We start from the raw sequence: 451944 nt of genomic DNA on the forward strand, positions 1-451944 counted from the left end.
TCAGGTCGCGAATGTGGCGTTCCCCTACTTCGGCGGCAATGAAAACCCGCACTTTCGCAGCGTGAAACAGGACCCGGTGCTGATCCGCAAAGTGCCGTCGAAAACCCTCACCCTCGCCGATGGCCGTCAGCAACAGGTCGCCAGCGTTTACGATCTGATTCTGGCGAACTATGGACTGGATCGCGGCCTGGAAGATGACAACGCCGTAAAAGATTACGCCGAAATCAAAGCCTACTCCCCGGCCTGGGGCGAGCAGATCACTGGTGTGCCTCGTCGCCATATTGAACAGATCGCCCGTGAATTCGCCGATACCGCCCATAAAACCCATGGACGGTCGATGATCATTCTCGGTGCGGGCGTGAACCACTGGTATCACATGGACATGAACTACCGTGGGATGATCAATATGCTGGTCTTCTGCGGCTGTGTCGGCAAAAGCGGCGGCGGCTGGTCGCACTATGTCGGCCAGGAGAAGCTGCGTCCGCAAACCGGCTGGCTGCCGCTGGCGTTTGCCCTCGACTGGAACCGCCCGCCGCGCCAGATGAACAGCACCTCGTTCTTCTACAACCACGCCAGCCAGTGGCGCTATGAAAAACTCACCGCTCAGGAGCTGCTCTCGCCGCTGGCTGATAGCGCCAAATTCACCGGTCACCTGATTGACTTTAACGTGCGCGCCGAGCGGATGGGCTGGCTGCCCTCTGCGCCGCAGCTTTCGCTTAACCCGCTGCACATCAAAGCGCGCGCCGATGCCGCCGGGATGTCGGCGCAGGATTACACCGTTCAGGCGCTAAAATCGGGCGATCTGCGCTTTGCCTGCGAACAGCCGGACAACGGTAAAAATCATCCACGCAATTTGTTTGTCTGGCGCTCGAACCTGCTCGGCTCCTCCGGGAAAGGCCACGAGTATATGCTCAAGTACCTGCTCGGCACCGAAAGCGGGATTCAGGGCGACGATCTTGGCTCCACGGACGACGTTAAACCGGAGGAGGTGGAGTGGCAAACGGCCGCCATCGAAGGCAAGCTCGACCTGCTGGTGACCCTCGATTTCCGGATGTCCAGCACCTGTCTTTTCTCGGATATCGTCCTGCCGACCGCCACCTGGTATGAAAAAGACGACATGAATACGTCGGATATGCACCCGTTTATTCATCCGCTTTCTGCCGCCGTCGATCCGGCGTGGGAGTCCCGCAGCGACTGGGAAATCTACAAAGGGATCGCCAAAGTCTTTTCCGACGTCTGCGTCGGGCATCTGGGCACCGAAACCGACGTGGTGTTGCAACCTCTGCAGCACGACTCCCCAGCGGAGCTGTCCCAGCCCTTTGATATTCAGGACTGGCGCAAAGGCGAATGCGATCTGATTCCTGGCAAAACGGCGCCGAATATCGCCGTCATTGAGCGCAACTATCCGGAAACCTACGAGCGCTTTACGTCGCTGGGGCCATTAATGGACAAACTCGGCAACGGCGGAAAAGGCATTTCGTGGAACACTCAGGATGAAGTCGATTTCCTCGGCAAGCTGAACTACGTCAAGCTCGACGGCCCGGCCAAAGGGCGACCGCTGATTGATACGGCCATTGATGCCTCGGAGGTGATCCTCGCGCTGGCCCCGGAAACCAACGGCCACGTGGCGGTGAAAGCCTGGAAAGCCCTCGGCGAATTTACCGGGCGCACTCACACTCATCTGGCGATCAACAAAGAAGACGAGAAAATTCGTTTTCGCGATATCCAGGCCCAGCCGCGCAAAATCATCTCCAGCCCCACCTGGTCTGGCATTGAGAGCGAACACGTCTCCTACAATGCCGGGTACACCAACGTTCACGAGCTGATCCCGTGGCGCACCCTCTCTGGTCGCCAGCAGCTGTATCAGGATCATCAGTGGATGCGCGCCTTTGGTGAAAGCCTGGTGGCCTACCGTCCGCCGATTGATACCCGCAGCGTGACACACATGCGAGAAATTCCGCCGAACGGCTTCCCGGAAAAAGCGCTCAACTTCCTGACGCCGCACCAGAAATGGGGCATCCACTCCACCTACAGCGAAAACCTGCTGATGCAAACCCTGTCTCGCGGCGGGCCGATCGTCTGGATCAGCGAAACGGACGCCAGAGAGTTAGGCATTGAAGACAACGACTGGATCGAAGCCTTCAACGCCAACGGCGCCCTCACCGCCCGCGCGGTGGTGAGCCAGCGCGTGCCGCCAGGGATGACCATGATGTATCACGCCCAGGAGCGCATTCTGAACATACCGGGATCGGAAGTGACCGGACGTCGCGGCGGCATTCACAACTCCGTCACCCGCGTCTGCCCAAAACCCACGCACATGATTGGCGGCTACGCACAGCTGGCCTACGGCTTTAACTACTACGGCACCGTCGGCTCGAACCGCGACGAATTCATCATGATCCGCAAGATGAAAAACATTAACTGGCTGGATGGCGAAGGTCGGGATCAGGTACAGGAGGCGAAAAAATGAAAATACGCTCACAGGTCGGCATGGTACTGAATCTCGACAAGTGCATTGGCTGTCATACCTGTTCCGTGACGTGCAAAAACGTCTGGACCGGGCGCGAAGGGATGGAGTACGCGTGGTTTAACAACGTCGAAACCAAACCGGGCATTGGCTATCCGAAAAACTGGGAAGATCAGGAGGAGTGGCAAGGCGGCTGGGTGCGTGGCATCACCGGAAAACTCACGCCGCGCCTCGGTGGACGCGTGGGCGTGCTGTCGAAAATCTTCGCCAACCCTTCGCTGCCGGGCATTGACGACTATTACGAACCCTTCACCTTTGACTATCAGGATCTGCACCGCGCGCCGGAGGGCGATCATCTCCCTACCGCTCGGCCGCGCTCACTGATCAGCGGCAAACGGATGGACAAAATCGTCGGCGGCCCGAACTGGGAGGAGCTGCTCGGCGGCGAATTTGAGAAACGCGCCCGCGACCGTAACTTCGACAAGATGCAAAAGGAGATGTACGGCCAGTTCGAAAACACCTTCATGATGTACCTCCCGCGCCTGTGCGAACACTGCCTCAACCCGAGCTGTGTCGCCACCTGTCCGAGCGGCGCCATCTACAAGCGTGAAGAGGACGGCATCGTCCTGATCGACCAGGACAAATGCCGCGGCTGGCGCATGTGCATCAGCGGTTGTCCGTACAAAAAAATCTACTTCAACTGGAAGAGCGGCAAGTCTGAAAAATGCATCTTCTGCTACCCGCGTATCGAATCCGGCCAGCCGACCGTGTGCTCGGAAACCTGTGTCGGGCGCATTCGTTATCTTGGCGTGCTGTTGTACGACGCGGACCGCATCGAAGAAGCGGCAAGCACCGAGCACGAAACGGATCTTTACGAGCGTCAGTGCGACGTGTTCCTGAACCCGAACGACCCGGCAGTGATTGAGGAAGCGCTGAAACAGGGCATTCCGCAGAACGTGATCGACGCGGCGCAGCGCTCGCCGGTCTACAAAATGGCGATGGACTGGAAACTGGCCCTGCCGCTGCACCCGGAATACCGTACCCTGCCGATGGTCTGGTATGTGCCGCCCCTGTCACCGATTCAGTCCTACGCCGATGCGGGGGGTCTGCCCCAGACCGACAGCATTCTGCCTGCCGTCGAAAGCCTGCGTATTCCCGTGCAGTATTTGGCGAATATGCTGAGCGCCGGCGATACCGGCCCGGTGCTGCGCGCCCTGAAACGCATGATGGCGATGCGCCACTACAAACGCTCGCAAACCGTTGAAGGGGTGACCGATACGCGCGCCATCGACGAAGTGGGCCTGAGCGTGGAACAGGTGGAGGAGATGTACCGCTACCTGGCGATTGCGAACTACGAAGACCGCTTCGTGATCCCGACCAGCCACCGTGAAATGGCGCGTGACGCCTTCCCGGAGAAAAACGGCTGCGGCTTTACCTTCGGCGACGGCTGTCACGGCTCCGACACCAAATTCAACCTGTTCAATAGCCAGCGCATCGACGCCATTAATATCTCCGAGGTGCGTGAACACGGGGAGGGAGAGTAATGCGAATTCTTAAAATTATCGCCCTGCTCATTGAATACCCTGACGAGGCGCTATGGGAGAGCCGCGATGAAGCCCTTTCTCTGATCGCACAAGATGCCCCCCCGCTGCTGCCGTTTGCGCAGCAGTATCTTGGCGCGGCGCTGCTGGATAAACAGGCCCAGTGGTGTGAAGTGTTTGAGCGCGGACGGGCCACCTCGCTGCTGCTGTTCGAGCATGTTCACGCCGAATCCCGCGATCGCGGTCAGGCGATGGTCGATCTGGTGAGCCAGTACGAGAAAGCCGGTTTACAGCTCGACTGCCGCGAACTGCCGGATTATCTGCCGCTCTATCTGGAGTATCTGAGTCTTATTCCTGACGATGAGGCGCGCGAGGGGCTGCAAAACGTCGCGCCTATTCTGGCCCTGATCGGCGGGCGGCTAAAACAGCGCGATGTCCCGCAGTATCAGCTGTTCGACGCCCTGCTTCAGCTCGCCGCCAGCAAGCTAACAAGTGACAGTGTCACTAAGCAGGTCTCAACAGAACAGCGCGATGACACCCGCCAGGCGCTGGATGCCGTGTGGGAAGAGGAACAGGTGAAGTTTATCGAGGACAACGCCACGGCGTGCGACAGCTCGCCGATGCAGCAATATCAACGACGCTTTAGCCAGGACGTCGCGCCTCAGTACGTGGACGTCAGCGCCGGAGGCCCGAAATGATGCACTTTCTGAACGTCTTCTTTTACGATATCTACCCGTATCTGTGCGGGACCGTGTTCCTGCTGGGAAGCTGGCTGCGCTACGACTACGGGCAGTACACCTGGCGCGCATCATCCAGCCAGATGCTTGATAAGCGCGGCATGGTGCTGTGGTCGAATCTGTTCCATATCGGCATTCTGGGGATCTTTTTCGGCCACGCCTTCGGGATGCTGACGCCGCACTGGGTCTATTCGTGGTTCCTGCCGATGTCGCAAAAACAGCTGATGGCGATGATCCTCGGCGGCGTCTGCGGCGTGCTGACGCTGGTCGGCGGCGCGGGACTGCTGGTGCGCCGCCTCACTAATCCGCGTATCCGCGCGACCTCGTCCACGGCGGATATCCTGATCCTCTGCGTGCTGCTGGTGCAGTGTATTCTCGGTCTGGCGACGATTCCGTTTTCCGCACAACACCCCGACGGCAGCGAAATGCTGAAACTGGTCGACTGGGCGCAGGCGGTCGTCACCTTCCACGGCGGCGCCTCCGCGCATCTTGACGGCGTGGCCTACATCTTCCGCGTCCATCTGGTGCTTGGGATGACCATCTTCCTGCTGTTCCCGTTCACCCGGCTGGTTCACGTCTGGAGTGCGCCGGTGGAGTACCTTACGCGGCGCTATCAGGTGGTAAGATCGCGCCGCTGAATAAACTAAACCCTCCCCGTCACTCCAGGCGGGGACGTTACCATTTGACGCGCACCCCGATATTCCCGCCGGCCCCGTAGTTATCGGATGGATTATGCGGACTTGCCTGAACGCCCAGGTTGCCGTACACCTCATAGCGCCCGTCATTCCACGCCAGCGTCCCGCCAACGCCCGTCGCAATTTGCGTTCGTGCATCGCGCGATGCGAAGTTGACCTGGGCGACATCCACAGAGCGGCCATCGCCCAGCTCCTGATACACATCAAGCGTAACTTGCAGCAACGAGCGTGTCCGGGTTTTGTCCTGCGCCTGCCATTCGTCACGACGATCGCCGCTGACACCCAGACGCGCAAGCAGACTGTTCCCCTCGCTGAGTGACACCTTGCTGTCGAACCTGTCTTCAAAACTGTCGAAATCCACGCGCGACCAGATCAGCTGTGCCTGCGGCGTAACCGCAAACCCGGTGTCGGAATCGAGACGCCAGCCCGTTTCGACGGAGCCTGCATAGCCGTTCCCTTTATTGGACGATGTCAGGGGTTTGCCGACCGTATCGGAATCCAGATCGCTGTCGAAAAACATCATTTGCAGCTGCCCGTCGACATAAAAACCATTATTGCCGTACCAGGTCAGCGTCAGCCCAGGGCCGTAACCGGTAGTGTTGATACTGCCTTTGCCAGAGTAAGCACGAATATCCGCATCCGCCTTGCCATAGCTAAAGTTCACGCCACCCGTCAGCAACCCGTGCGCGTTTTCATGGACTGGCACATCCAGCCCGGTCTGTAGTTTCCAGAGCGTGGTTGTGCGCTGAGCGTCGGTCGTGGATGTGACCGGCTCACTGTTCGTACGCGTACCTTCAATACGCGCCCAGGAGCCAGGCGCACTTTCTGTTTGCGGCGCAACGCCGTCCACCCAGTAGCGATCCCCCACGCGCTGTTGCAGGGTAGGAACGCGATTCAGTTCCGCGAGGATCTGCGGATACTGTTCATAGAGGGCCGCCCCGGGATGGTAACGCTGCGGCACATTTTCATCCGGCGTTTCAGGGATGACAGGGAACACCGGTAATCCCGGCGTGACCGGGTTGGGCACAGGGGTTTCGGGATTGGGCACTTCAGGCACCGGCGCGACCGGTGACTGCGGATCGGCGAGATCCGAGGTCAAATACCACCAGCGGCCCTGCCCATACTCCAGCGTGCGAAACGTGTAGGCATACGCGCCATGCACCACCGCCTGTTCGCCGTCGGTGGTGGTGAAATCACCGTGAAGCGTAAATGCCTCGCCGTCCGATTGCTGCGCGGCAAAAATCAGGGGAATACCGTTTTCCGTGAATCCCCCTTCGCCACCGAGATTCACGATCTCAACCGTGGTATTGCCCGACGCGCTGCCGGTAATAAGCAGCCGGTCTGCGGGGGAATCATCGCCTCCGAGGACACTTTCCATCAGCACTCTGCCACCGTCGCCGTGATAGTCCCCGTCAATGGTCAGGGTGCCGATGGAGTTGCCCGGCGAAATCGTTCCTGCATTGGTGGTACTCCCGACACGCCCGATACCCTCCAGCGTGCCGCCCGACAGCAGGGACACGGTCGCACCGGACATATCGCCGTTGACGCTTATCACGCCATTTTCCTGAGCCTGTAGCAGCCCGGTAAAATCACCGTGATCGCGGTTAAACAGCGTTCTGCCGTTAACAGCGTCAATCGAGATATTTCCGACCAACCCGGTTCCCGCGCCTTCAGCATTATCCAGCCCATCATTCAGGGTGCTGTCGAATACGAAGTCCGTGGCATTATGATTAAGAATAATGCTACCGGAACCCTCTCCGGCAGTAATCCGATCCCCGACAACGGTGCCCGGCGCGCGCGAAGTCTCACCTCCGATAATCAGCACCCCGCTTGACCCCGCGTTTTGCCCAAGCGTGATCGTGCGGGAATTGACGACGCCCCCATCAGCGACGATCAAGGTACCCGCCCCGTCGCGGCCAATCCCCAGGCTATTGGCGGTATTCCAGGTGGAGCCCGGCCCGGTGACTTCGACCGTGCCCGATGACAAAGCATTAAAACCGATAAAACCGGTGGAGAGATTCGTTACCAAACCGCCATCACGAATGAGCAAGGTTCCGTTACCCGTATGCCCAACGTAGAGGAAACTGGTGTTATCCCAGTGAGAACCGTCGCCCGTCACCACCACGTGACCTTCCGAATCCGCAGTTGACGCCACAAAGCCGCTATAACTTTGTACGATGCCCGTTTCGCCCCCGCTCACGCCTATATTTAACGTTCCGTTAATATGAAAATTAAGCGCCGTCGCCGGTGAACCTGCATCACCAGGAACAGTAATAATTTGCCCTTCGGTAATATTATCAATCGCCTGAACAGAAACCGATATCGGAATAATAATAAGCAGGAGAAGCAGGTTTATCGAAAAAGAGATAATAGTCGGCATGCGCGAAGCAGCATTAACCCACCGCGGACGGGAAAAATAAATAAACATAATCTGACCTTTAGTGTGCTGGTGTAAAACGCCAGCAGGAGAAGTAATTATAGCTAACCAGGGAAATATTTTATAAATGCGTGACGGATATCATTCATCAGTAATTTTGCAACGGGTGTGAGCGTTTGTTGTTGGCGGTAGATCAAACTGTATTTCCCTTCGGGCAGGATCTCCTCGACATTTATCCGACATAACTTATCTTTCAGCCACGGAAGCGCCAGCATGGCCTGCGGGCCCACGGAAAGATAGCCCTCGCCCAAAATAAGCTGTTCGGCAATGGTGGTGGAATCTCCATATAGAACAGAGGCTTCAGGGCCTTTGCCATCAGGAAAAACCACGCTCTCAATGGCGCTAAAAAAACCGGCGCTGGCAATGGGGAGATACCATTTCGCATTGCGCAGTTCTGCAAGCGACCGCGCCTGTGATAAGGAATGATCCTTGTGCGCAAAAACACAAAATTTCGCCCTACCCAGCAGCTCTTCGCTGAACTCCTGTAGGGCAATATCGGGGGTGACGATACCGAGAAAAAAGTCCATTCGCCCCAGACGCAGCGACGCCAACAGCTCCGACAGCTGCCCTTCGATCACCGTTAATGTCGCCTGCGGATAACGGGTCTGAAATCGCTCAATGATACCCGGCATGATCCCGAAGGCTGGCAGATGTGAGCAACCAAACATCACCACGCCCTGGGCCGCACTCTCCTGCTGGCGAAGCTCATCAACGGCGCGTTCCAGCTCGTTGAGCACGAGGTTCATTCGCGGTTCAAAAATGCGGCCAGCCTCGGTAAGCAAAGCGCCGCGCGCGGTTCTGTCCAGCAGTACCACACCCAGGTTTTTTTCCAGCTCCTGTATGCTGCGGGTCATCGCAGATTGTGTCTGATGATTCGCCTCCGCTGCCGAACGTATGCTCCCGTGCTGAATAACCGCACGAAGATTTTTAAGCTGATTAATTTTCGGCAGATGACGCATCTGAATCCTCAGCAAAGCAACGGATAAGCGTTAAATTATAGCAGCGGATGTATGGTGCTATAGGCTGATACGTCGCCTTTAAATTCACGCCCTTGCATTGAGTGGGGATATTATTTTAATTCTGCGGCAGTGTAAATTGCACCGGTGATGCTTTATTTGCATCGCAATGGCATAAAAGACATACCTTTATTTTATTTTTAATCCAACACACTAAAGTCATTTAAAAATAAATATGGATTATAGACTGCACGAAAATATTACCTGGATAATGGCATAGTGTTTGGCGTCAATTAAAAAAAGGGGCTTTCGCCCCTTTTCAGTCTATTTCCCCGCATCGGGATGGGTATCAAACCCGGCCATCACTGCCGTCAGTTCGGTCAGTGAAAAACCGTGTTTCGGATCATCCACGCCCATCCCAAATCGCTCCTGCATCAGCGTATACAGCGCTTTGGCGTCCGGCAGGTTAATCTGCTCCGCCACGCGGGCACCCTGCCAGTGGGTAAAGTGGTAATTGGTCAGTGTCAATTTACCGCCGTCAGGCAGGTGTCGGCACATCAGCAGGTGGTGGCGGAAGTGCGACTGTGGCCAGTGAGCAGACCAGAAATTGCCCATGACGTAATCGGTGAAATACTGCGTCGCAAGGTCAAAATGGTACATCGACTGCCAGTGCTCGTGGTGACGGAACTGCAACACCCAGTCGTTGTTCTCGTTCATCAGGCGATAGACGCCGTGTGGCGTGGCCTGCTCTTCTGCGGCAATCAGGCGAATCGGCGCCGTCAGCGTCTGTCCGCCGAATCCGACGTCCGCAATCCAGCGCTCGCCGTTGAGTTCAACCAGTAGCAGACGGTGCGTGCGCGGCGGCATCTGTGGCGGATTCGCCAGCACCACGCGGCCCAGCACGCTGCGCACCTCAAAACCGACTTCGCGCAGCACGCGCTCTAACAGCCCGTTCTGCTCAAAGCAGTACCCGCCGCGCCGCGCCGAAACCAGTTTGTCTGCCACGCTCTGATCGTCGAGCTGAATTTCGCGCGGCATGACCACGTCAATATTTTCAAACGGGATCGCGCAGTTGTGACTCAAATGCAGCGCCCGCAGGGTGTCGATATCCACGGAAACCGGCTGCTGCCAGCCGATACGGGCAAAATAGGCGCTCAGAAATGGGGACATAGTGAAGTTCCTTGTAGAGATATTCCCTGTTTATAAACTATTTTTGCCTGCCCACTGGTGCAAAAGTGCTTTTTATCGGGCCGCGCCGCGCTGCATGATGCGAAGCGCCGTGAGCATCAGCACCAGCCCGGTCACTAGCGTCAGTGTCGCCATCGCCATCCCTTGCCCCACGGAGCCCTGTTCAAACTGACGCCAGATAAACACCGAGACGGTTTGCGTACCGGCTGGTGCAAGCAGTAGCGACGTTACCAGCTCCCGCGAGGCAATGGCGAAGACCATCAGCATCGCCGCCAGCAGCGCCGGGGAGACCAGCGGCAGCACGATAAAGCGCAGCGCCTGAAACGCCGACGCACCATGCACGCGCGCGGCAGATTCAAGATTGCCGCCCAGCTGGCGCAGCGCGCTCCCGACATAGCGCACCGGCCACGGCAGAAGTAAACAGCAGTAGGAGAGCAACAGGATCGCCCAGCTGTTGTAGGGCGAAATCACCCAGAACGGCTGGTTCCACAATAGGATCAACCCGACACCGACCACCACACCGGGCAGCGCCGCAGGCATCAGAGAGAGCGCATCGATCAGGCCGCGCCCGGTGATCTTCTGCACCACCACCAGCCACGACGCCAGCAAGCCAAGCAGCCCGGTGATGCAGGCCGCGCCGAACGCCAGGGAGAGGCTGGTTCCCAGCGCCGCCAGGGCGTCACCCTGCTGGCTAAACAGCGCGGCATAGTGTGACAACGTCACGTTAGAGAGCGTCACGCCGCCCGATAACGTGCCCAAAACCCCCGACAACACCATCGATGCGCCGGGCAACATCACCGCAATTATCCCTACCAGCGTCATGAATGCCACCATCGGCAGCGTCCAGCGCCCCGCCTCCGCGCCCATATTTTCCGTCGGTTTACCGGTGATACTGGTGACATCATGCTGACCGGTCAGCTTTTTCTGCACTCCCCAGGCGCACAGGGCGATGGCGACTAATACCACCGACAGCATCGACGCCCCCGAAAGATCGATTGGCCAGTCGGCCAGTTTTTTCTCGATGTCGGTGGTCAGCATCACTACCCCCGCGCGCGTTCCCAGCGCCGCCGGAACGCCAAACTCCTCAATCGCCAGGGTAAAGGCCAGCAGCATTCCGGCTGCCAGGGACGGGGAAAGCATCGGCAGAGTGATGTGCCAGAACGCCCTGCCCGCGCTGGCGCCATGAACGCGGGCGACCCGCGCCAGACGCTGCCCGCTGGCGAGCAGACTGCGCGAAACGGCGAAGTAAACCACCGGGAAAATATTCAGCGCCATCACCAGCACAATCCCGGTTTTACTGAACAGCAGATCGTTCAGGGAAATCCCGGTGAGTTGCTGCAAATAGCCGTTGGTCTGAAGCACCAGCATCCAGGACAGCGCCGCGATATAGGGCGGCGTTAAAAACGGGATCAGAAACAGCAGATCCCACAGGCGCGGCAGCGGCAGATTAAACAGCCCGCGCGCCACACCGAGGGGAAAGCCGATCAGCGCGCTCACCAGCGCCACGCCGAGCGCAATCTGCAGCGTGCCACCGAGCATGCCGGGGAGCTGCGGCTCAGCTAACAGCGCCTTTACCCCGCCAAACGCGCCGGAAAACGATCCGGCACTGAACTGAGGAAATACCGCCTGAAGGAGAATAAACGCGAGCGGAAACGCCACCAGAATCACCAGCAGCGCCAGCGTCATCACGGATAAAAATCGTTGATTCACGAGACAATCCTGAAGACGGGGTTGCCCCCGTCGAATGAATTACAGGGAGAAAAGCGTGTTGAAGCGCTTGAGAATATCGCTGCGCTCGCTGCTACCCTCGCTTTTGGTCGGCAGTATTTTCAGCTCGTTGAGCAGCGGACGTTTAGCCTGAACATCGTCGCGCGCAGGCATCAGCCAGGCATCGGCCACCATCGTCTGGCCTTCCGGCGACAATACATAATCGACGAACGCTTTGGCGTCGTCGGCATGGGCGGTGGATTTCAGGATCATCATCGGACGCGGCGCGATCACCGTGCCGCTGGACGGGAAAATGACTTTAAGCGATTCGCCCTGATTGATATTGCCGTAAGAGACATAGTCAACCGCGCCAAATACCGCCGCTTTCGCTCCCTGCATCACCGGCGTCACCGCCTGCGCGTTCGGGCCGCTGACCACCATGCCGTTCTTTTTCAGCTTATCAAACAGCGTCCAGGCGTTGTCGCCCATGCCATTTTGCAGCCCGATCAACAGATCGAGCGATGCGCCTGACAGCGCCGGATCGGGCGTGGTGACTTTATCTTTGAACGCATCGGTGGTCAGATCTTGCCACTCTTTTGGCTCCGGGGTGCCGCTTTTGGTGTTCCAGACGATGCCAAGCGCCGACACGCCCTGGGCGACATAATCCGTGGATTTCAGAGTAACCGGAACGTGCTGCGCGTTCGCGCTCTGGTACGGTAACAGCCAGCCGCGCTGGTGCAGATCTTCCGCCGTATCCCATGAGGCGGAGATCAAAATATCCGCCTGCGGGTTGGCCTGTTCGGCCTCCAGACGCGCCATGACTTTGCCGGTGGTCGCCTGGAAAATATCCACTTTCACCCCGGTTTTCTTTTCAAACCCGGTTGCCAGATTCTTGGCCAGCGATCCTGGCCCTGCGGTGTAGACGGTCAGCGCGTGGGCGCTGGACATCATGACGGAAGATAGCGCCATGGCGAGAAAAACTCCTTTAGTAACGGCAAATGACCTTTTCATGCGAACTCCCCTGAGGATGAAATCAAACGATCGGCAGCGACGCTGCCTGCAGATAAATGCACGATGCGATCGGCCAGAAGTTCAGCCTCCCGGCGGTCGTGGGTAACATAGATGGCCGTCGTCCCGAGCTGGCGCAAAAGCGTTGCCATCTCATGACACAGTGATTCGCGCAGTTCGCTGTCGAGATTGGAGAGCGGTTCGTCGAACAACAGCACGCGCGGCTCGGCGACGATCGCCCTGGCGAGCGCCACCCGCTGCTGCTGGCCGCCGGATAACCCCGCCGGTTTGCGGTCGGCAAAATCGCTTAAGCCAACCCGTGACAGCGCCTGCGCCACGCGCGTGCCGATGTCACGGCGCGGGATGTGGCGCATTTTCAGGGGGAAGGCCACGTTTTGGGCCACCGTCATGTGTGGCCAGAGGGCGTAATCCTGGAAGACCATGCCGATGTCACGGGCCTCCGGCGGCAGCGACCAGCCTGCTTTCGCCACCCGTCGGTCACCAAAGAAGATTTCGCCCTGTGCGGGCTGTGCAAGCCCGGCGAGCAGTCGCAGCAGTGTGCTTTTCCCACAGCCAGACGGGCCGAGCAGCGCGACGACGCTACCCGCATCAATATGCAGATCGAGTTGATTTAACACGGTGTTCGCACCAAACGCGTACGACACGCCGTTGAGCGTGATAGTGCTGTACATCTTGTTATCCTCTTTGGGATTTCGTGTTCGCCACTGTAGGGAGCCTGTATGACGAACGCATGACACGCATGTTGCATCTTGATTTCACCTGCGTTTCAGCCGTTTAATGCCGTATTGCCCCTGTATGAGGAGTTCCTGTGAACCATTTCCGTCCCGTTGAATTAAAACATGCGAGCCGCCTTCTCAATCACGGCCCGACGGTGCTTATCACCAGCCGCGATGAGCAAATCGACAGACGCAACGTGATGGCTGCGGCCTGGTCGATGCCCGTCGAATTCGAACCACCGCGCATTGCGATTGTGGTGGATAAAAGCGCGTGGTCGCGCGAACTGATCGAGCGCAGCGGCATGTTTGGTATCGTCATTCCGGGCGTCGCCGCCGCAAACTGGACCTACGCCGTGGGCAGCGTCAGCGGTCGCGATGAGGATAAATTTAACGCCTACGGTATTCCGGCAGTCAGCGGCCCGGTGCTGGGCCTGCCGGTGATAGAAGAGCGGTGTCTGGCGTGGATGGAGTGTCGCTTACTCCCTGCGACCTCAGCGGCGGAAAAATACGATACGCTGTTTGGCGAAGTGGTGGCTGCGGCAGCGGATTCGCGCGCGTTTGTCGCCGGACGCTGGCAGTTTGATGAGGAGAAACTGAATACGCTGCATCACCTGGGGGCGGGAACTTTTGTGACGAGCGGGAAGATCGTAAAAGCGCCGGAATAAATTCCGGCGCTGATTTTGTCGGCCCGGTTCACCGGGCATTTTTCCTGCTTAACGGGCTGCGCTAGCCTTTCGCGCGACTGGCAATAATGTCATCGGCCACGTTGCGCGGCGCTTCGGCGTAATGGTGGAACTCCATGCTGTAGGTTGCACGCCCTTGCGACATCGATCGCAGGGTGGTCGCGTAACCAAACATCTCGGCCAGCGGAACGTCAGCGCGAATAATCTGGCTGCCGAACCGCTCTTCCATGCCCTGCACCATCCCGCGACGAGAAGAGAGATCGCCCATGATGTTCCCGGCGTACTCTTCCGGCGTTTCCACCTCCACGTGCATCACCGGCTCCAGAATCGCCGGGGCCGCTTTGCGCGCGCCCTCTTTAAAGCCGAAGATCGCCGCCATGCGGAAGGCCATTTCCGAGGAGTCGACGTCATGATACGAACCAAAAGTCAGGGTCGCTTTCACGTCTACCACCGGATAACCCGCCAGCACGCCGCTGTTCATGGCTTCACGCAAGCCTTTTTCCACGGACGGAATGTACTCTCGCGGCACCACGCCGCCTTTGGTGGCGTCTTCAAATTTAAAGCCGCTGCCTGGCTCAAGCGGTTCAAGGCTTAGCACAACGTGGCCGTACTGCCCTTTACCGCCGGACTGACGGACAAATTTGCCCTCGATCTCTTTCACCGCTTTACGCAAGGTTTCGCGGTAGGTGACCTGTGGACGGCCAATGTTCGCTTCGACGCCAAACTCGCGTTTCATGCGGTCGACGATAATTTCCAGGTGTAACTCGCCCATCCCGGAGATAATCGTCTGGCCGGATTCTTCGTCCGTGTGCAGGCGGAACGACGGATCTTCAGCCGCCAGGCGCTGCAGCGCGATCCCCATTTTCTCCTGATCGGCCTTGGTTTTCGGCTCAATCGCCAGAGAAATCACCGGGTCCGGGAACTCCATACGCTCCAGGGTGATCAGGTGATCCGGATCGCTCAGAGTATCGCCCGTCGTGACATCTTTCAGCCCCACGCAGGCGGCGATATCACCAGCGCGCAGTTCATCGACCTCATGACGGTCGTTGGCATGCATCTGCACAATACGCCCGATACGCTCTTTCTTCCCTTTCACCGGGTTATATACCGCATCGCCTTTTCTCAGCACGCCGGAATAGACGCGGATAAAGGTCAGCTGGCCGACGTACGGGTCGGTCATCAGTTTGAACGCCAGCGCTGAGAAGGGTTCGTCGTCGCTCGGGTGACGCTCCGCCGGTTGCCCTTTATCATCCACGCCATCAATAGCCGGCACGTCGAGGGGCGACGGCATCAGTTCGATCACCGCGTCGAGCATGCGCTGTACCCCTTTGTTTTTAAAGGCACTGCCGCACAGCATCGGCTGGATTTCACCTTTAACCGTGCGTATGCGCAGCCCGTCGATGATTTCCGCTTCATCCAGATCGCCCGTTTCCAGGTATTTATCCATCAGCGCATCGCTGGCTTCCGCGGCGGCCGAGACCATTTTTTCTCGCCAGATTTTGGCGGTGCTCAGCAAATCGTCCGGGACCGGCGCATAGCTGAAGGTCATGCCCTGGGTGGCGTCGTCCCACAAAATGGCGCGCATTTTGATGAGATCGACCACCCCGCTGAAGTGCTCTTCAGCGCCAACAGGGATGACAATCGGCACCGGATTGGCCTTCAGACGATCAATCATCATCTGCACTACGCGGAAGAAATCGGCTCCCGGCCGGTCCATTTTGTTGACGAACGCCAGACGCGGGACGTGGTATTTATTCGCCTGCCGCCAGACGGTTTCCGACTGCGGCTGGACGCCACCGACGGAGTCATAAACCATCACCGCACCGTCGAGCACGCGCATGGATCGTTCCACTTCAATGGTGAAATCCACGTGCCCTGGGGTGTCGATAATGTTGATCCGGTGCGGTTCAAAATTACGATCCATACCGGGCCAGAAGCAGCTCACCGCCGCGGACGTAATGGTGATCCCGCGCTCTTGCTCCTGCGCCATCCAGTCAGTTGTTGCCGCGCCATCGTGAACTTCACCCAGTTTGTGGCTCATTCCGGTGTAAAACAGAATGCGCTCGGTGGTGGTCGTTTTACCGGCATCGATATGCGCGGAGATACCGATGTTGCGATAACGCTCAAGAGGGATGGGTCGGGGCATGATAAATCCTTAGTCAGTTTGACTTGAGTAGAACGACCGGAATGGTCGTCTGTGTGTTCGTCTGCTATAATAGTCCTATTGTACGAGTATATACGAACTATTTTTTTAAGGATGGGCCTATCATTAAGATAGCTCACCTTCCCGCTAACCCAGGAAGTCTATGATCGCCAACCACCCCGAACCTGAACAAATCACGCTGGAAAATGTGCTGTTAGCCCTCGGTAACCCGCTGCGACTGGAGATCCTCCGCCTGCTCGCCGATGGCAGTGAACTGAGCTGCAACGCCCTGCGCCCGGAAGACATTGCCAAATCGACCATGACCCACCACTGGCGCGTGCTGCGCGATAGCGGCGTGATCTGGCAGCGCCCGCAGGGGCGCGAGAATATGATTTCGCTTCGAAGAGAAGATCTGGATGCCCGCTTTCCGGGGCTGCTGGATACGTTGTTGCGGGTGATGGGCTAGCGTTTGATGCCGGGTAAGCGCAGACGCCACCCGGCCTAAATCTTACATCGAATATCCAGGCTTTTTGATGAGTTCATCCAGCTTCGGTCCGATTTCCGTATCCCAGACCTGCGCTTTCCAGTCTTCCTGCTGCACCTGATTCAGGGCAACAGAGACTGAACTGTCTTTACTGTTAAAATGACGAATAATCACCTCCGCGATATCCGCCGCCAGGGCGGTTTTTTGTTCATCGTTCAGATCGCGGGGAAAACATTTGATATCAACGTGTGGCATTGCAGGCTCCTGTTGTTGTGAGCGTTTCAACTTATCAGATAATTTCGTTCGCCTTTAACACCTTGTGCAGTTCTGGCCTCTGACAGACAGCATCGGCAATGGCGGTGATACGCGGCGTATTGGCGGCAAACCACGCGTGGCGCGGGCCCCAGGTGCGCATCACCGCAACATAGACGTCAATCAGAGTGAGCTGCTCGCCGAGCGCATAGGGCGCGGCTTTAAGATGATTATCCAGCCACAGGTAGAGCGACTTACGCCAGGCGATACAATTTTCACGCAGCTGTTCCGGTGCGTCCGGCGCCCAGCGTTCAGGGTAATCGGCGTAGGTAAACGTAGGATAGACATTGGCCACCAGCCAGATCAGCAGGCGCTGAAACTGCGCCCGGTCGGGATGGCCCACGGGTGGGGCGAGTTCCGGGCAACGGTCCAGAATCATCAGGCCGATGGCGGCCGTTTCACTCATCACTGCGCCATTTTCCAGCTCCAGCGTCGGCACCTGGCACAAAGGATTGAGTTTCTCCAGCAGAGCGCGCTGCGGGCCTGGCGAATCAAACCCTTCGACGTTGATAAAACGATAGGGAATATCTGCCAGGGTCAGCATCACTTCGCTGATTGCCGATCCCCAGCCGGGTACGCCATACACGTTAATCATACTGCCCCCACTCAGAACAAATTCTAAGTGTAGAACATCAGTAGGTGATGCCCGGCGGATTGACTTCGGAGCGCGCGACGCCTTCCCCCTGCTCACCCCAGCGCGCCAGCACGTGCTGATACTCCCCACGCTGAATCGCCCCATCGAGCGCGGCCTGCAGGGCATACACCAGTTCGTTGCCCTTTTTGGTGGTGGTCGCAACATAGGCTTTTTTCGGCCCAAGCCCCACTACCCTAGTTTTGCCCGTCAGCGCCGCTTTATAGGCGGAAACCGACTGCGGGCCGAAAAACACATCCGCGCGCCCGGACTGAATATACAAATTGCCGGAAGCGTCATCCGTCAGATAGACCGGCAGCGCCGCCTCGCGCCCGGCCTTTTTGTTCTCCTCGTTCCAGCCGAGAAGAATGCGCTCCTGGTTAGTGCCCGAGCCGACAATCACCTTTTTACCCGCCAGATCTTCGGCATTTTTAATTGTCTGCACGTCGCTGGTGGATTTCACCGAAAACGCCAGTGAATCGACGCGATAGGTGGCAAAATCAAACTTCTCTTTACGCTGCTCGGTCACCGCAATGTTCACCAGCGCCACGTCGTAACGCCCGGAGCTGATCCCAAGCGGCCAGTCTTCCCAGGCGGTCGGTACCAGTTTCAGTTTTAACCCGAGACTCCCCGCCAGCAGCCGGGCGATATCCGGATCGCTGCCAATGCGGGTGCGGTTATCGCTGGCGAGCAGCGCCAGCGGCGGCGAATTAAGGGCAGAGATGGCGACCGTCAGCGTACCCGGCTCAACAAATTTATAACCCTGCGGGATCTTCGCGATCGCTGCCTGATCCACCGTCACCGGCAGCGGCTGTTCGTTAGCCTTTAAATCAATGCTGGCCTGGCCCACTGAAACGACGCCCAGCAGTGCCAGCAATCCGTATTTCATACCCTCTCCTTACAGCACTTTCGACAGGAACTGACGCGTTCGGGCGTGGGACGGACGGTTTAATACCTCGTCGCTACTGCCCTGCTCGACAATTTTACCATCGACCATGAACACCACCTGATCCGCCACTTCGCGGGCAAAACCGATCTCATGCGTCACCACCACCAGCGTAGTGCCGGATCGGGCCAGTTTTTTGATCACGTCCAGCACTTCGCCCACCAGTTCCGGGTCAAGAGCTGACGTCGGCTCATCAAACAGCATCACCCGCGGGCGCAGGGCCAGCGCACGGGCAATGGCGATGCGCTGCTGCTGGCCGCCGGAAAGATGACGCGACCAGGCGTCGGCTTTTTCACGTAGACCGACCACATCCAGCAGGCCGTATGCCCGCTCTACCGCCGCTTTACGGCTCAACTGCTTATGCGCAATCGGCGCTTCAATCAGGTTTTCCAGCACCGTGAGATGCGGGAACAGGTTAAAGTTCTGGAACACGTAGCCGACGTTGACGCGCTGCTTGAGGATCTCTTTCTCTTTCAGCTCATAGAGTTTGTCGCCCTGACGGCGATAGCCGATGTAATCCCCGTCGATCTGGATAAAGCCTTCATCGACGCGCTCCAGGTGGTTAATGGTGCGCAGCAGCGTCGATTTACCCGAGCCGGACGGGCCGAGGATCACCGTCACCGAACCGGGCGGGATCTCCAGCGACACGTTATCCAGCGCCTTATGGCGACCAAAGAATTTACTGACGCCGGTAATCGAAATATGTCCTTCAGGAGAGGCTGGCATGGATAGGCTCCTGTGATGGGGTAACGGAACGGGTGCGCTGACTGGCGCGAGACTGATTTACCGCCGAGCGACGTTCGCTGCGGGCAAGACCGCGCTCCACTACATGCTGAATGACCGACAGCACGGTGGTGATCACCAGATACCAGGCCGCGCCAACCATCAGCAGCGGGATCACCTCCTGCGTGCGGTTGTAGATCATCTGAATGGTGTAGAACAGCTCCGGCATGGCCAGGACGTACACCATGGCGGTACCTTTGGCGAGGCTGATAATCTCATTAAACCCGGACGGCAAAATAGTGCGCAGCGCCTGAGGCAATATAATGCGCACCGTGCGACGCCAGGCCGGCAGGCCCAGCGCGGCAGCCGCTTCGTACTGACCATGATCGACGCCTAAAAAGCCGCCGCGAATGATTTCGGCGGTGTAAGCGCTCTGCACCAGCGTCAGGCCAACCACGGCGGTTGAAAACTGTCCCAGCACGTTGATGGTCTCAAATTTGCCCCAGGTTATCTGAGTAAAAGGCACGCCGAGGGAGAGCGTGTCGTACAGATACGAGAAGTTGTAGAGAATGATCAGCACCACAATCAGCGGCAGCGAGCGGAACAGCCAGATGTAGCCAAACGCCAGGGTGCTTAACAGCCACGACGAAGAGAGCCGCGCCAGCGCTAACATGCCGCCCAGCACCACGCTCAACGCCGTGCCGATTAAGGTCAGCAGCAGCGTTTGCCCCACCCCTTCCAGAATCACCGGATCGAAGAACCAGCGTGCAAATACGCCCCACTCCCAGCGCGGATTAAAGGCCACCGACTGAACGACGACCGCCAGCACAAACAGCGCGGCAATCGCTCCGACGGTGCGCCAGGGATAGCGCGCCGGGACCACTTTGATGGTTTCAACGTTGTTGTTCATCGTCGTTCCTCATGCGGATTTACTGAACGCTTCGCGAACCAGCGTTTTGGTGAAGCGCAGACGCCCGTCAAAGGGGGGCTGGCTGTACTCTTCCGGATCGCGATCGAGATCGAATTGCGGCGCGTAGCCCTGGCTCAGATAGAGCCTCACCGCCTCCGGCTGACGAAAACCAGTAGTGAGATAGATACCGCTATAACCCGCCAGCACCGCCCTGCGCTCCAGCTCCTGCACCACGCGCGCGGCCAGCCCCTGCTGGCGCAGCGTTTTGTTTGTCCAGATGCGTTTGATCTCGGCGGTGTGCGCGTCAAAGGGTTTGTACGCACCGGTGGCGATGATCTGGCCGTCGCGCTCAAGCACGATAAACAGCCCCTGCGGCGGCAGATACCACTCGGTCAGTTCGATTTCCGCGTCTTTGGAAAAGTAGTCGCCGTAACGGGCGGCGTACTCTCCGAACAGCCCGTCAATGATGGGCTGAAGATCGGCATCTTCCGGCGAAACGTCGCGAAAAAGATCGCTCATGTGACCTCCTTAGTCGCCCAGCCCGGCCGGGTTCACTTCTGAGTTCGGAATACGCTCGACACCTTCGCCCCAGCGGTTGAGCACCTTGTCGTAATCCCCGTTTTTAATCACACCGTTGAGCGCCGTTTGCACCGGTTCAACCAGCCCGGAGCCTTTTTTCAGCGTCACGGCGATGTGCGCCGCTTTCGGCCAGCCGCCATCCACGCTGCCCACCAGTTTGGTTTTGCCGGTCAGGGCCGCTTTCCACGCGCCAATCACATTCGGCCCGAAGAACGCATCAGCCCGCCCGGACTGCAACGCCAGCGTTTGTGCCGCGTCGTCTTTGGTGTAGACCGGGGTAAACGGCTTCAGCCCTTTTTTGAGGTTTTCCGCGTTCCACGCCAGCAGGATCGCTTCCTGATTGGTACCGGAGCCGACAATAATGCGCAGCCCGGCGATGTCTTCAGCCTTCTCAAGGGATTTAATCGGGCTGGTCGATTTGACGTAGAAACCGAGGGAGTCTTTTCGATAGGTAGCAAAATCGAACTTCTCTTTGCGCTCTTTGGTCACCGTGATGTTGCTGATCGCCGCGTCATATTTTCCGGATGCCACGCCGAGCGGCCAGTCCTCCCAGGAGGTCGGCACCACGTTCAGCTCCAGCCCGAGGCTGTCGGCCACCAGACGCGCAACGTCCACTTCGCTGCCCAGCAGGGTTTTGTTGTCATCGGAGAACACGGTAAGCGGCGGCTGGTTCAGCCCCGCCACGGCGACGGTGAATTTCCCCGGCACCGCAAAGCGATAATCCTTCGGTAGTTGCGCCACGGCATCGCCGTTTTTGACGGTATTCACCGGCGTTTTATTGGCCTCGATGCTCACACCGGTGCCGTTAATGTTCACATTTTCTGCCCAGACGGCAGGGGTAAAGGCCAGCGCGAGCGCCAGAACGAGCGAGGTTTTCTGCATAGCGTGTCTTCTCTTATTGTTGTGTGAACTGATTTTTTGGCTGGTCTAACCCCAGGCTTTCGCGAAGCGTGGTGCCCGGATAGTCGGTGCGGAACAGTCCGCGAGCCTGCAGGAGCGGCACCACCTGATCGACAAAGCGCGGGAAGGTGTCTGGCGTACCGCCCTGAATGATGAAACCGTCTGCAGCGTAGGCGTCGAACCACTGCTGCAGGCCATCGGCCACCTCTTCCGCGGTGCCTGAAAAACGCGGGCGCGGGGATGCCGCTTCCAGCGCCACCTGGCGCAGCGTCAGGTTCCGCTCGCGGGCGTTACGTTTGATCTCATCGGTGGTACTGCGGAAACTGTTTTGCCCTAACTCGCCGATATCCGGGAAAGGTTCGTCGAGGGGATACTGGCTAAAATCGTGATGCTCGAAATAGCGTCCGAGGTAATTCAGCGCGTCGTTTATCGATACCAGCGCGGCGGTGGTTTGATACTGTTCTTCCACGTCTGCGGCATCTTTTCCGACAATCACACTCACGCCCTGGAAAATATGCAGTTCATCAGCACGGCGGCCGTTTAATTCCAGCTGAGATTTCACGTCACGATAAAAGGCTTTGGCTTCGTCTAAGGTTTCGTGATGCGTAAATATGGCGTCGGCATGTTTCGCCGCCAGTTTTTTGCCGTCTTCCGAGGCCCCCGCCTGAAACACAATCGGGCGGCCCTGCGGTGTGCGGCCAATATTCAGCGGCCCGGCGACCTGGAAGAAATCACCGTGGTGATCCAGCGTATGTAATTTCTGCGGATTAAAGAATTGCCCGCTCACTTTATTGCGCACAAAGGCGTCCTCTTCCCAGGAGTCCCACAGCCCTTTCACGACGTCGAGATACTCATCGGCGATGCGATAGCGCAGAGCGTGCTCGGGGTGTTTTTCGCGGGAGAAGTTTTTCGCTGAGCCTTCCAGCGGCGAGGTCACCACGTTCCAGCCCGCACGCCCGTTGCTCAGATGGTCGAGGCTGGCAAACTGCCGCGCGACGGAAAACGGCTCGCTGTAAGAGGTCGACAGCGTTCCGACCAGCCCCAGTCGCGAAGTTATGCTCGCCAGGGCGGATAAAACAGTTAACGGCTCAAAGCGATTCAGAAAATGCGGGATCGACTTTTCATTAATATAAAGTCCATCGGCGACGAATAAAAAATCGAGTTTCCCCTCTTCCGCTTTTAACGCCGTCTCTTTGACGAAATTAAAATTAATGCTGGCATCAGCCACGGCTGCCGGATGACGCCAGGCGGACATATTTCCCGATGCGCCATGCAATATGGTCCCAAGACGCAATTGTCGTGTTGCAGACATAGTCACCCCTTTCTGGTTAAATTTGATGTAATGCTTTTTCTGCAAGCTGCGAGAAATAGTGCGCGGCGGGTTCGATTAAGGCTTCGTCCGGATTAAAACCCGGATGGTGCAAACCGAAAGGACTGTTGCTGCCAATGCTGACGAACGCGCCGGGAATGTGCTGCAAATAGACGGCAAAATCTTCACCGCCCATGTGCAGCTCTGCGTGCTGCGTTTCGTAACCCGTTTCGCGCGCCACGGAGGTGGCGAAATCGGCCCAGCGTTCATCGTTCACCAGCGCGGTCGGCCCGGCGTACCAGGTGATATCAATCTGCGCGTTAAAGGCGCTGGCAAAACCGGCGGCAATTTCGCCGACACGGGCTTTGACGTTCTGCTGCACTTCAATGCGATGGGTGCGCAGCGTCCCTTCCAGCTCCACGCTCTCCGGCAGTACGTTCCAGGTGTTGCCGCCTTCGATGCGCGTCACGCTCAGCACCACGGAATCCAGCGTATTGACGTTACGGCTGGCGACACTTTGCAGGGCGGTGACGAGCTGGCTGGCGAGCAGAATGGCGTCGGAGCCTTCGTGCGGACGGGCGGCGTGCGCCCCTTTACCGGTCACGCGGATCACAAAGCGGTCGACGTTGGCGTAAAACGGCCCGCCGCGCGTGGCGAAGGCCCCTACCGGCAAACCGGGTTCGTTGTGCATACCGAAAATCGCGCTGACATCCTGAAGCGCACCGGCGCGGACCAGGCTTTTCGCACCGCCAAAATTCTCTTCGGCGGGCTGGAACAGAATGCGCACCCGCCCCGGCAGCGTGGCTTCGCGGGCTTTGAGTTGCAACGCTGCGCCCAGAATCACGCTGGTGTGAATATCGTGACCGCAGGCGTGCATTACGCCCGGATTCTGCGAGCTAAAGTCTACACCGCTGCGCTCCTCAATCGGCAGCGCGTCGATGTCTGCGCGCAGGGCAATCTGTTTCTGGCCCTGACCAATTTCGGCGACGATCCCGGTCTGGAGATCGTATGGCAGCACAGTGATTCCCGCACCCGATAGCCACTGGCGCAGACGGGCGGTGGTTTCGACTTCCTGCCCTGACAGTTCAGGATGGCGGTGCAGTTCACGGCGCCAGTCGATCAGCTGTTGTCCGAGGCTCATACCAGCACCTCCCCGGCAAATTTGGCCTGCGCCAGTAAGCGCAGGGATTGCGTGCGGGCGAGTCCATCCGCCACGGGCGTATCAATAATAAATTCGTCGATGCCCCAGGTCTGGTGCAGGTTTTCCAGTTCATTGAGCACCGATTCCGGCGTGCCTTTGATCAGCGACTGGGCGCGACGGGCAATGCGCAGCGGTTCGCTTTCGGCCTGTCGCGCAAAGGCATAGGCCTGCTCTTCACTGGCGACCGTTACCCGCTGGCCGTTCGCCAGCTCAACGCCCCACACTTCCACTTTTTCCGCCAGCGCATCGGCCTGCGCCTGAGTCGGAGCGACGATCGCCTGGACCGCGACGATGGCGTTAAGCGCGCTGTGAGTGCGCCAGGTTTCCAGCACGTCGCGCAGGAGATTCACATCCCCGTTGAGATGGGCGGCAAAGACAAAGTTCCAGCCGAGTTTCGCCGCCAGTTGTGCGCTTTCAACGCTTGCGCCGAGCAGGAATTTCTCCGCAGGCGCAGAGGGCAATGGCGTGGCTTTGACGCTGTCGTCCTGCACGTCAGTTGATGGGGTAAGCCAGCGATCGAGCTGGGTCAGCTGATCGGCAAAACTCCCCTTTTCGTCCTGATGCAGCCCCTGTTGCAGGGCGCGCGTGGAGAGCGGCAAACCGCCGGGCGCTTTCCCGACGCCCAAATCGACGCGGCCAGGGGCAATCGACGCCAGCACGTTGAAGTTTTCCGCCACTTTGTACGGGCTGTAATGTTGCAGCATCACGCCGCCAGAGCCGACGCGGATGTGTTTGGTTTGTCCCAGAATCCAGGCAATGAGCAGCTCAGGCGAGGGGCTGGCCAGCTGCGCGGTATTGTGATGTTCGGCAATCCAGAAGCGGTGAAAACCCAGCGCTTCGGCCTGTTTTGCCAGACTCAGGGTACGCGCCAGCGCGTCGGCGGCCGTTTCGTTCACCGCCACAGGGCTTTTATCCAGAATGCTGATTCGCCAGGACATGTTGTGTTCTCGTTTGACTTAACATGTCGCCATTATTAAAGGGGGATTTCACCTCTGAGAAACAATTAATTTACATTTAGTTTGCCGGAAATCAGAAATGCATCCCCCTTCTCTTCATAAGCCTATCGTGCAGAACAGATTAGCCGCCGCGTTCTGTCCATGTTAATGAAAAGGTATTTCGGGAGTTCAATTTCTATGGTTTATTCATATTCCACTTTATATTTAACTTAAGGAGAGAATTTCATTCGCCATTAAAAATGGCGGCACTCTTTTTTTTTGCAAATTCATTACATAAGCAATGTTTAATAGATAAAAAATAGTTAATTCAGGTGCTTTCTTGTTCACCCTGTTTTGTGGAAGAATGCGCAGGCCGTAATAAACACAACAATAACTTTTGTCTTGCCTGAATATTTTTCGGGCGGCTTTTCTTTTTTTTGACATCACCATGGAGTTTTTCATGAGAAATAACACTCCTGTTACACAAAGCGAGTATTTACTTAACGAAGGGTCGACGCTGATGTCGACCACCAATACGCAGAGCCATATTACCTATGCCAACTCTGCGTTTATTGAAGCCAGCGGCTATAAAGAAGAACATCTTATTGGCGAGCCGCACAATGTCATTCGCCACCCGGATATGCCGCCTGACGCCTTTGGGGATATGTGGTTTACGCTCCAGCAGGGTCAGAGCTGGACAGGGCTGGTCAAGAACCGCCGCCACAACGGCGATCACTACTGGGTGCGTGCCAACGTCACGCCGGTGTATCAAAACGAAACGCTGACCGGTTATATTTCCGTAAGAAATATCCCCCCGCGCGATGAGATAGACGCCGCTGAACATCTCTATCAGCGGGTCAGAAATAACCAGCTTACCCGCCATCGTTTTTATAAAGGCTTACTGGTTCGTCGCGGGTTATTCTCTTTTCTTTCACTCTTTAAAAAAATAAGCACGGCAAAAAGAGTCAATTACGGTATTGCCGTCACCGCCCTGCTTTCGTTACTGGTATCCCTTTTATTACCGAAAGGTGTGATGCAAATCGCCGGGCTGATGGCGCTCTTTATTGTGCTGGGTTTATATCTGAATGCGCAGGTTTGCCGCCCTCTTAAAAAGATTGTCCGCCAGATGCAACAGGTCGTTTCCGGGCGAAAACCCGCTTATTTTCATTTTGATCGTGTCGATGACGTGGGCATGATGATGCGCCTGGTCAACCAGTCGGGGCTGAATTTAAATTCTCTGGTCGATGACGTTGGAACGCAAATTGCCGGGATCAGCACCATCAGCCAGCAGGTGGCGAAAGAAGGTGCAGCGTTACAGGCGCGCTCTGAAGAGACGGCTGATGATTTGCAGCAAACCGCTGCCGCCGTGGAGGAGATCGCCAGCGCCGTAGAGCAAACCGCGCAAACCGCCGGGGAAGCAATCCATATGGCCGACCGCACCAGCAGCAGCGCTCACAGCGGCGAAACCGCCATGAAGCAGACCATCGGCATGATGCAGTCAGTGTCGAAGGATAACAGCCAGATTGTCGATATTATTGGTGTGATCGACCGAATCGCCTTCCAGACCAATATTCTGGCGCTCAACGCCGCCGTAGAAGCGGCGCGCGCGGGTGAAGCGGGCCGTGGTTTTGCGGTCGTGGCCGCCGAAGTGCGCAACCTGGCGCAGCACTCGGCCTCGGCGGCGAAAGAGATCAAAACGCTGATCGAGAAGAACGTCGCCAGCGTCAACGCCGGTGTGGCAATGGTCGAACAGACCGAAACCCACCTTACGGCGATGATTGGCAATGTGTTACAGGTGACGTCGCTGATCAAAGAGATCGGCCATGCGACGCAGGAACAGACGCTGGCCCTGACGCTCATCAACGAGTCCATTTCCCGTATCGGCGTGATGACCCATAACAATACGGGGATGGTCGATAACGTCACCCGCGCCGCTAATCACCTGACGGAGCGCACCACACGGCTGCAACAGGCGATTGCGGTATTTGGCGGTTAACGCCCCTGATACTCCTCGTCGCTCACTTTTTCCAGCCACTCCACCGGGCTGCCGTTCACGGATTCGGCGATGGCAATATGCGTCATCGCAGTCTGTGAACTGGCCCCGTGCCAGTGTTTTACACCAGGCGGTATCCAGGCGATATCGCCCTGGTTCAGCGCCTCGGCGTCTTTGCCCCACTCCTGTAACCAGCCGCGCCCCTGCGTCACAATCAGAGTCTGTCCCAGCGGATGGGTGTGCCAGGCGGTGCGCGCACCCGGCTCGAAAGTCACCGTCGCGCCGCCGACGGACGCAGGTTCCGTTGCCTGAAACGGGGCATCAATGCGCACAGTTCCGCTAAACCACGCTTCCGGACCACGGGCTGAGGGTAACGAACCACTTCGGATAATTTTCATGTTGTCTCCTGTTTTGCTGATGCGTTAACAGTAGCGCAAACCTGGGAGCAGCATTAGACTGCATAATCTGAAAGGAACCATGAGCCAAATTCATATATCGGGAGCCTCGCCGTGCTGAAAGACAATTTCAACGATCTGCTGTCGTTTATGGTAGTCGCTCGCGAGCGGAGCTTTACCCGCGCCGCTGCCCAGCTTGGCGTGTCGCAGTCGGCACTGAGCCACGCAATGCGCAATCTTGAAGCGCGTCTGGATATGCGCCTGCTCACGCGCACCACCCGCAGCGTGGCCCCGACCGAAGCCGGCGAGCAGCTTTTTATGCGCTTAAGCCCACACCTGCTGGAGATCGAACAGGAACTGACGGCCCTGAGCGAGATGCGTGACAAACCCGCAGGGAACATTCGCATTACCGCCGGTGAGCACGCCATGTCGGCAGTGCTGTGGCCGGTGCTGAAACCCTTTATGCTGCAATACCCGGATATTCACGTTGAGGTCACCGTCGACAACGGTCTGACGGATATCGTTGATGGTCGTTTTGATGCGGGCGTGCGCCTGGGTGAACAGATCGCCAAAGATATGATTGCGGTGCGCATCGCGCCGGATATGCGGATGACAGTGGTGGGATCGGCGGACTATTTTGCGCGCCACGGCATGCCCGAAACGCCGGAGCAGCTGGCAAACCATACATGCATCAATATGCGCCTGCCTACCCTCGGTGGCCTGTATGCCTGGGAATTTGAAAAAGACGGGCGAGAGATACGCGTGCGGGTGGAGGGTCAGTTGACGTTAAATAACCTGCCGCAGCGGATTGATGCCGCCGAGGCAGGTCTGGGGCTGGCGTATGTGCCGGAAGATACGGTGCAGGATGCCATTGCGAAGGGCCGACTGATCCCGGCCCTGCAGGCATGGTGCCCGTATTTCGACGGGTACCATCTTTACTACCCGAGCCGCCGCCAGCACACCACCGCGTTTTCACTGCTGGTCGACGCCCTGCGTAAGACCTAAATTACTTGCCGACGCGCGCCTGCAAATGCTGCGGGTAGCGATCGCCGACCACATCAATGCTCGCCAGCGCCTGATTAATACGGGCGAGCGCATCAGGTGACAGTGTCACGTTCACGCTTCCCAGGTTCTCCTCCAGACGATGCAGTTTGGTGGTACCTGGAATCGGCACAATCCACGGCGCTTTCGCCAGTAACCACGCCAGCGCGATTTGCGCCGCTGTGACTTCCTGCTCGGCGGCCAGGCGCTGCACCAGATCCACCAGCTGCTGGTTGGCCTGCCGTGAGGCTTCGCTAAAGCGCGGCACCACGTTGCGGAAATCGCTGCTGTCGAAGGTGGTTTGGGCGTTGATCGCCCCTGTCAGGAAGCCTTTACCCAGCGGGCTGAACGGAATAAAACCGATGTTTAACTCCTCCAGCAGCGGCAGAATCGCCTGCTCGGGCTCGCGCCACCACAGGGAATATTCGCTTTGCAGCGCGGTGACCGGGCAGACCGCATGCGCGCGGCGAATGGTGTCGACGCCCGCTTCTGACAGGCCAAAGTGTTTCACTTTACCTTCGGCAATCAGATCGGCAATCGTTCCCGCGACCTCCTCCACCGGCACGTCCGGGTCGACGCGGTGCTGATAATAGAGGTCAATCACCTCAGTTTTCAGACGTTTTAACGATCCTTCAATCGCCGCGCGAATATGTTCAGGGCGGCTGTTAAGTACCTGGCCCGGCTGATCGCAGTCAAAACCAAATTTGGTCGCAATCACCACTTTGTCGCGCACCGGTGCCAGCGCTTCGCCGACCACCTCTTCGTTGATATACGGGCCATAAACTTCGGCGGTATCGAAAAAGGTGACGCCGCGATCTACCGCTGCGCGGATGAGGGCAATGGCCTGCGCCTTGTCCGTCGCCGGGCCGTAACCGAAGCTTAAGCCCATACACCCCAGCCCCAGTGCGGAAACCGTTAAACCGTTTTGTCCGAGTTGTCGCTGTTGCATCTTTTTTCCTCATGGGTTTTCGTGACTAACGCTTTTACTGTAGAGGGATTGGTTCATGAGCACTACAGCGCAGAAAAGCTTGTGCTTATGAATTCAGTTCATCAATGCCATTGCGCAACTATTAAGCACACCTGATGATTAAAGCAGCAGTTAACGGGTCATTTTCTCTGCAAACTGGTCACTATTCAGCATGTTGTGATCCCCGTCTGCTCTGACCACACCATTTCATTCGATCCGTATCACTTTCAGACCGGTTATATTTTGCGTCGCTTATGGATTGCGGGTAGGATGCTTCGCCATGTTTTGCCTTATCCATACGCAGAATGACTGGAAAGGCGACATCTGGCTGCACAGAAGCAATCGTTTGGTCTGCTGACAGCCATGTACGGGCATCCCTAAGATGATTCAGACAGGTAAACAGGTATCTCAATGAAAACAAGCAATAAAAACGCAGCCGATCATCACGCTGCGAAACGTCGCTGGTTGAACTCTCACGAAGAGGGCTATCACAAGGCGATGGGCAACCGTCAGGTACAGATGATCGCCATCGGTGGCGCTATCGGTACGGGGCTGTTTCTCGGTGCAGGCGCGCGCCTGCAAATGGCTGGCCCGGCTCTCGCACTGGTCTATCTGGTGTGCGGTATTTTCTCCTTCTTTATTCTACGTGCGCTCGGCGAGCTGGTATTGCACCGCCCTTCCAGCGGCAGCTTTGTCTCCTATGCCCGTGAGTTTCTCGGCGAAAAGGCAGCCTATGTGGCGGGCTGGATGTACTTCGTCAACTGGGCGATGACCGGGATCGTGGATATCACCGCGGTCGCGCTGTATATGCACTACTGGGGCGCGTTTGGCGATGTGCCGCAGTGGGTTTTTGCCCTTGGCGCGCTGGCGATTGTCGGCACCATGAACATGATTGGCGTGAAGTGGTTCGCCGAGATGGAGTTCTGGTTCGCGCTGGTAAAAGTCCTCGCGATTGTGATCTTCCTGGTGGTCGGTACGGTGTTCCTCGGCAGCGGTAAACCGCTCGACGGCGGCGCAACCGGCTTCCATCTGATAACGGATAACGGCGGCTTCTTCCCGCACGGCCTGCTGCCTGCGCTGGTGCTGGTTCAGGGCGTCGTGTTTGCCTTCGCCTCTATCGAACTGGTCGGGACCGCCGCGGGTGAATGTAAAGATCCGCAGACCATGGTGCCAAAAGCGATCAACAGCGTCATCTGGCGTATCGGTCTGTTCTATGTTGGCTCGGTGGTACTGCTGGTGCTGTTACTGCCGTGGAATGCCTATCAGGCGGGTCAAAGCCCGTTCGTGACCTTCTTCTCCAAGCTCGGCGTGCCTTACGTGGGCAGCATCATGAATATCGTGGTACTGACCGCCGCGCTTTCGAGCCTGAACTCCGGTTTGTACTCCACGGGCCGTATCCTGCGCTCCATGTCGATGGGCGGTTCTGCGCCTAAGTTCATGTCGAAAATGAGCAAACAGCAGGTGCCGTACGCGGGGATTCTGGCAACGCTGGTGGTGTATGTCTTTGGCGTGTTCCTGAACTATCTGGTCCCGTCTCAGGTGTTTGAGATCGTACTGAACGTGGCGGCAATCGGCATTATCGCCTCCTGGGCGTTTATCGTGGTGTGCCAGATGCGCCTGCGCAAAGCGATCAAGGAAGGTAAAGCGGCGGATGTGAGCTTCAAAATGCCGGGCGCACCGGTGACCTCGTGGTTGACCCTGCTGTTCCTGTTGAGCGTGCTGGTGCTGATGGCGTTTGACTATCCAAACGGTACCTACACCATCGCCACCATTCCGCTGCTGGCGGTGCTGCTGGTTGCTGGCTGGTTTGGCGTGCGTAAGCGTGTAAATGAAATCCACAGCACCGCGCCGGTACTGGCGGATGATGTGCAGCACGACGCTCCGTTGATTGAAGAGACGTCGCGTTAAGATTTTACAGGCCGGGCCAGGCGACACAGCCTCCCAGCAACAATAAAAAAGGAAGGCCTGGGCCTTCCTTTTTTTTACCCACAGCGCCAGATTTACGCGGCGCTAACACACACGCTTTACAGCGCGATACGGATCACGTCGTCAGGCTGGGTGGCTTCCTGCTGACGGGTAGATTTCTGTTTCACCGTCACATACAGCGTTTTGCCGTCAGCGGACAGCGCCAGGCTGTTCGGGAAGGTTGGCGTATCGATGGTTTTCGTCACTTTGTAGGTTTTCGCGTCGATCACGCTGACTTTGCCCGCTTCGCGGTGTGTCACGTAAGCTTCGTTGCGTGTCGGGTTAAACAGCACTGCCAGCGATTCAGGGGCAGCGATTTTCTCGATCACGCTTGCGTCCTTCAGGTTCACTACCAGCACTTCCGGTTGTTTGGAGTCGGTCAGGAACGCGCGTTGACCTTTGGTATCCAGGCTCAGGTTCAGGTAGAAATGCTCTTTCCCGTCGTCCTGCACTTTTTTGCGGCTCAGCACTTTGTGGGTGGCCGTATCAATGGTGATCAGCTCGCCGTCTGCGTTGGTGCTGTAAAGACGTTTTGCCTGCGCATCCAGCGCCAGACCCGTGCTGAATGCGCCGGTGTTAGCAATGGTCTCTTTCAGTTTCAGGGTTTCGCCATCCACTACCCAAATCACACTCTCTTTGCCGATACCGGTGATATAGACGGTATTGGTGGTGTCATCGGCCACCAGCTCGCGCGGCTGCAGCGGCTTCACGGTTTCGCTGCGCTTGCGATCGTCAAGCACCAGGCGCCCTTTCACTTCACCGGTTTTGGCGTCGATAGCCGTTACCGCGCTGTTGGTGGTATTACCAAACCACAGGGTCTGAGTGGCATTGTTGATGGTGGCGCCGAACGGCTTTAAATCGTTATGAATGGCCTGCGTCACTTCAAGTGTGACGGGATCAAGACGGTAAACCACGCCACCTTTATCCGTTTTACGGCTTTGCGTGGTCGCAACCCACAGGGCATTTTCCTGCTGGCTGACCGCCATTTCGTAAGCGCCTTTACCCACCGCTTTTCGCAGCATCTCTTCTGCAGCATGAACATTAAACGACCCCGCTACCAGCAGTGAACCCAACAGCAGAGAACCACGCAGACGCGGTGAGCACAGATGACGTAATGACATGACGACTCCCTTTGATAAAAAAATGTGTAATGCCGACATTGCTTCCCTGAGACGAAGTCATCGCTTCATCCTGTTTTATTGTTGAGAATAGTAATCATTATTCACCTGAATGTGGAGCCTTAGTTTCCCGTTTCGCGCCCCGCTTCGTTTTTATCTACACTTCTGTTAACGCAACGTGCTGTTAAAGTTTTCAAAACCTTTACAAAAGATTTACCATACGCACATGTGTTCCATTTGGTTCGTTTTCTTCATCAACCGGCTCTTTATTCATGAAAATCATTTCTGCCCGTCAGGCCACGCTCACCCTGTTGTGGATGCCGACGATCTTTGCCCCCGCAGCGGCACTGGCTGCACAAGAACAAACGATGATCGTCAGCGCCACGCCGCAGACCGTTTCTGAACTCGATACCCCTGCCGCGGTTAGCGTCGTGAACGGGGACGATATGCGTCAGGCCGCGCCGCGCATCAACCTTTCTGAATCACTCGGCAGCGTGCCAGGTTTACAAATTCAGAACCGGCAGAACTACGCTCAGGACCTGCAGCTCTCCATGCGTGGCTTCGGTGCCCGCTCTACCTTCGGCGTGCGCGGTATTCGCATGTACGTCGACGGCATCCCGGCGACCATGCCGGACGGCCAGGGGCAGACTTCAAATATCGATCTCTCCAGCATCGACAGCGTCGAAGTGCTGCGCGGTCCGTTCTCTGCCCTGTACGGCAATGCCTCCGGCGGCGTGATCAATATCGCCAGCCAGACCGGCCAGCAGCCGCCGACCATTGAAGCGAGCAGCTATTACGGCAGCTACGGCACCTGGCGCTACGGCCTGAAAGCCACCGGCGCGATGGGCGACGGCACCCATGCGGGCGATGTGGATTACACGGTGTCGACGACCCGTTTCACGACGAAGGGCTATCGCGACCACAGCGGCGCGCGTAAAAATCTGGCGAACGCCAAACTGGGCGTGCGCATTGATGACGCCAGCAAACTGACGCTGATTTTCAACAGCGTCGACATGAAAGCTAACGATCCGGGCGGACTGGATTATCAGGAGTGGCGCGATAACCCGCGTCAGTCGCCGCGCGCCGATCAGTACAACACCCGCAAAACCATCAAGCAGACCCAGGCTGGCCTGCGCTACGAGCGCCAGTTGACGGAGCAGGACGATCTCAGCGTGATGATGTACGCCGGTGAGCGTGAAATGACGCAGTATCAATCGATTCCCTATCAGCCGCAGCTGAAAGAGACCCACTCCGGCGGCGTGATCGATATGCAGCGCCACTATCAGGGCGTGGACACCCGCTGGACGCATCGCGGCGAACTGCTGGTGCCCGTGACCTTCACCACCGGGCTGAACTACGAAAACATGAGCGAAGATCGTCGCGGTTACGAGAACTTCGTCATGAACAACGGCGTGCCGGAGTACGGTGTGAAAGGCGATAAACGCCGCAACGAACGTAACCTGATGTGGAACGTCGACCCGTATCTGCAGACCAGCTGGCAGCTGACACAAAAACTCTCCCTGGATGCAGGCGTGCGTTACAGCTCCGTGTGGTTTGACTCCAACGATCACTACGTACAAGGCGCCAACGGGGATGACAGCGGCGACGCGAGCTACCACAAATGGCTGCCTGCCAGTTCTTTAAAATACGCCATCACCGATGGATGGAATGTCTACGCTGCGGCAGGCCGCGGGTTTGAAACGCCGACCATCAACGAACTCTCCTACCGTTCCGGAAATCAAAGCGGGCTGAACTTCGGCCTGAAACCCTCCACCAACAATACTTACGAAGTGGGCAGCAAAACCCGCGTCGGCAATGGTCTGTTGACGGCGGCGCTTTTCCGCACCGATACGGATGATGAGATTGTGGTAGACGCCAGCGCCGGCGGCCGTACCAGCTATAAAAACGCCGGGAAAACGCGTCGTCAGGGCGTGGAGCTTTCCCTCGATCAGCAGTTTGCCGAGAACTGGAAGTTGAAAATGGCGTGGACGTATCTGGATGCAACGTACCGCACCAACGTCTGCTCCGACGCCGACTGTAACGGCAACCGTATGCCGGGCATCGCCCGCAATATGGGTTATGCGTCGTTCGGCTGGCAGCCGGAAGAAGGCTGGTACGCAGGCTCCGATGTGCGCTATATGAGCGATATTATGGCGGACGATGAAAACACTGCCAAAGCCCCTTCCTACACCGTTGTCGGCCTGAATACGGGCTACAAATTTAACTACGGCAACTGGGGAATGGACGTCTTCGGGCGCGTCGATAACCTGTTCGACAAAGAATATGTCGGATCGGTCATCGTTAACGAATCCAACGGCCGCTACTACGAACCGGCTCCGGGGCGTAATTACGGCGTGGGGATGTCCGTGTCGTATCGTTTCGAATAACGGTTAATAGAAGCTACACAACAAAAACCCCGCCTGACGAAGGCGGGGTTTCAGAGGCCACTTATTCCTCAACGTAACGGTACGCGGTCACAATCCCTTGATCAGAGAAATCAACCGACAGATATTGTTTCCTGTCGAGGATCACCGGAATGATAAGGTAGATGCGGCGATCGACGATTTTTGAGGTATATACCCAGTGGTTCACTTTGTTGTAATCCGGTGTATTGGCGGGAACGCCGAAGGCAATCAGAACATCTTTGCGGGTGGTCACCTCAGGAGTGATTTTCTGTTTGATCTCTTTTTCAGAATACTGCGCTAAGCTGGTTGCGCCCGTTTTATCGTAATTTGACGCACATGACGCGCTCATTAAGACAAGTAAAACAATTCCTAACGCCTTCGCCGCTCTCATTGCTTAACATCCTTTTCCACATAGATGCCATTGGTGGTATCTAATGCGACTTCCTTCATATACAGCACGCAGTAGCCCGTCTTGTCTGCGTAGCTGATGTGCCCTTCATAGATTTTTTGCTTTTCAGGTACGAATGAAAGGGTGACGTGGCAGCCCTGATACAATGAATGCTCAATGATGGTTTTTTGATTAGGTATTAGCAGCGTTTCAAAATAATCATCTTTGTAACTCTTTCCGGTTATTTTGGGTAAGCCAATATCCTTTGTTGAACCCAGGAAAGGATTCAGGTAACGATTATGCTTTAAAACCCATCCACCCGTTTCTTTACCGGAAGGGTCGTATTGATAAAGCCCGTAGCTCATAGGAGGCCCGATAAGACGGATTTTTGCGACATCAGCACTGTTTGCTGGAGGGGTGTACAGTTTTGGCTCTGGGAATAACGTGCTGCAGCCTGATACACTCAGGGCAACAGGAATCAAAATCCAGCTAAGATATTTCATCATCTATCCTTGTCTAAAAAGGTAGAGTGAATATCGGCATGACTCCTCAAAACTTGATGGTGAGTTTTTACATCAATAAACATGAAATAATATTCCCGGAAGAGCAATTCCTCCGGGTAATAGTTAAGTAGAGCAATAGTTTTAGTGAAGAAGTAAAAAGGAATTAAACTATTCCTTAACTAAAATACTGCTGCAATAAAAGCGCCGTCGACCCGTCAATGAGTTTATCAATCGCTTTATCACAGGCCACTGCATCGCCGCGCTCAAGCGCATCCAGCAGTTCATCGTAGCGATACGAGTATTTTGAAATGTCGTGTACATCTTCGTAGAGATAATTGAAGCAGGGGCCAATACGCACCCAAAGTTGCTCAATCATCGCCGTTAATGTTGGCATCTGGGCGCATTCATACAGCCTGAAGCGAAACGCACGATTAGCATGCAGGGCGCGCTGCGCCTCGCCGTTACGCATTGCAGCGTGGAATTTCTCTGCCAGATCGCGTAATTCCTGCAGCTTGCTGTCTGTCATTTTTTCACAGGCTGCCGCAACCGCCATCGACTCTAATTGCTTACGAATGGCGTTTATTTCTGTATAGCGATCGAGGGTGATCTCCGGTACCAGAAAAGCCTGTGCCGGTGTGGCATGCAGGGCTCCGGCGGAAACCAGCCGTAAAAGCGCTTCGCGAACAGGAGTAATACTGGTGCCTAATTTATCCGCAATCTCTTTGGTAATAAGCCTGGCGCCAGGTTTGAGCGCTCCGGCAATCAACGCCCCTTTCAGGCTCACCTCAACTTGCATCGTAAGGCTCAGGCGTTGTGCTTTTTCTAAATGTTCCAATTCAAGCATGTGCATTTCCTTCAGCTTAAAAAATAAGCGCTATTCATCCACCCGTTTTGACCTGAACGAGTGCCTGTCGATATATCCTGTATCTTCACACTGGTATTGGAATGACGCTAAAAAATTCAAGAACCAAAATTTATGCATTTTTTTTGCCCTCGGCTCACCGAATCCGGTATGGCCGATAGCTATGCTGGTATTATTAAAGACATTATAGTCAAACTTTAAGAATATATTATGGCGGGGATTCCCGCCATAATGAGTACCATTAGTTATCCTTCGCGACGCGTATCACCACTTTGCCAAAGTTTTTGCCTTCCAGCAGGCCAATCAGCGCCTGAGGTGCATTCTCCAGCCCGTCGATCACCTGCTCGCGATACTGAATTTTGCCCTCTTTGATCCAGCGCCCCATCTCATCCTGAAATTCCTGAATGCGATGACCGTAATCCTGGCCAATAATAAAGCCCTGCATGCGAATGCGTTTCTTGAGCAGCGTCGCCATCAGCAGAGGCAGACGGTCTGGCCCGTCCGGCAGTCCGGTGGCGTTGTACCCGCTCACCAGCCCGCACACCGGCACGCGCGCCGAGGTATTCAACAGCGGCAGTACGGCGTCGAACACTTTACCGCCGACATTTTCGTAGTACACATCGATGCCTTTCGGACAGGCCTGAGCCAGCTGTTCGGCAAAATCGTCCGCGCGATGATCCAGGCACTTGTCAAACCCGAGGACCTCAACCGCGTGGCGGCATTTCTCCGCGCCACCTGCAATGCCGACCACATAGCAGCCTTTGATTTTGCCGATCTGACCGACGGTCGCCCCAACCGGGCCGGTTGCCGCTGCAACCACTAACGTCTCACCCTCTTTCGGCTGGCCGATATCCAGCAGCCCCATGTAGGCCGTGAAACCGGGCATTCCCAGCACGCCAAGTGCCCAGGATGGCTGTTTCACCTCATCGCCGAGTTTGACCAGGCCCGTGCCGTCAGAGAGTTCGTACTCCTGCCAGCCGCTGTAGCCCAGCACCCACTCGCCCGCTTTAAATTTCGGGTGGTTCGACTGCTCAACGCGGCTGACCGTGCCGCCCACCATCACCGCGCCAATTTCAACCGGCGGCGAATAGGACGGCGCATCGCTCATGCGGCCACGCATGTACGGGTCGAGTGACAGCCAGACGGTACGCAGCAAAACTTGCCCGTCCGCAGGCGTTGGGATCGGTTGCTCTTCTAAACGAAAATTGTCCGCGACCGGCGCACCCTGTGGGCGAGACGCCAGCACCAGGCGGCGGTTTGTGTTTGCAGATTGACTCATGGATCGCTCCTTATTACGCAAATGTCCTTAGAGACTAGCGCCTGTTGCCGACAACTGCCTTATCATTACGAGCCAGACTGATTCAGGCGCACCACCAGATACACGCAGGGATTTTGCGTCTCATTAATAAAGCGGCAGTCGTTAGGTGGCCCCAGCTCCAGGCAATCTCCGGCCTGCATTTCATGTCGGGTATCGCCCTCCTGAAACACCAGTTCACCGGACTGCAACCAGATAAGCTGACGCGCCAGCGCGTAGGATGACGCAGGCATCGGCACATCGCTGCCGCCGGGGAGTTCGACCTGAACCAGATCGATTGGCAAATCGGTACGCGGTGAAACGTGGCGGCGCAGATAATGCGTTTGCGGATCGCGCCACACCGGCTGGTTGGCAAAGCGCAGCAGCTTGCCTTCCTGCATCTCAGCGCGGGCGATGAGCGTCGACATGCTGATACCGAACGCCCCCGACAGCCGCGCCAGAAGCGTTGCGGTCGGGCTGCTTTCGCTGCGTTCAATTTTGTGGATCATGGCGCGTGACACGCCTGCCCGCTCAGCAAGTTCGCTAAGAGACCAACCGCGCGATTCGCGTTCTACCCGAATTCGCGCGCTAATCCGTTGATTCATATCGTCTGGCATAGTGTTCATGACGTCATACTATAGTGTATGGACCCGATTTCAATGCCGTTGTCATAACAAAAAAATATGTCTTATGCCGTAGCGGTCTGGCGCGGCGTTTGTGTAATATTGTGAGTAATACGTACCACTATAGTGAACAACCGATCCCGAGGTTCCGATGATTATCCGTCACGCCAGCAAAGAAGATTGCGCCGCTATCGGCGAGATTTACAACCACGCGGTGCTGCATACTGCAGCAATCTGGAACGACACCACCGTCGACACGGAGAACCGTATTGCCTGGTTTGAAGCGCGCACGCTGATGGGCTATCCGGTGCTGGTCAGCGAAGAAAACGGCGTGGTCACAGGCTATGCTTCCTTCGGCGACTGGCGCGCTTTTGACGGTTTCCGTCATACGGTGGAGCATTCGGTCTACGTTCATCCCGACCATCAGGGTAAAGGCATTGGCCGCGAACTGATGAAAACGCTGATCGTTGAAGCGCGCGCCATCGGCAAACACGTGATGGTTGCGGGCATCGAGGCGCAGAATCAGGCCTCCATTCATCTGCATGAGACCCTCGGTTTTGTCATTACCGGGCAGATGCCGCAGGTGGGCACCAAATTTGGCCGCTGGCTGGACCTGACCTTTATGCAGCTCCAGCTCGACGATCGCCACGAACCGGACGCGATCGGATGAATCAATCCCTGACGCTGGTCTTTCTGGTGGCTGCCGGCATCGGTCTGGTGGTGCAAAACACGCTGATGGTGCGCATCACCCAGTCCTCATCGACGATTTTGATCGCTATGCTGCTGAACTCACTGGTCGGTATTGTCTTGTTTGTCAGCATATTACTGATTAAAAACGGCGTGGCGGGCTTCAGCGAGCTGGCGTCCACAATACGCTGGTGGACGCTCATTCCTGGGTTGCTGGGGTCATTTTTTGTCTTTGCCAGCATCAGCGGCTATCAGTATGTCGGTGCAGCCACGACGATTGCGGTGCTGGTCGCCAGTCAGCTGATTGGCGGGCTGGTGATGGACGTGCTGAAAAGCCAGGGGATCCCGCTGCGGGCGCTGATTGGCCCGGTCTGCGGTGCGGTGCTGCTGGTAATTGGCGCCTGGCTGGTTGCGCGGCGCCAGTTCTGACGTTTACAGAATCGAGCCGCCTTTGGTCAGCTGATCGTGGCGGGCGTCGGCCTCTTCTTTATGCTGCTTGCCGTGGTGCGCAATGGTGTTACGCAGACGTTGCTGCTGAGCGTAGCGATCTTCGCGGCTCAGTTCGCTGTCTTCGCTCAGTTCGATGAGCAGTTCATTCATGTGAGTGATGACACTCTCTTCCACCGCGGCATCCACGCGCGCGATCACGTCGTCTAAATGTGACATTGTCACTCCTTGTCATCGAGTCATATCGCCGGGCGGCGGCATTGCCTTACCCGGCTAACACATACGCTGTCCAGCAGGCCCGATAAGCGCAACGCCACCAGGCATCAGATTAGTTCAGCTTCGCTTTGGAGAAATCACTGCCCATCAGGCTAACGCTATACCCGGTCACATTGCTGCGCGTGGCGTAGAACGTTTTGCCGTTTGCCAGCGCAATCCACGGCGCCTGCTGGTAGAAAATCTCCTGCGCCTGGCTGTACAGCGCCGCACGCTTCGCCGGTTCGCTGGTCAGCTTCGCTTTTTGTACCAGGTCATTATACCCTTTGTCACACCAGCGTGCGGCATTCGAGCCGGTCTTGATGCTGTTGCAGCCGAGCAGCACATCGGCGAAGTTGTCCGGGTCGCCGTTATCAGACATCCAGCCAAACAGGGCGCTGTCGTGCTCGCCTTTACGCATTCCGGACAGGTACTCGCCCCACTCGTAAGAGACAATTTTCGCCTTCACGCCTACCTTCGCCCAGTCGCTCTGGATCATCTCCGCGATGCGTTTGGAGTTCGGGTTGTACGGACGCTGAACCGGCATCGACCACAGGGTCACTTCTGCGCCCTTCTCCAGCCCCGCCTGCTTCAGCAGCGCTTTCGCTTTTTCCGGATCGTAGCTGTAGTCTTTCAAATCTTTGTTAAAACCGAGCATGTTCGGCGGAATCGGTGATTTAGCGACCGTACCGGAACCCATAAACACGGCGTTAACAATGGCCGTTTTATCCGTCGCGTAGTTCAGCGCCTGACGCACCAGCACGTTATCAAACGGTTTTTTCTCGGTGTTAAACGCCAGATAGCCGACGTTCAGCGCATCAACGGAATGCAGCGTCAGATCCTTGTTCTTCTTGATCACGTCAAACTGAACCGGGGATGGCGCAGGGATAATCTGGCATTCGTTGGTTTGCAGTTTCGCGAGGCGCGTTTCGACGTTCGGCGTAATCGAGAAAATCAGATGTTTTGTCGGCACCTCGCCGTCCCAGTAATTCGGGTTAGCAACGTAGCGGATCAGAGAATCAACTTTATACTGCTGCAGCACGTACGGGCCGGTACCAATTGGCCAGGTGTCGACGTTTTCCGGCATCCCTTTTTTGAGCATAGCGTCTGCGTATTCGGCTGACAGGATCGAGGCGAAATCCATTCCCCAGTCGGCGAGGAACGCCGCGTTCGGCTCACTCAACACAAACTGCACATGGTAATCATCGACTTTTTTGACTCCCTGGATCAGCTTATCCAGTCCGACGTCATTGAAATATTCGTAATTACCCTGGGAGACGTTGTGATACGGATGCTTAGGGTCTTTCTGACGCAGCACCGAGAAAATAACGTCATCGGCATTAAAATCACGGGTCGGTTTGAAGTATTTGTTGCTATTAAATTTCACGCCTTTACGCAGCGTAAACGTATATGTTTTGCCGTCCGGAGAGATAGTCCAGGATTCCGCCAGAGACGGAACCGGGGTATTTTTGACCGGATCAAAATTAATTAGACGGTTATAAAGCACCTGAGAGCTGGCAACGAATGACGGGCCGGAGCTGGCGATTTGGGGGTTAAACGACTCCGGTGACGCCTCAGAGCAGTAAATGATCGTATCTGTGTTTGCCGCCCAGGCAGCGCTTGCCGGTAAGAGTGTACTCAGCGCAAGCGCGAGCAGCTTTTTCCCTGTGGTCATGGTTATAAGCCTTTTGATTTTTTTATATAGAACGTCAATAACAGCACAGCCCTGAGCGGGTGGCAAATAACGAAACACTATCAGGATATTCTAAAGCCATTAATTTCGCTGGTTTAACAGCCAGCCATCGCCCGGTGATTTGCCTTAAGTGTGCTGTTTCGTCAACCACTAATGCACCTTTCTATCCGCTAAGAAATCGCCGCTTTTAGCGTCTCCTCGTCCGTTTGCTTGCAAAATGATTTCGTTAAAGTAATGGGGTGAAGAAGTCTACAGGACCAAATCGTGGCAAAAACACTTTTACGCAGCGGCAATCTCGATGATTTTCAGGCCGTTGGCGGCGGCGGACAGGCCGTATTTGAATCAGCACTACAAATCCGTGAAGCGCTGCGTCTGCGCAAACAGCAGACGATCGTCGATTGTCTGGCGATTCCGCAGATCAATGACGGCGGCGACCGTGTCGACTGGTATTCACCGGTGGACGGTGACGTTCTGGGCTGGAATGCCGCCGATGAAGACGCACGTTTCCGCGCCCTGCGCTATCTGGAGAACACCCTCTCAAGCGTTGAATCGCTGAGCAAAAAGAGCCTCCAGTCGCCTAAAACCGCTCAACAGCTGTTTGGTTCCCTGCTTTCAAAAGCATTCCAGTTCCCCGGCGAAAATTTCCTGTTCCTCGTCGACGGCAAGCCGGTTATCGCGTTCTGGGGTTTTGTGAATCTCAATGAAAACGCGCGCGAGGATGTTCTGGATTGCCTGCGTGAATCCCTCAAGCCTGAGCCGATGCCTGCGCCAGTTGAAGAGCCTGAGCCTGAAGAACCCGCCCCGGCGATTGTGTTTGAGCAAGCCGACGCGCCGCTCATCGCACCACCGCCTGTGGTTCGTGTGACGGAAGACGACCTCTATTCCGCTGAGCCTGCGCCCGTGGTGATGCCTGAAGTGTCCGCGCCCGCGGAGCCTGCGCCTGTGGTAGTAGGCAAAAAACGCCGCGTTCCGCTCTGGTCTCTGCCTGTGGCGGCCGTGATTGTCGCGGCCATCGCGACTCCGCTGCTGTGGCCAAAACAGGCGCCTTCGGTCGAGCCTGTCACAACGCCTGCTCCGACACCGATTGCTATTGCCCCGAAACCGGTAAAACCAGCGGTCGAGATGGCGATGAACCTGCCGCTGCACCAGGCCGAAATTCTGCCGGTTAAAGCCGCAGAACCTGCACCAGCTCCGGTCGCAGAAGCGGTGATAATTTCCGCGATCCCAAAAGATGCCATGGTGATGGACGCCGTTCAGGTAAAAACCGGCTCAACGAAATTCCTCAACGGCACCTGGCGCGCCATGCTGGACGTGAAAGATCCGATCACCGGGAAAGCACCGTCACTGCGTTATCAAATTCAGAACAACAAGGGGACCGCTCGCGTGGTTCAGGGCGATAACGTTATTTGTCGAAGCGACATTTTCTCGGGCCTTCACAGCAACGGCGAACTGATGATTAAGAGCCGCGGCAATGCCCGCTGCACGGACGGTTCGCGCTATCCGATGCCGGAAATCGCCTGTAAAGCCGGGACTAACGACGTGGCGGAGTGTACTGCCCGTTATGATGCCAAAACCGTCGTTCCGCTGACGTTCAAGAAAGCAGGTGCCTGATCCTATGCTGGTAAATCTTTGCGACTACAAACAAAGCGTCACGCTGATTGCGAACAGCGGCGTACAGTTTCTTGATTTTGGCCTGACCCCACAGGACACGGCAAGTCTGGGCCGTTTCGTGCGTAAAACTGCCAATGGCCCTTTGCTGCGCCTCAATTACGATCTGGTCAATGGCCGCTACACCCTGCCCGCTGCACGCGGCGGTCAGCCTGAAGTGGTGAAACCGGAAAGCACGTTTACCCTGCATCAGTCCATGGCGGTGCTGGATGGCGTCTGGCTTCCGGTGCCTTTTTTACGCTTTAATCCGCCGCGTACCTTTGTCGACGGCCCAGATAACTGGGCGCGCGCACAGGTGCGTAAGCTTGAGACGCCGGACAGCGCGGGTAACACTCACCGTGTGACCTTCGCGCTCGACAGCCAGATAGCCGATCACGCCACGCCGGGCCTGTCACCGGTCGAAAACGATATTCTGAACGGCACCCGGTTCGCGCTGGCCTGGCGCGACGACGAGGTCCTGAGTTTTCTCGATCAGACCTGGATTGACGGCTGGCTGCGGGAGGCATTCAGCGGCTACGCCACCAGCGTCGAAAACCGCTCCGAGCGCGACCTGCACCAGGCGATGCGCGGCTTTGAATATCAGGCCCACTGGCTCAACCTGATGACTATGCTGGGCGAGCAGATCGCCGTTCCGGAAGTGAAATTTGTTACTCACACCCTGAGTACGCCCGCCATTCCGGTCGATCTTATCCTCGATGTCGGCAACACCCACACCTGCGGCGTGATCATTGAAGATCACGGCGATGCCAATGACGGCTTACGCCAGACCGCCGAACTGCAGGTGCGCTCCTTAAGCGAACCGCAGTTCCTGAATGAGCCGCTGTTTACTAGCCGCCTTGAGTTTTCTGAAGCCCGCTTTGGCAAGCAGCACTTCTCCGTTGAAAGTGGCCGCGAAGATGCGTTTGTCTGGCCTTCAATCGTGCGCGTGGGCGATGAAGCGCGCAAACTGGCGATGCAGCGTCTGGGCACTGAGGGCAACAGCGGGATCTCCAGCCCGCGTCGCTATCTGTGGGATGAAACCCCGACGGTTCAGGACTGGCGCTTTAGCAGCATGAATGCCAAAACTCAGCGCGAACCGCTGGCAACCGCCTTCCCGCTGATGAACCTGATGAACGATGACGGGCAGCCGCTGTTCACCCTGCCGCCGGATGAACGTCTGCCGGTCTTCTCGCCGCAGTACAGCCGCAGCACGCTGATGACGCACATGCTGTGCGAACTCCTCGCTCAGGCTCTCGGCCAGATCAACAGCGTCGCCACGCGTCTGCGTTTGGGCTTCCCCGCCTCGCCACGCCAGTTGCGTACCCTGATCCTGACCCTGCCCTCCGCCATGCCTAAACAGGAGCGCGAAATTTTCCGCCGCCGCATGTTTGAAGCCATCGCCATCGTCTGGAAAGCGATGGGCTGGCACCCGCAGGATGACGATTTTGCCAGCCGCAATCAGCAGGATAAGAGCGTGGTCCCGGTTCCCGCTATTCAGATGGAGTGGGACGAAGCCAGCTGCGGACAGCTCGTGTGGCTGTACAACGAAGCCATTTCCCATTTCGGCGGCCAGACAGAAGCGTTCTTCGCCTCTCTCGCCCGTCCGGACCGCGAAGTGGAGCCAGGCGCACAGCCTGGGCGCTCGCTGCGCGTGGCCTCCATCGATATTGGCGGTGGCACTACTGATATGGCAATTACCCACTATCAGCTGGATGACGGCTCTGGCAACAACGTCAAAATCACCCCGCAGCTGTTGTTCCGCGAAGGATTTAAAGTCGCGGGCGACGACACGCTGCTGGATGTGATCCAGCGCTACGTCCTGCCCGCCCTGCAAATGCAGCTGCAAAAATCCGGTATCGCCGATGCTTCTCTGCTGATGGCTTCGCTGTTTGGCGACTCCGGGCGCATTGATACTCAGGCAGTGCTGCGCCAGCAGACGGCGTTGCAGCTGTTTATGCCGATTGGGCACGGGATCCTCGCCGCCTGGGAAAGCAGCGATATCGACGATCCGCTGGCGGGTTTACACGCCACCTTCGGCGATTTGCTAAAACAGCAGCCGACCCGTAACGTGATGAACTATCTGCAACAGGCAATCGACCACGCGCTGCCCGCCGGTTCGGCACCGTTTGATCTGTTTGCGGTTCCGCTGCATGTGAACTTCCAGGAAATGCAGGACGCGATGCTGGCGGGCCAGTTTACGCTGGCCGCTCCGCTGCATGCCGTGTGCGAAGCGATTTCCCATTATGCCTGCGATATTTTGCTGATCACCGGGCGCCCTGGCTGTCTGCCTGGGGTGCAGGCGCTGATTCGCCACCTGCAGCCGGTGCAGGTCAACCGCATCGTCTGGCTGGATAAATACCGCGTACATGAGTGGTATCCGTTTAGCCAGCAGGGCCGTATCGGTAATCCAAAATCTACGGCTGCCGTCGGCGCGATGCTGTGCAGCCTCGCCCTGGACCTGCGTTTGCCGCGCTTTAATTTCAAAGCTGCCGACATCGGTGCCTACTCCACCGTGCGTTATCTCGGCGTGCTGGATAATACGGTCAACACGCTGCGCGAAGAGAACGTCTGGTATCAGGACATCGACCTCGATAAGCCGGGCGCGAAGCTGGATGCGCGACTGCACTTCCCGCTACGCGGTAACGTGACGCTCGGCTTCCGTCAGTTGGCTAACGCCCGCTGGCCCGCCACTCCGCTCTATACGCTGAGCATTAACTCAGCAGAGCTGGCAAAAGCCATCGCCGGAGACGGCGTGCTGAACGTTCGCTTGCAGCTGCGCGGCGGAACGAAACACGAAGGCCCGGAGTCGTTTGAGCTGAGCGACGCCTGGCTCCAGGACGGGACACCGGTGCCGCCTGACGCCTTAACGTTTAAACTGAATACCCTGGCCGACCGCCGCCATAGCGGAAGCCACTACTGGATCGACAGCGGGAGCGTATATCTCAAATGACAGCGATGACTGCCACCTCTCAGGCTTTAATCGAGTGGATCAACGACACGCGTCTGCATGCCCCGATGCTGGATAACGATGCTGACGCCCTGCTGGCCCGCCTCACCTGCGCGCAGGCACGCGGACAGGCGCTTGACCGCGCCCTGACCGGACACAGCAGCATTGGCCTTTACGGCCATTCGCAGGCAGCCAAAGCGCATCTGCTGGCGTCACTGTGCGGCAGCGGAAATGGTCGGCTGGATGTTTCTCCCGGCCAGCGCACCTTTGACTATTTTTCCCATATCAACCCCGGCCACGCCCTGACCAACATGGCCGTGCGTTTCACGCCGCGCTCCAGCGATGCCAGCGACGATGCCTTCCCGCTGCGCCTGAGCCTGGTCACGGAAGCCGAGCTGGTCCAGCTGTTTATTGCGCGTACCACGCTGCACACGCTGATTCGCCCGGTAGAAAAATCGGTGATTGAAGCGCGTGTCGAAAAATGGCGTGCCCTGCGCCAGCCGCAAGGTGTTCCGGGAATCACCGCCCAGGAAGTGGCGACCATTGCCCGCTACTGGCGCAGCACCGTTCCCGCGTCTGAACAGCAGATGGACGATAGCCTGTGGCATCAGTTCGCGCAGCTGATCCCCTCCCTCGATTTAAGCACTCGCGCCGGCGTCTGGTCACTGCTGTGGGGTGAGCAGCAGGAACTGACCCAACAGTGGCTGAAACTGGCCCACGTGCTGCATCAGACCAGCCACGCCCGCCAGCTGGCGGCACCGCTGAGTTTGCTGGTCGATAATTTCGGCCTACCCAGCGAAGGGTTCCTCACTCGCGCAGAGTTCACCGCGCCGGACGCACAGGAAGCCGTGCTGCACCCGCTGAATAATGGCGAGATGTTGAATGCCATTAGCATTCCCGTCGACGTGCTGGCATTCCTGACACGCGAACTGGTCCTGCCCGCTGAAAACGGTGTGCTGGATAACGTCGATATCATTGATATTCCCGCGCCATCGGAGACCGATCTCTCGCCGCTTGCAGAAGCCAAATGCACATGGCTGCTGGAACATTATCGCCAGCAGATGCAGCCCGACGTGCTGGTGATTTGCAACGCTACCGCCCGCCACGAGCAAACGGCAAAAACGGCAAAAACCTTGCTGAACTGGGTGAAAGATACCCAGACGACGGAAGAGTCCGCCCTGCCTGGCCTGGTATGGGCCATTACGCCGCACGACGCGCGTTTCCTCACCAAACAGAATCTGGATGAGGCGGTGCAGCACCTGCTCGGCAAACCGGGCCAGCGCTGGGGAACGTTACAGGCTCTCGACACGCACAGCATGCAGCGCGTGGTGGAGTGGCTGTCGCAGGCAACGCTTGCCACACAACGCCAGTCTCGCCTGCAAGCGCTGAAGAACGCCCAGCAACGCGAGCTTCGTGCGTTGATGCAAAGCTATCTCGCGCCAATGGCCGTTGAGCCTGATGCACAACGCACTCAGGCTGAAGCGATGGTGCGCACGCTACAATCCAGCGCGGCTCGCCATGGCGAGTTGCTTGAAGGGCTGCTGCCACCGCTGAAAGCCTTCGAAACGCTGCTTACCGTTCAGCAGCCCCGCGAAGAGCAGGTTAACGGTTTGTTCACCGACGCCATTGATCTCTTTGCCGACAACGCTAGCGAAGGCCATGAGGTCTTCCAGACCAAAGATAAAGCGCGTCTGGCGCATCGTGTCTGGATCAACCATCTGCGCCAGTGGAGCCGTAACGAAGCCGCCGCGAACAGGCTGGGGCTGGACGTTGCTGCACTCCCCCAGATTGCCGATACGCTGGTGATCAGCAGCTATCGCCTGAATCTGCCGCAACAGTTACAGCGCATCGTAGAAGCCGATAAAAGCAGTGCCGCACAGCTGCATGCGGCCATCGGTAACTTCATCGGCTGGCTGGGCTACGCTGAAACACCTGCGGCGACGCGTCCGGCAAGCCGCGTGCGTAAAGGCCAGGCCATCTTCGTGACGCCTGTCGTCAGCAGCGCAACGCCAAGACTGACTCAACTGGGTGAGCAGCCAGTTCACGCCGCCACGGTGTACGTGTACGACTGGCTGGTCGCGCTTTATACCCGCGCGATTGAGAATATTGGCTATCAGCACCCGCATGATATCCAGCCAGCCGCACGTCAGGCGTTACAATCGATATTGCGTTAACCCTAAGGACAGCCTGCAAAGGCGCGGGCTGTCACTCTTCTGAGACACAATCCGAAAGCGCGCGCGCCAGCGCGGAAGGATTTTCCCACGACATGGAATGCCCGGCGGCAGGGATCACCAGAATTCGGACACCCTGCTGACACATCTCTTCGGCCTCGGCATCTGGCAGCGAGAGTTCGCCAAACAGCAGCGTGACCGGACATTTCAGCGCCAGAAAGCGTGCGCTCCAGTCAGGGGTAACGCCCGCAACCAGAGACGCGGCACCGCGCCAGACGGCATAAGGTGCATTGCTGCGCAGACACCCCGCCCACGCTGACGCTTCGGCGGCAAGCATAGTGTGATAGCCAGTTTCAATAAATGAGGCCTCACTCTGCGCGGCAATCGCGCGGCTGAACATGCCCCCTCCTGCATGAAAGTTGGGTTCAGAGACAATCAGCCCGCGAATGCGGTTTTCGGTAAGACCGGCGGTTTCGATAGCGATGCTGCCGCCCATGCTGTGGCCATACAGCCAGAATGCGTCAATATTGAGATGGTTCAGTAGTTCGACAACGACCTTCGCCTGATCGCTGGTGCGATAGAGAAAGTGTTCAGGTTTGTCGCTATAGCCACTGCCGGGAAGGTCGATAAGAATGGCCCGACGCGCACCAAACTGCGGGTCGCAGACGACGCGGGGATATTCATACGAAGAGGCGCAGCCGAGGCCGTGAATAAAGACCACGGGATCGCCAGAACCAGGGAGGTCCTGCCAGCGCACATTGCAGCAGGCTTGCTGCGAGTAAAAACTGTTCATAAGCACTCCTTTGTCGACACACTGTGTATTTATACAGTCACTCGTAGCGGAATGCTATTTTGTCTTTAAATTTTGGAAGCGTGCTTCAGAAAAGCGAGATCAACAGTGCCACAGGAAAGCTCATCGGCCAGGTCGACCCCACCAGAAACGCGCTCAGAAACCGAATGCGTTTACGGTCTTTCGACAGGAACCAGGTAATCAGGGCGCAAATCGCTGCCATGACTGCGTAAAACACCAACATTTTTTGATAAAGCGTCATTCTGTGCACTCGATCGATAAAATAACCGCGCGCAATATGCGTCATATATTGATACAGATCAAGTTTTAATGTTACAGGTTAACCACTAAAATCACATGGTTAATAACAATGAAGTATTTCGACGACGTTAATTCCCCGCCAGATTTACCCCTTTTCCTACCCCTTTAAAGTTGCATCCTATATGCACATTTTGCACAATGATTGTGCCCGAAAAGTGGTGTAATAACAGCAGGCTTTAGAGGGAGAAACTATGTTACGCATTCCGCAGAGTTGTATTCATACCCGTTCCACCCCTTTCTGGAACAAGGACACCGCCCCTGCTGGCATTTTCCAGCGCCATCTTGATAAAGGCACGCGACCGGGCGTTTATCCCCGTTTGTCGGTAAGTCAGGGAGCGATACGTTACTTAGGTTATGCCGACGAGTTCACGCCGGTCCCTGACAGCGAACTCATCATCAAGGCTGGCCATTTCGGCGTGTTTCCGCCTGAAAAATGGCATCACATTGAAACGATGACTGACGATACGATTTTTAACGTCGATTTCTTTGTTGAACCGGAAGTTTTGAAATCTCTTTGAGCATTTAAACGCCCGTAAGGAACTTATTATGCTACGTATTCCTGAAAATTTTGTTCACACCCGCGCCACTCCATTCTGGAACAAAGACTCCGCACCTAAGGCCCTGTTCACGCATCACAACACCAAAGCGGGCGTGTATGGCCGCCTGTCTGTTATGCAGGGCGCGGTGAAATATTTTGGATTCCCGGATGCGCAAGCCACTGAACCCGATCTTGAACTGATTATCGAAGCGGGTTCTTTTGGCATTTCGCCACCGCAAAAATGGCACCGCATTGAGCTTCTTACCGACGATACCTACTTCAGTATTGATTTCTTCGCCGATCCGCAGGCAAATCTTGAAGGCGCGGGCCTGGGAAAAGTCGTTAATACACATAAGGGGTAAGAAGATGGGCAAGGCAACGTATACCGTCACCGTCACGAATAACAGCAACGGCGTGTCGGTCGATTACGAGACACAGGCCCCAATGGAGCTGTTAATTCCCGATGTCGCAGCCGATGTGGTGAAAGATTTGGTCAATACCGTGCGCGCGTATGACACGGAAAATGAGCATGATGTCTGTGGCTGGTAGACACTGCCGGGTGGCGGTGACGCCTGACCCGGCAACGATTTTAGCCCGGTAAGCGCAGCGCTACCGGGCGTTAAACAGCGCTAGTGTTTAATCATGACGTGCCTGACCACGGTGTAATCCTCCAGGCCATACACCGACATATCTTTGCCGTAACCGGATAGTTTCATGCCGCCGTGCGGCATTTCGCTGACCAGCATGAAATGGGTATTCACCCAGGTACAGCCGTATTGCAGCTGAGCGCTGAGTCGATGCGCGCGGCCCACGTCTTTCGTCCACACCGATGACGCCAGACCATACTGCGAGTCATTGGCCCAGGCCAGAACTTCCTCTTCATCGCTGAATTCCGTCATGCTGACCACCGGGCCAAACACTTCGCGCTGGACGATGGCGTCCTCCTGTTTTGCTCCCGCCAGCAGCGTGGGCTGGAAGTAATACCCTGCGCCGTCCACTTTATTGCCCCCGGTCACCACGGTGACGTGTCCAAGCGCTTTGGCTGCATCCACTGCCTGGCAGACCCGCGCCAGATGCGCAGCAGAACTGAGCGGCCCCAGTTCGGTGGATTCATCATCCGGCGCGCCGGTTTTCAGCGTGGCCACCGCCGCACCGAGCTTTTCGACCAGAGCGTTGTAAATGCCTTTTTGCGCGTATATCCGACATGCGGCGGTACAGTCCTGGCCCGCGTTATAGAAACCGAAGGTCCGCACGCCCTCGACAACCGCGTCGAGGTCAGCATCGTCAAAGACGATGACAGGCGCTTTACCGCCCAGCTCCATGTGGGTGCGTTTAATCGACGATGCCGTGTGGCCGATTATGTGCTCGCCGGTGGCAATCGATCCGGTCAGGGAGACCATGCGCACTTTTTCATGCCCCGTCAGCGGGTCGCCAACGGTTTTGCCGCGACCGAACAATACATTTAATACCCCTGCCGGGAAGATCTCTTTCGCCAGTTCCCCCAGTTTGAGTGCGGTCAGCGGCGTGATTTCAGAAGGTTTGATCACCACGCAGTTTCCGGCGGCCAGCGCCGGAGCCAGCTTCCACGCCGCCATCATCAGGGGATAGTTCCACGGCGCGATGGACGCCACCACGCCCACCGGATCGCGGCGAATCATGGAGGTATGGCCGTCGAGGTACTCTCCCGCCGCCAGTCCATTTAGCGTACGAGCGGCACCTGCAAAGAAACGGAACACATCCACGACTGCGGGGATTTCGTCGTTGATGACACAGTGCAGCGGCTTGCCGCAGTTTTGCGATTCGAGGCGCGCGAATGTGTCGGCATGTTCCTCAATCATATCGGCCAGTTTCAGCAGGCACTCTGAGCGCGCTTTGGGCGTGGTTCGGCCCCATTCCGAAAAGGCGCGGTCGGCGGCTCGCACGGCAGCGTCGACCTGTGCGGCAGACGCTTCGGCGATCTCCAGCAGAACCTCGCCCGTGGCAGGATTGTAAACCGGCTGGTTTTCGCCTTCGCCGGTGACCAGTTCACCATTAATCAGCAGTTGAGTTTGCATAGCATTGTCCTGTTGAAATCAACGTTATTTCCCGCTTTCGACCACGTTTTCGTTGTCGCGGGTTAGCCACCAGGCCCCCAGAATCGGAATGGTCGTTACCAGCATCACCAGCAGCGCAACCACGTTAGTGACGGGCACATCACGCGGGCGTCCAAGCTGATTGAGTAACCACAGCGGTAACGTACGCTCATGTCCCGCCGTAAATGTCGTGACGATGATTTCGTCGAACGACAGTGCAAACGCCAGCATTCCCCCCGCCAGCAGTGCAGAGCTTAAATTCGGCAGCACGACGTAGCGGAAGGTTTGCCAGCCGTCGGCACCTAAATCCATCGACGCTTCGACCAGGCTCCATGAGGTGCGCCGGAAGCGAGCGATGACGTTGTTGAACACCACCACCACGCAGAAGGTCGCGTGACCGGTAACGATGGTGAAAAAGCCCGGCTCGAGATTGATGGTTTTAAACGCCGTCAGCAGCGCCAGACCGGTGATGATGCCCGGAAGCGCAATCGGTAGCAGAAGCAGCAGCGAGATGGCGTTTTTGCCGAAAAAATCGCTGCGCCAGAGTGCCGCCGCCGCCAGCGTCCCCAGCACCAGCGCAATGGCCGTCGAGAGCGACGCGATCTGAAGTGACAACGTCACCGAATCGATAATGTCGCTTCTTGATGCCGCCACGCTAAACCACTTCAGGGTCAGCCCTTTCGGCGGGAAGCTGAACGCCGCATCTTCCGTATTAAAAGCATAGATGGCGATAATCAGAAGTGGGAAGTGAAGGAAGATCACCCCGCCCCAGGCCGCCAGTTTCAGGAACACGTTCGCGCGTTCAGAGTGCATCGAACGCTCCCAGACGTTTCACGAACGCCAGATAGAGTGAGATAAGGACAATCGGCACTAAGGTGAACGCCGCCGCCATCGGCATGTTGCCGATCGCCCCCTGCTGCGCATAGACCATGTTGCCAATGAAATAACCCGGCGGACCGACCAGCTGCGGCACGATAAAATCGCCCAGCGTTAGCGAGAAGGTAAAAATCGAACCGGCCGCAATGCCAGGAATAGCCAGCGGCAGTACCACGTAGCGGAAAGTCTGGCGCGGGCGCGCGCCCAGATCGGCTGACGCCTGTAACAGCGAGGGCGGCAGGCGTTCCAGCGCCGCCTGTACGGGCAGGATCATAAACGGCAGCCAGATATAGACAAAGACGAGGAAGCGCCCCAGGCCGGACGTCGACAGCGTGTTACCGCCAATTGCGGGCAGCGTCAGCACTGACATCAGCAGCGGCTCCAGCCCCATATAGCCGAGAAACCACTGCGCGACGCCATCTTTTGCCAGCAACAGCGTCCACGCGTAGGCCTTAACGATGTAGCTCGCCCACATCGGCAGCATCACCGCGATATAGAAAAAAGCTTTCCATTTACCACGCGTGTAGCGCGCCATGTACCACGCCATCGGAAAGGCCAGAATCGCGCTGGCAATCGTGACGGCAATGGCCATCAACAAGGTGCGCAGGATGATGTCGTAATTGGCAGGGTTGAAAAGCGCCAGTATGTTCGCAAAGGTCAGATCCGGCGTCACCGACATGGTGAAATCGTCGAAGGTGTAGAAACCTTGCCACAGCAGGGTCAGCAGCGAGCCGAGATAGACAATCCCGAACCACATCAGCGGCCCAAGCAGAAGCAGGAACAGCCCGAGCGACGGTTTGCGCCAGAGCAGCGTCGTGATCCGACTGACCGGGCCACGGGAGGACGGTGCAGGCGAAACGCTCATGTCCATCTCACCTTTCCTCATGCAGCGGCACCATTGCCTCGCGCGACCAGGAGGCCAGCACCTGCTGCCCTGGGGCAACATCTACAGGGATATTCGCGCCGCTCAGATTGGCCTGGCTCACCAGCAATTTTGCACCATCGGCGAGACGCAGCTCAAACCGCGTTGCCGCGCCCTGATATTGCACCGCCTGCACCACGCCCTGTACCTGAACGTCGCCGCTCTGATTGAGGCGAATATGTTCCGGGCGCAGCGAATAAATTCCTTCCATGCCGCAAACCTGTTTTGCAACGGCGGCATCAAACACGTTGGAAGTGCCGACAAAGCTGGCGACGAACGGCGTGCGCGGGCGCATATAAAGCTCGCGCGGCGTATCGACCTGTTCAATTCGCCCGTTGTTAAACACGGCGACACGATCGGACATCGACAGCGCTTCGCCCTGATCGTGGGTAACGAAAATAAAGGTGATCCCCAGCTCCTGCTGCAGTTTTTTCAGCTCGAACTGCATCTGCTCGCGCAGTTTCAGATCCAGCGCACCGAGCGGTTCGTCAAGCAAGAGCACACGCGGCTCATTGACCAGCGCGCGGGCGATAGCCACACGCTGGCGCTGCCCGCCGGAAAGCTGAGAGGGCTTACGCTTTTCTGCAAACCCTAACCCCACTTTCTCCAGCGCATCACGCGCCTGCGCCTGGCGTTTCTTTTTATCGACGCCTTTCACCATCAGACCGTAGGCGACGTTTTCAATGATCGACATATGCGGGAACAGGGCGTAATCCTGGAACACGGTGTTCACATCGCGCTCCCACGGCGGTAGCTCGCTGGCCTCTTTGCCGAAGATTTTGATCGCCCCGCCGCTCAACTGCTCGAACCCGGCAATCAGGCGCAGACAGGTGGTTTTGCCGGAGCCAGAAGGCCCCAGCATGGAGAAAAATTCGCCGTCACGAATGCCAATGGTGACACCGTCCACCGCCCGTACGTCGCCGTACAAACGGGAGACGTCGTTAAACTCAACTGCGTACGTCATGGTCTGCTCCCGGGCGATTAACGGCCACCCATGATGGCGATGTAATCCTGCGTCCAGCGGCTGTACGGGACATATTTTCCGCCTTCTGCAATCGGGGTTTTCCAGAACATGATTTTGTCGAATTCGTTATAGCCGTTGGTTTCGCAGCCTTTTTCGCCGAGCAGCGTGCTGGCTTTACAGCCTTCAGCCACCACCGGCAGAGAGCCAAACCACGCCGCCAGATCGCCCTGCAGTTTTGGTGTCAGCGACCAGTTCATCCACTTGTAGGCGCACATCGGATGTTTGGCTTCGGCGTGGAGCATGGTGGTGTCTGCCCAACCGGTTACCCCCTCTTTCGGGAAGACCGTGGCGATGGGCTGGTTTTCCCCTTTCAGGGCGTTAGCCTGATAAGGCCATGCGCTTGACGCCACCACGCCTTCGTTTTTGAAGTCGCTCATCTGAACGGTGGTGTCGTGCCAGTAACGGTGAATAAGCGCGTGCTGGTCACGCAGCACTTTCAGTACGGCTGCGTATTGCGCTTCGGTGAGCTGGTACGGGTCAGTAATGCCGAGCTGCGGCTGCGTGGCTTTGACGAACAGCGCGGCATCAGCAATGTAAATCGGGCCATCGTAGGCCTGCACACGGCCTTTGTTGGTTTTGCCGTCCGGGAGATTTTGCTCTTTAAAGACCACAGCCCAGCTGTCCGGCGGTGTTGGGAAGGTTTTCGTGTTGTACATCAGCAGGTTGGGTCCCCACTGATACGGCGTGCCGTAGACTTTGCCGCCAACGTTGAACCATTCGCCTTTCACGATGCGCGAATCAAGGGTTTTCCAGTTGGGGATCAGATCCGGGTTAATGGGCTGAACGCGTTTCCCCATAATCAAACGTAACGAGGCATCGCCGGAAGCGGTGACCAGATCATAGCCCCCTTTAGCCATCAGGCTGACCATCTCATCGGAGGTGGCTGCCGTTTTGACGTTCACCGCACAGCCGGTCTCTTTTTCAAACTGGGTGACCCAGTCGTAATTTTTATCCGTCTGGCCGCGTTCAATGTATCCCGGCCAGGCGATGATATCCAGCCTTCCCTCGCCTTTACCGATCTCTTTCGGCGGCTCTGCGGCTTGCGCGGTCATGATGGTCATGCCGAGCGCGCACAGGCTGCTGCGGGCAAATTTTTTGCTCATTTGATTTACTCCTGTCGCAATGAAATTTGGCGGCAGCCGTGCCGTAAAAATATCTCCCTTAATAAACGTAGACTGCGCAAATGCGCCGCACCCTGCGGGCTTTGGAAATTTCATCAGGTTGTGACAGAGGGCGCATTCCCTGTTAAGTGGATTATAGACAAGGAGTTAGCGGCGAGCGGCGGTATGCAGATTTCCTATGACTGACATCCGGGAATAAACCTGGTGCCGGTCACAGGATAAGCATTGTTTATTTATACGAGGATATTACGCCTGCGGTAAATAAGCCTTTTCGCTTATTTCAGCATGACGCTTATTAATTTCGCCAGCTGGATTACAGCCTGTTCTTCTCGCTCACCCCACGCCCAGGAGGTATTAAAGCGAAAGAACGGCGTCCAGACGTCGGAAGTAGAAAACATTTTGCCCGGCGCGATGCTGATATGGTGTGCCAGCGCCTGCTCACTGAGCAGCCCGGCGTCCAGCTGTGCAGGCAGTTCCAGCCACAAAAAGTAGCCGCTGTCGTTGTGGTGAATTTTCACTTCCGCCGGCAGATGGCGCATTAGCGATTGCCACGCCTGCTGCTTACGCTCGGCCAGTGTACGGCGCAGGCGGCGAAGATGGGCGTCATAGCGTTTGGTGGCGAGATAATCCACAAGAGCAAGCTGCATCGGGGAGCTGGTCGAAAGGGTGCTCATCAATTGTAATTGCTGGATGCGGCGCGCATGTTTGCCCGCAGCGACCCAGCCGATACGAAAACCGGCAACCAGACATTTCGAGAAGGATGAGCAGTGCAGTGTCATATCCTGGCGGTCCCAGGCTTTTGCGGGCAGCGGTTTTTCGCGCCCAAAATAGAGCTCACTGTAGACGTCATCTTCGATCAAGGTGACGTTATGTTTCGTCAGCAGCGCCACCAAATGGGCTTTTTTCTCGGCGCTGAGGGTAAAGCCCAATGGATTTTGGCTGTTAGTCATCAGCCAGCAGGCTTTCACCGGATAGTCGTTCAGCGCCTGCTCGAGGGCGTTGAGATCGATCCCTTCGCGCACGTCGGTGGCGATCGACAGCGCCTTGAGCTTTAACCTTTCCAGCGCCTGAAGTGCACCGTAGAAACAGGGGTTTTCGACAATCACCCAGTCACCGGGTTCGGTCACGGCCTGGAGACTCAGGTTGAGGGCTTCCAGCGCACCGGCGGTGATCACAATCTCTTCCGGCGAAATATTCATCCCCTGCTGCGCGTAGCGACGGGCGATGGCGTGGCGGAGATCGACGTTACCCGGCGGCAGGTTTTCAATCACGCTCATGGCGGTTGCGGTTTTGCTGACATTGGCAAGGGAGCGGTTCAACTGTTGAAGCGGGAAAAGCCGCGGGTCGGGGAATGCGGAGGCAAATGGTAAAACAGAGGGGTCGCGGCTGGCCTGCAGGACATCAAAAATATAGGTATTGATATCGACCACTTCGTCGCGCATCACCTGCGCCGGTGGCGCAGGCTGCTGCTTTATCGGGCGTGGAGCAACGTAGTATCCCGACTGTGGGCGAGCAACGATTCGCCCCTGACTTTCCAGCGTTTGATAAGCATGACCGACGGTCATGAAACTCATGCCGCTGCTGGCAACTTGCTCACGCAACGACGGTAGTTTATCTCCCGGCAACCACACGCCAAGTTCGATTTGCGAAATGATTTGCTGCGCCAGGCGCTGGTATTTTTTCATCGTTCTCTCCTTGCTTCACACCATAGTATATCAGCAGGAGAAAATTGGCAGTTTTAATGAACTGTTATAGCTTATGCGGTGTTATGACGGACGATGACTGAGGTGTGCACGCTCAGATGGCGCGGACGTTGCCAGATGGTCAAAGGTCATCATGGACGATTTGCAGAAAATGCATTTCGCACCGTGTGGGTTTTTTTCAGACACATCAAAAACGGATGTGCGGTATTGCGAGCCATGACAGCATGGGCAGCGAAAATGGATATAAGAAACCATATGTATCTCCAGAACACGTAAAAACGTGAATAACAAATTGGGCCTTTCAAGGCAATGATGGTCTGAGACAAAACTAATCGGAGTGTCAGAGTGTAAAGAGAAGACCCAAGAGGCTGCGGAGAGGCACAACGTGATGAGAAATGCTTTGAAACGACGTCAGATATTTTTTTGGGTATCAAACCGAGGAGCCATTAACGCATGACTGAGAGAACAAAACAACCCCTTTAATGAAGAAAAATCATAAAAATAAAATTCTTATGCTCTGAACGTTTAACGGCCTTATGCGTTAGTCGCGCTTAACTGTTCACTATATCAGATGACTAAAGCCCATCTATTTCGCAAACTGTTATACATAAATTTCAAATTTCTGCCTCTGATAGTTCGATTCCGCCCCCTATACCATAACACCACACCGATTGACATTGAGGCTGTGCATGTTTGGTTTAGATGCTTTTCATCTGGCGCGGATACAGTTTGCCTTTACCGTATCCTTCCACATTATTTTCCCGGCGATCACCATTGGTCTCGCCAGCTATCTGGCGGTGCTGGAAGGGCTTTGGCTGAAGACCAAAAAACCCGTCTGGCGCTCGCTGTACCATTTCTGGTCCAAAATTTTCGCCGTCAACTTTGGCATGGGCGTGGTGTCCGGGCTGGTGATGGCCTACCAGTTCGGGACCAACTGGAGCGGATTTTCGCAGTTCGCGGGGAGTATTACCGGCCCGCTGCTGACCTACGAAGTGCTGACCGCCTTCTTCCTCGAAGCCGGTTTCCTCGGGGTGATGCTGTTTGGCTGGAACAAAGTTGGGCCGGGGCTGCACTTCTTTTCCACCTGCATGGTGGCGCTGGGCACCATTATTTCGACCTTCTGGATCCTGGCGTCCAACAGCTGGATGCAGACCCCTCAGGGGTATGAGATCGTCAACGGCGTAGTGGTCCCGGTCGACTGGTTCGCGGTGGTGTTTAACCCCTCTTTCCCCTACCGCCTGTTCCATATGTCCATTGCGGCATTCCTGAGCAGCGCCCTGTTTGTGGGTGCATCTGCGGCCTGGCATCTTCTGCGCGGTAACAACACGCCCGCTATTCGTCACATGTTCTCCATGGCGCTGTGGATGACGCTGATTGTTGCGCCAATTCAGGCGATGGTCGGTGATATGCACGGCCTGAATACATTAAAACATCAGCCCGCCAAAATTGCGGCGATTGAAGGCCACTGGGAAAATCCACCCGGTGAACCGACACCGTTGTTGTTATTTGGCTGGCCAGATATGGAGCAAGAGCGCACCCGCTATGGGCTGGAAATCCCGGCGCTCGGCAGCCTGATTCTGACGCACAGTCTGGATAAACAGGTGCCAGCGCTGAAAGATTTCCCGAAAGAGGATCGTCCGAATTCGACCATCGTCTTCTGGTCATTCCGCATCATGGCGGGGCTGGGAATGCTGATGCTGCTGTTAGGCGTTGTCGCCGTCTGGCTGCGCTACAGGCAGCGCGTTTATACCTCGCGTCCTTTCCTGTGGTTCGCTCTGCTGATGGGACCGTCCGGCCTGATCGCCATCCTTGCCGGTTGGGTCACCACCGAAGTGGGTCGTCAGCCATGGGTCGTTTATGGTCTGCAACGCACGTCGGATGCGGTATCTGCCCATGGCGATCTGCATATGAGCGTAAGTCTGTTGGCCTTTATTGTCGTCTATACCTCGGTGTTCGGCGTTGGATACAGCTACATGGTGCGGCTTATCAAAAAAGGTCCGCAGGAACACGAATCCTTCCCGACCGAAAACGATGGCCGTCCGGCTCGCCCGCTCTCTGCCGCCAGCACTGAATTTGTGATTAAGGAGAAACCATAATGGGCATCGATCTTTCCATTATCTGGTTTGTGATTATCGTCTTCGCCACGCTGATGTATATCGTCATGGACGGCTTTGATTTAGGCATCGGCATTCTGTTTCCGACCACCCGAGACGCAGACGATCGCGACGTGATGGTTAACAGCGTGGCCCCCGTCTGGGACGGGAATGAAACCTGGCTGGTACTCGGGGGCGCCGCGCTTTTCGGTGCGTTTCCGCTGGCTTACGCCGTGATTATCGATGCCCTCACCATCCCACTCACGTTGATGCTGATCGGCCTGATTTTCCGCGGCGTGGCCTTTGAATTTCGTTTTAAAGCGACGCCCGCTCACCGGCCTTTCTGGGACAAAGCTTTTATTGGCGGCTCAATTCTTGCCACCTTCAGCCAGGGCGTGGTGGTTGGTGCGGTGATTAACGGTTTTTCGGTGACCGAGCGCGCCTACAGCGGCGGGCCATTTGACTGGTTTACGCTATTTAACCTGTTCTGTGGCGTGGGTCTGACAGTGGCGTACGCCCTGCTCGGCGCGACCTGGCTTGTGATGAAAAGTGAAAATCCGCTTCAGGGGAAAATGCGCGGGGTATCTAAAAAGCTGCTGCTGACGCTGTTGGCGGTCATCGCGGTCATCAGCCTGTGGACGCCGCTGGCGCACCCGGCAATCGCCGAGCGCTGGTTTACCTTGCCCAATCTGTGGTTCCTGCTGCCGGTGCCTTTGCTGGTCGTCGTACTGAGCGGTTGGGCATGGAAAAAACTGAACGATAGCGACAGCCACAATGCACCGTTTGTTCTGACGTTAGGACTGATTTTCCTCGGATTTAGCGGGCTTGGGATCAGCATCTGGCCGTACATTATTCCGCCGTCCATCACACTCTGGCAGGCCGCGGCCCCGCCACAAAGCCAGGGCTTTATGCTGGTCGGCGCCCTGCTGATCATCCCGATTATTCTGGTCTATACGTTCTGGAGCTACTACGTGTTTCGCGGAAAAGTGCAACATGGGGAGGGGTATCACTGATGCAACAGCCGGTCTGGAAACGCCTGATGTGGTTAGTCATTATTTGGGGAGGCAGCGTGCTGGCACTGGCTGCTGTGGGGATGTTCTTCCGCATCCTGATGACTGCCGCAGGCTTTAAATCGCACTAACGTTTTGATAGCCGGGTGTATATCCCTGCCCGGCTTTCGGCACTTTCAGATAAACACCCATGACAAACGGGAGGGTATCGTTAAAGATATTCACATATATTTATCGGATTTATAGTTTGAGAAGCAATATGAAAAAGCTCGTGGCGTTAAGCCTGGTGACCCTGGCGCTGGCAGGTTGTGTTAATCCCGGAAAGGCGTCTGTTCAGGCAGGCCAACTCGAAGGGCACCGTTTTGTGCTGGAGAGCGTAAACGGCGCGGCGGTCAAACCCACCGCGGTGCCACCGGAAATGCGCTTTGGCGAGAAAATGGCTGTTTCCGGCGTGATGTGTAACCGCTTTAGCGGCGAAGGCAAATTGTCGGAAGGCGAGCTGAAGGTCAAAGCCATGGCGATGACGCGCAAACTCTGCACCGATCCGCAGCTCAACGAGCTGGATGCGACGATAGGCGATATGCTGCGCAAAGGCGCGCAGGTCGATCTGACGGAAAATCAGTTGACGCTGGCGACAGCAGATAAAACGCTGATGTTTAAACGCGCAGACTAATCAGTAATTACCGCATGACCCTACGGCAAGCGACTGCTCACTGCAGCGTTTGCCATTAGGCAACGCACACATCCCGACAGCCGAGCCATCAAGCTGGCGAGCGACAGACAACGATCCGCCCACCATTGCGCAACTGGCCTGCCCGGAGCTGGACATTGCCGCTTTCATTCCCGGTGAAACATGTGCCGCCGTCGCCTGCTGAACCGGCTCATTGCTGCACGCAGACAACAGTAATGCCGCACACCCTACCCAAAACGCTGAACGCATTCTCTCTTCCCCATACAAATTGCGAAACCTAAGCATAATAGGCACCCTGCGCCGCCCCGTCGAGAGCGGAACTGCGTATTTATGCACCTGAGAAACAAATTCTTGCGATTTTTTTGCCTGAAACTTGATCTACACATTGATGCGAAGAATAGCCAGGACACAAAAGCGAAAATCGGAAAGCCTGACCTTTGCTAAAATAGGGATATAACTATCAGGACTCGTCGACGTTTCACGGGTCCCTCTTTTTTGCGCAATGTAAGGGTGTCACATGATCACTATTGACGGTAATGGCGCGGCCGCGTCCGTCGCGTTCCGCACCAGCGAAGTTATCGCCATCTATCCCATTACACCAAGTTCGACCATGGCGGAACAGGCTGATGCCTGGGCGGGCAACGGGCTAAAAAACGTCTGGGGCGATGTTCCCCGGGTCGTCGAGATGCAGTCGGAAGCCGGTGCTATCGGCGCGGTTCACGGCGCACTGCAAACAGGTGCCCTCTCGACGTCGTTCACCTCATCGCAGGGTCTGCTGCTGATGATTCCCACGCTGTACAAGCTCGCCGGGCAGTTAACGCCGTTCGTGTTGCATGTGGCAGCGCGTACCGTTGCCACCCATGCTCTGTCGATTTTCGGTGACCACTCGGATGTGATGGCGGTCCGTCAGACGGGCTGCGCCATGCTGTGTGCCAGTAATGTGCAGGAAGCCCAGGACTTTGCGCTGATTTCCCACATCGCGACGCTAAAAAGCCGGGTGCCGTTTATTCATTTCTTCGATGGTTTCCGCACCTCTCACGAAATTAATAAAATCGTCCCGCTGTCGGACAACACGATTCTGGAGCTGATGCCGCAGGACGAGATCGATGCCCACCGCGCACGCGCGCTGAACCCGGAGCATCCGGTTATTCGCGGCACTTCCGCAAACCCTGACACCTATTTCCAGTCCCGTGAAGCCACCAACCCCTGGTACAATGCGGTTTACGATCACGTTGAGCAGGCGATGAGTGATTTCTCGGCTGCCACCGGGCGTGAATATAAGCCGTTTGAATACTATGGCCACCCGCAGGCCGAGCGCGTTATCGTGCTGATGGGCTCTGCGATTGGCACCTGTGAAGAGGTCGTCGACGAGCTGCTTTCTCGCGGCGAAAAGGTCGGTGTACTGAAAGTACGCCTGTACCGTCCCTTCTCTGCGAAGCATCTGCTGTCCGTGTTGCCGGAAAGCGTCCGTTCCGTTGCGGTACTCGATCGCACCAAAGAGCCGGGCGCGCACGCAGAACCCCTCTATCTGGATGTGATGACGGCCCTGGCCGAAGCCTTCAACAGCGGTGAGCGCGAAACGCTGCCGCGCGTCATCGGCGGACGCTACGGTTTGTCGTCGAAAGAGTTCGGGCCTGACTGCGTGCTGGCAGTGTTTAATGAGCTGAGCGCCGCAAAACCGAAACCGCGCTTTACGGTCGGTATTTATGACGATGTGACTAACCTGTCGCTGCTGCTGCCAGAAAACACCCTGCCGTCGACGTCGAAGCTGGAAGCGCTGTTTTACGGTCTGGGCAGTGACGGTAGCGTCTCTGCCACCAAAAACAATATCAAAATCATCGGTAACTCCACGCCGTGGTATGCCCAGGGCTATTTCGTCTATGACTCCAAAAAGGCGGGCGGCCTGACCGTCTCGCACCTGCGCGTCAGCGAAAAACCGATTCGTTCCGCCTATCTGGTTGAGCAGGCCGATTTTGTTGGCTGTCACCAGCTGCAGTTTATCGACAAATATCAGATGGCCGAACGCCTGAAACCGGGCGGAATTTTCCTGATTAACACGCCGTACAATGCTGACGAAGTGTGGTCGCGACTGCCGCAGGAAGTGCAGGCGGTGCTAAATCAGAAACAAGCCCGTCTGTTTACCGTCAACGCGGCGAAAATTGCCCGTGAATGCGGCCTGGCGGCACGCATTAACACCGTCATGCAGATGGCCTTCTTCCACCTGACGGATATTCTGCCGGGCGACAGCGCGCTGACCGCGTTGCAGGGCGCCATTGCCAAAAGCTACAGCAGCAAAGGGCAGGATCTGGTGGAGCGAAACTGGCAAGCGCTGGCTCTGGCACGAGAGTCTATTTCTGAGATCCCGCTTCAGCCGGTGAATACCGCCAGTGCAAACCGGCCACCAGTGGTGTCTGATGCGGCGCCTGATTTTGTTAAAACCGTGACCGCTGCAATGCTGGCGGGTCTGGGCGATGCCCTGCCCGTCTCCGCCCTGCCGCCGGACGGCACCTGGCCGGTGGGCACTACCCGCTGGGAAAAACGCAACATCGCCGAAGAGATCCCGATCTGGAAGGAAGATCTCTGTACGCAGTGCAACCATTGCGTCGCGGCCTGTCCACACTCCGCCATCCGCGCAAAAGTAGTTTCTCCGGAGGAGATGGAAAATGCCCCTGCCAGCCTGCACTCGCTGGATGTGAAATCCCGCGATATGCGTGGGCAGAAATACGTGCTGCAGGTCGCGCCGGAAGACTGCACAGGCTGTAATCTGTGCGTCGAAGTATGCCCGGCGAAAGATCGCCAGAATCCGGAAATCAAAGCCATCAATATGATGTCGCGCCTGGAACACGTGGAAGAAGAGAAAGTGAATTACGACTTCTTCCTCGGCCTGCCGGAAATCGATCGCAGCAAGCTCGAACGTATCGATATCCGTACCTCCCAGCTGATTACGCCGCTGTTTGAATACTCGGGCGCCTGCTCCGGCTGCGGCGAAACGCCTTACATCAAGCTGCTCACCCAGCTGTACGGCGACCGCATGCTGATCGCGAACGCCACCGGCTGTTCGTCTATCTACGGCGGTAACCTGCCTTCTACGCCTTATACCACCGATGCCAATGGCCGTGGCCCGGCTTGGGCAAACTCTCTGTTTGAAGATAACGCCGAGTTCGGGCTGGGCTTCCGTCTGACGGTCGATCAGCATCGTGCCCGCGTGATGCGTCTGCTGGAACAGTTTGCCGATAAGCTTCCTGCTGAATTAAATGAAGCGCTGCACAGCGACGCCACACCAGAGGTGCGTCGTGAGCAGGTGGCAGAACTGCGTCAGCATCTTCAGGGCGTGGAGGGCGCACAGCAGCTGTTAACCGACGCCGACGCGCTGGTCGAAAAATCGATCTGGCTGATTGGCGGTGACGGCTGGGCGTACGACATTGGTTTCGGCGGGCTGGATCATGTTCTGAGCCTGACGGAAAACGTGAACATTCTGGTGCTCGATACTCAGTGTTATTCCAACACCGGCGGTCAGGCGTCCAAAGCCACCCCGCTGGGTGCCGTCACCAAGTTTGGTGAGCACGGTAAACGCAAAGCGCGTAAAGACCTGGGCGTCAGCATGATGATGTACGGTCATGTGTATGTCGCACAGATTTCGCTTGGCGCGCAGCTTAACCAAACGGTGAAAGCGATACAGGAGGCGGAAGCCTATCCAGGGCCGTCGCTGATCATCGCTTACAGCCCTTGCGAAGAGCACGGTTACGATCTGGCTCTGAGCCACGATCAGATGCGCCAGCTGACAGCGACCGGGTTCTGGCCGCTGTATCGCTTCGATCCGCGTCGTGCCGATGAAGGGAAACTGCCGCTGGCGCTGGACTCACGTCCACCGTCTGATGCGCTGGCAGAAACGTTGATGCAGGAGCAACGCTTCCGTCGTCTCAATGCACAGCAGCCAGAAGTGGCCGAGCAACTGTGGAAGGACGCGGCGGCGGATCTGCAAAAACGCTATGACTTCCTGGCGCAGATGGCAGGAAAAGGCGAGAAATCGACCAGCGAGTGATAAAAAAAAGCCCGGAGCATCAGCTCCGGGCATATCCTGTCAATTCTGGATGATAGCTCAGTAAAACACTCTCAGTGCATTAACGGATGAAGAATCATAAAGGCATATAACGGCTTAAAGTTTACCCTCAACTAACAGGAAAGAATAATTTTTAATTTATATAGTTCAATGAATTACATTCACTGTAATTATTTTTCCACCCCGTGTTACGCGTCACCCACTTGCACGCTCGCCCCTGCTGTTAGATGATAAATCTCCTGTTTTATGCTGTAAGGGACAAATCATCATGGTCCATCATCCTGTAAGGTCTTCACGTATCGCCTCCATTGGCTATGATGAACGCAGCGCCACGCTGGAAATCCGCTTTCTCGATCGTCGGACGCTGCGGTATCAGCAGGTTCCGGTACGTGTCTATAACGATTTTTTGCAGGTCGTGTCAAAAGGTCGCTTTTATGATGGCGTCGTAAAGGGGAAGTTTAAGGAAATCACCGTATACTGAGCCTTATCCCTATCCACGTGAAAGGATTTCTTCCGTGCTTACCCGCTTAACATTGGCTGCTCTGATTTTGCTAACCTGTCTGTGGATGGCATTAATTTTTGATTTCGGCGATATAGTGCGTCATCTCAGTGAATTACTGCAGGCACTGGATGCGGATTAACACGCCTTTTATTGTTGGTTTTAATAGATATCAGACATTGGCTGTCTCTTTCTCCGCTTAGGCTAAAATTGAATGTGTATGCGCACATTCAATTGAACACCGGCCTTCTCGATAATCAGGAGATCAAATGACTGACTTAAACGAACGCGTTGAAACCCTTGAACAGACAATTAATGAACTACAAATAGACCTTCACGCCTCAAAGATTGCCATCACTGTTTTATCCTCGGTAATTAATAACATGAGTGGCAATCCTGGCCTTCTTTCAACTTCATACGAGGAGGAAAAAAGTTCGGCTCCACTGGTTAAGTTCAACCATCCCGAACAGGAAGGATATGAAGATAAGGTTACGGAGAGAGTTTTAGCGCTGCTGGCAAAATCAGGCCAGGTGGGGTAAGCAACGCTGCCCGGCTTTACGAGACTTGCGGGGATAACGCCGTCATTATGCTTCCGCTCATGGTGATGGCCTTAAAACACATGCCCGCGATCCAGCAAATTGATGTGACTTCAGCGCTTACGTTTTATTTATCACTGTCGATAGCCTCTGAGTGATTGTTAATTCAGCCTTTATTATCCCGGCAGAGACTGTCATTTCATCAGAGGTATTTCCCCCTCAAACGTTAGCATATAATATATTTAACATTCTCCTGTTTTTGAATTTACGCCTCCGCCAGGAAGTTTCTCATTTTATTGCTAAATCCTTTCTATGCGCCCCCCGCCCTAAATATCAGCTACCCTTAAAGACTGCGTGAATGATGCGCATCACTTTTTCACAAGTCGAATTGTGAGAGGAGTATTTAATGACAATCAAGACTCTCGAAGATTTATTCATTCATGACCTTTCTGATATTTACAGCGCAGAAAAACAAATCACCCGCGCGTTACCTAAAATGGCGCGGGCGGCGACAGATCCCAAACTGATTGCTGCTTTTAATCAGCACCTTGAAGAAACGCATGGTCAAATTGAACGGCTTGATCAGTTGGTAGAAAGCACAGAAGGTGTGCGAATCAAGCGCATGAAATGCCATGCCCTTGAAGGGCTGGCGGAAGAAGCGCAGGAAATCATCGACTCCGTCGAAGCGGGGCCGGTCCGCGATGCGGGTCTGATTGGCGCCGCCCAGAAAGTGGAACACTATGAAATCGCCACTTACGGCACACTGCATGCACTTGCGAAAAAGCTGGGATACAAAGATGCGGCAAGGCTGCTGGAAGAAACCCTCAAGGAAGAGAAAGCCACTGACGAAAAATTGACAGTGATTGCTGATCAGCAGCCCTAAATTCGTTTGTTGGTAAATAATCGGCCTGCCGCCGTGCATTGAGCACGCCTGCAGGCCTTTTTTTGGCCTGAGGTTTGGTATGGCCTGGTACTCAGAAACCCCACTCCTCACGGGCCGTATCGGGGCGCGATGAGCTTCTGCTGCAAAACGTGCTGGCATTCGTCGCCGCAATCCGTACCATACACGGCACACTTTCGCATGCTGGTTGCTATCAGCAGGCGCTAACCCGTCTTCTATTGCCAATCAGATGGGGCACGAAAATGCGCAGAGGGTGTATGAAATCTATGCTTCATGGATAGAAGTAGTGAACAGCGAGCAGGTCGAAATGCGCCTCATGACGCTGGCGCGTTAAAATGGTTTTGTCCCACTGGTGCCCCATTTGATATTTGAGTAAAGTATAAATGCAAGATAATCAATTAGTTAATAAGAAAGAGCAATACAACCTGAACAAACTGCAAAAGCGTCTGCGCCGCAACGTCGGTGAAGCCATTGCAGACTTCAACATGATTGAAGAAGGCGACCGCATTATGGTCTGCCTGTCAGGCGGTAAAGACAGCTACACGATGCTGGAGATCCTGCGCAATCTGCAGCAAAGCGCACCGGTGAACTTTTCCCTGGTGGCGGTCAACCTGGACCAGAAACAGCCTGGCTTCCCGGAGCACATCCTGCCGGAATACCTTGAGCAACAGGGCGTCGAATATAAGATTGTCGAAGAGAATACCTACGGCATCGTGAAAGAAAAAATCCCGGAAGGGAAAACCACCTGCTCCCTGTGTTCCCGTCTGCGCCGCGGTATTCTGTATCGCACCGCCACCGAGCTGGGCGCGACGAAAATCGCTCTCGGCCATCACCGTGACGATATTCTGCAGACCCTGTTCCTGAACATGTTCTACGGCGGCAAAATGAAAGGGATGCCGCCGAAGCTGATGAGCGACGACGGCAAACACATCGTCATTCGCCCGCTGGCCTACTGCCGTGAAAAAGATATCGAACGTTTTGCGCAGGCACGCGAATACCCGATCATCCCTTGTAACCTGTGCGGCTCCCAGCCGAACCTGCAGCGTCAGGTGATTGGCGATATGCTGCGCGACTGGGATAAACGTTATCCGGGCCGCATTGAGACCATGTTCAGCGCGATGCAAAACGTTGTGCCTTCTCACCTGTGTGATACTGAACTGTTCGATTTCAAAGGCATTAAGCACGGCGCGGAAGTGGTGAACGGTGGCGACCTGGCGTTCGACCGCGAAGAGATCCCGATGCAGCCTGCGGGCTGGCAGCCGGAAGAAGATGAGTCTCAGTTGGATGAAATGCGACTGAACGTTCTGGAAGTGAAGTAATACTCTGGCGTCTCAGAGATTCTCTGAGACGCTTTTCTTTGTGCCTTATTTCAGCAAACGCACCTTACAGGTTTTGCCTTTAATCTTCCCGCCCTGCAGCTGTTTCCACGCTTTATTCGCCACTTTCTGACGCACCGCTACATAGACATGTGCCGGATGCACCACAATTTTGCCGATATCCGCACCCTCGAGTCCGATATCCCCGGTCAGCGCGCCTAATACATCCCCGGGACGCATTTTGGCTTTTTTGCCGCCGTCGATGCACAGAGTCGCCATTTCAGCGGCCAGTGGCGTGATACTGACGCTGCCCAAAGCAGGCATCCAGTTGAGTTTCAGCTGCAGCATTTCAGACAGAATGTTGGCGCGCTGTGCCTCTTCCGGGGCGCACAGGCTGATCGCCAGACCGCTGTTGCCCGCTCGCGCTGTACGACCAATACGGTGAACGTGGACTTCCGGGTCCCACGCCAGCTCGTAGTTAACCACCAGCTCCAGGGATTTGATGTCCAGGCCGCGCGCTGCCACGTCCGTTGCCACCAGCACGCGTGCGCTGCCGTTGGCGAAACGCACCAGCGTCTGATCGCGATCGCGCTGTTCCAGATCGCCATGCAGGGCGAGCGCACTCTGCCCCGCCTCGGCAAGCGCGTCACAGACGGCCTGGCAATCTTTCTTCGTATTACAGAACACCACGCATGAGGCCGGCTGATGTTTGCTCAGCAGCTTTTGCAGCAGCGGAATTTTGCCGTTTTGCGAGGTTTCGTAGAACTGCTGTTCGATGGACGGCAGCGCATCCACCGCGTCGATTTCAATGGTAGCCGGGTTGTTCTGCACCCGTCCGCTGATTGCCGCAATCGCTTCTGGCCAGGTTGCGGAAAAGAGCAGCGTCTGGCGCGTCGCGGGCGCAAAACGAATCACTTCATTGATGGCATCGGTAAAGCCCATATCCAGCATGCGATCCGCTTCATCCATCACCAGCGTTTGCAGGGCATCCAGCGAAACGGTGCCTTTTTGCAGGTGATCAAGCAGACGGCCAGGCGTGGCGACAATAATGTGCGGCGGATGTTGCAGCGAGTCGCGCTGCGCACCGAACGGCTGGCCACCGCAGAGGGTCAGAATTTTAGTGTTAGGCAGGAAGCGCGCCAGACGACGTAACTCCCCTGCCACCTGATCCGCCAGCTCGCGCGTCGGACAGAGCACCAGGGACTGCGTCTGGAACAGGCCCGCATCAATCTGCTGGAGCAATCCCAGGCCAAAGGCGGCCGTTTTTCCACTGCCGGTTTTAGCCTGCACGCGAACGTCTCGTCCTTCCAGAATCGCCGGAAGCGCGGCAGCTTGTACAGGGGTCATCGAGAGATATCCCAACTCGGTAAGGTTGTCGAGTTGGGCGGCAGGCAGAACGTTCAGCGTAGAAAAAGCGGTCACAATGTACTCTCAAGGTAAAAAATCACAGTCAGTTGGCGCGTATCCTCGCAGATCTGCGCTACCGATGCGACAATTTAATCGGTTCTTCATCCGGTGGCGGGTCGGGCATTGGCTGCGGACGGGGAATCGGATCGGGGACAGGAACCGGATCGATGGGTATCGAGTCAGGTACCGACAGATGCGTGTAAAGCAGTGAAAGCAGATAGCTCATGTTTCCCTCCAGTTTATCGGGGTGACCCTTTTAGGGTAGACGCTGAGATTCTGGAGGCAAAAAAAAGCCGACTAATTTAGTCGGCGTCGTACGAATCAATATGTGCTATGCAGTAATTCAAAAAAGGAAGTAAGACAATATGGAGCGCAACGCCCATCGCTTGACGTTGCATTCACCTGCGGGAGTAATACTGCACCGAACGGGGTAGCCGTTTATTGACTTCGCTCAAACAAAAACGCGTTTTGAAGCCAGAAAACGCCTGAAAATGTGTAAATTTACAGCCATTTACTGCGATGCAACCACCACGCAACACCACCAATCAAAACGACTAACATGATGCAAAAAGCGGAAAAGCCGAACCGGTATGCCCCGCCCGGTATACCCCCGAGATTCACACCGAACAGCCCGGTCAAAAACGTGCTGGGTAAAAAGACCATCGCCATTAACGACATGGTGTACGTCCGGCGCGAAAGTGACTCTTGCATCACCGTTGCGATTTCATCGGTCATTACCGCCGTTCGCGCAATACAGGAGTCGATCTCATCCAGCCCACGCCCGAGCCGGTCGGCGATATCCTGCATACGACGTCGCTGATCGTCATTCATCCACGGCAGACGTTCGCTGGCGAGCCGCGCGTAGACATCACGCTGCGGGGTCATGTAGCGACGCATCACAATGAGCTGTTTACGCAGCAGGGCAAGATAACCGCGCGGCGGAATTTGCTGATCGAGCAGGTTATCTTCGAGATCGATAATTTTGTCGTGCAGCTCTTCGATAAATTCACTGGCGTGATCCGTCAGCGCATCGCAGGCATCGACCAGCCACGCGCCGCAGTCGACCGGCCCGGTCCCCTCTTTCAGATCGTTGACCACATCATCCAGCGCCAGCACTTTGCGCTGACGGGTGGAGACAATCAGACGTTCATCCATATAAAGACGCATGGCGACCAGCTGATCCGGTCGCTCGTCGGTGCTGCCATTGATGCAGCGCAGCGTAATCAGCGTGCCCTCCCCGAGACGGCTGACGCGCGGTCGTAGGCTCTCCCCGGCCAGCGCGTCGCGCACGCTGTTTGGCAGCAGCGGCGTCGATGACAGCCACTGCGCACTGTCCGGATGGGTGTAGTTCAGATGCAACCAGCAGGGGTGCTCGCTGTCGATAATATCGTCATCTTCAAGGGGTCGCGCCCCGCCTTTACCGTCCAGCAGCCACGCAAATACCGCATCCGGAACATTAACGTCCGATCCCTTAATGCCTTCCACAGTGACTCCCCCTTTTTGTCATGAACATCGTCAGTCTAGCCTTCCCGAAAGGTTATTCAACATCTACCGACAGCATAGCGCTGAATTTGCTCATGAATTAACCCTTATCCTACTCTAACCACTGGACAGAAAGATGCAAAACAGTAGAGTTACAGAAATGCTGCCATTTTGTTTTTAAATGTATCTTTTACGAGTGTGACGATGAAAAAGCCCTGTGCGGCCTTCGATGTTCGTCTTGCAGAAATGCGGACCATTGCCATTAAAACCAGTGTGACATGGTTCCTGTGGGTAAATATGTTGTTCTCCTCTTTCATCCTGGGGCGTAACTATTTCTCCGCCTTCGAGTCAGAGGTCCTTTTCCACCACCCCGCGGCAGTGCTGGAAACCATGATGGTGGCCGACCTGACCCTCTCCGCCGCCGTGTTATTCATCATGCGGATGGCACCCCTGCAAAACGCACAGTGGCTCGGTACGTTAGCAAAGTGGACCGTGGTGGCCCTCAGTCTGTGCTGGGCGGGCTGTTTCTTTGTCCTGATCGTCAGCAACGATCTGCGCATCATCTTCCCCTCTGCCGCATTACTGCTGTTTACCGCGCTGATCTCACTCTACTTTGATCCCAAAGTCCTGCTGAGCTTTATTCTGCCGGTCTGGCTGACGATACTGATTACCTCACTTTTTTACCGTAATGGCCTGACGGTCATGAATGGATTGCAGTGGATTTTGCTGGCGGGACTGATTGAATCAGGCCGACGTATTCTCAACAGCTGGTTTCTGCTCGCCCTGCGCCGCGAGCAGGAAAATGCGGATTTGATTCAACGCCTGGGCCTGCTGGCCAACAACGACCCGCTGACCGGGATTGCGAACCGTCGGTCATTTGAAGCGCAAATGGATCAGGCCATCCTGCGTCATCAGCAGGATGGAAACAGCTTTGGGCTGATCATGCTCGATGTCGATCACTTTAAACTTTACAACGATTATTACGGGCATCAAAAAGGCGACCTGTGCCTGATGGCCATCGCCAGGGCACTGGAATCCGCCGCGCTGACCTCAAGCGGCATTGTCGGGCGTTTTGGTGGCGAGGAGTTTGTTTTGCTGCTGCCCGATGCGGACTCGCAGGCGTTACAGTCGGCTGCACAGAATATTGCGGCGGTGCTTCAGGCGCAGAATATTCCTCACGCGGGTTCTCCCGTCAGCGACCGCGTGACGGTGAGCCAGGGGCTGGCGTTATGGAAACCCGGCGTGACCGCGCGGGAACTGATAGCGAGGGCGGACAAAGCGCTGTATCAGGCGAAACAGGCAGGACGAAACCGCTACAAAGTATAAAGCCTGGCGAACCAGGCTTTTTTTCAGTCAGTATGAGTGTTCTGCGTGGCGGGGAAAGGCGCTGTGCTCCTGGCGCACACTCTCCTGCCAGTCAGGTTGCGAGCCGCCCTCCAGCCTGAAATTCCGGGTGCGCGTCTGAAGTTCAATCACCTGGTTTTTCAGCACATCGGAGGAGCCTGACAGTTCATCCACCATCGCCACGTTGCTTTGCGTCACACGCTCCAGCTCAGACAGCGCCTGCGTGATTTGCGAAATCCCTTTTTCCTGTTCAGACGTACTCGCCGAAATCTCATCCATCAGTTTGCTGACATGCCCGGAACCGTTGACGATTTCGTGCATATTTTTCTCGGCTTCCGCGACCACCGTCACACCCTGCGTCACGTTATTGCTCGTCACGTCGATCAGCGACTTAATGCTTTTCGCCGCTTCTGCACTGCGATGGGCAAGATTACGCACTTCACCGGCGACCACGGAGAAACCTTTACCGTGATCCCCAGCCCTTGCCGCCTCGACCGCCGCGTTCAGCGCCAGAATATTGGTCTGGAACGCGATGCCGTCGATCAGTGAGATGATCTCGGTCATTTGCTGCGCGCATTCCGTAATCGACTGCATATTATTTGCCACCTGCCCCATCAGCTCGCCACCTTTGCGCGCCTGCACCGTCGCGTGGTTCGCGCGCTCGCTGGCAAGACGGGTGTTATCGGCGTTGTTGCGGGTGCTGGCTGCCATCTGCTCCATGCTGGCAGCGGTCTGAATAAGCGAAGCGGATTGCTGCTCTGTCTTCACCGACAATTCCGCGCTGCGTGAGGAGAGTTGTTCTGAGAGGGTCATCGCGGTTTGCGACGAGGCGCGTATTTCCCGCACCAGCGTGGCGATGTTACTGGATAAGCTGTTGATCCCTGGAATTAAACGCCCCGCACAGTTATTGCCAAACTCGGGGATAGAAACGGCAAGATTGCCTGAGGTGACCTCTTCGATACTTTTTTTCACGGTGTTGATCGGCGTAACAAGATATTTTGTCATGTAGGACCACAGCAACATGACCGCAAGCACATTAATAATATTTACTGCGATAAAAAGCGTTGTACTTTCCGATAAAGTCCAAACTAAACCATCAATGATTAAAAGCACGACCAGCAGAAAATATATAATAAAGGTTCTTACGCTAATATTTCTAAGCATAATTGATCCCATACAACAAGTCGGAGGAGGTATATTGGTTATAGCATTCGCATTTTCTTTTTCCACCACATTTTAAGTGGCATTTATTATTCACCTTCGGATACCGTAAATTTACCTTAAGTCAGCACGCAGAATCGGCTTAGCCTCAATCATGGGCGTTTTATTCTTTTCACCCCTATTTTCATTGTGACAACAATAGTTAGCAAACAGATGATTAAATATTAACGCAAAGTTTATTAAGAGCGAATGCTACTGCTGATTAAAATCATGTAGCGCTACTTAAGTCATTAATGAGAGAATATATCTTCGATGCGTTCCTGCACGTAAAAATAACGCGTTTGTTGTTGATTTTTGATAAGCAACTAATCTTGGAATTAGTTAGAGTAAGCCACAGCGGTGATGAGTCACGCACCGGATGAACTCAATAACGACTTTTTAGCGTGGGATTGCATAATGCTCGATGTGTCCTGGGACCCCGTTCTCATTGCCATCTCATTCCTGGTGGCGTTTATCGCTTCATTTGTGGCGCTCGACAGCGCCGGCAAAATATCGGGTGCCAGCCGCAAAGCCGCTCTCTGGTGGCGCATGGCCGGGGGCGTCACGCTGGGGATAGGTATCTGGTCAATGCATTTCATCGGTATGCTGTCGATGAAAATGCCGATCGACATGAGCTATCACGTCTGGCTTACCGTCGGCTCACTGGGCATCGCCATTGTCGCGGCCACCAGCGCCATTAATATTGCCGTTCCGGGTGATTCTCTCTCCTTTTTTCGCTGGTTGTTTTCCACGCTGATCCTTAGCGCAGGCGTCGTGGCCATGCACTACACCGGGATGGCGGCGCTGATGCTAAGTGATGACATTCGCTGGAATATGACCCTCGTGACGATCTCCGTCGCGATCGCCATTGTCGCCTCGGGTGCCGCCCTCTGGCTTGCCTTTCACCTGCGCCGTCGGCACAAAGGCGTGTTTATCAACCGCGTCGCCGCGGCCGTGGTGATGGGCGTTGCCATTTGCGCGATGCATTACACGGGAATGAGCGCAGCCAGTTTTCAGCACGCCGCGCACATGATGCCGGGCGGAGTGAGCGAGTTAGGGCTGTCAATTTGGGTCTCCACCACCACGCTCGTGCTACTGGGTATCATGCTGATTATCTCGCTGGTGGACTCCCATTTTCGCACTCATCGCCTGACGGAAAACCTGCGCCAGCTCAACACCCAGCTGGAGCGTAAAGCACGCTTTGACGCTCTTACCGGGCTAGCCAACCGCACGCAGATGGATCTTAGCCTGCAGGATTGCCTGCATAGCTCACTGCTGAATAAAAAACAGTTTGCGGTAATGTTTCTGGATATCGACCATTTCAAACTGGTGAACGACGCCTGGGGGCATCAGGTAGGCGATGAGCTGCTGGTAAGCGTCGCGCAGCGCATTACCGCCCGACTGACGCCGGGAATGAGTCTCGCCAGGCTCGGCGGCGATGAATTTATCCTGCTGCTGCCCGACTGCGATGACGAGAAAATTACCGAACTCTCCACGACCCTGCTCGACGATATTCGCCGCCCTTTCGCCATTGGCGGCCACGCGCTGAATATCACCTTAAGCCTTGGCGTGAGCCTTTATCCTCAGCACGGTGAAACCCTCCACGAACTGAAATTTAAAGCCGATGCCGCGATGCATCACATTAAACAAGAAGGGCGCAACGGCTGGGCGATTTATCGCCCGGAGATGTCGAAAAGCATCTCAGCAGAGCCGTCTTTCCTGCAGGATCTCACCCAGGCGCTGGAGCGCGAGCAGTTTGAGCTTTGGTATCAGCCCACCTACCACGCCGCAGTGAATGAGATTCACGGCTTTGAAGCCTTATTGCGCTGGCACCATCCTGAACAGGGTGTGCTGCTACCGAACGTATTCCTGCCATCGCTGGAAAAAACAGGATTAATCATTCCGGTGGGGGTGTGGGCCATTGATCAGGCCTGCAGACAACTGCGCTTCTGGACGGAGCAAGGATTCAGCCAGTGGACGCTGTCGTTTAATTTGTCCCCTATTCAGTTTGAGCAACAGGATATATTCGAGGTCATTTCCGGCACCATGCAGAAATACAATCTCGAACCTTCACGACTGATCCTCGAAGTCACCGAAAGCACGGCCCTGAAAAACCTGGAACGCAGTATTGAATTATTAGATATGTTTAACCACGCCGGTTTTACGGTTTCCATCGACGACTTTGGCACCGGATACTCTAACCTGCTGATGCTGAATGTGCTTCCGGCTAAAGAACTTAAAATAGATAAAAGTTTTATTGATAGCATGCGGGAAAACGATAAAAGCAAAAAGATTGTCGAAACCATTATCCACGTTGCCCGGACTATGGATATGGTGGTAGTCGCCGAAGGTATTGAAACCCAACAGCAGCAGCAAATGCTGGCAAATCTGGGATGTGATTATCTGCAGGGCTATTATTTTTCCCGCCCGCTTCCTGCAGAACAGGTGCCGTGGCTGGTATTACAGAATAAATCTGACAAACAAATTATTCCAATTGGTAAAAATCAAATAGAACCCCCACTTCATTCACAAAAAAATCATGCCTAATGTGATGAAGTAGAGTATGTTTTGAAATATGCCCACGTGTGTATAACCGTGATACTGCAAATTTCATGAGCGTTGGCTGCCGATGACTGGGAAGACTCTATGTTGCCACACAGCTTTGATGCGCTGAATTTCGTCAAAACACCGGTTTGGTTAGTCTCACCCGTCTCTGAGCAGGTTATTTTCGCCAATAGTGCGGCGAGCGACATGATGCGTAATAAAACGCTGAATGACATGCGTCAGGGCGCTTATTCCGCCAGTGCGCAGCAACAGCTGGCAATGTACGTTCCGGATCTCAAATCCGAGCTGGAAATTGTCGAAATCTGGACCGTCTGGCGCAACGATCAGGAAACTACCCTGAGCTGTCGCCTGTCCCTCACCGTGCATGAAAGTGCGGGTGAAATCATTGTGTTTGAAGGGCTGATTTCCCAGGCCCCCTCCGGCCTGAAAGCGAGCCGCTCTGCCAACTACCAGCGTAAAAAACAGGGTTTCTACGCCCGCTTTTTCCAGACTAACAGCGCGCCCATGCTGCTCATAGATACCGCGCGTGACGGGCAGATTGTCGACGCGAATCTGGCGGCCCTCAATTTTTACGGTTACAGCCACGATGACATGTGCACAAAACACACATGGGAAATTAACACCCTGGGGCGCGATATCCTGCCGATTATGACAGAGATCGCCCGTCTTCCCGGCGGGCATAAGCCTCTTAATTTTGTCCACCGACTGGCCGATGGCTCCACCCGCCACGTGCAGACGTACGCGGGTCCGATTGAGATTTACGGCGACAAGCTAATGCTGTGCATCGTTCACGATATCACCGAGCAAAAAAGGCTTGAGCATGAGCTGGAGCACGCCGCCCTGCGGGACTCCATGACCGGCCTGCTAAATCGTCGACAGTTTTATCTCATCACTGAACAAACTCATCCGTCCCATTTGCCCGCCCAGCAGCAGTTCAGCCTGTTACTGGTCGACATGGATCATTTCAAGAATATTAATGACGTATTCGGCCATTCCAGGGGCGACGAGGTGCTGATTTCCCTGTCGCGCATGCTCGAAGCCTGCAGCCGTAAAGATGATTTTGTGTTCCGCTGGGGCGGCGAAGAGTTTGTGATCCTGCTGCCGCGTACCACGCTTGAGGCTGCGATGCAGGTGGCCGAAACCATTCGTGCCGAAGTGGCGCGCATTGTCATCCCCGGCCTGCCCCGCTTTACCGTGAGTATTGGCGTCGCGCGACATAATCCGGACGAGAGCATCGACGATCTGTTAAAACGCGTAGACGACGCCTTATACCGCGCCAAAAACAATGGCCGCAATAAAGTGCTCGCCGCCTGAAAACTGGAGTATTGATTAAAGCCCCGCTACAATGCCCCCCTCGAATTAACAGCGGTCAGGTGGGTCACTTTTGCTATGGGGAAAACAGAAGTCATACTCATCCTAATTATTCTCAGCGTTATTATATTTGGCTTATGGTTTATTTTTAGCGGTGAGATGTGGCACCTGGTGGGGTATCTGGAAAGCAGCCTCTACCCGGCGATTGACGCGCCCTGACTGACGAATCAAAAAAAGGCCCGTTCTCAGACGGGCCTTGTTATTCATATTAATGCTTCTCGATATACATCGTCCGGCTATAAGCCACATCTTCGGCGTTATTTATCGGATACCCTTTCACCCACGGCTTAATCAGGCGACCGTTGGTATATTGATAAATCGGCGCGATCGGGGCTTTTTCGGCAAGGATTTTCTCAGCCGCGTTGTAATCCGCATTGCGCGCTTTGGCCGTCGTTTCCAGCGTCGCCTGGTTGATAATCTTGTCGTACGCCGGATCGCTGAAGCGCGAAATATTACCGCTGTGTGTGGATGTTAACAGTGACAGGAAAGTGGACGGCTCATTGTAGTCCCCCACCCAGGAGGCGCGGATCACATCGAAGTTGCCGGTGTTGCGGCTATCAATATAGGTTTTCCACTCCTGATTTTGCAGCTTCACATCCACGCCGAGGTTTTTCTTCCACATCGACGCCACCGCAATCGCGATTTTCTGATGGTTTTCTGAAGTGTTATAGAGCAGCGTCAGTTTCAGCGGTCGCTGCGGGCCGTATCCGGCAGCCTGTAACAGCATTTTGGCCTGCGCATTCAGCTCCGCCTGCGACATCTGCTCGAACGGTGACTTTTCTGGCGTAAAGCCAGCGGTCACATCCGGCGTAAAGTGCCACGCCGGTTTCTCGCCCGTTCCCAGCACTTTCTCCGCCATAATCCGACGATCGATGGTCATGCTCAGTGCCAATCGCACACGCTGATCGGCCGTTGGCCCTTTCTGAGTGTTAAACGCGTAGTAATAGGTGCCTAGTTGCGGCGGCGTATAGACCTGCCCCGGAATATCTTTGAGCAGCTTCTGATAGAGATTTTTTGGGAAGGATTCGGTGATATCAATATCCCCCGCCAGATAGCGTTTAGTAGCCGATGACTCCTGGTTGATCGGAATAAAAGTCACTTTCTTCAGTACCGTCTGGGCGTTATCCCAGTACGACGTATTCGGCTCGACCACCAGCTTTTCATTCACCACGCGATCTTTCAGAACATAGGCACCGTTGCCCACCAGTGCGCCAGGGCGAGTCCACTCTTTTCCGCTCTCAACGTTGGCTTTCTGCACCGGATAAAAAGCAAAGCTGGCGGTCAGATTGGCGAACCAGGGCAGCGGTTTATCAAGCTGTACGCGAAGGGTTTTGGCATCCACGGCCGTGATACCGAGCGTATTAGGCTGGGCTTTGCCGTCGATAATGCTCTGGGCATTGGTGATCCCCGCCAGCGCCGCAAACCAGGCAAATGGCGACGTCGTTTTCGGGTCCACCAGGCGCTGCCAGCTGTAGACAAAATCTTGCGCCGTTACCGGCGTACCGTCTGACCACTTCGCGTTGTCGCGTAAGGTAAATGTCCAGATACGGTTGTCATTGCTCTGCCACTTCGTCGCGACACCGGGGACGAGTTCGCCCTTTTCATTCTGATTCACCAGCCCTTCGAACAGATCGCGGATCACCTGAATTTCTGGCAAACCGACGGCTTTCGCCGGATCGAGCGAGGCGGGTTCGTCCTTGATATGGCGGACCAGTTCCTGTTTTTCCGCCAGCTTCGTTCCCTGAGGAATATCAGCTGCATAAGAAACAGAAGTGAGTCCACACAGCCACAGCGCAGTACAGAGCAGCGAAACAGGATGCTTCATGAGATCCCCTTTGGAATGATGGGTGACAAGCAGATGCGTAATTATTTGTTTCAGAACAGAGAAATGCAAACACCTTCGCGCGGAAAGTTGAGATCGGATCAGTTTCTCCGGCCCGTGAAACTATTTGATTAAGCGCGTGTTTTACACAACACTGGCTATAAAGAACTCGCTATCAGGATTTCATATGTCACTTACCCGCCCAAGAACGGAACGTGGCGCTTTCCCGCCCGGAACGGAACATTATGGCCGCTCATTTCTGGGTGCCCCGCTGATCTGGTTTCCTGCCCCGCAGGCCGACCGCCACAGCGGGCTTATCATCGCCGGGACGCACGGGGATGAGAACTCCTCCATCGTCACCCTCTCCTGCGCGCTGCGTACGCTGGCACCCGATCTGCGTCGTCATCACGTGGTGTTAACGGTGAATCCAGACGGCTGCCAGTTAGGGCTGCGGGCCAACGCGCGCGGCGTCGATCTGAACCGCAATTTCCCGGCGGCCAACTGGCGAGCGGGAGAGACGGTTTATCGCTGGAACAGCGCGGCGGACGAGCGTGACGTGGTGCTTCTCACCGGTGAAAAACCCGGCTCAGAGCCTGAAACCCAGGGGCTGTGCCAGCTCATTCATCATCTTCAACCGGCGTGGGTGGTGTCGTTTCACGATCCGCTGGCCTGCATCGAAGATCCGCGCCACACGGAGTTAGGCGAGTGGCTGGCCGACGCCTTAGCGCTGCCGCTGGTCACCAGCGTCGGATACGAAACGCCAGGCTCGTTTGGCAGCTGGTGCGCAGACCTTGGCCTGCACTGCATTACCGCCGAGTTCCCGCCCATCTCCTCTGATGAAGCGAGCGAGAAATACCTGAAAGCGATGACCGGCCTGCTGCGCTGGCAATCTCAGAGATGAAGCGTCCCGGTGGTAAAATTCAGCGCAGGTGAGACATCCACGGCGAGCCAGGTTGGCCCATCAAGATCGGCGTAGCTCACCTGCTCTGTCAGCGGCAGTGCGGCGCTGATGGCTCTTGAAGTGCAGAGCATACAGCCAAGCATCAGCGCGAACCCGTCAGCCCGCGCCTGTTTCGCCAGCGCCAGCGCTTCAGTTAATCCACCCGTCTTATCAAGTTTAATATTCACCATCTCGTAGCGCCCTTTCAGCCCGGCCAGGCTGTCACGCGTGTGGCAGCTCTCATCGGCGCAGATAGGTAACGGGTGGATAAAGTTTTCCAGCGCGGCGTCTTGTGCCGACGGCAGCGGCTGCTCCAGCATCGCCACGCCCAAATCAGCCAGCAGCTGACAGCGCGCGGCCAGCCCTTCACTCTTCCAGGATTCGTTGGCATCGACAATGAGGGTCGCATCAGGAACCGCGCTGCGGATCGCCACCATCCGCTCGCTAATCAAATGATCGTCAAGCTTCACTTTTAGCAACCGCGCCCCGGCCTCATACAGCGCTTTCGCACTTGACGCCATCTGCGCAGGCTCGCCGATCACCACCGTTTGCGCCGTTACAATGGTCTGCGGCAGTACCACGCCCAGCGAGTCGCTGATCGTATGATTCTGCCGATGCGCCTCCAGCGACCATAGCGCACAGTCGACCGCATTACGCGCCGCACCCGCCGGCAGCGCCTGTTGCAGCGCTTCACGTGTCAGCCCCTTTTCCAGTTCAGGAACGATAGTCATGATCTGCGCCATCACTGACGCGAGACTCTCGCCGTAGCGAGGATAAGGTGTGCATTCGCCCGCGCCCTTCACACCGTCTTCTTCAATCTCGACGACGACTACACTGGCTTCGCTACGGCTACCGCGAGAGATCACAAACGGGGTATGCAGTGGCCACGCTTCTTCATAGACCTTGACGGTTCTCATCACTCACTCCTGTAGGGAAAAATAGGTTTGCCGTGTTATCCGCTGTTGTCATACACTAGCCGCGACGTTAACTATATGTAAACAGGAAGATATCTATGTCACAACTCGTTCATTTCCAGGGCAACCCGGTTTCTGTTGCAGGTTCCATTCCGCAGGCAGGCAGCAAAGCACAGGCTTTTACCCTCGTGGCAAAAGATTTGTCTGACGTAACACTGGGTCAGTTCGCCGGTAAACGCAAAGTCCTGAACATTTTCCCAAGCATCGACACCGGCGTTTGCGCTGCGTCCGTGCGTAAATTCAACCAGCTGGCGACCGAAGTCGACAACACTGTAGTGCTGTGCATTTCCGCGGATCTGCCGTTCGCCCAGTCCCGTTTCTGCGGCGCAGAAGGTCTGAGCAACGTTATCACGCTTTCTACCCTGCGTAGCCCTGATTTCCTCGAAAACTACGGCGTAGGTATCGCGGAAGGCCCACTGAAAGGCCTGGCTGCCCGTGCAGTCCTGGTGATTGACGAAAACGACACCGTGATCTTCAGCGAGCTGGTCAACGAAATCACCAACGAACCAGACTACACCGCTGCGCTGGATGTGCTGAAAGCGTAACGACATCGCTCAGCGCTCAGATATTCAAAGCCTCGCTGATGCGGGGCTTTCTTTTGTCTGACGTCTGCCCAGCAACGACACTCTTTGTCCCTGTGCACACTATCGAACGGTTGCGGGATGAACTTAACTGTGGAGCAGGCGTGGGGGAAAATTCTGGAAGGGTATGATCCGTTTGGTAACAGGATGCGGTTTTGCAAGGCGTGAATGATAAAATCTAAAGAGAATGTAGATCTTCCTGAGCCGCATCTCGCTCATTGAGATAACTCCCCTGAGCGAGATGCGGATGTCCGACGCCAGCTTCGCGCAGCATGCGGACATCACACTCAATACGGCGATATCAGAACGCGATCGTCACCACGTATTCAAAAACTCCGCGATCTCATCGATCCGCGTTTCATCGATACCGGCTTCCCGGGCCATCTCACTCTGCGCCTCTTCGCTGATCTCTTCGTTATTCATTAAACGCGTGATCAGCGACTGGAAATAATAGGCCACCGCGTCGCGCTCTGCTTCGCTGACGGGCTTTGCGGATTCCTTTGAATATTCATCCGCGATGTCATAAAACTTTAAAGGTATTTCATTGCTCATAAATTAAGCCTTAATGTTTGGATAGCAAAAACCCCGCCCGCGCGGGATTTTCTCAGTTCTGGTCGTCCGCTTTCTTCTGATTCAGACCGTACTCACGCAATTTATTGGCGATGGCCGTGTGCGATACGCCCAGGCGTTTCGCCAGTTTACGGGTGCTCGGATAGTTGCGATAAAGTTGGGTCAGCACAGAGCGCTCGAAACGGCTGGTGATGTCATCCAGCGAGCCTTCCATAGCCTCTTCGCCAACCGACACGGTTCCCGCATCGTAATCCGGCAACAGAATGTCCTGCGAGCGCAGTTCGTAACCTTCCAGCTGCGTAAGCGCACGGTAGACGGCGTTTTTCAACTGGCGGATGTTGCCCGGCCAGCCGTAGCGCGTCAGCATCGAACCCAAATCCCCCGAGAGCTTCGGACGCGGCACGCCCTGTTCGTCGGCAAAGCGCGCCACGAACAGTTCGGTCAGCGGCATAATGTCCTGCGGACAATCGCGCAGCGGCGGAATATTCAGGGTCAGTACATTCAGTCGATAATAGAGATCTTCCCGGAATACGCCCTTTTGCACCAGTTCGACGAGGTTTTTCTGCGTCGCGCAAATGACGCGCACATCGACGTGCACCTCGTGGTCTTCCCCGACGCGGCGGAAAGTGCCGTCGTTGAGGAAGCGCAGCAGTTTAGCCTGCATGCGCGGCGACATCTCGCCAATCTCATCCAGCAAGACTGAGCCGCCGTTGGCCTGCTCGAAGAAGCCTTTTTTGCCCTCCGGCGCGTGGCCGAACAGCTCGCTCTCAACGGCATCTTCCGGAATGGACGCGCAGTTCAGGGCCAGATAGGGTTTTGCCGCGCGTGGGCTGGCGGTGTGAACCGCATGTGCGAGTAAATCCTTGCCGGTTCCCGTTTCGCCGGTGATCAGCAACGGCGCAGTGAGATTCGCAAGCTTACGCGCCTGGTCCACCACATGCTTCATTTTCGGGCTAACGGCAATAATCTGGCTGAACGCGCCGACATCCTGGTTGGAGAGATTCTGCAGCTGGCGCCCCATACGGATGGTCGAGCGCAACATGATCACCGCGCCGGTCAGCACGCTGACGTCATTCTCACCGCGCAGATGCACCGGAGTGATCTCCATCAGGAAGTTCTGGCCGCCGATCACCACATGTTCGCTGTGCGTGCCCTGCGGATTGCTGTCGAGCCAGCGCTGGAAATTGAAACCGGCGATCAGCTGCGCCGCGTGATGGTTGCTCAGCTTTTCCTGACTCTGGCCGAACAGCTGGCAGCTCGCCTGGTTGGTGCGCTCCACTTTGCCTTTCAGATCGAGGGATAAAAACGGTTCAGGCATCGCTTCGAGCAGCGCACTTAACGCCAGATGCTCGCGCTCTGACGGCATCCACGGCACGGTACGCACATCCGTAACGCCAGCGATACGGCGGATTTCCGCCATCAGGCTGCTAAAGGTATTAAATTCGATTTCGGCAAAATTGAGGTAAATTCGCCCGATAGGGTCGATATCGATGCCGCGCAAATCAATGTCACGCAAAACAAGGAGATCGAGTAATTCGCGGGTCAGGCCGATACGGTCCTGACAGAACACTTCCAGACGCATGGGAAATTCACTCTTTAGCCAGTAACCTTAAAATGATATGTCAGATATCGTCTGGCTGGAAGCTCGCTGTCAACAAATATTGACAGCGAGGTGAATTCTTCAGCGTTTACTGCGGTTTTTTGCTCAATGTCTCTTTCAACTGGCCAATCAGTTCGCGACGGAAATCCCCGAGACGCGGTTTATCGTCATTCATCCATGGCAGGGGGCGGCATAATTCCATGGCTTTGATCCCCAGACGCGCGGTTAACAGACCCGCACCGATCCCCTGTGCCGCGCGGGTGGACAGTCGTGCGGCAAGATCCTGAGACATCCAGTCCATCCCCACTTCACGGACCAGTTCACTGGCACCGGCAAAGGCCATATTCAGCAGAACCAGGCGGAAAAGGCGTAGACGGCTGTAATAGCCCAGTTCAATGCCATACAGCGTGGCAATGCGATTGATAAGCCGCAGATTACGCCACGCAATAAAGGCCATATCCACCAGCGCCAGCGGGCTGACGGCAATCATCAGCGTCGACTCCGCCGCCGAGCGGCTAATCTCACGCCGAGCCTGCGAATCAAGCACGGGCTGAACGATACTCGCATAGAGACTCACGATTTCACGGTCGTTTTGCGTTTCATGGATCGCCGCGTACCAGCGCTGCAGAGCCGGATGGGACTGGTCAATCCCGGCCTGGCTCGCCAGTTTTTCACAGAATGCGCGCCCTTTTCCGGTGGCATGACTGCGCAACAGATCGCGCGCTTCGTCGCGCTCATGGGCGCGCTGGCGCAGTCGCCACAGACGACGCCACTCGGTCGCAATCGACCCAACGCCCGCCCCGACGATAAGCGCACCGGCCGCGCAGCCCCCAAGGGCCACCCAGTCCTGGGTCTGCCAGGCATTCATCGTCCACTGCACGCCCTGACCGACCACGCTCACACCAAAGAGCGTCAAACCGGCGGTAACCATCTTGCGCCACAGGCTGCGTTTAGGCCGCAGGGCGGCCTCAACAACCGCTTCTGCCGGCCCTTCGTCCGACAGCAGTTCGTCAGCGACGACAGGCGCGAATCTCTCGGCCTCCGGGCCACTGAACGCCTGGGCGGATTTAAAGGCTTCGTCGCGCGCCTGCTCAAGCGTGCCGGTAAAATCGATGCGTGGCTTTAAGGGTTCGCTCATCGCAGTTTATCTCCTATTAAAAACTCCAGCGCCGCGTCCAGGCGAATATGCGGTAACGGCTGATCGACGTTCATCGCCTGAGGGCGAAACGCTTCAAACTGGAAACCCTGCTTTTCCCAGAACGCCTGCCCCGGCAGACGGGCGGGCACTTCGCCAGGATAGACCGTCAGCGTCTCTCCGTCGCTCAGACGATTACCGCGCAGGGCCGGAATTTTCTCACCGTTGACATCAATCAGCCCGCTCTGCGTCGCCTGCACCGCAGCCAGCCCCAGACAGTCCATGCTAATCCCTTCAAACGCCGCATTTTGCCAGGCGTCCTGCACCAGCTGTTGCAGCAGCGATACCATATTCGCGTGCTGATCGACCGTGACATGATCGGCTTTGGTCGCCGCAAACAGCAGTTTGTCGATCACCGGTGAAAACAGGCGGCGGAACAGAGTGCGCTGTCCGTAATGGAAACTTTGCATCAGCTGCGTGAGGGCAAGGCGCATATCGTTGAAAGCCTGCGGCCCGCTGTTCAAGGGCTGCAGACAATCCACCAGCACAATCTGGCGATCGAAGCGCAGGAAGTGATTTTTGTAGAACCCCTTCACCACCTTTTCGCAGTAGTAGTTAAAGCGATCGCGGAGCATTCCGACGTTGGTGTGTTTATCCGCCATCGCCAGTTTTGATTCACCCCAGCTATCGACATCTGGCCACGGGAAGAACTGTAGCGCAGGCGCACCCGCCATTTCGCCCGGCAGGACAAATCGCCCAGGCTGGATAAAATGCAGCCCCTGCTGTTTACATTGATGCAGATAGTCGGTCCAGGCCTGCGCAATTGCCGCCAGCCGGTTCTCGTCGGCCGGAGCCAGCGGGTCTAACCCGGCGCACAGCTCACGCCATTTTGCCGACCACTCCGCGCGCTGCCCCTGCAGAAGCCCGGTCATTTGCCGCGACCAGCTCAGGTAGTCCTGGGCCAGCATCGGCAAATCGAGCAACCATTCACCGGGATAATCGACAATTTCCAGATAGAGCGTGGATGTGTCTTTAAAATGACGTAATACGGATTCGTTAGAACGAAAGCGCAGCGCGAGACGGATTTCGCTCACCCCGCGCGTCGGCGTCGGCCAGGCGGGCGGCGTGCCGTACAGCTGTGCCAGCCCTTCATCATAGGTAAAACGCGGGATGCCAAAGTCGCGCTGCGGTACACGCTTCACGCCGAGCAGGCGCTCTTCGCGCGCGGCACTCAGCAGCGGCAGTCGCGCCCCGGCGTGTAAATTGAGAAGCTGGTTGACCATCGCGGTGATAAATGCGGTTTTGCCGCTGCGGCTAAGTCCCGTCACCGCCAGACGCAAATGGCGGTCTACGCCACGGTTAACCAGTGAATTGAATTCGTTTTTAAGTCGCTTCATCGCCATCCTGTTTTGCCCCGAAGACCGCTGATATCAGCTTCAGAATACAATAAATTGGGGCAGATCGTTGATTTTCAATTCATTGTCACTGTCATTCCCGTTTTTTCTCCCGTAATATAATCGCACTACCGCTATCATGGAGTTGTAAGGTGTATGTCACCCACCATTTATGATATTGCACGTGTTGCTGGCGTATCAAAATCAACCGTGTCCAGGGTTCTAAACAAGCAAACAAATATCTCCCCGGAAGCACTTGAAAAAGTGCAAAAAGCGATTGATGAATTAAATTATCAACCCAACAAGCTGGCCCGTGCCCTGACCTCTTCAGGTTTTGACGCGATCATGGTTATTTCCACGCGTTCAGCCAAGACCACAGCCGGTAATCCTTTTTTCTCTGACGTGTTACATACCATTACGGAAAAAGCCGAAGAGGAAGGTTTTGACGTTATTCTTCAAACGTCGAAAAGTAGCGAAGATGATTTGCAGAAATGCGAAAATAAAATTAAGCAAAAAATGGTTAAGGGAATTATTATGCTCAGTTCCCCGGCCAATGAATCTTTTTTCCCACGGCTTGATACCTATGGCATTCCCGTCGTGGTAATTGGTAAAGTCGAAGGCGATTTCCAGAATATCTATTCAGTCGATACGGATAATTTCCACGGCAGTATGACGTTAACCGATACGTTTATTCGCAATGACCACCGTAAAATCGCCTGTCTGCATGCGCCCGTTGATTACCACGTCTCAATCGACCGTCTCGCGGGTTATAAAGCCAGCCTTGAAAAACACAACATTGCCTTTAATGCTGACTGGGTTGTCGACGGCGGATATACCCACGAAAGTGCGCTGGACGCGGCCTGTCAATTACTCTCCTCAGCACACCCACCGCGTGCCGTTTTCGCCACGGACAGTATGAAGCTTCTCGCTCTGTATCGCGCAGCGGAGGAATTAAACCTGATGATTCCGGAACAGCTGGCGATCGCCGGTTATACGGATCCGTTGCTGTCGTTGATATTGACCCCTGCACCGGCTGGCTTCGAAATCCCTACCCGCCAGTTGGGCGAAAAGAGTTGCGATGTCCTGTTCAAACGTATCGCCGGAAAAGAGGCACCACGCCAGGTCATTGTTGACACGGCACTCTCTGAAACGCCCTCGCTTCGCTGAATCCAGGGGCGTCAAAGCCCCTGGCAGTCACCCCGTCAGAATGCGTAGTTCACGCCGACGCCCGCATAGTGGAAGCGGTCGTTTTTGCCTTCGTCGTGATTTTCCCATTCGTACGCGTATTCCAGCGTCATGGACAACCCATTCGTAAAATCGTACGCGTAGAGCATACCCAGGCGGTTAAAATCATGCCCTTCGCGGTCAGGATCGTCCTGCCAGTCCCAGTTCGACCAGCGATCCAGACCAATTCGGGTATACGGCGTCAGCGTGGTGTTCCCTAACGAAATCGGTAAATAAGCTCGAATTTCCTGCGTCGAGAATTCACCGTTATTCCGGCCGCCGTCCATATTAAACCCGCGCTCTAAATAGTAGTTCGCTTTAGCCGAAAAGGTTTCGTTAATGGTCCAGGTAAATCCGGTTTCGGTTTCGACACGACTGTCGGAATAACCGGTTTTTTCAAGATCGTTGGCAAACTGATACATCGCAAACCAGCCGCTAAAACGCCAGTCATCGCTAAGTTTCAGATCCCAGTCCGGCTGAATTTTATAGCGCTGCATATTGGCGGTGCCGTCCTTCGCGCCGTGTTCATCTTTAAAATGGTAGCCATAATTGCGGAAGCCACCGGTCAAACCGAGGGTGAAATCGTCGCTGCCGATAATACGATAGCGCAGCTCAAATTCCGGGCGATCAAAATAGGTCCCGCGTGTCATGCTGCTGTAATCCACCGGACCTTCCTGATACATGGCCAGTGAAATAGTCCATGCGTCCCAGGTGGCATTAAACCAGACGGAAGGTTCATATAATCCATCTTTATCTTCGCCTTGCCCTTCGACGTTTTCAATCTCATACATAGCACCTATATTAAAGTGCCATTTTTCTTGATTGTCAGCCGCCTGGGCGCACATTACCCCTGCGCATAATAAAAGCGCAGCACTTCTGTGTAGAGTACTCATTTGTATATTCCTTTATAAAATAACGACTAAAAAAGCCGGAAAGAAAATTCCCGGCAACGAAATCTTTTTATCTCAGCGCTATTTCGCTATCAGCGTCGAAGAAGTGACATTTATCCATTTCAAACTGAATGGCCAGGTTATCCCCGGCACGGTAATCGTTGACCGCGCCGGCGCGCAGAACCAGCTCATGCCCCCCCACTGTGGCGTAGAGCATAAACTCAGCGCCGGTGAGTTCTGCCACGCTGACTTTGGCTGTGATATCCATGGGGATGCCTGATGACGTGAGAATGTCTTCGGGCCGGATGCCAAAGACCACCGCCTTGCGCTGATATCCCATTGCATTCAGCACAGCGAGTTTCGTTTCAGGGATCTCCAGACGCAGCGTTTCAGTGACGAAATAACGGCCATCAATTGCCCCGCGAATAAAATTCATGGCCGGTGATCCGATAAAACCGGCAACAAACATATTGGCGGGTTCGTTATAAACCTGCTTCGGCGCGCCCACCTGCTGAATATAACCGTCTTTGAGAATCACAATTCTCGTCGCCATGGTCATGGCTTCCGTTTGATCGTGAGTCACGTAAATCATGGTGGTGTTCAGTTTCTGGTGCAGCTTGCTGATCTCTGCACGCATCTGCACACGCAGCTTGGCATCGAGGTTGGACAGGGGTTCGTCCATCAGGAAGACTCCCGCCTCGCGCACAATCGCCCTTCCGAGTGCCACACGCTGGCGCTGGCCGCCGGACAACGCCCCCGGTTTTCGCTTCAAATAATCACGCAGCCCCAAAATTTGCGCCGCCCAACTGACCCTTTCCTCAATAACCGCTGGCGCTATTTTTTGCATCTTCAGACCAAACGCCATGTTGTCGTAGACGGTCATATGCGGATACAGGGCGTAGTTCTGGAACACCATTGCGATATCGCGCGATTTGGCCGGAACATCGTTCATCCGCACCCCGTCGATAAACAGCTCACCCGCGCTGATCTCCTCCAGCCCGGCAATCATGCGCAATGTTGTCGATTTGCCACAGCCCGACGGACCGACAAAGACGATAAACTCTTTATCTGCGATTTCGAGGCTAAAATCCTTCACCACATGAACCTGGTTGTCGTAGATTTTTTGAATATGTTTAAGCGATAGCTGAGCCATTATGCCCCCTTAAGTGATGCCCGTTCTGGCCGCGCATGTCCTGCCAGAAATCGGATAAACGCGGCCAGGACAGTTCATCCGTGGAAGAAAGTGTTAAATCTGCGCCGGATAACTCGCCGCCGATCCCAACCGACAGCATGCCTGCGGCATTGATCGCCTCAATACCCGCCTGCGCATCTTCAATCCCAATCGCCTGCTCCGGTGTGATGCCTAATCCTGCGCAGGCCGCCAGGAAAATGTCAGGATGCGGTTTCGAGTGCTGAATGCGCGATGCGTCGGCGCAAAAATCGAAAGCGCTGGCGATCCCCAGTGCCTGGAGGATCATGGGCGCGTTAAGGGAGACCGACGCCAGCCCGATGCGCACCTTGTTCGCGCGGATTTCCGCCAGTAGCTGCGCAATACCCGGCAGAAGTGAATCGCGGGTTAACCCCTTAAGCGATTCGATATACAGCGCATTTTTGGCCTGCGCCAGTTGCTCGCGCTCTTTCTGACTGAACGCCTCTTCCATTCCACCGTGGCGCAAAATACGGTCGAGTGAATCCATCCGACTAATACCCTTCAGCCCGGCATTGAACGCCTCGTCAATCGGGATGCCTATCTCTGACGCCACGCTCTGCCAGGCCAGAAAGTGCAGATGCGCCGTGTCGGTAATCACCCCGTCTAAATCGAAAATCACCGCCTTAAACATTGTTGCCGCCCTCCGTGGTAGCGGTCCCAAATTCAGGTAAATCAACAGTACGCGTTTCATGGGCTAAAAGGTGGTGTGTTTTCCCCCAAAGCGTCACTGCAATCGGTGCGCTGGAACGCAGCGTCACTGATACGCCCTCAACCAGAATATTGAGGCGTGCAGCGCGCCACTGAAGAGAGAATTGCAGTCGCTGCCAGTGGGCCGGCAGTTGCGGCGTCAGATTCAGTTCGCCATCAATAATCTGCATCCCTGCAAAGCCCTGAACGACACCCGACCAGATTGCCCCCGTTGCGGCAGCGTGGATCCCATCGTCGCAACTGTGAGGATCGTCCCCCAGATCAATCGCCGCACCCGCTCGCCAGAACGCATAGGCGCGGGCAGTATCACCGCAGCGAGCAGCCACAATGCCGTGAATCGACTGACTCAATGAGGAGTCGTGGATCGTGCGTGGCTCGTAGAAGGCCAGATTCGCCGCACATTGTTTGCGGTCGAACTTATCTGGCAACAGATAGTTGAGCATCACCACGTCCGCCTGCTTGAGGATCTGCATTTCATTGACCTCCGCGCGGGAGTAATCCAGCAGAATGGTTTGCTTACCGGCCTGCGCTTTGTAATGGCGTAGATCAATCGCAGGTTTCGCCATAAAGGTGTCATCCTGCGGGATGACACCCTGCGCATCAGCGGAAGGCAGCCACAGCCGTGCCAGGAATTTCTGCGCCGCTTCTACAAACGCATCGTCCTGTCGATTAAAGTGCTCCATCAGCGTCAGGGCATCATGGACGTTTTGCCAGGCCATATAGTTGGTAAAGGCATTGTTGTTCACATGCTCGGTATACTCGTCCGGGCCGATAACGTCATGGATCTCCAGTCGGCCATTCACGTCTGTGGCTCGCGAGATCCAGAACGACGCAGTTTCCATGAGCAGCGCCAGCCCCTCATTGCGCATGAAGTCGCTGTCGCGCGTCGCTTGCCAGTAGGCCACGACGGCCCAGGCGATATCGGCGACGATATGGTGTTCCGCCAGCGCCGACGCCACTTTTTGCCGCAGGCCGGTGCGAATATTTATGGCCGCGTATTCAGGCGTCTCTTCATGTCCGCTGTCTGCGCTCTCCCACGGAAACAGCGCTCCCGCCCAGCCGTTGCGCTGTGCTTTCTCACGGGCTCCGGCAAGGTTCAGCCAGCGATAACGCAGCAAGCTACGGGCCGTTTGCGGCCGCGTAAAGAGGTGGAACGGTAAAAGGAAGATCTCAGTGTCCCAGAAAATGTGGCCTTTATAGCCTTCGCCGGTCAGCCCTTTCGCCGCGATACTGCAACGCTCGTTGTGTGCAGGCGTCATGGTCGTCAAATGCCAGACCGCATAGTCGAGGGCGAGCTGATCCTGAGGATCGTCGGACTGCACGCTAACGCGGCTGGTTTGCCAGTGCGTGTCCCAGGCAAGTGCAGACTGTTCCAGCAATGCGTCGTACCCCTGCTCCGCGCAAAGTTTTAGCTCGGCCAGGCTTTTTTGTGCAAAGGCAGACTGCTCAAGTGCTTTATCGTGGCGATGGGTTATCCAGACGATTTTCTCCAGCGTAACTTTCTGCCCCTCTTCTGCCTCCAGCGTATGGTGGCAGTTCATACGCCGGTTTTTGGCGGTAAAACAGTTTTCACTCGGGGTATCCAGCTGACAGCTCGCGGAGATCACGACGTCAGTCGAGCGATCCTGAGTTTCATACACGCCTTGCATGAAATGCTGATCAAACACCTGAACAGAGGTTTCATCCAGATGCTGTCGACCGCTGTTGGTTTGCGTCGCGTAGATTCCCGTCGAGAAGCTGATGTGCGCAGCGCCGTCCAAGGGAGTGACGGAAAATTGCAGCGCCGCCAATGGCAGCTGATCTAGCGAGACAAAACGTCGGCTGTCGATGCGAAAGCGTTTTCCCCTGGCTGAACGCCAGACCAGGCTGCGACGTAGCTCGCCGTCAGAGAACGCTAACTCACGCTCCCAGCAGAGAAGCTCACCTGCCAGTAGCGAAAAATGTTCGCCGTCCAGCTGCAGTTCAATCCCCATCACATCGGGGAGGTTCACCAGTTCCTTCGTTTCGTTGCGCCCTGCGCGGTGGTAAACGCCCGCAAGGTACATGCCGCGCGTTTGCTGCGTATAGTCCTCTTCATGACTGGCACGAATGCCCATATAGCCATTGCCACAGGCCATGATCGACGCGTACTTGTTCAGACTGTGCGGGCTGAACGTGGGTTCTGAAAGACGAGAGAGGTTCAGCATAATTCTACGCTCTCCCGTGTTTCTGCCGATTCATAGAGCGCCGCCACGAGCTGCTGGATCACCAGCCCCTGCTCGGCATCGGCAATCATGACCGGCTCGCCCAGCACATGGCGCACAAATGCTTCCATGCTGCGTAAATGGCGCTGATCGTCCGCGTCGTCGCGGCTTAAAATAGTCTGTAACTCGCCCCCCACGTCGTCATAAATATGCGCCGGGAATAATGTCGCGCCCGCTTTTTCACCGCAAAATGAGACATTCATGATCGATTTCTCGCGGATGTTAAGGGCAAACGACGTATCGAGACGTAAGATCCCCCCGTTGCAAAACTCAATAGTGCCAAACAGCGCATCTTCAACGGTATAGCCTTTGGGGTCCCATTCGCCAAACTGGCCGCTATGCTTAGTGGTGCCCAGCTTTTGAAAACTGTGTGCTGTCACGCGTTTCACCGCCGGGAACCCCAACACGTACATCGCCACATCGAGCATATGGATGCCGATATCAATCAATGGCCCACCGCCTTGTAGCGACTTATTGGTAAAGGCACCCCAGCCGGGAACACCGCAACGACGTAAAGCCTGCGCGCTGGTGACATAAATCTCGCCAAAGGTGCCGTTTTGGACCGCTTCACGTAGCAGCTGCGCATCCAGCGCGAAACGATGGTGAAAATCGTAGGCCAGCACTTTTCCGGCATGCCGGGCCGCCAGACGCATTTCGTCTGCCTGTGCAGGTGTCATAGCGGGTGGCTTTTCGCACATCACGTGGCAACCCGCCTCCAGCGCCGCCATCACATGTTCATAGTGAAAACGATTCGGCGAGCAAACGCTCACGATGTCAGGTTTTGCCTCCTGCAACATCAACCTCGCGTCCTGATACACACCTGCGATAGCGTGGCGCTCAGCAAATGCCTGCGCCTGATCCAGGCGGCTGTCCATGACAGCCACCATCTGCAGATCGCTGCGCGTGGCGTAATACGAGGCATGCACTTTGTCTGCAACCTGCCCGGCGCCAATGATGGCGACGCGCAGAGGCAAAGGTGTAGAAGCACTCATCACGCTCGTCATCCTCAGCAGCCACGTAAATAGTTGAGCGAAGCCTGATAGGCTTTGGCCGGATCCTCCGCGCGCACGCGGCACTCATATACAACGTAGCCTTGATAATCATCGGCGCGGAGCTGGTCAAACAGCGCAGCAAAATCGAGCGTGCCGCTGCCTGGCTGATAACGGTGATTGTCGGCGATATGAACATGCCCAAGCCTGTCACGATTTTCGTGAAGTGCGCCGGTCAGCGAATCCTCTTCGATATTCATATGGTAGAAATCGCCGATAATCTGCACGTGCTTGAGCGCATTTTCTTCGATATAGCGACGCGCATCCGCCAGCGTGTTGATCATGTGATCCTGATAGCGGTTCAACGGCTCAAGATAAACGAGGGTTCCGGTACGCGCGGCTACGTCATCTAACCAGCGCAAGGAGGCACTGACCGCTTTGCGATCGCCATCCAGACTGCGCGGCGAGGTCATCGGCGGCAGTCGGAAGGTAAACATCCCCCAGGCTGCAGGCACGATAATGCCCTTTCCACCCACGTCGCTCAGCGCTTCAAGAATACGTTCGATTTGCTGCAAACCATTCAGACGGCGCTCTTCGATAAAATCACCGATCCAGCCGTCGTAGCCGCCACAGGCGGTGGTCACTGGCAACCCGGTGGCTTTTATGGCGGCTTTCACTTCCGCCAGATTATCAACCAAAAGCTTGCCGTCGATTTCATAGCCATCAAAACCCATTGCCTTGATGTACTGGAATTTTTCAAGAATATCGGTCGGGAAAAAGGCCTGATTTTGTGTTGCAATTTTCATCTTTTGTTCTCGCTTGCTTAAAAAGTCACGCCCATTTTGATGCTCAGTTCCGGATGCTTATCGACATACGTCATGTAGCTTTCCGCACTGGTTTCGAAGCTCACGATCGGATCGATCAGATCGTCGCAGTTGAGGTAGCCATTCATCAGCAGCTCCCAGCAGGTTTCTTCGATGCGTTTACGGCTCCAGCGCGGGTATTCCGGGTTCGGCTCGCTGCAGGCGCGTGAGAAGACGATCTTCGCGTTATTGAAATGCGCTTCGCGTCCCAGGTTGAATCCTTCGGCAAAGGGTTTCGCGAATGCGACATAAGAGAGGGTTCCGCCGTAAGCCAGTCCGCGCAGTGCGGATTGCAGCGCATCGGCGAAGCCGCTGGTTTCGATAATGATGTCGGCCCCCTGCTTTCCGGTGAGCTGTTTAATCTCCAGCCCAACGTCATTGTCGATCGGGTTGATGCAGAAATCCGCGCCGTGGCGACGGGCGATGTCGCAGCGGTGTTCGATAGGGTCAACGCCAATGACTATGGACGCACCCGCTTTTTTTGCCAGTTGGATAGCGATCTGACCGATGGCACCTAACCCCACTACCACCACAAAATCTCCGACGCGAACGTTAGCATCACGTACCCCGCTCATGGCGAACTGTGCCGGGTCATAGCAGACGGCGTTTTTCCAGGATGCGCCCTGCGGCATTTTACGTAGCTTGTAGTTGTTGACGGCATTGACGATTACCGTCTCCTGAAGCGGCCCGTAGCAGCAAACGGAATCCCCGATCTGGTAATCCGTGACCTCTGAGCCGCATTCAATGATGTCCCCGACGATCATATTGCCCAGCTGGAATTTGCCGAACTCGATACCACGCGCAGCGCCTTCAGCACGCGGTGTGAAGAGTTGCCACTCAGCATTGAACTCTTCGTCAATAAAGGGGCTTGCCGCCCGGAAATCGACCACTTCTGTTCCGTGCTTTGGCGCGCCGTAACGGGCACGGATCTTGACTTCATTTGCCGCCACAGGGCGATCTTCGTACTGGACCAGCGCGGCTACGCGCGGCGCTGTCGCAACTAATTTTTTCATGACTACTCCTTGTTAAAAACAGGCCGCCTCAGCCCTTTACGCCACCGGCGGTCAAACCACTTTTTATGAAACGTTCAGAAAGCGCATACATCACAACCACCGGCAATGCCGTCACCAGGGACGCGGCCATCATGCGGCCCCAGATATAGTCCGGCGTACTGAAGAGCGTGTTCAGCCCGACCGGCAATGTGAAGTTGCTGGCGCTTGAGAGGAAAATCGATGCAAACAGGTAGTCGTTCCAGGCCACCATGAAGCAATAGACAAACACCGAGACCAGGCCGGAGATGGCAAGCGGGACGGTGATACGGAAGATAATTTGCAGACGGTTTAGCCCGTCCATCATCGCCGCTTCTTCAATTTCGTCCGGTATGGTGTCGAAATAGCTTCTGAGCATGAAAACAGCTGTCGGTAGCGTCTGAGTCACCATCGTGATGATCAGCGCCAGTTCGGTGTCGTAAATGCCGAGCGCGGTAATAATTTTGAACAGCGGCACCACCAGTAAAATCCCGGAGAACATATAGACGCTATAGAAGCTGGCATTGATAGTGGCCCGCCCTTTAAAGCGAAGTTTCGATAGCGCGTAGGCCCCAAGCGTCCCGAGGAATACCGCAATAACCGACGAACTCAGGGAGACCAGCAAACTGTTCCTGAAATAGTTCACAAACGGGAAAATCAGCGGGTTAAAGATGTCGATGTAGTGCTGCAACGTCCATGCCTGCGGCAGGATCGTCGGATGCAGTGAAATCGCCTCTTTGGCACTTTTGAACGAGGTCATGAGCATCACGAAGAACGGAAACAGCGTGATGAGCAGAAACAGCGCCAGTCCGACGTAAAATCCGACGCGACTGAGGGTGCGTTTACTTGTTGCCATTGAGGTTTACCCTTTTTCTGGTCAGCAGGATGACGGCGAAAATAATCACAAACAGCACCACTGAGATGGCAGCCGCTTTCCCCAGATCGTTAAAAGCAAACGCCGTTTTGTAGAGATAGACGCCGAGAATATCGACCTTAGTGGTGAGCAGATAAACGTCCGCGAACATGTAGAACATCCAGATGGTCCGCAGCGTCAGTACGGTTGCCAGCACCGGCATGATCGCGGGAAGCGTCACGATCCGAAAACGCTGCCAGCCGTTCGCACCATCCATCTCTGCCGCCTCGTACAGCGATTTATCGATGGTCTGTAAAATCGCTAAAAACGAGATAAATGCGTACGGGAAATAACGCCAGATGGCGAACAGCACCACCAGCACAAAGCTGCTGCCGGGGTTGTCAAACCACAGCGGTGCCTGGTCGTAAAGGTGCAGCACATCAACGCCCAGATAGTTCACGATGCCGTAGCCGTTGTTGAACATGTATTTCCAGGCGAACACCAGCGAGATGGACGGTGTAACGTACGAGAGGATCACCAGTGAACGCGCCGTTTTACGCAGGCGAAACTCGCGATTGAAGAAAATCGCCACGGCCAGACCCAGGCCAGTGCTGCCAAGCACCACCAGCGCCGTATACCAGAAGGTCATCCACAATGAGTGCCAGAACGCGGAATCCCCCAGAATCCGGATATAATTATCCAGACCGACAAAGGTGGCGCTGATACGCGGATTCAGCGGCAGGCGTAAAAAACTGATTTCGATATTCGAAATCATCGGCCAGGCTACCAGGCCCCCCAGCAATATCAGGCTGGGGGCCAACAGCAGCATGGCGAAAGGCAGATCGGAACGGCCAGTAAACAACCTCTTCATAATTCCCTTCGCGGTGCGCCCCTATCGTTGTGAAATCAGATCGGCCAGACGCTTCTGGCTATCGTTTAACGTGGTGGAGAGATCTTTCTTCCCGACCGTCACGTCATGCACCATCGAACTGATCACACCCGAACCGGTGACGTCGCCCATACGCGTAAAGTTTTTGTCGCCGACAGCACCAAAGACCTGCACGTTGGGGAACTGGGCTATCAACTCATACGGAAGCTGACCAAACGCCTGTATGACGTTGTTGTTTTTCCACGACGCGGTATCCACCACCCGTTTGTTGACCGGAAGCGCTGCACCCGGCGACATCATCACCCAGTCGGCTGCGTTTTGAGCCTGCTCCATCCAGGTGACAAAGGTTTCTGCCGCTTTGGTTTCTTCCTCGGTTTGCCCGTTGGTGATGGTTAGTGATGTCACCATGCCGTAAACCGCCGAGGATTTTTCCGTCGGCACAACAAACCCGAGATCGGCCGGATTGCCATCTTTAAATACCGCAGGAAGGATATAGGTGGAGTAGATCGCCATTGGCGCGGAGCCGTTCATAAAGGCGTCTTTAATTTCCATCACATCGTTGGAGCCCGGCATGGTGGTAGCCGCCAGATCGCGATAGAACGCCAGCGCTTTCGCCATCTCCGGCGTATTGATGACCACATCCCCTTTCGCATCGAAGACGTTCGCACCACCCGACAGCGCAAACTGAGAGAATGCCTGTTCGGTCATCACGCTTTCCGCCGTCGGTAAGGCGATACCGTACTGTTTTTTCTCGGGGTGATTCAGGGACTGACTGGCTTTGAGCAGTTGCTCCCAGGTCGCAGGCTCCTGAATCCCCGCAGCGGCCAGCACCGATTTGTGGTACCAGACACCGGAAAGCCACGCGCTAACCGGAACACCTGTCCACGCCTTACCGTCTTCCGTGCGCACCACGCGCAGAATGCCGTCGTAGAACGTGTTTTCACCGACAGCGCCAATCGCGGCGCTGATGGCATCGCGGTCGAGCAGCTGTTCTTTGTCCATCACTTTGGCGTAGTCGTGACTGACTTCTATCACCTCAGGCAAAGCGCCTGTACGGGCCAACGTAATCACCTTGGTGTTATAGGCATCCTCTTCCACCGGAACCTGTTTTACCTTGATTGACGGATTGTCTTTCTCGAAGCGTTCAATAAGTTGAGTGATTACCGCCTGGCGCTCCTGCTCCACCGACGAGTGCATGAATTCAATGGCGACTACTTTATTGTTGTCATCCCGACAGCCAGACAACAGGGCGCACGAAACCAGTGCTGATAACAGCACAATTTTAGGCATCTTCATTTTTATGTCCTTTTAGATTTCTTTAATCCACATAACCTGCCACGGATTAAGGGTTACAGAATCTCCGTTAGCAGGCGTTCCCGTAAGTAATTCCACCCCAGAGTGAATTCCCGAGGAAATAATTTGCGCATGTTCATTAAAGTTAAACAGCGCCGCGATCCGCTCACCATTATCTGCGACACGAATGATTCTAAGAACATGCTGATTCGGTGCATCATAAAATGCTGTGCTGTCAGGATGAAATGCTTTTTGCTGACGGCGTAGTGAAAGCATATTTTTTAATGCAGTATAAATTTTGTATCTAAGACTACTATGACATTCCAGCTCGTTATCAATTTCACCCTCGTGATATTTCCGCCGATTTATCGCCCGGTTATAACCCAGCCGCTCAACGTTATCATGATCGTTACGAGAGCCAATAATGCTTTGAATATAAATTGCGGGCACGCCTGGAAAACTTAATAACACGGCATGAGCCAGAAGGAATCGGGCAATACGTTCGTCATCTGTACTGTCTTGCCGACTTAATGCATCCAGATAAGTCACATTAATTTCATAGGGGCTGCGGCTGCCGTCCGGATTATTTTTCCAGTTTACCAGCGCGCCTTCATGCTGGAGTTTTTCGACCAGTGCCAGAATATCGCTCTCAGGAATAATCCCGCGCACCGGGTTCAGGCCGATACCGTCGTGGGAGGCGAGGAAGTTAAACCAGGTGGTCTTCGATGAAGGCAGCTTAAGCTGCTGCGCCCACTGGCAAAGGGCCTCAACGTTTTGGCTATGCACGCTGTGAAGCACCAGCGGCGGCAGTGAAAACTGATAGACCATCTGCGCTTCGTTGGTACCATCGCCGAAGTACGAAATGTTGTCTTTATGGGGGACATTGGTTTCAGTGATGATGACCGTACCGGGCGCAACCTCTTCGGTGATCGCGCGGAATAGCTGAATCAGGCGGTGAGTTTGCTCCAGATGAATACAGGTCGTTCCTGGAATTTTCCACATAAACCCGACCGCATCCAGGCGGATGTAATCGGCACCTTCAGCCAGATACTTCAGTAGCACATCGACCATGGCGATAAGGACCTGCGGGCTGGCAAAGTTGAGGTCAACCTGGTCTTCGCTGAAGGTGGTCCACAGGTGGCGCACCGTGCCCTCTGCCATTGTGAACGGTGTTAACAGCGGCAGTGCGCGCGGACGGGTAACGGCTGATAAATCCGTTGCCGGGTCTACGGCGATAAAAAACTCTTCAAAGCCAGGAACCTGGTTTAAATAATTGTTGAACCACTCACTTTTGGCTGACATATGGTTGCAGACAAAATCAAACATCAGATTTGTTGATTTTTTTAACTCAGCCACATCGCCCCACTCACCTGTTTCTGGCGCCACGCGGTGATAATCGACGACCGAGAATCCGTCGTCCGAAGACCACGGATAAAAAGGCAAAAGATGGACGTGAGAAAATGAATCAGACAGCCAGCGATTATAAAATCGCGTGAAGACAGGCAGCGCTTTTTCGTTGCGATTTTGAAACTGATCGGCATAGGTAATTAATACCACATCCTTTTCATCCCAATTCGCCTTACGCTGATGACTAATAACCTTCCGCGCGTTTCCTATCTTTTCCTGAAGAATACTAAAATCCTTATGAGAAAAAGAATCGCCATAAATAAGATTAATTAAATGCGTTATTTTATTGTTCACGTTGATTTCCATGGTAGCGGTCCCACGGAAAGCAATCTACTCCCCATAAAAATTTCTGTCAACGAACCTCAGGGATCAAAAGTGCAAATAAAAAGCGGCTCTGCTCATTAATGTGAGCTAACGCAAAGAAAGGATGAAACAATGATAATGATATTCAAAACGGGGCTGATGCCCTCTCTCGCGTTGAGAGAAGGCATTAAATGAGGGAAGTGTCAGGAAAAATAACGGCGGGAAAAACGGCCTGCGACCTTCTTAAGCAGCGGCTCCAGTGCCACGGCCAGTAGCATTCTGATCGGTTTCCGGGCAACAGATTTCACCGCCCAACCCGCCACACCTGCCGGGCCATAACGTAGCGCGGTCAGTAAAACGAATTTGCCTGCAATTTTAAGGCCCGGTTTCATTTTCTGACCGGCCTGCTGCCAGTTGCGATTCATATTTTTATCTCTCTGTTAAAGCTGACGAAAACGACTTCTCAGCGTGAACGTGTCGGACGTGACATAGCGTTCCATTTCGCGCAGACGCTTCTCGCCGGAGGCCAGTTCGGCATCCACCGAGTCGAGCAAATCGCTGCTGGTCGGCGCATCTTCCGATGACATGGCGCTGTCCGGCATCGGATCGAGCACGAAGGACAAAATGATGTACGCCACCAGGGTAAAGAATGCCAGACCAAAGAAGATCGACAGCACGGTGACCACACGCACCAGTTTCACTGGCACATCCAGATAGCGCGCCAGCCCGGCGCACACGCCGCGCACCATCCCCTGCTGGGGGATACGCCACAGTTTTTTATTTAAATTCAGTCCGCCCATTAATTCTCCCTCCAGTTTGGATGTTCCGCATCCAGAATGGATTCGAGCGCCTGGATGCGTTCACGCATTTTTTTCGCGTCATCGGTGAGCAGCAACAGCCGTTGCTGCTCGCTTTGCGAGAGCTCGCCCCGGGAAGAGCGGTTGCTGTAGTGCAGCCATAACCAGATCGGCAGAACGAAAAGCACGAAAATGGTCAGGGGAATAGCCAGAAACAGCGCACTCATAGGGTCTCCTTGTCTTACGATGCGTTGCGGCACGCGGAGGTGCCGCATTCATTATTATTGGTTGTCTTGCTTCATTTTGGCTTTCAGCACCGCAAGTTGCTCGCTGATTTCGTCATCCGCTTTCAAATCGGCAAACTGCTGATCCAGCGTTTTCTGTTTACCAAAGCTGTGGCTCTCGGCCTCGGCTTCCATATGGTCGATGCGGCGTTCAAAAGATTCGAAACGCGCCATCGCTTCATCCAGTTTACCGCTATCCAGCTGACGGCGAACGTCACGGGATGAGCTGGCCGCCTGGTGGCGCAGCGTCAGAGCCTGCTGGCGAGCACGCGTTTCGCTGAGTTTGTTTTCCAGCTCCGCGATCTCTTTTTTCATGCGGGTGAGCGTTTCATCCACCAGCGTGATTTCATGCTCCAGCGTCGCGACGATGTCGGTCAGCTTTTGTTTTTCGATCAGCGCCGAACGGGCCAGATCGTCTTTATCTTTACGCAGCGCCAGTTCCGCTTTTTCCTGCCACTCGCTCTGTTGAGCGGTAGCCTGCTCGATACGACGTGACAGCTGTTTCTTTTCAGCCAGCGCACGCGCAGAGGTGGAACGGACTTCAACCAGCGTGTCTTCCATTTCCTGAATCATCAGACGCACCAGCTTCTGCGGGTCTTCCGCTTTCTCCAGCAGCGAGTTGATGTTGGCGTTCACGATGTCGGCAAAACGAGAAAAAATACCCATAATTCAATCCTCACATTTCTGTTATCGGGCGATGCCCTGCTGATGAACTAATACAATTCCCGTGCCAAGTTTTTATCTTATTGATTTATATGATTGTGGTTGATTTTACACCACGGACATCCTACTCTCACCTGGTGAATATCGCTAACGAGTGGTTAATTTCATCATGGCTGATTACAAAGACAATTTACTGGGCGAAGCGAACAGTTTTCTTGAGGTGCTGGAGCAGGTTTCGCGCCTGGCCCCGCTCAATAAGCCGGTACTGATAATCGGTGAGCGCGGCACCGGGAAGGAGCTTATCGCCAACCGTCTGCATTATCTGTCCGGGCGATGGGACGGGCCGTTTATCTCCTTAAACTGCGCGGCGCTGAACGAGAATTTGCTGGATACGGAGCTGTTCGGCCATGAGGCCGGGGCCTTTACCGGCGCGCAAAAACGCCACCCCGGACGTTTTGAGCGTGCAGACGGCGGGACGTTGTTTCTTGATGAACTGGCCACCGCCCCAATGCTGGTGCAGGAAAAACTGCTGCGCGTGATTGAGTACGGCGAGCTGGAGCGCGTGGGCGGCAGCCAGCCGTTGCAGGTGAATGTGCGCCTGGTGTGCGCCACCAATGCCAATTTGCCGGAAATGGTGGCGGAGGAGAAATTCCGCGCGGATCTTCTCGATCGTCTGGCCTTTGACGTGGTGCAGCTCCCGCCCTTGCGCGAGCGCCGCAGCGATATCATGCTGCTGGCCGAGCAGTTCGCCATTCAGATGTGCCGCGAGCTGGGAATGCCGCTGTTCCCCGGCTTTAGCGATTATGCGCGGGAAACGCTGCTGGACTACCGCTGGCCGGGCAATATTCGTGAACTGAAAAACGTCGTGGAGCGCTCCGTGTATCGCCACGCCAGCAGTGAGACTGAGCTGGATAACATTATTATCGATCCCTTTTACCGCGCCGCGCCGACAAAGCCAGAACCGACGCCGCACGCCGATACCCCTTCTCTGCCCCTCGATTTGCGCCAGTTTCAGCACAAACAGGAACACCAGTTGCTCGAACTGAGCCTGAAAGAGGCAAAATATAACCAGAAGCAGGCAGCCGAACTGCTGGGTCTGACCTACCATCAATTAAGGGCATTGCTCAAAAAGCATCAAATGCGCTGACATTATCGGCACTTACCTGCAGACATTTTTACGAATCAGGGGTAAGTGCGATACACTTTGCAGATCGAATCTTAAAACCCTGAAAATTATGCGTCTGGTTTTATCGTCCCTGATTGCACTCGGTCTGTTTAGCCGCCTGGTCTTTGCTGCGCCCGAACAGACTGCGCTTCCTGATATTCGCGACAGTGGTTTTGTCTATTGCGTGAACGGGCAAGTCGACACCCTGAACCCACAAAAAGCAGGCAGCGGCCTGATTGTCGACACCCTCGCCGCACAGCTTTACGATCGCCTGCTCGATGTTGACCCTTATACCTACCGCCTGGTGCCGGAACTTGCCGAGAGCTGGGAAGTGCTTGATAACGGCGCAACCTACCGTTTCCATCTGCGCGACGACGTGGCGTTTCAGTCGACGCCGTGGTTTAAACCGACCCGTAAGCTGAACGCCGATGATGTGGTGTTTACCTTCCAGCGTATTTTTAACCGCAATCACCCGTGGCATAACGTCAACGGCGGCAGTTTCCCCTATTTCGACAGCCTGCAGTTTGCCGATACGGTTAAAGACGTGCGTAAGCTGGACAGCCGGACGGTGGAGTTTCGTCTGGTGCGCCCTGACGCCTCTTTCTTATGGCACCTGGCTACCCACTATGCGTCGGTCATGTCGGCGGAGTACGCCGATAAGCTGACAAAAGTGGATCATCAGGAGCTGCTCGACCGCCAGCCGGTCGGTACGGGTCCGTTCCAGATGGCGGAATACCGGGCTGGTCAGTATATTCGGTTACAACGTCACGAACACTTCTGGCGCGGCACGCCGCTGATGCCGCAGGTGGTGGTCGATCTCGGCTCCGGCGGGACGGGCAGATTGTCCAAGCTGCTGACCGGCGAATGCGATGTACTCGCGTGGCCTGCCGCCAGCCAGCTGACGATACTGCGCGACGATCCGCGCTTACGTCTGACCCTGCGCCCCGGTATGAATATCGCTTATCTGGCCTTTAATACGGACAAGCCGCCGCTGAATAACCCCGCCGTGCGTCACGCCCTCGCACTGGCGATCAATAACCAGCGTCTGATGCAGTCCATTTATTACGGTACCGCTGAAACGGCGGCGTCGATTCTGCCGCGTGCGTCCTGGGCCTATGACAACGAAGCGAAAATTACCGAATACGATCCGGCTAAAGCGCGCGAGCAGCTCAAGGCGCTGGGCGCGACCAACCTCACGTTGCAGCTTTGGGTCCCGACCAGTTCGCAGGCGTGGAACCCGAGTCCATTAAAAACGGCGGAGCTGATCCAGGCGGATATGGCTCAGATCGGCGTGAAAGTGGTGATAGTCCCTGTCGAAGGCCGCTTCCAGGAGGCGCGTCTGATGGATATGAATCACGATCTGACGCTCTCTGGCTGGTCGACGGACAGTAACGATCCCGACAGTTTCTTCCGCCCGCTGCTGAGCTGTGCCGCTATTCGTTCCCAGACCAACTACGCTCACTGGTGTAACCGTGAATTTGACACGGTGCTGCAAAAAGCGTTGTCGTCCCAGCAACTGGCCTCGCGTATAGAGGCGTATGACGAAGCGCAGAACATCCTGGCCCGCGAACTGCCGGTGTTACCGCTGGCCTCTTCTCTGCGATTGCAGGCCTATCGCTATGATATTAAAGGTCTGGTGCTCAGCCCATTCGGCAACGCTTCGTTCGCAGGCGTGTCGCGTGAGAAACAAGATGAGGTGAAAAAACCATGATTATTTTTACCTTACGCCGTCTGTTGCTGCTGGCAGTGACGCTGTTTTTTCTGACCTTTATCGGCTTCAGCCTGAGCTATTTCACGCCCCATGCCCCGCTGCAGGGATCGTCCTTCTGGGATGCCTGGATGTTCTGGTTTAACGGCGTTTTGCACTGGGACTTTGGTGTCTCCAGCATTAACGGCCAGCTGATCTCTGAGCAGCTGAAAGAGGTGTTCCCGGCGACCATGGAGCTGTGTATTCTGGCCTTTGGTTTTGCTCTGCTGGTGGGCATTCCTGTGGGGATGCTGGCGGGGATCACTCGCAATAAATGGCAGGATAAGCTGATCAGTGCCCTCGCGCTGCTTGGCTTCTCGATTCCGGTATTCTGGCTGGCGCTGCTGCTGACGCTGTTCTTCTCTCTGACGCTGGGCTGGCTGCCGGTCTCGGGCCGCTTTGATCTGCTGTATACCGTCAAAACCGTCACCGGATTTGCGATTATCGACGCCTGGCTTTCTGACTCCGTCTGGCGTCACGAAATGATCATCAGTACCCTGCGCCACATGGTTCTGCCGGTGCTGACGCTGGCGGTCGCGCCAACCACGGAAGTGATTCGCCTGATGCGCACCAGCACTATCGATGTGTTTGAGCAAAACTACGTGAAAGCGGCTGCCACTCGTGGCCTCTCTCGCCTGACGGTTTTACGTCGTCACGTCCTGCATAACGCCCTTCCGCCGGTTATTCCGCGCCTGGGGCTGCAATTCTCCACCATGCTGACCCTGGCGATGATTACCGAAATGGTGTTCAGTTGGCCGGGTCTGGGCCGCTGGATGATCAACGCCATTCGTCAGCAAGACTATGCGGCGATATCTGCCGGTGTGATGGTGATCGGTTCGTTGGTCATTATCGTGAACGTGATTTCTGACATTTTGGGTGCTATGGCCAACCCGCTGAAACATAAGGAATCGTATGCCTTACGATAGCGTATACCGGGAGAAGCGCACGCCCGGCGTAGTCCGTACCGTATGGCGCAAATTCTACGGCGACACCACAGCGATGATCGGTTTGTACGGCTGTGGCGGCCTGGCGCTGCTCTGTATTTTTGGCGGCTGGTTTGCCCCTTACGGGCTTGATCAGCAGTTCCTCGGCTATCAGTTGTTACCACCGTCGTGGTCGCGCTACGGCGAAGTGTCGTTCTTCCTGGGCACGGACGATTTAGGTCGCGATGTGCTGAGTCGCCTGTTAAGTGGCGCGGCCCCGACCGTCGGCGGCGCGTTCGTCGTCACGTTCGCCGCGACCTTCTTTGGCCTGGCGCTCGGGGTGTTTGCGGGCGCCACACACGGCCTGCGTTCGGCGGTGCTGAACCATATTCTCGATACCCTGCTGTCGATCCCGTCTCTGCTGCTGGCGATTATCGTGGTGGCGTTCGCCGGGCCGCACCTGTCCCATGCGATGTTTGCCGTCTGGCTGGCGCTGCTGCCGCGCATGGTGCGCTCGGTTTACAGCATGGTGCATGATGAGCTGGAAAAAGAGTACGTGGTGGCGGCGCGTCTTGACGGCGCCACTACGCTGAATATTTTGTGGTTCGCGGTGATGCCGAATATCGCCTCGGGACTGGTGACCGAAATCACCCGCGCCCTGTCGATGGCGATTCTGGATATTGCCGCGCTCGGTTTTCTCGATCTCGGCGCGCAGCTGCCCTCGCCTGAATGGGGGGCAATGCTCGGTGATGCGCTCGAACTGATCTATGTCGCGCCGTGGACGGTGATGCTGCCCGGTGCCGCCATTATGGTGAGCGTGCTGCTGATCAACCTGCTGGGCGACGGTATTCGCCGCGCAATTAATGCGGGGGTGCAATAATGCCGTTACTTGATATCCGCAATCTGACCATTGAATTTAAGACCGGCGAAGGCTGGGTGAAAGCGGTCGACCGCATCAGTATTACCCTGGCCGAGGGTGAAATCCGTGGGCTGGTGGGCGAATCCGGTTCAGGTAAAAGCCTTATCGCAAAAGCAATCTGCGGCGTCGCCAAAGATAACTGGCGCGTGACCGCAGACCGTATGCGTTTTGACGATATCGATCTCCTGCGCCTGTCGCCTCGCGAACGGCGCAAGCTGGTGGGTCATAACGTGTCGATGATCTTCCAGGAGCCGCAGTCGTGTCTCGATCCATCGGAACGCGTCGGGAAACAGCTGATGCAGAATATCCCTGGCTGGACCTATAAAGGCCGCTGGTGGCAGCGTGTCGGCTGGCGTAAACGCCGCGCGATTGAGCTGCTGCACCGCGTGGGGATTAAAGACCATAAAGATGCGATGCGCAGTTTCCCTTACGAGCTGACGGACGGTGAGTGCCAGAAGGTGATGATCGCCATTGCGCTTGCCAATCAGCCGCGCCTGCTGATCGCCGATGAACCGACCAACGCCATGGAGCCGACCACCCAGGCGCAGATTTTCCGCCTGCTGTCGCGTCTGAATCAGAACAACAACACCACCATTCTGCTCATCAGCCATGACCTGCAGATGCTGAGCAAATGGGCGGACAAGATCGACGTGATGTACTGCGGTCAGACGGTAGAAACGGCCATCAGTGAAGATTTGGTGACGACGCCGCACCATCCGTATACCCAGGCGCTGATTCGCGCGATCCCGGATTTTGGCAGCGCAATGCCCCATAAAAGCCGACTGAACACCCTGCCGGGCGCCATCCCGCTGCTGGAGTCGCTGCCCATTGGCTGCCGACTCGGCCCTCGCTGTCCGTACGCCCAGCGCGAATGCATTGAAACGCCTCGTCTGACTGGCGCGAAAAACCATCTGTACGCCTGTCATTTCCCGCTGAACATGGAGAGAGAGTAAATGGTCGAAACGTTGCTGGAAGTTCGCAACCTGAGTAAGACCTTTCGCTATCGCACGGGGCTGTTTCATCGTCAAACTGTCGAAGCGGTGAAGCCTCTCAGCTTTACCCTGCGCGAGAAGCAGACCCTGGCGATTATCGGCGAAAACGGCTCGGGGAAATCTACGCTCGCGAAGATGCTGGCGGGGATGGTCGAGCCGACGGCGGGTGATGTTCTGATCGACGACCATTTTCTGTCATTTGGCGACTATTCGTTCCGCAGTCAGCGTATTCGTATGATTTTCCAGGACCCGTCGACGTCGCTCAATCCGCGTCAGCGTATCTCGCAGATTCTGGATTTCCCGCTGCGACTGAATACCGATCTGGAGCCAGAAGAGCGGCGTAAACGTATTATCGAAACGCTGCGCATGGTCGGCCTACTGCCCGACCACGTCAGCTATTATCCGCACATGCTGGCACCGGGGCAGAAACAGCGTCTTGGGCTTGCGCGCGCGTTGATCCTGCGCCCGAAGGTGATTATCGCCGACGAAGCGCTGGCATCACTCGATATGTCGATGCGTTCACAGCTCATCAACCTGATGCTTGAATTGCAGGAGAAACAGGGTATTTCGTATATCTATGTGACCCAGCATTTAGGAATGATGAAACACATCAGCGACCAGGTGCTGGTAATGCATCAGGGTGAAGTGGTGGAGCGCGGAAGCACCGCCGATGTGCTGGCCTCCCCGCTGCACGACCTGACCAAGCGCCTGATCGCCGGGCATTTCGGTGAGGCGCTGACGGCTGATGCCTGGCGCAAGGATAAATGACACCGGCCATATAAAGTGGTCGGATTAACTCTGAACGCGACACGTGCTATTATCGCCGCGTTTTAACGACGATCGCCACGATGAGAGGGCGTTCGCCATAACAATGAATATAAGGATCTAAGCTATGGGTTTTCTTTCCGGTAAGCGCATTCTGGTGACTGGCGTTGCCAGCAAACTGTCCATCGCCTACGGCATTGCACAGGCTATGCACCGCGAAGGCGCTGAGCTGGCGTTCACCTACCAGAACGACAAGCTGAAAGGCCGCGTTGAAGAGTTCGCCGCGCAGCTGGGTTCCAGCATCATTCTGGAATGCGACGTTGCACAAGACGAAAGCATCGATGGCATGTTTGCTGAGCTTTCAAAAGTCTGGCCGAAATTCGACGGCTTCGTTCACTCAATCGGTTTTGCACCGGGCGATCAGCTGGACGGCGACTACGTGAATGCGGTAACCCGTGAAGGCTTCAAAATCGCGCACGACATCAGCTCTTACAGCTTTGTGGCGATGGCTAAATCCTGCCGCACCATGCTGAACCCAGGCTCCGCTCTGCTGACCCTGTCTTACCTGGGTGCTGAGCGCGCTATCCCTAACTACAACGTGATGGGCCTGGCGAAAGCCTCTCTGGAAGCTAACGTGCGCTACATGGCGAACGCGATGGGTCCTGAAGGCGTGCGTGTTAACGGTATCTCTGCTGGCCCAATCCGTACGCTGGCGGCATCCGGTATCAAAGATTTCCGTAAAATGCTGGCGCATTGCGAAGCGGTTACGCCGATTCGTCGTACCGTCACCATCGAAGACGTGGGTAACTCCGCAGCCTTCCTGTGCTCTGACCTCTCTGCGGGTATTTCCGGCGAAGTGGTTCACGTTGACGGCGGTTTCAACATCGCAGCAATGAACGAGCTGGAAATCAAATAAGTGTTTCACTCTCTTCCCTCACGGGAAGAGAGTTTTTCTCCCGCCAGAACCGCTTTTTTCCCGTCGTTATTCCGTTCTGCTATTTGTTATCACCTAACAATATTTTTCGCACTGAAAGCCATGCGCCAGGATATTGATCGCCATTTGAGATCAAGGAACGCACATGGAACAACGCCGCTTTACCGGCAAAGGCCACTGGTATCACGAGACCCAGACAAATCACTGTCGGGATGATGTTTTGCCGCTGGTTCCCGAGGCCGCTCATGTCGACGATCGTTTTCTGCTCGATTTAGCGTTGCCCACAGAGATTGTGACCCCGTGCGAAAGCTGGCTGAAACCGGCGCGTGCGCTGTGCGATTTACTGTTCCCGTTGCATATCGCGGTGAATCGCCTGCACACGCTCAGCGCCTATGACCGCCTGAGCACCGCGTTGACCGTGGCGCAGGCCTGTGGTGTTCAGCGACTGTGTAACCACTATGCCGCCCTGCTCGCCCCACTTCCCGGCCCTGACTCCTCACGTGAAAGTAATCAACGCCTCGCCCAAATCACCCAGTACTCCCGCCAGTTGGCCAGTTCGCCGGATATTATCGACGGCAAAGCGCAGCTGCAGCTCGATGAGGTCGGCCTGACGACCTACGACGTTATTGTCATCAACCAGATTATTGGCTTTATCGGTTTTCAGGCCCGCGTGGTAGCGGCATTTCAGGCAATGCTGGGGCACCCTGTGCGCTGGCTGCCTGGACACCATATTCCGCCGCATGCGCTGATTCCTGATGTGGATATGAATGCGTGGGAGCCGATTTTCCCGGGCGTAGAGTTACGCTACGCCACCGCTCAGCAGCTGGAATCGCTCTCCCGCTGGCAGGCAGAGCCACTGTTACGTGAGCTAACGCCAGTCCTGTGCCACGAACCGGCGCTGCTCGAATGCGTGGGTGAATTCCTGCAAAGCGATATGTACGCGGCAAATTCGCGCTATGGCGCGCTGGCGTCTGTGCTTGCCGCGACCGAACTGTTGAGCCGCTCTCCCGATCGCTTTAGCGCCGCGCAATTTTCCCCTCTTATTGAAGAGGGTATTCCCGCCGCCGACGCCATCCATTTACTGACCTGGAGTGCTTTTTTGGGCTGGATCAACCGCCTGAAAATCGCCTTAAGCAAGGGCCAATAACCCTGCACAATCCCTAAATGCGCTTGCTGTAGCAGTGAGATTCGCGTAAAACTGTCAGCCGCTCAATGGCCACGAAAATAGAACACTATGCTTCAGGACAACCCGCTGCTAGCGCAGCTTAAACAGCAACTGCATTCCCAGACGCCACGTGCTGAAGGGGTGGTAAAAGCCACGGAAAAGGGCTTTGGCTTCCTGGAAGTCGATGCACAGAAAAGCTATTTCATCCCGCCTCCGCAGATGAAAAAAGTGATGCACGGCGATCGTGTGACGGCAGTGATTCACACCGAAAAAGATCGTGAATCCGCCGAGCCAGAAGAATTGATCGAACCTTTCCTGACCCGTTTTGTCGGTAAAGTGCATCGCAAAGACGATCGCCTGTCTATTGTGCCGGACCATCCGCTGCTCAAAGATGCTATCCCTTGCCGCGCAGAACGCGGCGTTGAACACGATTTTAAAGAAGGTGACTGGGCCGTTGCCCAGATGCGTCGCCATCCGCTGAAAGGCGATCGCGGTTTCTACGCAGAACTGACTCATTTTATTACCTACAGCGACGATCATTTCGTGCCGTGGTGGGTAACGCTTGCCCGTCATAATCTGGAAAAAGAGGCGCCAAACGGCGTTGCGACCGAGATGATGGATGAAGGCCTGGCGCGTCGCGATCTGACCGCCCTGAACTTTGTCACTATCGACAGCGCCAGCACCCAGGATATGGATGATGCGCTGTATATCGAAGAAGGCAGTGACGACAAACTGCACCTGACCGTCGCGATTGCCGATCCGACCGCCTGGATTGCTGAAGGCAGCAAGCTGGACGACTCAGCGAAAATTCGCGCGTTCACTAACTATTTGCCGGGCTTCAATATCCCGATGCTGCCGCGTGAACTTTCCGACGATCTCTGCTCTCTTCGTCCGAACGAAGTCCGCCCGGTACTCGCCTGTCGCATGACCGTTGCCGCAGACGGCACGATTGAAGACGATATCGAATTCTTCGCCGCGACCATCGAATCCAAAGCGAAGCTAGCGTATGACGATGTCTCCGACTGGCTGGAGAACACCGGCAGCTGGAAACCGGAAAGCGAAGCGATTGCTCAGCAAATTACCCTGCTGCAGCGCCTCTGCCTGAGCCGTGGCGAATGGCGTAAAACCCATGCGCTGGTGTTTAAAGATCGTCCGGATTACCGCTTTGTACTGGGCGAAAAAGGCGAAGTGCTGGATATCGTTGCTGAACCGCGTCGTATCGCCAACCGCATCGTTGAAGAGTCGATGATTGCCGCCAACATTTGTGCCGCCCGTGTGCTGCGCGACAAATTAGGCTTTGGCATTTACAACGTTCATACCGGTTTTGATCCGGCGAACACCGAAGCGCTGGCTGCCCTGCTGAAAACGCATGACGTACACGTCGATCCGCAGGAAGTGCTGACGCTGAACGGCTTCTGCAAACTGCGCCGTGAACTGGACGCACAGCCGTCTGGTTTCCTCGACAGCCGCATCCGTCGCTTCCAGTCCTTCGCCGAAATCAGCACCGAGCCTGGCCCGCACTTTGGCCTCGGTCTCGACGCTTACGCGACCTGGACCTCACCGATTCGTAAATACGGCGACATGGTGAACCACCGTCTGCTGAAAGCGATCATCAAGGGTGAAACCATCGCCCGTCCGCAGGAAGAGACAACCATCCAGATGGCAGAGCGTCGCCGCCTGAACCGCATGGCTGAACGCGATGTCGGTGACTGGCTGTATGCACGCTTCCTGAATGATAAAGCCGGAACGGAGACCCGTTTCGCGGCAGAGATCATTGACGTTAGCCGCGGCGGTATGCGCGTGCGTCTGGTGGACAATGGCGCCGTTGCCTTTATCCCTGCCCCGTTCCTGCATGCGGTTCGCGATGAGCTGACCTGCAGCCAGGAAAATGGCGCGGTGCAGATCAAAGGTGAGACGGTTTACAAGGTCACCGATGTGATTGATGTCAATATTGCAGAAGTGCGCATGGAAACCCGCAGTATTATCGCGCGCCCTGTTGCCTGATAAGCCTTAAATATGTCGGCGGTTTCTTTTTGGGAACGCCGACATTTTTCTTCCCTTGCTAAATCGTGTATTCATCACTTTTTCTTAATATATTCCTCTCGAAGCCCACAAAAACAATCACAATTATCTACAGTAAAAGAAGACCGTCATCTTTGGTTACGGGAATTTTTATCCACGTGTATCCTTTTTATCACTTCTCGTTTTAATATAAGAATGTAGGGAAAAACAATAAGTTCAGCTCGGTTATGCCGCTGTGTCACTACGGAAAAGTCGAATGCAAATGCATAATTTTGCGCCATTGAGCAGGTCCGGGAGAAAACATGATTGACGATCTGGAGCATAATTTGCTGTTTCGTTACATGGGCACACACAGTCCCTGGTGGCGTCTTACAGCGGACAGTAATGCTCTCCATCTCGCCGCCAGTGAAAACTCGGACACGACCCAGGTCATCGCCTTAAGCGACGATCAAGCAGAACTGATTCGTCAGCTCACCGTTATTACTTCCAGCATCACCCTGACCCTTTCTCTGTACGGCACCGATGTTCCCGTCCATCTGGTGGGTCGCAAAATCAACAAAAAAGAGTGGGCCGGCACGGCCTCTGCCTGGAACGACACCCCTTCCGTCGCGCGCGACCTGGTGCAGGGGTTATCCTTTGCCGAACAGGTGGTTTCTGAAGCAAACTCGGTAATTGTGATCCTCGATCAGCAGGGCAATATTCAGCGCTTTAATCGTCTGAGCGAAGAATATACCGGCATGAAAGAGCAGGAAGTGATCGGGCAAAACGTCTTTAAACTGTTCATGAGCCGCAGCGAAGCGGCAGCATCTAAACGAAATATTTCCGGTTTTTTCCGTAACGGCAGTTCTTACGAAGTCGAGCGCTGGATCAAGACCCGAAAAGGCCAACGATTGTTTCTGTTCAGAAACAAATTCGTCCACAGCGGCAGCGGGAAAAATGAAATTTTTCTTATCTGTTCCGGCACGGATATCACTGAAGAACGCCGCGCGCAGGAGCGTCTGCGCGTGCTGGCCAATACCGACACCATTACCGGCCTCCCCAACCGCAACGCCATTCATGAACTTATCAGCGACGCGATCGATACGCGCGGCGAGGCTCAGGTCGGCGTGGTGTATCTTGATCTCGATAACTTTAAAAAAGTGAACGATGCCTACGGGCATATGTTTGGCGATCAGCTGCTGCAGGCGGTCGCCCTGGCGATTTTAAGCTGTCTGGAAGAGGGTCAGGTGCTGGCGCGTCTCGGGGGCGATGAGTTTATCGTGCTGGCGACCAACACCTCACAAAGCACCCTTGAGGCGATGGCTTCGCGCATCCTGACGCGTCTGCGCCAGCCCTTCCGCATCGGTCTTATCGAAATCTACACCGGCTGTTCGCTGGGGATCTCCCTGGCGCCGCAGCACGGCACCGATCGCGAGAGCATTATTCGCAACGCCGATACGGCGATGTACACGGCCAAAGAGAGCGGCCGCGGTAAGTTCTGCGTCTTCTCGCCAGAAATGAACCAGCGGGTATTCGAATATCTGTGGCTGGATACCAACCTGCGCAAAGCGCTGGATAACGATCAGCTGCTGATTCACTACCAGCCGAAAATCACCTGGCGGGGCGAAGTGCGTAGCCTCGAAGCGCTGGTGCGCTGGCAGTCGCCAGAGCGCGGGCTGATTCCGCCGCTGGAGTTTATCTCCTACGCCGAAGAGTCGGGGCTGATTGTTCCCCTCGGGCGCTGGGTCATGCTCGACGTGGTGCGTCAGGTCGCGAAATGGCGTGATAAAGGTATCAACCTGCGGGTGGCGGTGAACGTCTCTGCGCGACAGCTCGCGGACCAGACGATATTCAGCGATCTCAAGCAGGCGCTGAAAGATCTTCATTTCGAATACTGCCCGATTGATGTGGAACTGACGGAAAGCTGCCTGATTGAAAACGAGGAGCTGGCACTATCGGTAATCCAACAGTTCAGTCAGTTGGGGGCACAAATTCACCTTGATGACTTTGGCACCGGGTATTCCTCCCTGTCCCAGCTGGCCCGCTTCCCGATTGACGCCATTAAGCTCGACCAGGTGTTTGTGCGCGATATCCATAAGCAGTCGATTTCACAGTCGCTGGTGCGCGCCATTGTGGCCGTGGCTCAGGCGCTGAATTTACAAGTCATCGCGGAAGGTGTGGAGAGTGCGAAAGAAGACGCCTTTCTGACCAAGAACGGCGTCAACGAACGGCAGGGTTTTCTGTTTGCTAAGCCGATGCCCGCTGCCGCATTCGAGCGCTGGCTCAAGCGTTATCAGGCGAAAAAAATGCGTTAACTGGCTTTGCGCATGCCCGCCGCATTATGACGGTTTTGCAGCATCACCAGACGTTCCATATAAGCAATGTCTTTCGACTCCAGGCAGAACGCCGCATCCACCCAGTCCTCAGTGATATCCATTAATTCACTGCGTGGCAGCCGCAACACACGCTGACGGGCGCGAAGCATTGCCCGAACGCCGTTCAGCTTCGGCTGTAAGGTATCGATGAACGTGCGTGTCGATACGTATCCCTGCCCCGGCTCAAACAGCACATCCACCAGACCAAACTGCTCGTGCCACTCCGCCGTGTGCGACTCACCTCGGTAGATCAACTCCTCGGCCAGCTTCATACCTGCGCGGCGAGCGACCAGCGAATATCCGCCCATGCCGGGGAACAGGTTAAACGCAATTTCCGGAAAGCCCAGCCGCGCATCGCGCTGCGCCAGCACAAAATGGTGTGCCAGCGCGGCCTCAAATCCCCCGCCGAGCGCGCTGCCCTCCACCATCGCCAGCGTGATAGCGCCTGTATCAAACCCGCGCGACGCCGCGTGAACGCAATCGACGCAGGCGCGAGCGTAGGCGCGCAACGCTTCGCGGCGTCCGTTTTGAATGCACTCCACAAAGAAACGTAAATCCCCTCCCGTGTTGTACATATCCGGAACCAGTGAGCCGGTAACCCAGAAGTCGACGGCAAAACCAGATTGCCGCACCAGCCACGACATATTCATGATCTCCTCAATTAATGCGTGATTAAAGCAAGGACGCGGCTGGGCGCGTAGCAGCATCCACACGGTGCGCCGTTCCTCCTCGTAATAGCCTGCGAGTTGGGTAAAACGTTCAGGATCGGTGAACAGTTTGCAGGTTGCTTGGTTGATGACTGTCATAGTCTAATTCCTCATATAAAAAAGCGCCTTGCGCGCAGTTTTAGACTAATCCACCACCCAACTCGTCTGTATGCGGAGGGATAAATTTATCACTTTCATTTATGTAATTTGGTTAGTGCATTTTTTCCCTTCTCTTTTGGAAGCAATTTCTGCATCATTGAAATTATTAACTTTTCGTTCTGAGGGTGAGATGATGTCTGAAGTTGACGCGCAGAGAGTGGCACAACGTATTGATACGGTGCTGGATATTCTGGTCGCTGGCGATTACCACTCCGCGATCCGTAATCTTGAGATCCTGAAATCTGAATTACTGGCGCAGAACGGTATGGGCCATTCGTCCGATCCCGACCCGTCTAAAGCCCCCTGGGAAGTGTAACCTTTACCCCTTTTTCGTTTTGTCGTACTTTCAACCCGCGGCGCTCGCCGCGTTTATATGGATGCTATGAATTCCCGACAACAAATCATTCTGCAGATGGTGATCGATAAAGGACGCGTAAGTGTCGTCGAGCTGGCCAAAACGACCGGCGTTTCAGAGGTCACTATTCGTCAGGATCTGAATCTGCTTGAAAAACAGAGTTATCTGCGCCGTGCTCACGGTTACGCCGTACCGCTGGACAGTGAAGACGTTGAAACGCGCATGATGACCAATTTCGCGCTAAAACGTGAACTGGCGGAGTTTGCCGCCTCGCTGGTCAACAACGGTGAAACCGTGTTTATCGAGAACGGCAGCAGCAACGCCCTGCTGGCCCGCACGCTCGCGGAGCTGAAAGACATCACGATCATTACCGTGAGCAGCTATATCGCCCATCTGCTGAAAGAGACGCGATGCGAGGTGATTCTGCTGGGCGGTATCTACCAGAAAAAAAGCGAAAGCATGGTCGGGCCGCTGACGCGTCAGTATGTTCAGCAGGTTCACTTCAGCAAGGCCTTTATTGGGATTGACGGCTGGCAGCCGGAAACCGGCTTTACCGGCCGCGATATGATGCGTTCCGATGTGGTAAACGCGGTTCTGGAAAAAGGCTGTGAAGCCATTGTGCTGACAGATAGCTCGAAATTTGGCGCGGTGCATCCCTATATGATGGGGCCGATCTCCCGCTTCAACCGTGTCATTACCGATGACCGTCTGAGCGATGCGCACCGCGAGCAACTGCAGCGCGATGGCCTGACCGTCGATATCGTCAAACACTCTGTCTGACGCTCACCTGCGCCCGTCTTCTCGGGCGCATAGCCTATTCTGGCATCTGAGATAATTCTGAACATCCCTTTAAGATTATTTACCTGTCGTTTCGATACCAACAACTTAAAATTACTATTAGCGATATAACAGGAAGTGACTATCACCTGCGTGATTGTGTAACACCTGCGCGACCAGGTTTCACGGAATATGACGCTGAAGTATTCTTTTGACTATACTTACAGATAGCTTATTTCCGTGAATCAATAATTCAGGAGAAAGTATGATGAATTTAACCAGCAAAAAATTAGCCGCAGCTGTTTTGGCAGTAACCCTCGCAATGTCTCTGAGCGCATGTTCTAACTGGTCTAAACGTGACCGTAACACCGCGATCGGGGCAGGTGCCGGTGCTCTCGGTGGTGCAGTCTTAACCGATGGTAGCACGCTGGGTACATTAGGTGGTGCCGCCGTAGGTGGTGTTATCGGCCATCAGGTCGGTAAATAAGATATATTAAATAGCCACTGTTTGATTTGATTAATTCAGAACGCAATTTTCTGACTTACGCACCAAGAAAAAAGCCACGGTAAATACCGTGGCTTATTATTTTAGCCGCCTGCCAGTTTGACTTTCATCCCTTTGGCTTCGAGCAGGGTTTTAATTAACTCGCGGTTGTCGCCCTGAATTTCGATTACGCCGTCTTTGACCGCGCCACCGCATCCGCATCGCTTTTTCAGCTCTGCGGCCAGTTTTGCCAGCGCTGCGTCATCCTCGTCAATGCCGGTGATCAGGCAGACGCCTTTGCCCTTACGACCACTGGTCTGACGCTGGATACGCACAATGCCATCGCCCTTCGGACGCTGCACGGCCACTTTTGGCTCATCGATACGGCCACTGTCCGTCGAATAGACCAGACGGCTGTTAGAGTCGCTCATTACGCCCCCTTACCCAAAGATGCATTAATTGCTTTTAAGGTTAGCGCCGGATCGGCAGATTGCGTGACCGGACGACCAATCACCATGTAGTCAACGCCTGCCGCCAGCGCCTGCTCTGGCGTCATGATACGGCGCTGATCGCCCGCATCACTGCCCTCAGGACGAATGCCCGGGGTAACCAGTTTGAATGCCTGCCCCAGTTCAGCTTTGAAACGCACGGCTTCCTGAGCGGAACAGACCACGCCATCCAGCCCGCAATTTTGCGTCAGGCGCGCCAGGCGTTCAGCGTGCTCGGCCGGTGACAACGTCACGCCCAGATCACGTAAATCACTCGCTTCCATACTGGTAAGTACGGTAACGGCAATCAGCAGCGGTGCGTCTTTGCCAAACGGCACCAGCGCTTCGCGAGCGGCGGTCATCATTCGCGCCCCACCTGATGCATGAACGTTCACCATCCAGACGCCCAGTTCAGCCGCAGCTGCTACCGCGTGGGCAGTGGTGTTTGGGATGTCATGGAATTTCAGGTCGAGAAAGACCTCGAAGCCACGCTGTTGCAGGTCGCGCACGATTTGCGGTCCAAACAGGGTGAACATCTCTTTGCCGACTTTCAGACGGCAGTCGCGTGGGTCGATGCGATCGACAAACGCGAGTGCGCTGTCACGATTGTTATAGTCGAGTGCAACAACAACAGGAGATTCGGTAACTACGCGGGAAAAAGAGGATGCAACAGACGTCATGACCAGCCCTTTTCGTCTATGGGCGCCGCAGCGGCGCGGGATAGATAAACGGCGAGCATTCTACCTGTCGGCGCCAGAAATTGACAGAATCGATTTACCATCCTGCCTGACGGCAGATTGCACGGAGTTTAACAGATCATAAAACCTAAAGAGTATGTTGTAACTAATATGCAGTGTTTTAAAAAATTACTGCCCGTCCAGACCGCGTATCGGCTTAATGGTTGACCAGGCGCGGCAAGAAGGACAATGCCAGTAGAGCGTATAGGCGGTGAATCCGCATTTTGAGCAGCGATAGCGCGGCTTGCTGCGCACCTGTTCGCCAACCATGTCACGCAGCACCATCAGGCTCTCTTTCGCGCGCCCTTCTTCCGCATCGTTCAGATGGTAGTCCATCAGCTTGTGGAAGACGCGCATGGTCGGGTGACGCTGCAGCTGACGGGTGATATAGACCTGGGCGGTATCGTTGCCTTCGTGCTGCTCCACGACATCCGCCAGCATCAGTTCCGCCGTCGCACCAGTGTTCTCTTCAACGCAGCGACGTAAGAAGCTCACCCACTCATCCGGACGCCCAAGCTGCTGATAACAGGTTTGCAGCATTTCCAGAGTTTCACTGACCAGCTCTTTATCCTGATCGATCACCCGCAAAAGGCATTCGACGGCTTTGCCAAACTCGCCTTTCGCCATGAACACGCGCCCCATCATAATGGAGATACGTGCGCTGTTACGATCGGCAGACGCGCCCTTTTTCAGCAGCGACATGGCTTTGTCCATATCATCGCTACCCATCTGCTGTAAGGCCAACTCACAGTAGAAATGGGCGATTTCAACGCGCTGGTTGTCTTTCCCGAGCTTCACCAGGCGTTCTGCGGTATCGATGGCTTTTTGCCAGTCGCTGGTTGCCTGATAAATTTGCAGGAGTTGCTGTAAAGCGCTGATGCGAAAATCGGTTTCATCGACCAGCTGACTGAACATGTCTTCAGCGCGATCGTAAAGGCCGGCGGCCATGTAATCACGGCCCAGTTGTTGGACTGCGAGCAGACGTTGATCGTAGGTGAGAGAGGCGCTTTCCATCAATGTCTGGTGGATGCGAATGGCGCGATCGACCTCGCCACGCGAGCGGAACAGGTTTCCGAGGGTGAGATGCGCCTCAACGGTACCGGTGTCCTCTTTTAACATGTCGAGGAACAGGTCTACCGCTTTATCCTGTTGGTTGCTCAGAAGGAAGTTAACCCCCGCCACATAGTCACGGGAAAGCCGGTTTGCCTCGTCCTGCTTATTTTGTTGCGCACTTCTGCGGCCCATATACCAGCCATAGGCTGCGGCTACAGGCAAAAGCAGAAACAACAACTCCAGCATATTCGTTTATTCCTTCACGACCGGCACACCAGTATTTACCGGCACGTCGCTCACAGGCGCAATTTGATTTTCAAGACGTTTGATTTTACGTTCGGCGCGCGCCAGAGAAACACGAACTTTCAGCCAGAACAGGCCACAAACCAGCCAGCCGATGATAAAACCCGCGGCGAATAAAACAGCAAGCAAGCTCGATACGCGATACTCGCCCTGCGCCAGCAGGTAGTTGAATGTCACCAGTTGATCGTTTTGCGCACCCAGCGTGACCGAAATAACAAAAATCGCTAACACCAGTAAGAATATGAGTAGATATTTCACATGACGTCCCGTTATGTGGTTTAAGCGAATAAAGTCTGTTCAACTCGCCGCAATCAGCCTTATAAACTACCATTTTAGCCGCAAGCGCGAAACGGAAAAAGTGATAGGGTCCATGATGATTTGTGGGCTAAACGGCGAATTTCAACCATCAACCCTCTTCCTGCTCTCTTTGTGCGATCTCTTTGTTCTCTTCCGGCGGTGGCGTCAGTGGTCCACAGAGCCGTTGCGCAAGCCAGGTCGCGAACGTCACCAGCAGCCATGAGATAAGCGTTGCCACCACCAGATCCCGCGGCCAGTGCATCCCCAGCAGCAGACGGCTGCCCATTACGCCCGTCGCCCAGACCAGTAAAATCGCAATGGTCACGGTACGACGACGCGGCCAGAGTAAACCCACGGCTAACAGCGCCCAACTCGCCGCAAACATGGTATGCCCGGATGGGAACGCGAAACCGGTCTCTTTTTGCCAGTGTTTGCGTAAAAATTTCGGAATTTCCTGCGCTTCAGCCAGCTGATCTTTCACCAGATGCCCGCGCTCTTTACGCTTTAAATTGTAGAAGGTATCTACCGGAATATGATGCGTTTTTTCAAGCCAGACCACAAAGGGGCGCGGCTCCTGGACGTGATCTTTAACCCAGGACTTTATTCCCTGGCCAACGACGATTGCCCCACCCAGAATGACAAACAGCATGATCGCCGGACGCAGGCGAAAACGCAGGCACCATAAAAACCACGCACAGAGGATCCCGTGGGTAATGATCCCCCACGGCTGGGTAACGGTTTCCGTCAGCCAGTACAGCGCTTTCAGCCACGCGCTGTTATGTCCCGGTTGCCAGGCCCAGCCCGAAATCCATACCGCGACGGGCATAATGAGTAAAATGGCGGCACCGGCAGCCGTGCGGCGGGCAATTGAAAGCATGTTCTCTCCTTTTTCGCTAAGCTCAACAATCATAACTGAATTTATCGCAATTCGTGAAAATGTCGGATTGTGCGTTTAACGTCCGTATAGTATGCCCTCAGCTAGGTGAACGCCGTCGGCTTGTGGCAAAATAGCGAGATACTAAAGCCGAAGGGCGACTGACACGAAACGTGTCAGCATACTCTGGAGAATCACATGCAGCTTAAACGCGTGGCAGAAGCCAATCTGCCAACCCCATGGGGCGATTTCCTGATGGTGGGTTTTGAAGAACTGGCAACCGGACAGGACCACGTCGCACTGGTGTTTGGCGACATTTCAGGGCAAACACCGGTATTGGCTCGTGTCCATTCCGAGTGTCTGACGGGTGATGCCTTGTTCAGCCTACGCTGTGATTGCGGTTTCCAGCTCGAAGCGGCGCTTTCTCATATCGCCGAAGAAGGCCGTGGCGTGCTGCTTTACCATCGCCAGGAAGGCCGTAACATTGGTCTGCTGAATAAAATCCGCGCCTATGCGCTACAGGATCAGGGCTACGATACCGTCGAAGCCAACCATCAGCTCGGCTTTGCCGCTGATGAACGCGATTTCACCCTGTGTGCGGATATGTTCAAACTGCTGGGCGTGGACGAAGTGCGTCTGCTGACGAACAACCCGCGCAAAGTGGAGATCCTCACCGAAGCCGGGATCAATATCGTGGAACGAGTGCCGCTGATTGTGGGCCGTAACCCGAAAAATGCGCATTACCTCGATACCAAAGCCGCGAAGATGGGTCATCTTCTCAGCGAGTAAAAATCTGGCCCGGCTTACGCCGGGCCAGTGCCGTTAGTTCAGCATATTACGAATCACATAGTGCAGGATGCCGTCATTCTGGTAGTAGGTCAGTTCCGTCGCCGTGTCGATACGACAGCGGCAATCGAGCACTTCGGTTTTACCGTCCGCGCGTGTGAGCTGTACCGGAACGGTCGCCCCCGGTTTCAGGTTCTGCAGATCGCGAACATCAATCCGCTCTTCCCCCGTTAATCCCAGCGTTTTACGCGTCACGCCCTGCGGGAACTCCAGCGGCAGGATCCCCATCCCAATCAGATTCGAGCGGTGAATACGTTCGAACGATTCCGAAATCACCACCCGCACGCCCAGCAGACGCGGCCCTTTCGCTGCCCAGTCACGGCTTGAGCCAGAGCCATACTCTTTACCGGCAATGACCGCCAGCGGCGTGCCTTCCTGCTGGTATTTCATCGCTGCATCGTAGATTGACACAACTTCGCTACCAGGAAGATGGCGCGTCATTCCGCCCTCAACACCTGGCACCATTTCGTTGCGGATACGAATGTTGGCGAACGTACCGCGCATCATCACTTCGTGGTTGCCGCGACGTGAGCCGTAGGAATTGAAGTCGCGACGCTCAACGCCACGCCCCTGCAGGTAACGCCCTGCCGGGCTGTCGGGTTTAATACTGCCCGCCGGAGAGATGTGGTCGGTGGTGACGGAGTCCCCCAGCATCGCCAGAATGCGCGCGCCCTGGATGTCGACCAGCGGTTTCGGCTGGGCTTCCATGTCATCGAAGAATGGCGACAGTCGGATATAGGTGGAGTCACTCTGCCAGCCGTAGGTGTCAGACCGTTCCACTTTGATGGTTTTCCACTCCGGCGTACCTTCAAACACCTCGGCATACTCCTTGCGGAACATCTCGGTGGAAACCTGCTCCACGGCGCGGGCAATTTCTTGCCCCGACGGCCAGATATCTTTCAGATATACCGGATCGCCTTTCCGATCGTGGCCGAGAGGATCGCTTGCCAGATTAATGTTCATGTTGCCCGCCAGGGCGTAGGCGACCACCAGCGGCGGAGAGGCCAGCCAGTTGGTTTTCACCAGTGGATGAATACGGCCTTCAAAGTTACGGTTACCCGAAAGCACGGCACCCACCGTGAGATCGCCCTGCTTGATCGCCTGCTCGATGGGGTCCGGCAGCGGTCCTGAGTTACCGATGCAGGTCGTGCATCCATATCCCACAAGGTTAAAGCCCAGCTCGTCGAGATAAGGCGTCAGTTTGGCTTTCGCCAGATAGTCCGAAACAACTTTCGACCCCGGCGCTAACGACGCTTTGACCCACGGCTGACGTTTCAACCCGATCGTTACCGCTTTTTTCGCCAGCAGACCCGCCGCCATCAGCACGCTCGGGTTGGAGGTGTTGGTACAGGAGGTAATGGCCGCAATCACCACGGCACCGTCAGGCAGCTGATACTGATGCCCGTTCATAACATAATCGACCGGGTGGCGGTCTTTTTGCGCGTTATTCAGTTCCAGCTCGTTACTGGCGGCAAAGGCTTTCGGTACGTTTTGCAGCGCGACGCGATCCTGCGGGCGTTTTGGCCCAGCAAGGCTCGCCTCGACTTCATTCATGTCCAGCTCAAGCGTGCTGGTGAACACCGGCTCATCGCCCGTATTGCGCCACATCCCCTGTGCTTTGGCATAGGCCTCGACCAGCGCCACTTGCTCGTCGCTACGCCCGCTCAGGCGCATATATTCCAGCGTCACGCCATCGATTGGGAAGAAGCCACACGTCGCGCCGTATTCAGGTGCCATGTTGGCGATGGTCGCACGATCGGCCAGCGGTAGAGAGTCCAAACCGTCGCCGTAGAATTCAACAAACTTGCCGACCACGCCATGTTTGCGCAGCATCTGGGTGACGGTCAGCACCAGGTCTGTGGCGGTAATACCCTCGCGCAACTTGCCCAGCAGCTTAAAGCCCACCACATCCGGGATCAGCATCGAGACGGGCTGTCCAAGCATTGCGGCTTCGGCTTCAATGCCGCCGACGCCCCACCCCAGAACCCCAAGTCCGTTGATCATCGTGGTGTGCGAGTCGGTCCCGACCAGCGTGTCGGGATAAGCGATCCACTCTTTGTCCTGAAGCTCGCTCCACACCGCTTTGCCCAGATACTCCAGGTTCACCTGATGGCAAATCCCGGTGCCGGGCGGTACGACGCTGAAGCGGCTAAAGGCCTGCTGGCCCCATTTCAAAAATACATAGCGTTCATGGTTGCGCTCCATCTCCAGACGCACGTTCTCTTCGAAGGCGTCGTCATCGCCAAAATGGTCAACGGTGACAGAGTGGTCAATCACCAGATCGACGGGAGAAAGCGGGTTCACTTTGGCGGTATCGCCGCCGAGACGTTTAACGGCTTCGCGCATCGCCGCCAGATCCACTACCGCCGGTACGCCGGTGAAGTCCTGCATCAATACCCTCGCCGGACGATAGGCGATTTCACGGTCGGCGTGGGCGTTTTTCAGCCACCCCGCCAGCGCGTGGATATCATCGGCAGTGACAGACTCGTCATCCTGCCAGCGTAAGAGATTTTCCAGTAAAACTTTCAGTGACTTGGGTAAGCGCGCGATGTCCCCAAGTGTCCTGGCGGCCAGCGGCAAGCTGTAGTAGTGATAGGTCTTATTCTCGGCTTGCAACGTGTCCTTACTGGCTTCGCGTAGGGTTAACGACATAAGCTCCTCCTTAATGACAGGGATACCCCGACAATCATCGGGGCTGTAATTAAAGATAACACAAAGATGTCGTAACGTTTTGATAACAACCCGAATTGATAAATCGGGATTATCGATGAAGGGGCACGAAAACAAAAAACCTCGCCGGAGCGAGGTTTTGCTATTTAGTTTAAGGCCAGCCAGATTAGCTGCGCCCAGAACAGGACGGATACGGTAAAAGCCCCCATCCAGGACCAGTATTTCATGTTTTGTAGGGTATTCATCATCTGACACCAGGCTTTATATTTCTGTGGTAACTTGGGGTGCTCCCCGTTCTTTATTGCTGATGTGTATTTATTAAAGAGTACAAGAGTACACGGTTCTCACCTGATATTCGCAGGCTAACCGTATTATCAATTATTGTTTTTTGGGTTCGTCTTCTGCGAACGTATCAATAAAGGCTTGCTGCTGTGCGGAAAGCTTCCAGGATGCCGGAACGGTCGTTACAGGCTCTTTACGTGCTTTATGGCCGTTGTCACCAGGCTGACACATCTTTTTAACCGGTTCAGTACGCATGTGAACTGCCATCGCTATCCCCAATATTTCCAGACCAGTAACGCTACCACCACCCAGAACAGGGCGGAGCCAAGAAATACCGCCAGCCAGGCTTTACGCTTAAGCGCTGGGTCCCTTTGCGGATCTTCACTTCCTGACGGCATTGCTAACCTCATACAATCGACTTCGCTTATCATTTCGATACCAAACAATCGGTACAAGTAATCATGAGTTGAGATAAATCCTAAAGAAACTTTAGTCGAAAAGCCAGTGAATTTACGATCGTTTCCAGGGAATTAATTAATCTTTTGACCAGAAATAAATAATTGAAACGAGGAATTTGCGTAGCGGGAATTTACTTTCTACTTTTGTCGCAAATTTGCGACAGTTTAACCCTAAACTTATAACGTTTATGCGGTTATATGCGGCAGAGAATGGGGATGATGATAATTCTAATTTAGCTTTAAGACATTATTTCGGTATCTTTCCGGAAGGAAAGATACCGGGTGTGATTATTTTTCCGGAAGCTTAATGTCCTGGAACATCGCTTCAATATCTTCATTCGAGCGTAACGCTACCGCGGTATCCACCACATCACGGGTTAAGTGTGGCGCGAAGCGTTGAATGAAATCATACATATAGCTGCGCAGGAAAGTGCTGCGACGGAAACCGATTTTGGTGGTGCTGTGGCTAAAGACATCATGGGCGTCAAGGCGCACCAGATCCGGGTCAGAGACCGGGTCTACGGCCATACTCGCAATCACTCCCACGCCTAATCCCAGACGCACATAAGTCTTGATAACGTCGGCGTCGGTGGCGGTGAAGACGATGCGCGGCGTCAGCCCTGCACGATTAAACGCGGTGTCGAGCTCAGAACGTCCGGTAAAGCCAAAGGTGTAAGTCACCAGCGGGTACTGTGCCAGCTCTTCAATAGTGACCGATCCCTTCCCTGCCAGCGGATGCTCCGGCGTGACCACAATCGAACGATTCCAGTGGTAGCACGGCAACATCACCAGATCGTCATAGAGGTGCAGCGCTTCGGTTGCAATCGCAAAGTCGGCATTACCTTTTGAGACCGCTTCCGCGATTTGCGTAGGCGAACCCTGATGCATATGCAGCGAGACGCGCGGGTAACGCTCGATAAAGCCCTTAATGACCCCTGGCAGCGCGTAACGTGCCTGCGTATGGGTGGTGGCGATATAAAGCGAGCCTTTATCGGGCCAGGTGTGTTCCCCGGCAACGGATTTAATTGCATCAACCTTCGACAACACTTCGCGGGCGATACGAATAATCTCCTGACCGGCCGGAGTGACCTGCGTCAGATGCTTACCGCTGCGGGCAAAAATCTGAATACCCAGTTCATCTTCCAGCATACGCACCTGCTTACTGATGCCGGGCTGAGACGTATAGAGACCTTCTGCGGTCGAAGAGACGTTAAGGTTGTGGTTGACCACCTCAACGATATAACGAAGCTGTTGTAGTTTCATGCCTGACCATCCGATTTAGCGCACAGGGATAATCGCTTAAGACGATTTAATAATAAGAAAGGGGTTAACTATAACCACTATATCATTTATAGCCCGAGTGTATAGTACGGAACAAAAAATAATAACGACCAATAAAAAAAAGGGCCGGAAATCCGGCCCTTTCAGGTAAGTCACAGGAAGAAAAGATTATTTCTTGCCTTCAACCCATTTACCATCCACGAAGAATGCAGACCAGCCGGTCGCTTTACCCTCTTTTTCGGCAGCGACGTACTGCTGCTTCGTTTTACGGCTAAAGCGGACAACGGTCTTATTGCCTACCGGATCCTGCTGCGGCGCATCGGCCAGATAACGCAGTTTCTCTGGCAGACGGTCGCGGAAGCGGTACAGCTCTTCCACCAGCGGCGCACGGGTTTCACGCGATTTCGGGAAGGTGTTGGCGGCGAGGAACACGCCCGCAGCACCGTCACGCAGCACGAAGTACGCGTCAGACTTTTCACACGGCAGTTCTGGCAACGGAACCGGATCTTCCTTCGGAGGAGCCACTTCGCCGTTACGCAGGATCTTACGCGTGTTCTTACATTCGTCGTTGGTACACGCCATGTACTTACCGAAACGCCCCATTTTCAGGTGCATTTCAGAACCACACTTCTCGCACTCCACAATCGGGCCGTCATAGCCTTTGATACGGAACTCGCCCTCTTCGATTTCGTAACCGTCGCAGGTCGGGTTGTTACCGCAGACATGCAATTTACGCTTCGGATCGATCAGGTAGCTGTCCATCGCCGTGCCGCATTTCTGGCAACGGCGTTTCGCACGCAGCGCGTTGGTTTCTGCATCGTCACCTTCCAGCACGTTGAGAACTTCGTTCTCTGGCACCAGGTTGATGGTGGTTTTGCAGCGCTCTTTCGGCGTTAAGGCATAGCCAGAACAGCCGAGGAACACGCCGGTAGTCGCAGTACGGATACCCATTTGGCGGCTACAGGTCGGGCATTCGATGCTGGTCAGGACCATCTGGTTCGGCTGCATTCCGCCCTCTTCTGGCGCTTTTTCAGCTTTCTCCAGTTGTTGGGTGAAATCGCCGAAGAAGCTGTCGAGCACCTTCTTCCATTCAGCCTGATGGTTAGCCACCTGGTCGAGGCGGTCTTCCATCTGCGCGGTGAAATCGTAGTTCATCAGCTCGCGGAAGTTATCTTCCAGACGATCTGTCACGATCTCACCCATTTTTTCAGCGTAGAAACGACGGTTCTCAGCGCGAACGTAGCCACGATCCTGAATGGTCGAAATGATCGACGCATAGGTGGACGGGCGGCCGATGCCACGTTTTTCCAGCTCTTTCACCAGTGACGCTTCGCTGAAACGCGCAGGCGGCTTGGTGAAGTGCTGGGCCGGGATCAATTCCGTCAGCGAAAGCTCATCGCCCTTGTTCACGGCTGGCAGCGTACGATCTTCATCACCTTTACGCAGTGCTGGCATGACTTTCGTCCAGCCGTCAAAGCGCAGGATACGGCCGCGCGCTTTCAGACGGAAATCGCCTGCGCCTACGGTCAGTGTTGTAGAGTCGTATTTCGCCGGGTTCATCTGGCAGGCCACGAACTGACGCCAGATCAGCTGATACAGCTTCTGGGCATCGGTTTCCATGTCTTTCAGGGCTTCGGATTCGACAGCCACATCGGACGGACGGATCGCTTCGTGCGCTTCCTGCGAGTTTTCTTTACTCGCATACTGGATAGCGCTTTCCGGCAGGTATTTCTTGCCGAAATTATCGCTAATGTAGTCGCGCACCATGCTTACGGCGTCCTGGCTCAGGTTCGTTGAGTCGGTACGCATATAAGTGATGTAACCCGCTTCATACAAGCGCTGCGCCATCATCATGGTTTTCTTCACGCCAAAGCCCAGACGCGTACTGGCCGCCTGCTGAAGCGTGGAGGTAATGAAAGGCGCGCCCGGTTTACTGCTCGTCGGTTTGTCTTCACGATCCAGCACCTGATAACGGGCTTTTTCCAGCAGCGCAACCGCCGCCATGGTTTGATCGCGATTAACCGGACGGAAAGGTTTGTCTTTTTCGTGGGTCACCTGCAGCGGCAGTGCATCACCGCCTGGCGTTGCGACATTCGCGTCGATTTCCCAGAACTCTTCCGGCACAAACGCTTTGATTTCGCGCTCACGCTCGACGACCAGACGCACCGCTACGGACTGAACACGTCCAGCGGAAAGGCCACGCGCGATTTTCTTCCACAGCAGTGGCGAAACCATGTAGCCCACCACGCGGTCCATAAAACGACGCGCCTGTTGAGCGTTTACACGATCGATATTCAGTTCGCCCGGCTTTTCAAACGCCTGACGAATCGCATTCTTTGTAATCTCGTTAAACACGACACGGCTGTATCGTGATTCATCACCACCAATGATTTCCCGCAGGTGCCATGCAATGGCTTCCCCTTCGCGGTCAAGGTCGGTTGCGAGATAGATGTGGTCAGCTTTTTCGGCGAGCTGCTTCAGCTCATTAACGACTTTCTCTTTGCCGGGCAACACTTCGTACTGTGCTTCCCACTCGTGCCAGGGATCGACACCCATACGGTTGACGAGCGCGCTACGTTCATCCTTTTTAGGCTTCTTAGCCCCTTTGGTGGAGGTAGAGTCTGCGCTCTTTTTACTGGCTGAGCCACTGGTCGGCAAATCGCGGATGTGACCAACACTGGATTTAACCACATAGTCATTACCCAGATACTTATTGATCGTTTTGGCTTTTGCCGGGGACTCAACGATGACGAGAGCTTTACCCATATTCACCTTTACCTAATTTAATTCTTCCAGGAATACGCCGCATGTTGATTTCCCTTCCGCTGGCGACGCGTTGTTGATATTGCGACGACGCCAGGGGATATCAACCCCTTTCTTCCTACCGGACAACAGCAGAACCTGTCCAGGTGATTGAGTTATCGGGCATTTCACTCTTATCAAAATGACTATGCGACGAGCTTTCGGTCGAATGTCAAGCAATTCTGTTGCCAGAATGACGAAAGCGCACACTCTACCTGATAAAATCTGTTACGCAACTTTATTAGCATGCAAAAGCAAATCGTGCCAGCTTTGCACCAGGCACGTAGCCCCGCGAAAAACAGGGAAAATTTGCCCAGGGTGCGCGTCCGGCGTAGACTATTGCCACTGTTTAAGGAGTGGAATATGCAGCAAAATACCCAACCTATCGATCGTGAGACTTTGCTTGTCGAAGCCAACAAACTGATTCGTGAACACGAAGATACCCTGGCCGGTATCGAAGCCACCGGCGTTGAGCAACGTAACGGCGTGCTGGTGTTCAGTGGCGAATACTATCTCGATGAGCAAGGGTTACCCACCCCTAAGAGCACGGCGGTATTTAACATGTTTAAATACCTGGCCCATGCGCTCTCAGAGAAATATCACCTGGTCGATTAACGCGAAACGCGAGGCAAATGCCTCGCGTTTTTGTTTACAGCAGCGGTTTTTGTCCGCGTTGTAGCCAACGCAACAGCAAGCGGTCCGCGCTCTCGGCGGCACTGTTTGTGAAGCGGTCAAGCATTCTCTTACGTTGAGTATAGCGTACGCCCACCAGCTCACGGCCCTCCATAAGGCTCAACAGCAGGTCATCGCTGGTACCCACTTCATCTACCAGCCCTTTTTCCTGTGCCTGAAGGCCATACCAGTGTTCACCGGTCGCTACATGCTCGATGTCCAGCGACGGACGCATCCGTTTAACGAAGTCCTTAAACAGATGATGCGTTTCGTTGAGATCTTCACGGAATTTCTGTCGGCCCTCTTCCGTGTTCTCGCCCAGCAGGGTCAGGGTGCGCTTATACTGCCCGGCGGTGTGCAGCTCGATGTCGATCTCTTTATTTTTTAGAAAACGATTAAAGTTAGGGATCTGCGCCACCACCCCGATCGAGCCGAGAATGGCGAAGGGCGCGGCTACGATTTTATCGGCAACACAGGCCATCATATAGCCACCGCTGGCCGCGACTTTATCCACCGCAACCGTCAGCGGAATCTGTTTTTCACGCAGGCGCTGCAGCTGAGAGGCGGCCAGACCGTAGCCATGCACCACTCCACCCGGGCTTTCGAGGCGCAGAACGACCTGGTCCTGAGGTTTTACGACCGCCAGTACCGCCGTGACCTCTTCGCGAAGTGAAGTAACTTCATGGGCATCCATACTGCCTTTAAAATCCAGCACATAGACCCGTGGTTTCGTCGTTTCCTGATGATCCTGTTTCGCCTTCGCTTTTGCCGCTTTGGCTTCAAGCTTTAGCTTTTTCTTGTGCGCCTTATGCCACTGTTTCTGCTGATGTCCATCCAGCAGCGCCACCGACATGTCTTCCTGCATCTCCTTATACTGCTCGCTTAAGCGGGTAATGCGCAGTTCACCACGCTGACGCTTACGCTGCGTCAGGTTCACGATCAGCACTGCAATCACCGCTATAGCGATAACCACTGTCGCGATTTTGGCCAAAAACAGACCGTACTCAGAAAGTAATTCCACGTGTTCCACCTTGATTTAACCACGAATCTTTCACGACCAGTGTACAACAGCCTTTGCCAGGCGTCTCGCATACGACAATACCGCTGCGAGGCGCTTTCCAGAATGTCTTCTTGTGGCTGAAATCGTTGCAAATTGTTAATTCAGAAGCCTTCTCTCCTGTAGACTGATTGAAATCACCCGCCGTTTCGGGCATAAAGCCAAAAAGTGAAAGAAAAGCAGGCGCCGCAGGCCCGTCATGCGCCACAGGAGTATTCGTGCACTATCAACCACAAAAAGATCTACTGCACCGCATCATCCTGGTGACCGGTGCCAGCGACGGCATTGGCCGTGAAGCGGCACTCACCTACTCTCGCCACGGCGCACAGGTAGTACTACTCGGTCGGAATGAAGAAAAGCTGCGCCGCGTGGCGCAAGAGATTAGTGACGCCAGCGGAGAGACGCCGCGCTGGTATATCCTCGATTTACTGACCTGTACGCCGGACTCCTGCACGGAGCTTGCACAGCGTATCGCCGCGCACTACCCGCGCCTGGACGGTGTGCTGCACAATGCCGGTCTGCTCGGAGAAGTGCGTCCGATGGATGAGCAGGACCCGCAGATCTGGCAGCAGGTGATGCAGGTTAACGTTAACGGCACCTTTTTCCTCACCCAGGCGCTGCTTCCTTTATTACTCAAATCTGAATCCGGATCGCTGGTCTTTACCTCGTCGAGCGTCGGGCGTCAGGGACGAGCCAACTGGGGCGCTTACGCCGCGTCGAAGTTTGCCACCGAAGGGATGATGCAGGTGCTGGCCGAGGAGTATCAGACCCGCCATCTGCGCGTCAACTGCATTAATCCAGGCGGCACGCGCACAGGCATGCGCGCCAGCGCGTTCCCGACGGAAGATCCGCAAAAGCTCAAAACCCCCGCCGAGATTATGCCACTCTATCTGTGGCTGATGGGCGACGACAGCCGCCGTAAAACCGGTATGACGTTTGATGCCCAGCCGGGCCGTAAGCCAGGGATTTCGCAATGAGTGAAGAACGCCATCAGCAGCGCCAGCAGCGTTTGAAAGAACAGGTCGATGCCCGAGTCGCCGCCGCGCAGGAAGAACGCGGCATTGTTATCGTCTTCACCGGCAACGGAAAAGGCAAAACCACGGCAGCCTTTGGCACCGCCACCCGCGCTGTCGGCCACGGTCAGAAAGTGGGTGTGATTCAGTTTATCAAAGGCGAATGGCCAAACGGTGAGCGTAATCTGTTGGAGCCGCACGGCGTGGAATTTCAGGTAATGGCGACCGGTTTTACCTGGGACACGCAAAACCGTGAAAGCGATACCGCCGCCTGCCTCGCCGTGTGGGAACACGCAAAACGGATGCTGGCCGATCCGACGCTGAATATGGTCCTGCTCGATGAGATTACCTACATGGTGGCGTATGACTATCTGCCGCTGGAAGAGGTGCTGGACGCGTTGAAAAATCGCCCTGTCCATCAGACGGTCATTGTGACCGGACGCGGCTGCCATCGGGATATTCTGGAGCTGGCCGATACGGTCAGTGAACTGCGCCCGGTCAAACATGCGTTTGACGCCGGAATAAAAGCGCAAATCGGTATCGACTACTAGAAAAGAAAAACCCGGCAGCCGCCGGGTTTATTTTTAGCCGTTATTGTTACGGCTGCCAGAGCGGCGAGAGGTGCTCACCTGGCTGTGGCGTTTCACCGCGCGACGAATCTGGTTCGCTTTCACGCGACGACGGTCTTTTTCAACCGCCACTTTGGTCGTGGTTTCTGGCTGCAGTTCCACCAGTTCACGCAGGTAGTTAGTCTGGGTCAAATCCAGCTCGGTGTAACCACCGCGCGGAATCCCCTTCGGCAGCAGAATGTCACCGTAGCGCACGCGAATCAGACGACTCACCTGCACGCCAACCGCTTCCCACAGACGACGAACCTCACGGTTACGACCTTCCGTCAGCGTGACGTTATACCACTGGTTGATCCCTTCACCACCGGTGAATTTAATGGTTTTGAACGCCGCAGGACCATCTTCAAGCTGAACGCCGCGCGACAGGTCACGCAGTTTATTTTCATCAACCTGGCCGAATACACGTACAGCGTATTCACGTTCCACTTCACGGCTTGGGTGCATCAGGCGGTTCGCCAGTTCACCGTCGGTGGTGAACAGCAGCAGACCGCAGGTGTTCACATCCAGACGGCCTACCGCAATCCAGCGCGCGCCGCGCAGTTTTGGCAGACGGTCAAAAACGGTTGGGCGGCCTTCCGGGTCGTTACGTGTACACAGCTCGCCTTCTGGCTTGTAGTAAGCCAGCACGCGGCAAATCTGTTCAGCAGACTCTTTCACGGAGATCACATGACCGTCGAGACGGATCTTCATCCCCGGAACGACTTCAACGCGGTCACCCAGCTTGGCAATTTTGCCGTCAACGCTGACGCGACCCGCTTCGATAATCGTTTCGATTTCACGGCGTGAACCGTGGCCAGCACGCGCCAGCACTTTCTGTAATTTTTCGCTCATTGAGCATCCTTCAGGTGTCGCCTTCACAGGCGTCGAATTAGGGTCAAAATAGCGGTCTACCGCTGTTTTGATGGCCGCGTAGTATAGCCGCTTATACCTTTACAAGAAAGGCTTTACGTCACCCACGCCTTCACGAATCACTTCTGGTGCATCTTCCGTCAAATCGACCACCGTCGTCGGCTGCTGGCCGAGGTAGCCACCGTGAATAATCAGGTCTACCTGTTTTTCCAGACGGTCTTTGATCTCCTCCGGGTCGGACTCGGTGAAATCGCTGCCCGGCAGCATCAGAGAGGTCGACAGCATCGGTTCGCCGAGGGTCTCAAGCAGCATTTGCGCAATCGGGTTCGACGGCACGCGCATCCCGATCGTTTTGCGTTTTTCCTGCAACAGACGGCGCGGCACTTCCTTGGTCCCTTTCAGAATGAAAGTATAGTTGCCCGGCGTGTTATTTTTGATTAAACGGAAAGCGACGTTGTCTACGTAGGCGTAGGTCGAAATTTCCGAAAGATCGCGGCACATCAGGGTAAAGTTATGCCCGTCCGGCAGATGACGGATGCGGCAAATGCGCTCCATCGCCCCTTTGTCTTCGATTTTGCAGCCCAGCGCATAGCCGGAATCGGTCGGGTAGACAATCACACCGCCCTTGCGAACGATCTCAACCGCCTGATTGATCAGGCGCGCCTGCGGGTTATCCGGGTGAATATAGAAAAATTGACTCATGCTTCCCTCTCTTCAATATGTTGCTGCGGCTGCTCCCAAAGTGCCCAGACGGGTTCCACGCCTGCGGGTAACCAGAGCTTACGCCCCAGCTCAATCCATGCACAAGGCTGATGGAAATCCGAGCCTTGCGACGCAAGCAGACCATACTGACGCGCATACGTCGCCAGCTGACTACGCTCATTGGGTGCCTGCTGGCACTGGGAAACTTCCATCGCTTCTCCACCCTGTTCGGCGAAGTGCGCCAGCAGTCTTTTCAGCCACTTAGCCGAAAGGTTATACCGCCCTGGATGGGCCAGCACCGCCTTACCGCCAGAATGATGAATGACATCAATAGCTTGTTTTATTGTACACCACTGTGGCGGAACGTAACCGGTTTTACCGCGTGCCAGATATTTTTTGAAGACATCGGCAAAGTTATTCGCTTTACCCGCTTCGACCAGAAAACGGGCGAAGTGGCCGCGCGTCACAGCCCCGCCGTTGGCAAGGCGTTGTGCCCCTTCCAGCGCGCCGGGAATCTGCGCTTTCTCCAGCCGCTCGCCAATCAGTTCCGCGCGTTGATTGCGGCGCGCTTTCTGCTCTTCGAGGAACGCACACAGGGCCGGGTGTTCGATATCAATATTCAGGCCGACAATATGAATTTCGTGATTTTCCCAGACCGTGGAAATTTCTACGCCGGATACCAGCGTCAAAGGCAGCGCGCTGCGGGCAATCTCCGCGCGTGCCGCCGGAATGGCATCCGTGGTGTCGTGATCGGTTATTGCCAGCGTACCTACACGCATTTCTACCGCGCGGTGAACCAGCGCTTCGGGCGTCAGCAGGCCATCAGAGGCCTGGGTGTGGCTGTGTAAATCATAAATCACGGCGTATTTTGTCTCGCTCAAAGCGGTTTCCATCACAGGTTTGTCGTATAACAGAGGGCTATGATAACGGCTTAAGCGCAAATTCTGAAATCAGGGGTTGACAATACGCCATCGAACTAGTTAACTAGTACGCAAGTTCACTCAAGAAGGTATCTGAAAATGAAAGCACATTTCTCTCTGCACGGCTGGTGGCGCACTTCCTGATCTTCGGGCAGTGTCACTCGTCTGCAAATTGCAAACAGATACCAGGCCCGCCACGATGCGGGCTTTTTTATGAACAGAATTAATGAGAACAACAATATGCAAACCGCCAAAACACACCTTGAGTTGCTGACCTGCGAAGCCGTATATCGCCACAACCCTACCGCCTTATTCCACCAGGTGTGCGGTGCACGCCCGGCCACCCTGCTGCTCGAGTCTGCTGACATCGACAGCAAAGACGATCTGAAAAGCCTGCTGCTGGTCGATAGCGCACTGCGCATTACCGCATTAGGTGACACTGTCACTCTTAAAGCACTGTCTGAGAACGGTGCCGCCCTGCTCCCGCTGCTTGATGCGGCGCTGCCTGCAGGTATCGAAAACGAACAGCGCCCGGAAACACGCATTTTGCATTTCCCGCCGGTCAGCCAGCTACTGGACGAAGACGCGCGTCTCTGCTCCCTCTCCGTGTTTGACGCTTTCCGCCTGCTGCAAAACCTGGTCGAAGTGCCTGAGAATGAGCGCGAAGCGATGTTCTTCGGCGGGCTGTTTGCCTATGACCTGGTGGCCGGTTTCGAAGACCTGCCTGAAACCGAACAAGGCAACCGCTGCCCGGATTACTGCTTCTATCTGGCGGAAACGCTGATGGTGATTGACCATCAGAAAAAGTACACCCGCATTCAGGCGAGCCTGTTCACCCCTTCGGTTTCGGAAAAACAGCGTCTGGCGCAGCGTATCGAACAGCTTCAGCAGCAGATGACCGAAGAGCCGACGGCGCTGCCGGTCCAGCGTATCGATCATATGCAGTGTGAAACGAATCAGACAGATGACCAGTACGGTGCCGTTGTACGTCAGATGCAGAAAGCGATTCGCGCCGGTGAGATTTTCCAGGTGGTGCCATCGCGCCGCTTCTCGCTGCCGTGCCCGTCTCCGCTGGCCGCGTATGACGTGCTGAAGAAGAGCAACCCAAGCCCGTACATGTTCTTTATGCAGGATAACGATTTCACCCTGTTCGGAGCGTCGCCAGAAAGCTCGCTGAAATATGACGCGCCAAGCCGCCAGATTGAAATTTACCCGATTGCCGGTACACGTCCGCGCGGTCGCCGTGCGGATGGCTCCCTGGATCGCGATCTCGACAGCCGCATTGAGCTTGAGATGCGTACGGATCATAAAGAGTTATCCGAACACCTGATGCTGGTCGACCTGGCGCGTAACGATCTGGCGCGCATTTGTACGCCAGGCACTCGGTATGTCGCGGATCTGACTAAAGTCGACCGTTACTCCTTCGTGATGCACCTGGTGTCCCGTGTGGTGGGCGAGCTGCGCCATGACCTCGACGCGCTGCACGCCTATCGTGCCTGCATGAATATGGGCACCCTGAGCGGCGCGCCGAAAGTCCGTGCAATGCAGCTGATTGCCGGAGCCGAAGGCCGTCGTCGCGGCAGCTACGGTGGTGCCGTGGGGTACTTCACCGCGCACGGCGATCTGGACACCTGTATCGTCATCCGCTCCGCCTACGTGGAAGATGGCATTGCCACCGTCCAGGCAGGCGCAGGCATTGTTCTCGATTCTGTTCCGCAGTCTGAAGCTGACGAAACTCGCAGTAAAGCTCGCGCGGTATTGCGCGCCATTGCCACCGCACACCACGCACAGGAGATTTTCTGATGGCTGACATTCTGCTGCTCGATAATATCGACTCCTTTACTTACAACCTGGCAGACCAGCTGCGTGCAAACGGGCACAACGTGGTGATTTACCGCAATCATGTTCCGGCGCAAACCCTGATTGAGCGCCTGGAAACCATGCAAAACCCGGTGCTGATGCTCTCTCCAGGCCCGGGTGCGCCGAGCGAAGCGGGCTGTATGCCTGAGCTGCTGACCCGTATGCGCGGCAAACTGCCGATTATCGGCATCTGCCTTGGGCACCAGGCGATTGTTGAAGCGTACGGCGGATACGTCGGCCAGGCGGGTGAAATTTTGCACGGTAAAGCCTCCAGCATTGAACATGACGGCCAGGCGATGTTTGCCGGGCTGCCAAACCCGCTGCCGGTCGCGCGTTATCACTCGCTGGTCGGCAGCAATATTCCGGCTGGGCTGACGATCAACGCCTCTTTTGAAGGAATGGTAATGGCCGTGCGTCACGACGCCGATCGCGTCTGCGGCCTGCAGTTCCACCCGGAATCGATTCTGACCTCTAACGGCGCACGCCTGCTGGAGCAGACCCTCAACTGGGCGCTGCAGAAGCTGGAGCAAACCAACACGCTGCAGCCGATTCTGGAAAAACTCTATCAGGCCCAGACGATGACCCAGCAGGAGAGCCACCAGCTTTTCTCTGCGGTGGTTCGCGGTGAGCTGAAGCCCGAACAGCTGGCCGCCGCGCTGGTCAGCATGAAAGTGCGCGGTGAGCAGCCACAGGAAATTGCCGGTGCGGCGACCGCCCTGCTGGAAAATGCCGCCCCGTTCCCGCGTCCGGATTATGCGTTCGCGGATATCGTCGGCACCGGCGGCGACGGCAGCAACAGCATTAATATCTCTACCGCCAGCGCCTTTGTGGCGGCGGCCTGCGGCATGAAAGTGGCGAAACACGGTAACCGCAGCGTCTCCAGCCGCTCAGGCTCTTCCGATCTGCTGGCCGCGTTCGGGATTAACCTCGACATGAATGCTGAACGTTCCCGTGAAGCGCTGGACGATCTGGGTGTCTGCTTCCTGTTCGCGCCGAAATATCACACCGGTTTCCGCCACGCGATGCCGGTCCGTCAGCAGCTGAAAACCCGCACCCTGTTTAACGTGCTGGGGCCGTTGATCAACCCGGCGCATCCGCCGCTGGCTTTGATTGGCGTCTACAGCCCGGAACTGGTACTGCCGATTGCGGAAACCCTGCGCGTGCTGGGCTATCAGCGTGCGGCTGTGGTTCACAGCGGCGGAATGGATGAAGTGTCGCTCCATGCGCCAACGCTGGTTGCCGAGCTGCGCGACGGCGAAATTCAGAGCTATCAGCTGGACGCTGCCGACTTTGGCCTGACGCCCTATCATCAGGAACAGCTGGCAGGCGGCACCCCGGAAGAAAACCGTGACATTCTGACACGCTTGCTACAAGGTAAAGGTGAAGCCGCCCATGAGGCCGCTGTCGCCGCCAACGTTGCGATGTTGATGCGTTTGCACGGCGAAGAAGACTTACAGGCTAACGCACAAAAAGTCATGGCCGTATTGCGCTCCGGCGCAGCTTACGACCGCGTTACCGCACTTGCGGCAAGAGGGTAAATGATGCAGACCGTTTTAGCGAAAATCGTCGCCGATAAGGCCATCTGGGTAGAAGCGCGCAAAGAGCAGCAGCCACTGGCCAGTTTCCAGAATGACGTGGTTCCAAGCCAGCGCCGTTTTTATGATGCCCTGCAGGGCGCGCGCACCGCGTTTATCCTGGAGTGCAAAAAGGCCTCGCCATCGAAAGGCGTGATCCGCGACGACTTCGATCCTGCGCGTATTGCCGGGGTCTACAAACACCATGCGTCAGCCATTTCGGTGCTGACGGATGAGAAATATTTCCAGGGTAGTTTTGATTTTCTGCCGATTGTCAGCCAGATCGCCCCGCAGCCGATTCTGTGCAAAGACTTCATTATTGATGCGTATCAAATCTGGCTCGCGCGTTTTTATCAGGCCGATGCCTGCCTGCTGATGCTCTCCGTTCTGGATGACGAGCAGTATCGCCAGCTGGCCGCCGTCGCCCACAGCCTGAATATGGGTGTGCTGACAGAAGTGAGCAACGAAGAGGAGCTGGAACGCGCCATTGCGCTGAAAGCCAAAGTCGTCGGCATCAATAACCGCGACCTGCGCGATCTCTCCATCGACCTGAACCGCACGCGCCAGCTGGCGCCACGTCTCGGGGCTGGGGTCACCGTTATCAGCGAATCGGGCATCAACACTTATGCCCAGGTTCGTGAGCTGAGCCATTTCGCAAACGGCTTTTTGATTGGCTCGGCGCTGATGTCTCACGACGATCTGAATGCCGCCGTCCGCCGCGTGCTGTTGGGTGAGAACAAAGTCTGCGGGCTGACGCGCCCTCAGGACGCCGCCGCCGCTCTCGAGGCGGGTGCCGTCTACGGCGGGCTGATTTTTGTCGACTCGTCTGCGCGAGTGGTAACGGAAGATCAGGCCCGCGACGTGATTGCCGCTGCACCGCTCAGCTATGTTGGCGTGTTCCGCGATGCGCCAGTTTCGGACGTCGCCGCCAAAGCTGAAAACTTATCGCTGGCTGCCGTGCAGCTGCACGGCAACGAAGATCAGGCGTACATCAATGAACTTCGCCAGGCACTGGCACCGCAGGTGCAAATCTGGAAAGCGCAAAGCGTGAGCGACACGCTGCCTCCACGCGATCTCCAGCATGTCGATAAATATGTGCTGGACAACGGCCAGGGCGGAACCGGCGTTCGCTTCGACTGGTCCCTGCTGAACGGTGAAAAGCTGGACAACGTCCTGCTGGCGGGTGGATTAAGCCCTGATAACTGCGTAGAAGCCGCGAAAGCTGGCTGTGCGGGTCTCGATTTCAATTCTGGCGTGGAGTCTCAGCCGGGTATCAAAGATGCCAGTAAGCTGGCCTCGGTATTCAAGACGCTGCGTGCATATTAAGGAAGAGCAAATGACAACTTTATTAAATCCCTATTTTGGTGAGTTTGGTGGCATGTACGTGCCGCAGATTTTGATGCCTGCCCTGCGCCAGCTTGAAGAAGCGTTTGTCAGCGCGCAGAAAGATCCGGCCTTCCAGGCGGAATTTACCGACCTGCTGAAAAACTACGCGGGTCGCCCGACGGCGCTGACCAAATGCCGTAACCTGACCGAAGGCACAAAAACCACCCTGTACCTCAAGCGTGAAGATCTGCTCCACGGCGGCGCGCACAAAACCAACCAGGTGCTGGGCCAGGCGCTGCTTGCCAAGCGGATGGGCAAAACCGAAATCATCGCCGAGACCGGTGCAGGCCAGCACGGCGTGGCATCAGCGCTCGCCAGCGCCCTGCTCGGCCTGAAATGCCGTATTTATATGGGTGCGAAGGATGTAGAACGTCAGTCGCCGAATGTGTTCCGTATGCGTCTGATGGGTGCCGAAGTGATCCCGGTACACAGCGGCTCTGCCACGCTGAAAGATGCCTGTAACGAAGCGCTGCGCGACTGGTCTGGCAGCTACGATACCGCGCACTACATGCTTGGTACCGCTGCGGGCCCACACCCGTTCCCGACCATCGTGCGTGAATTCCAGCGCATGATCGGGGAAGAGACCAAAGCGCAGATCCTCGAAAAAGAGGGGCGTCTGCCGGATGCGGTTATCGCCTGCGTCGGCGGTGGTTCCAACGCCATCGGCATGTTTGCTGATTTTATCGATGACGAAAGTGTGGGCCTGATCGGTGTCGAACCTGCGGGTCACGGCATTGAAACCGGCGAGCACGGTGCGCCGCTGAAACATGGCCGCGTGGGTATTTACTTCGGCATGAAGTCGCCGATGATGCAAACCGACGAAGGCCAGATTGAGGAGTCTTACTCTATCTCCGCCGGGCTGGATTTCCCGTCCGTCGGGCCGCAGCACGCGCATCTGAACAGCATCGGTCGCGCGGATTATGTCTCGATTACCGATGACGAAGCGCTGGAAGCGTTTAAAACCCTGTGCCGCAACGAAGGGATTATCCCGGCGCTGGAGTCTTCTCACGCGCTGGCTCATGCGCTGAAGATGATTAAAGAAAACCCGGAAAAAGAGCAGCTGCTGGTGGTTAACCTTTCCGGTCGCGGTGATAAAGATATCTTCACCGTTCACGATATTCTGAAAGCACGAGGGGAAATCTGATGGAACGCTACGATAACGCATTTGCTGAACTGAAAGCCCACAAGGAAGGCGCGTTTGTTCCCTTCGTCACGCTGGGCGATCCAGGCCCGGAGCAGTCGCTGAAAATTATCGACACCTTAATTGCTGCGGGTGCCGATGCGCTGGAGCTGGGGATCCCGTTCTCCGATCCGCTGGCAGATGGCCCGACCATTCAGAACGCCACCCTGCGCGCCTTTGCCGCGGGCGTGACCCCGACCCAGTGCTTTGAGATGCTGGCGGCTATCCGCCAGAAGCATCCGACCATTCCGATTGGCCTGCTGATGTATGCCAACCTGGTCTTCAGCAAAGGTATCGATAATTTCTACGCCGAATGTGCACGCGTGGGCGTTGATTCGGTGCTGGTCGCCGATGTGCCGGTAGAAGAGTCTGCACCGTTCCGTCAGGCGGCGATGCGTCACAACGTCGCGCCGATCTTCATCTGCCCGCCAAACGCCGATGATGAACTGCTGCGCCAGATTGCCTCTCACGGTCGCGGGTATACCTATCTGCTGTCGCGCGCGGGCGTTACCGGTGCGGAAAACAAAGCGGCGCTTCCCCTGCATCATCTGGTGGAAAAACTGGCCGAGTATCACGCTGCCCCTCCTCTGCAGGGCTTCGGAATCTCATCGCCAGAGCAGGTCACCGCAGCGATTGATGCCAATGCCGCAGGCGCTATCTCCGGATCGGCGATTGTGAAAATTATCGAGCGCAACGTCGATAAGCCTGAGCAGATGCTGACTGAACTGCGCGACTTCGTCACCGCGATGAAAGCGGCGACGCGCAAGGGCTGAGTCTTCTGACCGTCTGGCAACCCGCCAGACGGTTATTCCCCTTTAATACTGTCCGCGTATTTACGCACCAGCCGAAACAGACTCCCCACCTCGTCTTCCTGCCAGTCGCTGAAAATCTGGTTCATCAGCGTCATACGCGCCTGCGCGATTTTCATCGTTAACGCCTTTCCTTGCGCCGAGGTGGAGACTTCGGAAACCCGTTTATCCGTCGCGCCTGGCTTTTTCTGCACCAGCGCTTGTGCCTCCAGACGTTTAACCTGGCGACTGACGGTGGTGTAATCGCGCCCCAGCCTGTCGGCAAGTTCGACCACGCCCAGCGGGCCGTAGCGGTCGATGGTGATGAGCAACGGGAACAAAATTTGATCCAGCGAGACGCCCGCCTCTGACAGCAGGGTGTTGTCGCGTTGCGGCTGATTCATTACACCCATGATATCCAGCAGCGCGCCGTGAAAATCCGTGACATCGTATTTATGTGCATATTGCATATATTTTCCTGGCGAGTATAGTGCTCTAAAAGATATGTGCATTTTACACATATCCCACAACAGGAGAAAGTGTATGAAAGCAGCCGTTGTTTATGATCCGCTCGCTGGGCCAGTTTACGCCGATTTCGCAACACCTAACGCTGAGCCAGGCCAGCAGCTCGTTCGCGTTACCGCCTCGGCAATCAGCCATGTGGTGAAAAGCCGGGCTTCCGGTAAGCACTACAGTTTTGACGGTACACTGCCCTTTATCGCCGGGATCGACGGAACGGGCGTCACCGAAGAAGGTCAGCGCGTCTATTTTGCCTTTCCGCCGTCCCCATGGGGCAGCATGGCGGAGTTTGCCCCAGTCGATGTGAATCTCTGTATTCCCTTACCTGAGAGGCTGGACGACGCCACCGCCGCCGCGATGGCGAATCCGGGGATGTCGGCGTGGGCCGCACTGGTGACGCGCGCGCAGTTTCAGCCAGGCGAGACCGTACTTATCAACGGGGCTACGGGCAGTGCCGGGCAGCTTGCGGTGCAAATTGCCCGCTACCGTGGCGCCGGGAAGATCATCGTCACGGGACGCAATCCGCAGGCATTGTCCCGCCTCAATGCGGATGTGAGCATACTGCTGAATGACGATAACGCGCGCATCGGACAAGCGTTTGCTGAACAGGCGGCCCAGCAGATTGATGTGGTGATCGACTATCTGTGGGGGCAGAGCGCGCTCGCTATTCTCAACGCTCTGGCAAAGCATACGCCAGGGCTGACGCCGGTGCGTTTTGTTCAGGTCGGCTCACTTTCCGGCGCGGAAATTGCGCTGCCGAGCGCGGTACTGCGCGCCTCTCCGATTCAGTTAATGGGCAGCGGGATTGGTAGCCTGTCGCTGGCACAGCTCATTCAGGCCACGGGTGAGATGTTTCAGGGGGCGGTTCCCGGTGGATTCACGATTGCCACCACCAGGGCACGGCTGGAAGATGTCGCTCAGGCATGGTCACAGGATGACAGCAAAAAACGCACGGTGTTTGTGATGAACTGATGGCAAACGGCAGAGCCTCTACGACTTAAGGGTGAGGACAAAATTGATCGGGTCGAGCTTTTGGGTGGACGACACTTTTCAAATTGGATCGTAAGAGTATGATCCCCCTTCTTTTCGGCACTCTGCCGTTTTAAATCCTTCTGAGTTCAGAGGTTTACACATGTCATGGCAACACTTCAAACAGGCTTATCTGATTAAGTTCTGGTCCCCTGTTCCTGCAGTCATCGCTGCGGGTATTCTCTCTACCTACTATTTTGGCATTACCGGCACCTTCTGGGCGGTCACAGGTGAATTTACCCGCTGGGGCGGACAGCTTTTGCAGCTGGCGGGCGTGCATGCCGAAGAATGGGGTTATTTTAAGCTGATTCATCTGGAGGGCACTCCGCTCACCCGCATCGACGGGATGATGATTATCGGTATGTTCGGCGGCTGTTTTGCGGCGGCGCTGTGGGCCAATAACATCAAACTGCGTATGCCCCGCAGCCGTATTCGTATTGCGCAGGCCATCGCGGGCGGAATTATCGCCGGGTTTGGCGCGCGTCTGGCGATGGGGTGCAACCTGGCGGCCTTCTTCACGGGTATTCCTCAGTTTTCCCTGCATGCCTGGTTTTTCGCCGTGGCGACCGCCATCGGTTCTTACTTTGGCGCGCGTTTCACGCTGCTGCCCATCTTCCGCATTCCGGTCAAAATGACCAAAGTCAGCGCCGCCTCACCGCTCACGCAAAAACCGGATCAGGCTAAGCGCCGTTTCCGTCTGGGGATGCTGGTCTTTTTCGCGATGATTGCGTGGGCACTGTGTACCGCATTTAATCAGCCAAAACTGGGGCTGGCGATGCTGTTTGGCGTCGGCTTTGGGCTGCTGATCGAACGCGCGCAAATCTGCTTTACCTCGGCGTTCCGCGATATGTGGATCACCGGCCGCACCATGATGGCAAAAGCGATCATTGCCGGGATGGCGGTCAGCGCCATCGGTATTTTCAGCTATGTGCAGCTGGGCGTGGAGCCAAAAATCATGTGGGCCGGCCCGAACGCGGTGATTGGCGGTTTGCTGTTTGGCTTCGGTATTGTGCTGGCGGGCGGATGCGAAACCGGCTGGATGTACCGTGCTGTAGAAGGACAGGTACACTACTGGTGGGTCGGTCTCGGCAACGTCATCGGCTCGACTATTCTGGCCTATTACTGGGACGATCTCTCGCCTGCACTCGCCACTAGCTGGGATAAGGTCAATCTGCTGAACACCTTTGGTCCGTTGGGCGGGCTGCTGGTCACCTACGCCCTGCTGTTGATCGCCTTTTTACTGGTTATCGCCCAGGAGAAACGATTCTTTCGTCGCACCGCGCGTAACACTGAAACACAGGAGAATGTGGCATGACGCAAATTGTCCCTGATTATCGCCTCGATATGGTTGGCGAACCTTGTCCGTACCCGGCCGTCGCCACCCTCGAAGCCCTGCCGCAACTGAAGAAAGGGGAAATTCTGGAGGTGGTGAGCGATTGTCCTCAGTCGATCAATAACATTCCACTGGATGCCAAAAATCACGGCTATACCGTGTTAGATATTCAGCAGGACGGCCCGACCATTCGCTATTTGATTCAGAAGTAACGCCCCTCTCACAACGTTCCCCAGCGGGAACGTTGTTCCCTCCGCATTGCCGATGAAAAAACAACCAACACGTTGCGTTAGCTCTCATTTTCTTTTTATCACGAAGAATACTGTATCCACAGTTTCCATGAGGATAATCTGATGAAAAAGTTACTGATATGTTGTCTGTTCGGCAATACCGCCCAGTCGCTTGCCAGGAAAATGCAGCATGCTGCTGATGCGCGCGGAATGAAACTGCTGATAAGCGCCGTCGGGCTGGATAATTTCGCCAGCGTCGCCCCGGCTTTTGACGCCTTTTTAGTCGCGCCGCATATTCAATATAAGCTTGAAGAATTACGGGCAGTGATTGGCGAAGGCCAGCCGATCACGGTTATCGAAAGCTATCCGTTTGCCTCACTGGACGGTGAGAAAGTGCTGGAGTTTGTACTTAAGCATATGCCGGAGCTGGTGGCATAGCGTTGATCAATGAAAACTGGCCGCAGTACGACCAGTTTTTTACGAGCGTCGAAGCAATCAGAAACGATAACCCGCCGAGAACATAAACACCCATGGGTCCAGGCGCGTATGAACGCTCTGCTGTTCGCCGCCAGCCTTGAAGCGCACGTCGGTGTCGATATCCATATACCAGACGGACATGTTCAGCAGCCAGTCGCGGTTGATCAGATAATCCAGCCCGACCTGCCCCGCAGCACCCCAGGAATCTTTCAGACTCAGATCGGAAAGACCATTCTCTTTACCCGTATCGTTAAACTTCTCGTCGAAGAAGGTGGTGTAGTTCACACCTGCACCGATATACGGACGCACTTTGCTGCTGGCATCACCAAAGTACCACTGCGCCATCAGGGTTGGCGGGAGCTGATGAACCGTTGCAATATTTCCCGTCGGACCGGTGCCGACTTTGTGGCGGAATGGCGTTGCCGCCAGAAGTTCAATACCGACATTTTCCGTTGCCATATAGGTGAACGTCAGGCCCAGTTGGGTATTGTTGCTGACGTTAAAGCCGCCCAGACTCCCCAGCACATTGTCCGATCCCTCTGTCGGACGAACCGTTGCCGAACCCGCACGAATAAAGAACTCGCCCGCTTCATGTGCGTACGCACCGCCAGAAATACTGCTTAAGATCAGGGCTGCCACTGCTAACTTTTTCATATCCGCTCCATCGTTGTGGTTTTATTGGCGCGGTGAATATACTCATAAATAAGTAACAAGTGATCTAACTCAGATCACACTTGGTCTGGTAATTTAACATTCATTGATCCAGATTAATTTTTGCCGTGCAAACGGACATGCATATTCTCGTCTCAGGTCAATTTTGCAAAATGACCGAGGCTTTACAAAGATATGCTTTTCCATACAAGTCATGGTGCTGCCACGACAGAGTTATCCAGGGTACAATTGCCCGCTTATTAATACCTGCAATACTCAAGGAGAGTGCATGTCTATCACGGCGAAGTCCGTCTACCGTGACACGGGGAATTTCTTCCGCAATCAGTTCATTACTTTTTTACTGATCGCCTTGCTTTGCGCGTTTATCACGGTGGTGCTTGGCCATGCGTTTTCGCCGAGTGATGATCAAATTGCCACCCTGAGCCAGGGCGATCATCTCGCCGGCAGCGGCGGGCTATTTGATCTGGTTCAGAACATGACGCCAGAACAGCAGCAGATTTTGCTGCGCGCCTCTGCGGCATCGACCTTCTCGGGTTTGATCGGTAATGCGATTCTGGCGGGCGGTGTCTTGCTGATGGTTCAGCTCATTTCTGCGGGACATCGCGTCAGCGCCCTGCGCGCCATCGGTGCCAGTGCGCCTGTACTGCCTAAACTGTTCATCCTGATCTTTTTGACCACCATGCTGGTGCAGATTGGGGTGATGCTGGTGGTCGTGCCGGGTGTACTGCTGGCAATTATCCTCTCGTTCGCCCCGGTGATGCTGGTGCAGGACAAGATGGGAATATTTACAGCCATGCGCAGCAGTGTAAAACTGGCATGGGCAAATATGCGCCTGGTGGCCCCGGCGGTGATCAGCTGGCTGCTGGCCAAAACCCTGCTGCTGCTGTTTGCACCGAACTTTGCGGTATTGACGCCAAACGTCGGTGCGGTGGTTGCAAACACGCTGAGTAACCTGATTTCAGCCGTGTTGCTGGTCTATTTATTCCGCCTGTATATGTTGATTCGCCAATAGTTTCCCTGAAAGCAGATAATGGAATCGAAGAATGAAGCAGTTTCTTGATTTTTTACCGCTGGTCGTGTTTTTCGCGTTTTACAAGCTCTACGACATCTATGCCGGCACAGCCGCGTTGATCGTCGCGACGGCCGTGGTGCTGATTTACAGCTGGGTGCGTTACCGTAAAGTCGAAAAAATGGCGCTGATCACCTTTGTACTGGTGGCGGTGTTTGGTGGATTAACCCTGTTCTTCCATAACGATGAATTTATCAAATGGAAAGTGACGGTCATTTACGCGCTGTTCGCGGGTGCGCTGCTGTTCAGCCAGTGGGTGATGAACAAACCGCTGATTCAGCGCATGCTAGGAAAAGAGATCACCCTTCCTCAGGAAGTGTGGTCGCGCCTGAATATCGCCTGGGCGCTGTTCTTTATCCTCTGCGGGCTGGCGAATATCTACATTGCGTTCTGGCTGCCGCAGAATATCTGGGTCAACTTCAAGGTCTTTGGCCTGACGGCGTTGACGCTGATTTTCACGCTGCTCAGCGGTGTGTATATCTATCGTCATATGCCTCATGACGATAAGTAATAAATAAAACAAAGTAGTCATATACATCAATAATTTAACACCAATCTTGATGTGTGATTATGATTAAAAGCACGCTTAAATGTACACTTTGTACGAAGCGTGCTTTTTTTTCAGCGGCGTTTTGCGTAGCTCCTTCCAGTTTCGCCACGTTCCGCTTTACCACGCCCGTCTCATCCGACATCATGCCCGTGCCATAAATCAAATATTTTACGGTGCGCACCAATTTTTCTCCCTGCCCTATACTTTCAGTCTGACTGGCTGGAGGTTTCTATGTGTGGACGCTTTTCACAATCAATGACCCGCGATGACTATCTGGCTCTGTTGGCTGATGAAGCCGACCGCGACATTCCATACGACCCGGAACCTATTGGCCGGTACAACGTCGCGCCCGGAACCAAAGTGCTGCTGCTGAGCGAACGAGACGAGGAACTGCATCTCGATCCGGTGTTCTGGGGATACGCGCCCGGGTGGTGGGATAAACCGCCACTGATTAACGCGCGTGTCGAGACGGCGGCCACCAGTAGAATGTTTAAACCTCTCTGGCAACATGGCCGAGCGATCTGCTTTGCTGATGGATGGTTTGAATGGAAGAAGGAAGGCGACAAGAAACAACCCTACTTCATCCACCGGGCCGACGGTCAGCCAATATTCATGGCAGCGATCGGCAGCACGCCGTTCGAACGCGGTGACGAAGCAGAAGGATTTTTGATTGTGACGTCTGCAGCAGATAAAGGCCTTGTCGACATTCACGACCGCCGGCCTTTGGTTCTGTCGCCAGAAGCGGCCCGGGAATGGATGCGTCAGGACGTTGTCGGGAAAGAAGCGGAAGAGATTATCGCTGATGGTTCTGTGCCAGCCGACAAGTTTATCTGGCACGCCGTGACGCGCGCCGTAGGGAATGTGAAAAATCAGGGGCCAGAATTATTACATTCAATAAACGCAAATCCTTAATCACAGCCTGCTATGCGTCAAACATAGAGAAGAGCAAGACTGCAATTCGATATAAAATTTACTTAAAATCATACGTCGTCACTTTAGGGGTAACCCACAAGATTTATGGCGCTTATTTATTCATATATGGATAAAATACGAAATTAAGAAAATAGAAGCACTGTAGTTTATGAAAGCATGCATTTTTTACAGATCTTGCTTACTGAGTGAGTTTTTTTATGGCATGATACTTACGCCCTTAGTTAGCAATACATTTTAATACAGGATAATCAACATGTTGTTTAAAATAATCATTCTTTCTATCCTTGGACTCGCAGCCTTATTCTATCTATTTGTAATACCCCCTCTTGTTGCAACAGGTATGATAGAAACATCTAAAGCTAGTATTTCCTTATCCATACTATTGCTTTTCCAAGTGTGGCTCTTAACCGCTGAATATGCTTATAACTCTGCATCTGTTCTTTTTGGATTCAAGCGAAAAAGCTTATTAGGGATTGATTACATATCTAAAAGACTAAATTTAAAGCCTGCTCATTTAGATGGATTCGCTGTTCTTACATATGCATTCCTGTCATATCTTTGCATGGTTTATTTTTATGGTGTTGTTTATATGTTCATATCAACCTTTTCACCTGATTCTTTTTCATTGGCAAGATTGGGTTTCATTGATGGCATATATTTTTCTTTAGTAAGCTCATCTACTGTTGGGTTTGGTGATATCGCGCCTAAAAGTCCAGCAGCTAAACTAATAGTCATATCTCAAATAATTATTAGCATGTTATATGTGGTAATGCTATTTTCCTCTGCAGTAAGTTACATCCGTAACGATCTGGACCAGAAAAATTAAAACAACCATGTTGAGTTTTTCCTTTAATAATATGAGCGAGAGACAGGAAATGCACTTTAATCATTTTACGATCAGTAGATCTGTAAAACGCGTTGTGTAACGCGGCGACAGCATTTCGCGCTTCATCTGCCACTGCTGCTGTATGCCCTGCCCGGCAAAGTAGAGCGTGCCTTTACCGCCTTTGGCATTGAGTTGGTCAAGGACCTGCATCAGCTGTGCACTTCCTCCACGCGGCGCGTTCTCGTCGAACAGGTTTAGCTGAGCAACCCCCTGGCTGAAGAAGTCGCCGAGCATAATGCCTGCCTTCTGGTACCGGTGACCATCCTTCCAGATTTTGTCCAGACACTTTACAGCGGCGTTGATGATGTCGCGGGAATCCTGTGTAGGGGTGAGAAGCTTCATTGATGCGCTATTACCGTAATATGGCTCGTTAAGCGCAAAGGGAGATGTCTTCACGAACGCCGAGATAAAACGGCAATACTGGTGCTCCCCGCGAAGCTTTTCTGCGCCACGGGCAGCATAGGAGCAAATAGCCTGCCGCATTTGCTCATAGTCGGTAACGCGTTCGCCGAATGAACGACTACAGACGATTTCCTGTTTTGCGGGGGCAAACTCTTCCAGATCAAGACAGGGTTCGCCACGCAACTCCCGGACTGTTCGCTCGAGGACCACGTTGAAGTGTTTGCGGATAATCCATGTGCTTTGTTCTGAGAGGTCCAGAGCCGTTTTAATGCCCATAGCGTTCAGCTTCTTACTGATGCGCCTGCCAACTCCCCAAACATCCTCTACAGGCACGATAGCCAACAACCGACGTTGCCGATCGATATTGGACAGGTCCACTACTCCACCAGTCTGGCGTTGCCATTTCTTGGCCGCGTGGTTTGCCAACTTAGCGAGCGTTTTTGTCTGCGCGATGCCAACCCCGACAGTCAGATGCGTACGCTTCAGAACTGTCGCGCGGATCTCTTTGCCGAAGTCAGTCAGGTCCCGGCAGTTGCGAACACCTGTCAGGTCACAAAAAGCTTCATCGATACTGTAAATTTCGACGCGGGGGCTCATTTCCTCAAGCGTCGTCATTACCCGGTTCGACATATCAGCATACAACTCATAGTTGCTGCTGAAGCAAACAACGCCAGCGCGCCGGAAAAGCTCCTTTTGCTTGAAGAATGGTTCTCCCATGGTAATTCCAGCGGCTTTGGCCTCGGCGCTGCGCGCAATTACGCAGCCGTCATTATTCGAGAGAACTACAACCGGGCGCCCCCTCAAATCAGGCCGAAACACCGTCTCGCATGATGCGTAGAACGAATTCACATCACAGAGCGCAAACATGTTCAACTCGCCGATTTGACGATGAAAGTCACGACGCCGAACACATCGAGCGTGTCCTCGCTGCCGACGATAATCGGCGTGTAAGCGCTATTCATCGGATTGAGTTGAACGGTGGGGCGAAGCTGCAGGCGTTTGACTGTGAACTCCCCTTCTACCGCGGCGATGACAATGTCACCGTGCTCCGCAGTCCGGGAGCTATCAACCACCAGCAGATCACCGTCGCTAATCCCGGCCTCGATCATCGAGTCGCCTGCGGCTTTGACGAAATACGTCGAACTGGGATGGGACACAAGCAACTCATTGAGATCGATGCGTTGTTCTACGTAATCAGCAGCCGGGCTGGGGAACCCGCATTGCACCAAATCGCTGAACAGCGGGATAGCAATAATTTCGCGTAACTCTGCCGGTCTGAACAACTCCATAATGCATACCTCAAATACTGTTTTTATATACAGTAGCTTCATCTGAGGCACTGATCAAGATGGGCATTCGTGTGTGGTTGACTACTTCATAGCCGCTTCGTTTCTAAGCCTGTAACGCTGTTGGAATTTTGGTGTTTGTAAATTTCAGAAGGAAATGCGCTGATTGCTCATTTTAAATACTACATGAAGGGATTTTCGTCTGAAGAAACTGGGTGAATGGTATGCGTAACTACACCTACTAGGCGAACATCATCAAGCGCCTCGCCTTCGATGGCCTCGCCATCGTCAGTGATCAGCGCATCACCGGCCCAATATGCATGCTGCTGTCGGCCGCAAAACCAGATGAGTAATGTGTCTCCGCGCTTAAACAGCGTTGAGTTCTCAATGACATCATAGCCTTCCTGCGTTTCAACAATGCTGGCTGAAGAAGAAAGGAATGGCTCAGAGACCGCGGCGAAGGCGGAGTTTATGTCTGCTGTGCGTGACATGTTCACCTCACAAATAACTGTATATTTATACAGTATCGCTTAATGTGAGGGTCGATCAAGTGGATGTCAGGTGTTAAACTCTATGTACACGAAAACATTGAAATTTTACTTACTGGATGATGAGCGACTTAAAAAATGGATAAAAACAGTCCAAATATAAATTTACTAAAAATAGTTGCAAGTTTTATGGTGATGCTTATCCATGTATCTGCTGTCAACTTCCCAAAACTTGGAAAGGCAGAGTGGGATGTATCCAATTTTTATAATTCGTTCTCACGTGTTTGCGTCCCAATTTTCTTTATGATCTCTGGTTATTTTCTTATCACAAGAGACGAATCTGCTGCAACATTCTATAGGAAGAGATTTACGAAAATAATCCCTCCTCTTGTTTTCTGGAGTGGTGTTTTTTATTTATATAATTATATATATGTAGGGGCTCCACTTTACAGCGTGGCTGAGCTATTAAGCCGCCCTGCGTCTGCGCATCTTTGGTTTCTATATGCAATGTTTGGGCTTTATTTGTTTACCCCTTTCATTTCAAAAATATACAACAACAGTAGCGTAAAAGAGAGATTAATTTTTATTGGTATTTGGTTTGTGACATCATCAGTAATACCTGTAATGAACTCAACCTTTGGAATGACTATTAGCACAGGATTATTTCAGCTAGCCACCATATATGGATACATAGGCTTCTTTTTCATTGGTGCGTGGATAAAAGACAATCAATCGGAAAGGGATCGTTTCGCAGCAGTTGCTTCGCTGTTTTTATACATACTATTAAGCTTGCTAACCATGTATCTTACAAAACAATTTAGCTATAACTCTGGCAAGCCTAACGGAACATTCTATAGTTACCTATCACCATTTGTAATTATAGGTGCTATGGCATTATTTTATTTCTTTATCTCTATTAAAATCGACAATATTATTGTAGTTAAGATTGCCAATGTATTTTCTTCTTTTGCGCTAGGGGTTTACTGCATACACACCTTATTTATATGGCCTCTGGCAAAAGAATTTCATATAGGTGGTGATGTTAACCCTACTGAATACTATATACTGATAACCACACTAATTGTGTTTTCCACATCCTGTATATTTTCTTATTTCGGCTCAAAAATTCCATTTGTGAAAAGAGTGTTCTAATAGGCGCCCCAGTGGGGCGCTTTCTTCATTAGAAATTACGGGACACTTCTCTCCAAAGTCCCTCAGATGTATACGAAAACATCATCACGCTGCCAGCTGCCGGGGTCACGTTGGCTGAACCTTTCAAGCGTATTGTTCCTGGTGTTGTACCATGCGCAACGGTAACACTCCCGTTAAACTGCACAGTAACAACCTTCCCAGGTAACGCCCCGTTCATTGTTGTCATTGTAAATGCAGACGCAGGAGAGAGCAGGAAGCTATCATAGCTTATTACGTTAGGGTTAGCCGTTGCTGTAAATGTTGGCATGCTTGGCGCATCAACCTTAACTGTTGCAACTGTACCCGCAAACAATCCAGCCGTCCCTGGCGGCATGTAATCATGTGAAGGGAAAGTAATCACATGTCCATTTAGTGAACTGGCGTTATTGAAAAGATAGCGATGCGATGTGCCGTATACTATTGCTTTAATAAAATGCGGTGATAATGGGGCATTAATATAGATGGCATCGTTAATACCTGCACCAGAAAGCCCAGCATTTGTAATGCGGACATCAAATGCGAATCTATTGCAGCTAACCGGAACAAGTGCAGAGGACTGGGTGTTGAGTATTTGAGCACCACCAGACACCTCGAGGCATGATGCAAAAGAAATACCATAACCACCACAATTGTTTACTCTGGTATCAGGCTCGATGTAAATATTATCACATTGAGTAAATGTCATTCCATTTCTTGTTGCACTGTTCACCCTGATATTTTTCAATATGATTTGGTCAGTATGATCAGTATCGGAATCACCTGAGCAATTAACACCATCTCTTCCGGCAGACTCGATGGTAATATCTTCAATGACAAAGTTTCTGGATCTGATCGCATGGTTAAGAGTGTCACCCTCTATGGACACTGCGTCATAACCTGTAGTGCCAATCCTTATGTTTTTAAACTTGCCATTCACTACGTTAACCTGTGCCGTGACTGCTTTTCTATCAGCGTTAGGGATATATATATCTTCAGCGTAGAAATCTTCACAACCTGCGAATCCAATGGCATTGTCAAGATTACCAGATCCATTAGCGGAAACGGAACCACCGCTAATTCCAACTCCCTTTATCCTGCCACTCTCTGAAGTTAGTGAACCACCAAACCCGATACAGTATCCTTTATTCGGAGTAGCCGTTTCTGTGTGTACATGCACTCCATCACCAAGCTTAATTTCTACACCAGAGAATGTTATTGTTAAAGAATCACCCAGCTCTACATCATTGAATCCATTGAGCGACTCAACATGCAAGACCCCTCCGCCATTTTGCCCAACAAAATCAGCCCCAAGTTGAATAGCCGCCCGGTCATCGACGCCATTACCCAAAACTCCGAAGGCACGGGCGCTTTGCACAGGCTGTTTGACTATCTCCCAGCCGACACCATCTGCGTCATATACCAATGCCTCATTGCCGGATGACGGCGTTCCGGTAGTGCCGCTACGGCGATAACTTGCCCCCCCAAGCCCTCCGGCGTGGTGCTCAACAGTCATAATGACTTCGCACAATCCATGATGTCCGTTTTTAAGGCTGGAAAAGTATGGAACGTTTTTAACCGCCCCATTAACGATGTTCACCCCGTCCTGCTGCGATAACATGGAACGCAATGCAGCATCGCCGATTCCTATCCACGCACCGATACCAACGCCGCCGGAAGATGATGGCGTTGACCCGGCATCAACATGCTTAGGTAATGCCCCGTCCCAGCGATAGTATTCTCCTGTAACTTCGTCACGCAGCGCCTGGTTAGGAAGAGTGATATCAGCACCGTCCTGGAAGGAATCAATGAGGATCCATCCATACTGGGAAATAGCCTGCTGAGCCAGCCAGCGAAGACCTTCGATCGTGTAATGCGCATTTCCAAAGCGGTCTAGATATTGAAGAGCAAAAGAGGTCACAAACTCGTCAATTTTAGCTCCACCAAAAACATGGTCGCGAATGTCGGCGCTTGGCACCGTATTTTGTGTCGGAGTTGGAACCGGAATATTGAGATATGAATCGGCCATAGTGCTCTCTTATTGGCGTGAAGAGGCCTCGGGATATTCCCGATGCCAGTTTGTTATGGACTGGTTAGTCGTTCAGATAAATTGCGTCGGTATACTCGACGAGGGATAGCGTCTGCGTGTCATCACCGTTCGGTTTCGATGATTCAACGCGCCAGATGGTTGAGTTAAGTTCTGCGCTGCTTGCCATAAAGTATCGAGATGGCGTTTGCACTGTCCGACCGTCATAGATGTTGAGATCGAATGCTTCAGCCGCGGCAGAGAAAGCTTTAGGGTTACCATTGACAGGGTAAGCACGGTATCGACCGTGGAAATTACCCAGACTGTCGGTCATTACAACCCACATATCGCCGGGGAATGTCAGGCGCTCAGATGTTGAAAATACATTTCCGTCTCGCCCTTTCAGATACCCTGTCTGCTGTTCGTTGTCGTACATATCAGGGCATTGAACCACTGCTCCGCGCACTACCTGAGTCGTCTCGAACACCTTCACTGTCATGCTCAGGCGAGACTGAATGAGGCGATTAGCTTCAAGGTATGCCCGATTGCGAGCCTGAAGGATGTTTCTGCACCCTGACAAACTCACTGTCATAGCATTTTCGGTCGGAGCTGTTACTTCAGTAATTCCTGAAGTGCCTACCGCAAGATAGATGTAGGACTTCTTGTTCGTTCGAGGGTCAACGTAGTCCAGTGTTATGCCGTCATATCCGTTAGGCAGGCTCATGGAATAACCCATCTTGAATCCATCCCAGAACATGTTGCTGCGGCCAAATACAGCTGCAGGTACATCTGCCTTCTCATCTCTCCAGAATGTGAGTACGTCTCCGATCCAATTGATGTCCACGCGAGCTGCGTTACAAATTACCTGGATGCGCTCACCAAGAGATTGCTTAGCGTCTGAGAAGGTGTAATCGAAATATCCCAGTTGAGCATCACTCAGGCTGTCTGCAATTGCGTAAAGGGTTGGCAGGTCTAAGCGGTTAGCATCCTGCTTGGCAACCATGACCCACTCATGCAAAACAGCGTCAGCAAACGACCGTGAAGCTCGCAAGGTATAATCCACGGCACCCGTTGTCCGGTTGTAGGAAATAACCAGGCGCTGCGCCAGCAGATTGTATTTTCGGTCCTTAATACCAGAGGCGTTTTCCGTCTCCATTACGGTTAGTTTGACCAGCGTGTCAGATGGGTAGGTTACGTTTGTCCTGACGTTGACTGCGTGAGCGGCCAGAATGTAGACGGTGTTGTCATCTGCGGCGTTATTCAAACGCCTGGCTGTAAATGCGTATCTTCCCTTTCCTGCCGCTGGCTGGATTTTGTAGGTGTAATACACATAGTCATAAGCCTCTGTGTTGTTATCAACATTGACCTGCACACTCTGTTGAGTACCAGGGATGATGTTGTTGTCATCATCAACCTTCCACCAGGTCAGCTGGACTGGCCCCTTCTTCCCCCTTGCCTGATTTGCAGACATGTGGATCCAGAGATAAGTCGATTCAACCGCCGAGAAAAACGGCCCTACCGCAACACTCTCATACTGGGTGATCTGGAAATATGTTGTGTTTATCGTGGCAGTTGCCGGTGTCTCGTTTATATCTGGCCCCGTAAGGTTACTAAAGACAAACGTGTACCACTGAACTGGATTGATTACTGCCCCGTCATTAGTCAGTGTCGCGCTGATGAGGGTGCCGTTAACGCTGATATTTTTAGTCACATTACCTGATGCAGTGGCATAGGTTACATTGATGATAAAGGTGACATCGACTGGCTTCACAATGTCGTAGAAGTAATCGAAATTGTTGTTCTTAATGATTTTGACGGAGATCTGCCCGCCCGCATATGTACCCTGAACGATACTGTTTGTAGTGGACTGATGAACGATATTTCCTGTTGCTTTGTCTGGCCCGTCAAGCTCCTGCCCGTCTACATCGTCAAAGGCGTAACCCTCGTTGATGGTCCCTATGACGGCCCCAGGCTGAAAGATTTCATAACTGGCTCCAGCCATTGCAATCAATGAGGACTCTGAATAGCGAACGGATGAAATGTCATATCGCCCATATCCAACTTCCATGAACTCTGTGACATATTTTTTGTTGCTGATGTATTCGAACAGCGATTCCTGAATCAGATCCGGATAAGATCGCACCTGACCGTAGATGTTTGGGCGCCCCTTGTAGAGCCGGGCCACGTTGGTTTGCCCTGTCAGGTCATTATTTGGTGATTCTCCAGTGGCGACTGAAGGGGTCTTTTTGATATCCCCTACTAGGGTCTTCTGAAGCGCCGCCATAGCCTTTTTTGTAAGCTTGATAGGGTTTAGCGCTTCCCACGGAGCAGACAGCTTGATGAGGTCTTTTATGCCGCCCATGTTCTGTGGTTGGTCGAATACCGACAGATGATCATCAACCCTGAACCGGTAACCGATATCGAAATCGTCATCCAGTTCATTGCCGTTGAGCTTGATTAGAACAGAACTGTGAAGCTTTTGACCTTCAAGCCAGTCAATCATGCGCTGCCCTGGTTCAAGTCTTCCGTGTTGCTTTGGCGCACCAGGCAGGCGCTGAATTTCAAATGTCGCCATACTGGAGAAACTCCGTTCGTGTGAATGCCCTTTCAAGCACTGGTAATGGGTCAATGCGGACCCCCTCCCCCTCACCGCGAGAATGAAGGCACCGGTTACCATCAATAACCACACCAACGTGATCAGGAAACTCACCGCGATAAAAAACCGCTATATGACCATCAATGCGCGCGCCAGGCTGCCAGAAAACACGATCACCTTCATAGCAAGTAATGAAGTCTCTACCGGCTTCGTAGTCCGGTGTTTGGTGTATTTCTATGCCGATTACGTGACGGTAATACAAAACAATCAGCCCCCAGCAATCGACGGCCTCAAAGCTACAGGCGCGGCTAACCCACGGCAGGCAATTAACCTTCCGGATAAAATCAGTTTTTTGCATTAGATATTACTCAGGCCGGGATACAGATTGACGGTGTAGATTATGTTGTTTGCTACGGTAAGTGGGTTAGTCATGCCGACTGTCACAGTCACGTTTTCTGGTGCGGCTGCGACGTCACGGACATACATTGAGTACGTTTTAAGCGGGACGGTATCGCCTATTTTATCCCAGATATTGTACTGGAACGTTATAGACTCCATGCGCGCTGGCCCGCGCCACGCTTTCAGCCTCTGCTTGATATCCTGAGACAGTGCCGCAAAGGTAATGGTTGCGTTTAGCGTAGTCGTTCCGTCCTGCGCTGGCTCCGAGAAATCAAATCTCGTTGGGTTGTATACCTCTCCTCCGAAAGCTGCAGGCTCAAACAGGTTGTTTACCAGGCGATCGGTGCCAAAAGAAGAATGGCTGAATGTCACTGTCTGCTTAAGGTCAGACGCTGGTCGGCGCTCCTTCCACTCTCTAAGGGTTGGCATCTGGCAAAATCTCCGTCGCGATTAAGTCATACCATTCACCGGCACCCGGCTGTGCAATGACAATCCAGTCGTCATAGTCTTCTGTGATGTCATCAAGGAAGTTGCAAATGACGTTAGCCGTGTATGTCACTGTGCCGCCGTTTTTGCTGGTCTGGACCGGAAGCCCGCCAGTGAAGTGAAGCTCCTGAATCTGTACACCCTGCGTGTCACCCAGGTCGATTGGCATATCGAACCAGTTGCGCCCGCTGTCGCAGTATGTCGGGCTTCGAAGCCATGACTTGAAGCGCTCTGCTTCAGCAAGAGTGAAAATCCAGTTCACATTCCAGGTAGTTTTCAGGTCAGTTGTGATCGGCGTAAACACTGAAGGACCAACCGCCGGAACACTCTCCCGGAAGCTGGTATCCCTTGTCATGTTCATGTTTGCGCGCTGCGGTAGAGGCAGAAACGGAGGATATTTAACGTCAGCCATCAGTAATCTCCGTTAGCCTGGCGTGATAGTCCGTAAGTGGATTCCAGTGTGGATGACATCGGGCCGCCGGTCTCAACATCCTGGATGAAGAGGTCAATAACCTGTGACCCGTTCTCGTTCCTTGTCTGCGTTTGTACATCAGCACCGGTGTAGTTATTCACGTTCACCACTACTCCACCTCCTCCGCTACCACCCCCTGCACCAGACGTCATTTGTCTGTTGCTGATAACACTTCCGTTATCACCGGGGATCATGTACTGCTTACCTGTGCTGGCCCGGTAGATTTCAGGCATTCCGCCCTCACCTACCTGGTACATAGAGCCAGCAGATACAGGGCCGCCGTTTTTTCGCTTTCCAGCCAGTCCTTTCCCAACAGCCATTGCAGCGACAAGAGCGCCTAAACCTATAGCCACCGCGCCACCGAACGAACCGATGGAGGCGACCAGGGCAGCCGGAGTCCATGCTGCAGTAGTAGTAGCTGCTGATGCTGTGCTTGCCGCTGTCGTTGTTGCCAGACTCGCCGTTTGCGCAGCAGTGGTTGTTGCGATAGCTGAGTTTTGGGCTGTTGCGCCCATGATTGCTGATTTAGCCTGCTGGATACCCATCTGAACGAATGTGCTAATCACATCGTTAATGATGGTGTTACCGATTGATCTCAATGCATCAGATGCTGACATGCTGCCGGTAATGATGCCTGTAAGAGCGTTTGATGCCTGAGCGCCAAATGCATCTACCGTAGCTCCAAGGGCTTGATATCCAATATTCTGCTGTGTGAACAGCGCCCACTGAGCCGCAACACGCTGTTGCTCGTATTGCATATCAGCCTGATTCCGCAGTGCTAACGCGTTCTCATGAGCAATCAGACCCTGCTGTTCAAATGATTGAATGAGGGCGATCTTGCGGGCATTTTCATTCGCTAGTTGCTGCACTGGATCTATTCCGCCCACAGCATCCTGCTGAGGTGATACGGCTTGCTGGGAGCGGATTTTCGACAGGTTGGCCTGGTGAGTTGCCTCTAGCCGCTCCTGAGTCTGATTAAATTGCTCCTGGCTGATTTTCTTTGCCGACAGAGCTGTATTCAGATCCTGAACGTCCTGCTTATAGCGCGCACTCTCAGCATTTTCAGGCAGTAACTTTTCAGCTGCGGCCTGCGCCTTAATGGCGTTGGCTGTATCCCATTTCCGCGCAGCGTACTGCCCCGCGAGATCGATTTGCGCTTGCGTAGCAGCTTTACCGAGTGATTGCTGCGCATTCAAGATGGCTTGCTCACGGCTTAACTGACTGGTCGAGTCAGCGGCAAGCTCCGACTGCTGCTTCAGGTTAGCCAACTTCTGAGCGATAGAGTCAGCCTGTGATGCCCCCTTCTTCTGCTCGGACTGGAGCGTTTTCTGCGCCTGCGTATTTTTGTACGTTGCTGCGGCATCATCTTCCATCTGCTTGGCATGCGGATCATCTTTCGCAAAACCAGCATCTTCAGCAGCGTATTGCGCCTGCAATCGAGCGCGAGCTTCTCCCTGAAGCTTGGACAGAGCGAGGTTGCGCTCTGACTGCTTGATTAGATTCTTCTGCCCAGCAGTTAAGTTGTCGGTTTCTTGCTTAAGCGCCGCTACGTTGCTTTTTGCAGTGACGGCTTCACGCGAAAGATTAACCAGTGTCCCGATGAATGCGGTAAGCGCAGTCTGACCTTTCTCGGTAGAGCTCTGCGTGTTTTGAAGTTCAGTCGCGAGTCGTTGCAGCGCCTCCGGAGAGGGGTTCTTGGCGATGTCTGAAAGCTGCTTACTTAGTTCAAACGCTTTCTGCTCGGTGATACCGAACTTATTGGCCACCGCGCCAACTGTATTGCCGATACTGTTTGCTGTCGCCTGGAATGCCTGCCCGGCACCATAGGCCTGCTTCATCGCCTCGGAATAGTTATCCGTGGTGATTTCCAGTGTTGCCAGGCGGTCGTTAAAGCCATCGACCGACGCATAGCCGCCAGAAAACGCTGACAGCGCTTTATCTCCGAAGGAAAGCAATGAACTGGACGCATCACTGATTGCTTTCGGGATTTTATTGATCGCCTCGTTGTACTCCAGGAGGGCCTGGTTGCGCATTAGTGTAGCGACTTCAGCGTTGGTCTTTGCGAGATATGCATATTTGTCTGAAAGCGCGGCCACACCGTTTTGGGATATGGTAATAACCTTATCCATCGCCTCGGCTGCGTCTTTCAACGCGTCCATGGCGTTCTTCCCGCCATTCAACGATGTGATGAGCGTGCCAGCAATGATGGAGCCAAGTGCGATAACAGCACCAATAACGGCACCACCCGGGCCAAATGCCCCAGCCAATTGGGAACCTTGCTGGGAGAAGGCTACCAGGGCTGACTGACCACCCTGCACCTGCACAATGAAGTCCTGAACCTGATACCCTGCCTGCTGCATGCTGGACTTCCAGCCTTTATTGCTTCCCATCGAAGTGTCAGCAGCGCCTTTCATGTCGAAGAGTCGCCCGGTCAATTCGCCGATCTTCTGCTTTTCTTCGTCTGTCGCTTTCGACCCTGCACGCAACTGGGCGGCAAGCATGGCGGCACTGCGCGCGCCATTTTCCTGCGCCTCATCCAGTACTGCCAGTTGGTTACCAAGCGCTTCGATGATAGATTCAGCGCGATTAAACTCGCTGTTAGCACCGCCCGTGCCGCTGCGCGCTTCTTCCATAGCGCGGGCAATGCTGCTCACATTGGTGTTCAGCTTGCGAAGCTGGTTGTCCATCGAATTGGCATAACCAGCCAGCTCAGTAAACGCGGATCCAGTTTGGGACGCGCTCTGGTCAAGGTTATCCATTCCCTTGCCGGACTGCTGAGCGGCGTTATCCAGCTTATCCAGAGCATCAATGGCCTGCTTCCCGCCCTGCAGCAGCGGCTCGACGTCGGCGCTGATTTCATAAACGATGCTACCGGCGTTCTTCTCACCTGCCATGTCAATCTCCGGTTATTTTCCTGCCTTCGCCCGACGCGCGGCTTGTTTCTTCAGATAATCGTCAGCAATGCTGTCGTACTCATCGCGAGTGAAGCCTTTCTGGTCCGGATATTTCGCCGCCAGCAACATCTGGAACTCGGTCATCGTTAACTGCGATGCTTCAGCGCGATTCATGCCAAAGTGGCTGCGTGCCGCGCTGATGTAGTCGAAGGCTTTGAATTCAGTGGTTCGCTCGCCTGTTTCGTGGCGCTGCAGCTGGCGAACCTTTGCTTTGCCTACAACGCCGTGTTGCATGAGATGCTGTGCCAGCACGATGATGTCGTTCTTCGGCATCTGGCCCGGGCGGTAGACCACACAATGCCGCCACCCTTTCCACTCTCCGATCATTGGCGTCAGGTCGTCATCGCAACACGCCTGCAGTACCAGCATGCAAGTTGATAACAGCTTTTCAGCGGCGCGGTTGAATGATGGTGAGAGCCATTCAGGAACGCGCCCCAGCGTGCCAGCACAGAAATCGATGAGTTGGGCGACTTCATTGCCATGTATAGTGGAGTACGACTGCACAATCTCTTCCGGAGTGCCAATCCGTGTCATAGCCGCGAAGGAAGGTCTTAGCAGGTAGTCTTTTCCGTCGGTGCGGCTGTCGCTAACAGAGAGTTCGCCAATATCAGTTAAAGCGGTCATAAGCCTTCCAGTAAACGGTCATTGTCAAGGGCAGCACGCCACCCTTTGGAATGTCCGTTAAGTAACGGTTACCGTATGTACGGCCACAAAGTTGCCGTCTTCGGTGTTGATGATGATCTGCGCGCTGCCGGTGGCGACGCGGTTCACCGTAACGGTGGTGCCGGAGGCGGTGGCAGTGGCTTTGGTTGGATCGGTTGATGCAACGGTGAAGTCTTTGTTGGTTGCGCCGGTTGGAGCGATATTCACAGTGAAGGTGCTGGTACCGCCCGCCGCGCCAGTGCTGGTAGCCGGGGTTACCGTCACTCCAGTCACCGCGACTGCAGTGGTTACGTTCACTTCAATGGTGCTCGCATCACCCACTTTGAACTCGGTTGAGAACGTTACGATGTCGTTGGTTCCACCATCTGAGCTCAGAGCCGTGATGTTCATGTAGCCGATGAATTCGACCGGGCCGTAGTCCATGCGAACCCAGATACCAGGCTGGCGCTTGGCCTTAAGCTCGTCAGCGAAATACTTGATGAACTTGCCGACACCGTACTGGTCCAGCTTGTCCTTCTTACGCACTTCACCTTCAAAGCTCAGGGTAAAGTCACTGTTGGTGATGATGGTTTCGACAAAGCCGCCGCCGTCATCCGCATCAGAGGTAACCGAGTTCGGGTTGAAGTCGAAGCCCTTAGATGTACCTGCTGCCAGCGCCTTCCAGTCTGCTTCATCTGGTTTAGCATCCGGGCAGCCATCGGCGACTTCCAGCACGACCGCACCGCCGAACAGGCGCTCGTTCGAGTTCTGGCAATTAGCCATGTGAAACTCCTCTTTGACGTATAAAAGAAAACCCGCCGGAGCGGGTTATTTGGTTGGGAAGGCTATTCGCCGTAAGTGCAGGCGAACTGGAGTCGGAAGACTATTCGCCCTTCTTCTGTGAGCACCGGCGCTGGAATTGCGCCCATGTTCTGGATGTAGCCGACACACTCGTCAGCCATGGGGTTGGCCTGGACATAATCGACAATACGCTGCACGGCGCTTAGTGCGTCTTTGCGCTTATCTTTCGCGCCGATGACGTCGACCAGGACGTGGTATTCGGATCCGATATCGGTTCGGATATTCGAGCCGCCGTTTGGCCTGAACACCATGATCGCCTTCGAAAAGTCGCCCGGGTCGTCGTACATCAACTGCTGCACCGTGAAACCAGTCGTTAGCCCGGCGTCGCCGAACATGTTGCGCACCCTCTCGTGCATCATCGGTGTCATAGCGAAAGCTCCTTGCGCATTACCGCGTCAACGTTACCGCGCTCATCATTCGCGCCTTTGGTCAGGAATTGCGGTTCACCATGCGGATCCCAGTAGTTGCCCTTTCCGGTGCCGCCACCGAACTCTTTCGGCTTCTGCGGGCCGAACTCAGAGCGGTTGCTGGTGACGCCGAAGTGCGCTCGCGGCTGGCCTTTCAGTTTGCCTGATGCCTCATGTACGTAGGCAGCATAGTTGGCTGAGTAACCGATACGCCCGGTTATAAGCACGCCGCCAGCGTCGATTTCCCGAAACTGGCTGTTAATCAGCGTGGAGGTGTCGATCGGGGTGTAATAGGCTGCCCGGGCACCAATGAGAATCATCGCCGACTGCAGCGCGCGAATTACTTTGCGCCCCTTAACGTCGTTGATGACATCGTTCAGGTGCTTTTTTGCCTGGCTGATGCCCTTCACTTTGATGCCCATGGCTTTCTCCAGGCAATAAAAAAGGCCGCCGTGGCGACCTTTCTGATTATTTACTGTTCTACTTATAGGTGATGCTGATTTCTTTCGAGTCCTCTGACTCTTTCCATTCCAACTGAATGAGAAGAGATGGGTCATTGCGAATTAGCTCAGCAATTTCATTCAGCTTATCCGCAACTACTCCCGCTGACTCTGGAGTGAAATTACCAGTGTTGTAACCGCTGACTTCAGACATGAATGCCTCTCAAACAGATGGGTTTAGAAGACTTTATCATACTCCCGTCAGGATGGCGTAATCATCCGCCAGGCGCTCGAACGTGTCGGCATAACGGATAACCTGCCGCACCTCGTCGGCACCGGCCACAACCGGGTCCGCTTCGGTCGAAACGCCAATCAGCAAATAATCACCAGCGGCCGCCAGCGCAAACTCCGCCCAGACGGTATTCTTCACGACGATTTCGGCACCCAAACTGGCTAATTTCTTGCTGAGTCCGCCCTCGTAGTCACAGAGGATTTGCTCAGGTTCTGCATAACCCAGCGGGTCACCGTATTCGTCATTGCCTTCCAGCTTGCGCCATATAGTCGCCGTTGCGGTGTATGACCAGTTCGCTACCGATGACATCAGCCCTCCTTCCAGCGCAGCACCTTCGCGCCCGTAGCCCGGATACGTGGGCAGTTGATGAACCACTCACCGTCCGATTTGACGTAGCCGGTAGTCTCCCGCCCGGTGTCGGTTTGGACCCACACACGAACAAGCGGCTTTGGTACGCCTTCTGTCACTAATTTGTAAGTAATCAACAGCCCCCGACAACATCAAAGAATCCAACGCTGCTGCCGACATCAATCGGTAGAGCTGACGTGCAACCGGAAGTATCAAGTGCCAGCAGAGCATCGCGCATGCTCGTTACATCGCCGCTGTACTCAAACGAACGCGACGCCCCTGAAGGCGCTGACTGTGATTTAATGCGCTGGCTGTAGGCTGTCAGCGCCATTAAGGTGACGGCATATACCTGAATCAGGATTACGTCGCACTCATCATAGCCAGACGCCTCCATGCACTCCTGAATGCTGTCCAGTTTGCACAGGTAAGCGTCGATCATGAACTCCGGAATTGAGTAACCGAGTGCAGATAGCTGCTGCTTTACCTGCTCGGCTGTTATCTGCACTACCGCCATAGTTACTTATCCTTTTTGCCTGATGCTGCCAGTGCCGCTTCAGCCTCGTCGGCGCGTTTTTTTTCTGCGCCCCACTTAACTGCACTTTCCTGTTTCAGCTGCTCAATCACCCCGGCATGCTCTTTATCCTTAGCCTCAATTTCAGATCTAGCCTGTTCCAGTTGAGCCAGAGCCTCATTGAGTTTTGCCTGCAAATCGGAAGCGCCAGACGACACCGGAGCAGATGTAGTCGCCACTTCGAATACGAGCTTTTCACCCTTCTTCTCAGTAGATTTCTCAACCTTCCCCTGCTCAATCCACTTTTCCGCGATCGAGTCATCAACGTCATAAACCTGTCCAGCCTCCAGCTTTTGAAGGCTGGCACCGGCAAAGAGGTTTGCTACTAATACCTTTACGAGTGCCATGTTGTTTCCTTAGCTCGAAGCGTGAATTACAGAGTAGTGACCGTTGATGTCCTGCTTGACCATGAGGCCAGCAGCACCCCAGGTGCGCCAGACGTAATCTGAGTTGTAGAACTGACGCGGATCAGCGACGGTACCGAACGCCTGGCCGACGATAGGAGCAATAACGCCAGCCTGCAGCGGCACAATTACGATTTCGTTGCCGGTCAACTCAGCATCTTCTTTGATTGCTGCAATGCCAGACAGCTTGGAAATCTCCTCCAGCACGGTGCGAAGAGAGTTCACATCGAAATACTGCTCCCAGTTAGACATGATTTCGCTGGAGACGTACCAGGTCTGTTGCCCGTACTGCATGTTTTGCAGTTTAAGGACGTCACGCAGGGCGATCGCCGCCGCGCGCATTGCTTTCGGGTCAGTGCTGGTTGCGAAGTTAACGGTCAGCGTAACCTGCGCTACACGCTCATCGTGACGCAATCCCTTCCAGGTCTTGTCATCGAATTTGATGTAGTTGCCAGCGGCATCGCGGAAGCCTTCCCAGATATAGTCGACATACTGACGACGAACATCATCGACAGAACCGGCCTGAGCGTCAGCCAGGGATGACAGCGCAGAGCCTTTGTTAAAGACCGGATCGCGCCAGTTGAATTTAAAACCGCTATCGTGGATCGGCACCATGGTGCCATCGAAGGTGTAAGACTTCGCATCCAGCGCCGCGCCAATCTGACCGGACATGGAAGTGTGTGCCCAGCCACGGCCGCCAGTGCGAGCGTATTCGTACACAGACTCTTCCAGACGAACAGAGCGAGACAGCGGCATCAGATCGTTCAGCAGCGTGAATTCGGTATTCGGCTCAAACTGTTTCAGCACGGTCTGGTCATACGCTTTGTACAGCCGGCGGATGTCGTCGACTGCATTTACCGCGTCAAGAGCCGGGGCATTTGCCGCTTCTCCGCGCACACGGGTACGAGCGAAGAAGTCAGCCACGGCCTGAGCGCTTGAGTTACGCGCGAACTTCAGCTCGTTGAATTGAGCCATGTTGGCTTCGAGGTTTCCTGTTTCGGTCGCCTGTTTAGTTGAGAATGCAAACATTCAGGTGCTCCTTATTTAATGACAACGCGCAGGAGCTGGCCTGCTGTCGAAATGGTGTATGCGTGGTCTTCTTCTACGAAGCAGCGGACCGATTCATCAGCGCCTACGGCTTTAACGCGACCGTTGGCAATCGAAAGGGGCTGTCCTTTTGTGTAAGTGCCTGCCGCCGCCGGGACGTTGAAGAAAACGCCAGGTGTTGGGTGGAAAGCAACTACCCAGTCGCCAGCCTTAATGACGTCGTCTACGGTTTTGCAACGCAGATAGTCATAGTTGGCGACGTAGAGGATCGCAGCTTCGTTCCCATCCACTGACGCGGTGAATTTCTTCGTTGTGTTGTCAAAGAAACCAATCGTGCCCGGCGGCGTATCGGCAGCAGCGGCACCTTCACGGTGAAGCTGTGGGTTTGCGAAGATACCGCCTGCGTGAATTACGTGTTTTCCATCTTTAGCCATTTTTTACTCCGGCATTTCGCTGACTGATTCTGAGGAATTGACCTGGCGGAACGCACCATTCAAGCCGGTTGATGTCTGGCATTGAGCAAACAACTCTTTAAGCGGCTCGCCGTCCAGTGCGTTAACTGCTAGATCAGTCATGCTAAACTTGGCTTTTACCGCTGTGCGCATGCTGGCCTTCTCAGTTTCTGCGCCTGCGCTAATCTGGCTGTTGAGAGCAGCAACTTGATCGGAGAGAGTTTTCGCCCAGACTGGCATCTCTTCACTGTTGCTGGCCTGCTCTTTCGCCTTCTTGTCGTCAGCCTCTTTCTTCTCACGGGCTGCCTTCTCTTCAGGCGTTTCTTCTTTGCTGTCTGCGTTTTCTGCCAGCATCTGGTTGTATGCGTCCATCAGTTCGGCATCGGTTTTGCCGTCAACCGATTTGCCTTTGGCCTTCAGCGCATTGACGATGAGTTCTTTCATCGGGTCTGTTTCCTTTTGGGTTGAGTCGCTGTTGGCGCTGAAAAACGCCTTTAGCTGGTTGAAAAATGTTTTGAATGATGGGTCTTGCGGGTCGGTGCAGCCGGACTCCTCGAGATTGACGACCTCAATTTCGACCTCGTCTCCTTCAGCGTTTACGAAGATGCCCACCCCTTCTCCCGGAGTACCTGCGCCAGGCTCATCAAGCAGAACGGCTACATGGTCGAAATTCATGTTGGTGGCGATCTCGTCGTACTTCTTACCCTTCGACTCGCCATTGGCGGCGATACCGGAATAAAGCAGGCCGGTTGAGATGTGGATCGGGTCGGAGTTGGTGCCCGCCAGCATTTCATCCAGACGGTTAATCAGGCGCTTGCCCTTCTCGCTGGATTCGGCGTACTGGCGGTTGACGTACATATCGCCAGTCACTTTGCCGTCTTTATGGTTGACGTTCTGTAGCCATGCCCCTACGTGGTATTCATTCACCGCCTGGACGTCGCGCGCCGAAACATGCTTACCGTCCACCTTCGGGTGGCCCAGCGGCATCGGGTTACGCTCAAGCGTGTTGTAGGCCTTTTCGATTTCTGCTGCCGGGTACAACTTCCGGTTCATCACGATATCGTCCACGACAGGCGTGATGCCGCGAACCACGATATGTGGCTTGCCGTCGATGGTTTCAGTGGTGATGTTTGAAGCGGAGTTGACGACGGTCAGCACGTTAACGCGGTTGCGTTTCATGCAGGGTCCTCATTGGTGGATTTCAGGCAATAAAAAAGGCCGCCTAAGCGACCTAAAATATGGAATCAGGTGTTGTTAACATTGCTCTAATGTCGTCAATGTAATCTTGGAATCCAGGATCTGGGTCTTCAAAACGACCATAACTTCTTATGTACTCTTCATGAGCATTATCATCTAGCCAACTATCTGTAATTTTAATTAATCTATCTATGTAACTACTATCTGGAACGATAATGCTGTATGCGTCCAGAATACTCAGTTCCTCAGCAGGCAATCTCCACTCTCTTTCCCACGTGAAATCGACTCCATGAGGACGTTCATCTGAGATGGTTATTGGATCATGAAGCATATAACGCCATACGAGATCATCATGAAGTAATTTCCTCTCTCTCAAAGGCGTATAAATAACAGTCCTACCACCCTGCGCGAAAACATAGTCTTTCAGGTATTTCACACCAAACGGTTGATACTTAGATCTGTCAGTGTGCATGAAATACTCTGGGGACTCTGTAAAACAAATACAAGATTTGTAGCCCGTCTTGTACGGATCCCCGCTTTTTAGCGCGCCATCGCGAATAATGTCCAAGAGGACCTCGAAAGCAGTCTCATAATCCGTTTCTTTTATCTTTTCAAAAGGCTCGGCCTTGATCCAGTGATAGATAAACCTAGTACTATCAATCCGTTTACTCATACCCCCTCCATTACAAAGGGGATAATTTAGCTTTCAGCTATTTTTTTTCCAAGCCCTTTGTTCATTGATTAGCTTATTCTGTAATCCCTCATTGAAGATGCTGCCGTCGTCGTTTAGCAGCACCGGGATCTGGCTGCAGTAGCAGTTGTACCGGTTGCCATTCTCGGCGTAGAAGTCCCGCCCCTCTTCTGTGGTATAGACCAAGCCGTGACGGCTGGCGTGCCATGAGCGTGTCGTTGGCTTGAGCGCTGACAGCCACATCAGTCCGGTATTCAGCCCCAGCCTGTCGGCAGCCCAGTCCGTTTCGTTCCATTGCGCCTGCCGCAGCGCGCCGACCTGCTCAGTCTGAGCGATGGTCTTCGCCTTCGACATGCTCACATCGAGACGCTTGCTAACTATGCTGGCCGTCTCACGCGGGTTAATGCCGCGACCAATAGAGTCGGCAATGACGTTTGCCAGGTCTGCTCGTGCTGCGTCGCTGATACCCTTCCAGTCGCTGTACGTGCTGATGTAGGCGCTGGCTATCTGGTTCTGATATGCCGGGCTGGACAGAAGCTGCTGTAATGACGTCTGGCTGGCGTAAACCGGAGACTGTACCGAGAGATTGGTGTATCCGCTTAACGTGCCACGCTCAAACTCTGCGGTGACGTAATCCATAGCCCAAAGATTCTGAGGCCCCCCCTCAAGCAACTCGTCATCCAGTATTGCCTGGACCACCTGCAACAGGTCAGCCATCTGTGCAGCCGTCATGTCGTAGATGTATGTACCAGCGTTCACCTGGTAGAGCGATGGCTCTGAATCTTCGTTGTTGCACATCATCCATGACCGCTCGCCATTGGTTTCCCGCTGGCGGCCAGTCAGTCTCAGGTCGAATAAATCCTTCAGGCGTCGCTTAATGTTCAGATACCGGTCTTCGATATCTCTGAACATCCTGCTGACCTGCCTGGATGACTGAGTGGGGTCTGATTTATTGCGCGGTACGATCGGCGTCCCGACTCTCATCTTTTGGGTTGAGAGGATCATCGGTGGTCACCTTTTTATCTGGGTCAGGGATATCAACTTCCTTGCGTGGCTCAAGCTCACCAACTGCGCGGACTTCGTTTTCATCCACTGCAGGTGTGCCATACGCCTGCTGGGTTTTGTAGGCAACGTCAGCCATTGATAGCATGTTGGCGATCTTCTCTTTCTCACTCGGAGCGAGTAAGTCAGACCAGACCAAAGACACCTCACCATTAGTTGGCGGCTCGATGATACCCAGCGACCAGAACCTTTCAATCACGCGGGTAATGTAGTCAGTAAGGAACCCCCAGCGACGACCGTTGCAGCGCTTGGCCCACTCGTTCTTGTCTTCATCTGATGCCAGTCGACCGGTTTGCTGACCAAACTGGATGGTGAATGGGCATTGAATGGAAGCTGAGAACTCGTTAGCTGCAGCCGTCCATGTGGGTGTCGGATCTGCCGCTGCGACTGAAAGAACGCTGGCTTTACCAGCCTGCATAGCAAGTGCTGAATCCGTACCGCTGTTAAGCTTCCTCACCTTGTCATTCATTGCCTCAGCAAGAGAGTCATACCCTGCCTCTTTGGCCTGTTTGACGAGATTTGATACCTCGGTAGTAGCGTCAAACTCCATTGCCAACTGACGACTGGCATTCTTCAGGAAGCCCTCTGCGCTGCCACCGGATGTTTTCTCAATGTCGAGCAGCTTGTTGAAGCCAGCGCGGAGCAGAGGAACACCGGCAAGCATGTTCTCATCCTCTGAACCTTCACACAGGATGATCACCCGGTCAGGATGGACTGTAACGCTCCGCACGCTCCCGTATGTGCCATCATCCCCAACAGGCTGCTCGTTGAAGTTGTAGCTAACTGGCTGCCCGTAGGTGTCGGACTGTGTATCGATGTCGAAGTTGCCAGGCTTAATCTGTGCTTCCCATGCAGGGATTAGCTTAATGAGCGCTTTATCGCCGAGAGCCTTGACGACATTCTTGTCAACTGGCTGATACCACTCACGACCATCTTTGATTTGCAGCAGGACAGCAGAGTATCGGCCCACAAGGTTGCGGCGGTCGGCATCTTTCAACTTCGCCCAATGCTTACTGAGCAGCTTGGTTGTTGATTCTTCCCAATCAGTGGTCTCCTCGGCTTCGTCTTTTTCCGCACCGTCAATGATCGTCGGGTTATCTGTCCAGCATGAATCAAGGAGCTTATGCACTGCTGCATGGGCCACAGCGTTACGCTCATACGCTCGATAGTAGTTATCAAAGTTAACTGACTCTGGATAACCGAACTCGTCCCACAGCTTGGTGCGCTTGGTATTACCGTTTGGCCCATGCGCATAAAGCATGCGCTGGCGACCCACCGCGATTTGATCAGCGAGGGCATTGACGAGGAATTGAACCTCGCTATTTTGTTCACTCACTGATGAGCTCCTTAGAAGAAGATTGCGCCGACTTTCTTCGGCGAGTGCAGTACTCGATATCGTGTTGCGTCGAAGTCGTGATCTTCCTGCGTGGTGTCTACGTCATCAGGCTTCTTATCATCGCGAACCAGTACCGGTATGCGGCTTATCCAGCCCCGGCAGTGCTCCATGACGTAGAACGCTGGTTTTTCAGGCATGCCTGATTCTGTTTTCTTGCCTTCAATCACGGCCTCAAGCATGTCAGCAAATAGCGATGCCCCGTTGATGCGTGAGCCGGGCTTCTTGTCTGCCGGTAACCACGTAACGCCCTGAGCTTCCATCTTCTGAGCAATGGATAGCTCGTTGTCACCGGTGTTGAATATCGCACCATCAGCAGGGCCGGGGATAACGTTGCTGCATATGCCTGGCACGATGTGCATCTGCCCTTTACCCTGCGTCTCTTCTGGTTCGTCGACCTCTTCACCCATTAGGCGCTTGTCAACCCACGCCACACCTTTAGCAACGTTGGTAGATGACATATTCAGGCCTTTGTTCAGCTCATCAGGTGGGCAGCCGTACCACTCACCAATCAGAATCAATGAACCGGTAGGCGGACAGAACTTACGGCCATCTGGAAGTGTTGCTTCGGTGCCATCAGACTGCGCCCACCACAAGTTTGCGAATGGTTTCGACTCACCCCAGTCGTGAGAGCGGTCAACCGTCCAGCTTTCAGGGATTGTGAATGGCTTAATAACGTGTAGAGCTTCGTTCCATAGATGGTCAAAGCGTCCACCACTCGTCACATCCCATGAACCTTCAACCCACGCTTTACGTCGGTTAGGGTCTTTAATGCTCATCAATGTGGCGATGTATTGCGGGTCGAGATACGGGTTCTCTTTGAACGAACCATGAATAGCTACGCGGGTTAGCGTTACGTCCTCTTCTCGCTCCGTCTGCGGGTTAAACACCTTCTGAGTTTCGCGAATGATGGTTCCGCGCGGCGCTGGTTCAATGAAGCGCTTCTTCACCCAGGTGTGACCTATGCCAAACGGGTTGGTCGTGCTGAAGGTCTCCAGTGGGATCGGCTTGATAATGGTGCCGTCTTCCAATGGGTAGTCATCAGGCCGGAAGGATGAGCGACGGCAAGAGAACATCATCTCGTAGAATTCGGGAGACTGCTGCTTGGTCAGTTCGTTGAATCCGATGAACGGGAACTCCTGACCGTGATAATCCCAGTAGTCGCTCTCCTCTTTGCCGAACCGGAAAAGCAACTCTTCACCTGTGGGCCATACCCAGCGCAATTCGCTTGCTGATGCCAAATACCGAGCACCATCGTTAAACAGGCGATACATACGCTTGGACTGAGTGATGATGTCGGTGAGGTTTTTGTACTCGGTATCGAATATCACGCCACGCCAGAACGAGCCGTAGCCAATGCCTACGTTGCGACGAAACCTTGCTAACTGCGCGGCAGTCTTACCTGGGCCGCGAGTGCCTTCATACAGTATCTCGTTGCATGGGCAGCTCAGGGACAGTGACTGCGACCCCGGCAAAGGTTTCCAGACGGCTTTGTAATTCATCCACCTAAAACCTCGCTCTGCTGTTTCTGCGCTTCCGCCTCCCAGTCATCAACGCTTGTGCATGAAGGCACTGGCATGATGTTGTGAGTCGCTGTGACATTCTGCTCAACCTGCTCTTTGAACGCCTGGACGCTGATATGCTTGCCGAGTAATTCGAGGTTCTTCACCTTGTCTGGCCACTTAATCTTTTTGAGTAGCGCAGCTGCATTACCTTCAGATGCCATCTCCATGACTTCCATGCCTGACAGGGTCGTTCGCCATACTTTGGGCCAATCAGCTACAGCCTTTAGTTCACCGGTCGAGGTGAGGATATCGAGCACGTCCATCTGGTCAATCTCAACGAGACGATTCAGGACGTATGTCGCATTTATGCCTACCAGATCATTGCGTTGCGCTTTTAGTTCGGCGATTCTCGTCTGGATGTCTGGTTTTGTGAGGTTCTCACTACCAATCTTCCGGGCGGTATTATCGCTGTACCCCGCCCGAATAGCCGCTTGCGTGGCATTTAAATCGATGAGGTACTCGCGACAGAACATTTCTTGTTTGTCGGTGAGTGCCATTATTGTCTCTTTTGAAAAAGGATGTTTTATGACCAGCAATGCACGTAAACCAAAATTCAAAATTGGTGATATTGTTTATTTGGTTACTGGCAGTCCGAGTATGTCAGTCGCTGAGCCGCTGATTGAATACAAATCTGGTAGCAATGAGTTCCGTGGTAACTATAAATGCCAATGGTTTGCAGGAAAGAAACTTGAGCATGGAAATTTCCCTGAAGAATCATTGACTACAACAAACCCAAAGCAATAAGCCCAAACGTGCAGAAGCTGTCTGTCGATCGGGTTTCAGAGTGGATGCTGCTGAAACTTCAAACGGAAGGGTGCCTGTATCAACAAGACGTTGTTGATTATCTCGTTAAAGAAAATAACGAGCAGCATCTCAAAGAAAATGCGGATGGCAACCAAGCATTATCAACCAAAGTGATTAATAAGTTTCGAGTTGATAGCAGGGAAGATGTCGTTTGGGTTAAGCCAGACAAATACTGGCGATACCGCGTACCTGAAGACGAAGAAGGTCGAGAAGCACGCGGTTAACAATTAGGGCGATCATTCGCCCTTCTCTTCATCACTATCAGTCATAGGTGTGAACTCCACGCGCTTTACGTCGCAAGGAGCGAAGTACAGCCACTCGCCCGTCTCCGTCGCCAGCGGCGCAAATCCATTAACCAGATCAGGCTGACGGCGTGACATTTTGCCCGTGAAGCTTTCGCCTGTTTGGGTAGTGAGCGTGATTTCCCCGGCAGTAGATTTTTTTACAGAAAACCAGCAGGCAATTCTGTTGACTGTGTCGAGTCATTTCGAGGTAGTTCACGGATGTCCCTATTCCTCACTTCCACATTATTTAGATCTTCAATCTTAAAAATGTAAAACCCATCACTTAATTTTTTATTAATCACTTTCTTCACTATAACACTATCAGCGGACGCATTTATCAGTGCGTAATCCCCCCCCTTAGTAAAAACATCATAATTACTATTCCATTTAGCATTAGCATATGATGATACGTATGTAGTGATAATCAGAATAGAAAACACCAAACCAAACAAAAATATCTTAACTCTAACAAGAGAAAGAAAATCCTTGTAATCAGAATTAATAAACTCTGACACAAAATCAATTTGACGAAACTTAGTTGTTACAAAAAACATTGTTATAGATATGAACATCAATAAAGCCGACATAATATACGAAGCTGTTTCATTCTCCTTATTCAAATAGAAGAAAAACAACAACGGAACTAAAAAAACCATCAACACGAAATATAAGAATTTTGATTTTCGTGACTTAGCAGTTGATAGCCAAAGCACAATCAGCACACTAAGTACCACACCTAATAAAAACATCAAAATGGAAATAGCTGCACGAGTCAATTGAAAGAAATCAAAGCTCATCATTTCTAGCGGGACATTATAAAAATTGGCCTTGGCAAGAATATTAAAAAAAGCCATCAGATATAAAAGCCCAGTAAAAACAGCCAATATATAACCATCCTTTTCAATCAAACGCATTTTATCACCCTCGATAAGCCGGACAAATAAATAATATCGCAAAAACCGACATTAAAAATTACAGTAGTTAGCTGAATCATACATTCATGACATCACAATTGGCAATAACAACCGCACGGAGGGTGTTGAAGTTGCTTAATTCCCTATCTCAATTTCGTATAATCCCTGTCCATAGTAGGAATCAAGCAATGAGTAATATTCTGGATCTTTTAGCGGCTCTTGGTTTATCTTGTACCATATGGCAGTAGCTAGCGCCAATTTCTTTATCAGCCGTCTCATAATTGAGTAGATTCTATCTAAGAAAAACAATAAGGCATTTAGCAGGATAAACTTAGAACTCCCTTCCTTTTTCAATTCTTCTTATAGCAGCCTTATCCAGATTGCACTTCCCAAGCGCGGTATATAGTTGAGCGTTTAACTCCAGACTAGCCTGCCATGTGAACGGAACCACTATTGCGGGGATCGGTGTGTCTGCGGTCAGGTCAGCGCTTATCGGCACCACCGGGGCCGGAACGTAAACTGTGTGCATATTCCCGCAGGCTGTCAGCATCTGCAGCAGGAACAGGCTGGTTAGCGCACGGATCGCCTTCAAGCGCCTGCCTGATGTAGACAATGCGCGTTTCGCCTTTTTTGGCCAGTTCGTTCTTTGCATTCTGGGTAGCCTGTGAAATTTCACGGATGAGGTTCATCGTGGTGATAACGTTGTTGGTGATCGCCTCTGATGTGTCTGCCCTGACCGTCGCTTTATCGCGCTGGTCTTTGTAGGTGATTGCGTTGTCGCGGTAGTGGTTAATCGCCCAGACCAGCGAAACCAGCAGGCAGATAACGACAGCGCAGATGATTGCAGTTAATCGGCTCATTTCTGGCCCCACTCGCAGACTTCGCGCTCAATCTCGCGTCGGGTAATCAACCCCTTCCACTGCTTGCCACCTGCATACGTCCAGCGCTGCAGTTCTTTGCATGCACCCGGAACATCACCGGCGTTCAGCTTCTTTAGTAGCGTGGAGCTGGCAAAAGCACCAGAGCCAACGTTATAGGTGAAGGAGTAAAGCGCGGCGCGGGTTGGCTCAGGGATGCGAACCTTGATCAGCGGGTTTATGGCGTTTGCCACCTTTCGCAGATCTGCCTTAAGCAGGTTGTCGCACTCTTTGTCGGTGTAACGGTGACCACGGCGGATATCGCTACCGGTATGACCATCGCACACTGTCCACACACCCACTACATCCTGATACGGGTAGTACCGGCGACCTTCCAGACCATCAGCATTGCCCAGCATTACGGCGGCGATGGTAATTGCACCTGAACCGCCGACAATCGCGCTCACCAGTTTATTCCTGAGTGTCGGGTTCATGATGGCTCCGGTTACGGCGATTATCTTCGCGGATCTTGAAGTAGAGATTGGTCAGGTATGTCAGCACGGCAATGACAATACCTACGAGTACGCCAATGGCGTTCCACTGCTCAGGACTGTAGGCGTTAAGCATGCCGTTTAGGATGCTCCCGGCTGAAGCGCCATACGCAGCACCAGTGGTTATTTTTTCCATGCGATACATGCTCTCACCTCGCGTTGTTAGCGGGTGCTGTGTGTTTGAAAAGGGTCAGGCACTCAGGATGATTTAACAAGTGGCCGTATTAATGATGGTTCCCGGGACCTGAAATAAAAAAAGGCCCACATAAGTGAGCCTTTGAATAAAGTTTCTTCACATCATTGCCGATAAATCCCTTAAAGGAGATCAAAATGGGCAGACGTAGACGTGGCAGGTACAGAATTAATAAGAATCCGGACATGGTGGATCGAATTATTCACATGATTATCGATATCGCTATTTTCGTCTTCCTTATAAAGCTAGGGATATCTCTTTTGTTCAAATAAAAAGCCCCGCACGATTGCGAGGCTGTTAACTCTTTGTCGACCTACGAAGCTATGGCGACGATATCAGATTTACATGAAACATAGCACTTTCAGTTCGGTTTTGCAAGACTTACTTCTAAACTTGCCGCCTTTTGTTGTGAACGTGATCGCGTTGCTGAGATAAGTGCTCCGCTATCGAGCCGAGAAAACCCGCTGCGCATTGCCAGCCAGTGAGGAAGGTATGTCTCCGTCCACGTCGATTTAGCCACGCCTACCAATTCCGCCAGCTTTTGGTATTCGTATGTCTCTCTCCCGCCCAGCTCTGCTTTCACGTCCTGCGCCGCCAGCCAGATTAGAGCCTTGAGACGGTCCAGCGTCTTCCCCGCCACCTTCTTTGCGCCCATATGTGCTTTGAACTCAGCCCATGCCCATTGAGTGATCGCCACCTGATATTCGAATCGGTTGTTCTCGCTGTAGTTCCAGAGCAACCAGGCCTTTTGATGCTCGTCCAGAGACAGGACCGCACGACGCCATGATGCGGTGCAATACTCGACGTGGTTCACGAGCGGGATATGCGAACCTTTAGCGCGTGACTGATGTCCGGGGATCGGCGGACTTGATGGGTTAACCATGCGACCAGTTACCGGATCAGCCACTTTCTTTCTTGACCGGCTGCGCGGGGTAGCTTCAAACATTGCATTCTCAGCGAAAGCTACCAGTTGCCCTTTCGTCGCTCCGCTCAGATCTGCGGTCGCCACAATGAGCTGCTGACGTACGTATTCCAGTTGCTGACTGTTCATGCGGCTTCCTTCTGTGGCTGGTTTGTTTTGGTCTGGCTGTGCTTTGCTATTGGAGTCATGCTGGCGCGCTTGACGCTTTCTGTCTGGTATCGGGTTATCTCGTCTCTGGTCACGGCGCGCACTCCCCAATAATGATCAGCCCCTTCTCTCCCCAAAGTTTTGTCACCCGGCCATCCCAGACGCGGCTGTCGTCGTCGAAAATGGCATCGAGTAACGCTTTTTCCAGGTTGTCTTTATCCGGTTTCTGCTGATGAGCCTGGCCGTTGAGTTGCGCTCGCTTCTTCTGGCTCCAGCTTTTTGGCATGGGAATGATGAAGGTGACGTGATAACCGGATTCAGGCAGACGGATCCCGAGCAGGCGCACTTCGGCTTTGAAAGCCCAATATGCTGCTGTGGCCGGACGTTTTACCCACCTGTCCCGTTGAATCATGCGAGGCTTGCTGACGGGCGTGATATCGTAAATATTCATACTTTCACGAGCCCCTCTTTCAGCCAGATAACCTGCGTGCGAGCCATGCCTTCCAGCGCGCACTCCTTTGCATATTCGGCATCGACCAGACGCGTACGGCGATCAATCTCGTCGTGGCAGTTGCTGCATGCGATGGTGGCGATCAGGTCAGGCGGCTTGAATCCTGTTCCGCACAGCCCCGCCAGGCGGATATGAGCCAGTACAGATGTCTCAGGATTGCCGTTGCACACGCCTGGGATGCGTACCTGACATTCGCGACCGCGTGCCGCCTTGCATAAATTAGCCATGTGCCCTCCGCGCCGCGAGACGCAGCCATTTCTGATCTACCAGGCTGGCGGTATAGCCTTTCAGAGTCGGGATGTCGGACGGCTTAACCGCTGACTTACGCTGGCGGCGTGCCGGAACGCGGAAGATTTCGTTGTTGATGACGCGGGAAAGTGGAGTCGACATCAGGCCTCCTGCTTATCGCGCAGCCGCTGATATTCACAACTCTGCGGAATGGTCAGGTGACAGCCGATGTTCATCGCCCAGGCTTCGACTTTGCACAGGAAGATGTACATCTCGCCGGTTTCCAGATCGGCGGTGTGGCGGAGGGATTGGACCGTGGTTACCTCCCCGGACACGACGTCTACGCGGTCTTTGCTTTCGTAGCCGAGATAGGTGTGCTTCATCGCGTCTTTGACCCACTCAGGCTTAGCGAAGGTCTTGCCGCGGGCAATGAGGTATTCGCTGATTTCGCCATACCACAAATGTGAAAGGCTATTCTGAGACAGGCTTCGCTTCTCGCGCCACGGCTTAACCTGCAAGCGAAAGCATTGCCCGGCATCCAGCAATGGCTGAATCTGCTGGCCGATGGCCGCGAAGTTACCGCGATGGAGTTTGATGCCGTCTACTGGCAGAGTCATACGGCCTCCATAATAGAAACCGCAGAATGCAGAAAATCGCAGGTGCATTTCTGCATCTGTGACAAAGTGAGGAGTTCAGATTGTGGTCGCATTTAAGTCCCCTTAAATGCGCAGAAGTCACCGGAGTTGTTCAGGCTCCGATGACTTAATTATGGCGGGATGATTATGGAAAATCAAAGTTAATCTTGATCTGCGGCCTCTACCCTTGTTGACTTAAAAATCCCTTTGCTTGCTAATTTATTAATGAGGAAAAATGCACAGAAATTAGACAACGCATAAGATATTGCGACTAAACGAGCGCTCATCCTTTGCTTATCTGGAGTTGCAAAAGGCAACTCCCTCATAAACTGGAGGCTCTTTATCCCATCAACAAAAAGTGGAGTTATAGATGACAAATTCATCGCGTCATAAAAATTAACCAATTCTGGCGTAATATTACTCAGCAATCTCTCAATCTTATCTACATCCTCTGTTGTCATAACCCTCTGTATGTCGTGTGCATATTGATTTCTTAAAGAATTGATGGCGGACATGACATCTGCTAGAGGAACCGGTAGACCAAGTGCTACGCATAACTCAAGTTTAGGTGCGAAATACTTTCTTGATGCGTAAACATACTTGCTAGTTTCTGGATCGCGTACATTGTCGATGTAAACAACAAGAAAGTTTTCGAGTATGAGCGATAATTTAGTAAGAACAGCAGACTCATCATTTACACTCAGCAAAGGGGCATAATGTTTTGGGTCCAAGAAGAACCCAAAGTCGTGCTCAATTTTGACGTTATAAGTAAATTCTTCAGTCACTTATTTTACTCCTATAATCAAACTTGCAGAGCTACGCTTGGCAAATTTTAGGGTACTGTTTGATTTCTTAATAATTTTAAGTAAATACTCACCCTACCCATTTTTTCTGGTTCATCTTATTAAAGTCCAATCCCGGGTGATGAGTCCTGTGGTTTACGAATCTCTTTTTTCTGCAATTCCTTAACCTTCAGCCATAACTGTCCTGAGACAATTATTTTTCCTAACGCCTCAACTAGTGCCTCTTGATCCCAGCAATCAGTTCTCTCTCCCATGAACTCAATAGTAAAGGGATACCCATCAGGAGCTTGCTCCCAGCGTGCTATTGAGGCATTCAAGCCATTTTTAAGAAGGACATTTAACGTGCCGGAACGGCCCTTATTATCAAGAGCTAGTTCCCCATCTTGCTCCTTCATGGTATAGCTCCTGGCAAATTCAATGAGAGGGCTAATTTTTTTTTCAAATCTTGCAATAGTGAAAAGACCATCTGTCTCCGCTGATAGCTCACCATTTAGCGAAGCAAAAACACTTTCGACGCTTTGACGATTCGCCTCAACTTGGCTCGCATGATCCATGCCTGTTTTTATAAGCTCTTTAAAATTAAACATTTCCCCCCCCTCTCTTACATATACAGCCGATCACTGGCATGTGATCGATGAAACTCTTATTATCCATTATGGCAGTGCGGATTTTGTCGGTCAAAACGACTCCTGTTTCTGACTCCTTGAGAAACCAGGGCCCCGTATGTAAAAAGTGTCCAGAAAAGATAATTTGATCGAACGTAGACCAATTGTTGCGATTACCTGCTTTACTGTAACAGGTTCCTAAATCATGTTGATGTTCATCAAATGTGAAAGGTGTCCTTGCGGAAAGAGCTTTCCAAAAAGGATTGTATAACCAATAAGTGGGCTCTGAAAGCACTAAAGTTCGGTCGTTTGTTGCATGTATATTTTTAAATAAACTTTGGGAGTAAGGTTCATCATTATAATCCCCCATTAATATAACTTGCTTGCCATTACCAATATAATTTTCAACATTAAGCCGCAAACCTTTTGAGCATTCCTCCCTAAAATCATCAGCTATTTTCCTAAGCCGACTAGGCCAATGCGAGATAAAAACATTGACAACATTAGAGAAATCATCATTAATAAAAATCAATAACTGTTGAGCTACTTTTACTATAGAAGTTCCTAACCTTGCCGTATGGGCAACACCTGTTTCAACAATAACTTTCTCTGGATTAAAAAAATATCCTATATCAAATTCTGCGCCATTATCTGTTTTGTCAGGCATAAATTCAGCATCCAAGAATAAGCCAATAGCGTCAAGAGAGTTTTTTATACATAAAAATGACTCGTTGTTTACTTCACATAAAGCTAAAAATGAAATCCCTTTTGTATTAAAAAGGTCTGATATGACTTCCACGGCCTCAGCTATATTTTCAATCGCGCACTTATTTTTTACACCAGGAGGTGAAATCGCACAATTCCAAAATGCAAAATGAAATTCCAAAAAAACCCCCATTAAATATTAATTGCATTCCGAACCCAAAGTTAATAACAAGGAAAATAACAGTAAAAAAAATAAAAAATAATGTATTCTACGAAAGCTGTAAGTAACTCTTACGTACATAGCAGTATTTGCTAATTGTTAAATTCCATAGTTCTACAATCCTTTTGAAGAGTATAACGTCTTTTCTCAGCAAGCAAGTGAACTATATCCTTAAAGACATATATAACCACTCTCAACTGAGTTCGAACAGTCATGCTCATCTCACACCATCCCGTTCGACTTATTGCGGTTGTATTTGGCCTGCAGCAACTGGATCGGCGTCGGCCCGTGCTCGGTAGCCGGTGCGGAAATTGCCCGGCGTACCGGCGGCACTGGCTTGCCATCGGTGACGCGCTTCTCCCACATATCCAGCAGATCACCCGCCTCGCGTGCAAGCTCACCATGCGTCAACTGGCGCTCTGTGCTGCGGTGACGCAGTTCGACGCAGATGTGGTACATGACCGGCTGAGACCAAGGGAATTGCTCGCTGGATGTAAATTCGAACGAACGGTTACGCCAGTCCCAGTATTCGGCGATCACCTGGTCAACGGTGATACCAAGCACCCCGCCGCTCTGCTTGCACCAGGAGACAAACTGACCCGGAGAAGGCAGGAATGGTCGCTCCTGTCGGCGGGCAATACGCATACCGGCATCGACCTGAGCCATTGAGTGGATCCCGTTCTCCTGAAACGCCAGCAGCCACTGACGGCGGAATTCGTTCAGGTCTTCCTGGGTGCGGAAGTTCGCCATGCTGGCCGGGAACGCGGCGCGCAGCTCGTTGAACAGCTTGTTGAATACCTGCGCCACCTGCTCGACCGGTGCGCGATCCTGGTACTGCTCTGGCAGGTTATGGGCCATGCGGCTCATCTGCTCGCGGTCGTGGTTACGCATCTGCTCTGCAAGAGATTTCATCGCATCACCTCATAGGCCCAGTCAGTGTTGTTGAAGTCAAGATCCGGCTTGGTGGCTGTTTTGACAGCGAACTTCGGCTTAAAAAGTCCCTGGTAACCGTTCGCAATACTGGTGTTGATCACGTCGACCGGGTTGTGTCCGTCTTCCAGGCACTCTTTCAGCAGCTTGAATGCCTTCGTGACGGTCAGCTCAGTTTTGATCGGCTTGCCAGACTGTTTGCGGTAAGCAACCCATTCCTGCCAGGCGGTTTGATTTAGCCACTCAGGAACGTCAACACTAAGCGGATCAAACTTGTCCTTCCCCCTTGGGGGATTAGAGGGGGTATTAGGTTTTATATTTGTCTTTGGAAGAATGTCTTTGGTGTTCCCTGTTTTCAGGGATACCTCTCCCTGTTTTTGGGGATTGTTATCCCTGTTTTCAGGGATGGTTTGTGGGGTGATTTTGCTATCCCCGATTTCAGGGATGGTAATAACCTGCGTTACAACTTCAGCGACCGGGAAACTGACCGGGCACTTTGCACATTTTGGCTTTGTGTAAGCCCAGCTATCCAGGAACGTGTTGATCCCGATGTAACGTGTCTGCCCGATTCTGCGCATCTTAATGATGTTGCGATAAGCCAGGCTGAGCACAGCTTCAGAAACGTGCTTAACGGCCAGTCTGGTTTTATCTGCAATGAGACTGTTGGTGATCCGGTCCTCTTTCTTGGACCAGCCATACGTCAGGCGAACAATAGCATTCAGCACGCGGAACTCGCGCCCAGAAAGCTCTACGAAACACAGGGCATCCTGAATCTGGTTAGCAAGGCGAAGATAGCCATTTTCCAGATCTGCCATGCGATTCTCCTGCTGCGCCGGTTGTTGCGCAGGGAATTTGATTACTTTGGCGGTGTTTGCCATAATTACTCCCGTTACTTGGCGTAACACAGTGTTTGGAAGGCCTTTGAAGTTACCGCTTCAAGGGCTTTTTCTTTTCTGCTGCCTCTCACATGACCCCCAGCATCGACGTGACCATCGTCATCAGCGGCCCTACCTGCTCCGGCATGAGGCGGAACAGCGACGCTATACCCTCACTTACCTCTTTCAGCTTCTGATGCTCTGGTGCGTCCAGCAGCACGGCCTGTTTAGCCTCGGCGAGTTCTTTCTCGGCCTCAGCCAGGCGAGACATTTTGCAATCGGCACCGATTAGGCGAGTGCGATACTCAACCGGCAGGACCGCCATGATTGCGGGCGTCAGTTGGCGCACGTTCTCGCGGTACTGCTCGGAGTCGAAGCGGTTATCCAGGAAGCGAAACAGCTTCTGTCGGGCCCGGCTGATATCTTCCGGAAAGCTGATAGCTGTCCCGCCCTGCTCCCGGTACTCGTTGATGATCAGCGCGGAGACAACGTCCTGATTGTCCAGTGCCGCCGACCAGGCACGCACCGCATCGCGGATCTTTTCGTGGTCTGGCGCCACTTTGGCTTGAGCGCGGTTTATCATCGCTCCCGGGTTTATTCCGGTATTGTGTTGATACGCAAGTGAATGCATAGCTTTCCCTTTCGTGGTTAGGACCGCCGGTCAGGCGGCTTTTGGTTTGCTGATTTCAAGGATCTGGTTCTCGGTAAACTGGCCACCAGATGCAGCTGCGATTTTTGACGCATAGCCTGTTTCGCCGGTGTAATCGGTACGCGGCAAGCAACCGCTGTTAATCCACTTGTAGATAGCGCGGGGAGTGCGCCCGCAAGCCTTCGCCACCACCGGTACACGGATTTGCTTGATGATGTCGCCAAGGTTCTTAGGTTGCATTTGTTAACCCTCAAATTGAACTGTAAGTACATATTATGTCGGAACTGATAGTTCACGCAAGTGATATTATGATTGAACCTATGGTTCAAGAAGAAAAAGCGCGTATAGAGTTTTCCCAACGGCTAGCGCTGGCCTGCGATAAAGCTGGTTTACCTGCTCATGGACGTCAGGCTGAAATTGCCAAACGAATGAAGCTCACGCCTAAAGCGGTAAGCAAGTGGTTCAATGGGGAAGCTATTCCAAGACGTGGGAAGCTGCAGGATCTGGCGGTTATCATTGGCACGTCCGCGTCTTACCTGTTAGGCGATAGTGCAGCAGATGGCATATCTGAAGGGCATATGGCGATGAGGGACGATTCTTTCCGTGTAGACGTGTTCGATATTCAGGCTAGTGCTGGGCAGGGAGTTCTCGTGCGAGATGAATTCATTGAGACAATCAGATCTATAGAGTATTCAAACGAAGAAGCTCGCGCCGTCTTTGGCGGCCGCCCTGCAGACCATATTAAAATGATTGCAGTTAACGGCGATTCGATGTCAGGAACATTTGAGCCTCGCGATCAGATATTCGTTGACGTCAGCATCGACTGCTTTGACGGTGACGGCATATATATTTTCGTTCTGGATAATGATCTTTATATAAAGCGCCTACAAAAGCAGCACAAAAAATTAGCAGTGATTTCAGACAATAAAAAATATGAGACCTGGTATATCGAGGACGGTGATTTTTCATCTCTCCGTATCTGCGCGAAAGTTCTAGTAAGCCAGTCCAGAGCATACAGATTTCATAGCTGAGGAAGTTGAGCATGGAAGCAAGTAGGGTTACAGATCTTAGTGATGGAAGCGTCTTGTACGAGCTAGGCGATCACCTTATCACCTGCAAATTAAGCCACGATAAACGGTGGCAGTTTGGGGCTTTTAAACGTGATGAAAGTAACCTCAGAGATGACACTCTGGCGGTTTTGAAGAATGAACAATTCATGTTTATGGTTAAGCTTGGCGGGAAGTTCTCTCCGAAACCTCAATGTATAGCTGTAAACGGACGCTTCTTCTTTTCTGTCCACACCGGCAGAGACAACAACATGGCTGCAGCCATAGTCATGGATAACGCCGCGAAAGAACTATTCAAGATAGAAACATCCACTCACCTCATTAGTTCGGCTATATCTGAATTTGGCCGCTACATAGCCCTATCGTTTGCTGGCAGCAAAAACAAAGATGATTTCTACGCCAACCGGCTTGAGGTAATAAACATTGATACCGGGGAAGTGTTGATGTCGGTTATCAAAACTGATTTCCTTCAATACGCCGAATTGTCAGTTGTTGAGCCAGACGGCGGACTTTTTGCAACTTTCAACGGTCGCACAAGACTTGTTGATGTGACGAACCTCTAATAAATCACACCAGCGCTAATCCTCCTCGCCTGTATTAATAAAAAAATCAAAAATATTTCTCCTTAAAGTTCATAAAGATAATTCCATATGAACTTTCCATACACATCAAATGTACTTTTGGTACTTTACATGAATGAACTATTGGTACATTATCAATCCATCGAAACGAAACATCGACAGCTGAGCGAAGTTAGCCAGCGGCGGACAGCAAGTCGCCTGCTTTTTAACAACATGCAGATTTACAGCGTCAATGACCTGTTAAGACCCCTACACGTAAACGTGCAGTATCACCGGGTGCGATCCGGTCGGTGAGAGAGTATCCCCGCGCGAGAGCGAGAACGGCGTGAGAACGGGCAACACTGGCAGGGAGTTGGCGCTGACCAATACAGGGAATGTTTTGGGATTGGATGAATGCGCAGGCTGATGCGCGACCGATGTATTCACAGCGCCCATGGCAAGCCGTAACCAACCGGCGCCTCAAGACAGTGTCACTGGTGGTGCGGGCGCTCTAACCAGTAAGCCGGAGATCAGCGCCGGCCATCCAATCGCCAAAGCATTTCTCCCGCATCAGCGGGTAACGACAGAGCCAGCCTCAAGCACCGGGTGCCGATGCTTGGTGATGGTAATACTGCCATCTCAACCGTACAGGAGACGATGATCCTGTTCTGGTTGGATTGGAAAAGTCTTCTTGGCCCGCCAGCGCGCGGGCATTTTTTTGGAGGTTGCATGTTTGCTACTGATATCTCACTGAAATACGGCACTCATCAGCCAGAGACGATTCTGGAAACAATGCCGATTGAGGAAGCCTCCGAAATCATCAAGGAGAAGCTTCGTGATGAAGTTCGCCAGGAAATCGAGTGCGAGTATGGCGATCGCCTTTTTGAGGCTGAAGAAGAGGCTTCAAACTGGGAAAGCAGAGCTGACGACTATGAAAGCGATGCAACTTGGCTGGCTAAGGCCATAAGAGAGGCTTTTGAATCTGCCGACTTTGAAGATGCAAAGCTGATCCTCGAGCGAGCTATGCACGACCATAAAGACTATTTCTGAAGACCCGCCACGGCGGGTTTTTTCATACCTCAGTCGCTTCACCGAGGCGGCTTAGTTATGACAACCGGCGGCCATCCACCGCCCATTAGCGCAGAAGTCTTGTATTAACCGTTCCGTTCGCCGCGATAAGGCCAAGAGGATTTATGAGCAACCCAATCACAGTAGGTTTTTCAGGCCTGACGAAGCGAATTTTCGCGGGTCGGTCAAAGCCAGGTAAATTGGCGCCCGGCGTTCGTCAGTTCATTGGCGAGAAGTTTGATGTGACAGACGAGGCTGTTTTCGCTGTAGCGCACCTGATGGTTGCTCGCGATGACATCATTGTTATACCTCTGCCGAATGGCGACGAGATTCACCTCCGCGGCGACATCAAAGAAAAGCGGGAGGCATCATGACTGTCACCCACAACGGCAAGCACTATACCGCCAAAAAGCTCAACGATAACGAGTGGCAGCTGACGTCGGTATCGAAACCTCGCGAAAAGCTGACGATGAACCGCTGGCAGATGCATATCGCTGGTCTCCTGGAACAGGTTGAGGTGAAGGTATGATGCACCACTATGGGTATGTAGAAGTTAACCGTGGCGCCGTTCAGCCAGGTATGCTTGTAAAGCACAAAGATGGCATGTGGACAGCATCAGCCAACAAGCGCGGCAAGCTCTATCTTCACCGCGGCTGTGAACGCACTTTTACCAAAGAATTGCTCGTTGAGGTCTATCTCGACGGGCGTGGGAATGGCCTGAGCAATTAGGTAATCACTTATTAGGACCATGGGGCGCGAGCTTAAACTCAAGGTGATACAGCTTTCCATCGGGTGCCTGGAAGTCGACCTCGAAAGAACCCGGCGGATTGAATGGATCAGGTGCATTTCTTGCGATGCACGTAGAGCGCCACGCAATATGACCATTCTTGCCTAAGCCAAGCGATCGTGACTTCCACCAGTCATACCATGACTGATCGTTTGGCTGGTCACTTCCCTTTTCTCTCACAAACCAATGATTTCGCTTCGAGCGCCAGCCCATTTCTTTGGTTGGGTACATCGGTGTTGTCATCTTTTTATCAATCAGCATTTGATTACCTTAGTTGTTGCCGCTGGGCTAACGACATTCTGCGCCAGCTTGCTGATTAATCAAGTTTTCACATTGAAATGGCCAGGCTGGCTTTATGCGGCCGGGCTTCGCACGCACTTTTTAAGGAGTCTATATGCAACCTTATAAGCGATTAACCTCTGAACGCCTGGCAAGTTTGCCAGCAGGATCCCGTCTCAAACTTGGTGGACAGGTCATCAAGCTGACCGGGCGCGGGTCATTCACTAACAGCGCCGGGCGCACTGAAAGCATGATCGAATATGTCGATTCGCGCGGTGTGCCGGGCAGTTTTTCCGAAAGCATCTTTCTCGACTCGGCCACTGAGCACCTCAACTCGGTAATGTGCGCCTGGTGCGGCGCGCGTCGACACAAAAGCGATTGCAACGTGCAGACCGTTTCTACTTACATGTCGACGAAACAAGAACACTTCTGCATCGATAAAAAATGTGCAGAGAAACACTTAAATCAGAACCCCTCACGCGCCAAAAATTCACGGAGAACGAGATGGTAACTCAGCAGAACGGATTGCTGATGGTTGCCCTGCTCTGCCTGCTGTATGACCTGCAGCCGGCAGACCTCGAGTCTCTGGCCCACCAGCTCGCTGAATTTGACGCAGTTAACGACCACATTACGGAGATGAAGCATGTTGCGAGTCATTGATACAGAAACGACCAGCCTGGAAGGCAGCGTGCTGGAGATTGCCAGCGTTGATATCGTCGACGGTGTTATCTGCAACCCGATGAGCGACTTCGTGAAGCCCACCGAGGCAATCAGCTTTGAGGCAATGGCTATCCACCACATTACAGAAGATATGGTCGCTGATGCCCCGCTGATTAGCGAAGTTATCCATCGTTACCTTGGCGCGCAGGCTTACGTTGCGCACAACGCGAAATTCGATAAGTCGAAGCTTCCACAAATTGACGGCCCCTGGATCTGTACAGCAAAGCTGGCTCGCGTCCTTCTCCCAGATCACCAAAGCCACAGTAATCAGTACCTCCGTTACAGCCTGGGTCTTAAACCTGAACTACCCGAAGGCCTGTATGCGCACCGCGCGCTCTATGACTGCTACGTCACCGCTGAATTGCTTTTGTATATGGGCCGCCTGGCGAAGTGGACGATGGGCGAAATGCGCGCAATTTCAAACAACCCGTCACTGATAAAAGCGATCCGCTTCGGTAAGCACAAAGGGCTGACGTTCGAGGAGATTGCGAAGGTCGACCCGGGCTATCTGCGCTGGCTGTCCAGCAGCAGCGACGATGAAGACATCCTCTTCACCATCAAACACTGGCTTAAGGGGTGATTTATGGCGGTGATGACTCTCATCCTTGCCGATTCCGGGTATGGCAAGACGTATAGCCTCCGCAACGTTAACCCGGAAAATGCCATTCTGGCACGCTGTATTCGTAAAGCCCTCCCTTTCCGTAACACTGGCTGGAAACTTCACGGCAAACGCCTTCCGGATAACTCCATCCAGCGCGGAAACGTGGTCGATATCCGCAATGGCCGGCATCTTCTTGACGTTATTCGTAACGCCGCGCAAAGCAGCCGAAAGATGCTGATCATCGATGACTTTCAGGCTGTCATGCAGCACGAGAACATGGATCGAGCCTACGAGACTGGCTACACCAAGTTCACCGAAATGGCGGAGCACGCCTGGCGCATCATCGAAGCCGCCACCCAACTACCTGACGACTTCCGCGTCTATTTCCTCGCTCATACCGAAGAGAGTGAAGGAAAAATCAGAATGAAGACCGTCGGCAAGATGCTTAACGAAAAGCTCACACCCGAAGGCTACTTCCCTATCGTTCTGCGCATCATCAAGCGCGACGGCAGACACCTTTTCCTGTTGAAGGGCGACGACAACGACACCGTGAAATGTCCTCCTGACCTGTTCGGGCCAGAAGTGACTGACATGGATAACGACCTGGCCGCGTTCGACAACGCAATTTCTGAATTCACTGATTTATAAGAGAGATAACGATGAACCAACCAATCAGCTTTACCTGGAACCAGCAGTCGGCAGAAGCAGCACTCAAAGCAGGATCTTCCGCTGGCATTTCTGAAACCGGCGCATACGAGGGGATCATCACCTCTGCTGTGTATGAGTTCGGCAAGGATGGCTCACAGTCGCAGGCGCTTGTTCTTTCGCTCGACGCTGACGGCCAGAAAGCTAACTTCCTGCGTATCAATTTCCTCGGTCGTGACGGCAGCCAGACGTTCGGTATGGGCCTGATTGCCGCCATTATGTGGGTCGCGCAGGTTAAAGACGCTCAGGCGCAACAGCGCCAGGGGCAAAGCGGGCCTGAATGGTGCCTTCCAGCGCTGGAAGGTAAGCGTGTCGGCTTGTTTCTGCAAAAGCTCCTCACTACCAAGCAGGATGGCAGTGACAGCTACAAATTTGAAGTGCGCCATGTATTCCAGCCTGGCTCGCGCCTTACCTACAAAGAATTCACCGATAAAACGGCAGCCGAAGCGATCGCTACGCTTGAGCGCACCATGAAAGATAAAGATGACCGCAAGCCTCACGATTCTTCACGCGGCGACTGGGGTGCATCTTCGAATAACAATAGTGGCTGGGGCAACAATCAGCATGACCCTAACGCGGTCCCTGACTCTCGCCTGCAGCAGGCTAATCGCCAGCTTGCGCAAAGCAATCAAAACCCTCAGTTCGACGATGACATCCCCTTCTGAAAGGCATCGCTATGACTCACGCTCACGACGACATCAGGGTTGGCAATCTGAGCCTTCCCTTCATTGGTAACGGCTGGCTAATGCCATGGGGTGAAGTGGTCAGCAATCCATTAAAGGCGCAGCGGCCCGCTGAGGAATATCGGGAAAGGCAGGAGGCAGCATGATTCATTTTCACGGCGGCCCTATTACGCCGGACACATGCGCGCTGAAGGCATGGAAAGGCAGACACGCCTTCATCTCCTTCGCTAACCCCGGCCAGATTAACCTGGCATCGGAAGTTACCCAGTCATTCGCTCTGGATAACGGCGCGTTCAGCTTCTGGACAAAGAATCGTGTTATTGACTGGAACGAGTATTACCGCTTCGTTGAACGCTGGGGTAACCATCCTCGTTTCGCGTTCGCTGTTATCCCAGATGTTATCGGAGGCACCAGCGAAGAGAATGACGCGCTTATTGCTGAATGGCCTCACGGGAAAGTCGTCGGCGCGCCGGTGTATCACTTTAACGAGCCAGACGAGCGCTTTATTCGTTTGTGTCATGAGTTTCCGCGGGTATGCATCGGTAGCATGGGTGAATACGACGCGAAGCGCCCGCGCTCATGTCGGGCAAAGTTACGCGATCTCATCCGCCACGTTGTCGACATAAACGGTTATCCGATAACAAAGCTTCACGGCCTGCGCATGCTGAACGCCGATATCTTCCGCCATATTCCGCTGTCGTCAGCCGACAGCACTAATGTGGCGCGCAACATCGGAATCGACAAGGCGTGGGATAAATCTGCATACGCGCCGGCAAGCAAAGAAACACGCGCTTCGGTGCTGGTCGAACGCATTGAAGCATTTAACTCTGCAAGTTCGCTGAATTACGACGCAGAACGCGATCGGTTCACTCCGCAACTTGCTTTCGAGGTGTAATTCCATGACCGGAAAATACGCTCTAATCTACGCAGATCCTCCCTGGTCTTACGGCAACACCATCAGCAACGGCGCCGCTGCCGATCACTACCCCACCATGAAACTCATCGACATCAAGCGCCTGCCAGTTTGGGAATTGGCCGCCGAAAACGCTGTTCTGGCGATGTGGTACACCGGCACGCATAACCAGGAGGCTATCGAACTGGCCGAGGCCTGGGGCTTTACCGTTCGCACGATGAAGGGCTTTACCTGGGTGAAGCTGAATCAGAACGCCGAGCTGCGAATCAACAAGGCGCTGGCCGAGGGTGAAGTCACTGACTTTTACGCCTTCCTCGATCTGCTTAACGCCGAGACGCGCATGAACGGCGGCAACCACACCCGGGCCAATACCGAAGATCTGCTGATTGCCACCCGCGGCGCCGGTCTGGAACGAAAGCACGCCGGGATTAAGCAGGTGGTCTACAGCCCGCTCGGAGCGCACAGCGAAAAGCCATGGGAAGTTCGCCATCGTTGGAACTGCTTTACGGCGATGTGCCCCGCATTGAGCTGTTTAGCCGCAGCGCGGCGCCAGGCTGGCATCACTGGGGAAATCAGTGCGCCACCGCCGCGGTTGTATTGCTGCCCGGCTGCGCCATCGATGTTGTGAAAACGGAGGCCGCATGACGCCAGAAACAGACAACGCTATCCGCGCCGCGTGCCGCCGCTGCACCGAGGAAATCCAGCAGGCTATGCGCATAAAGCCAAAGCCGAACTGGAACGAAACAGTGACGCCCATCATCCGGAAACACCACCAGCAAATTGCACCTCTGGGAGTTAGCCTCCTGGAGTTCATCTCTTACGCAGGCCGCATTAACGGGCGGTTTGGAGCCGAACAATGACAACAAAAAAATGGGGTCATAACGAGCTTGCTCATGACCTTGCCGAGCATCTACGCCAGAACACAGCGCGCATCTGCTGGGAGGACATGCAACTCGGGCCAGCCGGTACGTGCCGACCTGATGTTTACTCTATTGCTCACAGCTACAGCAAATTCTGCCCTGTCGTCTATGAGGTAAAGGTCAGCGTAAGTGATTTCCGGGCTGACGTCACAGCAGGCAAATACACCAAATACTTCAACTACGCAGGCGGCGTTGTTTTTGCAGTTCCTGAAGGCATGCTCAAGAAAAGCGACATCCCAGATGGTTGTGGCTTGATGATCCGGAAGGAAACTGGATGGCATACCCTCAAGGGGCCGACAATGCGCCAGATTGATACCCTTCCTCGCGATGCCTGGATGAAGCTGCTAATGGATGGCATGACCAGGCAGGCAGAGAGAACCCAAATAAAAAGCCGCGTAATCAACACCTACCTTAGCGACCAAAAACTAATGAAGCGACATGGCAACGAAATCGCCGATCTTGTTTGTCGAGCACATCGGTCGAAGGAGCGACTTGAGCAGCACATTAGGGATAACGATGAAAGGCTGAAGAACCTGCGCCAGGAAAGTGAAGAGGAGTCGCAACGCCGACGTAAGCGCCGGGAGGAATCGGAGGAACGGTTAACCGACGCTCAGCAAGATCTGGCGAAAGCGCTTGGCCTCGACCCGAATGTCCCTATGTATGTTCTGACAAGGACGCTATGGGAAGCGACGCGCCGACTCACCGATGATGAAGAGATAAAGAGGTTGCGAGGAATATTGTCCAACCTTGAGCGCACGCTTAATGACGGTCTGAAACCATTACCCGGGGAGAAAGCCGCATGAACAGAGCCTCGCCCGTTGATTTGAGGAAAAGCCTCGACATTGCCAACCACCTTGCGCACATCGGGATTCGCTTTGTGCCTATCCCGGTGGCGACCGAGGAAGAGTTCCAGACGCTGGCCGCCAAGTTATCTCGACGGCTTGAGCAGATGGCAGTCGAAACCGAGAAGAATGAAGGCGGTGCAGCATGAAGGCACTAATCACCAGGTCGCTAAAGCCGCCTTTTTTATTGCTGGCGTTCACCTTCAACCGAATTAACCGACAGTTCCGGGAGCATTGACCATGGCCGATATCATCGATACCGCAGCAGAGATTGAAGAGCTTCAGCGTAACGCCGCCCTTTCCGCTCACCGGCTCAACCGCAACGCCGTATCAGCTGAGCATTGTGCAGAATGCGGCGAAGACATCCCGGAGCCGCGGCGCGCTGCCGTTCCCGGCTGCCAGACGTGCGCGGAATGCCAGGGTGTGATCGAATTCAGGAATAAGCTGAGAGGCTCGTGAATTTAATCCTGTCGTTCAAACCATGAAGCACATGCGCCTCACGAAAAATTCGCTTAGTATCAACTAACTATACCCCACGCGTCATCAACCTATTCAGGAAAGTTAATGATGAAAGATATTATGCTATTTGGTGCAGGGCACAAAGGTACTAAGCGTCAAGTTGAGCCAGGGAAAGATTCCTACTACTTCAACAGTAAACCAGCACCATCGTCTTCAGGCACTAATATAGTTAGTTATAGTGCAAAGCAGGTTTCATTCCGGGTTAGCACTGTCTATCCAGAAAAAGGTGGTTTTTTGATTGGAGTACATGGTGAAGAACCTTCAGATAAAACGATATTAGAAGCTATATTTAAGTACAACCCTACCCCACTGAACTGATAACAGCACTTTAAAACGAACCTCGCCCTGGCGGGGTTTTTTATTGGTTCAAAATCGCTGCGCCCAGCGTTCGGCATGGGGAGGCTAAGAAATCATACCGAAATGCTTCATTGCCTGCTCGATATGCGGGACGAATTTGTCAGGGCATTCATACACCCTTGAGTCAGGAGAAATCCGGTTCGGAGCTGGCCTCGTATTGATTCCTTTCATGCTCTTAACATGAGCTATGTGGCATGTATCAACGCTAACGCCATTTACCGATTTCACATATTCTTGAATCTGCTTATAGGTTGCCATGCTTCCCTCCTTATCAATGCAACTCAATATACCCCACCGATAACGCAACTGATAGCCAGTTATGAGCTGGCTATTGGGTGCGAAAGCACTGCTCCGTTATCCCCCATTTTGCCCGGCCCCGCGCCGGGCGCTTTTTTTGGAGATCACAGATGAATGACAGCATCCTGGTTACAAGCGAAATCCTTGCGCGCTACAAAATATCCCGAAGTACGCTCTATTTCTGGAGCACTCCAAAACGCATGCCGTCCAGCTTTTCATGTCCTTTCCCTAAACCAACCATCCCTGGAAATCCGAAGCGCTGGCGAGAGTCAGAAATTAAGTCATGGGAAGACAAGGTCAACTTTACTAAAGAGGATACCCAATAATCTCCTGCAAATGCTTCTGCCAGATATCCAGCCATTCATGCTGATCGTCCATATAGTCATGAAGGTTGTATCTGGCCATAACCCCGCCCATCTGATGTCCGAGCAACTTTTCTATAACGTGTGGTGGAGCGCCAAGCTCGGACAGGCGCGTGGCCACCGTTCTCCGCAAATCATGTAATGACCACTCTTTCATTCCGCTCTTACGCACTACCTGCATCGAGTACGTCGAGACAAGTGTCTGCCCAGGTGGGACATCTTCTTTATCCCGGAACTGTGCTGGAGTAAGAACGTGCTTAGTGATTGATCCGCGTTGATGCTCTTGCAGAAGCCTGACCGCAGTATAAGGCAGCGCACGACGGATAGTTTTGCCGGTCTTATAATCCTCTGCTGGCACTGTCCAGGTCATTTCTTTGAAATCGAACCACTCCCATCTCGACTTTCTGATTTCTGCGGCGCGGCATCCGGTAAGAATCATGAACCTGATTACCAGTTGCTGAGAAGGAGGTAGAGAGAAAAGAGTATCCCACAACTGCTTTATCTCACTATCTGAAAGCCGCCTTTCCTTCATCTTCGCTGCTATACCGACATCCGATTTGCGTAACGACTCCAGTGGGTTGGTTTTGATTACCCCCCTGTTGTGGCAGAACCGGAAAGCACGCTTGGTTAGAGACAGCATCTCACCTGATATGACACTCCTCCCCATTGCGTCGAAAACCTCAAGCCAGTTCGCCTTTACTGTCTGGTCCACAATAGCCTTACCCAGGCGCGGACTAATGTGCTTTTTGAAGCTTTTGCTGTTCGCATCAATTTTGATGAGACCCTCTGGAATGCAGTAATGGTTCACCCAGTATTCATAAGCTTCATCAACAGTTAGGGCTTCTATCCTTTCAGCTTTCTCCACCAGCACTCTCTGGCGGGGGTCATACCCATCACTTAACCACGCCCTGAACTGCTGCCTTCTGTCTCGCGCCTGAGAGAGTGAAATGGTTGGATAGTCACCAATGCTTAACTGCACTGGCTTTCCCTGCCAGCGATACCGATAGAAGAATGTGATCGAACCGGTTATGCTTAGACGCACATTCAGACCGTTTGAATCTGAGAGAACCTCTACTTTCTCTCTGCGCTTTCCCAGCGACTTTCGTAACTTTGTATCTGTGAGCACCGTGTACACTCCCTGGTAATGTACGCAGAAGTGTACACAAATCTTCTAAATTGCATCCATTCAAAATAAAACACGTTAAAACGATATTAATATAAAAATTAGGTGTGGTGCTGTTTTGGTGGCTATAGATTAAATCATAATAAAGCGCTCTGAATTACAGGCTTACGAAAACGTATGCCTCAAGACGATAAGCATTAAAATTGAAGGCCAGACAGCGTGCTGTCTGGCCTTTTCTCTTCCCGACCGTCTGCTTTTCGTATTTCCCACCAGCTGTAAATCATAGTAGCATCCCGCCTGTCGTCTTCCGTAACGAGCTTAAGAAACAATGACAACAACGAATGACGCCCCTCAGGGCGAACTGGTTTTACGCACACTTGCTATGCCTGCCGACACCAATGCGAACGGTGACATCTTTGGCGGGTGGTTAATGGCCCAGATGGACATGGGCGGCGCGATCCTCGCAAAAGAGATCGCACATGGCCGCGTGGTGACGGTCAGAGTCGACGGGATGACGTTTTTGCGTCCGGTCGCAGTGGGTGATGTCGTGTGCTGCTACGCACGCTGCGTCAAACGCGGTAACACGTCGATATCGATCAATATTGAAGTCTGGGTGAAGAAGGTCTCTTCCGAGCCGATTGGCCAGCGCTACAAGGCGACTGAAGCGCTGTTTATCTATGTCGCGGTGGACAATCAGGGCAAACCTCGCCCACTGCCACAGATATAAAAAAAGCCTCCATCTGGAGGCTTTCTTGTTTATTCCATCTGCGCCCCGCCGTTCAGGCGGAAGACGATGTTTACGATAAGTCCATTCCCCGGCTTGCCAGGCTCGTAGCGCCATTTACGCATCGCGGCTTTCACTTCTCGCTCGAACATGTTTGCTGGTTGCGCCGAGAGCACTTCGACGTTATCGACACGGCCATCCGCGGTCACGTCAAACTTCACACGCAGACGCCCCTCAATGCGCAGGGCCTGTGCACGCGCAGGATACTGCGGCTGATTACGGCTCATCGCGCGCGGACCAGAAGGAGCAGACACCACCGGCTTCGTCGTCGTCGGCGAACTATTCATGACCGGTTTCGCGGGTGCGGTGTTCTGGGTTGACTGCACCGCGCGGGGTTCGACCGGACGCTCTTCACGCTTCGGACGCTCCTCGACCTTTTTCACCGGCTTCGGTTTTGGCTTCGGCTTAGGTTTTGGTTCTGGCTTGTGGATCACCACGGGCGCTTCTTTCGGCGGTTCCGGAACAACTTCAGGTTCTGGTTCTGGCTCAGGCTCGACAACCGGCTCCGGCGGAGGCGGAACCACCTGCGGTTCCAGATCTGCTGGCGACACCATCGTCACAGAAATCGGCTGCGCAGGTGCTGGCATTTCAATAACCTGATGAACCGAAGTGTAGAGCAGCGCCGCCACGACAGCGCCGTGGATCACAACGGACAGTAGCGTCGGCCAGGGAAAGCGGCGAGGTAAATCGAGGGTCATCGAAGTCATAATCGTTACAGTTAAAAAACCAGACCCTGATTTTAAATGCAAATAGCAATCATATTCAATAAGACACTCCATCTTCTCGCGATTTAACTGCTCGCAAGGCCAAAAAAGTCGCATCTTTGTTAGGGTTTTAACAAGGTCGTTATCTTTACATTGCAGTCATCGATGCTTTCACATAACGTAATTGACACTTTTTATGGCTAAGGAGCTCCGCCGTGCTTTACGTGATTTACGCTGAAGATGTTGCCGATTCTCTGGAAAAACGACTTTCCGTGCGCCCTGCCCATCTCGCGCGTCTGCAACTGTTACATGACGAAGGAAAATTACTGACCGCCGGCCCGATGCCCGCAGTGGATAGCAACGATCCCGGTGCGGCTGGCTTTAGCGGTTCTACGGTCATTGCGGAGTTTGAATCGCTGGAAGCTGCACAGTCCTGGGCCGAAGCAGACCCGTACGTCGCGGCAGGGGTTTATGAGAAAGTGACGGTCAGACCGTTCAAGAAAGTGTTTTGAGGTAAGAGGGAAGGCTCCCGCAGGCGCTTTTCCTATATCGTCATCACGATTGCATTGATACCAAAAGCCCCGCCAGCGTGTGCGGGGCTTTTATTTTTACATGACTCAACAGGGCAGGAAAAAAGTAATCCCCCTCACCTCATTCACTCCCCGCGCATACTAAAACCGGCTCTGCGGAAGTCTCGATATACTTCGGGATTGGTGAATGCCGGGAACTTAGCTTTCTGGGCTGCGGATTTGAGTGCTTCGCAATAGGCTTTATTGCCGTCGCTGGTCGATATGTTTAACGCCGTGCCATCCTCTGCAAACTGGATGTGCAACCTGCATTGTTTTCCTTTCCAGCGCTGGGGATCCACAAGTTCGGTATTAATAGCATCTCTGATGGCTCGCGCCTGTGCGCCCCACTCATCCTTGTCATCCCAGCGACCGGAACTGCAATCCCCCGTTGCGGTGGTTTTATGGCATCCGGACGGATGTAACGGTGCGCAGCCCGAGACCAGGCTTATCAGAATGGCGAGCATAAGAATCTTATTCATGTGAAACCTTTAATATCGTCCCGCCAACCGCTTTCACGTTTGGCGGGACGATGGTTCTCAATGTAATGACGCGAGTCGCGCCGCAAAGCCCACAAACAGCAAACCGATCAAGCCATTTCCCAGCTTCGCCAGTTTCTTTTTGGTTTTCAGGTAGCGGGTGACAAACGCGCCGGAGAAGATCAGGAAACTCATGTACATAAAGCTGATAAGCTCAAGAGTGGTCGCGAGGATCAGGAAAGAGGTGCCGGTGTTTTTCGCGCTGACGTCGATGAACTGCACGAAGAATGAGACGTAGAACAGAATCGCTTTAGGATTGGTCAGGCTCAATACCAGCGAGCGTTTCATAATCATGCTCGCGGGTTCCGTTCCCCCGGCTTGCGCGCTATTTTTATGCGTCATCACTGACCAGAGCATTTTGCCACCCAGCCACAGCAGATAGAGCGCACCGAGATAGCGGACGATGTTGAATAACACCGGTGTGGTCTGGATCAGCGCAGCGACTCCTGCCCACGCCAGAAACATCAGTACCGCATCACCGATGAAAACTCCCGTGGCGGCGAGATAACCTTTTTTCACCCCGTGGCCGATGCCAGTTTTTAAAACAAACAACGTATTCGGGCCAGGCACCAGCACAATAAAGAAAGCACCCACAACATAAGTCCAGAAATTGAGAACACCAAACTCCGCAAACACCACCCGCTCCTTTTATCAAATAAATGAAAATGCCGCAGCTAAGCGGCATTTCAGGGTTAACTTTCGCTATTGTACGCCGTTATACCCGTCAAGATAAGACGCTGCCAGCTCATTCCCGAACAGCTTCGCATCTTTCTCTTCCATATCAGATGACCACTGATCGCTCTTATTACCCGTAAAGCTGTTATTACTTTTGACGCCTTTCAGCACCTGATCGCGGATACTTTGCGCATACTCATTGGCTTCCACCAGGGTGCGCCCCGCTTTGCGGTCCGTTTTGCCCTGCTCGTAGAGCTCGCGAAACTGCGGCACATTCAGGCGATAATTGAGCTGTTGGCTATTGGCGAAATTTCCACCGACAAAATTCGATTGATGAGAAACGAAGTAATAAGCGTGTCTTTCAGGTGCGGTTTTGCTGTTGGCACATCCGACGAGGACCGTCACGGCCATGAGTGCGGCGAGGTATTTACTGTTCATCCCTTTTATTTCCCTTTTATTTCCCTTTTATATGTTCCACTGCATCATCCAGGCACCGACAAAATCAACCAGCCCTGAAAATGATGACAATCCCAAACTTTCCCTGAGCGCATCCAGCGCAAAAAGCACAACCAATACCCACAGGAATGGATTCATCTGTTTTTATTCAATGCGTTATGTAGGTGAATTATATCTGAACAGCAGGGGGCGAAGGATACTGCGAAAATTGATAGTTATGCGGGAAACATCAGGCACCTGTCACGGTGCCTTCAGGGTACTCAGAGATCGCGAACGGCAAACACCAGTGCATTACGGTGATGGCTTAGTCCACATTTTCTGATGGCGTGGATACGCATATTGCGGCGGGACTGAGCCTCAAGCCAGCGGGCTTTACGACGACTCATTTGTCGCAACATGCGCCAGCGCCCTACTTCCGTTCTGCTGCGCTTCATGTCTACAACTCTTTCCTTAACAGAGACGCCATTATAAACCCCTGCCCACGGTAAACCAGCGCTTTTACCCACCCTTTTTATTTGCCAGATCAATTCTGATGCGTACACTCATAACAATACGCTTTCAAAAGGATTTTTTATTTATGACAACCTTCTACACCGTGGTGAGTTGGCTGGTCATTTTGGGATACTGGCTGCTGATCGCAGGTGTGACACTTCGCATCCTGATGAAACGCCGGGCCGTCCCTTCTGCCATGGCCTGGCTTTTGATCATCTACATCCTGCCGCTGGTAGGAATTATCGCGTATCTCTCCTTTGGTGAATTGCATCTGGGTAAGCGCCGCGCCGAGCGTGCACGCGCCATGTGGCCGTCGACGGCAAAATGGCTGAACGATCTGAAATCCTGCAAACATATTTTCGCCCAGGAGAACAGCAGCGTCGCCTCGTCTCTGTTCAAACTTTGCGAACGTCGTCAGGGAATTGGCGGCGTCAAAGGCAACCAGCTGCAGTTACTCACTACCTCCGACGATGTGATGCAGGCGCTGATCCGCGATATCCAGCTCGCCCGACATAATATCGAGATGGTGTTCTATATCTGGCAGCCCGGCGGAATGGCCGACCAGGTGGCGGAATCGCTGATGGCGGCATCGCGCCGGGGTATTCACTGCCGTCTGATGCTCGATTCCGCCGGCAGCGTGGCGTTCTTCCGTAGTCCCTGGGCGACCATGATGCGTAATGCCGGCATTGAAGTTGTCGAAGCGCTGAAGGTAAATCTGCTGCGTGTGTTCCTGCGCCGCATGGATTTACGCCAGCATCGCAAGATGATCATGATCGACAACTATATAGCCTACACCGGCAGCATGAACATGGTCGATCCGCGCTTCTTTAAACAGGACTCTGGCGTGGGTCAGTGGGTCGATTTAATGGCGCGTATGGAAGGCCCGGTTGCAACGGCGATGGGGATTGTTTACTCCTGCGACTGGGAAATCGAAACCGGCAAACGCATTTTGCCGCCGCCGCCCGACGCTAACATCATGCCGTTTGAGCAAGAGAGCGGCCATACCATTCACACCATCGCTTCCGGGCCTGGATTTCCTGAGGATTTAATCCACCAGGCGCTGCTCACGGCGGCGTATTCTGCGCGTGAATATCTGATCATGACCACGCCCTACTTTGTCCCGAGCGACGACCTGCTCCATGCGATTTGCACCGCCGCACAGCGCGGTGTGGATGTCAGCATTATTATGCCGCGTAAAAACGATTCAGTTCTGGTGGGATGGGCCAGCCGGGCCTTCTTTAGCGAACTGCTGGCAGCGGGTGTCAAAATTTATCAGTTTGAAGGGGGCTTGTTGCATACCAAGAGTGTGCTGGTCGACGGCGAACTGAGCCTGGTCGGCACGGTGAATCTGGATATGCGTAGCCTGTGGCTCAATTTTGAAATTACACTGGTGATTGATGACGTCGGTTTTGGTGGCGATCTGGCGGCGGTGCAGGACGATTATATCTCCCGCTCGCGCCTGCTGGACGCGCATCTGTGGATGAAACGTCCGCTGTGGCAGCGGATCACCGAACGACTGTTTTACTTCTTTAGTCCGTTGCTGTAAAACGTGCCCAACGATGTTTTAACAGGTAATCATCATGGAAATGGATCTGAACAATCGCCTGACTGAAGACGAAACCCTTGAGCAGGCCTACGACATTTTTCTCGAACTGGCGATGGACAATCTCGATCCCGCAGACGTGATCCTCTTCAATCTGCAATTTGAAGAGCGCGGCGGCGCAGAGCTGTTTGACCCGTCCGAAGACTGGGCCGAGCACGTCGATTTCGACCTCAACCCAGACTTCTTCGCCGAAGTGGTGATTGGGCTGGCCGATACTGACGGCGGCGAGATTAACGATATTTTTGCCCGCGTGCTGTTGTGCCGGGAAAAAGATCACAAACTGTGCCACATCCTCTGGCGCGAATAACAAAAAGGCTGCGATGGCAGCCTTTTTTATTTAGTCCGGTAGTTCACTCCCGCAGCGATTACAAAACCGCGCGCTATGCTCATGGCTCGCCTGCTGGCATCTCGGGCACTTACGCTGCTGCTGACGATTCTGAAATGCCGCGCTCATGTGGGTGGTAATCAGCCCGGTCGGGATAGCAATCACCGAGTAACCAATCAAAATCAGCACCGACGCCACGATCCTGCCGAGCGGCGTGTGGGGGGTAATGTCCCCGTAGCCCACGGTCGTCACGGTGACAATCGCCCAGTACACCGACGCATTCAGCGTGGTGAAACCGTAAGTCGGCCCTTCAATCAGATACATCAGCGCGCCGAAAACCACCATCACAATCGCGATAAACGAATAGAACAGGATCAGCTGATGCCGGGCGCTATAAATGGCTTTCCAGAACACGCGCAATGACGGCATAAAACGCAGCAGTTTCAGGACTCGCAGCACGCGGATGGCGCGCATCGCTCGCCACGCAAAAACATAATTGATGCTGATTTCAGGCCACAGCCACATTACATACAGCGGCAGAATCGTCGCTAAATCAATAATCCCCCAGAAGCTGAACACATATTTCGCCGGATTCGCCCAGCTGAACAGGCGCAGGAAATACTCCAGGGTAAATATCAGGGTGACAAAAAGCTCCAGCCAGACGAACAGATGCCATTCATCAAGCGTAAGGTGATACTGCGTCCCCAGGCCGGATTCAATAAAGATGATGAATACGCTGAGAAGCGCAAACAGGCCGCACAATCCTTCGAAGCGACGCCCGGAGCGGGTGTTAGGATCGAATAGCAGGCGATAGGTCTTACGCCGTACAGAAGAAACGGATATCGACACATTAACCTCGCAAAAGAAGAAGGGCTGACATCATGTCAGCCCTTGCGATTATAACGGGTCTACTTTCAGGCAGGAAACCGCATGTCGGAAACTTCCTTCCAATACAGGCCGGGTTTGCGCACATTCCGGCCCCGCCATTGGGCAACGCGTGCGGAACACGCAGCCAGATGGCGGGTTGATCGGCGAAGGCAGCTCACCTTCCAGAAGCTGGATCACTTTATTTTTTTCCAGATCCGGGTCGGGAACCGGCACCGCAGACATCAGCGCTTTGGTGTACGGGTGCAGCGGGTTGTGATAGACCTCATCATAGGTGCCCAGCTCAACCGCATGACCAAGATACATCACCAGCACACGGTCGGAGATGTGTTTCACCACCGCCAGGTCATGGGCGATGAAGATCAGCGACAGCCCCATTTCACGCTGCAATTTCTGCAGCAAGTTCACCACCTGCGCCTGAATCGACACGTCCAGTGCTGAAACCGGTTCGTCACAAATAATCAGCTTCGGTTCCAGAATCAGCGCGCGGGCAATACCGATACGCTGACACTGACCACCAGAAAACTCGTGCGGATAGCGGTTGATAAGGTTCGGCAACAGGCCCACTTTCATCATCATCGCTTTCACGCGATCGCGAACTTCCTGACGCGGCATTTTCGGATGATAGGTGCGAAGCGGCTCAGCAATGATATCGCCGATGTTCATACGCGGGTTCAGGGAGGCCAGCGGATCCTGGAAAATCATCTGGATGTCGCTGCGCACCGCGCGCCACTCTTCCTGTTTCATTCCCAGCAGGTCTTTGCCAAGCCAGGCCACTTTGCCGTCCGTCGCTTTGACCAGGCCGATAATGGCGCGGGCAAAGGTCGACTTTCCACAGCCAGACTCGCCGACCACGCCCAGAGTCTCCCCTTCGTAAAGACGCAGGGTGACGCCATCGACGGCTTTCAGGGTTTTCGACGGCTGCCAGAACCACTGCTTGCCGTCTTTAATATCGAAATGCACTTTTAGGTCAGCGATTTCGAGCAAGACATTTCTTTTTTCGTCAATGGCGTTCATACCAGCTCCTCATGCGGCTTAAAGCAGGCGCGCAGACGGCCTGGTGCAAACTCTTCCAGCGGGGGTGCGCTGTTGCAGATTTCCATCGCGTACTGGCAGCGAGGCTGGAACGGGCAGCCTTTCGGCAGACGCAGCAGGTTTGGCGGGTTGCCGGGAATGGTCAGCAGGGATTCACCTTCCGCATCGAGACGCGGAACTGCATTCAGCAGACCGATAGAGTACGGGTGTGCAGGATGATAGAACACATCGCGCGCCCTGCCGTACTCCATGGTACGACCGGCATACATCACCAGCACTTTGTCACAGATGCCGGCCACGACGCCGAGATCGTGGGTAATCATGATGATGGCGGTGTTGAACTCACGCTTCAGTTCGTTCAGCAGGGTCATGATCTGTGCCTGAACGGTCACGTCCAGCGCGGTGGTGGGTTCATCGGCGATCAGCAGTTTTGGCCGACACAGCAGCGCCATGGCGATCATTACGCGCTGGCGCATCCCACCGGAAAACTCGTGCGGGAACATGCGCATGCGTTTACGCGCTTCTGGCATTTTGACTGCATCCAGCATTCTCACCGACTCTTCGAACGCTTCTGCTTTGTTCATGCCTTTATGCAGCATCAGGACTTCCATCAGCTGCTCGCCCACACGCATGTACGGGTTCAGCGAGGTCATTGGGTCCTGGAAAATCATCGAAATCTGTTCTGCGCGCAGCTTGTTCAACTCGTGCTCAGGCAGATTCAGAATGTTTTTGCCGTTAAAGGTCGCGGTTCCTCCGATGCGGCCATTCGGTGCCAGCAGCCCCATCAGCGCAAAGGCGGTTTGCGATTTACCGGAGCCGGACTCACCGACGATACCCAGCGTTTCACCGGCCCGCAGATCGAAATTCAGATCGTTGACGGCGGTAACATCGCCATCCGGGGTTTTAAAGGTGACGCGCAGATCTTTGACATCCAGCAGCACGTTTTGCTGCTTTTGCGCCTGTGGCGCAGCTGCCGTTTCAATAATAGTCATCGCGGCACTCCTTAACGGTCTTTCGGGTCGAGGGCATCACGCAGACCATCGCCGATAAAGTTGAAACAGAACAGGGTTACCACCAGGAAACCAGCCGGGAATAGCAGCAGCCACGGAGAGACTTCCATGGAGTTTGCGCCATCGCTTAACAATGCGCCCCAGCTGCTCAGCGGCTCCTGGGTACCCAGACCGAGGAAGCTCAGGAAGGATTCAAACAGGATCATGCTGGGTACCAGCAGTGATGCGTACACCACAACCACGCCGAGCACGTTTGGCACGATATGACGCACCACAATCCCGCTGACGGAGACACCGCCCACCTGGGCTGCTTCGATAAATTCTTTACGCTTCAGGCTCAGAGTCTGGCCACGCACGATACGCGCCATATCCAGCCAGGAAACCATCCCGATAGCCACGAAGATCAGCAGGATGTTTTGTCCAAAGAAGGTCACCAGCAGAATAACGAAGAACATAAACGGGAAGGAGTTCAGGATTTCCAGCAGACGCATCATCACGGAATCCACTTTGCCGCCGAGGTAGCCGGAAAGCGAGCCGTAAAGTGTGCCGACGATCACCGCCACCAGCGCCGCAGCGATACCGACCATCAGAGAGATACGGCCACCGATCGCCACGCGCACCAGCAGGTCGCGTCCGGAGGAGTCCGTACCAAAGTAGTGGCCGGAAACCATATCCGGAGCACTGGACATCATGCCCCAGTCAGTATCGAAATAGGTGAACTGCGACAGCATCGGGGCCAAGGCCACGAACAGGGCAATGCAGATCAACACGACCAGACTGGCGACCGCCGCACGGTTATGCATAAAGCGACGGCGGGCGTCCTGCCACAGGCTGCGCCCTTCGACTTCAAGTTTCTCAGTGAAGTTTTCCAGCGCCTCGCTGTTTTTCTTACTCAACATCATGGCGTGCTCCAGCGCTAGTAGCGAATTTTCGGGTCGATAACGGCATACAGCACATCGACAATGGCGTTAAAGAGAATGGTCAGTGCACCGACCAGGATCGTAAGGCTGAGCACCAGCGAGTAGTCACGGTTCAGGGCGCCATTCACAAACAGCTGACCGATACCCGGCAGGCCGTAAATGGTTTCAATGACCATGGAACCCGTGATGATCCCAACGAACGCAGGGCCCATATAGGAGAGCACAGGCAGCAGCGCAGGTTTTAACGCATGACGGAGAATGATGCGGTGCATCGGCAGGCCTTTCGCCCGCGCGGTACGAATAAAGTTGGAGTGGAGCACTTCAATCATCGAACCACGGGTAATACGCGCGATACTGGCGATATAGGCCAGAGAGAGCGCCACCATAGGCAGAATCATGAATTTTAGCGCCCCGCCGTTCCAGCCGCCTCCGGGCAGCCATTTGAGCGTGATGGCAAATATCATCACCAGTAACGGTGCCACCACAAAGCTCGGGATAACCACCCCGGTCATGGCGATCCCCATTACCGTGTAGTCCCATCGGGTGTTTTGTTTCAGCGCGGCGATGACGCCTGCGGTGACCCCCAGAACAACGGCCAGAATAAATGCCGCTGCGCCTAACTTAGCCGACACGGGGAAGCTCGATGCGACGAGGTCGTTAACGGAATAGTCTTTATATTTAAACGAAGGACCAAAATCACCCTGCGCCAGCTGCTTCAGATAATTGAAGTACTGCGTGGAGATAGGATCGTTTAAATGGTATTTGGCTTCGATGTTCGCCATGACTTCTGGCGGCAGTGCGCGCTCGCTGGTAAACGGACTACCTGGTGCGAGACGCATCATGAAGAATGAAATCGTAATGAGAATAAAAAGCGTCGGTATCGCTTCAAGACAGCGACGTAGGATAAATTTCAACATTGCCCGTACCTTCTGGCGTGTGCCTTTTACACAAGCTCGTTCAGTCGTTCCTGAATGATGCCGTGTATATTGTGCGATGAATTAAGACACGGTGGGGCAAATAACTTTGCCCCACGGTTTGCCATTAATGCTTAATGATGTACAGATCTTTGGTGTAGATGTTATCCATCGGATCTTTGCCGGTATAACCGCCAACCCATGGTTTCACCAGACGCGCGTTTACATAGTAGTAAACCGGTACAATCGCAGAGTCCTGACCCAACTGCTGTTCCGCTTTGTCGTACAGTGCAGTACGCTGCGCTTCGTCAGTCACTTTCAGCGTATCTTTCATGATCGCGTCAAAGGCCGGGCTCTTATAGTGCGCGGTGTTCATGGAGCTGTCAGACAGCATAGTGTTCAGGAAGGAAGTCGGTTCGTTGTAGTCCGCACACCAGCCCGCACGCGCCACGTCATAGTTGCCCTGATGACGGGTATCCAGGAAGGTTTTCCACTCCTGGTTCACCAGCTTCACATCCACACCCAGGTTTTTCTTCCAGATGGAGGAAGCCGCGATGGCCAGTTTTTTGTGCAGATCGGAGGTGTTGTACAGCAGGTTAAACGTCAACGGTTTATCAGCGGTGTAGCCTGCTTCAGCCAGCAGTTTTTTCGCTTCTTCGTTACGTTTTTCCTGAGTCCAGGAGAACCACTCTGGTTTGGTCAGTTTCGCACCGTCAGTATATGGCGGGGTATAGCCGAACGCAGGCAGATCGCCCTGTGCTTTTACTTTGTTCACGATGATGTCGCGATCCAGACCCAGCTTCAGCGCGGTACGTACGCGAGCGTCATTGAATGGCGCTTTCTGGTTGTTGATTTCGTAGTAATAAGTACACAGATACGGGTCAACGTGAACTTCGGTCGGGATCTCTTTTTTCAGTTTCTGGAACAGTTCGATCGGCAGGTTGTTATAAGTCATGTCGATCTCACCGCTGCGGTAGCGGTTTACGTCGGTGACTTCAGACGAGATCGGCAGATAGGTAATCTGATCGACGATGGTTTTCGCGTTATCCCAGTAGTTGGTATTACGCTCCATCACGATACGCTCGTTAACCACCCAGTCTTTCAGCTTGTAGGCACCGTTGGTCACGATGTTCGCTGGCTGAGTCCATTTCTCACCGAATTTTTCGATAGCGGCTTTGTTGACCGGTGACATGGCCGGGTTAACCAGCAGTTTGTAGAAGTATGGAACAGGTTCGCTCAGGGTCACTTCCAGCGTGTGGTCATCAACCGCTTTTACGCCCAGCTCAGAAGGTTTCTTTTTGCCGTCGATGATTTCATCAACGTTCAGGATGTGACCGTACTGCGGATAGCTGGCGTACGGGGATGCGGTGTTTGGATCCACCAGACGCTGCCAGCTGTATACGAAATCTTGTGCGGTGACAGGTTCACCGTTGGACCATTTTGCGTCTTTACGCAGGTGGAATGTCCAGACTTTAAAGTCTTTATTATCCCAGGATTCAGCCACGCCCGGGATCGGGTGACCGTCTTTGGTGGAGGTAATCAGCAGGCCTTCAAACAGGTCGCGGCTGATGTTTGCTTCAGGAACGCCTTCAATTTTGTTCGGATCCAGTGACTGTGGCTCGGCGCCATTGTTGCGGATCATGGTTTGCTTTTCTGACAGTGTGACACCTGCAGGTACATCAGCAGCCATTGCCATATTACCTGCGATTAGCGCAGTGAAAATTCCTGCGGCAATCAGACTTTTTTTTGTGATGATGGACATTGTGTTGATACTCCACTCATTATAATTACTGGTTTTAATGCCAGCCTGTTTATTTCCCCTAAGGGGTCCTGAACAACGCAGGAGTTTAGCTGCTGTCAGGTCGTTTACTTCTTGCTATCACCGACTGTACTTATTACTGGTGGCTCGTTTGGCCGCCTTGCGTCGATTCTTAACACGCCTCCCCTGTTTTGAGGCGTGTGATGTCTAGTTGAGATGAGCGTTATATTTGAAAATCATTCTCATCTGGAAGAGTGCGTTGGCAAAATATAAGGCCGGAAAGTACCAAATGGCTTAATTTCGCGCCAATACATTTTGCAAATTTGTTAAGCAATTCTCTTTTACGGGGAGTCCCGTTTTTCTGGGGGGCGTCCTGCCACACATCAAAGGTAAAGAAACTACCAAATATTCAATGTGATAGAGAGTTTCCTCTCGCCAACCGCTGTGCTGTGGTCACCTCGGTGGGTTTTTGTACAAAAATTTAACAACTGATTATTATTTAGCACATTCGTCTAGGGGAATGTTGAAATTACTAATATCATTTCAGTTATCGCACAGCAAGCCCCAGAGTATCGTGTGAGTAAAATAACAGAGTGTTTGCGCGGTTTATGTTCAGGTCGTTTGAAAGGATAAAACTAAGTTACTGAAATGTAAGAAAACAGATTTATTAGCAGAATTTATTATGTCTTGTGAAGTTTTCAACTTTATTTATATGATTTGCTGATAATCACGAAAAAAAACGGAGCCACTGGCTCCGCTCTTTCATATGAAAACGTTAATTTAGTAACCCAGGGAAAATACTTTTTAGCCCGGTCACAATAAATTCTATCCCAAGCGCCATCAGCAACAGGCCCATAATACGGGTAATAACGTTAATTCCAGTCTGCCCCAGCAAACGCACCAGCCAGGGTGCAATTCGGAAAACGCCCCAGCAGCAGAGGGCAAACAGCGCAATCGCCACCGAAAAGCCAACCAGATGCACCCAGTTGTGGTAGCGGGTTCCCCAGACGATGGTCGAGCTGATTGCTCCCGGTCCGGCCATCAACGGCAACGCCAGCGGCACAACGCCAATGCTTTCGCGCACCGCCGTTTCTGATTTTTCCTGCTTGTTCTGTTTATCCTCACCCAGCTTACCGCTGATCATCGACATGGCGATAGTCACCACCAGGATGCCGCCGGCGATACGGAAGGAGTCGATGGAGATGCCAAAGATTTGCAGAATCGAATCACCGAGGAAAAGCGACGTCAGCAAAATGATGGCCACCGACAGGTTTGCCGTCAAATTGGTCTTATTTCTGGCAACCGCCGTCTGATAACTGGTCATGCTAATGAAGACAGGAATGATCCCGACCGGGTTCACCAGCGCGAACAACCCGATAAAAAACTTAAAATAGGTAGAAAAATCAAAGAGCAATGGGGTCACAGTTAGCTCCGTAAATCAGCATGGCCCAGGCGACATAATAAAGGGATAAAAACCGCGCTGAAGATACGCTTTTTATCAGCATACTTCACCAGAAATCTGCGCCAAAACGCTATGATTTTCATGTGTTATGTATTTGTGTAAGCAATGATAGTTTTGATTCCATTACTTTTGTAATTATTTAACACTTGATATGATTGTGCGAAATACCCTTGCTGAAAGGTATCAGCTTCGGTGTAAATTGATTTAGATCATGTTTTTCGTACTCAGAAGTGAGTAATCTGGGTGACATCAAAAGGGAGAGAAAGAAACAAAAAGGGATGATGCTAAAGTCAGGCTCTTTTAGTAAGTTAGTGCAAAGCGTTAACAGTAAACGAGACTAAACCTTTGTTTTACTGTGTGTTAAGCAAGTACTGGCACCTCGTCTATAATGTTGTCGTATCGAGCGCTGGTTTACTAAAAGAGTTTAAACATTATCAGGAGAGCATTATGGCTGTTACTAATATCGCTGAACTGAACGCACTCGTCGAGCGCGTCAAAAAAGCCCAGCGTGAATATGCCAATTTCACCCAAGAACAGGTTGATAAAATCTTCCGCGCCGCCGCACTGGCTGCTGCAGATGCTCGAATCCCTCTCGCTAAAATGGCCGTTGCCGAATCCGGTATGGGTATCGTAGAAGATAAAGTGATCAAGAACCACTTTGCTTCTGAGTATATCTACAACGCCTATAAAGATGAGAAAACCTGTGGCGTGCTGGCTGAAGACCACACCTTCGGTACCATCACCATTGCAGAACCTATCGGTATCATTTGCGGTATCGTTCCGACAACTAACCCGACTTCTACCGCGATCTTCAAATCTCTGATCAGCCTGAAGACGCGTAACGCCATCATCTTCTCCCCACACCCACGTGCTAAAGATGCGACTAACAAAGCCGCTGACATCGTACTGCAGGCAGCCATCGCTGCGGGTGCACCAAAAGATCTGATCGGCTGGATTGACCAACCTTCTGTTGAACTGTCAAACGCACTGATGCATCACCCGGACATTAACCTGATCCTGGCGACCGGTGGCCCAGGCATGGTTAAAGCAGCATACAGCTCTGGTAAACCAGCAATCGGCGTAGGCGCAGGTAACACCCCTGTTGTTATCGACGAAACGGCTGATATCAAACGTGCTGTTGCTTCTGTCCTGATGTCCAAAACCTTCGATAACGGCGTTATCTGTGCTTCTGAGCAGTCCGTTGTTGTGGTTGATTCTGTCTATGATGCGGTGCGCGAGCGCTTCGCAAGCCACGGCGGCTACCTGCTGCAGGGCAAAGAGCTGAAAGCGGTTCAGGACATCATCCTGAAAAATGGCGCACTGAACGCCGCCATCGTTGGTCAGCCAGCATACAAAATCGCTGAACTCGCAGGTTTCACCGTACCCGCTACCACTAAGATCCTGATCGGTGAAGTGAAAGTGGTTGATGAAAGCGAACCTTTCGCACACGAAAAACTGTCCCCTACTCTGGCGATGTACCGTGCGAAAGACTTCGAAGACGCTGTGGTCAAAGCAGAGAAACTGGTGGCAATGGGCGGTATCGGTCATACCTCTTGTCTGTACACTGACCAGGACAACCAGCCAGAACGTGTGAAATTCTTCGGCGACAAAATGAAGACCGCACGTATTCTGATTAACACCCCGGCTTCTCAGGGTGGTATCGGTGACCTGTACAACTTCAAACTCGCGCCTTCCCTGACTCTGGGTTGTGGTTCATGGGGTGGTAACTCCATCTCTGAAAACGTTGGTCCTAAGCACCTGATCAACAAGAAAACCGTTGCTAAGCGAGCTGAAAACATGTTGTGGCATAAACTTCCGAAATCTATCTACTTCCGCCGTGGCTCTCTGCCAATCGCGCTGGATGAAGTGATTACTGATGGCCACAAACGTGCGCTCATCGTGACTGACCGTTTCCTGTTCAACAACGGCTATGCAGACCAGATCACCTCCGTTCTGAAAGCGGCTGGCGTTGAGACTGAAGTCTTCTTCGAAGTAGAAGCTGACCCAACCCTCACCGTTGTTCGTAAAGGTGCGGAACTGGCGAACTCCTTCAAACCAGACGTGATCATCGCACTCGGTGGCGGTTCCCCAATGGATGCCGCGAAAATCATGTGGGTTATGTACGAGCACCCAGAAACGCACTTCGAAGAGCTGGCGCTGCGCTTTATGGACATCCGTAAACGTATCTACAAGTTCCCGAAAATGGGTGTGAAAGCGAAAATGATCGCCGTCACCACCACTTCTGGTACCGGTTCTGAAGTGACTCCGTTTGCGGTTGTTACCGACGACGCAACCGGCCAGAAATACCCACTGGCTGACTACGCGCTGACTCCAGACATGGCTATCGTAGATGCCAACCTGGTCATGGATATGCCGAAATCACTGTGTGCATTCGGTGGTCTGGATGCAGTAACTCACGCCCTGGAAGCTTACGTTTCTGTACTGGCATCTGAGTTCTCTGACGGTCAGGCACTGCAGGCTCTGAAACTGCTGAAAGAAAACCTGCCAGCGTCTTACAACGAAGGGTCTAAAAACCCGGTTGCTCGTGAGCGTGTGCACAATGCCGCGACTATCGCAGGTATCGCGTTTGCTAACGCCTTCCTGGGTGTATGTCACTCCATGGCGCACAAGCTGGGCTCTCAGTTCCACATTCCTCACGGTCTGGCGAACGCCCTGCTGATTTCCAACGTTATCCGCTATAACGCGAATGACAACCCAACCAAGCAGACTGCATTCAGCCAGTACGACCGCCCAATGGCTCGTCGTCGCTACGCTGAAATCGCAGACCACCTGGGTCTGAGCGCTCCTGGTGACCGTACCGCTGCGAAGATCGAGAAACTGCTGGCATGGCTGGACAGCATCAAAGCTGAACTAGGTATTCCTAAGTCAATCCGTGAAGCGGGCGTTCAGGAAGCTGACTTCCTGGCACACGTTGACAAGCTGTCTGAAGATGCCTTCGATGACCAGTGTACTGGTGCGAACCCGCGCTACCCACTGATCTCCGAGCTGAAACAGATTCTGCTGGATACCTACTACGGCCGTGAGTTCCACGAAGACAACGCTGTTGCAGTGAAAACTGAAGCACCTGTTGTTCTTAAAGCTGACAAGAAAGTGAAGAAAAACGCTTAATTGCTTAGCCCAATAAAAAACCCGCCTCGGCGGGTTTTTTTATGTCTGATGATTACTCTACAGACAAAGGGGAATAAGCTGTTATCGGCGAGAATCTTCCTGAATTGCCGTCAGTGAGCCGACAACCAGCGCTTCTTTATAATGCTTGCGGCATACCGAGATATAACGCTCATTGCCACCAATCACCACCTGCTCCCCTTCTGCGTAAGGTTTCCCTTCCTGATCAAGACGAAGCACCATACTGGCTTTACGGCCACAGAAACAGATAGTTTTCAGTTCCACCAGCTTATCTGACCACGCCAGTAAATACTGGCTACCAATAAACAGCTCTCCGCGGAAATCGGTGCGTAAACCATAGCAAAGCACGGGAATATCCAGCTGATCGACCACTTCAGATAACGCATGGACTTGCTCGCGGGTCAGGAACTGGCTCTCGTCCACCAGAACGCAATGTACCGGCTTCTGCGCGTGTTCTGTGCCGATATCTTTTAGCAGGTCAGTCTCTTTATTAAACAGCGTTGCAGGCGACGACAGGCCGATACGCGAGCTCACCTTTCCGGCACCAAAGCGATCGTCAATCTCGGCGGTGTAGACGATAGCGCGCATACCCCTTTCTTGATAGTTATAAGCCGACTGTAGGAGCGCCGTCGACTTCCCTGCATTCATTGCGGAATAGTAAAAATAAAGTTGTGCCATTGGTCGTTAAACCCTAATCAATGTGTAATATTCCCGATGGTTGATTGTACCCTATTTTTCCCCCTTTCTCAGCGACGCTACGCACAGACTCAGCCTGAGAAGTAAAGTCATGTTCCGGACGAAAAGAGAAAATAGCATGTTAAAACAGGCAGTAATCACACCTGGACGTCATAAACCCTGACATTTCAACTTAAGCAAATCCTGATTTTTATAGTGGAATCAGCCGGCTTTAAAATTCAGTATTTATTAACTATCGGTGCGGTTAAACGGCTTTATGGGAGTAATACAAAAGGTTGATATTTATCCGGGGTAACTATAAGCGGTTAGAGATTTGTCACAAAACTAAACACTCTGGCCATCAGTTTATCCCATTAGCAGGGATATCAAATCCGTCTTTGGCGTAATGAAATTTAAGTTAGCGTCATTAATAATAGCGCCAGATATTAACTCTTTTTTGAATTCCTTACATTCCGACCTATTGCACATCTGAAATTATCACTCTATTATTAGGACAACAAACCAACCCAATATAAGTTTGAGATTACTACAATGAGCGAAGCACTTAAAATTCTGAACAACATCCGTACTCTTCGTGCGCAGGCAAGAGAATGCACCCTCGAAACGCTGGAAGAAATGCTGGAAAAATTAGAAGTTGTTGTAAACGAACGTCGTGAAGAAGAAAGCGCAGCTGCTGCTGAAATCGAAGAACGCACTCGTAAACTGCAGCAATATCGCGAAATGCTGATTGCAGATGGTATCGATCCAAACGAATTACTGAACAGCATGGCTGCTGCTAAGACCGGTACTAAAGCTAAACGCGCTGCTCGCCCGGCTAAATATAGCTACGTTGACGAGAACGGCGAAACTAAAACCTGGACTGGCCAGGGCCGTACCCCAGCTGTAATCAAGAAAGCCATGGATGAGCAAGGCAAACAACTGGACGATTTCCTGATCAAGGATTAATCACCCCGCCTTCAGAAAAATCCCGTTTATACGGGATTTTTTATGCCTGTAATTTACCGCCGAGATATCTTCTTACACCCCGTCATATAGCCACATCTATTAGTGCCAACTTCCTTACATACCCTCGGTGCCGGTATCAGGCATAAAAAAACCGGTGGAGTAAGACTCACACCGGTTTCGACCGTCACAGGGGGCAGATTAGTTTTTAATACCCATGGTCTCTTTCAGCCAGGCTTTAAATTCTTCGCCCAGTGAGTTATGGCGAATACCATATTCAACGAAAGCCTGCATATAACCGAGTTTATTACCGCAGTCATGGCTCTTGCCTTTCATGTGGTAGGCTTCAACGGTCTCTTTTTCGATCAGCATATCAATGCCATCGGTCAGCTGGATTTCGTCGCCGGCACCCGGAGGGGTTTTCGCCAGCAGTGGCCAAATCTCTGCGCTCAGCACATAGCGACCAACGACCGCGAGGTTAGACGGCGCCACATCGGCTTTTGGCTTCTCAACCACACCGACCATTGGCACGCTCTCACCTGGCTTCAGATCAACGCCTTTGCAGTCCACAACACCATACGCAGTCACGTCTTCAACAGGCTCTACCATGATCTGGCTGCTGCCGGTTTCGTCAAAGCGACGAATCATATCAGCGAGGTTGTCCTGAGAGAGGTCTGATTCGAACTCATCGAGAATCACGTCTGGCAGAATAACCGCGACCGGCTCATCACCGACAACCGGATGCGCGCACAGCACAGCGTGTCCCAGGCCCTTAGCCAGCCCCTGACGCACCTGCATGATGGTCACGTGAGGTGGGCAGATTGACTGAACTTCTTCCAGCAGCTGACGTTTAACGCGTTTTTCCAGCATGGCTTCAAGTTCAAAACTGGTATCGAAATGGTTTTCGATAGAGTTTTTGGACGAATGGGTCACCAGCACAATTTCTGTAATACCGGCAGCAATACATTCATTGACGACATACTGGATTAATGGCTTATCGACCAAAGGCAGCATTTCTTTCGGAATTGCCTTTGTGGCCGGTAGCATCCTGGTTCCCAATCCCGCTACCGGGATAACGGCCTTTGTAACTTTCGAATTTAGGGCAGCCATTGAAATCTCCTGAACTGTTCAAGTTTTGAACTTTATGCATTGAATAACGCGACAAGTATATCAGTCTCGTTCAGTAAACCGGGTCTGAAAAGGGCACGTTACCCATCAATTAGGATAAATACGTATCAAACTGGCAGTGATAGTAGCACTGCCGTTAAAACGAAGGTAAAGCTATCTGACGAATAAAATTCAACTGCTTATTCCGTGGACAACATTAAGCGTAAACGCCCACCTGCTCCCCAAATTTGACACTGCCAGGACGCACAGCGGTGACTTATTTGATTAAGATAAGTCGTACCTAGCGTACCTAATGGAACACCATTGCTGACCTGAATATGATGCTCACCGGTATTCAACGTGGCGTTTAGACCCGCAGAGACCAGAATGAGATTTTTTAATTCGCTATGGTAATAACCGACTAACAGCGGAAACTGTCCCGGCAAATTGGCCTGACGGAAAAGATGGTTCACCTGTTTCAGCAATGCCCCTAATTCAGGAAGTCGTTGCCCCTGATGGGAGAGCTGTTCTTGTAACAAACCGTTAAATAATGCCCGCAATAATAATGCCGCTAATACCCCGTTATCACCCGCTCTCGTCACATCGAGGCAATAAAATGCCAGGTCAACATCCGATAACGGTGCAATATCAAGCACCAGGCCGTGCTGATCTGCGGCAACAAGTTGTCGATAGTTAATTCTGCAATGCGATATATTCTGCTGAACCGGTGGCTGAAGTTCTTGTAAAAGCTTAGCAGCAGCATGGGGATTACTGACCAGCGCATCCCAGTCCTGGAAAAGGCGCTCTTCTTCCTCAACGCGGGAATTAAACATATTCGGATAGAGGCAGGCAAAAACCGTTTCCCGCAGACGGTTCAAATCTTTTACCGGCTTCAGGAGGACATCCTGCACGCCGAGACGCAGCGCTTTGGCGATGTCGGCCATATTCTCGGTCGCGGAGATCACAAGGATTGGCGTCTGATCACCTTCATTGCGCAGATGCTCCACCAGTTTAAGCCCGTTCATGCGCGGCATCGCGATATCACAAATCATCAGATCGAGCTTGGCTGACGCCATTTTTTCCAGCGCATCCACCCCATCAACGGCCAGTATGGTCGTTGCGCCCAGCGAACTTAACCACGAATCCATCAGCGAACGGAAAACGGGCTCGTCTTCGACTATCAGAATCTGTTTTCCTGCCAATGGCTGTGTCATGGTCTCTCCTCTGGCAGACGATAAATCAATAGTGGCATGCTATTGGTACTACCGCCTGTCAGATTTTGCTGAAGTCTTCAAAAAAGGGCTAAGCTGTCGCTCGCACCAAAGGTAACAGTTCGTCCATTTTTTTCTCAACAGCCAGTGCTCCGGCGGCGATCGCCGCATCTGCGCGATGGAAGTCGAGTGTTGATATTTGCGGACAGAATGGCTGAATCAGAATATCCGGAGGATCACCCGCCATTCGATTTCGCTTCAGGCGATTCTCCAGTACCTGAATAGAAGTGGTCATGATCTCCATTGCCGTCGGCGCGGAGACCATCCGGCGCGTCGTTGCACGCCCTAAACGCTCACGCAGGCGCTTATGCCAGGCCAGCTTTTCGTTTTCCGTTTCGTCGTTCTGGAGATTCACCGGCATTAAATCTTGTTGCATCAGGTGGGCGTCATGCTGCAAATCGACGGCGATAACAATATCAGCGCCCATCGCGCGGGTCAGCGAGATCGGTATGGGATTGACTACGCCGCCATCCACCAGCCAGTAGCCATTATGAGGAACCGGTGCCATCAGGCCAGGAATACTGCAGGACGCACGGACGGCAAGGTGGATATCACCCTCGGTGAACCAAATTTCCCTTCCCGTGCTGAGATTGGTTGCCACGGCGCCAAAGGGCATCTGGCAATGGTTGAAGTCATCCAATGGCATGATTTGGCGGAACTGGTTAAACACGCGCTCACCGCGCAGCAGGCCGCCGCGTTGCCATGAAAGATCCATCAGGCGCAGTACGTCCCAGTAGCTAAAGGAACGCACCCACGTTTCGAGTTCCGGCATTTTACCGCACGCGTAGGCGGCACCCACCAGCGAACCAATTGAACACCCTGCTACAAGATCAACATCGACACCCAGTCGTTTTAGCGCGTTAATCACGCCAATGTGCGACCAGCCCCGGGCTGCACCTGATCCCAGCGCCAGACCAATTTTTACCTTTCTCATTAGCCCTGTTTGACTTCCCCTGGATTCCTAACGTAGCGTCATCGCTACTGCTCAGTTAACATAGTGCCACCTGGGCGTTTAAACGCCGTGACTTTTTTATTCCAGGAAGAGAATTGTGTCTCAACTCTGCCCCTGTGGTAGCGCCCTCGAGTATAGCCTATGTTGCCAGCGATATCTTTCTGGCAACCAGGTTGCACCCGATCCATCACACCTAATGCGCTCCCGGTATGCTGCTTTTGTGATCAAAGACGCAGACTACCTGATTAAAACCTGGCACCCCTCGTGCCACGCCGCTGACTTCCGCCAGGAAATTGAAGCTGGATTTGCTAATACGCAATGGCTCGGCCTGACGCAGTATGAAACCGCCCCCGGCAGCACGCCCAATGAAGGTTTTGTCAGCTTTGTTGCCCGATTTATCGAGCACAATAAACCTGGCGCCATCATCGAACGCTCCCGGTTCATACTGGAGGGCGGACAGTGGTACTATATTGATGGTACTCGTCCGCAGTTTGGTCGTAACGACCCCTGCCCCTGCGGTTCAGGTAAAAAATTTAAAAAGTGTTGCGGGCAATACGCCTGACCACAAATAACAAGCAAACACTCAACAGGATTTCCTCGCGATGCAATCATTACAACGCAAAATACTGCGTACCATTTGCCCGGACCAGAAGGGTTTGATCGCCCGTATTACCAACATTTGTTACAAGCATGAACTGAATATCGTGCAGAACAACGAATTTGTAGATCACCGCACCGGTCGCTTCTTTATGCGCACCGAACTGGAAGGGATCTTCAACGACACCACCCTGCTCGCCGATCTCGACGGCGCGTTACCGGAAAACTCCATCCGTGAACTGACCCCAGCCGGGCGTCGTCGCGTGGTGATTCTGGTCACCAAAGAGGCCCACTGCCTGGGCGATCTATTGATGAAAGCCAATTACGGTGGTCTGGACGTCGAAATTGCCGCGGTAATCGGCAACCACGATACCCTGCGCACTCTGGTTGAGCGTTTTGATATTCCGTTCGAGCTGGTGAGCCATGAAGGCCACACCCGCGAAGAGCACGACGATCTGATGGCTCAGGCCATCGAAGCGCACAACCCGGACTACGTGGTGCTGGCGAAGTACATGCGCGTGTTGACGCCGTCATTCGTTTCCCGCTTCCCGAATAAGATCATCAACATTCACCACTCGTTCCTGCCGGCGTTTATTGGTGCGCGTCCTTATCACCAGGCCTACGAGCGTGGTGTGAAGATCATCGGTGCAACCGCCCACTATGTAAACGACAACCTGGACGAAGGCCCGATCATCATGCAGGACGTGATTCACGTCGATCACACCTACACGGCGGAAGACATGATGCGTGCCGGACGCGACGTCGAGAAGAACGTGTTAAGCCGCGCGCTGTATCAGGTACTCGCCCAACGCGTCTTCGTTTACGGCAACAGAACGATTATTCTTTAATCCTTTGTGAAATGAATTGATTAGCTTTGCGCCTTTACGGGTAAAAAGCAGACAAACGAATCGTTTTCATCAAAGGAATGCTTTACAGGGGCGCGTCATTTGATATGATGCGCCCCGCTTCCAGCAGGAAGCAGGCCAGTAAAAGCATTACCCCGTGGTGGGGTTCCCGAGCGGCCAAAGGGAGCAGACTGTAAATCTGCCGTCATCGACTTCGAAGGTTCGAATCCTTCCCCCACCACCATCTCAACGCTCAAGCATTATACCCCTGGCGGGGTTCCCGAGCGGCCAAAGGGAGCAGACTGTAAATCTGCCGTCATCGACTTCGAAGGTTCGAATCCTTCCCCCGCCACCATCTCGAAGACCAAATCACAACTTTTCTGTTCGCACAATATTTCATATTCCCATTGGGGAAGGATGAGAAGCTTCGACTAAGGTTCGATTCGAGCGTAGCGAGAAAGCGTTGCCGAAGGCAACGACCCGAAGGGCGAAGCGCAACGCGCTGAGTCATCCTTCCCCCGCCACCATTTCTCAGACCAAATCCCAACTTTTTTGTTCGCGCAATATTTCCTATTTCCGTCCACCTTTCTTCCTCTTGTAAATATCTACTTGGTTTTGCGCATTAGTTTTTCTCTCGTGAAGATTCGTTTCTATAAACAAAAAAACCCCGCCGAAGCAGGGTTTTGTTCATTCAGCATGTGCCGCTTAGCGACGTGCGCGAACGATCTGATATCTACGCGTCAGATACTCGACCGGCACGCTCCAGATATGCACCAGGCGCGAGAACGGGAACAGCACGAACAGCGTCATACCCAGCACCAGATGCATGCGGAAGATAAACGCCACACCATCCAGATGCGCGGACGCCCCGCCGTGGAAGGTCACCACAGACTGCGCCCAGCCAACCAGTTTCATCATTTCGCTGCCGTCCATATGTTGGGCAGAGAAAGGAATCGTCGCCAGACCCAGGGCGCACTGAATCACCAGCACAGCCATCACCAGAATATCAGCAGCTGTCGTGGTCGCACGGATGCGAGGGCTGAACAGACGGCGTTTGAGGAGCAGCAAACCGCCCACCAGACACATCAGGCCCGCAGCACCGCCGCCAAACATCGCCATTTTCTGTTTCACGTCCAGCGGCAGCCAGGCTTCATACATCCAGTGCGGTGTCAGCATCCCGAAGGCATGGCCTGCAATCACACCCAGAATTCCGATGTGGAACAGGTTAGACGCCAGGTTCATCCCTTTGCGATCCAGCATCTGGCTGGAGCCTGCACGCCAGGTGTACTGGCCGTAGTCGTAGCGCAGCCAGCTGCCCACCAGGAACACGGTACCCGCAATGTAAGGATAGATATCGAAGAAGAACATATTCAGGAAGTGCATTATTGCTGTCCTCCGTTAGAGATATTCAAATATTGCGGGGCGACAGCTCCGGCAAAACGACGCTGGTGAGCCGAGATTTCTGACTCGCCACAGTTCTGGTCAGCAAGGAATTTCACCTGCTCTTCTTCCCAGACCGCATCCAGCGCCTGTGGGGTATCATCGCGCGCTTCATCGGCGATTTTCTCCGCCACTTTATCGCTGTCGATGGCGGTATTCGCCAGTTTCACCAGCAGATCGAACAGCACCGCATAGCGGCTTTCACGCTGCTTCAGGCGCGCACTTAACAACGCCAGAATCGGCGCGATGTCCTGCAAACCGCCCAGCGCCTCTTCACGCGGCAGCTGAGCCAGATATTCCAGGTACAGCGGGAGATGATCCGGCAGTTCGCGGCTGTCTAACTGCAAGCCCTGAGCTTCGTACTGCGCCATCAGGTCAACCATCGCCTGACCACGATCGCGGGATTCACCGTGAACGTGTTCGAACAGCAGCAGCGAAGTCGCACGGCCACGGTCGAACAGCTGGCTGTAGTCAGACTGCGCATCCAGCTGATCCTGAGTGAGTAAATCGCGCAGGAAAATACCCAGCGCCTGTGCATCTTCTTTATCCAGATTTTCTGATGACGCGAGTGCATCAAAGAGTTCCTGCTGATGCTGCCACAGGGCAGCATCAGGGTACTCGAGCAGACGCGAAACAATGACGAGTTCAATCATTGGTGCGGCTCCGTTTTGCTGGTCACATCCATCGCATCAATGCGACGGCTGTTAAACAGGTTGAATTTGCTGTCTGAACCGTGGCAACCGTCGCCAAAGGTAAAGCCACAACCGCTCTTTTCCGGGAAGGCTTCACGCGCCAGCTCACGGTGGCTGCTCGGCACCACGAAACGATCTTCGTAGTTCGCAATCGCCAGATAGCGGTACATCTCCTGCGCCTGGGCTTCGCTTAAACCTACCTCTTCCAGCGCGCGGGTATCGATCACACCCTCGACCGTTTCCGCACGTTTGAAATGACGCATCGCCAGCATACGTTTCAGAGCCAGCAGCACCGGCTGGGTATCGCCTGCGGTGAGCAGGTTCGCCAGGTACTGAACCGGGATACGCAGACTTTCCACGTCCGGTAAAATACCGTTGCTGCCCAGCTCACCCGCATCGGCAGCGGACTGAATCGGTGACAGCGGCGGCACGTACCAGACCATCGGCAGCGTGCGATATTCCGGGTGCAGCGGCAGGGCCAGCTTCCAGTCCATCGCCATTTTGTAGACCGGCGACTGCTGTGCGGCGTCAATCACGCTCTGCGGGATACCGTCTTTCAGCGCCTGCTCGATCACTTTTGGATCGTTAGGATCGAGGAACACGTCCAGCTGACGCTGATAGAGATCTTTCTCGTTCTCGGTGCTTGCGGCGGTCTCAATCGCATCCGCGTCATACAGCAGCACGCCCAGATAACGAATACGGCCTACGCAGCTTTCAGAACAGACGGTCGGCATACCCGCTTCGATACGCGGATAACAGAAGATGCACTTCTCGGACTTCCCGCTCTTCCAGTTGAAGTAGATCTTTTTGTACGGACAACCGGTAATGCACATCCGCCAGCCGCGGCACTTGTCCTGGTCGATCAGGACGATGCCGTCCTCTTCACGTTTATAGATCGCACCGCTCGGACAGGTCGCCACACACGCCGGGTTAAGGCAGTGTTCGCACAGACGCGGCAGATACATCATGAAGGTGTTTTCGAACTGACCGTACATCGCCTTCTGCATGTTTTCGAAGTTCTGATCTTTCGACAGTTTCTCGAATTCGCCGCCCAGATCGTCTTCCCAGTTCGGACCTTTACTGATTTTGTCCATACGCTGGCCGGTGATCAGTGAACGCGGACGGGCAATCGGCTGATGTTTCCCTTCTGGCGCGTTGTGCAGATTCTGGTAGTCAAAATCAAACGGCTCGTAGTAATCGTCGATGCCCGGCAGGTGCGGGTTAGCGAAGATTTTACCCAGCAGCAGCGCTTTGTTACCCATGCGCGGCACCAGTTTGCCGTTGATCTTGCGGATCCAGCCGCCCTTCCATTTCTCCTGGTTTTCCCAGTCGGTCGGGAAACCGGTGCCCGGCTTGGTTTCTACGTTGTTAAACCACGCGTATTCCGCGCCTTCGCGGCTGGTCCAGACGTTTTTACAGGTGACTGAACAGGTATGACAGCCGATGCATTTATCCAGATTCAGCACCATGCCGACTTGTGAACGAATTTTCATTTTACGCTCTCCTGTACCTGGTCATTACCTTCCCCATCTAACCAGTCAATATTCTTCATCTTACGCACCACCACGAACTCATCGCGGTTGGAGCCGACCGTACCGTAGTAGTTAAAGCTGTACGCCAGTTGCGCATAGCCGCCGATCATGTGGGTCGGTTTAGGCGTGATACGCGTCACCGAGTTATGGATACCGCCGCGCTGCTGGGTGATTTCAGAACCCGGCAGGTTCACGATACGTTCCTGCGCGTGGTACATCATGGTCATCCCGGCTGGCACACGCTGGCTAACCACCGCACGTGCCGTCAGCGCACCGTTGCTGTTGAACACTTCAATCCAGTCGTTATCCACGATGCCCAGATCTTTGGCATCCACTTCGCTCATCCAGACGATTGGCCCACCGCGACCTAAAGTCAGCATCAGCAGGTTGTCGCTATAGGTGGAGTGGATACCCCACTTCTGGTGCGGCGTCAGGAAGTTCAGCGCTTTTTCCGGGTTACCGTTGGATTTCTCGCCCATCACCTCTTTCACCGAACGGGTGTCGATTGGCGGACGGTAAACCAGCAGGCTTTCACCGAAATCACGCATCCACTGGTGGTCCTGATACAGGGACTGACGGCCGGTAAGGGTACGCCACGGGATCAGCTCGTGAACGTTGGTATACCCGGCGTTATAGGACACATGCTCATCTTCCAGACCAGACCAGGTCGGGCTGGAGATAATTTTGCGCGGCTGGGCCTGAATATCGCGGAAGCGGATTTTCTCGTCTTCTTTATTCAGCGCCAGATGCGTGTGGTCACGACCGGTAAACTCGCTGAGTGCAGCCCAGGCTTTTACCGCCACCTGACCGTTGGTTTCCGGTGCGAGAGTCAGGATCATCTCTGCCGCATCAATCGCCGTGTTCAGCATTGGCTGGCCTTTCGCCGGGCCGTCCGCTTTGGTGTAATTGAGCTTACGCAGCAGATCCATTTCGCTCTGGGTGTTCCAGGCGATGCCTTTCCCGCCGTTACCGATTTTCTCCATCAGCGGGCCGATAGAGGTAAAGCGCTCGTAGGTGGCAGGATAATCACGCTCCACCGGAATGATGTGCGGCGCGGTTTTACCTGGGATCAGGTCGCATTCGCCTTTTTTCCAGTCCTTCACATCCAGCGGCTGCGCCAGTTCGGCGGCGGAGTCGTGCTGGATGGGCAGAGTCACTACGTCGGTTTCCACACCCAGGTGGCCTACGCACACTTCTGAGAACTTTTTGGCGATGCCTTTGTAGATTTCCCAGTCGCTTTTGGAATCCCACGCCGGGTCAACGGCCGCAGACAGCGGGTGAATAAACGGATGCATATCCGACGTATTCATGTCGTCTTTTTCGTACCAGGTTGCCGTCGGCAGCACGATATCGGAGTAGAGACAGGTACTGGAGAGACGGAAGTCCAGCGTCACCACCAGATCCAGCTTGCCGTCGAGACCGTTGTCTTTCCACTCGACTTCTTCGGGTTTCACGCCGCCCTGTTTGCCCAGATCTTTACCCTGAATACCGTGGTCAGTGCCCAGCAGGTACTTCAGCATGTATTCGTGGCCTTTACCGGACGAACCGAGCAGGTTCGAACGCCAGATAAACAGGTTACGCGGATGGTTTTTGCCGTTTTCAGGCTGTTCCGCCGCAAAGCGAAGCGAGCCGTCTTTCAGGGATTTCACGGTGTAATCGACCGGTGACATGCCGGCTTTTTTCGCTTCTTCTGCGATGCGCAGCGGGTTAGTGCCCAGCTGTGGCGCAGAGGGCAGCCAGCCCATGCGTTCTGCACGCACGTTGAAGTCGATGAGATGTCCGGTATAGCGGGATTTATCCGCCATTGGCGACAGCAACTCCTGCGCGGTCACGGTTTCGTAACGCCACTGGCTGGAGTGGTTATAGAAATAGGAGGTGCTGTTCATGTGACGTGCCGGACGCTGCCAGTCGAGGCCAAACGCCAGCGGCTGCCAGCCGGTCTGTGGACGCAGTTTTTCCTGGCCCACGTAGTGTGCCCAGCCGCCGCCGCTCTGACCGATACAGCCGCAGAACACCAGCATATTGATCAGGCCACGATAGTTCATATCGAGGTGATACCAGTGGTTCAGGCCCGCGCCGACGATAATCATCGAACGACCGTGGGTTTTGTCAGCGTTGTCGGCGAATTCACGCGCGATACGGGTGATTTGTGCACGTGGCACGCCCGTCACCTGCTCTGCCCACGCCGGGGTATACGCTTTGATATCGTCGTAGCTGGTTGCGCAGTTTTCGTCGTTCAGACCGCGTTCCAGACCGTAGTTGGCCATCGTCAGATCGTAAACGGTGGTCACCAGCGCGGTCGATCCGTCAGCCAGTTTCAGACGTTTCACCGGCAGTTTGTGCAGCAGGATGTTTTCCAGCTCCACTTTCTTGAAGTGTTCAGAACCTTCGCCGCCGAAGTACGGGAATCCGACTTCCGCGATATCGTCCTGGCTGCCCAGCATACTGAGGCGCAGTTCGGTCTCATCACCGGTGGTCGCGTTACGTTGCTCGAGGTTCCATTTGCCTTTTTCACCCCAACGGAAACCGATGGAGCCGTTCGGCGCGACCATATCCCCTTCATTGTTGAAGGCGACGGTTTTCCATTCCGGGTTATTTTCCTGGCCCAGCGCATCCACCAGATCCGCCGCACGCAGCATACGACCCGCTGCGTAGTAGCCGTCGCGCTCTTCGAGCATCACCAGCATTGGCATGTCAGTGTAGCGACGCACATAGTCGGTGAAATACTGGCTTGGTTTGTCGAGGTGGAATTCACGCAGCATGACGTGACCCATCGCCAGCGCCATCGCGGCATCGGTACCCTGTTTCGGCGCTAGCCACAGATCGCACAGTTTTGCGATTTCGGCGTAGTCCGGCGTTACGGCAACGGTTTTGGTGCCTTTGTAACGTACTTCAGTGAAGAAGTGGGCGTCCGGAGTACGGGTCTGCGGCACGTTAGAGCCCCAGGCGATGATATAGCTGGAGTTGTACCAGTCCGCGGATTCAGGAACGTCAGTCTGTTCGCCCCAGGTCTGCGGAGAGGCTGGCGGTAAGTCACAGTACCAGTCGTAGAAGCTCAGGCAGGTCCCGCCGATGAGAGACAGGTAGCGCGCGCCCGAGGCGTAAGAGACCATCGACATCGCCGGAATTGGCGAGAAGCCTGCCACGCGGTCCGGGCCGTAGGTTTTAACGGTGTAGACGTTGGAGGCCGCAATCAGCTCGTTCACTTCCTGCCAGGAGGAACGAACAAAACCGCCGCGCCCACGCGCCTGTTTAAAGCTTTTCGCTTTATCAGCATCTTCAATAATGGAGGCCCAGGCATCAACCGGATCGCTGTGCTGAACTTTCGCTTCACGCCACATCTTCATCAGGCGTTTACGCATCAGCGGGTATTTCAGACGGTTAGCGCTGTACAGATACCAGGAGTAGCTCGCACCACGCGGGCAGCCGCGCGGTTCATGGTTGGGCATATCCGGGCGGGTACGCGGATAGTCGGTCTGCTGCATTTCCCAGGTGACCAGACCGTTCTTAACGAAGATCTTCCAGCTGCAGGAACCGGTGCAGTTTACACCGTGTGTAGAACGAACGACTTTATCGTGCTGCCAACGTTGACGGTATCCATCTTCCCAGTCCCGGTTGGTTTCCAGAACCTGACCGTGCCCATCGGCAAAGGTCTCGCCCTTCTGCTTGAAGTAGCGAAACCGGTCCAAAAATTTGCTCATCGGGTATCTCCTGTGTGGAGCCTGTGGCTCTCTAAATCGACATTGCTGATTTGCAGCGAAGGTAACGCTATGAAAGATGGCGGGAATTGATAACGATCAAGGCGAGCGGGCTCTGTAACGCAGGGTATTAGGGCGAATACCACCAAAGCGGTAGAAAAATTAATTTTTTAACTATCTGTTATTTATAGATATTTTATATTTATCCTCCTTATGGCCCCGCTTTTTTTAACATCTTAGGTATTAAGGGGTAGATACCGCTGCAAGGCGATGGCGATCACAGTGTTAGCCCGGCTCCCGTTTCTACACCCAACAAGTATGTTGTAACTAAATGCAGGATAAAAAAAACGCGGCACTGAGGCCGCGTAAACGGATAATCAAACTTACTTATTTTTCTTAGTATTCCGGCCGTATACCAGCCACGTGATCACCACGCAGGCGACATAGAAAATAAGGAAGACTTTCATCGCACCCGCCGGGGAGCCGGTCAGCTCCAGAGAGATGCCGAATGATTTCGGGATAAAGAAGCCACCGATCGCGCCAATCGCTGAGATAAAGCCCAGTGCCGCTGCGGTGTCGGTTGCAGCTTCACGCATCGCGCGCTCTTCAGTACCGCCCTGCGCTTTCACACGATCCATGGTCAGCTTACGGAAGATCACGGAGATCATCTGGAAGGTCGAAGCACTCCCCAGACCGGCCGTCAGGAACAGTCCCATGAACACCGCGAAGAACGCGATAAAGTTACCGCCCTGGCCGTTGGTTGGCAGCGTCAGGAACAGCAACGCACAGAAAACCGCCATCAGGACAAAGTTCACCAGCGTGACGCGAGTCCCGCCCAGACGGTCGGAAATCATCCCGCCGGTAGAGCGTGCCAGAGCGCCGATAAACGGACCGAAGAAGGCAAAATGCAGGATCTGCACGTCCGGGAACTGGGTTTTCGACAGCATCGCAAAACCTGCGGAGAAGCCGATAAAGGAGCCAAAGGTCGCCAGATACAGCAGCGCCATGATCCACAGGTGGGCGCGTTTCAGAACCGGCAGCTGCTCACTCAGCGACGCTTTAGACGCGGACAGATCGTTCATAAAGAACCAGGCCGCCAGCGTGAAGACCACCAGGAAAGGCACCCAAATCCAGGCCGCGTTTTCCAGGAACAGTTTAGAACCGTCTGCTTGTTCCACGCCGGTGCCGCCGAAGACAGCAAAGATAGACATGGAGATCGCCAGCGGCGCGATCAACTGCATCACGCTCACGCCCATATTCCCGAGCCCGCCGTTAATACCCAGCGCGCCGCCCTGCTTTTGTTTCGGGAAGAAGAAGCTGATGTTTGCCATGCTGGAGGCAAAGTTAGCCCCTGCAAAACCGCACAGCAGCGCGATGATGACAAACACGCTGAATGGAGTAGACGTATCCTGCACCGCAAAACCCAGCCACACGCAAGGGATGATCATGATACCGGTGCTGAACGCCGTCCAGCGACGACCACCAAACAGCGGAACCATGAACGCGTAAGGAACACGTAGCAGCGCGCCGGATAGCGCAGGTAACGCGGTCAGCATAAACAGCTGATCGGTCGTGAAGTTAAAGCCTACTTTCGGCAGGTTCACCGCCACAGCACTGAACAGCATCCAGACACAGAATGCCAACAACAAACACGGAACAGAAATCCACAGATTACGACTTGCTACACGTTGACCACGCTGTTGCCAGAACGCCGGATCTTCCGGATGCCATTCTGTTATAACAGCTCCGGATGCCCTTTCCGGGGCGGATGAGTGACTCATAGACACCTCTGATTATCGAATGATGCTGCAAACATTAGGGTTTTAAGCAGGCGGTAAGTTGATATAAATCAAAGGAAAAGTTGACTGTCAGACGCTCAAAAAAACGCCATGACTCTTAGTGAGTAGATGATTTCGTCAAAAAAGGTGTGGTTTTTTAACGGCGCTGACGGTTTGCCGGTCCCCCCTCCCCCTGGCCATTACCCCTGCGGCAATTTAGGAGTAATCCTTTGTTGGTATGGGTATACTCCAGGGTATGCATGAAAATAGCGCCATTCCTGGAGGCAGGCAAAATCAGGAGCCCGGCAAACCCATGTTAAAACGACTCTTCTCTCCGCTGACGCTGGTTAACCAGCTAGCCCTTATCGTGTTGCTGTCCACCGCTATTGGTGTGACCGGCATGGCGATCTCTGGCTGGCTGGTACAGGGCGTTCAGGGTAGCGCGCATGCCATTAACGAGGCAGGCTCCCTGCGTATGCAGAGTTATCGCCTGCTGGCGGCAGTGCCGCTGACGGCGGAAGACAAGCCCCTGCTGGATGAGATGGAGCGTACCGCATTTAGCCCGGAACTGGAAATCGCCGCCCGTCGCGATGGTCAGACAAAACAGCTTAACGCGCTGCAGGGCTACTGGCACAGTCAGCTCAAACCCGGACTGCAGCAAGCGCACAGTCCTGATACGGTGGCCGGAGATGTGGCGAGTTTTGTGGCGCGCATCGACACGCTGGTCTCCTCTTTCGACTCCTCCACCGAAATGCGTATTGAGCGCGTGGTCACAGTCCACGGCGTGATGGCTGTTTTTATGGCGCTGCTGCTGGTGTTTACCATCGTCTGGCTGCGCGCTCGCCTGCTCTATCCCTGGAAGCAACTGCTGGCCGTGGCCCGCGCCGTCACTCAGCGTGATTTCACCCAGCGCGCGCACATCAGCGGACGCAATGAAATGGCGATGCTCGGTCAGGCGCTGAATGATATGTCCGGCGAGCTGGCCGAAAGCTACGCGGTACTGGAAAAACGCGTACAGGAAAAAACCGCCGGGCTGGAGCAAAAAAACGAAATCCTCTCGTTCTTGTGGCAGGCGAATCGACGCCTGCACTCTCAGGTTCCGCTCTGCGAGCGCCTCTCCCCGGTGCTTAACGGCCTGCAAAATCTGACCCTGCTGCATGACATTGAACTTCGGGTCTATGACGTTGAAGACGAAGAGAACCATCAGGAATTCACCTGTCAGTCGGATATGACCTGCGATGACAAAGGGTGCCACCTGTGCCCGCGCGGGTTACCAACGCCCGCCAGCAGCGGCACAACCCTGAAATGGCGTCTCGCGGACAACCACACTCAGTACGGCATTTTGCTGGCCACGCTGCCGACCGGCCGCCATTTGAGCCACGATCAGCAGCAACTGGTCGATACGTTGGTCGAGCAGCTCACGGCGACGCTGGCGCTGGATCGCCATCAGGAAAAGCAGCAGCAACTGATCGTCATGGAGGAGCGCGCGACCATTGCCCGCGAGCTGCATGACTCAATAGCCCAGTCGCTCTCCTGTATCAAAATGCAGGTCAGCTGCCTGCAAATGCAGGACGATGCCCTGCCACCCACCAGCAAAGAATTATTGAGTCAGATTCGCAACGAGCTGAACACCTCCTGGGTGCAGCTGCGCGAACTGCTGACCACCTTCCGTTTACAGCTCAACGAGCCCGGTTTACGCCCGGCGTTAGAGTCGAGCTGTCTGGAATTTAGCGCCCGGCTGGGCTTCCCGGTGAAGCTGGACTACCAGCTGCCGCCGCGTTTTGTCCCTTCCCATCAGGCCATTCATCTGCTGCAAATCGCCCGCGAAGCCCTGAGCAATGCGCTCAAGCACGCCGATGCGACGGCAGTGACGGTGACCGTTACGCACCATGATAATCAGGTGAAACTGACGGTTCTGGATAACGGCCGCGGCGTGCCGGAAAACGCTGAACGCACCAACCACTATGGGTTAATTATTATGCGAGACCGCGCGCAAAGCCTGCGCGGGGATTGCCAGGTTCGCCGGGGAGAGTCTGGCGGCACTGAAGTCGTAGTGACCTTTATTCCCGAAAAGCCTCTAATCACTTCCGAAGGAGAAAACCATGACTAATCAGGAACCGGCAACCATCCTGTTGATCGACGATCATCCGATGCTGCGCACCGGCGTAAAACAACTTGTCAGCATGGCGGCAGATATCACCGTCGTGGGCGAAGCCAGCAACGGCGAACAGGGTATTGAACTTGCCGAGTCACTCGATCCTGATTTGATCCTGCTCGATCTCAATATGCCGGGCATGAACGGCCTGGAAACCCTGGATAAACTGCGCGAAAAGTCCCTCTCCGGGCGCATCGTGGTGTTCAGCGTTTCCAACCATGAAGAAGATGTCGTCACCGCGCTAAAACGCGGCGCAGATGGCTATCTGCTCAAAGATATGGAGCCGGAAGATCTGCTGAAAGCCCTGCAACAGGCCGCCGCAGGTGAAATGGTACTGAGTGAAGCCTTAACGCCGGTGCTCGCCGCCAGCCTGCGCGCCAACCGCGCGACGTCCGACCGCGATGTGAGCCAGCTGACTCCGCGCGAGCGCGACATCCTGAAGCTGATTGCTCAGGGCCTGCCGAACAAAATGATCGCCCGTCGTCTGGATATCACGGAAAGTACGGTCAAAGTGCACGTCAAACATATGCTCAAGAAAATGAAGCTCAAGTCGCGTGTTGAAGCAGCCGTCTGGGTTCATCAGGAGCGTATTTTCTAGTTTTATTCGTCCGGCAGCAGTTTCCATCTCGGATCGTCATCCGGCACTGCCAGCAGCGGTGGCGACAGAGAGAGCGTGATCTCATTGGAAGAGACACGCTGCCCGTCTTCATCCTCGACCACCACCGACAGCCGCCAGCGGTTCGTCGCGCCTTCGCGGTCATCCCAGGCCGGAAGTATCACACTCCAGCCATCGCTGCTGCTCGCATTCGGTGGTGAAGTCAGACTTAACGCCTGCGTATCGCCCTGCCAGTGAAGACGACGCACCCCATGGGTACTGCGGATCTGCAGTTTCAGATTCACGGTTTCACCCGGATGCAAATCCCACGGCGGCGTCGCCAGATAGACCGACAGCGTCTTGCGCTGGCGGAACTCCATCACCGGCAGGCTGGACCGATCCGGCGAATCGTAGCGACTTCCGCGCAGGGAGCGCGTAGCCGCCACTTCATCCGATGAGAGCTGTTTTTTCAGCGGAACGCCAAAGCGATAGTTGAGTTTCATGCCAAGATTATTCTGGCTGACGCCGCTCTCGCCCTGCTTGTGCGCCGCCGAAAACGTCAGAAGTGGCACAGGCGTGTAATCCAGCCCGAGGTTTACCGCCATCGGGTTGTGATACCCGGTGCCGCTGCGAAACAGATCGACGTTATCACCGAAATATTGCTCGAAACTGACGCTGGTATTGAAATGATGAAAGTACGGCAGCCAGGCTTTGGCCGTCACGTCATAGCCCCGCGCCATCCGCTGCTCCTGCACGTCGGAGCTGTCGCGCCAGCTGGCGAACGGCTGGTAGTAGTTTGCCGATAAGCGCAGGTTTTCGCCCCAGGCTTCGGCACCCAGCCCGGCGCGCTGTAAATTCTCATCCAGCAAATTATCGTAAAAGGTGTTGTAGCCCAGCAGCCATTTCCCCGCGACCCAGCGCTGGCCGATGCCCGCGTTACTCACCAGCCCATCGGTTTGCTGCGTCAGCCCGAGCTGGCTCCAGCTCAGATAGCGGTTGTTGTCCTGCCAGGGAATAAACCACCTGCCGCTGCTGCCGGTAAATTTGCCGTCGTCATCCACCAGCAAATCGACGCTGGCATTACCCCAGGGCGACAGCCAGGACTCGATCTGCTGATTCACTTCCCCGCTGACGACGTCGCGCACCTGACCGAATGCAAACTGGCGCGCCTGCTCACCGGTGGTCAGGCCGTTGTCGGTCATGCTTGCTTCACCGAAGGCTTTCGCCATCTCCGCCAGATGTTTTTCACTCTCACCGGAGGGTTGAGCCAACCCGAGATCCGGCAGGCCATCACCGTTGTTATCAAAGGGGTTTTTCGCCTGATCTTCAAATGAACGGGAGGCAGCCGAAACGGCTCCGGCCGGAATAAGGAGGAGTAACAGCAGCGCGCGAATGTGTGGTGAAGCCATCATGAATGTCGTAACTGTGATCCAGATCGCAAGATAATACAGTGCTAACCTTAACGCGTTCCGGACATTTTTGCAGCCTTAAGGGCAATTTCAGGAATATCCCGAAAGGCTGGCTTTACACTCCACCGCGTACCGTTTTACCGGCGCGCACAGCCAGATGTTTAACCCACCGCGCTCGCGCGGTAGCATATGCGCAAGACCGCTAATGCTGTTCCCCCTTCGATGGCACCGGGTGGCCCGCCATTGAAATTCGTCATGCTTACTCTGCGGGGTCAATGTTATCCCGTGGACTAAGCCCTATCCGTGCCTTATTGCACTGAGGAGTTACCATGCAGAAAATTGTGATCGTCGCCAACGGCGCGGCCTACGGCAGTGAATCCCTGTTCAACAGCCTGCGCCTCGCCATCGCCCTGCGCGATCAGGAGAGCGAACTGGAGCTGCGTCTGTTTCTGATGTCCGATGCCGTCACCGCCGGGCTGAAAGGGCAAAAACCGGCAGAGGGCTATAACATTCAGCAGATGCTTGAGATCCTCACCGCCCAGAATGTGCCCGTGAAACTGTGTAAGACCTGCACCGACGGGCGTGGGATCACCGCCCTGCCGCTGATTGACGGCGTTGAGATTGGCACCCTGGTGGAACTGGCGCAGTGGACCCTGTCCGCCGATAAAGTATTAACTTTTTAATAATAAACCCGTAAACATATTTTTTACTTATGGACGCGGTTGCACCATCAAGTTACCGGCTGGGTTGCCGATAGGCTACTTAAGTCAACTCAGCAGGTACACAGTGAATGTTAAGATCAATCCGTGCCCGTATCATCGCCGCGACAACAGGTTGTCTGGTTGTCGCCCTTCTTCTGAATACCATTATTAACTTCGAGGTCACGCGGCAGGACAACCAGCAGTCGCAGCGCGATATTCTGGCCAGCACCAGTGCCAGCCATAATCTCGCCATTGCCGATTGGGTTAATAGCAAGCTGACGGTGATCGCCTCCGCGCAATCCGTGGCACTGAGCGACGATCCGGTCCCGGTGTTTAAGCAACTGGCACAGGCCGGTGGCTTCACCAACGTCTACGTCGGCTATGCCAGCAAAACGGCAAAATTCTCTGACCCCGCAGGCGTCCCGGCGGATTACGATCCAACCGTACGCCCGTGGTATCAGCAGGTCGTCAGCGCCGATGCGCCTGTCGTTACTGCGCCCTACGTGGATGCAGGAACCGGTAAACTGGTGGTGACCTTTGCCGTGCCGGTGAAAGAAAACGGCGAGCTGAAAGCGGTGGTCGCCGGGGATGTGGCGATGGACAGCGTGGTGGCTAACGTGCGCGGTATTCACCCGACGCCTGCCAGCAGCGGCCTGCTGATTGACAGCGACGGTACGGTGATTGCCGCCAGCGATCCGGCCCTGACACTTAAACCCTTCAATGAAGCCATCAACGGCGTCGATATCAACGCGCTGAAAAAAGGCACGGAACTCGACGGCACCCTGGGCGGCGCGGAGAAAACCTTTATCGCTACGCCGGTGGCGGGGACTCACTGGCTGTTAGTCGTCGCCCTCGACAGTAACGATGCCACCTCCGGGATGCGCTCTCTGCTGAAAGCCTCAGCGCTGTCACTGGTGATTCTGGTGCTGCTGAGCGGTGCGATTGTTCACTTCATTATTGCCCGCCTGCTCAAGCGCCTGTCGAATATCCGCGACGCGATGCACGCCATCGCCAACGGAACAAACGATCTGTCTCAGCGCCTGCCGGATAACGGCCAGGACGAAGTGGCGGAAATCGCCCAGGCCTTTAACGCCTTCAGCGATAAGCTGTCGACAGTAATGGTGCAGCTGCGCGACGCCAGCTCCTCGGTCAAAAACGCCGCGCGCGAAATCGCGGCGGGCAACCAGGATCTCTCGGGACGTACCGAGCAGGCGGCCTCCAGCCTGCGTGAAACCGCCAGCGCCGTGGAGCAGATTACCGCCTCCGTCACCCAGTCCACCGAATCCGCGGCAGAAGCCAACGATCAGGCGAGCAAAGCCTCGGCTGCGGCTTCGCGCGGCGGCGAAGTGGTGTCTCAGGCCATCACGACCATGCAGTCTATCGAAGTGGCGTCGGCCAAAATCGGTGATATCACCAGCGTCATTGACGGGATCGCCTTCCAGACCAATATCCTGGCGCTAAACGCCGCCGTAGAAGCAGCCCGTGCGGGCGAACAGGGTCGCGGATTTGCGGTGGTGGCCGGGGAAGTACGCAGCCTGGCAAGCCGTAGCGCGCAGGCGGCCAAAGAGATCAAAACGCTGATCGACTCAACCGCCCACAGCGTAGCGACCGGCTCCCGCTACGTGCATCTGGCCGGGGAGAGCATGGACGAGATCCGCTCCACCATCGGCAGCGTATCGGGGATTATGCGTGAAATCACCATCGCCACCAGCGAGCAGATGAAAGGCATTCATGAGATTAACCACGCCGTGACCCATCTCGACAGAATGGTGCAGCAGAACGCGGAACTGGTGGTGGAATCCGCCGCCGCAGCGAGTGCCCTGCAAAGCCAGGCGGGCGACCTTGCTGAAACGGCGGGACATTTCCGCATATAATTTTCTTCCGGCGCGTATTGGCCTGTTCAAATACGCGTCAGCTGAACCTTTTCAGGCATTTTGTCATTTTTGTTTAAACGTTATGCCATTTTTTGATCAAAATCAGCATCCCCTCCCTTCCCCTTTGGTGTTATGCAATGAGTGAATTGTGAACAACATCACGCTCAGGATTAGCCGCAGGGAGAGCGTTGTTTCCGGACTATGGGGTAAAGAGATGGCACTGGTAAAAACAAGTTTGAAGCTGTTTGGCGGGGATACGGTGGTGGTGCGCTGCTCAGAGCGCTGTCATATTCATTTGATGAGCGCTAAAGCGCAGAAGTCGTCGCAGGCGGATATTTTAAGCGTGCAGAATAAAGACAATGCATGGTTAACGGTGCCCTATACCGGCACCTGGGATGTACTGATCGACAGCCACAGTCAGTCGCTGGAGCACTCCGTCAGCTACGTCGCGGCATAACATTTACGCCCGGCAAGCCGGGCGTATCTTTTCAGGCAAAACCCGGACGCAATGACGCTTCGCGGGGATCCCCCTCAATTAATGCTTTCACTTTAGCGACCAGCTCGTTCAGGCAGTCATCCTGCATTCCTAAGCGCGTCAATTCCTGATCCAGGGAGAACAGGTACTGGGCGTTGGTACCCAGCGGCCCACTGGCGGCGGCGATTAGCGGCGCGATCACCTGCGTTCGGGTGTCGGATTCGTACAACGGATGGCGCGGGTCCATGATAAACACCAGCGCGTTGACGGTGCGACCGTCGTCGAGTTCAAGCTTGCACCAGCTCGGCATGTAGCAGCCGGTGATCATTTCGCGCTTCCACAGCAGCGCCAGCTCCTCTTCAAGGGTGTCGTCTGGCAGACGATAGGCCACACCGGTGGTGCGCCCGCCCTCTTTTAGTGCAAGCATTCGTCCAGGCTGACAGGCGCTGCCACGTCCGGCCGTCAGGCGCAGACAAAATGCGCGGTGCCATCCGGGGAGCGTGCCCGTTGCGGATTCCACATACTCCAGCGCAGGATTCCACATCAGCGAACCATAACCAAATATCCATACCTGGCCTTCATCCGGACGACAGGCAATCGTCGCCGCGAGCGACGCTGCACGTTGTTCAGCCGACCAGAGAAGCGATTCCTCAATAGCACCAAATGCCGTCTTACAATCTGCCTTCATTAAGAAATCACGCGTTAACACTTTCCACCTCCGCCACTGCATGCTTCCTTGCGACATCTTGTTGCGCCTTCCCGGCATTTCGTTATCTGCTCATTTTGACAGCAGTGAATAAACGATAAGCAATTCACAGGCCAGTTGCAATACAACGAAAGTTCAACAGCCGGAAAAGTCAAAACAGAGGCGGCTAATCATAAGGCGGCTATTTCTTTTTATGCCATTTATCATCCTCTCCTTTTTCATAATCATGTTTTACCGCCGCCCACGCGACACGATGGGCAGTCTCTTCGCGGCTCGCATCGTCGCGACGGTCCTCTTTATCCTTATATTGATCCCAGGCGCTGTTAAACGCCTCTTTATAAATATCCTGTGCGTGGGCAGGCAGCACATGCTGAACGCTGTCGGGCAGGTCGCTTTTCGATTTATAGGGCATGATTCACCTCTTTTTGGTCAAAAAGATAAGTGTGGTCGATGGCTGTTTTCACTGCCAGTCAAAATGACAATTGTGTGAAATTAATTAACTTAAAACACTGTTATTTAGACTGTATTTAGATTAAAAACGTTTTTACGGGCAGTTTGAGAAAAATCGCTACCGTGACGTAAAATTAAGTAAAACATCACTGGTAATTAACGGTTTTCTGTTAGTTTAATGGCCTGCAATTTCATTCTATAATTACAAACACCTGCATTGACGGAGTATCACATGACAACAACGCATGAGGCGGTTAAGACCCGCCACAAGGAGACGTCGCTTATTTTCCCGCTTGTGGCACTGGCTGTGCTGCTCTTCTGGGGAAGTAGTCAGTCACTGCCAGTGGTCGTTGGAATTAACATTCTTGCTCTTATTGGTATTTTATCCAGCGCATTTAGCGTCGTACGCCACGCCGATGTTCTGGCTCACCGCCTGGGTGAACCCTATGGCTCTCTGATTTTAAGTCTTTCCGTCGTTATTCTCGAAGTCAGCCTGATTTCCGCACTGATGGCGACGGGCGACGCCGCCCCGACGCTGATGCGCGATACGCTGTATTCGATCATTATGATTGTAACCGGCGGTCTGGTGGGCTTCTCGCTGTTATTGGGCGGGGGGAAATTTGCCACCCAATATATGAATCTGTTTGGCATTAAACAGTATTTGATCGCCCTCTTCCCGCTGGCGGTTATCGTGCTGGTCTTCCCGATGGCGCTGCCGGGTGCGAATTTCACCACCGGTCAGGCGCTGCTGGTTGCCCTAATTTCCGCCGCGATGTACGGCGTGTTCCTGCTGATTCAGACCAAAACGCACCAGAGCCTGTTCGTGTATGAGCACGAAGACGACGGCGACGACGATGACCCGCATCACGGTAAGCCGTCAGCGCACAGCAGCCTGTGGCACACGGTTTGGCTGATCGTACATCTGATTGCGGTTATCGCCGTCACCAAGATGAACGCCAACCCGCTGGAAACCCTGCTGACAGAGCTGAACGCACCTGTGGCCTTTACCGGCTTCCTGGTGGCGCTGCTGATTCTATCGCCGGAAGGCTTAGGTGCCCTGAAAGCGGTGCTGAATAACCAGGTCCAGCGCGCCATGAACCTGTTCTTCGGCTCGGTGCTGGCGACGATTTCACTTACCGTACCGGTGGTGACGTTGATTGCCTTTATGACCGGCAATGACCTGCATTTTGCGCTGGGTGCACCAGAGATGATTGTTATGGTAGCGTCGCTGCTGCTGTGCCAGATCTCGTTCTCAACCGGACGCACTAACGTACTGAATGGCGCTGCGCATCTGGCGCTGTTTATCGCCTATCTGATGACGATATTTGCCTGACGTTCTGCGCCATTGCCGCGCCGCCAGACACAAAAAAACCCGCCGCGGCGGGTTTTTTTATTTGCTCAGAGATTAGTTGCTGGTATCCAGCTCATCGAAGCTCTTCACCAGATCGTCAATCGCTTTGATCTGTTTCAGGAACGGCTCCAGTTTATCCAGCGGCAGCGCGGATGGGCCGTCGCATTTCGCGTTCGCTGGATCCGGGTGCGCTTCGATAAACAGACCGGCCAGACCGGTCGCCATACCGGCACGCGCCAGCTCGGTGACCTGACCACGACGGCCGCTGGAGGCAGCACCAAACGGGTCGCGGCACTGCAGCGCGTGAGTCACGTCGAAAATCACCGGGGAGTTGTTAGAGACTTTCTTCATCACGCTGAAGCCCAGCATGTCGACCACCAGGTTGTCGTAACCGAAGTTTGCGCCACGGTCGCACAGGATGACCTGGTCGTTGCCGCCTTCGATGAATTTATCGACGATGTTACCCATCTGGCCAGGGCTTACGAACTGGGGTTTTTTCACGTTGATGACTGCGCCGGTTTTCGCCATCGCTTCAACCAGATCGGTCTGACGCGCGAGGAACGCCGGAAGCTGAATCACATCCACTACGTCTGCGACAGGCTGCGCCTGAGACGCTTCGTGCACGTCGGTGATCACTTTCACGCCAAACGTCTGTTTCAGCTCCTGGAAAATCTTCATCCCCTCTTCCAGGCCCGGGCCACGGTAAGAGTTGATAGAGGAGCGGTTGGCTTTGTCAAAAGAGGCCTTAAACACATACGGAATGCCCAGTTTCTGGGTCACAGTCACGTAGTGCTCGCAGATACGCATGGCAAGATCGCGGGATTCCAGAACGTTCATGCCACCAAACAGCACGAACGGCAGGTCGTTTGCCACGTTGATATCACCAATGCTAACCACTTTTTGTTTCATAGGATCGCCTTATTCAGGTGTGAATCGGAATTAAGATTAATGCAGTGTAATTTGTTTATGCGCGATCGAGTTGATCTGCGCGCGAATCATTTCGCTTATCGGATCTTCCGGGCACTGCTCAACGAAGTAATTTAAATCGTTGAGGGCAACGTGCTCACATTCCAGCTGCGCGTAGATAAGGCCACGGTCGCGGATCTCGTACGGGTCTTCCGGATTGAACTGCAGCAGCACTTCGCTCGCGCGCAGGGCCAGCTCCATCTGCCGCTCTTCCATCAGCGCGGCTTTCAGCGTATCCAGCAGTTTACGCACCACTTCGGCGTTATCCGCCTCATCGAGATCTTCGTTAAACAGCTCTGCCACCGGGCTAATGTTGCCCTTCAGCCAGACATCCAGCGTGTGCTCGTCCAGCGTGTCGCCATTGAACGGATTGATCAGCCACATTTCGCCATCCAGCCACTCCGCGCGCAAAATCATCTGCGTCGGGAAAATGACCGGCACCAGCGGAATATCCAGCCGGTTAGCGACCCACAGCAAAACAGCCCCCAGAGCAACGGCGCTGCCCTGACGGTTCTTCAGTACCTGATCCAGCCACAGCGCGTCGGAGAGGCGATACACGCCGCGCGTGTCGCAAAAGCCCCATTCGCCGTAAAACAGCTCGATCAGTTTTTCCAGCTGCCAGTCCTGAGGACGCGCTTCGCTGATCTCTTCACGCGCCAGGCTCGCCAGATTTTCCAGCTCATCGTATACCCACTGCGAGGTGAAATCGTCACGGATCATCTCAGAGATCAGGACCATTCCATCGCAAAGCGGTACTTTATTAAATTCGAAATCGGCTAAGGACCTCATACTTACCCCAGTAACGGTATTCTTGTGGTGGCGAGTTTAATGATGATGTACAGCACCACCAGCCCCAGCAGGAAGGCGATAAAACCGGCCTGCTGGCTGCGCGGACGACGACGTCCAAGCGCGATAAAACCCAAAACGATGTAGATGATAACGCCAAACAGCTTTTCAGTCAGCCATGCGCCTTTATCAGTAAATGGCAGATAGCCCGTCAGCCACATCAGACCGGCGCCGGAAAGCAGCAAAACCGTGTCGATGCAGTGCGGCGCAACGCGCACCCAGCGGGCGTCGATGAGCGGATGGTTGCTGTAACGCCACCAGTAGCGCACCACGAAAAAGCTGATGGTCAGCACCACGGCGGCAATATGCACAGCGATCAACACGCTGAAGGCGCTCATGGCTTTTTCCCAAGCGTCAAGCGTTCGTTGCCGCCGTAGTCACGACAGGTTTCGACGCTCGCGTATCCCGCCGCGCTAAACAGCGCACGGACCGCTGCCCCCTGCGTCCAGCCATGTTCAAGCAGCAGCCAGCCGCCGGGCACAAGGTGCTCGCGGGCGGTCGTGATGATGTGTTCGATATCGGCCAGCCCGTCGTTCGCTGCAACCAGCGCCGTGAGCGGCTCAAAGCGCACATCCCCCTGCGACAAATGCGGGTCGTGCTCGTCGATATAAGGCGGATTGCTGACGATCATCTCAAAGGCGTGCTGTGCCAGGGCAGAAAACCAGCTGCTTTGATTGATCTGAACGTTACTGAAACCCAGACGCGCAAGATTGCGCTGCGCCAGGGCTACCGCGTCAGGCATCACGTCGACTGCGGTAATCTGACAATCGGGGCGCTCGCTCGCCAGCGCCAGCGCAATCGCGCCGGTGCCCGTGCCTAAATCCAGGATGCGACACGGACCGTCAGGCAGACGGGCCAGCGCCTGCTCGACCAGACACTCGGTGTCCGGGCGCGGGATCAGCGTGGCGGCTGAAACATACAGCGGCAGCGACCAGAACTCCCGTTCTCCTGTCAGGTGCGCCACCGGCTCACCGGTTTTACGCCGGGCCAGCAGTGCCGCGAGCTGCGCGTCCTGTTCAGGCGTCAGCAGCGTCTCACCGAATGCCAGGAGATAAGTGCGCGCTTTTCCGGTGACATGTTCCAGCAAGATTTCGGCGTCGCGACGCGGGCTTTCACTGCTGGAAAGCTCGCTCGCGGCGGCACGTAACCAGGCCTGAAAATCCATTAGTCCTGCTCAGCCAGCGCGGCCAGCTGATCGGCCTGGTATTCCTGCACGATCGGCTCGATCAGGGAGTCGAGTTTGCCTTCCATCGTCTCATCCAGACGGTAAATCGTCAGGTTGATGCGGTGGTCGGTCACGCGGCCTTGCGGGAAGTTATAGGTGCGGTTACGATCGCTGCGATCGCCGCTGCCCAGCAGGTTACGGCGCGTAGAGGCTTCGGCCTGCTGGCGTTTCGCCATTTCGGCGGCGCGAATACGTGAGCCGAGCACCGCCAGGGCTTTGGCTTTGTTTTTGTGCTGGGAACGTTCGTCCTGACACTCCACCACGATGCCGGTCGGCAAGTGGGTAATACGGATCGCGGAATCAGTGGTGTTAACGTGCTGACCACCCGCGCCTGACGAGCGGAAGGTATCAATACGCAGATCGGCTGGATTGATATCCGGCAGTTCAGCTTCTGGCAGCTCCGGCATCACCGCAACGGTACAGGCAGAGGTGTGAATTCGCCCCTGGGATTCCGTCGCCGGGACACGCTGCACGCGGTGCCCGCCGGACTCAAATTTCAGACGGCCATACACGCCGTCGCCGCTGATCTTAGCGATCACTTCTTTATAGCCACCATGTTCGCCTTCGTTGGCGCTCATGATTTCTACGCGCCAGCGGCGGGATTCCGCGTAGCGGCTGTACATGCGGAACAGATCGCCAGCAAACAGCGCGGCTTCGTCGCCACCCGTTCCGGCGCGAACTTCGACAAACGCGTTGCGCTCATCGTCCGGATCTTTTGGCAGCAGAAGAACCTGGAGCTGCTGCTCCATCTCTTCGGCGCGCGCTTTGGCGTCCTGCAACTCTTCCTGCGCCATTTCGCGCATTTCAGGGTCGTCGAGCATCATCTGCGCGGTTTCAATATCTTCCTGAACCTGCTGCCATTCAGTAAAGCAGCGCGCAACATCACTGAGCTGCGCATATTCGCGCGACAGGGCGCGAAAACGATCCTGGTCAGCAATAGTCGCGGCATCACCGAGCAGGGCCTGAACTTCTTCATGGCGCTCGTGCAAAGCTTCCAGTTTGGCGACGATAGAGGGCTTCATAGGCGTAAAATGCACCTTGTAATAGAAAATGGGTGTGTGGCGCTATTCCAGCCCGAGGCTGTTGCGCAGAATAGTCAGGCGTTCATCATCCCCGTCACGGGCTGCCTGTTGAAGTGATTTGGTTGGAGCATGGATCAACCGGTTGGTTAGCTTCCACGCCAGGTCCTGCATAATGACCTGCGGATCGCCGCCCTGCTCGAGGGCCGCCATCGCTTTGGCCGTCAGATCGTCACGTACCTGTTCCGCCTGACCACGGTATTCGCGAATCGTCTCGCTGGCGCTTTGCGCGCGCAGCCAGGCCATAAATTCGCTCGATTCCTGCTCGACAATCGTCTCTGCCTGCACCGCCGCCGCTTTACGCTGGGCGAGGTTGTGGGAAATGATACTTTGCAGATCGTCAACGCTGTAGAGATAGGCGTTTGCCAGCTTGCCGACTTCCGGCTCGACGTCACGCGGGACGGCGATATCCACCAGCAGCATTGGCTGATTGCGGCGCGATTTCAGCGCACGCTCCACCATCCCTTTACCGATAATAGGCAACGGGCTGGCGGTTGAACTGATAATGATGTCCGCGTCTTTCAGGCGTTCATCGATGTCGCTGAGGGCAATCACCTCTGCGCCCACTTCGTCTGCCAGTACCTGCGCGCGTTCGCGGGTCCGGTTGGCGATGATCATCTGCTTAACCTTGTGTTCGCGCAGATGACGCGCCACCAGCTCAATGGTCTCCCCGGCGCCGACGAGCAGCACGGTGACCGTTGAGAGCGATTCAAAGATTTGACGCGCCAGCGTACAGGCTGCGAAGGCAACAGAAACCGCACTGGCACCAATGTCGGTTTCGGTTCGCACACGCTTCGCCACGGAGAAAGATTTCTGGAACATGCGTTCCAGCTCGCTGGCTTTGAGATGGCCTTTCTGGGAATCGGCAAAGGCTTTTTTGACCTGCCCGAGTATTTGCGGCTCGCCAAGCACCAGCGAATCGAGACCGCTGGCGACGCGCATCAGATGGCTGACCGCATCATTATCATGATGCCAGTACAAACTGTTGCGCAGCTCTTCTTCATTCAGATTGTGGTAGTCGCATAACCAGCGGATAAGTGCTTCGTGGAGGTTGTCTTGTTCTTCCACGCTCAGATATAGCTCAGTACGGTTACACGTAGAGAGCACCACACCACCCTGCACCATCGGCTGGGCAAGCAGGCTATCCAGCGCCTGGTCGAGCGTATCCGGCGAAAACGTAACGCGTTCTCGCAGCGAAACCGGGGCTGTTTTGTGGTTGATACCGAGTGCTAAAAGGGTCATGTGAGCGGGAGTAGTACCAGCGTTAATAAGGTTAGCAGGTCGCATCATACAGGATGCGCGAGATCAATAAAAGAGAGTGCCCCCTTTCGGAGTAATAGCCGTTTCCGGCTAATTTCATGATTTAAGACAATATGAACGTAGACGCTGCCACCGCCCGGCGCTAGCATTAAGGGTTATAACTGCAACGCATCTCAAGGATTTGTCACGACTATGGCCCGATTCATTCGCTTGTTACCGCTGGCGGCGCTGGTTCTTACCGCCTGCTCGATTACTCCGCCCAAGGGCCCCGGCAAAAGTCCTGACTCACCGCAGTGGCGTCAGCACCAGCAAGAGGTGCGTAATTTAAGCCAGTATCAAACACGCGGTGCGTTCGCTTATCTCTCCGATCAGCAAAAAGTGTATGCCCGCTTCTTCTGGCAGCAAACCGGGCAGGATCGCTATCGCCTGCTGCTGCTGAACCCGCTCGGCAGCACTGAACTGGAGCTGAATGCCCAGCCAGGCACCGCACAGATCACCGATAATAAAGGCCAGCACTACACCGCGACAGATGCCGAAGAGATGATCGGCAAACTGACCGGCATGCCGATTCCGCTCAATAGCCTGCGCCAGTGGATCCTCGGTCTGCCGGGCGACGCCACCGATTACAAACTCGACGACCAGTATCGCCTGAGCGAACTCAACTACACCCAGAACGGGAAAACCTGGAAAGTGGTGTACGGCGGCTATGACAGCGCGAGTAAACCGGCATTGCCATCCAATATGGAACTGACGGAAGGCAGCCAGCGTATTAAGCTCAAAATGGATAACTGGATCGTTAAATGATGAGCCAATGGCCCTCTCCGGCGAAGCTGAACCTGTTTTTGTACATCACCGGGCAACGCGCTGACGGCTACCACATGCTGCAGACGCTGTTTCAGTTTGTCGATTATGGCGACACGATCTCCATCGAATTGCGCGACGACGGCCAGATTCACCTGCTAACGCCCGTTGAAGGCGTTGCTCATGAAGATAATCTGATCGTGCGTGCCGCGCGGCTGCTGATGAACGCGGCGGCCGGCTCGGGAAGGCTTCCGTCGGGGAGCGGTGCCGATATCCATATCGAGAAACACCTGCCGATGGGCGGCGGTCTGGGAGGCGGCTCTTCCAATGCCGCGACGATACTGGTTGCCCTGAACCATCTCTGGGGCTGCGGATTAACGCCTGATGAACTGGCCGCGCTGGGGCTTTCGCTCGGCGCCGATGTGCCGGTGTTTGTTCGCGGTCACGCCGCGTTTGCCGAAGGGGTTGGCGAGATCCTCACGCCGGTCGATCCACCGGAGAAATGGTATCTGATTGCCCATCCTGGTGTGAGTATTCCGACCCCGGTTATTTTTAAGGATCCGGCGTTGCCACGGAACACTCCCGTCCGGTCAATAGAAACGTTACTAAAATGTGAATTCAGCAACGATTGCGAGGTTATCGCAAGAAAACGTTTTCGCGAGGTTGATGCGGTGCTTTCCTGGCTGTTAGAATACGCCCCGTCGCGCCTGACTGGCACAGGATCCTGTGTTTTTGCTGAATTTGACACCGAATTCGCCGCTCGTCAGGTGCTAGAGCAAGCCCCGGAATGGCTGCATGGTTTTGTGGCGCGTGGGATGAACACTTCCCCGCTACAGCAGGCCATTCTGGCGCAGACTGAGTTTCGGTGACAACGTCACCCTGTTCCAGACGTTGCATCGCGCTCTTTAATACACCGCCTGGATAGCGTTCGCCTGGCCCGCACAGTTAGTGGCGAATGTTATCCACCATTGGACGCATGCCTGAGGTTCTTCTCGTGCCTGATATGAAGCTTTTTGCTGGTAACGCCACCCCGGAACTAGCACAACGTATTGCCAACCGCCTGTACACTTCCCTCGGCGACGCCGCTGTAGGTCGCTTTAGCGACGGCGAAGTCAGCGTACAAATTAACGAAAATGTACGCGGTGGTGATATTTTCATCATCCAGTCCACCTGTGCTCCAACTAACGACAACCTGATGGAATTGGTTGTTATGGTCGATGCCCTGCGCCGTGCTTCCGCAGGCCGTATCACGGCTGTTATTCCTTACTTCGGCTATGCCCGCCAGGACCGTCGTGTCCGTTCCGCGCGTGTACCGATTACCGCTAAAGTGGTTGCTGACTTCCTGTCGAGCGTCGGTGTTGACCGCGTTCTGACCGTTGACCTGCACGCAGAGCAGATCCAGGGCTTCTTCGACGTTCCGGTTGATAACGTATTCGGCAGCCCAATCCTGCTCGAAGACATGCTGCAGCTGAACCTGGATAACCCAATTGTGGTTTCTCCGGACATCGGCGGCGTGGTTCGTGCTCGTGCGATTGCCAAACTGCTGAACGATACCGACATGGCGATCATCGACAAACGCCGTCCGCGCGCTAACGTCTCTCAGGTGATGCACATCATCGGTGACGTCGCTGGCCGTGACTGTGTGCTGGTTGATGACATGATCGACACCGGCGGCACGCTGTGCAAAGCCGCTGAAGCGCTGAAAGAACGTGGTGCTAAGCGTGTGTTTGCTTACGCAACCCACCCGATCTTCTCCGGCAATGCTGTCAACAATCTCCGCAACTCCGTCATCGACGAAGTGGTGGTGTGCGATACCATTCCATTAAGTGATGAGATCAAGGCGCTGCCAAACGTACGTACCCTGACCCTGTCAGGCATGCTGGCCGAAGCGATTCGTCGTATCAGCAACGAAGAATCCATCTCTGCGATGTTCGAACACTAATCGAACACGGCCCAAAAACCCGCTGCGGCGGGTTTTTTTGTCTTCATTACCTATTTGTATGATTAATACTTCCTTCACCTGCCATTCACATGACAGATGATGTGCTCACGGAAAAAGAGAATTGTGAAAAACGTAGCGTCCTCACATGTTCTGCCCTTTCGCGCCCTCATCGACGCCTGCTGGAAAGAAAAATACACTTCATCGCGTTTTCTGCGTGATGTCATCGCCGGGATCACCGTCGGGATTATTGCCATTCCACTGGCGATGGCACTGGCGATTGGCAGCGGCGTTGCCCCGCAGTACGGGCTGTACACCTCGGCAGTTGCCGGGATTGTCATCGCCCTGACGGGCGGGTCGCGCTTTAGCGTCTCCGGCCCGACAGCGGCCTTTGTGGTGATCCTCTACCCGGTCTCCCAGCAGTTTGGTCTGGCTGGTTTGCTGGTCGCCACGCTGATGTCTGGCGTATTTTTGATTCTGTTCGGTCTGGCCCGTTTTGGTCGGTTGATCGAATACATCCCGCTCTCCGTGACGCTCGGTTTTACCTCCGGGATCGGCATTACCATCGGGACCATGCAAATCAAAGATTTTCTCGGTTTGCAGCTCGCACAGGTGCCTGAACACTATCTGCAAAAGGTCGGTGCCCTGTTTATGGCCCTGCCGACAGCGAATCTGGGCGATGCGGCGATCGGTATCGTTACGCTCGGCACGTTAATTCTCTGGCCACGGCTGGGCATTCGCCTGCCGGGGCATCTTCCCGCGCTGCTGCTGGGCTGCGCAGTGATGGGCGTGGTTAACCTCCTCGGCGGACACGTCGCCACTATCGGCTCGCAGTTCCACTACATTCTGGCGGATGGCTCCCAGGGCAACGGCATTCCTCAGCTACTGCCTCAGCTGGTGCTGCCGTGGAATTTACCTGGTTCGGACTTCACCCTGAGCTGGGACTCCCTGCGCGCCCTGCTCCCGGCGGCGTTCTCTATGGCGATGCTCGGCGCAATTGAATCGCTGCTCTGCGCGGTGGTACTCGACGGTATGACCGGCACCAAGCATAAAGCCAACAGCGAGCTGGTTGGCCAGGGGTTGGGTAACCTTATCGCGCCGTTCTTTGGCGGTATTACCGCCACGGCAGCGATTGCCCGTTCCGCCGCCAACGTGCGCGCCGGGGCTACCTCGCCAGTGTCTGCGGTTATCCACTCTCTGCTGGTGATCCTCGCCTTGCTGGCGCTCGCCCCGCTGCTGTCGTGGCTCCCGCTCTCCGCGATGGCCGCCCTGCTGCTGATGGTGGCGTGGAACATGTCTGAGGCGCACAAAGTGGTGCATCTCCTGCGCCGCGCGCCGAAAGACGACATCATCGTAATGCTGATCTGTATGTCTCTGACGGTGCTGTTTGACATGGTGATCGCCATCAGCGTCGGGATTGTGCTGGCCTCGCTGCTGTTTATGCGCCGCATTGCGCAGATGACGCGCCTGTCACCGGTGAATGTCGAGGTGCCGGAGGATGTACTGGTGCTGCGCGTTATAGGCCCACTGTTCTTTGCGGCGGCGGAAGGTTTGTTCAGCGATCTGGAATCGCGTATTTCCGGGAAGCGGATTGTGGTGCTGAAATGGGATGCAGTCCCGGTGCTGGACGCAGGCGGTCTGGATGCATTCCAGCGCTTTGTGAAGCGTCTGCCGGAAGGCTGCGAGCTGCGGGTGAGTAATCTTGAGTTCCAGCCCCTGCGCACCATGGCGCGCGCGGGCGTGCAGCCGATTCCGGGGCGCCTGGCGTTCTACCCGAATCGCGAAGCGGCATTAGCGGATCTCTAAACATAAAAGCGGCTCCATCAGGAGCCGTTTTTGTATTCATCTTCTGCAGGCTGGTTAGCGCTGCGGTTACCCGGCAGGTGTACTAACTAGGTTTATGCTGGTCCCGGCGGCAGCGTTTGTCGTAATGACGTACCCACCAGTATCGGTCGCTGACCTGCTCATGGCCACTCACGCGGGCCCCTGCCAGCCACAAAACCGCACCTAAAAAGATGCTCAGCACCGCGCCGTGCGCGAAGTATTGTGGGAGGTCAAGTTGCGGCAACTGGTTTAAAATAGAATAACCCACACCTGCTACCATCACGAACAGGCCCAACCCCATTAGCACGTTACCGAGTCGTGAAGCGTTTCTGCGTTTCATATGTCACCTCCGGAACTTTGGGTTGCAGGGAAATGTCCCTAATCCTTGTGTGTAAAGTATAGACAACGGGTCTTTTATGAGTTGCGTGAATGATCACAATAATGAGCACACCCGAGACAAAAGTTTACAAATAAGCGCCTGAACAGCTTGAAATTCTAATGATTCAAACCCGTCATTATTCAAATTTCCCCTCTTCCTGCCGCAGAATTTTGTCAAGCGGCGCGCCAGACAGTAAACTACGCGGCAAATCTGGAACCTTTAGGAATTGAAACGTGACGATTAAACTGATTGTCGGCCTTGCCAACCCAGGCGCAGAGTATGCGGCCACCCGCCATAACGCCGGAGCCTGGTATGTCGATCTGCTGGCCGAGCGGTTACGTGCCCCCCTGCGTGAAGAGCCGAAATTTTATGGCTATACCTCGCGTATCAACCTCGCGGGTGCCGATGTGCGTCTGCTTGTTCCGACCACATTCATGAACCTGAGCGGTAAAGCCGTGGCGGCGATGGCAACGTTTTATCGCATCAATCCGGATGAAATTCTGGTCGCCCACGATGAGCTGGATTTACCGCCCGGTGTCGCTAAATTCAAACTCGGCGGCGGTCACGGCGGTCACAATGGCCTGAAAGACATCATCAGCAAACTCGGCAATAACCCGAACTTTCATCGTTTACGCGTGGGAATCGGCCATCCGGGCGATAAAAACAAAGTTGTCGGTTTTGTGCTGGGTAAACCACCCGCTTCCGAGCAGAAGCTCATTGACGATGCCGTAGACGAAGCGGCGCGCTGTACCGAGGTGTGGCTCAAAGAGGGTCTGACCAAAGCCACAAATCGTTTACACGCCTTTAAAGCGCAGTAGTCCGCGCGAGACGCCATTTTTACCGCGCGTGACGGCGGTTACGTGTATAATAGGCAAAGTTATTTACTTTTCTTCAATCGGTTAATGCTAACGGGTTGAATATCAAGACATTAAGGTGATTTAAAGATGGGATTTAAATGCGGTATCGTTGGTCTGCCAAACGTGGGCAAATCCACCCTTTTTAACGCGCTCACCAAAGCGGGTATCGAAGCAGCAAACTTCCCGTTCTGTACGATTGAGCCGAACACCGGCGTCGTGCCGATGCCTGACCCACGTCTGGATCAGCTCGCTGAAATCGTTAAACCACAGCGCATTCTGCCAACCACCATGGAATTCGTCGACATCGCGGGCCTGGTAAAAGGCGCCTCCAAGGGCGAAGGCCTGGGCAACCAGTTCCTGACTAACATCCGTGAAACCGAAGCCATCGGCCACGTAGTGCGTTGTTTTGAAAACGACAACATCATCCACGTGAATAACAAAGTCGATCCGGCTGACGATATTGACGTTATCAACACTGAGCTTGCCCTGTCCGATCTGGACACCTGCGAACGCGCAATCCACCGCGTGCAGAAGCGAGCCAAAGGCGGCGATAAAGACGCGAAAGCCGAACTGGCAGCCCTGGAAAAATGTCTGCCACAGCTGGAAAACGCAGGCATGCTGCGCGCGCTGGATCTGACAGAAGAAGATAAAGCGGCAATCAAATACCTGAGCTTCCTGACCCTGAAGCCAACCATGTACATCGCGAACGTCAACGAAGATGGTTTTGAAAACAACCCGTACCTCGACAAAGTGCGTGAAATCGCCGCTGGCGAAGGCTCTGTCGTTGTTGCTGTATGTGCTGCCGTTGAGTCTGACATCGCTGAGCTGGACGATGCCGACCGCGAAGAGTTCATGGCTGAGCTGGGCCTGGAAGAGCCGGGCCTGAACCGCGTTATCCGCGCGGGCTATGAGCTGCTGAACCTGCAAACCTACTTCACCGCTGGCGTGAAAGAAGTACGCGCCTGGACCATCCCTGTCGGTGCCACCGCTCCGCAGGCGGCCGGTAAAATCCACACCGACTTCGAAAAAGGCTTTATCCGCGCACAGACCATCGCGTTTGAAGACTTCATCACCTACAAAGGTGAACAAGGCGCGAAAGAAGCCGGCAAGATGCGTGCAGAAGGAAAAGATTACATCGTCAAAGATGGCGACGTGATGAACTTCTTGTTTAACGTCTAAATAAAATTTGTTAGCTGACGAGATATCAGCAACAACAACCCTTATCAAATCCACGCTCCGGCGTGGATTTTTTATTTGTATAAAATTACAGGTATAATCCCGGCAAATTTCAAACAGGTTCAGATACGAAGATGACAAAACTTACCTTACAAGAGCAGATGCTCAAAGCAGGCCTGGTCACCAGCAAAAAAATGGCCAAAGTTCAGAGAACGGCGAAGAAATCCCGCGTGCAGGCTCGTGAGGCGCGTGAAGCGGTGGAAGAGAACAAAAAAGCCCAGCTCGAACGTGATAAGCAGCTGAGTGAACAGCAAAAACAGGCGACGCTGGCAAAAGAGTTTAAAGCGCAGGTGAAACAGCTGATTGAGATGAACCGCATCGTGGTGTCACGCGGGAACATCGATTTCAACTTCACCGATAACAACCTCATCAAAAAGATCGTTGTCGATAAAACGACGCAGACGCAGCTGATTAGTGGCCGTCTCGCCATCGCCCGCCTGGTGGTGGATGGGGCAAGTGAGAGTCAGTACGCGATTATTCCGGCAAGCGTCGCGGATAAAATCGCCCAGCGTGATGCAGACAGTATCGTACTGAACAGTGCCCTGAGTCAGGAAGAGCAGGACGAGGACGATCCGTACGCCGATTTCAAAGTGCCTGATGATTTGATGTGGTAATGACGTTTGCGGTCAGAACGGGCTGGCATTACGCACCGTGATGCACTCATCGCTCACGGGATGGACAAAGTGCAGCTCGCTGGCGTGCAGCATCAGACGCGGCGTGCGCCCGGTACCTGGCAGCGTGAGCCCACCATACAGATCGCAGCCTAAAATTGGGTGCCCCAGCTGCTGGCAGTGAATACGCAGCTGATGGGTGCGCCCGGTTTCCGGAGTCAGCTCGACCCGCGTCAACGGCAGTAACGCCCCTTCCCTTTTCTGATAAATACGTTCAATCACCCGATAGCGAGAGCGCGCGGGCTTGCCCGTGATAGCGCAAATCGACATCAGCGGGAACAGCGCCGGATCTTTGGCAATCGCTGCATCTATCACCCCCTCGTTATCGTCCAGATGCCCGCACAGTAGCGCAGTGTAAATCTTGGTCACGCGACGCTCGCTAAACTGCTGGCACAGCGCCGCATTGATAGCCTTATTGCGGGCCACCACCATCAGCCCGGACGTGCCGAAATCCAGGCGGTGCACGAGGGTGCAGCCAGGGAAAATCTTCACTAGTCGATAATGCACCGAGTCGAGATTCTGCGGATTTTTCCCCGAAAGGCTCAACAGCCCCGCCGGTTTGTTGATCAGCACCAGATGCGCGTCCTGATAGAGAATTTCAATCTCGTCGAGACACGGCGGGGCAATAAAGGTATCGATAATCGTAGACATCAGGCTGCACGGATAAAGAGTGGGAGCGGATGATAACGAATTTTCATCCTGGTGGCGAATCAGCCTGCCGCCCCCGCTGGAATTATCTATACTCCCTTTCATCTACCCTCACCCTGTAAGGCCGCCCGTGTTTGCTACTCTTCTTGTCGCTGTCGTTGCCGTCATCCATCTCTATATTCTGGTGCTCGAAATGTTTTTGTGGAACACCAAAACCGGCCAGAAGGCTTTTAATTTAAGCGCCGATTTTGCGCGCGAAACCCGCGTTCTCGCCGCGAATCAGGGGCTGTACAACGGCTTTCTGGCGGCGGGATTGCTGTGGGGGTTATCGCTCGGCGAACGCGGTGTTTCGGTGATATTCTTCTTTCTGATCTGCGTGCTGGTTGCAGGTATTTTTGGAGCGGTAACCGCCAGTCGGAAGATACTTTATGTGCAGGCGCTTCCAGCGCTTGCCGCGATCGTTGCGCTAATAGCCCGTTGAGATCATCCGTTACCGTTTAATTTACCCGTCCGGAACAATAAAGCGTTACGTCTCACCGTAGGCCTGATATCTCTCCCCAGCATCATGCGTAGCTGACGGCCTGAATCATAACGGCAACGCTTTGCCAAATGTGGGCATTATCCCTTTATCAGGCTATGAAGCGAAAAAGCAATGAGCAACATCCCGCCGGCAATGTTGACGTATTTTTTGAGCATTAACGGGTTCGTTTTTTTAACTGAAAATATCAGTGTCTGACTGACAGAGAAAAGCCAAACGCTCATCACCACGACATGCACTGATGCCAGCGTCAGGTAATTGCTAACCCCTCCCTTTATCCCGGCGAACTGTGAAACGACCGTCACATAGAAAAGGATGGCTTTTGGGTTCAAAACATTCGCAAGCCACGCCTCTTTTAACGTCACCACATGCTTTGAATCCCTAAACCCGTCTGTAGTGACCGTTATCCCACTGCGGATAAGCATCGCGCCTAACCAGAGCAGATAGGCCGTTCCGGCAACTTTGAGCACTGCAAACGCTGCCGGGGACGAGATGAGCACAGCAGTCACACCCAGCCCTATTAAAACCGCATGGGTGTATATGCCCAACGCTGTTCCGGCGAGCGTTCTGATCAGGCCTTTGTGACCACCAGCCAGAGCACTGTTCATAACGAGAGTGAAGCTTGCGCCGGGGGACAGTGCTACAGGCAGTAGTGCTGGCATAAAGCCGAAAATGTTCACATCCATAGATTTTGGATAGTAATGGACACTCTCACAGATTGCCAGTTGAGGCGCTGCGTAACCCTCTGCACTGCCACCGTAATCAACAACCGCAAGATTCTGTTCAAGGTCCGCGATTCACTTTCTAAGCTGGAAAAAACTGACGCCGGATGTGCTCCATTGCCAGCCTGAACTTACCCATCAGACTGCCAGTAAAGCGGTGAACCAAACACCTCAAGATAGTAATCGATCACCGCCCTGACGTTCAGCGGCGGATGACGGGTGTGGGGGTAAATAGCCGCAATGTTCTGTGGCTCCGTTTTAATAGAGGTATCCATATCGGTCAGTAGCGCGATCAGCTCACCGCTTTTCAGTCTTTCAGCAATCAGCCAGTCCGGAAAAAGCACAATTCCCATCCCGCCGAGAGCCGCAATAAGCAAAGTCTCTGCGTTATTGGATGACATCAGTGGCGACACGGGATAGTGCACCCACTCCTCACCTGGCCTGCGAACCAGCCAGCGGTTTGGCCCGGAAGAGCCGCTGTAGACAAGGCATTTATGGCGTCCGAGATCCTCCGGGCATTCAGGCATACCGTATTTATCCAGATACGCAGGCGACGCGGCCAGGTGATAAAACTGCTGCCCGAAAACGCGCGCATGAAAGGAGGAGTCAGCCAGAACGCCAATCCGGAAAATGACGTCAGCGGCATCCCTGTGTGGATCGATGTAATCATCGGTCAGCGTCAGCTCAATGGTCAAACGGGGGTAACGCGCCGTCAGACCCGGTAGTCCAGGGGCCACATGCCGCTGTCCGAAAAATACCGGGGCATTAATGCGAATTAGACCTGAAGGCTCCAGCGCACGTTCATCCAGTTCACGACGCGCATCCTCAAGATTACCGGCCATGGCGCGCGCGTGCCGGATAAAAAGGTGCCCACTTTCAGTCGGAATAACCGCGCGTGTGTTGCGATAAAAAAGCTGCTGACCGAGCGCGTCTTCAAGATGATGGATAACTCGTGAAACCTGCGAAGCCGATATTCCTTCGCGGCGCGCGACCACGGAAAAATTCTGCGTTTCATACACGTCAATAAAGATTAAGAGAGAACGGATACTGATATTGCCTGCGCCATGCATTGATGCAAATCCTGCAAAGGTGTTTCCTGAATTATGGCATTTTTCACATCTCAGGCCAGGTGTAATCTTCTGCGCTTAGATAACCGGAGAGAGTTTGCTATGCAACTGGTACTGATTTTAATTGTTATCGCGGGCGGAATGGGACTGTCCGTAGAGGCCGGGCTGCTGGGGCCGCTGGGAGGGAAAGTCGGCGATTTATGGGCGACATTCAGCGTATTCGGCGTGGGTGCGGCCCTGACATTTTTGCTGATGCTGTTTTTCAGTCCACGCAATAGCCCATCCTTTTTCGCGCAGCCCTCCTGGAACCTACTGGGCGGGGTGCTCGGCCCTGTTTACGTCATTATTCTGACCATCGCTACCCCGGCAATCGGTATCGCTATGACGATGATAGGTATTCTGGCAGGACAGGTATCCAAAAGCCTGATCATTGACCACTATGGTCTGCTGGGCACGCCACATCGAAAAATTGACAATAAACGCATTATCGCGCTGATTTTTATCGTACTGGCGCTGGTTCTTGTTGCTCGGGGTTAAGAAAAAATGATGACATTTATGATGATTGTGTTGGCGGTTATTGGTGGTGCAATGCTCAGCATTCAGGCTGCGATAAATGGCCAACTGGGTAGCAAAGTGGGTGTATTCAAAAGCGCATTTCTGACCTTCTCCGTCGGCGCGCTTATTACTGCCCTGCTGATTTTCTTCTTTGAGCCTAAACATGCTACCAGCCTATTGGATGTACCGAAGTGGCAGCTGTTAGGTGCTATGTTTGGTGTGCCTTACATCGTCATTATGGTCTTTGCCGTCCAACGTATCGGCACAGCCGTTGCAACGGTTGCGGTGATTTTCGGTCAGCTGACAATGAGCATGCTGATTGATAACTTTGGCTGGCTTGGCAACGGGGCGATCCCCTTCTCAATGAATCGTCTGGGTGCCATCCTCTGTCTGGGTATCGCGCTATTCTTCATCTATTCCAGCAACAGAAGCAAAGCAGCACCGGCTAAAGAAACGCGTCATCAGGCAACCGTAAACGAATAAACGTCCCGGATGAGTAGCAAAAAAAAGAAACCGTCGTCGTGACCGGTTTCTTTTAAATTTAGCGGGGTGTTATTTAACGCAGATTATCTGGAAAATTGTCCGGCAATTCACTCGCCGCGCAGGCAATCACATCGTCATTATTCGCACCGCAGTCACGAATAAAGGTGATGGTGGCAAATTCATCAATAACCTCCGTAGGATAAGCCGGACCGGTATCGCGGTACTGGTTCATCAGCGGAATATGGTCATTCTGGAAACACACCGTTTTTTCGGGGTTATTCATCACCCAACGTGGGAAGAAAATAGTGCCATGGAAGAGTTTATCCCCCAGGTTGACAATTAAGCTTACATCCGTGCCGGTTGGCTCCGTCCAGGAGATTTTATAAATACTCTCACCCACGCGGACGATATAAGCCTGCTGATCTTTGACCCAACGATTCCCCACCAGGCCGCTGTGAATACGGTAGTCCAGGGTTTGTTCATTTTTGACATAAATTTCGTAGTTCCAGCCGTTGTCGTAGGTGTACACCAGATGTTTACCGACAAAACCGCTCAAATCATGTTTATCAAAGTTGCTCATTTCAGGTCTCCTCTGTTCGATAAAATAAGTCTAATGCTTTAATATTTTGATGAATAGCGCTATTTTATGATGATATTAATCGAATAAATGAATCATTATGAATAAAACAACGCTGGAACAATGGGCAATCCTGGACTGTGTGTTCACTACCGGCAGCTTTGCCCGCGCCGCCGATACGCTACACCGCAGCCAGTCTTCTATTAGCTATAATCTCGCGCAGCTCCAGACGCAACTGGGCGTGACGCTGCTGGTTCCAGAGGGGCGTCGTACGGTATTAACCCCAACCGGGGCCACGCTGTTGCGCCAGGTACGCCCGCTCCTGAAAACATTTAGTTATGTGGAGGCTCAGGCCGCAACTCTGCAGGAGGGAATGCGATCGCAGCTTAATTTGGTGGTGGACGTTATCTATCCTCGGGAGCGTCTGTTCTCTGCCCTGCAACAATTCCAGCAGCGCTGGCCGACTATTCGGGTGAAGCTAACGGAAGTCACCGAGAGCATGTTCCCCACCATGTCCGCTGTGGACGATGCTGATGTGATGATCGTGACCGACCGGCAAAATATTACTGGCCGGGGAGAGTGGCTAATGAACGTGGATTTTATTGCCGTGGCACATCGCGATCATCCGCTGCTGTCGGTATCCGGCACGTTGACCGAAGCACTGCTCAGCAACTGGCCACGGATACAAATAGCAGATAGCGGGAAAGCGGCCACAGGGGATAGCCAAAACTGGGATTTCTCCACTCTGGATGCGGCGGCAGGCGCTGTCGTGGCCGGTCTTGGATACGGCTGGCTGCCGCAGGCCCCTATTCACCAGCAACTGGCGGCGGGCATACTGCAACCATTGCCCCTCAGCCACGGCTCGCACCGCGTCACGCCATTACACATCATCCTGCGCCGTGATGTTCCGCCCGATGAACCGGTCAGTTTCCTGATTTCAGCCCTGAAAAAGGCGCTTTAAACCACACCGCAATGTGGTGCGCCGATAAGCGCCTGATTACATTCTTATATCGTACTTCCGTTGCAGTACGATATAAGCTTGTTATTGGGTGTCTGCCTGTTTGCTGGGGGTGCCTTATTACGTCAACGTCACACCGCCTTTTACCTCGGTGCTTTTCTTTAGTGTGCTGATTACGTGGTGGAACAACTTCGGCGTTATCGGCTGCTTTGAAATACCCTACCCTTGTCAGGTGTCGCGGGTAGTTGGGTAGTTGGGTAGTTGGGTAGTTGGGTAGTTGGGTAGTTGGGTAGTTGGGTAGTTGGGTAGTTGGGTAGTTGGGTAGTTGGGTAGTTGGGTAGTTGGGTAGTTGGGTAGTTGGGTAGTTGGGTAGTTGGGTAGTTGGGTAGTTGGGTAGTTGGGTAGTTGGGTAGTGCAGAGATTCTATTAGGGATAATGATGGTATTCGGGGAGTCGTGGGTTTGAAATATGAAAGTCCGCTTAGTGCCATTAGAGGACATTACTGGCTCAAGGAAGCAATAATTGCTAAAAGTAGTTCTTAGCTAACCGGACTGCAGTTGGCGTAAACCATTCAGTATTGCACCGGGAACCCATTCTCTAACAGGTTCCCGAGTTAATATTAAAGCCAGCAGCCTTAGTGGCGTGAAAGGCTAAAAAACCAGGCTATTACTGCACAAGCGGTCAGAACCAATCCCAGTTGTTGCACGATACCGGCAAGTCCCAGCATCATTCCCAGCAACATATAGTAGACTAATCCAAACAACGCTCCGGCCGCTCCGGTCTGTTCACGGTATCGGCTCAGGGCCTGGCTGAGCACGTTTGGAATCGCGATGCCATAGGCAACCACAATCCCGGCCATCGGTAAAAGGATCCAGACAGAATGCTGTAATATCCATGCTGCGATACCGGATAACAGGGCCAGCAGGCAGGCATTCTTCACCAGTTTTTCTGGTGACAAACCTATAGACAACAGTTTCCGGTTCCAGAGGCTGCCCGACAGAGAAGCTAAAGCCAGTAAAATCCCCGTCCATCCGAAAGCACGGGGACTCCAGCCCAGTTGCCCGAAAAGAAACGGTGCCAGGCTGTAGTAACTGAAAAGCATCGTATTGAGCAGCGCAACAAGCATTGCATTTTTCCACAGCCTTCCATCACCCGCCATTCGGTAACCCAGCCCGCCAAAACGGGCACTGGAAGTATTTTCCGACCGCGTTTCAGGCAGCAGTAATGCGGTCAGTGCCAGCAGCGCCAGGGCCAGTGTCACCAGCGCAACGAACACGCCTGTATGTCCGTACAGGCTAACCAGCCAACCTCCACTTACCAGACCGAAAACCGGGCTTATTGCCAGCGCCGCTCCCATTACGGAAAAGACACGGGCTAAGGCCGTTGATTCGTAACTATCCCGTAACATGGTCTGAACGACAACGGACCCGGCAGCTGCCCCCATGGCCGCCACCATGCGAGCCAGGAGTAAAACACTAAAGTCTGGGGTTACAAGCGCCAGTGCGGAACCGGTCCCGTAGCACAGAAGTCCGGCCATCATCGCCGGTCGCCGACCAATACGGTCGCTTAGCCAGCCCCAGAGTGCAACGCCGACGGCAAACGCGACAAAATAGACTGAAAGTGTCTGCGTGGCACGTTCACTGCCTACCTGAAAAGCACGGGCGATGTCAGGCAATGCAGGGCTGTATATGGTTTCCACCAGTTGGGGAAACATAATCAGTATTGTCAGTAGCCACAACGGTGGCTGCTTATTGGTATCCATAACATTAATCCCTTAAATAAGCAGAACATGCGGCTATTATTGTGGAAATTTTCTTGTCACATTATCATTATAAGGACTGTATATATTTAAAATCGGACATAAAAAATGAAGATAAGCCCTGAAGATTCTTTCGATCCGGATCAGTACGATGAACCGGTTATCGGAATTGCATCCGATATGGGGATACATGATTCAGGGATGCATAGCCATCTTCGTCATCAGTTACTTTTTTCGGCAGCGGGAAGTATCACAATTGAGCTGGATAATACCCTTTGCCTGCTCCCACCCCGGCGTGCTGCCTGGATTCCTGCCGGCACGGTTCATCGTGCCATTATGAATGGTTCAATGGCCTACCGTTCTCTTTACTTTTCAAATAGCTTACCGCTATCGGCATTACCCCTGCAGATTGTAGAAGTTAATCCCCTGTTCTTTGAGGTGATCGAGCGGATGGCATTCTGGCAATGGGGAATGTCCGCAGAACGACAAAGCAGTCTACTCACTGTTTTCTGTGAAGAAATTAAAAATGCTCAACGTGAAAACTGGACGTTACGGTTTCCTTCAGATAGTCGACTTAATACCTGGCTGGACACGGTCCGCAAAGGCGAGTTACCCCCACGGTTGGGCCAGTTAGTCCAGAAGGTCGGTGCATGTGAACGCACGATAAGCCGTATATTTATCCGGGAAACGGGAATGAGTTATCAGAGCTGGAGGCAACAGTGGAGGCTGCTGAAAGCGATGGAAATGTTGTGTGACGGTTGGTCGCTAAGTCAGGTTGCACAGCAGCTTGATTTTGTCAGTGACAGTGCCTTTATTGTCTTCTTCCGCCAATATACGGGGACAACGCCGACCCGTTACCTCCGGAATTCAATTGCTGAACATCAGGACGTATCTTCGGTTTAACAGCCAGTACGAACCTATTTTAATCGAGCTGCCATTGCGTTCTTCCATATTTAGCCGATGTGCGCTGGCAGAGGGTGAGTCGAGAGTTGATCGTAAAAGGTGTCCTGGATATTTTTGGGCATGATAACGTTCTGAATGCATTCTCTCTGAGACTCATCAGGAAGGCTGTTTATTGAGATTCTGGTTTCTATCAGACAGTGGTGTCATGTGTGCGAAGGTCCGCTTATCGCTCAAAGCGGACTTTCTGTTTAGTCAGTTAGTTCCAGTATTCATATTGCGCCGTCATTACGGCGTTATGTTTGTCCATATACTGTTTTCCTGTCCGATCGGTTGGGGTGATCGTGATATCCATATTGGCATGTGTGCACTCTCCATGTGAGTTCCACTCCTTGCAGGTGGTCAGTTTTTTTTCAATCGTGAAATACGTCTGGGTCTTGCTCAGGGTCAACTCACGGCCCTCGTTATCATAGCCATACTCTTCTATGGTTGAAGGTGATTGGGTTTTGATCAGACGATGATTATCATCATAGATATATACAATCGTATTATTATCTATCGCCATACGTCCTTTGCTTACCGCGCTTGCCAGTAATCCTGATGAATTAAAGGTGTAGTCGATTGTGCCAACTGCGGTTTTGTCTTTATCTCCCGGTTTTGTAGCCACGAAAACGGAACGATTAATCGCGCGGCTGATTATTTCTTTACTGTTAAGCTGGTACATTCCCTCAAGAGTCTGCCGATATATCTGCGTGGTTTTCTGGCTGTTTTTATCGGCTATGACCCCGTTTGAGTCTACCTGGATGCGCCAGCCAAATTCCGTTTTATTCAACTGAATGTCAGAGGTTGCCGTGAAAACGCCGTTCTGGCCCGTTGAGGCTTTGACCTCTTTCATATGGCCGCTTATTAGCTCACCGCATTGACTGAAGTTGCTTTGAAGCGATGTGCGGAGATATCCATCAGGGCTATCAATAGTGACTGATACAGATTTGGGCGTTTCAGTTCTTGCCTGCTGACCAAGAAGGATGAAGTTGTTCAGTTTGTTTTTAGCGAGGGTTTCCACAGTGCATTGTGCTGCATAAGTCTGAAATGTGCAGAGGGATAAGAGAGTAATAAACAGGTTTTTATTATTGAATGACACTATTTGTTGTCCTCATGAACCAGTCGGTTATCCAGATTATCTCATTAAGAGGTAACCTGCTCCTGAGTGAGTTGGTAAACATCATACATCGATGAACTTTTCATCGGTTTAACCGACCAATGAAACCGTGTCCCTTTGCCAATCATGATAGCGCTACGAATTTCAGTAATTGGTTGAAACTCGTGATTCGACTTCTGAAACTCCATTTGCTTGTTGCGCAGTGGCGCCGCGCCGTAAATGTCTCGGAATTCATGAATGAGCATCGCTTCGAATTCAGAATATACCTTTGAGGCGTTTCTCGCCCGAGGGAAACAATAGCCAATGAGGAACTCATGCTCGCCTTGCAGGTCCGCAAGATCCATCAGCCAGTTCTTATGCTGAGTAATGCGCTGTTCAAAGTTTCCTTCGCCGATGTACACCGTGGGAGAAATGCCGCGTGGGTATTCAATAGCAAACAGGCCATCGAGCCTGATGACATAAACGCACCGTTTAAGATCCTCCTGACTAACGCCTCTGCTTTGCAATACAGGAAGAACATCTTTTTTCCAGGTCTGGCGGCAGTTCCACTTCAGCCAGTCCCACTTAATTTGAACAACTGCCACTTAATCACTCCTTATCAAGATTATTTTGCTCCCGCTGCACCCGCCTGTTGAGCTTATCGCTTCAATTATCCGGCGATAGCCAACAAAGTTGCAAATGGATAGCCAGGTGAAGACAAATGCTCTCTTTTCACCCTAAATACACCGTCATGATATATCGGCAGAGAAACGACTTTGATGAGTGGTTATTCATCTTCTCGCTATTGGTGAGCGTTACCTTCCCCTTAGCACTTCTGACTGTTGATGTACATTCACTAAGCCGTCCGCACCTGCCGCACAGCGGATCGTCAACCCAGTTAGCTGTCCGCGGTGTGCCAGAAGCGGACTTTTAATCTTTCTAGAAATATCTCATGCCGTGGCCAAATTTTGTCGACCACTACACATTAAGGCGGCAATGAGATACGCTCATTTTGCGTCAGAACATTTCACCGAAGCCAGACTTTTGCCCCACTAAACAACATGGATTGGATGATGTTATGGAAAATAAATATACGCATGACTTACACGAAATTCTGTGTTTAAAAACGTTCGGTGAAGCTTTCGAAGCTTATCGCGTCGATGATTACGACAGAATGATCACCGAATGGGCAGAAAGAGAGCTACTCTCCCTCAATAGCTCTGAAACCTTATTAATTTTAGCCTCCCTCAATTTAGATAAACATCCTGAATCAGATGCGATTGAGCGCTACCTTCATGCATATATGCACGAAAAAAACATGATTGTCCCTGACATCAGCACTAGTTCAATTACGTGGCTAAGGTTTAAGGCTTGGTGTCTGATGCAAGCTGATTCTTCCACAGAAATAGAGTTACGGTTGCACCAAATCCCTGCTTTTCACCTATCTTTTGGTTCCCGTATTGTCAGCAACATCTGCTGGCAGCTTTACGGCATATACGATGAACTCTTTGATGATTGGGGGCCCGACTATCCCTCTAAGGCCTCAGCGATGAGCGAAGCAGACATTCTTGATTTTGTGAAATGCCGCGTGAAACCTTTCTATCGTGTTCTCTGTAGCAACGATTGGGCCTGGGTTTTGGCCCGAGCAGTATAAGCAATCTATTGTCCGCAAAGTGCCAGGAGCGGACGTTAGACAAAAGTAGTGTCCCTTTTTATAAGTGCCTTATTTTTAATCAAATGAAAGCAACCCCCTTAAGTCACCTGACCATAATACCAGCGTTCTCCCGTAAACCACTCATCACGGTCCTCACTTCCATAATATTCGAGAGTGATACCGATTTCCTGTATGTTAGCAGGAAGAACGAGTCCCCACTCAGCTACAAGGCTACGATCTTTGATCAAAGCCGAAGCACCATTTTCAGAACGACCTTCAGCTATAAAGCCTTGAAAATATTCTTCAGATCGATAAAGGCAGACCTCACTTGTAAACATATCAGGAAGACATACGACAGCGGTAATTCGAGGGCTGTAATTCATACCAGCAGTAGCCGTTATGAGGTTTGAACATGCATTAATCAAAGCTTGCGCACAATCCGCTTTGGTTTTAAGCGTGCTGCATTTCCCCTCAACGATATTAATGTCTACTGGAATTTTAAAATTCCAGTAATGCTCATCTTCTGAGAAAATGCTACGTTCGGGGTTGTGAAAAGTACTAGCCCAACGGTTAAGAGCTTTGATGCGTCGGGGAATATTTCTGATTTTGGTTCGATAGTCTCTGTTAAGTCGTCTACTCATGAATAATTTACTTTTAGCTCGTCAAACAGTTAGAATTGTGTCCCTACACAAAAGCATTCTATCCTAATTTATTCAGCTTATCGTTATGCATGTAATCAAACGCACCGCAATCGGCTTGCGAGAAATTATGTCCGCTCCTCGCTCACAGCAGTCGCTCCTAAAGGTTTTCCATATAATAAAACGCTTTCATTAACTCATCTTCTGTAAGCGGCGATATCAAACTTGCCCCTGTATCTATCTCAATCTTCATCAATAGCTCGCTGCGGGTTATGCCCAATCTATTCGCAACATGGTTAGCGCAACTCCGTGCGTGTGACGCTCTATGCGCAAGAAGGCCTTCTGCGGCTAGAACTTTTCTTCTTGATGACGAATGTGACATTGATTACTCCTTTAGCCTAAATCACTCCCCATAAAAGCATTATGCGATAAGAAAAATAACGATGTTCTCGCTAGCTTTATTCTGGAAACACCATAAGCGCAACTTCGTAAACCACAATAGCTGAGGTGTCCGCTATTCGCTCAAAGCGGATCAACCCGCTCTTTAACCAGTCCTCGTCATACCAGAAGCAAGCCTTGCCAACATCATGATATGCTCCATTCTGGACAGAAGAATGCCCCGTTATTCCCAGTGCATTGCGAATCAAAGACCGTAAAAATAATGACATCACACATGGAGAACCTTGTCATGGATTTCACTATCCGTCACGCACACCCTGAAGACTTTGGCAGGCTACGCGCTATTGAATTGGCGGCTTTTGAAACCTTGCGTAATGCGGGTGCGGTAACAGACGAGGCGGGCGCGTGTAGTCTGGAGGAATTGAGCGATTTCTGGCGTAACGGTCTGCTGCTTACGGCCTGTACGTCTGATTCTGTTCCAGTAGGGTTTGTCGCAGCTAAAGTTGAAGAGACCTGGCTGCACGTTGCTGAAATGGATGTACATCCGGACTGGCAACGCCACGGTATCGGCAGACGGCTTATGCAGGCTATTCTCACTATTGGTCAGCAGCGTGGTCTGACGGGAGCCTCGCTGACAACAGACAAAATGGCCGCTTTTAATGCCCGATTTTACGCCACATTGGGTTTTGAAATTGTAGAAGGTCTCGCACGACCGCCGCATCTGGTAAGCCAGATTGCTGAAGAACTCGCGTCAGGTTTCAACCCGGCGAGGCGTGCAGCGATGTGTATGACTTTCAGCGACGTACACAATCCGCCTCAAATAACCTCAACAACCTCAAACTCTTCTGCGATCAGCTCCATCTCTTCAGAGAAGTCCCCTTCACGCGCGAAAAAGCGCTGATGTTCTTTCCGCCAGTACTCAAGGCTCAAATCGCCCTCCCCCTCTTTTCTGGCAAACTCATCGGTCACATCGCAAAAACGCACCAGGCGCATTGAAATCAATCTGATCACGCACGCCGGTGCATTCTGACCATCAAGAACGATGTTATAGCTGCCGATCCGGGGAGCAGTCTCCTCCTGTTGATACGATGAAAAAGAGCCACATGAGGCCGTTTTGATCCCTTTTTTAATCAGGTCAGCAAGCTCGTTAGCCAGCTCAGGGCTATCACCCATTTGCCAGGCATTCGCACCCGGATACTTCACCTGCAGTTCATCCAGCGTCGTCATAATTATTTTCCTGTCATTAAGTGAGTTAGCGGCTGCCAGACCGAACGAGCCGAAGCCCTCTTGAGACAATTTTTTGGAACTCTTCGCACTCGGTATGCTCTGGTTGTGTACAGCGTGCGGCATGCTTCAGCCCGCGGCTTAATAGCTGCAATCTTCGAATGGTGTTGTCAATCTTCAGTGATTGCTGATGAAGCTGCTCGCGGTCTATTGCGATCGTCCCCTTTGCACCAAACATCGCTGCAATATCATCCAGAGAAAATCCTGCTGCCTGCCCCAGCGCGATCAGCTGCAGCTTATTAAGCACATTCTCATGATACTGCCTTCTCAGACCGTTGCGACCCACCGGCTGGATCAATCCTCTCTTCTCGTAATAGCGCAGCGCCGAGGGATTAATGCCCGAAAGGTCGGCGATTTCTCTGATATCCAGTTCTTTCATCGTTGACTTAAACCTGACTTTAACTTGCACACTGTCTGCCAGCTTAGCATTTCATCAGCAAGGAGAAGACTATGGATATGATGTTGGTGCTTAAAACAGTCATAACGGGGATGGGCGCAACAGGGGTGATGGATATATGGTCCTGCTTTCAGAAACGCACTCTTAAGGTTCCGCCACTGAACTATGCCCTGGTGGGCCGCTGGATTTTGGGTTTGCCGGGCGGGACGTTTTGCCATCACACGATCGTCTCAGCGCCGCCACTACGCGGGGAGCTGTTGACGGGCTGGGTATTTCACTATCTCACCGGGATACTTTTTGCTGTCGTGCCGCTGATGCTGTACGGAGCAGAATGGTTCACTACCCCCTCCCTCTCGACAGGACTGCTCGCCGGTCTGTTAACGTTATTTGCCCCCTTTTTGATTCTGCAGCCTGCGCTGGGTTTCGGCATTGCTGCGTCACGCACGCCTCGCCCGTGGCTGGCTCGTCTGTTCAGTGTGCTCACGCATCTGGCTTACGGCGTCGGGCTTTATATCGCGGCCTGCGTGATGAGCTTTTAAGGGATAGGGCTTATCGTTACGCCTGACCGCCATACGTCAGCCAAAACGTCGTAAGTCGGCATCATTTTTTCCTGTTAGACGCGATGGGCCGGCGGAGTATTATGATAAATCAGGTCTGCTTGCCCCATTCAGGAGGACAAAGAATGTCTGAACATCCCTCAGTAGCGCTTATTGGCCCAGGTGCTATCGGTACCACCATTGCCGCGGCACTGCATGAAGTGGGCCGAACGCCCCTTCTTTGCGGACGCACCGCTCATCCACAGTTAGTGTTACGCCACGATGACGGCGAAATCATCGTACCCGGTCCGGTCATCACCGATCCTTCGCGCGTCAGCCGCCCGGTCGCGCTTGTATTTGTGGCCGTGAAAACCACCCAGGTCGCTGACAGCGCCGGGTGGCTGGCCGCGCTGTGCGATGAAAACACCGTCGTCTGTGCGTTGCAAAATGGCGTTGAGCAAAAAGCGCAGCTCGAACCTTACGTTAACGGTGCCGTGGTCGTCCCGTCGGTGGTCTGGTTCCCGGCTCAACGCGAGCCGGACGCCTCCGTGTGGCTGCGCGCCAAACCGCGCCTGACCCTCCCCGCTATCCCGCAGGCAACACGGATCAGCGATGCGCTGAGTGAGACGCGCTGCGCGGTTGAATTGTCAGCGGATTTTACCTCCATCGCCTGGCGCAAGCTGTTGCAGAATGCCGTCGCGGGCCTGATGGTGCTGGCGAACCGCCGTGCAGGGATGTTCTCGCGGCAAGATATCACGGAGCTGGCACTGGCGTACCTGCGCGAATGTCTGGCCGTGGCGCGGGCAGAAGGCGCATCGCTCGGCGATAACGTTCCGCACGAGATCGTTGAGGGTTTTCATCGTGCCCCGGCGGATTTAGGCACGTCAATTCTCGCCGACCGTCAGGCCAATCGTCCGCTGGAGTGGGATATTCGCAACGGTGTGCTCCAGCGTTATGGCGAAAAGCATGGTATTCCTGTCCCTATCAGCCGCGTTGTGGTCCCGCTGCTGGCGGCGGGAAGTGAGGGGCCGGGTTGACGTTATCGCTCGGGGCGGGCTTTTACTGCCGCCCCACGTCCACTACCACCAGTACCCCAAAACTCCCTTCCGGCACGGAATGCTTCGCCCCCTTTGGCACAATAAAGAACTCCCCGGTTTTCAGGGTAAAGTGCCGCTCCTCCACCACCAGCGGCAGCTCACCGTCCAGCACCAGCAGCAGTTCGTCGAAATCATCATGCGCCTCGGTTGGAAGTCCCTCCCCGCCCATCTTTAGCACTTTAATATTGGCGTTCCCAACGGTGCCAAGCACGCGCGAACGCCAGACATCCGGCAGGTCTGCCACCACGCTCGCAATTGAGGTTTTCATTGAACACTCTCTGTTTAGTCTGATCCGCGCTACCACCTTTAGCATGCACAGGTGAATTACCGTTATAAATTCATCAGGTTAAGGTTGCTGGATTTTAACTAAGCAAAGATAACGGACTAAATTTGAAGAACATTTTCACAAGCGAAGCCATTGAGCCAGCCGCAGAATTCCGGCACGCAATGACATTCTCAACTAGACTTGAATGTTGTTATTTGCCACCTGTTTGCACATCAACCTGAACTATCCATCTCCTTTCACTCCACCCGAGAGGTTCAATCATGTCATTTGTCACCACCAAAGATAACGTTGAGATCTTCTATAAAGACTGGGGACCAAAAGAGGCGCAGCCTGTCTTCTTCCACCACGGCTGGCCGCTGAGCGCTGACGACTGGGATAACCAGCTGTTGTTCTTTTTGGCGCAAGGCTATCGCGTACTGGCGTCCGACCGCCGGGGCCACGGGCGTTCAAGCCAGGTCAGCGACGGACACGATATGGATCACTACGCCGCCGATGTCTCCGCCGTTGTGGAACATCTGGATCTGAAAAATGTGGTACATATCGGGCACTCGACGGGCGGCGGGCAGGTTGCGCGCTATGTCGCAAAATATGGTCAGCCGCAGGGGCGCGTGGCAAAAGCGGTGTTGATCAGCGCAGTACCGCCGTTAATGGTCAAAACGCCGGAGAACCCAGGCGGCACGCCGATTGAGGTCTTTGACGGGTTCCGCCAGGCGCTGGCCGCCAACCGCGCACAATTTTATCTTGATGTCGCGACAGGCCCGTTTTACGGCTTTAACCGGGAGGGCGCGGAAATCTCACAGGGCACCATTCAGAACTGGTGGCGACAGGGAATGATCGGCAGCGCGAAGGCGCACTACGAGGGTATCAAGGCGTTTTCAGAAACCGACCAGACCGACGATCTGAAGGCTATCACCGTCCCTACCCTGATTTTGCAGGGCGATGACGATCAGGTCGTGCCGTATAAAAATGCGAGCCTGCTTCAGGACGAGCTTCTCAGCAACAGCACTCTCAAGGTCTATCCAGGCCTGCCACATGGGATGCACACCACCCATGCTGACCTGATTAACCAGGATCTTCTGGCGTTTATTCGCAGCTAACCCCCCCCTCGGTATAGCCGCCCAGGCTATACCGCCCCTCTCACCCGCACGCCTTCAATCATCATAAAAATGATGATTATTTGTTGTTATTTCGTTAACTCCAACGGTGTAGAATTGATTCATCGATCGACATAGTCGGAGCTTACATGAATAACAAACGCCGCTCGGTTCCAGGAATCCGGCACTATGATGGTCCTGCCGGGGGATGGGGGGCGCTGAAAGCCACCGCCATCGCCGTTCGCACGCAGATGGACACTCTCGATGCCCCCGCGACCCTGCTTCGCACCAACCAGCCTGACGGATTTGACTGCCCCGGCTGCGCATGGCCCGACAAAGAGCATAAATCCACCTTCCAGTTCTGCGAAAACGGCGCCAAAGCCGTGACCTGGGAAGCCACCAGCAAACGCGTCACCCCGGCGTTTTTCGCCGAAAACACGGTGACTTCCCTGCTGGCAAAAAGCGATTTCGAACTCGAAGGCTATGGTCGTCTGACGCACCCGATGGAGTATCACCGGGAGAGCGACACCTTCCGCCCGGTCGAATGGGAACAGGCGTTTGCACGCATTGGCGAAATACTGCGCGAACTCCCGCCGGATGCGGTCGAGTTTTACACCTCCGGTCGCGCCTCCAACGAAGCGGCGTTCCTGTTTCAGCTATTTGCCCGCGAACTGGGCACCAATAATTTTCCTGATTGTTCCAATATGTGCCACGAAGCCACCAGCGTCGGTCTGCCGCGCTCCATTGGGATTGGCAAAGGAACCGTGTCGCTCGACGATTTTGATAACACTGAACTTGTGATTTCAATCGGCCATAACCCCGGCACTAACCACCCGCGAATGATGGGAACACTGCACGAGCTGGCCCGCCGCAAGGTGCCGATTATCGTGCTCAACCCGATGCGTGAGCGCGCGCTGGAGCGATTTGCCGATCCGCAAAGCGTGATGGAGATGGCGACCTACAGCTCCACCGATATCGCCTCGACCTATTTCCAGGTGAAAGCGGGCGGTGATGCTGCCGCGCTGAAAGGCATCGCAAAACATCTGCTGGCGTTTGAAAACGCGCTGGATACCGAGTTTATCGCCACGCACACCCAGGGCTTCGATGACTTTGCGGCGGATATCCAGGCGACAAGCTGGGCGTCGATTGAGCGCGAATCGGGCCTGTCGCGCCAGGACCTCCACCAGGTCGCAGAGGCCTATGCCAAATCCAACGCCACCATCATCACCTACGGCATGGGCATCACCCAGCACAACAAAGGCACCTCCAACGTGCGTCTGATTGCCGACCTGCTGCTGATGCGCGGCAATATTGGCAAACCCGGCGCGGGGATTTGCCCCCTGCGCGGCCACTCGAACGTTCAAGGAAACCGCACCGTCGGGATCTCCGAAAAACCGACGGCGGCGTTTCTCGGCAAAATTAACGAGGTGTTTGGCTTTACGCCGCCTGCGGCGCACGGCCACGACGCGGTACAAGCCACCGAAGCGATGATCAACGGCAGCGCGAGGGCGATGATTTGTCTCGGCGGGAATTTTGCCGTCGCCATGCCCGATCACGCGCGCGCCTTCCCGGCGATGCGCAGCCTCGATCTGAGCGTCCACGTCGGCACCAAGCTTAACCGCACGCATCTCCTGACGGCGAAACAAACCTGGCTGTTCCCCTGCCTTGGGCGCACGGAGCTGGATATGCAGCAAACGGGCCGCCAGTCCATCACGGTAGAAGATTCGATGTCGATGGTTCATGCCTCGTCCGGCAAGCTCAAACCCGCCTCGCCTGAGCTGCGCTCAGAGCCAGCGATTGTCGCCGGGCTGGCAAAAGCGACGTTGCCTCACACCCGCATCGACTGGACCACCCTGGTGTCGGATTACGATCTCATCCGCGATCTGATCGAAAAAACCATCCCCGGTTTTGACCAGTACAACCAGCGCATCCGTATTCCCGGTGGTTTTCGCATGCCGCTCCCGCCAACCGAACGCGTCTGGCCGACGTCCACGGGCAAAGCGATGTTCTCAGTATTTGAAGGTGTCGATGAGAACCAGCCGGGCGTCGGCGACAACGTGCTGAGGCTGGTAACGCTGCGCAGCCACGACCAGTACAACACCACCATCTACGCGCTCGATGACCGGTATCGCGGCGTGTTTGGCCGCCGCGATATTCTGTTTATGAACGAGGGCGATATGGCGCAGCTGGGTCTGGAACACGGCGATCGTGTGGATATTTCCACCGCGTTGCAGGGCAGCGTTCAGCAACTGGAAGACATCACCGTGGTCGCTTACAGCATTGCCTCCGGTACGGTCGGTGCTTATTATCCAGAGGCTAACGTACTGGTTCCACTCGATTATCTTGACAAAGACAGCGGAACACCGTCCTATAAATCCGTGCCCGTCCGGGTAACGCTGCGATCAAAAGAGATCCGCGCACTATAAACGAGACCTATTGATGTTGATAAAAACCAAAACGTTGCCAGGGAATGAGGCCAACGCCGAGTTTCGCGCGGGTATTACCGCCTGTCTGCCCACCATTCCGGGCTACTGGAGCATCGGTTTTGCTGCGGGAGCCATCGGTACACTCTCCGGCTTTACCACCCTGCAAACCGCCCTGCTGGCGAGCGCGCTGTACGCGGGTTCCGCCCAGTTCCTCTTTTATTCCCTGTGGGCCACCGGCGCGGAAATCGCCTCGGTGGTGCTGAGTGTGTTCCTGGTGAATCTGCGCTATCTGCTGATGAGTTCTGCCATGAGCGTGTTCTTTCGCGACTACACCACCCTGCAAAAAGTGGTCAGCGGCCTGCTGCTGACGGACGAAACCTTTGGCGTTGCGGTTCAACAGGGCAGCCATCAGAGCAAAGTGCCGTTTGCGTGGATGCTGGGGCTGAACGTGGCCGCGTGGCTGAACTGGATCCTCGCCTGCGTGGTGGGCGCCTGGCTCGCCTCCGCCCTGCCGCCGTCCCTGATGGAAGGGCTGAGTTTCAGCCTGGTATCGATGTTTATCGGGCTGGTGCTGATGATCTGGTTTGCCAGCCGCCGTAAAGCGCTGGAATCCTTCAGCATCGCCGCGGCAGTGGTGATCACGCTGCTGACCGCCAGCCACACGGACATGAGCGTGGTGGTCATCGTCGCCGCATCAGTTTCTGCGACGCTGGCAACCCTCGGGCTGCGCCTCTTCTATAAAGGTGGTCACTAATGGAGCGCAATATTTTACTGGCGATCGTCGCCTGCGCCGTCGTGACAGCCCTGATGCGCACCGTGCCGATTCTGCTGCTCTCACGCTTTCGTCTGGCGCCGATCCTGCAACAGTGGCTGAGCTTTATCCCCTCGGCGATCATGGCCGCGATCATCACCGCCGAGCTGCTAGGCAAACCGGCGCTGACCTCATCGGGGATCAGCATTTCTTTGCTGGCGGCAGCCGTTGCCGCGGTCGCGGGGATTTTCACCCGCAGCCTGTTCGCCACGGTCATCGCCGGGATGGTGGCGTTTTCCGGGCTGAGTTATCTGTTAGCCTGATTCCCTCTCAGAGCTGCGTAACCCCTGATTTCTCCGCCGCGTCGCGCCAGTCCAGCAACAGTGAATAGGGCTGGCGCGATACCTCACTGAATCCGCCGATCAGTACCGCCTCGCACACCTCGCGATACTCGGGCGCCGTCACCAGGGTTTTCAGCGCATCGCGCAGAAGGGAAAGCGTTTCTGCTGACGTGCTGCCCGCCGTAATCAGCGGCAGCCCCGGCGCAGCTGGCGTTTCACCCACCACGCTCAGCCCGTCCAGTAATTCGGGTTCATGACGCTGCAACAGCGCCCAGGTCACGCAGTCGATGGCGGCGATATCCGCCCGCCCTTCTGCCAGGGTAATCAGCGATTGCCGGTGGCTGCCGCTCAGAAGCGTTGCAGAGAAAAACCGTCCGTCGACCGCTAACGGCGCGATCAGGTTGCGCAGGGCGTTATAGCCCGACTGAGAGTCAACCGAATTGCACACCGCGCGCAGGCCGCGAAAATCAGCCAGCGTTTTGCCTCTGTTCGTGTCGCGTGCAACAAGAACACTGCGGTAGAAAATTCCGTCGCAGCCGGGCGCGGTGTAGTGAAAACAGCCCACCGTCTGCACCGCCGGGAGCTTGGTCATCAGCGGAAATCCGCAGGTCTGGCTGAGCAGCATCTCGGGGCTTCGCCAGTGTGCGAGCAACGCCTCTCCGGCCCCGTCGCTGACAGACAGACCGCGCGCCTGCAAAAGTCCCTGCACCGCCTGCCACAGCCGCGCATTGTCTCTGGGGTTCACGGCATACATCGGAAACGCGAGAGTGTTAGTCATCATTTTTCACGCCAGGATGGACGGTAACATCGACAGCTTTCGCCCAGAACCGGCGCAGCCATTCCCCGTAGCCGCGCACCACAAAATGCAGGTTGCGCTGCTGATACTGCGCTTTATCACGCAGATAGATCGCCCGCAGGCCGTACCAGGGCACGCCGGGAAGATCGTGATGCACTGCATGATAGTTCAGATTGAGAAACAGCACCCGCCACACCAGCGCAGCTTCATTGATAACAGACCTTGCCAGCGGGTCGTCCGCCGCCTGATGTTCCAGGAACGAACGCACTTTGGTCAGCGCCAGAGCGGGATAACTCACGCCGATCACAAACCAGAGCGCAGAGAAGCCGAGCTGTTCCATCACGATAAACAGGGGCACCAGCAGCGCGCCATGGGCAAGCCACATCGCCATATTCCTGAGTTCCAGATGGCGAAAGGCGCGACAGGCGCTGGCGAGCGTCTGGGCAATATCCAGAAGCGGGGCTAACAGCAGGCGACCGGGAAACGTATTGCGCGCGTGAATAAGTTTGCGGCGCCACGGGGAGAATTTCGCCCAGCTTTCGTCGGTGAAATAGTAGGATTCAGGATCGTCCACCGGCACGGTCAGATGATCATGATTATGGTGCGCCAGATGCGAATCGCGGTACAGCCCGTACGGGTACCACACGGCCAGCGGCAGCGTGCCAAGCAGTTGATTAAACCACGCGCAGCGCGTCGGGTGACCGTGGATCAGCTCATGCTGCAGGGACATATACCAGGCGGTAAACCAGATCAGCAGCAGCGTAGCAGGAAGGCGCCCCAGCGTTTGCCAGTAAAACAGCGTGGCAAACCAGCCGCCGTAAACCACAACCACCAAGCTCCAGGTGGGGAATTCGCTGCGCCAGAGCCAGCTCCGGGAGAGGTGGCGAATCGTCTCGCGTTGTTGAGGATGTAAATATAAAGGCGACCGTTTAGCCATCTGTTTCGATGCCATTTCCGTAATAGGACGTTATCCCACGAAGATGTGAGATAACGTCGGAAATAACAAAGAATTTAAATGGCTATGCTTTGCCAGAAATAGATAACAGTGCGCCGTGTATTATTCTTTCACGCGGGCGCGTTTACCGCGTTCTTCTTGCTGGCTGTCGTCACTTGCCACCAGCGCGAAATTAAAGCTCACTTCCGTATGGGGGCCGTTAATATCACGCGCTTGCGACAGTTTGCTGTCGGTAATTTTAACCGGGTCGGCAATCAGTTCCTCGCGGGTGGCAAAGGCAAAATCGTCCCACAAATATTGATCGCCATTGAGGTTAATCTGGGTCGTCAGATGTTTAAAGCCGGGCGCAGAGACAAAGAAATGGATGTGAGCCGGACGATTACCGTGACGCCCCAGTCCGTTCAGCAGTTTTTGCGTGGGGCCATCCGGCGGGCAACCGTAGCCGCAAGGGACGATACTGCGCACCGCATAGCGGCCATCCGGCCCGGTCTGCACGCGGCGGCGCAGGTTGTATTCGCTCTGGGAAGCATCAAAGAATGAGTAGCCGCCGAGGGTGTTGGCGTGCCAGATATCGACGATGGCATCGGCCACCGGTTTCCCCTCCAGATCGGTGATGGTGCCGTGCAGCCACAGGGTTTCCGCGTCCTCACTGCCGTCATCCATGCGGGCATAGCCCTCGCTGAGCGGCGCGTTCGCCACATACAGCGGCCCTTCGATGGTGCGCGGGGTGCCGACGTCATTCCCCGCCGCCGCCTCTTTTTCGTCTGCGCGCATATCGAGGTAGTGCTCCAGCCCTAACCCTGCCGCCAGCAGCGCCGCCTCTTTTCGCTCGCCCAGCTCATTTAAATAGTTCACCGCCAGCCAGAACTCTTCGTCGGTAATATCAAACTTTTTAATGGTCAGACACAGATCGCCGAGCAGCTGATGCATAATCGCTTTAAAACGCGGGTTGCCCTGCGTGGCATTTAATCCGCTGCTGATCGCGAGTAACGTTTCCAGTTCTGTTTGTTTTGCCGGATTCACTGACATTGCGTATTCCTCTTGTAGGGTAAGGTTTTTATTCGCTGTTACGACTTTTCAAAATAAATAGACGACGGATGAGCGCACAACGCCTGCACGGTTATCTCCATATAAGGAAAAAGCGGCAGGCCGGTTAATATGTCGTGCAGCTCCTGATTATCTTTCACCTCAAACAGACTGACGTTGGCGTATTGCCCGACCACCCGCCAGATATGCAGCCATTTGCCTTCGCGCTGTAATTGCTGCGAATAGGCTTTTTCTTGCGCCTTTATTTCCTCCACCTGTGCGACAGGCAGCGAGGAGGGAATATTCACCGTCATTTCCACTTTAAATAGCATGAGAGGCTCCTTTATTTTCTGGCGTAATAACGCAGTTTGTCTTCGTCAATCTCAACGCCCAGTCCCGGCCCTTGCGGTAAAGTCACCTGGCCGTCGCTGAAATCGAGGGGGGATACGACGATGTCATCTTTCAGCAGCAGCGGGCCGAACATTTCGGTGCCCCACTGCATTTTCACCGTCGACCAGGCGTGCAGCGACGCCACCGTGCCTAGCGTACCTTCCAGCATCGTGCCGCCGTACAGCGCAACGCCTGCGGCCTGCGCCACGTGCGCCAGCCTCAGGGCCTGTGCCGGGCCGCCCGCTTTGGCGATTTTGAGCGCATACGCGCCGGTAAACCCGCCGCTCGCCAGGGCATATCCGTCATGAGCGGTGGCCACCGCCTCGTCCGCCAGAATCGGCAGGGTAAAGCGCTGGCTCAAGGCGATCAGGCCGCGGGTATCCCACAACGGAATTGGCTGCTCGACCAGGTCGATGCCGCCCACCTGTAACCGCACCATCCCCTTGATCGCGCTCGTCAGATCCCACGCCTGATTCACATCCACCCGAATGCTGACCTCTTCGCCCAGCGCCGACTTAATCGCCAGCGCGTGGCGAATATCGTTGTTCAGCTCGCCCGCACCGATTTTCAGTTTGAAGGTGTTGTGCCGCCCTTGCGCCAGCAGGCTTTTGCCTTCCTCGATATCCCTGGCGGTATCGCCGCTCGCCAGCGTCCAGAGCACCAGCAGACGGGAGGTGAGTGCGCCGCCGAGCAGGCTGCTGACGGGCACATTCAGCTGTTTTCCCTGCGCATCGAGAAACGCGGTTTCCAGCGCCGATTTGGCAAAGGTGTTGCCTTTGACGCTGGCGTTCATCTTCTCCGCAAGGGCCGCCACGCCGCTGAATGTCTGGCCACTCAGCAGCGGCGCGAGATAGGTCTCAATCGCCGAGCGGATCCCTTCCGGGCTTTCCGCACCGTAGCTCAGCCCGCCGATAGTGGTGGCCTCCCCCCAGCCAACCACGCCCTCGGCGCAGGTCATGCGCACAATGGTCAGGGTCTGGCAGCCCATGGTCGCCATCGACAGTTTGTGCGGGCGAATAGTCGGAATATCCACTAGCCAGCAGGTGATGGATTCAATGGTTAAGCTCATGTGCGGCTCCTGCGGTGAGAAAAGTGGTCACATGCTGGTTAAACGCCGCCACGCAGGCCACGTTCGAGAGGTGCGACGCCGGTAAAATGAGGGCGTGCGCATGTGGCGCATTCACCACGATGGCCTCGGCGTCACGGGGCGTAGTGACCGGATCGTGCTCCCCGGCAATCACCAGCATCGGACGGGACATGTGCGTAAGGTCATCGTGCAGATCGGCGACGGCCAGCGCGTCGCAGCAGGCGGCGTAGCCCTCGGCCGGGGTCGCGGCGAGCTGTTCGATCAGCGGATAAACCACCTCCGGATTGCTGTGGCGAAACGCAGGTGTAAACCAGCGGTCGGCTGCGCTCTCGGCGACGGGGGCCATCCCCTGCTCGCGCACCCGTGCCGCGCGCTGCCGCCAGCCCTCCTCCTGCCCAATCCGCGCGGCGGTATTGGCGACCACAATCCGATGAAAACGCTCTGGCGCGTGGCGGTTGAGCCACATCCCGGTCAGGCCGCCGAGGGAAATCCCACAAAAACAGGCCCGCTCCACGTCGAGGTGATCCAGCAGCGCAATCACATCCTGTCCGAGTCGCTCAAGGGTGACGGGCTGCTGCCCGACGGCTGAGCACCCGTGTCCGCGCGTGTTGTAGCGCAGCACGCGATAATACTGCGTCAGCGCCGGGAGTTGTGCCTGCCACATCGCCCAGGTGGTGCCGAGAGAGTTCGACAGCACCAGCAGCGGCGCGCCCTCAGGGCCATCAAGGCGGAATTCGATATCCATGTGTTCTCCTTTACGCCGTGGCGTCGTCGGTCAGCAGCGCAAAGGACAGCGCTACCGGCGTGACAGACTGCAAATACTCAGCGGTCACATCGCCAAACAGTTCGCGCACCACCACACCTTCGGGAGTGATATCCATCACCGCCATATCGGTGTAAATGCGATCGATGCAGGCCATCCCGGTCAGGGGATAGCTGCACTGTTCGACGATTTTGCACTCGCCTTTTTTGGTCAGATGTTCGGTCATGACGAACACCTGCTTCGCGCCAATCGCCAGATCCATCGCCCCGCCGACGGCAGGAATGGAGGACGGCGCGCCGGTGCTCCAGTTGGCGAGGTCCCCGCGCGCCGACACCTGATAAGCCCCGAGCACGCAAATATCCAGGTGCCCACCGCGCATCATGGTGAAGGAGTCGCCGTGGTGGAAATAGCAGCCGCCCGCCAGCAGCGTCACCGGCTGTTTTCCGGCGTTGATCAGCTCCGGGTCCTCCTCTCCCGGCGCAGGCGCCGGCCCCATGCCGAGAATGCCGTTTTCGCTGTGCAGGAAAATCTCGCGATCCGCCGGAAGATAGTTAGCAATCTGCGTCGGCATGCCGATGCCGAGATTCACATAAGCCCCCTCGGGAATATCCCGGGCGATGCGCTCGGCAAGCTGTTGGTGAGTCAATGTGTTCACGCTGTCTCCTTGAGTGACGTGGCGGACGCGTTAATCAGGCGCTGCACAAAAATGCCCGGCGTCACCACCGCTTCCGGGTCCAGTTCGCCGAGGGCCACAAACTCGCTCACCTGCGCGATGGTGCAGCGGGCGGCGGCGGCCATAATGGGGCCGAAATTGCGGCCAGTTTTGTCGTACACCAGGTTGCCCCAGCGGTCGGCTTTCAGGGCTTTGATCAGCGCAAAATCGGCTTTGAGCGGCAGTTCAAACACGTAATCTCTGCCGTCGATGCGACGCGTCTCTTTGCCTTCGGCAAGCTCGGTGCCAAAGCCAGTGGGCGTAAAAATACCGCCTAACCCTGAGCCGCCCGCCTGAATGCGCGCCGCGAGATTGCCCTGTGGCACCAGATCCAGCTCAACCTCGCCGCGACGATACAAATCGTCAAACACCCATGAATCCACCTGGCGCGGGAAGGAGCAGATCACCTTCTTCACGCATCCGGCTTTCAGCAGCGCCGCCAGGCCGTAGTCACCGTTACCGGCGTTGTTGCTGATGAGGGTCAGTCCGCGCGGGCGACGGCGGATTAACGCATCCAACAGTTCCGACGGCTGCCCCGCCGGGCCAAAACCCCCGACCATGACCGTCGCGCCATCAAAAATATCCGCCACTGCGTCATCCACCGTGGCAATCCGTTTATCAATCATTCCTGAGCCTCTTTGTTGTTACCGGGCAGGCTGCGCAGGGCAATCCACGCCAGTAGCGCGTAAACCACCAGCAGCAGGGAGACGGGCCACGAGGCGTTGAACTCCATCAGCAACGCCACCGCCAGCATCGGTCCCAGACCGCCGGAAAATATCGATCCCACTTCGTGCCCCAGCGCCAGGCCGGAGTAGCGCACCCGCACCGGGAAGAGATCGCTCATGATGCAGGGCTGAGTGCCGATCATCGCCCCGTGGCAGAACGGCAGTCCGAGCAGCATCGCCAGCATGATCCAGCCGTACGTGCCGGTGGAGAGTAGCCAGAAGAACGGGAACGCCATCACCAGCAGGCCAATTACGCCGATGTAGTAGACCGGCTTGAGACCGATGCGGTCTGACAGCGCGCCCCAGAACAGAATCGAGAAGAACTCCACCAGCATCGCCAGTGTTACGGCGCTGATGATCTCCCCGGTGCTGATGCCGATATGGCGGGCGTAGACCACCGAGAAGGTAAAGAAGATGTAGGACGCGCCGTTCTCCGGCAGGCGCAGAGCAATCGCCTGCAGCAGCGCTTTCGGGTGGTCGCGAATCAGCACCAGCAGCGGAATTTTTTCGTGCTGCGCTTCCGGCTTCGCCTGGGTAAACGCCTTGCTCTCGCGGATGTTTTTGCGGATATAAACGCCGACTAAAAAGATGACGATGCTCAACAGGAACGGCACGCGCCATCCCCAGCGCATAAAGTCCGATTCAGGCAGTTGCTGCACCAGGTAAAAGGCGAACGCCGAGAGAACGAACCCACCGGAAACGCCCATCTGGCTCCAGGCGGTGTAGTACCCACGACGCGAAGCGGGCGCGTTTTCGCTCAGCATCAGCACGCCGCCGCCCCACTCCCCGCCCGACGCCACGCCCTGCAGGAAGCGCAGGGTGATGAGCGACAGCGGTGCCCAAAGACCAATCTGCGCGTAGACCGGCAGCAGACCGATCACAAAGGTGGTGGCGCCCATTAGCGTCAGGGTCATGATCAGCGTCATTTTGCGGCTGTAGCGATCGCCGATATGCCCGAAGACTATCCCGCCCAGCGGCCGCGCCAGAAAACCCACTGCGAAACCAGAAAAAGCCAGTAGCGTGCCCTGAAGCGGATCGCCGCCGACCGGGAAGAACAGCGGGCCAAACACCAGCGCCGCCGCCGTGCCATACAGAAAAAAGTCATACCACTCGAGCGCATTCCCCAGCACCGAGGCCACAACCAGTTTGCGCATCTGCTGCGCGTCCTGGCTGCCGGTGGCGGTGGTAGCGGTACTTTCAGTGACGACATTACTCATGACGCGCGTCCCCTCTTGTTATGGTGGGCTTACGCCTGCACATCGCCACCGACGGTGTGATAGCGGCGGTTGAAGTAGACCAGCCCGCGCGGCTGCTCGCTGATGCGAATCGCCTGCACCTGGCAGTAGAAAACGCTGTGGCTGCCCACTTCGTGACAGGTGTCGATGGTGCAGTCGAAGCTGGCGACGGACGAGCTGAGCACCGGCGCGCCGCTGCTCATCACCTGCCAGCTGTCGTGCAGAAAGCGCTCCTCCGATCGCAGACTGGCGTTGGCGAAAACGCCGGACAGCCCCTGGTGATCGCCGGAAAGCACGTTGACGCACAGGGTGCCGTTCTGTTTGAAATGCTGATGGGCGTAAGAGTTGCGGTTCATACACACCAGAAGCGTCGGCGGCTGATCCGTCACGCTACAGACCGCCGACGCGGTAAAACCAAATTTCCCCGCCGGGCCGTCGGTGGTGATCACCGAGACTGCGCTGCCGAGCTGCGCCATCGCGTTACGAAATTCTGTTTGCAGTGTCATAAGTGATTCCTTACAAATCGATAACTAAACGGGGGCATTTCGCCCTGGAACAGCACAGCAGGATCTGATCGCCCTCGGCTTTCTCTTCGTCGGTCAGGTAGTGGTCGCGATGATCCGGCTCGCCTTCCAGCACGTCCGTCAGGCAGCTGCCGCAAATCCCCTGCTTGCACGACACATTGACCTTCAGCCCGGCCCCGGCCAGCGCCTCGACGATGGTCTGGTTTTCCAGCACTTTGACGGTGATCCCGCTGCTTGCCGCCACCACCTCAAACGCGCTGCCGCCGGTCTGGACCTCGGCGCTGAAACACTCCTGATGAATTTGATCAGCGCAGTACCCCTGCGCGTTAGCCTGATCGGTCACCGCATCCATCAGCCGCGTCGGACCGCAGGTGTAAACGTGAGTGTTGTCAGGGACGTCGCACAACACCGCCGCCAGATCCAGGCGCTGCTCATCGCTAAAGTGCAGATGCACTCGCCCGGCGAACGGTGCGTTTTCCAGCTGCGGAATAAACGCCGCCTGTGAACGCGAACGGGCGCAGTAGTGCAGCGAAAACGCGCGTCCGGCGGCGTGCAGCTCTGCGGCCATCGCCAGCATGGGCGTGATACCAATTCCGCCGCCGATCAGCAGGCTGTATGCCGCGCTGTCGTCCAGCACAAACAGGTTGCGCGGCTCGCTGACCTGAATTTCATCGCCTTCGCACAGGGCATGCACCGCCCTCGATCCGCCCTGCGAGTGGATCTCCTTCAGCACGCCGAGCTGGTAGTGCTGGCTGTTTTGCGGGTCGCTGCACAGGGAGTACGGGCGAATCAAATCGGCGCTCAGGTGCAGGTCGATATGGGCACCTGCGCGAAACGCCGGAAGCGGGCTTCCATCCCTGCGCGCCAGGGTCAGCAGAACTACCTCGCCCTGCAGTTCACGTTGGATGACCTGTAATGTCAGCATGAGAACTCCTTAGCGCATAAACAGGCCGCCGTTGATGTCCCAGGTGGCCCCGGTGACAAACGACGCCTCCGGTGAAGCGAGCAACGCCACGGCTTCGGCAACAAACTCCGCCTCGCCGAGTTTCCCGACCGGGATCATCTGCAGCAGCCCGGCCATTTTTTCTTCCGGTACCAGGGCGTGCACCGTCGGCAGATCCATCGGACCGGGCGCAATAGCATTGACCGTCACGCCCGAGCGGCTCAGCTCGCGGGCGAAGACTTTCGTGAGGGTCAAAATGCCGCCCTTTGACGCCGCGTAATGGGCGCCGGATGCGGTACCGCCGTTTTGTCCGGCGAGGGAGGCCAGGTTGATAATGCGGCCGTAGCCCTGGGCGGCGAAGTAGCGTCCCATCGTCTGGCAGCCGACAAAGGTGCCGCGCAGGTTAGTGCTGAGCACCCGGTCGAACTCGTCGACGCCGATCTCCATCACCGGCGTGGCGAGGGTCAGCGCGGCGTTGTTCACCAGCACCTGTAAGCTGCCAAAACGGGCGAGCGTGGCATCGAGGGCACGGGTGAAGTCGCCCGGCTGGCGGATATCCAGCCCCAGCGCGAGCACCTTGTCGTGGTCCAGAGCGTCCGCCGCCTGTTGCGCACGCGCGGCGTCGACGTCCGTCAGCACCACCTGGAACCCCTGCGCCAGCAGGTGCGCCGCGATAACATTTCCCAGACCGGCTGCCGCGCCGGTCACTAATACGGTTTGCGTCATGAGCGATGCCTCAGAGGATGTAGCCGATGCTGTGCAGCACATCGTCGCTGTTGACCAGACGGATCACCTTTTGCTGGATGCGCAGGCGGTCGCCTTCGCGCTGCAGCTGCCAGGTGATATCCGCCGCGTAATGGCGGCTGTGACCTTTGCGGTGTTCCCACAGGGATTGCGCTCCGCGCACCACGATCAGGCCGTCCTGTGATTCCAGCAGACGAAAACGCGACAACGTGCGCAGAGTACGTGCGCGCGGCGTGGTCGAAATCGACTCCCCGCTGTAGAGACGGTGAACGCGTTTTTCGCGCATGTGGTGATCGTCACAGGCGTAGTTCAGGGTGTTTTTGAAATCCGTCTCGTTCGGATCGATCGGGACGACGTAGAGACCGTCGTGCTGCCACAGATCCAGCCAGGCGCTGAATTCGCCCTGATCGAGCAAGTCGCCCTCAAGGTTAATCAGCGTCACGGCGGCAAAGAGTTCAGATTCTGGGGTCATCATTTTTCGCTCTCCGTCATCAGTTTTTTCCACTGCTGGTAGGCGGCGCGCATCCCGGTTTCGGCGCTGACGTCGCTGCGCAGTCCGTCGTCGGTGCGGTACTCTCCCGCCAGCCCGCGATTGAGCATGATCCAAAGATCATCCCCCGCCGTTGCCCCGCGCTGTACGCGCTCCCAGGCCTCCGAGTCGTCCGGCGTGCCGAAGCCCATCGGCCCCTGGAAGTGTTCGTGCAGACGCAGACGCGCCTGGTTGGCAATTTCCGGCCCGCCGTCCATGGTGATCACCGCGTGGTGGATTTCCGTTTCATTCACGGAAATCGGCTGGAGTACGCGGAAAAACGCCATCGAACAGGCGATGTTGGGGAAGATATTCAGGTTAAAACCGGAGCCGCCGACGGCGCGCACGATACGGCGCACCTGCTGTTCGTCGTGGTCGGCACGCAGGGCCTCTGCCAGCGCCTCAAAGCGCTCCGGGATCGGCGCGTCGAGGTTGGCGTCGAGATCCACCAGTTCCGGGATCATCACCATTACGCTGTGGCCGTTGCCCAGGTCTTCGACGTAGCCGCTGCCGTCAACGAAATTCAGCATCTCTTCCGTCTGCTTATCCACGGAGCTGAGGAACGAGCGGTGAACCACCGGGAAGTGGTAGCCGTCGGTGGTGTTTTCCAGCTGGATTTTCCAGTTGCCGGGGAAGCGGAAACGGTGGGCTGGCCCGGTTTTAATCGGGTAGCCCGCCCCCTGCTTCATAAACAGGTCCATCCATTTTTTCGCCGCGCCGAGGAACTCTTCCAGCGGTTCGACCTGATCGTTAAAGGTGGCGAAAATCATCCCCGCGTACTGTTCCGTGCGCAGGGAAATCAGCCCCAGCTCGCCTTTTTCCAGCTGGTCGGCGTAGCTTTCCGGATGCGGCACGCCGCGCAGGCTGCCGTCCAGCGCGTAGCCCCAGCCGTGGTACGGGCAGACGAAACTGTTGGTTTTGCCGCTGCGGTGTTCGCACACGGTCGCCGCGCGGTGGCGGCAGCGGTTAAGCAGCGTGTGAACGTTACCTTTGCGGTCGCGCACCACGATCACCGGCTGGGTGCCTAGCTCAGTGGTTTTAAAGCTCCCGGTTTCCGGGATTTCACTGGCGTGCGCCACCCATACCCAGGTCTTGCTGAAGATGCGATCCAGTTCGAGCTGGAACAGATCGGCCGAGGTGTAGAGCGACGTGTGTACGCGGTCGGACTGCACCAGCGCCGCTATCTCTGCCGCGTCCGGTATCGCCTGCGGCGAAGTGTCGATATTTTTGATGGTTATCAGGTGATCACATTGCATGTCTATTTCTCCTGCACGTCGTTATTTTTCTCAGGGACAGGTAACGCATCCGCCGCATGCCAGTGGTCCACCGGTCGGCTGAACAGGTTGCGGGTGGTGAAGTGGCGCATCGCGATGCCGTTCGCGTCGCGCGCAAAAGTGACGCAGATTTCCGCCGCGTTCAGGTGCGCGCCACCGGCGGTAAACGCCGAGGTTTGCAGCATCAGCCAGCGCCCCCGCAGTTCGCCGTCCGGCGTGTGGCTTAGCGCCTCCGAGCAGAGAAAGTGCGCGTTCATGGCGAAGTGTGCGGGTTGTCGCACGTAGCTCGCCATCAGGGTGATAATCGCTTCGCGGCCCTGATGTTTACCGAGCCGCGAGGCGTAGGGTTCGCCCAGTCCTTCCCAGCAGGCGTCGGCGGTAAAGAGCGCGCCAATCGCCTGCACGGTTTCAGGGCTGTCAAGCTGGTCGCACAGTCGCATGTAATCGCTGATACACACGCGGGCCGCCTGGCTGTCTTCGAGCTGCTGTAAGCGCAGCGCATCCTGTGCGTTCATGGTCTTAGCCCTGAATAATCAGTTCACGGCCCACGCGGGCTTCGATTTTGCAGTACTTCCACAGCTTGCTGCCGCCCTCACCCACCGGCGTGGTACGAAACAGGTTGCAGACCGCCGCCACGTTTTCCAGTTTCTCCGCGTCTGCCAGCACGTAGGTGGTCCAGGGGGCGGTAGTGGACGGGCCGACCATCAGCTGGTCGTCATCCATATTGCCGATGACGCGGATGCCCTGGGTCTCTTCGATCCCTTTCATCATCACGCCGAAGGCGCCCCACACCTGTTTGGCTTCCGCCGGGCTGGCGTCGAAAAAGTTCTGGTTTACGCCGATGCAAAACAGCACGCGTAAGGTTGTTGACTGGCTCATCTGTTGCTCCTTTCGTTAAAAATCACAAATAACCGGGCAGCGGTTTTCCGCCGAAAAAGACCGTACCGGCGTTCAGGTACGAGAGATCGCCCATAAAGGCGTGCTGGGTGATCACCATGGTGTCGCGCACAAAACGTTGCAGCGGGCTGGCCATGGTGACGCCGCACATGCCGTTCAGCGCCAGCGCCTGACGCGCCACGTCGGCAGCCACGCGGGTGACGTGAGTGGAAGAGAGTCGCAGGGCGTTGATCTGCGCGCAGCTCGCCTCGTTTCCGGCCAGCAGACACTGCCAGACGTCGTCGATGGCCTCATAGAACCAGGCGCGGGCGGAGCGCAGTTCGGCTTCGCAGCGGGCAATTTGCATCTGCGCCTGCTGGCGATCGGCCAGACGCGGTGCGCCGGTGACAGACTGTTGACGATGGGCGATCGCGTAGATTTCGTTGAGCGCCGCGCGGGCCACGCCGAGTGCCACCACGGAGAGCACCTGGGTCGCCAGTGACAGCACCGGGTAACGGTACAGCGGCCCGTCGAAATTCAGTGCGCCGCCGCGAATGAAGGTCCACTCCTCCGGGACAAAGGCATCGTTAACCACCAGATCGTGGCTGCCGGTTCCGGCAAGGCCGACGGTGTCCCAGACGGGATCGATCTGCACGCTCGCCCGTGGCAGAACCGCCATGCGCGGCAGGGCCTGATCGCCCTCGGGCAAGATCCCGACGCCGAGCACCGAGGCCCCCATGCTGCCGCTGGCAAAACTCCAGCGTCCGCTAACGCGGTAGCCGCCGTCGGCCTGCCGTGCTTTTTGCGTCGGGAAAATCCCGCCCGCAAAGACCACATCCGGCCCGTCGCGATAGAGTTCCTTTAGGTTTTCCGGCGGCAGTGCGCCGAGATAAAACGGGCTCATGCCGAAACTGGCTACCCAGCCTGCCGAGCCGTCGGCGGTGGAGATTTGCTCAATCAGCTCGCAAAACTGCGCCGGGGAGCATTCGTCTCCGCCGTACTGTTTTGGCACCAGGGCGCGGTAGACGCCCACCTGCTTGAAGCGGGTAATGATGTCGTCAGAGATATGACGTTGATGCTCAAAATCGCCGCTGCGAGTCGCAACATCACTCAATAGCGGAACAAGCTCCTCACGAACATGGATGGCAGACATAGCGTGCTCCGAAAAGGGTTGTGCGGTGTGCGCGAGGCGAGCGCGTCCGCAATGAGTCGAACTCACTGAGTCATCAGGCAAAGAAAAACGGAATGTTTAGGGTTGTCGTCGTCCGATGAGCCACTCGGCGGCCTGCACCAGCAGCCCGTCGTGGCCTTTGGCAGCCACCAGCTGGAGCGAAACCGGGCGGCCATGCAGTTCATCTACCGCAAGGGTAATGGCCGGATGGCCGCTGAGGTTGAACGGGCGGACCAGGCGTGTGAGATTGACCACGCTCAGGGGATCGGCGGCCTCCTCAAGGGTAGGAGGCAGTTCAGGCAGTGTCGCCAGCGCCAGTAGCGGTGTTTTTGCCAGCAGTGCGTCGACCTGCGCGGTGAATTCACTGCGCACCTGTTCAGCTGATGCCAACGCTTCGGCGCTGATATCTGCCCCGGCGCGAATACGGGCGGCCACATCCGCGGAGACGGCGTTGCTCGCCAGCAGTGGGCTGAAGGCCTCCCAGTTTTCATGGCTGATGAGGGTTAAACCTGCGCGATGCGCATCGTTCAGGGCGGGCAACCCGGCCTGCTCAGGGCGCACGCCGCACGCGGCAAGTACCTTGAGAATGCGGTTATCGATTTCCGGTAACGCGGCAGAGATGAAGGCCATCGGCGGCAGTTCGCTGAGCGGTTCCCCCACGTCGACGGAAAGCCGGGTCATCACCTGGCGCAGCACTGTGGCATTGCGGGCAAAGACGCCGACGCAGTCGAGCGAGCTTTGGGCTGGCATAACGCCGTGACGGCTGAGCACGCCGTAGCCCGGTTTGAAGCCCAGCACGCCGCAGCAGGCGGCAGGCATTCTGACGGAGCCGCCGGTGTCGGTGCCGAGGGAGAAATCGACCTCACCGGAGGCGACAACGGCGGCAGATCCGCTGGATGAACCGCCCGGAATCAGCGCCGGATAGCGCGGGTTCACCGGCGTGCCGCTCCAGAGGTTGATCCCGGTGACACCAAACGCCAGCTCATGCAGCGTGGTTTTGCCCGTCAGCTGGCAGTGCTTTTCCAGTAGCGTCGCAACCACGCTGGCGTGCTGGCGTGCCAGCGGTGCGTTTTCCAGCGCCGGGCAGCCTGCACGGGTCGGGTGCCCGGCTATATCCAGGGTGTCTTTGACCGCAAATCTCAGATCGCCCTCACCGAGGGTAAATTGCTCAACGTAACCATTGCTCTCATAAACTGGCTTCATGATTGATACCTTAACCAGAAAAAATGAATCACATTCAGGCGGGCAGTCAGTGCTGCCTTTTTGTCCTGACTAACGTTAGGTCAATCATGGAAGAATTAGATGAAAATTCAAGTAATCTTTCACGTTAATTTCACGTGGATGCAACATTTAATTAACCTTTGCTTCAATAAGGTTACTGATTCAGGGTGATGAAAAATAAGACAAAATGGCGGGAAACGCAAAGGGATGCCGCCCTGAGTATTCAGCGCGGCATAAGAAAATTAATTGTGAAATTACAGAGAATTAGAAAGAAAGACTACGGAGTTCACAAATTTGTCATCGGATATTTTGACCTCACAGTTCGTTGAGGTTATCCAGTACCTTTGCCAGGGAGAGATTCATTTTTTCGACCTGACTGGCCGTCATGCCCTTGAAGCCTTTTTCGAACACTTTGCTGGTGTATGCGTAGGCCTCTTCCACTTTTTTGCGACCGGCCTCCGTGAGCATCACTTCCGTGACGCGCGCGTCCTGTTCGCTGCTTGCGGTGGTGACCAGGCCGTCATCGCGCAGCCGTCCGACGATTTTGGTGACCGTGGGCATTTTCGCCATCGCGTACTCGGAAATCTGCGAAATACTGGCCTTGCCGTACTGGTGAGTCACCATCAGCACCCGGAAGCGAGAAACATCCAACTGGGCTTTTTTCAGTGTAATTTCCATGATTTGCGTGTAGCGCGCATACACATTCACGATCCAGTAGAACGGAAACTCTTCGCGATGAAAGGCGGGATCGTCAGGTGCGCCGTCCGGGGTATTTTTTATTGTTGTCATGCGTTTCCTTACCAAAAAAAGCGTCAGAGTGAACGATTATACCCTGCGAATCTGCGGCGACTAAGCCTATCTGAACGGGTGCTGAAACGTATAAGAGATCCCGATCGCATTATGATTCAAAAATGCCAACTGATTAACAATTACGTATCATTTTTTACACATTGCATTGACGGTTGCGGTGGCTGTTTTCTATACGTTTAGCCGACCTGTACGCTAATTCTAATAATCGCAATGTGGAGCTATTCATGAACGAACGTTCTTCTGTGGAGCAGACGCGCCCGCCGTCGTCTGCGCCCGACGCTCTGGACCCTCGCCAGCAGGCCGTGATCAAAAAGCTGTTCCGTCGGCTGATTGTGTTTTTATTTATTTTGTTTGTTTTTTCCTACCTCGACCGCATCAACATTGGCTTTGCCGGCCTGACAATGGGCAAAGATCTGGGTCTGACCAGCACCATGTTTGGCCTCGCGACCACCCTCTTCTACGTGATGTATGTCATTTGCGGTATTCCCAGCAATATCATGCTGAGTATCGTCGGCGCGCGACGCTGGATCGCGGTGCTGATGGTCGTGTGGGGGATCGCGTCCACCGCCACCATGTTCGCCACCGGACCGAACAGCCTGTACGTGCTGCGTATGCTGGTCGGGATTGCGGAAGCGGGCTTTTTGCCGGGCCTGTTGCTCTATTTAACCTACTGGTTCCCGGCCCATTATCGTGCGCGCGCTAACGCGCTGTTTATGATTGCGATGCCGGTCACCATGGCGCTCGGTTCGCTGGCCTCCGGGTATATCCTGAACATGGACGGGCTGCTGAATCTGAAAGGCTGGCAGTGGCTGTTCCTGCTGGAGGGTTTCCCGTCCGTGCTGTTGGGTCTGGTGGTCTGGTTCTGGCTGGATGACAGCCCGTCGAAGGCCAAATGGCTGACGGAAGATGACAAAGCCTGCCTGGCGGAGATGCTGGAAGCGGATAAAATCGCTGCCCGCAAAACGCAGCTGGACGCGAGCACGTCGCTGTTGCCGCAGCGCAGCGTGGCGCGCGAACTGTTTACCCCCATCATTATTCTCTACACGGTGGCCTATTTCTGTCTTACTAATACCCTCAGCGCCCTGAGCGTCTGGACGCCGCTGATTCTGCGCAGCTTCAACGAAACCAGCAGCAATGTCACCATCGGGTTACTGAGTGCCATTCCGCAGGTGTGTACCATTGTGGCAATGGTCTGGTGGAGTAAGCGTTCCGATCGCCTGAACGAGCGTAAAATCCACACCCTGCTGCCCTATCTGTTTGCCGCGGCGGGCTGGATGTTAACCGCCTCCAGCACGCAGGCGGTGCTGCAGTTCACCGGGATTGTGATGGCGTCGGCAGGCGCGTTCGCGGCGATGGTGATCTTCTGGACCACGCCGGATCGCTATATCTCCCTGCGCGCTCGCGCAGTCGGGATTGCGGTGATTAACGCCACCGGGATGACCGGTGCGGCACTCGGGCCGCTGCTGATGGGCTGGATGAAAGACGTCACCGGAAACTTCAACGCCGGGATCTTCATGGTGGCCGGTTTCCTGGTGCTGGGCGCGCTGATCATTGCGCTGATCCCGATGAGCAAAACCCAGCCGCAAAACGCTGCCGCCCCACTCTCGACTTGACTTATTGTGTAATAAAGATACTTTTCAGGACATGAAGAAAATCCTGATTATCGTCCCTGACGGCGGCATGTTGTTCGAAGCCGCCGGTATCGCAGACATTCTGATGCAGGCCAACCAGCTCCATCCGGAAGGCCTCGCCCAGCCTCGCTATCGCATTATTATCGCCACCACCCAGCCGCACCAGGTGATCCACGGTCAGTCCGGGCTAAACCTGCTGGCGGATTATCGTCTGCCGGAGCTGGATCCGCGTGAGCCGCTCGACACCATCATCATCACCGGACGTGGGATGAACGAGCTGGAGAGCACCGCCGTGGTGGACTGGCTGCATCTGGCCGCGCCCCATGCCCGGCGCATCGCCTCGATTTGCGGCGGCGCGATGCTGCTGGCACAAAGCGGCCTGCTGGATGGACGTCGCGCGACTACCCACTGGCGGCTGCTGGAGACGATGCAAAAAAGCTGGCCTGCCATCAACGTCGTAGGCGGCCCGCTCTATGTTCAGGATGGTCCCATCTGGACATCCGGCGGGGTGAGTTCCGGGTTTGATCTCACGCTGGCGCTGGTTGAAGAGGACTACGGTTTTACCCTGGCGCGAGACGTGGCCCAAGATCTGGTGATGTATTTGCGCCGTCCCGGCGGGCAGCTGCAGTTCAGCCGCTATAACCTGAATTCATCCGCCAGTGCCGGGCCGGTCAGCGAATTGCAAACCTGGATACTTAACAATCTCACGGCCGATCTGTGCGTCGAAAAACTGGCGGAGCAGGCGGCCATGAGCCCGCGCAATTTCACCCGCGTCTTTACCCGTGAAACGGGCGCCTCTCCGGCACGCTACGTGATGGAAGCCCGTCTTGCCGCCGCCCGTCAGCTGCTGGAGCAGACAAGCGAGCCGCTGGACCGCATCGCTGAGCAGAGCGGTTTTGGCAGCAGCATCAACCTGCGCCGGGTGTTTGAGAAACAGCTCCACCTTACCCCCAGCGAGTATCGTCAACGATTCCACTGCCGAAAAATGGCGTAATCTGATCCTTTTTTGTCATTTACGCCATTTCACCTGAAGCCTACAGTGACTCCAGACACCACAGTTAAGGAGTGCATCATGGTTAAGGTCGGTATTAATGGTTTCGGCAGAATCGGTCGCAATTTCTTACGCGCCGCCCTCGATAACCCGGAGATTCAGATCGTGGCGATTAACGATCTGACGGACAGCAAAACCCTCGCCCATCTGCTGAAATACGATTCCCTGTTAGGGACGCTGCCGGTATCCGTTGAGGCTGCCGATAATCATCTGCAGGTGGATGGCAAACAAATTAGGGTCTTTAGCGAGCGCGACCCGGCCGCTATTCCGTGGCGTAACGTTGAAGTGGACGTGGTGATTGAAGCGACCGGCTTCTTCACTGACCGCGAGAAAGCGGCGGTGCATATTGAGAGCGGCGGCGCAAAACGCGTCATCATCTCCGCCCCGGGTAAAAACGACGATTTGACCGTGGTGATGGGCGTGAACGATCGGCTGTACGATCCGGCTCAGCACTTTGTGGTGAGCAACGGCAGCTGCACCACGAACGGTCTGGCACCCGCCGCGCAGGTGCTGCATCAGCACTTCGGCATCGAACATGGCCTGATGAACACCACTCACGCCTACACCAACAGCCAGGCACTGCACGACCAGCCGGAGAAAGATCTGCGCGGCGCGCGGGCGGCGGCCCTGTCGATTGTCCCCTACTCCAGCGGTGCGGCGAAGGCGCTGGGGAAAGTGATTCCTGAGCTGGACGGACGTCTGACCGGGTATTCCTTGCGCGTTCCGGTGCCGGTGGTGTCGATTGTCGATTTGACGGTCACCCTGAGCCGGGAGGTAACGGTGGAAGAGGTCAACGCCGCGTTTCGTGAAGCGGCCTCTGCCGGGCCATTGCAGGGCATTCTGGGCTACAGCGACGAGCCGTTAGTATCGAGTGATTATCAGGGCGATCCGCGCTCATCGATCATCGACGGGCTTTCTACGCTGGTCATCGGCGGCAATATGGTGAAGATCCTCGCCTGGTATGACAACGAGTGGGGCTTCTCGAACCGCCTGGTCGATTTGGCGCTGCTGATGGACCGCAAAGGTTTGTAAAAACCGCGTCGGGTGGCGACATCGCCGCCACCCGGCTTTTAAGATTTATTCCGCTTTGACACGAACGCCCATCAAGACAATTACCATCGCGCTCACCAGCAGCAAGCCGCTTCCGGCGAATACCCCGCTGGCACCGTTGAGGTCAAACACCGCCCCGCCGCCTGCGGCACCGGCACCAATCGCAAACTGAATCGACGCCACCAGCAAACCACCCGCACTTTCGGCTTCGTCCGGCACCGTGGTCGCAAGCCAGGTCGACCAGCCCACCGGCACCAGGCCAAAGGCAAAGCCCCACAGCGCCACCAGCAGTCCGTCCAGCATCGCCAGATGGCCGTATGCCACCATGATCAGCGCCAGAACGCCCATTGCAAACGGCACCAGCGCCAGCGTCAGACGTAAATTGCGCGCCAGCAGATGCCCGGCAATCGAGGTGCCGACGAAATTGGCGAGGCCAAAACCCAGCAGGATCAGCGAAATGCTCTCGACGCTCGCCTGCCCGACGGTTTCAAGGAACGGGCGCAGGTAGGTAAAGAAGGCAAAATGACCGCTAAAAATCAGCACCGTGGCTAATAGCCCGCCAATCATGCCAGGGCGGCGCAGCACGCGCAGTAACGTCCCGAGACTGCCGCTGCTCTCCGGTTTCATTGACGGGAGCACCCACAGCTGCCAGAGCAGCGCCAGCATGCTCGGCAGAATGCAGAGGATAAAGACGTTACGCCAGCCGATCAGGCTGCCCAGGTAGCTGCCGAGCGGCGCAGCGACCACAGTTGCGATCGACACGCTGGAGAAGATCACCGCCAGCGCTTTCGGCACTTTATCGGCCGGAACCAGCCGCATCGCCGTGGCCGTGGACATTGCCCAGAAGCCGCCGATAGCGATGCCTAACAGCAGGCGTCCCATCAGCAGTACCTGCAAATTGGGCGCAAAGGCCACCAGCAGACTGGAGATAATTTGCAGCACAGAGAAAAACATCAGCACCCAGCGGCGGTCGATACTTTTGGTGGCGGGCGTAATCAGCAGCCCGGTCACCAGCGCGACCAGCGCCGTTGCGGTCACCGCCTGCCCGGCCATCCCTTCGCTGACGCCGAGACTGGCAGCCATCGGCGTTAACAAACTGGCCGGCAAAAACTCCGCCGTAATCAGGCCAAACACCCCCAGTCCCAGCGAATAGACCGCTCGCCAGGCGGGTTTTGCGGGCGCTATGGCCTCGCTCGCCGCGATAGTTGAATTCATCTGTTGCTCTCCCGTTAGAAAAATGTGACAACCGTCGCAAAAGCATAGAGCGTTCCCCCTGGACGATCTATGACATATAATCTTCACTTATTGATAATTCGTCCGGAGTTGTGCCCATGACCGTTCAGTCGCCCGATTTAATCAGTGAGCTTTTACGTGGAATGCGTCTCTCCGGCGTGAAATACCGCCGGATCGAGGCCAGCGCCCCTTTTGGCGTGGCGTTCACCCAGGCCCCCGGCAAGGCGCAGTTTCATTTCGTCAGCCACGGTTCAGCGGTGCTGCGCATGGAGAGCGGCGCGGTGTTTACCCTGAGCAGCGGCGATGCGCTGTTTATTCCTAACGGCAATGCCCACGCCCTGCTGTCGGATGAAAATGCCACCGTCACCCCGGTGTCGGCGTTTCCCAGCGAGCCGATTTGCAACTCCGTGTGCGCCATCACCTGCGAGCCATGCCCGGAAAGCGAAAACGTGGTGATATTCAGCGGATGTATGGATTTTGAGCTGGGCGGGATGCAGCCTCTGATCAAAGCGATGCCGGAAGTGATGATGGTGAGCCGTCTGATGTCGACCTGGCCGGAGATCCACCCGCTGCTGGCGGCGATGGAGCGGGAATCCATGACCCGGCAGGTCGGTTTCGCCGGGATTCTGGCGCGTCTCGCCGATGTGGTGGCCGCCCTCATCGTGCGCGGCTGGGTGGAAGCAGGCTGCGGAAAAGCCACGGGCTGGGTGCAGGTACTCCGCGACCCACGTCTGAGCCGTGCGATTTATGCCATGCATCAGCAGCCGGGCGTCAACTGGAGCGTGGCGGAGCTGGCAAAAGAGGCCGGCACCTCGCGTTCGGTCTTTGCCGAGCGGTTTTTATCCGCCACCGGCACCACGCCTGCTAAATATTTGAGTGAACTCAGAATGCGCCTCGCCATTCAGTACATTCGCCATGAACATCAGGCGATTGAAACGGTTGCGTTGCGGCTGGGATATGGATCGCTCGCGGCCTTTAGCCGGGCGTTTAAACGCATCGTCGGCCATGCGCCGGGAACCCTGCGGGAAACCAGCCAGACCCCCGAAGAGGTCTGACTGGCGAGGCGTCAGAAGTAGTACTTAAAGCGAACGCGGCCGCCGTAGCGATCGTCGTTGTTATCAGCGCCCTTATTCGGATGCGCCTCCACCCAGGAGGCGTACGCCCCGAGATAGATATTAAAGTTCTTCATATTCATCACGTTCGGGATGAGATACGACGCGTGAAGGGTATGAATATCGTAATCGCCCGGATCGGTTATCCAGCAGTCGTTATCGCAGTTATCGTACACATTCGCGGAGTTGAATTTATCCACCTCGTTGTGGGCGTAAATGTAGCCCAGCTCGATGTTGTGCCACAGGGCGTTAGTCCCCGCGGTAAAATCGGTTTCATCCGTGGCATCCATGTAAGCGGTATTGAGGTTCACCACAACGCCGTCTTGCGGATCGGTTTGCTGCCCATTCCAGGTCATCGTGAAACCGTAACCGGTGCGATCGGACTGATCGACCCACTGCCCTGACGCATCGCGATAGCCGTAGGCGTTGTTGACGAGATTACTCTCCATCGCCACCGCCGTTGAGAAGCGTCCGCTCTGCCAGGCGATGACCGGGCGGATATAGGCCACGTTTTTGTCGTTATCGAGATTGATGCCGTGATACTGCTTGTCGACGAACAGCGTGCTGCCGTCTTCCAGCAGCGTGTTGACCTCGAAATACCAGTTATCCAGGGTTTTGCTCATCAGGAAGTTGCCACCGCTGTCGCTACGTCCCCGGCCCTCTTTCATCATGTAGATATAGCCGTAGCCGTCGCTGTAGAGATCGTTGGCTGTATTCCCGGAATATTCGATAAAGGTATCCTGATTGAGCGGGAACATATCGTAGGCTTCAAAACGCCCGACTTTGATCTTCCAGTTATTCTCATTGCCGAAGAAGAATACGGCATCATCGAGATTCATTTTGCCGGTGAGATCTGCCAGCGGCTGCACTGAGAATCCGGCAAAATTACCGTCATCCATTCGACGATAACCGTCAAAGCCTAACAGCAGTCGCCCGTTAATATCCCAGCGTTCATTATTTCCCGATGCCCAGTCTTTATTCGCACTGGTTTTTATCGACGTTAATGCACCGCTCCTGCTGGCCGCATCCATGTTAAATTCGACGTCGCCGTAAAATTTAATATCACCGTAGCCAGAAAGCGTCAGTTTCGGTAATGACGACGCGGTGACCGGCTCGGCTGATTCCACCGTCACGGTCGGCTCTGTTTTAGCGACGACCGTCTGCTGTTGCTGTAATTGCTCAATTTGCGCTTCGGCCTTCTCCGCCCGGCTTTCAGCCTTTTCCAGACGTGCTTCCAGCTGTGCAAGTTTCTCTTCCAGAGTGGGCGCGTGGTGCGCAGCATATCCTCCCGCCGAGCAAATTACGCTGACGGCTAACACAATCAACTTTATTCTCATGGATTCCTTCCTGATGAATTACTGCGGCCAATAAACAGCGATATTTCGCCTAATTGTGACCGACGGTTCCATTACGTTTTTTCATCCGTTAATTATGTTTTTTAATTTATGTGATCGCTAAGAAGTGTTTCTTCATTAAAACGGCAATAAATAATGCACGCGATCACATTTGTAATTAGTGAGAGCCTTAATTCATTCAGGCTTATTCAATCACACTACCTATTAAGAATTTAAAAACAATAAACAGTAGATATATATTAACGCTTTATTACTGATTATTTCTGTGTGGGTAAAGAGTCTGGTTTTGCGAAAAATGGGATATTCGACACGCGAAAACGGCCATATTCGTCTAAGGTTTTCAGGTGATTGACGGCAGCGGCGACGCTGCTCGCGAGAATAAAAAGGAGAAAAACCGATGACGAGAACTGAAATGCGCCGTCCTGCACGCCTGCCGTTGGCGCTGCGTGTGGCACTGGGGGGCGCGATGCTGAGCGTCGCCGCACTGAGCTTCGCTGATGAGTTACCTTCCACACAAAAACAGTCGCCGGATATTCTGCTCGGTCCCCTGTTCAGTGATGTGCAAAGCGCTAAGCTGTTCCCCGATCAAAAAACCTTCGCCGACGCGGTGCCGAAAAGCGATCCCCTGATGATTCTGGCGGATTACCGTATGCAGCATTTGCAACGCGGATTTGACCTGCGCCATTTCGTCGAGATGAATTTTACCCTTCCCGCTGAAGGCGAAAAATACGTTCCGCCTGCCGGACAGAGCCTGCGCGAGCATATTGATGGCCTGTGGCCGGTGCTGACGCGCACCACCGATAAAGCCGATAAGTGGGATTCGCTGCTGCCGCTGCCGAAACCTTATGTGGTGCCGGGTGGACGTTTCCGTGAAGTCTATTACTGGGACAGCTATTTCACCATGCTGGGGCTGGCCGAGAGCGATCACTGGGACAAAATCAGCGATATGGTGGCCAACTTCGGCTATGAGATCGACACCTGGGGCCATATTCCCAACGGCAACCGCAGCTACTATCTGAGCCGTTCGCAGCCGCCGTTTTTCTCCCTGATGGTCGAACTGCTCGCCACGCACGATAAAGAGGCGCTGAAAACCTATCTGCCGCAGATGGAAAAAGAGTACACCTACTGGATGGAGGGCGTGGAGACGCTGCAGCCGGGTCAGGCCAACAAGCGGGTGGTGAAACTGGATGACGGCGCGATTCTGAACCGCTACTGGGACGATCGCGACACGCCGCGTCCGGAGTCCTGGCTGGATGACGTGACCACCGCCAAAAACAACCCGAACCGTCCGGCGACGGAAATCTACCGTGACCTGCGCTCCGCTGCCGCCTCCGGCTGGGACTTTAGCTCCCGCTGGATGGACGATCCGCAAAAACTTGGCACCATTCGTACCACCAGCATTGTGCCGGTAGATTTGAACGCCCTGCTGTTCAAAATGGAAAAATTGCTCGCCAAGGCCAGCCAGGAATCGGGTGATACCGAGCGCGCAAACCGCTATGAAACCCTGGCCAACGCGCGACAAAAAGCGATCGAGAGCCACCTGTGGAACGACAAAGAGGGCTGGTACGCCGATTACGATCTGAAGAGCAAAAAGGTACGTAATCAGCTGACTGCCGCCGCCCTGTTCCCGCTGTATGTCAACGCCGCCTCTAAAGAGCGGGCCGATAAAGTGGCGAGTGCCACCGCGTCACGCCTGTTGAAACCGGGTGGCGTGACTACCACCACCATCAACAGCGGCCAGCAATGGGACGCGCCAAACGGCTGGGCACCATTGCAGTGGGTGGCGGCCGAAGGGCTGCAAAACTACGGTCATAAGAAAGTGGCGATGGATGTCACCTGGCGCTTCCTGACGAACGTGCAGCATACCTACGACCGCGAGCAGAAGCTGGTAGAGAAATATGATGTGTCGACCACCGGCACCGGCGGAGGCGGCGGTGAGTATCCGTTGCAGGACGGTTTCGGCTGGACCAACGGCGTGACGCTGAAAATGCTCGATTTAGTCTGTCCGAAAGAGAAACCGTGCGACAGCCTGCCGGCGACTCAGCCTGCGGCGAACGATGATGTGGCGCCTGTGCAGAAGAGTGCCGCGCAGTAGGATTGTGCGGCTGGTGCTCTCACCCTCTCACGCAAGAGAGGGTGAGACATCAGAGGAAAATCAGAAGCTGTAGCTCGCCCCCACCTGAACCGTGCGATCGCGGCCAATCCAGCAGTTTGTCGCGTCGTAGCAGGTAAACGTCTCTTTGTTGGTGATGTTCTGCGCGCTGGCTTTCAGGGTCAGCCCGGCCAGCGACGGCAGAACTTCACCCATCTGGTAAGAGGCGGCGAGATCGTACTGCGTCGTGCCGCCCAGTTTACCCTGATCGTTGGTCGGCGCGATCTCCATCGGCCCGGTGTAGCGTGCGCCTGCGCCGAGGTTCAGCCCTCTCAGCGGCGTGCTGTCGAAGGTATAGTCTCCCCACAAGTTAAAGGCGTTTTCCGGCACTTGCGTCGGGCGTTTCCCCTGGTATTTGTCATCTTCCGTGTTGATCGCGTGGGTGTAGGCGTAATTGGCGATCAGCGTCAGGTTATCCGTCGGACGACTGACGGCAGACAACTCCGCCCCTTTCGATTCCACTTCACCGGTCTGACGATAGTTCAGGAAGCCCGGATCGGTCGTGACCACATTTTTCTGGCGAATGTTAAACACCGACGCGGTAAAGGTGGTCGCGTACTCTTCCAGCAGGTATTTCACCCCGCCCTCCACCTGTTTACTGGTGGTTGGCTTGACGTCTTTAGCGGTCAGCGTGCCCTGCGGTGAAACGGGCGCAAAGCCTTCGGAGTAGCTGATAAACGGCGAGATACCGTTTTCAAAGGCGTACAACGCCCCCAGACGTTTAGTGACGCGATCCTGCGATACCCAGGCTTTGTCACCGTTTTGCAGATAGTCGGTGGTGACGGAGCGATAGTCGTCGTAGCGCAGGCTGCCGAGCAGATTCAGCCCGCCGAATTCGATCTGATCCTGCAGGTAGTACCCGTTTTGCTGATAGCTCAGGCGATTTTTCTGCGCGGTGTAGAGACCGAGCGAACCGTCGTTGACCTGCGTGTAGTCCGGGTAACGCATATCGATACCCGGCGTATTTGCCGCATAGCGATAGTGGAAGTGGGAATTGAGCTTCTGGTAGTCGAAGCCTGCCAGCAAATGGTGCTTCCAGTCGCCCAGTTCCAGCGTTTTGGTGACCTGGTTGTCCATGTTGAAACTCTGCAGGTCTTCGTCGGTGGTGTAAGCAAAGCGGTTTAGCTCGTACACGTTTGCGCCTGGCCCTGTGGAGTAGATACTGCGCTGGTGCGTATCCACGTCGAAGTAGCGCGCTTTCTGACTGAAGCCCCAGCCGCTATCAAACTGGTGTTCAAAGCTGTAGCCCAGCATCCACTGGCGCTGTTTGAAGCCGCTCCATTCGTCGCCTGCATAATCGCGGCGATCGGCATATTTGGAACGCAGATACGAAAGCGGAAGCGGGTTGGACGGCGTCAGGCTCGGGCTGTTTTGCGCGAGCGCATCAAGGGTCAGACGCGTTTTGCTGTCTGGCTGCCAGGTCACGGACGGTGCCACCAGGTAGTTTTCCGTGCGCGTGGTGTGCGGCTGATCGTCGCCTTCCGTCGCTTTGCCCAGCAGACGATAGTCCCAGTCGCTGTCGGCAATCTGCCCGGTGGAATCGAGATAGCCCTCTTTCAGATTGCGCGTCCCGGTGTTGAAGCCCACTTCCGTTTGCGCGGTTTTTTGCGGCTTTTTGCCCTGAATATTGACCAGCCCGCCCGGCGAGCCGCCACCGTACAGCACAGAGGCGGGGCCTTTGAGGATGTCCACACTCTCGATCAGCAGCGGATCGATGCGCGCTTTGGTGTTCCCGGTGACATTGTAGGGCAGTTGCAGACCGTTGTAATACTCCTGCTCGACGGTGAATCCGCGGATCTTATATTCACTCATATAGGAGGTATTGCCGCGCACTTCCGTCGACACGCCCGGCGCATAGCGCAGGATTTCGTTGACCGAATTCGCGTGACGCTGTTCGATCTCCGTGGCGGAAATAGTGTTGATGACCTGTGGGGTTTTACTCTCGGCAACGGCTGATTTGGTGGCACTGTTCGTCCACTCAGGTAGCTGACTGCCCTGTTCCGATCCGGTCACGAGAATGGTTGATTCTTCCGCAAACGCGCAAGTCTGCAACGCCAGTGTGACCGCGCCTGCCAACGCACATACTGCAAAACGCGAGGTGTTCATAGTGTCGTCTTATTATTAGATGATATAAAGAACGACAATTATTCTCATTTCGATTAACAAAGCAATATGCGGACAAAAAAAACGGCCCTCAGGGAGAGCCGTTTGCGTTTTTAGCGGTTTATGTGCGTCTGAGCAGTCTGAAAATCGCAAGGACGACGATGGCACCGACCACCGCCACCAGGAAGCTGTGCAGGTTAAATCCGCTGACGCTGCCGCCGACGCCAAACATGGTCGCCAGCCAGCCGCCGACAACCGCACCGATAACCCCCAGCACGCAGGTCAGAATGAAGCCGCCACCATCACGCCCCGGCATAATGAATTTTGCGATCACGCCGGCGATAAGACCAAAAACAATCCAGGCGATAATACCCATAGCGATGCCCTCTTGCAGATGAAATGCATGCGCTGAAAATGTTTCGCGCAAGTGACTTAAGTATAGGTCACCGCGCTAAAACCGTTTTTTCTCACCGACTTAATTCCCTCTCATTTTTGAAAAAAAATCACCGGTTTGTATTAAGTTCTGACGCCCATTGCCGATACTTCAGGGACAGTCCGTCAGACAACCGAGGAGCCATTCGGCGTGAGTAATTACAGTGAGCAGTTCCTGAAGCAAAATCCGCTGGCTGTATTAGGGGTATTACGCGACCTGCACAAGGGCGAAGTGCCGGTGCGCATCAGCTGGGCGTCGAACCAGTTTATCAGTAAGATTCTGGAAGCCACTCCGGAGCGTCTGGTCATCGACCTCGGTAGCCAGGAGTATGAAAACCGGGCGGTACTGCGCGCAAAAAATCTTTCTGTGATGGCGGAAACCAAAGGGGCAAAGGTTGAGTTTGTCCTGCCTCATGTGGAACAAGGTGATTATCTCAATCTGCCCGCTTTTATCACCCCGCTGCCGGAGAGCCTGTGGTTTGTCCAGCGTCGGGAATATTTTCGGATTAACGCCCCGCTGCATCCTTCCTATTTTTGTAAGGCCAGAATGCCGGACAAGAAAGAAATTCGCTTTCGCCTGTTCGACCTGTCGCTCGGCGGGATGGGCGCGCTGATGGACACACCAAGACCGGACGGACTGGTGGAAGGGATGCGTTTTTCACAAATCGAACTGGATATGGGCGGCTGGGGGCGTTTTTATTTCGATGCGCAACTGATTGCCATTAGCGAACGCAAAGTGGTGGACAGCAAAAATGAGACCATCACCACACCACGACTCAGTTTTCGCTTTCTGAATGTCGGGCCTGGGGCCGAAAGGGAGCTTCAACGTATTATCTTCTCGTTAGAGCGAGAAGCGCGAGAACGCGCGAATAAGGTTCTCTGAAGGCGCCGGACAGCATCTCGCTGCCCGGCCAGGGCATTACATGGCGTCCATCGCTTTCTGAACTTTCCAGATGTAGCGTGGAGCCTGTGGTGCCGGATGGTTGTTCACCACATGCTCAAAGAACTCGTCTTTGTCCATGCCGTTGATCTCATTGATGGCCTTTTTGCGATCCGACGAGAAGGTTCGCAGCAGCGCCCCCGCCCCGTTCACATACGACACCACCAGCGCATATTGCATCACTTCGGGATCTTCGATGCCTTTTAGCACACCGTGCTCCAGAATGCTCAGATATGCGGTACCCATGGAGATATTACGCTCCGGGTTTTTCAGCTCGCTGGTGGACGGCTGCCCGCTCCAGCCCATGTAGCGGTAGACTTCACGCCCGGCGGTGGAGGCTTTCAATTGCATTAAGCCCACTGCATTTGATTTGCTGACCAGCGTCGGGTTGCCGCCGGACTCGACTGCAATAATGGCCGTCACCAGTCGCGGACTGACGCCCCACGCTTTCCCGGCCTTTTCGCTGATCGGCATCCACTGCATTGCACGTTTGACAGGGACTTCCGGGTTCCACGGCGGATTTTGATAATCCTGTTTTGAACTACAGCCCGCCAGCAATACAATCAAAAAAGCAAACCATCTCAATTTCACGTCATCTATCCTTATAGCCGATCATCGCGGTTACGCATCCGCCCCTTGAAGCAGACCGCATACAGGCGGCATGATATAGGCATTTAGTTTCTCATTCAGCAAGGATTTGCCATGTCTCAGTTTCATCTTGTTGCCCCGTCCGGCTACTGCATTAATCAGGACGCCGCCCGGCTTGGCGTAACGCGTTTAGAGGCATCCGGCCATCAGGTGGATAATCAGACAGTCATCCCCCGCCGTCTGCAGCGTTTTGCCGGGACTGAGCAGCAAAGAGTGGCTGATATCAACGACCTGGTCACCCTCGAAGGCGAAAACCAGATTATTCTGGCGGTGCGCGGCGGGTATGGCGCGAGCCGTTTGCTGGAGACCATCGACTGGGCCGGGCTTGCCCGACGCCAGCAGCAGGACCCGCTGCTGATCTGCGGTCACAGCGATTTCACCGTGATTCAGCTCGGCCTGCTGGCCCTGCATAACGTCATCACCTTTAGCGGGCCGATGCTGGCGGGGAATTTCGGCGCACCGGAGTTGAACCGTTTTACCGAGGAACATTTCTGGCGCGCCTTGAAAAATCCGACGTACAGCGTGGAGTGGCAGGGCAACGGCCCGCAGTGTGAGTGCGAAGGCCAGCTGTGGGGCGGCAATCTGGCGATGCTGGTGTCGCTTATCGGCACGCCGTGGCTGCCGCAAATTGAGAACGGCATTCTGGTGCTGGAGGATATCAACGAGCATCCGTTCCGCGTCGAGCGCATGCTGTTGCAGCTGATGCACGCCGGTATTCTCGGGCGTCAGCGCGCGGTTGTGTTAGGCAGCTTCAGCGGTGCAACGCCGAACGATTACGATGCGGGTTATACGCTGGAAACCATGATCGATTACCTGCGCTCGCGCCTCGACATTCCGGTGATCGACGGGCTGGCGTTTGGCCATGAGCAGCAAACCGTCACCCTGCCGCTGGGCGCTCAGGCGACGCTTTGGCACTCGCAGGCGGGCAGCCGGTTAACCCTGCGCGGTCATCCTGTCTTAAAGGCATAAAAAAGCGGTTTAACCACCTCAATAAAACGCTGTTTTTGTCGTTAATATGATAGGGTTTTATTATCAGCAACAACATTGAGGTGGGAGTAAGACAACATTGGATGCCGCAGCGATAATCAGTCTTTTCATTCTGGGTTCCGTATTAGTAACCTGCAGTATTTTATTAAGTTCATTTTCATCGCGTCTCGGCATACCTATCCTTGTTATCTTCCTGGCCATCGGCATGCTCGCGGGCATCGATGGCGTCGGCGGGATTCCATTCGATAATTATCCCTTCGCCTACATGGTGAGTAACCTCGCGCTGGCAGTGATTTTGCTGGACGGCGGGATGCGCACCCAGGCCAGCTCGTTTCGCGTCGCCTTAGGCCCAGCCCTGTCGCTGGCAACCGTCGGCGTGCTGATCACCTCCGGCCTGACCGGTATGATGGCCGCCTGGCTGTTTCATCTGAATATCATGGAAGGATTGCTGATTGGCGCGATTGTCGGCTCGACGGATGCGGCGGCGGTGTTCTCCCTCCTCGGCGGCAAAGGGCTGAACGAGCGTGTCGGCTCGACGCTGGAGATTGAATCCGGCAGCAACGACCCGATGGCGGTGTTCCTGACCATCACCCTGATTGAGATGATCCAGCAGCACGAATCCGGCCTGAGCTGGATGTTTGCCTGGCATATTCTCCAGCAGTTTGGCCTCGGGATTATCATCGGCCTTTCCGGCGGCTATCTGTTGCAGCAGATGATTAACCGCATCTCCCTGCCCGCCGGGCTGTACCCTTTGCTGGCGCTTAGCGGCGGTATTCTGATTTTCGCCCTGACAACGGCGATGGACGGCAGCGGTATTCTCGCCGTTTATCTCTGTGGCTTTCTGCTGGGAAATCGCCCGATTCGCAACCGCCACGCCATTTTGCAAAACTTCGACGGTCTGGCCTGGCTGGCGCAAATCGGCATGTTCCTGGTGCTGGGGCTGCTGGTGACGCCGTCCGATCTGCTGCCGATTGCCATTCCGGCGCTGCTCCTCTCGGCATGGATGATCTTCTTCGCCCGTCCGCTGTCGGTGTTTGCCGGGCTGTTGCCGTTCCGTGGGTTTAACCTGCGCGAGCGTATTTTTATCAGTTGGGTGGGCCTGCGCGGGGCGGTGCCGATCATTCTGGCGGTCTTCCCGATGATGGCGGGGCTGGATAATTCACGGCTGTTCTTCAATGTCGCGTTCTTCGTGGTGCTGGTGTCGCTGCTGTTCCAGGGTACGTCCCTCGGCTGGGCGGCGAAAAAAGCCAAAGTGGTGGTGCCACCGGTTGGCCTGCCCGTTTCGCGCGTGGGGCTGGATATTCATCCGGAAAACCCGTGGGAGCAGTTTGTCTACCAGCTGAGCGCCGATAAATGGTGCGTGGGCGCGTCGCTGCGCGACCTGCATATGCCGACGGAAACGCGGATTGCCGCGCTGTTTCGCGATAACGCTCTGCTGCACCCGACGGGCAGCACTCGCCTGCGCGAGGGCGATATTCTCTGCGTCATTGGTCGTGAGACCGATTTGCCTGCCCTCGGGAAGCTGTTCAGCCAGTCACCGCCCGTGGCGCTGGATCAGCGGTTCTTCGGTGATTTTATTCTGGAAGCGAACGCCAAATTTGCCGACGTGGCGCTGATTTACGGCCTCGACGAGGGGCTGGAGTATCGCGATAAACAGCAGACGCTGGGTGAAATCGTGCAGCAGCTGCTGGGTGCCGCGCCGGTCGTGGGCGACCAGGTGGAGTTTGCCGGGATGATCTGGACGGTGGCCGAGAAAGAGGATAACGCAGTACGGAAGGTGGGCGTGCGTCCGATGGAGGATGAGGGTTCAGAATAATGTTTTGCCGGGTGGCAGCAACGCCACCCGGTATTTTAACGTTACACTGTCACTACTGGCACTCTCGGGGCCAGTGCCGTTAACATTTCATAGCCTACCGTTCCCGCTGCCGACGCCACGTCATCGACTTTCACCTCATTCCCCCACAGCTCTACCGGCGAACCGATGCCTGCCTGCGGGCATGGGGTCAAGTCAACCGCCATCATATCCATTGAAATGGTGCCAACGGTGCCGGTACGCACGCCATCGACCCACACCGGCGTGCCGGTTGGCGCAAGACGTGGATAGCCGTCAGCATAACCGCCCGCCACGATACCAATACGCTGTTCGCCTGACGCACGATAACGGCTGCCATAGCCCACCGTATCACCCGCTTTCAGCGTCTGAATGCCGATGATTTCACTGCGCAGGGACATAACCGGTTTCAGCCCGCTGTTGGCGATGTCCTGCCACTGGCCGGACGGCGACGCGCCGTAGAGAATAATGCCTGGACGTACCCAGTCGTAATGGGCTTCCGGGTGCCAGAGCGTGGCGGCGGAGTTCGACAGCGAACGGGCGCACTCCAGTCCCTCTGCCGCCTGATTGATACGCACCATCGCCTCGGCAATGCCGTCCGGTTTTTCGGCATCGGCAAAGTGCGCCATCAGGGTCATCTCGCCGACATTTTTCAGGGCGCGCAACTGCTGCCACATCGTGTGCACGCGCTCGGGCTGGAAACCTAAGCGGTTCATACCGCTGTTGACCTTGAGATAGATATCCAGCGGTGCATGCAGTTTTGCGTTTTGCAGCGCTTTGATTTGCCAGTTGCTGTGGACGCTGGTGGTGAGTCGGTACTTGTCCAAAAGCGGCAGTTCGTCGGCGTGGAAGAAGCCTTCGAGCAGCAGAATCGGCCCTTTCCAGCCGCGCTCGCGCAGCAGGATCGCCTCTTCCAGATTCAACAGCGCAAAACCATCGGTGGCGCTCAGCGCGCTCCAGATGGACTCAATTCCGTGGCCGTAGCCGTTGGCTTTCACCACCGACCATACGCGAGAGCCCGGCGCAGCACGGCGGACAATCTGCAGGTTATTTTTTAACGCCTGCAGATCCAGCTGAGCCAGAATAGGACGGGACATGACAGCTCCTTGTTAATTATGCGCGCCATGCAGATGCTGCGGGCGAGATGGCGTAAATCCGGATTGATAGCGCGCGGCGCTTAAATCATCAAACGGAATTGCCGGGGTGCGGCCCGAGATCAAATCGCTCAGCAGTTGCCCTGAACCGCAGGCCATGGTCCAGCCCAGCGTGCCGTGGCCGGTGTTAGTCCATAAATTCTTGAACGGCGTACGGCCGACAATCGGCGTGCCGTCAGGCGTCATAGGACGTAACCCGGTCCAGAAGGTGGCCTGTTCGACAAAGCCCCCGCGCGGGAACAGATCGCGAACCACCATCTCAAGCGTTTCGCGGCGCGGTTGCAGCAATTCCGTATTAAAGCCGACAATTTCCGCCATTCCGCCGACGCGGATCCGGTTATCAAAGCGGGTGATGGCGATTTTGTAGGTTTCATCAAGAATAGTTGAAACAGGCGCACCGTTGTCCTCTTTCACCGGTATGGTGAGGGAATAGCCTTTCAGCGGATAGACGGGTATATCCAGCAGGCCCTTCAGCATCGCCGTGGAGTAGGAGCCAAATGCCATTACATAGGCATCGGCTTTGATCACTTCGTCGCCGCACTTCACGCCGTAGATTTTTTCGCCTTCTGACAGCAGTTTATCGACCGAGGTGTTGTAGCGGAATGTCACGCCCGCCTGTTCACACATCTTCGCCAAACGCTGAGTAAAGAGCTGGCAGTCGCCCGTTTCATCATTTGGCAGGCGCAGCCCGCCCGTCAGTTTGTGTGCCACTTCCGCCAGCGCCGGTTCAACCTGCGCCAGCTGGCTGGCTTCGAGCAGCTGATACGGCACGCCTGCATCTTCCAGCACGGCGATATCGCGAGTGGCGTTTTCATACTGCTGCGCGGTGCGGAACAGCTGCAATGTGCCGCCCTGCCGCCCTTCGTATTCGATGCCGGTGGTGTTGCGCAGTTCTTTCAGGCAGTCGCGGCTGTACTCTGCCAGGCGCACCATGCGGCCTTTGTTTTCCATGTAGTGGCGAGTATCGCAGTTGCGCAGCATCTGCCACATCCACTTGAGCTGGAATTGCGTGCCGTCGAGGCTAATCGCCAGCGGCGCGTGACGCTGGAACATCCATTTGATGGCCTTCAGCGGTACGCCCGGTGCCGCCCACGGCGCCGCATAGCCTGGGGAGATCTGCCCGGCGTTGGCCGCGCTGGTCTCCAGTGCCGATCCCGGTTCGCGATCGATGACCGTCACCTCGTGTCCCGCCTGACTTAAATACCAGGCGCTGGTGACGCCGACAACCCCACTTCCCAGTATGACAACACGCATAGCCACTCCGTTATGTGCAAAAGAACAATCTTCTAATTACAGATTGATAACCTAGTTGAAAATATTATTCAACATACGACTTTTTTATGGTGACTTAACTCACATCTTCCCCAGCCAGCGGGGATGGCGCTTATTTAGGATCTTTTACTGCGCGTTCTTTTTAACCAGCAGAAAATTCTGCGAGATAACCGTTTTCACCGGGATCAAAAATCGGAAATCGCAAAGAAAAAATTTCTGCGTCAGCACGCTTTTCAACGCGTTGTTCTATGCTTGAAAAGAGGTTCTCCAGACTAGAGAGAGCTATCAACAACGAGGGCGCGCTAATGGCTACACTTGACTCAATGAACAAGGACAGCACTCGTCTCAGCGATGGACCCGACTGGACCTTCGAGCTGCTGGATGTCTATCTGGCCGAAATCGACCGGGTGGCGAAGCTGTATCGACTGGACACCTACCCGCACCAGATCGAAGTCATTACCTCCGAACAGATGATGGACGCCTACTCGAGCGTCGGGATGCCGATCAACTATCCGCACTGGTCGTTCGGTAAAAAATTCATTGAGACCGAGCGACTCTACAAGCACGGCCAGCAAGGGCTGGCGTATGAGATCGTCATTAACTCCAATCCCTGCATCGCCTATCTGATGGAGGAGAACACCATTACCATGCAGGCGCTGGTGATGGCGCACGCCTGCTACGGGCACAACTCGTTCTTCAAAAATAACTACCTGTTCCGCAGCTGGACCGATGCCAGTTCGATTGTCGATTACCTGATTTTCGCCCGTAAATACATCACCGAATGCGAGGAGCGCTACGGGGTGGACGAGGTGGAAAAACTGCTCGACTCCTGTCACGCGCTGATGAATTACGGCGTGGATCGCTACAAACGTCCGCAAAAAATCTCCCTCCAGGAGGAGAAAGCGCGGCAGAAAAGTCGCGAAGAGTATCTGCAAAGCCAGGTGAATATGCTGTGGCGTACCCTGCCGAAACGCGAAGAGGAGAAAACGATCGCCGAAGCGCGGCGTTATCCGTCTGAGCCGCAGGAGAACTTACTCTACTTTATGGAAAAAAATGCGCCGCTGCTGGAGCCGTGGCAGCGTGAAATCTTACGCATCGTGCGTAAGGTGAGTCAGTATTTTTATCCGCAAAAACAGACGCAGGTGATGAACGAAGGCTGGGCGACGTTCTGGCATTACACCATCCTTAACCACCTGTATGACGAAGGCAAAGTGACCGAGCGCTTTATGCTCGAGTTTCTGCACAGCCACACTAACGTGGTCTTCCAGCCGCCGTATAACAGCCCGTGGTACAGCGGGATTAACCCCTATGCCCTCGGCTTTGCGATGTTCCAGGATATCAAACGCATCTGTCAGTCACCGACGGAAGAGGATAAATACTGGTTCCCGGACATCGCCGGTTCCGACTGGCTGGAGACGCTGCATTTCGCGATGCGCGACTTTAAAGACGAGAGCTTTATCAGCCAGTTCATGTCACCGAAAATCATGCGTGATTTCCGCTTCTTTACCGTTCTGGATGACGATCGTAATAATTATCTGGAGATATCGGCGATTCACAATGAGGAAGGGTACCGTGAGATCCGCTCGCGCCTCTCCTCTCAATACAACCTGAGCAATCTGGAACCCAATATCCAGGTCTGGAACGTGGATTTACGCGGCGATCGCTCTCTGACGCTGCGCTATATTCCGCACAACCGTGCGCCGCTGGATAAAGGCCGCAAAGAGGTGCTCAAGCATGTGCATCGCCTGTGGGGCTTTGACGTGTTGATGGAGCAGCAAAACGAGGACGGGAGCGTGGAACTGCTGGAGCGCTGCCCGGCGCGGGGAAACACGCTGTAATCGCATTGCCGGGTGGCGACGCATCTTCCCCGGCTTTCGTATGACTCAGCTTCAGGCCCTTTAAGCGGGCAAAAAAAAGCCTCTCAGTCGAGAGGCTTTTTCTTTTAATGACCGTGAATCGCTAAATCGCCCGGCAGATTTTTCTGCATCCGGTGCCAGATCTCGCCGCTGTCATGGCCGTAACGACGCACCGTTTCATAGACCTGATCGTGCTGGCCTTCGGTGCAAAGCTGGCTTAACTTGTGGTAGAAACCGAGCGCCAGGCTGCGCGCTTCCGGATTGGCGAAATAGTGGCGACCAATGCGGGTGTACAGCCCTTTCATGCCGTTAAGGATCAATCCATAAATCGGATTTCCCGACGCAAACGCCAGGCCACGGAAGATGTTGTAATCGAGGGTCGCAAACGCATCCGCATGATCGTCAACCGCCGTCGCCGTCGCCAGCACTTCCAGCGCCTTTTCAGGATGCTGACGGAATGCGGTACGGATAAAGATGGTAGAAATGTTGGTGCGCACCGACAGCAAATTATCGATCAGCTGTGGAACGCTCTCGTGATCGAGACGGGCGAGCGTTTCAAGAATGTTCAGACCCGACGTTTCCCAGAAGTTATTCACTTTGGTCGGTTTGCCGTGCTGAATCGTCAACCAGCCATCACGCGCCAGACGCTGAAGAACTTCGCGTAAAGTGGTACGTGTTACGCCAATCAGTTCAGACAATTCACGTTCAGCGGGAAGAATCGTTCCAGGAGCGAAACGGTTATTCCAGATGCTTTCAATGATGTACTCTTCAGCGAAACCCGCCGGGCTTTGCGCCTTTATGACCATAGTGAGATTTCCATTACACAGCTTTAACTAATTCACTCATCATACCAGAGGCTGACAGTGGCAGATAGCGCAGCGACGCGGGAAAAAAGGGATCACCGTTTCATTTTTATCAAATACAGCATCCTGGTCGACAGCCGTTATTCATGCAAATTGTGCGTATAATAATGTTTTGCTTAACTTTGGCGAGGAAGGAACTCTCTGGTGGAAATGTCTTACGGACGCGCCCTGTGGCGCAATTTTTTAGGTCAGTCACCCGACTGGTACAAGCTGACGCTGCTCATTTTTCTGATCGCTAACCCTGTGGTGTTTATCTTCTCGCCGTTTGTGGCCGGCTGGCTGCTGGTGGCCGAGTTTATCTTTGCCCTGGCGATGGCGCTGAAATGCTATCCCCTGCTTCCCGGCGGGCTGCTGGCGATTGAAGCGGTGTTTATCGGCATGACCAGCGCAGAGCGCGTGAAAGACGAGCTGGCCTCTAACCTGGAAGTGCTCCTGCTGCTGATGTTTATGGTGGCCGGGATCTACTTTATGAAGCAACTGCTGCTGTTTATCTTCACGCGGCTGCTGCTGAGTATTAGTTCCAAAACGGTGCTTTCCCTCTCCTTCTGTCTGGCTGCCGCGTTTCTCTCCGCATTCCTCGATGCGCTGACGGTCGTTGCGGTGGTGATAAGCGTCGCCGTCGGTTTTTACGGCATTTATCATCGCGTGGCCTCAACGAAAACCGAGAGCGATTTGCAGGATGACAGCCAGATTGACGTGCCGAAGCGCGACGTTCTGGAACAGTTTCGTGCGTTCCTGCGCAGCCTGATGATGCACGCGGGCGTCGGCACGGCGCTCGGCGGGGTGATGACGATGGTCGGCGAGCCGCAAAACCTCATTATTGCAAAAGCCGCAGGCTGGAACTTTACCGAATTCTTCCTGCGCGTGGCGCCGGTGAGCGTCCCGGTCTTTGTCTGTGGGCTGCTGACCTGTGTGTTGCTCGAGAAAACCAAAAGCTTCGGCTATGGCGCCCAACTGCCCGGCCCGGTTCGCGATGTGCTGCACGAATTTGATCTGAAAAGCCGCAGCCAGCGCACCCGTCAGGAAAAACTGGCGCTGATCGCCCAGGGTATCATCGGCGTGTGGCTTATCGTCGCGCTGGCATTCCACCTGGCGGAAGTGGGGCTTATTGGCCTGTCGGTAATTATTCTGGCGACGTCGTTTACCGGTGTGACCGACGAACATGCGATCGGCAAGGCATTTACCGAAGCGCTGCCGTTTACTGCCCTGCTGGCGGTGTTTTTTGCCATTGTGGCGGTGATTATCGATCAGCAACTGTTCTCGCCGATTATCGACTTTGTCCTGCAGGCGTCACCCGACTCGCAGCTGTCGCTCTTTTATCTGTTTAACGGCCTGCTCTCTTCTATTTCCGATAACGTGTTTGTCGGATCGGTGTATATCAATGAGGCCAAAGCGGCGCTTGAACATGGGGCCATTAATATTAACCAGTTTGAGCTGCTGGCCGTGGCGATTAACACTGGCACCAATTTGCCGTCAGTGGCGACGCCAAACGGACAGGCGGCGTTTCTGTTCCTGCTGACCTCGGCGCTGGCTCCCCTGATTCGTTTGTCCTACGGTCGGATGGTGTGGATGGCGTTGCCGTACACGCTGGTATTAACCGTTGTCGGCTTGCTGTGCGTCAAATTTACCCTCATTCCTTATACGCAATGGTTGTTGCAAATAGGTATACTGGCCGCGCATTAAGTCCCTGAATTCGGGTGGTTCGCTGCCCGGTTTGACTTTCTGCATTATAAACATCCAATTACGTTTTATTTTGCCAGGAGCATCTGGCGCTAAAATCGTTTTGGTTTACACTGCGCTTTCTAAGCCTGTTCCAGGGAAATGATTATGTTGCGATTTTTGAACCAATGCTCTCGCGGTCGCGGAGCGTGGTTATTGATGGCCCTGACCGCCTTTGCGCTGGAAATGGTAGCGCTCTGGTTCCAGCATGTGATGTTGCTGAAACCCTGTGTGCTGTGTATTTACGAACGTTGTGCGCTGTTCGGCATTATGGGTGCAGGGCTGGTGGGTGCGATTGCGCCAAAATCCCCGCTGCGTTATGCCGGGATCGCCCTCTGGTTGTACAGTGCCTGGAAAGGCATTGAGCTGGCATGGCAGCACACCATGATGCAGCTGCATCCCTCCCCGTTCCAGACCTGTGATTTTGCCGCCCGCTTCCCAGGCTGGCTGCCGCTGGACAAGTGGCTGCCGCAGGTGTTTGTGGCCTCCGGTGATTGCTCTGTTCGTCAGTGGGAATTCCTGACGCTGGAGATGCCGCAGTGGCTGGTCGGTATTTTCGTCGCCTACTTCGTGGTGGCGCTGCTGGTACTGATTGCCCAGCCGTTCAAACCGAAAAAACGCGATTTGTTTGGTCGATAAGCACAAACGGCACCCAACAAAAAACCCGCCTCGGCGGGTTTTTTTATGCGTGTTTGGGATGGTTGAGAATATGGTCTTCCCAGTCCTGCACTTCGGATTCTTTCACCGCGATATGTCGCACCGAAATGCGCTCGCCGTGCATCGCCGCTTTTGAGCCGGTCAGCAGCGGATGCCAGTCCGGCAGCCCTTTCCCTTCCGCCAGCAGGCGATAGGCGCAGGTGTGAGGCAGCCATTCAAACGTCGGGAGATTGTCGCGGGTCAGCTTGATGCAATCCGGCTCGTACTCGAAACGGCGCTCGTAGTTGCGGCACTGACAGGTTTTGATGTTCAGCTGCTTGCAGGCGACGTTGGTGAAGTAGATTTCGTCCGTGTCTTCGTCCATCAGCTTGTGCAGGCAGCACTGCCCGCAGCCGTCGCACAGCGATTCCCACTCCACGTCGGTCATTTCGTCGAGAGTCTTGCTTTGCCAGAAAGGGGTTTCGCTCATAAGGATGTCCACACGTCAAAAGAAAGCGCACCTTATAACCAGTCTGGCACGTGGATGCAAGTTTTGCCGCCGATTAACAGCGGCAAGGGCATTTTACAGCACGCGCGTCTTAACGGATTGTCCGTTAAAACCGATTTCCAGTTCGTCACCGCTCAGCAGTGGCCCAACGCCTTCTGGCGTACCGGTGAGGATCACATCGCCCGGCTTGAGGGTGAAGTAACGGCTCATGTAGGCGATAAGCGGCAGGATCTTATGGATCATGTCAGACGTATTGCCCTGCTGGCGAATTTCGCCGTTCACTTTCAGGCTCAACGGGGTGTTTTGCGGATCGGCGTGGAATTCAGCGGCCGGAATAAAACCGGAGATCGGGCAGGAATTATCAAAGCCTTTGGCTTTTTCCCACGGCTGGCCGGCTTTTTTCATTTTGCCCTGCACATCGCGCAGCGTCAGGTCCAGTGCAACTCCGTAGCCTGCGATGGCTTTCTGCACGTGATCCTCGGATGCCTGACGCAGCGTGCCGCCAATTAGCACCGCCAGTTCGACTTCATGGTGTACCGAACCCAGCCCCTGCGGTAGCGCCAGCGGCTGGCGAATATCGCAAATAGCGGTTTCCGGCTTGATAAACAACACAGGCTCTTCTGGCACGGCACTGCCCATTTCCTGAATATGCTTCGCATAATTGCTGCCTACGCAGACCACTTTGCTTACAGGGTAATCCAGTAATGCACCTTGCCAGTTGTGATGTTGATACATGCTCGTCCCCTACACGGTTGATATGTCACCCACGGAGTTGGCCGGGGTTATTTTTTTCCGTCACCTGCGAGATGCTGTTTTAATAAATTCTCAGGAGGTGGCGGAAGCTGTAAATAATAGCCTTGTTCTTTCAGGGCGGTTTTCACTTTATCCAGATCGGCATTCACCAGTTTTTTACGACCGTCCAGCGGCAATAGCATCGCCAGCTGCGGCGCGCCGAAGCCTTTCATTAATTCTTCCGGTACGCGGGAAAAATCGTCTTTTTTCTCGACATAAAGATAGGTCTGGTCGCGTTTAGTACTTCTGTAGATCACACAAAACATGTTTTTACTCTGAATTATCGGTGGTTGCTTGCCTCAATATACCAGTGACTATAACATGCCTGATACTCTTCGGAATATCGCAACGAATGTGCTGCGATTAACAGCAAATTGAGTAAGGCCAGGATGTCAAACACGCCCATCGAGCTTAAAGGCAGTAGCTTCACCTTATCAGTGGTTCATTTGCATGATGCAAAACCCGAGGTTATTCGTCAGGCGTTAGAAGACAAAATCGCGCAGGCACCCGCTTTTCTGAAACACGCCCCAGTGGTGGTGAATGTCAGCGGTCTCGACGCGCCTGTGAACTGGCAGCATCTTCAGCAGGCGGTCACCTCGACCGGGCTGCGTATTGTTGGCATTAGCGGCTGCAAAGATGCTCGTCTTAAAGATGAAATCGAGCGTGCCGGTCTGCCCCTTCTGACTGAAGGCAAAGAAAAAACCGTCCGTTCTCCGGCGAAAGCCGCCCCGACGCCTCCACCGCCCGCGCAAACTGTTACTCCTATCACAAAAACGCGAATGATTGATGTGCCGGTTCGTTCCGGTCAGCGCATTTATGCACCAAACTGTGATCTGATTGTGACAAGCCACGTCAGCGCTGGCGCTGAGCTGATTGCCGATGGCAATATTCACGTCTACGGTATGATGAGAGGACGCGCGCTGGCCGGTGCCAGTGGCGATCGGGAAGCACAAATATTTTGTACCCATCTGACGGCGGAACTGGTTTCCATCGCAGGTGAATATTGGCTGAGTGACAAGATCCCAGCCGAATTTTATGGCAAAGCGGCACGCCTGCGACTCGCAGAGAACGCTTTGACTGTTCAACCGTTGAATTGATCCCTTTTTAACAAGGAATTTCTATGGCACGCATTATTGTTGTGACTTCGGGTAAAGGAGGCGTTGGCAAGACCACCTCCAGCGCGGCCATCGCTACTGGTTTGGCCCAGAAGGGAAAGAAGACAGTTGTTATCGATTTCGATATCGGCCTGCGTAACCTCGACCTGATCATGGGGTGTGAGCGTCGCGTTGTGTATGACTTTGTTAACGTCATTCAGGGCGATGCCACCCTTAACCAGGCGCTGATTAAAGATAAGCGCACGGAAAACCTCTTTATTCTTCCTGCTTCTCAGACGCGCGACAAAGATGCGCTGACCCGCGAAGGCGTGGAGAAAGTGCTCGACGAACTGAAAAAGATGGAGTTCGACTTTGTGGTCTGCGACTCCCCTGCCGGTATCGAAACGGGCGCGCTGATGGCGCTGTATTTTGCTGACGAAGCCATTATCACCACCAACCCGGAAGTCTCCTCTGTACGTGACTCTGACCGTATTCTGGGCATTCTGGCGTCTAAATCTCGTCGCGCGGAAAATGGTCAGGACCCGATTAAAGAGCACCTGCTGCTGACCCGTTACAATCCGGGTCGCGTTAATAAGGGTGACATGCTGAGCATGGAAGACGTGCTGGAGATCCTGCGCATCAAACTGGTTGGCGTCATTCCGGAAGATCAATCCGTGCTGCGCGCCTCTAACCAGGGCGAGCCGGTGATCCTCGATACGATGGCAGACGCGGGTAAAGCCTACGCTGATACCGTTGACCGTCTGCTGGGAGAAGAACGTCCTTTCCGCTTCATTGAAGAAGAGAAGAAAGGTTTCCTCAAACGCCTGTTCGGAGGATAAGTTATGGCATTACTGGACTTTTTTCTCTCGCGGAAAAAAAGCACCGCCAACATCGCGAAAGAGCGACTGCAAATTATCGTTGCGGAACGTCGCCGCAGCGATGCTGAACCACACTATTTGCCGCAGCTGCGCAAAGACATCCTGGAAGTGATTTGTAAGTATGTGCAGATCGACCCGGAGATGGTCACCGTGCAGCTGGAGCAGAAGGATGGGGATATTTCGATTCTGGAGCTGAACGTGACGCTGCCGGAAGCGGAAGAGTCACGTCCATAGCATTATGAACGTATCAATGCCGGGTAGCGTTTCGCTTACCCGGCAATTTTATTACTGTGGATAGTCTGCCAGCAGGGTTTTCAGACGTTCGCCCATCAACTCCCCGCGCCAGCCCGCAATCAGTTCCGGCAGGCCATTCTGTGGTTTTAACTTCCAGTGCCAGTTCAGCAGCTGATTGATCTGACGGCGTGACGCCAGCAGCTCTGGGCTTATCTTGTTTTCCGTTCCCACTTCCAGCACCAGTGCTTTGATCTCTTTGAACGCTTTGCGATAGCCTGGCATATCCATCAGGTTCAACAGTGGCTCCGGCAGTTCATCGTCCGGCAACTGCTGGGCTTTAGCGACCAGAGCCAGCAACGTTTTACCGTGGAAGCGAATTTCACTGCCCGATAATCCGATACTGTCCAGTTCGCCCATGCTGCCCGGCATATAGCGCGCAACCGCCCACAGATGCTCTTCGCGTACGACAAAATTGACCGCCAGATCGCGCTCGCGCGCTTTGCGCAGACGCCAGTCGGCCAGCAGCTGCAGGCAGGCAAGCTGACGGGTACGCAGCTGCCAGGCATTGGTGATATCGCGCCAGGCGTCTTTCGGGTCGACCACTTCCTGACGGCGCTGCTGTGTCATACGGCATTCGTTGAGCGCTGCATCCAGCCAGCCAGCGTCTTCAGCCTCTTTCATTAGCTGGCCGCAAATCGGCAGCAGGTAAAAGACATCGGCAGCGGCGTAGTCCAGTTGACGTTCAGTCAGTGGACGCGCCAGCCAGTCGGTGCGCGACTCGCTCTTATCCAGCGCAATGCCGGTATACTCTTCGACCATCGCGGCAAAGCCCCAGGAGAGCGGACGGCCGGAGAAAGCGGCGAGAATTTGCGTATCAATCAGGGGTTCCGGCATCACGCCAAAGGTATTGAGGAATACCTCCAGATCTTCACTACCCGCATGCAGATATTTGGTCACGGCGGTATCGAGCAGAAGTTCACGCATTGGCGCCCAGTCCGTGATACCCAGCGGGTCAATCAGCGAGACCTTTTTGCCATCGTACATTTGGATCAAACCCAACTGGGGATAGTAGGTTCGCGTGCGAACAAACTCGGTATCCAGAGCAATGGCGGGAAAGTCGCGGGTGACGTTGCACAGCGTTGCCAGCTCGTCGTTGGTTGTGATCATCTGGTAATTCAAAACGGTTTCTCTCTGGTTTGCGCCCATAAAAAACGCCGGCTAACCGGCGTGTGGTGGCGACTCACTCGAAGCTTAGGCTTTATTGTCCACTTTGGAACGCGCTTCGTCACGTAATTCTCGTCGTAATATCTTCCCGACGTTCGATTTTGGCAGCTCCGTGCGGAACTCCACCAGCTTCGGCACTTTGTAACCGGTAAGCTGACGACGACAAAATGCGATGAGTTCATCTTCGTTCAGCGAGGGGTCTTTTTTGACCACGAATATCTTCACCGCTTCACCGCTGCTGCCGGACGGCACACCGACGGCAGCCACTTCCTGCACCCCATCGTGCTGCATTACCACGTCTTCGATCTCGTTAGGATAAACGTTAAAACCGGAGACCAGAATCATGTCTTTTTTGCGATCGACAATGCGAAGGAAACCTTCGTCGTCCATCACCGCGATGTCGCCCGTGTAGAGCCAGCTGTCTTTGATGATTTCATCCGTCGCATCCGGGCGCTGCCAGTAGCCGAGCATCACCTGCGGGCCTTTGACGCACAGTTCGCCCGGCTCACCGTGAGGCACTTCATTGCCTTCGTCGTCGACCAGTTTGGCCTCCGTTGACGGCACCGGCAGACCAATGCTGCCGCTGTGATAATCGATATCATGCGGGTTAACGCTGACCAGCGGCGCGCACTCTGTGAGGCCGTAACCCTCCAGCAGATACTGCCCGGTGAGTTTCACCCAGCGGTCGGCCACCGCCTGCTGAACCGGCATGCCGCCGCCCGCAGAGAGGTGCAGCGTGGAGAAGTCGAGCTGCTGGAACTCTTTATTGTTGAGCAGTGCGTTAAACAGCGTGTTCACCCCGGTCATGGCGGTGAACGGATATTTCGCCAGCTCTTTCACCAGCCCTGGAATATCACGCGGGTTGGTAATCAGTAAATTCTGTCCGCCCAGCTCGATAAACAGCAGGCAGTTCATGGTCAGAGCAAAAATGTGATACAGCGGCAGCGCCGTGACCACCAGCTCTTTGCCGCGGTGCAGCAGCGGGCCGTAGGTCGCATTCACCTGCTCAAGGTTCGCCAGCATATTGCGGTGAGTCAGCATCGCCCCTTTCGCAACGCCGGTGGTACCCCCGGTGTACTGCAGGAAAGCCAGATCGTCTGAGACCACTTCCGGCTTCACATACTGCATGCGATAGCCGCTTTGCAGCGCGCGGCGGAAGGAGATGGCATCCGGCAGATGGTATTTCGGCACCAGACGCTTCACATATTTGACGACAAAGTTAACCAGCGTCCCTTTGGCGGTCGACAGCTGATCGCCCATGCGGGTCAGGATCACGTGGCGGACCTGGGTTTTATCGACCACTTTTTCCAGCGTATGGGCAAAGTTGGAGACAATCACAATCGCCGCCGCGCCGCTGTCATTCAACTGGTGCTCCAGCTCGCGCGGAGTATAGAGCGGGTTGACGTTAACCACGATCATCCCCGCCCGCAAAATACCGAACAGTGCCACCGGATACTGAAGCAGATTTGGCATCATCAGCGCGACGCGGTCCCCTTTCTTCAGGCCCAGGCCTTCCTGCAAATAGGCGGCAAAGGCCCGGCTGCGCTCTTCCAGTTTGCGGAAGGTCATCACCTCGCCCATGTTCACAAACGCAGGCTGATCCGCGTAGCGCGCGACCGAGTGCTCAAATAATTCAACCAGGGATTGATAACGGTCAGGATTGATCTCCGCAGGAACATCTGCGGGATAACGGTTAAGCCAAACCTTTTTCAATGCATCACCTCTGAAATGAGTGTTCGTCGTCATCACAACCCCGATAATAAACAGTTCGTTAACATTATATTAACTCAGCGTACCAGTTTATTAATTGTTCGAATTTAAGGTTGCGAAGCGCGTCACTCTTTTTTTTGTGTTATATCCGTAAAAAACAGAGACAGCGGCTGAGCCGCTGTCTCTTATCTAATAATAACAGTAAGTTATTCTGTAACGATGGTCTGAACCTGAGCCGGGCCTGGATTGTACCAGCCCCATCCACCGTAGCCGCCGTAACGGTACGGGTGCGGTCCCCACATCCACGGGTCGATAGGCTGCGGTGGCAGCATGACCTGTTGGGTCAGGTGCCAGCGTTTGTAGCCGGTGGCCTGTAGGGTCATAAATTTATACGGCGTGTTACCGATTTTCCCCTGTACCGTGCCGGTGATTGGCCCAACGACCGTCACCAGTTGGCCACGGAAATCGACCGGATCGAGGAAACCGTTCACGTCTGCATAAATTCGCCCACGCGAAGGTTCGCCCAGTACTGGCCGCGCGCCGCTGTCCAGCGGCACCGTCGCAATTTCCAGACGGGTTTTGCCCTGCTGGTTCTGGATGTCCACCACTTTGCCGCCAAAGCGTGCCTCCTGGCCAACGTAAAGTTCAGGCGCATTCATCACCCGCACCAGATCCTGCTGCGGTGTCGGACTGCTTCCTTTTATCGCGTCAGGAACGGTGACACATCCACTTAATGCCACAGCGATAGCGCCCGCTATGAAGAGGCGTACAACCTTTGTTTGAACCGCCATGATGCGACTCCCTTTTCTCAGTGCTTATTACTGAGATTCACGCCCTGCCCGGAAGTTTCTTCCAGGCCACTTCATTTCGCAAATAAACCGGCTCAGCGTGTTCAACGGCCACGGTTTTTCCCGCGCTCAGCAGCTGACAGGCGATCGGCAGCATATCTTCAGCACGGGGGAGTAACACCTGACCATCGACCAGCGTCAGACCGCTGTCATTTGCCATATCCGGCCAGGCTGGCCAGCCTGTACCCACAGTAGCCCACTCGCCGGAAAGTTGTTTCAACCGTTCAGCAACGGCGTCCGGTTTGAGCACCGACTCGGTCTCTTCACCGTGCCAGACGCCCTGCTCATCGCGCGTGTACTCGGCCCAGTAGACTTCGCCCATGCGCGCATCAATCGCGGCCAGCACTCGCGTCGCGCCAGTGGTGCGCCATGCGCCCTGCGCCATGGTGGCGAGTGTGGAAACGCCAATCATTGGCAGATCGGCGCCCAGCGCCAGGCCCTGTGCGATACCAATGCCGATACGCACGCCGGTGAAGCTGCCCGGCCCACGGCCAAAGGCCAGCGCGTCGAGTTCAGTTAAAGTGGAGTTGCCCTGGTGAAGGATCTCTTTCACCAGCGGCAGAATACGTTGGGTATGTTCCCGGGGGCACTCTTCAAAATGGGCAAAGAGGGTACCGTTATCCCACAGGGCAACGGAGCAGGCCTCTGTAGCGGTATCAATAGCCAGAATTCGCATGGGTCTCGCGCTCTCGCAATGGGTAGTCACAAAATGGCGCGCATCTTAGCACACTCCAGGGCAAATTACTCCGCCGTTGGGTTCGCCAGGAAACGCACCGCGCGATTAATGTCCCGCGTGCGGGGCGCGGGTGGCAGGCTGGCAAGGAATGTCGCGCCGTAAGGGCGCATCACCAGGCGATTGTCGCAGATCACCAGCACGCCGCGGTCGTCCGTATCACGGATCAGACGCCCGACACCCTGCTTCAGGGTGATAACCGCGTCCGGGAGCTGTACGTCGTCAAAAGGATCGCCCCCGCGCAGGCGGCAGTCTTCCATGCGCGCTTTGAGCAGCGGATCGTCCGGAGAGGTAAAGGGCAGTTTGTCGATGATCACCAGGGAGAGCGCATCCCCCCGCACGTCCACCCCTTCCCAGAAACTGCTGGTTGCCACCAGCAGCGCGTTACCGGCAGTCACAAACTGCTGCAACAGCTGGCCCTTACTGGTTTCGCCTTGCAACAGCACGGGTAAGGTCATGGTGGCGCGAAACTGTTCGGCCAGATCGCGCATCATGGCGTGGGAGGTGCACAGCATGAAGCAGCGGCCATTGTTAGCCTCGATCATCGGTTTGAGCATTGCCGCCAGATGTTTCGCCGCGCCCGGCTGGTTCGGTAGCGGTAGATTGCGCGGCACGCAGAGCAGTGCCTGGGTTTGGTAATCGAACGGGCTGGGCAGTAGCAGTGAATCTGACTCTTCAATCCCCAGCCGCTCGGTGAAATGATGCAGATCGTCGTTCACGGAGAGCGTCGCGGAGGTGAATATCCAGCTCCCCGGTTTCTGCGCCATCACCTCTTTGAATTTATCGGCCACGGTCAGCGGCGTGAGCGCCAGGGTGAACTGGCGCGCGGTGCATTCATACCAGTAGCTAAAGCCGGGCTGGTTGATCTCTTTAAGACGTTTCAGGCGCGTGCGGTACAGCGTGGCGCGCTCAAAAGCGGCGTCGAGCAAGGCGCTGCGCCCGAGGGACAGCTTAGCCACGTCATAACACAGCTCCAGCGCATCATCGAGCAGCAGCAGCGCGCGCTGGATATTGCTGTCGGCTAACAGTTCGCGCAGATTTCCGCGATAGCCGGGTTCACCCAGCTGCATACGAAAATCCTGCGCGCTTTGCGCCAGCCGGTCAGCGCATTTCTGCAGCTGCTGGGTGTCGCGCAGTTCGGTGCGATAGGCAATGGTGAAATCTTTGGCGAGATCCTGGAGCTGACGGCTGGAGAGCGACTGACCAAAATACTGGCTGGCGATATCCGGCAACTGATGGGCTTCATCGAAGATCATCACTTCCGCTTCCGGAATTAACTCACCAAAACCGCCGTCCTTAACCACCATATCCGCCAGGAACAGATGGTGGTTCACTACCACCACATCGGCATCCATCGCGGTTTTACGCGCTTTGACGACAAAACAATCTTTATACAGCGGGCAGTCGCTGCCGAGGCAGTTGTCGTTGGTGCTGGTCACCAGCGGCCACGCCTGAGAATCTTCGGCGACGCTGGCGCAGGTGCTGATATCCCCGTCGATGGTTTGATTCGCCCAGGCGCGGAGGATGATCACATCGCTCAGGGTCTGAACCGGCAAATCGCCGCCAGCCAGCGCTTGCTGTTCGAGGCGCTCCAGACAGAGATAGTTTGAGCGCCCTTTCAGCAGTGCCAGGCGGCCTTTATAGTTCAGGGCTTTTGCCACCGTCGGCAGGTCGCGACTGTAGAGCTGATCCTGCAACGCTTTCGAGCCGGTTGAGATGATCACTTTCTTTTTCGCGCGCAGCGCAGGGGCAAGATAGGCGTAAGTTTTGCCCGTCCCGGTGCCTGCCTCGACCACCAGCGACTGGGTATTTTTGATGGCGCGGGTGACCGCCTCCGCCATATGTCGTTGCGGCTCGCGCGGTTTAAAACCGGGAATCGCCTGCGCTAACTGACCGTCTGCTGAAAAATCGTCTGCCACGTTGCTCTCTCACTGTATTTTTGCACAGGGATTATGTCAGCCCGCCCTCTCCTGTGCCAGTCGAAATAGACGTTGACGGAACATTATGGCAGTCTTGCGGCCTGAAACCATTTATGAGGAAAGGTTTATGACAATTGTGCGCATTGATGCGGAAGCCCGCTGGTCTGACGTTGTGATTCACAATCAGACGCTCTACTACACGGGTGTCCCCGAAAACCTGGACGCTGATGCGTTCGAGCAAACGGCCAATACGCTGGCGCAAATTGACGCGATTCTGGAAAAACAGGGCAGCGATAAATCCCGCATTCTGGATGCGACCATTTTCCTGGCGAATAAAGACGACTTTGCTGCGATGAATAAAGCCTGGGATGCGTGGGTAGTAGCGGGTCACGCGCCTGTACGCTGTACGGTACAGGCCACGCTGATGAAGCCGCAGTATAAAGTTGAAATCAAGATAATCGCGGCGGTGTAAGACGATTATTCGTCGTCTTCGTCATCCTCGAAACGCGCCACAATCCGATCGCCGGTATGGGTGGCGCGAATTTCCTGGGCTACGGTCGTAATCGCTTGTCCGCTGCTCATTCCCTGGGACATCAGTTCCTGAATACGCTCGACGGCTTTTTGCTGCTGTTCATGACTGAGGGAAGGTAAACCTGCAAACATTATCAACTCCTGCTAAATTATCTGCGCTAATAAATTCACGCTGCCCGGTAGTATGCCACACATGAACCCGTTACCCCCTACTGTCATTTCATTACCCTGGCGTCATGACGCCGCCGAATTCTGGTTTGCGCGCTTAAGCCATCTCCCGTGGGCGATGCTGCTGCATTCCGGGCATGCCGATCACCCTTACAGCCGCTTTGATATTCTTGTCGCCGATCCGCTCACCACCCTGACGACCCGTGGTGATTCTACGCAGATATCTTCAAGTGACGTTGTCACATCCACTGACGATCCGCTCGCCCTGCTTGAGCGCGAACTGAACGCCCTGCCGTTCAGCGCCACAACGGATCTTGATTTGCCTTTCCAGGGGGGCGCACTGGGGCTGTTTGGCTATGACCTGGGCCGACGATTTGAAACGCTGCCAGAGCACGCGCAGAAGGATATTACGCTGCCGGATATGGCCGTTGGGCTGTACGACTGGGCGGTGATTGTTGATCACCATAAACAACGGGTTTCACTGCTCAGCCACAGCGACGCTGACGCGCGGCTGGCGTGGCTCGACGCGCTGCAGCCCGTTCCGGCCATCGATTTTACGCTCACCTCCGCGTGGCGTTCCAATATGAGCGCGGATGAGTATGCGCAGAAGTTCGCGCAGGTGCAGGCGTATCTGCACAGCGGTGACTGCTATCAGGTGAATCTCGCCCAGCGTTTTCAGGCGACTTACGCGGGCGATGAGTGGCAGGCGTTTACGCACCTGAACGCCAGTAACCGCGCGCCATTCAGCGCCTTCCTGCGTCTGGAACAGGGCGCAGTCCTGAGCCTCTCGCCGGAGCGTTTTATTCATCTCGCCGATGGCACTATCCAGACGCGCCCGATTAAAGGCACCCTGCCGCGCCTCACTGACCCTGACGCCGATCGGCTGCAGGCGGAGAAACTCGCTGCCTCGCCAAAAGATCGGGCCGAGAATCTGATGATTGTCGATCTAATGCGTAATGATATTGGTCGCGTCGCGGAGCCGGGTAGCGTGCGCGTTCCCGAGCTGTTCGTGGTGGAGCCATTTCCGGCGGTGCATCATCTGGTGAGCACGATTACCGCGCGCCTCCCGGCGAACCGTTCTGCCTGCGATCTGCTCCGTGCGGCGTTTCCTGGCGGATCGATCACCGGCGCGCCGAAAGTGCGCGCCATGCAGATCATCGACGAACTGGAACCCCATCGCCGCAACGCCTGGTGCGGCAGCATTGGCTATCTGAGCCGGTGTGGCACGATGGATACCAGCATAACCATCCGCACCCTGACCGCCAGCGCCGGGCAGCTCTACTGTTCGGCAGGCGGCGGGATTGTGGCCGACAGCCAGGCAAACGCGGAATATCAGGAAACGTTTGATAAAGTGAACCGCATCCTGCATCAACTGGAGAGCTAACATTTGGATACCCACGATCTGACCCTGGATGATTTTCTGTCGCGCTTTCAGCTTTTGCGCCCGCAGGTGAATCGTGATGCGCTGAACAGCCGCCAGGCGGCGGTGTTGATCCCGGTGGTACGCCGCGAGCAGCCGGGATTGTTGCTGACCAAACGCTCGTCGCATTTACGTAAACACGCAGGTCAGGTGGCGTTTCCCGGGGGGGCAGTCGATGCCTCCGATGCCTCACTGATTGCCGCTGCCCTGCGCGAAGCCCAGGAAGAGGTGGCGATCCCGCCAGAATCCGTTGAGGTGATTGGCGTGTTACCGCCGGTGGACAGCGTGACCGGCTTTCAGGTAACGCCGGTCGTCGGGATTATCCCGCCCAATCTGCACTATCACGCGAGCGAAGATGAAGTGGCGGCGGTGTTCGAAATGCCGCTGGCGGAAGCCCTTCGACTTAGCCGATATCATCCGCTGGATATTCAACGGCGTGGACACGATCACCGGGTGTGGCTGTCGTGGTATCAGCATTATTTTGTCTGGGGCATGACGGCGGGCATTATTCGTGAGCTGGCACTGCAAATCGGCCTGAAGCCTTGACTATACTTTACATTCTGAATTTTTCTTCGGGTTTGCGAGGGGCGTCGCACCATTAGCAAAACAGGGGTTATTCATTAGTTTAATTCATGTGAATAGTTCAGCCGACCTGTAACTTCCCTCTTACACTATGCGCAGTTATAACATCGTTACTGGAACCCCGGTAACCCTGTCAGGAGTAAGAAAGTGATTAGTATATTCGACATGTTCAAAGTGGGGATTGGCCCGTCTTCTTCCCACACTGTAGGGCCGATGAAGGCCGGTAAACAGTTCGTCGATGATCTGGTCGAAAAAGGATTACTGGAAAGCACTACCCGTGTAGCCGTTGACGTTTACGGTTCACTCTCTTTAACGGGTAAGGGCCACCACACCGATATCGCCATTATTATGGGTCTGGCAGGTAACATGCCGGACACCGTGGATATTGACGCCATTCCGGCGTTTATCCGCGACACTGAAACTCGCGGTCGTCTGCTGCTGGCTAACGGCAAGCACGAAGTGGATTTCCCCCACGACGACGGCATGCGTTTTCGCAGTGATAACCTGTCACTGCACGAAAACGGCATGCAGATCCACGCCTTTAACGGCGACAAAGTGATCTACAGCAAAACCTATTACTCCATCGGCGGCGGTTTTATCGTCGACGAAGAGCACTTTGGCAAAGACACGGCGGGCGACGTTAACGTCCCTTATCCGTTCAAGTCTGCGCAGGAAATGCTCGACTACTGCAAACAGACCGGCCTGTCGCTCTCCGGCATGGTGATGCAAAACGAACTGGCGCTGCACAGCAAAAAAGAGATCGAAGACTATTTTGCTAACGTGTGGCAGACCATGCAGGCCTGTATCGACCGTGGGATCAATACCGAGGGCGTTCTGCCAGGACCACTGCGCGTACCGCGTCGTGCCTCTGCCCTGCGCCGTATGCTGGTGACGACCGATAAATTCTCCAACGACCCGATGAACGTGGTCGACTGGGTGAATATGTTTGCGCTGGCGGTGAACGAAGAGAACGCCGCCGGTGGCCGCGTGGTGACGGCACCCACTAACGGCGCATGCGGTATCGTTCCGGCGGTGCTGGCCTATTACGATCACTTTATCGAGCCGGTGACGCCTGACATTTACATCCGCTATTTCCTCGCAGCGGGTGCAGTGGGCGCATTGTACAAAATGAATGCCTCCATCTCCGGTGCTGAAGTGGGCTGTCAGGGTGAAGTGGGCGTAGCCTGTTCCATGGCGGCGGCGGGCCTGTCTGAACTGCTGGGCGCCAGCCCGGAACAGGTTTGCGTGGCAGCGGAAATCGGGATGGAACATAACCTTGGTCTGACGTGCGACCCGGTCGCAGGACAGGTGCAGGTACCGTGCATCGAGCGTAACGCCATCGCCTCCGTGAAAGCGATCAACGCCTCGCGTATGGCCATGCGCCGCACCAGCGAGCCACGTGTGTCGCTGGATAAGGTCATCGAGACCATGTACGAAACCGGCAAAGACATGAATGCCAAATACCGTGAAACCTCTCGCGGCGGCCTGGCGATCAAGGTGCAGTGCGACTAACCATTTCGACTATCCCCTGAATATGTCACGCCGCAGGACGTTTAAAACGGCGTGAAGTATGACGGGGATATGCCCATCTGCAACGGATGGGCGAATTTTCTCCGCTGTCTCGTCACCTTAACATTTCCCCACTACACTTTCTGTGTTGCCCCGGCGCCTGGCTGGCGGCTTATCGAGCGTCCTTTTCATGCAAACTGCGCAAAGGATCATTAAAAGCTATCGCCGAAACCGCATTATTGTCTGTGTGCTGGTGGCGCTTTTTACGCTCTTTTTGACCCTGAGCTTTCGGTTTATTTCACAGCGTAATGTAAATCAGGACCGTATTCACGCCTTTGCAAACCACTCTGTGAATGCGCTGGACAGTATCCTTATTCCCCTTGAGAGTGGACGCGAAAAACTGCAATCCCTGGTGGGTGCCCCCTGCGTTGATATCCACCTGTCGCTACGAAAACAGGCTGCAACTCTGCAAACCGTGCGCTCTATTGGACTGATCAAAGACGGGATCCTCTACTGCTCCAGTATTTTTGGCATCCGCGACGTGCCGATCCGGCAGATACAACCGGCATTACCTTCAAGCCAGCCGCAGCTGGTGCTGTCGACGGATAAATCGCTGCTGAAAGGCAGCCCGATTTTAATCCAGTGGTATCCCGTCTCTGACAGCGGCGAAGACGGCGTGATGCAGGTTGTGAATATCGAGCTTATCACCCGCATGATGCTTGAGCCGCAGCCTCCGCTGATCACTGATGTGAGCTTAAGCGCGGGCAATAAATTTCTTCGCTACGGTCAGAATGTGACTGACACGCTCACCTATACCGATGACGCGATGATCCTGCGTCAGTCTTCGGCTCATTTCCCCTTCACCATTACCGTCAGCGGGCCAGGCGCAAGCCAGCTGGCGCTGAAAAATCTGCCCTCCCAGCTCCCACTGGCGGTGCTGTTGAGCCTGCTGCTGGGCTATATCGCCTGGCTTGCCACTGCCAGTCGCATGAGCTTCACATGGGAGCTTAATCTCGGCCTGGCTGCACGCGAGTTTGAGCTGTTTTGCCAGCCGTTACTCAATGCCCGCACGCAGAAATGCGTCGGCGTGGAGATCTTGCTGCGCTGGAATAACCCCCGTCAGGGGTGGATCTCCCCGGATGTTTTTATTCCGCTGGCGGAGGAACACAATCTGATTGTTCCTCTGACGCGCTACGTAATCGCAGAAACCGTCCGTCAGATTGGCTATTTTCCCGCTAATAAAGGCTTTCATATCGGGATTAACGTGGCGGCCAGCCATTTTCGCAACGGGATGCTGTTACAGGATTTGAACCGCTACTGGTTCAGCGCGCATCCCAAACAGCAGCTGATTGTTGAACTCACCGAGCGGGATGCCCTGCTGGATATGGATTATCGCATTGTGCGGGAGCTACATCGCAAAGAGGTCAAACTGGCGATTGATGATTTTGGCACCGGCAGCAGTTCGCTCTCCTGGCTGGAGAAACTGCGCCCTGACGTGCTGAAAATCGATAAATCTTTCACCACGGCGCTCGGGACGGATGCGGTGAATTCGACGGTGACAGATATGATTATCGCCCTGGGCCAGCGGCTGAATCTTGAACTGGTGGCGGAAGGGGTGGAGACGCAGGAGCAGGCGCGCTATTTGCGCGATCACGGCGTGACGATTTTGCAGGGATTTTTGTATGCGCGGCCGATGCCGCTGAAAGATTTTCCGCAGTGGCTGGCGGAGAGCTCGCCTCCACCAGCACCGCGGAATGGGCATATCGTTCCGATTATGCCCTTACGCTAAGCCTGATTACTCTTCTTCGTCGTGGGCGGACTGCTCTTTAACAATACGCACCAGGTCTACGCGGTAATCATTTGCCTGCATGATGGTGATTTGCAGCGGCGGCAGCTCAATGATATCGCCAACGCGCGGGATCTGGCCGTTCACGGCAATCACTAATCCGGCAACGGTCGCGATATCTTCTTCATCGTTGATGACGTTATCGAGACCCAGCGTGTGCTGCAGAGCGTGCAGATCGGTTGTCCCTTTGACCAGCCAGCCGTCGCCATCCGCCACGATTTCTGGCGTTTCATCGGCGTCCGGGAATTCACCGGCAATGGCTTCCAGCACGTCCAGCGGCGTGACCAGGCCTTGTACTACGCCAAATTCGTTAGTGACGATCACAAAACTACCGCGCGCACGACGCAGCACGCCCAGCAGGTTGATTGGGTCCAGCGTTTCCGGAACCACAATCGCCGGTGAGGCCGCCGCAATCGCTTCGACGTTAACGCCCTCTTCCAGCGCCACCAGCAACTCTTTGGCGCGCACGACACCGATGATTTCATCCAGCTCACCGCGACACACCGGGAACAGGCTGTGCGGTGAGGAGAGCAACTGCTGGCGGATTTCATCGACGCTCAGGTTGGCATCGACCCAGCTGATTTCACCGCGTGGCGTCATAATGCCGCGCAATGAGCGGGAGGCCAGCGACAGCACGCCGTTAATCATGTAGCGCTCTTCTTCAACGAACGCCCCTTCCGGAACCGGCACCGGGTTACCGTTCGCGTTTTCCGGCTGGACGTTCGTCTGGCGGCGACCGCCCATCAGACGCAGGATGGCGTCAGCGGTACGGGCGCGCAGCGGCTGATTTGACTGCTGCTTAATGAAGTTGCGACGCGCAATCTGGTTAAACAGTTCGATAATGATCGAGAAGCCAATCGCGGCGTACAGGTAGCCTTTCGGAATATGGAAGCCGAAACCTTCTGCGACCAGGCTCAGACCAATCATCAGCAGGAAGCTAAGACACAGCACCACCACCGTTGGATGTTCGTTCACAAAGCGAGTCAGTGGCTTCGAGGCCAGCAGCATCACGGCCATCGCAATCACAACCGCAGCCATCATCACTGGCAGGTGGTTCACCATACCGACGGCGGTAATTACTGCGTCCAGGGAGAACACGGCATCGAGCACCACGATCTGTGCGACAACAACCCAGAAACTCGCATAGCCTTTACCATGACCATCATCGTGCTGGCGGTTCTCCAGTCGTTCATGCAACTCAGTGGTGGCCTTGAACAGCAGGAATAGTCCCCCCACCAGCATGATCAAATCACGACCGGAGAAGGTGAAATCCCAGACGGTAAACAGCGGTTTGGTCAGGGTAACCATCCACGAAATAACGGACAGCAGCGCAAGACGCATGATCAGCGCCAGCGAAAGACCGATTAAACGCGCTTTGTCGCGCTGTTTAGGCGGCAGCTTATCCGCAAGGATGGCGATAAACACCAGGTTGTCGATACCAAGAACAATCTCTAGAACAACCAGCGTAAGTAATCCCACCCAGATTGACGGGTCCATTAAGAATTCCATGACAAGCTCCTGCTAAAGGAATGACAAAACGGCGCCCCGGAAAGCGTGGGCGAAATGGCGGTAGACATGTTCAACGAGTGGCGAGGATCGCCGGCGTGCGAGGCGCAAAATGGCCTGGAAGATGACTGACGTCGGTGACGGTCCATACAGTGGGCTGTAGCCCTATACTCCTGGTAATTAAACGGAGGCTAAACATATCAGAGACAATGGCTTTTTAGCAAAGATTTACTTTCCTTTGCAAAGATCTGTAACAGAGTCGATTTTCATTTGGGATAAATCTCCTCTGTGAAGCTAAATTACGGATCTTCATCACATAAATTATTTTTTCACTATCTAAAATAATTCACGGAAGTCTTCGTTAATTTAACTCTAACCCTTTATCTGAATCGATTCGGTACGCCGGGGAAGATTCTCAGTACACCTGCCTGGCAGATGTATTCATGATAATAAAAGGAGGTAGCAAGTGACCATTGCTATTGTGATAGGCACACATGGTTGGGCTGCAGAGCAGTTACTCAAAACCGCAGAAATGCTGTTGGGTGAGCAGGAAAACGTTGGCTGGATCGATTTCGTCCCTGGCGAAAACGCTGAAACGCTGATTGAAAAATACACTGCTCAGCTGGAGAAACTGGATACCAGCAAAGGCGTGCTGTTTCTCGTTGATACATGGGGTGGCAGTCCGTTTAACGCCGCCAGCCGCATTGTCGTCGATAAAGAGCATCATGAAGTTGTCGCTGGCGTAAACATCCCGATGCTGGTGGAAACGCTGATGGCCCGTGATGATAACCCGAGCTTTGACGAACTGGTCGCTCTGGCAGTCGAAACCGGTCGCGAAGGCGTGAAAGCGCTGAAAGCACAACCGGTTGAGAAACCGGCTCCGGTCGCAGCGGCAGTGAAAGCAGCGGTCCCGACAAAACCGATGGGCGCGAACGATTACATGGTGATCGGGCTTGCGCGTATCGATGACCGTTTAATCCACGGCCAGGTGGCAACACGCTGGACCAAAGAGACCAACGTGAAACGCATTATCGTCGTCAGCGACGAAGTGGCTGCCGATCACGTGCGTAAAACCCTTCTCACCCAGGTTGCTCCTCCGGGCGTTACCGCACACGTCGTGGACGTCGCCAAGATGATCCGCGTGTATAACAACCCGAAATATGCGGGCGAGCGTGTGATGCTCCTGTTCACCAACCCGACAGACGTCGAGCGCATTGTTGAAGGCGGCGTGAAGATCACCTCCGTCAACATTGGCGGTATGGCGTTCCGTCAGGGCAAAACGCAGGTGAATAACGCGATTTCAGTCGATGAAAAAGATATCGAAGCCTTCAATAAGCTGAATGCACGCGGTATTGAGCTGGAAGCCCGTAAGGTTTCCACGGATCAGAAACTGAAAATGATGGATTTGATCGGCAAAGTTGGGAAATAACCCAGGCGCTGATTTTTCACATAAAGCTTATGTAATAGGAGAAGTACAATGGAGATTACCACTCTTCAGATTGTGCTGGTGTTCATCGTCGCGTGTATTGCGGGTATGGAATCCGTACTTGATGAATTTCAGTTCCACCGCCCTCTGGTGGCCTGTACGTTGATTGGCGCCGTTCTTGGCGATATGAAAACCGGTATTATCATCGGTGGTACGCTGGAAATGATCGCCCTGGGCTGGATGAACATCGGTGCGGCAGTTGCACCTGATGCAGCGCTGGCATCTATCATTTCAACGGTTCTGGTTATTGCCGGTCATCAAAGCATCGGTGCCGGTATCGCACTGGCTATCCCACTGGCAGCAGCAGGCCAGGTTCTGACCATCATCGTTCGTACTATCACCGTGGCCTTCCAGCATGCGGCGGATAAGGCGGCCGATAATGGCAACCTGACGGCCCTCTCGTGGATCCACGTTTCCTCTCTGTTCCTGCAGGCCATGCGTATCGCTATCCCGGCGGTTATCGTGGCGATCTCTGTAGGTACCAGCGAAGTCCAGAGCATGCTGAACGCGATTCCAGAAGTCGTGACCGGCGGTCTGAACATCGCGGGTGGCATGATCGTGGTAGTCGGTTACGCGATGGTCATCAACATGATGCGCGCAGGCTACCTGATGCCGTTCTTCTACCTCGGCTTTGTTACTGCGGCGTTCACTAACTTCAACCTGGTTGCTCTGGGTGTGATTGGTGCGGTGATGGCGATTCTGTACATCCAGCTGAGCCCGAAATATAACCGCGTCGCGGGTGCACCAGCGCAGGCTGCTGGTAACAACGATCTCGATAACGAACTGGACTAGCAGGTGAGCGAAATGGTTGATATGACAAAAACTACCACTGAGAAAAAACTCACTCCGGGTGATATTCGTGGCGTATTCCTGCGTTCTAACCTGTTCCAGGGGTCATGGAACTTCGAACGTATGCAGGCGCTGGGCTTCTGCTTCTCCATGGTACCGGCCATCAAACGCCTGTATCCGGAAAACAACGAAGCGCGTCGCCAGGCGATTAAACGTCACCTGGAATTCTTTAACACCCATCCTTACGTTGCAGCTCCGGTTCTGGGCGTGACGCTGGCGATGGAAGAGCAGCGTGCGAACGGCGCAGAGATTGACGATGGTGCCATTAACGGTATCAAAGTCGGTTTGATGGGGCCGCTGGCAGGCGTGGGCGACCCAATCTTCTGGGGTACCGTGCGTCCGGTCTTCGCGGCTCTCGGCGCGGGCATCGCGATGAGCGGCAGCCTGCTCGGTCCACTGCTGTTCTTCATTCTGTTTAACGCCGTTCGTCTGGCCACCCGTTACTACGGCGTCGCTTACGGCTATCGCAAAGGTGTCGATATCGTTTCTGATATGGGCGGCGGCTTCCTGCAAAAATTGACCGAGGGGGCGTCAATTCTCGGCCTGTTTGTCATGGGGGCACTGGTTAACAAGTGGACGCACGTTAACATCCCGCTTGTCGTCTCGACCATTACCGGTCAGGACGGACAAACGCGCGTGACCACCGTGCAGACCATCCTTGACCAGTTAATGCCGGGCCTGGTGCCGCTGCTGCTGACCTTCGCCTGTATGTGGCTGCTGCGTAAGAAAGTGAACGCCCTGTGGATTATCGTTGGCTTCTTCGTCATCGGTATCGTGGGCTACGCTATCGGCCTGTTGGGTCTGTAAGTTTTTGCTTTATCCGCCGGGGGCTTGCCCCCGGTTTTTTTTATTCTGGAGGACGAATGACGGTTACGGACATCGTACTGGTTCTGTTTATTATTGCCCTTCTGGCGTACGCCATTTACGACGAATTCATCATGCCGCGCCGCCACGGCGAGACACTGCTCACCATCCCCCTTCTGCGACGCGGTCGGGTTGATGCGTTTATCTTCGCCGGTCTGCTCGCCATTCTGATTTACAACAATGCGATGAGCCACGGTGCTTTATTAACCACATGGTTATTATGTGCGCTGGCATTAATGGCGATTTATCTCTTCTGGATCAGAGTGCCAAAGATCCTCTTCAAAAGTCATGGCTTTTTCTTCGCCAATGTATGGATAGAATATAACCGTATTAAAGAGATGAATTTATCCGAGGATGGCGTACTGGTAATGCAATTAGAGCAGCGACGATTACTCATTCGGGTGAAAAATATTGATGACCTTGAGAAAATATACAAACTAATGGTTAAAACTCAATAGGTTATCATTATAGCAATGGCTATATATTGTCTCCGACTCACCCGAACGATATATAGCCACAGCTATATTCCCTTCAGAATTAACTTATATTCCTTAACGTTATTCTCACCTATAAATCTAAATGAAAATCGTTATCAATTGGTTAATAGAATAATACCTTCCTGTTGTTGTTTTATATTCTCAAAATATGTTAAGGTTGCGCCGTCGTTGGGGAGTAGCCGATTTCCCGTCCCTGGGAAATGTACGTGTCAACATACTCGTTGAAAAACGTGGTGCGTACGGATCGCTTTCTGCACAGTCAGTTCATGTGCACTGAGATCAGGCGAGACCATTGAGACATCAACTGCTGTTTACTGGGGGCAGTGATGTGTCATATGGATATCCCCGGTCTGGACGCTTTAAATGAATATCTCTGCAACGATCCTTCTCGCTTTCGGCATGTCCATGGACGCTTTCGCTGCTTCCATCGGTAAAGGTGCCACACTCCACAAACCTAAATTCTCAGAAGCCCTTCGTACAGGTCTTATCTTTGGCGCTATCGAAACCCTCACCCCGCTGATCGGCTGGGCGCTTGGCATGCTCGCCAGTCAGTTTGTGCTGGAGTGGAACCACTGGATTGCCTTTATTCTGCTGGCGTTCCTCGGCGGGCGAATGGTTATCGAAGGCTGCCGCGGTAATTCCGACGAAGATGAAGCGCCGATCCATCGCCACGGCTTCTGGCTGCTGGTCACCACCGCGATCGCCACCAGTCTGGATGCGATGGCGGTCGGTGTCGGTCTGGCATTCTTGCAGGTCAATATTATCGCCACGGCGCTGGCTATCGGCTGCGCGACGTTGATTATGTCGACGCTGGGAATGATGGTCGGGCGATTTATCGGCCCGCTGTTAGGTAAGCGAGCCGAAATTCTGGGCGGTATTGTTTTAATCGGGATTGGCGGACAGATTCTCTGGTCGCACTTCTACGGTTAACTCTCGCGCTGCCAGCAGTGAAGACTAAAATCTGTCTGGCAGCGGAACACGTCTTGCTTTCCTAAGGTTTCCCACACTTCCGGTTTGGCCCGCCACGCAAATGGCGTCATCTGTAACAGCGCCACCGCCTCTTCACCCGTCAGGCTCATTTCATAGCCCAATGACTGCGCGTGACGCAGCGTAAAACCGTTAAGCTGTTCAGAATGCGGCGCATGCAGGCGAACCTCATCGTAAATCAGCCCTTTCATTTCCATCAGGTGTTTTGGCCCTGGCGTTACCGTGATGACCCATCCGCCCGGTTTAACCACTCTCGCCAGCTCTTCTGCCTTGCACGGGGCGTAAATACGGATAATGGCGTCCTGGCTAGCATCGTCAAACGGCAGACGATGGCTGGAGGCGACGCAGAAAGTGACCTGCGGATAGCGCTTCGCCGCCGCACGGATCGCTGATTTCGACACATCCAGGCCGACGGTTTGCGCGCCTTTTTCGCTGGCTACCTGGGCAAATGCCGCCGTGTAATAGCCTTCTCCGCAGCCAATATCGAGCACAGAAGTGGCGTTCGACTCAAGCATTGTGGCGAGCCACTCAGCGACAGCGTCGCGCAACGGCTGATAATGCCCGGCGTCGAGAAACGCGCGGCGCGCCTGCATCATCTCAGCGGAATCGCCCGGGTCGCGCGAGCGTTTGTGCTGAACGGGCAGCAAATTCACATACCCTTCTTTCGCCTTGTCAAACCGGTGCCCCTGCGGACAGGTATAGCTATTTTCATCGTGCGTCAGCAGCGCGTGGCATAAGGGACAACTGAATGACATGGTAACTCCAGACAATATCAAAGGGCGAAAGTGTACCGCTATTCGCCCTGGTATAAAACGCCTGGCTTAACGCATCACGATAAGATGGTTCGAATCAGGCGGTAAACCGTCCGGCTCAACGTTCTCAATGCGCAAAACATCTCCCATAATCTGGCTGAATACCGGTGCAGAGACCGCCCCGCCGTAATAGCTGCCGTTTTGCGGATCGTTGATCACCACAGCCAGGGCAAACATCGGATGACTGGCTGGCGCCACGCCTGCCGTGTAAGCGACATATTTATCGACATACTTTCCGTCATCACCAATCTTTTTCGCGGTACCGGTTTTTATGGCCACCCGATAATCGCGTACCGCCGCTTTAATTCCGCCACCGCCCGGCAGCGCGACGCTCTCCATCATATGTTCCACCTGATGCACAATCTCTTCCGGCATCACCTGGTGCCCCATAACCGGTGGATCGATACGCGTGATCGACAGCGGCCGCTCCAGGCCATAGCTGCCGATCGTGGCATACACATGCGCCAGCTGCAGCGGCGTGACCATCAGGCCATAGCCAAACGCAAAGGTGGCGCGATCGAGCTGACTCCAGAATTTACGTTGCGGTAACAGGCCGCTGCTCTCTCCAGTCAGCCCCAGCCCGGTAGACGTCCCAAAACCGAAACCCTGATAGGTATCCAGCATATGCTGAATCGGCATCGCCAGTGACAGACGGGAGACGCCCGTATCGCTCGATTTTTGCAGGATGCCGGTAAGGGACAGCTCCGGATAATAGCCGACGTCACGGATGCGATGGCCGTCGAGCGTATAGGGATGGGTATCAATTACGCTGTCGGGCTGGACGAGGCCCTGCTGAAGCGCGGTCATCAAAACCAGCGGTTTGACGGTTGATCCCGGTTCGAAGGTGTCGCTGATCGCCCGATTACGGAAATCATTCAGCGTGGCCCCTTCCCTGTTATTCGGATTGAAATCCGGGAAACTCGCCATTGAGAGAATTTCCCCGGTTTGTACGTTGATCAGCACCGCCGCGCCCGACTCGGCTTTGTTCCACGCGACGGCGTTGTCCAGCGCGTCTTCGGTGATGGTCTGGAGTCGCTCGTCGATGCTCAGCTGGATATTGTGCGCAGGAACCGGCGAGACCTCCGTCAGATTCTCGATCACGTGACCGTAGCGATCTTCCCTGACGCGCCGCACGCCAGGTTTACCGGTCAGCTGCGCGTTGAAACTCTTTTCTACGCCTTCAATCCCCTGCCCGTCGATGTTAGTGAATCCGAGCAAATTGGCCGCCACATGCCCGGCGGGATAAAAACGGCGCGATTCGTCGCGTAGATTGATCCCCGGCAGGTTGAGCTTATCGATCCACTGCGCCTGAGAAGGGTCAACCTGACGGGCAAGGTAAATAAAGCGCCCCTGAGGGGTACTGTTGATCCGCGCAGCCAGGCTGCTCAGCGAAATATGCAGCGCACTGGCAAGCGCCTGCCAGCGGTCATCAAAGCCGACGCCGCCTTTCGCCAGCACCGTTTTCGGATCGGCCCACACGGCCTGTACCGGCACACTCACCGCCAGCGGACGGCCTTCGCGATCGGTGATCATCCCACGCGGGGCATTAATCGCCACTTCGCGCAGAGATCGCATATCTTCCTGTTTTACCAGGTTGTCAGGCTTGATGATTTGCAGCCATGCGACGCGCCCCAGCAGAAAGGCCAGACTGCCTAAAATGGCGATACACAGCAGGACAAAACGCGCCGGGGTGAAGTTTCCGGCAGGATCAGAGGTTTTCTTTTTCACCCGGACTCCAGGTCAGATTAACAACGCCCTGATTTAACGGGAAAAACGTGACATTAGGTGCGAAAACAATGCTTCTAATCTCGCAGCTTTGCAACAAACTACGAACAGAAGCGAACGGGGTAACATTTTGAAAAAAGAGGATTAAAAAAGCCCCGCATACGCGAGGCTTGATGTCTGAGTGTGAGGCGCCGCAGCGCTTCTAAGTCAGCAGGGATTCGATCAGATAGCGGTTACGTTAACAGCAGCCGGACCTTTCTGGCCGTCCTGAATTTCGAACTCAACGTTCTGGCCTTCAGCCAGAGTTTTGAAGCCGTTACCCTGGATTGCAGAGAAGTGTACAAACACGTCTTTGCTGCCGTCAGCAGGAGTAATGAAACCAAAACCTTTAGACTCGTTGAACCACTTAACTTGACCTTTAATCTTTGCCATTTGCAAAATTCCTTAGATTGTTTTCTTAGCCCGCAGGCATTGACATAGATAAAACTGAGACATTACTGCTTGAGGCACTAATATAAGGTTCGGCAGAGAAGCGGTATTCAACGACAACGTGTTTACTCAGGACTTCTTTACTGAAAATGCCACACATAAACAGAACTGTACCTCGTTTGACCCAAAACGTGTTATTACATACAACGATAATTATGGCAAGCCATTTTTAAACGTGTCTAGATCCGCCGCACAAACTCCGATCTCAGCCTGCGACATTATGCACAACTGCATGCGCGCACTGCCGCCGCCAGACCAAAGCGAACCGCAAGACAGGCGCCAGCGTAGCGCCTGTAATCTAAAGCAATTTTACCTTAGCTCAATCTTTGATATAGATCCAGCCAGTGCCGAAAGTTTAATGAATGCAATGATTGAGTTAGAACAATTTGCGAAAAGTTATGCTGAAATCAACGTAAGGGTTTGAGTTTTACACTGAAATAAACCGGCTATAAATTGTGCGGCTTCATCATATATGTCGGAGATGACAGTTTGGTGTATTGCACCAAAATAATGAAACGTCTTTCATTCTGGTGCAAAAGAAAGCAAGAAAAACGTTTCGATGGAAATACATCTGAGGGACAGGGTTGGAATAGAGAATATATTCAGCGAGGCGGTATTAGATCACAGGGATAAATATTGACCAATTTTCAATATTCTAAACTTGTCGTTAATCCCCGCTTCATTTTCCAGCGCCTGAGTAAGCTCCTGCACCGGCTCGTCGAGGGACTCGTCGGCCAGCTCGAACACCCCCCAGTGGATCGGAAATGCGAGCGGCATTCCCATTTGCTGCCAGAGCTTGATGGCAGATTGCGGATCCATATGGTGGGCCGACATGAACCAGCGTGGTGCATACGCCCCGGCGGGCAGCGCGGCGGCGGTAATTTGCCCTAAGCGCTGCGGGATGGCGAGCAAATCTGGCGTATAACCCGTATCACCGCTAAACCAAAACCGCTGTTCTGCCCCTTCACATACCCAGCCGCACCACAATGAGCGATTTCTGTCCCAGAAAGTGCGCATACTCCAGTGCTGGGCCGGAACGGCGGTCAGCGTAATCCCCTGAAACACAGCGCTCTGCCACCAGTCCAGCTCAAGAATATTTTTAGCACCGCGACGACGAAACCAGTCGCCGAGGCCCAGCGGCACAAACACCGTGAGTTCAGGGAAACGCCGCAACAGGTGGCGGACAGTAGCGGAATCGAGATGATCGTAATGGTTGTGGGAAATCACCAACGCATCAATGTGTGGAAGCGTGTCGACGGTTAAAACCGGGGGTGTCTTGCGTTGCGGTCCAAGAAAGGGGAGCGGCGAGGCGCGTCGGGAAAAAACAGGATCGGTCAGCAAATATTGCCCGCTTAAACGCAGCAGCACACTGGCATGACCTAGCCACCAGACGCCATCTTCTGGCCGGTCGTTCAGTTCGGCAGGCTGCCACCACTGGCGGATAAATTCGTCATAACCCGGCGTGGGCGGTTTGGGTAATCCCGCCGCTTTGCGCTCCTTGCGCCACCGCTCGACGTCACCGGGCTGATGGCCAGTAAAGTCGAGGTTGCGAAAACCATCGGGAGCATGATGTTTCAGGGAGGGGTTATACCAGGGATTTTTCCAGACCACAGCCACCTCCCCCGCTCATCCGTTAGCGTTCAGCCACCAGACGAATGAAATCATCTTCGTCTTCGTTTACCACTGCTTCAGCGGCTTTTGGGACTTCTTTCTCTTCCGGCTCGTTAGCTTCGCACAGACGGCGCAGCAACGCATTCTGGCGTTTCTGCTGATCAAGCAACGCTTCCAGCAGTTCAATCTGCTCATCCGTGCGAGAACTGGCGCGATTCACAAAGAACCACAGCGCCAGGCCGATAATCATCACGACCAGAGAGATCGCCAGTGAGGCTACGTTCAGTAGCCCCGAATTCAGTAACTCACCCATTTTACCACCTCAATAAAAACGCCATTTTAGCACTGACGCAGAGGAAGGGTACCATCTGTTAGAAAAATGAATACTACCAGGGGATGAATTGATTTATTGCGCAAATGCCGCTAAAAAACTGTACATCCTGATCGCACATGACATTGATCGTCTGTGTCCACAAAATGACACAGGCAATCAGTACAACAACCAGAATTACCCAGCGAAACTTTTTCACTCCACACTCCGTCTTTTGACCTGATATGACCAGGTTATCACGGTTATCTTAAACAAGGGCTAACTGTACCTGCATCAGAAAATTTTCGGAATCATGCACTTGTTTCATAGAGTAAAACTATTACGCTTAACAGCATTATTAGCAAAAAAATGAGGCATTCATGCGCATCATTATTCGGACAATTATTGTCCTGGCCATTTTATGGATTGGTTTGTTACTGACGGGATACGGCGTGCTGGTGGGGAGCACAGAAAATGCGGCAGGACTGGGGATTCAGTGTAAATATCTGACTGCCAGAGGCACCAGCACCGCGCAATATCTCCACAGTGACAGCGGAATTATTGGTTTATCGAACTGTCCGGTTCTGCGCAAAAGCGAGACAGTGGTCGATAACGGATAAGTCGATTGACTCACAAATACAAAAACGCCGCATTTTCAGCGGCGTTTTTTATTGTTGGATTCAGAACGGATAGTCGTTGTAACCCATTTGTTCTGAAATCTTGCGTGCTGCGGTGTGCAGCATGGCAACATACTCGTGCAGACGCTCTTCAGAGAAGCGCAGCGTCGGGAACGAAATACTCAGGCCTGCAATGACGACACCGAAGCGGTCAAACACTGGAACGCCGATACAACGCAGCCCCTCTTCCTGCTCCTGATTGTCTTCACCGTAACCCTGCTCACGCACGTGATCCAGCACGGCCAGCAACTCTTCGGTGCTGGTGATAGTGCGCTCGGTGCTGCGTTTGTATTCCACACCTTCAAGGATCTCTTTGACTTCCTCGCGATCGCGCCACGCCAACAGCACTTTACCGATGGCGGTACTGTAGAGCGGGTTACGACGACCAATGCGCGAATACATGCGCAGGTTGTACATAGAGTCGATTTTATGGATATAGACAATGCTGTCTTCATCCAGCGCGCCCAGGTGGACGGTCTCTTTCGTTAAGCGTGAAAGCTCGCGCATCTGAATATCCGCGCTGCGGATCAGATCGACGTTTTGCAGCGCGCGGGCACCGAGTTCGAACAGTTTCAGGGTCAGAGAATATTTCTCTGATTCACCTTCCTGTGCGACATAACCCAGGGATTTCATGGTTTGCAGAAAGCGATAAACGGTGCTTTTTGACATCATCACACGCTGCGATAACTCTGTAATACCAATTTCGCGCTCTTCACCCAGCGCCTGTAAGATGCCAAACACCTTCAGCACGGAAGAAACAGAATCTGGCTGCTTATCCAAATCTGCGATTGCCATTTATCACCTCATTGAGAGTGTTTTATAAAAATCAGAACCGGTTTTTATTATAAATTCGTGACCGAGATGCTGCAATCAATCTGCGTTTACTTCGTTACAAATCTGCGACATAAAACCGAAATAACAGTGCTAAAATAGTGATTCTGATAATAATATCACTCTGAGCGTTTCATTTCCCATGGAAAAACTGTCCTCTGATGGCTTGCCCTTACCGCAACGGTACGGCGCGATCGCGACCATTATCATTGGTATTTCAATGGCGGTACTTGATGGTGCCATTGCCAACGTGGCGCTCCCGACCATCGCCAGCGACCTGCACGCGTCTCCCGCCAGCTCCATTTGGGTGGTCAATGCTTACCAGATCGCCATCGTTGTTTCGCTGCTTTCGTTCTCGTTTCTCGGCGACATGTTCGGCTATCGCCGCGTCTACCAGTGCGGGTTGGTCGTCTTTACCCTGACCTCTCTTTTTTGCGCCCTGTCTGACTCACTGCACACCCTGACATTTGCGCGTATTGCGCAGGGGTTCGGCGGGGCTGCGCTGATGAGCGTCAATACCGCACTGATCCGCCTGATATACCCTCAGCGCCAGCTTGGGCGCGGGATGGGGATTAACTCTTTCATTGTCGCAGTCTCGTCTGCCGCCGGGCCGACTATCGCGGCAGCGATTCTCTCGGTGGCGTCGTGGCAGTGGCTGTTCCTGATTAACGTTCCGCTGGGGATTATCGCCCTGCTCTTTGCCCTGCGCTATTTGCCTGAAAACAGTGCTAAGAGTGCTATGCCACGTTTCGATCTTCCCAGCGCAGTGATGAATGCCCTGACCTTTGGTCTGCTGATCACGGCGCTTAGCGGATTTGCTCAGGGACAATCGCTCACGCTCATTGCCGCTGAAATCGTTGCGATGCTGATCATCGGCTACTTTTTCGTGCGCCGTCAGCTGGCGTTGCCCGTCCCTCTTTTGCCTGTTGATCTGCTGCGTATTCCGCTCTTTTCTCTTTCCATCGGGACGTCCATCTGCTCGTTCTGCGCCCAGATGCTGGCACTGGTATCGCTGCCCTTTTTCTTGCAAGGCGTGATTGGACGAACGGAAGTGGAGACCGGGCTGCTGCTGACCCCCTGGCCACTGGCAACCATGGTGATGGCCCCGCTTGCGGGCTATCTCATTGAACGCGTTCATGCGGGTTTACTGGGTGCGTTAGGACTGGTGGTGATGGCAACCGGGCTATTCGCGCTGGCGATGTTGCCTTCTGCGCCAACGGATCTGGATATTATCTGGCGAATGGTGCTCTGCGGAGCCGGTTTTGGTCTGTTCCAGTCACCGAACAACCACACCATCATTACTGCCGCACCGCGCCATCGCAGCGGCGGCGCCAGTGGAATGCTCGGCACCGCGCGCCTGTTGGGTCAAAGCTCTGGTGCCGCACTTGTGGCGCTGATGTTTAACCTTGCCGGGCAGAATGGCACACATCTGGCCCTGTTTACCGCCGGAACGCTGGCGACTATCGCCGCCATTATCAGCGGCCTGCGCGTGACGCAACCCCGAGCTCAGGCATAAAAAAAGCCGGGCGGCAATATCTGCTCAACCCGGCTTCTTTCTCATACTGCTCGCTTACTTGATGTATTCCCCACTGCGCAGCGCTTCGATACGTTTATCCAGCGGCGGATGAGTCATGAATAGTTCGCTCAGCGATTTCGATTTACCATTGATGCAGAATGCCATCATGCTGGTCGCTTCCTGCGGTTCGTAGCTGGTTTTCAGACGCTGCAGTGCAGCAATCATCTTCTCGCGACCCACCAGTTTTGCCGAACCCGCATCCGCATGGAACTCGCGATGACGGGAGAACCACATGGTAATAATGCTCGCCAGAATACCGAATACCAGTTCCAGCACCGTCGCGACAGCGAAGTAAATCAGCGGGTTGCCGTTGCTCTCTTCACCTTCATCACGATTTCCGCCCATAAATCCGGCAGCAATCTGCGCCAGGATACGAGAGATGAAGATAACGAAGGTGTTTACCACGCCCTGAATCAAGGTCATGGTGACCATGTCACCGTTGGCGATGTGGCTGATTTCATGGGCAATAACTGCTTCCGCTTCGTCACGGCTCATGTTCTGCAACAGACCGGTGCTCACGGCCACCAGCGAGGCATCGCGGCGCGCACCGGTGGCAAAGGCGTTAATGTCAGGCGCGTGGTAAATCGCCACCTGCGGCATAGCGATACCCGCCTGGCGAGACTGTTGTGCCACCGTGTTCATCAGCCACTGTTCCATATCGTTACGTGGCTGCTCGATCACTTCACCACCGACCGATTTCAGTGCCATCCACTTGGACATCAGCAGCGAAATAAACGATCCACCAAAACCGAACAGCAGCGCCATAATCAGCAGACCTTGAACGCTGCTCGATTGGATTCCTGTCAGGCTTAGCACAAGCCCGAAAACCACCATAACCGCAAGGTTGGTGACCAGGAAGAGCGCGATTCGCATCATAATTTTCTTTTAACCTCTGTTTAACAAAACGCACTATGCGATTACCCACATCGTATGGGTATTGTGGCCATTTTCAAGGATTCAGGGGGCGTAAGTCACCAGAAAGACACAACTTTACATTGTTTATGGGCTTGCTGACGGGAGGATGCAGAACTAAAAAAAACAGGCACAATTTCTTGTGCCTGTTGAGGTGTTATTTTGCCGGAGCGGGCTGAACGGCGGGCTTGCTCTTTTCCTGGTTTGCCAGGTCGAGAGCGATATGCACCGTCTCATCCAGGTACGGATCGGGCTCTTGGTAATCCTTCGGCAGGTCATCCAGGTTTTTCAGTAACGGCTTGCCTTCACGTTTAAAGCGATCGTTGATGCGTGCCAGACGTGTGGCATCATCTTCGTTGTTCTCTTTTTCACGCTGAGCGAAGTTAAGCGAGACGATATTCCGTTTTTCTTTCAGGGCATTAAAGCGAGCAATGTCCTTCATGATGTACTGGAATTCCGGATCTTTCGCGATGCGATCGTTATGCGCTTTCAGCAGCTCAGGACCGAACTGGGTCATGTCGCCCGCTTTTACGAAGGTGGCAGCATTAATGCTGTCCCACGGCAACGCGTTGTCTTCAAACTTCTCGCCCGTTTCCGTCTCTTCGGTACCGGTCGGCATCATGATGTCCGGGGTCACGCCTTTACGTTGCGTACTGCCGCCATTCACGCGATAGAACTTCTGAATGGTGTACTGTACGGAACCCAGCGCAGGCCACTCAGGACGCAGCATCTGATCGTAAATACGGTTAAGGGAACGGTACTGCTGCACCGTGCCTTTACCGAAGGTGGGTTCACCAACAATCAGCGCACGGCCATAGTCCTGCATCGCCGCGGCAAAGATTTCTGATGCTGAGGCGCTAAAGCGATCGACCAGCACCACCAGCGGGCCTTTGTAGTACACGACGCCATCGGTATCGGCGTCTTCACGCACTTTACCGTTGTTATCGCGAACCTGAACAACCGGACCCGATGGGATAAACAGGCCAGAAAGCGAAACCGCTTCAGTCAGTGCCCCACCGCCATTGGTACGCAGGTCGATAATCACGCTGCTGACATTCTGCTTTTCAAGCTTCTGCAACTGGACTTTGACATCGTCTGTCAGGCCAACGTAGAAGCCCGGAATATCAAGCACGCCGACTTTTTCTTTGCCGACGGTTTTCACGGACATTTTCACGGCGCGGTCTTCAAGACGAATGCGCTCACGCGTCAGGGTCACGATACGGGTTTTGGTGCCTTTACCCGCAGGCAGGATCTCAAGGCGAACCTTGCTGCCTTTCGGGCCTTTGATCTGCGCGACCACGTCATCCAGACGCCAACCGATCACATCGACCATGTTCTGGCCCGTTTGACCGACGCCGACGATACGATCGCCTACGCTAATCGCTTTGCTTTTCGACGCCGGGCCGCCTGCCACCATGGAGTTGATGACCGTATAGTCTTCATCCATTTGCAGCACCGCACCAATTCCTTCCAGAGACAGGCTCATCTCAGTATTGAATTGTTCAGTGTTGCGTGGGGAGAGGTAGTTCGTGTGCGGGTCGATTTCGTGAGCAAAGGCGGTCATCGCCAGGGAGAACACGTCTTCGCTGTTGGTCTGTGCCAGACGACGAATGGCTGATTTGTAACGACGGGTCAGCGTTTCGCGGATCTCTTTCTCATCTTTACCGGTGAGTTTGAGGCTCAGCTCATCGAATTTCACTTTGCCGTCCCACAGCGCATTCAGCTCGGCTTCATCTTTCGGCCAGGGTGCTTTGCTGCGGTCAAGATTAAAGTTGTCGTTGCCGGTAAAGTCCATTGGACGTTCCAGCACTTTCAGCGCGTATTGATAACGTTCAAAACGACGCTTCTGGGATAGGTTGTAGAGATCGTAGAACAGGTCGAGTTTACCGCTGCGCAGCTCATCGCCCACGTCGGTTTTACGTTTTGCGAACTGTTCAATATCACTGGCCAGCAGCACGTTGTGGCTGTAATCCAGCAGGTTCAGATACCGATCGAAAATCTTAGCCGAAAAGGCCTGATCGAGATCGAACTGACGATAATGTGAACGGGTGAAGCGCGAAGTGACGCGCTCACTGACCGTTGCGTGCTGGGTCTCTTCCTTTAAAACCGGGATTTGATCCGCACGCGTTATATCGTCCACTGCGAAGGCGTGGCCTGTTATCGCAAACAGGCCAGCCAGCGCGGTGATCTTAAAAAGAGTGTTCATGCCAGGCTTGGCCTCCGTTTCAGAACACCAGGTGTTCTGCGCGTACAATCATTGACATACCAGAAGTCAGCTGTACACGAACGCCATCTTTGGTGATTTCGAGTACGGTGGCGTCCATCGCATTGTTACCCGCTTTCACCTTCAGAGCCTGACCGACGCTCAGGGCGTTGATGTCAGAAACTGGAGTGTGGCGTTGTTCTTCGCGAGGCGCACGCTGTGCTTTAGCGGCTGGTTTATCAGCACGCGGTTTGCGATCGCTGTTCTCACTACGACGTGGAGCAGGACGCGGTTTACGCTCACGGCGAGGCGCTTCTTCTTGGCCATTTGCCGCAGCAGCTTCGCGTTTTTTCGCCTGCTGCTCAGCACGCTGTGCCTGAACACGCGCTTTGGCCTCTTCAAGCTGCTTACGTGCGTGCTCAACGTGCTGCTCGTCCAGCTCACCGCAAGGGTTGCCGTCGAGATCGACACGGGTCGCGCCCAGCTTGATACCGTAAAGGTAACGCCAGCTTGAAGTATAAAGACGTAAGGCAGAACGCAGTTGAGTTTTGCTGAGATTCATCTCACCCTCAACGCGCGCTACCAGATCCTGAAAAATACCAATTTTCAGGGGACGAGCTTCGCCTTCAGCAGTGAAACACTGTGGGAAACGCTCAGCCAGAAAGGCAATGACTTCTTTACTACTGTTCAACTTAGGTTGATTTTCCATGAAATTTCCTGATTACAACGGACGTTGCCAACTAGCCGCAGGCATGAACAGGCGACATTATAATGACGCCATCAGTAAATGCTACGTTATCCGTTGATTATCCTGCGACGCTCGCAAAGAATTTTTGATAATCGGTCGCGTTTAATACGTTTTCGAGATTAGCGACCAGTTCACGCAGCCCTTGTTCGTCCTCGGCGCTAAAGCGTCCAAAGACCGTGCTGTCGATATCCAGTACGCCAATAATCTGATTTTTCACGGTCAGCGGTAGAACGATTTCGGAGTTACTCGCCGAATCGCACGCAATGTGCCCGTCGAAGGCATGCACATCTTCAACACGCTGAACCTGATTTTGCGCCACCGCAGTTCCACATACACCACGCCCCACAGGGATCCGCACGCAGGCAAGCTTGCCCTGGAAGGGTCCGAGCACCAGCGTTTCCCCTTCCAGAAGGTAGAAACCAGCCCAGTTCACATCCGACAGACGCTCAAACAGCAGCGCACTGGTGTTGGCCAGTGTCGCTAAAAAACTGGTCTCACCTGTCATCAATGCCTGGAAATCGCGGTTCAAATCCGCGTAGAATTCTGTTTTGTTCATTAATCAATCACTTGGTTGTCGTACAAAAAAGAGAGCATAGCCTAATAAAATAAACATTAAATGCGCTCATTCTCAAGATGAATCCCAAGATGAGTTAATATAACGTTAATTAATCCTTTAATGCGCGACTGATGGCACTCAATACTCCAAGAATTACGCCGGCAAAAAAGATCACTGTCCACTCGGTCAGCGATGCGCTGCCTCGTGAACATTATCAGCGTTGTCCGCAGTGCGATACGCTTTTTATGTTGCCGAAGATGAAATCGCATCAGAGTGCGTATTGCCCGCGCTGCGACGCTAAAATTCGCGATGGACGCGACTGGTCTCTCACCCGTCTGGCGGCGATGGCCGTCACCATGCTCCTGCTGATGCCCTTCGCATGGGGCGAACCGCTGCTCAAATTGTACCTGCTTGGTGTGCGTATCGACGCCAACCTGCTGATGGGGATCTGGCAAATGACCCAGCAGGGCGATCCTCTGACCGGCGCAATGGTGCTGTTTTGCACCGTCGGCGCGCCGTTAGTGCTGGTGGCTGCCATTGCCTATCTCTGGTTTGGCAATATTCTGGGCATGAATCTCCGCCCGGTGCTGCTGATGCTCGAGAAGCTCAAAGAGTGGGTGATGCTGGATATCTATCTGGTCGGCATCGGCGTGGCGTCGATTAAGGTACAGGACTACGCTTTTTTACAGCCCGGCATCGGCCTGTTTGCCTTTGTCGCGCTGGTATTACTGAGCATCATGACGCTGATCCATCTGAATGTGGAACAACTCTGGGAACGCTTTTATCCTCAGCGCCCGGCGACGCGGCCTGATCCCAGTCTGCGCGTCTGCCTCGGCTGCCATTTTACCGGCCTGCCCGACGCACGGGGGCGCTGCCCGCGCTGTCACATTCCGTTACGTCTTCGCCGTAAGCAGAGCCTGCAAAAATGCTGGGCCGCACTGATTGCCTCCATCGTGCTGTTGCTTCCCGCTAACCTGTTACCGATTTCGATCATTTACGTTAACGGTGCGCGGCAGGAAGACACTATCATGTCGGGGATTGTGTCACTGGCGAGCAGTAACTTTGCCGTGGCGGGAGTGGTCTTTATTGCCAGTATCCTTGTGCCCTTTACCAAAGTTCTGGTTATGTTCACCTTGCTCATCAGCATTCAGTTTAAGTGTGAACAAGGGTTACGCACGCGGATCCTGTTACTGCGGTTTGTGACCTGGATTGGCCGCTGGTCGATGCTCGATCTGTTTGTTATTTCGTTGATGATGTCGCTGATCAATCGCGATCAGTTACTCGCTTTTACCATGGGACCCGCGGCTTTTTATTTCGGCTCTGCGGTGATATTGACTATTCTTGCAGTGGAATGGCTGGATAGCCGCTTACTTTGGGATGCACATGAGTCAGGAAACGCCCGCTTCGACGACTGAAGCGAGAATTAAAACAAAACGCCGCATTTCGCCATTCTGGTTGCTGCCCGTCATCGCATTGATGATTGCGGGCTGGCTGATATGGACGAGCTATCAGGATCGCGGCAATACCATCACCATTGACTTCCAGACGGCAGACGGCATCGTCGCAGGGCGTACCCCTGTGCGCTTCCAGGGCGTCGAAGTGGGAACCGTCGAGGATATCCGGCTCGGTAAAGATCTGAACAAAATTCAGGTTCGCGCCAGTATTAAAGCCGATATGCAAGACTCCCTGCGCAGTGATACGCAGTTCTGGCTGGTGACACCTAAAGCCTCTCTGGCGGGCGTTTCCGGGCTGGACGCGCTGGTCGGCGGGAACTATATCGGCATGATGCCCGGTAAAGGTGAGCCGCAGGACCATTTCACCGCGCTGGACACCCAGCCAAAATACCGGCTGAACAATGGCGATCTGATGATCCACCTGCATTCGCCGGATTTAGGCTCGCTCAACAGCGGATCGATCGTCTACTTCCGTAAAATTCCGGTTGGGCGCGTGTATGACTACGCCATTAACCCCAACAAACAGGGCGTGACTATCGACGTCCTGATCGAGCGGCGCTTCACCGGCCTGGTGAAAAAAGGCAGCCGCTTCTGGAATGTGTCAGGCGTGGATGCCGACGTCAGTTTCAGCGGCGCGAAAGTGAAGCTCGAAAGCCTGGCGGCGCTGGTTAATGGGGCTATCGCCTTCGACTCACCGGAGAATTCTGATGCAGCCACTGCCGATGATAACTTCGGGCTGTACGCCGATCTGGCCCACAGCCAGCGCGGCGTCATTGTCAAACTGGCCCTCTCAGATGCCAAAGGGCTGAACGCCGGTTCAACGCCGTTAATGTATCAGGGATTGCAGGTGGGCCAGCTCACCAAACTGACGCTGAACCCTGGCGGCTCAGTGACCGGCGAAATGACGGTGGACCCGAGCGTGGTCGACCTTCTGCGTGAAAAAACGCGCATCGAGCTGCGGAACCCGAAAATCTCGTTGAGTGACGCCAGCATCAGCAGCCTGCTGACGGGCAGCACCTTCGAGTTGATCCCAGGGGAAGGCCAGCCTAACAACAATTTCGTTATCGCCCCCGCCGATAAAGCCTTACTGCAAAAACCCGGCGTAATGACACTGACCCTGACGGCACCTGAAAGCTACGGTATCGAAGCCGGTCAGCCGCTGATTCTGCACGGCGTCCAGGTCGGCCAGGTTCTGGAACGCAAGTTGACGGAAAAAGGGGTCACCTTCTCCGTCGCCATCGATCCGCAATACCGGGATCTAGTACACGGCGACAGCAAATTTGTGGTTAACAGCCGGGTAGACGTTAAAGTCGGGCTGGACGGCGTCGAGTTCCTCGGGGCCAGTGCCAGCGAATGGATCAACGGCGGCGTTCGTATTCTGCCAGGGCAGAAAGGTGAGATGCGCGACAGCTATCCGCTGTACGCCAATCTGGACAAAGCGATTGAAAACAGCCTGAGCGATATGCCGACCACCACCCTCACCCTACGCGCCGACACGCTGCCGGACGTGCAGGCCGGGTCCGTGGTGCTGTACCGCAAGTTTGAGGTGGGCGAAGTGATCACCGTGCGCCCACGCGCCGACGCGTTTGATATCGAACTGCATATTAAACCGGAGTACCGCAATCTGCTGACCGCCAACAGCGTCTTCTGGGCCGAAGGCGGTGCGAAAGTGCAGCTTAACGGCAGCGGCCTGACTGTGCAGGCCTCTCCCCTCTCCCGCGCGCTGCGGGGTGCCATTAGCTTTGATAATTTAAGCGGCGCAGGGGCCAATCAGCGTAAAGGCGATAAACGCATTCTCTACCCATCAGAAACGGCGGCGCGCGCAGTGGGCGGCCAGATTACGCTCCACGCCTTTGATGCGGGCAAACTCTCTGAAGGGATGCCGATTCGCTATCTGGGCATTGATATCGGGCAGCTCCAGAAGCTGACCCTGATTACCGCGCGTAACGAAGTGCAGGCCACTGCGGTGCTGTATCCGGAGTACATGCAAAACTTTGCCCGCAACGGCACGCGTTTCTCGGTGGTGACACCGCAGATCTCTGCCGCCGGCGTTGAGCATCTCGATACCATTCTCCAGCCGTACATTAACGTCGAGCCGGGTAACGGAAACGTGCGCCGCGACTTTGAGCTGCAGGAAGCGACCATCACTGACTCGCGCTATCTGGATGGGCTGAGCATTGTGGTCGAAGTCCCGGAAGCTGGCTCAATGAGTATCGGCACGCCGGTGCTGTTCCGTGGAATTGAAGTGGGTACCGTCACCGGCCTGACGCTGGGAACCCTGTCAGATCGTGTGATGGTGGGTCTGCGCATCAGCGAGCGCTACCAGCATCTGGTGCGCAACAACTCCGTCTTCTGGCTGGCATCGGGATATTCCCTCGATTTCGGTTTGACCGGCGGCGTGGTGAAAACCGGGACCTTTAATCAGTTCATTCGCGGCGGGATCGCCTTTGCGACTCCACCAGGCACACCGCTCGCTCCGAAAGCGCAGCCGGGCAAACACTTCCTGTTGCTCGAAAGCGAACCGAAAGAGTGGCGTGAATGGGGCACCGCACTGCCACGTTAATCATCAGCTCCGGTGTCAACGCACCGGAGCCTTTATGATACACTGCGCGCCTTATCTACTCCCTGTGGTACGCCCGTGGCTCAACATTCTGCTTTTCTTCCTGACGAATTCCTGGCGCAAATGCGCGAGGCACTTCCCGCTCATCTCTCAATGGATGATTTTATCGCCGCCTGCCAGCGTCCGCTGCGTCGCAGCATCCGCGTCAATACGCTTAAAATCAGCGTGGCCGATTTCCTGGCGCTGGTTTCGCCCTACCGCTGGCAACTGACGCCGGTGCCCTGGTGTGCGGAGGGATTCTGGATTGAGCGTGATGACGAAGATGCCCTGCCGCTGGGAAGCACCGCCGAACATCTAAGCGGGCTGTTTTATATTCAGGAAGCCAGCTCCATGCTGCCCGTTGCCGCGCTGTTTGCCGACGAAAATCAGCCGCTGCGCGTGATGGACGTGGCCGCCGCACCAGGGTCTAAAACCACACAGATCGCCGCCCGCATGGGCAATCAGGGCGCAATTCTCGCCAATGAGTTTTCGGCGAGCAGGGTTAAAGTTCTGCATGCGAATATCAGCCGCTGTGGGATCAGCAACGTCGCCTTGACCCACTTCGATGGCCGCGTCTTTGGTGCCGCCGTGCCAGAATCTTTCGATGCCATCCTGCTGGACGCCCCGTGCTCGGGCGAAGGCGTGGTGCGTAAAGATCCCGATGCGCTTAAAAACTGGTCTGTAGCAAGCAATCTCGAGATCGCCGCCACCCAGCGCGAGCTGATTGACAGCGCCTTTCACGCTCTGCGCCCGGGTGGAACGCTGATTTACTCCACCTGCACCCTCAACCGCGATGAAAACGAATCCGTATGTCTGTGGCTAAAAGAGCAGTATCCGCAGGCCGTCGAATTCCTGCCACTGGATGCGCTTTTCGAGGGTGCCAAAGCGGCGCTGACTCCCGAAGGTTTCCTGCACGTGTTCCCGCAGATTTTCGACTGCGAAGGGTTCTTCGTCGCGCGACTGCGTAAAACAGCGGCGATCGACGCCTTACCGGCACCTAAATTTAAAGTTGGCAATTTCCCGTTCGCCCCGCTGAAGGGCCGTGAAACCGCGCAGATTACCGAAGCGGCACAAAAAGTCGGCCTTCACTGGGATGAAAACCTTCGCCTGTGGCAGCGGGACAAAGAGATCTGGCTCTTCCCGGTCGAGATCGAACCGCTGATTGGTAAAGTGCGCTTCTCCCGTATCGGCATGCGTCTGGCCGAAGTGCATAACAAAGGCTATCGCTGGCAGCATGAGGCCGTTATCGCCCTCGCCGGTAGCGACAATACATTTGCACTGACCCACAAAGAGGCTGAAGAGTGGTATCGCGGCCGCGACGTCTACCCGGAAAAGACGCCACTGGCTGACGAAATGATCGTCACTTATCAGGGCTTTCCGCTGGGTCTGGCGAAAAAAGTCGGCTCACGCCTGAAGAACAGCTACCCGCGTGAACTGGTTCGCGATGGTCGCCTGTTTACCGGTAACGATCTCAGCGATTAAAAAACAGCACATTTTCACTGGCACTTTTGCTCTCCTGCACTACGCTGAAAAATGGGCGACAACACTGGTCGTACCAGATTTTCAGCAAACCTGCGGAGAGCATTATGACGAAAACCAGCGTGCGTATTGGCGCTTTTGAGATCGACGATGCAGAATTGCGCGGCGATAATCAGGGCGATCGAACGTTAACCATTCCCTGTAAATCCGATCCCGATTTATGTATGCAGCTTGATGCCTGGGACGCTGACACCAGCATTCCGGCTATCCTGGATGGCGAACATTCAGTGCTATACCGTGAACATTACGATCAGCAGTCCGATGCCTGGGTCATGCGCCTTGCCTGATGCCAATAGAACCCGCCCGAAGGCGGGTTATTTATGCCCCTCGATTTCCCCTGCGACAAATCCTCCCCTACACTAACCATTCGGAAGCCAGATTCAGAGGATGAGATGTTCGCACTGGTACTGTTTGTTTGTTACCTGGACGGCGGCTGCGACGACATCGTGATTGATGTCTACAACACCGAGATGCAGTGTGTTGCCTCGAAAAAAGAGCAGCGAATTCGTCACGGCGGTTGTTACCCTGTCGAGGAGTTTATCGATAGCTTCTGGACACCGGCTCAGGAGTACAGTGACTTTTAGCTACTGGAGCTGGGCGAGCGTCAGCGTGCCGCCAAACACGGCGCCGGTGTCGATATAGTGCAGATTGTCGAAATCACAGCGCTTCGCAAGCGGCGTGTGTCCAAACCAGAAATGATCCGCGCCGCTAATCCCTTCACCTTTGCCCGCCATCAGGCCCGTTAACCGCGAGCGATCCCACAGCACACGGTGCTGACTGACGGGCTTATCGCGCAGATAAGTGTCCGCTGGGTAATCGGCATGAGCCACCACATTTATCCCACGAGTGCAGATTATTTCAATAATTAGCGGTAATTGCCGGCACGCGTCGAGCAATGCAATGGCGTCTAATTTTTGCGGGTTCGTCAGACGGGAAAACCATATACCTCCATTGAGGGTCCAGAGAGCAAAATCGTTATTACTGAGCGCGTCAATCGCCATTTGCTCATGATTCCCGCGCACCGCGCGAAACCATTTTTCGCGTATAAGTTGCAGAGATTTAACGCTCTCCGGCCCGCGGTCGATCAGGTCGCCCACCGAAATAAGTAAATCCTCATAGGGATTAAAATGGCGCTGTTTTAATTCATCCATAAGCGGGTGGTAGCAACCATGAATGTCGCTCACGACCCAGATATGACGCCACTGTTGACCATCAAGTATTTGGTACATAGCCCCTCCATAAAGAAGTATAGCGAATACCCGATTTTCAGGATCTGGCGTCATGACACAGCTAACTTCAATCGAAATTAAACGAAACCGAAATAAAGGTTTAGCAGCTCTTAAATCGTTACATCCTGACCCTTAGAATAGAACCAGAATTCTAAAGAGGTCACCATCGTGTCGAACACCAGCCTGCAAAATGATGTGCCAGAGGCACAGCCTGCCAATATTATTTCCTCTCTGACAACGGGTCAGCTTATCCCAGGCCCAATCTGGAGAAAGCGCGATTATCGGATTAAGTTCTTTCTGCGCTCACTGCTGTTCTGGTCTTCGACAAACCGCATGCTAAGTGCGCTTGCTCATCGCGCCGATTTTGACCGTTTGCTGGCAGCGCAGGTCACCCTGCCGAGCAAAACCCATCGTCAGTACCTGACGCGCGGGATAAATACGAATCAGCGTGCCGAGGCGATCGTTCGCCACTATGAATGGATCGATGCCCTGCCGGATACCCGTCTGGCGAATGCCTTCACTCATCCGGTGGCTCAGCCGGTGGTTCACTTCCAGGCCAAAGATGACGCGCGCTACAGCGTTTATGCCTCGTCCGCCAGCAAAGCGGAGCGCGAAGGTGAGAGCACCCTGTGGCTGCGTGATGAAGAGGACACCCTGCTGGCAAGTCTCACCTTCAGCGTGGTTCCTGAGGGCGAGCATTCGGCGCTGGTCATTGGCGGACTGCAAGGCCCGCGTCGCGGCGTGACGCGTGAAACGATCAAGAAAGCGACCCGCGCCTGCCACGGCCTGTTCCCGAAACGGGTGCTGATGGAGGTCATTTTTAACCTCGCCGCTCATAGCGATATAAAATCCATTTACGGCGTCAGCGACGAAGGGCACGTCTTCCGCGCCCTGCGCTATCGCCTGAGCAAAGGCCGCCATTTCCACGCCAGCTACGACGAATTCTGGGCCTCCATCGACGGGCAGAAAGTCTCCAGTTTCCGCTGGCAGTTGCCGCTGCAAATGGAGCGTAAATCACTGGAAGAGATTGCCAGCAAAAAACGCGCAGAATATCGCCGCCGTTTTGGCCTGCTGGATGAAATTGCCGATGCGATTAACGCTCGCTTTTAATCTGTGTGGTGGCGTTCGCCTTCGCACAAAAATTTAACAAAACCGCCAAAAAGCGCTGGACTTTCGCCCGTCTGATTGTGGTATGGTTAAATCAGAGGCGCAGGACGTTCCTCATCTGTCATGAGTGAGAGCAGGAAAAGACTTTTACTTTCATGCAGATAAAAAGAGACCGAATACGATTCCTGTTTTTGCATGGTTTTATTTTTTCACAATAAATTCAAAAAGATACGCATCAATCAGGTTAATAATTACACCATGAATGATGCGTTTTCAGGCACTAAAAATCATATAGTTACCCATAATTTCGGACATGCTCGGACTATATTCGGACGTGATTTATAGTATCAAGTTATGATTCCCGAACATCACAAATCATACGAAAACACTCCTTTTCTACTATCACCATCGCACTCAGTAACACTTATCGCTTTCATACTTCATTTTTGGACTGGATGGCTGCCGCGACCAGAGTTAGTGTCTGCAGCAACAGAACATCATTTCGGAAAGCACAGCATGACTATTCAGATCGCCAAAACTCGCCCTATGACCGACACCGCGCGCTGCATCAGAGACTCAATGGTAAACGCCGGTATCCGCAGTACCTGGCCACTGCGTGAGCTGGCCGAGTATGCGGGAATGGAAATGGACAACACCGAGTTTATCGTCACCCAGATGGAACTGGCGGGTTACATTAAAAAAACGCACTGGGGCCACTACATGCTCACCGCTTCCGGCATCGAGGCCCTCTAAGCTGACGGGTAGCCGGTTATTGATGACCGGCCTCAAAATTGCAGATTATCAGCTCCCCTGCCTTGTGGCCGTTGTTTCCCCCTACAGTGTAAATCGTGCTGGTTGTGTGAATATCCAGCCCGGCAAACACCTCTCGCATGTCGGGGTGATCGTTGACAGAAATTATCATCTTCCCCTGTATATCACGCGCTAAACCTGCCATCGCCTGATACTGCTCGATGCCGAACGGCACGCCGTAGCCCTGCGTTTTCCAGTACGGCGGATCCAGATAAAAAAGCGTACCGGGCCGATCGTAACGCCGGATGCATTCCTGCCAGTCCAGATGTTCCACCGTCACCCGCTGCAGGCGCACCCACGCATCTGACAACGTCTCTTCCAGTCGCATGAGGTTCAGACATGAAGGACTGGTGGCACTGGTCCCAAACGTTCGACCTTCGGATTTTGCGCCAAAGCACAGTTTCTGAAGGTAATAAAAACGGGCGGCACGCTGAATATCGGTCAACGTTTCCGGAGGGGTAACTTTTGCCCAGGCAAAAATTTCTCGGCTCGTTAATGCCCACTTGAACTGCCTGATAAATTCCTCAAGGTGATTTTGCACAACCCGGTACAGGTTCACGATATCGCTGTTTATATCGTTTAACACCTCCACCTCTGACGGCTGCTTCATGAAGAATAACGCCGCACCGCCGCAGAACGGCTCCACGTAGCAGGTATGTTCAGGGAAAAGCGGCAGAATAACTTTTGCCAGTTTTCGTTTACCACCCACCCACGGAATTACCGGGATCGTTTTTGCCATTATCAACCTCACGTTTTTAGTCAGGACGCAAAAAAACCAGCTCAGGGCTGGCATTCATTTTTCGATCGCATAATCCAGGCTTTCGCCTGTTTCCTGCTCAGATGTTATTGACAGTTAACCAAACCGTTCCGAGTATCATTGCTGTCTGACTTCCACCAGCTAACAGACAAAACACAGCTAGTAGGATTCCGCACGGATGCGGTGCTGTGTTGACTTCAATGGTGGTGCAGTTTTAACCTCCATCTCACGTTGTTGGGTTACCCAAAAAAACTGCACCGCCACCCTCTATGGTGGCGTTTTCCGCGTCTGATTATTCCTTTCACCACATCTGTCAGGTTAACGCCACCGCCAATGATGGCGCTTTTCTTCAGTGACCCCCTTTGCACCGGCTCAACTGAAGATTAGCGCTGTCACCAGTTACTCAGGCTTCAGCGGCCAGTCCTCTCCGGGGTTTACCCTGTTCACCAGCACGCTGTATTTTTCCCATGCTTCGAGACTGGCGGTTTCGTCTTCTGTCGCCATGCCATGCTTGACTGCCATTGCCAGAGGGAAAATGATTTCTGCGGCCTCTTTGAGCAACAAACGTTTCCGTGACCCTGTCTCCGATACGTGATCGATCGCTGGTGTTACCAGTTCCGGTTTACCGTTAGCGTCAGGAATAATGATTTGCCCACTACCCTGTCCGTTCAAAAGCGCTTCATATTCCTCATTGCTGATTTCAGTGGCATCATCTGGCCATGTTCCTGCCGCCTCATAATCGTCTTTAAGTTCAGGGGAATAAAACCCGTTCATTGCCGCGCTGTAATACATCATTAATGACCTATTGCCTCAAAGTATGCCCGCACCTCACCATCACCGGCGATGTAGTTAAATCCCGTTTTAGAGGGGTTCTGAACGTAAACGTCCTGATCGTGGAAGCTGCCGTTCCAGTCCAGGGTCAACTGGACGTTGAAACACTCATTTGGAAAAGCCAATGGGAACGTTACTGGCGTTGTATTCGCGGTACGGGTAATAAATCCCCACTGGAAAATCGTACCGTCAGCATCCTTACGCCAGCCATTTTTTGCCAGACTGACTTGGCTTTTTCCCTGATAGCGGGCATCAAAATAGCCGAAGTCTTCCAGGTTCAGCTTATGCATGATGGCTTCGCCGGTTGCGACACTCACACGGAACGGACGCAGGGCGTTGTAATTCCCGTGAGGGTCGCCGTTATTGGTCAGCATCAGATAGAAGTTCATGCCGTCATTGCGCCAGAACGTGCCGTAGCCGTTGTAAGCGATTCGGAAGCTGTTTGCTGATGGGCTGACTATTTCATTGGGATTCGTTGGGCCGTACAGCTCGTTCCAGTTTCCCCATGGGCCGTTGGTGCCATTCCATGCTCCGCTTAATCCGCGTAAAAATTTCCGCCCCGTACCAAACGTGGTGTATTCCTGCTGGCATCCATAGGCGCTTGGAAGCACCAGTAACGCCCCGGCTTCTGCAACCGGGTAGTGGTTTGCTGTCGTTGCGCCTGCATTTTGCGTCTGATAGTGAACGCCGGCCGCGCTATAGGCCCCCAGCGTATTGAGGTCCACGCCCAGCGCCGTACCGAAGTACGGCATGGCTCCCGTATCAGCAGCAGTAGGTTTATTGCCCGTATGGTAAAACTCGAACCAGTTATTCCACACCCCTGCTGAATCACCGTTGTGGGTACGAAATGCGATGCGGTTTCCATTACCGTTGTACTGAGTGGCAATCTGGGCATTGTATCTGCCGCTGGAACCTGAAAAATCAATAACAGAGCCTGTAAACCCCGGCGAGTGCGTGGCGTCACTGTATCCAAAGCTGACTGAGTTCGCGGGTAAGCCGTCAAAATCTGTAATAGATTTTCCAGCCCCCGCCAGAACAGTACGTAAGGCCAACGCACCGCCATTAACCAGCACGCGCCCGGTGGTGACATCATCTTTTGAGGTCTGTACGTTGGCATCAGCAGCACTGCCAAGCTTCACATCGCCGTGCTCATCCGGGGCGTGTTCGTTGACAGTTTTCACCATCCCTTCCGTACTGGTGTTCAGCAGCTGCGCGATGGCCTGATAAACCTGTGTGTCATCCTCCGGGTCAATCGTAATTCCGGCCTCTTCGCACAGGTGAACCAGCTCACGCTGCAGGGTATTCAGCCAGGCGGCCATCACCCATGTACACGGGACCTGTGTTTGTGGGTCGCCGTCCGTAAATTCATCGTTCTCATCAGCTGTTGTGGTACTGCTTCCTATTTTTTGCATGCAAAAATCCCTCGCCGGTGACGGCGATTAACAAAGGTTTACGGGTCAGTGACTGAAAATCAGCAGAGTTTCAGAAGGCGATTCACGGGTCAGGGTGCAGACCATCTGCTGGTAGGCGTCATAATTTTCCGGATTCACCGGTGGCGAAATCACGGTGACGCACCAGGTAAAGCGCCAGTCACCATGATTAAGCGGCTGGCCCGCGCCGGACATGCCTGCCCGGAAGGGCCGGTATTCGGTGATTGATACGATAAATCCCAGCGCGCGGGCCACGTCCGTGTAGTACCGACGAGAAAGCGCCCCCGTGGAGGTCAGTTTGGCGACCACGGCACGCTGCCGCGCCTCCGTTGTCTGATCCTCGTTGTAGACACACGGATCCGGCAGATTCAGCGTTGCCTCCCACTCCGGAAGGAAAGCATCGACCGTTCCCGGGAACGCCCCCCTGAGCAGCGCCAGCGCATCGGCATCACTCTGCCGGTAGCTACGGGCCAGCGCGCGAAGAACGGCTGACTGTACCGCATTCTGGCTTTTCGCCCACGCCTGCCCGGAGGGCATCAGCCCCTGCAGGGCCTGCGTGTAATCATCAGTGAGAAAGCGGCTCGGGTTCATAGATACTCAATCTCCCCGGTGACGGCCAGCTCTCCCAGCCCCGGAAAAATATTATCCACCGGCGACGTGAGCAGAAAACCCTTTGTGCCTGGCACACTGGCGATCGCCAGCTCAATATCGGACAGGTCGATAATGACCGGCGGCGTATCAACGGCGGGTTTTACCCCCGGATGACCTTCATTAAAGAAGACCTGATCGATGGCCGCCCTGACCGCACTTTTGGTTTCATTGCTGGCCGTTTTGATCCCGCTTATCACAAAATCCACCGGCAGCCGCGACGGCGAACACACCCAGACCTCAGCGGTAACGTTGTGCAGCGGATACAGCGCATCCGCCACACGCCCCTGATCGCCGGTCGCCACCTGCGCACTTTCCGGCTCATAGCGTGATACCCCGTTCGTCCCGACCGGGAAACCGTCAGGATGACCGCTGACACCATCACACATCACGTAAATCCCGACCGTGCCAAAGCCCATCATGCGCCGCACCACCCATGCACGCGTGATACCCGGCACCTCAAGTGCCCAGCGCTCATAATCGGTATCGTTGCCGCCCTGTGCTGTATCCTGCCAGGCAAGCAGCATACGGGCTCTGAACGCCTCCTCATTCTCGATGTCTGCCCCGCCCAGAATGGGGTCAAGAGCAGTAACCGTAGACTCCACACCGGCTACGGCCACATCGAGAGAGAGTATCGTTCCCGCCGGCGCGTTACCGGCATCACCGCCCCCCGTGATGTCGGTCGCCGGATCCGGAAGAATGGCCGTAATGGTGCCCGTTCCCGTCCCGTCAGCGTCCAGTGTCACATCAGCATCCAGGGTGTATCCATAACCGTCGCTGCGCCTTAACGCGCTCCCGCCGGTAATCGTTCTGCCGGCCGTCCCCGCAAAGGCCATTGCTGAACACGTCGCCGCCGTGGCGGGCTTACGGAAGACCTCCTTGAGCGCCGCCCAGCCCGCCAGCCATTCATCGGTTGCAGTGAAAGGCGTCGCCTGCAGGGCAATATAATCGAGATAGCCATAGTGAAGATGAGACATGCCGGCATCAGCATTTGCCAGAATGCGGAGGTTTGAAAAACGCAGCAGGGACCCCACCCCGCTTCCCCTGAGTTCTGACTCCATAAACGCCACATTACGTGTCCGGAGTTCGCTCAGCGTCGGTCTTGCAAAGGGCATATCAGTTCTCCCATACCCATGAATATTTCACGCTCTGCGCGGATTTACCCGGCTCCTGATAGGTGATCCCAACCAGAAGTGTGCGGGGATGAATGATGCGGGTCTGAACCGTAATGCTGCTGACAATGCTGTCATCGAGCAGCCACTGCAGCGCCTCACGGCAAAAGTCCACCGCTTTACCGGCAATGGCTGACGTCAGTTTCTGCCGGCGCAGCAGCCACAGGCGCGAACCAATCAGATAAGTCTCTCCGGTATCCGCCCACCAGCCACGCCGGTCGGTCCCATCAATCTGATCGTCATCGCGCGCCAGCCGGTCGGTAAACAGGCTGATGTAAATGGCTGTCTCCAGATCATTCCCCTGCTGCAGGTCACCGGACACCACAACCCAGTCGGCACTGCTGCCATCGGGTGCCGGCCACAGGGTGCGAATATCACTCATGGCTTCTCCTTTGTCGGCTCAGTGGTTTTGGTGGAATTACCGGACTCAACACCTTCGACGTCATGATCGTGCTTGATATAGGCTTCCCGGAGGGATTTCAGGGTGGTGGTGTTGCCCTCGCAATTGTCCTGAATGTCACCGGTACACTGCAGCAGCGGCGTTTTCATCATGACCCCTTGTGCCGCCTCGATAGTGACCAGCGTGGCCTGTTTAACATCAACCGCCTGGCCGTTCGCCTGCACCTCGATACCGTTTTGGGTGAGTTTCACGAACTGCCCCCACTGGTTATAAATCACCGTTTCACCAGGGTTCAGGCCACTGTGCCGGTAGGCTGAGTTATTCGTTGCAATGACAATACCGGAGGACCGATCTCCGCCAATGCAGGCAATCAGTACATCCGTCCCGGCCGGCAGTCCGGAGGAAAAACCAAACTCAGCCATGCGCGGCGTGCTACCCCTCACTTCGACAGGATGTTGATACTGCAGGACCTGCACGCCACCCGCGTCTTTCATGGCAGTCACTTTCCCCGTGGTGAAAGCCATCATCGATTTTCGGTACAGTACCCGGACCTTCCCCTCCAGCTCGCCCAGCTTCCTCATGATCATTTGCAGTAGCGGGTCTCTCATGAATAATTCAGCTCCATAATGTTGCTGTAGAACTGGTAAGGCTCAACCGTGAAGGCCTGCGCCGGCATCAGCATCATTTCAGCGGTCGTGCCGCGATTGTCTTTCTGAAAGGTCACCTCCCCCAGCAGCCAGGCTTCATTGTTAAGATTCAGCTGCGGAGCCGTGATCGGAATTAAGGTATTAGGCTCCCAGAGTGTCCCGGCGGTATCCCGCCAGCTGTCCACAGTGACATGCAGTACGCGGGAACGACCAAAGCGCCGGTTCATCTCCCAGTCGATGTACTGCTGTGCGGCCCCGTAGGTGTTGAGCGTACTTTCAATCAGCACGGCCAGATTCCGGTAACGCATCGCGGCCATCTCCGGATCGCTGGCCGTGGACAACGTGACGGAGGCATAAGCATCGCCGGCGGAGATTTCTGTCACCGCCGTCGTGGGCATAGAGATCCCGGTATATTCCGAGTAACGCTCATCGCAGGAACTGCTGTACCAGGCTTCCTGAATATTCGTTCCCACCGCCACACCACTGGCCGCTTTCCGGGTCCCCACCCGCGTCAGCCACAGACTGCCATCCGGCAGGTCGTAATACAGCAGCGCCGCCCAGCGCATCATTCTGTCTATAACCTCCTGCGACGACTCCCCCCAGTTAAGCGAGAACTGGGGCACGTTCTGCAGGTCGGTAATGTCGGTTCCAACGCTAATCCCGTAAGGGGTCGCCAGCTTTTGCGCGATCTGTAACGGGGTGGCCTGCTCAATCACGTTGTTAGGCCAAATCGCGGAACAGTCCACCAGGTCCTGACACTTACCCCGACCGCAGGCGTGTACCTCGTGCCGGGAGGGGCCAATGGTGGCGTCCCAGCGATCGATATATCCCGTCACCACGCTGTCATCCCCCAGGCGAACCACGCACGGATCGCCAGGGGCCACCAGCTGCTTATCATCCGAGCCGGGGTAGTAATCCATCAGGGACAGGGAAAAGTCTGAGGGCAGGCGCTGGATACTGCGCGTCACGCGGATTTGGTCCCAGCCTGAAATCAACCGGCCCCCGACTTCCAGAGTCAGTTCGTCACTCATTCGCTTAACACCTTCAGGGTTCGTGGCATAAATGCCGGATGGACAGGGCGGGCCCTGTCGGTAAGCTCATCAGTACGCCCTGCATCCTGGTAGAGCCTGTTGGCAAGGTACAAAGCGGGTAACGTGGCATTAAAATGCTGCACCACCACCGGAGCCAGGTTTGCCCCGCGCGTCTGCAGCAAGGAAATCGTGTTCGTGCGCAGTATCATCAGCGCCTCATAAAGGCTGTCTTCGCCGCTGTCACCGGCCGCCAGCATGGCGTTATCGAGGGTATCGCTGACGTTCATCAGCAGGGTCATCGCATCGTCATAACTGCGCAGCGGAACCAGGGCGGCAGCGGCCGCCATTGCACCGGCCGTCAGGATAGTCATGTAGCGAACAGTAATGTCGGAAACCTGCGTTTCGCCGCCCGGGGGATGCCACTGTGGATCGGTAAACCCGGACAGTATCTGCAGGGCCTGAACGCGATCCGCCGGCGACGGGATAACCAGTTGCAGGCCGTTGACCACGTTCAGAACATCATGGGCATAGGATTCAGGCGTGTAATCCTCTGACAGCGCTGACAGACTTCGCTGAACGGCCATCGTGTGCTGCACAGTGGACGCCATGGATTTTTGTACTTCAGCAGACGGCGACGACGCGCTGAATGAGCCATGGTTATAGCGACCGTAGCGGTCAGGGCTGAACACGTTATGCAGCGAGTTACCCAGATTGCTGGCTGACTGCATGGTGCTGGTCACGCTGCGGATCCAGAAATCGGCCGTGTTCTGCAGGGTTTTTAACGTCCCATTGAAATAATTGAGCGTACCGTGGATCTCACCAATGAAGGTGCTGGCCGCCTCGGCGGCCACAGACAGCCAGGAGGTTTGAACGGTCGAGGCCGCATCTGTGGAGCTGGTAATGGCAAACACACGCAGGCCAGATTCAATGACCGTCAGCGTGAAAGAGAACGTCCCTCCCGCGAGACTTTCCGTGATTTTGAGCCCCCCGTCAGGCACGCTGACGGTCAGCTCTCCCAGCGTAGGATGAACGAGCGTGCCGGCACTCCCCGTTTCACAGGCAGCAATCAGGGAATCCCGCTGCGTCATGACGTCCGGTGCGGTGTAAAGCCGGCTGCTCTGCACCAGAAACCCGTTCAGGGTGATCCGCCGCGTACTGCGGCCTAAATCTTCCACCCAGGCCTGATCGCGATACGGGTATTCATGTACAGCCTGGCGACGGCCAAAGCTCCCCTCTCCGCCCTCGACCGCAAACGGTACGTCGCGAAAGGTGGCCTTATGAAGGTGTTCCTGCCATTTCCAGCTGTCCCCGGAGGGACCAAACAGCGAATCTTTTGCTGAATTAACGGCATCGTGGATTAAAGTCATCTTTTCTCCAGCCACAAAAAAGCCCGCATTTAAGCGGGCTGGATACATAAATTTAATTCATTACAAAACCGAATGAGTTACAAGATATAGTTTATTCAACCACCATCAATACAATCCGCATATACGGACCAGTATTTATCCCTTGTATTGACAATGCAGACCTTCTTCTCGGAATTGTCATAGAGATATGAATGTGAGAATGATTTATTTTCATCATCTCCTGTTCTTTCGACCACAACACCTTTATCTGTTACTGCGGAAACAGAACCATCAGTAATAAACTTATGATACTTTATTCGTATTGAGCTATTGCCTTCCATTTGTAAAACATGGACCGCGCCGGATGTAGCCCACGCATCAGTTTCAAAATAAAGCCGTGCAGTCCTCCAGTCATACCCTGTCACCTGCATGTTATACAGGGTTTTCTTTGGGTCATCCCAGTCAGGCTTGCCTGAGTCCATAACTTCAGCAGTGACAATGTCACCGTCTTTATTAACAGAGGCGGCCATGATTTTAGTATGATCATACTGTGAACCATCGCCGTCAGTCCCAATCGTGTAGTAGTTTATATTGCCAATGCCATCAAATACCGCTGACGTTATATCCCATGGACCTGATAGCTTTTTAGTTATGTTTTTGTTCGCAAAACATGCACCAAGCGGCTTGGTGGGGAAGTTAGGCGCATCCATAGGGAAATAAATACTCTGAGCATTCTCCCTACATATTGAATCCGAGTAATTATTCCCAGCCAACACCTGAAATGACAAAGCAATAAGTGGAAATATTAATATCTTCATAAAAAACCTTAATCAATGATGTAAATACAACATTACCACATGGTTACTTAACCAATATTTAATAAGGACTCATTGAAGCAGTAACCTTTCCACCAAACGGAACCACAACACGCTTCTTCTCACCATCAGGGCTGGTAAGAAGAACTTCGATCTGTGTTTTTCCATCCTTTCCAGCCTGGTCAGTAATTTCTTTCAGGGCCTTCGTCAATTCCGCCGTTTGATCTGGTGTAATGATGCCAGATTGCTCACCCTGGCTACGTTGCTCCTGTAAATATTCCGGGTTTCGCTTGCCACTCCATCGAGGATCCATAATGGCATCATTAATGCCGGTATCTATTTCCGAACGGCTAAACGGCTGCGTCCCCTGCTCATGCTTTATCATCGCGGGTAACAGTCTCTTCAGTACATCCGGGGAGTGAAGGTCAATGTTTTCTCCCGGTTTTAAACCGGAATCACGCGAAACATCAGAAACATACGCACTGACATTATTCTCACTGGATGGCGCAAAGGTCTTAATAACATCATTTACTGTATGCTTACCGTTATCACCATATAAAAACAACTGTCTTGCCGCTGCAGCCAGGCCATCCCTATCCGAGCCGAACCGGGAAAAGGAACCACTTTTCCCGGCATACACCTTGCCGGTTTCATTTGACGCGGCACGCAAATTAACCGGGTTATGATTACGCAGTCCCAGCGCATTATTTCGTGGCTGGTCAAACATGGAATTATTGGCCGGCGGCACACCTGCTTTATCAGTGTGGGTCACGGCATTCATATCCTGCAGCAGCAGACCAGCCTGATCGGTTGCTCCGTACGCGCTGTCATAGCGCTTTTTCACCGCATCGGTATAAAACCCCGCATCTACAGCCCCACGCTCACGCCGGGACAGGCTGTTATAGAGCTTTTTATCACCCTGCATACGCCGGAGTTTAGTGGCATTCTCGGTGCTGATGAACCCCATGGCGTGAGAGAGCCCGGTGAAATCGCCGTTAGTAAAAAGATCGGCCACACCGTCAAGACCATCTTTAACACCAGACTTAAGAACGGTATGTTTGCCAACGGTGACGTCATTCATCATTCCACCGAAAAGGTTGCTTTTCGTTCTGTTTTTCAGCCCCTCCCAGGATGCGCTGATCTCATTGAGGGAATCATTCAACCCACTCAGTTTCTGAACCGTGTCATCAGAAAGGGTCAGACCCAGCGTATCGGATTTTGCCAGAAGCTCTTTGTAATGCGCCCCATCACGCAAAAGTGCCAGCATTTCTGGGGTGAGCCCCAGCGCATCGGATACCGTCTTTTGCTTTTGCGCGCCAATCGTCGGATATACCTTCGCCAGATTTTCCAGCGTTTTCATCGTATCCGCCGTATGGTCGGCGCGTTCCACGATGGGAACACCTATCTGGTTCAGTACGCCGGTAAGAGTGCTCTGGCGATTGTTCATGGCATCGGTTAATGACCGGGATAAGGCTTCAACCGAATCCCGCGCCTTGTTGGTGTCAGCCCCGAGAATACGCATTCCCCCGGCCACCTGCGTCAGATCATGAATGCTCATTCCCGCGTCCATCGCCTGAACATTCAGGTTATACGCATCTTCAGCGGCATCTTTCATGCTGCCGGCAAGGGACGCGATCCCCTGACCCACGCCGTAAGCAACCGCGCCACCCACGCCTATTTTGGCGATAGCACCGCCATAACGGCCGGCGAGCTCGCCGGCGAGTTTCAGCGGTGGCACCATATCGCCAAAATACTGCACACCGCTTTTCGCGAAGGTATTGATTTTCGACAGCCGGCTCCCAAGGTCATCCAGGCCTTCAATGGTCTTTTTCCCTCCCAGCTGTACCTTACTCCCGGCTTTATCAAGGTTGGGGAGCATTTTCGCTACAGTCGCTTCCAGCTCTTTAATGGTGGCGCTGGCCTCATCCTTAGCGACCAGCTCAAAGTCAAAACGATTACCCGCCATCACCACTCCTGATTTTGTTGATCCGGAGCGCCTGACGCTCCCAGTATTTCGCCTGCCTTAAGGTCAGGGGGCCGACATCGGCCGGCCCCCACTTCCAGTAAAACGTCAGGTTGGCTCTGAGGCGTCCCCGATCTCCTCGCCCTTCTCCGGCGGCACCCACGTCAAAAAACGGGTTAACCACACCTCGCAGCGCTTGTAGTCCCGGAATTTCAGTTTTCTCACAGCAGGGCGCGGCACACCGGACACCAGCGAAATCAGCAGCCCCATGCCCGAAAGCAAACTGTCTTCCTTTCCTCTTTCCTTGTAGAAATTGTCCACCTCATCCAGAGAGGGCTCCCTCAGCGTGATCTCATCGTATTCACGGTGTTCTTTGCCCATAGAAATCGGGTGGCTGAGGGGGATCGTTTCCTCTTCCGGTAATTCGTAGATATCCTGCATATCAGCTCTCCTTCACGCTGCCGGTCATGCCTTCCCACTTCACGGTGAACAGCGCCTCTTCACTGTCCACCTCCTGCGGATCCGTCGTCCACATCCCGCTCCCGGTCAGGGTCTTGCCGTTGGCAAGCTCCACTACCAGCGTCACGTTTGTCATGTCGTTGTAGTCCGACAGCACCGTATTCCCCGCGTCACGTACCTGGCAGGAAATATAGGGGGCGACAAACGTCTCTTTGTAACCGTGGATCCCGTCCATCCCGATCAGCGTCTCTCGCTTCACGCGCCCCGTGGCATACTTGAACTGACCACCGACCATAATGGTCGAGCCGTCCACTGATACGTAGGCCGTACCGGCCAGTAAATTGTCACTCATCGTTTATCCTTACGCTGCCGGCTGCAGCCTGAACTGATTCATAAGCGCCACGATGCGCAGCTGGTTCACCAGGATGCCATCCCACAGCACATCTACCCGGTTCGGGTTTTGCCTGCTCTTTGTGACCAGAAGTCCCGCCGCAAAGGCGTCGCTGTCCTGCACATAGCCATCAAACTCCAGCTGCGTGTAACGTGACAGCAGCTCGCCTTTGATGATTTTGGGCGTCACAATCGGTGAGCCGGCGCGGAAACGGGTCCCGTCATCCACCAGTTTCATCCGGCCAAACTTCGACGTGATAAGCGTTTTCAGGTCACGCGTGACAAACATCAGGGTGAACAGGGTCTCCACTTCCAGATAGCTGTCATCCGGCGCGCCATAGGCGTTTTTCTGATACGTGGTGATGAGGTTCTCAACCTGAATCGTCCCGTCATCCTGCACCGTATAGCTCGCGATCCCACTGTGCAGGAGGTTGTTACGTTCGGGCTGGTCAAACTGGGAGATAACCGGCGGGGCAAGAACGCTGTATACCGGCAACGTCTGAACCGGACGACCCGGATCGGTTCGCAGGCTGCTCGCCACCGCGCCGGTATAAGCGGCGCTCCACAGCCAGGCCGGGGACGGTGAGTCATAAACACCCATCAGGGATTCATGCTGATTGTTCCGCGCCTCCCCCGTCGCCGTCAGCTGGCCGTAGGTCCCGGTAGCCGTAGCAAACACGTGCCCGTAAATCTGCTTCTGATAGCTCCACCGCCCCGTGCTGTCATTCATGAACTGCTTCAGGGTGTCGAGGCTGGTTGTGTCGGTGTAGGGCAGCACAATAAAATCAAACGGCTTGTCCTTCAGACTCGACAGCGCATCCAGCAGTTCAGGTGTACCCGCCCCGCCGCTCATGGCCGTCAGATCAACGGTCATGCCCGCCGGCGTTTTCTCACCGCCAGCGCTGCCCTGGTAGTTCAGCCGCAAATCAATACTGTTGCCGGCATCGCCCTTATTTTTGGCCGTCAGCGTCACCGTCGCGGTCCCGGATGCCTCCGCGCTCGATGCCGTAACCGGAAGGCTGGCATTAGCGTTAATGGCCGTTGCCAGTGCAGTACCAATGACGGCCACGGTATCTGTTGTCACGACCGTCAGCGGAACACGAATACCGCCGATGTACAGCGATAACACGCCGTTTTCAGTGGGGACGGTGCTGATTGCCACACTACCGGTGGCCGCCGCATCGTCATCACCATCTTCTAACGGCAGCAGATAAACATCCCCGCCGGTGTCGTTATCCATGTAGACGCGGGCCATTTCTGCCACCATGGAGCCCGCCCCCGCCAGTTCAGTTGCCATCTGAGAGGAGCCACAGGGCACAGCGATACCTGGCGGCGTGGTGCCGGCAGTCAGCATCTGCCCAATCAGCAGCGTGCGCTGTACGGCCTGCGCCGTGTTCGCCTGGCTGTTATCCATCGCCGCCCAGAACAGCGGCGTGCGAAGATTCGAATCAATTGCGCTCATGCCTCAGGCTCCTTATCGTCTTTTACGGTATTTTTAGGCGCGTTTTTTGGGGGGGCGACGCTGGTTTTTTTGACCACCTTCACCACATCGCCATCACGCAGGCGGTTTCGCCAGAAAATGGCGTCATCGGGCACTTCTGCCCCTTCTTCAGGCAAAAGGGAGCCCTTCACCGGGCAGCGAACCAGCCGCCCCGGCGCAGTTTTTACAAACATGGGATACTCCTGATTAAGAATCAGTATTGTTGGATGTGAGATCCGGAGCCTGTTGGGGAAATTTGATATCCAGACCAGGACGCGCGGTGCCGTCCGGCATAGCTATTTCCAGATGCAGCTCCTGCAACTCGTCACCCTCGATGGGGTAAAAGTCGTCAGGTCCCTGGAAATACTCGATATCCATCTGAATGACGAGCTGCCCGGTGTGGGCCTCGCCTTCCGGGCTCAGGTTAAGCTGTGATCGGACATGCTTAATCTGTTGCGTGAAGCGGGTTATCTCGTAGCTGTTAATCACAGCCCGTTCGATTTCCTCCTTCAACCGCTCCAGATTCAGCTGCACCTTCATGGCCCCATCATCGTCCAGTTCGCCGTCGAGCTCCTCAAGCCTGGCGGCTATCTGTAGCGTGGTGACGGTATCGAACTGGGGAGAATTACGGCCTTTGGAAAACTTCTCCTCATAGACCGTCTGCACCAGAATGAGCGGGTAATCCCGGCTGCGGGTAGCCCAGTCTCGCGGGGAATAGACGCGGTGCTCTGCGAGTGTCTTTCCCCTGATAGCCTGAACGGCCAGCTCCCGGAGTCTGGCTGAATTCATGGCACCTCCCTGACTTTGTTCAGTTCAAGACGGCTTCCGCCATGGCTGTCAGGCTGCACATCCGCCACCTTAAACAGCGTCCGGACGCGGGGGATATAGAGCATATCCCCCTGCACTGGCGGAGACTCAAAGGCGCTGTCCCGAACCCCCAGCACCGGCCGCGTGGTGTTCACGGTCGGGCCATTATCGTCGATGGGCTCAACGTCCACGGTGTACGCGCGGTCAAAGATGCCGGTGATGGCAAACGCCGCCCCGTGCCGGGGCCGGTACTCCACCGGCTCCCCGAAAACACCGTGACAGGGACCCAACAGTTTATTATCCCAGTCAACCGGTCCCATGATTACGCTCCGGATTTCTTCGCGTTCTTGCCTGCGGCATTTTTAGCCGCTGCGTTGCTGGTCTTCTGGCCTGCACCAGCTGCACCAGTATCGTCGCCGGCAGAACCGTCACCCGCTGCACCAGCACCGTCGCCGGCAGAACCATCACCCGCTGCACCAGTATCGTCGCCGGCAGAACCATCACCCGCTGCACCAGTATCGTCGCCGGCAGAACCGTCACCCGCTGCACCAGCACCGTCGCCGGCAGAACCATCACCCGCTGCACCAGTATCGTCGCCGGCAGAACCATCACCCGCTGCACCAGTATCGTCGCCGGCAGAACCGTCACCCGCTGCACCAGCACCGTCGCCGGCAGAACCATCACCCGCTGCACCAGTATCGTCGCCGGCAGAACCATCACCCGCTGCACCAGTATCGTCGCCGGCAGAACCATCACCCGCTGCACCAGTATCATCGCCGGCAGAACCATCACCCGCTGCACCAGCACCGTCGCCGGCAGAACCGTCACCAGCGGCACCAGTACCGCCGCCGGCAGAACCGTCACCAGTGGCACCAGTACCGCCGCCGGCAGAACCACCACCATCCGGATCATGAAGCAGGCCGCGCACGACTGACAGATCCAGAACAAAACCCATCTCCTCCAGGCGGATGGCTTCATTTGGCGGGAGATTGATACGGCTGTGCTGCCCGTATGTTTTACCGTCATGAACTACGCTGCGGCCTTTGGTTACCACCATTTCAATTAATCGGGTCATGGAGTCTCCTTAAACCACTGTGGCACACAGGGCGGCGTTGACACGGCTGGGAATAACCAGCGGGGCAGACTGCATCAGCAGAAAGCGTTGCGCCGGGTCTTTCTCGGTCCAGGTCTTCGGTGCATAGGCCATGGCGCCATAGTCAAAATCGGGATCGAGAATGGCGCCATAAGCACGCGTCCCCATCAGGTTTGGACCGGACATAATCACCGCCCCATCTGTCAGCATCGGTTTTTCTAAATCATCAACCGGATCTATAAACCAGTCGTTGTACAGCCACAGGTCGAACTGTCCCCAGCGCCCTTTATATACGGCCCCCTGCTCCACACGCGCGCCCGCATCCACCTGGTTACCGTACGGGCTCAGAGCCGGGAACGTAATCGCGTTATCTTTGATAGTGGTATCGAGACGGAACGCCGCCCAGGAAGCATTGGTGAAAATCAGGTCGGTGGCCACCGCTCCGCTTTTTTGCAGAATGAGTGTCTGCCAGCGCTCAATGTCCTGCGTGGGCAGGTTATTGGTTGCGCCGGCCGCAACGGCCAGCGGCCATTTGTCCGCACCAGAAAGTGCGATCGTCAGTGCCGGATCGCGCTGAAAATCAATGACCTCAGGGTCCAGTCCTTCCCCCACAACAGTAATGGTGCCGGTCATCATTGCGTTGGCGGCCATCCACTCCTGCCGGCGGTTCAGAACATCGACCTGATCGGACATCTCAAACATCATGTTTAACGCAGCTTTATCTGACGCCGGAATATTGCCGCCGATCTGCTCACCAATCTGGCGGCGGATAGGCTTACGCAGGTCAGGGACGCGCTTGTCCTTAACGTAAGGCGGTTTAAATACGTTGGTCTGGTAACGGCGGCTTTCTACCAGCTTGCCCGCCACCAGAGGGGAGCAGAACGGAGCCATACGACGACGGCCCACATCCACATCGATGGCGACAAACTCCGTATCCGACTCAATGACGTTCGGGAAGAACTTATCCAGAAGAAAGTTCTGGGACGTCATCAGGTTCGGCACCACCTCGACCAGCGTCAGGGTGTCGTAAATATTGAATTGATGATCCATTAAAAACCTCGATAAAAGAATGTGCGAAGCCCTGCCGGATGAACGGCATAGCCACACTAAAAAGGGATTAGCTAAAAATCAGGAGGCCGGAGCCTGCAGGCTGTCACGCAGGAAAATAGAGAACGGACGCAGGGCCGTTTTCAGTGCCGGGATCGTCCAGCTGCTGTCAAAGGTGATACGGTTCTGGTTAAAGATCCCCAGCTCATAAATGCCTCCGCGAACGGTAGCACCGCCCGGAGTGACATTATCCACCAGCACGGCGCTGGGCACTTCGCTGCCATCGGTGGCGGTTTTTACGCTCAGGACATACACCCCGGTCGCGGTGATTTGACCCAGAATGGTCCCACGCACCAGCGGGTTGGCTCCGCCGATATCAACGGTGTCCGTCACCAGCTGCAGGTTACCTGCGATCAGCTGGTCGGGCACATACGTATAGCTCTGCATCCCCGGTGTACACGGGTTATCGCCAATGATTTCAACCATGATTATTTCCTTTTCCCGGAGAGATTCTGATACTGGCTGACCAGCGCATTAAGGCCGCCCTGCTGTCGCGTATCCTGTCTAAGTTTCGGCAGATTTTCCGCCCGCATACGATCATCGAGACTGATTCGGCGCGGCCCTGAAGGTGCCGAAACCGGTGGGGCGGTGTTTTCCATCACCTGAATAGCAGCGGCGGAACTCATACCGGTATTGAACGCCAGAGAGGCCGCCAGCGCAGTGTTTCCGGCGGAGTGAGGACTGCCGAAAATGCGGGCGCAGCGGGTACGTTCGTCCATACGCGCCTTTTTGTCGGCCGGGTCATCGACATTATCGTCGCCGTCATCGTCTTCACCCTCCACGTCCGAATTTTCATCCGCGCGTCGGGCGCGGGCTTTACTCTTCTTCGCCTTACGGCCCTGTTTATCCGGATTGTCCGGGTCTTCAGGATCATCAACTGCGTCAGGGTTGTTATCCGGATCGTCCGGATTATCATCCACACGACGCCCACGCGTCTTCCCCTGAGGCTGGGTGTCGTCCACCAGCTCCGGATCGTCCTGGTTATCCTCTTCCAGCCTGCGGGAGGCTTTCCCGCCGAGAAGGTGTCCAAATTTAAACATGACTAACTCCTGTTGTTGTTAACAGCTCATAAAATGCGTCATCCGGGGAGAGCACGGCATCAGCAAAACCGAGCCTCACCCCTTCCTCCGACAGCAGGCACGCCGCCTGTGTGTTCCTGACCACGGAAGCCGCCAGCCCGCGATTACGGGCCACGGTGTCCACAAACAGCACCCCGGCGGCATCCACTTCGGCCTGTATTCCTGCACGCGCCTGGTCACTCAGCGGGCGCAGGGAATTGGTTTCGGCTTTACGGTCACCGAACGTGATAATGCTGACCTGCAGGCCCTCCTTCTCGATACGCTGTGACCAGTCGCAGTGAATGACAATGCAGCCAATCGAGCCCACACCACCGGTGCGGGGAACCACTATCCTGTCCGCCGCACTGGCGATGGCGTAAGCCGCTGAGTAAGCGCTTTCGGTGAGAATGGCGTGTATCGGCTTTTTCCCCCGACTGGCGTAAATCAAATCCACCAGGTCAAAGCAGCCGCCCACTTCACCGCCCGGCGAATCCACATCGAGACAGATCGCCGTGACCTCCGGGTCATGCAGGGCATTCAGAAAGGACTGTCGGATACCGTCATAGCCGGTCATGCCGCTGTACGGCCGCAGGCTTCCCAGCTTCTGAACCAGCGTGCCATGGACGGGGATCACCGCCACCCCTTCCAGTACGTCATAGCCGGTCTCCTTACCCTTACGCCGGAAGGGTTTTTCTTCTTCATCTGACCAGGCACCAGCCGACACGCGGGCAATACCAAAGCGCTCCATCAGCGCGGTCATCACGATTTCCGCCTTAAGCGGGTGGAGCATCAGCGGCGTGTTAAACACCCGCTGGGCGAGATGGGGTAGATTCACTTTTCCTCCGGATCTTTTATCGTTTCAGGGGCCATCACATTGGCCTGCGCCCAGCTCGGCGGCGGCATCCCCTTTTCCTTAAAGTAATTAATTTCAAAGCTTCGCTGGTCCACTACCTCTTCCCAGTCCGCCCCCATGCTCTCAGCCACCTCCTGCTCCATAGTGGAAATACCGGCATCGAGACCGAGGATCACCCCCTTCTTCTCCGCAACCGGGTCAACCCAGCCACGTCCCGGCCCCTGCCAGCGGGCGCGCGAATAGGCCGCACGTGCCTCGGCAAAGTCCGGCGCGTTTCGGGGGAGCGGGAGATCGTGAAATTCGTGCAACTCTTCCATAAAGGCCACCAGCACAGGCTGGGCAAAACCGGAGCCAAAGTCCTCGCGTCGCCGGGTCAGCGTTTTCCATGTTTCCAGCATGGCCGCGCGGGCCGAACTGTAATTCACATCAGACCAGTCCTGGCTGATTTGCTGGGCAGAGAGCCCCGTCGCCGCCGCAAGATTGCGCAGCATGGCGCTTTCAAAGTCAGCAAAATTGCTGTTTGGCCGCTGCGCATCCACCGTCCCGATTTCTTCACTGGGCCACAGCTTCATGATCCCCACCCCATGATTCATCATCAGGCGGTTGTCACTGTAATAGTCTGCGCGGGCATCCTGATAGCCGGTCCAGCCTTCCGCGTTCGCCACATCTGTAGCAGTGTCGCCCAACGCTTCAGCGGCCACGCTCGGGTCAAACGGCGACTTGAGATAAGCCCCGAACACGGCGTTGAGGATTGCGGCTTCAAGCTCACTCTGGTCATACTTTGTGAGCATCTTCATACGCTGCACAATCGGCGTCAGTAGGCCGACACCTCGATGTTGCGCGCCCCGGTCGTGGTCAAAGTCGTGCACCATCACCGGGCGGCCCCAGCGGGTTTCACGAGGAATACGCTGCCAGATAACCGTTTCCGGAGCACTCCACCAGTCCCCCATATGAGCCTCCCGGATGTGGTAAAACACCGGCGCGCCGTCATCGTCGATTTCCACCCCACCGCGCATGTACTTGAGATCCATCATCTGCTGCGGGTTACTCAGCCGGTCCGGGTCGATGATCTGCAGGGTGGTGGCGAACTTCGCTTTTCCATACCCGAGACGCTCCGGGCGGTACTGCAGATACCCCAGCGCATCACCGTCTATCAGCTTGTGCCGGAAGGCCAGTCGCAACTGCTGTGAGATAGTCAGCTGGCGCTCCACATCACACCAGCGCCCCGGATCCGAGACCCAGCTGCGCCATGCGGCCTCGACCGCGCGTTTGTATTCCCGTGACCAGCCAATATCAAACGCACTGTTACCGCTCATGTGCGCCAGCGCCCGGTAGTCCGGACTCAGTATCGGCCTGAAACTCGGACCCACAACGTTATCCTGGGTGCGGGTGATAATCCCCGCGCCCCAGCCGTCATTGCGGACCAGATCACGGGTACGCGATACCATCCGGTCACGGTACGGGTTGATTTCATTGTCCGGAGACCAGAGGGACGGTCGCCAGTTAGCCATCTGGTCGCTGGTCACATCTGCCGCGTCGTAAGCAATCCCCCGGTTTCCCGCCAGCGCTGCGTTCCGGCTACGACCGGAGGGAGGAAGTGCCTTTGGCGGAAGCGGATGGCCATCCGGTCCTAACAGTGTAATTTTGGTCATATCAGTACCTGAATCGTTGATAGCGACTACGCGGGCCACAGTAGATGCCAAGCCTTATCTGAATGTCCCGAATAAACTGATTCAGGTACTCCAGGCTCGTTGCCTTGTACGTCACAGAGCGGGTCCCGTCCCCCTGGGCATAGGAAAATGACACACCCATCTGCCCCAACATCATCTCGGTGTAGGCCTTTTGCGCAGCCGCAAGCGCCGCACGGAGCTGCTCCTGCGTCATACCCGCAAGCGGGCCACAGTTCGCTGTCATGGAATTACCTTGCTAATCGTTTATGGAGAGGGAGTTTTTTCGGTTTTTCCGGCGTCGCCGGCAGTTCTGCACCAGGCAGGCGCAGACTGTGTTTTTCCTCTGGTGCCGCCGGCGGCGGTAACAGGCTTTCAGGATTTGCGGCGACACTCTCCACCGTTGCGTTGAGCTTAAAGCCGATATGCATCAGACCGTGCAGAGCCGCGTAGGCGTATACCCTGCAGTCCAGGCCTTCGTTTGCCTTTCCGCCCGGCAACTCCCAGACGGTAAACCGATGACCACTGATTTCTTTCACCACCAGTCGCTCGGACAGGAGTTGTTCAAACCATCCCATGTCCCGGTCGGATGGATAATGCATATAGCCCGGACCGGGTGCCTCGATATGCAGACGGCCACGGACAGAATCCTTGGCGGAGTTCACCCCCAGTATCACAGGGCGGTATGACTTTTTACTTCGGGACGTCGGCTGCTTGTTCGGCCACACCGGCGAACGCTTACCATTACGGGCAGACTCCCCTTTTATGGCCCAGATACGCCGGGCCAGTCTGGCTTTTGCAAAGTCATAAACTTTCTGGGAGTGCGAGCCCCCGGAATCATGACAGGCGGCTTTGATAACAAAACCGCGACCGTCAGCCCGTCTCCATATTTGCTGCAGGTAAGCATCGAGACGCTCCCACGGTTCAGGGGTCTCCAGATCACCTTCAATCACGTCATAGGCTATGGACCAGGACTCTTCATCCCGCCCCCAGCCCACCACTTCAATTTCAAGTCGGTTATCCTGCGTGTCTATCCCGGCCGTCAGCACGGCCACACCGTCAGGCACCTCAGCCCCGTACACTTCACGCCGGGCCAGCAACACATCCAGCTGGATAGCCTTACCGTGCACCGGCCGGTGCGGCAGGCCCATCTGCGTGTTCCACCAGGCCTGTTCTTTATCCGGGTCACCTTTGGCCTTCAGGTATTTGCCCGCGATATCGGACGGTTTATCTTTCTGCCAGGGGCTGAACAGCTTCGACGCCTGAAAGCCGGCGTGAACATTACTCACCCGCAGCGCGCCACAGCACCGGCATCGGGCACGATAAACAGCGTGACGCTCGTCAGCAGACCATGACCAGACCCGCTCTACCGCTGTATCGTCGTTATCGCGCCAGATGTTTTCATATTCCATCAGTGGTGACTGCCTGACACCACAGCACTCAAAAGTGCGGGTCTGGTGCCAGCGAATAGTTTTCAGCGACCGGAGGCGATCCCCTTCCGACCAGGCCACACCGCAACTCTCGCAGTGCAGACGTGCCGTTTCAGGTCGGTGTCCGCCATCTTCATCTTTGGTCCAGTGCACATGTTTAAAAAAATCCGGGAACTGCCTGTGAGCACAGTGCGGACATTCCACCGACGCGCGGCGCTGATCTGAATCCGCGTAGCTGTCCGCAATCCGGCTTTCGTCTTCCACTGTGGGGGAGCAGGCACGAATGGAAAGCCAGTTCAGGCCAAACGTTGCGGTTCGCTCCTCAGCCAGGGCAATCGGATCCCCTTCGCGGGTGACGGGATATTTGTCCACCTCATCCGCCAGCAAGATACGAATGGGACGACGGGCAAGGTTATCGGGACTCCCTGCACCGGCCAGCGCCAGAAAGCCGCCGGTGAATGATTTATACAGCAGGGTCTCTTTCGAATTTTTCTGCTTGTTACCGCCCACCAGCTTTCTCAGGACCGGCGTGACGCGCAACATCGGGGTGATACGTTCTTTTGAGAATTGCTCAGCGGCGGCCTCTTTCGGCTGCAGTAGCAACATCGGACACGGATCCAGATGCGCAAAATACCCAAAAAGGTTTTCCAACAGCGCTGTTTTCATCAGCTGAGTGCAGCACATCACGGTGATGATATGGACCCCGGACTCCGTGGCCGCAAGCATCGGCCCCCTGGCAATTTCGACGGTCGCGGTTTCCCAGTTCCCCGACGTACTGCCGGACTCTTTGGCGAGCTTGCGGTATTCATCGGCCCAGTCGGGAACGCTTATTCTCGGCGGAGGAGTCCAGCCTTTACGGACGCTGGCCGCAAGGCGATCAGTCTTCCTCTGCGTTAAACTCAGGCTCTCCGAGGCTGGTAATGTGTTTGTGGACATGCTCAGCTAATACCTCGGTCATCCTGTCAGCAGGCACATCAAGATCGGCGGCCATCAAAGGGGCGACCCTTGCGGGCCAGTTCAGCCAGGAATCCCGCTGAGCCCGGAAGCAATCAAACAGCACCTTTTCGGCCTGCTCCAGCTCAATGAGCTGCCCGTCCTTTTGCTGGAACTCTAATTTGGTCAGCAGGGCAAGGTAGTTCTCTTTAACGCGGCTGGCCTCCTCTTTTGTCCAGCTTGCTCCGTTAGCCAGCATAAACGTCTTAACAAAAGAATCTGCACTATCGGGATCAGCGTCGCCTGTTTCGCTCCGAGGGGAGGGCTCTGACTTAGCCGCATTTTTGGTTCTGCCGTCAGTGCTGTTGCGCCAGAGAGCAACAGCCCGATCGCTTGCCTCAACGTCAATATCCTCACCTGAAAGAACGATGTATTTCCCCGCCTTAATCCAGCGAGAAATCGTTTTACGATCCACGCCAGCATGACGGGCGTAATCGATCCGGTTCATTGTAGTCATGGGACAAACTGGCCTCATCTTCGTGGGACATACCCGTGGGACATATGGTGGGACATACCTGCCAATGTCCCATGCAAATGTCCCACGTTCTAAAAGCAATAAATCCAGCAACCGCAAGGCTTACAGAAGATTATGCATAAGTATGCACGTGGGACATGGGACACAAACTCAAAAATTTTTAGCTAGAAAAACAACGCGGCGCGCAATGCCCGTGAAACAAAAAGTCGCCAGGAGGGACCCATTTTTGATCCCCTCCCCCGGTCTGTTATTGTCAGAAATAAACTCATCACTTAGCCGTTCTCAATGCCTCTGCCATCGCCTGGCTTAACGCTGATGGCATCAGCACCTCTGCCATTTTGTTTGCTCGCGCGAAGTAATCCAGATGCTCTTTAACGGGGAGTGCGTTACCGAAGCGAAGGAGTAGTTTTGGTGCTCGCTGCTTCTTCCGCTCGCGTCTCTCTCCGTTTGGTGAGCGCTTTCTCCTGCTCTTAACCTTTCTTCCTTTCCGGCGTTGCCATACACCATTAATAGACTTACCGGCTTTAGTTGTGACCGTACCAATAAAGTCATTGGGATTGGCTTTCAACTGCGCCAGCTTGTTCCTCGACAGGTTGCCGTACTTGTTCAGCCTGATGTTTTTGGGGTTCAGCAGCGCCTTACCATTCAGCTTATGAAGCCCGCCAAACTCAAACGGATCGAGATAGCTGGCCGCTGTATCCATCACGAAGACTTTGGCTGTCAGGTTTGTTTTGCGCGCAGCTGTCGAACGAACCGCATTCACAGTGAACGGTGTAGGGTTCTCCAGCTGTCGCTGCAGTCCTTTCTTCTCACCCTGCTCAATCTGGCGCGCTACATTCGTCAGCGCCTGCGCTGTCGCAAAGGGGATTTGCTTTCTGATGCCCCCCAGCGTGCTACGTAAGTCCTGCAGACTAGCCATAGTCTCCACCTCGTCCGGAAAAGTGTTTTTGCTCCTGTTTCCGCTGGTCCAATACTTCCTCCCAGTCTTCCCCTGACCGTTCTTCATGCTTTTTCAGCTTACCGCGCACAACAGAGGCGACGAGGTGAACAAATAAAGATGCCAGGACATAGCAAACCGCTGTGAATATCCAGCCGCTGTAGGCCAGCAGGACCACTGCTGCGATCAAGCACCCCCAGCCCCACACACGGATAACGATGTGCCTTTTCCTTGAAAACCGCTGCAGGGATTCAATGGTCGTCTTTAGGGACTCACCCACCAGCGATTCCAGCAAACTGGCGGCGACACCGATAAAACAGCTAATAAATATCCCCAACAAAATAAGGATCCAGAACGCAGCGGCCGCAATGCCAACAAACTGGCTATGGCCGGTGTATATGCCAAATATCATGGACGCCATAACTATGTAAAAAATGGCCGACATAAGCGCGCCGGTAATTAATTTCTTCATTGCGTTTCCTTTAAGGTGTGAGCCTGTCGTACAGAAATACCGCCCGAGAGAGGTCGCCACCTTTGACGGCATTCCTCAGGCTCACTACTGAAAGACTCTCGTGAAATAGCGCGTACGATGCGCATGAAAAGACCCCGTTACCACGGGGTTGAATGCTTATGACAGAGGGTTTGCTGAAGACAGCTCACCTTCATCAAACCACCCATCAACACCACGACCGTCGGCCGTCAGATAGTGGATTAAATATTGATTACTCGTACTGGCGTATTCAGCACGCCCCTTTACGCTGCCCTTTTCACCACTGATGGTGACCTGAACGGCCTGACCCAGTTCGTGTTTAAAACCCATATAATTTCCTAATTTTGATGTAAAAAAGCCCCGCAAATGCGAGGCTCGTTGGCTTATAAATTGACAGGACTGGCGCTACTCAAGCAGGACCACAATCCGTGAAGATGTGTTTTGAGCCCTTATCCACGCAACCGTGGGCGGGGTAACTTTCCACACTCCGGGCTCAAGGATAAAACCCTCTTCATCAGCTGCAGGCTCTGCCACCGAGGGCACAACCCGGACCGCATCATGAAAGACTTGTAGCGTTGCCGTCTGGGTGCCATTAGTGAGGCTGACCCAGTTCTTATCCAGTTCAATAGTCGGAGCATCTGATGCCATAATTACCCCTAAATACCCAGCAGCGTTTTCACTGCGTCTTTATCCTGACAGGCTATCAACTGCCCGCCGAAAGACGTGATTTTGCTTATTTCGACCACATTGGTTCCCATGAAAACCCTGTACTGCGGCTGGAACAACACAAGCTTGTCGCTCCCGTCGATAGTGATGACATTCATTAAACTCTCAGAATCATCACGAACGCTAATCGCTATCTGCCCACGATTATTGACTGTGCCGGTTGCCTTGATAGCGACGTCAATTACACCGTCATCCTCGCCAAAATAGAACGCGATAACGTTGGCATCGGTCTGCTGTACAGACTTAAGCACCAGCTGGTGATTGAGCTGAAGTTTTCCGTCCAGAACCTGATCGCCGCTAGAGCCCATCGCAGAGATCAGCGCAAGCAGTGTCGGAACATCGACGGCCAGCAGAATATCTTTTCCCAGTTCCGTTGCGTCGGTGATATCAGCGACAGTTACCGAGCCACCAGCAGCAGCGGCTTTTCCAATTATTCTCCCAGCCTGTTCTATAGGCATGATTACTCCCCCACCTGGCAAACTACGACCGCATTACCGTTCACCAGCACGCGGGTAAAACTCATCTGGTCCGTTGAACTGATTTGCACGCCGAGGTATCGCTGAGACACGCAGCCGGTGAGCAAATACGACAACGCCAGACACAGCATCAGCGTTCTCATATCAGTTTCCTTTGCAGACTTGGCTTTCGCCGGGGTTGGTATCGATGCAAGCTGACCCGTTCGGGTACGTCACTACCACCGTGTTATTCGGCTGTACCTCAGCGTTGGTAACGCCCTGGCCTTTCGCACCGTTGACGTGGGTGAACGACACAGCAGAACAGGCGGCCATCAATACAATCGCAGCCACCAGCAGACCGTTAATCAACAGACGCCTGTTTTTCTTCTTCATAACGCCCCCGAAGAACTAAAGCGAGATGGAGAGCGACGGGAAAAGAATGCTCTGCAGAGTCGCATCCGCATCTTTCTGTTTTTGTTTAGCCTGCTCCAGATTGTGGGCAGCATCGGCAGTAACAGCTGTAGAAACCACCAGCGCCTTTTTAGAACGATCAACCTGGCGATCGGCTTGCTGCTTATTACTCAAAGCTGCGCGCTCTTTTTCCTGCTGTGCTCTCAATGAATCACCGGCGCAACCGGATAGCGCGCAGATGACTGCAACGCCAGTGATGGCGATAATAATTGTATTCATAGTCTCTCCATATATAAAAAGGCCGCGCATAAGCGCAGCATCATAATTAGTGCCAAAGCATGCCTTGCGACGTTTACCTTGCCAGATATATTTTCGAATACCCAGAAACGAGAAAACCCGCTCAAAAGCGGGTTTCTTATTACTCTTGCAACAAGTCAAAATTGAGCGAAATATGGTTTATCTTTTAGCCTTTAAAATAGTAGTGATGATTCAGTGTGTTAAAAAATTATAATATCCACCGAGCTATCAGATTTTTTTCTTTTCCACGTGGCACTGGTAAGTCGTGCCTCCATGTTCTCCGATAAACCAATCGACTGCCTGTCCGGAAAGTCGATTAATTGTCACATGCGAAACAACACCCCATTTTTTGTTATCTCGTGTTGCTTCAATAGTGTACTCAATGCGTTCGCCCGTGATAGTCGGCTTAACTACACGAAACCAAGTATCATCTCTCCCTTGGTTTTCACCATCGATATCAATTATGACTGCACTGCTGAACCACTTTGTGGTTTTTCCATTTCCAACACACGAGTTTCCAGAATCAGTACTAATGTCAAAACACACTTTATCCCCGGATAAAAATGGCGAAGGCCAGATACCAGTTGCCGACTGATCGTCAGGATTCTGTGGCAGACATACCAAAGGTATTGACTCTGAAGCCACCCCTGACAAACTAATAAGCATTAAGAGCGCAGTGCATAATTTCTTCATTGTTAACTTCCTCATCCTTGGTGATATTTCTGAAAATATCCTAGTAAACATTTGGCCGATAGTCATGCCTCGCTAACTGCAATTATGGAGCGGCCAGCGGGAATCGAACCCGCATCATCAGCTTGGAAGGCTGAGGTAATAGCCATTATACGATGACCGCATTGGTACGCTGTACTGGAGTCGAACCAGTGACCCTTGCCTTCGGAAAGCAATACTCAGTCCATCTGAGCTAACAACGCATGGTGGCCCTTGCTGGATTTGAACCAGCGACCGGGCGATTATGAGCCGCACGCTCTAACCACTGAGCTAAGGGCCTTAAAGCTGTTGTGATGCGGGGTGCCTCCCCGTGAGCCGTTGGTCAGCAGCCATGACTCGCAATCGACAGACTTTGCTACATACAGGTAAAGATTGCTGGTTTGCCCCTCCGCACAGGGGGATTCATCACAACAAGTAAACGCACTGTCCCGGCGAACCCAAACGCCGGGATTCATCCCTGCAGAGCGTTTACTTGTTGAATGAATTGGCAGGTCCAATTTTTCTTCCTCAGTTGTTGTGATGCCTGGTGCCTCCAGGTGGACCATAGGTCAGCCACCCGGTCCGCGCTTTATTGATGTGCTTAGCTGTAATAACAGGCCGTGCTTTTACTGTTTACGCCTCGCCGCATAGGGAGATTCATCACAACAAGAAAGTGTACTGTCTCAAGTTTTCCTTCGACTCGGCTTCATCCATGCCAATACACTTACTTGTTGAATGTTCTAAAAATTACTCATGTTCAAGTAGTTAGTAGTTAGTAGTTAGTAGTTAGTAGTTAGTAGTTGTGATGCCGGGTGCCTCCCGGTGAGCTTGACTGCTCGCATAACTAACGTTAACCATTTTTTATATGCCCCACCGCATAGGGGGATTCACCACAACAAGGAAACGCACTGTCCCATCGTGCCCAACGCATGGGATTCATCCCTGCAGTGCGCTTTCTTGTTGAGTGAACTGCACATCCAATTCGTACTACTGTGAGCTGTTGCGATGCCGGGTGCCTCCCGGTGAGGCTTTGGTCAGTAGCCATGCCTCGCAATGTTCAGTCTCACCAAAACGGGTATCACCTGTTTGCACTGGTTCTGCCCCACCGCTTAGGGGGATTCATCACAACAGGGAAGCACACTGACCGCACTCCAGCCAGAGTGAGGCTACCCCACGCAACCTTTGTCAGTGCGCTTTCCTGTTGCTGAATTTTTGGTGCCGACTACCGGAATCGAACTGGTGACCTACTGATTACAAGTCAGTTGCTCTACCTACTGAGCTAAGTCGGCGTGTGAGGGATAATGGAAACGGGAAATAATCATGGCAACCCCTGACTAACAACTAGTTACCTGATTAATCAATTAATTACATTATTGCCGAGATACCGTATTTACCGTCTACTCTCTAGATAGCAGAAAGCCCACGCGCTAGCGTGGGCCTTCTGCATATCGTGAAACCAGACAGCCAGGGAGGCCGCGCAGGATCGTCAGATAATAAAAAACCCCGCCGGAGCGAGGTTTCAAATTGTTGTTGCTTATTATCACTGCCATCACGGTGCAGCTCTGCCAAGCATGACTGAATTATCGACTATTTTTACCTGTTTTCAAGGTTTATTTTCACGGACCCTTTTTATCTCAGCTTTCATCGACAGAAAAACCGCACTGCTAAAATGTGATACACACCACCTCACCCGGTCTTCCGCCTGCTTTCGGGTTAACCAAGGAGCGACTCTCTGAAGATACCGCGCTATGTCACTAATACGTTTGCGCCCGGCATAAAACGCAACGCCTACAACATAAACCGGGTCGTCATTCTTAAGCGCGGACAAAATGCACTTCTCCACAAAATCACCATCGTCTTTTTTCATCTGGGCATCGAGAGAATCCGACAGCGTAGGCTTTGGCCAGAGAATACCTTTTGCCATTTTCAGCAGGTCTTCTCCCCTGTATCCAATTTTCCGCAGACCTTTAATCGTATCGGTGATCCGCTTTGCAGCAGCATCTGACCACTCATCACCCTGCAAATCATTCCAGAATCCCCCACCGTCCAGACGGGACTGTTCCGACGTTCTGCCGCCATAGCACTCACCCCATACTGTCAGAAGCGACTTTGTCCAGGCGCTTTGAATATCGGTCATTGGACGGTATTTACCCAGCCAGCTTTTGCGCGGCGCAGCTGCTGCATGTTCAAGGGCTTTGGTATGCGCTCTGCGCTGACGTGGGGTCATGCCTCACCTCCCAGTTCATAAAGTACCTGCACCAGCAGTTCGCTTTCGGTTCCGAAATTGTTTTCCCATGTCTGGCGGCCAGCATGAACTGCTTTTCCGTGGCCACCAGCTCGGTGATGAAAGGGACAAAGCGGAATAACATGGAAATTGTCAGCCCGCACCGATAAGCCCGTGCCTTTGCTGCAATGGTGGATTTCGGCTGGAGTGTCTTCAAAACCAAGATTTTTGCAGACAATACAACCCAGCTCAGTGACGCGAGACAGGTGGAGTTTTTCGGCTTTGGTTTTTGATTTGCTCATGCTGCACCGCCTGGGTGCGCAGAACAAACGAAAGCACCGCGCCAGTCGGTGCGGTGTGAGATAAGTACTACGTATAATGTCGCCATCACAATTCTCTGTAATGACGCTGCAGGTTGCTAGCTGTTCAGGCTAACGTTGCGATTATAGGTTACTTTTTTTTGATTTCCCACCCCAGCCTTTCTGCATATTCAATAAATGCTTCTAATGACAAGGTAATGTGGTCTTCTGGAATCAGTGCATATAACTGGATCTCGCCACCACTTACGCGCAGCAAAACCTTTCCGTCCTTAGGAAGCATTGGTTTCAATTCATCAAAGGTCATTTTCTTCATCCATTAGGTTTATTTACTCCTTCCGGAGGGCCTTCCATCGATGGCAATGCTTATGCGCGGTTAAGATTTATCCCAAATACAGCTTTAAGTCTAATAGGTGAGACAGATCGAATTACCACTTATCGATCTGTTATAACGATCAATCAATGCTTAAGTGTTACTTATGTTTACTATTAGCAATAGTGAAACGCTTCATCTCACTATCCTTATGATCAATACGGGATTTGTGCTTCAATGCGTGGTTAATTTCGGGGTTTTTATTGATGGTAACGATTAAAAACTTTCATATCTCGCGATAAAAAGAAACCCGCCATTGGCGGGTTATAGAGTGTGGGTGCGTTGAGGATACCTAAACCATAAAAAGAGTGGCGGGAGATCGCCCCCCCGCCGGTTGCTCTTACTTAACAGATTCGTAGGCTGTGAAGACAGCGACCTCCGTCTGACCGGTTCGGATTCGTACCTCGCAGAGGTCTTTCCTCGTGACCAGCACCGCCATAATGACGGTGATACAGATGACGATCAGGGCGATAATAATCGCCTTTTGCTGCTTCATAGCCTGCTACTCCTTGACCTTTCGGCCAGTAAGAGGCTACTCTAAATGTGTTCAGCATTAGATGTGGCCTCGGTTGATGTTAAGCGTCCAGCAAGACGCTCAATGTTTCCGGGGCTTTTCTCTATCTGCCATTCGGTGTTCATGCCTGAGACAGATAGCCTCAAGCACCCGACATGATTCTCTTTCATTCCCTAAATTTTTCAAAGCATTATTATACTGGTCCCTGCCGTTCCGTTTTATTGTGAACCTCCCACAGGCTTATACCGCAGCTGGCGACGAATCCCGCCAGATAATCCAGCCCTGACCATTCACGAATACCGCCACGCGCCGCCTCAACAAAAACGGCGATATCTTTATCGCGCCATACCCCAAATAATCGCCAGCCCCCATCTTCGGTTTTTACTGCTGCAATACGCTTAAGAACGCCAGTCTGGTACAGCTCCATAAAAGCGGGTTTCTTCCGTGTAATTATTCGCATAATGACAAACCTGAGATTTGTTAATAACAAATGGGTGATTAGTCTTTATTCGCACCACTCTGAAGCATGGCAGAGCGATGTTCATCACATTGGCAATTCTCCGGGTGAATTAATCCTGGACTCCATGTATGCCCTTCATCAGTGAATGAAATAACGACCTTAGATGGGTCAGCGCATTGCGGCGATTCTCCGCTACGGAATAAAACAAAGCTGCTACCGCGAAGTTCGGCCATCTTTTCAGCTTCAACTTGCCAATCCGGCATCACCGGAGAGTTGCCATCAGCTTTACCCTGAAGCATGGCGGCGCGGCAGGCGTTCCAGCCGACAGCATATGAGCCATATGTGCCTCGTAAACCTAACCACTCGACCTCCGCAGCAATTTCATGAATCTCTGGCGCATTCTCCTGGGTTATTTCTTCCGGCACTACCTGCTGCGCGTTCCGGTAATTCTCAAGCTCTGCTCGCTCGGAGGTGGTAAGGGGTTGCGGGGCGGTGTAGAGCTTAGTGCCTGGTTCGAACGACTGAATCAGCCTGCGATATGCCAGAGCGTCGCCACCATCGTCGCCAACAATAATCACAGGCTCCGCTTCCATCCCCGCCAGCGCCATTTCAGCCAGTTTTTTCACTATCGCAGGAGGTGCGGCGACATCATTCAGGTAATCCCACAGACGAATCATGTCGTCATTTTCTCGATGGCAATCTTCGTTAGTTCCCGCCAGTGCGGTGATAACGTCATCAGCGCTTTCGATGATTCGCGTTAATTCTGCTTTGGTGAATGTCATTACTGCCCCCAGCCTTTAGGCTTTTTGTGGCCTGGTGCGAGCGCGGCCATTCTGTTTCGTGATAGTTGCCAGCCGTGGTGTTTAATTTCGGCTGCGCACTCTGCGTAAGTCTCGCCAGCGGCGCTAATCATTTCAGCTCGACAATATTTCCCTGTTGGCAGGGTTTCGGTTTGGCATTGCTCGCAATCACAGTAAGCATCTATTGCATAGCCGTTGGTGATGGACATGCTCATCCCCCTTTCACTGTGATGCCAGCGGCGTTAATACCCAGAATGGTGTCAATTACCTCATGGCTAAGTGGTGCGTATTCGTCATTTTTGACCAGGCATTTTTTAACATGCTGGACAAACTCGTTAAGCTCAGCAATCCGCTTCTCTGCTTCTTCAAGTTGAGAGCGCAGCTCCGGCGCTTTGTCATCGGCGTTCCGACGTAATGTTGTTACCTCATCAAGCAGCGCTACCGCGATATTTCCCTGCTGTTTTGCCAAGTTTTCTGCGGCTTCCAGCTCATCCAGCAGCGCCAGCACATTACCGCCATCATCCAGAGGCCATGCTTTCAGAACTTCGTCACCTTCACACTCAATAAGCGCCTTACCGTTTTCGTGGTGATACCAAATCAAATCATCGCCAAGAGTCGCCAGTGTTTCATAAACGTCACGCTCACCATCCCAATTATCTCGGAAGAGAATGGCGTACGTCCCTGGCTTCAGCGCCTGCTTGTTTGTGCTCATTTGGCGGCTCCTTCTGTCCTTGCAGGGATGAAACGTGATGGTGACCAGTCGCAATAGGTATCCGTTTCCGTGTGGCCGCACATGAATTTACAGCGCCGGATATGATGGCAGTTACCGCAGCTTGAACCTTTTGGCAGACGCATCTTGTCCGGGTCAGTCGGGTCATAATTCAGCACTTTGATGTTGTCGCTCATGCTGCCGCCTTGCTGCGCTGTGCAGCGATAGATTTATGTTCATCGATAATTTCAAGCAGCTCTGCCAGCGGCAGACCGTCAAGCGTGATGGTGCCCTCTTCACTGATGTTGGCCAGCGCCACCAGTTCAACCAGACGACGGGCTTTCTTCACGCTGATTTCCGGTGCAATGAAGCTACGGGTCACCTTTTTCTTACCTGCAGCTGCGGCAGCAGCTTTGTCCTGCTCCAGAACTTCACCGGCCTTTTCACCAAACTCCTTAACACGCTCAACGGCAGCACTCAGGGCCACATCACCTGATTTAACCGCCTGCTGCACATCATGGTTGGCCATACCCAGCGTCATCAGTTTTTCGACGGTCGGTACTGACAGGTGTACGTATCGCGCGATTTCCTGTGTCGTCAGATTGAATGCAGCCAGGTCGCGAATAACACCGGCCTTCGCCATATCTGAAAGTGCCAGCTGACGGTTTGACGTCATGACGCGAGCTTTTCGCTCGATATCATTGCCCCTGAACGGGATGATATGAATCTGGTTTACCGGCTTACCAGCATCACGGCAGCGCAGGTAGCAGCTGTATCGCCGGTGCCCCTCCACAATCCACACCCCACCCTCTTCACGTTCGTAGACCTCAAGAGGCGGCACGGTTCCACCGTTCACCAAGTATTCATAGAGCTCGTCATTAGCACGCCTTGTTGTCTCGTCATCGTCGCGACGGTTAAAACCTGGCTGGATGTGAATATCGTCGATGCTGATAAACATCCCGTGGTGAAGGCGCTTAATCACGCCGCTGGTCGTCATTTTTTTGAATGAATTAGCCATTATCTTTTCCCTGTGTTACCTGGTCTGTCAGTTCCTGCCAGCACTTTAGCAAACGTTCTCGAGCGCCCTGTTTATCGCCGAGGGAATAACCCATGCCGATATGGTGGTGACCAACGCAGCGGATTTGCGCGGAGCCAGCCCAGCGAGTTTCTTTGCAAAACAACTCAACCGTGTTCCCGCATGTCGGGCATTTTGGAAGCTCAACACGCTGCATTGCGGTACTCCTTCAAAAGCTGGTTGAACATGATGAGAGTCGGGTTGCTGCAGCCGAATGGAAGATTATTGACGTACCAGGCTTGCCCCCCTTTCGGATTGCAGGTCTTGATAACTCGACCATGACTGAACTGCTGAGCCAGTATTCCAGCGACGGATGCCTGGGTCTTTCCCAGCGCACAGGCAATTTCCGCTGTTGTCATTCCCTCATGTTTTCTCAGAAACTCAAAAACCGTCGGGCCTATGTTTGCTGTGTTTTTCTTAGCCATAAAATTTATCCCGTTAATCCTTGTTACCGGCAAAACCCCTGGGGATCTCGTCATCACATTTGAAACTAGCGGCAAACGCGCCGCCGACATTGGCCAGGCTCACCGGGCTAAGCCGTAAAACCAGATCTGGCCATTTGTTGCGCAGGACATCAGCGGTTTGTATCTTTGGGCACCAGAACGAATCCCGCTGAATGCGCTCTACGAGGTTTCGCATCTGCTGGTGATTGCAGCCCTGCTCCTCACGCAACAACCGAACCTCATTTGCCCACAATGGCCAGTCCGGTTCTCTTGGCCTGGAAATCATCCCGTCATATTCAGCGGCCTTTTCGTGCAGCTCGACGATGCTGGCAAAGAACCACTCAGCAAATTCCAGATCACCATCAGATCCCCACTGATTCTTCCCGGCGTCAAAAATTGCCGCCGCAGAAAAGTTATCCACAGAATTTTTCTCGCCGGGTGATTGAGTGATCTCCTGTGTAATCTCCTGAGTACTCTCTGTGTAATCTCCTGTAAGAAAGTTGGCGGGATCACCCCCAGCCTGTTGGCAGGGTTCCCCCCTACTTGCTGGCGGGGTTTCCACCATCTTGTTGGCGGTGTTTCCACCATCTTGTTGGCGGGATTGCCTCCTTCTAGTTGGCGGGGTTGCCCCCATCTGTGATTCTTCGCGGTCTGGAGACAATAAAAGCGCTTCAAGACGTACAGAATTAATTCGGTAATGCAGCGTGGCAGGAACACCGCGTAGCTGCTCCTCAAGAACACCAAGCGCAACCAGCCTTTTCCTGGCAGTTTCCTGTTCGTCACGGCTTAATCCCGTCTCTTTTTTGATGTCTTCGCGCGTTTTGTACATCCATTCGCCATCCATGCGGTTATGCCAGTACACGAACTGAGAAAGCAGAACAGCGGCCACCGGCCCTGCCCTCACTTTTCCCGCCCTGAGTTGCGCAAAAGCTGGTTGATACGCAATGGGGCGATCAAACAACCTGATTAATGAGCTCACTACTTCACCTCTGTGAACTTGCGATCGAACTCTCTGCAGCTTATCTCGCAGATTTCTGAATACCCCTCGCGACGATACGTCACACGAGTTTGCGACCGGTTAATCAGCGTCACCATGCCACCGCGATGAGCGCGGAATTTCCTTCCCGGAAGAATCTCTGCGCGGCGATCTGCTGGCGCATTCGCTGCGTTTCGCTGCAGGACCGCACGAGCATGTTCAATAATCTCCTGGTCAGTACGCATGGTTACCTCCGGATCAGTGGTAAATACAGCTTTCAGACGAACTACCTACCGCGTCGTTTTGACGTTCGGCCAACAGCTCCTGAATGGCGATCGCCTTATTGGCACGTACAAACTCTTTCATCGCGGTCTTAACGGAACGCTCAGCCGCCTGTAGCGCCCGATATTGCAGTGAGTCTCTGGCAAGCAGCTGCGCGGAGAGGCCCTCCGGAAGTGCGTCAATAATCGCCGGGTATAGTTCTGCGATCTTTCGCTGCTGCGCCACGGTTTCGGCGGCTGCCCAGCGGAAAATACGCTGCTGGTTGTTGTGCAACGCCTGCGCGGTATTGGGTTCCTGAAGCCCACCAGCAATACCAAGCCGGGCAGCTGCACGCGCAATTTCATCACCGACCGATTCGCGGCCCCGGACCCGACTGTCGGGATCGGCACCGTCGGCCCAGGCGATTAGCAGCGGCAGGATTTGGGTGTAATTGATTTCCATTAATCAGACTCCTTATTTGGTACAGCGGTACTATCTGCTGGAAGACCGCTGGTTGACGTGGGGTGAATATCAGGTCGTAGCTCATGCGGAGTGACTTGGTATGAGGTTGCTTTAGCTACAGACAAAGCAGCCAAACTGCCAAACTTGCTTTTACCTGTAAGCACGCGACTAATCATCGATTGCGAACAACCTGCAGCAATCGCCAAATCCTGTTGTCGCATGCGACTTTTCTTTAAAAACTCTGCGAGTGTCATAAATTCACCAATGTTATATTCACAAAAAAAAATATTAACGATATTCATATTAACGATCAATACCTAAATCAGTTTCAAAATATTACTTACACTCATAAAATGGAAAGATGAGAAGAAAACGTGAAGACATCGCCCCACCAGAAGCAACCAAGCGTTTAAGAGCTGCGTGGGATGAGAAGAAAAAAGAATTAAAGCTGACGCAAGAGATTGCAGCAGAGCTTATGGGGTTTGAAACTCAATCTACCGTAAGTCACTACCTGAATGGTAAAGCTCCCCTGAACACAGATGCGGCACTGAAATTTGCAGTACTGCTACGAATAAAGCCTGAAGATTTGCGTCCTGATTTAACGGACTTAATGAATTACGTCCGATCATCTGGCACCTATGATGAAAACTTTGATGGTCCCGGCTGGAGATTGATTGACAAACAACAATCCGACCTTCTGAATCTTTTCGAAATACTTCCAGAGGCGGAGAAAAATAAGATAATTCAAAATCTTAAAGGGCAAAACGAGCTATACAAAGAAGCCTTTCAAAACATGCTGGCATCTCAAAAGCGCTCCAAATAACCTCCTCCTTATCTAATCCTGCCATTTTGGCGGGATTTTTTTTGCCTATCTCATACCGTCCATCACGATTAAAAATATTTTCTATTAATATTCAAGAAGATACCCCCGACAACAAGAAAAATATCAATATGCATATTGATCATAAATATGCATATGGTTAATATTATGTTCATCAGCAAACGACGCTGTAGGTAAAAACGTTCCGCCTCCCCGGCGATAAGGGGATAACTCATCAAGCAGAAGGAAAGCTAATGACCACCAAACAAAACGCAATCGACCTGGCACGTACCGCACGCAGTGAAGCGGCGAATACAGCAAAACGCACCATCGCGGCGCTGATCGCTAACTGGAATGAGTGTGTGAAGCAGGCTGGTTTTACTGGAGTCTTTGATTTCCCGACCACTGGTTACACCCGTAAGGCGCAGCTCATTGCAGATTTGGAACGTTGCGCCGCGCAGCTGGACGATTACGTGGAGCCTCGCGAAGAGCTGGCAACAATGACCGTTGAGCAACAGATCCGTGAGTTCAATGCCGCACTGACCCGCGTTCTGGATGCCGACGAGGCGCACGAAGCAGCTCTGGACATTAACGCGGCATTTGACGATAACCTGCCACGCCTGGCATCACCGGTGATGGCTATTTTCTGGCATCAGCACACCCAACCGCTTCGTGAAAAGGCACTAAACGCAGCACACACCGAAGCGCTGCGACTAAACGAAGAGTGGGACACGGTTGAAGCAGACGCCGCCGCCCTATTCTCTCCTCTCGATGGCGTAGATAAAAATCACGACGTGAAATTCGAGGGTTACAAACTCGACAGGTTCGGCGAGAAACTAGCCTGCTTTTCTGGCGTTTTCGTTTTTTAAACAACGGTGAATTAGAAATGACGACCTACTCAGGAAAAAATGTATTAGCTCTTGCTGCGGAAATTGCAGAAACCGCGTATCAGATGGCCAGCACTCAAGGGATAAGCCCGAAAGATGCCCGTCTTGCACTGGAGCTCGCCAGTCGCGTATTCATCGGGAATAAAGAATCGTCAGAAACCCTAGCAAAAAAAGTTTCCGACGAGATATTAAACCTTCAGGCTGTAATGATACGTAACCCAGATATTGGAGTTCACCTTGAGAAATTAATTATCGCTGCTGATCGGTTTCTTGAGGAAAAGTGAAAGTTGGTAAGAAAGAGTATAAGGCTCGAAAGCTGACGCATTCTTTACCGATGGATAACTGGATATTATTGCCGAATCAAGTTTATCTCGTTGCTCGGGCGAGAGGAGTGTAATTAGCTCCTCCAACACAATTGCAACCGCTTCCAGCCGTACTGGAATGAAGAGAGGCATGTCTTTCTCAAGACGTTCTTTAATATGGCTCATTTAGTTTCCTTGCATGGTTTGAACTCCCCGCAAGGATATCACCGCCGCCTGAGGTGAATAAATAAACAGGCACTTAACAGAACTCGACGTAGGGGTACGTAGAGGCCCCTCGCCGCCTGAGAGGGTTAACAAAGCAGGCACACAACACGAAAGCGCATTCTTGCTTTTCACATTTGAGCTTTGTCGTTAAACCAAATGGTGGAATGCGCTTCCGGTTGTGGTGTAGCTCAACTGGACAGAGCGCCCCTTGTGTGGGGAGGTGAGCACTACGCAAGGTTCATAACCCAGCGTATCTCATGCGGTCCGGCCGGACGTTATCCGGGTTCAACTCCCGGCATCACAACGTCATGCTGTACGCGTTTGGCGGTATCAGTTTTTATTCCTTTGGCTGATACCGCCCTTTTTAAAAAACAGACTTTGCAGTGTGGTGAATACGGCTATGCGCACGTGGCACAGCATTTTTTCAAATAGTTATATCAGTCGTGGAACTTGTATGCCGACCGTAATTGCTGGTTACGGTCACCGGGAGGCACCCGGCACCACACTGCAAAGTCTGTTAATTTGGAGCGCTTTTATGAACAAAGCAATTATTAAGGCCGCACAGGTTCGCGCATTTGTAGCAGTAAAGTTTTCAAATCTACTTTTATGGCGCCAGGCAAAGGCTCTGATGAAAGCGGGTATGCAGCCGGACGGAAAACGAGTCATTTACGGACAGCATCCATTTTACCGCAACGTGCACATACACGACGCGGCAGAGAATTATGAATCCTTTGGTGACTGTAGTATTTGCGACGGCGACATGCAAAGAGCATTACTCACTGTAAATATGGAACTACCTGATGAGACATTTACAAAAGAACCGCCTGACCTTCGCATTATTGATGTGGGCACTCGTCATTCATGCCATTGTGAACGGCCATCAACAGGATGCCATTCTGGATGTTTACGAGAGCGCATCCAAATGCAACTCAGTTAATAAAACCCGGCACATTAATGGCGAGTGCTATGAAGTGGCGGAAATAATTCACCACTCTAAAACCTGATTTAGAAAACCTTTATTAATAAATATGCCTTAACCGGCAGGCACTCCCCTACACAAAAAAGGAAGTAACACAATGGATAATATTCAGTGTAGCTGTACCGACTGCGGTCGCAAGCATAATAAAGAAGATATGCACTCACGGCCAACAGAGTACTACCCCTATAAAGGCTCAGATTTTTTATGTACTGCCTGCAAAGATAAAAGAGCAGCTAAAAATGCACTAAAGGCAACTCAGGCGAAATTAAGAAGTTCGTTACGCTCCCGCTCCAGTTACCGTTTTAATTATTAATTCCCACAGAGGTTATTATGTCTATAGAATTAAAAGTGTTCGGCGGCGCTTATTTTCCTAAAGATAAGGCGTTGAAAAAAAATACTGATTTGAAGCCCCTGGTGATTGCTGTTAACTCCACCACTAAAGCTGTGGCTGAAGCTGTCATTTTTGGCAAGCTCGCTGCTGAGCATCCGGAGTGGATTGAGGACTATTTCAAAGCCAAAGTCTGGGAGCATCGTAATGGTCTCCCTTGTCCTGCGCTGGATGTTTTCTCATCTGACTTTTTCGAAACAGCTGTGTGGATTGACAAGTCTGGTGAGCCTGCACCAATCCCGATGGAGCAGGATGACAGCGTGCCTGTGCTGAAATCTGTCGCCCGCCTCGATCTGCGCTCCCGCGCCGCCTGCTTATCACTGTTCGGGCCGGTTGAGGAAATCACCGCTGCACAGTACGGACTGATAGTTGATCTGATTAATGACGATGAAAGCAGCTTTGCGCAAAACCTTGCGGAAGCCATCTCAAAAGAAACTCGCGTGCTGGCGCTGGAGCCAGAACGTAAGGTTCAGTTGCTCGCCTGGGTACGCGAGACAGCAAAAGAATCCACTCAATGGCCGGAAATAGCCAGGCTTCTGGCGAAGTGGCTGGATGCTCCGCTTGATAAGCGTCCACATACCACCAGCACAACCGACGCCACCACGCAGCGCACCGAATCCGGCACTACGCTGGGCGGCGGAAACCAGACCGACCGCAGCCCGGATATGATTCACAACCTCAAGACACTTGCCGTTGAAGTGGCGCTGGCGATTATAAGCTCTGGCGAGCCGGTAAACATTTACGCCATCCCGAGTAACTTTTTAACCCCGGCAAAAGCAATGGCCGAGAATCAGACGGATCCCCGCTTCACTGCATGGTGGAAACAGTTCCGCCGAACGCCGGGCATTCTGGACTTTTCCCGTGCAGCCATTATCGCGCTCATAAAGTCAGCACCGGAAGGCCTTAGCCTCGATCCGGTCGCGCTGCGTGAATATATCAACCGCGCACTGATTGAATCCGATCACGCAAAGCCAACCCAGGAAATTATTGATATTGCCTGCGGCACTGTCAGAAGAGATACCCAGAATGATGAAACGCGACCGCTTTCGCCAGGAGAAGCTGATGCACCGGCAAACGTGCCACTTAGCGATAAAGAGTTCGATGCTGACATTGCCCGTGCGGAGCGGGAACGGGATGCCACCGAAAATCAAACCGGTAAACAACTGGCAGCCGGGCGCGGCGAATTTGTTTCCGGAATCAGCGACCCAAGTGACCCGAAGTGGATTGACGGCAGCGCACAGCCAAAAATTGAGAACCTCGGCGGCGGGGTTTTCTCTGTCGACGCTCTAATCAATACCCCCCCCTCAAATGAAGTCGAAAAACAGGAAGTGCCACCGGCACTGAATGACCGTGAAATTAAGATCGCCACCGAACTGAATGAATTACTCAGTGCCCGCACGGATATGATTAACGAAAAGGACGTTGCCGAGCTGACTGCGATCGCCGGTCATCCTCTATCACATCTGATCCCCCTCGTGCTGGTCGATATTGTCACCACAGAATTTAGTTTGTCGCCAGACTTCACCGATGAAGAGATTCATGACGTGGCCACGACTGTTCTTGAGTCCTGGTCTGATGATCTGCATGTACGCCAGAAAATTATGCTGGATGCCATTGTGGAATACCGCACGCCAGCACCACCAAAATGCACGGAGCAGAAGACCACCAGCACCGCCCAAAAAGCCCCAGAGTCGGAATTTACCCTCATCTACCGGCAGCAACTAACCATCGCCGCCTTGCAAGGGCTATGCGCTAACCCGGCCTATTGCGTCTCGTTCGAGGAGTTACCAGGTATGGCCACTCTGCTGGCTAACAGCATCATTAATCAGCAGGGAGAATCCTGATGGACAAACAAACGTGCACGCAGCTGGTAGTCCAGACACTGCAACTGAGTGGCAAAGCCCCCGCGCGGGAAATTGCAACCAGATCGGGTATCGACAATTCCTCTTCCATCTTTGCGCTGCTGGAGCTGGAGAAGCAGGGAAAAGTGCAGCAGTTAAATGGCTACTGGTGGCTTTCAGTATCGGCGGTGGAAGAGCTGGCGCAGAAAGAAGGTAAACCATCATGAGCACAGCAAAAGACATTATCGCCACCAGCCGGTTTGCTGAGTTCCCGGACACACTCGTCACGCTGGAGCTCTGTCGGGCATTTGCCATCATCGATAAACGGCGCGTCGGCGAATCATTGCGCACCTGCGCGCGCATGCTGGCGGAGAAGGTACACGATCAACACCTCTGCGCCACCCTCGACGTGATGGGAAAAAGCCAGTTTCCGGAGGTGCAGATTACTCGGATCCGGGACTGCATTCGCAAGATGGAGACCGCGCTCAACAGGAATTTTGATACCACGGGGCTGGAACCATGACCCTGCTAAAAATCCTGATGGCCATCGTCTTTGTGGTCGTCGTGCTACTTATCGTTTTTGCGGTCTGGCTGGACGTCCTGATCGACGACTGATTTTTGATAATCAACCTGCGCCAGCTGTTGCGTATATCGTAACGGCTGGCTATCGAGGTGCTAATGAAGCTTTTAACACTCGAACGCTGGGCGGAAGATAGATATGAGGATCCGCCGCCAATTGGAACACTCAGAAAATGGGCGCGTAACGGGAATATTTACCCGCCACCAGAAATAGAAGGCACTCAGTATAAAGTCAGGCCTGACGCCATATACATCAGACCCAATAAATACTGTAAGTCACTGAACGTTAAACAAAGCAGACACCCATTAAAGGGGCGGTTGATTGAGAGGATTATTGATGGCGAGGCCGGGCAAGTATGATGTAAATCTGCCAAAAAATCTGACCTATCGTAAAGCCAGAAAAACCTACGCCTGGCGCAACCCTCTCGACGGTGGGGAAATACCACTGGGTAAAATTTCACGCAGGGATGCTATTGCCCAGGCTATTGAAGCGAATCACTACATCGAAAAAAATTACTCCCCTGTCGCGTTGCTGGAGCAACTGAAGGGCACCAACGAATACACCATGACCAACTGGCTTGATCGATATGAAGTCATTCTGCAGCGCCGCAAACTGGCTGCCAACACATACAAAGTACGGAATGGGCAGTTGGCGACGATCGGCGAACATTTTGGCGCACTGGTGCTGGCCAGCATCACTACCCGCGACGTTGCAGAATTTCTTGAGCGCTGGACGGCGTGCGGCAAAACGACAATGGCGGGCACAATGCGATCGGTACTCTCTGATGTTTTCCGCGAGGCGGTTGTTGAGGGACGCGTTGATGCAAACCCGGTGACACCAACCCGCGCACCAAAAATTGAAGTGCTGAGAGAACGTCTGGAGTACGAATCATTCATAGCCGTACGGGCTGGCGCTGAACGTATGCCATCATGGTTTGGCCTGGCGATGGATCTGGCGCTTGTCACCGGCCAGCGCCGCGAGGATGTCGCCCGGATGCGTTTTACCGACATCAAAGACGACCGGCTTTATATCGAGCAGCAAAAAACTGGCGCGTGTCTGGCTATCCCTCTCTCACTGACATTGAAGGCATCAGGCCTGCGCCTGTCGACGGTGATCGACCGCTGCCGCCTGGTTAGCCGGTGCGATTTTATGATTAGTCCGGGGATACGAAAAAACAGCGAAGATGGAAGCATTAATCTGGATAGTCTGACAAAGGGTTTTGTAAAGGCGAGAAATTTTTCAGGGCTTAAATTTACCGACAACCCGCCATCGTTTCATGAGATTCGAAGCCTGGCAGGGAGAATGTATGAAGTGGAATTTGGGAAGGAATTTGCGCAGAAGCTGTTCGGGCACAAGTCAGAAAAAATGACCGCCAAGTACCTGGACAGCAGAAAAAAAGAGTTCGTGATGATTTAGTTTTTACGCGTAAATGAATTGTGAATGTTAAAAATGGTGTGGTATAACGGGAAATACCGAATATTGAAATTCGGACAATTTTAGGACATTTTCGGACGGAGTGCCGTAAGTGACTGAGATTAAAGATAGATAAAAAGAGACCGAATACGATTCCTGTATTCGGTCCAGGGAAATGGCTCTTGGGAGAGAGCCGTGCGCTAAAAGTTGGCATTAATGCAGGCTCAAGTCGCCTGACACTTTAAGAATAGATGACGACGCCAGGTTTTCCAGTCCGCAGCAAAAGTGGCCGGAAAATTTCACGTTCGAGCATCCTGAAACGAAAAAACCGCAGTTCTTCCTGTAAGAAGACTGCGGTTTTTTTATTGGAAAGCAGAGACTAGCAGAGCGTCTCAGCTCGCTCGATAAAGGGTGCAAGACTCATCTTCTGACTCGGGTTTTGCGGGTCGTCAATCTGGATGATACTGATAGGCTGACCGTTGCTTTTGCCGCTGGCGACCTGCTTCTCGGCGACGTCATTCAGCGGATACTGCACCAGCGTGCTCGGGTTGATGGCGTACAGCGCATGGCCCGGACGGCAGGTCAGCATCACCTCTTCACGGTTAAAGGCCCATTTGTCTTTACCCACCTCGAAGCGACTCACGGTAATCACCTGTGGGGCGGCAAACGCGGAACCGGCGCACGCCAGCAATACGAGAGAAAGGACTGTTTTTTTCATACGTTTTAAACCTTGTCAGAAAGGCTCCCAGGTCGCGAAAAGACTGACAATTGCCAGCACCAGCGCGCCCAGAACCACCTCAGCCTGTGTCATCCAGATAAAGAATTGTTGTTCGCGCCCCGATTCAGGACGAAATCGTGGCACCAGAAAATACCGATTCAGCAGCGCAATTACCACCATCATCGCCACCAGCGCACATTTCAACAACAGCAGTTGCCCGTATTCCGTGCGCCACGGCCAGTTCAGCCCGAGGATCAGCAGCATATTGACGATGCCGGTCAGGATCACGCCCGCCACGGCATAATGTCCCACGCGGGAAAAACGCATCATGGTATAGATAGCCGGAACGCGCCAGCGCCCTTTCGCCAGCCGCATACAAAAGACGAGTGGCAGTAATGCGCCCACCCAGGTGGCTGCGCTGAGCAGATGGATCGCGTGGTTCAGTCGCTGCACGATCCCCGCAACTCCATCACGCATCGCCGCATGGCCGACTCCCGCCAGCAAAATAAACTGGCCGATAGCAAGCAACAGCAGTAGACGCGCGCTTTTCGCAGGTGCGATCCACGCCGCGCAAGCGGTCAGGACCGCAAACACGATTTGCCACAGCCAGACGCCGCCAAAGCGGGTGCTGGCCACTGCGTGCCAGATCTGCGGCTGGATAACATCACCCCAGCCGTCGCCCATCAGCCCGCCCTGCACAGCCAGCATCAGCAGCGCCGCCGACAAACTCACCAGCGCCGCGATCTTTTGCTGCCACTGAAAGCGGCGCGTCATCAGCCGTTGCAGGGAAAAGGGAGCCAGCCACGCGCTGTAAAACGCATTGCCAAAAATCAGCATCAGTGCCGCAAAATGGATAAAGCGCAGGGCGACGTAACTGAACGCCAGCATGTTACTTCACGCTAAAGTGATAGCTGCCTTTGGTTTTGTGGCCGTCGACCGAAACGACATGCCAGTCCACGGAATAGGTCCCCGGCGTTAATGCCTGTTCGAGGGGAACAATCAGCTGGGTATTGTCATTCTCTGCGCGCTTCACGACACCGGTTTTAACGATCTGCTGTTTATCGCCGGTGATCGATACGCCGCTAAATTTCGGTTCGATGCCTTCCGAGAAATTGAGCGTCAACGCTTGCGGCGCAGCCGTCACCGCCGCATCGGCGGCCGGGTACTGATGTTTAAGGTGGGCATGAGCCAGTGCAGCAGGAACCGTTGCGACGGAAAGCAGAAATGCCAGAGCGCAAGCCGCGCGGGATGCGGTGAATACCATATCAATCATTCCTTTTGGTTATGTCTATATGACAGAGGATAACGCTGTATAATATCGGAGTCGAGGACGATCCTGCGCGGCTTGTCAACGCAGGGTAACCGCGGTAACGTTGGCGCCGCATAAACAGGAGAAGGCAATGAACATTAATCTGGCTACCCTCCCCCAGGATGAGATGGACAAAGTGAATGTCGATCTCGCCGCTGCGGGCGTGGCATTTAAAGAGCGCTATAACATGCCGGTGATCGCCGAAGTGGTTGAGCGCGAACAGCCCCCTCATCTGCGCGACTGGTTTCGCGAGCGCTTGATCGCCCATCGCCTGAAATCCGTGACCCTGTCGCGTTTGCCGTACGAACCTAAAGTTAAGTAAACCCGGCGCTTCGTTACATTTCCTTACATGGATTATGGCAGGATAAGAAAACCCTGAAGTATTCAGGTGTATTATCAATAACCCTGCGACTAGTGTATAAGGAAGTCACGATGTCCCAATGGAATATTGCCGCCGCGCAGTATGCCTCCCGGCATAACTGCATCGATGCCCACGTGCAGCATCATCTTCGCTTTATCGACGCTGCTGCCCGCCAGCAGTGCAATCTGCTGGTTTTCCCTGAGCTTTCACTGACCGGCCCTGCCACCGATAACACCACTTTACCCGAACCGCCCAGCGAGCAGGCCCTGCTGCCGATAGTTGACGCCGCGCACGCCCTGGCAATCACGGTGATTGCAGGTATTACCCTTGAGACCGACGGCGCGCGTAAGAAAGGTCTGGCGCTCTTTTGCCCTAATCAACGCCAGCCTATGCGTTACCCGCAGGGCAGCGGCGCGTGTCTTATCCCCGGCGATCCGCAGCTGACGATTGTTGAGGGGAAAACGGAACTGCTGAATATTGATCCGCTGGCTGCGCTGTATACCTGCAGCCAGGCGGTAGGCGAAACGCGCTGGCGAGACGCTATCAACCGCCTGCAACGCTTTGCCCATAAATATGCGATCACGGTACTGATGGCGAATTCAGACGGGCACAGCGCGCTGTGGGATTCGAGCGGCCAGCTCATTGTTCGCGCGGATCGGGGCGAGCTGTTATTAACCGGAACATGGGGTAAGCAGGGTTGGCAAGGTGATATCATTCCATTACGCTAACGTTTTTACGGCCAGGAGTGAGCCATGCTGCGTGTAATCGACACCGAAACCTGTGACCTTCAAGGCGGGATTGTAGAGGTGGCGTCTGTTGACGTTATTGACGGACAGATCGTCAACCCCATGAGCCATCTGGTTCGGCCTGACCGCCCTATCAGCGCGCAGGCGATGGCTATCCACCGCATCACAGAATCGATGGTGGCCGACAAACCCTGGATTGAGGATGTCATCCCGAACTATTTCGGCAGCCAGTGGTACGTGGCACATAACGCCAGTTTCGACCGGCGCGTGCTGCCGGAGATGCCAGGCGAGTGGATTTGCACCATGAAACTGGCGCGTCGGGCGTGGCCGGGGATTAAATACAGCAATATGGCGCTGTATAAATCCCGTAAGCTCAGTGTGAAAACGCCGGAAGGTTTGCACCACCACCGTGCCCTGTATGACTGCTATATCACGGCGGCGTTGCTCATTGATATCATGAATACCACCGGCTGGACGCCGGATGATATGGCGACCATTACCGGCCGTCCGGCGCTGCTGACCACGTTTACCTTTGGTAAATACCGCGGCAAACCGGTGTCCGAAGTGGCTGAGCGCGATCCGGGCTATCTGCGCTGGTTATACAATAACCTCGACCGCATGAGCCCGGAGCTGCGCCTTACGCTTCGTCACTACCTCGACGACGCTTAATCTGTCGCAACATGGCCTGGCAGCGTCTCCTGCGCCAGGCCAATCAGAAAGGCATACTCCAGCGCCACCCCTTCATAAGATTTAAATCGCCCCGATTTCCCGCCGTGGCCGGAATCCATATCCGTACACAGCAGCAGCAGATTATCGTCCGTTTTGAGTTCCCTCAGTTTTGCTACCCATTTTGCCGGTTCCCAGTACTGCACCTGTGAATCGTGCAAGCCCGTCGTCACCAGCATGTGCGGATAGGCTTTCTCTTCGACGTTGTCGTAGGGGCTGTATTCCTTCATGTAGCGGTAATAGGTTTCGTCCTGCGGATTGCCCCACTCTTCAAATTCACCGGTGGTTAGCGGGATAGACTCGTCGAGCATGGTCGTGACGACGTCGACAAACGGCACCTGCGCGACAATGCCTTTAAACAGCTCAGGACGCTGGTTAATAACCGCCCCCATCAGCATGCCGCCTGCGCTGCCGCCCATGCCAAAGCACAGGTGCGGATCGCCGTAACCCTGCGCAATCAGCCCGTCGCACACGTCGAGATAGTCGTTAAAGGTATTTTTCTTCTTCAGGAATTTCCCCTCTTCGTACCAGTGCTGCCCCAGCTCGCCGCCGCCGCGCACATGGGCAATGGCGAAGATAAATCCCCTGTCGAGCAGGCTCAGCCTGCTGCTGCTGAAATCTGCGTCCATGCTGGCGCCGTACGAGCCGTAGCCGTACACCAGCAGCGGATTTTTACTCTTGTGGAAATGATCTTTGTGATACACCAGCGACACCGGGACTTCCACGCCGTCGCGCGCAGTGATCCACAGGTGTTCGCTGCGATAGCAGCTGGCATCGAAACCGGCCACTTCAGCCTGTTTCAGCACGCGCCGCTGCCCGGTATTCATATCGAGTTCAAACAGCGTGTCGGGAGTGGTCATTGACGAATAGCCGTAGCGCAGCCGCGACGACTCCGGCTCCGGATTGTAGCCAATCCAGGTGACATACGCCGGATCGTCAAAGGCTATGCCCACCACTTCGCGGGTTTTGCGGTTGATCTGGCGAATACTGGTCAGCCCTCGCTGACGTTCTTCCACCACCAGCCAGTCGGTAAACAGGGTGAAACCTTCGAGCATCACCTGCTCGCGCGCCGGGATCAGCACTTCCCATTTGCGTTCATCGCGCACTTTGGTTTTATACAGGCCAAAGTTTTTGCCCTCGCGGTTAGAGCGCAGGTAGAAGGTGTGCTGGAAATGGTCAAGGCTGTACTCGTGATCTTTGCGGCGCGGCAGGAAACAGAGCGGCTGCGCGTCGGGCAGTTCGGCGTCCAGCAGCAAGACTTCGGTGGTCGTCGCACTGGCCAGCGAGATAATCAAATAGTGGCGCGAAGTGGTTTTATGCAAGCTGACGTAGAAAGTCTCGTCTTTTTCCTCGTACACCAGCTCATCGTTGCCTGAAGATGTGCCCACCGTGTGCCGCCATACCTGATAAGGCAGCAGCGTAGAGGCATGCTTTTTAACGTAATAGACGGTTTCGGAGTCGTTCGCCCAGACAAAATCAGACGAGACGTTATCCAGCATTTCCGGATACCAGTTTCCGGTTTCCAGATTACGAAACCGCAGACCGTACTGGCGGCGTGACAGATAATCCTCCGCCAGCGCCATAATGGTGTTATCAGGCGAAATGCCCAGCCCACCGAGCGTATAGAACTCGCTGTGCGCCGCGCGCTGATTGGCATCGAGCAGCGTCTCCCACTCATCCCATTCGGCGCTCAGCACCGACTGACGCTGGTAAATCGCATACTCACTGCCCGGCTCGTAGAGATGACGATAGCGGTAGCCGTTTTTGGTCCAGGGGGCGGAAATATCGCGCTGTGGCACGCGCGCCACCATTTCACCGAGCAGGCTGTCCTGAAGCGCCTGCTGTGAAGACATCACCTTTCGGCCGTAGTCATTTTCCTGATGCAGGTAATCAAGCACTTCCGGCTGCGAGCGATCGTCGTCCCGCAGCCAGTAGTAATTATCGATGCGCGTATCACCATGGGTGGTGATCGCTTTGGGAATGCGTCGGGCTTTTGGCAGCATGTCAGTTTTTCTTTTTGGTTTTACACCCTATAAGGGTGGCAAAACACACGCACGATGCAAGCGAAACGTGACAACCGCCAAATATTACTAGCCCGGTAATGCCTGTTTTTGCTGCTTAATATCCTGCTCAATCCCGTCGCGTACGTCCTGCGGAATTTTCAGCGCGTCGCCGAGCGCATTCAGATAGCTGCGCTCCATAAAGTGATCGATATCGATAGCCGCACAGCTCAGGAAATAGAGCTCCAGCGCCTCTTCCTCGTTTTTCACGCTCTGCGCCAGACGCATCGGGTCGAGCGGTTGTTCAATCGCCTGCGCCACCAGCGCCCGCCCCTGCGCCTCAACGCCCGCTTCCCGCATCTGCTGTTCGATGGCGGCGCGTTCATTATCGTCGATATGACCGTCACTTTTGGCGGCAAACACCAGCGCCAGGATCAGCCGTTCAGTGCGCACATCCAGCGACGAGGCCTGTTGACCAAACTGCGGCTCGTCCTGATGGGCAGTGCGTACTCTGTCTTTGTACTTGTTCCACAAAACCGTTCCGGCGATTGCCCCGCCGCCCGCCAGCAGTGCGCCGGTGCCGTATTTCGCCAGCAGTTTGCGGGAGGATTTATTGGCGACCAGCAGACCCGCCAGCCCACCCAGCGCCCCCGGTACCAGCAGCTTGCTCAGTCCTTGCTCACTGGACGACGACGCTTTCTGACCTAACATGGACTGCAGTTGATTCAACCAGCCTGACATAATATTCCCCACTCTACGGTTCGTTATGGTTACAGCCTATGCGAGGCGATGTCAGGAAATGTCTGCCCGCACTAAAGAAGCGCAAATTTCCCCCTGCGCACAGGACATCTGCGCCTGGTGGAAGACAGACGCAAACGTTTTCGTTTATACTGCGCGCAACTTTTTTAGGGGGGATATGATGACTCTTTTAGGAACTGCTTTGCGTCCATCCGCGACGCGCGTCATGCTGCTGGGTTCTGGCGAGCTGGGAAAAGAAGTGGCCATTGAGTGCCAGCGTCTCGGCATTGAAGTGATTGCCGTCGATCGTTATGCGGATGCACCGGCAATGCACGTCGCGCACCGCGCGCATGTCATCAATATGCTCGATGGCGACGCACTTCGCGCGCTGATTGCACAGGAAAAGCCTGACTTTGTGGTCCCTGAAATCGAAGCGATTGCCACCGACACGCTTATTGCCCTTGAGCAGGAAGGTCAGCGTGTGGTGCCTTGTGCCCGCGCAGCCAAGCTGACCATGAACCGCGAAGGCATTCGTCGCCTGGCGGCCGAAGAGCTGGCGCTACCGACTTCCAGCTATCGTTTTGCCGATGGAAAAGCGGATTTCCTGCAAGCCGTCGAACAAATTGGCTACCCGTGCATCATTAAGCCGGTGATGAGCTCCTCCGGTAAAGGCCAGAGCTTTATCCGCGACGAAACCACGCTTGATAAGGCGTGGGATTATGCCCAACAGGGCGGCCGCGCCGGTGCCGGGCGCGTCATCGTCGAAGGCGTCGTGAAGTTTGATTTCGAAATCACCCTGCTGACGGTCAGCGCCGTTGACGGTGTTCACTTCTGTGATCCCATTGGCCATCGTCAGGAAGACGGCGATTACCGGGAATCCTGGCAGCCGCAGCAGATGAGCACCTTGGCGCTGGAGCGCGCGCAGGAGATTGCCCGCAAAGTGGTGCTGGCGCTGGGCGGTCACGGTCTGTTTGGCGTGGAACTGTTCGTCTGCGGCGATGAGGTGATTTTCAGCGAAGTCTCTCCGCGTCCTCACGACACCGGAATGGTGACGCTGATATCCCAGGATCTCTCGGAGTTCGCTCTGCACGTTCGCGCGTTTCTGGGGCTGCCGGTGGGCGGGATTCGTCAGTATGGCCCGGCGGCTTCTGCGGTGATCTTGCCCCGGCTGACCAGCCAGAATGTCACGTTTGATAATGTGGATGCCGCCGTCGGCGCGGGTCTGCAGCTGCGTCTGTTTGGTAAACCCGAAATCGACGGAACTCGTCGCCTGGGCGTGGCGTTAGCCACCGGCGATAGCGTGGAAACAGCGGTTGAGCGGGCGGTCAGTGCGGCGCAAGCCGTGAGTGTGAAAGCATAAAAAAGCCGGGCAACGCGTGTTTGCCCGGCCAGTATTTTCGGTTTTGTCGGGCGGGTTCACACCCGCCACTGCAAAAATTACTTCGCGCCTTCCACAGCTTCGCGCGCCAGCTTAGTAATGCGATCCCAGTCGCCCGCTTCCAGCGCATCGGCCGGAACCAGCCACGAGCCACCGATACACAGCACGCTTTTCAGTGCCAGATAGTCACGGTAGTTCGCCGGAGAGATACCGCCAGTCGGGCAGAAACGCACCTGAGAGAACGGACCTGCAATCGCCTGCAGAGCTTTGGTGCCGCCGTTAGCTTCAGCCGGGAAGAATTTGAACTCTTTCAGGCCGTAATCCATACCCAGCATCAGTTCAGACACGGTGCTGATACCCGGGATTAACGGAATGGTGCCTTCGGTTGCCGCTTTCAGCAGTGACTCAGTCAGGCCTGGGCTGATTGCAAACTGTGCGCCCGCTTCGGTCACTTCCGCCAGCTGCTGCGGGTTCAGCACGGTACCGGCACCGATAATCGCTTCCGGCACTTCTTTTGCGATAGCGCGGATCGCGTCCATCGCGCAGGCGGTACGCAGCGTCACTTCCAGCACACGAACTCCACCTGCAACCAGCGCTTTCGCCATTGGGACAGCGTGCTCCAGTTTATTCACCACGATAACCGGCACTACCGGGCCAGTTGTCAGGATTGCTTCTGCACTTGTTTTCCAGTTTTTCATCAGTGTTTTCTCTCGCCAGATCGATAATTCTTGTCGTCTTAAAACGTAATACAGGTTGCGCCCTGCTCAGCACCGGAGAGTTTCTCGCGCAGTGCACTGAACATTTCGCGCCCTGTTCCCACACGCGACGCGCTCAGGTCAGGAATATGCGGCTTACGGGCTTCCAGTTCGGCTTCATCCACCAGCAGGGTCAGCTCGCCTGTCTGGCCATTGACGCGGATGATATCGCCATCGCGTACTTTCGCCAGTAACCCACCGTCATAGGCTTCGGGGGTGACGTGAATCGCTGATGGCACTTTACCTGATGCGCCAGAGAGTCGTCCATCGGTGACCAACGCAATTTTGAAACAGCGGTCCAATAATACACCAAGTGGTGGCATAAGTTTATGTAATTCTGGCATGCCGTTCGCTTTTGGTCCCTGATGACGAACCACGACGACGCAGTCTTTGTCCAGCAGGCCGGCCTCGAACGCAGGCAGCACGTCGTGCTGGCTTTCAAAAATCACCGCAGGGGCTTCTACGATCTGGTTTTCAACAGGCACAGCGGAGGTTTTCATCACCGCGCGACCCAGGTTGCCGCTCAGCACTTTGGTGCCGCCGTGATGTGAGAATGGTTTCGCAAACGTGGCGATAACCTGTGCGTCGAGAGAACTCTGCGCGCCTTCGCGCCAGTCGAGCTGGCCGTCGTTCAGCCATGGCTCCAGGGTATAACGCTGCAGGCCAAAACCGGCTACGGTATTGACGTCTTCGTGCAGCAGGCCGCCTTTCAGCAGTTCGCGGATAAGCACGGGCACACCGCCCGCCGCCTGGAAGTGGTTGATATCCGCCGGGCCGTTCGGATAGAGACGCGCCATCAGCGGCACAATTTCAGACAGCTCAGAGAAATCATCCCAGTTAATCAGAATACCGGCCGCGCGTGCCATCGCCACCAGGTGCATGGTGTGGTTAGTTGAACCGCCGGTTGCCAGCAGGGCAACAATCCCGTTCACCACCACTTTTTCGTCCACCATTTTGCCGAGCGGCATCCACTCGTTGCCGTTGCCGGTCAAACGCGTGACCTGACGCGCAGCGGCTTCGGTCAGCGCCTGGCGCAGCGGAGCATCTGGCTGTACGAAGGAGGAACCCGGAAGCTGCATGCCCATGAATTCCACCACCATCTGGTTGGTGTTGGCGGTGCCGTAGAACGTACAGGTTCCCGCGGCGTGATACGACGCGGCTTCGGCTTCCAGCAGGGCAATACGATCCACTTTGCCTTCGGCATACAGCTGGCGGATACGGACTTTTTCTTTATTTGGCAGACCGCTCGCCATTGGGCCTGACGGCACAAAAATCGCGGGCAGATGACCAAAGGAGAGCGCAGCCATCGCCAGGCCCGGGACAATTTTGTCACACACGCCAAGGTACAGGGCGCCGTCAAACATGTTATGGGACAGGCCTACTGCCGCAGACATGGCGATCACTTCGCGGCTCAGCAAAGAGAGTTCCATTCCATCCTGGCCCTGGGTTACGCCGTCGCACATGGCGGGTACGCCACCCGCCACCTGCCCGACCGCGTTAGCGCTGTGCAGCGCTTTGCGAATAATTTCCGGGTAGTGTTCGTACGGCTGGTGAGCGGAGAGCATGTCGTTGTAGGAGGTGATGATCGCAATATTGTTACGCAGCATGCTTTTCAGCGAGGCTTTGTCGTCCGGCTGGCAGGCTGCGAAACCGTGGGCCAGGTTACCGCAGGCGAGCTGCGAACGATGTACCGTGTCGGTCTTCGCCTGCTGGATGCGGGCGAGGTAGGCAGAACGTGTCTCTTTTGAGCGCTCAACAATGCATTGTGTTACGCGTAACAATACAGGATTCATAAAAGCTCCTCTAATTTATCTGTCCAGGCTCGGGAGTTAACAAGATGAATCGCTTGTATTAACAAGGCTGAAACGCTTGCAGTCCGTAGCTCGGGGGGCAAAATCGCTTCAGCCAGTGTAATAAAAAAAGCTCCACGGGTGAATCCACGTGGAGCTTAAATGATTAAAAATTGTGCCACAATCTGTGTTAGATCATGTTACCGGTAAAATAACCCGTTTGGATTAGCTTCCGGTTTACTCGAACTCGTTCCATGAACGGCCATCGCGGGTGATCATCGCCACGGACGCAACCGGTCCCCAAGTGCCTGCCTGATACGGTTTTGGCGCATCCTGATCGGCAGCCCAGGCTTCAGTGATGGAGTCGACCCACTTCCAGGCTTCTTCCACTTCGTCGCGGCGCACGAACAGCGCCTGAATCCCACGCATGGTTTCCAGCAGCAGACGCTCGTAAGCATCAGCCAGGTGCGTTTCGTTGAAGGTTTCGGAGTAGCTCAGATCCAGTTTGGTGGTTTGCAGGTTGTGCTTATGATCCAGGCCCGGCACTTTATTCAGCACCTGAATATCCACGCCCTCATCAGGCTGCAGACGGATCGTCAGCTTGTTCTGTGGCAGCTCCTGCCAGGACTCTTTAAACAGGTTCAGTTCCGGGTTCTTGAAATAGACCACAACTTCAGAGCATTTGGTCGGCAGACGTTTACCGGTGCGCAGATAGAACGGCACACCCGCCCAGCGCCAGTTGTCGATATCGACACGGATCGCCACGAAGGTCTCGGTGTTGCTGGACTTGTTCGCGCCCTCTTCTTCCAGATAGCCAGGGACTTTTTTGCCCTGCGCGAAACCGGAGGTGTACTGACCGCGGACGGTTTTCTCACGCACATTCGAGCGATCGATACGGCGCAGAGATTTCAGCACTTTCACTTTCTCGTCGCGAATGTTATCCGCTGAGAGGTCAGACGGCGGAGACATGGCGATCATGCAGAGAATTTGCAGCAGGTGGTTCTGGATCATGTCGCGCATCTGACCGGCCTGGTCAAAGTAACCCCAGCGGCCTTCGATGCCCACTTCCTCGGCCACGGTAATTTCCACGTGATCGATGGTGCGGTTGTCCCAGTTGTTGGCAAACAGGGAGTTCGCAAAACGCAGCGCCAGCAGGTTCAGTACCGTCTCTTTACCGAGATAGTGGTCGATACGGTAGACCTGGCACTCTTCGAAGTATTCGCCCACCTGGTCGTTGATTTCACGAGAGGTCGCAAGCGAGGTGCCCAGCGGCTTTTCCATCACTACGCGCGCCGGTTTGGCGTTGAGTTTGGCTTCGCCCAGGCCCTTACAGATGGCGCCGAAGGTGCTTGGCGGCATCGCGAAATAGTTAATGGTCACACGGTTTTTCTGGTCCAGCATCTCGCCGAGACGACCAAACGCAGAGGTGTCGTTAACATCCAGGTTGCAGAAATCAAGACGACCGCTCAGCGCATCCCACAAACTTTCATCAATTTTCTCTTTCATGAACGTTTCGAGCGCTTCACGCACCACTTTCGTGTAGCCGTCTTTATCCCAGTCAGCGCGGCCCACCCCCAGGATGCGAGTGTCCGGGTGGATCTGGCCTGCTTTTTCCAGTTGATACAGGGAAGGCAGCAATTTACGGCGTGCAAGATCGCCTTTCGCGCCGAAAATGACCAGGTCACATGCCTGGGCTGTTTGCGTTACCGCCATGTCATTCTCCTCAGTTGGATATCCTGGTGCTTTTGCCAGAATATCGTTGTAATTTTATTACAATGCACTGTACTGCTTTTACGTCATTCCCGAAACCATTAGCGCTTAACGTCGCGTGCGATAACGCGATTTTTCGATGATTGCACGCCTCAGTGACAGCAATGACCACAAATTCGTTGATTCTTTGTGCCGCCGGGTCGTTGCCAAAACCCGACCGCGATCAAGTAATGAAAAAAAACAACAACATTTGCTGTTGTTCATTACCCTTTGACCAGGTCAGAGGGGTATATTCTTCCTAATTCGAATCACGATTTCATCAATTTATGAAATCGCTTCCACCCATGAGTGTCTTGTCATCATGAACATGCTGGAAAAAATCCAGTTTCAACTGGAACACCTTAGCAAATCCGAGCGTAAAGTGGCTGAAGTAATTCTCGCCTCGCCCACTCAGGCCATCCATTCCAGCATCGCCGCTCTGGCGCAGGAGTCGGGGGTCAGTGAACCTACCGTCAACCGGTTCTGTCGCAGTCTTGAGACGCGCGGTTTTCCCGATTTTAAACTGCATCTGGCCCAGAGTCTGGCAAACGGCACGCCCTATGTAAATCGTAATGTCGATGAAGACGACAGCGTAGAGGCCTATACCGGCAAAATTTTTGAATCGGCAATGGCGACGCTCGACCATGTGCGGCAATCGCTGGATAAAGCATCACTCAATCGCGCTGTCGATTTGCTGACCCAGGCGAAAAAAATCGCCTTCTTCGGGCTGGGCTCTTCCGCTGCGGTTGCCCACGATGCGATGAACAAATTTTTCCGCTTCAATGTCCCGGTCATCTACTCTGATGACATAGTGCTGCAACGCATGAGCTGTATGAATTGTAACGAAGATGACGTGGTAGTGCTGATCTCTCACACCGGTCGGACCAAAAGCCTGGTGGAACTGGCGCAGCTGGCGCGTGAAAACGATGCCATGGTGATTGCGCTTACCACCGCTGGCACGCCGCTGGCGCGAGAATCAACGCTCGCTATCACGCTGGATGTGCCGGAAGATACCGACATGTATATGCCGATGGTGTCGCGGCTTGCGCAATTAACCGTCCTCGACGTGCTGGCCACGGGTTTTACGCTGCGTCGTGGCGCGAAATTCAGAGATAACTTGAAGCGTGTCAAAGAAGCGCTCAAGGAATCGCGTTTTGATAAAGAATTGCTCATTAAGGGCGATGTACCCTAAATGTTGTTATAAGGTTGTTACTTTTTTCGGTATTCGGTAATTTCTACACAGCACCGAATCTATGTTCACGCAACACCAAAGTTGTTTCAGTCAACGGAGTATTACATGTCCAGAAGGCTTCGCAGAACCAAGATCGTTACCACCTTAGGTCCGGCAACTGACCGCGATAATAACCTCGAGAAAATTATCGCCGCGGGCGCCAACGTGGTACGCATGAACTTCTCTCACGGGACGCCAGAAGATCACAAATTACGTGCAGACAAGGTCCGTGAGATCGCGGCAAAACTGGGACGTCACGTGGCTATCCTCGGCGACCTGCAGGGTCCTAAGATCCGCGTCTCGACGTTTAAAGAAGGCAAAGTTTTCCTTAACATCGGTGATAAATTCCTCCTCGACGCCAACCTGGGTAAAGGCGAAGGCGATAAAGAGCGAGTAGGTATCGACTATAAAGGTCTGCCTGCTGACGTGGTAACTGGCGATATCCTGCTGCTTGATGATGGTCGCGTACAGCTGAAAGTGCTTGAAGTTCAGGGCATGAAAGTGTTCACCGAAGTGACCGTTGGCGGCCCGCTCTCCAACAATAAAGGCATCAATAAACTTGGCGGTGGCCTCTCCGCTGAAGCCCTGACCGAAAAAGACAAAGCCGACATCATCACTGCCGCGCAGATTGGCGTCGACTATCTGGCCGTCTCCTTCCCGCGCTGCGGCGAAGACCTGAACTATGCTCGCCGTCTGGCGCGTGATGCAGGCTGCGACGCGAGCATTGTCGCGAAAGTTGAGCGTGCAGAGGCCGTCTGCAGCCAGGAAGCGATGGACGATGTGATTCTCGCGTCTGATGTGGTGATGGTTGCCCGTGGCGATCTGGGCGTTGAAATCGGTGACCCGGAACTGGTCGGCATCCAGAAAGCGCTGATCCGTCGTGCACGTCAGCTGAACCGCTCCGTGATTACCGCGACTCAGATGATGGAGTCGATGATCACCAACCCAATGCCAACCCGTGCGGAAGTGATGGACGTGGCAAACGCCGTGCTGGACGGTACCGATGCGGTAATGCTCTCTGCTGAAACGGCAGCGGGCCAATATCCTGCTGAAACCGTTGCGGCGATGGCGCGCGTGTGTCTGGGCGCTGAGAAGATCCCAAGCATTAACGTCTCTAAACATCGTCTGGACATTCAGTTCGATAACGTGGAAGAAGCGATTTCCATGTCTGCCATGTATGCGGCGAACCACCTGAAAGGTGTTACCGCGATCATCACCATGACTGAATCTGGCCGCACCGCGCTGATGACATCCCGTATCAGCTCCGGCCTGCCAATCTTCGCTATGTCGCGTCATGAGCGCACTCTGAACCTGACTGCCCTGTATCGTGGCGTGACGCCGGTGTACTTCGACAGCACCAACGACGGCGTTGCAGCTGCCAACGATGCCGTCAATCTGCTGCGCGATAAAGGCTATCTGGTCTCTGGTGACATCGTGATCGTCACCCAGGGTGATGTAATGAGCACCATCGGCTCAACGAACACCACGCGTGTGATGACTGTCGAGTAACTGCATTTTCGCCATACTGTCGGGGGATTCGCTCCCGACAGTTTTTTCCTCTTCTTGCTCCGCCTGTTTTTCCCTCTTTTGATTAAAGCTAAAACCTACCCTTACGGCGACTGGTGAGAATGGAAAATCCTGAGCTACTGACGCAACAACGCGTACAGAAAGGCCCCCTCCTGCACGCGTAAAGCGAACGTTATCTGATGGGTAGCAAAAATTATCTCTTCGGGAATAACTCTTTTCGCTTATACGGCTCTTTCTCGCCGGGTTTGCGGGTTTTGAGCAGTTTCAGAATCCAGGTGTACTGCTCGGCGTGTGGTCCGACGAGGATTTCAACCTCTTCGTTCATGCGGCGCGCGATAGTGTGATCGTCGGCGTCCAGCAGATCGTCCATCGGTGGACGTACTTCAATGGTCAGACGATGGGTTTTGCCATCGTAAATCGGAAACAGCGGAACCACGCGGGCGCGGCAAACTTTCATCAGGCGACCAATCGCAGGTAGCGTCGCTTTGTAAGTCGCAAAGAAATCCACGAATTCACTGTGCTCGGCACCGTGGTCCTGATCCGGCAGGTAATAGCCCCAGTAGCCTTCGCGCACCGACTTAATAAAAGGTTTGATACCGTCGTTACGCGCATGCAGACGGCCACCAAAACGGCGGCGGACGGTGTTCCAGACGTAGTCGAAGATTTTATTGCCCTGATTATGGAACATGGCCGCCATCTTCTGGCCTTGCGACGCCATCAGCATCGCCGGAATATCCACGCCCCAGCCGTGCGGCACGAGAAAAATGACTTTCTCGTTGTTGCGACGCATCTCATCGATAATCTCCAGCCCTTTCCAGTCCACGCGATTTTTGACCTTCTCTGGCCCGCGCAGCGCCAGCTCGCCCATCATCGCCATCGCCTGCGGTGCGGTGGTAAACATAGCGTCGATAATCGCTTCACGTTCCGCGTCGCTTTTTTCCGGAAAACAGTAGAACAGATTGATCTGCGCACGACGGCGCGCACTTTTGCCGAGTCGCCCGGCAATCAGGCCAATTTTACCGAGGACGGGATCGCGAAATGATGCCGGAAGCAGCGCAAGGCCCGCAAATGCGTAGACACCCAGCCAGGCGCCCCAGTTACGCGGATGGCGAAAAGATTTCTCAAACTCGGGAATGTATTCACTGTTGTTTTTTTGGGTTTCCATGCGGGTTCCAGGGTCTGGTGAAGCAAAAAATAATCTTGAGATAGTGTAGCGAGGCAGAGTGTATCGCACAAAAGAAAAAGCCGGCGCATCTCTGCACCGGCTTTTAGATGACAAAAATCTAGTCGAAGCGCAGTTGCGGCATGACCTCTTTGACCTGGGCCAGATAATCGGTGCGATCTTTGCCGGTCAGACCTTCGGTACGCGGCAGTTTCGCCGTCAACGGGTTCACCGCCTGCTGGTTAATCCACACTTCATAGTGCAGATGCGGGCCGGTGGAACGTCCGGTGTTGCCAGAGAGCGCAATGCGGTCGCCGCGTTTCACTTTCTGCCCCGGCTGGACCAGCAGCTTACGCAGGTGCATGTAGCGGGTGGTATAGGTGCGACCGTGACGAACGGCAACGTAGTACCCTGCCGCGCCGCTGCGTTTAGCAATCACCACTTCACCGTCACCGACAGAGAGCACTGGCGTGCCCTGCGGCATCGCAAAGTCAACGCCACGGTGCGGCGCGACACGGCCGGTGACCGGGTTCAGACGACGCGGGTTAAAGTTGGATGAAACGCGGAACTGTTTCGCCGTCGGGAAGCGCAGGAATCCTTTCGCCAGGCCCGTACCGTTGCGGTCGTAGAACTTACCGTCTTCCGCGCGGATGGCGTAGTAATCTTTGCCTTCGGAGCGCAGACGCACACCCATCAGTTGGCTTTGCTCACGCTTGCCGTCTAGCATTTCGCGGGACATCAGGATCGAGAATTCGTCGCCTTTTTTCAGTTTGCGGAAGTCCATCTGCCACTGCATGGCTTTGATCACTGAGCTGATTTCGCCGCTGGTCAAACCCGCATCGCGCGCGCTGGTGACAAAGCTGGCGCCAACCTTGCCTTTCAGCACATTGTTAACCCAGTCGCCCTGCTGCATTTCGCTGGTCATCTTGAAACCGTTTTCGGTACGATCGTAGGTACGGGTTTCACGACGGGAGACTTCCCAGGTCAGACGTTGCAAATCGCCATCGTTGGTAAGCGTCCAGGACAGCTGTTGACCAATCTTGAGGTTACGCAGCTCTTTGTCTGATGCGGCGAGCTGGCTGATATCCCCCATCTCAATACCATACTGATTGAGCACGCTGCTCAGCGTATCGCCCGTGGAGACAACGTATTCGTGAATACCCGCCTCATTGGCGGTTTTGTCGTCCAGCTCATCCTGAGGAATCGCTTCGTCTTCCTGGGCGGCCTGATCGATAGGTTCACTGGCATCGGGCAGCAAGGAGCGAATTTCACTCTTTTCCAGTTCGATGGTTTTAATGATGGGGGCTGAATGTGGGTGATACACATAGGGCCGCCAGACGGCGACCGCTAAGGTAAGAACTGTAAGGGACCCCAGCATAACGCGGTGGGGTCGAGGCAGATTATTAAATGCCAGGGCGACAGAGCGGGCTATCTGTTGCACGTGTTCACTTCCTCGTTAATCTCCTTTCAGGCAGCTCGAATACTGGTTCGCCAATTGGCTGAGGAACTGCGAATAGCTCGCCTTGCTCAACTGAATATTGGTTCCAAGCGGGTCCAGGGTTCCCATGCGCACGGACGTTCCCCTGGCCACGGCTTCAACGACCGCTGGCCTGAACTGTGGCTCAGCAAAAACGCATGTTGCTTTTTGCTCAACCAACTGTGTTCTGATTTCATGTAAACGCTGCGCACCAGGTTGAATTTCCGGGTTGACGGTGAAATGACCCAGCGGGGTCAGCCCGTAGTGTTTTTCATAGTAGCCATAGGCATCATGAAAAACGAAATACCCTTTACCTTTCAACGGTGCCAGCTCGTTACCTACCTGCTTATCGGTTGCGGCTAATTGTGCCTCAAAATCCTTCAGGTTGGCGTCTAGTTTGGCTCGACTTTGCGGCATAAGTTCCACTAATTTGTCATGGATTGCAACCGCTGAGAGCCGCGCTATCTCTGGCGAGAGCCAAAGATGCATGTTGTACTCGCCATGATGGTGATGGTCGTCACCTTTTTCGCTATTGGCATGGTCATGGTCACTTTCGTGCTCGTCGTCGTCAGTCCCTTTCATGAGCAGCGGTTTCACGCCTGCCAGTTCGGCAATGGTGACCTGTTTTTGCGGCGGAACTTTACTCGCGGATTTTTGCATGAACGCTTCCATCTCTGGACCAATCCAGACCACTAAGTCCGCGTTCTGTAAGCGTTTTACATCAGATGGGCGCAACGAATAGTCATGCTCAGATGCCCCGTCAGGCAGTAACACCTGGGTTTCTGTGACACCATCGGCGATGGCCGAAGCGATGAATCCCAGTGGTTTAAGCGAAGCGACAACGGCGGCGTTAACATCTTGTGCTGCTGAACCCCAAAGGCCAGCGGATAATGCTGCGAAAAGAAGCGTATTTTTATGTAACATAATGCAACTTATGATCGTAATGAATGCGTGGAATGTGATATTATAACATTCGTTGACTTCTGCAAGCTTAAATTGACATGACGAATTTAGTTTCTCTTGAAAATATCTCGGTATCTTTTGGTCAGCGCCGCGTCCTCTCTGACGTATCGCTGGTCCTCAAACCCGGCAAAATTTTAACGTTGCTCGGCCCAAACGGCGCGGGCAAATCGACGCTGGTTCGGGTGGTTCTCGGGCTGGTAGCACCTGATGCTGGCGTCATCAAGCGCGACGACAAGTTAAGAATCGGCTACGTCCCGCAAAAAATACATCTTGACGCCACGCTGCCCTTAACGGTAGGCCGTTTCCTGCGACTGCGTCCAGGCACGCGTAAAGACGATATTCTCCCCGCTCTGAAACGCGTTCAGGCAGGCCATCTGGTCGAAGCCCCTATGCAGAAACTTTCCGGGGGTGAAACCCAGCGCGTTCTGCTGGCACGCGCGTTGTTGAGTAAGCCACAGCTGCTGGTTCTTGATGAGCCGACTCAGGGCGTGGATGTGAACGGCCAGGTCGCCCTGTACGATCTCATCGATCAGCTGCGTCGTGAGCTGGACTGCGCCGTTCTGATGGTCTCGCATGACCTGCATCTGGTGATGGCGAAAACCGACGAAGTGCTGTGTCTGAATCACCATATCTGCTGCTCCGGCACGCCTGAAGTGGTGTCGATGCACCCGGAATTTATCTCTATGTTCGGCTCTCGTGGAGCAGAACAGCTGGGCATTTATCGCCATAACCATAATCATCGCCATGATTTACAGGGACGAATTGTCCTGCGTCGGGGAAATGGACACTCATGATTGAACTGTTATTACCCGGCTGGTTTGCCGGGGTTATGCTTGCCTGCGCCGCGGGTCCGCTGGGCTCTTTTGTCGTCTGGCGAAGAATGTCCTATTTTGGCGATACGCTGGCGCACGCCTCCTTACTGGGCGTGGCCTTTGGCTTATTGCTCGACGTGAACCCGTTTTACGCAGTGATTGCCGTGACGCTGCTGCTTGCCGCCGGTCTGGTTTGGCTTGAGAAGCGCCCTCACCTCGCGGTAGATACGTTGCTCGGGATTATGGCGCACAGCGCGCTGTCGCTTGGCCTGGTGGTGGTTAGCCTGATGTCTAACATTCGCGTCGATTTAATGGCGTATCTGTTTGGCGATTTGCTGGCGGTGACGCCGGAAGACCTGATCTCAATCGCCATTGGCGTGGTGATCGTTCTCGGTATTTTACTGTGGCAGTGGCGCAATCTGCTGGCGATGACCGTCAGCGCTGATTTGGCCTTTGTCGATGGCGTTAAACTGCAGCGCGTGAAGTTGCTGTTGATGCTGGTGACCGCGTTGACGATTGGGGTGGCGATGAAGTTTGTGGGTGCGCTGATTATCACCTCACTGCTGATTATCCCGGCCGCTACTGCACGCCGATTTGCCCGTACGCCTGAACAGATGGCGGGTGTGGCAGTAGTTGTCGGTATTATCGCCGTCACCGGCGGACTCACCTTCTCGGCGTTTTACGACACGCCTGCCGGCCCGTCGGTGGTGCTGTGTGCGGCGCTGATGTTTATCTTCAGTATGATGAAGAAACCGGCCAGTTGAACATTTCCCCCGGTGGCGCGCTGCGCTTACCGGGAAAACATCAGAATCGTTGTAGGCCGGATCACGCCTGGCGCGATCCGGCTCTAACCCGGTCGCGTACTACGGCATTTCCGGTGGCGTTATCCCGAAGTGATTCCACGCCCGTACCGTCGCCATTCGCCCGCGCGGAGTGCGTTGCAAAAAGCCCTGCTGAATCAGATAGGGTTCCAGCACGTCTTCGATGGTTTCACGCTCTTCGCCAATCGCTGCGGCGAGGTTATCCAGCCCAACCGGCCCGCCAAAGAATTTATCCAGAATCGCGAGCAACAGCTTGCGGTCCATATAGTCAAACCCTTCAGCATCGACGTTAAGCATATCCAGCGCCTGCGAGGCGATATCGAGCGAAATGGTGCCATCGTGCTTCACTTCCGCAAAGTCACGCACACGACGCAGCAGACGGTTAGCGATGCGTGGCGTACCGCGCGAACGCTTGGCCACTTCAAAGGCCCCCTCATCGCTCAATTCAAGCCCCATAAAGCGCGCGCTGCGGCCAACGATATACTGCAGATCGGCGACCTGATAGAACTCGAGGCGCTGCACAATTCCGAAGCGATCGCGAAGGGGTGACGTGAGTGATCCGGCACGCGTGGTGGCGCCAATCAGGGTAAAGGGCGGCAGATCGATTTTAATTGAGCGCGCGGCCGGACCTTCGCCGATCATGATATCCAGCTGATAGTCTTCCATCGCCGGATAAAGCACCTCTTCCACTACCGGAGACAGGCGGTGGATCTCATCGATAAAGAGCACGTCGTGCGGCTCAAGGTTGGTCAGCATCGCCGCCAGATCGCCCGCTTTCTCCAGTACCGGGCCTGACGTGGTGCGCAGGTTCACGCCCATTTCATTCGCCACGATATTGGCAAGCGTCGTTTTACCGAGACCAGGAGGGCCAAAAATCAGCAGATGATCGAGCGCATCCCCGCGCAGTTTCGCCGCCTGGATAAAAATTTCCATCTGTGAGCGAACCTGCGGCTGGCCGATGTACTCCTCCAGCAGTTTCGGGCGGATCGCGCGATCCACCACATCCTCTGGAACATTGCTGGCTGCCGAAATCAGGCGGTCTGCTTCAATCATCCTCTACCTCACAATGCCGCGCGGAGCGCTTCACGAATCAGGGTTTCACTGCTGGCATCCGGTTTGGCGATTTTACTCACCATCCGGCTGGCTTCCTGTGGTTTATAGCCCAGCGCCACCAGCGCAGCCACCGCTTCTTGCTCTGCGTCGTCATCCGTCGGGCCGTTCGGTGACATCAGCACCAGATCGGACGCTGGCGTAAACAGATCCCCGTGCAGGCCTTTAAAGCGGTCTTTCATTTCCACAATCAGACGTTCTGCGGTTTTTTTGCCGATGCCTGGCAGCTTGACCAGCGCAGCGGGATCTTCACGCTCAACGGCATTCACAAACTGTTGCGCCGACATGCCAGACAGAATCGCCAGCGCAAGCTTAGGCCCTACGCCATTGGTTTTAATCAGCTCGCGGAACAGCATGCGTTCCTGCTTATTATTAAAGCCATACAGAAGCTGGGCATCTTCACGCACCACGAACTGGGTAAAGACAATCGCCTCTTTGCCGGACTCCGGAAGTTCATAGAAACAGGTCATCGGCATATGGACTTCATACCCCACGCCTCCCGCTTCCAGCAGAACTAACGGGGGTTGTTTTTCAATGATGATGCCTCTGAGTCTGCCAATCACATGATGCTCCTGCGTGAAATGCTAAATTAACTTCCGCCATCATAAAAAAAGGCTGGATGTTTATCCAGCCTGATTTGTGATTATCGTAACCGACCTCGCGCCAGATTGAGCCTCGATTCGCTCATCTGCATGGCGTTTTGGCTCACATGGCAGTGCGTTATCGCAATGGCCAGCGCATCGGCGGCATCCGCCTGTGGGTTTGCAGGGAGCTTAAGCAGGGTCCGCACCATGTGCTGCACCTGACTTTTCTCCGCGCTACCAATGCCCACCACCGTCTGTTTAACCTGACGCGCGGCGTATTCGAACACCGGTAAATCCTGGTTCACCGCCGCGACAATTGCCACGCCGCGCGCCTGGCCCAGTTTTAACGCCGAGTCGGCATTTTTCGCCATAAAGACCTGCTCGATAGCAAAAAAGTCGGGCTGAAACTGGGTAATGATTTCCGACACGCCTGCGTAAATTAATTTCAGACGCGAAGGCAAATCATCAACTTTGGTGCGAATACAGCCGCTGCCCAGGTAGGTCAACTGGCGACCCACCTGGCGGATAACGCCGTAACCGGTAATGCGTGAGCCGGGGTCTATACCGAGAATAATCGACATCACGCGTCTCCGGTTAGAGGTTCAAACGCGCTCATTAGAGCGTCGCTGCGACCTCATCAGAGATCTCACCGTTATGATAAACTTCCTGAACGTCATCGCAGTCTTCGAGCATGTCGATCAGACGCAGCAGTTTTGGTGCGGTTTCTGCATCCATGTCTGCTTTGGTCGACGGAATCATCGACACTTCAGCGTTGTCGGCTTTCAGACCGGCTGCTTCCAGCGCATCACGCACTGCGCCCATCTCTTCCCACGCGGTGTAAACGTCAATCGCACCGTCGTCGAAGGTCACAACGTCTTCAGCACCGGCTTCCAGCGCAGCTTCCATGATCGCGTCTTCGTCGCCCGCTTCGAAAGAGATCACCCCTTTCTTGCTGAACAGGTACGCCACGGAACCGTCAGTACCCAAGTTGCCACCGGTTTTGGTGAACGCATGGCGCACTTCAGCCACGGTACGGTTGCGGTTGTCGGACAGACACTCAACCATGACCGCAGTACCGCCAGGGCCGTAACCTTCATAAATGATGGTTTCCATGTTCGCGTCGTCATCGCCGCCCACGCCACGTGCGATTGCACGGTTCAGGGTGTCACGCGTCATGTTGTTTGACAGTGCTTTATCAATCGCTGCACGCAGACGTGGGTTAGAACCCGCATCGCCGCCGCCCAGACGGGCTGCAGTAACCAGCTCGCGAATGATTTTGGTGAAAATTTTACCGCGTTTGGCATCCTGTGCCGCTTTACGGTGTTTGGTGTTGGCCCACTTACTATGACCTGCCATAAAAATATCTCCAATAAACCGTCAATTCAGACGGCATGAATTACAAATTCTTCAATCGCCTGCCGGTTACTCCACGACTTGGTTAAGGCAGCCGCTTCGGCCGCATCAACCCAGCGGTAGGTCAAATGCTCGGTGAACTCGATCCGCCGTTCATGGGGGAGCGCAAGACAGAACCACGATTCCGTATTGCGCTCAATTCCCGGCGCATAGCGATGACGTAAATGGCTAAAAATTTCAAAATCCACCGTGCGCTGACAGTCCTTCAGGGTCAGTTGCTCCTGAGCAACATTAATGGTGACCTCTTCATTTACTTCGCGTGCGGCGGCCTGCGACGCGGTTTCACCCTCTTCCAGACTGCCGGTAACCGACTGCCAGAAATCGGGATCGTCGCGACGCTGCAACATCAGCACCCGCTTCGTGTCTTCTGCATAAATGACAACCAGAACAGAAACGGGACGCTTATATGCCATATCAGTTTTTCTCTTCCTTTTTCACCACTTCGATACCCAGCTCAGACAGAGAGGCCGGGTTAGCAAAGCTTGGCGCTTCGGTCATCAGACACGCAGCGGCGGTGGTTTTCGGGAAGGCAATCACATCGCGAATGTTATCAGTTCCGGTCAGCAGCATGGTCAGACGATCCAGACCAAACGCCAGGCCCGCGTGCGGTGGAGTCCCGTACTTCAGGGCATCCAGCAGGAAGCCGAATTTCTCGCGCTGCTCTTGCTCGTTAATGCCCAGAATGCCGAATACGGTTTGCTGCATTTCGCCGCTGTGAATACGTACGGAACCGCCGCCCACTTCGTAACCGTTGATCACCATATCGTAGGCGTTGGCCACTGCGTCTTCCGGTGCCGCGTTCAGCTCGCTCGCCGTCATGTCTTTCGGTGCGGTGAACGGGTGGTGCATCGCCGTCAGGCCGCCTTCACCGTCATCTTCAAACATTGGGAAGTCGATGACCCACAGCGGAGCCCATTTGGCTTCGTCAGTGAGATTCAGGTCTTTACCCAGTTTGAGACGCAGTGCACCCAGCGCATCGGCCACCACTTTTTTGTTATCCGCGCCGAAGAAAATCATGTCGCCATCCTGCGCGCCGGTGCGCTCAAGGATTGCTTCTACGATCTCAGCGTTCAGGAATTTCGCAACAGGGCTGGTGATGCCTTCGATGCCTTTCGCACGTTCGGCGACTTTAATATAAGCCAGGCCTTTCGCACCGTAGATTTTCACGAAATTGCCGTAGTCATCAATTTGTTTACGGCTGAGCTGTGCGCCACCAGGAACACGCAGGGCAGCCACACGGCCTTTCGGATCGTTAGCCGGGCCAGAGAAGACCGCAAACTCAACCGCTTTCAGCAGGTCCGCGACGTCCACCAGCTCCATCGGGTTACGCAGGTCTGGTTTGTCAGAACCGTAGCGGCGTTCTGCTTCTGCGAAGGTCATGATCGGGAACTCGCCCAGATCAACGCCCTTCACGTCCTGCCACAGACCACGAACCAGCGCTTCCATAATTTCGCGCACCTGAGGTGCGGTCATGAAGGAGGTCTCGACGTCGATCTGGGTGAATTCAGGCTGACGGTCAGCGCGCAGGTCTTCGTCGCGGAAGCATTTAACGATCTGATAGTAGCGATCGAAGCCAGACATCATCAGCAGCTGTTTGAACAGCTGAGGAGACTGTGGCAGCGCGTAGAATTTGCCTTTATGTACGCGAGACGGAACCAGGTAGTCGCGCGCGCCTTCCGGCGTGGCTTTGGTCAGCATCGGGGTTTCGATATCGAGGAAACCGTGGTCGTCCATGAAACGACGCACCAGGCTTGTGATCTTCGCACGGGTTTTCAGGCGCTGAGCCATTTCCGGGCGACGTAGATCCAGATAGCGATATTTCAGACGCGCTTCTTCAGTGTTGACGTGGTTGGAGTCAAGCGGCAGCGATTCTGAACGGTTGATGATAGTCAGGTCGGACGCCAGCACTTCAATGGCGCCCGTCGCCATATCGGCGTTGATATTTTTTTCGTCACGCGCACGCACGGTGCCGGTGACCTGGATGCAGAACTCATTACGCAGTTCGGAGGCCAGCTTTAACGCGTCCGCACGATCCGGATCGAAGAACACCTGCACGATGCCTTCACGGTCACGCAAATCGATGAAGATAAGGCTACCAAGATCACGACGGCGGTTGACCCAACCACACAGGGTCACCTGCTGTCCAACGTGGGACTGACGCAACTGCCCGCAATATTCTGTACGCATGAGATATCCCTTAATTTAGCCGCAGGCTAAATGTCGCCTGATTTACAGGCTACTATGTCGCAGCTTTCTGTATGTCACAACTGGATGAAAAAAGGCGGCTATTATACTGGAAATTCCGCCGTACGATAAGAGAGAAGCTTGCCAGACGCGCGATTGCTGCGCTCTTATTGCGCATTCTCACAAAAATTAACAAAATTGTCCGATCTGACCTGCCTTTATCATCGTAAGGTGTAACGGACGCTAATTTTTGACTGGAGTAACGATGTTAACACTTGATGCCACCAAAACCGCGCTTGTCGTGATCGATTTACAGGAAGGTATCCTGCCGTTCGCCGGTGGCCCGCATACCGCGGCAGATGTGGTCAGCCGCAGCGCCCGTCTTGCGGAGAAATGTCGCGCCAGCGGATCGCCGGTGGTGATGGTGCGCGTTGGCTGGTCAGCCGACTTCGCCGAAGCGCTGAAACAGCCTGTGGATGCGACAGCCCCTGCCGCCGCGCTACCTGCAAACTGGTGGACCTACCCTGAAACGCTTGGCAAACAGGATAGCGATATCGAAGTCACCAAACGCCAGTGGGGCGCGTTTTACGGCACCGATCTTGAGTTGCAGCTACGCCGTCGCGGGATCGACACCATTATCCTGTGCGGTATTTCCACGAACATCGGCGTGGAATCCACCGCGCGTAACGCATGGGAACTGGGCTTTAACCTGGTCATTGCAGAAGACGCATGCAGTGCTGCTTCCGCGGATCAGCATCAGGGCAGCATGACCCATATCTTCCCGCGTATTGGTCGCGTGCGCAGCACCGACGAGATTTTACACGCGTTATGATCTATCTGGGTCTTCCCCAATGGTCGCACCCGAAATGGGTGCGCCTTGGCATTACCAGCCTTGAAGAGTATGCCCGCCATTTTAACTGCGTGGAGGGCAATACCACGCTGTACGCCCTGCCCCGCGCGGAAATCGTCGCGCGCTGGCGCGAGCAGACCACCGACGATTTCCGCTTTTGCTTTAAATTCCCGGCCACCATTTCGCACCAGGCGGCGTTGCGCCAGTGCGGGGATTTAACCGAAGAGTTTTTCGAGCGGATGTCGCCGCTGGACAACCGCATCGGTCAGTACTGGCTGCAACTCCCGGCCACCTTCGGCCCGCGCGACCTGCCTGCACTGTGGCATTTTCTCGACGCCCTGCCGCGTGAGTTCACCTACGGTGTGGAAGTCCGTCATCCGGAATTTTTCAGCAAGGGCGAGGCGGAAAAAACCCTCAATCGTGGGCTGCATGCGCGCGGTGTGAATCGAGTGATCCTCGACAGTCGCCCTGTTCATAGCGCCATCCCGCACAGCGAAGCCATAATCGATGCCCAGCGCAAAAAACCGAAAGTGCCGGTGCATGCGGTGGTCACAGCGAATAATCCGATGGTGCGGTTTATCGGCAGCGACAACATGCAGCAAAATCGCGAGATGTTCGCCGTGTGGCTGCAAACGTTGCCAAAGTGGGAGCAAACGACGATGCCCTATCTTTTCCTGCATACGCCGGATATCGCCCAGGCGCCTGAACTGGTCGATGTTCTTTGGCAAGCCTTACAGGCTGCGGTTCCGTCCGTCGGCCCTGCGCCTTCCATCCCACAACAATCTTCTCTTTTCTGACATCAGCCCCTATCATAGTAGTGCCATCTGCCAAAAACAGGGAGTTTGTATGGTCAGCGCACTGTACGCGGTGTTAGGTGCATTATTACTGATTAAGTTTTCGTTTGATGTTGTGCGCCTGAGAATGCAGTACCGCGTCTCTTACGGTGACGGTGGGTTTTCAGAGTTACAAAGCGCCATCCGCATTCATGGTAATGCGGTGGAATATATCCCCATTGCACTGATCCTGCTGCTCTTAATGGAGATGGACGGCGCGGAAACCTGGATGGTTCACGTCTGCGGCTTGCTGCTGATTGCCGGACGCCTGATGCATTATTACGGCTTTCACCACCGCCTGTTCCGCTGGCGTCGTTCCGGCATGAGCGCAACCTGGTGTTCGCTTTTGCTGATGGTGCTGGCTAACCTTTGGTATATGCCGTGGGAGTTGGTTTTCTCTTTCCATTAGCGCACAATACGCCACTTTATTTTTCCCGGATTTTTACGTTATGTCTGATCGCGACACGCTTTTTTCCGCGCCTATCGCCAGTCTGGGCGACTGGACCTTTGATGAACGGGTAGCCGAAGTCTTCCCGGATATGATCCAGCGCTCTGTTCCAGGTTATTCCAATATTATCTCTATGATCGGCATGCTGGCTGAACGCTTCGTTCAACCCGGTACGCAGGTTTATGACCTGGGTTGTTCACTGGGCGCCGCGACGCTGTCCGTTCGCCGTAATGTGCATCATGAAGGCTGCAAAATCATTGCCGTCGATAACTCCCCCGCGATGGTGGAACGCTGCCGTCGTCATCTTGATGCCTATAAAGCGCCCACGCCCGTTGACGTCATCGAAGGCGATATCCGCGATATCGAGATCGAAAACGCCTCCATGGTGGTACTGAATTTTACCCTGCAGTTCCTGGTGCCCGAAGATCGCCAGTTGTTGCTGGACAAAATTTACAAGGGGCTGAATCCCGGCGGCGCGCTAGTGTTGTCGGAAAAATTCAGTTTTGAAGACGCAAAGGTCGGCGAGCTGCTGTTTAACATGCATCACGACTTTAAACGCGCTAACGGCTACAGCGAGCTGGAAATCAGTCAAAAGCGCAGCATGCTGGAAAACGTAATGCTCACCGACTCCGTCGAAGCACACAAAGCGCGCCTGCATAACGCCGGCTTTGAGCACAGCGAGCTGTGGTTCCAGTGCTTTAACTTTGGTTCCCTGGTGGCACTGAAAGGGGACAACGCATGATCGACTTCAGTAATTTCTACCAGCTTATCGCCAAAAACCATCTCTCCCACTGGCTGGAAACCCTGCCTGCACAGGTGGCCGCCTGGCAGCGTGACTCTCTGCACGGTCAGTTTAAGCAGTGGAGCAATGCCGTTGAGTTTTTGCCGGACATGACGCCCTACAAACTGGATCTGCTGCACAGCGTGACGGCTGAAAGCGCCGAGCCATTGAGCGAAGGCCAGCTGCTGCGTCTTGAAAAGCTGATGCGCAATCTGATGCCATGGCGTAAAGGACCCTTCTCCCTTTATGGTCTGAACATTAATACCGAATGGCGTTCCGACTGGAAGTGGGATCGCGTTCTGCCCCATCTGTCTGATTTGACCGGTCGCACTATTCTGGATGTAGGCTGCGGGAGTGGGTATCACCTGTGGCGCATGATTGGCGCGGGGGCACATCTGGCGGTCGGTATCGATCCGATGCAGCTGTTTCTGTGTCAGTTTGAAGCGGTGCGCAAATTGCTGGGCAACGATCAGCGCGCGCACGTTCTGCCCCTGGGCATTGAGCAACTCCCTGCCCTGAACGCGTTTGATACCGTCTTCTCGATGGGCGTGCTGTATCACCGCCGCTCGCCGCTGGAGCATCTGTGGCAGCTGAAAGATCAGCTGGTCAGCGGTGGCGAACTGGTGCTGGAGACGCTGGTGATCGAGGGTGACGAAAACGCGGTACTGGTGCCGGGCGATCGTTACGCGCAGATGCGTAACGTCTATTTCATTCCGTCCGCGCTGGCGCTGAAGAACTGGCTGGCGAAGTGTGGCTTTGTCGATATCCGCATTGTGGATGTGTGCGTGACCTCCACCGAAGAGCAGCGTCGCACCGAATGGCTGACCACTGAGTCGCTGGCAGAATTCCTCGACCCGAACGACAGCAGCAAAACCATCGAAGGGTATCCCGCGCCGATGCGTGCAGTCTTGATCGCAACGAAGCCGTAATGTCCCTGGCGAAACAGGTGCACTACCTTTCCTCAAGACACAGTTCAAGGCCCGGCAGCGCCGCTGGGCTTAAAATATAAAAGTGAAAAAAAGGCCCCTGTTGAAATTGCAGGGGCCTGGTACAAGCAAGCATCATATTGGGCGACATGATGCGCGGTAAAAATCGTTGCTACACGTGAAACTGGTCAATCATGGATTTCATTACCGCAACCGACTCTCCATCTACGCTGTAGCGGGAGTACTCATCCGCTTCTGCATCTGTCGACATTGACAATCCTGTATTGCGATATCGCATAGGCGAAGGCGTCCACTTGCCTGCTGAGCTGTGAAGCTCTTCTACCCCTGCGTTTAAAAACGTTTTCAGATTGCTGGCTCGAACACCAGCACCTGCCATTATTATTGGAACACCGGAATGCCCTTTTAGTTCCATAATTAATTGCAGTCCTTTTTCCGCCGTTGCTTGCTGGCCGGATGTCAGGATACGTGCAACGCCTAATTCTGCTAAATTTTCAAAAGCTTGAATCGGATTTTTACACATATCAAACGCACGATGGAAAGTCACCGCCATCCCTTTTGCTGCCGCCATAATCTGGCGCATACGCGGCATATCGACATTTGCATCTTCATCAAGCAAACCGATCACCAGACCTGGGAAACCCAGCTCGCGTACCCGGACGACGTCTTCCAGCATGGCGTCAAACTCACCCGCCGAATAACAAAAATCACCGCCGCGTGGGCGAATGATGGGGTGAACGGGGATCGTCACCGCCTCGCGAACGGACTTCAGCACACCATATGACGGGGTTAATCCGCCCTCTTTCGGTGCCGCGCACAGTTCAACGCGATCGGCCCCGTTTTGTTGCGCAGTCACAGCACACTCCATGCTGTAACAACAGATCTCCAGTAGCGCCACACTTCCTCCTAAAATCCACGGTAATAGACCATCATGCCACGCCGCCCGAGGGCGGACTTAGCGTGAGTTCACACTCTTTTGCGGCTTACTCTTCGCTGGCGACAATTTGCTCGATCGTCCAGGGATGGAATTTCACCGTCACTTTGCCGTCGGTGACCGCCAGCGTCGGATTTGGCAGACGCTCGCGCTCCCCTTTAGGTGAGCTGGTTTTCACGAAAATACCCGGCTGGCTCAGGCCGTCGTCAGACAGCAGCGTCAGTGCGCGCGCATTCAGGGTTTCCGGATCGCCCGGCAGCACGATTTCGATGTGCTCCCAGCCCTCAATCGGATAACGTTTTTCGCCCGGCCAGGGTAATTCGACCACGCTGAACTGCCAGTGCGCCACGCAGACGGGCTGATGGAGTTTGAACAGACAAATGGGACGCCCGTTGATCACGTTTTCGGACAGCAGTTCACCGCACTGCTCAAATCCACGACGCCAGCGCTCCGCCGTTGCATTCTGATGGCAGCGCAGGGATATGTGATCGGCGTCGAGCGGGGCAATATCCAGCCCCAGACGGGTGGCAAGTTCTGTGAACGCCTGGGTGAAACGCGGTAAATCTGCGGAAATATCATGCAGTTCATCAATGGAGTGCCAGTTCGTCATCAGCGGTTCTCTTATCCTGTCGCAAAGCCGCTAATTTACTCTGTTGGATGCCTGCAACCAACCGCAGATTTCACGATTTTCCTGCTGCATGCTTATGCACTATTTCATCGCCTGTTTTCTGAGCGCTCTTCAGCCTGCGCAATGCTGACGCCAGAGGGCATTTGCAGTATACTCCGGCCCTAAATTCTCAAACTGGTGCGGGTTGCAACTCCCCCGCAGCAAAAAAGTAAGGTATCCAGGTGAATATTCAGGCTCTTCTCTCCGAAAAAGTCAGTCAGGCACTGATTGCCGCAGGTGCGCCTGCGGATTGCGAACCGCAGGTTCGTCAGTCAGCAAAAGTACAGTTTGGCGACTATCAGGCTAATGGCGTGATGGCAGTGGCTAAAAAACTGGGCATGCCGCCGCGACAACTCGCTGAGCTGGTACTGACTCATCTGGATCTCAACGGCATTGCCAACAAGGTTGAGATTGCAGGCCCAGGCTTTATCAACATTTTCCTCGATCCGGCCTTCCTCGCGGGTCACATTGACGCGGCGCTGAAATCTGACCGTCTGGGTGTGACTCAGCCGCAAGCGCAAACCATCGTTGTCGATTACTCTGCGCCAAACGTGGCAAAAGAGATGCACGTCGGTCACCTGCGCTCCACCATTATCGGCGATGCCGCTGTGCGCACCCTGGAGTTCCTGGGCCAAAAAGTAATTCGCGCGAACCACGTTGGCGACTGGGGTACCCAGTTCGGAATGCTGATTGCCTATCTTGAAAAGCAGCAGCAGGAAAATGCGGGCGAAATGGCGCTGGCAGACCTGGAAGGTTTCTACCGTGAAGCCAAAAAACATTACGACGAAGATGAAGCTTTCGCCGAGCGCGCACGTAGCTATGTGGTGAAACTGCAGGGCGGCGACGCCTACTTCCGCGAAATGTGGCGCAAGCTGGTTGACATTACTATGTCCCAAAACCAGATCACCTATGACCGTCTGAACGTCACCCTGACCCGCGACGACGTGATGGGCGAAAGCCTTTATAACCCCATGCTGCCAGGCATCGTGGCCGATCTGAAAGCCAAAAATCTGGCGGTCGAGAGCGAAGGCGCAACGGTTGTGTTCCTTGATGAGTATAAAAACAAGGAAGGCGAACCGATGGGCGTGATCATTCAGAAAAAGGATGGCGGCTATCTCTACACCACAACGGATATCGCCTGTGCAAAATACCGTTACGAAACGCTGCATGCGGATCGCGTGCTGTACTACATCGATTCCCGTCAGCACCAGCACCTGATGCAAGCGTGGACCATCGTGCGTAAAGCCGGTTATGTGCCGGATTCGGTTCCGCTGGAACACCACATGTTCGGCATGATGCTGGGTAAAGACGGCAAGCCGTTCAAAACCCGCGCCGGGGGTACCGTTAAACTCTCCGATCTGCTGGATGAAGCGCTGGAACGCGCGCGCCGCCTGGTGGCCGAGAAGAATCCGGATATGCCAGCCGACGAGCTGGAAAAACTGGCGACTGCCGTCGGTATCGGCGCGGTGAAATACGCGGATCTGTCCAAAAACCGTACCACCGATTACATCTTCGACTGGGACAACATGCTGGCCTTCGAAGGCAACACGGCGCCGTACATGCAGTATGCTTACACCCGTGTGCTGTCTGTGTTCCGTAAAGCCGACATTGATGAAAGCGCGCTGGCAAATGCGACCGTGGTGATCAATGAAGACCGCGAAGCGCAGCTGGCTGCCCGTCTGCTGCAGTTTGAAGAGACGCTGGCGGTGGTTGCCCGTGAAGGCACGCCGCACGTCATGTGTGCATACCTGTACGATCTCGCGGGCCTGTTCTCTGGCTTCTACGAGCACTGCCCTATCCTCTCCGCCGAAAGCGAAGCGATCCGCAACAGCCGTCTGAAACTGGCGCAGCTGACCGCGAAGACGCTGAAGCTGGGGCTGGATACCCTCGGGATCGAAACCGTAGAGCGTATGTAATACGGAAATAAAAAACCCGGCAATTGCCGGGTTTTTTATTATCAGAAGTATTTACGCAAATACTCCGTCAGACACAAAATCGCCATCGCCTGACCGTACGGCATCGAGGTCAGCGGGATCTGGCGATAAAACTCCAGATCGCTGCCCATCCCCGTGCCAAACGACGTTTGCAGCAACTCCCCTTCCGGCGAAATGTTGTTCACAATCCCCCGAATCGCTTTCTCCGCCACTTCAGCGTATTCCGCGCCAACGTAACGCTTGCGCACCGCTTTCAAGATCCCGTAGGCAAAGCCTGCCGTGGCGGATGCTTCCAGATACGACTCGGGATCGTCGAGGAGCGTATGCCACAGGCCGCTCTCATCCTGACATTGCGCCAGCGCGGCGATTTGCGCATTCAGAACCTGCACCAGATAACGGCGCACCGCGTTGTTCTCCGGCAAATCCACCAGCTCAAGGAAGTCGGGAATGACAATCGTCAGCCAGCTATTGCCGCGCGCCCAGCGGGCTTTGGCAAAATTGTGCTGCCCGTCGTAGTTCCAGCCGTGGAACCACAGCCCGGTTTCGCGATCCATCAGATTCTGAACGTGCAGCAGGAACTGATACACCGCCTCTTCCACATACTCCGGGCGATTGAGCAATTTGCCTATTTTCGCCAGCGGCAGGACGGTCATCATCAGCGTGTCGTCCCACATTTGCTGATGATTCTCTTCCGCCAGGGTGATGTGCTGCATGCCGCCGTGCGCCGTGCGCGGCATGTCGTTCATCGCCCACTCTGCCCAGCTCTCCAGCCATGGCAAATAGGTGGCGTTTTGCGTCTCCTCAAAGCGGTACGCCAGAGTCAGGAACGGGGCCATGGTATTGACGTTTTTGGTGGTCGCGCCTTCGGCAAAGCGGTCGGCAAACCAGCCGTCGATGATGTCACGCATGTGGCTGTCACCGGTCTGGCAGTAATACTGCCAGATGCCGTATAAGCCCACGCCATGTGTCCACTCCCATCCCGCCCAGCCTTTGGTGTCGATCACGCGCCCGTCGTCCAGCCGCAGCAAAAATTCGCCGGTTTTATCGTGGATGTTCACCAGATTGTGCGTCACCTTTTCAATCAGTGATTTCAGTTCATCCCTGGCAATAAAATGCTCAGGCTGACGCAGTAACGGGCTATGTTTGACAGGCCAAACCTTCATAATCTTAACCTCTGTGATATGTCGAATTCAGTACCGCGCGATCCTTCAGGGAAGGTGCCGCCGGTTTATTGCGATTCAGATAACCAATGTTGTTGTTGCCCCACAAGGATTCGTACGGCATCCCGGCCAGCAGCTCAACGGTGGCGCGGGCCTGCGGGGTCGCCGTTTCCGGCATCGCGTGTCCGGACTCGCGCATTTTGGCGGTCTCTTCACGCAGGGTGCTGTGAGTTTCCAGGTTCAGTTTAAAGCGCAGGGAGACCAGGAAACCGCAGGCCAGCACCAGAATGGTGCCCACACTCAGGATCATCAGAATGGTGTGGCTCACTTCCGCTGGCTGAGTCTTCTGGCCGCTGACAAAGCCGGACATCTGCATCACAATCCCCACCAGCATGATGGCTCCTGCCTGCGAGGCTTTACGCGTCAGGGTCATAATCCCGGCGAAAATCCCTTCGCGGCGCTGGCCGGTGATCACTTCATCCACGTCAGCAATATAGGTGTAGATATTCCATGGAACGTAGTTGATGCCCCCGCGACCCAAACCTGCCACAGCAGAGATCAGCAGCAACAGCGAATAAACGTCGCTCAGCCCGGCGTAATAGAGCACCGCGTAAGAGATAGAAGCCAGACCAAACAGCACGACCACCATGCGGTACGACGGGGCCGGTCCAAAGCGGATGCAGAGCGGGATCATGGCGATCACGGCGATGAACTGGAAGATGGCCATGGTGCCCAGCAAGTTCGACGCCATCGACGCTTCCTGCATCAGCACAAATACCACGTAATAGGTGAACACCGCGTTGAAGACATCCTGCGCGATATAGCCGCCCAGATACATCCCCAGATGCTGGCGGAAAATTTTCACTCGCAGGGTTGAGCTTAACTCGACAAACAGCCGGTTCAGGCTCTGGCTCAGATTGAGTTTTTTCTTCTCTTCTTCTGCGCGCAATGCCGCTTCAGACCACTCTTCACGCGGGCGCTCCCAGGTAAAGATCCAGACGAAAGTCAGCATCATTGCGCACAGCACGGAGAAGACCAGGCTCGCGTAGAAGAAGGAGATCGCGTTGTCTTTACCGAAGTGAGTCAGCAGGATACCCGGCAGGAAAGAGGCCAGAATCGCCGACATCTGCGCCATAGAGATACGCGCGCCGGAGAATTTCGTTTTCTGCTTGAAATCGTCCGTCATTTCCGGGACTAAGGTTTCGTAAGGCACCAGAATCATGGTGTACACGATATCGAAGATCAGGTAGGTGACCAGGTAGTACCAGAAGCCCATATCCCCTACCCACATCATCGAGTAGCTGAAAACGCAGGGAATACCGAGCAGGATAAAGAACTTACGGCGGCCAAAGCGTTTGCCGAGCCAGGTGGTACCAAAGTTATCGGTCAGGAAGCCCATTAACGGGCTGACCACCGCGTCCAGCACCCTGGCGGCCGCAAAAATAAAGGTCGCCTCAATCGGCGAAAGCCCACAGAACGTCGTATAAAAATATAACAGCCAGGCCGCCGTCAGCGCGGTTGTGCCTGCCCCAAGAAAATCGCCTGACCCGTAGGCGAGGTAATTTGCGAGTCCAATTTTACGTGTTTTCATTGCCGTCAACCCTTTGAATGTTGGGAGACTCCCTGTATGCAAACCTCGTCCGGGAGTTTTTACACGGCTACAGTAAAAGTATCGTTCTATTGATACCTTTCTGTTTCTGCCACTACCTGAGGGCGGATGGCAATAATGCAAAGAGATTCCGTACGCGTGTCACTGATTTATAAAACAGCGTTTCTCTTGCATCAAAAGGCGGGGTCATTTTTTGGGAGCCAGCCGTCAGTTTCTGCTGACGGCTGGTGAAAAGGCAGGCAATTAGCGGTAATTCACAATCACTTCGTTACTTTGAACTTTAAGTGCGGGGATCAGACGTCCTCCGCCCGGGACTTCCCAGACAAAACGCAGTGGCTCAACGGCAGGCACGCCATTGAAGGCGTGCGTGGTGCCACTTTCACCGTCCAGTTCAGTGCAGCGCGTCTGCGAGCACAGGCGTACGCGCAGGCCCGCAGGCGTCGGGCCAATCAGCTGATAACGCCAGACCACCAACGTCATCAGCCCGGAGGCCGGTTCTGAGGCGGAAAGCGGTCGCGAGGAAGCCGATACCCCGCGATTGCTCAGGGTGATACCAATACTGCTCGCCTGCCAGGTGCCTTCCCCGGCGGCCTGAGCCAGCATCGGGAACAGTAAAATCCACAGCCAGTAACGCATTATTTGCCTCCGATGGTCGCCGTCATACGAATATGACGGTTATCCGATAGTTCCAGATTTGACAGTACCACCAGTTGCGTCAGACTTCGGCGCAGGAAGCGAGAGAGCAGCGGACGCAGCGCGTGATTCACCAGCAGAACCGGCGGAGCGCCAAGCATCTCCTGACGCGCCAGTGCCTCTTGCGTTTGCGCCAGCAGACGATCTGCCAGACCCGGCTCCAGGCCGCCACCGCCCTGCAACGCCTGCAGCAGCAGACGCTCAAGCGGCGTGTCGAGACCAATCACCTGCACTTCGCCGGAACCAGGGAACCACAGCTGGGTGATGGCACGGCCCAGCGCCACACGCACCACGGCGGTGAGTTCGTGCGGATCGCTCTGCAGCGGCGCATGTTCCGCAAGAGTTTCCAGAATGGTGCGCATATCGCGGATCGGCACTTTTTCGTCGAGCAGATTTTGCAGCACTTTGTGCAGCGTGGTTAACGTCACCACGCCCGGCACCAGATCTTCTGTCAGCTTCGGCATCTCCTGGGTGACGCGGTCGAGCAACTGCTGCGCTTCCTGACGGCCAAACAGCTCCGCCGAGAACTGCCCAATCAGGTGGTTCAGGTGTGTCGCCACGACGGTACTGGCTTCCACCACCGTATAGCCCTGGATCTGCGCCTGCTCTTTCAGCGCACTTTCAATCCAGATTGCCGCCAGGCCAAAGGCCGGATCGATGGTCTGTTCGCCCGGCAGCGTACCCGCCGCTGTGCCTGGGTTAATCGCCAGCCAGCGCCCCGGATAGGCATCGCCGCTGCCGATCTCCACGCCTTTCATTAAGATGCGATAGCGCGCAGGCGGCAGATCCATATTGTCGCGGATGTGCACCACCGGTGGCAGGAAACCCATATCCTGGGCGAATTTTTTACGGATACTGCGGATACGGCCCAGCAGTTCGCCGTCCTGCTGGAAATCAACCATCGGGATCAGGCGATAGCCCACTTCCATCCCGAGGGAATCTTCCAGCTGGACGTCGTTCCAGGTGGCTTCCACCGACTGGTTATTTTCCGGCATTTTGACCGGTACCGGTTCAGCTGCCGGTTTGGTGTCGCGTCCACGCAGCCACCAGGCAAGCCCCAGCAGAGCCGCGGTAAACAGCAGGAAGACAAAGTTAGGCATGCCCGGGACAAGGCCCAGCAGGCCCAGTACCGCCGCAGAGAGCATCAGCACGTTCGGGTTAGTGAACAGCTGGCTGACCATTTGCTGACCGACGTCTTCGTCGGTGCTTACGCGGGTCACGATCACACCCGCCGCGGTTGAGATCACCAGCGCCGGGATCTGCGCCACCAGACCGTCACCGATCGTCAGCAGCGTATAGCTTTCCGCCGCATGGCCCATATCCATGCCATGCTGGAGTACACCCACCAGCAGACCGCCGACGATGTTAATCACCATGATCAGGATCCCGGCGATGGCATCCCCGCGCACGAATTTACTCGCACCGTCCATCGAACCGTAGAAGTCCGCCTCCTGAGTGACGTCGGAACGGCGCTTTTTCGCTTCATCTTCGCCAATCAGCCCGGCGTTGAGATCGGCGTCAATTGCCATCTGTTTGCCCGGCATCCCGTCGAGAACAAAACGGGCGCCGACTTCAGCGATACGGCCCGCACCTTTGGTGATAACCATGAAGTTAATGATAACGAGGATAACGAACACCACGATACCGATAGCAAAGTTGCCGCCGACGAGGAAGTGACCAAAGGCCTCAACCACTTTACCCGCCGCTGCACCGCCCGTATGCCCTTCCATCAGAATGATACGCGTTGACGCCACGTTCAGCGCCAGGCGCAGCAAGGTGGTGAACAGCAGAATGGTCGGGAACGCCGCAAACTCAAGGGTACGCTGGGTGAACATCGCCACCAGCAGCACCATAATCGAGAGCGCAATGTTGAATGTGAAAAGCAGGTCGAGAATAAATGCTGGCAACGGCAGCACCATCATCGACAAAATTAGCAGGATGAGAATCGGCCCGGCAAGGATCTGCCATTGCGTCGATTTCATGTTGCTGGGCAGGCGCAACATTGCCACCAGATTAGCCATCAGTGTCCTTCTCGTTCATAAAATCCAGTGCCTCAGGCACCGGCAGATTTTCAGGTTTCACAGGTCGTTGTCCGCCTGCCAAACGCCAGCGTTTCAGCTGCCAGACCCAGGCCAGCACTTCCGCCACAGCGGCGTAGAGCTGACCAGGAATTTGCTGTCCAATTTCAGCATGACGATACAGAGCACGCGCCAGCGGCGGGGCTTCCAGGACCGGCACGCGGTGTTCAGCGCCAATTTCACGGATGCGCAGGGCGATAAGTCCCGCCCCTTTCGCCACCACTTTTGGCGCACTCATTTTGTTTTCGTCGTACTTCAGCGCCACGGAGTAGTGGGTCGGGTTGGTGACGATCACGTCCGCTTTCGGAACATCTTCCATCATGCGACGACGCGCAGCCGCGCGCTGCATCTGACGAATACGCCCCTTCACATGCGGGTCGCCTTCCATCTGTTTGTATTCGTCACGAAGATCCTGCCGCGACATACGTAATTTTTTGATGTGGCTGTAAATCTGGAAGAAGACGTCAAATCCCACCATCGGAATAATGCTGAGCACCACCAGCACCGCGCACAGCCCGACCAGATTCATGGCGTTGCTCATGGCCGTCAGAGGAGATTCGCTGATCAGGCGCATCATATCGGGCCAGTGGTGCCAGAGGTAAAACCCGGCGGTGCTCCCCATCAGAACGGATTTCAGAATTGCTTTGAGCAGCTCTGCTCCCGTCTGCGCCGAGAACATTTTGGCTATGCCGGGAAACGGATTGAGTTTGGAAAATTTGGGCTGCAGAGACTTCGTGCTGAACACCAGGCCGCCCAGCATAACGGGCGAGACCAGGGCCACAATCACCACCCCGGTAATCAACGGCAACAGCGCGATCATCGCGTCTTTAACCAGCAGAATGATTTGGCTGAGGATCAGGTTGGGATCATTCACCATACTGTGGTCGAAACGCAGCCCGGCCGAGAGCATTCCCGCCAGTCTGCGGGCAAACGACTCCCCACCCATCCAGATAATGCATACACCTACGATTAAAATCAGCAGGGATGTCAGCTCTCGGGATCGGGGGATTTGCCCTTCCTCACGCGCTTTGTCTAGTCGGTGGGGTGTGGGGGCTTCTGTTTTGTCGTCGCTGTCTTCTGCCACAGTGCGCGCTCTCTGCCCATTTCGTCACGCGTATCATGCCAGAGCACACCCAACTCAATGGACGGAAAAGCCTGTATAACTTGCCGTTTTTAGGCTGTTTAACGGCCAAAACTCACGAAGCTTAAAAATTTTGTGTCTAATTTTAGACTTTTCAGCGCACGGTTAATGTGGTTTATAAAATGAAATAAACGTCTTTCGTGTTGTTTAAACCCGTCTTGCAAACGCTTTACATCGATTAACCACAAAACACTCATAACACCAAAATAACAATAAATATCAACACGTTTATAATGGTTATCATGCTTAACATTATTAATTTTAGAATTATTTAAAAACACAAATTTATGAATACTTTACAGTCAAGTCCGAATAAATTACCCTATATAATATCAATTAAGCCATACTTCCGTCCGAAGCAAATACCTTTTATACTGGCGTGTGAAATAACGTTATTTATTAAGTTCACTTTCACCAGTAATCTCAACATGGAATTTATTGTTAAGGACGTTCTGATTATGAACCTCAGGTACCCTATTATTTCTGGCGCATTGATGGCGCTGACTTCAGTAAGTACATTCGCTGCAGAAATGAATGCAGGAAAGATTCATTTCACAGGGGAAATTATTGAGCCAAGTTGTATCATTGACGGCGATGATGGTACAGACAGTACCGTTCCCCTGGGCACCTATACCACGACTTTATTTACAGAACCCGGTGTTGAGTCAACATTGACTCCCTTCAATATCACACTGAAAGATTGCCCGTTGAAAAGTGATGGTCTTCCGTCTATTCAACTGACCTTTAGCGGTGCCACATCCCTCACAGGAAAAAAAGACCTACTAGATGTCAGCAAGATAACGACAGCGGGGGCAACAGCCGCTACAGGTGTAGGTATCGCTGTGAGCCTTGATGGCGCGGATACCGACCTTATCACAATGGACGGAGCGGAAGATCAGGTGTATATCGAACTTCCTACCAAAACCACTGACACAATAACAGCCAGTTTCAATGCACGTTATAGATCGTTTGCTAAACCGGTCACAGCCGGCCCTGCCGATGCGGATATGACGGTTAATATTATTTATCGTTAATCGCCCGGCCCGCCCATTCCTGACATCAATACTTCCGCAAAGAAGTATATTCTCGAATGGGCGTTTATAAGAAACCCCTTATCCACCACATACTTCTGAGCCATTATTTTTAGACCAGGACAAATATTACGCATGCGTATTTATCCGATCATTCTGTTACTGACACCTGTTATATTCTCTTCATTCAGCCATGCGGCAGGCATCCAGGTTGGGCGTACGAGGATCGTCTACGAAGCAGGTAAAAAAGAAATTTCACTCCCCCTGACAAATAAAGAAATTGAACTTCCCTGGTTGATTCAATCCTGGACGGATACGGGAAACGGTAAAACTCGCGGACCTTTTATCGTCACCCCGCCGTTATTTCGTCTTGAACCCCAGAAAGAACAAAGTCTGAGGATCGCCTGGAACGGCACAGTACTACCCGAGAACAAAGAGTCGTTGTTTTATATGAACGTTCGTACCATTCCTGCCACCGCGGCGGAAGACGACGACAAGAACGTGTTACGCCTGATCTACAAAACGCGTATCAAGCTGTTCTGGCGTCCAAAAGGGCTGAAAGGCGACCCTGATGAAACCTGCAAAAACCTGCGTTTTTCCCGTCATGGCAAGCAATTGACGGTGATCAACGAAGGGGCTTTTCACATCACCTTTGACAACCTGAAACTGGGTAACGCAACGCTTGAGAAAGCCGATATGGTCACGCCTCAGTCGAGCGTAGAGATCCCCGTGCCTGAAAGTGCGACAGGTAGCCAGGTCAGTTGGCGATGCATCACCGATTACGGCAACGCTTCCGCCAAATACATTGCCACCCTGGGTCAGGGATAGGAAACGCCATGCCCAAAGGACTCGCTTCTATTTCCAGGCAGCGCGCCTGGCGCATAAAGGCGCTCGTACGTTGCCTTGGCGGCGTGGCGTTGATGCTTTCATCCGCCGCGCACGCCCGAGAGTACCATTTTTCACCTTCTGCCCTGGAAGGCGATCAGCTGCCGCAGCAGGATATCGACCTGTCACTCTTTTCACACTCGAACACCCAGCTGCCCGGCATTTATCCTTCTCGCATTCTGCTCAACGATTTGCGTGTGGGCGACGCCAGTATCACTTATCTCGGCGGCAAAAGGGGTGAACTGGTGGCGCAGTTGACCCCTGATATGCTGCGTAAATGGGGCGTCGATATTGATAAGTTTCCGGCGCTGACGGTTCTGGATGCGTCGTCTGCGCTCCCTAAGCCTTTAGGAGATTACATTCCGCAGGCCTCGGCGACGTTCGACTTCTCCGCTATGACGCTGCATCTGAGCATTCCACAGGCCGCCATTGCGGCTAATGGCAGAGACTATATCGCCCCTTCCCGCTGGGATGATGGCGTGCCGGTGGCGTTCACGGATTACGCGTTTTCCGGCTCGCAAAATCAGGACAGCGACAAAAACACGACCAACAATCAGTACCTCAATATGCGCAGCGGCGCGAACCTGGGCGGCTGGCGCGTGCGCAACTATTCCACCTGGAGCAAAACCGACGACGCCAACAGCTGGGACACGGTTAACACCTTCGTGCAGCACGATCTGGATGCCCTGAAAGCACAGTTTACGGGCGGCGAAAGCAGCACCCAGGGCGAGGTATTCGACAGCCTGCAGTATCGCGGCGTTAACGTCGTGTCGGATGAAGAGATGCTGCCCTACAGCCAGCGCGGGTTCGCCCCGGTTATCCGCGGCATCGCCAGCTCCAATGCCGAAGTGTCGGTGCGCCAGAACGGTTATTTGATCTATCAGCAGAACGTCGCCCCCGGCGCGTTTGAAATCAACGACCTCTACTCCACAACCAACAGCGGCGATCTTGATGTCACCGTCAAAGAGGCCGATGGCACCGAGCATCACTTCACCCTGCCCTACTCCAGCATTGCCGTCATGCAGCGACCTGGACATCTGAAATATGAATTCACCGCCGCACGCTATCGCGCCGACAGCGGGAGCGATCAGAATGAACCGCTGTTTGTGCAGGGAAGCGCGATCTATGGTGTGAACAACAGCATGACGCTGTTTGGCGGTGTTACGGCGTCAGAGGACTATCAGGCGGTCAATACCGGTGCAGGGATTGCGCTGGGACGTTTCGGTACGGTGTCGGCGGATGTGACGACGGCGAAAACCCAACTCGATAATCATACTGAGCGTTCCGGGCAGTCATACCGCCTGCTCTACTCAGGCAAAATTGATACCACCGACACCAACTTCACCCTCGCCAGCTATCGCTACTCCACCAGCGGCTACTACAGCTTTGCCGACGCCAACCAGAAATACGATCAGCATGAAAACGATCTGCTCTTCCAGTACAACAAACGTAACCGCATTCAGGCCAGCATCAGTCAGAATATTGCTGGCGTCAGTTTTTATCTCAATGGTTACCAGCAAGACTACTGGCAGACGTCCCAGAGAGAGCGCAGCCTCTCAGCGGGTCTCAATACCGTGGTGGAAAGCATCAGCATTCACCTGGCCTATACCTACAGCAAAACCGAAGAAGACGAGAGCGATCAGATGGTCTCCCTTGGCTTTAGCGTCCCGCTGAGCAAATGGCTGCCGCGCGCCTGGAGCAGCTACAACCTGAGCAACAGCAAGCACGGGTACACGCGGCAAAACATCGGGCTGAACGGGACGCTGCTGGATGACGAACGTCTCAACTATTCGCTGCAGCAAAGTCATTCCAACCATGACGGCGATGACACCAGCAGCCTGTACGGCAGCTATCGCTCGCAGTACGCCAATCTGAACGCCGGGTATTACACCTCATCCGACAAATCGCAGCAGTTGAGCTACGGCATGAGCGGTGCGGTAGTCGCCCACCCTCATGGAATTACCCTGGCTCAGCCGCTGGGTAGCCAGTTTGCTATCGTCAATGCCAACCATGCCTCTGGCGTGCGTTTCCAGAACCAGCGCGGTATTCAGACAGACTGGCAGGGAAATGCCGTGATCCCGTCACTCACCCCTTATCAGGAAAACAGCATCCGCGTCGATACCACCAGCCTGCCGGAGGATGTCGATACCAGCGAAACCGCCGTCACGGTCATTCCCTCGCGCAACGCCGCCGTAACAGCAAGCTTTGATGCCCATGTCGGCTATCGCGCGCTGATAACCCTCACGCGCCCCGATGGCAGCACAGTGCCTTTTGCCGCCATCGCCACCGCCGTGTCACCGGTCATCAGCGGCATTGTCGACGATACGGGCACCGTTTATCTCGCCGGGGTCTCGGACACCGTTCAGTTGAATGTGAAATGGGGCGATGGTGCGGATCAGCACTGTACGGCCAGCGTCCCGATTAGCACGGCAGGAGCCACGTCCAACCCGGCGGGTATCCGCTCCGTCAGCGCGCTTTGTAAGCAGGAAGAAAAACATGTTAATTAATTCCAAATCCCTCTGGGTACTGCTGTGCCTGTCCGCCCCTGTCACCACGCAGGCTGCGACCATTTTGCGCGACTGCTTTGTCCCTCAGGATTATCACGTTGCTTATGACGGCGATCTCAACGCCAGCGACAATAAAGCGGGTCTGGATGTGGATATTCCTGACCACCTGGTCGGGGAAAGTACAGTCATGGAAGCCAACTGTGATTGCCCAAAAAACATGAGTGATTCGACGACGATTTATGAATTAACTCTGGCAGGCAGTCCGCTTTCGCAGGGCACGAGTGGCTATGGTGCTCTCACTGACAAACTGGATATTGACGTAAAGGGGTATGCCGATGCGATCAATTCTCCCGACGGTTCCGGCCTGGCTGGGCTCAATATTAACGAGTACCCCACGCCTCAGAGCTCGATGTCAAAAATAATAGAAAATATCAAAACTACAGAAGGCAACGCCAGCGTCTGCAGCGAGAGCACGCGTCCGGATGACTCCTCTCCGGTTAAACGCCAGTTTCGCTGGAACGTTATCGGCGTGATATTTCACGTCAAAAAGCCGATTCTTGGCAAAGAGATCATCCCCCCTACCGCTGTGGTGCAAAACTATGCCTGTCTCTATTTTGGCTCCGGGGGATGTGATGCCAGCAGTGCCCAGCAGGTGTCCACTATCTGGCTCAGTGGCTCACTCTCCGCACCCCTCAGTTGCACCATCAATGAAGGCAGCACCATTGAGGTGGAGCTGGGCAATATTGTCAGTAAGCAGTTTCGGGCAAAAGGTCAGCCGCCGATGAACTATGCGTTGAAAAATGTAGATATCACCTATCACTGCGACGATAACGCCGTTGGCAACGACGATCGCATCAGAATGACCCTCAGCGCCGATCAGGGGGTGCTCGACAGTAGCGATCCGCTGATCGCGAAAATGCTCAACCGCGATGACGTTGGCGTCAGGGTCTTCACGGACGACAACAAAGACATCCAGCTCGACGGCAGCTACGCGTTTCCGGTGACGATGGATGAGCAGGGTAATGGGTCAGTGAAGATCAAAGCCGCACCGGTAAGCACCACTAATGCCACGCCGGCACCCGGTAAATTTGAAGGGAACGTTACGGTAAAAATGGATCTGCGCTGAGTGATTCTCAGGCTGCCGCTGCAGCCTGAGAAAAACCGTCGCGATTAGAAGCCGAGACTGTCCAGCAGATCGTCCACCTGATCCTGGCTTGCGACAACGCCCGCCTTGGAAGTGTCGAGCTGCGGGCCATTGAGCAGGCTTTCATTCTCACGTTTCGGACGCGCAGCAGGCTCTGGCATGTTTTCCAGCAGAACCATCAGCAGCTGACGTTCGATTTCCTGAATCACATCCATCATGCGCTTGATAACCTGACCTGTCAGGTCCTGGAAATCCTGCGCCATCATGATGTCCAGCAGCTGCGCGTTAGTGAAGCTGGTGTGTCCAGGGACATCGCCCAGATACTGGCGAGTATCCGTGACCAGCTCGCGGGCATCAGCCAGTTCGATCGGATTCTCGAACCACTCATCCCAGCGTTTGCTCAGGGCTTTTGCGCCCTTTTCCATCTCATCCTGATGCGGCTGAGAGGCTTCCACGCTGTTCAGGGCGCGCTCTGCTGCCTGTGCGGTCATCTGCACAACGTAGTCCAGACGATCGCGTGCATCAGGAATCGCTTCCGCCGCTTCGGCAATCGCCTGGTCGAGTCCCAGCTCGCGCAGGCTGTCGCGCAGCATACGCGTCAGGCTGCCGATGCGGGCAATAATCTCGTTGGCTGAATGTTCTTCAACCGGTTTCATAGCAGGTTGCATCATCACCAGCACCTCACATGCCGAGTTTCTCGAAGATCTTGCCGAGCTTCTCTTCCAGAGTCGCCGCCGTAAATGGTTTCACCACATAACCGCTTGCGCCCGCCTGTGCTGCCGCAATAATGTTCTCTTTCTTCGCTTCTGCGGTCACCATCAGAACCGGAAGAGAGGACATACTGCCATCAGCGCGAATTGTTTTGAGCAGCTCCAGACCATCCATGTTAGGCATGTTCCAGTCAGAGATAACAAAACCAAAGCCACCGGCCTGCAGTTTGTTCAGGGCATCAACGCCATCTTCTGCTTCTTCAACGTTATTAAAACCCAGCTCTTTCAGCAGGTTGCGCACGATACGACGCATGGTGGAAAAGTCATCCACAACCAGAAATCTGAGCTCTTTGTCCGCCATAAAAAACTACTCCTCATTAAATACGTATTGCCTGTCCGGCACTGATTTTCGCCAGCATCTGCTGGCTAACCTGGCTAAGATCGACCACTTCGCTCACGCCACCCATATTGATGGCCTCGCGCGGCATGCCGAACACCACACAACTTGCTTCATTCTGCGCAATCGTCCAGGCGCCAGCCTGGTGCATTGCGAGCATTCCGGCGGCCCCGTCGTTACCCATCCCCGTCAGGATCACCCCAACGGCGTTGCGCCCCGCGTGTTTCGCCACCGAATGAAACAGCACATCCACTGACGGACGGTGCCGGTTAACCGGCGGACCGTCATGAATTTTGATTTGATAGTTCGCGCCACTGCGCGCCAGCTCCATATGCTTATCACCCGGCGCGATATAGGCATGCCCCGGCAGGACGCGTTCGCCGTCCTCTGCCTCTTTCACGCTAATCTGACACAGCTTGTTCAGACGTTCGGCGAATGAGCGGGTAAAGCCCGGCGGCATATGCTGAGTAATAAGAATACCTGGGCTTGAGAGCGGCAATGGCTGGAGTACATGGCGAATTGCCTCTGTTCCTCCCGTTGAGGCCCCAATCACCAGCAGTTTTTCCGAACTGAGCAGCGGCCCAGCTTTGAGCGTGGCAGGCACGCCTGCGGGTTTATGCGCCGCCAGCTTCGCCCGTGACGCGGTGCGGATCTTCTCGGCGATCATCTCACTGTAAGCGAGCATCCCTTCGCGAATGCCCAGCTGCGGTTTGGTGACAAAATCCACCGCCCCCAGCTCCAGCGCACGCAGGGTAATCTCTGACCCTTTCCCGGTCAGCGAGGAGACCATCACCACTGGCATAGGGCGCAGGCGCATTAATTTCTCAAGGAAATCAATGCCGTCCATACGCGGCATCTCCACGTCCAGCGTCAGCACATCGGGGTTAAATTTTTTGATTAAATCCCGCGCGACCAGGGGATCCGGGGCTGTCGCCACCATTTCCATGTCGCTATGACTATTGATAATTTCAGTCATGATCTGGCGCATCAACGCGGAATCATCGACAGACAACACCCTGATCTTACTCATGCTTTTTCCTTACTCAGCGCATAAACCGTCTGCCCGCGCAGCACAAATTCGCGGGCCAGGTTGCTGAAGTTCTCCGAATGCCCGGCAAACAGTAAGCCGTCAGGCTTAAGCAGCGGAGCAAAACGGCGCAGAATCTCCTGCTGCGTCGTTTTATCAAAATAAATCATCACGTTACGGCAAAAAATCGCATCAAAAGGACCCGGCACGTTGTACTGCTTATCGAGCAGATTCACCGGAGCAAATTCCACGCAATTTGCCAGCTCCTGGCGCACGCGCACCAGCCCTTCGTGCGGCCCCGTCCCGCGCATGAAGTACCGCTGTAGCTGTTGAGGCGACAGGGTTTTCAGTTCGTCCTGGCGATAGACGCCGTTGCGCGCTTTCTCCAGCACTTCGGTGTCGATGTCGCTGGCGTAGACCTTCCAGCGACCGGGCGCCATGCCCAGCGTATCGGCAAGGGTAATCGCCAGCGAATACGGCTCTTCCCCGGTCGACGCCGCTGCGCTCCAGACGCGGTATTCCCCGCTACGACGGCGGGCATGTTCCGCCAGCACCGGGAAGTGGTGACCTTCACGGAAAAACGCTGTCAGGTTAGTGGTCAGGGAGTTGATAAACGCCTGCCACTCTGCGCTGTTGGGATTGGCCTCCAGCATGCCCAGATATCGGCCAAAATCATCCAGCTCCAGCGTGCGTAAACGCCGGACTAACCGGTTGTAGACCATGTCTCGCTTATGATCGGCAAGCACAATCCCCGCACGCTGGTAAATCAACTGACATATCCGACGAAAATGCGCGTCGGACAGCGCAAGGCGCTGGGTCATTTGCTGCAATAATGACGATTGCCCCGAGGGGTTTGGTGAGGTCATAGCGCCTTCTTAATTCACTTTCAGGATACAACTGGCACGGCCTGCGACCGCCCGACTTCTGCTACTGTTTCGACTTGCTCTTTCACGTTAAAAACTGCCACCAGGCTGGTCAAATGATCGGCCTGACTGGCGAGCTGGTCAGTAGCGGCAGCCGCTTCTTCGACAAGAGAAGCGTTCTGTTGCGTTACCTGATCCATCTGCGTGACAGCCTGAGCAACCTGCTCAATGCCGCGACGCTGTTCGTCTGAGGCGGAAGCAATTTCGCCCATAATGTCGTTCACACGCGTTACGGAAGTGACAATCTCCGTCATGGTGTGAGCGGCGGTATCAACCAGCTCCGATCCCTGCTGTACGCGGGAAACGGACTCTTCAATCAACATCTTAATCTCTTTCGCGGCGTTGGCGCTGCGGCTGGCGAGATTACGTACTTCACCCGCCACGACGGCAAATCCACGCCCCTGCTCACCGGCTCGTGCCGCTTCGACCGCGGCGTTCAGCGCCAGAATGTTCGTCTGGAACGCGATACCGTCAATCACGCTGATAATGTCGCCAATTTTCTGCGAACTGGTGGCGATTTGCTGCATCGTCGTGGCGACGTTAGAGGCCTGTTCGCCCCCCTTTTTCGCCGTCAGCGCAGCCTGTTTTGCCAGGTCCGACGCCTGACGGGCGTTGTCGGCGTTCTGGCTGACGGTCGCCGTTAACTGTTCCATGCTGGCCGCCGTTTGCGCCAGAGAGGCCGCCTGCTGTTCGGTGCGCGACGACAAATCATTGTTCCCGGCCGCGATTTCAGAAATCCCGGTGTGCATGGCATAACTGCCCTGACGCACATCGGTCACCGTTTCACGCAGCGAGCCTTGCATCGCTTTCAGGCTGGCAAAAATGGCGGAAATTTCGTTTTTCCCGAACACCGCCACCGGACGCGCCAGATTGCCCTTAGCGATACTGTCAAAGTGGCTGCTGATGATTGCCAGCGGCAATACGATCATCTTGCGCGACCAGAGCAGCGCCCCGCCGGTCAACAGTGCCGCCAGAATCACCATGGTGGCGAAAATCACGCCCGACATGTGGTAGCTGGCCCGGCTGTCGCTGCTCGCCTCTTCGACGAACAGATTGATATCCTGCTGCCAGGCGTTAAAACCTTTATCAAACGCGGCCTGCGAGTCCTGCACCGGCGCGGTCAGAAAGTCTGACAGCTGGTTGTTCTCAAGCCAGGTCGCCTGATGCTCCAGATCGCTGTGCCACTGGGCATAGCCCTTTTGCATTTCGGCTTTCAGCGCTTTCCCTTTATCGCTTACCGCTTCCTGCGCACTGAAGGCTTTAAACTGCGCGTCGGCCTGCTTGAGGCTGTCCCGCGCGGTGGTCATCAGCGCCTTAATATCATCTGGCGGGTAGCTCAATGCCGTTAATGTGCCCGCTTTGTTCAGCGCAGTGCTGGCCTGCAGAAGCACTGCGCGCGTTTGTGCAAGCGTGGAACGCTGCTGATTACTCGTCTCAACTTCCTGTAAGTTCTGATAGCCATCGCGAAAAGCCCAGAAAGACAATCCATTACTGCCAACCTGCAACACACCGCAAAGGATCAGAATCAAAAACAGTGTGGTCGAGATACGAATACGATTTAACATCCACGCTCCCATCAAGCGGCCAGCAGCCGCGGTTAACTATCAGTCAAAATGTTTCCCAGTTTTCTTCTTGTCCGGCTGCCGACGCACGAGTGTGTTTCACCCTTGCGGCAGGCGCGGTCCCGGCAGGTGCTGCCCTGGACGCCACCGTATTTTGAGGTGTAGAGGTAAGGCGAAACGCCGAGACGGCCATCTTCAGACGGCTCGCCTGGTCTTCCAGCGCAGCGGCCGCCGCAGCGGACTCCTGCACCAGCGCGGCGTTTTGTTGTGTCACACGATCCATTTCCGAGACCGCCAGTGCGACCTGGTCAATCCCGCGGCTCTGCTCATCGGATGCCGAAGCGATCTCCGCCATGATGTCAGTGACGCGCGTGACCGCGTTAACGATGTCGGTCATGGTTTCCCCGGCGCTCTCCACCAGCACTGAGCCGGTATCAACGCGCGCCACGGAATCTTCAATCAGGGATTTAATCTCTTTTGCCGCGTTGGCACTGCGGCTCGCCAGGTTGCGCACTTCACCGGCCACCACCGCAAATCCGCGCCCCTGCTCGCCCGCTCGTGCGGCTTCGACAGCGGCGTTGAGGGCCAGGATATTTGTCTGAAAGGCAATTCCGTCGATCACGCTGATAATATCGGCGATTTTTTTCGAGCTACCGGCAATCTCGTGCATGGTTTTCACCACACCATCGACCACCTTGCCGCCGCGCTGGGCAGTTTCGGAGGCGCTTTCAGCCAGATGTGCCGCCTGACGGGCGTTATCGGCGTTTTGCTTCACGGTGGCGGTCAGCTCTTCCATGCTGGCGGCGGTCTCTTCAAGCGCAGAGGCCTGCTCTTCGGTACGCGAGGAGAGATCGTTGTTACCCATGGCGATTTCGCTGGTGCCGGTGTAAATCGCATCCGAACCCTGACGCACATTCGTCACCGTATCGGTCAGAGAGCGCTGCATGTGATCCACGCTGCTCGCCAGCTCGGTGATTTCATTGCGACCGGAGATCACCAGCGTTTTTGTAAGATCGCCGCTGGCAATCTCACGAATGTGACCAATCACCCGGCCCAGCGGATTCAGCAGAATCGCGCGAATGCCGTACCAGACACCCACCAGCACGATCACCAGCGCCAGCGCGAGGATCGCCATTTGCCATTTGGCAAAGCGGTAGTCGTCCTTACTTTCATTAAAGGCGGTGTGATACTGCTCGCTGCTGGCCGAGGCGTATTCCCCCAGCGCTTTACCGAGGGCATTTTGCATCCCCTGCGTCGGCTGGGCGAAATAGGCGTCCATGTTTCCGCTCTCAAGGAACTGGATAAGTTCCGTCAGCCCGGCCGCATAGGCGGTGTATTTTTCGTCAATGTTCTCGCTCACCTCTACCATCGAAGGCAGCGGCGTAATCTTTTTGAAGGCGTCGTAATGTTTTGCGGCGTCAGCCAGGGTGGCGCGGGCGTTTTTCAACAGATCCGTTTTCGCGCTGCTTTGCTGGTTGTTCGGGTCCATCATCATGCGCGCAGAAGAACGGCTCAGGTTGATACGCGTTTGCAGCATCAGATCCCAGGTCGACGTCAGTTCACTTTGCTGGAGGCGTAAGTCGTTCGAAACAGCAAAGCTCTGCTGATTATTTTTTAAGGATGAGAAAAACAGCCCACCGGAAATAAGCTGAAGAAGTGCGAAAATGACCAGCACCATCATCAGCATTGTGACAACGCGGATACGGTTCAACATACAACACCTTCTCTAAGATTTATTAACGGTGTTATCGGCAAAGGCTGAGGGAACTTTACATTTGCGAAAGGGAAAAGCGTCAATTCAGAATGCGACGTCGACGATCAACGTGTCGGTATAGGTTCCGGCGGGGGGTGTGGTCTGGCTGGTCAGCACTTTGGCGGTGTAGTTATAGGTACGCAAAAGCCCGTCAGCGCTCAGCAGCGATGAGGTGGCGCTGGTCCAGCGCTCGGTACCGCTGCCTCCCCAGCGGTTGGTGGTCGCCTCTTTATAGATGTCGTAGCTCATGTAGTTGCTGCCGCTTACCATCCGCCGCACGCCGTTGAGGGTATTCGCCCCGTTGTTGATGCCGATGGTATAGACGCTGCCCTTGGTGCAGGTGACAGCAATGGCCTGCGAGACGGTGGGGAAATTTTGCACCAGCGGCGCGCTGTTAAAGTTGACGTTGGGCGTGGTCATCGCACTACAGTTGTTGGTGACGTTCATGTTCAGCGTAATGCTGGTCGTCGCCGTACCGGTTTGAGGCGTGAGGCATAAACCCACGGCACCCACGGAGCAGACGTTGTAGTTGATGCTGAAAGTCAGCACCACCTGATAAGGCCCCGCCGTCACGTTTTGCCCCGCCACCGTGCGAAAATAGAGTGGAATGTTGTACTGCTTGGCACCCAGCAGATTTAACAGCGTGCTGCCGCTCCAGGTGTAGGCTTTGGCGATCTGCACTTCGCTGCTGCCGGAACAGCCCGACAGCCCGCACAGCCGCGTGGGGATGACGTCAGTGATGGCCGCATTGTCCGTGCGTTTCATTGTCGCACGACTGTTGGCCGAGACGGTCGCCGCCGTGTAGTTCAGGGTGACCGAGTCATTGGTGAGTAAATTCAGGATCGCATCGCAGCTCACCACCAGCGTGCCGGTGGTTTCAACTTCGCCCGTTCCGCTGAGCGCAAACGAAGTCACGCTGCCAAACGAGGCGTTGACGGTGCTGACGGTACAGGCCGCCCAGCTGCCGCCCGAGAGTATCAGAAGCACCAGGGCGATCAGCAGACGTTTCACGGGGCCTCCCGGCAGGTCAACGGCCCGAAAGTTTGCAGTTTATGCTCCGGATTGGCGCCCACCGTCAGCGTGGCGTAGCAACGTTTCCCCT

Annotated in this window: 480 protein-coding genes, 7 tRNA genes, 1 other RNA gene, 6 pseudogenes and 1 other annotated feature (2 of these 495 running past the window's edge); of the genes and pseudogenes, 189 read left to right on the top strand and 305 right to left on the bottom strand. The window is 54.5% G+C overall.

Annotated features, from left to right (window positions below; genetic code table 11):
* The 4 genes in view from ACB496_RS10760 to narI (ACB496_RS10775) are tightly spaced (each overlapping or abutting the next) and all read left to right on the top strand, a layout consistent with a single transcriptional unit that may run on beyond the window.
* Positions 1-2470, top strand: the 3' portion of a protein-coding gene (locus tag ACB496_RS10760) for a nitrate reductase subunit alpha (RefSeq protein ID WP_371975178.1). It extends 1271 nt beyond the left edge of the window; the window shows 2470 of its 3741 coding nt (coding positions 1272-3741); its start codon lies beyond the left edge, outside the window; its stop codon occupies positions 2468-2470.
* Entirely contained in the window at positions 2467-4011 is a 1545-nt protein-coding gene (narH, locus tag ACB496_RS10765) for a nitrate reductase subunit beta (RefSeq protein ID WP_100780080.1), read from the top strand. Before ACB496_RS10760 ends, narH (ACB496_RS10765) begins: the two co-directional genes overlap by 4 nt.
* Positions 4011-4706, top strand: a complete 696-nt coding sequence (gene narW / locus ACB496_RS10770; protein ID WP_371975179.1) for a nitrate reductase molybdenum cofactor assembly chaperone — start codon at positions 4011-4013, stop codon at positions 4704-4706. Before narH (ACB496_RS10765) ends, narW begins: the two co-directional genes overlap by 1 nt.
* The gene (gene narI / locus ACB496_RS10775; RefSeq protein WP_268196115.1) at positions 4703-5383 is read left to right on the top strand and encodes a respiratory nitrate reductase subunit gamma; all 681 of its coding nucleotides are present in this window, start codon (positions 4703-4705) and stop codon (positions 5381-5383) included. The genes narW and narI (ACB496_RS10775) overlap by 4 nt, the downstream gene beginning before the upstream one ends.
* A gap of 37 nt (positions 5384-5420) precedes the next feature.
* Here narI (ACB496_RS10775) and ACB496_RS10780 read toward each other — a convergent pair whose 3' ends face one another.
* From ACB496_RS10780 to ACB496_RS10805, 6 genes are all read right to left on the bottom strand, one after another.
* A complete protein-coding gene (locus ACB496_RS10780; RefSeq protein ID WP_371975180.1) occupies positions 5421-7820 on the bottom strand; it encodes an autotransporter outer membrane beta-barrel domain-containing protein in 2400 nt (799 codons plus the stop codon).
* A gap of 101 nt (positions 7821-7921) precedes the next feature.
* The gene (locus ACB496_RS10785) at positions 7922-8836 is read right to left on the bottom strand and encodes a LysR substrate-binding domain-containing protein (RefSeq protein ID WP_371975181.1); all 915 of its coding nucleotides are present in this window, start codon (positions 8834-8836) and stop codon (positions 7922-7924) included.
* A 321-nt stretch (positions 8837-9157) separates the two neighbouring features.
* Positions 9158-10003, bottom strand: coding sequence for an N-hydroxyarylamine O-acetyltransferase (nhoA, locus tag ACB496_RS10790; protein WP_371975182.1), 846 nt, complete (start codon positions 10001-10003; stop codon positions 9158-9160).
* Between the two features lie 72 nt (positions 10004-10075).
* Positions 10076-11731, bottom strand: coding sequence for an ABC transporter permease (locus tag ACB496_RS10795; protein WP_371975183.1), 1656 nt, complete (start codon positions 11729-11731; stop codon positions 10076-10078).
* Positions 11732-11770: 39 nt separating this feature from the next.
* Positions 11771-12739: an ABC transporter substrate-binding protein gene (locus ACB496_RS10800; protein ID WP_371975184.1), complete on the bottom strand. Its 969-nt coding sequence runs from the start codon at positions 12737-12739 to the stop codon at positions 11771-11773.
* Complete coding sequence (locus ACB496_RS10805) at positions 12736-13428, bottom strand: ABC transporter ATP-binding protein (protein ID WP_248858525.1); 693 nt, start codon at positions 13426-13428, stop codon at positions 12736-12738. Before ACB496_RS10805 ends, ACB496_RS10800 begins: the two co-directional genes overlap by 4 nt.
* Positions 13429-13565: 137 nt before the next feature.
* On the opposite strand from ACB496_RS10805, the gene ACB496_RS10810 reads away from it, so the two are divergent.
* Complete coding sequence (locus tag ACB496_RS10810; RefSeq protein WP_231276481.1) at positions 13566-14138, top strand: flavin reductase family protein; 573 nt, start codon at positions 13566-13568, stop codon at positions 14136-14138.
* A gap of 61 nt (positions 14139-14199) precedes the next feature.
* On the opposite strand, the gene fusA is transcribed toward ACB496_RS10810, so the two are convergent.
* Entirely contained in the window at positions 14200-16302 is a 2103-nt protein-coding gene (fusA, locus tag ACB496_RS10815; RefSeq protein WP_371975185.1) for an elongation factor G, read from the bottom strand.
* Between the two features lie 160 nt (positions 16303-16462).
* On the opposite strand from fusA, the gene ACB496_RS10820 reads away from it, so the two are divergent.
* On the top strand, positions 16463-16765 hold the full coding sequence (locus tag ACB496_RS10820; RefSeq protein WP_100780063.1) for a helix-turn-helix transcriptional regulator: 303 nt from the start codon (positions 16463-16465) through the stop codon (positions 16763-16765).
* A 42-nt stretch (positions 16766-16807) separates the two neighbouring features.
* On the opposite strand, the gene pptA is transcribed toward ACB496_RS10820, so the two are convergent.
* From pptA to ACB496_RS10870, 10 genes and pseudogenes are all read right to left on the bottom strand, one after another.
* Positions 16808-17038: a tautomerase PptA gene (gene pptA, locus ACB496_RS10825; protein ID WP_012017474.1), complete on the bottom strand. Its 231-nt coding sequence runs from the start codon at positions 17036-17038 to the stop codon at positions 16808-16810.
* A gap of 34 nt (positions 17039-17072) precedes the next feature.
* A complete protein-coding gene (locus ACB496_RS10830) occupies positions 17073-17690 on the bottom strand; it encodes a glutathione S-transferase family protein (RefSeq protein WP_123427822.1) in 618 nt (205 codons plus the stop codon).
* A gap of 37 nt (positions 17691-17727) precedes the next feature.
* Positions 17728-18615, bottom strand: coding sequence for a transporter substrate-binding domain-containing protein (locus ACB496_RS10835; RefSeq protein WP_371975186.1), 888 nt, complete (start codon positions 18613-18615; stop codon positions 17728-17730).
* Between the two features lie 9 nt (positions 18616-18624).
* Positions 18625-19398 carry an amino acid ABC transporter ATP-binding protein gene (locus ACB496_RS10840; protein ID WP_100780060.1) on the bottom strand — a complete coding sequence of 258 codons (774 nt, stop codon included), beginning with the start codon at positions 19396-19398 and terminating at the stop codon, positions 18625-18627.
* The gene (locus ACB496_RS10845; protein ID WP_100780059.1) at positions 19382-20305 is read right to left on the bottom strand and encodes an amino acid ABC transporter permease; all 924 of its coding nucleotides are present in this window, start codon (positions 20303-20305) and stop codon (positions 19382-19384) included. The genes ACB496_RS10840 and ACB496_RS10845 overlap by 17 nt, the downstream gene beginning before the upstream one ends.
* A gap of 9 nt (positions 20306-20314) precedes the next feature.
* On the bottom strand, positions 20315-20824 hold the full coding sequence (locus tag ACB496_RS10850) for a GNAT family N-acetyltransferase (RefSeq protein WP_102103781.1): 510 nt from the start codon (positions 20822-20824) through the stop codon (positions 20315-20317).
* A gap of 9 nt (positions 20825-20833) precedes the next feature.
* Positions 20834-23096 (bottom strand): annotated as a pseudogene (locus tag ACB496_RS10855) (NtaA/DmoA family FMN-dependent monooxygenase).
* Between the two features lie 16 nt (positions 23097-23112).
* Positions 23113-24234: a M20 peptidase aminoacylase family protein gene (locus tag ACB496_RS10860; protein WP_371975187.1), complete on the bottom strand. Its 1122-nt coding sequence runs from the start codon at positions 24232-24234 to the stop codon at positions 23113-23115.
* Positions 24231-25232 carry an LLM class flavin-dependent oxidoreductase gene (locus tag ACB496_RS10865; RefSeq protein WP_371975188.1) on the bottom strand — a complete coding sequence of 334 codons (1002 nt, stop codon included), beginning with the start codon at positions 25230-25232 and terminating at the stop codon, positions 24231-24233. The genes ACB496_RS10860 and ACB496_RS10865 overlap by 4 nt, the downstream gene beginning before the upstream one ends.
* Before the next feature lie 222 nt (positions 25233-25454).
* Positions 25455-25691 (bottom strand): hypothetical protein, encoded by a 237-nt coding sequence (locus tag ACB496_RS10870; RefSeq protein ID WP_371975189.1) that lies wholly within the window; start codon positions 25689-25691, stop codon positions 25455-25457.
* Here ACB496_RS10870 and ACB496_RS10875 point away from each other — a divergent pair.
* Positions 25690-27225 carry a methyl-accepting chemotaxis protein gene (locus tag ACB496_RS10875; RefSeq protein ID WP_371975190.1) on the top strand — a complete coding sequence of 512 codons (1536 nt, stop codon included), beginning with the start codon at positions 25690-25692 and terminating at the stop codon, positions 27223-27225. The two genes, ACB496_RS10870 and ACB496_RS10875, sit on opposite strands and share 2 nt — an antisense overlap.
* Here the strand turns inward: ACB496_RS10875 and ACB496_RS10880 are convergent.
* A complete protein-coding gene (locus tag ACB496_RS10880) occupies positions 27222-27620 on the bottom strand; it encodes a cupin domain-containing protein (protein WP_100780052.1) in 399 nt (132 codons plus the stop codon). The two genes, ACB496_RS10875 and ACB496_RS10880, sit on opposite strands and share 4 nt — an antisense overlap.
* A 111-nt stretch (positions 27621-27731) precedes the next feature.
* Between ACB496_RS10880 and ACB496_RS10885 the strand changes: the two genes are divergently transcribed.
* Positions 27732-28622 carry a LysR family transcriptional regulator gene (locus tag ACB496_RS10885; RefSeq protein WP_371975191.1) on the top strand — a complete coding sequence of 297 codons (891 nt, stop codon included), beginning with the start codon at positions 27732-27734 and terminating at the stop codon, positions 28620-28622.
* 1 nt (position 28623) lies between these two features.
* On the opposite strand, the gene ACB496_RS10890 is transcribed toward ACB496_RS10885, so the two are convergent.
* On the bottom strand, positions 28624-29607 hold the full coding sequence (locus tag ACB496_RS10890; RefSeq protein WP_371975192.1) for an aldo/keto reductase: 984 nt from the start codon (positions 29605-29607) through the stop codon (positions 28624-28626).
* 429 nt (positions 29608-30036) lie between these two features.
* Here ACB496_RS10890 and ansP point away from each other — a divergent pair, with 429 nt between their 5' ends.
* Positions 30037-31533 carry an L-asparagine permease gene (gene ansP, locus ACB496_RS10895; RefSeq protein ID WP_100780049.1) on the top strand — a complete coding sequence of 499 codons (1497 nt, stop codon included), beginning with the start codon at positions 30037-30039 and terminating at the stop codon, positions 31531-31533.
* 116 nt (positions 31534-31649) lie between these two features.
* Here the strand turns inward: ansP and ACB496_RS10900 are convergent, their stop codons facing one another.
* Complete coding sequence (locus tag ACB496_RS10900; RefSeq protein ID WP_371975193.1) at positions 31650-32711, bottom strand: YncE family protein; 1062 nt, start codon at positions 32709-32711, stop codon at positions 31650-31652.
* A gap of 269 nt (positions 32712-32980) precedes the next feature.
* On the opposite strand from ACB496_RS10900, the gene pqqU reads away from it, so the two are divergent.
* A complete protein-coding gene (pqqU, locus tag ACB496_RS10905) occupies positions 32981-35095 on the top strand; it encodes a TonB-dependent receptor PqqU (RefSeq protein ID WP_231275672.1) in 2115 nt (704 codons plus the stop codon).
* Positions 35096-35156: 61 nt separating this feature from the next.
* Here pqqU and ACB496_RS10910 read toward each other — a convergent pair whose 3' ends face one another.
* From ACB496_RS10910 to ACB496_RS10930, 5 genes are all read right to left on the bottom strand, one after another.
* A complete protein-coding gene (locus tag ACB496_RS10910; RefSeq protein WP_129035244.1) occupies positions 35157-35504 on the bottom strand; it encodes a hypothetical protein in 348 nt (115 codons plus the stop codon).
* Positions 35501-36007, bottom strand: a complete 507-nt coding sequence (locus ACB496_RS10915) for a hypothetical protein (protein WP_371975194.1) — start codon at positions 36005-36007, stop codon at positions 35501-35503. The genes ACB496_RS10910 and ACB496_RS10915 overlap by 4 nt, the downstream gene beginning before the upstream one ends.
* A 172-nt stretch (positions 36008-36179) precedes the next feature.
* Complete coding sequence (locus ACB496_RS10920) at positions 36180-36848, bottom strand: GntR family transcriptional regulator (RefSeq protein ID WP_100780046.1); 669 nt, start codon at positions 36846-36848, stop codon at positions 36180-36182.
* 259 nt (positions 36849-37107) lie between these two features.
* A complete protein-coding gene (locus ACB496_RS10925) occupies positions 37108-38145 on the bottom strand; it encodes an NADP-dependent oxidoreductase (protein ID WP_100780045.1) in 1038 nt (345 codons plus the stop codon).
* Positions 38146-38210: 65 nt separating this feature from the next.
* A complete protein-coding gene (locus tag ACB496_RS10930; RefSeq protein ID WP_100780044.1) occupies positions 38211-38786 on the bottom strand; it encodes a helix-turn-helix domain-containing protein in 576 nt (191 codons plus the stop codon).
* A gap of 148 nt (positions 38787-38934) precedes the next feature.
* On the opposite strand from ACB496_RS10930, the gene ACB496_RS10935 reads away from it, so the two are divergent.
* Together ACB496_RS10935 and ACB496_RS10940 are read left to right on the top strand one after the other, a co-directional pair.
* On the top strand, positions 38935-39453 hold the full coding sequence (locus tag ACB496_RS10935; RefSeq protein ID WP_123427802.1) for a GNAT family N-acetyltransferase: 519 nt from the start codon (positions 38935-38937) through the stop codon (positions 39451-39453).
* The gene (locus ACB496_RS10940) at positions 39450-39899 is read left to right on the top strand and encodes a DMT family transporter (protein ID WP_102103794.1); all 450 of its coding nucleotides are present in this window, start codon (positions 39450-39452) and stop codon (positions 39897-39899) included. The genes ACB496_RS10935 and ACB496_RS10940 overlap by 4 nt, the downstream gene beginning before the upstream one ends.
* 3 nt (positions 39900-39902) lie before the next feature.
* Here the strand turns inward: ACB496_RS10940 and ACB496_RS10945 are convergent, their stop codons facing one another.
* Together ACB496_RS10945 and ACB496_RS10950 are read right to left on the bottom strand one after the other, a co-directional pair.
* On the bottom strand, positions 39903-40136 hold the full coding sequence (locus ACB496_RS10945; protein WP_102103795.1) for a YdcY family protein: 234 nt from the start codon (positions 40134-40136) through the stop codon (positions 39903-39905).
* A gap of 109 nt (positions 40137-40245) precedes the next feature.
* Positions 40246-41844, bottom strand: a complete 1599-nt coding sequence (locus ACB496_RS10950) for an ABC transporter substrate-binding protein (protein WP_371975195.1) — start codon at positions 41842-41844, stop codon at positions 40246-40248.
* 282 nt (positions 41845-42126) lie between these two features.
* Between ACB496_RS10950 and ACB496_RS10955 the strand changes: the two genes are divergently transcribed.
* From ACB496_RS10955 to ACB496_RS10965, 3 genes are read left to right on the top strand one after another with little or no spacing between them, the layout of a single operon-like run.
* Positions 42127-43473: an SrfA family protein gene (locus tag ACB496_RS10955; RefSeq protein ID WP_371975196.1), complete on the top strand. Its 1347-nt coding sequence runs from the start codon at positions 42127-42129 to the stop codon at positions 43471-43473.
* Positions 43474-43477: 4 nt separating this feature from the next.
* Positions 43478-46459: a virulence factor SrfB gene (locus tag ACB496_RS10960; RefSeq protein WP_371975197.1), complete on the top strand. Its 2982-nt coding sequence runs from the start codon at positions 43478-43480 to the stop codon at positions 46457-46459.
* On the top strand, positions 46456-48630 hold the full coding sequence (locus ACB496_RS10965; protein WP_371975198.1) for a virulence factor SrfC family protein: 2175 nt from the start codon (positions 46456-46458) through the stop codon (positions 48628-48630). Before ACB496_RS10960 ends, ACB496_RS10965 begins: the two co-directional genes overlap by 4 nt.
* 31 nt (positions 48631-48661) lie before the next feature.
* Here ACB496_RS10965 and ACB496_RS10970 read toward each other — a convergent pair whose 3' ends face one another.
* Together ACB496_RS10970 and ACB496_RS10975 are read right to left on the bottom strand one after the other, a co-directional pair.
* Complete coding sequence (locus ACB496_RS10970; RefSeq protein ID WP_371975199.1) at positions 48662-49420, bottom strand: alpha/beta fold hydrolase; 759 nt, start codon at positions 49418-49420, stop codon at positions 48662-48664.
* 85 nt (positions 49421-49505) lie between these two features.
* Positions 49506-49679 (bottom strand): GhoT/OrtT family toxin, encoded by a 174-nt coding sequence (locus ACB496_RS10975; protein WP_095284283.1) that lies wholly within the window; start codon positions 49677-49679, stop codon positions 49506-49508.
* Between the two features lie 250 nt (positions 49680-49929).
* Here ACB496_RS10975 and ACB496_RS10980 point away from each other — a divergent pair, with 250 nt between their 5' ends.
* Genes ACB496_RS10980 through ACB496_RS10990 form a run of 3 tightly spaced genes read left to right on the top strand, consistent with a single transcriptional unit; the run spans position 49930 to position 50825 of the window.
* Positions 49930-50256: a DUF1971 domain-containing protein gene (locus tag ACB496_RS10980; RefSeq protein ID WP_100780036.1), complete on the top strand. Its 327-nt coding sequence runs from the start codon at positions 49930-49932 to the stop codon at positions 50254-50256.
* Between the two features lie 28 nt (positions 50257-50284).
* Complete coding sequence (locus ACB496_RS10985; protein WP_231275678.1) at positions 50285-50638, top strand: DUF1971 domain-containing protein; 354 nt, start codon at positions 50285-50287, stop codon at positions 50636-50638.
* 4 nt (positions 50639-50642) lie between these two features.
* Entirely contained in the window at positions 50643-50825 is a 183-nt protein-coding gene (locus ACB496_RS10990) for a DUF1869 domain-containing protein (RefSeq protein ID WP_095282123.1), read from the top strand.
* An 80-nt stretch (positions 50826-50905) separates the two neighbouring features.
* Here the strand turns inward: ACB496_RS10990 and patD are convergent, their stop codons facing one another.
* The 7 genes from patD to ACB496_RS11025 all read right to left on the bottom strand — a co-directional run bounded on the left by patD (position 50906) and on the right by ACB496_RS11025 (position 58249).
* Positions 50906-52330, bottom strand: a complete 1425-nt coding sequence (gene patD, locus ACB496_RS10995) for an aminobutyraldehyde dehydrogenase (RefSeq protein ID WP_312154029.1) — start codon at positions 52328-52330, stop codon at positions 50906-50908.
* Between the two features lie 24 nt (positions 52331-52354).
* Complete coding sequence (locus ACB496_RS11000; protein ID WP_371975200.1) at positions 52355-53161, bottom strand: ABC transporter permease; 807 nt, start codon at positions 53159-53161, stop codon at positions 52355-52357.
* Positions 53151-54089, bottom strand: coding sequence for an ABC transporter permease (locus ACB496_RS11005; protein ID WP_369804784.1), 939 nt, complete (start codon positions 54087-54089; stop codon positions 53151-53153). Before ACB496_RS11005 ends, ACB496_RS11000 begins: the two co-directional genes overlap by 11 nt.
* Before the next feature lie 7 nt (positions 54090-54096).
* Positions 54097-55110, bottom strand: a complete 1014-nt coding sequence (locus ACB496_RS11010) for an ABC transporter ATP-binding protein (RefSeq protein WP_100780031.1) — start codon at positions 55108-55110, stop codon at positions 54097-54099.
* Positions 55111-55127: 17 nt separating this feature from the next.
* Entirely contained in the window at positions 55128-56273 is a 1146-nt protein-coding gene (ydcS, locus tag ACB496_RS11015; RefSeq protein WP_181826403.1) for a putative ABC transporter substrate-binding protein YdcS, read from the bottom strand.
* 293 nt (positions 56274-56566) lie between these two features.
* Positions 56567-57976: a PLP-dependent aminotransferase family protein gene (locus ACB496_RS11020; RefSeq protein WP_100780029.1), complete on the bottom strand. Its 1410-nt coding sequence runs from the start codon at positions 57974-57976 to the stop codon at positions 56567-56569.
* 81 nt (positions 57977-58057) lie between these two features.
* The gene (locus ACB496_RS11025; RefSeq protein WP_100780028.1) at positions 58058-58249 is read right to left on the bottom strand and encodes a cold-shock protein; all 192 of its coding nucleotides are present in this window, start codon (positions 58247-58249) and stop codon (positions 58058-58060) included.
* A 434-nt stretch (positions 58250-58683) separates the two neighbouring features.
* On the opposite strand from ACB496_RS11025, the gene ACB496_RS11030 reads away from it, so the two are divergent.
* The 4 genes from ACB496_RS11030 (at position 58684) to hslJ (ending at position 61770) form a co-directional block, all read left to right on the top strand.
* Positions 58684-60090 (top strand): cytochrome ubiquinol oxidase subunit I, encoded by a 1407-nt coding sequence (locus ACB496_RS11030; protein ID WP_129035230.1) that lies wholly within the window; start codon positions 58684-58686, stop codon positions 60088-60090.
* Positions 60090-61100, top strand: coding sequence for a cytochrome d ubiquinol oxidase subunit II (gene cydB, locus ACB496_RS11035; RefSeq protein ID WP_371972502.1), 1011 nt, complete (start codon positions 60090-60092; stop codon positions 61098-61100). Before ACB496_RS11030 ends, cydB begins: the two co-directional genes overlap by 1 nt.
* Positions 61100-61228, top strand: coding sequence for a DUF2474 domain-containing protein (locus ACB496_RS11040; RefSeq protein WP_107703485.1), 129 nt, complete (start codon positions 61100-61102; stop codon positions 61226-61228). Before cydB ends, ACB496_RS11040 begins: the two co-directional genes overlap by 1 nt.
* 128 nt (positions 61229-61356) lie before the next feature.
* Positions 61357-61770, top strand: coding sequence for a heat shock protein HslJ (gene hslJ / locus ACB496_RS11045; protein WP_371972503.1), 414 nt, complete (start codon positions 61357-61359; stop codon positions 61768-61770).
* On the opposite strand, the gene ACB496_RS11050 is transcribed toward hslJ, so the two are convergent.
* Positions 61771-62037 carry a DUF333 domain-containing protein gene (locus ACB496_RS11050; RefSeq protein WP_100780875.1) on the bottom strand — a complete coding sequence of 89 codons (267 nt, stop codon included), beginning with the start codon at positions 62035-62037 and terminating at the stop codon, positions 61771-61773.
* Between the two features lie 268 nt (positions 62038-62305).
* On the opposite strand from ACB496_RS11050, the gene nifJ reads away from it, so the two are divergent.
* The 6 genes and pseudogenes from nifJ (at position 62306) to ttcA (ending at position 69103) form a co-directional block, all read left to right on the top strand.
* Positions 62306-65830, top strand: a complete 3525-nt coding sequence (nifJ, locus tag ACB496_RS11055; protein WP_319418366.1) for a pyruvate:ferredoxin (flavodoxin) oxidoreductase — start codon at positions 62306-62308, stop codon at positions 65828-65830.
* A 286-nt stretch (positions 65831-66116) separates the two neighbouring features.
* Entirely contained in the window at positions 66117-66329 is a 213-nt protein-coding gene (locus ACB496_RS11060) for a KTSC domain-containing protein (RefSeq protein ID WP_100780022.1), read from the top strand.
* 287 nt (positions 66330-66616) lie between these two features.
* Complete coding sequence (locus tag ACB496_RS11065; RefSeq protein ID WP_102103816.1) at positions 66617-66886, top strand: hypothetical protein; 270 nt, start codon at positions 66617-66619, stop codon at positions 66884-66886.
* A gap of 403 nt (positions 66887-67289) precedes the next feature.
* Positions 67290-67766, top strand: a complete 477-nt coding sequence (locus ACB496_RS11070) for a ferritin-like domain-containing protein (protein WP_100780020.1) — start codon at positions 67290-67292, stop codon at positions 67764-67766.
* Positions 67767-67902: 136 nt separating this feature from the next.
* Positions 67903-68118 (top strand): annotated as a pseudogene (locus ACB496_RS11075) (tyrosine-type recombinase/integrase); the annotation flags it as partial.
* Positions 68119-68167: 49 nt separating this feature from the next.
* On the top strand, positions 68168-69103 hold the full coding sequence (gene ttcA, locus ACB496_RS11080; protein WP_371972505.1) for a tRNA 2-thiocytidine(32) synthetase TtcA: 936 nt from the start codon (positions 68168-68170) through the stop codon (positions 69101-69103).
* A 45-nt stretch (positions 69104-69148) separates the two neighbouring features.
* On the opposite strand, the gene dbpA is transcribed toward ttcA, so the two are convergent.
* From dbpA to zntB, 3 genes are all read right to left on the bottom strand, one after another.
* Complete coding sequence (dbpA, locus tag ACB496_RS11085) at positions 69149-70522, bottom strand: ATP-dependent RNA helicase DbpA (protein WP_102103817.1); 1374 nt, start codon at positions 70520-70522, stop codon at positions 69149-69151.
* A 58-nt stretch (positions 70523-70580) separates the two neighbouring features.
* Positions 70581-70733: a hypothetical protein gene (locus ACB496_RS11090; protein WP_371972506.1), complete on the bottom strand. Its 153-nt coding sequence runs from the start codon at positions 70731-70733 to the stop codon at positions 70581-70583.
* A gap of 275 nt (positions 70734-71008) precedes the next feature.
* A complete protein-coding gene (gene zntB, locus ACB496_RS11095; protein ID WP_100780017.1) occupies positions 71009-71992 on the bottom strand; it encodes a zinc transporter ZntB in 984 nt (327 codons plus the stop codon).
* 201 nt (positions 71993-72193) lie between these two features.
* On the opposite strand from zntB, the gene ACB496_RS11100 reads away from it, so the two are divergent.
* On the top strand, positions 72194-73315 hold the full coding sequence (locus ACB496_RS11100; RefSeq protein WP_312068987.1) for a membrane-associated sensor domain-containing protein: 1122 nt from the start codon (positions 72194-72196) through the stop codon (positions 73313-73315).
* 27 nt (positions 73316-73342) lie between these two features.
* Here ACB496_RS11100 and ACB496_RS11105 read toward each other — a convergent pair whose 3' ends face one another.
* On the bottom strand, positions 73343-74497 hold the full coding sequence (locus tag ACB496_RS11105) for a methyl-accepting chemotaxis protein (protein WP_371972507.1): 1155 nt from the start codon (positions 74495-74497) through the stop codon (positions 73343-73345).
* A 453-nt stretch (positions 74498-74950) separates the two neighbouring features.
* On the opposite strand from ACB496_RS11105, the gene ACB496_RS11110 reads away from it, so the two are divergent.
* From ACB496_RS11110 to ACB496_RS11120, 3 genes are all read left to right on the top strand, one after another.
* Positions 74951-77080 (top strand): putative bifunctional diguanylate cyclase/phosphodiesterase, encoded by a 2130-nt coding sequence (locus tag ACB496_RS11110; protein ID WP_371972509.1) that lies wholly within the window; start codon positions 74951-74953, stop codon positions 77078-77080.
* A gap of 99 nt (positions 77081-77179) precedes the next feature.
* Positions 77180-78412 carry a diguanylate cyclase gene (locus tag ACB496_RS11115; RefSeq protein ID WP_371972511.1) on the top strand — a complete coding sequence of 411 codons (1233 nt, stop codon included), beginning with the start codon at positions 77180-77182 and terminating at the stop codon, positions 78410-78412.
* Positions 78413-78487: 75 nt separating this feature from the next.
* Entirely contained in the window at positions 78488-78628 is a 141-nt protein-coding gene (locus ACB496_RS11120) for an Ecr family regulatory small membrane protein (protein ID WP_142503374.1), read from the top strand.
* A gap of 49 nt (positions 78629-78677) precedes the next feature.
* Here the strand turns inward: ACB496_RS11120 and ACB496_RS11125 are convergent, their stop codons facing one another.
* The gene (locus ACB496_RS11125) at positions 78678-80294 is read right to left on the bottom strand and encodes an ABC transporter substrate-binding protein (protein WP_100780014.1); all 1617 of its coding nucleotides are present in this window, start codon (positions 80292-80294) and stop codon (positions 78678-78680) included.
* A gap of 184 nt (positions 80295-80478) precedes the next feature.
* On the opposite strand from ACB496_RS11125, the gene mpaA reads away from it, so the two are divergent.
* Complete coding sequence (gene mpaA / locus ACB496_RS11130; RefSeq protein WP_371972514.1) at positions 80479-81192, top strand: murein tripeptide amidase MpaA; 714 nt, start codon at positions 80479-80481, stop codon at positions 81190-81192.
* On the opposite strand, the gene ycjG is transcribed toward mpaA, so the two are convergent.
* Positions 81183-82148, bottom strand: a complete 966-nt coding sequence (gene ycjG, locus ACB496_RS11135; RefSeq protein ID WP_100780012.1) for an L-Ala-D/L-Glu epimerase — start codon at positions 82146-82148, stop codon at positions 81183-81185. The two genes, mpaA and ycjG, sit on opposite strands and share 10 nt — an antisense overlap.
* A 95-nt stretch (positions 82149-82243) precedes the next feature.
* On the opposite strand from ycjG, the gene tpx reads away from it, so the two are divergent.
* Complete coding sequence (gene tpx / locus ACB496_RS11140; protein ID WP_100780011.1) at positions 82244-82750, top strand: thiol peroxidase; 507 nt, start codon at positions 82244-82246, stop codon at positions 82748-82750.
* Positions 82751-83101: 351 nt separating this feature from the next.
* Here the strand turns inward: tpx and ACB496_RS11145 are convergent, their stop codons facing one another.
* The 4 genes from ACB496_RS11145 to ACB496_RS11160 form a co-directional block, all read right to left on the bottom strand.
* On the bottom strand, positions 83102-83338 hold the full coding sequence (locus ACB496_RS11145; RefSeq protein ID WP_102103823.1) for a DUF2543 family protein: 237 nt from the start codon (positions 83336-83338) through the stop codon (positions 83102-83104).
* Positions 83339-83390: 52 nt separating this feature from the next.
* On the bottom strand, positions 83391-84938 hold the full coding sequence (gene tyrR, locus ACB496_RS11150; RefSeq protein ID WP_371972517.1) for a transcriptional regulator TyrR: 1548 nt from the start codon (positions 84936-84938) through the stop codon (positions 83391-83393).
* Positions 84939-85044: 106 nt separating this feature from the next.
* Positions 85045-86094 (bottom strand): TIGR01620 family protein, encoded by a 1050-nt coding sequence (locus ACB496_RS11155; RefSeq protein ID WP_371972518.1) that lies wholly within the window; start codon positions 86092-86094, stop codon positions 85045-85047.
* Positions 86091-87488, bottom strand: coding sequence for a YcjX family protein (locus ACB496_RS11160; protein WP_371972519.1), 1398 nt, complete (start codon positions 87486-87488; stop codon positions 86091-86093). The genes ACB496_RS11155 and ACB496_RS11160 overlap by 4 nt, the downstream gene beginning before the upstream one ends.
* 153 nt (positions 87489-87641) lie before the next feature.
* On the opposite strand from ACB496_RS11160, the gene ACB496_RS11165 reads away from it, so the two are divergent.
* Positions 87642-88652, top strand: coding sequence for a LacI family DNA-binding transcriptional regulator (locus ACB496_RS11165; RefSeq protein WP_371972520.1), 1011 nt, complete (start codon positions 87642-87644; stop codon positions 88650-88652).
* A gap of 35 nt (positions 88653-88687) precedes the next feature.
* On the opposite strand, the gene ACB496_RS11170 is transcribed toward ACB496_RS11165, so the two are convergent.
* The 15 genes from ACB496_RS11170 to pspA all read right to left on the bottom strand — a co-directional run bounded on the left by ACB496_RS11170 (position 88688) and on the right by pspA (position 103132).
* Positions 88688-89602: an OmpG family monomeric porin gene (locus ACB496_RS11170; RefSeq protein ID WP_371972521.1), complete on the bottom strand. Its 915-nt coding sequence runs from the start codon at positions 89600-89602 to the stop codon at positions 88688-88690.
* 67 nt (positions 89603-89669) lie between these two features.
* Positions 89670-90752: an ABC transporter ATP-binding protein gene (locus tag ACB496_RS11175; protein ID WP_312154080.1), complete on the bottom strand. Its 1083-nt coding sequence runs from the start codon at positions 90750-90752 to the stop codon at positions 89670-89672.
* Positions 90733-91440: a beta-phosphoglucomutase gene (gene pgmB / locus ACB496_RS11180; protein WP_371972522.1), complete on the bottom strand. Its 708-nt coding sequence runs from the start codon at positions 91438-91440 to the stop codon at positions 90733-90735. Before pgmB ends, ACB496_RS11175 begins: the two co-directional genes overlap by 20 nt.
* The gene (locus ACB496_RS11185; RefSeq protein WP_371972523.1) at positions 91433-93703 is read right to left on the bottom strand and encodes a glycoside hydrolase family 65 protein; all 2271 of its coding nucleotides are present in this window, start codon (positions 93701-93703) and stop codon (positions 91433-91435) included. Before ACB496_RS11185 ends, pgmB begins: the two co-directional genes overlap by 8 nt.
* Positions 93697-94755 carry a Gfo/Idh/MocA family protein gene (locus ACB496_RS11190; RefSeq protein ID WP_371972524.1) on the bottom strand — a complete coding sequence of 353 codons (1059 nt, stop codon included), beginning with the start codon at positions 94753-94755 and terminating at the stop codon, positions 93697-93699. The genes ACB496_RS11185 and ACB496_RS11190 overlap by 7 nt, the downstream gene beginning before the upstream one ends.
* An 11-nt stretch (positions 94756-94766) precedes the next feature.
* Complete coding sequence (locus ACB496_RS11195; RefSeq protein ID WP_371972525.1) at positions 94767-95555, bottom strand: sugar phosphate isomerase/epimerase family protein; 789 nt, start codon at positions 95553-95555, stop codon at positions 94767-94769.
* 17 nt (positions 95556-95572) lie between these two features.
* On the bottom strand, positions 95573-96625 hold the full coding sequence (locus tag ACB496_RS11200) for a zinc-binding alcohol dehydrogenase (protein WP_371972526.1): 1053 nt from the start codon (positions 96623-96625) through the stop codon (positions 95573-95575).
* A gap of 28 nt (positions 96626-96653) precedes the next feature.
* On the bottom strand, positions 96654-97496 hold the full coding sequence (locus ACB496_RS11205) for a carbohydrate ABC transporter permease (protein WP_107703464.1): 843 nt from the start codon (positions 97494-97496) through the stop codon (positions 96654-96656).
* Positions 97483-98364: a carbohydrate ABC transporter permease gene (locus tag ACB496_RS11210; protein WP_102103833.1), complete on the bottom strand. Its 882-nt coding sequence runs from the start codon at positions 98362-98364 to the stop codon at positions 97483-97485. The genes ACB496_RS11205 and ACB496_RS11210 overlap by 14 nt, the downstream gene beginning before the upstream one ends.
* 21 nt (positions 98365-98385) lie before the next feature.
* Positions 98386-99678 (bottom strand): ABC transporter substrate-binding protein, encoded by a 1293-nt coding sequence (locus ACB496_RS11215; RefSeq protein WP_129035213.1) that lies wholly within the window; start codon positions 99676-99678, stop codon positions 98386-98388.
* 12 nt (positions 99679-99690) lie between these two features.
* Positions 99691-101388 carry a sugar phosphorylase gene (locus tag ACB496_RS11220; RefSeq protein ID WP_371972527.1) on the bottom strand — a complete coding sequence of 566 codons (1698 nt, stop codon included), beginning with the start codon at positions 101386-101388 and terminating at the stop codon, positions 99691-99693.
* Between the two features lie 200 nt (positions 101389-101588).
* Positions 101589-101810 (bottom strand): phage shock protein PspD, encoded by a 222-nt coding sequence (gene pspD / locus ACB496_RS11225; protein ID WP_100779994.1) that lies wholly within the window; start codon positions 101808-101810, stop codon positions 101589-101591.
* Between the two features lie 15 nt (positions 101811-101825).
* Positions 101826-102185 (bottom strand): envelope stress response membrane protein PspC, encoded by a 360-nt coding sequence (pspC, locus tag ACB496_RS11230; protein ID WP_100779993.1) that lies wholly within the window; start codon positions 102183-102185, stop codon positions 101826-101828.
* The gene (pspB, locus tag ACB496_RS11235) at positions 102185-102409 is read right to left on the bottom strand and encodes an envelope stress response membrane protein PspB (protein ID WP_371972528.1); all 225 of its coding nucleotides are present in this window, start codon (positions 102407-102409) and stop codon (positions 102185-102187) included. The genes pspC and pspB overlap by 1 nt, the downstream gene beginning before the upstream one ends.
* 54 nt (positions 102410-102463) lie before the next feature.
* Positions 102464-103132: a phage shock protein PspA gene (gene pspA / locus ACB496_RS11240; protein ID WP_107703462.1), complete on the bottom strand. Its 669-nt coding sequence runs from the start codon at positions 103130-103132 to the stop codon at positions 102464-102466.
* A 151-nt stretch (positions 103133-103283) separates the two neighbouring features.
* Between pspA and pspF the strand changes: the two genes are divergently transcribed.
* The 10 genes from pspF (at position 103284) to pdeR (ending at position 116055) form a co-directional block, all read left to right on the top strand.
* Positions 103284-104276 (top strand): phage shock protein operon transcriptional activator, encoded by a 993-nt coding sequence (gene pspF, locus ACB496_RS11245; protein ID WP_164971786.1) that lies wholly within the window; start codon positions 103284-103286, stop codon positions 104274-104276.
* An 88-nt stretch (positions 104277-104364) separates the two neighbouring features.
* The gene (sapA, locus tag ACB496_RS11250) at positions 104365-106005 is read left to right on the top strand and encodes an ABC transporter substrate-binding protein SapA (RefSeq protein ID WP_100779989.1); all 1641 of its coding nucleotides are present in this window, start codon (positions 104365-104367) and stop codon (positions 106003-106005) included.
* Positions 106002-106967: a putrescine export ABC transporter permease SapB gene (sapB, locus tag ACB496_RS11255; RefSeq protein ID WP_102103837.1), complete on the top strand. Its 966-nt coding sequence runs from the start codon at positions 106002-106004 to the stop codon at positions 106965-106967. The genes sapA and sapB overlap by 4 nt, the downstream gene beginning before the upstream one ends.
* Entirely contained in the window at positions 106954-107844 is an 891-nt protein-coding gene (sapC, locus tag ACB496_RS11260; protein ID WP_100779987.1) for a putrescine export ABC transporter permease SapC, read from the top strand. Before sapB ends, sapC begins: the two co-directional genes overlap by 14 nt.
* Positions 107844-108836 carry a peptide ABC transporter ATP-binding protein SapD gene (gene sapD, locus ACB496_RS11265; RefSeq protein WP_102103838.1) on the top strand — a complete coding sequence of 331 codons (993 nt, stop codon included), beginning with the start codon at positions 107844-107846 and terminating at the stop codon, positions 108834-108836. The genes sapC and sapD overlap by 1 nt, the downstream gene beginning before the upstream one ends.
* The gene (gene sapF, locus ACB496_RS11270; protein ID WP_100779985.1) at positions 108837-109643 is read left to right on the top strand and encodes a putrescine export ABC transporter ATP-binding protein SapF; all 807 of its coding nucleotides are present in this window, start codon (positions 108837-108839) and stop codon (positions 109641-109643) included.
* Between the two features lie 124 nt (positions 109644-109767).
* Positions 109768-110556, top strand: coding sequence for an enoyl-ACP reductase FabI (gene fabI, locus ACB496_RS11275; RefSeq protein WP_100779984.1), 789 nt, complete (start codon positions 109768-109770; stop codon positions 110554-110556).
* A gap of 163 nt (positions 110557-110719) precedes the next feature.
* Positions 110720-111721, top strand: a complete 1002-nt coding sequence (locus tag ACB496_RS11280; protein ID WP_371972529.1) for a CMD domain-containing protein — start codon at positions 110720-110722, stop codon at positions 111719-111721.
* An 87-nt stretch (positions 111722-111808) separates the two neighbouring features.
* Positions 111809-113743, top strand: a complete 1935-nt coding sequence (locus ACB496_RS11285; RefSeq protein WP_100779982.1) for an exoribonuclease II — start codon at positions 111809-111811, stop codon at positions 113741-113743.
* A gap of 320 nt (positions 113744-114063) precedes the next feature.
* Positions 114064-116055 (top strand): cyclic di-GMP phosphodiesterase, encoded by a 1992-nt coding sequence (gene pdeR / locus ACB496_RS11290; protein ID WP_100779981.1) that lies wholly within the window; start codon positions 114064-114066, stop codon positions 116053-116055.
* Here the strand turns inward: pdeR and ACB496_RS11295 are convergent.
* Complete coding sequence (locus ACB496_RS11295) at positions 116052-116921, bottom strand: crotonase/enoyl-CoA hydratase family protein (RefSeq protein WP_102103841.1); 870 nt, start codon at positions 116919-116921, stop codon at positions 116052-116054. The genes pdeR and ACB496_RS11295 overlap by 4 nt on opposite strands.
* A gap of 193 nt (positions 116922-117114) precedes the next feature.
* Here ACB496_RS11295 and ACB496_RS11300 point away from each other — a divergent pair, with 193 nt between their 5' ends.
* From ACB496_RS11300 to osmB, 3 genes are all read left to right on the top strand, one after another.
* Entirely contained in the window at positions 117115-117297 is a 183-nt protein-coding gene (locus ACB496_RS11300) for a hypothetical protein (protein WP_371975226.1), read from the top strand.
* 66 nt (positions 117298-117363) lie between these two features.
* Positions 117364-118116: a DNA-binding transcriptional regulator YciT gene (locus ACB496_RS11305; protein WP_371972530.1), complete on the top strand. Its 753-nt coding sequence runs from the start codon at positions 117364-117366 to the stop codon at positions 118114-118116.
* Between the two features lie 265 nt (positions 118117-118381).
* On the top strand, positions 118382-118600 hold the full coding sequence (osmB, locus tag ACB496_RS11310; protein WP_100780870.1) for an osmotically-inducible lipoprotein OsmB: 219 nt from the start codon (positions 118382-118384) through the stop codon (positions 118598-118600).
* A gap of 101 nt (positions 118601-118701) precedes the next feature.
* Here the strand turns inward: osmB and yciH are convergent, their stop codons facing one another.
* From yciH to pgpB, 5 genes are all read right to left on the bottom strand, one after another.
* Positions 118702-119028, bottom strand: a complete 327-nt coding sequence (gene yciH, locus ACB496_RS11315; protein WP_123427728.1) for a stress response translation initiation inhibitor YciH — start codon at positions 119026-119028, stop codon at positions 118702-118704.
* On the bottom strand, positions 119028-119765 hold the full coding sequence (gene pyrF, locus ACB496_RS11320) for an orotidine-5'-phosphate decarboxylase (protein ID WP_371972531.1): 738 nt from the start codon (positions 119763-119765) through the stop codon (positions 119028-119030). Before pyrF ends, yciH begins: the two co-directional genes overlap by 1 nt.
* A 186-nt stretch (positions 119766-119951) precedes the next feature.
* Entirely contained in the window at positions 119952-121121 is a 1170-nt protein-coding gene (lapB, locus tag ACB496_RS11325; protein ID WP_100779975.1) for a lipopolysaccharide assembly protein LapB, read from the bottom strand.
* Between the two features lie 6 nt (positions 121122-121127).
* Positions 121128-121436, bottom strand: coding sequence for a LapA family protein (locus ACB496_RS11330; protein ID WP_100779974.1), 309 nt, complete (start codon positions 121434-121436; stop codon positions 121128-121130).
* Between the two features lie 148 nt (positions 121437-121584).
* Positions 121585-122352 (bottom strand): phosphatidylglycerophosphatase B, encoded by a 768-nt coding sequence (pgpB, locus tag ACB496_RS11335; protein WP_100779973.1) that lies wholly within the window; start codon positions 122350-122352, stop codon positions 121585-121587.
* Between the two features lie 195 nt (positions 122353-122547).
* On the opposite strand from pgpB, the gene ribA reads away from it, so the two are divergent.
* Positions 122548-123138, top strand: a complete 591-nt coding sequence (gene ribA, locus ACB496_RS11340) for a GTP cyclohydrolase II (protein WP_100779972.1) — start codon at positions 122548-122550, stop codon at positions 123136-123138.
* A gap of 33 nt (positions 123139-123171) precedes the next feature.
* On the opposite strand, the gene acnA is transcribed toward ribA, so the two are convergent.
* The 6 genes from acnA to topA form a co-directional block, all read right to left on the bottom strand.
* Positions 123172-125847 carry an aconitate hydratase AcnA gene (gene acnA, locus ACB496_RS11345; protein ID WP_319418345.1) on the bottom strand — a complete coding sequence of 892 codons (2676 nt, stop codon included), beginning with the start codon at positions 125845-125847 and terminating at the stop codon, positions 123172-123174.
* Positions 125848-126011: 164 nt separating this feature from the next.
* Positions 126012-126110, bottom strand: coding sequence for a small membrane protein YmiC (ymiC, locus tag ACB496_RS11350; RefSeq protein WP_331251887.1), 99 nt, complete (start codon positions 126108-126110; stop codon positions 126012-126014).
* Positions 126111-126243: 133 nt separating this feature from the next.
* The gene (locus ACB496_RS11355; protein WP_184957378.1) at positions 126244-126402 is read right to left on the bottom strand and encodes a hypothetical protein; all 159 of its coding nucleotides are present in this window, start codon (positions 126400-126402) and stop codon (positions 126244-126246) included.
* 14 nt (positions 126403-126416) lie between these two features.
* A complete protein-coding gene (locus ACB496_RS11360; RefSeq protein ID WP_213015984.1) occupies positions 126417-126557 on the bottom strand; it encodes a YmiA family putative membrane protein in 141 nt (46 codons plus the stop codon).
* A 336-nt stretch (positions 126558-126893) separates the two neighbouring features.
* Positions 126894-127868, bottom strand: a complete 975-nt coding sequence (gene cysB / locus ACB496_RS11365; RefSeq protein ID WP_095282217.1) for an HTH-type transcriptional regulator CysB — start codon at positions 127866-127868, stop codon at positions 126894-126896.
* 186 nt (positions 127869-128054) lie between these two features.
* Positions 128055-130652 (bottom strand): type I DNA topoisomerase, encoded by a 2598-nt coding sequence (gene topA, locus ACB496_RS11370; RefSeq protein ID WP_371972533.1) that lies wholly within the window; start codon positions 130650-130652, stop codon positions 128055-128057.
* Positions 130653-131051: 399 nt separating this feature from the next.
* Between topA and ACB496_RS11375 the strand changes: the two genes are divergently transcribed.
* Positions 131052-131303 (top strand): YciN family protein, encoded by a 252-nt coding sequence (locus ACB496_RS11375; RefSeq protein ID WP_100779968.1) that lies wholly within the window; start codon positions 131052-131054, stop codon positions 131301-131303.
* Between the two features lie 34 nt (positions 131304-131337).
* Here the strand turns inward: ACB496_RS11375 and sohB are convergent, their stop codons facing one another.
* Positions 131338-132381, bottom strand: coding sequence for a protease SohB (gene sohB, locus ACB496_RS11380; RefSeq protein WP_102103868.1), 1044 nt, complete (start codon positions 132379-132381; stop codon positions 131338-131340).
* 254 nt (positions 132382-132635) lie between these two features.
* On the opposite strand from sohB, the gene ACB496_RS11385 reads away from it, so the two are divergent.
* Entirely contained in the window at positions 132636-133394 is a 759-nt protein-coding gene (locus ACB496_RS11385; protein ID WP_371972535.1) for a YciK family oxidoreductase, read from the top strand.
* Entirely contained in the window at positions 133391-133981 is a 591-nt protein-coding gene (cobO, locus tag ACB496_RS11390; protein ID WP_100779965.1) for a cob(I)yrinic acid a,c-diamide adenosyltransferase, read from the top strand. Before ACB496_RS11385 ends, cobO begins: the two co-directional genes overlap by 4 nt.
* A gap of 33 nt (positions 133982-134014) precedes the next feature.
* On the opposite strand, the gene rluB is transcribed toward cobO, so the two are convergent.
* The 3 genes from rluB to rnm all read right to left on the bottom strand — a co-directional run bounded on the left by rluB (position 134015) and on the right by rnm (position 136491).
* Positions 134015-134890 (bottom strand): 23S rRNA pseudouridine(2605) synthase RluB, encoded by an 876-nt coding sequence (gene rluB, locus ACB496_RS11395; RefSeq protein WP_100779964.1) that lies wholly within the window; start codon positions 134888-134890, stop codon positions 134015-134017.
* 99 nt (positions 134891-134989) lie between these two features.
* On the bottom strand, positions 134990-135610 hold the full coding sequence (locus ACB496_RS11400; RefSeq protein WP_095282224.1) for an L-threonylcarbamoyladenylate synthase: 621 nt from the start codon (positions 135608-135610) through the stop codon (positions 134990-134992).
* The gene (gene rnm, locus ACB496_RS11405; RefSeq protein ID WP_107703447.1) at positions 135607-136491 is read right to left on the bottom strand and encodes an RNase RNM; all 885 of its coding nucleotides are present in this window, start codon (positions 136489-136491) and stop codon (positions 135607-135609) included. The genes ACB496_RS11400 and rnm overlap by 4 nt, the downstream gene beginning before the upstream one ends.
* A 138-nt stretch (positions 136492-136629) precedes the next feature.
* Between rnm and trpL the strand changes: the two genes are divergently transcribed.
* The 6 genes from trpL (at position 136630) to trpA (ending at position 143303) form a co-directional block, all read left to right on the top strand.
* A complete protein-coding gene (gene trpL / locus ACB496_RS11410; protein ID WP_107704263.1) occupies positions 136630-136674 on the top strand; it encodes a trp operon leader peptide in 45 nt (14 codons plus the stop codon).
* Positions 136651-136745, top strand: a sequence feature (Trp leader region). It overlaps the preceding gene by 24 nt.
* 25 nt (positions 136746-136770) lie before the next feature.
* A complete protein-coding gene (locus ACB496_RS11415) occupies positions 136771-138333 on the top strand; it encodes an anthranilate synthase component 1 (protein WP_371975227.1) in 1563 nt (520 codons plus the stop codon).
* Positions 138333-139928, top strand: a complete 1596-nt coding sequence (trpD, locus tag ACB496_RS11420; protein ID WP_100779962.1) for a bifunctional anthranilate synthase glutamate amidotransferase component TrpG/anthranilate phosphoribosyltransferase TrpD — start codon at positions 138333-138335, stop codon at positions 139926-139928. The genes ACB496_RS11415 and trpD overlap by 1 nt, the downstream gene beginning before the upstream one ends.
* A gap of 3 nt (positions 139929-139931) precedes the next feature.
* Entirely contained in the window at positions 139932-141290 is a 1359-nt protein-coding gene (gene trpCF / locus ACB496_RS11425; protein WP_371975228.1) for a bifunctional indole-3-glycerol-phosphate synthase TrpC/phosphoribosylanthranilate isomerase TrpF, read from the top strand.
* A gap of 10 nt (positions 141291-141300) precedes the next feature.
* Positions 141301-142494: a tryptophan synthase subunit beta gene (gene trpB / locus ACB496_RS11430; RefSeq protein ID WP_100779961.1), complete on the top strand. Its 1194-nt coding sequence runs from the start codon at positions 141301-141303 to the stop codon at positions 142492-142494.
* Positions 142494-143303, top strand: a complete 810-nt coding sequence (trpA, locus tag ACB496_RS11435) for a tryptophan synthase subunit alpha (RefSeq protein ID WP_371972539.1) — start codon at positions 142494-142496, stop codon at positions 143301-143303. The genes trpB and trpA overlap by 1 nt, the downstream gene beginning before the upstream one ends.
* 32 nt (positions 143304-143335) lie before the next feature.
* On the opposite strand, the gene ACB496_RS11440 is transcribed toward trpA, so the two are convergent.
* Positions 143336-143788, bottom strand: coding sequence for a MarR family winged helix-turn-helix transcriptional regulator (locus tag ACB496_RS11440; RefSeq protein WP_100779959.1), 453 nt, complete (start codon positions 143786-143788; stop codon positions 143336-143338).
* Positions 143789-143861: 73 nt separating this feature from the next.
* Between ACB496_RS11440 and ACB496_RS11445 the strand changes: the two genes are divergently transcribed.
* From ACB496_RS11445 to ACB496_RS11460, 4 genes are all read left to right on the top strand, one after another.
* Positions 143862-144809 carry a zinc-binding alcohol dehydrogenase family protein gene (locus tag ACB496_RS11445; RefSeq protein ID WP_371972542.1) on the top strand — a complete coding sequence of 316 codons (948 nt, stop codon included), beginning with the start codon at positions 143862-143864 and terminating at the stop codon, positions 144807-144809.
* A 160-nt stretch (positions 144810-144969) separates the two neighbouring features.
* Positions 144970-146181, top strand: a complete 1212-nt coding sequence (gene yedE / locus ACB496_RS11450) for a selenium metabolism membrane protein YedE/FdhT (protein ID WP_371972544.1) — start codon at positions 144970-144972, stop codon at positions 146179-146181.
* Positions 146178-146411, top strand: a complete 234-nt coding sequence (gene yedF / locus ACB496_RS11455; protein WP_100779956.1) for a sulfurtransferase-like selenium metabolism protein YedF — start codon at positions 146178-146180, stop codon at positions 146409-146411. The genes yedE and yedF overlap by 4 nt, the downstream gene beginning before the upstream one ends.
* 141 nt (positions 146412-146552) lie before the next feature.
* Positions 146553-146867 (top strand): PTS sugar transporter subunit IIB, encoded by a 315-nt coding sequence (locus tag ACB496_RS11460; protein WP_107703440.1) that lies wholly within the window; start codon positions 146553-146555, stop codon positions 146865-146867.
* Positions 146868-146924: 57 nt separating this feature from the next.
* Here the strand turns inward: ACB496_RS11460 and ompW are convergent, their stop codons facing one another.
* Entirely contained in the window at positions 146925-147560 is a 636-nt protein-coding gene (gene ompW / locus ACB496_RS11465; RefSeq protein ID WP_100779954.1) for an outer membrane protein OmpW, read from the bottom strand.
* A 174-nt stretch (positions 147561-147734) separates the two neighbouring features.
* On the opposite strand from ompW, the pseudogene ACB496_RS11470 reads away from it, so the two are divergent.
* The 5 genes and pseudogenes from ACB496_RS11470 to ACB496_RS11490 form a co-directional block, all read left to right on the top strand.
* Positions 147735-147821: pseudogene (locus tag ACB496_RS11470) on the top strand (YkgJ family cysteine cluster protein); the annotation flags it as partial.
* A gap of 25 nt (positions 147822-147846) precedes the next feature.
* Positions 147847-148590, top strand: coding sequence for a YciC family protein (locus ACB496_RS11475; RefSeq protein ID WP_100779953.1), 744 nt, complete (start codon positions 147847-147849; stop codon positions 148588-148590).
* A 31-nt stretch (positions 148591-148621) separates the two neighbouring features.
* Entirely contained in the window at positions 148622-149158 is a 537-nt protein-coding gene (locus tag ACB496_RS11480; protein WP_371972547.1) for a septation protein A, read from the top strand.
* 270 nt (positions 149159-149428) lie between these two features.
* Positions 149429-150109, top strand: coding sequence for an SOS response-associated peptidase (locus ACB496_RS11485; protein WP_371972548.1), 681 nt, complete (start codon positions 149429-149431; stop codon positions 150107-150109).
* 274 nt (positions 150110-150383) lie between these two features.
* Positions 150384-150956, top strand: a complete 573-nt coding sequence (locus ACB496_RS11490; protein WP_232929767.1) for an ion channel — start codon at positions 150384-150386, stop codon at positions 150954-150956.
* Positions 150957-151016: 60 nt separating this feature from the next.
* Here the strand turns inward: ACB496_RS11490 and ACB496_RS11495 are convergent, their stop codons facing one another.
* From ACB496_RS11495 to ACB496_RS11505, 3 genes are all read right to left on the bottom strand, one after another.
* Entirely contained in the window at positions 151017-152285 is a 1269-nt protein-coding gene (locus ACB496_RS11495; protein ID WP_371972550.1) for a Y-family DNA polymerase, read from the bottom strand.
* Between the two features lie 2 nt (positions 152286-152287).
* Positions 152288-152707: a translesion error-prone DNA polymerase V autoproteolytic subunit gene (locus ACB496_RS11500; RefSeq protein WP_371972552.1), complete on the bottom strand. Its 420-nt coding sequence runs from the start codon at positions 152705-152707 to the stop codon at positions 152288-152290.
* 179 nt (positions 152708-152886) lie between these two features.
* A complete protein-coding gene (locus tag ACB496_RS11505) occupies positions 152887-153195 on the bottom strand; it encodes a hypothetical protein (protein WP_371972554.1) in 309 nt (102 codons plus the stop codon).
* 135 nt (positions 153196-153330) lie between these two features.
* Between ACB496_RS11505 and ACB496_RS11510 the strand changes: the two genes are divergently transcribed.
* Positions 153331-154344 (top strand): acyltransferase, encoded by a 1014-nt coding sequence (locus ACB496_RS11510; protein WP_371972556.1) that lies wholly within the window; start codon positions 153331-153333, stop codon positions 154342-154344.
* 1711 nt (positions 154345-156055) lie between these two features.
* Here the strand turns inward: ACB496_RS11510 and ACB496_RS11515 are convergent.
* The 22 genes and pseudogenes from ACB496_RS11515 to ACB496_RS11620 form a co-directional block, all read right to left on the bottom strand.
* Positions 156056-156388, bottom strand: a pseudogene (locus tag ACB496_RS11515) (hypothetical protein); the annotation flags it as partial.
* A 64-nt stretch (positions 156389-156452) separates the two neighbouring features.
* Positions 156453-158960 (bottom strand): host specificity factor TipJ family phage tail protein, encoded by a 2508-nt coding sequence (locus tag ACB496_RS11520; protein ID WP_371972558.1) that lies wholly within the window; start codon positions 158958-158960, stop codon positions 156453-156455.
* On the bottom strand, positions 158947-159339 hold the full coding sequence (locus tag ACB496_RS11525) for an NlpC/P60 family protein (RefSeq protein WP_371972560.1): 393 nt from the start codon (positions 159337-159339) through the stop codon (positions 158947-158949). The genes ACB496_RS11520 and ACB496_RS11525 overlap by 14 nt, the downstream gene beginning before the upstream one ends.
* Positions 159339-159809: a DUF1833 family protein gene (locus ACB496_RS11530; protein ID WP_371972562.1), complete on the bottom strand. Its 471-nt coding sequence runs from the start codon at positions 159807-159809 to the stop codon at positions 159339-159341. The genes ACB496_RS11525 and ACB496_RS11530 overlap by 1 nt, the downstream gene beginning before the upstream one ends.
* Positions 159796-160278, bottom strand: coding sequence for a hypothetical protein (locus ACB496_RS11535; RefSeq protein ID WP_371972564.1), 483 nt, complete (start codon positions 160276-160278; stop codon positions 159796-159798). The genes ACB496_RS11530 and ACB496_RS11535 overlap by 14 nt, the downstream gene beginning before the upstream one ends.
* Entirely contained in the window at positions 160278-163232 is a 2955-nt protein-coding gene (locus ACB496_RS11540) for a tail protein (tape measure) (RefSeq protein WP_371972565.1), read from the bottom strand. The genes ACB496_RS11535 and ACB496_RS11540 overlap by 1 nt, the downstream gene beginning before the upstream one ends.
* Positions 163233-163244: 12 nt before the next feature.
* Entirely contained in the window at positions 163245-163916 is a 672-nt protein-coding gene (locus ACB496_RS11545; RefSeq protein WP_371972567.1) for a DUF6246 family protein, read from the bottom strand.
* 57 nt (positions 163917-163973) lie between these two features.
* Positions 163974-164717 (bottom strand): phage tail tube protein, encoded by a 744-nt coding sequence (locus ACB496_RS11550; RefSeq protein ID WP_371972568.1) that lies wholly within the window; start codon positions 164715-164717, stop codon positions 163974-163976.
* A 62-nt stretch (positions 164718-164779) separates the two neighbouring features.
* Complete coding sequence (locus ACB496_RS11555; protein WP_371972569.1) at positions 164780-165163, bottom strand: hypothetical protein; 384 nt, start codon at positions 165161-165163, stop codon at positions 164780-164782.
* A complete protein-coding gene (locus tag ACB496_RS11560; protein ID WP_371972570.1) occupies positions 165160-165624 on the bottom strand; it encodes an HK97 gp10 family phage protein in 465 nt (154 codons plus the stop codon). The genes ACB496_RS11555 and ACB496_RS11560 overlap by 4 nt, the downstream gene beginning before the upstream one ends.
* Positions 165625-165682: 58 nt before the next feature.
* Positions 165683-165856, bottom strand: coding sequence for a hypothetical protein (locus ACB496_RS11565; protein ID WP_310988167.1), 174 nt, complete (start codon positions 165854-165856; stop codon positions 165683-165685).
* Between the two features lie 36 nt (positions 165857-165892).
* Entirely contained in the window at positions 165893-166243 is a 351-nt protein-coding gene (locus tag ACB496_RS11570) for a hypothetical protein (RefSeq protein WP_371972571.1), read from the bottom strand.
* Between the two features lie 172 nt (positions 166244-166415).
* On the bottom strand, positions 166416-166796 hold the full coding sequence (locus ACB496_RS11575; protein WP_371972573.1) for a hypothetical protein: 381 nt from the start codon (positions 166794-166796) through the stop codon (positions 166416-166418).
* A 2-nt stretch (positions 166797-166798) separates the two neighbouring features.
* Positions 166799-167200 carry a hypothetical protein gene (locus tag ACB496_RS11580; RefSeq protein ID WP_371972574.1) on the bottom strand — a complete coding sequence of 134 codons (402 nt, stop codon included), beginning with the start codon at positions 167198-167200 and terminating at the stop codon, positions 166799-166801.
* Between the two features lie 9 nt (positions 167201-167209).
* On the bottom strand, positions 167210-168286 hold the full coding sequence (locus ACB496_RS11585) for a major capsid protein (protein WP_371972575.1): 1077 nt from the start codon (positions 168284-168286) through the stop codon (positions 167210-167212).
* 11 nt (positions 168287-168297) lie between these two features.
* Positions 168298-168738, bottom strand: a complete 441-nt coding sequence (locus ACB496_RS11590) for a hypothetical protein (RefSeq protein WP_371972576.1) — start codon at positions 168736-168738, stop codon at positions 168298-168300.
* A 3-nt stretch (positions 168739-168741) separates the two neighbouring features.
* Positions 168742-169935, bottom strand: coding sequence for a DUF2213 domain-containing protein (locus ACB496_RS11595; protein ID WP_371972577.1), 1194 nt, complete (start codon positions 169933-169935; stop codon positions 168742-168744).
* A 52-nt stretch (positions 169936-169987) separates the two neighbouring features.
* Positions 169988-170626 carry a hypothetical protein gene (locus ACB496_RS11600; RefSeq protein ID WP_371972578.1) on the bottom strand — a complete coding sequence of 213 codons (639 nt, stop codon included), beginning with the start codon at positions 170624-170626 and terminating at the stop codon, positions 169988-169990.
* Positions 170627-170659: 33 nt separating this feature from the next.
* Entirely contained in the window at positions 170660-171649 is a 990-nt protein-coding gene (locus ACB496_RS11605; RefSeq protein ID WP_371972579.1) for a phage minor head protein, read from the bottom strand.
* Entirely contained in the window at positions 171594-173042 is a 1449-nt protein-coding gene (locus ACB496_RS11610) for a DUF1073 domain-containing protein (protein WP_371972580.1), read from the bottom strand. Before ACB496_RS11610 ends, ACB496_RS11605 begins: the two co-directional genes overlap by 56 nt.
* Before the next feature lie 11 nt (positions 173043-173053).
* Complete coding sequence (locus ACB496_RS11615; protein WP_371972581.1) at positions 173054-174601, bottom strand: terminase; 1548 nt, start codon at positions 174599-174601, stop codon at positions 173054-173056.
* A complete protein-coding gene (locus ACB496_RS11620; protein WP_371972582.1) occupies positions 174598-175161 on the bottom strand; it encodes a terminase small subunit in 564 nt (187 codons plus the stop codon). The genes ACB496_RS11615 and ACB496_RS11620 overlap by 4 nt, the downstream gene beginning before the upstream one ends.
* A 28-nt stretch (positions 175162-175189) precedes the next feature.
* Between ACB496_RS11620 and ACB496_RS11625 the strand changes: the two genes are divergently transcribed.
* Entirely contained in the window at positions 175190-175408 is a 219-nt protein-coding gene (locus tag ACB496_RS11625) for a DUF2158 domain-containing protein (protein ID WP_048988198.1), read from the top strand.
* A gap of 44 nt (positions 175409-175452) precedes the next feature.
* Positions 175453-175692, top strand: a complete 240-nt coding sequence (locus ACB496_RS11630) for a DUF6953 family protein (RefSeq protein ID WP_371975229.1) — start codon at positions 175453-175455, stop codon at positions 175690-175692.
* Positions 175693-175704: 12 nt separating this feature from the next.
* On the opposite strand, the gene ACB496_RS11635 is transcribed toward ACB496_RS11630, so the two are convergent.
* From ACB496_RS11635 to ACB496_RS11715, 17 genes are all read right to left on the bottom strand, one after another.
* Positions 175705-175932, bottom strand: coding sequence for a hypothetical protein (locus tag ACB496_RS11635; protein ID WP_371975230.1), 228 nt, complete (start codon positions 175930-175932; stop codon positions 175705-175707).
* Positions 175911-176666, bottom strand: a complete 756-nt coding sequence (locus ACB496_RS11640) for a hypothetical protein (RefSeq protein ID WP_371972583.1) — start codon at positions 176664-176666, stop codon at positions 175911-175913. Before ACB496_RS11640 ends, ACB496_RS11635 begins: the two co-directional genes overlap by 22 nt.
* Positions 176667-177148: 482 nt before the next feature.
* Positions 177149-177526 carry a DUF2570 domain-containing protein gene (locus ACB496_RS11645; protein WP_371972584.1) on the bottom strand — a complete coding sequence of 126 codons (378 nt, stop codon included), beginning with the start codon at positions 177524-177526 and terminating at the stop codon, positions 177149-177151.
* Positions 177523-178017 (bottom strand): lysozyme, encoded by a 495-nt coding sequence (locus ACB496_RS11650; RefSeq protein WP_371972585.1) that lies wholly within the window; start codon positions 178015-178017, stop codon positions 177523-177525. Before ACB496_RS11650 ends, ACB496_RS11645 begins: the two co-directional genes overlap by 4 nt.
* On the bottom strand, positions 177995-178219 hold the full coding sequence (locus ACB496_RS11655; protein WP_371972586.1) for a class II holin family protein: 225 nt from the start codon (positions 178217-178219) through the stop codon (positions 177995-177997). The genes ACB496_RS11650 and ACB496_RS11655 overlap by 23 nt, the downstream gene beginning before the upstream one ends.
* A 409-nt stretch (positions 178220-178628) precedes the next feature.
* Positions 178629-179318: a bacteriophage antitermination protein Q gene (locus ACB496_RS11660; RefSeq protein WP_371972587.1), complete on the bottom strand. Its 690-nt coding sequence runs from the start codon at positions 179316-179318 to the stop codon at positions 178629-178631.
* Positions 179319-179427: 109 nt separating this feature from the next.
* On the bottom strand, positions 179428-179787 hold the full coding sequence (locus ACB496_RS11665) for a RusA family crossover junction endodeoxyribonuclease (RefSeq protein ID WP_371972588.1): 360 nt from the start codon (positions 179785-179787) through the stop codon (positions 179428-179430).
* Complete coding sequence (locus tag ACB496_RS11670; RefSeq protein ID WP_371972589.1) at positions 179784-180074, bottom strand: DUF1364 domain-containing protein; 291 nt, start codon at positions 180072-180074, stop codon at positions 179784-179786. The genes ACB496_RS11665 and ACB496_RS11670 overlap by 4 nt, the downstream gene beginning before the upstream one ends.
* On the bottom strand, positions 180067-180237 hold the full coding sequence (locus ACB496_RS11675) for a NinE family protein (RefSeq protein ID WP_371972590.1): 171 nt from the start codon (positions 180235-180237) through the stop codon (positions 180067-180069). The genes ACB496_RS11670 and ACB496_RS11675 overlap by 8 nt, the downstream gene beginning before the upstream one ends.
* On the bottom strand, positions 180237-180692 hold the full coding sequence (locus tag ACB496_RS11680; protein ID WP_371972591.1) for a YbcN family protein: 456 nt from the start codon (positions 180690-180692) through the stop codon (positions 180237-180239). Before ACB496_RS11680 ends, ACB496_RS11675 begins: the two co-directional genes overlap by 1 nt.
* 179 nt (positions 180693-180871) lie before the next feature.
* Positions 180872-181495, bottom strand: a complete 624-nt coding sequence (locus ACB496_RS11685; RefSeq protein WP_371972592.1) for a hypothetical protein — start codon at positions 181493-181495, stop codon at positions 180872-180874.
* 119 nt (positions 181496-181614) lie between these two features.
* On the bottom strand, positions 181615-182100 hold the full coding sequence (locus ACB496_RS11690; RefSeq protein WP_371972593.1) for a hypothetical protein: 486 nt from the start codon (positions 182098-182100) through the stop codon (positions 181615-181617).
* Positions 182093-183004, bottom strand: coding sequence for a hypothetical protein (locus ACB496_RS11695; RefSeq protein ID WP_371972594.1), 912 nt, complete (start codon positions 183002-183004; stop codon positions 182093-182095). Before ACB496_RS11695 ends, ACB496_RS11690 begins: the two co-directional genes overlap by 8 nt.
* Positions 183005-183265: 261 nt before the next feature.
* Positions 183266-183955, bottom strand: coding sequence for a replication protein P (locus ACB496_RS11700; protein WP_371972595.1), 690 nt, complete (start codon positions 183953-183955; stop codon positions 183266-183268).
* A complete protein-coding gene (locus ACB496_RS11705; RefSeq protein ID WP_371972596.1) occupies positions 183952-184851 on the bottom strand; it encodes a replication protein in 900 nt (299 codons plus the stop codon). The genes ACB496_RS11700 and ACB496_RS11705 overlap by 4 nt, the downstream gene beginning before the upstream one ends.
* Positions 184852-184936: 85 nt before the next feature.
* A complete protein-coding gene (locus ACB496_RS11710; protein ID WP_371972597.1) occupies positions 184937-185479 on the bottom strand; it encodes a toxin YdaT family protein in 543 nt (180 codons plus the stop codon).
* 30 nt (positions 185480-185509) lie between these two features.
* Complete coding sequence (locus ACB496_RS11715) at positions 185510-185737, bottom strand: hypothetical protein (RefSeq protein ID WP_033817243.1); 228 nt, start codon at positions 185735-185737, stop codon at positions 185510-185512.
* A gap of 68 nt (positions 185738-185805) precedes the next feature.
* On the opposite strand from ACB496_RS11715, the gene ACB496_RS11720 reads away from it, so the two are divergent.
* The 6 genes from ACB496_RS11720 (at position 185806) to ACB496_RS11745 (ending at position 188921) form a co-directional block, all read left to right on the top strand.
* Complete coding sequence (locus tag ACB496_RS11720) at positions 185806-186528, top strand: XRE family transcriptional regulator (protein ID WP_371972598.1); 723 nt, start codon at positions 185806-185808, stop codon at positions 186526-186528.
* A gap of 11 nt (positions 186529-186539) precedes the next feature.
* Positions 186540-187127: a hypothetical protein gene (locus ACB496_RS11725; RefSeq protein WP_371972599.1), complete on the top strand. Its 588-nt coding sequence runs from the start codon at positions 186540-186542 to the stop codon at positions 187125-187127.
* A gap of 654 nt (positions 187128-187781) precedes the next feature.
* A complete protein-coding gene (locus ACB496_RS11730; protein WP_371972600.1) occupies positions 187782-188174 on the top strand; it encodes a hypothetical protein in 393 nt (130 codons plus the stop codon).
* 143 nt (positions 188175-188317) lie between these two features.
* Complete coding sequence (locus ACB496_RS11735) at positions 188318-188566, top strand: hypothetical protein (protein ID WP_371972601.1); 249 nt, start codon at positions 188318-188320, stop codon at positions 188564-188566.
* Positions 188563-188721 (top strand): hypothetical protein, encoded by a 159-nt coding sequence (locus ACB496_RS11740; protein WP_371972602.1) that lies wholly within the window; start codon positions 188563-188565, stop codon positions 188719-188721. Before ACB496_RS11735 ends, ACB496_RS11740 begins: the two co-directional genes overlap by 4 nt.
* Positions 188718-188921 (top strand): cell division inhibitor protein, encoded by a 204-nt coding sequence (locus ACB496_RS11745; protein WP_194513834.1) that lies wholly within the window; start codon positions 188718-188720, stop codon positions 188919-188921. Before ACB496_RS11740 ends, ACB496_RS11745 begins: the two co-directional genes overlap by 4 nt.
* Before the next feature lie 4 nt (positions 188922-188925).
* Here the strand turns inward: ACB496_RS11745 and ACB496_RS11750 are convergent, their stop codons facing one another.
* Entirely contained in the window at positions 188926-189240 is a 315-nt protein-coding gene (locus ACB496_RS11750) for a hypothetical protein (protein ID WP_371972603.1), read from the bottom strand.
* A 133-nt stretch (positions 189241-189373) separates the two neighbouring features.
* On the opposite strand from ACB496_RS11750, the gene ACB496_RS11755 reads away from it, so the two are divergent.
* The 13 genes and pseudogenes from ACB496_RS11755 to ACB496_RS11815 all read left to right on the top strand — a co-directional run bounded on the left by ACB496_RS11755 (position 189374) and on the right by ACB496_RS11815 (position 195479).
* Positions 189374-189769: a hypothetical protein gene (locus tag ACB496_RS11755; protein ID WP_371972604.1), complete on the top strand. Its 396-nt coding sequence runs from the start codon at positions 189374-189376 to the stop codon at positions 189767-189769.
* On the top strand, positions 189763-189918 hold the full coding sequence (locus ACB496_RS11760; protein ID WP_371972605.1) for a hypothetical protein: 156 nt from the start codon (positions 189763-189765) through the stop codon (positions 189916-189918). The genes ACB496_RS11755 and ACB496_RS11760 overlap by 7 nt, the downstream gene beginning before the upstream one ends.
* Positions 189902-190558: an exodeoxyribonuclease X gene (exoX, locus tag ACB496_RS11765; RefSeq protein WP_371972606.1), complete on the top strand. Its 657-nt coding sequence runs from the start codon at positions 189902-189904 to the stop codon at positions 190556-190558. The genes ACB496_RS11760 and exoX (ACB496_RS11765) overlap by 17 nt, the downstream gene beginning before the upstream one ends.
* Before the next feature lie 3 nt (positions 190559-190561).
* Positions 190562-191227 (top strand): ATP-binding protein, encoded by a 666-nt coding sequence (locus ACB496_RS11770; protein ID WP_194513837.1) that lies wholly within the window; start codon positions 190562-190564, stop codon positions 191225-191227.
* 11 nt (positions 191228-191238) lie between these two features.
* Positions 191239-191949, top strand: coding sequence for a hypothetical protein (locus ACB496_RS11775; protein WP_371972607.1), 711 nt, complete (start codon positions 191239-191241; stop codon positions 191947-191949).
* A gap of 11 nt (positions 191950-191960) precedes the next feature.
* On the top strand, positions 191961-192113 hold the full coding sequence (locus tag ACB496_RS11780; RefSeq protein ID WP_371972608.1) for a DUF1317 family protein: 153 nt from the start codon (positions 191961-191963) through the stop codon (positions 192111-192113).
* On the top strand, positions 192110-192862 hold the full coding sequence (locus ACB496_RS11785) for a hypothetical protein (protein WP_371972609.1): 753 nt from the start codon (positions 192110-192112) through the stop codon (positions 192860-192862). The genes ACB496_RS11780 and ACB496_RS11785 overlap by 4 nt, the downstream gene beginning before the upstream one ends.
* 4 nt (positions 192863-192866) lie before the next feature.
* Positions 192867-193525 (top strand): annotated as a pseudogene (locus ACB496_RS11790) (MT-A70 family methyltransferase).
* A complete protein-coding gene (locus ACB496_RS11795; RefSeq protein WP_371972610.1) occupies positions 193522-193740 on the top strand; it encodes a hypothetical protein in 219 nt (72 codons plus the stop codon). The pseudogene ACB496_RS11790 and the gene ACB496_RS11795 overlap by 4 nt, the downstream one beginning before the upstream one ends.
* The gene (locus tag ACB496_RS11800; protein WP_371972611.1) at positions 193737-194603 is read left to right on the top strand and encodes an MmcB family DNA repair protein; all 867 of its coding nucleotides are present in this window, start codon (positions 193737-193739) and stop codon (positions 194601-194603) included. The genes ACB496_RS11795 and ACB496_RS11800 overlap by 4 nt, the downstream gene beginning before the upstream one ends.
* The gene (locus ACB496_RS11805) at positions 194600-194791 is read left to right on the top strand and encodes a DUF1382 family protein (RefSeq protein WP_371972612.1); all 192 of its coding nucleotides are present in this window, start codon (positions 194600-194602) and stop codon (positions 194789-194791) included. The genes ACB496_RS11800 and ACB496_RS11805 overlap by 4 nt, the downstream gene beginning before the upstream one ends.
* Positions 194792-194882: 91 nt before the next feature.
* Entirely contained in the window at positions 194883-195101 is a 219-nt protein-coding gene (locus ACB496_RS11810; RefSeq protein WP_371972614.1) for a TraR/DksA family transcriptional regulator, read from the top strand.
* A gap of 105 nt (positions 195102-195206) precedes the next feature.
* Entirely contained in the window at positions 195207-195479 is a 273-nt protein-coding gene (locus ACB496_RS11815) for a hypothetical protein (protein WP_371972616.1), read from the top strand.
* A gap of 84 nt (positions 195480-195563) precedes the next feature.
* On the opposite strand, the gene ACB496_RS11820 is transcribed toward ACB496_RS11815, so the two are convergent.
* The gene (locus ACB496_RS11820; protein WP_371972618.1) at positions 195564-195776 is read right to left on the bottom strand and encodes a hypothetical protein; all 213 of its coding nucleotides are present in this window, start codon (positions 195774-195776) and stop codon (positions 195564-195566) included.
* Between the two features lie 345 nt (positions 195777-196121).
* A complete protein-coding gene (locus ACB496_RS11825; protein ID WP_371972619.1) occupies positions 196122-197303 on the bottom strand; it encodes a tyrosine-type recombinase/integrase in 1182 nt (393 codons plus the stop codon).
* A 325-nt stretch (positions 197304-197628) separates the two neighbouring features.
* Here ACB496_RS11825 and yciA point away from each other — a divergent pair, with 325 nt between their 5' ends.
* Positions 197629-198027 carry an acyl-CoA thioester hydrolase YciA gene (yciA, locus tag ACB496_RS11830; protein WP_312068961.1) on the top strand — a complete coding sequence of 133 codons (399 nt, stop codon included), beginning with the start codon at positions 197629-197631 and terminating at the stop codon, positions 198025-198027.
* Positions 198028-198056: 29 nt separating this feature from the next.
* Here yciA and tonB read toward each other — a convergent pair whose 3' ends face one another.
* The gene (tonB, locus tag ACB496_RS11835) at positions 198057-198782 is read right to left on the bottom strand and encodes a TonB system transport protein TonB (RefSeq protein ID WP_102103878.1); all 726 of its coding nucleotides are present in this window, start codon (positions 198780-198782) and stop codon (positions 198057-198059) included.
* Between the two features lie 221 nt (positions 198783-199003).
* On the opposite strand from tonB, the gene ACB496_RS11840 reads away from it, so the two are divergent.
* Positions 199004-199300 (top strand): YciI family protein, encoded by a 297-nt coding sequence (locus ACB496_RS11840; RefSeq protein WP_100779949.1) that lies wholly within the window; start codon positions 199004-199006, stop codon positions 199298-199300.
* Positions 199301-199443: 143 nt separating this feature from the next.
* On the opposite strand, the gene ACB496_RS11845 is transcribed toward ACB496_RS11840, so the two are convergent.
* The 5 genes from ACB496_RS11845 to ACB496_RS11865 form a co-directional block, all read right to left on the bottom strand.
* Positions 199444-199836, bottom strand: a complete 393-nt coding sequence (locus tag ACB496_RS11845) for a cell envelope integrity TolA C-terminal domain-containing protein (RefSeq protein WP_371972620.1) — start codon at positions 199834-199836, stop codon at positions 199444-199446.
* A gap of 57 nt (positions 199837-199893) precedes the next feature.
* Positions 199894-200529, bottom strand: coding sequence for a leucine efflux protein LeuE (gene leuE, locus ACB496_RS11850; RefSeq protein ID WP_100779948.1), 636 nt, complete (start codon positions 200527-200529; stop codon positions 199894-199896).
* 66 nt (positions 200530-200595) lie between these two features.
* Positions 200596-201006, bottom strand: coding sequence for an Exc2 family lipoprotein (locus ACB496_RS11855; RefSeq protein WP_371972622.1), 411 nt, complete (start codon positions 201004-201006; stop codon positions 200596-200598).
* 27 nt (positions 201007-201033) lie between these two features.
* Positions 201034-201162: a KPN_01571 family protein gene (locus ACB496_RS11860; protein WP_213015980.1), complete on the bottom strand. Its 129-nt coding sequence runs from the start codon at positions 201160-201162 to the stop codon at positions 201034-201036.
* 122 nt (positions 201163-201284) lie between these two features.
* On the bottom strand, positions 201285-201458 hold the full coding sequence (locus ACB496_RS11865; RefSeq protein WP_087892605.1) for a YciY family protein: 174 nt from the start codon (positions 201456-201458) through the stop codon (positions 201285-201287).
* Positions 201459-201601: 143 nt separating this feature from the next.
* Between ACB496_RS11865 and cls the strand changes: the two genes are divergently transcribed.
* Positions 201602-203062 (top strand): cardiolipin synthase, encoded by a 1461-nt coding sequence (gene cls, locus ACB496_RS11870; RefSeq protein ID WP_100779946.1) that lies wholly within the window; start codon positions 201602-201604, stop codon positions 203060-203062.
* 34 nt (positions 203063-203096) lie between these two features.
* Positions 203097-203426, top strand: a complete 330-nt coding sequence (locus tag ACB496_RS11875) for an HI1450 family dsDNA-mimic protein (RefSeq protein ID WP_100779945.1) — start codon at positions 203097-203099, stop codon at positions 203424-203426.
* A 30-nt stretch (positions 203427-203456) separates the two neighbouring features.
* Here the strand turns inward: ACB496_RS11875 and ACB496_RS11880 are convergent, their stop codons facing one another.
* The 7 genes from ACB496_RS11880 to ACB496_RS11910 all read right to left on the bottom strand — a co-directional run bounded on the left by ACB496_RS11880 (position 203457) and on the right by ACB496_RS11910 (position 211390).
* Positions 203457-204293, bottom strand: coding sequence for an ion transporter (locus tag ACB496_RS11880; RefSeq protein ID WP_123427706.1), 837 nt, complete (start codon positions 204291-204293; stop codon positions 203457-203459).
* A gap of 48 nt (positions 204294-204341) precedes the next feature.
* Entirely contained in the window at positions 204342-205346 is a 1005-nt protein-coding gene (gene oppF, locus ACB496_RS11885) for a murein tripeptide/oligopeptide ABC transporter ATP binding protein OppF (RefSeq protein WP_100779943.1), read from the bottom strand.
* Positions 205343-206356 (bottom strand): ABC transporter ATP-binding protein, encoded by a 1014-nt coding sequence (locus tag ACB496_RS11890; protein WP_100779942.1) that lies wholly within the window; start codon positions 206354-206356, stop codon positions 205343-205345. Before ACB496_RS11890 ends, oppF begins: the two co-directional genes overlap by 4 nt.
* A gap of 11 nt (positions 206357-206367) precedes the next feature.
* The gene (gene oppC, locus ACB496_RS11895) at positions 206368-207276 is read right to left on the bottom strand and encodes an oligopeptide ABC transporter permease OppC (RefSeq protein ID WP_102103881.1); all 909 of its coding nucleotides are present in this window, start codon (positions 207274-207276) and stop codon (positions 206368-206370) included.
* Between the two features lie 14 nt (positions 207277-207290).
* Positions 207291-208211 (bottom strand): oligopeptide ABC transporter permease OppB, encoded by a 921-nt coding sequence (oppB, locus tag ACB496_RS11900; RefSeq protein WP_100779940.1) that lies wholly within the window; start codon positions 208209-208211, stop codon positions 207291-207293.
* 124 nt (positions 208212-208335) lie between these two features.
* Positions 208336-209970: an oligopeptide ABC transporter substrate-binding protein OppA gene (gene oppA, locus ACB496_RS11905; protein WP_102103882.1), complete on the bottom strand. Its 1635-nt coding sequence runs from the start codon at positions 209968-209970 to the stop codon at positions 208336-208338.
* 772 nt (positions 209971-210742) lie between these two features.
* Positions 210743-211390 (bottom strand): YchE family NAAT transporter, encoded by a 648-nt coding sequence (locus tag ACB496_RS11910; protein WP_100779937.1) that lies wholly within the window; start codon positions 211388-211390, stop codon positions 210743-210745.
* Positions 211391-211876: 486 nt separating this feature from the next.
* Here ACB496_RS11910 and adhE point away from each other — a divergent pair, with 486 nt between their 5' ends.
* Complete coding sequence (adhE, locus tag ACB496_RS11915) at positions 211877-214558, top strand: bifunctional acetaldehyde-CoA/alcohol dehydrogenase (RefSeq protein WP_100779936.1); 2682 nt, start codon at positions 211877-211879, stop codon at positions 214556-214558.
* A gap of 81 nt (positions 214559-214639) precedes the next feature.
* On the opposite strand, the gene tdk is transcribed toward adhE, so the two are convergent.
* On the bottom strand, positions 214640-215254 hold the full coding sequence (tdk, locus tag ACB496_RS11920) for a thymidine kinase (protein WP_371972624.1): 615 nt from the start codon (positions 215252-215254) through the stop codon (positions 214640-214642).
* A gap of 549 nt (positions 215255-215803) precedes the next feature.
* Here tdk and hns point away from each other — a divergent pair.
* Positions 215804-216217 carry a histone-like nucleoid-structuring protein H-NS gene (hns, locus tag ACB496_RS11925; RefSeq protein ID WP_008502781.1) on the top strand — a complete coding sequence of 138 codons (414 nt, stop codon included), beginning with the start codon at positions 215804-215806 and terminating at the stop codon, positions 216215-216217.
* A 198-nt stretch (positions 216218-216415) separates the two neighbouring features.
* Here the strand turns inward: hns and galU are convergent, their stop codons facing one another.
* From galU to rssA, 3 genes are all read right to left on the bottom strand, one after another.
* The gene (galU, locus tag ACB496_RS11930) at positions 216416-217324 is read right to left on the bottom strand and encodes a UTP--glucose-1-phosphate uridylyltransferase GalU (RefSeq protein ID WP_100779934.1); all 909 of its coding nucleotides are present in this window, start codon (positions 217322-217324) and stop codon (positions 216416-216418) included.
* A 197-nt stretch (positions 217325-217521) separates the two neighbouring features.
* Positions 217522-218535: a two-component system response regulator RssB gene (gene rssB / locus ACB496_RS11935; RefSeq protein WP_371972625.1), complete on the bottom strand. Its 1014-nt coding sequence runs from the start codon at positions 218533-218535 to the stop codon at positions 217522-217524.
* Between the two features lie 88 nt (positions 218536-218623).
* Complete coding sequence (rssA, locus tag ACB496_RS11940) at positions 218624-219526, bottom strand: patatin-like phospholipase RssA (protein ID WP_100779932.1); 903 nt, start codon at positions 219524-219526, stop codon at positions 218624-218626.
* Positions 219527-219641: 115 nt separating this feature from the next.
* On the opposite strand from rssA, the gene ACB496_RS11945 reads away from it, so the two are divergent.
* From ACB496_RS11945 to ACB496_RS11965, 5 genes are all read left to right on the top strand, one after another.
* Complete coding sequence (locus ACB496_RS11945; protein WP_371972626.1) at positions 219642-220106, top strand: YchJ family protein; 465 nt, start codon at positions 219642-219644, stop codon at positions 220104-220106.
* A gap of 40 nt (positions 220107-220146) precedes the next feature.
* The gene (gene purU / locus ACB496_RS11950) at positions 220147-220989 is read left to right on the top strand and encodes a formyltetrahydrofolate deformylase (RefSeq protein ID WP_100779930.1); all 843 of its coding nucleotides are present in this window, start codon (positions 220147-220149) and stop codon (positions 220987-220989) included.
* 156 nt (positions 220990-221145) lie between these two features.
* Positions 221146-221230: transfer RNA gene (locus ACB496_RS11955), tRNA-Tyr, on the top strand.
* 26 nt (positions 221231-221256) lie between these two features.
* Positions 221257-221341, top strand: a tRNA-Tyr gene (locus ACB496_RS11960).
* A 41-nt stretch (positions 221342-221382) separates the two neighbouring features.
* Positions 221383-221513: non-coding RNA, RtT sRNA (locus ACB496_RS11965), on the top strand.
* Between the two features lie 178 nt (positions 221514-221691).
* Here ACB496_RS11965 and narI (ACB496_RS11970) read toward each other — a convergent pair.
* The 5 genes from narI (ACB496_RS11970) to ACB496_RS11990 all read right to left on the bottom strand — a co-directional run bounded on the left by narI (ACB496_RS11970) (position 221692) and on the right by ACB496_RS11990 (position 230129).
* Positions 221692-222369 (bottom strand): respiratory nitrate reductase subunit gamma, encoded by a 678-nt coding sequence (narI, locus tag ACB496_RS11970; protein WP_123427704.1) that lies wholly within the window; start codon positions 222367-222369, stop codon positions 221692-221694.
* Positions 222369-223079, bottom strand: a complete 711-nt coding sequence (narJ, locus tag ACB496_RS11975; RefSeq protein WP_129035394.1) for a nitrate reductase molybdenum cofactor assembly chaperone — start codon at positions 223077-223079, stop codon at positions 222369-222371. The genes narI (ACB496_RS11970) and narJ overlap by 1 nt, the downstream gene beginning before the upstream one ends.
* Positions 223076-224611, bottom strand: a complete 1536-nt coding sequence (narH, locus tag ACB496_RS11980) for a nitrate reductase subunit beta (protein WP_102103888.1) — start codon at positions 224609-224611, stop codon at positions 223076-223078. The genes narJ and narH (ACB496_RS11980) overlap by 4 nt, the downstream gene beginning before the upstream one ends.
* A complete protein-coding gene (locus ACB496_RS11985) occupies positions 224608-228351 on the bottom strand; it encodes a nitrate reductase subunit alpha (protein ID WP_371972628.1) in 3744 nt (1247 codons plus the stop codon). Before ACB496_RS11985 ends, narH (ACB496_RS11980) begins: the two co-directional genes overlap by 4 nt.
* A 380-nt stretch (positions 228352-228731) precedes the next feature.
* Positions 228732-230129 (bottom strand): NarK family nitrate/nitrite MFS transporter, encoded by a 1398-nt coding sequence (locus tag ACB496_RS11990; RefSeq protein WP_371972629.1) that lies wholly within the window; start codon positions 230127-230129, stop codon positions 228732-228734.
* Positions 230130-230439: 310 nt separating this feature from the next.
* Between ACB496_RS11990 and narX the strand changes: the two genes are divergently transcribed.
* On the top strand, positions 230440-232236 hold the full coding sequence (gene narX, locus ACB496_RS11995; protein WP_371972631.1) for a nitrate/nitrite two-component system sensor histidine kinase NarX: 1797 nt from the start codon (positions 230440-230442) through the stop codon (positions 232234-232236).
* Entirely contained in the window at positions 232229-232879 is a 651-nt protein-coding gene (gene narL / locus ACB496_RS12000; protein ID WP_100779923.1) for a two-component system response regulator NarL, read from the top strand. The genes narX and narL overlap by 8 nt, the downstream gene beginning before the upstream one ends.
* Before the next feature lie 2 nt (positions 232880-232881).
* Here narL and ACB496_RS12005 read toward each other — a convergent pair whose 3' ends face one another.
* The gene (locus tag ACB496_RS12005) at positions 232882-234288 is read right to left on the bottom strand and encodes a YchO/YchP family invasin (RefSeq protein ID WP_371972632.1); all 1407 of its coding nucleotides are present in this window, start codon (positions 234286-234288) and stop codon (positions 232882-232884) included.
* A gap of 326 nt (positions 234289-234614) precedes the next feature.
* Here ACB496_RS12005 and ACB496_RS12010 point away from each other — a divergent pair, with 326 nt between their 5' ends.
* The 3 genes from ACB496_RS12010 (at position 234615) to ACB496_RS12020 (ending at position 237317) form a co-directional block, all read left to right on the top strand.
* Positions 234615-234968: a DsrE/DsrF/TusD sulfur relay family protein gene (locus ACB496_RS12010; RefSeq protein ID WP_100779921.1), complete on the top strand. Its 354-nt coding sequence runs from the start codon at positions 234615-234617 to the stop codon at positions 234966-234968.
* 107 nt (positions 234969-235075) lie between these two features.
* Positions 235076-236860 (top strand): methyl-accepting chemotaxis protein, encoded by a 1785-nt coding sequence (locus ACB496_RS12015; protein ID WP_312154240.1) that lies wholly within the window; start codon positions 235076-235078, stop codon positions 236858-236860.
* A gap of 214 nt (positions 236861-237074) precedes the next feature.
* Positions 237075-237317 (top strand): DUF1883 domain-containing protein, encoded by a 243-nt coding sequence (locus tag ACB496_RS12020; RefSeq protein WP_100779919.1) that lies wholly within the window; start codon positions 237075-237077, stop codon positions 237315-237317.
* A 31-nt stretch (positions 237318-237348) separates the two neighbouring features.
* On the opposite strand, the gene ACB496_RS12025 is transcribed toward ACB496_RS12020, so the two are convergent.
* Positions 237349-238044 (bottom strand): gamma-glutamylcyclotransferase, encoded by a 696-nt coding sequence (locus ACB496_RS12025; protein ID WP_371972633.1) that lies wholly within the window; start codon positions 238042-238044, stop codon positions 237349-237351.
* Between the two features lie 178 nt (positions 238045-238222).
* On the bottom strand, positions 238223-238453 hold the full coding sequence (chaB, locus tag ACB496_RS12030; protein WP_100779917.1) for a putative cation transport regulator ChaB: 231 nt from the start codon (positions 238451-238453) through the stop codon (positions 238223-238225).
* Positions 238454-238723: 270 nt separating this feature from the next.
* On the opposite strand from chaB, the gene chaA reads away from it, so the two are divergent.
* Positions 238724-239824, top strand: a complete 1101-nt coding sequence (gene chaA, locus ACB496_RS12035) for a sodium-potassium/proton antiporter ChaA (RefSeq protein ID WP_100779916.1) — start codon at positions 238724-238726, stop codon at positions 239822-239824.
* Positions 239825-239896: 72 nt separating this feature from the next.
* On the opposite strand, the gene kdsA is transcribed toward chaA, so the two are convergent.
* The 6 genes from kdsA to hemA are packed head-to-tail and all read right to left on the bottom strand — an operon-like array spanning position 239897 to position 245200.
* Positions 239897-240751 (bottom strand): 3-deoxy-8-phosphooctulonate synthase, encoded by an 855-nt coding sequence (gene kdsA, locus ACB496_RS12040; protein ID WP_100779915.1) that lies wholly within the window; start codon positions 240749-240751, stop codon positions 239897-239899.
* Between the two features lie 36 nt (positions 240752-240787).
* Positions 240788-241597 (bottom strand): invasion regulator SirB1, encoded by an 810-nt coding sequence (sirB1, locus tag ACB496_RS12045; protein ID WP_100779914.1) that lies wholly within the window; start codon positions 241595-241597, stop codon positions 240788-240790.
* A gap of 2 nt (positions 241598-241599) precedes the next feature.
* The gene (sirB2, locus tag ACB496_RS12050) at positions 241600-241992 is read right to left on the bottom strand and encodes an invasion regulator SirB2 (RefSeq protein ID WP_100779913.1); all 393 of its coding nucleotides are present in this window, start codon (positions 241990-241992) and stop codon (positions 241600-241602) included.
* Positions 241989-242819, bottom strand: coding sequence for a peptide chain release factor N(5)-glutamine methyltransferase (prmC, locus tag ACB496_RS12055; RefSeq protein ID WP_371972637.1), 831 nt, complete (start codon positions 242817-242819; stop codon positions 241989-241991). The genes sirB2 and prmC overlap by 4 nt, the downstream gene beginning before the upstream one ends.
* Positions 242819-243901 carry a peptide chain release factor 1 gene (gene prfA / locus ACB496_RS12060; RefSeq protein ID WP_100779911.1) on the bottom strand — a complete coding sequence of 361 codons (1083 nt, stop codon included), beginning with the start codon at positions 243899-243901 and terminating at the stop codon, positions 242819-242821. Before prfA ends, prmC begins: the two co-directional genes overlap by 1 nt.
* 42 nt (positions 243902-243943) lie before the next feature.
* Entirely contained in the window at positions 243944-245200 is a 1257-nt protein-coding gene (hemA, locus tag ACB496_RS12065) for a glutamyl-tRNA reductase (protein WP_107703423.1), read from the bottom strand.
* 210 nt (positions 245201-245410) lie between these two features.
* Between hemA and lolB the strand changes: the two genes are divergently transcribed.
* The 4 genes from lolB to dauA all read left to right on the top strand — a co-directional run bounded on the left by lolB (position 245411) and on the right by dauA (position 249764).
* Positions 245411-246022: a lipoprotein insertase outer membrane protein LolB gene (lolB, locus tag ACB496_RS12070; RefSeq protein ID WP_102103900.1), complete on the top strand. Its 612-nt coding sequence runs from the start codon at positions 245411-245413 to the stop codon at positions 246020-246022.
* The gene (gene ispE, locus ACB496_RS12075; RefSeq protein ID WP_371972640.1) at positions 246019-246888 is read left to right on the top strand and encodes a 4-(cytidine 5'-diphospho)-2-C-methyl-D-erythritol kinase; all 870 of its coding nucleotides are present in this window, start codon (positions 246019-246021) and stop codon (positions 246886-246888) included. The genes lolB and ispE overlap by 4 nt, the downstream gene beginning before the upstream one ends.
* Positions 246889-247013: 125 nt before the next feature.
* Positions 247014-247961 carry a ribose-phosphate diphosphokinase gene (prs, locus tag ACB496_RS12080; protein ID WP_003856663.1) on the top strand — a complete coding sequence of 316 codons (948 nt, stop codon included), beginning with the start codon at positions 247014-247016 and terminating at the stop codon, positions 247959-247961.
* 123 nt (positions 247962-248084) lie between these two features.
* Positions 248085-249764, top strand: coding sequence for a C4-dicarboxylic acid transporter DauA (dauA, locus tag ACB496_RS12085; protein ID WP_102103902.1), 1680 nt, complete (start codon positions 248085-248087; stop codon positions 249762-249764).
* Positions 249765-249846: 82 nt separating this feature from the next.
* Here the strand turns inward: dauA and ychH are convergent, their stop codons facing one another.
* Positions 249847-250122, bottom strand: coding sequence for a stress-induced protein YchH (gene ychH, locus ACB496_RS12090; protein WP_100779906.1), 276 nt, complete (start codon positions 250120-250122; stop codon positions 249847-249849).
* A gap of 272 nt (positions 250123-250394) precedes the next feature.
* Here ychH and pth point away from each other — a divergent pair, with 272 nt between their 5' ends.
* The 3 genes from pth to ACB496_RS12105 all read left to right on the top strand — a co-directional run bounded on the left by pth (position 250395) and on the right by ACB496_RS12105 (position 252868).
* Positions 250395-250979, top strand: a complete 585-nt coding sequence (pth, locus tag ACB496_RS12095) for an aminoacyl-tRNA hydrolase (RefSeq protein ID WP_100779905.1) — start codon at positions 250395-250397, stop codon at positions 250977-250979.
* Between the two features lie 126 nt (positions 250980-251105).
* The gene (gene ychF / locus ACB496_RS12100) at positions 251106-252197 is read left to right on the top strand and encodes a redox-regulated ATPase YchF (RefSeq protein WP_100779904.1); all 1092 of its coding nucleotides are present in this window, start codon (positions 251106-251108) and stop codon (positions 252195-252197) included.
* Between the two features lie 131 nt (positions 252198-252328).
* The gene (locus ACB496_RS12105) at positions 252329-252868 is read left to right on the top strand and encodes a DUF2058 domain-containing protein (protein ID WP_100779903.1); all 540 of its coding nucleotides are present in this window, start codon (positions 252329-252331) and stop codon (positions 252866-252868) included.
* A gap of 12 nt (positions 252869-252880) precedes the next feature.
* Here the strand turns inward: ACB496_RS12105 and ACB496_RS12110 are convergent, their stop codons facing one another.
* Positions 252881-253576 carry an RluA family pseudouridine synthase gene (locus ACB496_RS12110; protein ID WP_371972658.1) on the bottom strand — a complete coding sequence of 232 codons (696 nt, stop codon included), beginning with the start codon at positions 253574-253576 and terminating at the stop codon, positions 252881-252883.
* A gap of 127 nt (positions 253577-253703) precedes the next feature.
* Between ACB496_RS12110 and ACB496_RS12115 the strand changes: the two genes are divergently transcribed.
* Positions 253704-254054, top strand: a complete 351-nt coding sequence (locus tag ACB496_RS12115) for a DUF1304 domain-containing protein (protein ID WP_371972659.1) — start codon at positions 253704-253706, stop codon at positions 254052-254054.
* Positions 254055-254191: 137 nt separating this feature from the next.
* Here the strand turns inward: ACB496_RS12115 and ACB496_RS12120 are convergent, their stop codons facing one another.
* A complete protein-coding gene (locus tag ACB496_RS12120) occupies positions 254192-254797 on the bottom strand; it encodes a LysE family translocator (RefSeq protein WP_102103910.1) in 606 nt (201 codons plus the stop codon).
* Between the two features lie 167 nt (positions 254798-254964).
* Complete coding sequence (locus ACB496_RS12125) at positions 254965-255903, bottom strand: LysR substrate-binding domain-containing protein (RefSeq protein WP_371972661.1); 939 nt, start codon at positions 255901-255903, stop codon at positions 254965-254967.
* A gap of 99 nt (positions 255904-256002) precedes the next feature.
* On the opposite strand from ACB496_RS12125, the gene ACB496_RS12130 reads away from it, so the two are divergent.
* Positions 256003-256437, top strand: coding sequence for a DMT family transporter (locus ACB496_RS12130; protein ID WP_371972662.1), 435 nt, complete (start codon positions 256003-256005; stop codon positions 256435-256437).
* Positions 256438-256446: 9 nt separating this feature from the next.
* Complete coding sequence (locus tag ACB496_RS12135; RefSeq protein WP_100779897.1) at positions 256447-256938, top strand: DMT family transporter; 492 nt, start codon at positions 256447-256449, stop codon at positions 256936-256938.
* Positions 256939-257011: 73 nt separating this feature from the next.
* On the opposite strand, the gene ACB496_RS12140 is transcribed toward ACB496_RS12135, so the two are convergent.
* Positions 257012-257518 (bottom strand): phenolic acid decarboxylase, encoded by a 507-nt coding sequence (locus ACB496_RS12140; RefSeq protein ID WP_107703416.1) that lies wholly within the window; start codon positions 257516-257518, stop codon positions 257012-257014.
* 97 nt (positions 257519-257615) lie between these two features.
* Between ACB496_RS12140 and ACB496_RS12145 the strand changes: the two genes are divergently transcribed.
* Positions 257616-258476, top strand: a complete 861-nt coding sequence (locus ACB496_RS12145) for a LysR family transcriptional regulator (RefSeq protein ID WP_371972663.1) — start codon at positions 257616-257618, stop codon at positions 258474-258476.
* Positions 258477-259107: 631 nt separating this feature from the next.
* On the opposite strand, the gene ACB496_RS12150 is transcribed toward ACB496_RS12145, so the two are convergent.
* The gene (locus tag ACB496_RS12150) at positions 259108-260235 is read right to left on the bottom strand and encodes a Bcr/CflA family efflux MFS transporter (protein ID WP_371972664.1); all 1128 of its coding nucleotides are present in this window, start codon (positions 260233-260235) and stop codon (positions 259108-259110) included.
* A 105-nt stretch (positions 260236-260340) separates the two neighbouring features.
* Between ACB496_RS12150 and ACB496_RS12155 the strand changes: the two genes are divergently transcribed.
* Complete coding sequence (locus ACB496_RS12155; protein WP_371972665.1) at positions 260341-261135, top strand: helix-turn-helix domain-containing protein; 795 nt, start codon at positions 260341-260343, stop codon at positions 261133-261135.
* Positions 261136-261391: 256 nt separating this feature from the next.
* Here the strand turns inward: ACB496_RS12155 and ACB496_RS12160 are convergent, their stop codons facing one another.
* Positions 261392-262273 (bottom strand): hypothetical protein, encoded by an 882-nt coding sequence (locus ACB496_RS12160; protein ID WP_371972666.1) that lies wholly within the window; start codon positions 262271-262273, stop codon positions 261392-261394.
* A 44-nt stretch (positions 262274-262317) separates the two neighbouring features.
* Complete coding sequence (locus ACB496_RS12165; RefSeq protein WP_102103919.1) at positions 262318-262875, bottom strand: hypothetical protein; 558 nt, start codon at positions 262873-262875, stop codon at positions 262318-262320.
* Between the two features lie 473 nt (positions 262876-263348).
* Here ACB496_RS12165 and ACB496_RS12170 point away from each other — a divergent pair, with 473 nt between their 5' ends.
* On the top strand, positions 263349-263924 hold the full coding sequence (locus ACB496_RS12170; RefSeq protein WP_102103920.1) for a hypothetical protein: 576 nt from the start codon (positions 263349-263351) through the stop codon (positions 263922-263924).
* A 98-nt stretch (positions 263925-264022) separates the two neighbouring features.
* Here the strand turns inward: ACB496_RS12170 and ACB496_RS12175 are convergent, their stop codons facing one another.
* On the bottom strand, positions 264023-264565 hold the full coding sequence (locus ACB496_RS12175; protein WP_371972668.1) for a DUF3916 domain-containing protein: 543 nt from the start codon (positions 264563-264565) through the stop codon (positions 264023-264025).
* Positions 264566-265250: 685 nt separating this feature from the next.
* On the opposite strand from ACB496_RS12175, the gene ACB496_RS12180 reads away from it, so the two are divergent.
* Complete coding sequence (locus ACB496_RS12180) at positions 265251-265862, top strand: GNAT family N-acetyltransferase (RefSeq protein ID WP_371972669.1); 612 nt, start codon at positions 265251-265253, stop codon at positions 265860-265862.
* Here the strand turns inward: ACB496_RS12180 and ACB496_RS12185 are convergent.
* Positions 265778-266188, bottom strand: a complete 411-nt coding sequence (locus ACB496_RS12185; RefSeq protein WP_198520751.1) for an ASCH domain-containing protein — start codon at positions 266186-266188, stop codon at positions 265778-265780. The two genes, ACB496_RS12180 and ACB496_RS12185, sit on opposite strands and share 85 nt — an antisense overlap.
* A gap of 25 nt (positions 266189-266213) precedes the next feature.
* Entirely contained in the window at positions 266214-266624 is a 411-nt protein-coding gene (locus ACB496_RS12190) for a helix-turn-helix domain-containing protein (protein WP_371972670.1), read from the bottom strand.
* A 71-nt stretch (positions 266625-266695) separates the two neighbouring features.
* On the opposite strand from ACB496_RS12190, the gene ACB496_RS12195 reads away from it, so the two are divergent.
* Positions 266696-267181 (top strand): DUF2938 domain-containing protein, encoded by a 486-nt coding sequence (locus tag ACB496_RS12195; protein ID WP_371972671.1) that lies wholly within the window; start codon positions 266696-266698, stop codon positions 267179-267181.
* A 143-nt stretch (positions 267182-267324) separates the two neighbouring features.
* Positions 267325-268215 carry an oxidoreductase gene (locus tag ACB496_RS12200; RefSeq protein ID WP_371972672.1) on the top strand — a complete coding sequence of 297 codons (891 nt, stop codon included), beginning with the start codon at positions 267325-267327 and terminating at the stop codon, positions 268213-268215.
* 22 nt (positions 268216-268237) lie between these two features.
* Here the strand turns inward: ACB496_RS12200 and ACB496_RS12205 are convergent, their stop codons facing one another.
* Positions 268238-268543: a cupin domain-containing protein gene (locus ACB496_RS12205; protein ID WP_371972673.1), complete on the bottom strand. Its 306-nt coding sequence runs from the start codon at positions 268541-268543 to the stop codon at positions 268238-268240.
* A gap of 278 nt (positions 268544-268821) precedes the next feature.
* Between ACB496_RS12205 and ACB496_RS12210 the strand changes: the two genes are divergently transcribed.
* The 4 genes from ACB496_RS12210 (at position 268822) to ACB496_RS12225 (ending at position 273155) form a co-directional block, all read left to right on the top strand.
* A complete protein-coding gene (locus tag ACB496_RS12210; RefSeq protein WP_102103926.1) occupies positions 268822-269658 on the top strand; it encodes an alpha/beta fold hydrolase in 837 nt (278 codons plus the stop codon).
* 146 nt (positions 269659-269804) lie between these two features.
* A complete protein-coding gene (locus tag ACB496_RS12215; RefSeq protein ID WP_371972674.1) occupies positions 269805-272081 on the top strand; it encodes an FdhF/YdeP family oxidoreductase in 2277 nt (758 codons plus the stop codon).
* 13 nt (positions 272082-272094) lie between these two features.
* Positions 272095-272835, top strand: coding sequence for an AzlC family ABC transporter permease (locus ACB496_RS12220; RefSeq protein ID WP_371972675.1), 741 nt, complete (start codon positions 272095-272097; stop codon positions 272833-272835).
* Positions 272835-273155 carry an AzlD domain-containing protein gene (locus ACB496_RS12225; RefSeq protein WP_100779875.1) on the top strand — a complete coding sequence of 107 codons (321 nt, stop codon included), beginning with the start codon at positions 272835-272837 and terminating at the stop codon, positions 273153-273155. Before ACB496_RS12220 ends, ACB496_RS12225 begins: the two co-directional genes overlap by 1 nt.
* A 7-nt stretch (positions 273156-273162) precedes the next feature.
* Here ACB496_RS12225 and ACB496_RS12230 read toward each other — a convergent pair whose 3' ends face one another.
* From ACB496_RS12230 to ACB496_RS12320, 19 genes are all read right to left on the bottom strand, one after another.
* Positions 273163-273951: a phosphate/phosphite/phosphonate ABC transporter substrate-binding protein gene (locus ACB496_RS12230; protein WP_371975231.1), complete on the bottom strand. Its 789-nt coding sequence runs from the start codon at positions 273949-273951 to the stop codon at positions 273163-273165.
* The gene (locus tag ACB496_RS12235; RefSeq protein WP_371975232.1) at positions 273944-274906 is read right to left on the bottom strand and encodes a fatty acid desaturase; all 963 of its coding nucleotides are present in this window, start codon (positions 274904-274906) and stop codon (positions 273944-273946) included. The genes ACB496_RS12230 and ACB496_RS12235 overlap by 8 nt, the downstream gene beginning before the upstream one ends.
* Positions 274907-275026: 120 nt before the next feature.
* The gene (gene catA, locus ACB496_RS12240) at positions 275027-275953 is read right to left on the bottom strand and encodes a catechol 1,2-dioxygenase (RefSeq protein ID WP_123427664.1); all 927 of its coding nucleotides are present in this window, start codon (positions 275951-275953) and stop codon (positions 275027-275029) included.
* A gap of 38 nt (positions 275954-275991) precedes the next feature.
* Entirely contained in the window at positions 275992-276282 is a 291-nt protein-coding gene (gene catC, locus ACB496_RS12245; protein ID WP_123427662.1) for a muconolactone Delta-isomerase, read from the bottom strand.
* An 11-nt stretch (positions 276283-276293) separates the two neighbouring features.
* The gene (locus ACB496_RS12250) at positions 276294-277409 is read right to left on the bottom strand and encodes a muconate/chloromuconate family cycloisomerase (RefSeq protein ID WP_371972676.1); all 1116 of its coding nucleotides are present in this window, start codon (positions 277407-277409) and stop codon (positions 276294-276296) included.
* Positions 277393-278172, bottom strand: a complete 780-nt coding sequence (gene pcaD / locus ACB496_RS12255) for a 3-oxoadipate enol-lactonase (RefSeq protein WP_371972677.1) — start codon at positions 278170-278172, stop codon at positions 277393-277395. Before pcaD ends, ACB496_RS12250 begins: the two co-directional genes overlap by 17 nt.
* A gap of 10 nt (positions 278173-278182) precedes the next feature.
* The gene (locus ACB496_RS12260) at positions 278183-278845 is read right to left on the bottom strand and encodes a 3-oxoacid CoA-transferase subunit B (protein WP_102103932.1); all 663 of its coding nucleotides are present in this window, start codon (positions 278843-278845) and stop codon (positions 278183-278185) included.
* Complete coding sequence (locus ACB496_RS12265) at positions 278842-279528, bottom strand: 3-oxoacid CoA-transferase subunit A (protein WP_371972678.1); 687 nt, start codon at positions 279526-279528, stop codon at positions 278842-278844. Before ACB496_RS12265 ends, ACB496_RS12260 begins: the two co-directional genes overlap by 4 nt.
* The gene (locus tag ACB496_RS12270) at positions 279525-280781 is read right to left on the bottom strand and encodes an MFS transporter (protein ID WP_164971771.1); all 1257 of its coding nucleotides are present in this window, start codon (positions 280779-280781) and stop codon (positions 279525-279527) included. Before ACB496_RS12270 ends, ACB496_RS12265 begins: the two co-directional genes overlap by 4 nt.
* A 92-nt stretch (positions 280782-280873) precedes the next feature.
* Positions 280874-281368 (bottom strand): flavin reductase, encoded by a 495-nt coding sequence (locus tag ACB496_RS12275; protein ID WP_100779866.1) that lies wholly within the window; start codon positions 281366-281368, stop codon positions 280874-280876.
* A gap of 10 nt (positions 281369-281378) precedes the next feature.
* Entirely contained in the window at positions 281379-282311 is a 933-nt protein-coding gene (locus tag ACB496_RS12280; RefSeq protein ID WP_371972679.1) for a 2Fe-2S iron-sulfur cluster-binding protein, read from the bottom strand.
* Positions 282312-282320: 9 nt separating this feature from the next.
* Entirely contained in the window at positions 282321-283055 is a 735-nt protein-coding gene (locus tag ACB496_RS12285) for an SDR family NAD(P)-dependent oxidoreductase (RefSeq protein ID WP_371972680.1), read from the bottom strand.
* Between the two features lie 10 nt (positions 283056-283065).
* On the bottom strand, positions 283066-283545 hold the full coding sequence (locus ACB496_RS12290) for an aromatic-ring-hydroxylating dioxygenase subunit beta (protein ID WP_100780863.1): 480 nt from the start codon (positions 283543-283545) through the stop codon (positions 283066-283068).
* A complete protein-coding gene (locus ACB496_RS12295) occupies positions 283545-284858 on the bottom strand; it encodes a Rieske 2Fe-2S domain-containing protein (protein WP_371972681.1) in 1314 nt (437 codons plus the stop codon). The genes ACB496_RS12290 and ACB496_RS12295 overlap by 1 nt, the downstream gene beginning before the upstream one ends.
* Before the next feature lie 2 nt (positions 284859-284860).
* A complete protein-coding gene (locus ACB496_RS12300) occupies positions 284861-285391 on the bottom strand; it encodes a nuclear transport factor 2 family protein (protein WP_371972682.1) in 531 nt (176 codons plus the stop codon).
* A 4-nt stretch (positions 285392-285395) separates the two neighbouring features.
* On the bottom strand, positions 285396-285755 hold the full coding sequence (locus ACB496_RS12305) for an IacB protein (protein ID WP_102103938.1): 360 nt from the start codon (positions 285753-285755) through the stop codon (positions 285396-285398).
* 22 nt (positions 285756-285777) lie between these two features.
* Positions 285778-286905 (bottom strand): acyl-CoA dehydrogenase family protein, encoded by a 1128-nt coding sequence (locus ACB496_RS12310; RefSeq protein WP_371972683.1) that lies wholly within the window; start codon positions 286903-286905, stop codon positions 285778-285780.
* 96 nt (positions 286906-287001) lie between these two features.
* A complete protein-coding gene (locus ACB496_RS12315; RefSeq protein ID WP_371972685.1) occupies positions 287002-288126 on the bottom strand; it encodes an amidase in 1125 nt (374 codons plus the stop codon).
* Positions 288127-288459: 333 nt separating this feature from the next.
* Entirely contained in the window at positions 288460-288933 is a 474-nt protein-coding gene (locus ACB496_RS12320) for a MarR family winged helix-turn-helix transcriptional regulator (RefSeq protein WP_100779858.1), read from the bottom strand.
* A 245-nt stretch (positions 288934-289178) separates the two neighbouring features.
* Here ACB496_RS12320 and hpaX point away from each other — a divergent pair, with 245 nt between their 5' ends.
* From hpaX to gap, 3 genes are all read left to right on the top strand, one after another.
* Positions 289179-290567, top strand: a complete 1389-nt coding sequence (hpaX, locus tag ACB496_RS12325; protein ID WP_123427640.1) for a 4-hydroxyphenylacetate permease — start codon at positions 289179-289181, stop codon at positions 290565-290567.
* Between the two features lie 31 nt (positions 290568-290598).
* On the top strand, positions 290599-291579 hold the full coding sequence (locus tag ACB496_RS12330) for a GlxA family transcriptional regulator (protein ID WP_371972687.1): 981 nt from the start codon (positions 290599-290601) through the stop codon (positions 291577-291579).
* A gap of 78 nt (positions 291580-291657) precedes the next feature.
* On the top strand, positions 291658-292668 hold the full coding sequence (gene gap, locus ACB496_RS12335; RefSeq protein ID WP_100779855.1) for a type I glyceraldehyde-3-phosphate dehydrogenase: 1011 nt from the start codon (positions 291658-291660) through the stop codon (positions 292666-292668).
* A 45-nt stretch (positions 292669-292713) separates the two neighbouring features.
* Here the strand turns inward: gap and ACB496_RS12340 are convergent, their stop codons facing one another.
* Positions 292714-293901, bottom strand: coding sequence for an MFS transporter (locus ACB496_RS12340; RefSeq protein WP_100779854.1), 1188 nt, complete (start codon positions 293899-293901; stop codon positions 292714-292716).
* 116 nt (positions 293902-294017) lie between these two features.
* Between ACB496_RS12340 and ACB496_RS12345 the strand changes: the two genes are divergently transcribed.
* The gene (locus tag ACB496_RS12345) at positions 294018-294974 is read left to right on the top strand and encodes an AraC family transcriptional regulator (RefSeq protein WP_100779853.1); all 957 of its coding nucleotides are present in this window, start codon (positions 294018-294020) and stop codon (positions 294972-294974) included.
* Between the two features lie 11 nt (positions 294975-294985).
* Here the strand turns inward: ACB496_RS12345 and ACB496_RS12350 are convergent, their stop codons facing one another.
* Positions 294986-296368 (bottom strand): carbohydrate porin, encoded by a 1383-nt coding sequence (locus tag ACB496_RS12350; protein WP_371972690.1) that lies wholly within the window; start codon positions 296366-296368, stop codon positions 294986-294988.
* 415 nt (positions 296369-296783) lie between these two features.
* Here ACB496_RS12350 and ACB496_RS12355 point away from each other — a divergent pair, with 415 nt between their 5' ends.
* A complete protein-coding gene (locus ACB496_RS12355; RefSeq protein ID WP_129034935.1) occupies positions 296784-298481 on the top strand; it encodes an alpha,alpha-trehalase in 1698 nt (565 codons plus the stop codon).
* Positions 298482-298541: 60 nt separating this feature from the next.
* Here ACB496_RS12355 and ACB496_RS12360 read toward each other — a convergent pair whose 3' ends face one another.
* Both ACB496_RS12360 and ACB496_RS12365 read right to left on the bottom strand, forming a co-directional pair.
* Entirely contained in the window at positions 298542-300644 is a 2103-nt protein-coding gene (locus tag ACB496_RS12360) for a TonB-dependent siderophore receptor (protein WP_371972693.1), read from the bottom strand.
* A 118-nt stretch (positions 300645-300762) separates the two neighbouring features.
* On the bottom strand, positions 300763-301017 hold the full coding sequence (locus ACB496_RS12365) for a GlsB/YeaQ/YmgE family stress response membrane protein (RefSeq protein ID WP_100779849.1): 255 nt from the start codon (positions 301015-301017) through the stop codon (positions 300763-300765).
* 207 nt (positions 301018-301224) lie between these two features.
* Between ACB496_RS12365 and ACB496_RS12370 the strand changes: the two genes are divergently transcribed.
* Positions 301225-301956 (top strand): flagellar brake protein, encoded by a 732-nt coding sequence (locus ACB496_RS12370; protein ID WP_100779848.1) that lies wholly within the window; start codon positions 301225-301227, stop codon positions 301954-301956.
* A gap of 36 nt (positions 301957-301992) precedes the next feature.
* Here ACB496_RS12370 and emtA read toward each other — a convergent pair whose 3' ends face one another.
* Positions 301993-302604 (bottom strand): membrane-bound lytic murein transglycosylase EmtA, encoded by a 612-nt coding sequence (gene emtA, locus ACB496_RS12375; RefSeq protein WP_100779847.1) that lies wholly within the window; start codon positions 302602-302604, stop codon positions 301993-301995.
* 111 nt (positions 302605-302715) lie between these two features.
* On the opposite strand from emtA, the gene ldcA reads away from it, so the two are divergent.
* Positions 302716-303630, top strand: coding sequence for a muramoyltetrapeptide carboxypeptidase (gene ldcA / locus ACB496_RS12380; protein ID WP_371972696.1), 915 nt, complete (start codon positions 302716-302718; stop codon positions 303628-303630).
* 97 nt (positions 303631-303727) lie between these two features.
* Positions 303728-305464 carry a potassium/proton antiporter gene (locus ACB496_RS12385; protein WP_100779845.1) on the top strand — a complete coding sequence of 579 codons (1737 nt, stop codon included), beginning with the start codon at positions 303728-303730 and terminating at the stop codon, positions 305462-305464.
* Between the two features lie 41 nt (positions 305465-305505).
* Here ACB496_RS12385 and dadX read toward each other — a convergent pair whose 3' ends face one another.
* Together dadX and ACB496_RS12395 are read right to left on the bottom strand one after the other, a co-directional pair.
* On the bottom strand, positions 305506-306576 hold the full coding sequence (gene dadX / locus ACB496_RS12390; protein WP_102103948.1) for a catabolic alanine racemase DadX: 1071 nt from the start codon (positions 306574-306576) through the stop codon (positions 305506-305508).
* Positions 306577-306588: 12 nt separating this feature from the next.
* On the bottom strand, positions 306589-307887 hold the full coding sequence (locus tag ACB496_RS12395) for a D-amino acid dehydrogenase (protein ID WP_102103949.1): 1299 nt from the start codon (positions 307885-307887) through the stop codon (positions 306589-306591).
* Positions 307888-308210: 323 nt separating this feature from the next.
* On the opposite strand from ACB496_RS12395, the gene ACB496_RS12400 reads away from it, so the two are divergent.
* Positions 308211-309743, top strand: coding sequence for a SpoVR family protein (locus ACB496_RS12400; protein WP_100779842.1), 1533 nt, complete (start codon positions 308211-308213; stop codon positions 309741-309743).
* Between the two features lie 104 nt (positions 309744-309847).
* Here ACB496_RS12400 and fadR read toward each other — a convergent pair whose 3' ends face one another.
* A complete protein-coding gene (fadR, locus tag ACB496_RS12405; RefSeq protein WP_100779841.1) occupies positions 309848-310567 on the bottom strand; it encodes a fatty acid metabolism transcriptional regulator FadR in 720 nt (239 codons plus the stop codon).
* 201 nt (positions 310568-310768) lie between these two features.
* Here fadR and nhaB point away from each other — a divergent pair, with 201 nt between their 5' ends.
* Entirely contained in the window at positions 310769-312307 is a 1539-nt protein-coding gene (gene nhaB / locus ACB496_RS12410; protein WP_102103950.1) for a Na(+)/H(+) antiporter NhaB, read from the top strand.
* A gap of 144 nt (positions 312308-312451) precedes the next feature.
* Positions 312452-312982: a disulfide bond formation protein DsbB gene (dsbB, locus tag ACB496_RS12415; RefSeq protein WP_100779839.1), complete on the top strand. Its 531-nt coding sequence runs from the start codon at positions 312452-312454 to the stop codon at positions 312980-312982.
* Positions 312983-313025: 43 nt separating this feature from the next.
* Here dsbB and ACB496_RS12420 read toward each other — a convergent pair whose 3' ends face one another.
* The 3 genes from ACB496_RS12420 to ACB496_RS12430 all read right to left on the bottom strand — a co-directional run bounded on the left by ACB496_RS12420 (position 313026) and on the right by ACB496_RS12430 (position 314545).
* Entirely contained in the window at positions 313026-313469 is a 444-nt protein-coding gene (locus ACB496_RS12420) for a YcgN family cysteine cluster protein (protein ID WP_100779838.1), read from the bottom strand.
* Positions 313470-313562: 93 nt separating this feature from the next.
* Complete coding sequence (locus ACB496_RS12425; protein ID WP_100779837.1) at positions 313563-314222, bottom strand: fumarylacetoacetate hydrolase family protein; 660 nt, start codon at positions 314220-314222, stop codon at positions 313563-313565.
* A gap of 47 nt (positions 314223-314269) precedes the next feature.
* Positions 314270-314545, bottom strand: a complete 276-nt coding sequence (locus ACB496_RS12430; protein WP_123427625.1) for a YcgL domain-containing protein — start codon at positions 314543-314545, stop codon at positions 314270-314272.
* Positions 314546-314668: 123 nt separating this feature from the next.
* Between ACB496_RS12430 and minC the strand changes: the two genes are divergently transcribed.
* Genes minC through minE form a run of 3 tightly spaced genes read left to right on the top strand, consistent with a single transcriptional unit; the run spans position 314669 to position 316485 of the window.
* On the top strand, positions 314669-315376 hold the full coding sequence (gene minC, locus ACB496_RS12435) for a septum site-determining protein MinC (RefSeq protein ID WP_371972700.1): 708 nt from the start codon (positions 314669-314671) through the stop codon (positions 315374-315376).
* A gap of 23 nt (positions 315377-315399) precedes the next feature.
* A complete protein-coding gene (gene minD, locus ACB496_RS12440) occupies positions 315400-316212 on the top strand; it encodes a septum site-determining protein MinD (RefSeq protein WP_100779834.1) in 813 nt (270 codons plus the stop codon).
* A gap of 3 nt (positions 316213-316215) precedes the next feature.
* The gene (minE, locus tag ACB496_RS12445) at positions 316216-316485 is read left to right on the top strand and encodes a cell division topological specificity factor MinE (RefSeq protein ID WP_010432714.1); all 270 of its coding nucleotides are present in this window, start codon (positions 316216-316218) and stop codon (positions 316483-316485) included.
* 51 nt (positions 316486-316536) lie between these two features.
* Here the strand turns inward: minE and rnd are convergent, their stop codons facing one another.
* The 5 genes from rnd to ACB496_RS12470 form a co-directional block, all read right to left on the bottom strand.
* A complete protein-coding gene (gene rnd, locus ACB496_RS12450; protein WP_100780862.1) occupies positions 316537-317664 on the bottom strand; it encodes a ribonuclease D in 1128 nt (375 codons plus the stop codon).
* A gap of 72 nt (positions 317665-317736) precedes the next feature.
* Entirely contained in the window at positions 317737-319422 is a 1686-nt protein-coding gene (gene fadD / locus ACB496_RS12455; protein WP_371972702.1) for a long-chain-fatty-acid--CoA ligase FadD, read from the bottom strand.
* 203 nt (positions 319423-319625) lie between these two features.
* A complete protein-coding gene (locus tag ACB496_RS12460; RefSeq protein WP_100779831.1) occupies positions 319626-320210 on the bottom strand; it encodes a Slp family lipoprotein in 585 nt (194 codons plus the stop codon).
* A gap of 37 nt (positions 320211-320247) precedes the next feature.
* Entirely contained in the window at positions 320248-320943 is a 696-nt protein-coding gene (gene tsaB, locus ACB496_RS12465; RefSeq protein WP_371972704.1) for a tRNA (adenosine(37)-N6)-threonylcarbamoyltransferase complex dimerization subunit type 1 TsaB, read from the bottom strand.
* A 65-nt stretch (positions 320944-321008) separates the two neighbouring features.
* Positions 321009-322919: an ATP-dependent DNA helicase gene (locus ACB496_RS12470; protein WP_371972705.1), complete on the bottom strand. Its 1911-nt coding sequence runs from the start codon at positions 322917-322919 to the stop codon at positions 321009-321011.
* A 127-nt stretch (positions 322920-323046) separates the two neighbouring features.
* On the opposite strand from ACB496_RS12470, the gene ACB496_RS12475 reads away from it, so the two are divergent.
* Entirely contained in the window at positions 323047-323391 is a 345-nt protein-coding gene (locus tag ACB496_RS12475; protein WP_095282339.1) for a RidA family protein, read from the top strand.
* 5 nt (positions 323392-323396) lie between these two features.
* Here the strand turns inward: ACB496_RS12475 and ACB496_RS12480 are convergent, their stop codons facing one another.
* Positions 323397-323582 (bottom strand): YoaH family protein, encoded by a 186-nt coding sequence (locus ACB496_RS12480; protein ID WP_100779827.1) that lies wholly within the window; start codon positions 323580-323582, stop codon positions 323397-323399.
* Between the two features lie 61 nt (positions 323583-323643).
* Between ACB496_RS12480 and pabB the strand changes: the two genes are divergently transcribed.
* From pabB to ACB496_RS12500, 4 genes are all read left to right on the top strand, one after another.
* Positions 323644-325002 carry an aminodeoxychorismate synthase component 1 gene (gene pabB, locus ACB496_RS12485; RefSeq protein WP_371972708.1) on the top strand — a complete coding sequence of 453 codons (1359 nt, stop codon included), beginning with the start codon at positions 323644-323646 and terminating at the stop codon, positions 325000-325002.
* 3 nt (positions 325003-325005) lie between these two features.
* Positions 325006-325584 (top strand): CoA pyrophosphatase, encoded by a 579-nt coding sequence (locus ACB496_RS12490; RefSeq protein WP_102103958.1) that lies wholly within the window; start codon positions 325006-325008, stop codon positions 325582-325584.
* 183 nt (positions 325585-325767) lie between these two features.
* Positions 325768-327132 carry an L-serine ammonia-lyase gene (gene sdaA, locus ACB496_RS12495; protein WP_100779824.1) on the top strand — a complete coding sequence of 455 codons (1365 nt, stop codon included), beginning with the start codon at positions 325768-325770 and terminating at the stop codon, positions 327130-327132.
* A gap of 187 nt (positions 327133-327319) precedes the next feature.
* Positions 327320-328918: an EAL domain-containing protein gene (locus tag ACB496_RS12500; protein WP_371972710.1), complete on the top strand. Its 1599-nt coding sequence runs from the start codon at positions 327320-327322 to the stop codon at positions 328916-328918.
* A gap of 6 nt (positions 328919-328924) precedes the next feature.
* Here the strand turns inward: ACB496_RS12500 and yoaE are convergent, their stop codons facing one another.
* Together yoaE and ACB496_RS12510 are read right to left on the bottom strand one after the other, a co-directional pair.
* Positions 328925-330484, bottom strand: a complete 1560-nt coding sequence (yoaE, locus tag ACB496_RS12505) for a CNNM family cation transport protein YoaE (protein WP_371972711.1) — start codon at positions 330482-330484, stop codon at positions 328925-328927.
* Positions 330472-330630, bottom strand: a complete 159-nt coding sequence (locus ACB496_RS12510) for a protein YoaL (protein WP_371923348.1) — start codon at positions 330628-330630, stop codon at positions 330472-330474. Before ACB496_RS12510 ends, yoaE begins: the two co-directional genes overlap by 13 nt.
* Before the next feature lie 317 nt (positions 330631-330947).
* On the opposite strand from ACB496_RS12510, the gene manX reads away from it, so the two are divergent.
* From manX to mntP, 5 genes are all read left to right on the top strand, one after another.
* Entirely contained in the window at positions 330948-331910 is a 963-nt protein-coding gene (gene manX / locus ACB496_RS12515) for a PTS mannose transporter subunit IIAB (protein WP_102103961.1), read from the top strand.
* A gap of 48 nt (positions 331911-331958) precedes the next feature.
* Positions 331959-332759, top strand: a complete 801-nt coding sequence (gene manY, locus ACB496_RS12520; RefSeq protein ID WP_022648448.1) for a PTS mannose transporter subunit IIC — start codon at positions 331959-331961, stop codon at positions 332757-332759.
* A 12-nt stretch (positions 332760-332771) separates the two neighbouring features.
* Complete coding sequence (locus ACB496_RS12525; protein ID WP_154125742.1) at positions 332772-333623, top strand: PTS mannose transporter subunit IID; 852 nt, start codon at positions 332772-332774, stop codon at positions 333621-333623.
* A gap of 56 nt (positions 333624-333679) precedes the next feature.
* Positions 333680-334138 (top strand): DUF986 family protein, encoded by a 459-nt coding sequence (locus tag ACB496_RS12530; RefSeq protein ID WP_371972712.1) that lies wholly within the window; start codon positions 333680-333682, stop codon positions 334136-334138.
* 402 nt (positions 334139-334540) lie between these two features.
* A complete protein-coding gene (gene mntP / locus ACB496_RS12535) occupies positions 334541-335107 on the top strand; it encodes a manganese efflux pump MntP (RefSeq protein WP_100779818.1) in 567 nt (188 codons plus the stop codon).
* Here mntP and rlmA read toward each other — a convergent pair.
* The 4 genes and pseudogenes from rlmA to ACB496_RS12555 form a co-directional block, all read right to left on the bottom strand.
* Positions 335104-335919, bottom strand: a complete 816-nt coding sequence (gene rlmA / locus ACB496_RS12540; protein WP_371972713.1) for a 23S rRNA (guanine(745)-N(1))-methyltransferase — start codon at positions 335917-335919, stop codon at positions 335104-335106. The genes mntP and rlmA overlap by 4 nt on opposite strands.
* A 66-nt stretch (positions 335920-335985) precedes the next feature.
* Positions 335986-337704, bottom strand: a complete 1719-nt coding sequence (ftsI, locus tag ACB496_RS12545) for a peptidoglycan glycosyltransferase FtsI (RefSeq protein ID WP_371972714.1) — start codon at positions 337702-337704, stop codon at positions 335986-335988.
* A 219-nt stretch (positions 337705-337923) separates the two neighbouring features.
* Entirely contained in the window at positions 337924-338133 is a 210-nt protein-coding gene (gene cspE, locus ACB496_RS12550; RefSeq protein ID WP_001062678.1) for a transcription antiterminator/RNA stability regulator CspE, read from the bottom strand.
* A gap of 12 nt (positions 338134-338145) precedes the next feature.
* Positions 338146-338290, bottom strand: a pseudogene (locus ACB496_RS12555) (DUF2627 domain-containing protein).
* Here ACB496_RS12555 and ACB496_RS12560 point away from each other — a divergent pair.
* Entirely contained in the window at positions 338252-338614 is a 363-nt protein-coding gene (locus ACB496_RS12560; protein ID WP_107703372.1) for a hypothetical protein, read from the top strand. The pseudogene ACB496_RS12555 and the gene ACB496_RS12560 overlap by 39 nt on opposite strands.
* A 197-nt stretch (positions 338615-338811) precedes the next feature.
* On the opposite strand, the gene ACB496_RS12565 is transcribed toward ACB496_RS12560, so the two are convergent.
* The 3 genes from ACB496_RS12565 to mgrB all read right to left on the bottom strand — a co-directional run bounded on the left by ACB496_RS12565 (position 338812) and on the right by mgrB (position 340331).
* Complete coding sequence (locus tag ACB496_RS12565; protein WP_371972715.1) at positions 338812-339801, bottom strand: MBL fold metallo-hydrolase; 990 nt, start codon at positions 339799-339801, stop codon at positions 338812-338814.
* 22 nt (positions 339802-339823) lie between these two features.
* Positions 339824-340114, bottom strand: a complete 291-nt coding sequence (locus ACB496_RS12570) for a YebO family protein (protein WP_107703371.1) — start codon at positions 340112-340114, stop codon at positions 339824-339826.
* A 73-nt stretch (positions 340115-340187) separates the two neighbouring features.
* Positions 340188-340331 (bottom strand): PhoP/PhoQ regulator MgrB, encoded by a 144-nt coding sequence (gene mgrB, locus ACB496_RS12575; RefSeq protein WP_100779813.1) that lies wholly within the window; start codon positions 340329-340331, stop codon positions 340188-340190.
* 160 nt (positions 340332-340491) lie between these two features.
* Here mgrB and ACB496_RS12580 point away from each other — a divergent pair, with 160 nt between their 5' ends.
* On the top strand, positions 340492-340731 hold the full coding sequence (locus ACB496_RS12580; RefSeq protein WP_319418286.1) for a YobH family protein: 240 nt from the start codon (positions 340492-340494) through the stop codon (positions 340729-340731).
* A gap of 60 nt (positions 340732-340791) precedes the next feature.
* Here ACB496_RS12580 and kdgR read toward each other — a convergent pair whose 3' ends face one another.
* Complete coding sequence (gene kdgR, locus ACB496_RS12585; protein WP_100779811.1) at positions 340792-341583, bottom strand: DNA-binding transcriptional regulator KdgR; 792 nt, start codon at positions 341581-341583, stop codon at positions 340792-340794.
* A gap of 178 nt (positions 341584-341761) precedes the next feature.
* On the opposite strand from kdgR, the gene ACB496_RS12590 reads away from it, so the two are divergent.
* Positions 341762-343135: an MFS transporter gene (locus tag ACB496_RS12590; RefSeq protein ID WP_100779810.1), complete on the top strand. Its 1374-nt coding sequence runs from the start codon at positions 341762-341764 to the stop codon at positions 343133-343135.
* Between the two features lie 54 nt (positions 343136-343189).
* On the opposite strand, the gene htpX is transcribed toward ACB496_RS12590, so the two are convergent.
* The 4 genes from htpX to ACB496_RS12610 form a co-directional block, all read right to left on the bottom strand.
* Complete coding sequence (gene htpX, locus ACB496_RS12595) at positions 343190-344071, bottom strand: protease HtpX (protein WP_100779809.1); 882 nt, start codon at positions 344069-344071, stop codon at positions 343190-343192.
* 193 nt (positions 344072-344264) lie between these two features.
* Positions 344265-346313, bottom strand: a complete 2049-nt coding sequence (gene prc, locus ACB496_RS12600) for a carboxy terminal-processing peptidase (protein ID WP_100779808.1) — start codon at positions 346311-346313, stop codon at positions 344265-344267.
* A gap of 19 nt (positions 346314-346332) precedes the next feature.
* Positions 346333-347019: an RNA chaperone ProQ gene (proQ, locus tag ACB496_RS12605; RefSeq protein WP_100779807.1), complete on the bottom strand. Its 687-nt coding sequence runs from the start codon at positions 347017-347019 to the stop codon at positions 346333-346335.
* Between the two features lie 97 nt (positions 347020-347116).
* A complete protein-coding gene (locus tag ACB496_RS12610) occupies positions 347117-347614 on the bottom strand; it encodes a GAF domain-containing protein (RefSeq protein WP_100779806.1) in 498 nt (165 codons plus the stop codon).
* Positions 347615-347745: 131 nt separating this feature from the next.
* On the opposite strand from ACB496_RS12610, the gene yebS reads away from it, so the two are divergent.
* The 5 genes from yebS to ACB496_RS12635 all read left to right on the top strand — a co-directional run bounded on the left by yebS (position 347746) and on the right by ACB496_RS12635 (position 353790).
* Positions 347746-349029 carry a membrane integrity lipid transport subunit YebS gene (gene yebS / locus ACB496_RS12615; RefSeq protein WP_100779805.1) on the top strand — a complete coding sequence of 428 codons (1284 nt, stop codon included), beginning with the start codon at positions 347746-347748 and terminating at the stop codon, positions 349027-349029.
* Entirely contained in the window at positions 348998-351631 is a 2634-nt protein-coding gene (locus ACB496_RS12620) for a PqiB family protein (protein WP_100779804.1), read from the top strand. The genes yebS and ACB496_RS12620 overlap by 32 nt, the downstream gene beginning before the upstream one ends.
* Positions 351632-351706: 75 nt before the next feature.
* Positions 351707-353149, top strand: coding sequence for a 16S rRNA (cytosine(1407)-C(5))-methyltransferase RsmF (gene rsmF / locus ACB496_RS12625; RefSeq protein WP_371972717.1), 1443 nt, complete (start codon positions 351707-351709; stop codon positions 353147-353149).
* 104 nt (positions 353150-353253) lie between these two features.
* Positions 353254-353493 (top strand): YebV family protein, encoded by a 240-nt coding sequence (locus tag ACB496_RS12630; protein WP_100779802.1) that lies wholly within the window; start codon positions 353254-353256, stop codon positions 353491-353493.
* A 105-nt stretch (positions 353494-353598) separates the two neighbouring features.
* Complete coding sequence (locus ACB496_RS12635) at positions 353599-353790, top strand: YebW family protein (protein ID WP_100779801.1); 192 nt, start codon at positions 353599-353601, stop codon at positions 353788-353790.
* Here ACB496_RS12635 and pphA read toward each other — a convergent pair whose 3' ends face one another.
* On the bottom strand, positions 353791-354435 hold the full coding sequence (gene pphA, locus ACB496_RS12640) for a protein-serine/threonine phosphatase (RefSeq protein ID WP_371972718.1): 645 nt from the start codon (positions 354433-354435) through the stop codon (positions 353791-353793). It abuts the gene before it with no gap.
* A 168-nt stretch (positions 354436-354603) separates the two neighbouring features.
* Here pphA and ACB496_RS12645 point away from each other — a divergent pair, with 168 nt between their 5' ends.
* Together ACB496_RS12645 and ACB496_RS12650 are read left to right on the top strand one after the other, a co-directional pair.
* Positions 354604-355545, top strand: coding sequence for a VirK/YbjX family protein (locus ACB496_RS12645; protein ID WP_371972719.1), 942 nt, complete (start codon positions 354604-354606; stop codon positions 355543-355545).
* 513 nt (positions 355546-356058) lie between these two features.
* On the top strand, positions 356059-356295 hold the full coding sequence (locus ACB496_RS12650) for a hypothetical protein (protein ID WP_371972720.1): 237 nt from the start codon (positions 356059-356061) through the stop codon (positions 356293-356295).
* 16 nt (positions 356296-356311) lie between these two features.
* Here the strand turns inward: ACB496_RS12650 and ACB496_RS12655 are convergent, their stop codons facing one another.
* The 53 genes from ACB496_RS12655 to ACB496_RS12915 form a co-directional block, all read right to left on the bottom strand.
* Positions 356312-357094 (bottom strand): DNA adenine methylase, encoded by a 783-nt coding sequence (locus ACB496_RS12655; protein ID WP_371975233.1) that lies wholly within the window; start codon positions 357092-357094, stop codon positions 356312-356314.
* Between the two features lie 414 nt (positions 357095-357508).
* Entirely contained in the window at positions 357509-357904 is a 396-nt protein-coding gene (locus ACB496_RS12660; RefSeq protein WP_371972721.1) for a tail fiber assembly protein, read from the bottom strand.
* Positions 357904-359352, bottom strand: coding sequence for a pyocin knob domain-containing protein (locus tag ACB496_RS12665; protein ID WP_371972722.1), 1449 nt, complete (start codon positions 359350-359352; stop codon positions 357904-357906). The genes ACB496_RS12660 and ACB496_RS12665 overlap by 1 nt, the downstream gene beginning before the upstream one ends.
* 45 nt (positions 359353-359397) lie before the next feature.
* The gene (locus ACB496_RS12670) at positions 359398-359961 is read right to left on the bottom strand and encodes a YmfQ family protein (RefSeq protein ID WP_371972723.1); all 564 of its coding nucleotides are present in this window, start codon (positions 359959-359961) and stop codon (positions 359398-359400) included.
* Complete coding sequence (locus tag ACB496_RS12675; protein ID WP_371972724.1) at positions 359958-361133, bottom strand: baseplate J/gp47 family protein; 1176 nt, start codon at positions 361131-361133, stop codon at positions 359958-359960. Before ACB496_RS12675 ends, ACB496_RS12670 begins: the two co-directional genes overlap by 4 nt.
* A 1-nt stretch (position 361134) precedes the next feature.
* On the bottom strand, positions 361135-361572 hold the full coding sequence (locus ACB496_RS12680; RefSeq protein ID WP_174348970.1) for a phage GP46 family protein: 438 nt from the start codon (positions 361570-361572) through the stop codon (positions 361135-361137).
* Complete coding sequence (locus ACB496_RS12685; protein WP_371975234.1) at positions 361569-362162, bottom strand: phage baseplate assembly protein V; 594 nt, start codon at positions 362160-362162, stop codon at positions 361569-361571. The genes ACB496_RS12680 and ACB496_RS12685 overlap by 4 nt, the downstream gene beginning before the upstream one ends.
* A gap of 32 nt (positions 362163-362194) precedes the next feature.
* On the bottom strand, positions 362195-363268 hold the full coding sequence (locus tag ACB496_RS12690; protein WP_371972725.1) for a phage baseplate assembly protein: 1074 nt from the start codon (positions 363266-363268) through the stop codon (positions 362195-362197).
* Positions 363265-364635: a DNA circularization protein gene (locus tag ACB496_RS12695; RefSeq protein ID WP_371972726.1), complete on the bottom strand. Its 1371-nt coding sequence runs from the start codon at positions 364633-364635 to the stop codon at positions 363265-363267. The genes ACB496_RS12690 and ACB496_RS12695 overlap by 4 nt, the downstream gene beginning before the upstream one ends.
* A gap of 95 nt (positions 364636-364730) precedes the next feature.
* Positions 364731-365432, bottom strand: coding sequence for a hypothetical protein (locus tag ACB496_RS12700; RefSeq protein ID WP_174348967.1), 702 nt, complete (start codon positions 365430-365432; stop codon positions 364731-364733).
* A gap of 58 nt (positions 365433-365490) precedes the next feature.
* Positions 365491-367395: a hypothetical protein gene (locus tag ACB496_RS12705; RefSeq protein ID WP_371972728.1), complete on the bottom strand. Its 1905-nt coding sequence runs from the start codon at positions 367393-367395 to the stop codon at positions 365491-365493.
* 105 nt (positions 367396-367500) lie between these two features.
* Positions 367501-367833 carry a phage tail assembly protein gene (locus ACB496_RS12710; protein ID WP_371972730.1) on the bottom strand — a complete coding sequence of 111 codons (333 nt, stop codon included), beginning with the start codon at positions 367831-367833 and terminating at the stop codon, positions 367501-367503.
* Position 367834: 1 nt separating this feature from the next.
* On the bottom strand, positions 367835-368203 hold the full coding sequence (locus ACB496_RS12715; protein WP_103948395.1) for a phage tail tube protein: 369 nt from the start codon (positions 368201-368203) through the stop codon (positions 367835-367837).
* 9 nt (positions 368204-368212) lie between these two features.
* Complete coding sequence (locus ACB496_RS12720; protein ID WP_371972733.1) at positions 368213-369703, bottom strand: phage tail sheath subtilisin-like domain-containing protein; 1491 nt, start codon at positions 369701-369703, stop codon at positions 368213-368215.
* Complete coding sequence (locus ACB496_RS12725) at positions 369700-369915, bottom strand: DUF2635 domain-containing protein (RefSeq protein ID WP_371972735.1); 216 nt, start codon at positions 369913-369915, stop codon at positions 369700-369702. Before ACB496_RS12725 ends, ACB496_RS12720 begins: the two co-directional genes overlap by 4 nt.
* Positions 369916-369928: 13 nt before the next feature.
* Positions 369929-370510, bottom strand: coding sequence for an ATP-binding protein (locus tag ACB496_RS12730; protein WP_371972736.1), 582 nt, complete (start codon positions 370508-370510; stop codon positions 369929-369931).
* Entirely contained in the window at positions 370507-370848 is a 342-nt protein-coding gene (locus tag ACB496_RS12735; RefSeq protein WP_371972737.1) for a hypothetical protein, read from the bottom strand. The genes ACB496_RS12730 and ACB496_RS12735 overlap by 4 nt, the downstream gene beginning before the upstream one ends.
* Positions 370835-371476, bottom strand: a complete 642-nt coding sequence (locus ACB496_RS12740; RefSeq protein WP_371972738.1) for a hypothetical protein — start codon at positions 371474-371476, stop codon at positions 370835-370837. The genes ACB496_RS12735 and ACB496_RS12740 overlap by 14 nt, the downstream gene beginning before the upstream one ends.
* 136 nt (positions 371477-371612) lie before the next feature.
* Complete coding sequence (locus ACB496_RS12745; RefSeq protein ID WP_371972739.1) at positions 371613-372671, bottom strand: major capsid protein; 1059 nt, start codon at positions 372669-372671, stop codon at positions 371613-371615.
* A gap of 78 nt (positions 372672-372749) precedes the next feature.
* On the bottom strand, positions 372750-373154 hold the full coding sequence (locus ACB496_RS12750) for a head decoration protein (RefSeq protein WP_371972740.1): 405 nt from the start codon (positions 373152-373154) through the stop codon (positions 372750-372752).
* A 2-nt stretch (positions 373155-373156) separates the two neighbouring features.
* Positions 373157-373768, bottom strand: coding sequence for a hypothetical protein (locus tag ACB496_RS12755; RefSeq protein ID WP_371972741.1), 612 nt, complete (start codon positions 373766-373768; stop codon positions 373157-373159).
* A complete protein-coding gene (locus ACB496_RS12760; RefSeq protein WP_103948639.1) occupies positions 373761-374621 on the bottom strand; it encodes a S49 family peptidase in 861 nt (286 codons plus the stop codon). Before ACB496_RS12760 ends, ACB496_RS12755 begins: the two co-directional genes overlap by 8 nt.
* Positions 374618-376291 carry a phage portal protein gene (locus tag ACB496_RS12765; protein ID WP_371972742.1) on the bottom strand — a complete coding sequence of 558 codons (1674 nt, stop codon included), beginning with the start codon at positions 376289-376291 and terminating at the stop codon, positions 374618-374620. Before ACB496_RS12765 ends, ACB496_RS12760 begins: the two co-directional genes overlap by 4 nt.
* Before the next feature lies 1 nt (position 376292).
* On the bottom strand, positions 376293-376553 hold the full coding sequence (gene gpW, locus ACB496_RS12770; RefSeq protein ID WP_371972744.1) for a gpW family head-tail joining protein: 261 nt from the start codon (positions 376551-376553) through the stop codon (positions 376293-376295).
* A 4-nt stretch (positions 376554-376557) separates the two neighbouring features.
* The gene (locus ACB496_RS12775) at positions 376558-378672 is read right to left on the bottom strand and encodes a phage terminase large subunit family protein (protein ID WP_371972746.1); all 2115 of its coding nucleotides are present in this window, start codon (positions 378670-378672) and stop codon (positions 376558-376560) included.
* A complete protein-coding gene (locus tag ACB496_RS12780) occupies positions 378614-379177 on the bottom strand; it encodes a hypothetical protein (RefSeq protein WP_371972748.1) in 564 nt (187 codons plus the stop codon). The genes ACB496_RS12775 and ACB496_RS12780 overlap by 59 nt, the downstream gene beginning before the upstream one ends.
* Before the next feature lie 295 nt (positions 379178-379472).
* A complete protein-coding gene (locus ACB496_RS12785) occupies positions 379473-380123 on the bottom strand; it encodes a hypothetical protein (protein WP_371972750.1) in 651 nt (216 codons plus the stop codon).
* Positions 380116-380613, bottom strand: coding sequence for a hypothetical protein (locus ACB496_RS12790; protein WP_103948298.1), 498 nt, complete (start codon positions 380611-380613; stop codon positions 380116-380118). Before ACB496_RS12790 ends, ACB496_RS12785 begins: the two co-directional genes overlap by 8 nt.
* A gap of 156 nt (positions 380614-380769) precedes the next feature.
* Entirely contained in the window at positions 380770-380961 is a 192-nt protein-coding gene (locus ACB496_RS12795) for a hypothetical protein (protein ID WP_103948297.1), read from the bottom strand.
* A gap of 326 nt (positions 380962-381287) precedes the next feature.
* A complete protein-coding gene (locus ACB496_RS12800) occupies positions 381288-381815 on the bottom strand; it encodes a hypothetical protein (RefSeq protein ID WP_371972751.1) in 528 nt (175 codons plus the stop codon).
* 2 nt (positions 381816-381817) lie between these two features.
* A complete protein-coding gene (locus ACB496_RS12805) occupies positions 381818-381976 on the bottom strand; it encodes a hypothetical protein (protein WP_371972752.1) in 159 nt (52 codons plus the stop codon).
* A gap of 1 nt (position 381977) precedes the next feature.
* Positions 381978-382205 (bottom strand): hypothetical protein, encoded by a 228-nt coding sequence (locus tag ACB496_RS12810; protein WP_133159673.1) that lies wholly within the window; start codon positions 382203-382205, stop codon positions 381978-381980.
* Positions 382206-382220: 15 nt separating this feature from the next.
* Positions 382221-382502: a hypothetical protein gene (locus ACB496_RS12815; RefSeq protein ID WP_371972753.1), complete on the bottom strand. Its 282-nt coding sequence runs from the start codon at positions 382500-382502 to the stop codon at positions 382221-382223.
* Positions 382503-382748: 246 nt separating this feature from the next.
* Entirely contained in the window at positions 382749-383213 is a 465-nt protein-coding gene (locus ACB496_RS12820; RefSeq protein WP_371972754.1) for a hypothetical protein, read from the bottom strand.
* Between the two features lie 85 nt (positions 383214-383298).
* Positions 383299-383373 (bottom strand) — tRNA-Gly (locus tag ACB496_RS12825).
* Positions 383374-383375: 2 nt separating this feature from the next.
* Positions 383376-383452 (bottom strand) — tRNA-Arg (locus ACB496_RS12830).
* Position 383453: 1 nt separating this feature from the next.
* Positions 383454-383528: transfer RNA gene (locus ACB496_RS12835), tRNA-Ile, on the bottom strand.
* 913 nt (positions 383529-384441) lie between these two features.
* Positions 384442-384517 (bottom strand) — tRNA-Thr (locus tag ACB496_RS12840).
* Positions 384518-384831: 314 nt separating this feature from the next.
* Positions 384832-385455: a hypothetical protein gene (locus ACB496_RS12845; protein ID WP_371972755.1), complete on the bottom strand. Its 624-nt coding sequence runs from the start codon at positions 385453-385455 to the stop codon at positions 384832-384834.
* Positions 385452-385754, bottom strand: a complete 303-nt coding sequence (locus ACB496_RS12850; RefSeq protein WP_371972756.1) for a Ref family recombination enhancement nuclease — start codon at positions 385752-385754, stop codon at positions 385452-385454. Before ACB496_RS12850 ends, ACB496_RS12845 begins: the two co-directional genes overlap by 4 nt.
* Positions 385755-385902: 148 nt before the next feature.
* A complete protein-coding gene (locus ACB496_RS12855) occupies positions 385903-386076 on the bottom strand; it encodes a hypothetical protein (RefSeq protein ID WP_371972758.1) in 174 nt (57 codons plus the stop codon).
* 406 nt (positions 386077-386482) lie between these two features.
* Positions 386483-386638: a Hok/Gef family protein gene (locus ACB496_RS12860; protein WP_371972759.1), complete on the bottom strand. Its 156-nt coding sequence runs from the start codon at positions 386636-386638 to the stop codon at positions 386483-386485.
* A 211-nt stretch (positions 386639-386849) separates the two neighbouring features.
* A complete protein-coding gene (locus ACB496_RS12865; RefSeq protein ID WP_371972761.1) occupies positions 386850-387116 on the bottom strand; it encodes a hypothetical protein in 267 nt (88 codons plus the stop codon).
* A gap of 38 nt (positions 387117-387154) precedes the next feature.
* Entirely contained in the window at positions 387155-387898 is a 744-nt protein-coding gene (locus ACB496_RS12870) for a hypothetical protein (protein ID WP_371972763.1), read from the bottom strand.
* Positions 387898-388125, bottom strand: coding sequence for a hypothetical protein (locus ACB496_RS12875; protein WP_371972765.1), 228 nt, complete (start codon positions 388123-388125; stop codon positions 387898-387900). The genes ACB496_RS12870 and ACB496_RS12875 overlap by 1 nt, the downstream gene beginning before the upstream one ends.
* Positions 388126-388127: 2 nt before the next feature.
* Positions 388128-388628, bottom strand: a complete 501-nt coding sequence (locus tag ACB496_RS12880; RefSeq protein WP_371972767.1) for a hypothetical protein — start codon at positions 388626-388628, stop codon at positions 388128-388130.
* Complete coding sequence (locus tag ACB496_RS12885) at positions 388625-388822, bottom strand: hypothetical protein (protein WP_371972768.1); 198 nt, start codon at positions 388820-388822, stop codon at positions 388625-388627. The genes ACB496_RS12880 and ACB496_RS12885 overlap by 4 nt, the downstream gene beginning before the upstream one ends.
* Complete coding sequence (locus ACB496_RS12890) at positions 388819-389643, bottom strand: chromosome partitioning protein ParB (protein WP_371972769.1); 825 nt, start codon at positions 389641-389643, stop codon at positions 388819-388821. Before ACB496_RS12890 ends, ACB496_RS12885 begins: the two co-directional genes overlap by 4 nt.
* 200 nt (positions 389644-389843) lie before the next feature.
* Positions 389844-390125: a hypothetical protein gene (locus ACB496_RS12895; protein WP_371972771.1), complete on the bottom strand. Its 282-nt coding sequence runs from the start codon at positions 390123-390125 to the stop codon at positions 389844-389846.
* A 13-nt stretch (positions 390126-390138) separates the two neighbouring features.
* A complete protein-coding gene (locus ACB496_RS12900; protein ID WP_371972773.1) occupies positions 390139-391122 on the bottom strand; it encodes a primosomal protein I in 984 nt (327 codons plus the stop codon).
* Entirely contained in the window at positions 391122-391364 is a 243-nt protein-coding gene (locus tag ACB496_RS12905) for a DUF4222 domain-containing protein (RefSeq protein WP_371972775.1), read from the bottom strand. The genes ACB496_RS12900 and ACB496_RS12905 overlap by 1 nt, the downstream gene beginning before the upstream one ends.
* Positions 391365-391377: 13 nt before the next feature.
* Positions 391378-391842, bottom strand: a complete 465-nt coding sequence (locus tag ACB496_RS12910) for a toxin YdaT family protein (RefSeq protein WP_371972777.1) — start codon at positions 391840-391842, stop codon at positions 391378-391380.
* Entirely contained in the window at positions 391842-392144 is a 303-nt protein-coding gene (locus tag ACB496_RS12915) for a transcriptional regulator (RefSeq protein WP_371972779.1), read from the bottom strand. Before ACB496_RS12915 ends, ACB496_RS12910 begins: the two co-directional genes overlap by 1 nt.
* A gap of 59 nt (positions 392145-392203) precedes the next feature.
* Here ACB496_RS12915 and ACB496_RS12920 point away from each other — a divergent pair, with 59 nt between their 5' ends.
* From ACB496_RS12920 to ACB496_RS12930, 3 genes are all read left to right on the top strand, one after another.
* Positions 392204-392665: a helix-turn-helix domain-containing protein gene (locus tag ACB496_RS12920; RefSeq protein ID WP_371972781.1), complete on the top strand. Its 462-nt coding sequence runs from the start codon at positions 392204-392206 to the stop codon at positions 392663-392665.
* A 251-nt stretch (positions 392666-392916) separates the two neighbouring features.
* Positions 392917-393531 (top strand): hypothetical protein, encoded by a 615-nt coding sequence (locus ACB496_RS12925; protein ID WP_371972782.1) that lies wholly within the window; start codon positions 392917-392919, stop codon positions 393529-393531.
* A 17-nt stretch (positions 393532-393548) separates the two neighbouring features.
* On the top strand, positions 393549-393833 hold the full coding sequence (locus ACB496_RS12930; protein ID WP_371972784.1) for a hypothetical protein: 285 nt from the start codon (positions 393549-393551) through the stop codon (positions 393831-393833).
* Here ACB496_RS12930 and ACB496_RS12935 read toward each other — a convergent pair.
* The gene (locus ACB496_RS12935; RefSeq protein ID WP_371972786.1) at positions 393795-394037 is read right to left on the bottom strand and encodes a hypothetical protein; all 243 of its coding nucleotides are present in this window, start codon (positions 394035-394037) and stop codon (positions 393795-393797) included. The genes ACB496_RS12930 and ACB496_RS12935 overlap by 39 nt on opposite strands.
* A 216-nt stretch (positions 394038-394253) precedes the next feature.
* Here ACB496_RS12935 and ACB496_RS12940 point away from each other — a divergent pair.
* The 8 genes from ACB496_RS12940 (at position 394254) to ACB496_RS12975 (ending at position 399280) form a co-directional block, all read left to right on the top strand.
* Positions 394254-394380: transfer RNA gene (locus tag ACB496_RS12940), tRNA-OTHER, on the top strand.
* Between the two features lie 150 nt (positions 394381-394530).
* Positions 394531-395013, top strand: a complete 483-nt coding sequence (locus ACB496_RS12945; protein WP_371975271.1) for a hypothetical protein — start codon at positions 394531-394533, stop codon at positions 395011-395013.
* Entirely contained in the window at positions 394973-395080 is a 108-nt protein-coding gene (locus ACB496_RS12950) for a hypothetical protein (protein ID WP_370446871.1), read from the top strand. Before ACB496_RS12945 ends, ACB496_RS12950 begins: the two co-directional genes overlap by 41 nt.
* A 305-nt stretch (positions 395081-395385) precedes the next feature.
* Entirely contained in the window at positions 395386-397287 is a 1902-nt protein-coding gene (locus ACB496_RS12955) for an exodeoxyribonuclease VIII (RefSeq protein WP_371972788.1), read from the top strand.
* Positions 397287-397511, top strand: a complete 225-nt coding sequence (locus ACB496_RS12960) for a hypothetical protein (RefSeq protein WP_371972790.1) — start codon at positions 397287-397289, stop codon at positions 397509-397511. The genes ACB496_RS12955 and ACB496_RS12960 overlap by 1 nt, the downstream gene beginning before the upstream one ends.
* On the top strand, positions 397508-397807 hold the full coding sequence (locus tag ACB496_RS12965; protein WP_371972792.1) for a hypothetical protein: 300 nt from the start codon (positions 397508-397510) through the stop codon (positions 397805-397807). Before ACB496_RS12960 ends, ACB496_RS12965 begins: the two co-directional genes overlap by 4 nt.
* A 155-nt stretch (positions 397808-397962) precedes the next feature.
* Positions 397963-398223, top strand: coding sequence for an excisionase (locus tag ACB496_RS12970; RefSeq protein ID WP_371972794.1), 261 nt, complete (start codon positions 397963-397965; stop codon positions 398221-398223).
* Positions 398201-399280 (top strand): tyrosine-type recombinase/integrase, encoded by a 1080-nt coding sequence (locus tag ACB496_RS12975; RefSeq protein ID WP_371972796.1) that lies wholly within the window; start codon positions 398201-398203, stop codon positions 399278-399280. Before ACB496_RS12970 ends, ACB496_RS12975 begins: the two co-directional genes overlap by 23 nt.
* A 376-nt stretch (positions 399281-399656) precedes the next feature.
* On the opposite strand, the gene ACB496_RS12980 is transcribed toward ACB496_RS12975, so the two are convergent.
* The 3 genes from ACB496_RS12980 to yobA are packed head-to-tail and all read right to left on the bottom strand — an operon-like array spanning position 399657 to position 401259.
* On the bottom strand, positions 399657-399995 hold the full coding sequence (locus ACB496_RS12980; RefSeq protein WP_100779798.1) for a YebY family protein: 339 nt from the start codon (positions 399993-399995) through the stop codon (positions 399657-399659).
* Between the two features lie 15 nt (positions 399996-400010).
* Positions 400011-400883 (bottom strand): copper homeostasis membrane protein CopD, encoded by an 873-nt coding sequence (gene copD / locus ACB496_RS12985; protein ID WP_231275793.1) that lies wholly within the window; start codon positions 400881-400883, stop codon positions 400011-400013.
* Between the two features lies 1 nt (position 400884).
* A complete protein-coding gene (gene yobA / locus ACB496_RS12990; RefSeq protein WP_371972799.1) occupies positions 400885-401259 on the bottom strand; it encodes a CopC domain-containing protein YobA in 375 nt (124 codons plus the stop codon).
* Positions 401260-401395: 136 nt separating this feature from the next.
* Between yobA and ACB496_RS12995 the strand changes: the two genes are divergently transcribed.
* From ACB496_RS12995 to exoX (ACB496_RS13005), 3 genes are all read left to right on the top strand, one after another.
* Entirely contained in the window at positions 401396-401626 is a 231-nt protein-coding gene (locus ACB496_RS12995) for a DNA polymerase III subunit theta (protein WP_100779795.1), read from the top strand.
* 110 nt (positions 401627-401736) lie between these two features.
* Complete coding sequence (locus tag ACB496_RS13000) at positions 401737-402393, top strand: carbon-nitrogen hydrolase family protein (protein ID WP_102103976.1); 657 nt, start codon at positions 401737-401739, stop codon at positions 402391-402393.
* 24 nt (positions 402394-402417) lie between these two features.
* Positions 402418-403080 (top strand): exodeoxyribonuclease X, encoded by a 663-nt coding sequence (gene exoX, locus ACB496_RS13005; protein WP_100779793.1) that lies wholly within the window; start codon positions 402418-402420, stop codon positions 403078-403080.
* On the opposite strand, the gene ptrB is transcribed toward exoX (ACB496_RS13005), so the two are convergent.
* Positions 403077-405140: an oligopeptidase B gene (ptrB, locus tag ACB496_RS13010; protein ID WP_371972802.1), complete on the bottom strand. Its 2064-nt coding sequence runs from the start codon at positions 405138-405140 to the stop codon at positions 403077-403079. The two genes, exoX (ACB496_RS13005) and ptrB, sit on opposite strands and share 4 nt — an antisense overlap.
* An 87-nt stretch (positions 405141-405227) precedes the next feature.
* Positions 405228-405878, bottom strand: a complete 651-nt coding sequence (locus tag ACB496_RS13015; RefSeq protein WP_102103977.1) for a tellurite resistance TerB family protein — start codon at positions 405876-405878, stop codon at positions 405228-405230.
* Between the two features lie 178 nt (positions 405879-406056).
* On the opposite strand from ACB496_RS13015, the gene purT reads away from it, so the two are divergent.
* Positions 406057-407235, top strand: coding sequence for a formate-dependent phosphoribosylglycinamide formyltransferase (purT, locus tag ACB496_RS13020; protein WP_371975235.1), 1179 nt, complete (start codon positions 406057-406059; stop codon positions 407233-407235).
* Between the two features lie 77 nt (positions 407236-407312).
* Here the strand turns inward: purT and kdgA are convergent, their stop codons facing one another.
* From kdgA to zwf, 3 genes are all read right to left on the bottom strand, one after another.
* Positions 407313-407951, bottom strand: a complete 639-nt coding sequence (kdgA, locus tag ACB496_RS13025) for a bifunctional 4-hydroxy-2-oxoglutarate aldolase/2-dehydro-3-deoxy-phosphogluconate aldolase (protein ID WP_371972805.1) — start codon at positions 407949-407951, stop codon at positions 407313-407315.
* Between the two features lie 38 nt (positions 407952-407989).
* Complete coding sequence (gene edd / locus ACB496_RS13030; protein WP_371972806.1) at positions 407990-409801, bottom strand: phosphogluconate dehydratase; 1812 nt, start codon at positions 409799-409801, stop codon at positions 407990-407992.
* Positions 409802-410035: 234 nt separating this feature from the next.
* Positions 410036-411511, bottom strand: coding sequence for a glucose-6-phosphate dehydrogenase (gene zwf / locus ACB496_RS13035; RefSeq protein WP_100779787.1), 1476 nt, complete (start codon positions 411509-411511; stop codon positions 410036-410038).
* A gap of 358 nt (positions 411512-411869) precedes the next feature.
* Here zwf and ACB496_RS13040 point away from each other — a divergent pair, with 358 nt between their 5' ends.
* Both ACB496_RS13040 and pyk read left to right on the top strand, forming a co-directional pair.
* Entirely contained in the window at positions 411870-412739 is an 870-nt protein-coding gene (locus tag ACB496_RS13040) for a MurR/RpiR family transcriptional regulator (RefSeq protein WP_371972809.1), read from the top strand.
* Positions 412740-412844: 105 nt separating this feature from the next.
* Positions 412845-414287 (top strand): pyruvate kinase, encoded by a 1443-nt coding sequence (gene pyk / locus ACB496_RS13045; protein WP_100779785.1) that lies wholly within the window; start codon positions 412845-412847, stop codon positions 414285-414287.
* 211 nt (positions 414288-414498) lie between these two features.
* Here the strand turns inward: pyk and lpxM are convergent, their stop codons facing one another.
* The 3 genes from lpxM to znuA form a co-directional block, all read right to left on the bottom strand.
* Positions 414499-415470, bottom strand: a complete 972-nt coding sequence (gene lpxM / locus ACB496_RS13050; RefSeq protein ID WP_268195924.1) for a lauroyl-Kdo(2)-lipid IV(A) myristoyltransferase — start codon at positions 415468-415470, stop codon at positions 414499-414501.
* 118 nt (positions 415471-415588) lie between these two features.
* A complete protein-coding gene (gene mepM, locus ACB496_RS13055) occupies positions 415589-416908 on the bottom strand; it encodes a murein DD-endopeptidase MepM (protein WP_371972811.1) in 1320 nt (439 codons plus the stop codon).
* A gap of 15 nt (positions 416909-416923) precedes the next feature.
* Entirely contained in the window at positions 416924-417868 is a 945-nt protein-coding gene (znuA, locus tag ACB496_RS13060; protein ID WP_129036346.1) for a zinc ABC transporter substrate-binding protein ZnuA, read from the bottom strand.
* Positions 417869-417945: 77 nt separating this feature from the next.
* Between znuA and znuC the strand changes: the two genes are divergently transcribed.
* Positions 417946-418701, top strand: coding sequence for a zinc ABC transporter ATP-binding protein ZnuC (gene znuC, locus ACB496_RS13065; protein ID WP_100779781.1), 756 nt, complete (start codon positions 417946-417948; stop codon positions 418699-418701).
* The gene (gene znuB, locus ACB496_RS13070) at positions 418698-419483 is read left to right on the top strand and encodes a zinc ABC transporter permease subunit ZnuB (RefSeq protein ID WP_102103984.1); all 786 of its coding nucleotides are present in this window, start codon (positions 418698-418700) and stop codon (positions 419481-419483) included. Before znuC ends, znuB begins: the two co-directional genes overlap by 4 nt.
* Positions 419484-419582: 99 nt before the next feature.
* Here znuB and ruvB read toward each other — a convergent pair whose 3' ends face one another.
* From ruvB to aspS, 6 genes are all read right to left on the bottom strand, one after another.
* Entirely contained in the window at positions 419583-420593 is a 1011-nt protein-coding gene (ruvB, locus tag ACB496_RS13075) for a Holliday junction branch migration DNA helicase RuvB (RefSeq protein ID WP_100779779.1), read from the bottom strand.
* Between the two features lie 8 nt (positions 420594-420601).
* On the bottom strand, positions 420602-421213 hold the full coding sequence (ruvA, locus tag ACB496_RS13080; protein WP_371972812.1) for a Holliday junction branch migration protein RuvA: 612 nt from the start codon (positions 421211-421213) through the stop codon (positions 420602-420604).
* A gap of 80 nt (positions 421214-421293) precedes the next feature.
* A complete protein-coding gene (gene ruvC / locus ACB496_RS13085; protein WP_015964021.1) occupies positions 421294-421815 on the bottom strand; it encodes a crossover junction endodeoxyribonuclease RuvC in 522 nt (173 codons plus the stop codon).
* 34 nt (positions 421816-421849) lie between these two features.
* Positions 421850-422590, bottom strand: a complete 741-nt coding sequence (locus ACB496_RS13090; RefSeq protein ID WP_100779777.1) for a YebC/PmpR family DNA-binding transcriptional regulator — start codon at positions 422588-422590, stop codon at positions 421850-421852.
* A 26-nt stretch (positions 422591-422616) separates the two neighbouring features.
* A complete protein-coding gene (nudB, locus tag ACB496_RS13095) occupies positions 422617-423060 on the bottom strand; it encodes a dihydroneopterin triphosphate diphosphatase (RefSeq protein ID WP_371972813.1) in 444 nt (147 codons plus the stop codon).
* 1 nt (position 423061) lies between these two features.
* Positions 423062-424834 (bottom strand): aspartate--tRNA ligase, encoded by a 1773-nt coding sequence (gene aspS, locus ACB496_RS13100; protein WP_371972814.1) that lies wholly within the window; start codon positions 424832-424834, stop codon positions 423062-423064.
* A 262-nt stretch (positions 424835-425096) separates the two neighbouring features.
* Between aspS and ACB496_RS13105 the strand changes: the two genes are divergently transcribed.
* The 5 genes from ACB496_RS13105 to cmoB are packed head-to-tail and all read left to right on the top strand — an operon-like array spanning position 425097 to position 428672.
* Complete coding sequence (locus ACB496_RS13105; protein WP_319418272.1) at positions 425097-425663, top strand: hydrolase; 567 nt, start codon at positions 425097-425099, stop codon at positions 425661-425663.
* A complete protein-coding gene (locus tag ACB496_RS13110) occupies positions 425660-426478 on the top strand; it encodes a DUF72 domain-containing protein (protein ID WP_371972815.1) in 819 nt (272 codons plus the stop codon). Before ACB496_RS13105 ends, ACB496_RS13110 begins: the two co-directional genes overlap by 4 nt.
* 49 nt (positions 426479-426527) lie before the next feature.
* Entirely contained in the window at positions 426528-426923 is a 396-nt protein-coding gene (locus tag ACB496_RS13115) for an MAPEG family protein (RefSeq protein ID WP_100779772.1), read from the top strand.
* A gap of 40 nt (positions 426924-426963) precedes the next feature.
* Entirely contained in the window at positions 426964-427704 is a 741-nt protein-coding gene (cmoA, locus tag ACB496_RS13120; protein WP_100779771.1) for a carboxy-S-adenosyl-L-methionine synthase CmoA, read from the top strand.
* Positions 427701-428672: a tRNA 5-methoxyuridine(34)/uridine 5-oxyacetic acid(34) synthase CmoB gene (gene cmoB / locus ACB496_RS13125; protein ID WP_100779770.1), complete on the top strand. Its 972-nt coding sequence runs from the start codon at positions 427701-427703 to the stop codon at positions 428670-428672. The genes cmoA and cmoB overlap by 4 nt, the downstream gene beginning before the upstream one ends.
* A 169-nt stretch (positions 428673-428841) precedes the next feature.
* Here cmoB and cutC read toward each other — a convergent pair whose 3' ends face one another.
* Positions 428842-429585, bottom strand: coding sequence for a copper homeostasis protein CutC (gene cutC / locus ACB496_RS13130; RefSeq protein WP_319418269.1), 744 nt, complete (start codon positions 429583-429585; stop codon positions 428842-428844).
* Positions 429586-429670: 85 nt separating this feature from the next.
* Positions 429671-430231, bottom strand: coding sequence for a VOC family protein (locus ACB496_RS13135; protein WP_371972816.1), 561 nt, complete (start codon positions 430229-430231; stop codon positions 429671-429673).
* 239 nt (positions 430232-430470) lie between these two features.
* Here ACB496_RS13135 and argS point away from each other — a divergent pair, with 239 nt between their 5' ends.
* Positions 430471-432204, top strand: a complete 1734-nt coding sequence (gene argS, locus ACB496_RS13140) for an arginine--tRNA ligase (protein WP_371972817.1) — start codon at positions 430471-430473, stop codon at positions 432202-432204.
* 41 nt (positions 432205-432245) lie between these two features.
* Here argS and ACB496_RS13145 read toward each other — a convergent pair whose 3' ends face one another.
* The 5 genes from ACB496_RS13145 to flhB form a co-directional block, all read right to left on the bottom strand.
* Positions 432246-433385 carry a glycoside hydrolase family 105 protein gene (locus ACB496_RS13145; RefSeq protein WP_102103991.1) on the bottom strand — a complete coding sequence of 380 codons (1140 nt, stop codon included), beginning with the start codon at positions 433383-433385 and terminating at the stop codon, positions 432246-432248.
* A 4-nt stretch (positions 433386-433389) separates the two neighbouring features.
* A complete protein-coding gene (locus tag ACB496_RS13150) occupies positions 433390-434973 on the bottom strand; it encodes an MFS transporter (RefSeq protein WP_100779765.1) in 1584 nt (527 codons plus the stop codon).
* Between the two features lie 261 nt (positions 434974-435234).
* Positions 435235-435627 carry a flagellar protein FlhE gene (locus ACB496_RS13155; RefSeq protein WP_102103992.1) on the bottom strand — a complete coding sequence of 131 codons (393 nt, stop codon included), beginning with the start codon at positions 435625-435627 and terminating at the stop codon, positions 435235-435237.
* On the bottom strand, positions 435627-437705 hold the full coding sequence (flhA, locus tag ACB496_RS13160) for a flagellar biosynthesis protein FlhA (protein WP_102103993.1): 2079 nt from the start codon (positions 437703-437705) through the stop codon (positions 435627-435629). The genes ACB496_RS13155 and flhA overlap by 1 nt, the downstream gene beginning before the upstream one ends.
* A complete protein-coding gene (flhB, locus tag ACB496_RS13165) occupies positions 437698-438846 on the bottom strand; it encodes a flagellar biosynthesis protein FlhB (RefSeq protein ID WP_371972818.1) in 1149 nt (382 codons plus the stop codon). Before flhB ends, flhA begins: the two co-directional genes overlap by 8 nt.
* A gap of 485 nt (positions 438847-439331) precedes the next feature.
* On the opposite strand from flhB, the gene ACB496_RS13170 reads away from it, so the two are divergent.
* The 4 genes from ACB496_RS13170 (at position 439332) to ACB496_RS13185 (ending at position 444452) form a co-directional block, all read left to right on the top strand.
* On the top strand, positions 439332-439937 hold the full coding sequence (locus ACB496_RS13170) for a fimbrial protein (RefSeq protein ID WP_371972819.1): 606 nt from the start codon (positions 439332-439334) through the stop codon (positions 439935-439937).
* A 132-nt stretch (positions 439938-440069) separates the two neighbouring features.
* On the top strand, positions 440070-440762 hold the full coding sequence (locus tag ACB496_RS13175; protein ID WP_371972820.1) for a molecular chaperone: 693 nt from the start codon (positions 440070-440072) through the stop codon (positions 440760-440762).
* 8 nt (positions 440763-440770) lie between these two features.
* Positions 440771-443326, top strand: coding sequence for a fimbria/pilus outer membrane usher protein (locus tag ACB496_RS13180; RefSeq protein ID WP_371972821.1), 2556 nt, complete (start codon positions 440771-440773; stop codon positions 443324-443326).
* The gene (locus tag ACB496_RS13185; RefSeq protein ID WP_371972822.1) at positions 443316-444452 is read left to right on the top strand and encodes a fimbrial protein; all 1137 of its coding nucleotides are present in this window, start codon (positions 443316-443318) and stop codon (positions 444450-444452) included. The genes ACB496_RS13180 and ACB496_RS13185 overlap by 11 nt, the downstream gene beginning before the upstream one ends.
* 44 nt (positions 444453-444496) lie before the next feature.
* Here the strand turns inward: ACB496_RS13185 and cheZ are convergent, their stop codons facing one another.
* The 8 genes from cheZ to ACB496_RS13225 form a co-directional block, all read right to left on the bottom strand.
* Positions 444497-445141, bottom strand: a complete 645-nt coding sequence (gene cheZ, locus ACB496_RS13190) for a protein phosphatase CheZ (protein ID WP_100780859.1) — start codon at positions 445139-445141, stop codon at positions 444497-444499.
* 10 nt (positions 445142-445151) lie between these two features.
* Positions 445152-445541 carry a chemotaxis response regulator CheY gene (gene cheY / locus ACB496_RS13195; protein WP_100779758.1) on the bottom strand — a complete coding sequence of 130 codons (390 nt, stop codon included), beginning with the start codon at positions 445539-445541 and terminating at the stop codon, positions 445152-445154.
* Positions 445542-445557: 16 nt separating this feature from the next.
* Entirely contained in the window at positions 445558-446607 is a 1050-nt protein-coding gene (locus ACB496_RS13200; RefSeq protein WP_100779757.1) for a chemotaxis response regulator protein-glutamate methylesterase, read from the bottom strand.
* Positions 446604-447470 (bottom strand): protein-glutamate O-methyltransferase CheR, encoded by an 867-nt coding sequence (cheR, locus tag ACB496_RS13205; RefSeq protein WP_100779756.1) that lies wholly within the window; start codon positions 447468-447470, stop codon positions 446604-446606. The genes ACB496_RS13200 and cheR overlap by 4 nt, the downstream gene beginning before the upstream one ends.
* A gap of 20 nt (positions 447471-447490) precedes the next feature.
* Positions 447491-449092 carry a methyl-accepting chemotaxis protein IV gene (tap, locus tag ACB496_RS13210; protein WP_371972823.1) on the bottom strand — a complete coding sequence of 534 codons (1602 nt, stop codon included), beginning with the start codon at positions 449090-449092 and terminating at the stop codon, positions 447491-447493.
* Positions 449093-449135: 43 nt separating this feature from the next.
* Positions 449136-450803: a methyl-accepting chemotaxis protein II gene (gene tar / locus ACB496_RS13215; RefSeq protein ID WP_100779754.1), complete on the bottom strand. Its 1668-nt coding sequence runs from the start codon at positions 450801-450803 to the stop codon at positions 449136-449138.
* 84 nt (positions 450804-450887) lie between these two features.
* Positions 450888-451853, bottom strand: coding sequence for a spore coat protein U domain-containing protein (locus ACB496_RS13220; protein WP_371972824.1), 966 nt, complete (start codon positions 451851-451853; stop codon positions 450888-450890).
* Positions 451850-451944: the final stretch of a fimbria/pilus outer membrane usher protein gene (locus tag ACB496_RS13225; protein WP_102103999.1), read on the bottom strand. It continues 2290 nt past the right edge of the window; the window shows 95 of its 2385 coding nt (coding positions 2291-2385); its start codon lies beyond the right edge, outside the window; the stop codon is at positions 451850-451852. The genes ACB496_RS13220 and ACB496_RS13225 overlap by 4 nt, the downstream gene beginning before the upstream one ends.

This window comes from Lelliottia nimipressuralis, from assembly GCF_041464075.1.
Taxonomy (GTDB): Bacteria; Pseudomonadota; Gammaproteobacteria; order Enterobacterales; family Enterobacteriaceae; genus Enterobacter; species Enterobacter nimipressuralis.

Coding starts and splice junctions, on each gene's coding strand:
- narH (WP_100780080.1), top strand. CDS start 2,467: ATGAAAATACGCTCACAGGTCGGCATGGTACTGAATCTCGACAAGTGC.
- narW (WP_371975179.1), top strand. CDS start 4,011: ATGCGAATTCTTAAAATTATCGCCCTGCTCATTGAATACCCTGACGAG.
- narI (WP_268196115.1), top strand. CDS start 4,703: ATGATGCACTTTCTGAACGTCTTCTTTTACGATATCTACCCGTATCTG.
- ACB496_RS10780 (WP_371975180.1), bottom strand. CDS start 7,820: ATGCCGACTATTATCTCTTTTTCGATAAACCTGCTTCTCCTGCTTATT.
- ACB496_RS10785 (WP_371975181.1), bottom strand. CDS start 8,836: ATGCGTCATCTGCCGAAAATTAATCAGCTTAAAAATCTTCGTGCGGTT.
- nhoA (WP_371975182.1), bottom strand. CDS start 10,003: ATGTCCCCATTTCTGAGCGCCTATTTTGCCCGTATCGGCTGGCAGCAG.
- ACB496_RS10800 (WP_371975184.1), bottom strand. CDS start 12,739: ATGAAAAGGTCATTTGCCGTTACTAAAGGAGTTTTTCTCGCCATGGCG.
- ACB496_RS10805 (WP_248858525.1), bottom strand. CDS start 13,428: ATGTACAGCACTATCACGCTCAACGGCGTGTCGTACGCGTTTGGTGCG.
- fusA (WP_371975185.1), bottom strand. CDS start 16,302: ATGCCCCGACCCATCCCTCTTGAGCGTTATCGCAACATCGGTATCTCC.
- ACB496_RS10820 (WP_100780063.1), top strand. CDS start 16,463: ATGATCGCCAACCACCCCGAACCTGAACAAATCACGCTGGAAAATGTG.
- pptA (WP_012017474.1), bottom strand. CDS start 17,038: ATGCCACACGTTGATATCAAATGTTTTCCCCGCGATCTGAACGATGAA.
- ACB496_RS10830 (WP_123427822.1), bottom strand. CDS start 17,690: ATGATTAACGTGTATGGCGTACCCGGCTGGGGATCGGCAATCAGCGAA.
- ACB496_RS10835 (WP_371975186.1), bottom strand. CDS start 18,615: ATGAAATACGGATTGCTGGCACTGCTGGGCGTCGTTTCAGTGGGCCAG.
- ACB496_RS10840 (WP_100780060.1), bottom strand. CDS start 19,398: ATGCCAGCCTCTCCTGAAGGACATATTTCGATTACCGGCGTCAGTAAA.
- ACB496_RS10845 (WP_100780059.1), bottom strand. CDS start 20,305: ATGAACAACAACGTTGAAACCATCAAAGTGGTCCCGGCGCGCTATCCC.
- ACB496_RS10850 (WP_102103781.1), bottom strand. CDS start 20,824: ATGAGCGATCTTTTTCGCGACGTTTCGCCGGAAGATGCCGATCTTCAG.
- ACB496_RS10860 (WP_371975187.1), bottom strand. CDS start 24,234: ATGAGCCTCGGACAACAGCTGATCGACTGGCGCCGTGAACTGCACCGC.
- ACB496_RS10865 (WP_371975188.1), bottom strand. CDS start 25,232: ATGTCCTGGCGAATCAGCATTCTGGATAAAAGCCCTGTGGCGGTGAAC.
- ACB496_RS10875 (WP_371975190.1), top strand. CDS start 25,690: ATGAGAAATAACACTCCTGTTACACAAAGCGAGTATTTACTTAACGAA.
- ACB496_RS10870 (WP_371975189.1), bottom strand. CDS start 25,691: ATGAAAAACTCCATGGTGATGTCAAAAAAAAGAAAAGCCGCCCGAAAA.
- ACB496_RS10880 (WP_100780052.1), bottom strand. CDS start 27,620: ATGAAAATTATCCGAAGTGGTTCGTTACCCTCAGCCCGTGGTCCGGAA.
- ACB496_RS10890 (WP_371975192.1), bottom strand. CDS start 29,607: ATGCAACAGCGACAACTCGGACAAAACGGTTTAACGGTTTCCGCACTG.
- ansP (WP_100780049.1), top strand. CDS start 30,037: ATGAAAACAAGCAATAAAAACGCAGCCGATCATCACGCTGCGAAACGT.
- ACB496_RS10900 (WP_371975193.1), bottom strand. CDS start 32,711: ATGTCATTACGTCATCTGTGCTCACCGCGTCTGCGTGGTTCTCTGCTG.
- pqqU (WP_231275672.1), top strand. CDS start 32,981: ATGAAAATCATTTCTGCCCGTCAGGCCACGCTCACCCTGTTGTGGATG.
- ACB496_RS10910 (WP_129035244.1), bottom strand. CDS start 35,504: ATGAGAGCGGCGAAGGCGTTAGGAATTGTTTTACTTGTCTTAATGAGC.
- ACB496_RS10915 (WP_371975194.1), bottom strand. CDS start 36,007: ATGATGAAATATCTTAGCTGGATTTTGATTCCTGTTGCCCTGAGTGTA.
- ACB496_RS10920 (WP_100780046.1), bottom strand. CDS start 36,848: ATGCTTGAATTGGAACATTTAGAAAAAGCACAACGCCTGAGCCTTACG.
- ACB496_RS10925 (WP_100780045.1), bottom strand. CDS start 38,145: ATGAGTCAATCTGCAAACACAAACCGCCGCCTGGTGCTGGCGTCTCGC.
- ACB496_RS10930 (WP_100780044.1), bottom strand. CDS start 38,786: ATGAACACTATGCCAGACGATATGAATCAACGGATTAGCGCGCGAATT.
- ACB496_RS10935 (WP_123427802.1), top strand. CDS start 38,935: ATGATTATCCGTCACGCCAGCAAAGAAGATTGCGCCGCTATCGGCGAG.
- ACB496_RS10940 (WP_102103794.1), top strand. CDS start 39,450: ATGAATCAATCCCTGACGCTGGTCTTTCTGGTGGCTGCCGGCATCGGT.
- ACB496_RS10945 (WP_102103795.1), bottom strand. CDS start 40,136: ATGTCACATTTAGACGACGTGATCGCGCGCGTGGATGCCGCGGTGGAA.
- ACB496_RS10950 (WP_371975195.1), bottom strand. CDS start 41,844: ATGACCACAGGGAAAAAGCTGCTCGCGCTTGCGCTGAGTACACTCTTA.
- ACB496_RS10960 (WP_371975197.1), top strand. CDS start 43,478: ATGCTGGTAAATCTTTGCGACTACAAACAAAGCGTCACGCTGATTGCG.
- ACB496_RS10965 (WP_371975198.1), top strand. CDS start 46,456: ATGACAGCGATGACTGCCACCTCTCAGGCTTTAATCGAGTGGATCAAC.
- ACB496_RS10970 (WP_371975199.1), bottom strand. CDS start 49,420: ATGAACAGTTTTTACTCGCAGCAAGCCTGCTGCAATGTGCGCTGGCAG.
- ACB496_RS10975 (WP_095284283.1), bottom strand. CDS start 49,679: ATGACGCTTTATCAAAAAATGTTGGTGTTTTACGCAGTCATGGCAGCG.
- ACB496_RS10980 (WP_100780036.1), top strand. CDS start 49,930: ATGTTACGCATTCCGCAGAGTTGTATTCATACCCGTTCCACCCCTTTC.
- ACB496_RS10985 (WP_231275678.1), top strand. CDS start 50,285: ATGCTACGTATTCCTGAAAATTTTGTTCACACCCGCGCCACTCCATTC.
- ACB496_RS10990 (WP_095282123.1), top strand. CDS start 50,643: ATGGGCAAGGCAACGTATACCGTCACCGTCACGAATAACAGCAACGGC.
- patD (WP_312154029.1), bottom strand. CDS start 52,330: ATGCAAACTCAACTGCTGATTAATGGTGAACTGGTCACCGGCGAAGGC.
- ACB496_RS11000 (WP_371975200.1), bottom strand. CDS start 53,161: ATGCACTCTGAACGCGCGAACGTGTTCCTGAAACTGGCGGCCTGGGGC.
- ACB496_RS11005 (WP_369804784.1), bottom strand. CDS start 54,089: ATGAGCGTTTCGCCTGCACCGTCCTCCCGTGGCCCGGTCAGTCGGATC.
- ACB496_RS11010 (WP_100780031.1), bottom strand. CDS start 55,110: ATGACGTACGCAGTTGAGTTTAACGACGTCTCCCGTTTGTACGGCGAC.
- ydcS (WP_181826403.1), bottom strand. CDS start 56,273: ATGAGCAAAAAATTTGCCCGCAGCAGCCTGTGCGCGCTCGGCATGACC.
- ACB496_RS11020 (WP_100780029.1), bottom strand. CDS start 57,976: ATGAAAAAATACCAGCGCCTGGCGCAGCAAATCATTTCGCAAATCGAA.
- ACB496_RS11025 (WP_100780028.1), bottom strand. CDS start 58,249: ATGGTTTCTTATATCCATTTTCGCTGCCCATGCTGTCATGGCTCGCAA.
- ACB496_RS11030 (WP_129035230.1), top strand. CDS start 58,684: ATGTTTGGTTTAGATGCTTTTCATCTGGCGCGGATACAGTTTGCCTTT.
- cydB (WP_371972502.1), top strand. CDS start 60,090: ATGGGCATCGATCTTTCCATTATCTGGTTTGTGATTATCGTCTTCGCC.
- ACB496_RS11040 (WP_107703485.1), top strand. CDS start 61,100: ATGCAACAGCCGGTCTGGAAACGCCTGATGTGGTTAGTCATTATTTGG.
- hslJ (WP_371972503.1), top strand. CDS start 61,357: ATGAAAAAGCTCGTGGCGTTAAGCCTGGTGACCCTGGCGCTGGCAGGT.
- ACB496_RS11050 (WP_100780875.1), bottom strand. CDS start 62,037: ATGCGTTCAGCGTTTTGGGTAGGGTGTGCGGCATTACTGTTGTCTGCG.
- nifJ (WP_319418366.1), top strand. CDS start 62,306: ATGATCACTATTGACGGTAATGGCGCGGCCGCGTCCGTCGCGTTCCGC.
- ACB496_RS11060 (WP_100780022.1), top strand. CDS start 66,117: ATGGTCCATCATCCTGTAAGGTCTTCACGTATCGCCTCCATTGGCTAT.
- ACB496_RS11065 (WP_102103816.1), top strand. CDS start 66,617: ATGACTGACTTAAACGAACGCGTTGAAACCCTTGAACAGACAATTAAT.
- ACB496_RS11070 (WP_100780020.1), top strand. CDS start 67,290: ATGACAATCAAGACTCTCGAAGATTTATTCATTCATGACCTTTCTGAT.
- ttcA (WP_371972505.1), top strand. CDS start 68,168: ATGCAAGATAATCAATTAGTTAATAAGAAAGAGCAATACAACCTGAAC.
- ACB496_RS11090 (WP_371972506.1), bottom strand. CDS start 70,733: ATGAGCTATCTGCTTTCACTGCTTTACACGCATCTGTCGGTACCTGAC.
- ACB496_RS11100 (WP_312068987.1), top strand. CDS start 72,194: ATGAAAAAGCCCTGTGCGGCCTTCGATGTTCGTCTTGCAGAAATGCGG.
- ACB496_RS11105 (WP_371972507.1), bottom strand. CDS start 74,497: ATGCTTAGAAATATTAGCGTAAGAACCTTTATTATATATTTTCTGCTG.
- ACB496_RS11110 (WP_371972509.1), top strand. CDS start 74,951: ATGCTCGATGTGTCCTGGGACCCCGTTCTCATTGCCATCTCATTCCTG.
- ACB496_RS11115 (WP_371972511.1), top strand. CDS start 77,180: ATGTTGCCACACAGCTTTGATGCGCTGAATTTCGTCAAAACACCGGTT.
- ACB496_RS11120 (WP_142503374.1), top strand. CDS start 78,488: ATGGGGAAAACAGAAGTCATACTCATCCTAATTATTCTCAGCGTTATT.
- ACB496_RS11125 (WP_100780014.1), bottom strand. CDS start 80,294: ATGAAGCATCCTGTTTCGCTGCTCTGTACTGCGCTGTGGCTGTGTGGA.
- mpaA (WP_371972514.1), top strand. CDS start 80,479: ATGTCACTTACCCGCCCAAGAACGGAACGTGGCGCTTTCCCGCCCGGA.
- ycjG (WP_100780012.1), bottom strand. CDS start 82,148: ATGAGAACCGTCAAGGTCTATGAAGAAGCGTGGCCACTGCATACCCCG.
- tpx (WP_100780011.1), top strand. CDS start 82,244: ATGTCACAACTCGTTCATTTCCAGGGCAACCCGGTTTCTGTTGCAGGT.
- ACB496_RS11145 (WP_102103823.1), bottom strand. CDS start 83,338: ATGAGCAATGAAATACCTTTAAAGTTTTATGACATCGCGGATGAATAT.
- tyrR (WP_371972517.1), bottom strand. CDS start 84,938: ATGCGTCTGGAAGTGTTCTGTCAGGACCGTATCGGCCTGACCCGCGAA.
- ACB496_RS11155 (WP_371972518.1), bottom strand. CDS start 86,094: ATGAGCGAACCCTTAAAGCCACGCATCGATTTTACCGGCACGCTTGAG.
- ACB496_RS11160 (WP_371972519.1), bottom strand. CDS start 87,488: ATGAAGCGACTTAAAAACGAATTCAATTCACTGGTTAACCGTGGCGTA.
- ACB496_RS11165 (WP_371972520.1), top strand. CDS start 87,642: ATGTCACCCACCATTTATGATATTGCACGTGTTGCTGGCGTATCAAAA.
- ACB496_RS11170 (WP_371972521.1), bottom strand. CDS start 89,602: ATGAGTACTCTACACAGAAGTGCTGCGCTTTTATTATGCGCAGGGGTA.
- ACB496_RS11175 (WP_312154080.1), bottom strand. CDS start 90,752: ATGGCTCAGCTATCGCTTAAACATATTCAAAAAATCTACGACAACCAG.
- pgmB (WP_371972522.1), bottom strand. CDS start 91,440: ATGTTTAAGGCGGTGATTTTCGATTTAGACGGGGTGATTACCGACACG.
- ACB496_RS11185 (WP_371972523.1), bottom strand. CDS start 93,703: ATGCTGAACCTCTCTCGTCTTTCAGAACCCACGTTCAGCCCGCACAGT.
- ACB496_RS11195 (WP_371972525.1), bottom strand. CDS start 95,555: ATGAAAATTGCAACACAAAATCAGGCCTTTTTCCCGACCGATATTCTT.
- ACB496_RS11200 (WP_371972526.1), bottom strand. CDS start 96,625: ATGAAAAAATTAGTTGCGACAGCGCCGCGCGTAGCCGCGCTGGTCCAG.
- ACB496_RS11205 (WP_107703464.1), bottom strand. CDS start 97,496: ATGGCAACAAGTAAACGCACCCTCAGTCGCGTCGGATTTTACGTCGGA.
- ACB496_RS11210 (WP_102103833.1), bottom strand. CDS start 98,364: ATGAAGAGGTTGTTTACTGGCCGTTCCGATCTGCCTTTCGCCATGCTG.
- ACB496_RS11215 (WP_129035213.1), bottom strand. CDS start 99,678: ATGAAGATGCCTAAAATTGTGCTGTTATCAGCACTGGTTTCGTGCGCC.
- ACB496_RS11220 (WP_371972527.1), bottom strand. CDS start 101,388: ATGGAAATCAACGTGAACAATAAAATAACGCATTTAATTAATCTTATT.
- pspD (WP_100779994.1), bottom strand. CDS start 101,810: ATGAATCGCAACTGGCAGCAGGCCGGTCAGAAAATGAAACCGGGCCTT.
- pspC (WP_100779993.1), bottom strand. CDS start 102,185: ATGGGCGGACTGAATTTAAATAAAAAACTGTGGCGTATCCCCCAGCAG.
- pspB (WP_371972528.1), bottom strand. CDS start 102,409: ATGAGTGCGCTGTTTCTGGCTATTCCCCTGACCATTTTCGTGCTTTTC.
- pspA (WP_107703462.1), bottom strand. CDS start 103,132: ATGGGTATTTTTTCTCGTTTTGCCGACATCGTGAACGCCAACATCAAC.
- sapA (WP_100779989.1), top strand. CDS start 104,365: ATGCGTCTGGTTTTATCGTCCCTGATTGCACTCGGTCTGTTTAGCCGC.
- sapB (WP_102103837.1), top strand. CDS start 106,002: ATGATTATTTTTACCTTACGCCGTCTGTTGCTGCTGGCAGTGACGCTG.
- sapC (WP_100779987.1), top strand. CDS start 106,954: ATGCCTTACGATAGCGTATACCGGGAGAAGCGCACGCCCGGCGTAGTC.
- sapD (WP_102103838.1), top strand. CDS start 107,844: ATGCCGTTACTTGATATCCGCAATCTGACCATTGAATTTAAGACCGGC.
- sapF (WP_100779985.1), top strand. CDS start 108,837: ATGGTCGAAACGTTGCTGGAAGTTCGCAACCTGAGTAAGACCTTTCGC.
- fabI (WP_100779984.1), top strand. CDS start 109,768: ATGGGTTTTCTTTCCGGTAAGCGCATTCTGGTGACTGGCGTTGCCAGC.
- ACB496_RS11280 (WP_371972529.1), top strand. CDS start 110,720: ATGGAACAACGCCGCTTTACCGGCAAAGGCCACTGGTATCACGAGACC.
- ACB496_RS11285 (WP_100779982.1), top strand. CDS start 111,809: ATGCTTCAGGACAACCCGCTGCTAGCGCAGCTTAAACAGCAACTGCAT.
- pdeR (WP_100779981.1), top strand. CDS start 114,064: ATGATTGACGATCTGGAGCATAATTTGCTGTTTCGTTACATGGGCACA.
- ACB496_RS11295 (WP_102103841.1), bottom strand. CDS start 116,921: ATGACAGTCATCAACCAAGCAACCTGCAAACTGTTCACCGATCCTGAA.
- ACB496_RS11300 (WP_371975226.1), top strand. CDS start 117,115: ATGTCTGAAGTTGACGCGCAGAGAGTGGCACAACGTATTGATACGGTG.
- ACB496_RS11305 (WP_371972530.1), top strand. CDS start 117,364: ATGAATTCCCGACAACAAATCATTCTGCAGATGGTGATCGATAAAGGA.
- osmB (WP_100780870.1), top strand. CDS start 118,382: ATGAATTTAACCAGCAAAAAATTAGCCGCAGCTGTTTTGGCAGTAACC.
- yciH (WP_123427728.1), bottom strand. CDS start 119,028: ATGAGCGACTCTAACAGCCGTCTGGTCTATTCGACGGACAGTGGCCGT.
- pyrF (WP_371972531.1), bottom strand. CDS start 119,765: ATGACGTCTGTTGCATCCTCTTTTTCCCGCGTAGTTACCGAATCTCCT.
- lapB (WP_100779975.1), bottom strand. CDS start 121,121: ATGCTGGAGTTGTTGTTTCTGCTTTTGCCTGTAGCCGCAGCCTATGGC.
- pgpB (WP_100779973.1), bottom strand. CDS start 122,352: ATGCTTTCAATTGCCCGCCGCACGGCTGCCGGTGCCGCCATTTTACTC.
- ribA (WP_100779972.1), top strand. CDS start 122,548: ATGCAGCTTAAACGCGTGGCAGAAGCCAATCTGCCAACCCCATGGGGC.
- acnA (WP_319418345.1), bottom strand. CDS start 125,847: ATGTCGTTAACCCTACGCGAAGCCAGTAAGGACACGTTGCAAGCCGAG.
- ymiC (WP_331251887.1), bottom strand. CDS start 126,110: ATGAATACCCTACAAAACATGAAATACTGGTCCTGGATGGGGGCTTTT.
- ACB496_RS11355 (WP_184957378.1), bottom strand. CDS start 126,402: ATGCGTACTGAACCGGTTAAAAAGATGTGTCAGCCTGGTGACAACGGC.
- ACB496_RS11360 (WP_213015984.1), bottom strand. CDS start 126,557: ATGAGGTTAGCAATGCCGTCAGGAAGTGAAGATCCGCAAAGGGACCCA.
- cysB (WP_095282217.1), bottom strand. CDS start 127,868: ATGAAACTACAACAGCTTCGTTATATCGTTGAGGTGGTCAACCACAAC.
- topA (WP_371972533.1), bottom strand. CDS start 130,652: ATGGGTAAAGCTCTCGTCATCGTTGAGTCCCCGGCAAAAGCCAAAACG.
- ACB496_RS11375 (WP_100779968.1), top strand. CDS start 131,052: ATGCAGCAAAATACCCAACCTATCGATCGTGAGACTTTGCTTGTCGAA.
- cobO (WP_100779965.1), top strand. CDS start 133,391: ATGAGTGAAGAACGCCATCAGCAGCGCCAGCAGCGTTTGAAAGAACAG.
- rluB (WP_100779964.1), bottom strand. CDS start 134,890: ATGAGCGAAAAATTACAGAAAGTGCTGGCGCGTGCTGGCCACGGTTCA.
- ACB496_RS11400 (WP_095282224.1), bottom strand. CDS start 135,610: ATGAGTCAATTTTTCTATATTCACCCGGATAACCCGCAGGCGCGCCTG.
- ACB496_RS11415 (WP_371975227.1), top strand. CDS start 136,771: ATGCAAACCGCCAAAACACACCTTGAGTTGCTGACCTGCGAAGCCGTA.
- trpD (WP_100779962.1), top strand. CDS start 138,333: ATGGCTGACATTCTGCTGCTCGATAATATCGACTCCTTTACTTACAAC.
- trpCF (WP_371975228.1), top strand. CDS start 139,932: ATGCAGACCGTTTTAGCGAAAATCGTCGCCGATAAGGCCATCTGGGTA.
- trpB (WP_100779961.1), top strand. CDS start 141,301: ATGACAACTTTATTAAATCCCTATTTTGGTGAGTTTGGTGGCATGTAC.
- trpA (WP_371972539.1), top strand. CDS start 142,494: ATGGAACGCTACGATAACGCATTTGCTGAACTGAAAGCCCACAAGGAA.
- ACB496_RS11440 (WP_100779959.1), bottom strand. CDS start 143,788: ATGCAATATGCACATAAATACGATGTCACGGATTTTCACGGCGCGCTG.
- ACB496_RS11445 (WP_371972542.1), top strand. CDS start 143,862: ATGAAAGCAGCCGTTGTTTATGATCCGCTCGCTGGGCCAGTTTACGCC.
- yedE (WP_371972544.1), top strand. CDS start 144,970: ATGTCATGGCAACACTTCAAACAGGCTTATCTGATTAAGTTCTGGTCC.
- yedF (WP_100779956.1), top strand. CDS start 146,178: ATGACGCAAATTGTCCCTGATTATCGCCTCGATATGGTTGGCGAACCT.
- ACB496_RS11460 (WP_107703440.1), top strand. CDS start 146,553: ATGAAAAAGTTACTGATATGTTGTCTGTTCGGCAATACCGCCCAGTCG.
- ompW (WP_100779954.1), bottom strand. CDS start 147,560: ATGAAAAAGTTAGCAGTGGCAGCCCTGATCTTAAGCAGTATTTCTGGC.
- ACB496_RS11475 (WP_100779953.1), top strand. CDS start 147,847: ATGTCTATCACGGCGAAGTCCGTCTACCGTGACACGGGGAATTTCTTC.
- ACB496_RS11480 (WP_371972547.1), top strand. CDS start 148,622: ATGAAGCAGTTTCTTGATTTTTTACCGCTGGTCGTGTTTTTCGCGTTT.
- ACB496_RS11485 (WP_371972548.1), top strand. CDS start 149,429: ATGTGTGGACGCTTTTCACAATCAATGACCCGCGATGACTATCTGGCT.
- ACB496_RS11490 (WP_232929767.1), top strand. CDS start 150,384: ATGTTGTTTAAAATAATCATTCTTTCTATCCTTGGACTCGCAGCCTTA.
- ACB496_RS11495 (WP_371972550.1), bottom strand. CDS start 152,285: ATGTTTGCGCTCTGTGATGTGAATTCGTTCTACGCATCATGCGAGACG.
- ACB496_RS11500 (WP_371972552.1), bottom strand. CDS start 152,707: ATGGAGTTGTTCAGACCGGCAGAGTTACGCGAAATTATTGCTATCCCG.
- ACB496_RS11505 (WP_371972554.1), bottom strand. CDS start 153,195: ATGTCACGCACAGCAGACATAAACTCCGCCTTCGCCGCGGTCTCTGAG.
- ACB496_RS11510 (WP_371972556.1), top strand. CDS start 153,331: ATGGATAAAAACAGTCCAAATATAAATTTACTAAAAATAGTTGCAAGT.
- ACB496_RS11520 (WP_371972558.1), bottom strand. CDS start 158,960: ATGGCGACATTTGAAATTCAGCGCCTGCCTGGTGCGCCAAAGCAACAC.
- ACB496_RS11525 (WP_371972560.1), bottom strand. CDS start 159,339: ATGCAAAAAACTGATTTTATCCGGAAGGTTAATTGCCTGCCGTGGGTT.
- ACB496_RS11530 (WP_371972562.1), bottom strand. CDS start 159,809: ATGCCAACCCTTAGAGAGTGGAAGGAGCGCCGACCAGCGTCTGACCTT.
- ACB496_RS11535 (WP_371972564.1), bottom strand. CDS start 160,278: ATGGCTGACGTTAAATATCCTCCGTTTCTGCCTCTACCGCAGCGCGCA.
- ACB496_RS11540 (WP_371972565.1), bottom strand. CDS start 163,232: ATGGCAGGTGAGAAGAACGCCGGTAGCATCGTTTATGAAATCAGCGCC.
- ACB496_RS11545 (WP_371972567.1), bottom strand. CDS start 163,916: ATGACCGCTTTAACTGATATTGGCGAACTCTCTGTTAGCGACAGCCGC.
- ACB496_RS11550 (WP_371972568.1), bottom strand. CDS start 164,717: ATGGCTAATTGCCAGAACTCGAACGAGCGCCTGTTCGGCGGTGCGGTC.
- ACB496_RS11555 (WP_371972569.1), bottom strand. CDS start 165,163: ATGACACCGATGATGCACGAGAGGGTGCGCAACATGTTCGGCGACGCC.
- ACB496_RS11560 (WP_371972570.1), bottom strand. CDS start 165,624: ATGGGCATCAAAGTGAAGGGCATCAGCCAGGCAAAAAAGCACCTGAAC.
- ACB496_RS11565 (WP_310988167.1), bottom strand. CDS start 165,856: ATGTCTGAAGTCAGCGGTTACAACACTGGTAATTTCACTCCAGAGTCA.
- ACB496_RS11570 (WP_371972571.1), bottom strand. CDS start 166,243: ATGTCATCGGTAGCGAACTGGTCATACACCGCAACGGCGACTATATGG.
- ACB496_RS11575 (WP_371972573.1), bottom strand. CDS start 166,796: ATGGCGGTAGTGCAGATAACAGCCGAGCAGGTAAAGCAGCAGCTATCT.
- ACB496_RS11580 (WP_371972574.1), bottom strand. CDS start 167,200: ATGGCACTCGTAAAGGTATTAGTAGCAAACCTCTTTGCCGGTGCCAGC.
- ACB496_RS11585 (WP_371972575.1), bottom strand. CDS start 168,286: ATGTTTGCATTCTCAACTAAACAGGCGACCGAAACAGGAAACCTCGAA.
- ACB496_RS11590 (WP_371972576.1), bottom strand. CDS start 168,738: ATGGCTAAAGATGGAAAACACGTAATTCACGCAGGCGGTATCTTCGCA.
- ACB496_RS11595 (WP_371972577.1), bottom strand. CDS start 169,935: ATGAAACGCAACCGCGTTAACGTGCTGACCGTCGTCAACTCCGCTTCA.
- ACB496_RS11600 (WP_371972578.1), bottom strand. CDS start 170,626: ATGAGTAAACGGATTGATAGTACTAGGTTTATCTATCACTGGATCAAG.
- ACB496_RS11605 (WP_371972579.1), bottom strand. CDS start 171,649: ATGATCCTCTCAACCCAAAAGATGAGAGTCGGGACGCCGATCGTACCG.
- ACB496_RS11615 (WP_371972581.1), bottom strand. CDS start 174,601: ATGAATTACAAAGCCGTCTGGAAACCTTTGCCGGGGTCGCAGTCACTG.
- ACB496_RS11620 (WP_371972582.1), bottom strand. CDS start 175,161: ATGGCACTCACCGACAAACAAGAAATGTTCTGTCGCGAGTACCTCATC.
- ACB496_RS11625 (WP_048988198.1), top strand. CDS start 175,190: ATGACCAGCAATGCACGTAAACCAAAATTCAAAATTGGTGATATTGTT.
- ACB496_RS11630 (WP_371975229.1), top strand. CDS start 175,453: ATGCTGCTGAAACTTCAAACGGAAGGGTGCCTGTATCAACAAGACGTT.
- ACB496_RS11640 (WP_371972583.1), bottom strand. CDS start 176,666: ATGCGTTTGATTGAAAAGGATGGTTATATATTGGCTGTTTTTACTGGG.
- ACB496_RS11645 (WP_371972584.1), bottom strand. CDS start 177,526: ATGAGCCGATTAACTGCAATCATCTGCGCTGTCGTTATCTGCCTGCTG.
- ACB496_RS11650 (WP_371972585.1), bottom strand. CDS start 178,017: ATGAACCCGACACTCAGGAATAAACTGGTGAGCGCGATTGTCGGCGGT.
- ACB496_RS11655 (WP_371972586.1), bottom strand. CDS start 178,219: ATGTATCGCATGGAAAAAATAACCACTGGTGCTGCGTATGGCGCTTCA.
- ACB496_RS11660 (WP_371972587.1), bottom strand. CDS start 179,318: ATGAACAGTCAGCAACTGGAATACGTACGTCAGCAGCTCATTGTGGCG.
- ACB496_RS11665 (WP_371972588.1), bottom strand. CDS start 179,787: ATGAATATTTACGATATCACGCCCGTCAGCAAGCCTCGCATGATTCAA.
- ACB496_RS11670 (WP_371972589.1), bottom strand. CDS start 180,074: ATGGCTAATTTATGCAAGGCGGCACGCGGTCGCGAATGTCAGGTACGC.
- ACB496_RS11675 (WP_371972590.1), bottom strand. CDS start 180,237: ATGTCGACTCCACTTTCCCGCGTCATCAACAACGAAATCTTCCGCGTT.
- ACB496_RS11680 (WP_371972591.1), bottom strand. CDS start 180,692: ATGACTCTGCCAGTAGACGGCATCAAACTCCATCGCGGTAACTTCGCG.
- ACB496_RS11690 (WP_371972593.1), bottom strand. CDS start 182,100: ATGTTTAATTTTAAAGAGCTTATAAAAACAGGCATGGATCATGCGAGC.
- ACB496_RS11700 (WP_371972595.1), bottom strand. CDS start 183,955: ATGAAATCTCTTGCAGAGCAGATGCGTAACCACGACCGCGAGCAGATG.
- ACB496_RS11705 (WP_371972596.1), bottom strand. CDS start 184,851: ATGGCAAACACCGCCAAAGTAATCAAATTCCCTGCGCAACAACCGGCG.
- ACB496_RS11710 (WP_371972597.1), bottom strand. CDS start 185,479: ATGCATTCACTTGCGTATCAACACAATACCGGAATAAACCCGGGAGCG.
- ACB496_RS11715 (WP_033817243.1), bottom strand. CDS start 185,737: ATGCAACCTAAGAACCTTGGCGACATCATCAAGCAAATCCGTGTACCG.
- ACB496_RS11720 (WP_371972598.1), top strand. CDS start 185,806: ATGATTGAACCTATGGTTCAAGAAGAAAAAGCGCGTATAGAGTTTTCC.
- ACB496_RS11725 (WP_371972599.1), top strand. CDS start 186,540: ATGGAAGCAAGTAGGGTTACAGATCTTAGTGATGGAAGCGTCTTGTAC.
- ACB496_RS11730 (WP_371972600.1), top strand. CDS start 187,782: ATGATCCTGTTCTGGTTGGATTGGAAAAGTCTTCTTGGCCCGCCAGCG.
- ACB496_RS11735 (WP_371972601.1), top strand. CDS start 188,318: ATGAGCAACCCAATCACAGTAGGTTTTTCAGGCCTGACGAAGCGAATT.
- ACB496_RS11740 (WP_371972602.1), top strand. CDS start 188,563: ATGACTGTCACCCACAACGGCAAGCACTATACCGCCAAAAAGCTCAAC.
- ACB496_RS11745 (WP_194513834.1), top strand. CDS start 188,718: ATGATGCACCACTATGGGTATGTAGAAGTTAACCGTGGCGCCGTTCAG.
- ACB496_RS11750 (WP_371972603.1), bottom strand. CDS start 189,240: ATGCTGATTGATAAAAAGATGACAACACCGATGTACCCAACCAAAGAA.
- ACB496_RS11755 (WP_371972604.1), top strand. CDS start 189,374: ATGCAACCTTATAAGCGATTAACCTCTGAACGCCTGGCAAGTTTGCCA.
- ACB496_RS11760 (WP_371972605.1), top strand. CDS start 189,763: ATGGTAACTCAGCAGAACGGATTGCTGATGGTTGCCCTGCTCTGCCTG.
- exoX (WP_371972606.1), top strand. CDS start 189,902: ATGTTGCGAGTCATTGATACAGAAACGACCAGCCTGGAAGGCAGCGTG.
- ACB496_RS11770 (WP_194513837.1), top strand. CDS start 190,562: ATGGCGGTGATGACTCTCATCCTTGCCGATTCCGGGTATGGCAAGACG.
- ACB496_RS11775 (WP_371972607.1), top strand. CDS start 191,239: ATGAACCAACCAATCAGCTTTACCTGGAACCAGCAGTCGGCAGAAGCA.
- ACB496_RS11780 (WP_371972608.1), top strand. CDS start 191,961: ATGACTCACGCTCACGACGACATCAGGGTTGGCAATCTGAGCCTTCCC.
- ACB496_RS11785 (WP_371972609.1), top strand. CDS start 192,110: ATGATTCATTTTCACGGCGGCCCTATTACGCCGGACACATGCGCGCTG.
- ACB496_RS11795 (WP_371972610.1), top strand. CDS start 193,522: ATGACGCCAGAAACAGACAACGCTATCCGCGCCGCGTGCCGCCGCTGC.
- ACB496_RS11800 (WP_371972611.1), top strand. CDS start 193,737: ATGACAACAAAAAAATGGGGTCATAACGAGCTTGCTCATGACCTTGCC.
- ACB496_RS11805 (WP_371972612.1), top strand. CDS start 194,600: ATGAACAGAGCCTCGCCCGTTGATTTGAGGAAAAGCCTCGACATTGCC.
- ACB496_RS11810 (WP_371972614.1), top strand. CDS start 194,883: ATGGCCGATATCATCGATACCGCAGCAGAGATTGAAGAGCTTCAGCGT.
- ACB496_RS11815 (WP_371972616.1), top strand. CDS start 195,207: ATGATGAAAGATATTATGCTATTTGGTGCAGGGCACAAAGGTACTAAG.
- ACB496_RS11820 (WP_371972618.1), bottom strand. CDS start 195,776: ATGGCAACCTATAAGCAGATTCAAGAATATGTGAAATCGGTAAATGGC.
- yciA (WP_312068961.1), top strand. CDS start 197,629: ATGACAACAACGAATGACGCCCCTCAGGGCGAACTGGTTTTACGCACA.
- tonB (WP_102103878.1), bottom strand. CDS start 198,782: ATGACCCTCGATTTACCTCGCCGCTTTCCCTGGCCGACGCTACTGTCC.
- ACB496_RS11845 (WP_371972620.1), bottom strand. CDS start 199,836: ATGAATAAGATTCTTATGCTCGCCATTCTGATAAGCCTGGTCTCGGGC.
- ACB496_RS11855 (WP_371972622.1), bottom strand. CDS start 201,006: ATGAACAGTAAATACCTCGCCGCACTCATGGCCGTGACGGTCCTCGTC.
- ACB496_RS11860 (WP_213015980.1), bottom strand. CDS start 201,162: ATGAATCCATTCCTGTGGGTATTGGTTGTGCTTTTTGCGCTGGATGCG.
- ACB496_RS11865 (WP_087892605.1), bottom strand. CDS start 201,458: ATGAAGCGCAGCAGAACGGAAGTAGGGCGCTGGCGCATGTTGCGACAA.
- cls (WP_100779946.1), top strand. CDS start 201,602: ATGACAACCTTCTACACCGTGGTGAGTTGGCTGGTCATTTTGGGATAC.
- ACB496_RS11875 (WP_100779945.1), top strand. CDS start 203,097: ATGGAAATGGATCTGAACAATCGCCTGACTGAAGACGAAACCCTTGAG.
- oppF (WP_100779943.1), bottom strand. CDS start 205,346: ATGAACGCCATTGACGAAAAAAGAAATGTCTTGCTCGAAATCGCTGAC.
- ACB496_RS11890 (WP_100779942.1), bottom strand. CDS start 206,356: ATGACTATTATTGAAACGGCAGCTGCGCCACAGGCGCAAAAGCAGCAA.
- oppC (WP_102103881.1), bottom strand. CDS start 207,276: ATGATGTTGAGTAAGAAAAACAGCGAGGCGCTGGAAAACTTCACTGAG.
- oppB (WP_100779940.1), bottom strand. CDS start 208,211: ATGTTGAAATTTATCCTACGTCGCTGTCTTGAAGCGATACCGACGCTT.
- oppA (WP_102103882.1), bottom strand. CDS start 209,970: ATGTCCATCATCACAAAAAAAAGTCTGATTGCCGCAGGAATTTTCACT.
- adhE (WP_100779936.1), top strand. CDS start 211,877: ATGGCTGTTACTAATATCGCTGAACTGAACGCACTCGTCGAGCGCGTC.
- tdk (WP_371972624.1), bottom strand. CDS start 215,254: ATGGCACAACTTTATTTTTACTATTCCGCAATGAATGCAGGGAAGTCG.
- hns (WP_008502781.1), top strand. CDS start 215,804: ATGAGCGAAGCACTTAAAATTCTGAACAACATCCGTACTCTTCGTGCG.
- galU (WP_100779934.1), bottom strand. CDS start 217,324: ATGGCTGCCCTAAATTCGAAAGTTACAAAGGCCGTTATCCCGGTAGCG.
- rssB (WP_371972625.1), bottom strand. CDS start 218,535: ATGACACAGCCATTGGCAGGAAAACAGATTCTGATAGTCGAAGACGAG.
- rssA (WP_100779932.1), bottom strand. CDS start 219,526: ATGAGAAAGGTAAAAATTGGTCTGGCGCTGGGATCAGGTGCAGCCCGG.
- purU (WP_100779930.1), top strand. CDS start 220,147: ATGCAATCATTACAACGCAAAATACTGCGTACCATTTGCCCGGACCAG.
- narI (WP_123427704.1), bottom strand. CDS start 222,369: ATGCACTTCCTGAATATGTTCTTCTTCGATATCTATCCTTACATTGCG.
- narJ (WP_129035394.1), bottom strand. CDS start 223,079: ATGATTGAACTCGTCATTGTTTCGCGTCTGCTCGAGTACCCTGATGCT.
- narH (WP_102103888.1), bottom strand. CDS start 224,611: ATGAAAATTCGTTCACAAGTCGGCATGGTGCTGAATCTGGATAAATGC.
- ACB496_RS11985 (WP_371972628.1), bottom strand. CDS start 228,351: ATGAGCAAATTTTTGGACCGGTTTCGCTACTTCAAGCAGAAGGGCGAG.
- ACB496_RS11990 (WP_371972629.1), bottom strand. CDS start 230,129: ATGAGTCACTCATCCGCCCCGGAAAGGGCATCCGGAGCTGTTATAACA.
- narX (WP_371972631.1), top strand. CDS start 230,440: ATGTTAAAACGACTCTTCTCTCCGCTGACGCTGGTTAACCAGCTAGCC.
- narL (WP_100779923.1), top strand. CDS start 232,229: ATGACTAATCAGGAACCGGCAACCATCCTGTTGATCGACGATCATCCG.
- ACB496_RS12005 (WP_371972632.1), bottom strand. CDS start 234,288: ATGATGGCTTCACCACACATTCGCGCGCTGCTGTTACTCCTCCTTATT.
- ACB496_RS12010 (WP_100779921.1), top strand. CDS start 234,615: ATGCAGAAAATTGTGATCGTCGCCAACGGCGCGGCCTACGGCAGTGAA.
- ACB496_RS12015 (WP_312154240.1), top strand. CDS start 235,076: ATGTTAAGATCAATCCGTGCCCGTATCATCGCCGCGACAACAGGTTGT.
- ACB496_RS12020 (WP_100779919.1), top strand. CDS start 237,075: ATGGCACTGGTAAAAACAAGTTTGAAGCTGTTTGGCGGGGATACGGTG.
- chaB (WP_100779917.1), bottom strand. CDS start 238,453: ATGCCCTATAAATCGAAAAGCGACCTGCCCGACAGCGTTCAGCATGTG.
- chaA (WP_100779916.1), top strand. CDS start 238,724: ATGACAACAACGCATGAGGCGGTTAAGACCCGCCACAAGGAGACGTCG.
- kdsA (WP_100779915.1), bottom strand. CDS start 240,751: ATGAAACAAAAAGTGGTTAGCATTGGTGATATCAACGTGGCAAACGAC.
- sirB1 (WP_100779914.1), bottom strand. CDS start 241,597: ATGAGGTCCTTAGCCGATTTCGAATTTAATAAAGTACCGCTTTGCGAT.
- sirB2 (WP_100779913.1), bottom strand. CDS start 241,992: ATGAGCGCCTTCAGCGTGTTGATCGCTGTGCATATTGCCGCCGTGGTG.
- prmC (WP_371972637.1), bottom strand. CDS start 242,819: ATGGATTTTCAGGCCTGGTTACGTGCCGCCGCGAGCGAGCTTTCCAGC.
- prfA (WP_100779911.1), bottom strand. CDS start 243,901: ATGAAGCCCTCTATCGTCGCCAAACTGGAAGCTTTGCACGAGCGCCAT.
- hemA (WP_107703423.1), bottom strand. CDS start 245,200: ATGACCCTTTTAGCACTCGGTATCAACCACAAAACAGCCCCGGTTTCG.
- lolB (WP_102103900.1), top strand. CDS start 245,411: ATGGCCCGATTCATTCGCTTGTTACCGCTGGCGGCGCTGGTTCTTACC.
- ispE (WP_371972640.1), top strand. CDS start 246,019: ATGATGAGCCAATGGCCCTCTCCGGCGAAGCTGAACCTGTTTTTGTAC.
- ychH (WP_100779906.1), bottom strand. CDS start 250,122: ATGAAACGCAGAAACGCTTCACGACTCGGTAACGTGCTAATGGGGTTG.
- ychF (WP_100779904.1), top strand. CDS start 251,106: ATGGGATTTAAATGCGGTATCGTTGGTCTGCCAAACGTGGGCAAATCC.
- ACB496_RS12105 (WP_100779903.1), top strand. CDS start 252,329: ATGACAAAACTTACCTTACAAGAGCAGATGCTCAAAGCAGGCCTGGTC.
- ACB496_RS12110 (WP_371972658.1), bottom strand. CDS start 253,576: ATGTCTACGATTATCGATACCTTTATTGCCCCGCCGTGTCTCGACGAG.
- ACB496_RS12120 (WP_102103910.1), bottom strand. CDS start 254,797: ATGGATGTGAACATTTTCGGCTTTATGCCAGCACTACTGCCTGTAGCA.
- ACB496_RS12125 (WP_371972661.1), bottom strand. CDS start 255,903: ATGCATGGCGCAGGCAATATCAGTATCCGTTCTCTCTTAATCTTTATT.
- ACB496_RS12130 (WP_371972662.1), top strand. CDS start 256,003: ATGCAACTGGTACTGATTTTAATTGTTATCGCGGGCGGAATGGGACTG.
- ACB496_RS12135 (WP_100779897.1), top strand. CDS start 256,447: ATGACATTTATGATGATTGTGTTGGCGGTTATTGGTGGTGCAATGCTC.
- ACB496_RS12140 (WP_107703416.1), bottom strand. CDS start 257,518: ATGAGCAACTTTGATAAACATGATTTGAGCGGTTTTGTCGGTAAACAT.
- ACB496_RS12145 (WP_371972663.1), top strand. CDS start 257,616: ATGAATAAAACAACGCTGGAACAATGGGCAATCCTGGACTGTGTGTTC.
- ACB496_RS12150 (WP_371972664.1), bottom strand. CDS start 260,235: ATGGATACCAATAAGCAGCCACCGTTGTGGCTACTGACAATACTGATT.
- ACB496_RS12155 (WP_371972665.1), top strand. CDS start 260,341: ATGAAGATAAGCCCTGAAGATTCTTTCGATCCGGATCAGTACGATGAA.
- ACB496_RS12170 (WP_102103920.1), top strand. CDS start 263,349: ATGGAAAATAAATATACGCATGACTTACACGAAATTCTGTGTTTAAAA.
- ACB496_RS12175 (WP_371972668.1), bottom strand. CDS start 264,565: ATGAGTAGACGACTTAACAGAGACTATCGAACCAAAATCAGAAATATT.
- ACB496_RS12180 (WP_371972669.1), top strand. CDS start 265,251: ATGGATTTCACTATCCGTCACGCACACCCTGAAGACTTTGGCAGGCTA.
- ACB496_RS12185 (WP_198520751.1), bottom strand. CDS start 266,188: ATGACGACGCTGGATGAACTGCAGGTGAAGTATCCGGGTGCGAATGCC.
- ACB496_RS12190 (WP_371972670.1), bottom strand. CDS start 266,624: ATGAAAGAACTGGATATCAGAGAAATCGCCGACCTTTCGGGCATTAAT.
- ACB496_RS12195 (WP_371972671.1), top strand. CDS start 266,696: ATGGATATGATGTTGGTGCTTAAAACAGTCATAACGGGGATGGGCGCA.
- ACB496_RS12200 (WP_371972672.1), top strand. CDS start 267,325: ATGTCTGAACATCCCTCAGTAGCGCTTATTGGCCCAGGTGCTATCGGT.
- ACB496_RS12205 (WP_371972673.1), bottom strand. CDS start 268,543: ATGAAAACCTCAATTGCGAGCGTGGTGGCAGACCTGCCGGATGTCTGG.
- ACB496_RS12210 (WP_102103926.1), top strand. CDS start 268,822: ATGTCATTTGTCACCACCAAAGATAACGTTGAGATCTTCTATAAAGAC.
- ACB496_RS12215 (WP_371972674.1), top strand. CDS start 269,805: ATGAATAACAAACGCCGCTCGGTTCCAGGAATCCGGCACTATGATGGT.
- ACB496_RS12220 (WP_371972675.1), top strand. CDS start 272,095: ATGTTGATAAAAACCAAAACGTTGCCAGGGAATGAGGCCAACGCCGAG.
- ACB496_RS12225 (WP_100779875.1), top strand. CDS start 272,835: ATGGAGCGCAATATTTTACTGGCGATCGTCGCCTGCGCCGTCGTGACA.
- ACB496_RS12230 (WP_371975231.1), bottom strand. CDS start 273,951: ATGACTAACACTCTCGCGTTTCCGATGTATGCCGTGAACCCCAGAGAC.
- ACB496_RS12235 (WP_371975232.1), bottom strand. CDS start 274,906: ATGGCTAAACGGTCGCCTTTATATTTACATCCTCAACAACGCGAGACG.
- catA (WP_123427664.1), bottom strand. CDS start 275,953: ATGTCAGTGAATCCGGCAAAACAAACAGAACTGGAAACGTTACTCGCG.
- catC (WP_123427662.1), bottom strand. CDS start 276,282: ATGCTATTTAAAGTGGAAATGACGGTGAATATTCCCTCCTCGCTGCCT.
- ACB496_RS12250 (WP_371972676.1), bottom strand. CDS start 277,409: ATGAGCTTAACCATTGAATCCATCACCTGCTGGCTAGTGGATATTCCG.
- pcaD (WP_371972677.1), bottom strand. CDS start 278,172: ATGGATATCGAATTCCGCCTTGATGGCCCTGAGGGCGCGCCGCTGCTG.
- ACB496_RS12265 (WP_371972678.1), bottom strand. CDS start 279,528: ATGATTGATAAACGGATTGCCACGGTGGATGACGCAGTGGCGGATATT.
- ACB496_RS12270 (WP_164971771.1), bottom strand. CDS start 280,781: ATGCGCAAACTGGTTGTGGCCTCGGTGCTGGGGAATGCGCTCGAGTGG.
- ACB496_RS12275 (WP_100779866.1), bottom strand. CDS start 281,368: ATGACACTGCAAACAGAATTTCGTAACGCGATGGCGCAGCTCGGCAGC.
- ACB496_RS12280 (WP_371972679.1), bottom strand. CDS start 282,311: ATGCTGACATTACAGGTCATCCAACGTGAACTGCAGGGCGAGGTAGTT.
- ACB496_RS12285 (WP_371972680.1), bottom strand. CDS start 283,055: ATGACGCAAACCGTATTAGTGACCGGCGCGGCAGCCGGTCTGGGAAAT.
- ACB496_RS12290 (WP_100780863.1), bottom strand. CDS start 283,545: ATGACCCCAGAATCTGAACTCTTTGCCGCCGTGACGCTGATTAACCTT.
- ACB496_RS12295 (WP_371972681.1), bottom strand. CDS start 284,858: ATGCAATGTGATCACCTGATAACCATCAAAAATATCGACACTTCGCCG.
- ACB496_RS12300 (WP_371972682.1), bottom strand. CDS start 285,391: ATGAACGCACAGGATGCGCTGCGCTTACAGCAGCTCGAAGACAGCCAG.
- ACB496_RS12305 (WP_102103938.1), bottom strand. CDS start 285,755: ATGAGCCAGTCAACAACCTTACGCGTGCTGTTTTGCATCGGCGTAAAC.
- ACB496_RS12310 (WP_371972683.1), bottom strand. CDS start 286,905: ATGTCTGCCATCCATGTTCGTGAGGAGCTTGTTCCGCTATTGAGTGAT.
- ACB496_RS12315 (WP_371972685.1), bottom strand. CDS start 288,126: ATGAAGCCAGTTTATGAGAGCAATGGTTACGTTGAGCAATTTACCCTC.
- ACB496_RS12320 (WP_100779858.1), bottom strand. CDS start 288,933: ATGACAACAATAAAAAATACCCCGGACGGCGCACCTGACGATCCCGCC.
- hpaX (WP_123427640.1), top strand. CDS start 289,179: ATGAACGAACGTTCTTCTGTGGAGCAGACGCGCCCGCCGTCGTCTGCG.
- ACB496_RS12330 (WP_371972687.1), top strand. CDS start 290,599: ATGAAGAAAATCCTGATTATCGTCCCTGACGGCGGCATGTTGTTCGAA.
- gap (WP_100779855.1), top strand. CDS start 291,658: ATGGTTAAGGTCGGTATTAATGGTTTCGGCAGAATCGGTCGCAATTTC.
- ACB496_RS12340 (WP_100779854.1), bottom strand. CDS start 293,901: ATGAATTCAACTATCGCGGCGAGCGAGGCCATAGCGCCCGCAAAACCC.
- ACB496_RS12345 (WP_100779853.1), top strand. CDS start 294,018: ATGACCGTTCAGTCGCCCGATTTAATCAGTGAGCTTTTACGTGGAATG.
- ACB496_RS12350 (WP_371972690.1), bottom strand. CDS start 296,368: ATGAGAATAAAGTTGATTGTGTTAGCCGTCAGCGTAATTTGCTCGGCG.
- ACB496_RS12355 (WP_129034935.1), top strand. CDS start 296,784: ATGACGAGAACTGAAATGCGCCGTCCTGCACGCCTGCCGTTGGCGCTG.
- ACB496_RS12360 (WP_371972693.1), bottom strand. CDS start 300,644: ATGAACACCTCGCGTTTTGCAGTATGTGCGTTGGCAGGCGCGGTCACA.
- ACB496_RS12365 (WP_100779849.1), bottom strand. CDS start 301,017: ATGGGTATTATCGCCTGGATTGTTTTTGGTCTTATCGCCGGCGTGATC.
- ldcA (WP_371972696.1), top strand. CDS start 302,716: ATGTCTCAGTTTCATCTTGTTGCCCCGTCCGGCTACTGCATTAATCAG.
- dadX (WP_102103948.1), bottom strand. CDS start 306,576: ATGTCCCGTCCTATTCTGGCTCAGCTGGATCTGCAGGCGTTAAAAAAT.
- ACB496_RS12395 (WP_102103949.1), bottom strand. CDS start 307,887: ATGCGTGTTGTCATACTGGGAAGTGGGGTTGTCGGCGTCACCAGCGCC.
- ACB496_RS12400 (WP_100779842.1), top strand. CDS start 308,211: ATGGCTACACTTGACTCAATGAACAAGGACAGCACTCGTCTCAGCGAT.
- fadR (WP_100779841.1), bottom strand. CDS start 310,567: ATGGTCATAAAGGCGCAAAGCCCGGCGGGTTTCGCTGAAGAGTACATC.
- dsbB (WP_100779839.1), top strand. CDS start 312,452: ATGTTGCGATTTTTGAACCAATGCTCTCGCGGTCGCGGAGCGTGGTTA.
- ACB496_RS12420 (WP_100779838.1), bottom strand. CDS start 313,469: ATGAGCGAAACCCCTTTCTGGCAAAGCAAGACTCTCGACGAAATGACC.
- ACB496_RS12425 (WP_100779837.1), bottom strand. CDS start 314,222: ATGTATCAACATCACAACTGGCAAGGTGCATTACTGGATTACCCTGTA.
- ACB496_RS12430 (WP_123427625.1), bottom strand. CDS start 314,545: ATGTTTTGTGTGATCTACAGAAGTACTAAACGCGACCAGACCTATCTT.
- minC (WP_371972700.1), top strand. CDS start 314,669: ATGTCAAACACGCCCATCGAGCTTAAAGGCAGTAGCTTCACCTTATCA.
- minD (WP_100779834.1), top strand. CDS start 315,400: ATGGCACGCATTATTGTTGTGACTTCGGGTAAAGGAGGCGTTGGCAAG.
- minE (WP_010432714.1), top strand. CDS start 316,216: ATGGCATTACTGGACTTTTTTCTCTCGCGGAAAAAAAGCACCGCCAAC.
- ACB496_RS12460 (WP_100779831.1), bottom strand. CDS start 320,210: ATGGCGGTTCAAACAAAGGTTGTACGCCTCTTCATAGCGGGCGCTATC.
- tsaB (WP_371972704.1), bottom strand. CDS start 320,943: ATGCGAATTCTGGCTATTGATACCGCTACAGAGGCCTGCTCCGTTGCC.
- ACB496_RS12475 (WP_095282339.1), top strand. CDS start 323,047: ATGACAATTGTGCGCATTGATGCGGAAGCCCGCTGGTCTGACGTTGTG.
- ACB496_RS12480 (WP_100779827.1), bottom strand. CDS start 323,582: ATGTTTGCAGGTTTACCTTCCCTCAGTCATGAACAGCAGCAAAAAGCC.
- pabB (WP_371972708.1), top strand. CDS start 323,644: ATGAACCCGTTACCCCCTACTGTCATTTCATTACCCTGGCGTCATGAC.
- ACB496_RS12500 (WP_371972710.1), top strand. CDS start 327,320: ATGCAAACTGCGCAAAGGATCATTAAAAGCTATCGCCGAAACCGCATT.
- yoaE (WP_371972711.1), bottom strand. CDS start 330,484: ATGGAATTCTTAATGGACCCGTCAATCTGGGTGGGATTACTTACGCTG.
- ACB496_RS12510 (WP_371923348.1), bottom strand. CDS start 330,630: ATGGACCGTCACCGACGTCAGTCATCTTCCAGGCCATTTTGCGCCTCG.
- manY (WP_022648448.1), top strand. CDS start 331,959: ATGGAGATTACCACTCTTCAGATTGTGCTGGTGTTCATCGTCGCGTGT.
- ACB496_RS12525 (WP_154125742.1), top strand. CDS start 332,772: ATGGTTGATATGACAAAAACTACCACTGAGAAAAAACTCACTCCGGGT.
- ACB496_RS12530 (WP_371972712.1), top strand. CDS start 333,680: ATGACGGTTACGGACATCGTACTGGTTCTGTTTATTATTGCCCTTCTG.
- mntP (WP_100779818.1), top strand. CDS start 334,541: ATGAATATCTCTGCAACGATCCTTCTCGCTTTCGGCATGTCCATGGAC.
- rlmA (WP_371972713.1), bottom strand. CDS start 335,919: ATGTCATTCAGTTGTCCCTTATGCCACGCGCTGCTGACGCACGATGAA.
- cspE (WP_001062678.1), bottom strand. CDS start 338,133: ATGGCAAAGATTAAAGGTCAAGTTAAGTGGTTCAACGAGTCTAAAGGT.
- ACB496_RS12570 (WP_107703371.1), bottom strand. CDS start 340,114: ATGGGTGAGTTACTGAATTCGGGGCTACTGAACGTAGCCTCACTGGCG.
- ACB496_RS12580 (WP_319418286.1), top strand. CDS start 340,492: ATGCGCATCATTATTCGGACAATTATTGTCCTGGCCATTTTATGGATT.
- kdgR (WP_100779811.1), bottom strand. CDS start 341,583: ATGGCAATCGCAGATTTGGATAAGCAGCCAGATTCTGTTTCTTCCGTG.
- ACB496_RS12590 (WP_100779810.1), top strand. CDS start 341,762: ATGGAAAAACTGTCCTCTGATGGCTTGCCCTTACCGCAACGGTACGGC.
- htpX (WP_100779809.1), bottom strand. CDS start 344,071: ATGATGCGAATCGCGCTCTTCCTGGTCACCAACCTTGCGGTTATGGTG.
- prc (WP_100779808.1), bottom strand. CDS start 346,313: ATGAACACTCTTTTTAAGATCACCGCGCTGGCTGGCCTGTTTGCGATA.
- proQ (WP_100779807.1), bottom strand. CDS start 347,019: ATGGAAAATCAACCTAAGTTGAACAGTAGTAAAGAAGTCATTGCCTTT.
- ACB496_RS12610 (WP_100779806.1), bottom strand. CDS start 347,614: ATGAACAAAACAGAATTCTACGCGGATTTGAACCGCGATTTCCAGGCA.
- yebS (WP_100779805.1), top strand. CDS start 347,746: ATGGCACTCAATACTCCAAGAATTACGCCGGCAAAAAAGATCACTGTC.
- ACB496_RS12620 (WP_100779804.1), top strand. CDS start 348,998: ATGAGTCAGGAAACGCCCGCTTCGACGACTGAAGCGAGAATTAAAACA.
- ACB496_RS12630 (WP_100779802.1), top strand. CDS start 353,254: ATGACGAAAACCAGCGTGCGTATTGGCGCTTTTGAGATCGACGATGCA.
- ACB496_RS12635 (WP_100779801.1), top strand. CDS start 353,599: ATGTTCGCACTGGTACTGTTTGTTTGTTACCTGGACGGCGGCTGCGAC.
- pphA (WP_371972718.1), bottom strand. CDS start 354,435: ATGTACCAAATACTTGATGGTCAACAGTGGCGTCATATCTGGGTCGTG.
- ACB496_RS12650 (WP_371972720.1), top strand. CDS start 356,059: ATGACTATTCAGATCGCCAAAACTCGCCCTATGACCGACACCGCGCGC.
- ACB496_RS12660 (WP_371972721.1), bottom strand. CDS start 357,904: ATGATGTATTACAGCGCGGCAATGAACGGGTTTTATTCCCCTGAACTT.
- ACB496_RS12665 (WP_371972722.1), bottom strand. CDS start 359,352: ATGCAAAAAATAGGAAGCAGTACCACAACAGCTGATGAGAACGATGAA.
- ACB496_RS12670 (WP_371972723.1), bottom strand. CDS start 359,961: ATGAACCCGAGCCGCTTTCTCACTGATGATTACACGCAGGCCCTGCAG.
- ACB496_RS12675 (WP_371972724.1), bottom strand. CDS start 361,133: ATGCCCTTTGCAAGACCGACGCTGAGCGAACTCCGGACACGTAATGTG.
- ACB496_RS12680 (WP_174348970.1), bottom strand. CDS start 361,572: ATGAGTGATATTCGCACCCTGTGGCCGGCACCCGATGGCAGCAGTGCC.
- ACB496_RS12690 (WP_371972725.1), bottom strand. CDS start 363,268: ATGAGTGACGAACTGACTCTGGAAGTCGGGGGCCGGTTGATTTCAGGC.
- ACB496_RS12695 (WP_371972726.1), bottom strand. CDS start 364,635: ATGACTTTAATCCACGATGCCGTTAATTCAGCAAAAGATTCGCTGTTT.
- ACB496_RS12700 (WP_174348967.1), bottom strand. CDS start 365,432: ATGAAGATATTAATATTTCCACTTATTGCTTTGTCATTTCAGGTGTTG.
- ACB496_RS12705 (WP_371972728.1), bottom strand. CDS start 367,395: ATGGCGGGTAATCGTTTTGACTTTGAGCTGGTCGCTAAGGATGAGGCC.
- ACB496_RS12710 (WP_371972730.1), bottom strand. CDS start 367,833: ATGCAGGATATCTACGAATTACCGGAAGAGGAAACGATCCCCCTCAGC.
- ACB496_RS12715 (WP_103948395.1), bottom strand. CDS start 368,203: ATGAGTGACAATTTACTGGCCGGTACGGCCTACGTATCAGTGGACGGC.
- ACB496_RS12720 (WP_371972733.1), bottom strand. CDS start 369,703: ATGAGCGCAATTGATTCGAATCTTCGCACGCCGCTGTTCTGGGCGGCG.
- ACB496_RS12725 (WP_371972735.1), bottom strand. CDS start 369,915: ATGTTTGTAAAAACTGCGCCGGGGCGGCTGGTTCGCTGCCCGGTGAAG.
- ACB496_RS12730 (WP_371972736.1), bottom strand. CDS start 370,510: ATGAATTCAGCCAGACTCCGGGAGCTGGCCGTTCAGGCTATCAGGGGA.
- ACB496_RS12735 (WP_371972737.1), bottom strand. CDS start 370,848: ATGGGACCGGTTGACTGGGATAATAAACTGTTGGGTCCCTGTCACGGT.
- ACB496_RS12745 (WP_371972739.1), bottom strand. CDS start 372,671: ATGGATCATCAATTCAATATTTACGACACCCTGACGCTGGTCGAGGTG.
- ACB496_RS12750 (WP_371972740.1), bottom strand. CDS start 373,154: ATGGTTGAAATCATTGGCGATAACCCGTGTACACCGGGGATGCAGAGC.
- ACB496_RS12755 (WP_371972741.1), bottom strand. CDS start 373,768: ATGTTTAAATTTGGACACCTTCTCGGCGGGAAAGCCTCCCGCAGGCTG.
- ACB496_RS12765 (WP_371972742.1), bottom strand. CDS start 376,291: ATGACCAAAATTACACTGTTAGGACCGGATGGCCATCCGCTTCCGCCA.
- gpW (WP_371972744.1), bottom strand. CDS start 376,553: ATGACAGCGAACTGTGGCCCGCTTGCGGGTATGACGCAGGAGCAGCTC.
- ACB496_RS12775 (WP_371972746.1), bottom strand. CDS start 378,672: ATGTCCACAAACACATTACCAGCCTCGGAGAGCCTGAGTTTAACGCAG.
- ACB496_RS12780 (WP_371972748.1), bottom strand. CDS start 379,177: ATGAACCGGATCGATTACGCCCGTCATGCTGGCGTGGATCGTAAAACG.
- ACB496_RS12785 (WP_371972750.1), bottom strand. CDS start 380,123: ATGGCTAGTCTGCAGGACTTACGTAGCACGCTGGGGGGCATCAGAAAG.
- ACB496_RS12790 (WP_103948298.1), bottom strand. CDS start 380,613: ATGAAGAAATTAATTACCGGCGCGCTTATGTCGGCCATTTTTTACATA.
- ACB496_RS12795 (WP_103948297.1), bottom strand. CDS start 380,961: ATGGGTTTTAAACACGAACTGGGTCAGGCCGTTCAGGTCACCATCAGT.
- ACB496_RS12800 (WP_371972751.1), bottom strand. CDS start 381,815: ATGCCTATAGAACAGGCTGGGAGAATAATTGGAAAAGCCGCTGCTGCT.
- ACB496_RS12805 (WP_371972752.1), bottom strand. CDS start 381,976: ATGAGAACGCTGATGCTGTGTCTGGCGTTGTCGTATTTGCTCACCGGC.
- ACB496_RS12810 (WP_133159673.1), bottom strand. CDS start 382,205: ATGAAGAAGAAAAACAGGCGTCTGTTGATTAACGGTCTGCTGGTGGCT.
- ACB496_RS12815 (WP_371972753.1), bottom strand. CDS start 382,502: ATGAATACAATTATTATCGCCATCACTGGCGTTGCAGTCATCTGCGCG.
- ACB496_RS12820 (WP_371972754.1), bottom strand. CDS start 383,213: ATGAAGAAATTATGCACTGCGCTCTTAATGCTTATTAGTTTGTCAGGG.
- ACB496_RS12845 (WP_371972755.1), bottom strand. CDS start 385,455: ATGACCCCACGTCAGCGCAGAGCGCATACCAAAGCCCTTGAACATGCA.
- ACB496_RS12850 (WP_371972756.1), bottom strand. CDS start 385,754: ATGAGCAAATCAAAAACCAAAGCCGAAAAACTCCACCTGTCTCGCGTC.
- ACB496_RS12855 (WP_371972758.1), bottom strand. CDS start 386,076: ATGACCTTTGATGAATTGAAACCAATGCTTCCTAAGGACGGAAAGGTT.
- ACB496_RS12860 (WP_371972759.1), bottom strand. CDS start 386,638: ATGAAGCAGCAAAAGGCGATTATTATCGCCCTGATCGTCATCTGTATC.
- ACB496_RS12865 (WP_371972761.1), bottom strand. CDS start 387,116: ATGCGAATAATTACACGGAAGAAACCCGCTTTTATGGAGCTGTACCAG.
- ACB496_RS12870 (WP_371972763.1), bottom strand. CDS start 387,898: ATGACATTCACCAAAGCAGAATTAACGCGAATCATCGAAAGCGCTGAT.
- ACB496_RS12875 (WP_371972765.1), bottom strand. CDS start 388,125: ATGTCCATCACCAACGGCTATGCAATAGATGCTTACTGTGATTGCGAG.
- ACB496_RS12880 (WP_371972767.1), bottom strand. CDS start 388,628: ATGAGCACAAACAAGCAGGCGCTGAAGCCAGGGACGTACGCCATTCTC.
- ACB496_RS12885 (WP_371972768.1), bottom strand. CDS start 388,822: ATGAGCGACAACATCAAAGTGCTGAATTATGACCCGACTGACCCGGAC.
- ACB496_RS12890 (WP_371972769.1), bottom strand. CDS start 389,643: ATGGCTAATTCATTCAAAAAAATGACGACCAGCGGCGTGATTAAGCGC.
- ACB496_RS12895 (WP_371972771.1), bottom strand. CDS start 390,125: ATGGCTAAGAAAAACACAGCAAACATAGGCCCGACGGTTTTTGAGTTT.
- ACB496_RS12905 (WP_371972775.1), bottom strand. CDS start 391,364: ATGCGTACTGACCAGGAGATTATTGAACATGCTCGTGCGGTCCTGCAG.
- ACB496_RS12910 (WP_371972777.1), bottom strand. CDS start 391,842: ATGGAAATCAATTACACCCAAATCCTGCCGCTGCTAATCGCCTGGGCC.
- ACB496_RS12915 (WP_371972779.1), bottom strand. CDS start 392,144: ATGAATATCGTTAATATTTTTTTTTGTGAATATAACATTGGTGAATTT.
- ACB496_RS12920 (WP_371972781.1), top strand. CDS start 392,204: ATGAGAAGAAAACGTGAAGACATCGCCCCACCAGAAGCAACCAAGCGT.
- ACB496_RS12925 (WP_371972782.1), top strand. CDS start 392,917: ATGACCACCAAACAAAACGCAATCGACCTGGCACGTACCGCACGCAGT.
- ACB496_RS12930 (WP_371972784.1), top strand. CDS start 393,549: ATGACGACCTACTCAGGAAAAAATGTATTAGCTCTTGCTGCGGAAATT.
- ACB496_RS12935 (WP_371972786.1), bottom strand. CDS start 394,037: ATGAGCCATATTAAAGAACGTCTTGAGAAAGACATGCCTCTCTTCATT.
- ACB496_RS12945 (WP_371975271.1), top strand. CDS start 394,531: ATGCCGACCGTAATTGCTGGTTACGGTCACCGGGAGGCACCCGGCACC.
- ACB496_RS12955 (WP_371972788.1), top strand. CDS start 395,386: ATGTCTATAGAATTAAAAGTGTTCGGCGGCGCTTATTTTCCTAAAGAT.
- ACB496_RS12960 (WP_371972790.1), top strand. CDS start 397,287: ATGGACAAACAAACGTGCACGCAGCTGGTAGTCCAGACACTGCAACTG.
- ACB496_RS12965 (WP_371972792.1), top strand. CDS start 397,508: ATGAGCACAGCAAAAGACATTATCGCCACCAGCCGGTTTGCTGAGTTC.
- ACB496_RS12970 (WP_371972794.1), top strand. CDS start 397,963: ATGAAGCTTTTAACACTCGAACGCTGGGCGGAAGATAGATATGAGGAT.
- ACB496_RS12975 (WP_371972796.1), top strand. CDS start 398,201: ATGGCGAGGCCGGGCAAGTATGATGTAAATCTGCCAAAAAATCTGACC.
- ACB496_RS12980 (WP_100779798.1), bottom strand. CDS start 399,995: ATGAAAAAAACAGTCCTTTCTCTCGTATTGCTGGCGTGCGCCGGTTCC.
- copD (WP_231275793.1), bottom strand. CDS start 400,883: ATGCTGGCGTTCAGTTACGTCGCCCTGCGCTTTATCCATTTTGCGGCA.
- yobA (WP_371972799.1), bottom strand. CDS start 401,259: ATGGTATTCACCGCATCCCGCGCGGCTTGCGCTCTGGCATTTCTGCTT.
- ACB496_RS12995 (WP_100779795.1), top strand. CDS start 401,396: ATGAACATTAATCTGGCTACCCTCCCCCAGGATGAGATGGACAAAGTG.
- ACB496_RS13000 (WP_102103976.1), top strand. CDS start 401,737: ATGTCCCAATGGAATATTGCCGCCGCGCAGTATGCCTCCCGGCATAAC.
- exoX (WP_100779793.1), top strand. CDS start 402,418: ATGCTGCGTGTAATCGACACCGAAACCTGTGACCTTCAAGGCGGGATT.
- ptrB (WP_371972802.1), bottom strand. CDS start 405,140: ATGCTGCCAAAAGCCCGACGCATTCCCAAAGCGATCACCACCCATGGT.
- ACB496_RS13015 (WP_102103977.1), bottom strand. CDS start 405,878: ATGTCAGGCTGGTTGAATCAACTGCAGTCCATGTTAGGTCAGAAAGCG.
- purT (WP_371975235.1), top strand. CDS start 406,057: ATGACTCTTTTAGGAACTGCTTTGCGTCCATCCGCGACGCGCGTCATG.
- kdgA (WP_371972805.1), bottom strand. CDS start 407,951: ATGAAAAACTGGAAAACAAGTGCAGAAGCAATCCTGACAACTGGCCCG.
- edd (WP_371972806.1), bottom strand. CDS start 409,801: ATGAATCCTGTATTGTTACGCGTAACACAATGCATTGTTGAGCGCTCA.
- zwf (WP_100779787.1), bottom strand. CDS start 411,511: ATGGCGGTAACGCAAACAGCCCAGGCATGTGACCTGGTCATTTTCGGC.
- ACB496_RS13040 (WP_371972809.1), top strand. CDS start 411,870: ATGAACATGCTGGAAAAAATCCAGTTTCAACTGGAACACCTTAGCAAA.
- pyk (WP_100779785.1), top strand. CDS start 412,845: ATGTCCAGAAGGCTTCGCAGAACCAAGATCGTTACCACCTTAGGTCCG.
- lpxM (WP_268195924.1), bottom strand. CDS start 415,470: ATGGAAACCCAAAAAAACAACAGTGAATACATTCCCGAGTTTGAGAAA.
- znuA (WP_129036346.1), bottom strand. CDS start 417,868: ATGTTACATAAAAATACGCTTCTTTTCGCAGCATTATCCGCTGGCCTT.
- znuC (WP_100779781.1), top strand. CDS start 417,946: ATGACGAATTTAGTTTCTCTTGAAAATATCTCGGTATCTTTTGGTCAG.
- znuB (WP_102103984.1), top strand. CDS start 418,698: ATGATTGAACTGTTATTACCCGGCTGGTTTGCCGGGGTTATGCTTGCC.
- ruvB (WP_100779779.1), bottom strand. CDS start 420,593: ATGATTGAAGCAGACCGCCTGATTTCGGCAGCCAGCAATGTTCCAGAG.
- ruvC (WP_015964021.1), bottom strand. CDS start 421,815: ATGTCGATTATTCTCGGTATAGACCCCGGCTCACGCATTACCGGTTAC.
- ACB496_RS13090 (WP_100779777.1), bottom strand. CDS start 422,590: ATGGCAGGTCATAGTAAGTGGGCCAACACCAAACACCGTAAAGCGGCA.
- nudB (WP_371972813.1), bottom strand. CDS start 423,060: ATGGCATATAAGCGTCCCGTTTCTGTTCTGGTTGTCATTTATGCAGAA.
- aspS (WP_371972814.1), bottom strand. CDS start 424,834: ATGCGTACAGAATATTGCGGGCAGTTGCGTCAGTCCCACGTTGGACAG.
- ACB496_RS13105 (WP_319418272.1), top strand. CDS start 425,097: ATGTTAACACTTGATGCCACCAAAACCGCGCTTGTCGTGATCGATTTA.
- ACB496_RS13110 (WP_371972815.1), top strand. CDS start 425,660: ATGATCTATCTGGGTCTTCCCCAATGGTCGCACCCGAAATGGGTGCGC.
- ACB496_RS13115 (WP_100779772.1), top strand. CDS start 426,528: ATGGTCAGCGCACTGTACGCGGTGTTAGGTGCATTATTACTGATTAAG.
- cmoA (WP_100779771.1), top strand. CDS start 426,964: ATGTCTGATCGCGACACGCTTTTTTCCGCGCCTATCGCCAGTCTGGGC.
- cmoB (WP_100779770.1), top strand. CDS start 427,701: ATGATCGACTTCAGTAATTTCTACCAGCTTATCGCCAAAAACCATCTC.
- ACB496_RS13135 (WP_371972816.1), bottom strand. CDS start 430,231: ATGACGAACTGGCACTCCATTGATGAACTGCATGATATTTCCGCAGAT.
- ACB496_RS13145 (WP_102103991.1), bottom strand. CDS start 433,385: ATGAAGGTTTGGCCTGTCAAACATAGCCCGTTACTGCGTCAGCCTGAG.
- ACB496_RS13150 (WP_100779765.1), bottom strand. CDS start 434,973: ATGAAAACACGTAAAATTGGACTCGCAAATTACCTCGCCTACGGGTCA.
- ACB496_RS13155 (WP_102103992.1), bottom strand. CDS start 435,627: ATGCGTTACTGGCTGTGGATTTTACTGTTCCCGATGCTGGCTCAGGCC.
- flhA (WP_102103993.1), bottom strand. CDS start 437,705: ATGGCTAATCTGGTGGCAATGTTGCGCCTGCCCAGCAACATGAAATCG.
- ACB496_RS13170 (WP_371972819.1), top strand. CDS start 439,332: ATGGAATTTATTGTTAAGGACGTTCTGATTATGAACCTCAGGTACCCT.
- ACB496_RS13175 (WP_371972820.1), top strand. CDS start 440,070: ATGCGTATTTATCCGATCATTCTGTTACTGACACCTGTTATATTCTCT.
- ACB496_RS13180 (WP_371972821.1), top strand. CDS start 440,771: ATGCCCAAAGGACTCGCTTCTATTTCCAGGCAGCGCGCCTGGCGCATA.
- ACB496_RS13185 (WP_371972822.1), top strand. CDS start 443,316: ATGTTAATTAATTCCAAATCCCTCTGGGTACTGCTGTGCCTGTCCGCC.
- cheZ (WP_100780859.1), bottom strand. CDS start 445,141: ATGATGCAACCTGCTATGAAACCGGTTGAAGAACATTCAGCCAACGAG.
- cheY (WP_100779758.1), bottom strand. CDS start 445,541: ATGGCGGACAAAGAGCTCAGATTTCTGGTTGTGGATGACTTTTCCACC.
- ACB496_RS13200 (WP_100779757.1), bottom strand. CDS start 446,607: ATGAGTAAGATCAGGGTGTTGTCTGTCGATGATTCCGCGTTGATGCGC.
- cheR (WP_100779756.1), bottom strand. CDS start 447,470: ATGACCTCACCAAACCCCTCGGGGCAATCGTCATTATTGCAGCAAATG.
- tap (WP_371972823.1), bottom strand. CDS start 449,092: ATGTTAAATCGTATTCGTATCTCGACCACACTGTTTTTGATTCTGATC.
- tar (WP_100779754.1), bottom strand. CDS start 450,803: ATGTTGAACCGTATCCGCGTTGTCACAATGCTGATGATGGTGCTGGTC.